Consider the following 461,373-nt stretch of genomic DNA (forward strand, 5'->3'; position numbering starts at 1 on the left):
GTTCCACCTCGACTTGGTCGGCGAGCTGCCCCTGTCGGTGGCACCGGCCGATGGCCTGTTCCCACGCGGCACCGTCCGCTGGCGGGTTCACGAACAGCATCCGCGAGAACATCGTCAGGTTCTTCCCCGTCCCGTGGGCGCGGAGTGAAGCAACGATGGAGCGCTTCCCATTCTCCCGGATGATGGTCGCCGACGCTTCCGGGCCGCCGCCGTAGAATGGCACTCCCGACGCCTTCGCGATGCGCTCGCCAAGCTCCGGGAACTCGACCCACACAATTCCCGGATGCCCCTTGCGCAGCGCCCACTTCGCCGCGTCCTGCACGATGAAGTCGGACAGCCACACGGCCTCTGTGACGTGGACGACGCGCTTGTGAATCTCGCCCCATGCGGGCCAGGACACTGCGCGCCACGTCGGCAGGTCGCCGTCATAGGGCGGGGACTGGTGGGCGCGAATCGCGGCGCGCACGAGCAGCCCCGGGGAGTCCAGGTGCTCGGCGGGGCGCTTGAGGCGCTCGCGCAGCTCCCTGTTGAACTCCTGCCGGCGAGAGAACCAGCGAAGAATCAGCTCAGGGTCCTGCGGCACTCCCTGAATGGCCGGATAACGCCAGCGGTGGAAGAAGCCGCTCGCAAGCTGACGCGCGCAGACGACGCGTTGCAGCTCGTCGACGAACTCTTCGCCGTCGGGGCGTTGCCCGCCGAGCGCCGTTTGAATGTGGGCGAGCAGCTCGTCGGGGACCTTGCCCGGGTCGCGCGTGCGGATGACCAGCGGCATGCCGACGGCGCTCTCGTCAGTGGCCACGACGCCCGGGGTTGCGTTGCGCCAGCGCCGATATGCGTCCCGCACCTGACGGCGCTCGCGCTCGGCTTCGTTCTCGCCTTCGAGCGGGGCCAGGGGCGCGGCTGGGTCGACCAGCTTGAGCAGCTCCCCAGGGGGCGCAACGGCATGGCCGGGGTCCAGTGCCGCGGCCCACTCCTCGACGACGTGGTGCTTGCGCGGGAGCGGGCTGCCGTCACGTAGCGCGTACTCCGCGAGGTGGGCGTAGTCCTTCACCGTTCGCGTCGCCAGCGTGCCCGACTGGGCCACGAGGCGCGTTTCGGGGTGCTGTTCCAGGTATCGAAGGAACCGGCCCGTGCGTGCGCTCTTTCGGTCCTTCAGCTTGTGGGCCTCGTCGCAGACGATGAGGTCGGGGCGGATGCGCGTCAGGAGGTCGGTGCCTTCCTGGGTTGAGAACTTCTCGTAGGTGATGACGTGGAGGACCGGCAGACCAGGTCGGAACCATCTGCCGCCCGCGAGGTTGGGCAAGCGCCAGTGCCCGCCGTAGTAGTGCCAGTCTACGTCGACGAGCTGCGCGCGAAGGTTGGACGGCAAGAGGAGCACGGCGACCTTGCACCCGGGCATGACCAGGGGAAGCAGGAGGTCGACCAAGGTCTTCCCATGGCCCACGCCGATGGGGAAGAGCCCGCCACCCGTGCGCGCGGCTTCCAGGAGGGCAAGGCGCTGGATGGGGAGCAACGAGGATGGGCACCGCTTCCCGAGTGCCCGGCAGGTGCAACGAGCTTCAGGATGCGCGCGCAGCGAGGCTTCCAAGGTGGCGAAGTCGCCGTCCCCATAGATGCGCGCGAGGTCACGGCGAGGGAGGTCGAGAACCCGCACGAGGTCGGGGGACCAACCGACCGGTTGCCCCCTCGCTAGTGTGGCGCGGTCGCCCGTGACCTTCGCGAGGGCGATTGGCGTAGTGGTGGATGGGCGCTCAGCGGAAACCGCCGCACCTGGATGAAGTCGGTGGAGGAGTTTCATTCTGATGTGGGCACGAGTTGACCGTGAGGGCAGGTGGCCCAGGGCCAGTTGTTCTGAGCACGAGCAGAAGGGGGCCCGCCTCGTTAAGAGATCAACCGAGGGCGCCGTAGCTGATTTCAGAGGGCGCTTCTCGATGACAGCCCCCAATCAAGGGGGTGTACCTAGAATGAAAGGAGGCGAAATGTCCGGTAAGAACTGGCACTCCGCAACGCACGTGTGGAAGGACCTGGTCAGGCCGTCAACGAAGGCGAAAGCAGCGCGCGCGAAGATGATGCGTGGTGCGGGCATGCCTGTTTCTAAGATCGCCACGCAGCTTGATCTGAGTAGGAGCAGGATCTACGAGCTGTTGAGGCCGTAGGCGCGGCGTAGTCTCGTGCTGCTGCGTGCGGGTGCTGTTCTTGCACCCGCGCGAGCGGCAAATACCGCTGGGCAGATGGCGCTAGCGAATGCCGCGAACGACGACGTCGAACGACGGTTCGAGCGCCTCGACGATGACCTGCATCAGCTCCGAGTGCGCGAGCCCGAGCGCGAAGTAGTGCCCCGGGCAGGGAGGCTCGGCGCGAACGGCCATCGCCAGCGCGCCGCGCCACTTGCCGAAGCCCAGCGAGGAGTCCGAGCCAGCGAAGCGCACGTCGTCGACGCCGCCCGCCTCGGCGACCTTGCGGTGCATCCTGTCGACGTAGGCGGTGAGTGCCATCGGGGGCGGCCCGTCGAACGTGGTCGGCATGCAGTCCACGAAGAGCACGCTTCGCTGACGCGTCGACGCCGCCACCTCCGCGACCTGCTCAGACTTCGGGGGCCGTCCACGACGCTTCGGCGCGGGCTGCTCGGCGACCTCGGGGGCCACCTGGACGGGATTGGGCTGGGGCGCGTCGGGCGGCAGAACGGCGGGCAGGTCGGACTTGTTGAGCAACTTGTCACGCAGGGACATCGGTTTGTTCTCTCCTGTGAGGCACTTCGCCATGAACGGACACCCGCCGTACTTGGTGCAGGCGGGGCCGTAGTTCGCGGGCACGTCGGAAGCGCGGGCGGCTTGCGCGTGCTCCTTCATCGCTTCGACCTCGGGCTCGACCTTGGTCCGCCACTCGCGCGCGATGTGCTCGACGGGCACCGACGCGACGACAGAGGCGGCAAGGCGCTGGCCTCGGGTCTGGTAGTAGAGGTGTTCGAGTTCCAGGACGCGCAGGCCCGGGAAGCGCTCGACCTGGCCGAGTGCCCACGCGCCATAGCCGACCATCTGGAGCCCGGGTTCCGTGTCGGCGTCGGCGAGCTGCTCGGCTCTCGCGGCGTTGCTGGCGATGTTGCTCGTGAACTTGTGGTCGGTGATGCGCAGCACACCGTCGGATGCGAGTCGCCGCGCGTCCACGAGGTCGATGAACCCGGTGAAGAGGATTCCGCCCGCCGTCAGTGGTGGGGCACCGTCGAGGGGCTGTTCGACGAGTAGGTCGGCGCCGGGCGTCGGCAGGAGGTGGGCGCCCGCCTTCGCGAACGCGCCGAGCACGTCTTCACCCGTCGACAGGAAGTGCTCAAGCTGCGCGTGGCCTTCGGTGCCGACCTGCTGCGCCCCCGAAGTGGGCTCCGGAAGGCGCATGACCTTCTGGAAGAACCACGCACGGGGACACAGCTTGTGACGCTTGAGTTGCGAGACGCTCAACCGCTGGATGACCCCGGCGATGACCGAGGGAGTGTTGCTGGGGGCGTCGCGAGAGGGCGTCACCCTTCCTAAATGAGTGCGGATTCTGCGAGTGGCTTACATGCGAGGCCTATAGGGTAGTTGCAGGCAGCATGGGTCTAATCGACTCCAGTCAGTCGGTGCTGACCCGGACTGAATTGCTAGGCGTAACGAGCTTGATGAACGCCTCTGGCTAGGCCAGTGAAGGATTGTGAGTTGATTTGAGTCTTGTCACTGCTGATAATGGCTGCGTGGGGGTGTTTGGACGAGGCGCGTGTCGTTTTGTGGCGACGAGAAGGGGGATGCGAAGATGAGGCGTTTAGGCGAAACGGTGCTGGTGATTATCTTGGTTGCTGCTGGGCCTGCCTGGGCCAATCAGACAGCCGATCTTGTTGAGGGCGAGCAAGAGCCTGCCCCGGCTGTGCAGAACTCTGATGATGCGACAAGGGGCTCTGATGAAGCCGCGCAGGCTCTTGGTGATGCAGCACGGGAGCTTGGTAAGGCGGCCCAGGTTCTCGACAATGCGGCACAGGCTCTTGGTGGCCGCAAGCCCCCACCGCCGCCCGGGAAGCCTCGGCTCACTCTTGATGACATCAAAGGCGGAATGCTCTTTCGGCACGGATTCTCATTTGGCGTAGGATTCCAGGCGCACCTTCCGCGCACGTCGGGGAGGCAGGGGAGTGCTGGTTTTGGTCTTGTGCCATTTGTGTCTTTATTTCCTGCCACTTGGTTTATTGCTGATGAGACGAGTACGTATTGTGCGTCGAGATGGGGGGGCTTTGGAAAGGATGAAGCGAGGGGTATAGCAAATAGTGTGGCTCGCGCTCGTACCACTTCTCTGACGGGAGATAAGAATCCGAGTGATGCAGAAGTGCAGCGAGTTACCAATTGGGATGTTGAAAAGCCCGGGGCGTGGTGTTGGCGACAGTGGATAGGTTTGTACGTGGGTGTCCCTTCGAAGTTTAAGGCGGATGCTGCTCTTGGTGATGATGTTGCGGAGACAGTGTTCACCGAGTTTAATCCGATCTTTTCCGGAGGGGTGATTTTTTCGCCGAGTACATACTTCTCCGTGCTGGGTGGTCTTACTCGATCGCGGATCGCGGCGAATGGTTCTCCAAGTCACCCTGTTACATCCGTGAGTATTGGCCTCGGTGGCTCCATTGAGATAGTTGGTTTGCTTATTGGGAAGTAGATGGCCGATAGGTCCGGGGGCGCTGATACGGTTATTGGAGAGCGACGGTGAGCCCGTGATGACGTATAGCCGGGCTCATCAATCGCGGGTTAGCAGTTGCTGCGCGAATAGACTGTTGGCGGCACATGCTGTGTGTTGCGCGGCTCAGCGGGGGCGTTCTTCAGTTCGTCAGGCAGGTAGTAGACGAGTGGGCGCCTCCCGTCCCCCATCCGGCGCTGGCCACGGGTGAAGCCCAGTGACTTCAGGGCCGCCCCAATCTCCCGTGAGAACCGCATGTCCACCTGGGCGGGATGGAGTGCGAAGGCTTCGACGCCGACCTGGAGCAGCGTCACGTCGTTGGGCCGCCTGTCGGCCGGCATCTCGAGAATCCACTTCAGGATGACTTCCTTCCGGCTGTCCCCCACGTTCTCCATGCGCAGTGAGGCTTGCTGCTCGGCCCCGGCCGCTTCCTCATTCGTCAACCACCAGTCCTCGCCCTGGTGGAAGCGCACGACGGCCTCGGCCCAAATCTGGCTGCGGTCGCGAGCGAGCCCCTCAGTGTCGATGCGGGAGCACTTCACCGGCCAGAAGCGCCGATGCCCCGTGGGGTCTCGCAAGTAGTCATCGTCGTTGGTGGTCCCGACGAAGATGCACCGACGCGGGCTCTTCACGTTGGCGCGTCCATAGGGCGGCCGGTAGGTGTCCTCAACCCGAGTGATGAACGCCTTCAGGGCTTGGTCTTCGCTCTTCCGGAACGTGCTGAGTTCGGCCAGTTCGATGAACCAGAACTGAGAGGCGAGCATCGCGCTGTCCTTGCTGGTGACGTCGATGGTGGCGTCGCTGAAGTACCTGCCGCCCAGAATCCGGAACGCCGTCGACTTCCGCAGGCCCTGGGGCCCCTCCAGAATCATGACCGTGTCGACCTTGCACCCGGGGCGCAGCGCGCGCGCAACGGCTGAGATGGCGAACTTCGCGCCGACGGCCCGCAGGTAGTTGGGCTCACCCCGCGCGCCGAAGTACGTCACGAGCAGCTCGTCGAGCCGCGGCTTTCCGTCCCAGACGAGTTCCGCGAGGTAGTCGGCCACCGGGTCGTAGCTGTTGGCCTTGGCCACGGCCAGGAGCTGCTGCGCGACGACGTGCGCCTTCGGCATCAGGCCGAGCTGTCCGTACTTGCTGAGCTGAATCCAGTTGGCGACGAGCACGTCGAGCGTTTCCAGGTCCACGCTGGGGCCGAGGGGACTGGCCTCCACTTCGATTCCCTTTGTGACTTCGTTGAAGCGGAAGACGCCGCGCCACTCGGGGGACTTGAGGAGCACCGTGAAGACGTTCGCCTCGCAGTTGCGAATGCGCTTGCCGCCGTCCTTCATGGTGTCGAGCAGCAGCTCTCCCACCCAGGCGTCGGGGTCCGGGGCGTCTTCCTCGAAGCCGGGGGCGTCGATGGAGAGCGAGGTAGGCGCACTCCCGCCAAGGGCCTCCCAGATGGCGCGGTTATCGGCGAGTTGCGACGCATCCCGGGCCCGACGGCGTTCCTTGTGGCGCCGCAGCTTTAAGAGGGCCTGCTCGCACAGGTGCTCCGTCCCTTCCTGCCAGTTCGTGGCCGCGAAAGACGCACGGAACAGCTCGACGATGGCCGATTCGGGCGTGGCGAGCGGCAGGATGAAGGCCGCGCACGACATCAGGGTGTTCAGGGCGTTGTCTTGCCCGCCGACAGGGGCCAGGGGCTCACCAGCAAGGGCCCGGCGCACGAGGGCGACATGCTCGGGCTTCCGGATGCGCCGCAGAAGGGCCCTCAGCTCGTGCAGGTCGGTCGGAGCGCCCTCAGGGAGGGGCGGAGTAGCCGCAAGGCCCGAACGTGCCAGGGCGAGCAGCCCTTCGACGTCCAGGGGCATTCCCTCGCCACTAAGGGCCATGGGCTCGACTCCCTCGGGGGCATCCGGCAGGAAGTAGAGGCGTGCCAGGTCCTTGGTGGCCGGGTCGGCGGGGAGGTCGAGCAGGCGGATTGCGGCCTCGCGAACGGCGGACCACTCCCGGGGCAGGACGGGCCGGGACAACGGCATCACCAGCCGCATGCAGTAGTCCTCGGGCGGGCGGTTGCTGTGCGTCGAGTGGACCGCGAAGGCCAGTCCCCGGCTCCTAACGGCATCCAGGCAGGAGAGCTGCGACGAGCCGAGGTGGTCCAGGTCAAACACGGCCACGGTGACGGCGCGCACGTTCTCGGTGCGTCGTCGCTCGACGATGTCGACGGGGCTCCATGCCGGGCCATTCTTCGCGGGACAGCCACGCGGGCAGGGCGAAGTCGGGCAGTGGCTGCGACGATGGACGAGGAGCTTTGCTGACAGCTCGGTCCACGAGAGTTCCGCGACCTGCGGCACGTTGTCTTGCGCGGACGCGTAGAAGGCGACCTTCATCCGGTGGGCATGAAGGGGCGAGGGGACGGGCTTCGGGGCGGAAACGTCGAGTGGTTGGCTCACCCCTGCTAAATGCGTGCGACTTCTCGCAGTGGCCCGCGTGCTCGCTTTTGTTCGCCGGCAGGAGGGTATGTCAGCTCGTCACTCGTCAAAAACGCTGGCTTGCTAAACCCTTTAGCTCCCCCTACCTCTTCTCCTCCCTTGTACTACTTCACCTTCTTATTCTTTAGAGAGATAGAGAGAGTAAAGAGAAGAGAGGATAGACAGTTGACTAGATAGGGTCGGTTTGGAGCTGAGGTCTCTACCTCGGGCTCGACTCGCCCTCTTCTGCTGGTGCCGCCTGCTTCGCTGGGCCACGGTGAGAAGTCACACGCATTTACTCAGGGACGGCGCTCATGCCGTTGGGCTGCCGCCGCGCGGTCCTGTTCCGAGGGACGATGTGTCACCGTGTCTGAGACTGCGTGTGAATTGGGTGGGGTCGGCATGAGGCGTGCTTTGCGCGCGGCGATGTATCACGAGCCCAAATGTTTCAGGGCCAGCGCTGGGAGGGCCGTTGCACGCTACTGGTACGCCACGGAGGCAGCACAGCAGACTGTCCTCGTGGCGCGAATCGTTCAGGCCCGAGAGGACGGGGACGCCGCGCTTGAGCGACTCCTGTCCGCCGAGCTGCTCGTGTCCGTGCGTCCTGTCATCCGGTGCGCCGTCTTCAAGTGCCTGCCGTTCGCCGGATCGCTGTCGCCTGAAGATCTCGAACAGGTCGCCGCGATGGCCGTGCTGCGCACCGTCGACAAGTTCGACCCTTCGCGGGGACGGCAGTCGTTCGGCGACGTGGCCTACTTCCGTGCGCGGACCGCGTGTGAGCAGTACGCGCGACTCCACGCGAGCGACGTGCATCCGAGCGACGGCGCGCACAAGGGCCGCACGGCGGGTTCAGTGCGTGATGCCGAGCGCAACACGATTCGAATCCATCGCATGGATACACCGTCTCATTTCTCGGACGGTTCCCCGGGCCACGAAGAGTTGTTCGACGAACTGGAAGCCGCACTCTACGAGCGCTCGGGGCGTGATGCCGACGACGAGACGCCCGAGGCGATGCTGCTCGCCGCGGAGTCGCGAGCCCTCGTGTTCGAGGCTGTGCGGCAGTTGGCTCCCCAGCAGCGAGAGCTGGTGTCCCGTGTCTTCGGCATCAACCGCCCGGCGCAGTCGGTGCGCTCCGTGGCCGAAGCATGGGGCGCGCCGAAGAGCCGCGTCGACAGGATGCTCGCGCGGGCGCTGGAGGTGCTGCGCGAACTGATGGTCACCTGTTGGGTGGGGTAATGTTCTTGTTGTGGGCTCAATGTTGTATTGGATGAGAGCTGCGGGGGCGCCCGACTGAAACAGTAAGGCACTCGCCGCGAGTGATGTCTAGTCGAATAGCGCCATTGGAGGGCACGGTCTATTCGCTGGTGTCGTCTTGATGAAGAAGTCTGTGTTTTTTCCAGAATGGGATAAACTGTAGGCTGGCGGGATGGTCAGCATGTTCTTCATAGTAATGATGGAAAGTTGGCGGTGCCGACTTGAGAAAGGCGGCTAGCTCTCCGAGGAGTTGGTAGACGTCGCGATTCCGCTGCGTGGATTTTGTGGGCCAGATAATCCTTGCGGATGTGTAGTCACTCGTATGCATTGGCCAAGCATTCTCTGTTCGGAGTTGGCCGCGATTTACTGCGTCGTCGATTTCGCCCTCGCGTTCCGGAGGTTCCATGAGCTTCTTGCCGCGTATTTCGTACAAAAATGCGACTCGGACTAGCGGGGGTAGCTTTGCGAGCGTGGCTCGCAAGTCGGAGATTAGCTTTAGGAAGATCTGTTTCGCGTCTTCAAGTGAAGTTTCCGGCTGACTTGCTGGAGGAGTTGGCTTGTTTGCGGTTTTTGTGGTTGGGGATGTAGGAGGGACGGCGGAGCCTTTTAGTTTCTTGGGTAGTGCTTTAAGGAATGAATCGCGCTGCTCCTCGAAGGTCCCGTGCCCCGTCGGCGTGAGCCAGTTGGCTTTTGGCTGACTAGTCTTGGTGAATAGATCATAGAGAGCCGATAGGCTCCCTTTGTTGTTTAGCTTGAAGCACTGCGTTCCTTTTAGGACGCCAGTTGCATTTTCGAAATCAAGAGGTGGAACGAGTATTGGGATTAGGTTGCCAAATGCCCACGCTGCGCCTAGTTCCGCCATTGCGAAAGGGCGTTCGTAGTATGCTTGAGTGACTAGTGTAATTATGGTTTCGGCGCCTCGCAGGTTTTGGCGGATGTCTTCTGTGAAGTTTGAGCCTGGAGGAATAGGGCTTGCTGTGGCTGAGGTGTTGAAGATTGCTTCATGGTTTATTCCAATGCCACGTATGAGGATGGTGTCTATGAAGAAGTTGACAATGTCTCGATCTGAGGCTGCGTGGCTGATAAAGACTGGGCGGGTGGTGGGGTGTTCGATTGACTGTTTGCGCATCGGTTCTGAGGTCATGTGGGTGTTCTGCAGGGCGGAAGATTCTACTTAAGTGACCCTGTCGGGTTCTACCTGCAGGGACTGTGACGAAGCGTAGTGGGATCGACAAAGAAGCGAGGTAGGCCCTTGTGGGTGGGGATTCCCGTGGCGGAGGAATTTTGTGGCCCCCGGATAGATTTTCTGTGGTTGGACGAGTTCTGGCTTGCTCGGCGCGCACCACTTTTCAGAAATTTTTGGGAAAACTGCTGGGGCCGCTGCGTTTTGTTGGGCGCACCCATGAAAAAGCCCGCGAAACCGCACGCATTTAGATGGGGTGGCACGACCGACCAAACTCACCCCTGAGCTTCAGCAGCAGATCTGCGACCACTTGAGGTCCGGCCTCTTCCGTCGAGCGGCGGCGGGCCTCGTGGGCGTCGACGAGCAGACCCTCTCCCGCTGGTTCCACCGTGGCGCGAGCGAGCCGCGCGGGCTCTACCGCGAGTTCTTCGTCGCGGTGAACCGGGCCGAGTCCGAGTTCATGCAGGGGGCGACAGAGACCCTGCAAGCCGCCGCGACGACGAACCCCAAGCACGTCCAGTGGTTGCTGTCCCGCCGCTTTCCGGAGCTGTACGGCCGGCGCGACAACGTCGAGGCGAAGAGCCCCGAGGACCAGGCCGCCGACACCGCCGCCCTGCGCGAGCTGCTTATTGACCGGCTGGGGAAGTTCCTCCCCGACGAGCCTCCCGCGCCCGCCGAAGCCGCTTCCACCGTGCCGCCTGACGAGAAGGGGGGCGAGTGATGCGAAGCCTCCTGACTGGGGCCTGGGCGAAGTTCGCTGAAGGGCTCGCGCCCCACGAGTCGCCCGCGTCGAGGATGGTCCAGACGGCTGGCTCCCGCGCGCAGCTCGCGAAGCTCTTCGGCGGGCTCGACGACAAGGAAGTCGAGCTGCTCGTCTACGACCTCGACTACTGGGCGCGGCGCGAGCAGACCCCTCCGGACAAGTTCTCGACGTGCTTCATCATGGCTGGGCGCGGCTTCGGCAAAACTTGGTCGGGCGCACGGTGGGTCATCAAGAAAGCGTGGCAGGCGAAGAGCGTCGGCGCCCTGATTGGCCCGACGGCTGCCGACGTGCGCGACACGATGATTCGCGGCGCGTCGGGCATCCTGGCCCTGTCGCCCCCCTGGTTCACCCCGAAGTACGAGCCTAGTAAGCGGCGCGTGACGTGGCCCAACGGCGTCTATGCCATCTGCTACTCGGCGGATAAGCCCGACCGACTGCGCGGCCCGAATGCCGGATGGGGCTGGGGCGACGAGCCGGCTTCGTGGAAACACGACATGGCCGCGGTTGACCAGCTCCCGCTCGTGCTGCGCATCGGCACGCGCGAAGACCCGCCGCAGCTCCTCCTGACGGGGACGCCGCGTCCGCTGAAGAAGATTGAGGAGCTGCTCTTCGCGAACACGGAGACCCAGGAGCTGAAGCCGGGCGTCGTGCTGCGCACGGGCTCGTCGCTGAGCAACGCCGCGAACCTGGCGCCCACTGCCGTGGCGAACATGCGCGCGCTGGCGGGGACGCGTTGGGGACAGCAAGAGGTGCTTGGGCGCCTGCTGCTCGACACGCCGGGGGCCATCTTCGGCTCGGCGAAGTGGCGGCGCGTCGACGCGGACCCTCACGAGTACGCGCAGCAGTTGGACCGGCGCATCGTCAGCGTGGACCCGAGCCCGACGAGCGAGACGGGCTCCGACGAGACGGGAATCATCGTCGAGGGCTGCAAGTCGAGCGCGCTCTTCGGAGCCGACGGCATCCCCCTCAAGCGCGTGTCGGTGCTCGCGGACCTGTCGTGCCGGGCCAGTCCTCGAGAATGGGCGACGAAGGCCATCCGCGCCTATCTGGAGTGGGGCTGCGACGCGCTCGTGGTGGAGGTGAACACAGGCGGGGAGATGGTGGAGACGCTTATCTCCACCGTCGCGGGAGAGATGGGCGTGTCCGTCAACGTGAAGCCCGTCCGGGCGACGAGCGCGAAGAGCAAGCGCGCCGAGCCGGTGTCCGCCTTGGCCGAAGCGAGTCGCGTCGAGTTCGTCGGGACGTTCCCGAAGCTGGAACAGCAGCTCAGCAAATTCACCGGCATCAACGGGCGGCGTGATGACCGTGCCGATGCCTTCTGCTGGGGCGTCCACGACCTCGTGTTCGCCGAGCAGTTCTTCGCGGTGTGAGGTGATTGGTATGGGGTTGATCGACAGGATGCGCGCCGCGCTGGGTGGTGGTGCGAAGCGCAAGGGGACGGGGCTGGAGCTGAGCCGATGGACGTCGGCCCCGCCGCGCCGCGAAGTGCCCGCGCTGCTCGCGGCCTACGCGGAGATGCCGTGGCTTGGGACCATCGTCGACACGGTGGGCGACGCCTTCGCGGACGTGACGTGGCGCGCCTTCGTGCGGCAGGACCCCACGACGCGGAAGGCGCTCGTCGACGTGTCGCTGCGGCGGGCCTGCGGCGACGTGCGACGGGAACGGTTGAAGTCGCTCCTCGAACTGGGCGGTGCGGTGGAGCTGGCGGACCATCCGCTGCTGCGGCTGCTCGCGGACCCGAACGACCTGATGACGGGCAGGGACTTCGCGAAACTCTTCTGCCTTCACTACGACCTGACGGGCGAGTTCTTCGCCGTCGTCGAGGAGCTTGCCGGCGTGCCCGTGGGTCTGTGGCCCGTGCCTCCCGACTGCGTTCTCGCGCTTCCGGACTTGAGCAAGCCGAAGGCGGAACGCACGTACACGGTGACAGCCGGTGGGCGCATGTTCTCGCTGCCCGCCGCGAGCGTCGTCTACGTGAAGCGGCTGAACCCTGCGGACCCGCTCGGCCGCGGCATCGGCATCGCCTACGCGCTGGGCGACGAGGTCGACACGGACGAGCACGCGGCGCGCTACACGAAGAACGCCTTTTACAACAACATGCTGCCGGGCGCGGTCATCGCGATTGAGGGCTTCAACGAGGGACAGGCCGGGCCCGCGCGAGCCTTCAAGGAAAGCCTCGCGCGCGAGTACGGAGGGCCCGCCAATGCCGGCCGGGTGATGATTACGAGCGGCAAGACGACCTTCGCGCGCCTCGACACGCCCTTTCGCGACATGCAGCTCGTCGACCTGCGCCGCTTCCTGATGGACTACATCCGGATGGTGTACCGCGTGCCCCCGGAGATTGTGGGCGACGTGACGAGCAGCAACAAGGCGACGAGCTACGCCGCACGCGAGCACCTCGCCGAACAGGCCACGAAGCCGCGCGCGGAAGTCTTCCTGGCCGCCGTGCAGAAGTACCTGGCGCCGCGCTTCAACGACGACGTCCTGCTCTCCTACGACTCCCCCGTGCCGGCCGACCGTGAGCACCGCTTGCGGGTGATGGGCACACTCCCGAGCGCCTTCACCTTCGACGAGTGGCGCACCGAAGCGGGCTTCAAACCCCACGCCGAGCGCAAGGGCTTCGCGGAGCTGTTGCCGGGCCAGAAGCCCAATGAGCCGGGGCAGACGCCGACGCCCGCCGAGGGCAGCTCAGCGGAAGCGAATGCCGAAGCCGCAAGCGAGCGCTGAACCACTCCCAGAAGTCACACGCATTTACAGGGGGAATGACAATACCCATTACACGCTCCCTGAGTTTGAGCGCCGTCCGAAAGGACGCGGCGACGTTGAGCGCCGTCGAATCCGTGGGCGGGCGGCGCGTCTACAAGTTCCGCGCGAGTGACGGCGACTTCGACCGCTACTCCGACAGGCTCAACGTGAAGGGCTGGCGCGTCGATGGCTACAACGCCAACGGCGTCGTCCTCTTCAACCACGACGACGGCGCCGAGGCCGCTTCGTCGGGTGCCGAGCCGCAGTTGCCCATCGGCAAAGGGCGCGTCTACGTCGAGGGTGACGCCCTCATGGTCGACGTGGAGTTCGACGACGAGGACGAGTTCGCGAAGCGAGTCGAGCGCAAGGTGTCCAAGGGCATCCTGAATGCCGTCTCCGTCCGCTACCTCATGCTCCCGGGCCAGTACCGGCAGAACGAGCGGGGCGGCTACGACTGCGACGCGCAAGAGCTGCTCGAAGTCTCCGTCGTGACGATTCCGGGGAACGCGCGGGCCGTGCGCGCGAAGTCCTTCGAGGACGAGAGCGAGGACATCGTCGAGCGGATTGCCGCGCGCGTCGTTGAACTGCTCGGCGCACGCGCCGAAGCGAAGTCGACGGACGACGAGGACGAGACCGAAGTGCCGGAAGCGGCCGACGAGCCCGAGCCCGAGACGAAAGAGGCGCCCGCCGACCCGCCGAAGGCGGACGACGAGGACGAAGACGACTTCAACGCCCCCGACGCCGCGAAGCGCTTCGTCGAGGCATTCAAGGGCTACATCCGAGGAGTGAAGCAATGACGCGCGAGCAGGTTGCAGAGATGGTGAAGGCGCTGGGGCCCGAGGTGGCGCGCGAGCTGATGGACGCCGCCGCACGAAGCGCGCCCGGCCGAGTGGAGTCGGGCAAGGGGGCGCTCCCGGGAGGCGTTTATTCGAGCGTCGAGAACCTGGGCGCCTTCGCGAAGAGCGTCATCGCGGCGGGCCGCCGCACGGGTGCCGTCGAGCTGGTCGACGCCGCGAAGCGCTTCGGCAACGCCGACGTGCAGAAGGCCGTTCAGCTCAGCAAGTTCGACTCGGCGGGCGTGCTGGTGCCGATCCAGCAGAGCGGCGAGGTCATCGAGTTCCTGCGGCCCGAGGCCGCGCTGCTCAAGCTGGGCGTGCGGACCCAGGCGTTCAAGGGCGAGCTGCACATGGGGCGGCAGACGGGCACCTCCGAATTCCGCTGGGTGGGTGAAGGCGAGACGGTGCCGAAGAGCGCCCCCAAGTACGGCAAGGTCGTGCTCAAGGCGCACAAGGGCATGGTGCTCGCCGACATCAGCAACGACTTGCTGCGCACCCCGGGCGTGGGTGATGCCGGCGTGGGCGAGGACATCCGCGCGACGGTGGCGGACGGGCTCGACGACGCGGGCTTCAATGGCGACGGGACGGGCGCGGCGCCGAAGGGGCTCTTTGCTCAGCTCGACGCGGCGCACTCTTTCGCGTCGACGGGCACCACCGCTGCCGCGTACCTGGCCGACATCGACAAGGCGGTGGAGCTGCCGCTGACGGCGCACGTGCGCATGGGCAACGCGGCCTGGGTGCTTCACCCGACGCGGGCGACGGCGCTGCTTCAGCTCCAGAACTCCGGCGTCTGGGTCTTCCGTCAGGAGATGCTCGACCGGGGCACCATTCGGGGCTTCCCCTTCGTGATGACGACGCGCGTCCCCGCGACTCGAATCACCTTCTCGGCCGACTGGCGTCAGTTCATCTACGGCATCGACGAGGACCTGATTCTGAGCGAGCACGACACGCGGGCCGAGTTCGACGAGACGACCATCCGCGCCATCGTTCGGGGCGACTTCAAGGTCCGCCAGCCGAAGGCGTTCAGCTCCATCACCTACGGCACCTGAGAGGACCCACCATGAACGCCAATTCCACTGACGCGGGCGTGCTCGTTGGCATTCGCCCCGGAACCTCTCCCGCTGCCGTCGGCGCCGGGACTCGCAACAGCGCCGCCGTCGACCGCATGGGCTTCGACTCCTGCGTGCTGACGGCTTCGACGGGCGCCGTCACGGGCTCCCCGTCGGCCCTGTCGCTCGCCGCGAAGCTCCAGGAGAGCGCCGACGGCCAGAACGGGTGGACGGACCTGCCCGGTGCCGCCGTCGAGCCGCTCACCACCTCCAGCGCGGTAGTCCGGGTCAACGTCCGGCTGCCCACCGCGAAGCGCTACCTGCGCGTCGTCGAGACGGTGGCCCTCACGGGCGGCACGTCCCCGACGCTCGGCGCGTCCAGCCTGATTGTCCTGTGCGGGCCCGACGAGATTCCCGCCGCCTAGTGCCACGAGACGAAGCCGGGGCCCCTCACCCCTCCAGGCCCCGGCTTCGTCGCTCCTAGGCCCTCCTGAGTCCCTTCCATGGCCCGTCCGACAGACCTCTGCCTTGCCGCCACCGTGGCCGCCGACTTGGGCGTAGCCGTCGACCCCCACGTCGAGCGCTGCGTCAGTGCCGCGAGTGGGGCCATTGCCGCCCTGTGTGGCCGGGCCTTCGAGCGGGCCACGGTGACGGAGTACCCCGCCAGCTACGCACGCCCCTACGTCCTGCTCGCCCGCCCGCCGCTCGTCGAGGTCATCAGCGTTCGGGAGGGGGGCGAGCTGCTTGACGCCCCGGCCTACACCTTCGCTGGGGACCTCGCGGCCGGGGGGCTCCTCTACCGGCTCTCCGGAGTGTGGCCCGAGACGGCGCATGCCAGCGGGCTCATCACCCTCACGGTCGACAGCCGACAAGGACATCCGGGGGCGCTGGCGGTGACGTACACGGGCGGCTACATGACGCCTGGGCAGGTGGCCGGCGACGCGTCCCTGGGCCCCGTCACCCTGCCGGCCGAAGTCGAGGAAGCCGCCATCCTCGAAGCCTGCGCGCTCTACCGGGGCCGGGGACGCGACGCCGACGTGTCCGCTGAGAGCCTGGGGGATTGGTCCGTGAGCTACCGGGAGCGAGGGGCAGGCCAGCGCCTTGCGAGTCCCCGCGCCGAGCTGCTCGTCGCGCCGCACATCCTTTGGAGGGCGAGCTGATGGGCGGCCCCGAGACGCACTTCCGGCAGTTCGTCCGCTACGCCGAAGTCACGGGCCGCGACGCCTGGGGGGCGCCTCTCCTGGGACCTGTCCACGAAGCGCCCGCGCGCATCCAGCCGAGCCGGAAGCTGATTCGAGATGCCAACGGCGCCGAGTTCGTCGCGTCGTTCGTCGTCTACACCGCCGCGCCGCTCACGCTGCGTCATCGGCTCTGGTTCAAGGGCGACGACACCAGCGACTTCAACCACGCACGCCGCCCTGCCGCCGTTGACGAGCACGTCGACGGTGGCGGCGTGGTGCGCTACCGGAAGGTCTGGCTCTGATGGCTCGCGACACCGCCGCCGACGTTGCGACGCTCCTCGCCGCGGGCAACCTGGGCCTGCGCGTCGGCACCAACCTCTTTCTTGGCCCGACGCTTGAGGACGACGACGCGACGGTGCCGGACGTCGCGTGCTTCGTGCTCCAGACGGGAGGCGACGCGCCGCAGGGCTACCTCGGAGGGCGCAAGGTGTATCGGACTGTCACCAGTCAGGTTCGCGTGCGCTCGGACCGCGAGAGCTTCCGGGCGGGACAGTCCCTCGCGCTCGCGGCCCTCCACGTGCTGCACCTCGCGGATGCCGCGCCCTACGTGCTGATGGAAGTCGACGAGGGCAGCCCCAACTACATCGGCACGGATGGCAGTGACCGCCACTGGTGGACCTTCACCGTGGACGCATCCTTTGTCGATTCGGGCGCGTGAGCCACTCCCGGAAGTCACACGCATTTACAGGGGGCAATGGCACTCAAAGTCGCGCTGGACTTCAGACTCCTCGACAAGCTGCGCAAGGTCGAACGGCCCGTGCTCGACGACCTGGCTCCGCTGGCCCACGCGCACGCGTCCATGGTGCTCCAGGCAAGTCGCGCACTTGTCCCCGTCGGTAAGCGGGACACGGACGGCAAGCCGCCGCTGAGCACCTCGGGATTCGTCGATGGCCCGGAGCTGAACCGCGAGAAGTCGAGCGTCAGCGCAACAGCGGGCTACGAGCACGACGCGGCCGGCGCCATTCACGAGGGATTTCACTGGGGCGAGCAGCGCTTCGCCGAGCCCGTCCACTTCCTGCGCAAGCCCGCGAGGAAGGGCCGCGCGAAGTTCCGCAAGGCGGTGGCGGCTCAGATTCTTTCAACCCTCTCGCGGCTCTTCCCGAGCCGATAGGCACTCCCATGTCCACCCCTGTTGCTGCCCACCTCGATAGCGTGTCGGTGCGCTCGGACACGACTGCTGCGCTGCCCGCTGACCGCGTGGACGGACTCACCGACGCGTCGCTGAGCGAGACGGGCGACTTCACCGAAACGAACTACCTCGGGGGCTCGGGCTACAAGTCCCGCGTCCAGACGTTGAAGGACACGAGCGCGGACCTGTCCGGCCACTTCATGGAGGGCGACGCGCCGCAGTCCGTCCTTCGCGATGCACGCGATACCGGGGGCACCGTCTACGTGACGTTCGTCTTTGACCCGAGCGCCGCCGCTGGCAGCAAGGGCAAGCGCATCCCCATGGTGGTGAACAGCTACGACGAGAAGATGACGCCCGGTGGGGTCGTCGAGTTCTCGTGCAAGCTCCTCGGCAACGGCGCCCCGGTGGCCGTCTGATGTCGGTCATCCCCGCGCACGTCGGCTCCCTGTCCATCGCGGGCGAGCCGGAAGAGTTCCTCAATGCCGACGCCGCCCTCGTGGCGGGTGGCGTGTTCCGAATCGTCGACCCGGCCCTTCGTCGGCTCGACCCTGGGGCGCCTGTACTCGTCGAGACCTCGTCCGACGGTGACGAATGGGAGGATGCCGAGGCCGTTGTCGACGCGCTCTTCGGCTTCGTCCACCTCGCCAACGCTCCGGGGCCTTCGGCGCGCGTGCGCGTCTCGGGGGCCTCGCTGCCAGTCCTCCCGGTGGCGCTGGTGCGCTCCCTCTCCCTGTCGGTGACGAACGACGTCGTCGAGCTGCAAGTCATGGGGGATGGGTACAAGCGGCGCGCGGTGTCGCTGCGGGACTTCTCAGGGGAGCTGGTGGGGCTGACGGCGCTCGACGTGCGCTTCGAGGACGGCGCCCCGCTGCTCGTCGAAGTCAGCAAGGGCGCGGGCTCCGAAGTCTTCCGTGCCTGGGTGAAGGTGCCCGAGCTGTCGCACAAGCTGACGCCCGGGGCCCTCTACGAGCGCACGGTGAAGTTCATCGGCCACGCCTTCCAGTCGGAGAACGGCAGCGCCATCGCCTGGGGCTACGGCATCCCCTGAACCACTGCCGGAAGGGAAAGCACATGTCGAACAAGCACAAGCTGCTCGCGAAGAACCGTCGTGTCGTGAAGTCCGTCGAGATTGATGGCGTCAAGGTCGACATCATCAAACCCACCATGGGGGACCGGCTGCGTCTGATTGAGCAGGCACGCGCCGCGGGCGAGATGACGGAGAAGAACGAGCCCACGGGGGACCGTGCCGGTGCGCGGATGCTGGCGCGAATCGCCGTCTGCGTGATTCACGACTCGGAGACGGGTCGCCCCATGTTCTCCGTCAATGACGTCGACGAACTGCTCGACGAGTCCTGGCTGGAGGACTTCGCGACGGACCTCACGGACGTGTTCAACGTTACCGAAGAGAAGATGCGGGGAAAATAGACGGCGACCCCGAGGCGAGTCTGCTCTACGGGGTCGCGTCGCTCCTGAAGGTGCCGCCCGACACAGTGCGGACGATGGCATACGAAGACGTCGTCGGGCTGGTGGCCTACGCCCGGAAAGAGGCCGAGGAGTTGGAGCGCCGCTCTTCCTCGCCAACCGCCTCGGGCACGTCTCCACAAGGACAACAGTCAGTTCGACGTTTGCGTCGGAGGTGATTCGTCATGGCGGGCGGTGGTCTCAAAGTCGGTGACGTCTATGTCGTCGTGACGGCCGCCGTCGGCGAGTTCACGAAGTCGATGCGGAAGATTGTCTCCGACGTGGCCGCCGCCGCTGGGAAGGTCGAGCAGCTCGGCAACAAGATTGGGGAGATTGGCGCGATTGTGAGCGCGGGCCTGTACGGGGCGCTCGCGGCTGCGGCAGCCTTCGATTCGTCCGTGACGGAGCGGATGGACCGAATCGCGCTCGTCTTCCAGAACGTCGGCGCGGAGATAGGCAACGCGATTCTCCCGCACCTGGAGCGGCTCTCCGACGCGTTGGAGCAAGCCCTCGGGTGGTTCCAACGGCTCGACCCGGCCGTGAAGTCCTCCATGGGGAGCTTCCTCTTCTGGGGCACTGCGGCGGGGCTCGCGGGCGGGGCCGTGGGCAAGGTGGCGGGCGCGGTGAAGCAGTTCGCCGAGAGCTTCCTGGCCTTCGTGGTGCCCGCGTTGGATGGGGCGGGCAAGTCGGTGGTGCGCTTCTCGTCGTTCCTCCGTGCAGAGACGCCCGTCGTCGAAGGCAACTTGAAGAAGGTCGCGAAGGGGGCTGAGCAGGTCGACGAGAGCTTCGCGAAGGCGTTCCGCAACGCTGCCGCTCGTATCCTGACGGTGGGGGCGCCCCTGGCCGCGGTTGCGCTGGCGGTGACGGGCGTCGTCATGCTCGCGGGCACGCTGTACAAGGCATGGCACGACAGCAGCACGGGCATGCGCGATGCCTTCGTCGCCATGTGGCGGGCGGTGACGGACGTCGCGGGGCGCGTCGCGAGGTTCTTTCAGGAAGTCTTCGCGGGGCTGGCGGCTGTCGTGGGCATGTGGGCCCGTCGTCAGCTCGACACCTTCGCCTTCGTGGTGCGCAACCTGGCTCGACTGGCCGCGCCTCTCGCGCGTGCGCTGAGTCTGGACGGTGTCGCGGGCGCGCTGGAGGGGCTGAAGGACTTGACGGGCGACGCCGTGCTCGGCGGGCTGAAGGGGCTCGTCGACAGCACCGTCGGCACGCTTCGCGATGGGCTGGTGACTGTCTGGGAGGGCGTGTCCTACGGGGCGAGCTACGCCTTCGACGGTGTGAAGCTCATGGGAGGCGATGCCGCCGCGTTCCTCCGCGAGAAGTTCGGCGGTGTCTTCGACGACATGCTCGGGCCCAAGGGCAAGCTGCGCACCCCCACGGAGTCACCCGAGATTGAAGTTGGGAGCGTCGAAGTCGGAAAGTTCGACGCGAAGAAGTTCCTCGCGAGCGTCGGCAACACGGCGTCCATCATCGCCGAGGTGGCGCGCCGCAAAGCGAAGGAGCTCGCCGACGCGCTCGCCAAGGCGGCCGACGAAGCGAAGCGGGCCCTGACGAGCCGCTTCTCCCAGGCATTCGGGCGCGTCTACGAGCTGGTCGACCGCTTCCAGCAGGGCATGTCGGCTGGTGGCGTGTGGGGCGGGTTGATTGCCGTCGTCGCGGAGCTGCTCTCCCAGTCGACGACCTTCGGCACGTTGCTCCAGATGGTGACGAACTTCATCCAGTACGTGGCGGACGTTATCGGCCGCGTGCTGGCTCCTGTGCTGCCGCTGCTGGCGTCCGTGTTCAACATGGTGACGCCGCTCCTGGATGCGCTGGTGCCGGTGCTGGAGATGTTCTCGAAGCCCATCGAGGCGATTACACCCATCTTCGAAGTGCTCGGCATGCTCTTCGAGGGACTGGCGCCGGTGGTGACGGTGTTCGGCCAGATTCTCGTCGCGCTGCTTCAGCCGCTGACGGTGCTCTCGGGTCCCATCATGAAGGGGCTCTTCGCCGTCATCCGCGTGGTGGCGATGGGAATCCTCTACGTCGTGAAGGGTATCGGCACGGTGTGGAACGCCATCATTGGGTTCATCGCGAGCGTGTTCAAAACGCTCGGCAAGATTCCCTTCGTCGGTGGTGCCTTCAAGAAGATGGCGCAGGGCCTGGAGAGCATGAAGGTGCCGATGGACCAGGTCGACGGTGCCTTGGATGCGCTGAAGGACTCCAGCTATGACGCCGCCGCCGCGAATGCCGCCGCTGGTGTTGCCGCCTGGGAGAACGCCGCCGCGACCAACCGCGCGACGGAGGCGCTCACCAACGTTCCGACGGGCTTCAAGGTGGCCCTGGCCCGCTTCAACGCGCAGGACCCGATTGGAGGGGCGCCGCTGGCTCCTGGTGTGTCGCCCGTCACGCCGAGCCCTGTCGTCCCGGTGAGCGGCGGCAACGTCAGCGTGGGGCAGATTGTCGTGCAGGGCGTCGACGACCCCGTGGAGACAGCGCGACACGTCTACATCGAAATGAAGCGCGAGGCCCACCGACGCCGCGGCAACGGTGAATGGCTGAGTGGGAGGTACTGAGATGACCTTCCTTGCGCTGAACGGCATCCCCGTGCCCGTAGTAGAGGGCCGGCGAAGGCAGGTGAGCATCGGCACGGACTCGCGCGCCTTCAGCGGGGCCTATCGCCTGGGGCGGCGCGCCGTCCGGCAGGAGTGGGAGTTCAAAACGCCCCCCTTGCCGCGCGACGAGGTGCTCGCCCTGCGAGGGCTGATTGCTGGGGACGGGCACACGGTGTCCTTCGACGGTGACGCCTTCACCAGTCGCGGACTCAATCAGGCGAGCGCTACGGGGCTCGTGGTTCAGGGCGCGCGCTTCGGCGGTGGGCTCAACCTGGCTGTCGGTGCGTCCGCTTCGTGGTCCATGCAGCTCGGGGCTCGCTGGACGACCCTGCACCACGTCTTCAGCAGTTCGACGGGCGCGTGGCTCCAGGTCATCAACCGGAGCGACGGCAAGCGGTGGGCGCAGGGCGTGCCTTCGGAGAATGCCGGGGGCTTGGTCGTCGTCTCCGGTGCGCTCGCGGTGACGGGCGCCACCAACAGGGTGAGCTTCGACGACGTGGTGGGACTGCCCTTCGAGGTGCCCGACGCGTGGGTGCCTCACCTCGTCGCGTGGCACTCCGCGCGCCCCTGGAGCGCTCTTCCATTCCTCGTGGCGAGCGGGAGCTTCCTGCCCTCCGAAACGAAGGTGCTGGGAGAGGTCCGCGACGGCGAGTTCGTCGAGTTCAGTCACAACGGGACGCGCGTCGTCGGCGAGCGGCTCGAATTCACGTTGAGGGAGGTCTAGTCCGTCATGCGCGCTGTGTTGTCTCAGGGGCTCGCGGTCCTCACGAATCCGGCGGGGCATGCTTCCCATGTCCGGGTGTTGGTCCGAGGCGGGGCAGGTGGTTGGGTGGACTTGAGTCAGCTCGAAGGGCGCGACTTCCTCGACGCCGTGGAGGTCGACGAGGACGTTGACCAGCCCGTGTCCGCCGCGACGGTGACTCTCAAGCGGCAGGTCGACCTCATCAGCCTGTCACCGCTCAGGGCCGACTCAAAGCTGAACGCCAACAACGGGCCGCTCATCCGGCCAGGTCGCGAGTTCATCGTCGAAGCGGCGGTGTCGCCCGTGGGGATGGCGCCGAGTGCGAGCGAGTGGCGCATGCTGTTTCACGGCCACGTTGACGAGGTGGCCTTCGGGGGAGATCCACTCGTCTTCCGTGGGCGAGACCTCGGGGGCCGGCTCCAGGACACGTTCATTGAAGTGGAACGTGCCTACGGGGACGACGTGGCCGGTGTCGCGGTGGAAGCCGTCATGCAATCCATCCTGACCGACAACGGAACGGGGGTGCTGCTGCATACGCCCGTCTCCCCCGGCTGGAAGATTCGGAAGTACGCGCGGAAGAAGGCGAGCGTCCTGGACGCGCTCCGCGACTTGGCCCAACAGATTGGCTGGGAAGTGCGCTACCGCTGGCGAGAGGGGAGCGGGAGCTTCGTCTTGACGTTCAGCGAGCCCCAGCGCGCGAGTCCCTTGCTGGCGTGGACCTTCGGCCCGAGCGACTACCGCGACGTCACGAAGCTCGACATCAACGTGGCGGAGGTTCGGAGCAAGGTCGAGGTCGTCTACTCGGACGCGGGAGACCTGGACGTCACGGGGCAGCCCAAGCGCAAGAGCGTCATCGTCGAGGACGTCGCCAGTCAGGCCACCTATGGCGTGCGGTTCATTCAGCTCGCGGAAGACGCATCGAGCAACATCGACCGAGAGGCCGAAGCACGGCGTATGGCGGAAGCAGCCCTGTCCGACTTGAAAGAGCCCCTCGCGGACCAGGAGGTTGAAGCCGACTTCTTCCCGCTAGTGGAGCTGGGGGACCTCTACCAGTTCCGTGCGAACGGGGTGCATTACTCCGATGACCAGAACCTGGCTGTCACCGGCTTCCGGCATGCCTTCACCTCGGAGGGTGACGCGAGGACGACTCTCACCACGCGAGGCAAGCCTTCCTTCGGCGTCTCCGTGTGGCTGGAGATGGACGCGCGCCCCGGGTTGAGTGAGCCGGCCCACACGCTCCCGCCGTTGGACCCGCTCAACGTGACGGTGTCGCCCGTAGTCAACGGCTTCAGCGTGTCGCTCAAGCCGGCCCTGAGTGGCCCTGCGGTGGCCTCCTACGAACTGCACGTCTCAACGGCGAGCGACTTCGCGCCGAGCAGCTCCACGTTGCGCGGCACGTTCGACACGACGGCCTTCGGAGTAGCGGATCTGATGCCGGGGACGTCCTATTTCGTGCGCGTCGTTCCTCGAGACCGGTTCGGCAACCGCGGCAACGCGTCCCCCCAGTTTGAAGTCACCCCGAAGAGGCTTGAAGGCGCCTCGCTGGACGACTCCGCGGTCGGCTATCGGCACCTTCTGCACCCGCCGACCGACAACCTCATCCCCAACGGCTACAACGACGCGGGCCTTCGCGCGGTGGGCAAGCTCCCGGAGGGCGACAAGCTCGTCGAGGACCCGGTCAACGCGCGCTCGGGGCGCTGGGTGCGGCGGGTGGAGCTGGCGAGCGCGGGGGCCTGGGTAGGACTGAACTGGACGGGCGGCTACGGCTCCTCGGCTCCAGGCGGCCGGCTCAAGTGCTCGCCCGGGGACCAGTTTCTCGCCGAAGTCCACGTCAAGTCGTCGTCGGCCACCGTGGGCGGCATGGGCACGCTCTATCTGCTCTGGGAGGACGCGAGCGGCGCCTACGCCGGGCAGACGTCGGCTGTGGAACTGGGGACTGTGGGGACAACCTATCGGCGCGTGGCGGTGACGGGGACGTGCCCGGCCGGCTGCACGGGGCTTCAGCTCTTCTGGGAGACGGAAGTCATGCCGGCCGACGTGGGCAAACGGCTCTACTTCGACGCCGTCTCGCTCCGGAAGATGGTCACCTTCGACTTGCTCGCCGCGAACACGCTGAAGACGTCGAACTACGCGGAGGACGGCAACGGCATCCCCACGGCGGGCGCGAAGCTCGACAACGTGGGAACGACGCTGAAGGTCGCGTCGAACAACGTCCAGGTGGGGCGCTACTACCTGAGCGACGGGTTCTTCCGTTCCGTGCAGGCCCTCGCGGACACGGGCAGCCGTGTCTACTACCGCGGCAACAACGACGGCGTGCCGAACATCGACCGTCTCAACATCCAGGTGGTTGAGGGCAGCGCGATTGTCGGGGCCAGTGGCGGCGCCGCGAACTTCACCTGGGCGCACTACAGGGCCTCTATTCAGCCCAGTCACAGGGCGACAACCTGGACGCGCTGCGCTTCATGGAGGTGGGCTTCTATTGGGCGTATGGGGACAACAACGTGCCCCAGTGGCTCTACGGCACATCCGTCCCGTTGCCGGATAGGAAGTACCAGAACGGCGCGCAAGACGACGACACCAGTAACGCGGTGAGCGCGGGCTTCTCGTTCATGTATGGCGACCGACTCAATCGCCTGCGCGACTCGCTGTCGAACAAGCTGCTCTACCTGAAGGTCCGTATCCACAACGCGAGCGGGTTCAGTGCGGAGCGGTGGTTCTTCCCGCCCTACGCGTACGGAACCAACATGGCTCGCAGCGCGACGGGCCCGGCCTCGACGCCCTCAAGCGGCGGTGATGACGGGGGAAGTGACCATGGAACGTGCGTGGCGCCCTGGGAGTTGGTGATGCTCAGCAACGGAGCGGAGCTGCCTGCTGGGATGTTGCGGCCCGGCATGCGTGTGCTCACCATTCACGAGCACGAGAAGGATGGGGGCGTATTCGAGGTGACCCACGTCGGCCGCCACAAGGCGCCGCGCTCCAGGCTGTTCATGGAGGACGGCCGAATGCTCGTCGTGACGCCGGACCATCGCTGGCGGACGGTGGAACGTGGCTGGACGCGTACGGATGCGCTGAAATCAGGAGAGACGATTGAAGGCTTCGTGCCGGGCCGTGTGGCGAGAATCGAACCCACGGCGGCCGGCGACGTGATGCAGATTTCGGTGCGCTTTGCGAAAACCTACGTCGTGCAGGGGTTGCTGGCGCACAACCTCAAACCCCGCGAGTAGGGGCAATAGCAAGGAGCCCGTCTGTTTCTGGGGCGCTGCTCTTCCCTTTCGTGGACGAGGCTCGTGCAAGCGCCTCTTCACACACGGCTTTATACCCAACAGTCGGAGGCTGCGGAATGCGTCTGTTCATAGGGTAGATTGGAACAAACTCCACCTCGGGCTGCATGAGCAATTCAACCAGCGCCAGCGAAGGTGGAACGCCAATGGCTTGCCTAATCTTCCAGTTGAGCTCTCCCACCACTCGGATCTTGTTCAGCCAATCCGCAGCCTCCTCCATTGTGATGCACATGCAAGGGGGGTCCATGTGCGCAAAGTGATTTCGAACTGCCTTAATGAAGCCAAATGCAGCGGTTTGGTCGCGTGCGTCCAGATGAACGCCTGTGATGGCATAGACCCATTTCAGCTTCTCCATGATTCTGCTTCCGTGGCGAGGTCCCAATGCGACCTCGTCGAACTTCCACATGGGGAGTGGATCGTACTGTGCTTTGAAGTAGAGCTGATGCAGGGTGTTGTCGATCATCGTCACTGCTTCAGATGTCAGTGTGCGCAGAGTTGTAAGAAAGCCCCATGGATTTGTTGTGCCCAGGCGGCTCACGTCAACAGCCTGCTTTCGCTGCTCGGCAATGTTTAGGAGAAGGCTTTTTTGGAAGGACACCTCCATGACACCTTCCCGATCAAGCATTGGTCTCAACGGAAACTTCGGACCTAGGCTCGGATCTACTTGCATCTTGACCGTGCCTCCGTCTGGGTCGACGTGATGAAACCCCATGAAAATTGGAATTGATGCATCGAGCCAGTTTGGGCGAAGCTCTGGCAGATTCAGTGCGCCTATGAAGCCCGACCCTTCTGTCTTTATTGCGCGCTCAATGACACTTTGATTAAAGGGTTTTGATGTGACCTTCTCCATGAGAGGAGTGCCATCCGCTGCCTTCCCCCCGGCAGCTCTTTCCCAGGTGATGGTGAATTTGGGGTGGCCCTTCCATCTCTTGAGAGACCATTTATTTTGAGTGTAGTGGTTTGCGAAATCAAGCGCTAGCAGTCGGGCGTGCGTTGCATCCCGCCCGTTGGTTTTGAATCTGAGGAACTTGTGCAGATTTTGGTCGGAGGTTGTTTGGTCCATGCCTGAGCCCTTTTTTGTTGGCGAAGTGAAGCATGGCAATTGGTTGGGTTCAAGCAGGTGGCTGCTCGCACCGCGTAGGGTTGTCGTGAGCCACCGCCAGAAGTCACACGCATTTACCTGGGGCACCCCAAGCTCCTGGTGAAGTCGTGACCGCAGAAGAGACCCAGTCCCTACAGCTCGTAGTCGGCTCCCTGCTCGGAACGGCGGGGGTCGGTGTCCTCACTTGGGCCGCGAAGTCCCTCGTCGGGGAGATTCGCTCGCTCGTTGAGAAGGTCGCCCGTCAGGACGAGCGCATCAACGCCCTCGCGGTGGAGCTGGGCGCCTTGCGGCGTTGGCGCGATGAGTTCAGTGTCGGGTTGCCCGCACAGGTCCGGCAGACCGTCGAGTTGGAGCTTCTTCGCAGGACCCAGTCCGCGTCGGGGGATTCCCGATGACCCGGGCCAACTTCAAGCGGGTCGACCTTGACCGCGTCTACCTGCCGCTCGTGTCGGTCGCCCTTCAGCTCGTGGCGCGGTGCGAGGCCAGGGGCGTGAGCTACGTCGCGACCTACGGCTTCCGGAGCCTCGAAGAGCAGGCCGAGCTGCGGCGCCTGTTCCTCGCGGGCAAGGGCGGCAAGGCGTCTGCGGCTGGCCTGTCCGCGCACAACTACGGGCTCGCCTTCGACTTCGTCTGTGACGGTGACGCTCGCCCCGGAGTCCAACCCGACTGGCGCCTGCCGGCGTACCGCGTGCTCGGCGAGGAAGCGACGAAGGCGGGACTCGTCTGGGGCGGCAGGTTCGGCGACGCGCCGCATGTGCAGTGGCCGGGCTACGTGAGTGCGCTTCAGCTCACGCCGCTTCGGACGCTAGTGGAGAGCAGTTCGGTCGCCGCTGTGTGGGCTCGGCTCGACGAAGAGCGCAAGTCGCCGCAGTGGCGTGCCGCAAACCCGAAGCTCGCGGCCGAACTGACTCGGCTGGGCTTCTGACTCGGAGGAAACATGGTTGACGTGGGTATGGTCGGGCCGAGCCCCGAGCAGTTCGAGGTGTTCGCTCAGATGCTTCTCGACGCGGTGACGGGCCAGAACTACGCGCTCGTCGCTTCCCTGGTGGTGGTGCTGCTCGTCTACCTCCTGCGACGGTTCGGCGGGTTGGTCGTCCCGTTCTTCAACACGGACCGGGGCGGGGCGCTGCTGGTGCTGGGCGTCTCCCTGGCGGGTGCTGTCGCGAACGCGCTCGCCGCTGGGGCGCCGTTCTCTCTGTCCCTGATGCTGACCACGGTGAAGGTGGCCCTGACGGCGGCGGGTGGCTTCACTCTCATCAAGCGGCTTCTCTTCGGGGACGCCGCGATTGAGAGCGCGGAGCACGCGGGCGAGGTTGCCGCCGGCCAGGTCGCGGGCAAGGCCGCGGCGATTGCTGTGCTTGAGCAGCTCGACAAGCGGGGCGACAAGTGAAGCTCGGCGCGCTCGTGCTGGTGGTGCTCGTCGCGACTCCTGCGGCGGGCTCCGAGGTCATCGGCGTGGAGCGCGCTCAGCTCTTTCCGGATGGAGGGACGGCAGCCGTCGAGGTCGAGGGCGGCTGCTGGTTGTCCGAGAGTCGCTGTGTCCGGACTGCCGCCGAGCTTGAGCGACTCCGGGCCGAGAACGAGTCCCTTCGCCAGCAGGCAGGGGACGTGTCCTTCACCGTTGCCGCCGTGGCGCTGGTGCTTGGGCTCGGGGTCGGGTTCGCCGTTGCGAAGCTCGCGGACTGAGGGTGGGCGACTGCGGCATCGGCGCGGTTGGTCTGGGACCTCGCAACGCCGTGTGATGCGTACTCACCGCAGTCGCCCGTCGGTGTCTTAGTCATGGGGCACAGGTTGCGGCAACGAAGGGCGAGTGCAAGGGCGTCTTACCGTGGACGTTGCCCCTGCCGCGTTGGCCTCCTGCGTTCGCGAGTTCGGACCATATTGATTCGATTGTCTGGACTTTATAGGTTTGTTGCGTTGAGAATCCTCGGGAGCCACGCATTGCCTTCCGAGGACCTCATGCCCTCCACGACTGACAGCGGTAGCCGCTCCGACCCATCCCGGTTCTTCCCGCCGCTCCCCACTCCCGACGCCCCGCAGCCGCTCTTCAGTGTGGGTGATGTCCGTTACGAGGCCGTGCGCGAGGTAGTGAAGATGCCGACGGGCGAAGTGCTGCTCTTGGCTCACCGCTACGCGCTGGAAGAGGAAATGCCGGGACAGTGCTTCGTGCGCCGCCTGCCCAGCCCCACCACTACCGAGGGGCGCAGGCGACTCTCGGACGAGATTCAACTGGCCTTCCGACTCAATCACCCCGGCATTGCCCAGGTCTTCCACCTGAAGATCCATCGGTCCACGCCGCACGTCGTCATGGAGTACGTGGATGGGCCCTCACTAGACACGTTGGTGACCGCAGGCGTGGTCCGGGGCAAACCCATGTCCGAGGCGTTGGCCCTCTACATCGGCGCCGAGGTTGCCGACGCCCTGCACTACGCCCACAGCCTGCGAGGGGAGGACGGCAGGCCACTGGGCATCATCCACCGGGACGTCAACCCTCGGCATATCTACCTGGGGACGCACGGTGGGGTGAAGCTGGCCAATTTCGGCGCGGCCTACTCGCACATGGTGGGGAGGCTGGAGTCGCCCGCCAGTCTCGTCCGGGGAGATGTTGCCTACGCCTCCCCCGAGTACCTGGAGCGGCTGCCGTTGTCGCCGGCCTCGGACATCTTCAGCCTGGGCGTGGTGCTCGTGGAGCTGCTGACGGGGCGCCATCTCTTCGACGTGGAGGACGTGCCCTCACCGCCCAAGGGTTTGAGTCCGCTGATGGCCGAGCAGTTCACCTCCCTCCCGCTCGCTCAGATGCGCGTGCTGCTCTCCAGCTTCAGTCCGGACGACGTCGAGGCGGCTGTGACCGGGCTGGCGCCGGACGTGAAAGCCATCCTCCATGCGGCTCTGCGCGTTGTCCCCGGTGAGCGCTTCGCCACGGCGGCCGATATGGGGAGCGTGCTGCGCGCGGCCCTGACGAAGCGGCACCCCTCGTATGGGCGGCAGGACGCTCAGCAGGAGGTCGCCCTCATCATCGCGGAGGGGAGCTGCCTTCGTGACGTGGTGGAGTTCGGCGAGGCCGGGCTGTTCCCCGAGGGGCTGGACGCGCACGAGCTTGAGGCGCTCGCCGACGAGGACTAGCGAGTCAGTGCGGTGGCGACGTGGAGGAGCGCGTCCAGCTTCTCCTCGTCCAACCTCCGTCCGAGGGCGAGCAGTCGGCGCAGTTCGGGCGTCTCGACCTCCACCAGCGATGCGCGCGCGGGCTTCTTCGACGTCCCCTGCGTCGCCGTACCCATCAGGACTTCGGGAGAGAGGTCCAACGTCAGGCTGATGCGGTGGAGGACGGTGACGCTTGGCAGCACCTTGCCGCGCTCCAGCCGGCGATAGGCGGGCTCCACGAGGCCCACGCGTTCAGCCACCTCGGTCCGGGTCAACCCCAGCCTTTCCCTTGCTTCACGAGCGGCGGTGCCGATGGTGATTGCCAGTTCTTCATTCATGGGACTTCCCTGCGGAGAGGAGGGCGAGAATCGCTCGGACCCGAGTCTCGTCCAACTGCCGCACTTGGTAGAAGAGCCGACGACGGGCGGGCGAGTCTGTGTCGCGAGGCTTCGCGCGTGTGTAGCCGAGCAGCTCGTTCGGCGACACGTCCAGGACTTCGCAGAGGCGGTGCAAGGTGGAGACGCTGGGCAGCATGTTCCCGCGCTCCAGCCGGCTGTAGACCTCGCTTGCAAGCCCCATCTGCTTGGCAACTTCGGCCTGCGTCAGTCCGAGGCGGCTTCGAGCGGTGCGAGCAACGGGACCGATGAGGGCGGCAAGGTGCTGGCGGCGCTTGGGGTCGGACGTGGCCTCTCTCATCCCGCCTTCGTAGCGGAACAGAACATCAGACGTCTAGTGCATATCGATGAATGTCAGGAGTCTTCCGGCGCACGCCTTCCGCGAAGAGAGCCCCCCTGCCGAGTGGTCCATTTGGTACGTTGCGTGCCTAGTTGGGAGGGAACGCGAATGCGCGAAGGCCGGACTGCTGGGAGACGGGCGCTGTGAGAATGAGGGAGCCAGCCCTCGCGTTGCTTGCGCCCGGTGTCCAGGTGATGGGCTACACGGTTGAGCGTCGGCTCGGCAGCGGCGGCTTCGGTGCCGTGTATCTCGCGCGAGGCGGGGGACGGGCTTACGCGCTCAAGCTGCTGGACCTGGCCCGCGTGGGGCGGCGGGTGGAGCGCGAGGTCTCCATCCTGTTGAAGCTGAGCCACCCCAACGTGGTGGGCATCCACGGTTTCGGGATGTGGCCGATGGCGTCCCCGGAGTTCGGCGTCATCGTCATGGAGTACGTGGAGGGGCGGCAGCTCGACGTCTGGGCGTCCGAGGAGAATCCTTCCGCGCGGCAGGTGGCGAGTGTCGTGCTGGACGTGGCGCGGGCGCTGGAAGCCTCCCACGCGGCCGGGGTGCTCCACCGCGACGTGAAGGAGTTCAACGTCATGGTGCGCGCCGCGGATGGCGTGGCCAAGCTGGTGGACTTCGGTGTCGGAGACTATGAGGGTGCGCCAGGGCTCACGGGGGACATCCTCCCGCCTGGGACGCCCGAGTACCGTTCCCCAGAGGCGTGGGGCTTCTTCCGGCAGAACTTCCACGTGAAAGGGGCCATCTACTCGCCGGGCCCCTCGGACGACTTATGGGCGCTGGGGGTGATCCTCTATCGACTCCTGACGGCGCGCCCGCCCTTCTCTCTAGAGCACATCTCGTTGGCGGATGCCGTCATCTCGGATGATGCCGTTCCTCCCTCTCGGATGAATGAGCGGGTGCCCTCGGCGCTCAGTGACGTGTGCATGTCGCTGCTGGCGAAGACTCCGGCCGCACGGACACCGAGCGCGGGGGCTCTACGGGTAGCGCTGGAAGAGGCCCTTCGAGGGGCGGGCGCGACGTGGGACGTGCCGCTGTGCGATGGCTACGACGAGAGCACGGCGACCACGGAAGGGGGCCGGGACAGTCACGAGCTGTGGTTGAACGAGCTGGCGGAACGGCCTCGACGGGGGATGCGACCGAAGAAAGGTCTGCCGCCCAGGGGGGAGGAACCGGCTTTGTCGCGGGAGGAGCCGACGGTAGAGGCTCCGAGGCCCGCTGCGACCTCACGGAGCTGGGGCCTCGCTGCCATGGCGCTGGTCGCGGTGCTCGTCGTGGCGGGGCTGGTGTGGAGCTGGCGCACGCCACACGTCGAGGCCCCTGTGCCAACCCGTCAGGAAGTAGCGCGGCCTGGGAGTTCGTCCCAAGCTGTTCGCGCCGCAGCTCCCCCCTCTGGCGCGGGGTCCACACCTGCGGCCATCGCTGCTCCTGCGATGCTCCCCGAGGCCACAACTGTGAAGATGGAGAAGACCGAGATCCCGCCGCCGAAGCCCCCTAAGAAGGGCGCGGGCGTCATGAGCAGGGCGATTGTTGCGGTGGCAGCTTGCGCGGGGTTTGCGTGCCCAGGAACACAGGTGCGCCCGCAGCCTCCCCCCGAGTCGTGCCCCGATGGAGCCATTGAGGCGATGGAAAAGTGGGGCGTCGACGTCGGGGACCACCACGCCGTTTCCTTCCCGGTGATGAAGCCGCAGATCATCACGGTGTCCGATGGACCAGCGGAGCTGAGGCTACTGGCCGAGTGGAACCGGATGCCGGACGGCACGGTTTTCTCTGGGCGACTCATCGTGAGCGACCGTGTCTATGGACGCTTCACCCATGCTCGTACTCGCAACGGAAAGAGATTCCCCGTGTGCCTGGAACTGCAATCCGGATCATTGGAGAAGGGCTTGGAGCGAGAGTCGGGGGATGACAACCCCACATCGGCGCGTGTCTTCGCGGTTGGTGATGTGAAGGCTGTAAGTGAGTTTGAGTGACGTGGCGTCAACGCGCGTTGCCATATGAGGGAGTCGCGGACGGATGCATGCATCATCATTGGGCGTTCTCCTCGTGGTCTCCCTCGTGGCGGGAAGTTCAGCGGCCCAGGGGGGGGTGATGTCGGGCAATGGGGCTCGGCGCATTGAGATTGGGCCTGATGAATCCGGAGTGTCAGTTGCGGTGGCCGTCAGCCCCGGACTGTCCACCGTGCTTCTTTTCGACTCCGAGTTGGCGCAAGACTCGATCGACATGGATGCGCCAAAGAGTTTTTCCATCATCGATGTGGGGCGCATGACCCTGCGGGTGGTGCCCTCTGCGAAGGCGGCTCCAGGGGAGAAGTTCCGTGTGTCAGTGCGATTCCGTGATGGCGCGGCGCCCCCTGGTGCGTCGTTCCTGCTTACTGTCCATCCTGCGCGCGCGGATAACCTCGTTGAGGTGTACCGAAGCGCTAGGTCGATTGAGTCCTACCAGCAGGAAGCGCGGGAAGCGCGAGCCGAAGCGCTCCGGTTCAAGGAAGAAAACGCGCGCTTGATGTCGGAGCACAGCTCGCCGGGCGGCCTCGCAGGGTTGCTCGCGATTGGCGGCATCGATGTCAGCGGAGTGGCGGGAAAGTTTGTGACCATGACGATTTCCCCGGACCCGAAGAGCTCGCTCCAACCGATCAACGTGCTGAGTTACCGCTCGAAGGACCGTGTTGCGCTGGAGGTCTTCCTGAGTGACCTCCGAGGAGAAAAACCGTGGACTGCCAGTGGCGCCACACTTCGTGGACCTCCTGGCATCGAGTTGAAGGTGCTTCGGGTATGGCAAAAAGCACCCATCACCTCGGGAGGTGCAGATCGGGTGGTCATCGAAGCGGAGGCGACGGCAGAGGCAGCGCGCGGCGCCTTTTCCCTCAAGCTGTGGGAGGCTGATGGGCCGCGTACCGTGACGATTGGCAACGTGACGTTCCCCTGAGTGGCTGTCGGAAGTGTCGGCGTGACGGTGTAAGATTCCGCCCGCTCGTCGATTACCTAGGTGCTTGTCAGACGCCAATGCCAGCATTCCCGCTGCTTGCCTGCCCATGTGGGAGGCTTGGGGGTGAGGAATGCGTGCTGGCCTTTGGGTGGTGGGTGTCGCCCTGCTGTTCGTGGGCTGCGCTGGGGCTGAGTCGTCGACTCGCAGGGACACGTTCCATCAGCGCGCGGGACTTCCCGGGGAGCGGTGGAGCGCTTCGGGCGAGGATTCCGAACGCGAACAGGAAGCCGAAGAGGCCGACGCCCCATCGAGGCAACCGCTCTACCGCCGCCACATGTTCCGGGAGTCTGTGTCCCTTGGGGCAGGCCAAAGGCAGCAGGATGCATTCGATGTCCTGCTTCAGAGTGCGGGACTCGAAGAGCGCGACACGCGGCCAGTCGCGGGAAGTTCTCTCTCACCGACTCACGCGGCGCGACTCCTCAAAACGCTGTTGAAGAGGGACGTGACGCTGGGCCAGTTCCCGTCGCGGGTCGCGGTGGGCTTCGTGCTGCGGGAGGTGCTGGCGACGGGCGAGGTGTCGCGGGCGGAGCTGGTGCGCCGGGTGGCGCGCTTCCGGCATCTGGCGGTGCTCCGTCCTGACGGCTGCCTCGCGTGGGTGATCAGCGGGCGGACACAGCAACGGGTGGCGCCCGTCGAGTGGAAGGACGGGGCCTTTCGCGCGCACGCCTTCGAGCTGGGTCGCTTCTACGACGGGCGGACCGGCGTCTTCCGACTGCTCAACGACGAGCTGCGGGAGGAGAACGGCTTCGCACTGGCCGACGTCCACGACGATGCCGACGTCATCAGTCGCACCCTGGACGGGGCCGAAGAGGCGTTCGTCGGGCTCGCGCTCGCGGTGGGGAAGTTCTTCTCGACGTCACCAGCGGACAACCTCGCGGCGCTCCGTCAGATGCCGGCCGCCGTGGTGGCGTTGCTGGAGTCATCGCCCGAGTACCTGGAGCGCTTCCGGTACATGACGCGGGGCGAGCAGGTGCAGGCCGTCTCCAGGCTGGTGACGAACCTCGTGGCCACCTGGGGAACCGTGTCCGCCGCGACGCGCACGTTGGGGGGAACAGGCTTCGCCACGGCAGAAGTCCCAGCGCTCGTGTTGTCCGCTGACGGGACGGTCGCCATGCGACTCGTGTCCTCATCTACGGGACGCGCGGCGGGGGTGCTGAGCGGTGGGCCGGGGGCAGCCATCATCCTTCAGCGAGCGAGCACGGCAGCGAAGAGCGGGGCACCGTCGAAAGGGCCCGGCCAGTGGGCACCTGCCAACGAGAAGATGTCCCCTCGTGCGCGGCGCTACCAGGAACAGATCTCCAGGCACTCGGCGGACGAGGCATACTGGGTCGGAGGCACGACGACGAAGAACGGAGGCGTGAAGTTCGATGGCTTCGAGAAGGGCGTGCTGCTGGAGGCAAAGGGGCCGGGCTATGCCAAGTTCTTCGAGGGGCTGGACCCGAAGTCCTGGTTCAAGAACTCGGGAGCGAAGTCTCTTGTCGAGCAGGCCCAACGACAGCTTCGTGCCGTTCGCGCAACAAACACGCCTGTCCGATGGCACGTCGCAGAAGAGTCTGCGGCAGATGCGATTCGCAATCTGCTTGAGCGATATGAGGACGCCGCCGGCATTGAGGTGGTGTTCACGCCCCCAGTGATGTGAGGAGGCTGCAACCATGGATGAAACCTTCTATGCGGGGGCCTACTGGGGAGCCCGGCAGGAATCGTCGGAGATGTGCGCCGAGCGATTGGAGAAGTTCCTTACAGGGCTCCCTGAGGCGGCCCCAGGACTCACGCGGTGGTTCCAGCTTGGGAAGTCACGCAAAGATGCGCTGAAGCGACCGTTGACCCCGAATCGAAGTGACTTGGAGAAGCTCGTTCGTCGGGGCCGAGATCGGGTGTTCGAGGATCTCGGGTTCCGCATTCGAGGCTGGAATGGCGCAGATGAAGATCGGGACGTGGTTGACTTCGACATCCTCTGCGGGGGCTACACAGATGCCGTGGGTAATCTCTGTGTGTTCGGGCTTCCGAAGCGAGGGCCTGAAGCAGAGCGGATTGTGGCTGCGCCTGTGCTGGCGGCAACGCTGAGAGCCACCGCTATTGCGTGGGAACCGGACTGGGGGGTGGCCATCTCGGAGGAGCACCGAGACTCGCTGAAGGCACGGCGTCCCAAGGGAACTCCGTATGTTGGATGGGTCACGTACCTCGCGCGCCATCGGGGCACTGTGCCCCCGCTTCCGGCGCCGGTGCGTATCGAGCCCGTTGAGGACAAGGGCACTCTCATCGTCCTCACTCCTGAGCGCTTCACCGCCAGCAACCCGGACCACGTGGCGTTGGCTGAGCGAGTGCGAGAGCTGCTGGACCGCGCGGGGGTGTTGAAGCCGCTCCAGGTCCAACCGTAGGAACGACGAGGGACCGAGTCACTGTCGCTCGGTTCCTCTCAACCCAGGCCCGCCATGTTGCACGTATGTCGCATGAACCTGCGGAACGAACTGGGACAAGGTGGGACAACATGGGATGCGGCGGGAGATCGAACCCGTGAGATTTCGGGCGGTTGCGAGGTAAGGGTGCGATTCTGCTGGGTATTTCGCACCGTCCGTCACGGGTTCGATTCCCGGGGCGTGCACTGTCCTCGAAGTCTTGCCGGTGTAGCCCAACAGGTAGAGGTGCCAGGTCGAGAACCTGGAGGTTGCGGGTTCGACTCCCGCCGCCGGCACTGTTCGTCGTCGTCGTGTCGTCGCAGGTCAGCAGGAGCTCCCGAAGTCCGTCCGCGTAGCCCAAACGGGAGAGGCCGCCGGCTCAAACCCGGCCCAGTGCGAGTTCGAGTCTCGCCGCGGATACAAACGAAAGGCGTTGCGTCATGGAGACGCTGGTTCTCAGTCAATCCTTCGAGCCCGTCGCGCGGATTCCCTGGCAGCGCGCCGTCATGCTCATCTTCCAGGGCAAGGTCGAGGTGGTCGAGGAGTACGAGGACCGCTTCGTGCGCTCGGTGACGGTGGAGATTCGCATGCCGTCCGTCATCCGGTTCTTCCGCGGCCTGCGCAAGGGGCCCAAGGGCGTGAAGTTCAGCCGGGAGAACGTCTACGTGCGAGACCACTGCCGCTGCCAGTACTGCGGCCTGAAGGTGTCGCGCGCGGAGGCCACGTATGACCACGTGGTGCCTCGCGCCCAGGGCGGCCGCACCACCTGGGACAACGTCGTCATCGCCTGCGTGCCCTGCAACCAGAAGAAGGGCAACCGGACGCCGGAGCACGCGAAGATGGCGCTGCGCTGCGCCCCGGTGAAGCCCAAGAAGCTGCCGGACACCCTGCACCTGTCGTTCGTCTTCGACAAGGGCATGCCCATGTCGTGGGCCAAGTTCCTCAGGGACGTGGCGTACTGGCATGGCGAGCTGGAGTCCTGAGCTCCCTCCGAGTGGAGGAGGTCCGCCAGAGGCGGGCCTCCGTCCCCTTCGTCCCCGCCCACACGGGTGACGGGGGATGAGGAGGTCCGCCAGAGGTGGACCTCCCGCCCGGAGGAAGCTCCCCGCGCGCCGGCAGGCGGGAGCGCCGCTGCCGGCACATTTCCTGGAAGACCGACGCCAGAGGCTGGCGGCCCGTTTCGAAAACGGTGCGGGTGCATGACGCGCTCGGGGTTCGAGTCCCCTGTCTTCCGCTGTGTCTTGGAGCATGCAGGCCGGGTGGCCGGCCGCCCGGCTGGAAATCGGGAGGGCCCTTCGGGGCCCGTGGTTCGACTCCACCCTGCTCCGGTCTGTCTCTTTGGAAGTTGGACTGGCGATGGCGCCAGGCCCCGCTGCTACCGGGTGCGAGCCGGCCTTCCGGCTTGGGGTTCGAGTCCTCCGACTTCCGCTGCCACACCCGCCCACCCTGGGTCCGGGCCCGGCTCGCACAGGCGGGCCTGTTGCCGACCCAGGCCGGGATTGCGCGCTCACCTCGACGGTTCAGCGGTTACAGTGCGTGCTCCGGCGAGGGGGCGGTTGACGAGACATGGCGACGAGGAAGAGCGAGGACCAGGAGCGACTCATCGACCGGGACCTGACCGCGTTGGCCCGGGAGGGCCGGCTGCCGGCCGCCCATGGCGTGGACGCCGCGGTGACGGAGGTCCTCGGGTTGCTGACGCGCGGTGGCAAGCATCCCCTGCTGGCCGGAGACCCCGGCGTGGGCAAGAGCGCGCTCGTGCAGGAGGTGGCCCGGCGCATCGCCGAGGGCCGCGTGGACGCGGAGCTGGCGCAGGCCCGGCTGGTGGAGGTGTCCATCGCCAACATCCTCGCGCGCTCCACCCAACGACAGGCGGCGGAGAGCTTCGAGGAGCTGCTGGCTCGGCTCGCCCGGCAGGCCTGCCCCATCGTCTACATCCGTGATTTGCCCGTGGCGCTCGGCGGCCCCCTGGCCCCCGTCGCCGTGCGCGCGCTGCGCACCAGCGGCATGCGGTTCATCTTCGAGACCGAGCCCAAGCGCGTCCAGGAGCTCCTGCGCTCCGACGAGGCGCTCGCCGAGCGGCTCCACCTGCTGCCCCTGCACGAGCCTCCGCTGGAGAAGGCGCGCTGGGTGCTGGGACGGGTGGCGGAGGAGCTCGAGCGCGAGCTGCGGCTGCCCATCGACCCGGCGGCGTGCGACCTGGCGCTGCGGCTGTCGTCCAAGTTCCTGCTCGCGCAGCGCATGCCGCGCAAGGCCATCGAACTGCTCAAGGAGACGGCGGCGGAAGCGGCGGGCGCGGCCAAGGACCACGTGGGTCCCGAGGACGTGCTCACCCGCTTCTGCGCCGCCACGCGCCTGCCGCGCTTCGTGGTGGACGACGCGATGCCGTTGGACCTGGAGGAGACCGAGCGCTTCTTCGGCGAGCGGCTCCTGGGCCAGACGGACGCGGTGGCGGCGGTGCTGCGCTCGGTGGCGCTGCTCAAGGCGGGGCTGAACGACCCGCGCCGGCCGCTGGGCGTGTTCCTGTTCGCGGGCCCCACGGGCGTGGGCAAGACGCAGCTGGCGAAGCTGCTGGCCGAGTACCTCTTCGGCTCGGCGGACAGACTGGTGCGCCTGAACATGGCGGACTACCCGAACGACGGCGACGAGAGCGTGCCCTTCGGCGCGTCCTGGGCGCCGGCGCTGGAGACCCGGCGCGGCGAGCTGACGGCGCTGCTCGACGGCAAGGTGTTCTCCGTGCTGCTGCTGGACGAGTTCGAGAAGGCCGCGCGCAGCGTGCACGACCGCTACCTCCAGCTCTTCGACGAGGGCACGTTCGTCAACGGCGCGGGCGAGGTGGTGTCGTGCAACAACACGCTCATCGTCGCCACGTCCAACGTGGGCGCGGAGGTGTACCGCGAGCCCGCCATGGGCTTCGCGGGCACGCGGCGCGCAGAGGAGATGGTGACGGAGGTGGACCGGCGCATCGGCGAGTCCTTCCGTCCGGAGTTCCTCAACCGCTTCGACGCCATCTGTCACTTCCAGCCGCTGTCCAAGGTGGACATCCGCAAGATTGCCCAGCGCGAGGTGGGCCGCGTGCTGGAGCGCGAGGGCATCCGCGCGCGCTCGCTGGACGTGGAGGTGACGCCCGAGGTGGTCGACATCCTCGTCGAGCGCGGGTACTCGCCGCAGTTCGGCGCGCGCTACCTGCAGCGTGAAATCGAGAAGACGCTCACCGCGGCGCTCGCGGTGGAGATTGCGCGCAAGCCGCTGCCTCCGGGCACGCCCGTGCGCGTGGAGGCACGCGCGGGGGACCGGGTGGTGGCCGTGGCCGAGCCCGCCGCCCCGCCGCCGTCGCCCACCGCGCAGTTGCTGCTGCCCTCCGCGCGCGCGGCCCCGGTGAAGCGGCGGCTGGACCGCAAGTCGCTGCTGGTGGAGATGGACCGGCTGGTGGGCAAGGCGCGCGCGCTGGCGGCGTCCTCGGGGCGACCGGAGCTGGAGGAGCGCAGGACGGCCCTGCTCACGGAGACGCAGGCCCCCAACCTCTGGGACGACCCCACGCACGCGGCGGACGTCATCCGCGCCTTCCGGCTGGTGGAGGCCCACCTCAACGAGATGGAGCGGCTGGAGGCGGCGTGCTTGTTCGCCCGCCGGCTGGTGCGCGAGGCGAAGAACGAGGTGCAGCTGGGCTCCGCGGCGCGGCAGGTGGAGGAGGTCGCGCGCGAGGTGCAGATGGCCGAGGCGCTCCATGCCTCGGGCGCCTCGCAGCAGGACACCGAGGCGCTGGTGGACATCTGCGCGAGCGACTCGGCGGAGACGCAGGCGGTGTGGGTGCAGGAGCTGGCCACCATGTACCTGGGGTGGGCGCAGCGCCGGGGCTACGAGGCGGTGGCGGTGGCCGAGGCGGACGAGCCCTCGCGTGTCGTGGTGCGCATCGCCGGGCCGGGTGCATACGGGTTCCTGGCGGGAGAGGCGGGCATGCACCGACGCCTGGAGGACGAGAAGCGCCAGCGCGCGTATGTCCGCGTGCACCGGGGCGGCGCGCTCTCCGAGGAGGAGTTGGAGCTCTTGGAGGTGCTGGGCCGTCCGGTGAAGAGCCACGAGGGCGCCTACCTCCAGCGCGTGCGCACCGAGGTGACGGTGAAGGACGAGTCCACCGGGCGCGTGCTCACGCTCACCGGCGCGGGGGAGCTGGAGGAGCTCAAGGACATCGCCGCGCGCGTGGTGGCGGGACAGGGCGGCAGCACGGACGAGGCGCGCCGCTACTACCTGGGACGCAGCGCCCGGGTGGAGGACCCGCGCACCGGCGCCGGCACGCCCCGCGTGAAGGACGTGCTGCGAGGCGAGCTGGACGTGTTCATCGCCGCGTGGATTTCACGCGCCCCCACCGAGCCTCCGCTGGGGAGCTGAAGGCAGCGAGGGGACGGGCTCGACGGCCCCGTCCCCTCCGCCCTCACGCTAGTTCGTCACCGTCAGCGGGGTGGTGCGCGTGTTGTTGTCCTCGCGCAGCTCCTGCTGCGCCAGGAACGAGTCCACGTAGGCACCGAGGAACCGGGCACCGGGCGCGCCCTGCGCATCCGGGGGCAGGCTCACCTGCAGGTTGGTCACCGACTGCGTGATGCAGGCTCCCGGGGCCAGGCTGGGGATGTTCGCGCCTCCCATGGGCACCTGGTCCAGCGGCGGCACGCCCCCCGGGAGCACGGGCGCCTCCGGGGCGAGGCTCGTGTCCAACGAGACCACGAACGTCACCGTGCTCGAGGCGCTCGCCGTCGTCCCCTGGTTGCACACCCGAACCGTCGCGGAGATGCGACTGCCGGAGATGGCCGACACCGGCCCCGTCAGCGAGGACACGACGAGGTCCGGCCTCGCGCCGATACCGATGAGCCCGTGGACGAAGGTGTTGTTGTCCTCGCGCAGCTCCTGCACCTGCGACGCGGCGTCGACGATGGCGCCCAGGTGGAAGACCCAGCCCTGCAGGCCCGGCGGCGCGGTCACCGACACGGTGGTGCCGCGCTGCAGGCACTGACTCACGGCCAGGGCGGGCACGTCCACGGTGCCGAGCGGCTGCTGCTCCTCCGAGGGCAGCGGCGACGCGGAGAGCTGGTCATCGACCGACAGCAGGAGGCGGACACTCGACACGGGGCTGGGCATCGTCCCGTGGTTGCAGACCATCACGGAGACAGACAGGGACTGGCCATTCTGCGCGCTGGCCGGCGCGGTCATCGCGGTCACGACCAGGTCGGAGCGGCTGCCCACGCCGATGAGGCCGTGGAGGAAGACGTTGTTGTCCTCGCGCAGCTCCTGCACGGAGTTCGTCTCGTCGACGATGGCACCCAGGAAGTAGGCACCATCGCCCTGCGCGTCCGGCGGCAGCCAGGCGTTCGGTGTGAGCGAGCGGGAGAGGCACTGGCCGATGGCGAGCGCGGGGACATCCACGCTCCCGAGCATCACCTGGTCCATGGCGGGAGGCGCGGACGGCGCGGTGGCCGTCAGCACGGCGTCCGTCGACAGGTAGACGCGCGCGGTGGACGGCGGGCTCGACAGGGTGCCGCGATTGCAGACATTCACGGACAAGGCGAGCGGCAGGCTCACCCCCACGCTCCGGGGCGCGGTCATCGCGGTGATGACCAGGTCCGGGCGCTGGCCGACGCCCACGCGCTTCACGAAGCTGTTGTTGTCCTCGCGCAGCTCCTGCACGGACGACGGCTCATCCACGATGGCGCCCAGGAAGAACGCGCCACCCCCTTGCGAGTCCGGCGGAATGGAGGCCCACACCGGGTTGGAGCGCGTGGTGCACTGGCCCGCGCCGAGGGACGGCACGGAGACGGAGCCCACCGGGACCTGGTCCATGGGCGCGGGGCCGGGGCTCGACGACATGGGCGAGAGCACCGCGTCCGAGGACACGAAGAGCTGCGCCTGCGTCGAGTTGCTGGGGCGGGTGCCCTGGTTGCACACCGTCACCGTCACCGTGGTGGGCCCCGAGGTTGGCAGGCTCTCCGGCGAGCCCAGCGCCGTGACGACCAGGTCCGGCATGAGGCCCACGCCCACTTGCCCCTGGATGAAGGCGTTGTTGTCCTCGCGCAGCTCCGGCACGGAGGCCGGGTCGTCCACGATGGCGCCCAGGTAGTACGCCCCATCGCCCGTTCCAGCCGGCGGGATGACGGCGCCCGGCATCGCCCCTTCGCGCACCAGGCACGCGCCCGGGCTCAGCGAGGGCACGGAGATTTCACCCTGCGGCGTCTGGTCCAGCGGCATCGACGGGCCGGGCCACGGCGTCATCGGCGTCAGGGCCGTGTCCGTCGACAGGTAGACCTGCGCGCGAGCGGGGTTGCTCGGCTGGGTGCCCTGGTTGCACACCGTCACCGTCGCCTGGAAGGGCTGCCCCGAGGCGAGGCTCGGCGGCGCGGTCATCGCGGTGATGACCAGGTCCGGCCCGTTGCCCACGCCGACCAGCCCCTTCACGAAGGTGTTGTTGTCCTCGCGAAGCTCCAGCACCTGGTTCACGTCATCCACGACGGCGCCCACGTAGAAGGGGCCCGCGCCCGTCGCACCCGGCGGCACCATGGGCCAGCCCGTCAGCGAGCGCGTCGCGCACTGTCCCGGCACCAGCGAGGACACCTGGACGTCGCCCACCGGCGACTGGTTCGGCGGCATGGGCGCGGGGCCCGACGGCATGGGCGACAGCGTCGGAGTCGTGGAGAGGTAGAGCTGCGCGCGCACCGGGTTGCTGGACTGCGTGCCCTGGTTGCACACCGTCACCGTCGCCTGGAAGGACTGGCTGAAGGACATCGAGGGCGGAGCCTGCACGTCCGTGACGACGAGGTCCGGGCGATACCCCAGCCCCACCAGGCCCTTCACGAAGGTGTTGTTGTCCTCGCGCAGCTCCAGCACCTCGCCCGCGTCATCCACGATGGCACCCAGATAGAGCGCGGTGGCCTCCGTGGGCATGGGCGGGAACGAGGGCCAGACACTCTCCTCGCGCGTCAGGCATTGGCCAGGCGCGAGCGACGGGAACGAGCCCATGCCCACCTGCACCTGGTCCGACGGCGGAGGCCCCGGAGGCGTCATCGGCGTCAGCACGTCATCGAGCGACAGGTACAGCCCGAGCCGCGCCCAGCCACTGGACTGCGTGCCCTGGTTGCACACCGTCACGCGGACGGGAGTGGACTGCCCGGGCGTGAAGCTCGCGGGAGACGACAGCTCCCGGACCACCAGGTCCGCGCGACTGCCCACCCCGATGACGGTGGTCGCGTGGGTGTTGTTGTCCTCGCGCAGCTCCGGCACGGAGGCCGGGTCGTCCACGATGGCGCCCAGCACATACCGCCCCTGGCCATTTCCCGACGGCGGCAGCCACGCGCCGACTTGCGAGAAGCGAGCGATGCACTGCCCCGGCTCCAACCAGGGGAGCTGCAGCGAGCCCACCACGACCTGGTCCTGCGGAGGCGCGCCGGGCCCCGACGGCGTCAACACATCATCCACGGAGAGCAGGAAGCTCACCCGCGTGCTGGAGGAGGCCGTCGTGCCCTGGTTGCACACGCGGGCCTGGACCTCGAACATCTGCTGCGTCATCACGCTGGCGGGAGCGCGCAGCTCCGTGATGACCAGGTCCGGGAGATTGCCCACGCCGATGCGCTGGACCGCGCTGTTGTTGTCCTCCCGCAGCTCCTGGACGGAGGACGGGTCATCCACGATGGCCCCCACGTAGTAGGCGCCGTCCTGCTGGGCCAACGCAGGCAGCGAGGCGGTCAGCGAGACCTCACGCGATACACAGGCTCCTGGAGTGAGCGTCTGCGACAGGGAGGAGTCTCCCACGAGCAGCTGGTCCAGCGGCGGAGCCTGGGGGCCGCTGGGTGTCAGCACGTCATCCACGGACATGAAGAACCGGGTCTGCACGCCGCTGACCGGCGCGCTGCCCTGGTTGCACACCGTCACCGTGGCGTTGAAGCCCTGACCCCGACTCACACTCGCGGGGACCCGCAGCTCGCGGATGACGAGGTCCGGCCCCGTCTGGAGCGGACTGGATGCCGCCTCGACTCCGGGCTCCCGCGAGGCCCCTTCGCCTCCCGAACAGCCCGTGCCCACACCGATGAACAAACCCATGACCAGCCAACTCGTGGCAGTCACGCTCCACTCCGGCCTCTTCATGAAGTCTCCCGTTGAAGTCACATGTGGAGCACGGCGACGAGCCTCGACGCCGGCTCCAGGCACGCGCACTAAGGGTGTGGCCGCCCGAATGAAAGCCCTGATGAAACATGACCGTTTCATGAAGTCGGAAAGGACTCCCTCGACGACAAAACCTCACTTCTCGATACGTGTGACGGCGAGCGAGTCCCCAGCCCCCCCCTGAGCGCGACGCGCATCCACGGGTGAACGTGTCGAGGGCCTCGGGTTGCCCTGTGTGGAAGTCCTCTGCTATCGCGCGCCTCGCGCCGCATGCGGCGAACTGCCCGGGGGGCTGTCCATGGCGAAGGGTTCCGAGACGATGCGAGGGTTTGCCGCGCTGCTGGTGCTGTTGACGACGTCCGCGTTCGCGGCCGAGCCCTTCTCGCAGGGCATGGTCACCATCACCCTGGATGACGGCTGGGCCACCCAGTACACCAAGGCGCGGCCCGCGCTGAATGCGCGAGGGATTCCCGCGACGTATGGAATCATCACCCAGGCGCTCGCCCAGGGCTGGGGTGGCTACATGAGCACCTCCCAAGTCCAGACGCTCATCGCCGAGGGCAATGGCATCGCCAGCCATACCCTCACGCACCCGGACCTCACCACGCTGTCGCCCACCGAGCTCGTCGCCGAGCTGCGGGACTCGCGCGACTGGCTGGTGGGGTCGCTGGGCCTGAGCGCGGTGCCGGATTTCATCATCCCGTATGGGGCCTACGACGCCACCGTGCTCGCCTCCATCCGGCAGCACTACGCCAGCAGCCGCACGGTGAACGCGGGCCGGAACTTCCGCGACACCATCGTGTACGAGCTGCGTGGCAACGACGTGGCGCGTGGCGTCTCCGTCGCCACGGTGCGCGGCTGGATTGACCAGGCCCTCGCGGAGAAGAGCTGGCTCATCCTCGTCTTCCACGAGTTCGTGGACGGAACGCCGACCCGCGACACGCAATACAAGACGTCCAACTTCGCCAGCATCCTGGACCACCTCCGCACCCGGGGCGCGCTCACGGTGACGCTGTCGCAGGGGCTCGCGCTGATGAACGGCCGCACGGAGCCGGAGCCGACCGCGGGGATGAGCATCTATGGCGATGCCCTGGAGGGAGGCTTCGCGGATTGGAGCTGGGCGGAGCACTCGCTGGACGAGACGACCACGGTCCACTCGGGCTCGGCGTCCATCCGCTTCGAGCCCGACGCGTGGGCGGGGTTGATGCTCCACCACTCGGGCGTGGACCTGTCGGGGTACCAGTCCCTGGAGTTGTGGGTGCATGGTGGCACCACGGGCGGTCAGGGGGTGCGCGTCGTGCTGCATGACGGCACCAACGTGCTCGGGAGTCAGCGGCTGGACGAGGCGCTGGGCGGGCCGCTGGTCGCGGGCGAGTGGCGCAAGGTCACGCTCTCGCTCGATGCGCTGGGGGCCTCGTCGGGCGTGATGCAGGACCTCTACATCCAGGACGACTCGGGAGCAGACCAGGCGGCGGTGTACCTGGACTCAATCGCTCTCATTCCCCGATGAGGCTCCCGGGCGGCGCGGGGTCGGCTCGCCGCGCCGCGGCATCCGGGGGTGGGGCCGAAAGGACAGACAGGGCTCCCATCGGCTGAGAATGGGCTGTGTCCGACCCTTGTGTGGCCCATTGGGAGTCGCGAATCCGGGCCCCCTTCTCATGTACCCGCCGTGTGGGGTTACATCCGAGGGGTGTCCTGCTTCGACGAGAAGACCGCGCAAGCGCTGGTCAGCGGTGTGCTCTCCGTCGCGGAGGCCCAGCGCCTGCGGCGCCATGCGGAGGGATGCCGTGCGTGCGCGGCGCTCCTGGCGAGGCTGACACCGCCCGGCAGCGCGGCACATCGCGTCACGCCGCAGCAGGAGGACGCCACGGAGCTGGCCCTACCGCGCGCCGCGTTGATGGCGATGGTGGGGGATTTCGACCCGCCCACGGAGCCACTGCGTGCCGCTCGGAAGAGGGGCATGGACCCGGAGGTGGGCAGTTCGAGCGCTCATCCCGAGGAGGCCGCGCCGGACGCGGGGACACTGATTGCGCCAGTGCCCCGGCGCCTGGAGGGTCCGAAGACGTTGCTGGAGCTCCCAGCGGTCGCGGAGGCGGGGACCCAGATTGCGCCGGCGCCGAAGGTGTCCATGAGTTCGGGGCAACCGTCGCGGCCTCCCGTCGGCGCGAGCAGTCCCGTCACCTCGCCTCCAGCGTCATCCGCGAATGAGGGACGTTCGGCCGCGGCTCCACCGGCTCCGCTCGGGACGAGCGTGGCGGCCACATCGGCTCCAGCGTCATCCGTGGCGGCTGGACGCTCGCCTACGCCACCAGCGGGGCCTCTCAGGACGAACGCGGCGGCGACATCGGCTCCAGCGTCTTCCGAGAATGAGGGACGTGCACTTGCGCCACCAGCGGAGCCTCTCAGGACGAACGCGGCGGCGACATCGAACCCAGCATCATCCGCGAATGCTGGACGTGCACCGACGCCACCAGCGGGGCCTCTCAGGACGAACGCGGCGGCGACATCGGACCCAGCATCATCCGCGAATGCTGGACGTGCACCTACGCCACCAGCGAGCCCCCTCGGGACGAACGCGGCGACCCCTTCTTCCCCGGCCTCGTCCGCGAGCACGGGGCAGTCCCCCGTGAATCCATCGCGCCCCCTGGTCGGTGAAGACGCTTCCGCGTCTCCTCCGCCGTCGCGCCCCCTGGCCGGCGCGAGCAGCTCCGTGCCGCCACCGTCATCGCGGGCACCGGTGGGCACGAGCACCTCCAGTCCGCCGCCTCCCTCTCGGCCACTGGTCGGAGCAAGCACCTCCGTACCCTCGCCTGCCTCTCGGCCGATGGCCGGTGCGAGCGCCTCCGGTCCTCCGCCTCCCTCCGCCTCCGAGCCGGTCGCGGCATCCCAAGGCCCGTCCAGCGCCGGCGCTCCATCACCGACCTACGGCGAGGGCACGCAGGTCGCTCCTCCGCCCCGCCCTCCCGTCGTCGAGGGCACGCAGGTCGCTCCGCCACCCCGCCCTCCCGTCGTCGAGGGCACACAGGTCGCTCCTCCGCCCCGCCCTCCCTTCGGCGCTGGCACGCAGGTCGCTCCGCCACCTGGCAACAGCCAGCGTGTGCCTCGCCCATCGTCGGAGCCGCCATCCATCGAGGCTCCCTCGCGGACGCTCGTCGGCCGCTATCACATCCTCGACAAGCTGGGCTCGGGCGGCATGGGCGTCGTCTACAACGCCTACGACCCGGAGCTGCACCGCCGCGTCGCCATCAAGCTGCTCCACCCGAGCGCCAACACCGTGGTCCGCGCCGACGGCGCGACGCGCCTGCTGCGAGAGGCCCAGGCCATGGCCCGCCTCTCCCACCCCAACGTCGTCTCCGTCTACGACGCGGGCACCTTCGCCGGCCGCGTCTTCATCGCCATGGAGCTGGTCGACGGCGTGTCCCTGCGCCACTGGCTGCGCGCCACGGACCACTCCTGGCGCGACGTCCTCGACCTCTTCCGCCAGGCCGGCAAGGGGCTCGCCGCCGCGCACGCCGCCGGGCTCGTCCACCGTGACTTCAAGCCCGCCAACGTGCTCGTCAGCCGCGACGGCCGCGCGCAGGTGACGGACTTCGGACTGGCTCGCAACAGCGCGGACCAGGAGGCCGCCGAGGATGGTCGTCCCACCGCGCCCTCCCAGCTCGCCCTGCGGCGCGAAGACCTCCTGGAGTCCCCGCTCACCGAGGCGGGCCTCGTCATGGGCACGCCCGCGTACATGCCGCCCGAGCAACACGAGGACGGACGCACCGACGCGCGCGGAGACCAGTTCAGCTTCTGCGCCTCGCTCTACGAGGCCCTCTACGGACAGCTCCCCTTCGAGGGCAAGGCCGCCAGCGTCTACCTGCGCGAGTCGCTCGCCGGCAACGTGCGCCCACCTCCGCGAGGCAGCCGCGTCCCCGCGTGGTTGCTGCGCGCCATCAGCCGGGGACTCGCGCCCACCCCCGACGCCCGCTACCCCTCCATGGAGGCCCTGCTCGCGGAGCTGAGCAAGGACCCGTCCGTCATCTGGCGACGCCGGGGAATCATGGCCGCCGGCGTGCTCGTGCTCTACGGCGCCATCGGCGTCGCGTGGTGGATGGGCAATCGCCGTCACGCGCCTTGTCTGGAGGCAGGGGCGCGGCTGACGGGCATCTGGGACGCCTCGCGCCGGGACGCCGTGAGCAAGGCGTTCTCCGCCACCCACAAGCCCCAGGCCCCCGAGCTGCTGTCGCGCGTGACGCAGAGCCTGGACACCTTCGCCCAGGACTGGACGCGCATGCACCTGGAGGCCTGCGAGGCCACCCGTGTGCATGGCCACCAATCCGACGCGGTGCTGTCGCTGCGCATGGCGTGCCTGGAGCGGCGCCGCTCGACGCTCGACGCCGTGGTGGGCGTGCTCGCGCAGACGGACGAAGCCTCCTTCGCCACCGCGCTGGACGCCGCCCAGCGGCTGCCCTCCGTCGACGACTGCGCGAACGTGGACGCCCTGCGCCTGGGCCTCCCCGAGTCGAGCGAGCAACGCCAGCGCGTGGAGCGCCTCCGCGCCGGACTGGACCGCACCACCGCCCTGGTGGACGCGGGCCGCTACGAGCAGGCCCACACGGAGCTCCAGGCGCTGCTCGTCCAGGCCCGCGCGCTCGGCTACCGCCCCGTGCTCGCGGAGGCGCTGGAGCTGGAGGGACGCCTGGGCCTGGTGCTCGGAGACGAAGCGCGCGCGCAGAAGGCGCTGCGAGAGGCCCTGCTGCTTGCCCAGGCCACGCGCCATGACGAGGTCGCCGCGCGCGCCGCCGCCCGCTGGGTCACCACCCTCTCGCGCTCCCCCGAGCTCGAGGAGTGGGGCGTCGCGCAGGCCCGCGCCAGCATCGAGCGCGCGGGGGGCGCCCCGGAGCTGGAGGCCCTGCTCCACACGAGCCTCGCGCGCAACGCGTTCTTCCGCGGCCAGTACGCCGAGGCCGCGGAGGCCTTCGGACGCTCGGCGGCCCTGCGCGAACAGGCGCACGGCCCCGAGCACCTGCTCACGCTCGAGTCCCTGCGCAATCAAGCCTCCGCTCTCTCCCGCACCGACGAGACGGAGCGCACCTCGAAGCTGCTCCACCGCGTGCTCGACCTCACGAAGGTGGTGATGGGGCCCGACCATCCCCAGACGGCCCTGGCCGCCAACGCCGTCGGCTATCACCTGACGCTCCGCCGCCGCTTCGACGAGGCCCTGCCCTACCTGCGCCAGGCCATCACCCTGGAGGAGCGCGCGATGGGCCCCGACAGCGCGACGCTCAGCTATCCCCTCAACAACCTTGCTACCGCATTGGAATCCCTCGGGCGCTTCTCGGAGGCGCGTCCACTGCGGGAGCGCGCCCTCGCGCTGGACCTGAAGACCCACGGCGCCACGCATCCGGAGACCGCGGCCGACTGGGCGCTTCTGGCCCAGCTCGCGTTGAGCGAGGGACGCACGCGCGACGCGGTGGAGCTGGCCCGCAGCAGCGTGAACGCCTACGAGGCCTTCCAGAAGGGCCACCCCGACCAGGCCGCGCCGCTGACCACGCTCGGCCTCGCGCAGCTCGCGCTGGGACGCACCCGCGAGGCCCGGGCCACGCTGGAGCGCGCCCTCACCCTGCGGGCCACCACGCCGGGCCTCGGAGAGGACCTGGCCGCCACCCGCTTCGCCCTCGCCCGCGCCCTCGGCGCCGCCGAGTCCTCCCGCGCGCGCTCTCTCGCGCAGCAGGCCCTGGGCTTCTACGAGGCCACACCGGACCTGTGGACCGCCGAGGCCCGCCGCGTCCGGGACTGGATGAGCACCGGCCCCGTGTCACGTCCCTGAAAAGCCAACCCTCGAAAACCATCCCAAGCACCTTCGCGCCGGCCTCGCCCGATACTCCCCATGCAAGCCTTTTCACTGAAGGCACCGCACGCGATGGGGGATTGCGTCATGAGCATCGACAAGCCATCGAAGTCCGCCGCCAGGATGGGTCCACGCCCGGCCACCTCGAAGCCCACTCCCCCGGCGCCCCGGCCCGCGTCACCGAAGACGGGAGCCCCCTCCACCCCTCGCCGGGACAGGTTCGACGGGCACAGGCTGGAGGGCGCGGGGCTCCCCATCCGACTCTCCGGGCAGCCCCCTCGGCCGTTCCTGAGGCTGCCGCTCAGGCCCTGGACCCCTCACACGAAGCTGGAGCCCTGGAGCGGCGTCGCCCAGAAGCCCTGGCTGCGCTACCCGGACCTCTTCGGCACCAGCGCCACCGCCCGGCCCGCGTCGCCCTGCGGCTGCGGCCTGCCCATCCGTCTCTCCTAGGCCGCCCGCCGTCCAGGTTCATCGCCGGGGTCCGCGGCCCCTTCATGGATGTCACGGCGAAACTTTCCACCGCGCGAGGCGGGGTGAGTCCTTAGACTCCCCCAAATGCTTCAAGTCATTCCCCTGGGCGGCCTGGGAGAAATCGGCCTCAACTCCCTGGTCATCGCCTGCAACGGGGAGATGCTGCTCATCGACGCGGGCCTGATGTTCCCCTCCGAGGGGATGCCCGGCGTCGACATCATCATCCCGGACTTCACCCACCTGAAGCAGAACGCCGCCTGCCTCAAGGGCGTGGTGCTCACGCACGGCCACGAGGACCACCTGGGCGCGCTGCCCTACCTGCTGGGCGAGGTGAATGTGCCCGTGTACGGCACGCGCTTCACGCTGGCCATGGCGCGCCACCGGCTGGACGAGCTGGGCGTGGAGGCGGACCTGCGCGAAATCGAGCCGCGCGAGCCGTTCAACGTCGGCACCATGTTCAAGGTGGAGGCCAGCCGCGTCACGCACACCGTGCCGGACGCGGTGGGCTTCATCATCCGCACGCCCGAAGGCACCTTCATCCACACCGGCGACTTCAAGCTGGACCCGGACCCCATCGACGGGCTGCGCACGGACCTGGAGCGCTGGGGCGAGGCCGGCGAGGAGGGCGTGCTGTGCCTCTTGTCGGACTCCACCAATTCCGAGCTGACGGAGGAGACCGGCAGCGAGCGCGTGGTGGAGCAGACCTTCGAGCGCCTGTTCCAGGGCGCCACCGGCCGCATCGTCGTGGCCCTGTTCTCCTCCAACCTGCACCGCGTGCGACATCTCCTGACGCTCGCGGAGAAGCTGGGGCGCAAGGTGGCCCTGCAGGGCCGCAGCATGCAGCGCAACGTGGAGATGGCGCGGCAGCTGGGCTACCTTGACGTGCCCGACTCGCTCTTCGTGCACCTGGACACGGTGCCGCTGCTCCCCGCCCAGCGCGTGCTCGTGCTCACCACCGGCGCGCAGGGAGAGCCCCGCGCGGGCCTGTCGCAGCTCGCCTCCGGTGACGGGCCGCTGAAGGTGGGCCCCGGAGACCTGGTGGTCCTCAGCTCCCGCCCCATCCCCGGCAACGAGCGCGGCGTGGGGGCGTTGATCGACCAGCTGCACTGGCGGGGCGCGAAGGTCGTGTACGCCCAGGTGGAGCCCGGCGTCCACGTGTCCGGCCACGCCAGCCGGCCCCAGCAGCAGCGCGTGCTGGAGCTGGTGCGCCCCAGCCACTTCATCCCCGTCCATGGCGAAGGCCGCCACCTGCACCGACACCTGGCCACGGCCCGCGAGGCCGGCCTGGAGCCCGCGCAGTGCCTGCTGGCCCAGGACGGCGACGTCGTGGGCTTCGAGGAGGGCCGGGGCCGCTTCACCGGGAGCGTGCCCTCCGGCCGCATCTTCAAGGACCGCTTCGGAGGCGGCATGGTGACGCCGGACACACTCCACGAGCGGGTCCGCCTGTCGGAGACGGGGCTGGTGGCCGCCGTCGTGGTGCTGCAGCGGGGCACGCAGCAGCTGGTGGGCGGCCCCCAGCTGTCGGGCCAGGGCCTGTCGCTGGATGAACAGGTGCTGCTGCCCCGGGTGGCCCAGGACGCCCGGGCGCTCTTCGAGGAGCTGTCCGTCCAGCTGCGGGGCGACGACGCCCTGGTGCGAGAGGAACTCACCCGGGTGGTGCGCCGTGCGTTCCGGCTGTACAGCTCCAAGCGCCCCCTGGTGGTGCCCATGGTCGTCAGGGTGTAGGTGTGTTAAGCGCCGCTGTTGCCCATGCCCTCGTTCGACGTCGTCTCGAAAATCGACATCGCCGAGCTCGACAACGCGGTCAACCAGACCAAGAAGGAGCTCAGCACCCGCTATGACTTCCAGGGTGCGCAGGCGGACGTAGTCATCGCCCCGGACAACACGGCCATCACCGTGAAGGCCAACAGCGAGGACCACGTCAAGGCCGCCAAGGTCGTCCTGCTGGCGAAGCTGGCCAAGCGCAACATCAGCTTGAACGCGCTCGACTACGGCGACATCGAGAAGACGGGCCTGCACAACGTGAAGCAGGTCATCAAGCTCCAGCAGGGCATCCCGGTGGAGAAGTCCAAGGAGCTGGTGAAGCTCCTCAAGGATTCGAAGATGAAGGTGCAGGGCTCCATCCAGGCCGACCAGCTGCGAGTCACCGGGAAGAACCGGGACGACCTCCAGGCCGCCATCGCCCTGTTCCGCAAGGAGCAGGACCGACTGAAGCTGGACATGCAGTTCACCAACTTCCGCGATTGATAGAAGCCATGCGAGTCGCTGCCCTGTCCCTCTGCTGTCTGCTCTGTGTCCCGGCCATTGCCTCCGCGCAGGACGAAGCCCTTCCCCCGCCCCGGCCGTCCAAGCTGGTGCCCAACATGTCCAAGCCGCCGAAGCTGCAGGGCGGCCTGAAGGGCTTCGCCTCGCCGCTGACGCTCAAGTCCACGGACGTGTCCGGCGCCAGCGCGTCGTTCACCGCCAAGGTGGGCTTCCGCAAGGACACGCTCTACGTGGGCGTGGACGCCAAGGACGACCAGCTGCTCGCGGGCGACACCGTCACGCTGTCCATCTACTTCCCGGACACGGGCCCGCTCACGACGGGCTACACGTGGCGCTTCGGGTTCGACGGCAAGCGGGACTCGGGCGCGACCAGCGGGACGCCGGAGTTCGCCCAGCAGAAGGTGAACGGGGCGGTGGAGCGCCGGGGCACCACGCTGTCGCTGGTGGCGGCGGTGCCGGTGCGCGCGCTGCCGCGCTTCCCCTCCATCGACCCGATGGTGATGGACGTGTGCATCACCTACGAGGACCAGGATGGCGAGGGCAAGGGCGTGCCCGTCTCCAACTGCCAGAGCGGCACCATGGTGGGCGAGGCGCTGCGGCTGCCGGACGAGCCGCGCAAGGCGCTCAAGCTCAAGCCGCCCGAGTCCGTGACGGCGCTGGAGCCCGCGGCCACCGGCTGGCTGGGGTGGGACCTGCTCAGCTACCCGGCCTGGGCGCAGGGGGACGAGGAGCTGTCCCCCGAGTCGCTGCGCGAGCTGGTGGTGGGCAAGCCCGTGGACGCCAAGTCGGTGAACGTGAACGTCCCCGAGTCCCTCAGCCTGACAGGCGAGCTGTCCTTCGTGACGGTGCTCTCGGGGAAGAATCCATATGCCGTCGCGGGTCAATGCGACGCCGAGACGGAGCTGCGGTTGGGGCTCTACCTCGTGACGGGGAAGACGGCGCGGCGAGTGCTCGAGTGGCCGGCCGCCACCTGCGCGCTGGGGCGCGCGTCCTCGGTGGAGCTGGACGAAGAGGACGGGCTGACCATCCGTTACTCGAACGGCGCGATGATGAACTTCGTTTGGAGTGGGGACCACTTCACGCGAACCGAACTGGGAAGCAGGTAGACCGCAGTGGAAACCACCAAGAGCCTGTACATGATGACCCTCGGCTGCCCGAAGAACCGGGTGGACTCCGAGGTGATGCTCGGCACGCTGAAGCACCGCGGCTACACGCTGGTGCAGGAGGCCTCCGAGGCGCAGGTCATCGTCGTCAACACGTGCGCCTTCATCGGTCCGGCCAAGCAGGAGTCGGTGGACTCCATCCTGGAGATGGCCGAGCTGAAGAAGTCGGGGAGCTGCAGCACGCTGGTGGTGACGGGCTGTCTGTCCCAGCGCTACGGCGAGGAGCTGGCGAAGGAGATGCCGGAGGTGGACCACTTCCTGGGCACCAGCGCGTACGCCCAGATTGGCGACCTGCTGGCGGCCGAGGCGTCGCCGCGTCAGGTGATTCCGGACCCCGACTACATCCACGACGCCGACACGCCGCGCATCAACTCGATGCCGAAGTACACGGCGTACCTCAAGGTGTCCGAGGGCTGTGACAACGCCTGCGCGTTCTGCATCATCCCCACGCTGCGCGGCGGGCAGCGCTCGCGCACCATCGAAGACATCGTCATCGAGGCGAAGCGGCTGGCGGACAGCGGCGTGCAGGAGCTGAACCTGGTCGCGCAGGACCTCACGGCGTACGGGCATGACCTGCCGGGCCGCCCGAAGCTGCATGATTTGCTCAAGGCGCTGGTGAAGGTGGACGTGCGGTGGATCCGCCTGCACTACGCCTACCCGCGCGTGTTCCCGGACGAGCTCATCGAGGTGATGGCGTCGGAGCCGAAGATTGCCCGCTACCTGGACATGCCGGTGCAGCACGTGAGCGACAAGCTGCTCTTGTCGATGAAGCGTGGCCGCAACTCGGAGTTCCTCAAGGGGCTGCTCACCAAGCTGCGTGAGCGCGTGCCGGGGCTGGTGATGCGCACGTCGCTCATCGTGGGCCTGCCGGGTGAGACGGAGGAGGACTTCGAGATGTTGAAGGAGTTCGTGAAGACGCAGCGCTTCGAGCGCCTGGGCGTCTTCCAGTACTCCGACGAGGAGGGCACGGCGGCGTACGACCTGCCCGACAAGGTGCCGCAGAAGATCATCGAGCGCCGGTGGCGCGAGGTGATGGCCATCCAGAAGCGCATCAACCGCGAGCAGAACAAGAAGCTCGTGGGCAAGCGGCTGGAGGTCCTGGTGGAGGGCCCGGCGCCGGAGACGGAGCACCTGCTGGTGGGTCGCCACCAGGGGCAGGCGCCCGAGATTGACGGTCTGGTCTACATCAACGACGGCCTGGCGTACCCGGGTGAGCTCGTCACCGTGGAGGTGACGGAGGCGCACGACTACGACCTGGTGGCGCGCGTGGTGGAGCGGCCGGACCCGAAGCAGCGTCAGCACGTGGCGCGTGACGCGCACCCGGCCCCCGTGCCGGTGGTGCCCGCGCCCCGGCCGGTGACGCGGCTGGAGTAGACGTGAAGCATCCCGGGCCGCGCGCCTTTCGCGACGTGGCCCGGGCGTCTGGCTGTCTGGGGTGAGGTGCCTGGAGGGAGCGTGGCTCCTCGGCACCGCGCGCCTCGGGGCAGCTCACCGTCTTCGCGACGGAGCCCCGAGGAAGGACCCGGTGACTGGGGGGAGCGAGGCTCCTCGACAGTGCCGCTCGCGCCCGCTCACGCGGGTGCACGGGGCCTCGGCGCGTGTCACGCGAGCCCGCGCGCGACTACCGAGGGTCCTCGGGCTCCAGCTCGCGCTCCTCGGGCGGGGGCTCGCGCGAGGTCTTCTTGCGGGATGGCGCCGCGACGCCTTCTCCGAGCGGCGTGGGCTGGCACTCGCACACCGTGCGGCGCGTGGCCGTCTCGGTGACGAAGGCGCACGCCGTGGGGCACTCGGGCTGACGTGCCTCCTCGTAGAGGGACAGCCGGAAGTCCTTCGCCTGTGTGAGCGCGGCGTGGCACGCGGGCAGCGATTGCGCCAGGGAGGGCCAGGGCAGACGGTGCTGCGTCGTGAGACCCCGGCTGGTGGCGGGGAAGCTCAGGCCCACCGCGCAGCCCGGCTCCAGGCGCTGCCCCTCCGCGCCCACCGGCTCCAGGTGCACCCGACCTCCCTCTGGGAGGTCTCGGAACACCGCGCCGACCACGGAGACCGTCCCGTCCGGCTCGCGGCGCACATGGAGCCCGTAACAGGCCTCCTCGCTGAAGACACCGTGTGCATCCGCGCAGCGCTGGCGCGGTGTCAGCCGTGAAGATGGAGCTCCCGACGGGCTGGAGACCTCCCGAGAGACCTCCGCCGGTGTGGCCGCCGGCCCGGGTCTCGATACGTCATGCGTGTCCTCCAACGCGGCTACGGGCCCTGGCGCTGGCGTGGAGAGGCCGTCGGGACGAGCCCCCTTCGACGAGGCGCCTCCTCCCGACGCGATGCCCGAGTCGGGAGAGCTGCCCTGCATCCGCCCCACGCTCTCCACGTTGTCCGGGCCGAGCGCCTCGGTGCCCCTCGACGCTGAAGCCTCGGACGCGAGGACCCGGGGCCTGCGCAGCACCAGCACCCCGCCCTTCGCGTCCAGCGTCGCGGTGAAGCGCCCCCAGACATCCGGGCCCAGTCGACCGAGGCTGCTCGGTGAGTCCCATCGCCCCGCCGCTTCGACGACGAGAGGCCGCACGCCCACGCCCTCCGCCACGTCCACCGAGTCCACCGCGAAGGTGCGTGGCGGCAGGTTCGCCGCCGTCTCCAGCGGCTGCAGCCCCTGCGCCTCCGCGGGCCCCAGCGCGATGCGCGAGAAGGGCTCCCGCGTCGACAACACGAACGGGCCCGTGAGCTCCGACTCCCCCTGTGCCACCCGAGCGGCCAGCAGCGGCCAGTCCCCCACCGGCTCGCGGCTGAGCTCCACGCGGTGGACCTCCCGCGCCGCGTCCGACGCGGAGGTCTCCGCCACATACGCCTCCCGCGACCGAGAGGCCGTGAAGGTCACCTCGCGACGCAAGGGGTCCACGGTGAGCGCGTAGGGCTCCAGCACGTCCGAGCCCAGCGTGACCGAGCAGGGCTTCTCCCCGGACACGCCCGCCGTGCGCAGCGGCACGGACGCGCCCCCCACCGTGAGCGCGGGCAACGGCACCACCGGCCAGGCACGAAAGCCCCCGGCGATTTCGGGCGCGCGCACGGTGCCCTCGGGCGGAGGGATGCCGCCCTCGAAGCACTCCTGGGAGACCATCGACAGGGGCCGCGCCACGTCCAGGACGACGGGCACCGTCCGCGTCCCCAGCTTCCCCGCCACCGTGAGCCTCAGCGCGGGCGAGGCCAACAGCGGCAACGTGCGGCCCACCAGCCCCTCGGTCCGGGACGACGGGCCGGGTGCCACCTCCCGGTGACATCCCGAGCCCACCACACCCAGACACAGCCAGAGCAGGAACGCGCCGCGCACGCCGCGCAGGTTACTGCGTCTTCTGCTTGGTGAAGTCATCCACGCGCGTGTCGTCCGGGACATCCAGCTTGAAGCTGTCCGCGGCCAGGCCCACGTTCGTCTTCAGGTTCACGAAGGAGATGGTGTTCTCGCTGCCATCCGGGTCCACCACCGTGCTCTTCAGCACCTGGGCCGACGCCGGGTCCACCTCCAGCCGCACCTGCTTGAAGCGCGGCTCCTCCTTCAGGGGGTTCAACACCAGCAGCGTCCCCTTGCAGTCCTTGCAGGCGCCCTTGGTGATGGCGAACTCGTCCGCGAGCCGCCCCTGGCCGAAGAGGAACGTCACCGACGCGGACAGCTGGCTGGTGTCCACGCTGGCCACCGTGAGCGACTGGGCCGCGGGGTCGTACGCGTAGACCTTGTTGCCGGCCAGCACGAAGGTGCGCGCGGAGGGCGTCTGATACTCCCACCGCATCAGCCCCGGCTTCTTGTACGTGACGACGCCCTCCGACGACTGCGTCCGGCGGAAGGTCTTGTACTTGTAGTCCTGCTTGAAGCTCGCCCGGAAGTCGCCCGTCTTCTCGTAGAACGCCTGCATCCGGTCGACGAGCGTCTTCACCTCGGGCGTCATCGGCGTGGCCGGCTTCGCCGCGGGCTTCGTCTCGGCGGCCGGCGCGGGCGTCGTGGCCGGCTTGCCCGGCGCCTGCGCGGGAGCGGCCTGATTCACACCGGAGGGCGCCGGAGTCTTCGCCGCCTCGGACGGAGTGACCAGGGGCTTTCCAGCGCCCGCCGGGGCTCCCTGGGCCACCGTGGCGGCCGGAGCGGGAGCGGAGGACTGCGGCACGGCTTGCGCGGACAGGAGCGTGGCGAGCAGGGTTTCCAGGAACATGGCGTGCGTCTCCAGGAGGGCAGGTAGGCCCCCGGCGTCCATCTACCCCATACCGACGCGCCCCGGGGGGCCGGCATTCATGGCTGCTTCTTGAAGAGCCGCTTCCTCTGTTTGATGGCCAGCACGTAGAAGCGCTCGCGCAGGGCCTGCGCCTCCTCGGGCGGCAGGTCCCCCGAGCCGCCTTCCAGGTTCTCGTCCCGCCAGGCAATCGCCCGGCTGACGCACGCCGAGGCGGCCGCGGAGATGTTGAGGCTCTGACTGAAGCCCTTCATCGGCACCCAGAAGGTGCCGTCCACGGCGTTGAGCACGTCGTCGCTGACGCCGTAGCGCTCGTTGCCGAGGACGATGGCCACCTTCTGGTCGAAGCGCAGCGAGTAGAGGCTGGTGGCGCCCTCGCGGATGGCCGAGGCGTACAGCTGGAAGCCCCGCGACTTCAGGTGCTCGCGGCACTCGGCGAAGGACTTGTACAGCTTCACGTCCAGCCACTTGTCACAGCCCTGGGCCACCCTCGAGTTCGGCAGGAAGGGAGCCTCCGGGTTGATGACGACGTGCACCTCCTGGACGCCCATGGACTCGCAGGTGCGCAGCACCGCGGCCATGTTGAAGCTGTCCTCCAGCCGGTCCAGGACCACCGTGAAGTTGCGCGTGCGCTGGCTGACGACGCGGTCGATCTTCTCCTTGCGCACGTCGAGGAGGAACTGCTCGGGCTCCAGCTTGTCCTTCTCGAAGCGCTCGTAGCGAGGGCCACCACCGGACATCGGATCAGCGCCTCCCGCCCGACTTCTTCGCCGGAGCCTTCTTCGCGGCCGGCTTCTTCGCCGGAGCCTTCTTCGTGGCGGACTTCTTGGCCGAGGTCTTCTTCGCGGCCGGCTTCTTCGCCGGAGCCTTCTTCGCGGCGGCCTTGGTGCTCTTCGCCGCAGCCCTCTTCGCCGCGCCCTTCTTCGCCGGAGCCTTCGCGCTCTTCGTGGCCGGCTTCTTCTTCGCGCTGGCGGCCTTCTTCGCCGGAGCCTTCGTGCTCTTCGCCTTGGCGGCCTTCTTCGCCGGGGCCTTCTTCGTGCTCGGAGCCTCGCTGCCCGAGAACGCCTCGCGCACCGCCGCGATGGTCGCCCTGGCCACGGAGGCCCCGGACTTCCTCGCCGCGCCCTTGGCCCGAGGCGGCGCCTCCACGTGGAGCTTGTCGGTGCGGCCGGTGAACAGCACCTCCGCCACCGCGTCCATCAGCGCCTGCATCCCCTCGCCCGTGGCGCACGACACCGGGAACACGCGGATGCCGCGCTCACGCAGGGCCTCCGTGAAGGGCCCCAGCCGCGCCTGCGCGTCCGGCAGGTCCTGCTTGTTCGCCGCGACGACCTGGGGCCGCCTCGACAGCTCCTCGCTGTACTTCTCCAGCTCCCGGTTGAGCACGTCGAAGTCGTGCAGCGGCTCGCGCCCCTCGCCCTCCGCGCCCATGTCGATGAGGTGGATCAACACCTTGCACCGCTCCACGTGCCGCAGGAACTGGTGCCCCAGGCCCACGCCCTCGCTGGCGCCCTCGATGATGCCGGGGATGTCCGCCATGACGAACGACAGGTGGTCCTTGTACTGGACCATGCCCAGGTTGGGGGCCAGCGTGGTGAACGGGTAGTCGGCGATCTTCGGCCGCGCCCGGCTCACCCGCGAGATGAACGTGCTCTTGCCCGCGTTGGGGAAGCCCAGCAGGCCCACGTCGGCCAGCAGCTTCAGCTCCAGCCGCAGCGTGAACTCCTCGCCCTTCGTCCCGTCCTGGGCGAAGCGCGGCGTCTGCCGCGTCGAGGTCGCGAAGTTCATGTTGCCCAGGCCGCCCCGCCCGCCCTTCGCCGCCTCCCAGACCTGCCCCGGCTGGCTCAGGTCCACCAGCAGCTCCTCCGTGGCGTGGTCCTTCACGAGCGTGCCCACCGGCACCTTGAGGATCATGTCCTCCGCGGCGCGACCGTTACAGTCGTTGCCCATGCCGTGCTCGCCGCTCTTCGCGCGGTGGTGCTGCTGGTAGCGGTAGTCGAGCAGCGTGGTCAGCTGCGGATCCGCCACGAAGATGACGGAACCACCGTTGCCGCCGTCACCGCCGTTGGGACCCCCGCGCTCGATGAACTTCTCACGGCGGAAGGACACACAGCCGTTACCGCCATCGCCCGCCTTCACGAAGATGCGGACCTCGTCGACGAACTTCATGAAAGCTCTCCTGAAAAACGCAGAGCGGGCCGCCTCACGTCCTGTGCGCCAGAAGGCGCGGGGACGGGAGAAGCGACCCGCTCGTGGATGCCGCGCGGCGACCGGCCCTCAGAGGGGCCGGGAAACCGTCAGGCGCTGGGCTGCTCAGCGGCCGGGTAGACCGAGACCTTCTTGCGGTCGCGGCCCAGGCGCTCGTACTTCACCACGCCGTCCACCACCGAGTAGAGGGTGTAGTCGCGGCCGAGCTTCACGTTCGCGCCCGCGTGGATGACCGTGCCGACCTGGCGAACCAGGATGCTGCCGGCCGAGACCTCCTGGCCTCCGTACACCTTCACGCCGCGGTACTGCGGATTGGAATCGCGACCGTTGCGCGAAGAACCCTGACCTTTTTTATGGGCCATGACACCTTGCTCCTGAAGTTGAGGTGAAACCGTCCGGACTAGCCGGAGATGGAGGTGACCTTCACCTCGGTGTACGGCTGACGGTGGCCACGGCGACGGGTCCAACCCTCCTTCTCCTTGCGGAAGTGAAGGACGCGGCGGTGCTTGTCCTGCGCCAGGACCTTGCCCACGACGCGAGCGCCGGAGACCGTCGGCCGGCCCACCTTCGGGCTGTCCGTACCGCCCAGCAGGAGAATGTCGGTGAAGGACACCTCGGCCCCGATGTCGCCGGCGATCTTCTCGATCCGGAGGACATCGCCCTCGGCGACGCGATACTGCTTTCCGCCCGTGCGAATCACTGCGTACATCGTCTAACCCCTGTCAGCTTCGGGTTGGGTCAACCCGTGGAATCGGCCGCGCATTTCGGACGGACGGGCCGCCCTAGCGCAAAGGACGGCCGGATTTACGGGAGATGCCCTGGGGAGTCAAGACGGATGCTGGATCATCTCGTCCGGCGGTGCAGATTGCCCCCGCTCCCAGGCGCCCCTACCTGAGGGTCCGGCCGAAAAAGCCCGGCCTCACACCGTCCTACCATCAACCCCCGGGGGGAATTCCACAATGAAGAAACTCATGTACGGCCTGGTGGCCGCCGGCACCCTTTTGTTCGGCGTCGGCTGTGGCGGCGACGACGTCTGCGACGACCTGGCCGACGCGAGCCGGGCGGTGAACGATCAGACGGAGGCCTGTGGGACCGACACGGGGATGGACGAGGAGGACTTCGACAAGGGGCGCTGCGAGGACGCACTGGAGGCCTGCTCGGACAGCGACAAGGACCGCCTGCAGGACGTGGCGGACTGCATCCGGGGCCTGCCCGATTGCCGGGTGGGAGCCGAGATGGAGTGGGTCGATCAGTTCAGCGCCTGCTTCCAGCGGGCAGAGGGCCTGAGCGCCGCTTGCGCCGCGGCGGCCGGTGGGTAGGTGGGTAGCCCGCCGTCCGAGCTGGTGGCACCGGGCCCGGCTCCCCTCAGGGGGGCCGGGCCCTCTCGTTCGAGGGCTCCGCGGCGGCGCCCCGGGCGTCCAGCGCGCGACGGACGCTGCGGTAGCGGTGGTGGAGGCTGGACTCCAGGGGGTCCAGGGCGAGGCCCCGCTCGTAGGTCTCCAGGGCGCGGGCGAGCTGGCCCTCGCGCTCCAGGGCGGAGCCGGACAGGTAGTGCACGCGCGCCATGCCCGCGGACTGGGGCCGCCGGGTGAGGAACTCGCGGCGGAGGGACTCGAGCTGCTCGGGCGTGAGCCCTGCCTCCAGGCAGCGCGCGACGCCCCGGTGATTGCCCCGCCAGGCGTCGTACAGCGCCCGCTGCGTCACGGTGCCCAGCACCTCCCCCGCTTCGTGCAGCCGGGTGAGCACCGAGTCGAGCAGCAGGGACTGCGCGGAGGACAGGGGACGCTGCCGCAGGGACTCCAGGGTGGTTCGGGCCTCGCGGGTGCAACGGCGCAGGGAGCCCATGTCCAGGTCGGGGGGGACGGCCAGCACGGCGTAGTGGTCCCCCGTCAAGCGGGCCCGATAGGCCTCCAGCACGCGGGCGGCCTCCTTGTCCTCCGAGGGTGAGGCGGCTGCGGGCGGAGCCACCCGTCTGCCAGGACCCGCGCGCAGGAGCGCGTCCACGGAGGACTTGAGGGCCAGGGTGGCCTCGACGAACTGGACGCCGAAGCCGGTGGGCATCCCCCAGACCTGGGCCTGCTCCGCGGGCACGTGGCGCACCACCTCGCAGACGACGGACTGCGGGCCCGACTCCAGTTCCAGAACGAGCGGCAGTCGCGCGAACAGCGGGGGCAACAGGCCGTCGCTGCGCAGGAACAACCCACCGCGAGACAGGTCGGACGCGGTCAGCCAGACCGGCGTCTCGCCCGGGCGCAGCACGACGCGAACGGGGAGTTCCACCGTGCGCGGCCGGGCGGCTTGTGAGACTTCGCTGGGGCTGGGCTGGGCTCCGTCGCCCGAGGGGTGGAGGACCGGAGGTGCAGCGCCCGAGGCGTTCTGCACAGCGGCGCCCCAGTTCCGGGATGCGAGGCTCGCGACCGGGGACCAGGGCGCGACGGAGTCCTCCGACGCCGCGACCCCCTTCGGCGTGGGGACGGGAGGCACGCTCCGTCCGGACGACAGCGGGGCAGCCGGCGCGCTGTGGTTCGGTGTGGCGAGCATTGGAGCATCACGTCTGTCGGATGACGGGCGCCCGGAGGGCGCGACATCGGACGCGCGGGGTGGGCTGCCCGGGGACGACGGACGACGAGCCTCCGTCGGCATCTCGTCGGTGCGTGGACGAGCCATCCCTGATGGGGAAGGACGACGAGCCTCCTCTGCTGGCTTCGCGTCGATGGACGGCCGGGCCTGTGCGTGAGGCGATGGCGAAGGACGACGTGCCTCCGCTGACTTCTCGCCGACGGACGGTCGGGCCTGTGCGTGAGGCGATGGCGAAGGACGTCGAGCAGCCTCCGGTCGTGCCTCGACGGACGGCCGAGCCTGCATCGGGGCAGGCCCAGCCCCCGGCGACATCGCGCCTACCGGCGATTGAACCGGCACCGGCGGCGACGGACGCGCCCCCAGTGGCATCACCCCTATCGGCGATTGCACCAGCACCTGCGGCGACGGACGCGACCCCGGTGGCATCGCTCCTACTGGCGATTGCACCGGCACCTGCGGCGACGGACGCGACCCCGGTGGCATCGCGCCCACTGGTGAGTGAACGGGCACAGACGGAGATGGGCGCGCCCCAGATGGCACCACTGCCATCGGTGATTGCATGGGCACGGACGGCGACGGACGCCCCCCCGGTGGCATCGCCCCCATCGGCGATTGCACGGGTACGGACGGCGACGGACGCGCCCCCGCTGGCATCGCTCCCACCGGCGATTGCACGGGCACAGGCGGAGACGGACGCGCCCCCGCACCCGCCCCCCTCGCATCCACAGGCTGCGACACCTGGGCGCGCGGCGACGGCCGCGGGCCTCCCGACGTCGACACCTCGCCCACCGCGTGCACGAGTCCCGGCGGCGAGAGACGGGCCTCCTCGGACCGTGCCCCGTGCGGCATCGCCCCCTCCACGGGCCGGACCCCAGTCGACTTCACGCCCTCCACGGGCCGGCCCTGTCGCGGCGCCACACTCCCGTTCGACACGGGCTCGGGCAGGTCCGTCTCGAGCATCACCGGAACGGGAAGCGCGTTCCTCCCCTCGCCCGCCACGGGCCCCGGACCCGCCACGGGTGCGGGAACACTCCGGGCTCGAACAGCGGGCTCCACGGGCCGCGCCTGCCGAGACCGGACATGGATTTCCTCGGCCAGTGCCCCCTCCAGCGCCGCGCGCAGGAGCGCCGCCGTCGCGTACCGCTGCTCCGGCGCCTTCTCGAGCGCGCGCAGGATGACCCGCTCCAACGACACGGGCACGGCCGCATGCACGGACCGGGGCGGCGGAGGCGCCCGCATCTGATGCGCCACCAACTGCGCCGTCAGCCCCTCGTCCTCGAACGGCAGCCGACCTGTCACCAGCTGATACGCAATCACCCCCAGCGCATACAGGTCCGCGCGACCATCCACCCGTCGACTCAGGGACTGCTCGGGCGCCATGTACTCGGGCGTACCCACGATGATGCCGGCGTGGGTCTGCGGCATGTTCGCGTCCGCCAGCTTCGCGATACCGAAGTCGAGCACCTTCACGAACGGCGTGCCCCGCCCGCGCCGCACCAGGAAGACATTGTCCGGCTTCAGGTCGCGATGGACGATGCCGCTCAGGTGCGCCGCCTGCAGCGCGTCGCACACCTGCGAGAGCACCGACACCACCGCCGGCGCCGGCAGCGGCGAGCCGACCCACGCGGACAAGGGCGCCCCATCCAGATACTCCATGATGAGGTACGGCCTGGGCGGCCCCGCGTTCAGGTCGAAGATGCTGACGATGTTCTCGTGGCCGATGACATTCACGGCCCGCGCCTCCGCGTGGAAGCGCTGCACCAGCTCCGGGTACGTCGCCAGGTGCTCGTGCAGCACCTTCACCGCCACCCGGCTGCCAATGGACACGTGCTCGCCCAGGTACACCGCGCCCATCCCCCCGCGGCCCAGCCGACGCACCAGCCGGAAGCTCCCCAGCTTCGTGCCCACCAGCGGGTCCACCTCCACGGAGACGGACGAACAGCGGGGCCGCGCGGGCACGCTCTCACCCTCGGCTCGGACCAGCGTCGAGCATGACGACGCCGACCCATGTCGGTGGCCGCACGCCTCGCACGCATCAGCGCTGCTCTCCTGGGCCATGCCACTCCCCCGGGCCTGCCCAGCTAATCTGGACATTCACGTCCAGGCGGGGCCACTGCCGGCCTCCGGTGATGTCGGCTGGCGAAGTGGGCTCTCGCGCCGCGGTGCCAGGAGACGGTCCTCCGGAGGACGCTGAAGGTGCCGACAATCCATCACGCTCGATTAGAGTGCGGCGCCCATGTCCGGAACCTCACGCCGCATCCCCCTCATCGACCTGTCCCACTACCGCACCGGCACTCCCACCGAGCGAGCCCGCTTCGTCCAAGTCTTCGGCGAGGGTCTGCGTGAGTTCGGCTTCGTCTCCGTGGTGGGACATGGCATCGACGATGGCCTCATCCGCCGCACCTACTCGGACGTCGAGAAGCTCTTCCAGCTCCCCGAGGACGTGAAGACGCGCTACGCGGTGCCGGAGCTCGCCGGCCAGCGCGGCTACACGGGCTTCGGCAAGGAGCACGCGAAGGACCGCAAGGTGGGGGACCTGAAGGAGTTCTGGCACGTGGGCCGCGAGCTGCCCGAAGGCCACCCATACCTGAAGCACTACGGCGCCAACGTGTGGCCCGGCGAGGTCCCCTCGTTCCGCGAGCACGCGCTCACCCTCTTCCGTGAGCTGGATGGCGCCGCGAGCGTGATGCTCCACGCGCTGGCCGAGTTCTTCGGCGTGGCGCGCGACACCTTCAGCGGCATGGCCACGGAGGGCAACTCCGTGCTGCGCCTCATCCACTACCCGCCGCTGAAGGAGCGCTTCATCCCCGGAGGCGTGCGCGCCGCCGAGCACGAGGACATCAACCTCATCACCCTGCTGTGCGAGGGCACCGCGTCGGGCCTGGAGTTGCTCACGCGCGATGGCGAGTGGCTGCCGGTGGACACGCTGCGCGGGCAGATCGTCGTGGACTCGGGCGATATGCTCAGCCGCGTGACGAACGAGGTCATCCCCGCCACCACGCACCGGGTGGTGAACCCGAAGAGCGCGGACGAGGACACCGTCCGCTACTCGCTGCCCTTCTTCGTGCACCCCTACTCCGACTGCGTGCTGGAGCCCCTGCCCTGCACCCAGACGCCGGAGAACCCCGCCCGCCACGGGCCCATCACCGCCGGCGCCTTCCTGCAGCAGCGCCTGCGCGAGAACGGGCTCATCAAGTAGTCCCTCACCGTCCGGTGTCCGACGCGCGCGTCCCACCGGGCATTGGATGCACTCGTGGACGAAGCACGCCTGCCCACGCATGTGGAGCTGTTCGCCCTCCAGCCGCGCGTCGCGCTGGAGGACTACGCCTCCCCTTCCACCTTCGCCGCGAGGCACCGCGCGCTCGCCGAGCGGGTGGACCGCCTGCGGACCCGCGACGAGGCAGGTCGTCCGCGCCATCCCGCCCTCGCCGTGTGGCCCGAGTGGGTGGGCGCGCCGCTGGAGCTGCTGGGCCACGTGCAGCGCGTGCAGCGCCACACGACGGTGAGGAGCGCGCTGCGGAGGGTGGCGCGCGCCGAGTGGTGGGACGTGTGGCGCACGTGGAAGGAGCTCCACCCGCCGACGATGGTGGAGTGCTTGCATGCCACGCTCGCGTCGCGCGTGCACCGGGTGATGCACGAGACCTTCTCCGCCATCGCCCGGGACTTCGGCCTGTGGGTCGTCGCGGGCAGCGCGTTCCTTCCCGACAACCGCCTGACCAAGGACGGCCCGGACTTCGAGCCCCGGGGCGCGCGCATCTTCAACACCAGCCACACCTTCTCACCCGAGGGTGTCCGCGTGGCCACGGCGCGCAAGGTGAACCTCCTGCCTGCGAGCGAGGACCGCCTGCGCCTGAGCCCCGGCCGGCCCGAGGACTTGACGCTCATCGACACGCCGTTCGGCAGACTGGGGACACTGCTTGGCTACGACGGTGCCGCGCGACCTCGCACGTCGAAGGAGCCCTGGTTCGTCCCCTGCGCACAGTACCTGGATGCCTGGAGGGCCCAGGTCGTCGCCCATCCCTCCGCACACCCCGGGGACTGGGATGAACGCGCACTCGATGAAGGACTCCTCGGGCAACTCCCGGGCCTGCGTCACGTCCGCTACACCGTGACGGCGCAGCTCGCGGGTGAGCTGTTCGACCAGCGCTTCGAGGCGCCCTCGCTCATCGTCGAGCGCACGAGCGGGGGAACGACGCGAGTCCTCGCACGAGCGGAGCCTTCACGAGCCGATGAAGTGCTTCACACGCTCGTACCGGTCTGCGCCGCCTGACGCGCGCCACCCCGAGGCACGTCCTCGAAAGGTGATGAGCGCTTCACGCGCTCGCGCCCTGAACATCGCCTCCAACGCGCGGCAGTCCTCGTGAGGTGATGGACGGCGTCCTGCGCTCGCGCCCGCCCATCGGCTCTGCCCCAGTGCCAACCCACGACGGGCCCTCGCGCATGCGGAGCCCCTTTGCGGAAGAGGGCCCGCGTCGTCAGTCGCCGAGCTTCTTCTTCAGCAAATCATTGACGAGCGTGGGGTTGCCCTTGCCCTTCATGGCGCGCATCACCTGCCCCACGAAGAAGCCGAACACCTGCTTCTTGCCCGCGCGGTACTTCTCCACCTCGCCCAGGTTCTTCGCGAGGATGTCGTCCACCACCGCCTCGATGGCGCCCGTGTCGCTCACCTGCGCCAGGCCCTTCTCCGCGACGATGTCCGCGGGCGCGCGGCCCGTGCGGAACATCTCCCCGAGCACGTCCTTGCCCGCGTTGCCGGACACCGTGCCCTGGTCCACCAGGGTCAGCAGCTCCGCGAGCTGTGCGGGCGTGAAGCGCACCTCGCCCACGGTGGTGCCCGACTCCTTGAGCAGCCGCAGCAGCTCCCCCTGGAACCAGTTGGAGAGCTTCTTCGCGTCCGGGTAGCGCTGGGCGCACGCCTCGAAGAAGTCCGCGAGCGGGCGCTCCGTGGTGAGCAGGCGCGCGTCATACGCGGGCAGCCCGTACTGGCTCACGAAGCGCTGGAGCTTCGCGCGCGGCAGCTCGGGCAGCGACCTGCCCACCGCCTCGACGACCTCCGTCGTCACGTGCAGCGGCGGCAGGTCCGGCTCCGGGAAGTACCGGTAGTCGTGCGCGTCCTCCTTGCTGCGCATCGAGCGCGAGACGCCCTTGTTCGGGTCCCACAGCCGCGTCTCCTGGTCCACCTTCCCGCCGGACTCGATGACGTCCACCTGCCGGGCAATCTCGTACTCGATGGCCTGCTTCACGAAGCGGAACGAGTTGAGGTTCTTCAGCTCGCAGCGCTGGCCGAACGTGTCGGAGCCCTTGCGCATCACCGACACGTTGGCGTCGCAGCGGAAGCTGCCCTCCTCCAGGTTGCCGTCGTTGACGCCCAGGTACACGAGGATGTCGCGCAGCGCCTTGAGGTACTCCACCGCCTCGTCCGCGTCGCGCAGGTCCGGGTCGCTGACAATCTCGATCAGCGGCACCCCTGCCCGGTTCAAGTCCACCAGGCTCTGCCCACCGCCCCCGTCGTGCACGCTCTTGCCCGCGTCCTCCTCCATGTGGATGCGGCGGACGCGGATGACCTTCTCACCTTGCGGCGTCTCGATGGCCAGGCGCCCGAACTCGCAGATGGGCAGGTCGTACTGCGTGATCTGGTAGCCCTTGGGCAGGTCCGGATAGAAGTAGTTCTTCCGGCTCCACACGCTCCTGGCGTTGATGCGGCACTCCAGCGCGAGCCCCGCGCGGATGGCGAAGTCCACCACGCGCTCGTTGAGCACGGGCAGCACGCCGGGCATGCCCAGGCACACCGGACAGGTGTTGCGGTTGGGCTCGGCGCCGAACGCGGTGGAGCAGCCACAGAAAATCTTGGACTGCGTGAGGAGCTGCGCGTGGACCTCGAGGCCGATGACGGGCTGGAAATCGCTCACGGGCATGGCGGTGTCACCAAGCGGCCCTACGCCTCGACAGGCGCGAGGCGGCGGAAGAAGTCGTGCTCACGCTCGAAGGCCCGAGCGATGCGCAGCAGCAGGGCCTCGTCGAAGGCCCTCCCCAGCACCTGCAAGCCCACCGGCAGCCCCGCCTTCGTGAAGCCACAGGGCACCGACAGGCCAGGGATGCCCGCAAGGTTGCAGGGCAGCGTGTAGACGTCCATCAGGTACATGGACAGCGGGTCATCCACCTTCTCCCCCAGCTTGAACGGCGCCACGGGGGAGATGGGGGCCACCAGCGCGTCCACGTCCTTGAAGGCGCGCGTGAAGTCCTCGCGGATGAGCGTGCGGACCTTCTGCGCGCGCAGGTAGTAGGCGTCGTAGTAGCCGGCGGACAGCGCGTACGTGCCCAGCATGATGCGGCGCTTCACCTCCGGTCCGAAGCCCCGCTCGCGCGTCTGCGCGTACAGCTCCTTGAGCCCCCGCGCGTCTTTCGCGCGCAGCCCGTAGCGGATGCCGTCGTAGCGCGCCAGGTTGCTGGACGCCTCGGCGGGCGCGATGAGGTAGTACGTCGCCAGCGCGTACTGCGTATGCGGCAGCGACACGTCCACCAGCGTCGCACCCAGCCGCTCGTACTCGGCCAGCGCGGCGCGGACGGAAGCCTCCACCTCCGGGTCCATGCCTTCGGCGAAGTACTCGCGCGGCACGCCCAGCTTCAGCCCGCGCACCCCGCTCTCCAGCTCCGCCGAGTAGTCTGGCGTCTTCGCCGGCGCGCTCGTCGCGTCCAGCGGGTCGTGCCGCGCGATGACCTGCAGCAGCGCCGCCGCGTCCGACACCGTGCGCGTCATGGGCCCCGGCTGGTCCAGCGACGACGCATACGCGATGACGCCGTAGCGGGACACCCGCCCGTACGTGGGCTTGAGCCCCACCGTGTTGGTGAAGGCCGCGGGCTGACGGATGGAGCCGCCCGTGTCCGTGCCCAGCGCGCCGAACACCTCGCGCGCGGCCACCGCCGCCGCCGAGCCTCCCGAGGAGCCGCCCGGCGTACGCGTCACGTCCCAGGGGTTGTGCGTGGGGTGGTACGCGCTGGACTCGTTCGAGGAGCCCATCGCGAACTCGTCCAGGTTCAGCTTGCCGACCAGCGGCAGCCCCGCCTCCTTCAGGAGCCGCACCACCGTCGCGTCCAGCGGCGGCACGAAGCCCTCCAGCACGCGCGAGCCGGCGGTCGTCTCCACGCCCTCGGTGAGGAACAGGTCCTTGAGCCCCACCGGCACGCCGTCCAGCGGGCTCGCCGGGGTCCCCGCGCGCCTGCGGGCGTCACTCGCCTCCGCGGCCGCCAGCGCGCCCTGCTCGTCCACGCGCAGGAAGGCGCGAATCCTCGGGTCCACCTGTTGGATGCGCGCCAGGCACGCGCGGGTGGCCTCCACGGAGGACACCTCGCCCGCGTCCAGCTTCCGCGCGAGCTCCAGCATCGTCAGGTCCGTCAGCTGCATGACGTGGAACCCCTCCGGCTAGTCGATGATCTTCGGCACCGCGAAGGAGGTCCCCGACTTCGCCGGGGCGTTGGCCAGCACCTTCTCCGGCGGCAGGGAGGGCCGCGTCACGTCCTCGCGGAGCAGCGAGGCCGTGAGCGTGGCATGCGAGGTGGGCTCCACGTCCCCCACGTCCAGGGTCTGCAACTGCGCCACCGCATCCAACACCGCCGACAGCTGCGTGGCCATGCGCTGCTCCTCTTCAGGAGTCAGCGCCAGCCGCGCCAGCGTGGCCACGTGTCGCACCTGCTCGAGCGTGAGGGCCATGCCCGCAGACCTCCCCGGGACCTCGGGTCTACTTCTTCTTGAAGAGGTTCAGGATGGCGCCCATCACCTTGCCGCCACCCTCGTGCCCGTGCTGCGCCACCATCTGGTCCAGCTCGCCGGCGTCCAGGAAGACTCCGCCGCAGTTGAAGCACGTCTCCAGCTCGACCTTGCCCTGCTTGAGCGTCTGCAGGTCCATGCCGCACTTGGGGCACTTCATCCAGTGGAGCTTCTTGAGCTCGTCGCGCTGGGCCTGGGCCGTGTCGGCGGCCTGCTGGAGCGCAAGCTTCCGCTTCTTCTCAATCTCCTCGCGGGCGAAGTACTCCTCCTCGCTCGAGGACGGCTTGTCGTTGTCTGCCATGGCGATGTACCTCCAGGAAATCGTGGCGGCACCATACCCCCTCTGGTGCAACGCGCAGCCGAAATGTAGGCCCCCTGTCCGGCAGCCGGAAAATTGACCGGACCCCCTCCCTCCCTACACTCGTCGCGGGCATTGCTACAGCCCGCTACGCGGCTGAGACGCGCAGAGGGAAGAAGGTCATGACGGCGAAGAAGGGTCGGGCGGAGAAGGCAGTGCTGTCCCGGCAGGAGATCGCGACGCGTCGCAAGGCGCTCGCGGACAAACGGCGCAAGGCGGGGGTCGACGGCGGCGACGGCACGACGGCCCGAGCCATCACCGGTGTCTTCCTGCTGGCGGCGTCCCTGCTGTCATTGTTGTCGGTGGCCACGTTCGACGCCCATGACCGGGTCGGACCGGGCTTCCGCAACGCGGTGGGCCCCATGGGCCACCTCATCGCGGAGACCCTGCGGGGGATGCTCGGCGTGTGCGCCTACCTGGCACCCGTCGGAGGCGTCTACGCCGCGATGGTGCTCTTCGTGGGCAGCCGCGAGCGCAAGCGCGGGCCGCAGATCGTCAGCCTCGTGCTGCTGACGGCGAGCGTGGCCGTGCTGGCGCAGCTCATCTTCGCCGGCGACAAGGGCTGGGCACACCCGCCCGGCGGCGCGCTGGGCGCGAGCCTGGGCGGCGTCATGGAGGGGCTGTTCTCCACCGTCGGCACCGTCATCCTCGTCACCGCCATCAGCGCCGCGGCGCTCATCGTCGGCACCCAGTACACGTTCTTCAAGCTGTGCTCGCTGGTGTGGGCCGGACTGTGCGTGCTGGGCCGCCGAGTCTCCGAGTCCGCCGAGGCCTTCTGGGAGCAGCAGAAGGTCGCCTACAAGGCCCGCCAGGAGCGCGCCGCCGAGGAGAAGCTCGAGGAGGCCGCCTTCCTCGCGCAGATTGAGGCCGACGAGGAGGAGCTCGCCGAGGCCGAGCGCGCCGCCGAGGAGGCCGAGGCCGCCGAGGCGGAGGCCATGGCCGAGGAGGCCGTGCGCCTGGCCCGTCAGAACGAGAAGGAGCAGGCCGCCGCCGCGAAGCTGGCCCTCAAGGAGGCTCGCGAGAAGGAGAAGCTGGAGAAGCAGACGCGCAAGGCCCTGCCCCTGCCCGAGGACACGGACTCGCTGCCGCCCACGTCCTCCCCGCCGGTGGCCGCCGAGAAGCTGCTGCCGCGCATCGCGGAGAAGCGCCCCGCCCCCGGCGCGGACCCGGCCTGGGCCGCGTCGTTCCTGGCGCCCCAGCCCCACTCCGCGCCCCCCATCGTCCCCGAGGGCGTCGAGCCCCCGCGCGGCCGCCGCAAGACGCCGAACATCGTCACCGGCCCCTCCGCGCCCGTCGCCGCGCTGCCCGAGTCCACCGAGCCCGTGGCCCCGGCGCCCGCGCCCGTCATCTCCCTGCCCCAGCCTCCGCAGGCCGCGGCGCCCCAGCCCGCGCCTGCCGCGTCCGCGCTGGCGCGCATGCCGCTCATCGTGGAGCCCAAGGCGCCGCCCAAGCCCACCGTCAAGAAGACCCAGGACCAGTTCGAGTTCGTGGGTGACCGCAAGAGCTTCTCGCTGCCGCCGCTCGACGTGCTCGAGTACGACAAGAAGGAGCGCTCGGAGCTGGACAAGGACGCGTTCCTGTCCACGGCGGAGAAGCTGCGCGCCAAGCTGGCCGACTTCGGCATCGTCGGCGAGGTCGTGGAGATCCGCCCCGGCCCCGTCGTCACCATGTACGAGTTCCTGCCGGGCCCCGGCATCAAGGTGAGCAAGATCGCCGCGCTCGCCGACGACCTGGCCATGGCGATGGAGGCGATGCGCGTTCGCATCGTCGCCCCCATCCCCGGCAAGGGCGTGGTGGGCATCGAGGTGCCGAACAAGGACCGTGAGACCGTCTATCTCAAGGAGATCGCCGAGCAGGACGCGTTCCTCAAGGGCCCCAGCAAGCTGACCATGTGCGTGGGCAAGGACATCGAGGGCATGCCGTACGTCTTCGACCTGGCCAAGGCGCCGCACCTGCTCATCGCCGGCACCACCGGCTCCGGCAAGTCGGTGGCCGTCAACTCGATGATCATGAGCATCCTCCTGAAGTCCACGCCGGAGGAGGTCCGCTTCATCATGGTGGACCCGAAGATGCTGGAGCTCTCCGTGTACGAGGGCATCCCGCACCTGCTGCTGCCCGTGGTGACGGACCCGAAGAAGGCGGCGCTCGCGCTGCGCTGGGCCGTGGAGGAGATGGAGCGCCGCTACCAGATGCTGTCCGAGGCGGGCGTGCGCAACATCGCCGGCTACAACAAGCTGGTGGAGAGCTCCGCCTCCGAGGTGAAGGAGGTGCTCGCCGCCGCGGAGCCTTCGCCCAAGAAGTCCAAGCCCAAGAAGGTCCTGGTGGTGGACCTGGAGGGTGGCGAGCCCAAGCCCGCGGCCCAGGCGTCGGACGGGCTGGGCGTGGCCGCGCCGCGCGAGGACATGGAGGACCTGCGCGAGGCGCTGGTGTCCTCCGAGGACGAGGCCGCCCCGGAAGTGCCCGAGGTGGAGGCCGAGCCCGAGGACGACGACGCGGGCGCGCCGCTGGACGCCGCGGAGGCCAAGCCGGAGAAGAAGGAGCTCAAGAAGCTGCCCTACATCGTGGTCATCATCGACGAGCTGGCGGACCTCATGATGGTCGCCAGCCGCGAGGTGGAGACGTACGTGGCGCGCCTGGCGCAGATGGCTCGCGCGGCCGGCATCCACCTGATGGTCGCGACGCAGCGTCCCTCCACGGACGTCGTCACCGGCATCATCAAGGCGAACTTCCCCACGCGCATCAGCTTCATGCTCCGCTCCAAGCCGGACTCCATGACGATTCTGGGCACGGTGGGCGCCGAGGCCCTGCTGGGCATGGGCGACATGCTCATCATGCCGCCCACGAGCGCGCACCTGCAGCGTGTGCACGGCGCCTTCGTGTCGGAGAACGAAATCAAGAAGGCGGTGGACCACCTCAAGGCCCAGGGCAAGCCCGTCTTCGACGAGTCCATCCTCAAGCCGCGCGACGAGGACGTGGAGTCCGGCGGTGAGGAGGACGAGCTGTCCGACGAGCTGTACGACCAGGCCCTCGCCACGGTCAGCGAGATGCGCGCCGTCTCCATCTCCATGCTCCAGCGCAAGATGCGCATCGGCTACAACCGCGCCGCGCGCATGATTGAGCGCATGGAGCGTGACGGAGTCGTCGGCGCCGCCGATGGCGCCAAACCCCGCGAGGTGCTCATCCGAGGGGTGGGCGACATGCCGGGCGCGGGCGCGATGTAGTCCACCCGCGGCGCACCGTTGTTCTCCCAGGGGGTGTCCGGCTTCGGTCCGGGCGCCCCCTGTCCGTTTCTCCTCCCCGCGCGGGCATCCCCAGCCCGCCCCGACGTGTTCCAGGTGAGTGCCCATGATTGTCGCCATCTCCCGCTTCCGCGCCGCGCCCGAGGACGCCGAGCGCCTGGTCGCCCGCTTCCAGGAGCGCGCGCGCAGGGTGGACGCGCACGAGGGGTTCCTGGGGCTGGAGGTGCTGCGCTCGTTCGAGCGCTCGCCGGAGCTGCTGCTGGTGACGCGCTGGCGGGACAAGGAGGCGATGCGGCGCTATTTCCAGTCGGAGGACTTCCGGAAGGCGAAGGAGGCCAGCGCCGAGCAGGAGGGGGCCACCTTCGCCATCTACGAGGTGGTGGGCACGTGAGGCGCGTATTGGATTCCCAAGCAGGCGCAGGTCGTCTATGGGCGGTGTCCCATGGCTGAACGCATCGCCCTATTCGCCACCACGACCCGAGGCACCGAGGACCTGCTCGCCGACGAGCTCAAGGAGCTCGGCGCGCGCCGCATCCGCCAGGACCGTGGCGGTGTGCGCTTCATGGCCTCGCTCGACGAGGCGCTGAAGGTCTGTCTCTGGTCCCGCATCGCCATGCGCGTGCTCTACCCGCTGGGCGCCTTCGAGGCCCGCGGCGCGCAGGGCCTGTACGACGCAGCCCGCGGCGTCCCGTGGGAGGAGCACCTGACGCCCACCACGACGTTCGCCGTGGACGCGACGCTGAAGGACAGCGAGCACAGCCACTCGGGCTTCGTCGCGCTGAAGGTGAAGGACGCCATCGTCGACCGCATGCGCGACGTGGTGGGCACGCGGCCGGACGTGGACACGAAGAACCCGGACGTGAGCGTGGTGGCGCACCTGTCGCGCGACACGCTGTCGCTCTCGTTGGATTTGTGCGGCGAGCCGCTGCACCGCCGGGGCTACCGCGTGCGGCCCACCGTGGCGCCCCTCAAGGAGACGCTGGCCGCCGCCATCCTGCGCGCCGCGCGCTACACGGGCGACGAGGCGCTGGTGGACCCGATGTGCGGCTCGGGCACGCTGCTGATTGAGGCGGGCATGATGGCCCGTCGGCGCGCGCCCGGCCTCAACCGCGACTTCGCCGTGGAGCGCTGGCCGGAGCTGGGGGCTCGAGCAAAGGAGCTGCTCGCGGACATGCGCGCGGATGCGCGGCGCGACGAGCGCAAGGTGGAGGTCCCCCTCTGGGGCTTCGACAAGGACCCGGAGGCCCTCGACGCCGCCCAGCGCAACGTGCGCGCGGCCCGGCTGTCCGAGGAGATCACCCTGGCCGAGGGCGACGCGACGAAGCTGCCGCCGCTGCCGGCCTCCAGTGGCCTCATCCTCACCAACCCGCCCTATGGAGACCGCATCGGCACGGGCGGACAGAAGGGCATGAAGAGCTTCTATTACAAGCTGGGCGAGTCCTTGCGCGTGCCCGGCTGGCGCGTCTGGGTCCTCAGCGGCAACCCCGCCTTCGAGAGCGCCTTCCACGCGCGCCCCTCCGCGCGGCGCGACCTGATGAACGGCCCCATCGACTGCACGCTGCTCGGCTACCGGCCCTCGGGCGGCGGCGGCGAGGACTCAGAAGCGCCGCTCGGTGCGTCGCATGAGCCGGTGGATGTTGCTCCGGTGCGTCCACAGCATGAGGGCGAAGAGGACCGCTGAGAGGCCCGCGTACTCGGGCGCGCGGGCGGTGAGCGCGGACGTGCCCACCGCCGTCGCCCCCGCCGCGAGCGAGCCCAGCGAGCTGACGCGCCACACCGCGAAGATGGCGATGAAGACGAGCCCGGCGGCCAGGGCCGCCTGGGGCACGAGCACCAGCAACACACCCAGCGCGGTGGCCACGCCCTTGCCACCGTGCAGCCTCAGCCACACCGGGAAGACATGGCCCAGCACGGCGGCGAGCGCCACCAGCACGTGCACCCCGGGCAGCTCCGGCACCAGCCGCATCGCGAGCGCCACCGGCAGCGCGCCCTTCACCGCGTCGAGCACCAGCACCACCGCCCCCAGCTTCTTGCCCGCGACGCGGGTGACGTTGGTGGCGCCGATGTTGCCGCTGCCGCTCTGGCGCACGTCCACGCCGCGAAGCCACCGCGTCAGCAGGACACCGAAGGGGATGGAGCCGGCGAGGTAGCCCAGCAGGACGAGCGCGAGAGTCACGACCCCACGCTATAGCAGCAGGTGGGGGAAGCGCGTCTTCACCACCACGTAGGCGTAATTCACCAGGACGATGACGGGCATCACCACCTGGAACGCCTTCCACTCCCGAAGCGAGAGCTGGATTTCGGGGATGGGGACGGCGAACACCAGGTGCACCACCATGGCCACGGCCGCGAGCGCGAACAGCACGGCGGCCACGGTGCCCAGGGGGTTGGCCTCCCACGCGCCCACGAAGTTGAAGTGGGCCACGCGGTCCGCCACGCGGGTGAGGCCACAGCCGAGGCAGGGCCAGCCTGTCCGCTCGCGCAGCACGCAGCCCCAGAACGGGATGAGCTTCGCCACCGGGATGAAGCGGGCGACGAGCAGCCCCACGAGGCCGATGAGGCCCAGGTAGTCCACCGTGCCAAGCCGGCGGTTGCGAGGAGGGAGGAAGACCTTCATGGGCTGCGCGCCCCGGGGTGTGCGGGAGTCACACTCTAGTACGGGCGCCGCCTTGCCGGGGCAACGAGTTTTGACTAAGCGGGCAGGTCATGAACTCGCTCCGCACGTCCCTGATGCTGCTGGTCGCTGTTCCCCTGGTGGCCCTCGCTGGCGACAAGACGCCCGCCAAGGGAAAGACGGCTGACAAGGCCGCGGCCGCCGCCGACTGTCACCACCCGGCCGACAAGGCCGCGGCCGCGCCCAAGCCCGAGGCCGCGAAGGACGACAGCTGGAAGCTCACCCGCGGCGAGGCCCTCAAGGGCGCCTCCGAGGTGAAGCTCGCGGACCTGCTCTCCAAGCCCCAGGCCCACGACGGCAAGACGGTGCGGCTCGAGGGCACGGTGCGCAAGGCGTGTGAGAAGAAGGGCTGCTGGATGGAGCTCGCCCCCGAGGGCCAGGCCAAGGGCCCGGGCGTGCGCGTGACGTTCAAGGACTACGGATTCTTCGTGCCGCTGGACTCGGCGGGCTCGCAGGCGCGCGTGGAGGGCGTGGTGAAGGTGGCCGAGCTGAGCGAAGGCCACGCGGCGCACTACGAGGCCGAGGGCGCCATTGTCCCGCGCGGCGCGGACGGCAAGCCGCGCGAGGTGCAGTTGGTGGCGACGGGCGTCGAGCTGCGCCGGTAACACATGGCGCGCAGCTTCAGCATGAAGGGCGTGCAGGGCGCCGCGGACCGCGCCGTCCAGCACGCGAGGGCGTGGTTGCTGGAGACGGAGCCGGGTTCGCGCGTGCACGACGTGCAGTCGGACCCGCGCTTCCAGCATCGGGGCGTGGACCTGCTGTGGGAGCTGCCCTCGGGAGAGGTGCGCGGCATCGAGGTGAAGGGGGACCGCAACGCCACCCGGAAGCGGTACTTCTTCGAGCTGGTGTCCAACCTGGAGAAGGACACCCCGGGCTGCTTCCTCTACAGCGGCGCGGACCTGCTCGTGTACGTGTTCCTCTCGCAGGGGGAGATGCACGTGTTGCCGCTGCGCGCGGCGCGCGACTGGTTCCTCCCGCGAGCGAAGGAGTACCCGCTCAAGCACGCCTTCACCCAGACGGGCGCCATCCGCTACACGACGGTGGGCGCGGTGGTCTCCACGCGAGACGTCGTCGAGGGCGTGCCCAACGTGCTCAAGATTCCCCTGAGGCGCTCGACGCCGCTGAGAGCCCAGGAGGAGTCCACGACGCCCGAGGCTCCGGGCGCGGCGGCCATGCCCACGAAGCAGGGCGAGCTCGAGGACATGGCCCCGGTGAAGACCGCCCAGGAGGACGCGAAGCCCGCGCCGAAGAAGCGGGCGCGGCGCCGCAAGTGCACGGACGCTTCCGAGAGCAGCGGCCCGGGCACGTCGGAGTGACGGGGCGCTCACGAGCCCATCGCTGACCTGTCAGCGCGTCCTTCTTCGAGCCCTCGCGCCGTGGTGTCAGCGAACTCACGGCCAGTGACGGCAACGAGCGTCGCGGGGTAACGCTGCTCGTATGCAGCCTCGAGACAGGGACCTGGCCCTCAAGCCCACGCGCCAGGCAGATAGAGGCCTCACACCCTGGTGGCGACGAGGGTTTCAGGATGACCGCGGTCGTACGCGGCCTTGAGCCCGTGACTCGGGCTCTTCGTCACGGCCCATCAAGCCCCTGCGCCAGGCCGGATGAAGACTCACGACATGGCGAGGCGACAAGGGTTTCAGGATGACCGCGGTCGTACGCGGCCCTGAGCCCGTGACTCGGGCTCTTCGTCACGGCCCATCAAGCCCCTGCGACAGGCCGGATGAAGACTCACGACATGGCGAGGCGACGAGGGCTTCGCGATGACCGCGGTCATGCTCTGCCTCAAGACATCCACTCGGGCACGGCGTCGTGGACCCGAGGTCCGCGCGCCGTGCCGGAGGTCCTGCTCACTACCTGTGACGGTGACGGTTGTGACCGGGGTGGATGCGGTCGTGCTCGGACTCGAGCCGCTCGGCGATGCGCATCAGGTCCAGCAGGGCCACGCGGTCGTTCTGCGCCTTGTAGATGTGCTCCAGGCGCGGCATGAGGTCCAACGCGAGGTGCAGGTCCTTGTTCTCCTCCGCCCACGCCAGCAGCGTCCGGGCGGCCGTGGCGGCCACGCCGTGCGTCTGGAGGTGGATGAGGCCGTCGACGGCCAGGATGCGAGCAATCGGAGAGCGGCTCGTGTCCTCGGACAGCTTGACCAGGTCCGTCGCCGCCTCGTCCTTCTCGCCCTTCGCCGCGCGCACCATCGCGCGCGAGATGCCCTTGCGGTCCGGCAGGAAGAACTCCTCCATCTCCGCGAAGGACTCCGCGTGATTCACGTGGCCCGAGCGCGCGAGCAGCTCCGCGAGGCGGTCGAACAGCTCCGCGTCCTTCTCGGAGAACGGCGCGAGCGCCTCCTGCATGAAGCGCTCCTGGGGCAGGCCCTTGTCATCCACGGGCAGCCGCGCGCGCAGGCTGGTCATCCTCTCGAAGGCCGCGCTCACCGGCGCATCCGTCTTGCCGTTGAGCAGCTCCAGCAGCGACTTCATGAGCGACGCCAGCGTGTCCGTCATCTCATGCGGCGCCACGCGGTCCGGCAGCCAGCGGCGCCACAGCTCCACGGGAGCGGCGACGACGAAATCCTTGAAGGGCCCGGTGCCCTTCCACTTCGACTTCCACTGCTGGGCGATGCCCAACGGGAAGGTCGACTCCGACAGCTTCCGGAAGTCCTCCTCCGTCACCGGGATGCCGTAGTGGCCGAGCGTCCCGAGCAGGGCCTCCGTCGAGAACTCCTTGAGACCCTTCTGCTGCCAAGCCTTGTCCACGCGCTGCGTGCTCACCTGGTTCTCCGCTGCCCCTGGGCGCCGGCCATCGGCGCATGCGGTCTTCTAGCGGAACCCGGGCCCACAATGCATGGCCCTCGTACGCCCGCCGTCACGCGGCCGACGGCGCGGGCGCCACCTTCGGAACAGTGGGCCAGAGGGTGGGATTGCGCCGCCCATCCTCCACCCGACGCGCGAGATAGGGCTCACAGCCCCTCGCCTCGAAGGCCTTCTTCCACGCGGAGAAGCCGCCCCCCGCCCGCCAGGCATCCATCGCCGCCAGCCCACCCTCGGGACCACACTGGGCCAGCATGTACTCCACCCAGGCCCAGCGTGCGGACGTGGGACGCACCTCCGCGCGTCCCCGCAGGCCCTTGCGCAGCCGCTCCAGCCGGTTCTCCACCTCGCGGATGCCCGCGAAGGGCGCGCCGTCCAGCGGCGTGTTCCGCTTGGCCACGAAGGGGGCCACGCCCAGCGCCACGGGGAGGATGCGCGACAGCTCCGCCGTGAAGCGGATCAACTCGTCGATGTCCGTCCCGTCCTCGAACGGAAGGCCCACGACGTTGTACACCTTGAGCTGCTTCATGCCGGCGGTCCGGGCATACCCGGCCGCGCGCACAATCTGTTCCTCGGAGTGCTTGCGGTCCACCATGTCCCGCATCCGCTGCGAGGCCCCGTCCGCCGCCACCGTCAGGTTCGTCGCCCCGCCCCGGCGGAGTTGATCCACCAGCTCCTGCGTCAGCCGATCCGCCCGGAGCGACGACACGCCCACCTCGCGCCCCGAGTCCACGAGGGTGCGCAGCAGCTCGACGATGCGCGGGTGGTCCGTCACCGCCGCGCCCACCAGGCCCACCCTCTTGGCGTTGTCCGGGATGAGCGACAGCACCCGCTCCGGCGGCACCGTCCGCATGCCCCCGTTGGTGGTGCGCCGCATGACGCAGTAATGGCACCCGCGAGAGCAGCCGCGCTCCGGCTCGATGAGGAACATCGAGCGCAGCTCCGTGTGCGGCGTGATGATCTGCGAGCGGGCGGGCAACCGCGAGTCCGTCGCCCGGGCCACGTGGTAGCGCGCCCCTCCCCTGCCCGGCACCCGAAAGCCGGGGATGCGGGCCAGATGATCCAACAGCGCCTCGCGCTCCATGGAGGCCGCGGCCTCCACCAGGACGTGGATCAGCTCCTCGGACTCGCCCTGGACGAGCACGTCGACAAAGGGCTCCAGCGGATCCGGGTTGGAGAACGTCAGGGGCCCACCGGCGACCACCAGCGGATGGCGACCATCCCGGCGCTCCTCCGCCAGCACGGGCAGCCCGGCGAGCTCCAGCAGCGAGAAGAACCCCGTCAGCTCCAGCTCGTACGCCACCGAGAACGCCAGCATCTGGAAGCTGGAGACCGGGGCCTGGGACTCCCAGGTGAACAGCGGCGTGCGCGTCTTCTTGAAGGCCTCCACGTCATCCGGGAGGAACACACGCTCGGCGGTGGCACCGGGGTGCTGGTGGATTTCCCGGTAGATGGCCTGGAAGCCCAGCGAGCTCATGCCCACGTGGTAGGGGCTCGGGTAGCAGAGCGCCACGCGGAAGGGCGCGTCCTTGTAGAGGGTGCCCTCTTCGTCGTCCAGCAGCGAGCGGACGTGGTGGATGAGTGAGTAACGGCCCTCCATGTGCCTCCAGTGGGTACTGCCTCCAAACACCGCGGCCCCGACAATCCACTCCCTGAGGAGGGCTGCCGGGGCCGCGAGGCGCCACCCAGGCGGGTGGCGCTGTTCAGCGATGGACGACTACTTGAACGACGGGACCGGCTTCGACGGCACGCAGATCGCCGTCGTCGCGCTCACCTGGAGGCACTCCGTGGCGAAGTCCGGGTTCAGGTTCGCGTTGGTCGCGCACGAGGTGGCATCGGACGGGTCGCAGGCGACCGCCGGCCACATCGAACGGATGGCGTAGTTCGAGGTGCACCCATTGCGCGTGTACTTCACCTGGCCACGCAGCTGCGTACCCGGCGTCGACGGCGCCGCGTACACCTGGATGTTGCTGAACTCGTAGCTGATGGTCGTCGCCGGAAGCGTCTGCGTGGCCGCGGCGTTGACCGAGGCAACCGAGAGCGTCTCCGCCGTGCAGAACTCATCCGCGTCCGGCTCGGTGTCGAACCGGCCCAGCGCCGTCTGATCCGTCGTGGGGCCCGGGTCGCGGTTCGCGATGGACGCCACGCCCTGCGGACGCAGGGTGAGCAGCGAGTTGCTCAGGTCATCCGGATCGCTGAACTTGTAGACGCCCACCAGCTCACCGACGGGAGCCCGCAGTTCACAACCCACGCCATTGGCATCGACAGGGTCGTCGATGGGGTCATACCGGGTCGCCCAGCTCGCGCTGTCCTGCACGAAGCAGGGAGCCTCGGGCTGGTCGAAGTTGCAACCCGTCAGCAGACCCGCCGTGCCAACAAGGACCATTGCCGCATTGAAGATGTTCTTGGTCATGTGACTTGAAATCCTGGTTCCGTGAATGGCCAGTGACTAGAACGTGTACCGGACACCAAGGCGCATCTGGCGCGGCGGCTGGTAGCTGGTCGGGTTCTTGAAGTTGGGGTTGACGTCGTTCTCGACCGTGCCGAACGGCTCGTCGCGCTCCTCGCCGGCCTGCCACTGGACGTTGCCAGGGAGGTCGGACGGCTTGCCGCCCGCGATGGGCTGCACGGAGAGCAGGGTGTACGTCTGGTCGACCGTGCTCACGCCCTGGAAGTTGAACAGGTTGAACACGTCCAGGGTGACGGAGATGACGCTGTCCTTGCTGACGCGGTAGTTGACGCCGATGTTGGAGTCAATGACGTTCAGCCAGGGCGTACGACCACCCGCGCCACGGGGGAGGACGAAGGACTCGTCCGGACCGTAGAGCGAGTGCGCGCCGAAGTAGTTGATCGGCGAGCCGGAGTTGCCGCGGTAGGACAGACCCAGGCTGGCGGACAGCTCGTTCGTGAAGTTGAACTCCTTCGCGCCGAACACCTTGATCTGGTGCGTACGGTCGAACGGCAGCGGACCCGTGCGGTTGGCCAGGAGGCTGACGAGGTCGAAGTCCGACAGGATGTTCGGGTCGAGCTGCGCGGTCTCCGGGCGGAACAGACCGGGGTAGTTACCGTTCAGGCGGGACCAGGTGTAGTTCGCCGCGGCGAGCCAGCCATCCGAGAACGTACGGTTCAGGTAGACCGTGACGTTGTCGTAGTTACGCTCCGGCTTCGGGAACTCCTTGGCGAAGCCGCTGCCCGGGTTGCCGAGGAAGTACGACGCACCGTCATCGCGGCTCATGTCCTCGATGACCATGTTCATGTTGCGGTGCGTGTAGCTGGCGCCCACGCGGGTGTTGGCGATGAGCTCGTACTCAGCGCCGACCACCAGCTCGTTGGACGACTGCGGCTTGATGTCCGGGTCGATCGGCTCGTTCTCGACCTTGCCACCCGTGTAGAGGCGGTTCGGGTTGCGGTTGCTCTCGGGCTGCGCGAGCACGTAGGCCGGGTCACGGCACTCCGTCTGCTGGCTCTGGCGGTCCGTGGGGTTGCAGCCCGCCTGCGTGTCCGACGCGAGCGCGCGGCGGGCCTCGTAGCGACGCTCACCCGGGAACGCGCGGTCGAGCATGTTCAGGGGAACCTGCTCGTAGTAGCGAGCGAAGTTCACGAAGAACTTGGTGCGGCCGTTGGCGAACGGGTCGACGATGGCGCCGAGGCGGGGCGACCACTGGTTGCCCATGATGAGCGCCAGCTCGCCGTCGCCGCCGTACATCGCCTGCACGTCGTAGCGCACGCCGAGGTTGAGCGTGACGCGGTTGGCGATGGACCAGGAGTCCTGCAGGAAGCCACCGACCGTGGTGCTGGTGGTCTTCGACTGCTGGGTCAGCTGGGTGATGGGGCTGTCGGGCGAGGCCTGGTAGCCGTAGCGACGGTAGTCCTGCACCGCGCCGCCGGAGTAGGGCTGGCCGTTGAGCGTCGCGCCCGCATACGGAGCGGACTCACGGAAGTACACGCCACCGCCGTACGCCTTGAGCTGGTCGTAGGACAGGAACTCCGCGTCCGCACCGGCCTTCAGCACGTGGGTGCCGAGCGCGTTGAGCAGGTAGGTGGCCTTCGCGTTGAACTGGTAGCGATCCAGCTTCGAGTCGTTCATGTAGCCCGGGCCACCGACCGTGTAGCCGATGACGGGGCAGCGCTCGACAACGACGGGATTGCCGTCCTCATCGACCGTCTCGAACGGGGCGCAGGCGCCCTCCTGCCCGGCGGGCAGGGCCTCGAGGTCCGCCAGGGAGCGCTCGCTGGTGTACTGGAAGCGGGAGTAGCCCGCGAGGCCCTCGGAGGAGCCCAGCTTGCTGCCGTCCGCCGGCAGGGTGGACGCCGTCTGGTGGAACCAGCCAGCCGTCGCGTCGACGAGGACCTTCTTGTCCATGAACGCGCCGCCGTACTTCAGGGCGACGGACGTGGCGTTCGCGTTCGTCTCCGTGAAGGCGAAGTCGCCCGGACGGGAGAAGATCGCGCCCGGCAGACCACCGGACTGCGGGTTGATGGACAGCTTGCCCATGCCACCCGTGGTCGTCGGCGTGCCGTTGAGGGCGAGCGAGACCGTGTGGTCCTGGTTGATGAGGTAGGTCAACTTACCCATGTACTGCACGGTCCGGGAGTCAGCGTAGTACTGACGATCCGAGCCCGCGATGGGGTCGACGACCGTGAAGCCCGTGTCGTCCGTGACCGTGTTGCCCTGCGCATCCAGGCGGATGGCGTTGAGCGTACGGGTGTGCTGGTAGCGCGTGAAGGACGGCGCGAAACCGGCGAAGAACCACAGCTTGTCCTTGAGGATCGGACCACCGAGGGTGGCGCCGAAGTCGCCCATGTTCTTCAGCTCGTTGAGGCCGCTGATGACCGAGCCTTCCGACCGGATCGTCTTGCGGGTACCCTCGAACGTGCCAGGCGTCCAGTTGGCGAACACGGAGCCGTGGAACTCGTTGGAGCCCGACCGGGTCACCGCGTTGATGACGCCGCCCGTGGAGCGACCGAACTCCGGCAGGTAGCCGCCGGTGATGATGTTCACGTCCTGCACGAACTCGATGCTCATCGGGCTCGCGTTCACGCCGTAGGCCGGGTCGTTCGTGGACAGACCGTCCACCACGTAGCCGTTCTCAGGCGAGGTCGCGCCGTTGATGGAGACACCGTACTGGTCGTTCTGGGCGCCAGGCGCCAGCTCGGCCAGGGACTCGAAGGAGCGAGCCGCGCCGCTCTTGCCACCCGGACGGGCGACCGCGATGCGCTTGATGAACTCCTGATCCACGTTGACGCCCGTGGTCGTGGAGCCCACGTCGATGGTCGGCGGGGCGCCGACGATCTCGACCACCTCACCGAGGGACTCGGGGAGCAGTTCGACGTTGACGCGGATGGTGCGGTTCAGACGCAGCTGCACGTCCGACCGGGCGTAGGGCTTGAACTGCTCCTTCTCGAACCGCAGGGTGTAAACACCAGGCGGAAGCTGGGGAATACGGTAGTTGCCCTGTGCGTCGGAAACCACGGTCTGCTCACCCTGAAGGTTGGGCGAGGTCGCGGTTACCACCACGTCAGGAACAGGCTGCCGACTCTGAGCGTCGATGATCGTTCCGATCATCGTGCTCGACTGCGCGAAAGCCGCCGATCCATAAAGCAGACCTGCGGCCAGGACAACTCCGGTTTCCCGGAGCACTCGGTTCAAGTGCATACCAGACCCCTCCAAGGTGGGCTGCAACCGAAAATGACTGGGGAAAATATCCGAGGTCGAGCAGTTGTCAATAGACCGTTGCTTTTTGGTAACCAGTGGGGCAATTGCGCGATCACGTCAGTTACCCTTGACCGTGCTCACTTGAACCCGGAACGCGTTTCTGTATGGTGGCGCGCCCTTTCAGCCGGGGGTGGCGTGGTGGGTGTCCACTGGTGAAGAGGAGTCTAGTACATGTTTGATTCAGTCCTTGACCGCGGTCAGGCGCCCAAAGCGCGGTTCGGTGTGGGAACCACCATCTCGGTGATCCTGCATGTGGCGCTGTTCGTGGTGGCCTACGTTCTTTCGACGAGGCCTCCGGTCGAGGAGGAGAAGGAGATCGAGGTGACGCTGAAGGCCACCATGGCCCCGCCGCCTCCTCCGCCGCCGCCCCCTCCCCCGGCGGCGACCTCCAAGCCGAAGACGACCCCGAAGAAGCCCAAGAAGCCCGACGCCATCGTCCAGCCCAAGGAGATCCCGAAAGAGGTCCCCAAGGAGGTCGAGCCGACCGAGCAGCCGGAAGAGGCCGCCGAGGAGCCCAGTGAAGAGGCGGTCGAGGGCGGTGTCGAGGGTGGCGTGGCCGGTGGTGTCGTGGGCGGCGTCGTCGGTGGTGTGATCGGCGGCGTGGTCGGTGGACAGCTGGGTGGGACGGGCACGGAAGTGCTGCCGTTCGGTGCGGGCATGACCCGTCCGGAGAAGGTCTCGGGTCCGCAGCCCGAGTACACCCGCGAGGCGCTCGAGTCTCGCGTGCAGGGCACGATGATCGTCAAGTGCGTCATCACCGTGGAAGGCCGTGTGGAGCGCTGCCGAATCATCAAGCCCCTGCCCCACATGGAACAGGCCGTCATGGACGCCCTGACGTCGTCACGTTACAAGCCCGTCACGTTCCAGGGCCGTCCGGTCCAGGTGGATTACACCTTCACCCTGAATCTGAAGCTGCCGCGCTGATCCGGGCGCGCCGTAGAGAAGCACCGCCGACCACCCCGCGCTCGTGAGGAGGAGCGCTCCAAAGCCATGCAATTCACTCTCGTCGAAATCTGGGCACACACGGGCCTCTTCGCCCGTATGATCATCTTCACCCTGGCCATCATGTCGGTGGCGTCCCTGGTCGTGATGGCGGAGCGGATGATCGTCTTCCGCAAGACCCGGTCCGACAGCCGCAACTTCGCGGCCAAGATGGGTGCCATCCTGGCAAAGGGTGACCTGACCACCGCGGCCAACACGAACCTGGGCAAGGACGTGGGCCACCTGGGCCGGGTGATCAACTCCGGTCTGACGGCCTACCGCATCAGCCCCAACAACAAGGACGTGGCGGTGGAGTCCGTGGCCCGCGCGCTCGAGCGCCAGGCGCAGCGCGAGGTGCAGAGCATGAAGCGCGGCCTGGGCCTCCTGGCCACGGTCGGCTCGACGGCCCCCTTCGTCGGTCTGCTCGGCACGACGATGGGTATCGTCAACGCCTTCCAGCTCATGGCGGCGGCCGGCTCCGGCGGTCTGGGCACCATCTCGGCCGGTATCGCCGAGGCGCTCATCACCACGGCCTTCGGTCTGCTCGTGGCGATCCCCGCCGTGATGGCCTACAACTTCCTGCAGGGCTGGGTGGATGCTCGCGCGGTGGACATCAGCGAGTCCTCCAACGAGTTCCTCGACGTCGTGGCCCGCCACCTGGGCGGCGGCGCGCAGTCCTCGCACGCGGCCTGAGCAGTCACCGGCGAGCCCGGGGACGACCCGAGGCCCGCCTCCTGAAGTGAACGCGGCTCCTGAACCTCGGGGCTCGCGACGCCACCTTGGGAAGGCGGGCTTCCACCATCCGGAAGCAGGTTAAACGCATGGGAATGTCAGCAGGCCCCAAGGGGGGCATCAAGAGCGACATCAACGTCACGCCGCTGGTGGACGTGGTGCTGGTGCTCCTCATCATCTTCATGGTCGTCACCCCCATGCTCCAGCGCGGCAAGTCCGTGGAGCTGCCCAAGGCCACCGAGATCGAAAAAGAGAAGGGCAAGGACTCGGACCCTCTCTACGTCTCCATCACCCCGGACAAGAAGGTGTTCGTGGAGAATGATCAGGTGGACGAGCAGGCCCTCCAGGACCGCATCGCGGAGGAGCTGGTGAAGGACCCGGGCAAGAAGATCCTGCTCAAGGGTGACAACACGGTGAACGTGGGCGACGTGCGCAAGGTGCTCGACGTGGCCCGCAAGGCCAAGGCGAAGCAGATCGCGCTCGGCGTCGAGGAGAAGAAGTAATGGCCGGCCACAAGCAGCGCCAGTGGGTGAAGCCGCAGTCGGCGCCCAACTCGGAGATCAACGTCACGCCGCTGGTGGACGTGGTGCTGGTGCTCCTCATCATCTTCATGGTCGTCACGCCCCTCCTGGAGAAGGACATCCTGGTGCGCGTGCCGGACACGGAGGTGGAGAACGAGCCGCCTCCCGAGGATCCGAACAACCAGCAGCTGGTGGTCCTACTGGACAAGGACGGCAGCTACTCCATCAACACGGAGAAGGTGCCCGCGTCGGACTACATCAACCGTCTCAAGCGCATGCTGGCGGCGAAGAAGGCGGACGAGAAGGTCGTCTTCTTCATGGCGGACGACGCGACCAACTACGGGCGGCTCATCGCGGCCCTGGACGGCGCGAAGGCGGCCGGCGCGAAGGTGCTCGGCATGGCGACGGAGCTGCCGTCGAACGCCATCATCCAGGGCACGCAGGTGGACACGGGCACCCCGGCGCCCGCTCCCACGCCCTGACATCTCCCTCCCAGAGCCTACGCTCCGGGTTGGAGTCGCGGTTCACAATCAGAAGCTCGTCGGCTAGAGTCCACTCCTCATGGCCGACGAGCTTCTCGTCTTTGAACAGACCATCGAAGCCCTCTTCCTGCGCGCGCTGCACGGGCGGCTGACGCCTGCCTGCAAGCAGCGGCTGAAGCAGGCGGGGCTCGACGTGGACCAGAAGCTGCGTCCCGCCTACTCCTTCACGTCCTGGATGGCGTTCCTGCGCATCGCCGCAGAGGAGCTGTTCCCCCAGGAGGCCGTCGCCCAGGGGACCTGGAAGCTCGGTGAGGCTTATATCGAGGGCTTCCGCGAGACGATGCTCGGCCGCGCGGTGCTGTCGCTGCTGCGGGTGCTGGGGCCTCGCCGGACGCTGATGCGGGCCACGCAGAACTTCCGGGCGGGCAACAACTACACCGAGTCGAAGCTGGTGGAGCTCACGCCCACCCAGTTCGAGCTGTGGATGAACGAGGTGGGCGACTACCCGGACTTCACGGCGGGCATCATCCACGCCGGCCTGCGAGTGGCCGGCGCCCAGGAGGTGCGCGTGGAACCGTCAGGCTACGACGGCCACGCCTGCACCTATCGCATCAGCTGGAAGGAAGCCTCGGTCTCCTCGGGCGTGGCCGGCAGCGGCGACTCCAAGGCAGCCATGAGGTCCGGGTCCATCAGCTCCCTGTAGATGAACTCGGCGATGAGGCCGGTCACCATCCAGATGGGCAGGATGTAGAGCGAAGTCATCTGCCCCATGATGGCGCCCGCGTCGCCGTAGTACCAGATGCGGTAGCCGGTGAGCCGCTCCAGGACCAGGCCGCTGAAGCCCTCGAACAGCAGGATGCCGACGCCATAGACGGCGGCCCGGAGGCTGGCGTGCTGGTAGAGCATCCAGCGGAAGACGGGCTCCACGAAGAAGAAGCAGGCGATGGCGTAGATGAAGAACATCCACAGCGAACACTGCCCGTATGCGGTGACGGCGGGGGTGTCCCAGATGGCGTTGAGCCCCAGGCGGTCATCCACCCGCCACTGGAACTGGAAGAGCGAGCCGAGGACGGGCACGTCCCGGGATACGCGCACCAGGTTGTAGAAGAAGATCTCCGAGCTGATGCCCACCATGCCGTAGAGGCAGAAGCGGAACATCGCGAAGGCGACCTTCATCCGCTGACCCCGCTTCATGTCTGCCCGGCGGATACGGACCGGACGACGCCGCTGAATCTCCTGCGACCCCATTTGCGTCATTCCCCCTGCGTTCCCCAACTCCCCGCCAAGCTACCCAAGGCGCACCCGCCCTGGCTAGAGGCCCCTTCACTTATCCAGTGAGTATGGAACCCTGGAGTTCCTGGGGATGGGACAGGCATCCGCCCCAGGGGATTGGCTCTCCACGGGATTCTCCTCGGAGGGCTGGCGGTACGCGGGTTGCTCCACGCGGAGCCGGGCGATGCGGGAGGGGGACGGATGCTGGCGAGGGTGCGGTCGGGGGCGTTGATGGGCATCGACGCGGTGGTGGTGGAGTGCGAGGTCGACATGGCGCTCGGCCTCCCCTACTTCAACGTGGTGGGACTGCCGGAAGGCGCGGTGCGCGAGTCGAAGGTGCGCGTGGTCTCCGCGCTGAAGAACACCGGCTTCGAGCTGCCACAGAAGCGCGTCACGGTGAATCTGGCACCGGCGGACCTGCGCAAGGACGGCGTGGCGTTCGAGCTGCCCATCGCGTTGGGAGTCCTCGCGGCGGCGAAGCTGCTCGAGGAGGCCCCCCTGGGGCGCTATCTCTTCGGCGGGGAGCTGTCGCTCGACGGCACGCTCAAGCCCATCAAGGGCGTGCTGCCGCTCGCGGTGGCCGCGCGGGACAAGGGCTTCGAGGGGGTCATGGTGCCCGCGGCCAACGCGGCCGAGGCCGCGCTCGTCGAGGGCTTGAGTGTGTTGCCCGTGACGAGCCTACGCGAGGCGGTGGACCACCTCACCGGGACGCGCGTCATCCCTCCCTTCTCTCGTCAGGGTGTCTCGCATCCAGTGGGCCGTGGACGCGCGGAGCCGGACATGGCGGACGTGAGGGGACAGCCCGACCTCAAGCTGGCGTTGGAGCTGGCGGCGGCGGGCGGGCACAACGTGTTGATGTGCGGCCCCCCCGGCTCGGGCAAGACGATGCTGGCGCGCAGGCTGCCCGGCATCCTTCCGGCGATGACCTTCGCCGAGTCACTCGAGGTGACGAAGGTCTACTCGGTGTTGGGGCTGCTCAACGAAGGCCACGCCCTGGTGCGCGAGCGTCCGTTCCGCGCGCCCCACCACACGCTGTCCGACGCGGGGCTCGTGGGAGGTGGCCCCCTGGCCCGTCCTGGAGAGCTGTCGCTGGCGCACCACGGCGTCCTGTTCCTCGACGAGCTCCCGGAGTTCCGTCGCAACGTGCTGGAGGTGCTGCGACAACCGCTGGAGGAGGGAATCATCCACCTGGCGCGCGCCAACCAGAACATCAGCTACCCGTGCCAGGTGATGCTGGTGGCGGCGATGAACCCCTGCCCTTGCGGCTACTTCAACGTGCCGGGACACACCTGCACGTGTCCGGAGCACCGCGTGTTCGACTACCACGCCCGCGTCAGTGGCCCGCTGTTGGACCGCGTCGACATCACCTTGCAGACCCGTCCGGTGGAGTACCACCACCTGGCGCGCGCGGAGGCGAAGGAGTCCTCCAGTCGCCACCATCGGGAGCGCGTGGAGGCCGCGCGGCAACGTCAGCGTGAGCGGTACCGGGACGAGCCGAGCGTGCACTGCAACGCGCAGCTGCCGTCCCACCTGCTGCGGCGTCACTGCGTCCTGAGCCCCGGCGCCGAGCGGATGCTGGAGCTGGCGGTACGGCGCCATGGGCTGTCCGCGCGAGCCCATGACCGGCTCCTGAAGCTCGCCCTGACTCGCGCGGACCTGGAGGACCACGGACGCATCGAGGACGTGGACATGCGGCTCGCCATCGACTCCAGGGCGCTGGACCGACGAGGCTGGCTGCACTCGAACACCCAGGGAGGCCCCCCTCCCCTTCGTTCAGGCGCGGGCGGGCGGTGGAGACCGCCCGCCGCCGATGGGTCCCTGCCCAGTGCCCGAGGCGTCAGGCCTCAGTGGGTCGACGGAGGAGACAGCTCATTCGAGGAGGAGACGAGGCGCGACGCCCCCTCCGTGTCATCCGTGGGGGCCCCCTTCCCGTCCGGCGACGAGGCCACGAGCGTGAGCTGATCCAACCTGGGCGCGGGGCCGGTGATGATTCGGGCCGACTTGCCGAACGTCAGATAGGAGTAGGCCCAGTTGAGCATCACCGCCAGCTTGCTCCTGAAGCCGATGAGGAACATCAGGTGGATGAACAGCCAGGCGCCCCACGCGGGCAGCCCTGTCTGTTTGAAGCGCCGGAAGGCGATGCCCACCGCGTGGCCACGGCCAATCACCGCGTAGGAGCCCCTGTCCCAGTACTTGAAGGGCACCATGGGTTCCCCGCGCAGCCGGCGCAGGATGTTGGCCGCCGCGTGCTTGCCCTCCTGCATCGCGGCGGGCGCAAGCCCCGGCACGGGCGTGCCGTCCTCTTGATTGAGCGAGGCCAGGTCCCCCACGACGAAGACGTCCTCGTGACCGGGGACGGTCAACTCAGGCGTCACATGCACGCGCCCCGCGCGGTCCAGCGGCACACCGAGCGAACGCGCCACCGGCGAGGCGGCGACACCGGCGGCCCAAATCACCGTGCGGGCCGCGATGAACTCCGTGCCGATGTAGACACCCGTCTCGTCGATGTTCGTCACCCGGGCGCCCGTGCGGACCTCCACACCGAGCTTCTCCAACGTGCGACGCGCCTTGTCCGTCAGGTCGTCCGGATAGACGGGCAGGACCTTGCCCAGGCCCTCGATGAGGATGATGCGCGCATCACGCGGGTCGATGTTCTTGAAGTCGCCCGACAGGGACTTGCGGCTGATCTCCGCCAGCGAGCCCGCCATCTCCACGCCCGTGGGCCCCGCTCCGATGATGACGAAGTTGAGCAGGGCCTTGCGGATGCGAGGGTCCGTCTCACGCTCGGCCAGCTCGTACGCCAGCAGGACCCGGCGTCGAATCTCCACCGCGTCCTCGATGGACTTCAGACCCGGTGCATGGCGCGCCCACTGGTCATTGCCGAAATACGAGTGCGTCGCCCCCGTCGCGATGACGAGGTAGTCGTACTTCAGCTCTCCATCCGAGAGCAGCACCCGCTTCCCCGCAGTGTCGACACCCGTCACGTCCGCCAGCACCACCGCGACCCCCTGGGGTCCGAGCAGGGCCCGCAGCGGCGCGGCAATCTCGCTGGGGCTCAGCGTCGCCGTGGCCACCTGGTACAGCAGCGGCTGGAAGAGGTGGTGGTTGTGCCGGTCCACCAGGGTGAGACGGACCGGCGCCTTGGCGAGCTGCTGCGCGGCCCGAAGCCCGGCGAACCCGCCGCCGAGGATGACCACATGGGGCATGTCTTCGCGTTGGGTTTTCACGAGCGAAAGGTCATGCCGCCCCCTCCAAACTTCAACGCAAAGCGCCGTGAATTCAGCAGACGGACGAGCAGCCGCTCGCTCATCCTGGAAATCCAGACGTCGGCTCGCCCTCCACCGCGTGAGACGCCCGCAGTCCCTCGCGGACGCCGCTCTTCATGTGTTCACAGGGAGTACCTCGCGGCATGCCTGTTGCTCTCTCCCGCGCCGATGCGTCGGGCGCCCCGCTCCGGGGCGACAGGGCGCAGCACGGACTCAAGGACAGGGCGGCGAGGGAGCGATGAGCAAGCTGACGGAGAAGCTGAAGGCAGTGGCGGCGGCGGTGGCGTCCATCGAGAAGCAGTTCGGACGAGGCTCGGTGATGACGTTGGGCGGGGACACGCAGGAGCACAAGGTCGCGGTGATTCCGTCCGGCTCGGTGGGGTTGGACCGGGCGCTCGGCGTGGGAGGCTATCCGCGGGGCCGCGTGGTGGAGGTGTTCGGCAACGAGTCGTCTGGCAAGACGACGCTCACGTTGCATGCGATTGCGCAGGTCCAGGCCGCAGGCGGCGTGGCGGCGTTCATCGACGCGGAGCATGCGCTCGACATCTCCTACGCGCGCAAGCTGGGGGTGCGGGTGGAGGAGCTGCTGGTGTCCCAGCCGGACACGGGTGAGCAGGCGCTGGAAATCACCGAGCAGCTCGTGCGCTCGGGAGCGGTGGACCTCATCATCGTGGATTCGGTGGCGGCGCTGGTGCCTCGCGCGGAAATCGAGGGTGAGATGGGCGACGCGCACATGGGTGTGCAGGCGCGGCTGATGAGCCAGGCCCTGCGCAAGCTCACGGGCGCGGTGAGCCGCTCGGGGTGCTGCATCGTCTTCATCAACCAGATTCGGATGAAGATTGGCGTGATGTTCGGCAACCCCGAGACCACCACCGGAGGGAACGCGCTGAAGTTCTACTCCTCGGTGCGCATGGAGATTCGGCGCACGGGCAACCTCAAGGAGGGAGACGCCGTGGTGGGCTCGCGGGCCCGGGTGAAGGTGGTGAAGAACAAGCTGGCCCCGCCCTTCCAGGAGGCGGAGTTCGACCTGTTGTACGGCAGCGGCATCCACCGCGCCGGGGAGGTGCTGGACCTGGGCGTGGCCACGGGACTCATCGACAAGTCCGGCAGCCACTTCAGTCTCCGAGGCGAGCGCATCGGCCAGGGAAGGGAGCGCGCCGCGGAGTGGCTGCGTGAGCACTCCGACACGATGGAGGCGCTGGCCCGGGAGCTCGCGGGGACCCCGCCGCTCCCCTGCCCCTCGCCCGCCGTGGAAGCCGCCGCCTAGACGGAGCCGGTCAACGACTCCAGGGAGAGCGCCACCGGGTGCTGGCGCTCTCCGGCGCGCACGACCAGCCCGCCATCCGGGCCCGACTCCAACAGCGCTCCGAACTGGTACTGGCCATCTCGCGAGAAGCGCGCCTTGGCCCGGCCCTGCTTCACCCGACACGACAGGACGCCCGCGCCATCCACCTGGAGCGAGTCCAGCTCCAGGGCCTCGGCGGTGCGGTCACTCAAGCGGATGGACACACGTGCGTCCGGCGTGACGTCCACGGTCCGGACTTCGTACGCGGCGTCCTCGACCTGCACGTAGCACCAGTCCTGCCCGATGCGCAGTTGGTAGCGACCCTCGTCGTCCAGGATGAGAGAGGCGTTGAAGAGTTCGATGATTTTCGGGTGCTCGATGGGCTCGTCGTCATGCCACCAGCGCAGGGCGGCATCGAGGCGGATGCCGCTGTCCTCGCGAGTGTGCCAGCGCTTGCCGGCGGGGGGCTGTCCGGTGGGAGGTTGCATGGCTCTTCTCTATCTGCGCGCCCGGCCCGGGGGTTTCAACCCCTCGGGAGGCAGCGCCCTACCAGTTCCGGACAAGCTCCGTGTAGCCACGGAAGGCCACCGCGCCCCAGAAGTTCACCAGCACGCCCAGCACCAGCGTGCCCATCACCACGCGCTGGCGGAGCGACCAACCCCCGATGGCGAAGAGCAACAGGAGGTAGGGCGTGTAGTCGAGGCTGAAGCGGAAGCCGAACTGCATGTAGCCCGTGTTCTGGTAGAACAGACCGGGCAGCGCGCACACGGCCACGGTGAGCCACAGGGGCCAGTGAAGGCGAGGCCGCAGCTTCGGCACCAGCAGGAAGACGAGCAACGGCAGCGTCAGGAGCAGCGTGAGCCCGCGCGGGTCATACCCGAGCTTGAGCGGCGACAGCGACAGGGAGGGCCACTTGAGGAAGGCGGCCTCCAGGTTGCGCCCCAGGTATTCCCAGTGGAAAAGGCCCCACCGGTCGATGTCCACGTTGACGCGGTTGTTGAAGAGATACGCGTGGCCGAACTCGCTCAGGCGACCGAAGCGATACACGTTGTAGCCGGCGGCGAGCAGGCCCAGGGGCGCGGCCCCCAGGGCGAACAGGCCCACCTTCCTCGCGGCCTGCTTCCAGTGGCGCCCCAATTCCTTGAGCTGCTGCAAGCGGGGCTCGGGGCCCGGACACAGGGCCTCCAGCACGAAGAAGAGCCCCGCGAAGAACAGCGGAGTGCGCGTGAGCGTCGCCATGGAGAAGAACACACCCGCCAGGACAGGATGGCGGGCCCGCAGTGCATTGCGCACATAGAGGCAGGTGAGGGCCACGCCCATGACCTCGGCGCTGAACCACACCTCGCCACGGATGGCGCAGTAGAAGAACAAGGTCCCGAAGGCGAGCGTCAGCGCGAGCACGACGTTCTCGTCGCGGGTGCGCGCCGTCTCGCCTTCCCGGGCAAGGAAGCGCAGCAACGAGTAGAACAGCGCCACCGCCAGCGCGCCGATGATGACGCCGAAGGAGGTGTCGTTGAACTGGTACCCGTGCAGCGCGACGAAGGGCAGCATCGCCACGGCGGGGAACGACGGGAAGCTCACGAACCAGCGGTCATCGGGCAGCGGCCGGCCCTCGCAGCGGACCTTCTGGCCATTCACCTGCCGCACACAGGCCCAGTCCTCCAGGTTCGGAAGCACCTGGGGGTCCACGTCCAGCCGCCCCTCCAGCCACCCCTGTGCCTGGTAGATGAAGTGCGGCGCGGCGCTCTGGCGCAGGAAGCGCTGCGAGCTGAAGCTGGCGAGCACGACGAACGCCACCAGGAACAACAGCACCTCCACCCGGTAGGCCGCGAACCACACGCGAAGGACGGCGCCGACCGAGCCTCCACTGCCCACGGGCCCGGCCACCCCTTCGGTGACGGCGGGAGCGGCGGGCTCCACGGGCGCGGTGGCGGCGGGCTCGACCGCGGGCGCGGGCCGAGGCTCGGGCATGGACGGCGCGGGGCGCTTGGACTTGGAGCGGCTCATGATTGGGCGGCGGTCAGCAGGTGCTGCCGCAGCATCTCCAGGGTGTGGGAGGCAGCGAAGAGGCGCACGCGCTCCCTGTCTCCGGAAAAGGACATGCGCTCGCACCGCGTGGCGAACCCCGGCCCCGCGAGCGCGCAATACACGGTGCCCACCGGGTCATCGGGCGTCCCGCCTCCGGGCCCCGCATACCCCGTCACCGCCAGGCCATATGTGGCGCCGCAGGCGGCACGCACACCCTCGGCCATGGCCACGGCCGTCGGAGCGGAGACCGCGGTATGACGCTCGAGCACTTCGGTGGGGACGCCCACCCAGGCGGTCTTCATCTTCTCCGAGTAGACCACCGCGCCACCGATGAAGACGGTGCTCGACCCCGGCACCGCCGTCAGCCGCTGGGCGATGAGGCCTCCCGTGCAGCTCTCCGCCGTGGCCAGCGTGGCCCCGGCGCGCCCCAGCGCCGACAGCAGCGCGGGCGCGTACTCCTCGCCGTCCGCGGCGAAGACATGCCGCCCCAGCACGCGACGACACTCGGCCTCCACCGCGGCCAGGGCCTGGTCGGCCTCGGCCTGCGTGGGCGCCTCCGCCATCAGCTTGAGGTGGTTCTCCGGCGCGTGCGTTCGGAAGCCGAACACCACCCTGGGGTGGCTGGGCACGAGGGGCGCCACGGCCAGGTCCAGTTCGGACTCGGGGATGCCGACGGTGCGCAGCAGCCGGAAGGCCCGGAACAGACGGCCCGGCCTCGACTCCAGCTCCGCGCGGATGCGCGGCAGCACCTCGTTGTCCAGCAGGGCCCGATATTCGCGCGGCACCCCTGGCAGGAAGAACAGGCGACAGCGCCCCAGCGTGAGCACGACGAGCGGCGCGGAGCCCGCGGGATTGCGCACCGGCTCGGAGCCACGGGGGATTCGCGCCATGCGCAGCGCGCTGGGATTGATGGGGATGCCCCGCGCCGCGTAGCGCTCGCGCAGCCACTCCAGGACCCGGGCGTCCTCCTCCAACGGAACTCCCGCGGCGGCCGCGGCACACTCCAGGGTGAAGTCATCCGCCGTGGGGCCCAGCCCGCCGGAGACCACCACGACATCCGCTCGCGCCGCGGCCTCGAGCAGCGTCTGGGTGATGTCCGGTCGGACGTCCCCGACGAGCACCACCCGCTCCACCTTCACGCCCAGGTCGAAGAGCCGGGCCTCCAGGTAGGTGCTGTTCGTGTCCGTGATGAGGCCGGTGACCAGCTCGTCACCCGTGCACAGCAGTTCGACCCGCATGGGGCGCGCATCCTAGCGACAGGCGAGGACCTCGGCACGGACGGATGCGTCTTCGGGCCCTGCCCTCCAGGCGGGAAGCCGGCCGGGTGTCTGGCAGCCTCCACCCTGAACCCGGCTGGCGAGCGGGCCACACCCCCCGGGACGGGCCGGGCAGGACGTGCTGCCCGGCGGCCCGGGGACCTCAACTCAGAGGAAGGCGGGTCCGTTGCTGCGGGGACCTTCGCCGTCCTCGGACTCCTCGTCGTCGTCCTCGTCATCGATGACGCCAGCGACGGCTGCGGAGCCTGCGGCGAGCTTGCGCGCGGCCAGGTGCGTGCGCACCTGCACCGCGGACTCCACCAACCCGAGCGCGAGGTAGGCGCCACAGCAGGCCACCAGCAACCAGGCGGGATGATACTGCGTCGCGATGGCCACACCGGCGGCCACCATCAACATGAACACGGCCGCGCTCTTCCGGTTGGGGCGGGTGTCCTTGAAGGTGCGGTAGCGCACCGTCGACACCATGAGCAGCGACAGGCCCGCCACCGCCACCGCCACCGGGACGTAGGCAGACTCGCGCAGAGACTCCCCCTGCGAGGCCACGTGATGGGAGATGATGACCGAGACGAGCATGCCCGCGGCGATCGGGATGGGCAGGCCCACGAAGAAGCTCCCGCCCCCCCCGTGGGGATTGCGCGCCGCCAGCACGTTGAAGCGCGCCAGCCGCAGCGCGCCGCACGCGGCGAACGCGAACGAGACGAACAGCCCCGCGAAGCCCAGGGGCGCCAGCGCCCACTTGTAGACCAGCAGCGCGGGAGCCGCCCCGAAGGAGACGACGTCCGCCAGACTGTCCAGCTGGACACCGAAGTCGCTCTGCGTCTTGGTCAACCGGGCGACGCGGCCGTCGAACCCGTCGAAGAACATCGCGAAGAAGATGGCCAACGCGGCCTGGTAGAGGTGGACCGGCTCCGCCTCGCCCGCGCACAGCGTGATGGCATAGAAGCCACAGAAGATGGACGTGACAGTGAAGAGGTTCGGCAGCACGAACATCAGTTTCCGTAACTTCATCGATCCCTCGACTTCCTCTGATGCCCATGAGTTCCTGGCAGCAGGACGGCCGGAGAACGAACCTTAGCAGGGTTTTATTCGAGGAACCGTCAGACCCAGGGGTCGGCAAGGAGAGCAGGCGCGATGGGAGACGGGCGCTGGGTCGTGTGGGTGCTGGTCGCTGGCCTCGTCGTGGTGCTGGGGAATGTCCTCTGGGTGGCGCTGGTCCGGCGGTGGTACCGTCTACGCACGCCCCTTCCCCAGGCCTTCAAGGCACGGTGCGCGGACGGGTGGGAGGTGGCGGTCCATGTCCGGCGCGCGCCGGTGAGGCGCTTCGAGGAGCCGGTGCTCCTGTGCCATGGGCTGGCGGCCAACCGGTTCACGTTCGACTTCGAGCCCCCCTACTCCGTGGCCCACTACCTGGCCGAAGCGGGCTTCGACTGCTTCAGCGTGGAGTGGCGGGGCACCGGGCACTCACGCCTGCCACCGCGAGGGCGGCGGTACACCGACTTCACCATCGACGACCACATCCTGCAGGACGGGCCCGCGCTGCTGGAGCTGGCGCTGAAGCAGACGGGCGCGAAGCGGGCGTTCTGGCTGGGGCACTCGCTGGGCGGGCTCGTCGGTTATGGGCTGGCCCAGGGGCCGGAGGGCGAAAAGCTCGCGGGGCTGCTCACGCTCGGCGCGCCCGTGCACTTCAAGTCCGAGCCGTTCCTGCGCACGCTCATCTCGCTCGGCGTGCGCGCCGCGTGGCCGGCCCGCTTCCGACAGGAGTGGATGAGCGCGAGCCTGGCGCCGTTCCTGGGCTACGTGACACTGCCCCTGTCCGACCTGGTGGTGAATCCGCTGCACATCCCTCCGCGCATCCAGCGGCAGGTGTACGCGAACATGATGTCGTCGATGAGCCGCAAGGTGCTGCTCCAGTTCCAGGACTGGATCGAGCACGATGCGTTCCGCTCGTTCGACCGCACCCGCGACTGGCGCGCGGGCATCGCCGGGCTCCAGCTGCCCATCCTCGTCATGGGCGGAAGCGCGGACCGGCTCGCCACCGCGGAGAACGTGGAGAGCCAGTTCGCCCTCGTCACCGCGCCGGACCGCACCCTCCACGTCTTCGGCAAGGACCGCGGCGACGCGATGGACTACGGCCACGGAGACCTCGTGTTCGGCAAGGGCGCTCCCACGGAGGTCCATCCCGTCATCCGCGAGTGGCTCGAGAAGCATGCCACGCCGCTCGGCGCCTCCGCCGCGTCCCCGCCGCCCGCCTGAGCCGCCGCGTGCCCGCGGCTCAGCGCGGCCCCGGTGCGGGCTCGACCGTTCGCTTCACGCAAGACAGCTCGGTGCCGCGCGAGTCCTCGCTGTCCACGCGCCCCAGATGGATTCGGGTGGCCCCGGTGCACTCGGCCCCGACCAGGCCCTGGCCGCTCTTTCTCGAGCGGAGGACGTCCACGCGGAGGACACCGTCGCCCATGGCCGACAGGGCCGTCCGCGCGCTGTCGCGCACCTCCACGCTCCGGGCATCGAGCGTCGCGAGCGTGTCCGCGAGCAACGCGGCCTGACCACAGCGTTCGAGGTCCGCGTCACGCAGCGTCACCCGTGCGTTCTGCGTCGCCAGCACGCAGGCGCCCGAGGCGCCCCGCACCACCACGCCCTCCACGTCCGCGACGACCTGGCGCAGGTGCAGCGCGTCACCCGTGATGCCGTCCGACGAGTGCACGCGCGACACGATGGCATCTCGCAGCCGCAGGCGACCTCCCACCGCGAGCACCCCATACTCCTCCGCGGCCTCCACACGCAGCCGCCGCACCTCCACCTGCGAGCCCGTGAGCTGGAGCGCGCCGTGGCTGCCGCTGCCCCGCACCACCACGTCCTGCAACACCACGTTTCGCGAGGCGACCACGGCGAGCCCCGCGCGCCCGGCGCCCACGGACTGGAAGCCGCGGACCTCGAGCCGAGGTGACTGCACGACGGAGAGCGCGAGCTCGTGGCCCGCCACACTCACCTCCCGCAGCACCAGGGTGCCCTCCACCACCGAGAACGCCGCGCCTGTTCCCGCCTGGGCCGACGAGCGCCGCACCTCGGCGTGGCCGCCATCCATCCCCAGGGCCGACACTGCGCCCGAGACGACCACCTCCTCCAACAAGGCGGAGGCCTGCGCGCCGCGAACGCGCACGGCCCGGCGGAAGGGGCCCGTGAAATGGATGTCCCGGAGGCGCGTGGTCCTCGGTGACACGGGCGCCACCGCGGCCTCCGGCGGGGCCTCCAGAACCACGCCCACGGTCTCCGGAATGCTCGCCTCGAAGCGCGAGGACTCGGCGTCGAATCGGCCGGCGCGGACCTGGACGCCGCCTCGACGCTGCCCGGTGAAGGACACCTTCTCCGCGCGCACCTGCCGGCCACGCGTCACCTCCACCCCCCAGGCCCCCCCTCGGATGGACAGGTTGCGAAGGAGCGTTACGCCCTGCTCGGCAACGAGGGGTTGATCCGCGCCCGAGGCGCTTCGTGATTCCGGGCTCGGCGCGTCGAGGACCGGGGGCAGGACGTTCTGCTCGGCTCCCTCGGCTCGCAGCACCACGGCCTCCGGGCCCTCCGCCACCAGCACCGTGGCGGGCCCCTCGCCCTCCAGCCGGACACCCTCGGGCAAGGTGAAGCTCCCCCGGTACTCCCCCGCCGCCAGGTGCACCGTCACCACCCCTGGCCGCCCCAGTGCCTCGGCCAGGGACGACCACGGTCTCTCGCGCGTGCCGTCCCCTGGCCCCGGGGTCGTACCGTCCACCCAGAGCTCCGTCCGCCCGGACTCCGGCCTGGAGACGACCGCGGGCGCCTGGGCCGAGGGGCCCGGACTCCGGCAGGCGCCCAGCGCCAGGATCACGACGGTCGGAAACGTTCGGAAACGCACGAGAGGCAGCAGCCTACCCCATTCCGGCCCCGCCCCGCCCGGGCGCGATCAGCCACACACGCCAAACGATCGGAATCTCAAAGACTTTCTTCCAATCACGATCAGCCAGAATGCTTTTGGCGTGTGATTTCCGCGCGGTGTGTCGGTGGCTCCGACGTGGATTCCCCACTCTGTCTACGCCCGGTGTTTCACCGAGCCAACTTTTCGTCCGGAGGCCGATTTTCCGGCCTCGGAACGCGGTCAGCATTGACAGGGAAAAGAACGATTTGTTACCACCGGTTGGCTTTCGCGCATTCAAGGCCAGACAACGCAGGACGGAGGGGCGTAATGACCAAGGCAGAGCTCGTCGAGGTGGTGGCGGCGCAGACACGTCTCACCAAGAAGTCGGCGGCGCAGATCCTCGACATCGTCTTCACGAACATCGGCAAGGCCGTGAAGAAGGATGCGCGCTTCAGCTACCCCGGCTTCGGCACGTGGTCCGTGCGCTCCCGCAAGGCGCGCAAGATCCGCAACCCCCAGACGAACGAGATGATGAAGCTCAAGGCGTCGAAGACCATCGGCTTCCGCCCGGCCAAGGAGCTCAAGAACTCGCTGTGAGCTGACGCCACCCCGGTCCAGCCCGCGGAGTCCCCGGGACTCGCGCTGGGCCGGGCTCCTCCTCAGGGGCGCTACCTTCGTGGGTGGCGCCCCTGATGCGTTGCGGGCCTCAAGAGCCCGTCGCGCCGCGGGCCACGGGCGGCGCGCGAGGGCGCTCGTCACCTGCGTCCTCGAGCGCGTCCAGCGGGTCCACCACCTCGCCGTCCTTCCACAGCTCGAAGTGCAGGTGCACGCCCGTGGCCAGCCCCGTCTCGCCCGCGAGCCCCACCGCGTGGCCCGGGTCCAGTATCTCGCCGGGCTCCACCAGCACGCGGGACAGGTGGCTGTAGCGCGTGAGCCAGCGGCCCTCGTGCTGGACCTCCACCTGGAGGCCATGGTCGCCGTTCCAGCCCGCTCGCAGCACCACGCCCTTCGCGGCGGTGTAGATGACCTGCCCCTGCTTCGCCGCCAGGTCCACGCCGAGGTGACGGCGCTGCTCGCCCCGGATGGGATGCCAGCGCTGACCGAAGACGCTGGTGATGGTGACCGGGTCCACGGGCCACGCCAGCCGGGGCAGGCCGTCCGCGTTCTCCGGGTGCTCGAGCCGGCGCAGCTCCGCCATGCGGACCGCGAGCCGTCCCACCCTCAGCACCACCGCCTCGGCGAGCGCACCCGGCATGTCGCCGTACGTCCTGCCGTCCTGCTCCAGCTCGGTCTCCAGGACGCTTCGGGCCTTCGCCACGTCGCGGGCGTCCGTGCGCTCCAGGGCGCGCTCCAGGAAGGCGTCGAGGACGCCGTTCATCACCTCCCAGCCCTGCACCTGTCCCAGCGGCATCGGACCGCCCCGGGCCACCTTGCGGCGATGGGCGCGGGCCCGCTCCGCGAAGGTGGAGAGGGCGCCCTGCAGCTCCTCGGAGGGCTCCGGCGAGGCCATGCGCGAGAGCGTCCGCGCGGGGGCGGGCTGGGGCTCGCGGGGAGCGACCGGGGCGGGCTCGGTGTCGACGTACTCCGAGGTGTCGTAGACCTCGTCAAAGCTCATCTTCTGCTCCGACCGGGTCGAGGAGCAGGCGCAGAGACCGACGAAGGCGAGGAGGGGGAGTCGACGCACGGCCCGGCGAGCGTACCACGCCCCTGCCGCGCGGCATGCCCACCCCGCCCCCGGCGCGGCAGGCAAGGGAGCTCGGCCAAGGGATCCATCCGTTGGCGCCGAGCCCGCATCCGCGTTGCTCCCAGGGCACATACGAGAGTCGCCGCGGGCCCTGCCCTGCGGCACCGCGTCCCGCGGCCACCGCGCGACGTGCTCACGAATTGAACGCCCAGGCTGCCCGGCGGCGACCGCCGACACAGGAAGCGCGGATGCCGTGTCCACGATGTCGGCAACCCATCGCATCGAAGTGAACCGAGAGGGGCCTGACCTGAGCCCGCGGTGGACGCAGGCAATCGCCTTGTCGATGCCGATGGCGGACGTGCTCCCCGGAGTCACCCCACGGCACGGCTCGCGCCGCCGGGCGCGGCTCGCACGACTTCAGCGTGCGACCTACGCACGCCGTGGCCTTGCCTCAAGGCCCGTGGCGGACACATTCGCAAGGTGCGGCCCTCCACGGTTCAGCTCAAGCCGCCGGGCGCGGCTCGCACGACTTCAGCGTGCGACGTGCGCACGCCGTGGCCTTGTCTCAAGGCCCGTGGCGGACACATTCGCAAGGTGCGGCCCTCCACGGTTCAGCTCGCGCCGCCGGGCGGGGCTCGCGCGCTACATCAGCGCGCGACGCACACGCGCCACGGCCTCGTCGATGTCCGCGGCGGACACATCCAGGTGCGTCACCAGGCGCACCGTGTGGGGGCCGCCCGCGGGGTTCGTCAACACACCTTGGGTGCTCAGCAGCGGCACCACCTCCCGGGCCGGACGCGCGAACTCGGCGAAGACCATGTTCGTCTCCACCCGCTTCACGTCCACCTTCACGCCCGGCACCTCCGCGAGCCCCGCCGCGAGGCGACGCGCGTTCGCGTGGTCCTCCGCGAGCCGCTCCACGTGATGCTCCAACGCGTACAGCGCCGCGGCCGCGAGGATGCCCGCCTGACGCATGCCTCCGCCCAACCGCTTGCGCAGCCGGCGCGCCTCGCGGATGAGGTCCGCGCGTCCCACCAACGCCGAGCCCACCGGCGCTCCCAACCCCTTCGAGAAGCACACCGCCGTCGTGTCCGTCAGCTTCGCCCACGACGACGCGGGGACTCCCGCCGCCACCTCCGCATTGAACAACCGCGCGCCATCCAGGTGCACCGCCAGCCCCGCGTCACGCGCCACCTTCACCACCTGGGCGAAGCGCTCCACGGACCACACCGCGCCACCGCCCCGGTTGTGCGTGTTCTCCAGCGACAACAACCGCGTGCGCGGATTGTGGATGTTCTCCTCGCGCACCGCCGCCGCCACCATCTCCGGCGACAACACACCCCACTCGCCCGGCAAAGGCTGCGGCTGTACACCCCACAGCGCCGGAACCGCGCCGCCCTCGTAGTGCAGGATGTGACTGCCCGCCTCGGTCAGCACCTCGTCCCCCTGCCGGCAGTGCGCGCCGATGGCCAGCTGGTTGGCCTGCGTGCCGGAGGGCACGAACAGCGCCGCCTCCAGACCGAGCCGCTCGGCCACCTTCGCCTCCAGGCGCAGCACCGTGGGGTCCTCGCCATAGACGTCGTCGCCGACCTCCGCCTCGGCGATGGCTCGCCGCATCGCCGCGGTGGGCTTCGTGACGGTGTCGGAGCGAAAGTCGATGGGCTTCATGGTTCTCCCGAGAGTGGACACAGCCGGTGCTTGGGGACCCGGCAAGGGTGACATACAACGGCCGCGTGCCCGGACGTGAGACAGCGGCGGCGAAGCGCGAGCGCGCGGTGAAGGTCATGGAGCGACTGGAAGCCTCCATGCCCGACGCGCGCATCGAACTGGACTACCAATCCCCCCTGCAGTTGCTCGTGGCGGTGATGCTGTCCGCCCAATGCACCGACAAGCGCGTCAACATGGTGACGCCCGCCCTCTTCCAACACTTCCCCGACACCCAGGCGTACGCCCAGGCCAAACCGACCGACGTGGAGCCGTTCATCCGCACCTGCGGCCTGTACCGCGCCAAGGCGAAGAACATCGTCGCGGCGGCGAAAATCCTCGCCGAGAAACACGGCGGCAAGGTGCCACTCGAGCGTGACACGCTGGCGGAGCTCCCCGGCGTGGGCCGCAAGACGGCGGGCGTGGTGTGCATCCACCTGGGCGGCGACAACGCCTTCCCCGTGGACACGCACGTCAAGCGGCTCGCGTACCGGCTCGGCTTCACCCTCCAGGAGGACCCCGACAAGGTGGAGGCCGACATGCAGGCCGTCCTGCCCCCGGAGCGCTGGATGATGGGTCACCAGCTCCTGGTGTGGCACGGACGACGCACGTGCTTCGCCCGCTCGCCCGAGTGCGCCCGCTGCGTCGTGGCGGAGCTGTGCCCGAAGAAGGGCGTCGATGCGCGTGAGGCGGGGCCGGAGAAGTCCCCGGCCCCGGCTCGCGTGAAGAAGACGGCTACCGCGAAGCGCCCAGCTCGTTCTCGCGCGAAGCCTTGAGGCGCTTCATCCGCTTGCGGATGAACTCGCGCTTCAGCGTGGAGACGTGGTCCACGAACACCGTGCCGTTCAGGTGGTCCGTCTCGTGCTGCACGGCGATGGCGAGCAGCTCGTCACAGCGCAGCGTCTGCTCGTTGCCGTCCACGTCCAGGTACTTCACCGTGACGACGGCGGCGCGGTCCACGTCCTCCGACTCACCGGGGATGGAGAGGCAACCCTCGGTGTAGGTCGTCTCGCCCTCCAGGGTGATGATTTCGGGGTTGATCATCGCCAGGGGCTTGGACTCGGGCTGGCGGGGCGTGGTGTCCAGGACGATGACGCGCTGGAGCACGCCCACCTGCGGCGCGGCGAGCCCCACGCCGTCGGCGGCGTACATCGTCTCGAACATGTCCTTCACCAGCGCGCGGACGGAGTCGTCCACCTTCGTCACCGGCTTGGCCTTCTGCTTCAGGATGGGGTCGGGCCAGATGAGGATTTCACGAACCATGCGGGCCGTCTTAACGCCCCCCGCGCGGACGGGCAACCCCGCCCCGGCCGCCGCCCGCCCTCCCTTCGCGCAGGACGTCCACCCCACGTCAGTCGAGCAGGCTCCGTGCATACTCGGCGCGCAGTCGGTCATCCCCCAGGGCCTGGGCCGCCTCGGACAACACGCTGCGAATCTGCTGCGCGCGGTGCTGGAGGGCCGGGTCCGGATGACCCGCGAAGCGCAGGGGGTGGAACTCGGCGGTGAGCAGCTCGTAGGCCCGCTTGACCTCCTCACCGCCCGCCGTGCGCGCCAGCCCCAGCACGGTGAAGTAGTCCGCGTCTTGAATCTCCTCGAACTTCGACTCCAGCCGGCGCACGTCAAGCTCGGGAGGCAGCTCGTCGGAGTCCTCGGTGCTCGCGGGCTGGAGGGTGATGAGGCCCAGCGTCCTCGCCACGGAGAGGGCCTTCAGCGCCGAGTCCTGGGGCAGCCCCGCCCCGAGCAGCAGCGCCTCCAGCGTGTGCTCGCCGTCCACCTGGGAGAGCAGCTGCAGGTCCCTGGCGGGCAGGCCGAAGTCGTCGGGCGCGAGGTGCAGGTCGCCACGGGTGACGCGGGCGCGCAGGCTGCCGGCGGCCTCGAGCAGGGACTCGGCGGTCAGCGTGTTGCGCAGGGACTCGGCCAGGAGGAACAGGGGCGGCCGGGTGGCGGCGGCGAGCGCCACCTCGTGTGGCACCGGCTCCTGGACCAGTCGGTACAGCGTGGAGGGCTCGGAGAGGGCGTCGAGGAAGACCTGCTCCGTGTAGCGCTGGACCAGGGGCACGGACTCGGACTCGCGCAGATAGCCGCGTCCCCGGAGCGCGTCGAGCAGCGCGCCGGTGGTGGCGCTGCGCACCAGCCGCAGCTCGCCTTCCTGCCTCGCGTCGATGAGGCCATCCGCGCGGGCGCGGTCGATGAGCGACTCACCGGGAGCCGATGAGACGGCGCCCACGAGCAGGCCGTCTCGCAGCCACAGCACGCGCAGCGCGTTCATCACCTTCAGCTCCAGGCGCACCTCCATGCGCGCCTCGCAGAGCCGGAGCACCAGTCGGGCGAGACCTTCCTGTGTGACGCTGCCGCTGCGCGAGACCGCGAGCTCCGGACGTCCTGGAGGTGCCTCCAGGGGGAGCAGCGCCGCTCGGGCCTGCGCGGCGGCCTCCTCGGCCTCGCGACGTCCCCGCTCCTCGAGCTCCAGTCGCTCCTGCTCGGCGCGGACACGCTCCTCCGCGGAGTCCTTCTCCAGGCGGGCCTTCTCCTCGCGCAGCGCCTCCAGGGCCGCGCGGGCCTCCTCGTGCTCCGTGCGCAGGCGCGCGAGCTCCGCGTCCGTCTGCTCGAGCTGTCCCTGAAGCTGGGTGGCGCGGGCCTCGGCGGCGCTCAACGCCAGGGCCTGTTCCTCGATGCGCGTCTCCACGGCGGCGCGCTGACGGGCTTCCGCCTCCAGACGCACTTCCAGGGCGGTGCGGTGACGGCCCTCCGTCTTGGCTCGCGCCTCCGCGTCGACCAGGGCCTGCTCCGCCTTTCGGGCGCGGGCCTCGGCGTCCGCGCGGACCTCGGCCTCGGCGGCGGCTCGCGCGTCCGCCTCCGCTCGCTGACGGGCCTCTGCTTCCGCTCGCGTCTCCGCGACGACTCGCTGCTTCGCGTCCGTGTCCGCTCGGGCCTCGGCTTCGGCGCGCTGACGGGCCTCCGACTCGGCGAGCGCCTGGGCCTGCTTCGTCTCGGATTCGGTTTCCTCGCGCCGCTTCGCCTCGGCTTCGATTCGGGCCTCGGCCTCCTCGCGCAGCTCCACCTCGAACGCGGCCTCGGCTTCGGCGTCCTCACGCCGCTTCACCTCGGCTTCGATTCGGGCCTCGAGTTCCGCGCGCTGTCTTGCCTCGGCCTCCGCCCTCGCTTCGGCTTCCTGGCGCTGCTTCGCTTCGGACTCGGCTCGCGCCTCCGCGTCCTTGCGCTGCGACTCCTCAATCTCCGCACGGGCCTCGGCTTCCTTGCGCTGCTTCTCCTCGGCCTTGGCGCGAGCCTCGAGCTCCTTGCGCTGCGACTCCTCAATCTCCGCGCGGGCCTCGGCCTCCTTGCGCTGATTCTCCTCGGCCTTGGCGCGAGCCTCGAGTTCCTTGCGCCGTGATTCCTCGGCCTTGGCGCGGGCTTCGAGGTCCTTGCGCTGCTTCTCCTCGGCATTGGCGCGCGCTTCGAGGTCCTTGCGCTGCTTCTCCTCGGCCTTGGCTCGGGCCTCGAGGTCCTTGCGCTGCTTCTCCTCGGCCTTGGCGCGCGCTTCGAGGTCCTTGCGCTGTTTCTCCTCGGCCTTGGCTCGGGCTTCGAGCTCCTTGCGCTGTTTCTCCTCGGCCTTGGCTCGGGCTTCGAGGTCCTTGCGCTGCTTCGCTTCGGATTCGGCTCTCGCTTCCGCCTCTTCGCGGCGCTTCGCTTCGGATTCGGCTCTCGCTTCCGCCTCTTCGCGGCGCTTGGCTTCAGCCTCGGCGCGTGCGGTGGCTTCCTCTCGCTGCTTCTCCTCGAGTTCCGCTCGCGCCTCGGCCTCCTCGCGCGCCTTGGCTTCCGCTTCCGCTCGGGCTTCGGCCTCTTCACGAAGCTTCGTCTCGGCCTCGACCTTCGCTTCGGCTTCGGCGCGAGCCTGCTCCTGGGCTTCGGCCCGGGCTTCCGCCTCTTCGCGCGACTGGGCCTCCTGCGCGAAGCGCTCTCGTGCCTCGGACGAGGCTTGGGTCTCCAGTTGCGTGAGCGCCTGGACCTCGGCCCTGGCGCGCGCCTCCGCCTCCTGGCGCGCCTTGGCTTCCGCTTCCGCTCGCGCCTCGGCTTCGCTCCTCGCTCGCGACTCCAGCTCCGCCTGGGCTTCCGCTTCCGCGCGAGCCCTCGACTCCGCCCTCGCTCGAGAGTCCGATTCGAGCCGGGCCGCATCCGCGACCTCCGCCCGGGCCTCGGCCTCTGCTCGGGCCAGGGCCTCCGCACCCGCCCTCGCCTCCGCTTCGACGAGCGCCACTTCCGCGGACTTCACTCGTGCCTCGAGCGCCTGTCTCGCACGGACCTCCGCCTCGGCTCGCGCCTCCGCGTCGACACGGCCCGCGGCCTCGTCCTCGAGGCGGAGCTCGACCTCCTTCATCGCCTGCGCCGACGCGGCCTCTCGCGTTTCAGACTCCGCGAGCTTCGCCTCCAGCTCCACGAGCCGGGCCTGCGCCTCCGCCCGGGCGAGCGACTCACGGTCGGCGCGCTCCTGCGCATCATCCCGGGCGATGAGCGCCTCGCGGACCTCCGCCTCCGCGCGCGCCAGGGACTCGGCCGACTGCTTCGCCTGCTCGCGCGCCTCCGACGTCGAGGTCTCCAACAACGCGCGCAGCTCGATGAAGTCCTGCTCTCGCGACTCGATGCGTCCGAGCGTCGCCTTCGCGGCCTCGTCCACGGAGGCCCGCGCGCGCGCCTCGGCTTCCGCGAGCGCCTCCGCCTCCACCAGTCGCGCCTGGAGCTTCGCGAGCTCCGTGCGCAGGGTCTCCGCCTCCGAGCCACTGCGCACACCCTGCTCGGACTCACGCTGGCGAAGCAGCTCCAGCTCGGCCTCGAGCTCCCGCCGCGCACGAGCCTCCCGCGCGAGCGCCGCCGCGTTCTCGTCTTCTCTCGCTCGGGCTTCCTGGAACTGCTGGTCCACCTCCGCCAGCAACGTCGCGTCGCCAGAGCGCTCCTCCTCGAGGACCTCGAGCCGCGTCTGGAGCGATTGGAGCTGCTCCGTCTGTCGGTCTCGCGCGGTCTCCGCGTCCACGCGCAGCGCGGCTTCGCGGTCCAGGATGGTGCGCAGGGACTCGCTCAGCTCGCGGGCCTCCTGGGCCTGTCGCCCGGTCTCCTGGCGAAGCGCGCGCTCCTCATCCAACGCGGCCTTCAGCGCGTGGACCCGCTCGTGCGCTTCCTCCAACTGGCGCTCGAACTCCTCCCAGCGCGCGCGCAGGGTCGGGTCGTCCACGGTGCTCGCCGACACCGCGTCCGCGGTCTGCTCCGGCGCGGTTCCGACGGAGGGCTCATTCGGCCCGGGCTCGTCGGGAGAGGCGGTCCTCGCGGTCGCATCCGGAGACTCCGTGTCGGCGTCGAACCACCCTTCGCTCGCGGAGGGCAGCGTCGAAGCAGGCAGCTCGGGCTCCGCGTCGAACCAACCGGAGGAGGCCTCGGGCTCTTCGGGAGACGCGACGGCTCGCGCGTCCGCATCCACTCCCGACGCGGTGGGGTCGGAGGGCTCGACCGTGTCAGCCCAGCCCGCGGCGACGTCCGCCATCGAGGTGTCGGCGTTGGCTCCCGCCGTCCCCCAGCTCACCGCCACGCCGGATGCCGAGGCGTCCGCCCTGGCGCGGGTCCAATCGTCGACGTCCCCCGGCTCCGACTCTCCGAGGGCAGAGGGTGGAGTCGTGGACTCGGCCGACTCCGGTGCATCACCGGAGGGCTCCGGATGCGCTGCTTCCGTCGTGCCCTCTCGAGTGTCGAGGGCGGGCGCCTCGAGGTCGCTGCCGCTCGAGGCCGTGACGTCCGGAGGCGACTGCTTCTCGTCGGACTCGGAGTCGAACCAGTCCTCGCCCACCTGTCGGTTGTTGACGGACTCGGGGGGCGTGCTCGCGGAGTCTTCGTCCTCGGCCCGGACCTTGGCTTGGAGGTCGGCCTCCAACACGTCCCAGGGCGAGGCAGGCAAGGCCTCTTCTTCTTCGCCTGTCGCTTCGGCGGAGGGCTCGGTTGAAGGTGCATCCGCGCTCGCGTCGATGTGCGCGGGCAGGGTCGGTTCATCCGACGTCGTGAAGCCCTTCGCGGCGTTCTCGACCTCGGGGTCGGGCGGAAGCTCGGTCCAGGCAGACGCGTCGACCGGCTCGGGTACGCGTTGCTCGGCATCACGCATCGCGGCCAGCTCCGCCTCGGCCGCCGAGAGCGCATCGCCTTGTGGCGCGGGAGCGTCGACGTCGAAGAAGCCTTCCTCACCGAGCTGCGGCGACTGGGTCTCGGGCCGAGTGGCGGCGGAGACGGGCTCCTCCGTCCAGGCGAGCTTGCCCACCGGCAACGGGGCTTCGTCCCCCGCCGAGGACGCGGCGGACCACTCCGCGGAGACGGCCCCCGTGTCGGAACCACTCACGCCATACAGCACGGTCGCTGGACCGCCTGAGGCGCCACTCGTGCTCCCGGCGTCTGACGCGGGAGGCCCGAAGCCAGCCGAGAACGTGTCGTCTCCCGCGCCCTCCCCCATCGCGGCGGGGCTCGGAGGCACTCCGTACGCCGTGTCGGTTCCCTCCGCGAGAGGAGCATCCGCGCCGTCGGCAGTTTGCGCGTCAGCGGGTGACGTCGTGGCTGCCGTGAAGTGGGCCTCCGCGGACTGGGACGACGTGGCATCGAACGCCCCCTGTTCCGCGGGCTCGCTCGTCCACTCGTCGCCGATGGACGCGTCGTCAGCGCCCTCGCCCAGGAGGTCGCCGCGCTCGTCGGTGACGGCTCCCGTCCACGGCGCGTCGCCGTACACGCGGGTGTCTCTTCCGACACGAGCCACGCCTGGCGGTGTTCCCCATGCATCGGCGCCGTAGTCATCCGACGCCTCTCCCTGCTCGGGAGCGACACCTGTCCAATCCGTGCCGTCGTTCGTGCTCACGGAGTCCAGGCCCGGTGCGGTGCCGTGCTCCGGAGTCCCCTCCGTCATTCCATCGCCACCGTAGGCGTCCGCGCCCGAAGGCGTGCCCTGTTCCGCCGCGTCGTCGAACCAGGTCTGCGGACCGTGGGCTGCTTCCGGATTCGAAGCAGGGGCCGTTTCCTGCTCGGTCCATTCAGCGTTCTCCGTCGCCGGAGCCTCGCCCTCCCACGACGGTGCATCCGCCTGGGGCCCCGCGGCGCCATCGCCCGGAAACGCGGACTCGCCCTCGCCCCGGAACACCTCGTCCGCGGGCAGCGCGCTCTCGTCGAACGCGCCCTCCCCCGCCACCGCCGCGCCCCAGTCCTCGCCGCCTCCCGCCAACGCGGTCTGCGCCGAGGCCAGCACCGCGGCCTCCTCCTCCTGCTGCACCTTCTCCAGCGTCGACTGCACGTCGAGCGGCGCGCGCCGAGCCTGCTCCTCGTGCTCGCTGCGCTCCTCGCGCGTCATCGCCGCCAGCTCCCAGTCCGTCTGGTGCAGCGGCGCCAGGTCGCCGAACAGCGCGTTCGCCAGCGTCGGGTCCCCACCCACCGCGGACCCGGGCGCCGTGGCGTGCCACGTCTCCGCGTCCTCCGCCCCCTTCGCCTCGGGCATCCCCGGCAGGCTCCGGTTCTCCAGCACATGCCACGCGTCCGCCGCCGACGGCGCGCGGATGAGCGAGTCCACCAGCTCCACGAAGCTCGTCCCATCCAACGGCAGCGGCGCCACCGGCGCGCTGAACCCCGCGATGGGCTCGCCCAACAACAGCACCCGGGCCACCTTGCCGTCCGGATGCTGGAGCAGCTCCTCCAGCACCAGCCGACCCCGGCCGCTCTCCACGCCAGGAGCCAGCACGATGAGCGCCGGCAGGTGATGCCCGTAGGCGATGAGCGCATCCGCGGCGGAGGTCGCGAGGATGACCTCGTGCCCCTCACGGGTGAGCAGACGCCGCACTGCGGCGATGGTGGCGATGTCGTCGTGGACGAGGAGGACCGGTGCGCCCATGGGGGGGCACCGAGTCTACAGCATGGCCCCCGGATCCACGTCGAGGACGACCTTCACCGCGGAAGGAACGTCGGCCAGGGCCGTCTCCACCCTGGCGAGCAGCGGGGCGAGCGCCACATGTGTCGGCCCCTTCAAGAGCAGCTGCCAGCGCGTCTTCCCCCGGATTCTGGCGATGGGCGCCACGGCCGGCCCCAACAGCCGCACCCCCGCCGACGCCGGGGGCATGTTCCGGGAGACGAGGTTGCCCAGGTGCCGGGCCACGCTGGCCACCTGCTCCGGGTGCTCCCCCTCCAGTCGAATCGAGGCCATGCGCGCGAAGGGCGGATACGCCAACGCCTTGCGCCACTCCAGCTCCTGCTGGGCGAACCCGTCGAAGTCGTGCGCCAGCACCCGCTTCACCGGCTCCGCGTCCGGATTGTAGGTCTGCACCAGCACCCGCCCCGGGTCCTTGCCCCGCCCCGCCCGCCCCGCCACCTGGGTCAACAGGTGGAAGGTCCGCTCGGCGGCTCGGAAGTCGGGAATGGCCAGGGACGTGTCCGCCATGACGACACACACCAGCGTCACGCCCGGGAAGTCGTGCCCCTTGGCCACCATCTGCGTGCCCACCAGCACGTCCAGCTCCCGGCGGGCGAACGAGGCCAGCAGCTCCGTCAGCCGCTCCGCGCTGGTGGCCGAGTCCCGGTCCAGCCGCGCCACCCGCGCGTTCGGGATGCGCTCGACGACCTCCGCCTCCACCCGCTCCGTGCCGATGCCCAGCCTCAGGATGGGGCCCGTGCACTCCAGGCACCGCTCGGGCACGGGCATCGTCAGCCCGCAGTAGTGGCACACCACCCGGTTCTGCGAGCGGTGGTGCGTCAGGCACACGTCGCACGAGGTGCACTTGAGCGACAGGCCGCACACCTCGCACAGGAGCACCGTGCTGTGGCCCCGGCGGTTCAGGAACAGGATGACCTGCTGGCCCTTGGCGAGCGTCTCCTCCATGGCCTGCAGCAGCGGCGGGCTCAGGATGGGCGCCTCCTCCGTCACGATGCCCTCGCGGGGGCGCTCCTGACGCAGGTCCACCAGCTCGATGGAGGGCATGGGCCGGTCATCCACCCGCCGCTTCAGCTCGAGCAGCCGGTAGCGCCCCTTCTTGACGTTCTCCAGCGTCTCCAGCGCCGGCGTGGCCGAGCCCAGCACCACCACCGCGCTGGCCTGCTTGCCGCGCACGACGGCCAAATCGCGCGCCTGGTAGCGCAGGCTGTCGTCCTGCTTGAAGGACGGGTCGTGCTCCTCGTCCACGACGATGAGCCCCAGGTTCTCCACCGGGGCGAACACCGCCGAGCGCACGCCCACCGCAATCTTCACCTCGCCCCGACGCAGGGCCTGCCAGTGGAACAGCCGCTCGCGGTCCTTCAGCGCCGAGTGCAGCACCGCCACCTCCGCGCCGAAGCGGCTGCGGAAGCGGCCCACCAGCTGCGGCGTCAGGGCAATCTCCGGCACGAGGATGAGGCTGCTCTTGCCCAGGGACAGCGCGTGCTCGGCCGCGCGCAGGTACACCTCCGTCTTGCCGCTGCCCGTCACGCCGTGCAGGAGGAAGGGCTGGAACGCGCCCGCGTCCAGGGCGCCGCGCAGCTGCTCACCGGCGGCGGCCTGCTCGGGGGTGAGGCGGTCGGGGCGGCCCTGAATCAGCCCCTCCTTCACGCCCGCCTCCAGCTTCTTCTCCTCGATGCGCACGAGGCCCTTGGTGGCCAGGCTCTTGAGGTGCGCTCTCGCGCCGGGAATCGCGTGGCTCACCTCCTCCAGCGGGGCGCTGCCGCCCACGGCCAAGAGGTACGCGAGCGCGGCGGACTGGGCATGCGCGCGCGCGAGCGCCGCGGGCACCTCGTTGACGAGCGCCACCGCGAACTGCTGCACATCCGGCTGGGCCTCCTTGCCGTCCACGGGCTTGGACAACCCCGGGGGCAGCGCGCCGCGGATGACCTCGCCCAGGGGGTAGCGGTAGTGCTCGGCCGCGAAGCGCAGGAGCGCGATGAGGTCCTTGGGCAAGGACGGCGAGTCCTCCAGCACGCGCTGGATGGGCTTGAGCCGGACCTTCTCGCCCAGCGTCACGGTGGAGGGGCCCAGGTAGAAGCCGAGCGCGGTGCCTCGACCGAAGGGCACGAGCACGCGCTGCCCCGGGGCCAGGTTCCCCAGGAGGGCCTCCGGCACGGAGTAGGTGAATTCACCCCGGACGGGGCGGGCCACGGCGACGGAGGCCAGGACGGGAGGGTGCTCGCTCACTGCGAACGCCACTGTAGCGGCCTGTTCCGGTTGGGACAGTTCCCGGCGACGTCTCGCACCCAAGGTACGCAGCGGGATGGAACCCCTGGTGGAGGCCTCCTCCGCGTCGTCCGCCGTCGGCTCGTCCCACAACGGTCGCTGTTCCATGGCGCTCCCTTCGACCCACCGCCCCTGCCCCGTCCGTCCTGCTACCGGGGTCCACAGTGCCAGGGCTGTCTGACATGGGCGTCCCGAGGGACGTGGGCCGTCCGGCGCCAGCGCGTGCTCGCCCACCACCCGTCCGGGCGTGCGAGCCGTCCGACTCCGGCACGCGGACCTCAGCGCCGACCGAGCCGAGGCACCAGTCGCCGCAGTCCCTCCAGTGGCCGGCGCAGATAGGCGCGCTGGGCTTGCACCACGACCTGGATTTCGGTCCCGCGTCCCTCGCCGCTGATGATGTCGAGCCGGCCGCCGACCTTCTCTGCGCGCTCGCGCATGCCGCGCAAGCCCCAGTGCCCGGCGCGTCCGCCCCGCTCCAGCGTGGCCACGTCGATGCCTCGGCCGTCGTCACGCACGCACAGCCGCAGCTCGGGGTGCTCGAACAGCAGGCTCACCTCGACCTCGCGCGCCTGGGAGTGCACGAACGCGTTGCCGATGGCCTCGCGGCCGATGCGATAGAGCTCGTCCGCGACCAGGGGCTCCAGCGTGCGCGCCTCGCCCCGCACCACCATGCGCAGCCGGGGCCCCTCCCGCTCGTCGAGCTCCCGCGCCAGGGACGTGAAGGCCTCGGCCAGGTCGTCCTTGCTCGCGGAGGTGTCCCGCAGGGAGCTCACCCGGTCCCGACCCTCCGTCAGCACGGAGTCCGCGCGGTCCAACGCGGACTCGAGCCCGAGCCGCGCATCCCCCGCTGGAAGACTCGACGTCACCACGTGCACGTTGAGCACGAGCCCCTGGATGCCCTGCAGCAGGGTGTCGTGCAGCTCCCGGGCGATGCGCTCGCGCTCCGCGTGGCGCTCCTCCAGGCGCAACCGCAAGCGCTGCGTCACGCGCCACATCCGCAGCGCGTACAGCAGCCACAGGAGCCCCGCGCCCCCGACGACACACAGCACCGCGAACGCGCGCGTCTGGAAGAAGGTCGGCGCGATGTCGACCTCGAGCGACGCGCCCTGCTCGTTCCAGACGCCGTCCTCGTTGGCCGCCATCACCTGGAAGCGATAGTGGCCCGGCCCCAGGTTGGTGTACGTCGCCTCGCGCCGGGCGCCCGCGTCCTTCCAGCCGTCATCCACGCCTTCGAGCCGGTAGCGGAAGGTGACCCGCTCCGGCATCCCCAGGCTCAGCGCCGTGTAGGCGATGCGCAGCTCGCGTGTGCGCGGCGGGAGCGCCAGTCGCGCGGTGCCCGCGTACGACGTCTCGCCGGAGGACACGGAGCGAATCATGACCGGCGGGGGCAAGGCGTTGCGCTCGATGCGGCGCGGGTCCATCCAGCCCAGGCCGTTGACGGCGGCGAACCAGAGCCGACCGTCTGCTCCCCGCACCAGCGTGGGCAACGGGCGGATCTGCTGCGCGCCGCCGGGCATGCCGTCGTTCATGTCGAAGCGCTCGACGGGCATCACGAAGTCCGGCTCCGCCAGCGCGCGGCGCAGGTCCTCCGCGGCGATGCGCGCGCCACCCGCCTGGCCGTTGAGCCACAGTGCTCCGTCGTCCGTCTTCACCAGGCCGGTGAGGCCCGTCAGCACCTCGGCCTGCGTCGCCTTCAGCATCCGGAAGCGCGCGCCGTCGAACGCGGCCAGCCCCAGCGCGCCGCCCACCAGCGTGGTCTCTCCAGGGAGGATGGCCGTCACCGTGCCGGTGCGCAGGCCCTGTGCCTCGGTGAAGGAGCGCACGTGCGCGCCCTCGAGGATGACGACCTGGTTGGAGCTGTAGCCGAACCACAGGCGGCCCTGGTCATCCAGCACCGCGCGCGCGGGCGGCAGGTCCGGCAGCGCGGCGAGGCCCCCCTTCGGCGTCCAGGTCTCCCCATCCAGCCGGTACACCGTCGAGGCGCGGAAGGACACCCACAGCCGGCCCTCGGCGTCGCGCACGATGGCCTGGATGCGCTGTTCCTCTTCCTGCTCGGGGCGGGAGAGGGTCTCCACGTGGCCGGTCTCCGGGTCGAAGCGCCAGAAGCCCGACGAGCCGCCCAGGAGCAGGCGCCCGTCCGAGTCCAGCAAGGTGGCGGTCATCTCCCCTTCGATGCCGGGCACGCGGACCGGGGACGCCTCCAACCGCCACCAGAAGTCGGTGTTGCGCACCCGCATGGCGGAGCCCGACCACACGCGGCCCTGACGGTCCGCCACGAGCGCGAAGTAGCTCGTATGCGTGGGGAAGCGCAGGGTGGCGACGTCATTGCGCCGGAAGCGGTCCACGCCGAGCTGGGTGCCGACCCAGACGTTGCCCTCGCGGTCCCGGAACAGCGTCATGGCCGCGTCCGACGAGAGCCCCTCGCGAGCGCCGAAGACATCGGTCGCCTCGGTGCGCCGGACGAACCGCCCCCCTTCGAAGGGCTTCGCGACCCGGCAGATACCGCCTTGCGGACACCCGACGAGCCAGTTGGAGCCATCCCGGTCGAAGACGGAAATCACCGCGTGGCTGCTCCACGCCTCGGCTGGGACGTGGGCCGAAGGCGCTGGAAAGCCAGGTCCTCGCAGGGGGCTGGCGCCGCGCTCGTCGTACCGCCAGAAGCTCCCATCGTGGCCCAGGACCAGGGAATGCAAGGTGGGGCCGTCGTGCTCCACGCGCTCGAAGCGACGGGTCCCGGGTCGCAGCACGTACACGCCGCTCGAGCCCACCATCCACAACGCGCCGCTCACGTCCTGGAGGCTGTCGGACCATTCATCCTCCGGCAGCCCCCAGCGAGCGTCCGCACGCGACCAGCCGCCCGCCTCGAAGACATGCAGCCCCTGGGGCGTGTGGGCCCAGGCACGCCCGTCGCCGTCCTCGTCGAAGGACTCCACGGGCTTGCCCTCGGGCAGCCCGCCCGGGGCGAAGTGGCGCACCTCGCCGCCCGCCCCGAGGACACTCGCGCCGCCGAAGGAGTAGCCGACCCAGAGGTCTCCGTTGCGAAGGGCGTGAAGCACACCCACCGAGCGCGACGCGAGGCTCCCCTCGGGCAGCAGGTCGTGGCGCTCGAAGTGGACGCCGTCGAAGCGATACAGCCCCGAGGCCGTCCCCAACCACAGCCAGCCATCGCGCGTCTGCGCCATGGCCCAGACTCCGGCGGGCGCGCCATCCTTCTGGGTCCACGCCGTGTGATGGAAGTCCTGGAGCGTGGCGTTCCGAGGCGCCTGGGCCCACGCCACCGACGAGGTCAGGACGAGCGCGAGCACGAGCCCACGGAGTCGTCCGCTCCTGTCATCGCATCGCGCCGGCCCGGGGGTGGCCTGGCCCCCGTCACATCGTGGTCGAACACCCATCGGGGCGCACCATAGAACGAGTCCCCACCCCGGCCAGGGCCCACGTGACGCGAGGGCTCCGACGTGAAGCCGGTCGGTTCGCCCGCGACCTGGCTGGCACGAAGGCGAGCGTGTCACCAGGTGCTCGGCGGAGGCCCTGGGTGGTGAGGCTCGCTCCAGGGATGGCGCACCGCGGAGGCGCCTGACTTCAGAGCAGGCGGACGGCACGAGCGGGATGACGGACCCGCGCAGGGTGAGCCCGGGCTACAGTCCCTGACGCATGAGCGTGGGCATCGAGAGCCTGGGGCCGGAGCTGTTGGGACAGGTGGGCCCGATGTGCGCGCGTGCCTTCGATGACTACCCGTTCCTCGCGGAGCTCTTCCCCGGCCCCTCCGAGCGCCGGGCGCGGGTGTCGGCCGAGTTCTATCGGGCCACCGTGGAGGACTGCCTCGCGCACGGCGTGGTGCATGCCACCGTCGCGGACGGGCAGCTCACGGGCGTGGCGGCGTGGTTGAGTCCGGGCGGCTTCCCCCAGTCACTCGGGCGGCAGGCCATCTTCCTGCCCACGGTCTGGGCCGGACTGCGGTACTTCCCAGGGCGCGCGCGGCTGGCCCTCCAGGCGCTGGCGAGGCTGGAGCGATACCACCCGCACACGCCGCCCCACTGGTACCTGGCCACCATCGCCGTGGACCCGGCGCACCAGGGCAAGGGCGTGGGCGCGCGGTTGATGCGCGCGGGGCTGGCGCTGGCCGAGGAGACCCGCGCGCCGTGCTTCCTGGAGACGGCCAAGGCCTCCAACCGCGACTGGTATCAGGGCTTCGGCTTCGACCTGCAGCGCACCGAGCCCTGCTTCGACGGCGGCCCGCCGCAGTGGTTCATGTGGCGCCCCGCGCCCGCGCACGAGGCGCCCCGAGCTGACTCCGACGTCGCCCGGCGCACCTCGGGGGCATAGCAGGACGCACCCGCGAGCATCTCGCGCGAGGTGGCGGTCCGCCGACGAGCGACACACCACTGCATGCGCGAAGCACGTCGAGCGAGGGACCTCGCCCGCGCGAGAGGGGGCTCCCGACAAACGCCGCACCGCCACACGCGCGGCACCGGGCTCGCCGCTCATCCGTCCACGGCCGTCGGGCCCGATGCGAAGCCGCGCGACAGCACCTCCCGCTCAAAGCCCACGGGACCGCGCTCACGGGCGAGCACGGCCCCGTCGCCGCTCGGCTACGCTCCGGTCACCTTGCGCCACGCGGGGCGGCCGCTGATGCGCTCCCACCACGCGGCCACGTGCTTGTGCTCGGCCAGCAGGGCCTTCTCCTCGTCGAAGGTGAGGAAGAACGTCAGGTCCGGCAGCCACGCCACCTCCGCGAGCGAGAAGCTGTCACCCGCGAGGAACGGCTGCTTCGCCAGCACCGGGTCGAGGATGGCGAACACCTTCGCCACGCCCTGACGCCCCTCGGCCACGCGGGCCTCGTCCACCGGGCCGCCGCCCATGTGCGGCTTGAAGAGCCGCTCCCACGACACCTTGAAGGCCGAGGGAGAGAAGTAGCACTGCTCCACGCTGAGGTACTGCTCCATCAAGCCGTAGGCCTTCGGCGCCGCGGGCGTGAGCGACGGCCCCGGCAGCACGCGGTCCAGGTAGCGGATGATGGCGCGCGACTCGTACAGCATGAAGCCGTCATCGTCCTCGAGCGTCGGGATGACGCCGAACGGATGCCGCGCGAAATGCGCCGGCGACTTGTGCTCGCCCTTCGTCAGGTCGACGAGCACGAGCTCCGCCTCGCGCCCCTTCTCCGCCAGCGTGGCGAGGACCTTGCGCGTACAGGTGCTCAGCGGATGGCCAAAGACCTTCATGTGCGTTCCTCCGTCAGTGGGCCGGCGGACAGCGACCGGACGGGCGTGACTCTTCAACGCGCCACCGGAACGTCGCAAGCGAGTCGCAAGGAACACCCGGCACCGCCCTCGCGCCTCGCCGTGACGCGTCAACGTCTCCGGCGAGGGGAGCGGTGTCGCACTACGGCGTGAAGAGCTTGTCGGGCACGGTGGCCCGGGTGTCGCCCTTCAGCGCGGTGAAGCGCACGGCGCGCTGGTCTCCACGCCACACCTCGATGGTGCGCGGCATGGCCTCACCCACCGCGGGCGAGTTGTAGTCGAGGAAGCGCACGTCCCAGGCCACCTTCGCCGCGTCCGTGTAGCGCAGCCGCGCGGGGCGGAACGAGTCCTTGTACACCCAGAACTGGGGACGATTCTCCCCCTGCTCGCCGAGCACGTACGTCACCTCTCCGCTGAAGCGCGCCAGGCCCGTGCGCGTCGTGTCGACGCCCAGCCCCTGCAGGTACTGCTGCACGGACTCCTTGAGCTGCTGCACGGGGCCGCCGCCCGCGGCGAACAGCGGGCACACCTGCGCGACGAGCACCGACAGGGACGCAATCTCGTTGCCCTCCAGCCGGCGACGCCCCGCCACCTGCACCACCGCGGAGCGCGAGTTGCCATCCGGCACGGACGCCTCGAAGCGGCAGCGCCCCGGCATGCGCAGGTACAGCACGCCGTCTCCCTGCACGTCGGGGCGGTCCGTCGCCGCGCCCAGCGCGGCGCCAGCCTCCTTCACTGCGGGACCCAGGAAGCTCAGCGAGCCCTCCACGCGCAGCCCGGACAGCTTGAGCTCGTCGCGCTCGGTCACCATGCGCCGGAGGATGGAGCCCCCGGGCAGCACGTAGGCGAAAGCGGTGAAGGACAGCAGGACTGCGACGAGTGCGACGATGCGCTTCACGGCTTCTCCGTCTTCACGACCTCACGCATGTACTCGAGCAGCCCGCCCCGCAGGTCGGGGCGCTTGAGCGCGTAGGCGATGTTCGCCTTGAGGTACCCCACCTTGTCGCCCGCGTCATAGCGCTGACCCTTGAATTTGTAGCCCAAGAGACCGTGCGACTGCTGCAGCGTGGCCAGACCGTCGGTGAGCTGGATTTCCCCGCCGACCCCGGGAGTCTGCTTCTCCAGGATGGGGAAGATCTCCGGCGGCAGCACATAGCGGCCGATGACGGCGAGGTTGGAGGGAGCGGTGCCCTTCTTGGGCTTCTCCACCACGCGGTCGATGCGGATGACGCCGTCGCCCAGGTCCGTGCCCGCGGCGATGCCGTACATGTGCGTCTCGTCGTCGGGCACTTCCATCAGCGCGATGACGGCCTGGTTGTACTTGCGGAACACGCGGGCGAGCTGGCGGATGCCCGGCTCCTCGGCGTCGATCATGTCATCGCCCAGGAGGACGCCGAAGGGCTCGTCACCGATGGCGCTCTTGGCGCAGAGCACCGCGTGGCCCAGGCCCTTGGGCTCCTTCTGGCGGATGCTGACCACGCGCACCAGGTCCGCGATGGCGCGCAGCTTGTCGGCGTCCGCCGTCTTGCCGCGGGCGCGCAGGGTGGTCTCCAGCTCGAAGCCGATGTCGAAGTGGTCCTCGATGGCGCCCTTGCCGCGGCCATTGATGAGGACGACATCCTCGATGCCGGCGGACACGGCCTCCTCCACGATGTACTGGAGGGTGGGCGTGTCGACGATGGGGAGCATCTCCTTGGGCACCGACTTGGTGGCCGGCAGGAAACGCGTGCCCAGCCCGGCTGCCGGGATGACACACTTGCGGATGAGGGACTCTGCCTTCGGTGTGTTGGCGGACATGAGGGCAGCGAATCTATTGGCGCCCTTCCCCCCCATCAAGCTGGTTAGGATGGCCATCCCATGTCGCTCCGTCCCGTCGTCCTGTTGTTGGCTGTGTGTGTCTCCACCGCCGCTTCCGCCCAGCCCTCCGAGGACCTGAGGGACATCATGAGCGCGCGCGCCTATGGCATGGGGGGCGCGTACCGCGCCCTGGGGTTGGGCACGGAGGCGGTGCTGGGCAACCCCGCCGCCATGGCGCTGTGGCCGGCCTACCGCTTCGAGGGCACGGGCGCGTGGGACACGGCGCTCAAGGAGGGCATGCTCGGCATCTCCGTCATCGACGGGGCCACCAGCAAGCTGGCCATGGGGGTGGACTACCACTGGGTCAGCCTGGGCCGGGGCGGTGCTCGCACCAGCGCGCATCTGAGCTCGCTGGGCGTGGGGTTCCCGCTGACCCCGGGCATCCTGATTGGTGGCGTGGCGCGCTACCTGCGCATGAGCGGCACGGGGCGATATGCCAACTCGGTGACAGTGGACACGGGCGTGCTGATGCGGCTGTCGCAGTCGTTCGTGGCCGGCGTGTCGGGGCACAACCTCATCAACACCGACAACGTGGAGCTGTCGCGCTACTACACGGGCCACATCGGCATCATGTCGGGGATGTTGACGCTGGCCGGTGACGTGCGCGCGGACTTCGAGACGGACGACAAGACGACGCTCACGTACGCGGGTGGGCTGGAGTACCTGATGGGGATGCAGGTGCCGATCCGCGCCGGCTATTCGTATGACGGCTTCACGCGCACGTCGCGGCTGAGCACGGGCCTGGGCTTCATGACGGAGCAGGGCGGCGGGCTGGACATCGCGTACCGGCACGAGCTGGGTGGGGAGAAGAGCCGCATGCTGGCGCTCACCATCCGCCTGCAGGTGAATTGAGGCTTCAGCGCGAGGGGTCGCGCAGCGCGAGATAGCGCTCGGACGCGGCGAAGCGCAGCAGCTCTACCAGCTCCGGGTCCTGGGAGCGGCGGGAGCGAATCACCGTGACGGCGGGGCCCACGCCGCCGCAGGCCACCAGGCCCGCGCGGTTGGCGGAGTCGCGCGCGGCGTCCGCGAGGGCGGAGGCGTTGAAGTCGCGGGTGCCGGGCTCGAGCAGCTCCAGGGTGCGCTCCAGGGCGCGCGGGGACAGCGCATCGCGCACGAGCCGCGCGTCGGCGCTGGAGTCCTTGGGGTCCTTGAGGACGGTGGACAACAGGGCGAGGGCGCGCAGGAGCTGGGCGCCCTTGAGCGCGCGCAGGGCGAGCAGGTCCGGGGAGAGGGACAGGAGGGCGCGGCCGGCGTGGAAGCGCAGCTCGGCGGCGGGCAGGGGCTGGCGGATGGCGGCGCGGCCGACGAGCAGGCGCGGCTTGTCGGTGTGGACGGCGGTGAAGGGCGGGCCGTCGTCGTCGGCGAGCACGAGCTCCGGCAGGTTCATCGCGAGGATGCGCGCGGAGGTGTGGAGTGCGTCGAGGACGGCGGGCGCGCCCGGGCCGGCGACGGCGCGCAGGGGCTCGGAGGCGTCCGCGGCGCGGCCCTGGGCGGGGAACAGGCGGCACAGGGCGATGCCGGCGCAGGCGAGCAGCTCGCCCGAGGCGGTGCGCAGGCCCGGGTGACGCAGGCCCGCGCGCTCGTCGCCGGTGAGGGGTGGACGCTGGAGGCGGGGGGCGGGCGTTTCGCGACCGGCGAGGGCCTCGACGATTTCGCGCATGAGGACGGCGCGGGGGGCGTCGCCTCGGGTGTCGAAGAAGTCGGCGAGCTGCTCGTAGGTGGCGGTGTCGAGCGGGCGCTCGCGGAGCTGGCGGAAGACCTCCGGCTCGGTGTCCGAGGCGGGGGCCGGTTCGGGGACGACGATGGGGTTCTCGCGCGTCTCGGCGGCGCCGACGAGCGGGGCGGCGGGCGGCGGGGGCTTCGCGATGAAGGTGCGGCCCGGCGCGGGGCCGGCGGCGGTGCCCTCGGGGCGGTTGGCGCGGTGGACGCGGCGCACGGGGTCCATGCGGCCCGGCGGGGCTTCCCAGGAGATGATGCGCGTCTCGGGCACGGGCGGAGCGTCGAGGTCCATGGCGCCGCCGCTCATCAGGTCGATGGCCCTGCCACCTCGCGGCTGGGGCTCCGGGGGACGCGCGGGGCTCGGGGCTCGGGGCTTCTCGTCTCGGGGCGCGCGGGGCTGCGGGTCCGCGCGAGGCGCGGGGGCGTTCTCGCCGAAGACGACCGTGGAGCCCGACGGGGCGGGACGCTCCAGCTCCGGACCGAGCGCGGCGAGACTGTCCTCGCGGGGCGCGGGCTTCTCCACGCGAGCGAGGACCGGGGGCGCGGGCTTCTCCGTACGCGCACCGGAGGGCGCAGGCTTCGCGGCGCGGGGCGCGGGGTTCTCCCCGCGAGACGCGTTGCCGGGCGCGGCGCCGGTGGAGAGCGCGGGCTTCTCCGGGCGAGATGCGTTGCCGGGCACGGCGCCGGTGGAGAGCGCGGACTTCTCCGAGCGAGGTGGGTTGCCGGGCGCGGCGCCGGTGGAGAGCGCGGGCTTCTCCGGGCGAGGTGCGTTGCCGGCCGCGGCGCCGGTGGAGAGCGCGGGCTTCTCCGAGCGAGGTGGGTTGCCGTCCGCGATTCCCGCGGACGCAGCAGGTCTCTCCATGCGAGATGCGTTGCCACCAGCGTCTCCCGCGGACGCAGCAGGTCTCTCCGTGCGAGATGCGTTGCCAGGTGCTGCGCCCGCGGATGCAGCTGGCATCTCCGAGCGAGGTGATTTGCCGACTGCGGCTCCTGAGGACGCAGCAGGATTCTCCGGACGAGGTGCGTTGCCAGATGCGGCCCCCGCGGACGCTGCAGGCTTCTCCGTACGAGCTGCATTGCCGGATACAGGCCCTGCCGAGGGCGCCGGCTTCTCCGTGCGAGATGCGTTGTCGGGAGCGGCGCCGGTCGATGGAGCGGACCTCTCATTACGAGGCGCGTTGCCGGATACCGCACCTGCGGAGGGGCCAGGCCTCTCCGTGCGAGATGCGCTGCCGGGTGCCGCACCCCTCTCCGTACGAGGCGCGCTGGCGGGCGCACCACCGCTGGGCAGAAGGCCCCTCTCCGCACGAGATGCATTGCCGGGCGCGACATCGGCGGACGCAACGGGCTTCTCCGCGCGAGGCGCGTTGCCAGCCGCAGCACCCTTCTCCGCACGAGGCGCGCTGGCGGGCGAGACACTCGTGGGCGCATGAGTGCGCGGAGAGGAAGCGTTGGCGGACAGCCCGTCGGCGGGCTGCGCGGACTTCCCACCTCGCGGACCCGGGCTGTTCGTACTCGACGGCGTCGCGACGTCGCCGGGTACGCCCCTCTCGCCCCTGTCACTCGGGCTGTTCGCCCCCGCCGGAAGTGCGGACCTCTCGGCTCGTGGTGCGCCGGAGGGAACGGCAGCGGCGCCCGCCTGCGGCTGTGAAGCGGCTGCCCCGGACGCACCACTCGCCGCCGACGGTCCCGTCGTCCTGTCGCCTCGAGGAGGCGCGATGCTCGTCGCCTCGACGCTCCCTTGTCCCGGAGGGACATTCGGGTCGGAGCTCGAGGTGATCTCCTCGGACAGGTCTCCGCCCGCCGCCACGAGCGACGTCGACTTCGCGGGCGAGGGAGCCAACGGAGACCTCGGCCCACTGGACTCGCGGCGAGGCGTCGCGCTGCGGGGCGGCTCGGGCGGCGGCAGCGCCGCTTCCCGCTCCTCACGCGCCAGCCTCAACCCTTCCGCGCGCCGCGCGTAGACCTGCGCCCGCTCCGCGTTGCCGAGCGACTCGCGCCACAAGCGCGCCAGCCGCTCCCACGTCTGCTCGCGTTCGAGCTCGTCCTCGGTCGCGGTGGCCGCATGCTCCAGCGCCCAGGCCGCCTCGCCCTGGTTGCCACGCGCCCACAACCGCTCCACGAGCAGGAGCCACGCCTCCTTGTGCCCCGGCTCGAAACGCACCGCCTGGCGAAGCTCCCCCAGCGCGGCCTCCATCTCCCCGGCGGCCTCCAACGTGGCCACCAGCTCGAGCCGCGCCTGTCGCGCCGCGGGGCCGCGTGACTCCCGAGCCAGCTGCGCGCGCAGGAGCTTCCCCAGCGACTGCGTGTCCCCCAGCTCGCGCGCGAGCCACAAGAGCCGCTCCCGAGCCTGCTCACTCTCGGGGTTCTCGGCGAGCACCTCACTCCAGGCCCACTGCGCCAGCTGCGAATCACGCAGCTGCTCCTCGGCGGTGCGCGCGAGCACCCGAAGCGCCTCGGCCCGGTCGGGCGTCCGACGCTGCAATCCCGCGAGCACGGTGCGCAGGCGAGACGCCAGGGAGCGTCTCTCTTCGCCCTCGACACAGAGCAGCAGCCCCGCCAGCGCGGGCACCATCCCCGGCACCAGCGCATCCGCGGCCTCGAAGTCCGCACGGGCCTTCTGGAGCTCCCCCATGTGCAGCCAGCGCTCGCCTCGCGTCAGCAGCGCCGTCGCACGCGCCCGCCCGGTCCGCGCTCGCTGGATGGCCTCGTCGAGCGCGCGCCGGACCAGCGAGGCATCATCACGAGAGGACAACAGCCGCACCTGCTCACGAAGCGCGACGCGATCTCCCGTCAGCTCGACGATTTCGCCGTACATGCGCGCGGCGCCCGCGGGGTCCTGGAGCTCGGTCTCCATCACCTCCGCCAGTCGCGTCAGCGCCTCCGCGCGCACCGCCGGGTCCTTCGCCCGGTCCGCGCGCTTCAGGTACAGCTGGGCCAGCTCCTTCCACGCACGACGCGCGATGAACTGGGCCTCCAGCTTCTGGGAGTGCGCCCACTCCTCCGTGTCCTCGCCGTGGACATGCTCGCCCGACCCCGGACGTCCCGAGCGCGGCGGCACCGGGGCGCTGCTGCTTCCCACGGGAGCAGGCGCGGCTCGACCCGCGTTATCGCCACCCGTGGATGCGCGCCCGAGCGCGGCGAGGAGGTCCGCGAGCGGAACCTCCGTCGTCTCCGAGCGCGGAGCGTCCTCGACTCGAGTGGGGCCAGCGCCCCGCGCGGACGGCTCCGTCTCCGCGGGCTGGAGGGCGGGAGGCTCCACAACCGACGGGTTCCCCTTCGGGGGGGCGGGCCGCGGCGCAGCCGGCTCCTCGGACGCGTCGTCCCAGGGAACCGAGAGTGCACCCAGGCGGACCGCGGGCATCTCGACCTGGGTCTTCGCGGGCAGGTCGGTCTCGGAGGGCGGAGCCTCCAGCAGCGGACGCGCGGAGCCCTCGATGGCATCCGTCGAGGAATCATCCGGAGCCCAGTTCCGGCCGATGGCGGCCGAACCGCTCGCTTCAAGAGACTGAGGACCCGACGCGCCTCCAGCGCCCTGCTCCGCGCGAATCAGTTCCGCAGGATTCCTGAACGACGAAGGTGTCTCCGGACGGATGCTCGGAGCCGCGCGCTCGGTCGGACTCGTGCCCGATGAAGTCTCGGCCGCCGCAAAGCCCAGGCCGACGTGTGCTTCGCTTCCTTCCGCCGAGGCCCCGCTCGCCCCTTCGCCAGCAGACGCATCCGCGCGGTCAGCGGCCGGCGCACTGCCGACCGCCGGGGTCGCACTCGACGAAGCATCGGCAGCCGTATCCGTCGGGCCAACATGAGTCGGGAGCCCGACCGCAGGGACCGCGCCCGACGAACCATCGGGAGTCCCTTCGACGGGGACACCGTGCGTCGTGCCCGACTCTTCGCGAGCTTCATCGCCCAGTGGCAGGGCCAGCGCATCGGTACGACTCACACTCGGTTCCGTACTGGCGAGTGGCGAGGCCGCCACCTCCGTCGGCTCACGCGTCTGCGTGTCCTCTCCCGCCGAAGCCCGAACATCCTCTCCCGCACCAGACTCGGAAGACCGACTGGCCGCGCTCGACGCCTCGACCCGCGACACACCCTCGACCGCCGACGCCTCACCCGTCGTCGCCGAAACCCGCGCGTGCGCCACCGGCTCCGTCGGCGTCACCTCCCATGGCACGGCTCCACCACGCGTGCTCTCCCGAGGCTCGCCCTCCAGCGACCGAGCAGCCCCGGAGGTCTCCAATCCCAGGGGCGGTCCCTCCACCTGGAACTCCACCCGCGACAACTCCATCGTCAGCGAGCGCGGCGGCGGCGCCACCGGTGTCACCTTCGGCGCCACGCCCGAGGTGTCCACCACCGTCGCCGCGTGGTAGTCGACCTCGTCCTCCTCCCAGATGGACACGCCCTGCGCGCCCGTCTTCTTCGTCGGCAGCTTCTCCAGCACGCTCCCCACGGGCGCGGCGGCGGGCTTCGTGCTCTTCGCACGGAGCGCCTCCAGGACCCGCCGCGCGCGGCGCTCGTCCGGGAACTCCCACGTCAGCGCGTCGAGCACCGCCACCGCGCGGGTCCCCTGCCCCGTCTTGCGCAACAGGCGCGCGAGCTGTCGGCGCACGGCGAGCCGGACGTCGGCGGACTCGGTGGGCGGCACGGCTTCCAGCAACCCGATGGCAACAGTTTCGGCCCCCGCCAGCCGCCCGAAGCGCACCAGCGCGGCGGCCAGGCGCGGCGTCATCGGCAGGGTGCGGCGGGCGGTCGTCAGCTCCTCGAACGCCCGGGCGGCGGAGCCCTCGCGCAGCCAGCGCGCGGCGGCCCGGAAGTGCCGAGCCACCCCTTCCGCCGCCTCATCCGTCGACCCGACGTCGAGCGTGCCGGCTCGCGGCACCTCCTGTCGGACGGCCGCGGGCTCCGGCGTTCCGGCGCCCTTGCCGTTTCTCACGCCACCCATGGGTGCGGCAGTCTACACAACGATGGCCATCCCGGTTGTCACCGTCCTCCTTCCCGCTCGAAATGCCGAGGCCACCGTGGCCCGCGCCGCCCGGAGCCTGCTCGACGGCACCCTCCAGGACCTCCGGCTGCTGGCCATCGACGACGGCTCCACCGACGCCACCCGCGCCGTCCTGGAGGCCCTGGCCGCCCGGGACTCGCGCCTGGAGGTCCTCACCGGCCAGGGCCGGGGCCTCGTCTCCGCGCTCCACCTGGGCCTCCGGCAAGCCTCCTCCCCCTACGTCGCCCGGATGGACGCCGACGACGAGGCCCTGCCCCGACGCCTCGAGGCCAGCCTCCACGCCCTGGAGGCGGACCCCGGGCTCGCCGGCGTGGGCACCGCCGTGGAGCTCTTCCGGGACGACCAGCCCGTGAGCCCCTCCCTCCAGTCCTATGCGCGGTGGATCAACAGCCTGACCTCCCCCGAGCAGCTCTTCCACGCCCGCTTCATCGAGAGCCCCCTGTGCCACCCGTCCGTCTGCCTGCGCCGCGACGCGCTGACGTCCACCGGCGCCTGGCGGGACGGGGACTTCCCCGAGGACTACGCCCTCTGGTTGGAGCTGCTCGAGCAGGGCCACGCCCTCAAGAACCTGCCCGAGGTCCTCCTGCGCTGGCGCGACAGCCCCGCGCGGCTGACGCGGACGGACCCGCGCTATGGCCTCGAGAGGCTCATGTGGACCAAGGCCCGCTACCTGGTGGCCCGCCGCGGCCCCCTCTCGAAGGCCCGCGTCTGCACGCTCTGGGGCTCGGGCCCGAGCGGCAAGCTCATGACGCGACTCCTCCGTGAGCACGGCGTGGAGGTGCGGCGCTACATCGATGTGCATCCGCGCAAGAAGGGCACCCGGCTCAACGGGATTCCCGTCGTGGGCCCCGAGGAGCTGGGGCCGCCGGGACAGGAGCCGCTCCTCGTCTGCGTCGGCGTGCGCTGGGCCCGCGAGGAGCTGCGTCAGGACCTGGCCCACCTGGGCTGGGTCGAGGGCCGGGACTTCACCTGCGTGGCCTGAGGCGCGCTACTTCTCGGGCACCGCGCCGCTCGGCACCGCGACGCCCGCGAGGGTGAAGAAGCGCAGCAGGTCCTCGGGCACCGGCGCCTCCACCGAGAGCGTCCGCCCCGTGTCCGGATGGGCCAGCTCCAGCGCGTGCGCATGCAACAGGCACCGCGCCGCCTCCGTCCCCGCCGCCCTCGCCGCGCCGCCATAGCGAGCGTCCCCCAGAATCGGTGCCCCCAAGGCCGTCAGGTGCGCGCGCAGCTGATGCGTGCGGCCCGTGTGCGGCAGCAGCTCCACCACGCAGAACTCCGGCCCGGCATACAGCGTGCGGAAGTACGTCAACGCGGGCACCCCGTTGGCGGCCCGGCTCGCCCGCCACCGCCCCGGACGCGACGGGTCCTTGGACAGCGGCAGGTCCACCTTGCCCGACGCGGGCAGCCCCGGCCCCGTGGCCGCCACGTAGCGCTTGCGCGCGCGCCCCTCGCGAAACTCCGCCGCCAGCGCGGACGTCGCCCGCGCCGACTTGCCGAACACCGTCACGCCCGACGTCTCGCGGTCCAACCGGTGCACCAGCCCCGCCTCGCGTCCCAGGTACCGGCTCACCTGGTCCACCAGGTTGCCCCCCACGCGCGCCTCCGTGGGCTGCGCGGGGAGCCCCGCTGGCTTGTCCACCGCGAGCACCTCCGCGTCCTCGTGAAGGACCCGGAACGTGGGGGCCTCCGGCGCCTGGGCCAGCGAGCTCGTCCCACCCTCCTCCAGCACCACCGCCACCACCTGCCCGGACGTCAGCCGCAGCTTCGCGTCGCGGCAGCGCTTGCCGCCCACGTACACGGCGCCCACGTCCACCAGCTCGCGCGCCTGCGCCTCGGGCAGTCCGAGCTCCCCGGCCACCGCCTCCGCCACGGCGCGCCCCGCGCCCTCCACCCGGAATGTCCGACGCTTCACTCGCGGCACCTCACTTCCAGTCCGCTCGCTACAGAAAGGCGCGGCCCACCACAAGGCCCACCCGCCAGGTCCGCGAGCCACCAGGGCCCCTCACCTGTTCCCCCGGGCGAGCGCGTCCCCTGGTAGCTTGCGCGGCCCCATGGACCGCCCCCTTCACTCGGTGCGTACGCGGCTGGACGACTTCCTCGCCGAGCTGGCCACGCTCCAATATCGCCACGGCGCCGGGCTCTCCTCCGAGCCCCCCAGCCTCCACGCCTCCTTCCCCGAGCTGTCCTCCCCGGACACCTTCATCGCCGCCAACGAGGCGCTCGCCAAGGCCCGCGCCAAGGAGGACCCCCTCGCGGTGCGCCGCATCCAGTTGCTGCGCGAGCTGGTGGCCACCCACGTCGAGGAGGCGCTCGCCGCCCGCGCCGCCCGGGCCGTGGCCGACCTCGAGAGCAAGGCGGTGCTCACCGTCGACGACCAGACCTACGCCTTCACGGAGGCCCTCGGCCGCCTCCCCCGCGAGCCCCGCCGCGCGCGCCGCGCCGGCCTGGAGCGCGCCGTGGGCAACTTCCTCTGGGAGCAGCGCGGCCTCTACGGAGACCGCCGCGACGCCGCCCTCCACGCCGCCGAGCGCCTGGGCGCCACCGACTACCCCACGCTGCGCCAGGACGTCACCGGCATCCCCTACGCCGACCTCGCCAAGGCCGCGGACGAGACGCTCCGGCGCACCGAGGACGCGTACCGCGACGTGCTCGCGTACGTGCTCAAGAAGGTGGACCCGCTGCTCAGGCCCCTGCCCGGCGGCGACGCGCGCCGACACGACGTGCAGGCCGCGCTGCTGGCGCCCTGGATGGACGAGCACCTGCGCCGCGAGGACGCGTGGCCCGCCGTGGTGCGCTGGCTGATGGAGTGGGGCTTCACGCCGCACGCGGACGGCCGCATCCGGCTGGACGAGGAGGACCGCCCCGGCAAGTCCTCGCGCCCCTTCGTCGTCACCGTGCGCGTGCCGGACGACGTCCGCCTGGTGCTCCAGCCGCGCGGCGGACTGGACGCGCTGGGCAGCCTGCTCCACGAGCTGGGCCACGCGCAGCACCGCGCGCACGTGTCCGCGACGCTGCCCATGGAGCTGCGCCGCCTGGGCGACGCGGGCATCACCGAGGCCCACGCCGCCGTCTTCGAGCGCCTGCTGCTCTCCCCCGAGTGGCTCAAGCGCTACCTGGGGCTGGGCGCGGTGCTCGCGCGCGACACGGCGAGGCTGGCCGCGTTCCAGGCCCTGGCCGTGCTTCGGCGCCACTGCGCGAAGCTGTCCTACGAGCTGTCCCTGAGCCAGAAGGGCGCATCCACCGAGCGCGCGGACGAGTACGCCGACGGCCAGCGCCGCGCCCTCTTCGCCGAGCCACATCCCGGCTTCTTCCTGTCCGACGTGGACCCGCAGCTCTACGTGGCGCACTACCTGCGAGCGTGGGCGCTGGAGGCCCGGCTCACCGGGCGCCTCACCGAGCGCTTCAACGAGGACTTCTGGCGCAACCCGCCCGCCGCCGCCTGGTTGAAGGGGCTGTACGCGCGGGGTGGAACGGATGACGCGGAGGGACTGGCCACGGAAATCTCGGGCACGCCGCTGGCGCTGCCCGAGGCGGGAGAGCGCCTCGTGGCCATCCTCAACCGGTAGTGGTGACCGCGCGGGCGACTACTTCTTCTTGCGCAGCGCCCGGACAATCTTGTCCTTCGTCGGGTTGGCGGCCGTCTCGCGAGCGCGCGGCGCGGCGGGCGCCGCCGCCTTCGTGGCGGGCGTCTTGGCCGCGGCCCGGGCGCGCATGGCCTTCATCAGCTGCATCTCGATGAAGAGCAGCTCGTCACCCAGCTCCTCGTTGTCCCCTGCGGCGCGCGGCAGCGGAGCCCGCGTGCTGGAAGCGTCGGCGCCGTGCCGCATGCGCAGCACCTTCTCCTCCTCGGCCGACAGCGTGCGCGTCTTCTCCAGCGCCGCCTTGACCTCCTTGGCCGTCACCGTGCTACTCCCGACCTTGCGCTCCATCTCCGCTCCCTTGCTGTACAGCCCACTGAACTTCCGAGCATGTCGGACGCGTCTGGGCCGCAACCGACGAGGATTGTAGAGGACGCAAGAGTCAGCGCAAATTTTCTTCCAACAGGTTGGGCCCGCCCTGTAGCGCGAGGCGCCTACAGGTGCATTCCCAGCCCCAGGAATCCGGACGAGAGCGCCTGTCGCTCCCCGGCGAACGGGGAGCCGGTGGCGGAGAAGTTCTGGTAGCGGGCCTCGGCGGAGAGGAAGAGTCCCCGGCCCAGCTCCACGTCCAGGCCCCCGCACAGCTCCGCCCCCAGCTGGAGGGAGCGCGTCGCCCCCTCCTCCCGGAGCGCGTGGGCCACCATGAAGCTCAGCCCGAGGCCCAGGTAGGGACGGACCCGTCGGGGCCCCGGGGGCGTGATTCGCAGGGACATGGGCGTCGCCTCGGTGAGCTGTCGACTGGAGGCCACGTGGCCGCCCACCTCGAGGAGGGACGCCTCCCGGCGATAGCTCCAGGCCAGTCCCGCGCTGTAGCCCGCCTCGCGCCCGCCCTCCGTGTCCGACAGGACGTAGGCGCCCACCGGGAACACGGTGACGCCCAGGCTCCGGGCAGGGGGCTGCGCCTGGACGCGGGACGCGAGCAGCCCGCAGAGACAGGCCAGGAGGGGGCGGAGACGACGCATGGCCCTGCGGGAGAGCAAGCCACACGCCACGGAGGAACCCGAGTGAAAACAGTGGGTTGAGGCGATTCAGCGTGGCCCTGACGCGGGCGTCCGGGCGGAGCCGTCAGGGCAGGCGGGCGGACGTCGAAACGGCGGAGAGGAGGGGCCCCATGACGCGACTGTCCGGGTGCGGCGATCCCCTCGAACCGGGCCCAGGCGGAGGCGTCACCCGCCTCCACGCCCAGGACGTCCAGCGACTTCAAAGGGGCGTCACGGGAAGCCCCGCTCGGGGCGACTCGCCGCCACCATCGTCCTCGGGCGACGAGGACGCCTCACACGGGGCGACTCGCCGCCGCCCCATCCTCGGGCGGCGGGAACGCCCCGCAGCGGGCTACTCGCCGCCGCCCTCGTCCTCGGGCTCCGGAGGGGCCTCACCGGCCGTCGAGCCCTTGGCGCCCTCGGGCTTGGCGCGCTCGATGCCGAAGCGGTCCAACGCGTCGGCGATACCCTGTGGCTTGTCCGCGTCGGGCAGGAAGCTCTCGGGAGGCGCCAGCTTCTGGTCCTTGCCCACCTCGGTCAGGGCCGCCTCCAGCGTCATGCGCAGCTCCGCCGCCTCGGGCGTCTTGTCCGACGGCACGCCGATGCGCCCGTCCAGCCGCGCCTTGAGGACCACCGACGTGGCCGCGTCCACCAGCACCTCGCCGTCCAGCGAGCGCGGCAGCCGGTGGGCGAAGAAGTTCCCCCGGCGACGCGTCGTCTCGTCCGCCCCGTTCTTGGGCTGCAGCAGCGCCGGCAGCGGCCGGGAGGCATCCCCTTCCGAGGCGGGAGCCAGCGTCACCTGGTAGCGCCACGCCGTGCGCCCCTCGTAGGTGACCGTGCCCTGGGGCGACAGCTTGAGCCGCCCCTGGAACAGGCTGTCGAAGTCGCGGATGGCGCCGGTCAGCTCCGCGCGGGTGCGCTCGGCCATGCCGCGGTCGCGCAGCCGCTGACGGAACGGGCCATACCGGTTGCGGGCGAACACCTGCCCCGCGATGCGCATCACCTCCAGGCCCTGGTCCCGGGAGTTCTCCAGCACGCCGTGGAAGTCCCCGCTGACCCCGCCCGCGCCCGCGCGGAAGGTGCGCGTCTCGGTGAGCTTCACCGGGTTGGACTCGGCGGAGGTCCACTCGTAGCCCAGGGTGGCCTGGTAGCGGTGGGGCCCCAGCCGCTCGGTCACCTCGGCGGCGTCCATGCCGAGGATGCGGCGCGCCACCTGCGGGTTGTCCGCGACATCCTCCGGGGGCAGCTTCTGCTGGGCGGAGGCCACCACCTTGGGCGGGTCCTCGGGGGAGAAGATGCGGGCCTTGGCCGCCTTGTCGACCGGGTCCGAGCAGCCCGAGGCCGCCAGTGCCACGGCGAGGATGAAGGCGGACTTCTTCGAACGGCTCACGACTCCTCCGGAGGGGGTACCACGGGGGCGGCAAGTTACGTGGCGCGTACAGGAGCGGCAAGCTGCGGCTTGCGTGCGGCCGTGCAAGGGATAGAACGCCCATCTCATGCAGAACCTGCGCGACAAGTTGTTGAAGGCGGGCCTCGTCACCGAGGAACAGTCCAAGAAGGCTGATACGGCGGCCAGCCAGGCGGAAGCCCGGAGGCCCTCGTCCCAGGACGGCGGACGTCCAGGCGGAAACCGTCCCCCACCCCGACGTGATGACCACCGGACATCCGGGGGTCCTCCGGCGCGGAGTGAGGAGCGGCCTCCCCGCGAGGGTGGCGGTCGTCCCGGTGGCGGCGGTGGCAGGCCGGGTGGCGGTCGTCCCGGTGGCGGCGGCTCGTTCCGTCCCAGCGGCGGTGGCGGCGGTGGCTCCTTCCGTCCCAGCGGCGCCCCCCAGCACGGCCGGCCGTCCTCCTCCGCTCCGCCCGAGCGGCCCATCCCGAAGCTGCCCCCCATGCCGGGCTCCAAGGCCTACCAGCGCGCGGAGTCCAAGCGTCAGGTGGAGCTGGACAAGGCGCTGCGCGAGCTGGTGATGGGCTCGCAGGTGGCCCAGGAGCCGGGCGAGACGGCGTTCTACTTCATGACCCGCAAGGGCAAGCTGCGCCGGATGGAGCTGACGCCGGAGCAGGCCAAGCGGCTGGAGGACGGCGAGCTCGGCGTGGTGGAGCGTCCGGACCCCGCTCAAATCGAGCACGCGCTGGTGCCGGCCGCGGCGGCCGAGCAGATGTTCGCGCTCTCGAAGAAGGCGGTGCGCTTCCTCAACCGGAAGGACAGCCCCATCGGCTTCATGAACGACGAGGAGCTCAAGGCGCAGCAGGCGGCGGAGGCCGCTGGCACCGCGCCCGAGGTCTCCGACGAGCCCGAGGCCGAGGCCGCCCCCGAGGCGCCCCCCGCCGAGGCCGAGGCGTCCGCCGAGACGCCCAAGCCCGAGGGCGGCGAGAACCAGGGCTGACGTCAGGCCCCCGCGAAGCGCACGAGGCCCTCCCCTCTTCCCAACGGAACGAGGGGAGGCGCCCCGCGCGGAGGCCTTTCAGTCGAACGCGTCGAGGCCGGTGATGGCCTTGCCCAACACCAGCGTGTGCACCTCGTGGGTGCCCTCGTAGGTGAAGACCGATTCGAGATTCAGCATGTGGCGCACGGGCGGGTACGCGTCGGTGATGCCATTGGCGCCGTAGATGCTCCGCGCGACGCGGGCAATCTCCAGCGCGCTCTTCACGTTGTTGCGCTTGGCTAGGCTCACCATGACGGGCGTCACCTTGCCCTCGTCCTTGAGGCGCGCCACGCGCAGGCCCACCAGCTGCGCCTTCACGATGTCCTGGAGCATGTCCGCCAGCTTCTCCTGCGTGAGCTGGTAGCCGGCCACGGGCTTGCCGTGAAACGACGCGCGTGACAGCGCGTACTCGCGAGCCCCCTCGAAGCACGCGATGGCGGCGCCGGTGACGGCGAAGGCGATGCCCAGCCGCGCGTTGTTGAGGCACGACAGCGGACCGCGCAGGCCCACCACGCCGGGCAGCACGTTGCGCGCGGGGACTCGCACGTCCTGGAAGGACAGCTCGCTGGTAATCGACGCGCGCAGGGAGAACTTGCCGGGGATGTCCCGCGCGCTGAAGCCGGGCATGCCCTTCTCCACGAGGAAGCCGCGGACGGACTCGGGGCCGCCGTCGTCCGTCTTCGCCCAGACGATGGCCACGTCGGCGATGGCGCCATTCGTAATCCACGTCTTGGTGCCGTTGAGGACGTAGTCGTCGCCGTCCCTGCGCGCGCGGGTGCGCATGCCGCCCGGGTTGGAGCCGAAGTCGGGCTCGGTGAGGCCGAAGCAGCCGATGGCCCTGCCTCGCGCCATGGCCGGCAGGAAGCGCTCCTTCTGCTCGTCGCTGCCGTACGCGTGGATGGGGAACATGCACAGCGAGCCCTGCACGGACGCGAAGGAGCGCAGCCCCGAGTCACCGCGCTCCAGCTCCTGGAGGATGAGGCCGTAGCTGACGGTGTTCATCCCCGCACAGCCGTGGCCGTGCAGGTTCGCGCCCAGCACGCCCATCTCCGCGAGCTGGGGGATGAGGTGCACGGGGAAGGTGCCGTCGCGGAAGTGTCCGCCGATGATGGGGAGCACCTCGCGGTCCACGAAGGCGGCCACGGTGTCGCGCGCGGCCTTCTCCTCGGGGGACAGCAGGTCGTCGAGCCGGAACAAGTCCGTGATGTCCGCACGTGCCATGGCGCCGTCCTAGTGCCCGCCTCGGGGAGCGTCAAACGGGGCGAGGGCTTGTTGGCACTGACGGGCTGCGAAACGCAGGTGAAGACGTGCCCCTTGTCGACGCCGGGGGCGCTAGGCTCGCGCGCCATGACGACGACCCAGAAGACCGTGGTGGTGACGGGTGCGAGCCGGGGCATCGGCCGCGCCGTGGCGCTGTCCTTCGCGCGTGAGGGCTATCGCGTCTGGGCCCTGGCCCGCGCGGCGGATGCACTCGAGGCGCTCGCGAAGGAGGGCGGCGAGGGTGTCCGGCCGCTCGTCGTGGACGTGGCGAGCGAGGACGCGCTGATGGCCGCGACGAAGACCATCCTCGCGGAGGGCACGCCCCGGGTGCTGGTGAACAACGCGGGCATCACCGTGTCCGCGCCGCTCACCAAGACGCGCACCGAAGACCTGGCCAAGGTGATGGCCATCAACGTGACGGCGCCCTTCATCCTCTGTCGTGAGCTGATGCCCGCGATGGCCAAGGAGGGTGGCGGCCGCGTCATCAACATCGGCTCCATGGCCGCGGTGCGGGGCATGAAGTACACGTCCGCGTACTGCGCCTCCAAGCACGCGCTCCTGGGCCTGACGCGCGCGCTCGCGGTGGAGTACGCCAAGAAGAACATCACCGTGAACGCGGTGAACCCGGGCTGGGTAGAGACGGACATGTTCTCCAACGCCACGGCGGCCATCACCCAGACGACGGGCCGCAGCGGGGAGCAGGCGCGCGAGGCGCTGGCGTCGATGAACGCCATGGGCCGCATCGTCCAGCCGGAGGAGGTGGCCGCGCTGTGCCTGTTCCTCGCCTCGGACGCCGCGGGCGCCATCACGGGCGCCGCGCACGCCATCGACGGCGGCGAGCTGGGCTGAGCGCCCGCGCCTCGGCCCCTCGTTCACGCACGGGGGCCGTCGCGCCTCACGCGGCCCGCCCGCGCCTCGCCAAGCGGAGCACCACGCCTCCGGTTGCGAGCGGTGGGGGTGAGCCGCTCCTCGTCCCGCCCATCAGCGGCCTCCCGCCTCGACGCACGGAGCAGCCCACAGGGGGGCGAGCCGCTCGACGGGCCTGCGGGCCCCTCAAATCTGGTAGCGGCCGACGATGGCGGAGAGCTCGCCCGACGCGGCGGAGAGCTGGATGGCGGCCTGCTCACTCTCCGCCATGCGGTCGACAATCTGGTCCGCCACGTCCGCCATGGAGCTGAGCGCGGCGAACAGCTCCGCGATGCCCGCGTCCTGCTGGCGCACGGCGTCCGAGATGCTCTTCACCGTCTGGCCATTGCTCTGGATGATGCCGGCCAGCGAGCGCAGGCTCTCACCCGCCGCGCGCACCTGCTCCAGGCCGCCCTCCACCTCGCGCGCGCCGCCCTCGCTGATGCGCACCGCGTCCGAGATGGCCCGGCCGATATCGCCCAGGATGCCCTGCACCCGCGTCGTCGCGCCCGCGGACTGGTCCGCCAGCGAGCGCATGTTGCGCGCCACCACCGAGAACGCCCGGCCCTGGTCCCCGCTGCGCGCCGCCTCGATGGACGCGTTGAGCGCGAGCACGTTGGACTGGTCCGCCAGGTCCTTCACCGTGCGGGTGATGTCGCCCACCAGCCGCGTGCGCTGATGCAGCTCGGAGATGGTGCGGCCGATCTGCTCGACATGCGAGCGGATGTGCGTGAGCCCGCCCACGCTGCCGGACACCGCCGCCTCGCCCGCCTGACCGAAGCCGCTCGCCTTCTCCGCCTCGCGCTGAATCGTCTCCACCCGCTTCGCCGCCGCGCGCGAGCTCTCCTGGAGCTGCTGCGCCGCCAGCTGCGTCTCGTGCAGCGCCACCGCCTGCTGGGACACCGCCTCGTTCTGCACCGTCGCGGAGTCGGTGAGCTGCGACGCCGCGGCCTCCAGCTGCTCCGCCGAGCCCTTCAGCGCCATCAGCAGCGAGCGCAGCTGCACCATCATCTCCGCGAAGGACGACGCCAGCTGACCAATCTCATCCCGCGAGTGCACCTCCAGCGTGCCCCGGAAGTCGCCCTCCGCCACCACCCGCGCCGCCGCCGCCGTCAGCTCCCGCAAGGGGCCCGTCATCCGCCGCACCAACAGGAAGATGATGCCGCCGGCCGCCAGCGCCGTGAACAACCCCAGCCCGACGATGAGCACCACCGCCGTGGTGAAGCGCGACGCCTCCGTGCTCTCGTCCCGCGCGAGCACCAGCTCCAGCCCCGCGCCCACCGGCTGACGCGCCACGCGGAAGCTCACGTCCTCCACCTCCACCCGTCCCTCCCCCTCCGCCGCGTCCACCGCCGCCAGCAGCGCCTCCGGCGACACCGTGTCCACCGAGCGCGCCACCAGCCGCGAGCCCGCGTGCAGCACCAGCTCCACGCCCCGCTGGTTGCGCAGGTCCTTCAGCGGCGCGTCGTCGAACCGGCTGCCGAGCACCAGGTGCCCCACGCCACGCCCGTCCACCTCCACCGGCCGGGACACCGCCCAGTACGGCGTCTCCCCCACGAACAGCACGCCCGGCGTGCCGGACTTCACCATCCCCGCGAGCGCGGGCAGCGCGCCCGCGTACGAGCCCGCGACGAGCTCACCCTCGGGCCGGGTGATGAGCAAGAGCTCCACCGACACCAGCGCCTGCTGCTCCTTGGCGAAGGCCTGGAGCGCGGCGGAATCCAACGTGGGCCCGGACAACAACGCCCGCAGCCGGGCGTTCGCCGCGGCGCTGCGCAGGAGGACCCGCAGCGTGCGGCCCTCCTGGGCCACCAGCCGGCTCCAGGCGGACTCGTCCTGGGTGAGGGAATGCGCCAGCTCCGTGTCCATCCGGGAGCGCAGCACGACGCCCGTGAACGTCACGCACAGCGCGGTGAGGACCAGGATGACCAGCGTGATGGCGGCGGTCAGACGAGCGGCGAGGCTGTGCGTCATGCGCTGCGATGTCGGACGAGAGGGGGAAGGGCCCCGGATGGGAGCGCCACCGGGAGGGCCCACCCTACCGCAACATCCGGGGATTTCGCAGTAAGGCGAGGATGACCCGGGAGCCCCCGGTTGACCCTCCCACCTTCACTGACGTGTTCTCACGCGTCGGCCACACGCAGGACGACGGCGGTGATGTTGTCCTTGCCCCCCGCCTCGAAGGCATCCGCCACCAGCGCGTCGCAGACCTCACGCGCCGAGGACAGACACAGCCTGCGAGTCAGCCCCTCCAGGCCCAGCGGCTCGTAGAGGCCATCCGAGCACAGGAGGAAGACGTCGCCGGGCTGGGCATGCAGCCGCTGGAGCGTGGGCTCCGCGTTGTCGGTGCCCAGCGCCCGGGTGATGAGGTGCCGCCAGTTGGAGGCGCCGCCGGGGGGCTCCATGCCCACGTCGCGCAGCTCCTCGATGAACGAGTGGTCCCGGGTGAGCGACTCCAGCTGGCCACCCCGCAGGCGGTACAGGCGGCTGTCGCCGACGTGCACCACCGCCGCGCCGTCCCGCCCCACCGCGAGCGCCACCACCGTGGAGGCCATCTCCGCCAGCCGGCCCACCCGCTGAGCCCGCAGGTTGGCCTGGGCGAGCTGTGAGCACGCCGCCAACAGGTTCTCCTCGCGCGTGCGCCGGGGGTCGGCCACCTCCGGCCACGCCGCCTCGTGCTCCCGCTCCCATCGCTGGCCCAGGCCCGCGAACGTATCCACCACACAGCGGCTGGCGACCTCGCCGCCCTCCTGCCCACCCAGCCCGTCCGCCACCACGTACAACCCCAGCTCCGGCAGGACACAGTAGGAGTCCTCGTTGTGGGGCCGGCGACCGATATGGGTCTGTCCCGCGCTCTCGAAACGCAGCATGACACCGCCTCCTCGGGCCCTCCCCCAGCAAGCGGGAGGCCAGCGCCCATCCCCAGGTGGGCACCCACTACGGATACCTCTCTTTGTGTGACGGCTGGGACCTGAGTGCCAGGGGACCTCGGCGCGCGCCCCGCACTCGTTCGCTGGCGGACGTTGCAAGCGCCCGGGGCTCGCGATTGTTGACCATCCCAAGGGGGGGTGTACCCCCCAGGTGATGGGCGCGCTCCCCCCGTCCCCTGGCAACTTCTCCGTGGGAGAACCGACAATACGGATGCAGCCCGTCGTGCGTCCCGGGAGGTGACAGATGACATCCATCCGCCGACTGTCCTCGAGCATCCTGTCGTCCCTGCGGCGCACGTCGCTGGACGCGGACGTGGGCTCCGTGGCGCCCACGAAGCCTGGCGAGTCGCTCGAGGCCGTGGAGAAGGTGCGCCGGGGGTTCTCCGACGAGAGCGACTTCCAGGTGGACGGCGCGGACGGCGCCGACGCGCTCCTCGCCTCGCTGGAGTCTGCGGACATGGAGCCGGGCGACACGCGCGAGCTGGACCACGCCGCCCTGCGCGTCTTCTCCGGGGAGAGTTCCTTCGAGGCCGCCGCGCCCCGCTACGCGCAGCGCCTGGGCTCGCAGCTTCCCTCGTCGCTGGGCGCGCCTCGCGACTCGGGCAACGCGGTGGGGCCGTCGTCGCGTCGCGGGGGCGCGAGCGTGCCGGATGCCTCGGACATCCTGTCGCCGGACGAGGCCGCGTGGGAGCTGCAGAACCTGGACACGTCCTCGCCCAGCGTGGACGCGCCGGAGGATCTGCTCTCCATGCTCGACCCGCCGGGCAACGCGTGGGGGCCGGTGCACCCGGCGCTCGACCTGCACATGGACGGGTTCGAGGACGCGGTGGGCGGCGCGGATGGACTGGACGCGGGGAGGTACGCGGCCGCGGAGTGGATGGACGCGTCGGTGCGTCCGGCGGGGCCGAGCGAGTTCCTCGCGGACCTGGATGACCTGGGCGACATGGTGCCGGAGGACATCGGCCCGGGGGACGCGGCGCTCGCGGGCGTCATGGGCTCGCTCGCGGCGAACCCGGCGGCGGCCGGCGTGCCCGTCAGCGCGGCGATGAGCGCGCAGGGCGTGGACGTGGTGGCGGAGTCGGTGGAGCTCCAGCCGGACGCGCGGCCCGTCGACACGGCGACGTCGCTCGATTCGTTTGCCTCGCCGGGCGTCGTCACCGAGGCCTCGGCCGAGGCGCTCTCGCAGCAGGTGGCGTCGCTCACGGAGCAGTCGGTCTTCGTCGAGCCGGCCGTGGCCCAGGCCGACCTCCCGGGCGAGCCCTCCGCCTCCGAGCGCGGCACGGAGCCGACCTCGACCTGACGCTCGCGAACCGCCGCGTCACGCGCGGCCTCGAGCCCACCGGGCCGCTGGCGACGCCTGCCGTGCGCGGCAGGCCCGTCCCTCCCTCAAGGCCGCTTCTCGCTCGGCTCCTCGAAGGTGGCGTCGTACTCCCGCTGGGCCTCATCCACCTGGCGCTGGTACTCGTCGATGTAGCGCAGGCGCTGCTCCCCCTGCCACTCCGAGGGAGAGAACACGGACGACGGATACACCTGGGTGGTGTGCAGATAGCCACGCTTCGTGGCCATCAGCTCGCGGTCCGGGTCTCCGGACTCCTTGAGCAGGAAGCCCTCCACGTCGCGCAGCTGCAGCGGGAACGTGGGCGCGTCGTCGAGCACGAGCTTGCCGAAGACGGTCAGCTTCACCTCCCGGGCGCCCTCCTTCAGCTCCTCGTTGAAGGACACGTGCGCGAAGGGCTCGCCGCTCTCGTCGTCCAGACGACCGGCGACGACGTACCGCCCCGCCTTGCGCACGTCGATGCCCAGGTACAAGGACAGCGAGCCATCCTCCACCACCTCGCGCACCTTGCCCGTGAGCACCGCGGGCGGCGTCGGCGTGTAGAGGATGTCCAGGAACGCCGGCCCCTCCGCGCGCCCCGAGCGCACCTGCACGTCCACGCGCAGCGTGCCCGAGTACAGCGGGAAGCCCTGCTTCGACGGCTGGAAGCGCCCGGTGAAGACACCATCCCCCGCGAGCGCGTCACCCGCCGCGCCGTCATCCGTGAAGGCCACCGGCACCGCGGGCATGCCCCCCGCGCCCGGCATGTGGTCGGCCTCGCGCGCGGTGGCGGACAGCACCTCGCACGGCCTCGGCGCGCGGTGCGCGTCCTCACAGGACACGGAGAAGAGCACCACCTCGTCACCCACCACGAACACCCGGTCCTGCTTGAGCCGCAGCTGCACGTCGGTGTGCTCGCGGCTCAGCGGACGCGTGCGCTCCGGCTCGGCGAGCACCACCTGGTCCGGATGGTCGCGGATGGAGCGGGACTGCGGCGGATACCGCGTGGAGGCCACATACGACTCCAGCGTCTCCTTCGCCCGCGCCAGTCGCTCGGCCCACAGCTCCCGCCGGGCCAGGCGCTCGCGCTGCTCCAGGTTCACCACCGACACGTGCGTGCCCTGCGCATTCGGCGACGGCCCCTGTGCCAGCCCCACGCCGTCACCGATGCGCTCCATCCTGGACGCGGGGCCGGCCGGCGAGCCCCTCCAGGCGGCTTGCGCAGTGGCGGACGCCACGTCAGCGTCCCCCTGCCCGGACCTCGCGCTCCATCGCCACCACGCCGCGCCTCCGAGCGCCAACACAATCACCACGAAGCCCCACCCGAGACGACGCGGGTGGGAGACACGAGCGGACTCAGGGCGGGCGGGCATCATGCGTGCTTCGCGGCGACGGCCCTACTTCGCTTCCGCCACGACGGCCTCGCGAACCTTGGCGACGATGCCGCCCCAGTTCCCGTTGGCGTAGTGATTGAACGACTCGCCGTCGTCCCGCAGCTTCACGTCGTGGTTGAGCCACTTGGCCAGGCCGTTGCTCGTCTTCCCCGTGCCCGTGGTCAGCGTGCCGCCGCAGAACCAGTCACCGGGGTTGCACAGCGAGCTGCCGGCGCTGCCCGACACGCCGCCCGTCGAGTGGTACGCCACCGCCTCGTCGTCCTGGCCCGGCAGGAGCCCCGAGTACAGCGTGCCCTTGGAGGCCGCGTACATGTAGAACTTCACGTCCGCCGTGACGTTGTGGTTGTACATCGTGCGCGCCGTGGTGGTGACCAGGTCGCTCACCAGCGGCTCGCTCACCGCCCACTCGCCCAGGTCCGCCAGCTCGCTGCCGCCGCCGGCGCCGGACGCCACGCGCACCGAGCGGATGTTCCAGCCCGTCTGGGTGGAGCCGTCCGTGTTGCCACACACGCCGCTCGCGTTGGGCGACGCGTTCTTCTTGGTGCGCTGGCTCGTCCCATACATGGCGAGCGCATAGCCAATCTGCAAATCACCCGCGCTGTGCACGGCGATGTAGCACCAGTTGTTGCCCGTGCAGAAGCAGTCGAGCGCGTCGCGGATGCGCGCGTTCTGCCCGCCGATGCGCTCCTTGCCGTTCCAGTTCACCGCCTTCTTGTTCACGCCCGCCGCGGTGCCGGCCGGTCCCCAGTAGCTGAAGTCGGCGTAGTTGCCCGCCTGCGTGGTTCCACCGTTGCGTCCGTGAATCCACAGCGTGTAGTCGGTCGCGAAGGCCTGCGTACCGAACAACAGCGTTGCTGCGGCAACCGCCGTACCCATCAGCTTCTTCATCGTGGAACGCCTCCGGCTCGGAGTGGGGGAGCTGCCCGTCGGGTGGGGGACCGGACAGGGGAGCGTCCACTCTAGAGTCTCGGGGTGTAAAAGGTCGAGAACACGGAAACCGTGAACCCGGCGCAAAACCTGACGCAACGCGTCGTCCTCTGTCACACGTGTGTTGTCTCACCGGGTGTCGGAGACGAAGCGCTCCAGGCGTGACAGGGCTTCGGGCAGGCTGGTGCGCCCCAGGCCGAGACGGAAGTGATTGCCCGGGAAGTCATAGACGTCTCCGGGGAGCAGCAGCACGCCCTCGCGCTGGACGAGCGCGTCGGTGAAGTGCGCCACGGGCTGCTCTCGGAGCAGCCGCGGGAAGGCCACGCTGCCTGCGCGCGGACGCACCCAGTGGAACGTGTCCGCGTGGCGCGCGAAGAAGTCGTCCAGCAGGGCCAGGTTCGAGGCGAGCAGCGCGCGGCTCCGCGCCAGCACGCGCTCCTTGGCGCGCAGGGCGATGAGGGAGAGCACCTCGCTGGGGGCGCTGTTGCAGATGGTCGTGTAGTCCTTGTACGCCATGCACCGGCGCAGCACGTCCACGTCGCGGCAGGCGAGCCACCCCACGCGCAGCCCCGCGAGGCCGAAGGCCTTGGACATGACGCCCAGGCTGAAGGCGCGCGGCGACAGCGACACGGCCGCGGGCAGCCGCGCCGACGCGTCGTGCTCCAGCAGCCGGTACACCTCGTCGGAGAGCAGGTGGATGCCGCGCTCGTCGCACAGCGCGCACAGCGCCTGGAACGTGGCCAGGTCCGGCAGCGCGCCGGTGGGGTTGTGGGGGAAGTTCACCACCACCAGCTTCGTGCTCGGCGTGAGCGCGCGGCGAAGCGCCTCCACGTCGAACGCCCAGCCGTCCTCCTCGCGCAGGGGCAGCAGCGTCACGTCGGCGCCGGTGGCGCGCGCCACCTCGTACAGGGACTGGTAGCCCGGCCAGGTGACGACGGCGTGGTCGCCTGGCCCCAAGAGCACGTTCATCAGGATGAACACCGCCTCCTCGGCGCCCGCGAAGGTGAGCACCTCGTCCGACGACAGGCCCGGGTAGAGCGTGGCGATTTCGTCGCGCAGCGCGGGCAGCCCCGGGGCCTCCGTGTAGCCGAGCGTGAGCGCCTCCCAGCGCCCCAGCGCGTCCGGGTCGGCGAGCGCCAGCAGCTCCTTCATCTTCCAGCCCTCGATGTCGGAGGAGCACAGCGTATAGGGCGCGGCGAACTCCCAGCGCGCGAAGTACCGCTCCAGCTTGAAATCGGGGATGCGCATGAGAGCGACTGTCTGCCCTCTCGGAGGGCCTGCCGTCCAGCGACAGCCGCTCCGGACGTTCTGCTCCGGGCAGGCGGCCGGCACCCCGGTCCGGGCGGGCGTTGGGGGATGCATAGCTTGAGGAGCGTCCTTCAAGTCCCAGCCCCTTTCGCGGGAGCCCGTATGCCCACGCATGACATTCCCCTCACCCTGTTGGACCCGGATGGCGGGTGGATCAACGCGCCCGTCCACGTCTCGGAGCTGGACGAGCTGCCGGTGCTCCTCCACTTCTTCTCGCTGGCCGAGGACGCGGACGCCAACGACTTCGCGTCCCTGCAGCGCTTCCTCGCGGAGTTCGGTCCGCGCGGGCTGAAGGTCATCGGCGTGGACGTCACCCACTCCGCCAGCGAGCTGCGAGACACCAACGCGGTGGAGGCCTTCGCGCGCGAGCACGGGCTGGTCTACCCCATCGCCGTGGATGACGGCTCCATGGCCCGCGCGTACGGCGTGAAGCAGACGCCCGCGTGGCTCGTCTTCAACGCGGACGGGCGGCTGCGCCACCACCTGTGCGGCAAGGACGCGGCCCGGCGCGTGCGCCCGCTGCTCGAGCGCTTCACCCAGTACGACACCTCGGCCGCGGCTCCCGCGCCCTGAAGGCTTCCCGGAGGTCACCTCATGGCGGACTGGCGCAAGAACAGGACGGCGGCGCGCTTCACCCCCGGCACGCTGGCGGCGGCCGGCATCGGCGCGGCGCTGGGGCTGCGCGGGCTCCTCAGACGCCCGCGCTATTCATTCGAGGGGCGCACGGTGCTCGTCACCGGCGGCTCGCGCGGGCTGGGGCTGGTGCTCTGCCGCCAGCTGGTGCGCGAGGGCGCGCGCGTGGCGCTGTGCGGCCGCGACACGCAGTCCCTGGAGCGGGCGCTCGAGGAGCTGGAGCGCGAGGGCGGCGAGGTGCTCGCGCTGCCGTGCGACGTGCGCGACTCCGTGCAGGTGGAGGCGATGGTGGGCGCGGTGCTGGAGCACTGGGGCGCGGTGGACGTGCTCATCAACAACGCGGGCACCATCCAGGTGGGGCCGATGGAGTCCATGACGGTGGAGGACTTCGAGGACGCGGTGGACACGCACCTGTGGGGCCCCCTGTACACGACGCTCGCGGTGCTGCCCGCGATGAAGCAGCGGCGCGAGGGGCGCATCGTCAACATCGCCTCCGTGGGCGGCAGGCTCAGTGTGCCGCACCTGTTGCCCTACTCCGCCAGCAAGTTCGCGCTGGTGGGCCTGTCGGATGGACTGCGCGCGGAGCTGCGCCAGGACGGCATCCGGGTCACCACCGTGTGCCCGGGCCTCATGCGCACCGGCAGCCCGCTCAACGCGCGCTTCAAGGGCCAGCACGAGGCGGAGTACGCGTGGTTCTCCATCAGCGACTCGCTGCCCGGCGTCTCCGTGAGCGCCGAGCGCTCCGCGCGCCTCATCCTGGACGGCTGCCGTCGGGGCGACGCGGAGGTGCTGGTGGGCGCGGCCGCGAAGCTGGGCGCGGTGGGCCGCGCGCTCGCGCCCGAGCTCACCGCCACGCTGCTCGCCTGGGCCAACCGGCTGCTTCCGCAGAGCAGCAGCCAGGATGCCCACCGGGGCGTCGACAGCCAGACGCCCCTCACCCGCTCCTGGCTCACCGAGCTGTCGCGCAGGGCCGCGGAGCGCAACAACAACCAGGACGTGCCCCTGCACTGACAGGGGCACCGCGCGGGGCGTCAGTCCTGGGCCATCTCCATGGCCCAGTGCCCCCGGTGCTCGTACGCCAGGGCGAGCTGCTCCTCGAGCGCGGTGAGCATCTTCGTGTTGCCCTCCTGCTCGTAGCCCTGGAGCGCCTGCTGGCAGCGTGGCACGCGCGAAAGGAACTCCTTGAGCGCGTCCACCGTCAGCGTCTTCACGTACATCCCGTACCCCAGCTGCTCTAGATATAGGGCGTTGATGATCTGCTCGAACTGGCCCTCCAGCGGGATGCTCAGCACGGGCTTGCGCAGGTAGACGGCCTCGCTCATCAGCGTGAAGCCGCCGCTGGCGACCACGCCGCGGGACGTGCGCAAGTCGTCGATGAAGCCCTTCTCGCTGAACGGCCGGTACGTGAGGTTGCCGTCCACCAGGTCCTCGGTGAGGTCCCTTCGCAGCCCGTACACGCGGCAGGGGATGCCCGCGGCCTTGAGGATGTCCGGCAGCGCGGTGTTGGTGGTGGACGTCTGGTAGACGAGCAGGTGCTCGCCGGGCTCCGACCTCGCCTCGATGATTTCGGGCCGCAGGATCGACGGGGCCAGCGTGGTGCGGCGCTTGCGCACGGGCGGGTAGAAGAACGTCGTCACCAGGTAGTGGAAGGCGCCCGGCAGCTTCGCCTTCACGATGGCGCGCGAGGTCTCGAAGCTGTCCTCGTACCCGGCCAGCAGCGACGGCTCGTGCTGACAGCGGTTGATGACCTGCATGTTGTCCACGCTGATGACGGGCAGCCGGTGGGTGCGCGCGAACAGGTAGCTGAAGGACTCGAAGTCGCTGACGACGACGTCGGGCTTGAAGTCGTCCACCAGCTCGAAGTACTGGCGCACGTTCTGCGGCCAGCCCTTCACCGCGCCGGTGAGGTTCTGCAGCACCGTCTGCCACTTCTTCACCGAGTTGCCCTCGTACGCCAGGGTCAGCCCCCAGATGCCGTGCACGTTCTGGAAGCGTTTGGCCAGGTAGTCCTGGGCCCGCCCGGAGACGACGATGTGGACCTCGTGCTTCTTCGTGAGCTCCTCGAGGAGCACGCGGGAGCGCGTCGCATGGCCCATGCCTTCGCCGACGACACCGTAGAGGATTCGCATGGTGCGCGAGCATACGCGGCCTGCCCCTCGCCCGTTGAGCCCGCCCGCCGCTCGCGGCTATAGCTACCCTCCCACCATGCCCTCCGCTCCGCCGCCCCCTCCCAAGCCCTCGCTGCCGCGCGCCGCCGCGCTGGGGCTGGCCGGAGGGCTGCTCCTCGGGGGCCTGGGCCTCCTCGCCGCGGGTCTCAGGGGACTGTTCGGCACGCTGGAGTGCGCGGGGCTGTCCGGCCCCGAGTGCGAGCTGCTCCAGCAGGCCACGCACGAGCTGGGCCGCTTCCAGAGCCTCGCGGGCGGCGCCCTCGTCGCCCTGGGCAGCGCCCTCTTCGTCCTGGTGCGTCGTCGCCCGCCCGTCCCGCCCCAGGCGCCCTGAGCACCAGCCCTCCGGGGCCCTCGTCCTTCTTTCGCCCGACAGCCGGCCGACTTGAAGGGTTAGCTCATTTGGCGGTGTGACGTAGGCTGACTAATTAATAGTGGCCAGGCCATTAGGTTCGGGAGTAGGGAGCGGCCATGCAGCTCGAGTCCCTGAAAATGTTCTGTGATGTGGTGGAGACCGGCTCCTTCTCGCGAGCGGCGCAGCTCAACCACGTCACGCAGTCGGCGGTGAGCCAGCAGATTCGCGCGCTGGAGAACCGCTACGAGCAGAAGCTCCTGTCGCGCAGCGCCCGGCAGGTGACGCCGACGCCGGCGGGTGAGCGGCTGTTCCGCGGCTGCAAGGAGATTCTGGCCCGCTTCGCGGAGGTGGAGCAGGAGATTCGCGAGCAGGCGACGGAGGTGGCCGGCACGAGCACCGTGTCCACCATCTACTCGGTGGGTCTGCACGAATTGAACGCGGTGCAGAAGCAGCTGCTCAAGGCGCACCCCAAGGTCAACATGCGGCTGAACTACCGCCGCAACGACCAGGTCTACGACGACGTGATTCTGGGCGCGGCGGAGATTGGAATCGTGGCGTACCCGCAGCCGCGCGCGGGCGTGGACATCCTGCCCTTCCGCGACGACAAACTGGCCGTCGTGTGCGCGCCGGGCCACGCGTTCGCCTCCAAGGCGAAGGTGAGCCTCACGGCGCTGTCGGGCGTGCCCTTCATCGCGTTCGACCGCGAGGCGCCCACGCGCAAAGCGCTGGACCGGCTCTTCCGCGAGAAGAACATCGACATCAACCCGGTGATGGAGATGGACAACGTGGAGACCATCAAGCGGGCGGTGGAGATGGGCCTGGGCGTGGCCATCCTCCCGGTGTCCACCGCGCAGGGCGAGGTGAAGGGCGGCTCGCTGGTGGCCAAGCCCTTCGCGGAGGGGCCCGTGTCGCGGCCCATCGGCCTGCTCATCCGCAAGGGCAAGTACCTGGACCGCGCCTCGGCGGCGGTGCTGGAGGCCTTCAAGGCGGCGGCGAACCTGCCCGCCACCGAGGAGGCCTGAGCGTCTCTCAGTAGAGCTTCCGGAGGCGCGCGGCGAAGAACCCGTCGAAGCCCTCCGGACCCGGCAGGGTCCTCAAGTAGGCCTGGGTGAGCGGCAGCTTGAGGCCCGGCAACACGGGCGGCTCCGCCGTCCACTCCGGGTGGCTGCGCAGGAACATCTCCACCTGGTCCTGCCCCTCCTGCGGCTCCATGGTGCACACCGCGTAGACGAGCAGCCCGCCCGCCGGCACCGACTCCTGGCAGTTCTCCAGGATGCGCCGCTGCAGCGTGGCCAGCCGCGAGAGGTCCTCCTCCTTGCGGCGGTAGCGCAGCTCCGGGTGACGGCGCAGCGTGCCCAGCCCCGAGCACGGCGCGTCCACCAGCATCGCGTGGAACTCGCCCCACGCCTCCGGGAACGGCTCCGCCGCGTCGTGCGCGTAGGCCTTCAAGCGCGACGTCAGGCCCAGGCGCTTCGCCTCGCCGTCGATCTTCCTCAGCTTGTGGGCGTGCAGGTCCACGGCGACGACGTCGTGCTCCTGCGCCAGGTGACAGGACTTGCCACCGGGGGCGGCGCATGCGTCCAGCACGCGGGCGGACGCGGGGATGGCGCCGTACACGCCGACGAGCTGGGCGGCCTCGTCCTGCACCTGCCACAGGCCCTCCGAGTAGCCGTAGACGTCCTCCACGCGGCCCACCGGCGGCAGGATGATGCCCACGGGGGACACGGTGGCGGCCTTCGCGTCGACGCCCACCTCCTGCAGTTGGGTGAGCAGCGCGTCGCGCGTCACCTTCGCGGTGTTGGCGCGGATGACGACGGGCGGGGACTGGTTGTCGGCCACCAGCATGGCCTCGGCGCGCTCGCGGCCGAACTGGCGCAGCCAGCGCTCCACCAGCCACTGCGGATGGCTCTCGCGCACGGACAGGTGGTGGGCCACGTCGGACGGCGAGGGCAAGGGCGGCGAGGGCAGCTCCGCGAGCTTGCGCAGGATGGCGTTGGTGAAGCCCGCCGCGCGGGTGAGGCCGACCTCCTTGAGCGCCTGCACCGTCTCCGCCACCGCGGCGCGCGCGGGCACGCGGGTGTGGAAGATTTGATAGGCGCCGATGCGCAGGGCCGCGAGCACGCGGTCCTCCATGGCGTCCAGCTTGCGGTCGGCGAAGCGGGTGATGGCGTAGTCGAGCGCGAGCTGCCGGCGGGTGGCGCCGTAGGTCAGCTCCGTGGCGAGGCCCGCGTCGCGCGGGTCCTTGGGCGGTGACTCGGACAGCATCGTGTCCAGCACCACGTTGAGGTAGGCGTCCGTTGCGCGGACGCGCGCCAGCACGAGGATGGCGAGTGCGCGGGGATTCATCCTTCGTCGAGCCGGGTCATCAGGTCCACGAGCTGCTCATCGGAGAGCCGCGTCGAGGGAAGGTGGGACAGCGTGAGGCGCTGGAGCTGCTCCTCGAGCACGGCCCGCTGGCCTTGCTCCGCGGGCAGTCCGCGCTGGAGGGCCTCATAGCGGGAGCGCGCCCAGGAGGCCAGCTCCGCGGCGGTGAGCCGGCCCGCGAGCCGGTCGGAGATCTTCTGGTGCACCAGCGCCCGCGTGAGCAGGTCCGTCGTCACCGAGGCGGACTTCGTCCCCCGCCCCAGCGTCTTGCCGCCCTTCGACTCGGGGGCGTCGTCCTTCGACGGGGATGCCTTGCGCCCGAGCGTCTTGCCGCCCTTCGAGGCCGGCGCGTCGTCCTCGTCCGAGGACGCCTTGCGCCCGAGCGTCTTGCCCCCCTTGGGCTCCGGCGCGTCGTCCTGCGCGGCGGTCTTCCGCCCCAGCGTCTTGCCGCCCTTCGACTCGGGCGTGCTCTTCGACTTCCTCGGGGACCGGATGAGGTCCTCGTCGTCATCACCCTCGGGCGTCTTGCTCGCGCTCCCGGGCGTGAAGACGCCGCTGGCGAAGGTCTCCAGCGCCTCCAGGTACGGCTCGAAGCCACCGGCCCCGTGCACCTGGAGGACACACGCCTCGGCCACCACGGACTCGCGCGCGGGCGGCCGCAGCATGACCTCGATGGCGGGCAGCCCCACCGACTCCAGTCCCTCCTTGAGCGCGTACGAGCCGAACAGGCCCGCCGGATTGACGAGGACGCCGTCCACCTTCTCGCGGTGGGCGGCGAGCGCGTCCAGCAGCGCGCCCTCGTGGTTGGACTGGAGGACGGTCAGCTCCATCCCCAGCGACTTCGCGCGCGCCTTCAGCGCGGCATCCAGGTCCGACAGCCCGCGCCCGCCCTCACGCACGCCCAGCAGGTTCAGGTTCGGCCCGTGCAACACCAGCAGTCTCATACCCATGCGCCTGTACTCGAAAGAGTCCGTCTCGTCGTGGCCATCGACTAGGTGCCGAACGGCTGGCTGCCCACGGCCAGCTTGTGGCCCGTGAGGAACTCCGCCGCCTTCATCACCCGCTTGCCTTCCAACTGGATGTCCAGCAGCACGAGCGAGCCCTCGCCGCACGCCACCTCGATGCCCTCCGCGCCCGCGGACAACACCGTGCCCGGCGCGCCCTTCCCCTGCGCCACCTTCACGCGGTGCACCTTCACCAGCTTGCCGCCCATCGACGTGAACGCCCCGGGCCACGGCGTGAAGGCGCGCAGCCTGCGCTCCAGCGCGATGGCGGGACGGGTGAAGTCCAGCTTCCCCTCCTCCTTCTCGATGATGGGCGCCAGCACCACGCCCTCCGAGGGCTGGGGCACCGGCTTGAGCGCCCCGCTCAGGTACGCCGGCAGGAACTCGCGCAGCACCTCGCCGCCCAGCGCGGCCAGCTTCGGGTACATGGTGGCGCTCGTGTCCTCGGGGCCGATGGGCAGGCGCTTCATCGCGAGCACGGGGCCGGTGTCCAGGCCCTCATCCATCACCATCAGCGACACGCCCGTCTCCGTGTCCCCGTGCGCGATGGACCACTGGATGGGCGCGGCGCCCCGGAAGCGCGGCAACAGCGAGCCGTGCACGTTGACGCAGCCCTTGGGCGGCAGCTCCAGGATGTCCTTGGGGAGGATGCGGCCATAGGCCGTCACCACGCAGACGTCCGGCGAGAAGCGGCGCAGCTCCTCGACGAACGGGGGCGTGCGCAGCTTGGCCGGCTGGAACACGGGCACGCCGCGCGCGACGGCCAGCTCCTTCACCGGCGGCGCCGTCACCGTGTTGCCGCGCCCCTTGGGCTTGTCCGGCTGGGTGACGACGGCGACCACGTCGCCCAGGTCGAAACAGGCTTCGAGCGATGACACGGCGAAATCCGGCGTGCCCATGAAGACGATGCGGGGTCTGCTCATGTTGTTCGGGCTCTCCTCGGGGCAGGCTTCAAGCCACGGACTTGAAGGTGCTCGCGGTGGGATTGTCCACTGCTTGACGCTTGCGCGTGCACAGCGCGGACAGGGTTTCCAGCGCCTCGCGCGCCTCGGGGGTGGTGGCCACCGGCTTCAACGCGGCCAGGGCCCCCTCCAGGGCGTGCGCCTCGTCCGCCTCGCGCTGGCGGATGCGGTCCACCGCCTCGCTGAAGCGGTCGAAGAAGCGCTTCAATTCGTCCTTCTTGCGCAGGGGCCGCAGCCGGGGATAGCGCCCGGCGGCCAGCGCGGCGACATACAGGCTCATCACATGGACGGGGCCCGCCACCCGATGGGTGAAGAGCAGGCCGAACAGGCCCAACAGCGCCCCCAGCCCCACCGAGCCCAGCACGGTGAGCCACATGATGGAGTCACCCGCTTCCACGCCGGAGTCCACCGAGGAGGCATGGAGCCGGTACGCCAGGGCTCCGAACACCGCCACGCTGCCCGCACCGATGCCAGCCAGCAGAAGGATGTACTTGAGCTGGAATTCCCGGTCGAGCAGGTAGGTCCGTCGGGTGTAGCCCGGGCGCGGCGCCTTGTGAGTGTCGTCGGACATGTCGTTGACCAGCGTACCCCAGGTGACCTGGGTGGTTTGCTTCCTTCGTGACAGGAGGTTTACGACTGCCGACAGGACAACCCCGCAGACGACGCCCAGGAGCCTCGATGAGCCGCCCCCTCGCAGCGTGGTGTGTTGCCGCTGTTCTCTGTTTTGTCGCCTGTAAGTCGGACCCGAACTCGCCCGACTACTGGGCCGGGACGCTCCAGCAGACGCGGCGAGCCGAGGACCGGGTGCGCCTCATCGAGGCGATGCGGACGAAGACGAAGGTCAACGAGAGCTTCCTGCCCATGCTGCACGAGGCGCTCTCGCAGGAGCGCAAGCCCGAGGTGAAGGCGGCGCTGGCCCGCGCGATTGGCGACGTGCACCACGCCTCGTCGGTGGAGGCGCTGTCGGCGGCCATCGACCCGGCGGCGGGTGACATGTCCTCGCAGCTGGCGAACAAGGCGATGGTGACGGCGCTGGGCGCCATCGGCGACGTGCGCGCCGTGCCCGCGCTGGTGCCGCTGTTGAGGGCCAAGGACACGTACGCGCGCATCGAGGCCATTCAAGTCCTGGGGAGCATGAAGGCGAAGGAGGCGGTGGAGCCGCTCATCGTCCTGGCCACGGACGAGGGCGTGGAGCCGTTCCTCAACAAGAAGGCCATCGAGGCGCTGGGCCACATCGGTGACGGCCGCGCGGCGCCGGCGCTCATCCGGATGCTGACCAAGGAGCGCAAGGGCAAGTCCTTCTACGTGGAGAGCAGCTTCGCGCTGTTCCAGCTGGGCCAGCCCGCGGCGGACGCGCTGCTGCCCGCGCTGGAGGGGCGTGACGCGGAGCTGCTCGCGTGGGCGAAGACGAACGGCGTCAACCCGGCCAGCTACCCGATGAAGGCGGCGACGGTGCTGGGGGATTTGCGCGAGAAGCGCGCGGTGGAGCCGCTGCTCAAGCTGCTGTCGTTCTCGCACTCGGACGTGCAGATCCAGGCGCTGGTGCGGATGCAGGCGGCGGACGCGCTGGGCCGCCTGCGCGCGACGGAGGCGGTGAAGCCGCTGACGACGCTGGTGCTGGAGACCGACCCCACGGTGCGCGACGCGTACGTGAAGGCGCTGGTGCGACTGGGCGGTCGCGACGCGCTGCCCGCGCTGGAGAAGGCCGCGGGCACGGGCGACTGGTATGCGCGCGAGGTGGCGGTGAAGGGGCTGGCGATGCTGGGTGACGCACGCGAGCAGCCCGTCCTGCAGAAGCTGGCCACCGGCGAGCCGGCGCGCACCGCGGCCGACTGCAAGGCCACGCAGGAGGAAGGCTGCGAGGACGCGGCGGGGCTGGGCAAGAAGCGCGCGGATGAAATCACCGCGCACGCGGCGCTGCTGGAGGCGGGGCAGGCGTGCACGGGCAACGCGGGCTGCTGGGTGCAGCGCATGGACAAGGCGACCAAGCCGATGATGGAGCGCGCGGCGCTGGAGGTGGGGCGCGCGGGCTCGGCGGAGCACGCGCCGGCGCTCGCCGCGAAGCTGTCCGAGCGCGACACGGAGGTTCGCCTGGCGCTCATCCTCGCCATGGGGTGGTTGGTGGACGGCTCGCAGGACGCGGCGAAGAAGGTCCGTGAGACGTCGCTGCCGGACCTGCGCAAGCAGCTCCAGGCCGAGCAGGGCGTCACCCAGTACGCCAGCGTCAACGAGGACCTGCGCCGGCTGCTGGCGCGCATCGAGCGGACCTGATTCGAGGACTCACCCCGTGAGCTGCGGCGCCGCGCGCACCGTGGCCTTGTGAAGCACGGTGAGCTGACGCACCAGCCGGTCCATCTGGGTGCGGGAGAGCACGTCCAGGCCCTCCTGCGCCGTGGACCTGGGCAGCGGGGACGGTGCGCGGCGGTGCTCCACGGCGAGCGCCAGGTCCTCGAGCACGTTGCCCGCGTAGCCAATGACGGGCGCCAGGTCCTTGCGCCCCTGCCGACTGGCGGCGAGCGCCGTCACCGCCGAGCCGAAGCGCCGGGCATACGCGAGCAGCGCCATGGCGGGCTCGAGCTGGTGTGAGGAGCCGCGCCACTCGGAGAGCAGCCGCTGGAAGGAGGCCTCCGCGGACAGCAACTGGAGGCCCAGCTTGCGCCGCGCCTCGCGCACCTGGGGCTCCGCGTCCGAGCGCGCGGAGGCCACGCTCAACAGGTAGTCGCGGTCGGCGCGCAGCGCGTTGGCCACCTCCTCCGGGAAGCGCGAGTGCTCGGGGCTGGGCCACAGGAGCCACGCGCCCACCAGGGCCAGCACGCCGCCGAGCAGCGTGTTGATGACGCGCACTCCGGCCAGCTCCCAGTCTCCGGTCTGGATCTCCGCGAGCAGCACCAGCGCGGGCGCGAGCAGCACCTGGAAGGCCGCGAGGCTCATGGGCTTCACGGCGATGGCCACGGCGAAGAACGCCATGATGGCGCCGAGCAGCACCACCGGGTCCCTCACGAGCGCCACCAGCCCCGCCGCCAGCGCGCCACCGAGCAGCGTGCCCGCGGCGCGCTGCACCCCGCGCTCGAAGGTCATCCCCGAATAGGGCTGGAGTACGACGATGACGGTGATGATGACCCAATAGCCGTGATTCAGCCCGAGTCCGCGCACGAGCGCGGTGGCGAGCGCGGCGGTGATGCCCAGGCGAATCGCGTGGCGGAAGATGACGGAGTCGGTGCCCCAGTTGTCGCGCAGGGGCTCGAGCAGGGGACGGCTCCGCGCCGACGCGGGATGCGGCCCCATGGGCAGGTCCGACTCGACGGGGCCGCCGTCCTCCAGGTGGTTGGCCACCTCCAGCAGGGCCTCCGAGTATTCGCGCAGACGGACCAGCAGGGCCTCCGCATGTGAGTACGCGGCGCGCGCGGAGTCGGGCAACCGGCCCTCGGTGACAAGGGACGCGAGCGCGCGACGGACCCGGTCCGTGCTCCAGACCGAGGACTCCACCTCGCGCTTCTCCTGTTCCAGCGCGCGGGCGATGTGCAGGAGGTCCCGCGAGTGGTCCGCGAGCGCTCGCTGAATCTCGGCGCGCAGGGCGTGGAAGCGAGGCTCGCGGGGCGCGAGCTCCAAGGTCTCCGGCAGCGCGACCAGCATCGCGAGCAGCGCGTCCGCGCCTTCGAGCAACACGAGCAGGTGCTCACCCCGGTTGCTCTCACCCGCGCGGTTGCGGCGGGTGGAGGCCAGCACGCTTCGCGCATCCTCGAGCGACATGCGCACGCGCGACTCCCAGTCGACGACCTCCACCAGGTTGGCGGGGGGAGGCGGACCCTCGAGTGGCCAGCGACCGACCTCCTCGGCGCGGGAGGCCAGCGCGCGGTAGCAGCGGGAGATGGCGAGGCGCGCGGGGCGATAGGGGCGCAGCGGCCAGAGCACCAGCGCGAGCATCATGGCCCACAGGCCACCGAGGATGAACAACCCGGAGCGGGACAGCGCGTCGGCGAAGCCCTGCGCGGGCAGCGCCAGTGAGACCACCGTGTAGTTGGCGAGCACCACGCCCATGAGTCCGGGGGTGTCGCCATAGGAGCGCGCGAAGCCGCACGCCGTCACCCAGGCGAGGGTGAGCAGGACATCGGCCCAGTCGGGGAGCTGCAGCGCGGAGACGAGCCCCATCACCGCGCCCAGGAGCGTCATCGCGCCCATGTTGACGGCCCTGTCGCGGTAGGGACCGCCGCGGTCCACCAGCGTGACGAAGAGGCCCGCCATGCCCACCCATGTCACGGCGGGCAGGTGCTGGGTGGCGGCGACCACCATGGGCAGGCCCACCGCGAGCGCCGCGCGCAGGCCCGCACCGAGCGCGGGGCGCACGGGCTCCACCCGGACGAACGACTCCAAGTGGCGCCGGAACACATTCATGGAACCCGCGACTCCCTCATCACGCCCCTCCACGCCACAGCACCGGAGTAACGCCAGGGCGCGGCGCTCGCCATGCGAGGCGACGAGCGCCATCGAGCCGTACGTGAGGCATCGATAAGCCACGGAGATGAGGCGCACCGTGCGGACGCGCGCCGCGCGGTCCAGCGCACGTTCCGTTCAAGCCGCCCGCGCCCATCCGGCTCCGCCATGGCCGAATGGCGCCGAGAGGACCAACCTCCCGCGGTCGCGGTGTCCCCGCTCGTCCAACATGTGACGAGAGAGGCCATTCGCAGGGGGTCACGCGGTGCCCTCGCTCCACTCGACGACCCCGGGCCCCGCGACCGCGCGGAAGCAATCCGAGAACCACGCCGCCGCCATGCGCGCCGCGCGAGCCCGTGGCTCTGCCTCCTCGAACCTCCGGCTCGCGCCCTCGACCAACTGGAGCCCCTTGCGCATCCCCGGCGCCAATCCGTCGAACACCCGCCGCGCGAGCATCGCCCGGTCCGCGTCCTCCCCTGCCCCGAGCACCAGCGTGGGCACCCGCACCTCCGCCACCACCGAGCCCGCCTTGTCCGGCCTTCCCCCCAGCGTGACGACCGCCTGCACACCCCGAGGCTGATGCGCCGCCGCCACCAGCACTGCGGCCGCGCCCAACCCCATCCCCAGGAACCCCACGGGCAACAGCGACAACACGTCGTCACGCTGCAACCAGTCGCGCGCCACCTCCAGCCGATGCGCGATGAGCTCCACGTGCGCGCCCTCGCGCACCGTCCAGTCCTCGGCCTGCTCCTCGTCCGCGGTGCGCCAGTCGAGCCCCAGCGTCGCGAGCCCCGCCGCGTGCAGCACCTCGCGCACGGAGGAGTCCTTCGCCAGTTCCTCATCCCCCACGAGCATCACCAGGCCGCTCGCCCGCTCGGGGACACACAGGAACCCCGCGAGCAGGCGTCCGGCGACGCCGACCTCCACATCACGCTGATGGACGCGCATCGGCCTTCCTCCCGCGGGGAATGGGCGCCACGCGGGCCCGGTCCGCCCCCTGAAGCTGGGGACCGTCCGCGCCGATGGCAGCGCCTTCACGCCAGGAGCCAGGGCAGGCCGACATCCAAGCGGCCGACCTCCCGTCTCACCCCGCCTCGCGCTCCGGGCCGAAGTCCTCGACATCGTCGGGGAGCACGTCGGGCACGTCGTCGTCCTGGAACGCGCTGGGCAACAGGCTGAACGGCAGCAACTTGGCCAGCGCCGCCAGCAGCAGCAACCCACCGGGCGCCGCGAAGATGGCGAGCGCCGGAATCGCCTTCGCCACGTCGATGAGCTGCGCGCGCATGCGCTGCCGCTCGTCCTCCGTGAGCTTCTGGCGCCGAGCCACCTTCGCCACCAGCACCGCCAGGTCCCCCGTCTCGCGGACCTCCTGCATCAGCCGGTAGAAGTTCTTCTCCAGCGTCTCCTGCATGCCGGCCACCATGTCGTCACCCATGGCGCTGGCCGCGTCCCGCACCGTGAACACATCCACGATGGAGCGATGGCGCGCGTAGAACTCCGCCATCTCCAGCTCCAGCCGATGCAGCTCCTCCTTCGACACGTGCAGCGCGTCCGCCAGCGTGTCGATGAAGGCCCGCTCCCGCCGCGTGCGCCGCCCGTCCACCAGCGCCGCCAGCAGCGTCTGCTCCAGCAGGAAGTGGCGCATGTCCACGCTGCGCACCTGGCGCACCACGTCCCGCACCGAGCGCCGCCGCTCGAAGGACTGCTTCACCGCTGACTTCAGCTCCGACGCCATCGCCGCCGGCAGCCGCAGGTCCTCCACCTGCTTGAGGATGGCCCGCCGCGCGGGCGTCCCCGGCAACCGGTCCACGCACGCCAGCCCCGTCAGCACCTCCACCAGCAGCGCCTTCTGCTTCGACGCGAAGTCCAGCCGCCGCCGCGTCTGCTCGCGCGACAAGCGCCCGCTCGCGAAGTAGTCGATGGCCTGCCGACAGAACAGCTGCGCGTCCGCGTACTGCGCGCCGTTGTGCAGCACCAGCCCGTACACGGGGTCACCGGCCAGCGTGGGCTCGCGCTTGCGCAGCGCCACCTCCACCTTGGCCACCTGCCGCTTCGTCACCGGCTTGCCCTGGGCCAGCTGCTCCGCCAGCACCTCCGCCAGCACCAGCTCCCCGCCCAGCACGCAGAAGAGCACCAGCAGCTGCTCCACCCGGCGCCCCTCGGGCGCGCCCACCTGCCGCGCCAGCTCCAGCGCGAGCGCCGCCAGCGTGCGCAGCACCGCGTGGAAGAGCTGGTCCTCCAGCGCCTGCGCCTGGAACTCGGTGTCCGGCATCGCGTCCAGCGCCGTGGGCGCGTCCGCGGGAGTGCCGTACAACAACCCGCTGGCGCGCAGGGTGCGCCGCAGATACGCCCGAGCCCGGGCACGCCCGGGCCCCAGCCGCAAGGCGCTCTCCTCCGGAGCGGGCGACCCCAGATGGGCCGCGACCGCCTCGTTGAGGAGCGGGGTCAACCACCCCGCCTTGCTGAAATCCAACACCGGAACACCCCCGGACCCGCCGACGGACGCCTGGAGACGGTCCGCCGGATGTAACCCAGGGGGCCTCCGCGACGCCACCCGGCCTTCGGGAGATTCGACCGCCCGGAGTCAGCCCCTCCAGAACCCAGACTTCTACGGCGCCGGAAGAGTCCCACCCCGGACGCAGACCCGGGCCTACAGCGCCGTGGACTTGCCCGGCTCCAGCTCCAGCACCTTCGAGCCCGGGCGCGTCTTCTTCAGCTCGCCACGCAGCGCATCGGGCGTGCCCTGCAGGAGCGGGAAGGTGCCGAAGTGCATGGGGACGATGCTCTGCACCTTCAGCAGCCGCGCCGCCTGCGCCGCCTCCGCGGGCCCCATGGTGAAGTGCCCGCCGATGGGCAGCATCGCCACCGTGGGCTTGAACTGGGTGGCGATGAGCGACATGGACTCGAACGCGCCCGTGTCACCCGCGTGGTACAGCGTGGGCCCCTTGTCGACCTTCAGCACGTAGCCCAGCGGCGCGCCCGCGTACTGCGCCGGGGCCTTGGGGTCCGCCTGGTAGCTGCTGGAGTGCACCGCCTCCACCAGGTGCACGGTGACGTCCTTCACCTGGAACGTCCCGCCCGCGTTGGCGCCCATCGCCTGCCCCTCCGGCAGGCCCAGCAGGTTCACCAGCTCGAAGGAGCCGTACACCTTCGCGCCCGTCTTCTGCGCCAGCGCCTTGGCCTCGCCCACATGGTCGAAGTGGCCGTGGGTGATGAGGATGGCGTCCAGCGCCTCCGGCTGCGGAGCGTCCTTGGGCGCCTTGGGGTTGGTGAGCCACGGGTCGATGGCAATCACCGCCCCGCCCGGGGTGCGCACCACGAAGGCCGCGTGGCCCCACCACGTCACCTCCACCTTGCCCTTGGTGGCGGCGGGCTTCGCCGCATCCGCCTTCTTCGGGGCCGGGGCCGCCGGGGGCGTGGCGGCGTCCTGCGCCATGGCCGTGCCACCGAAGGTCAACAGCGCCCCCACCGCGACTGCCCTGAGCTCGTTCCGCATGGTTGTCCTCTCTCGGGTCGAAAGTCTCGACGTGTCGCCGGGTTGCCACGAGGGCACGCCCCGGCCGGGCCGCCGCTTGGCACTGTCCGGGCGGCCAATCAAGGGCCTGCGCACAGCGCCTGCCCCGGGGCGGACAGATGCCCCGGCGGCTCGAAGGCCGCAATCTTGAAAGAACGGTCGACATGACGGGCTCCGGGAAGGATGGTGGACCCAGCGTGGACCACCGATTCCAAGTCAGCCTCCGTGGGGTCATCGACCTCCTGTCCCACCATCTGTACAGCTCCCCGGGCGTCTACCTGCGCGAGCTGCTCCAGAACGCCACCGACGCCATCCGGGCCCGCCAGCACCTGGAGCCCTCCCACACCGGCACCGTGCGTCTGGAACTGGTGGAGAAGCAGGACGGAGGCCCCCCCACCCTGGTCTTCAGCGACGACGGGGTGGGCCTGACGGAAGAAGAAATCCACCGCTTCCTGGCCACCATCGGCGAGTCCTCCAAGCGCGAGGCCCTGGAGGCCCGCCGCAAGGACTTCATCGGCCAGTTCGGCATCGGCCTGCTGTCGTGCTTCATGGTGTGCGACGAGCTCTTGCTCGTGACGCGTTCGGCACGGGGGGACGGGCGGACGCTGGAGTGGCGCGGCCGGCACGACGGCACCTACGCGGTCCAGGAGTCCGCGCATCCGTTGGACAAGCCTGGCACGCAGGTGTTCCTGGTCGCGCGCGCGGACATGGCGGAGTGGTTCGCGGCGGAGCGGGTGCGCCAGCTGGCGCGGCACTACGGGGGCCTGCTGCCCTTCCCCATCCAGTTGTCGGTGGGCGGCGAGGTGGAGCGGCTGGACGCGGACGGGCCGCCGTGGCGGCGCGAGTACGCGAGCGCGGCCGAGCGTCGCAAGGCGCTGCTCGACTACGGGCGCGAGGTCTTCGAGACGGACTTCATCGACTGCATCCCGCTGCGCTCCGAGGCGGGCGACGTGGACGGGGTGGCCTTCGTGCTGCCGGCGTCGCCGCACTTCAACGCGAAGCAGAAGCACCGCGTGTACCTGAAGCACATGCTGCTGTCGGAGAGCGCGGAGAACCTGCTGCCGGAGTGGGCCTTCTTCGTGAAGTGCGTGGTGAACGCCAACGCGCTCAGGCCCACCGCCAGCCGGGAGTCGTTCTACGAGGATGACTCGCTCGCCCAGGCCCGCGCGGCGTTGGGTCAGGGGCTGCGCAAGTACCTGATGGACCTGGCGCACGAGGACCCGCGCGCGCTCCAGCGGCTCATCGGCCTGCACGGGCTGAGCGTCAAGGCGCTGGCGCTGGACGACGACGACTTCTACCGGCTGGTCATCGGGTGGCTGCCATTCGAGACATCGCTGGGCGTGACGACGCTCTCGGAGTACCGCCGGGCGTACCCGGTGGTGCGCTACACGTCCACGCTGGATGGCTTCCGGCAGGTGGCGCGGGTGGCGGGCGCGCAGGGGCTGTGCATCATCAACGCGGCCTACACGCACGACGCGGCGCTGCTGGAGAAGCTGCCGCACGTCATCCAGGACGCGCAGGTGGAGCCGTTCTCCTCGTCCGACCTACCGCAGAGCTTCGAGGAGCTGACGCTGGACGAGCGCGACGCGGTGTTCCCGCTGTTGCGCACGGCCGAGCAGGTGCTGGCGCCGTTCCACTGCGGCGTGGCGGTGAAGAAGTTCTTCCCGGCCGAAGTGCCCACGCTCTACAGCTCGGACGAGGAGGGCTCGTTCCGGCGTGACGCCGAGCGGGCCCGCGACGAGTCCGACGACTTGTACGCCAGCGTGCTGGAGGGCGTCATGGCCGCCGCGGGCGGCGAGCCGGTGCAGCTGTGCTTCAACCTGCACAATCCGGTGGTGCGGCGGCTGGCGGCGGTGTCGGACCGGAACATGATGAAGCTGTCGGTGGAGATGCTCTACGTGCAGGCGTTGCTGCTCGGGCAGCACCCGCTGAACGCGCAGGAGATGACGCTGCTGAACCAGGGACTGTTGGGGCTCATCTCCGCGCAGTTGGGCACGGGTGGCGGAGAGGGAGACGGAGGCGGAAGCTCGGGAGGGCTGCACTGATGTCGACGGACTGGCGCGAGGAGGCCCAGGCGCTCTGGGACAGGGCGAGCCGGCAGCGCTCCAGCGAGAGCAAGGTGCGGCTGCTGGAGGAAGCGGTGCGGATGGCCGACTCGCACGGCGACGTGCAGCTGGGCTACGAGCTGCGCGACGACCTCATCGACGCGGCGACCTTCGGTGGCTACCCGGACAAGGCGCTGGTGGCCTTCGCGTGGTGCCGGGGTCAGCAGAAGAAGGACCCGGAGCGCTTCGACCCGGAGGCGATGCTCTGGAAGCAGAAGTGGGTGGTGGGGCGCATCAAGGAGTTCCCGCACATCTCCCGCAAGCAGATCGTCGACGCGCTGGACGACATCGAGCAGTGCTTCACCAAGGTGGACGCGGGCAAGCGCTCGGTACTGAAGCTGCGCTACCAGGCCGCGCGGGACATGGGTGATGACGTGGCGGAGGTGGACCGGCTGTGGGAGGCGTGGCTCGCGGCGCCCCGGGACCACCTGACAGACTGCCGGGCGTGTGAGCTGGACGACGAGCTGGACCACCACGTGGAGAAGGGCGAGTGGGAGCAGGCGCTGCGCAAGGCGAAGCCCATCCTGGACGGGCGGGTGAAGTGCGCGGAGATTCCGCACCTGACGCTGGGCACGCTGCTCTATCCCCTGTTCAAGCTGGGGGAGCTGGAGCGCGCGGCGGAGCTGCACCGGCGTGGCTACGCGCTGACGTCGAAGAACCGCGACTTCCTGGCCACGGTGGGAGACCACCTGGAGTTCCTGACGCTGACGGGCAACCTGGCGCGAGGGCTGACGGTGCTGGAGAAGCACCTGGAGTGGACGCTGGACCACGGCAGCTACAATGACCGGTTCATCTTCCTGGTCGCGGCGACGTTCCTGCTGGAGCGCGTGCTGGCGGCGGGAGACCGGGACGTGGTGAGCCTGCGCCTGACGAAGTCGTTCCCCGAGCACCGAGCGGACGGCGGCTACGAGGTGAAGGCGCTGCACGCGTGGATGCGCCAGCAGGCCCAGGCCATCGCCACGCGGTTCGACACGCGCAACGGCACGGACCGCTACGCGCGCAGGCTCGCGCGCATCCAGCGGCTCACCGAGGAAGTGCGCGAGTTCCCGCTCGATTGATGGTGAGAGGCGCCCACGGGGTCATCACGGCCTCGTGGGAATCCACCAGGGATTGATTGGAATCCTGCGTTTGTCTCGCGGTGTCTGTGAAGCAGCCGGCAATCCAGACACAGCCCATACCCTGGCCGGATGGACTTCCCTTACAAGGGTCCTGCGCCCATCCCAGGCGCCCCCGGCGGATGCTTGTCATTCGTCCGGGCACTCGAAGCCAGACAGGACCCACCATGCATCTCGCGAGGCACTCCCTTCTGACGATGTTCGCAGTGGTCGCAACGGCTTGTGGTGGCGGTATGGAGTTGGACGAGGGTGGCGCGACGGAGCCCGTCACGCCGCCCGCCGAGGAGCAGGTTTCGCCCGACACGTCGTCCGAGGACGGCCGGGTCAGCGCGTTCGCCACGTGTACCGGCTATGACGGCAACAACTATTGTCTGGCCGAGTGCAACGACTCCGTCAGCTATTGGTACGTCGTCGGCCACGTCTCCGTGGTGGGCTATGGCAACTGCGCCTCGGCGGCGTTCGATTTCTGCCGGTCCCTTGGCTACAACGGCCACAACGGCGCCTGCTGGGGCTACTAATCGTCAGTCATTGCTTCGCCGCACATGAACAGACGTCATGCCCCACCACGTTTCAGTGGTGGGGTGTGGCGCACGAGCCTGGGCTCAGCACGTCACCTCCCACAGGTGGCCATTGCTGTCATTGAAGTACACGCGGCCCGCGCCACCGAGGGGGTCCTGGGTCTGCCCGTTCGCCGTGTCGAAGTGGTCATTGCCGAAGGGGACGCGCTCGGCCTGGAGCCGCTCCACGACCTCCGCGAATCGCTTCGCGTCGACGCGGAAGGCCACGTGCGAGAAGCGCGGCTCGGACGAGGCCGAGAACAGGACGAAGCACCCGTGGTCCAGGTCGATGCGCCGCATGTCGTCATCGGCGCCCTCGGGGACGGGGGCCTGCGCGCCCAGGATCCGCGCGAGGAATCGGGAGGACGCGTCGACGTCGCGTGCGTCCACGGCCAGGTGGTCCAGCTGCATCATGTTGGTTCTCCTTCGAGCTCTGTGAGGGCGGCTTCGAGCGCGGACACCAGCCGCTGCTTCGTGGGCTCCGAGAGGCGAGCGGAGCCCAGGGCGAGCTCCTCGGCGCGCACCTTCTTGAATGCGGTGAGGAAGCGGCTCGCCTTCGGAGTCACCTGGAGCGACTTGCGCCGGCGGTCCTCCGGATCCTCCCGCCGCGTCACATAGCCGAGCTTCACCAGGCGCTCGGCCATCTGACTCACCGAGGGCAGGGAGAGCCCCATCCGCTCCGCGAGGCTCGACAGGGGCTCGCCCGGCTGCTCGCGCACGTGGCGCAGCAGGATGCCCTGGTCGGCCGTGACGCCGTGCTCCGAGAGGAGCGAGAGCACCTGGCCACGCGAGTGCGACACGTGGCCCAGGAAGGATTCGAGGAGGCGGCCGAGCCGTTGGTTCATGCGCCCATATAGTTAACGCGCATGAATCAAATTCGCAAATGCGGGCCGTCCCACAGGCACACAAGGTCCAAAAGAAGGGGCCCATGGGCGCGGGGGCATCTCGAGCACCCGCGCCATCGAGCGGGGGCTCCGCCTCAGCGCTTCAGCTTCGCGAACGGATTGTTGAACGGCTCCGGGCCCTTCTTGTCACCACCACCACCCGGCCGCTGACCACCTGACGAGGAGCCCGGGGCCTGTTGTCCCCCAGGCCGCGCGCTCGCTCCACCACCCGGCCGAGGCGCCCCCGCCCCACCCCGCTCCGTCATCCGCGCCGCCCCTGAAGCCCCGCCCACCGCGGGCCGCCCCGAAGGCTGCGCCGCTCCGCCCTCCTGCGCCGCGCGCACCGACAACGCCAGGCGCTTGCGCTGCAAATCCACGCTCAGCACGCGCACCGTCAAACGGTCCCCGACCTTCACCACCTCGGACGGGTCCTTCACGAACTTCGTCGAGATCTGCGACACATGCACCAGGCCATCCTGGTGCACGCCCACGTCCACGAACGCGCCGAACGCCGTGACGTTCGTCACCACGCCCTGGAGCACCATCCCCTCCTTCACGTCCTCCAACGTGCGCAGGTCGTCGCGCATCGTCGGCGCCGAGAAGTCTCCACGCGGGTCCCGGCTCGGCTTCTCCAGCTCCGCCAGGATGTCCTTCAACGTCATCTCGCCCAGGTCCGGGCCCAGGTACTTCTTGGGGTCGATCTTCCGCACCAGCGACGCGTTGCCCACCAGCGCCCCCACCTCCACGCCCAAATCCTTCGCCATGCGCTCGACCACCGCGTACCGCTCCGGGTGCACCGCGCTCGCGTCCAGCGGCTCGGGCCCTCGCACGCGCAGGAAGCCCGCCGCCTGCTCGAACGTCTTGGGCCCCAGCCCGCTCACCTTCAACAGCTCCCGCCGCGTGGTGAAGCGCCCCTTCGACGCCCGGTGCGCCACCAGCTTCTTTGCCAGCGACGGCCCTACGCCGGACACGTGCTCGAGCAGCTGCGGCGACGCGGTGTTCACATCCACGCCCACCGCGTTCACGCACGAGTCCACCACCTCGCCCAGCTTCTTCTTCAACAGCCCCTGGTCCACGTCGTGCTGGTACTGCCCCACGCCGATGCTCTTCGGGTCGATCTTCACCAGCTCCGCCAGCGGGTCCTGCAACCGCCGCCCAATCGACACCGCGCCGCGCAGGCTGACGTCCATCTCCGGGAACTCGTCACGCGCCACCTCCGACGCCGAGTAGATGGACGCGCCCTGCTCGCTCACCGACACCACCGGCACCTGCACCCCCAGCGCCTTCAGCGTGTCGCGAACGAAGGTCTCCGCCTCGCGGCTGCCCGTCCCGTTGCCCACCGCGATGAGCTCCGGCTTGTGCTTCTGCACCACCGCGGACAACAGCTTCGCCGCCCGCGCCCGCTCGTCCGCGCTGCGCTCCGAGTAGAGCGTCAGCGTCTCCGCCACGCTCCCCGTGTTGTCCAGCATCGCCAGCTTGATGCCCGTGCGCAGCCCCGGGTCCAACGCCAGCACCGCCCGAGCCCCCGCCGGCGCCGTCAACAACAGGTGCCGCAGGTTCTCTCCGAACACACCGATGGCCCCCTTGTCCGCGCGCTCCTTCAGCTCCGCGCGCAGCTCCGACTCCAGCGACGGCCCCATCAGCCGCTCCCACCCATCCTCCACCGCCGCGCGCAGCTCCGAGGCGAACAGCGCCTGCGGCTTCGTCACCACCCGGCTCGCGAGCAGCGCCTTCACCTCGTCGTCCGGCATGTTCAGCCGCACCTTCAACACGCCCTCCTCCTCACCCCGCAGGAGCGCCAGCACGCGGTGGGACGGGGCCTGCGACAGCGGCTCCTCGTGGCCGTAGTAGTTCTCGAACTTGGTGGGCTCGCCCTTCTTCGCCGGCACCACGTCCGAGCGCAGCGTGCCCCGCTTCGCGCACACCTCGCGCGACTCGCGGCGCAGCCCCGCGTCCTCGCTCACCCGCTCCGCGCAGATGTCCCGAGCCCCCGCCAGCGCCGCCGCCAGGTCCGGCACCTCCTTCTCCGCGTTCACGAACGGCCGCACCTTCGCGTCCGCGTCCTCGCCCTTGCGGCCATCATGCTTCCACAAGAGGTCCGCCAGCGGCTCCAGCCCGCGCTCCCGGGCAATCGCCGCGCGCGTGCGGCGCTTGGGCCGGTACGGCAGGTAGAGGTCCTCCAGCTCGGTGCGCGTCTTCGCCGCCTTCAGCGCCTTCGCCAGCTCCGGCGTCAGCTTCCCCTGCTCCTCCACGGAGCGCAGAATCGTCTCGCGACGCGAGTCCAGCTCGGCGCGCTCGCCGGCCCGGTCCAGGATGGTCTGGATCTGCACCTCGTCCAGCCCTCCGGTGACCTCCTTGCGATAGCGCGCGATGAAGGGGACGGTGGCTCCGTCGGCGTTCAGCGCCAGGGTGCGGTCCACCTGCTCGGGCTTCAGCCCCAGTTCCTGCGACAGCTCAGCGGCGTAGGCGTGCATGACGCCGCTTCTATAACCCGCCCCCCACACGGCTCCCAGCGCGCGTCACCCGCGCCCGCGTGCCTCCCAGTCACTGCGCGACATTCCCCAGAATTGCTGGTCCTTGCGCTCCCCTCGCAGGACGCTGTGCCCCCGCATCGTCCCCTCCAGCGAGAAGCCCAGCTTGCGCGCCACGCCCTGGGAGCCCAGGTTCTCCGACAGCGTCGTCAGCCACACCCGGTGCAGGAACGGCAGCGTGAACAGGCGCTCCAGCATCATCCCCACCGCGCGCGAGCCCAGCCCGCGCCCGTGGTACGCCTCCGCCATCATGTAGCCAATCTGCAGGCGCCCGTGCTCCCGGGACACGTCCCGCGCGGACACCGTGCCCACCCACGCGTCCCCCAGGCGCACGAACCAGCGGAACCCCTTCGCGCGGGGCTCCCCCAGCGAGCCCGCCTCCAGGATGCGCTTCACCAGCACCTCCCGCGAGTCGTCCTCCGTGTCCACGTAGCGACGGGCCCCGGCCTCGGCGCGCAGCGCCAGCCAGAAGTCCACGTGCTCGGGATGCGCCGGAACGAGCAACAGGTCCGGGGCCGCGACGCCAGTCACCATGCCCGGACTTCTAACCCGTTCCGGCGAGCGGGACACTCCCCACGGAAGGTCAGCGCGTCTTCAGCGTGAGGCGGTTGGAGTCCTGCGTGACGGTCAGCGTGATGGCGTTGTCGAACCCGAGGCCCGCACCACAAACGACGCCCTCCAGCAGCGACGGCTCCACCGTCTCGAGCGTGCTGAGCGTCTCCTTCTTCAGGGTCAGCTTCTTCTTCGGGGACTGAGCGCTCATCGTGCTGCCTTCCTTTCCAGGTGAACCCGCCAGGTGTCTCACCGTGCCGGACGACGACACGGAGGCCTCGAGGCTCATTCACGAAAAACGCCAGTCCCTAGGAAATTTTCCAATTCCACCAAAGCGGTGAGGGCCGCCACCGGGAGAAGCCTTCTGGCTCCCGGCGCGGCCCTCGTTCTCCCACGGGTGAGCGTGGGAGCGCTTCAGTGCCCGCGGGCTCAGAGCTTCGTGATCGCCCCGTTCTGCACGCGGAAGTCCACGCGGGTGAACTGCGCCTGCAGCTCCGCGGCGCCGCGCACCGAGTAGTCCTTGGTCACCTCCGTGCTGGGGATGAGGTGGAAGGCGGCCAGGGCCTCGTCGCCCTTCACCTCCAGCACCACGAAGCCATGCGCGTCACCGTTCACGTAGCGCATGCCGGGGTTGCCCGCGGCCAGCGACTCGTTGAGCTCCGTGACGACGTACTTGTAGACGGCGCTGCCCGGGCCGTAGCCCGCGCCGATGACGGCCAGCCCCGCCAGCTCCTTGATGGAGCCGGAGGTGATCGCGGGCGCCGTCAGCGCGGGCACGCCGCCCTCCACGGACGCGAACGACGCGTGGATGTCGCCGGAGATGAACATCGCGTTCTTCACCTGGTTCTGCGCGATGAACTCCAGCAGCTCCTTCTTCTTCGCGGGGAAGCCGTCCCACTGGTCCGCGTTGAAGTAGAAGACCTGGCGCAGCGTCGGGTCCGGGATGTCCGTCTTCGCCGACAGGTCGAACACCATGGACGTCATCGACACGGAGCTGACGACAATCTTCCAGGTGTTCGCCGCCTTCAGCTGGTTCTGCAGCCACGCCTGCTGCGTCGCGCCCAGCGCGTCCTCGCTCAGCCCGGCCGAGGTGGCGTAGCGCAGGGCGGAGAACAAGTCGTAGATGGGCTTCACCACGATGTAGCGCGAGCCCTGGATGTTGAAGAGCGAGCCCTTGCCCAGGTGCACGTACGCGAGCCCCCGCAGCGTGCCCGCGGTGGAGAGCAGCGGAATCGCGGGCTGCCCCGCAGCCTCGCGCGCCGCGTTCACCGCCGTCAGCACCTGATTGGCGTAGAAGAGCGACACGTTCCCGGACACCCACGTCTGGGCCTTCACCGTGGCCGCGTCCTGGGTGAGGCCCGCCGCCACCGCCTGCTGCACGTACGCGCCCTGGAGCACCGCCTTCTGCGTCGCGTGCTCCGGCAGGTCCAGGCTCGTGTACGCGAACGTCTCCGACTGGAGCAGCGCCTGCACCGGCGCCGGCAGCGTCGGCAGCGCCAACCCCAGCACCGACGCCTCCACCGCCACCTTGCCCGGGTACGCGTCCTCGGGGATGAGGTGGTCCGGGCGGTAGGTGCGGTAGTCGGACACCGCCAGCTTCAGGTGCTTGCCGAAGTCGAAGTCCCGGTAGACGCGCGTGTTCGGGAACACCGGCGCGCTCGCCACGTCGATGGCGCCCTCCGCCGAGGCCGTGTTGTCCAGCGGGATGTACTCGAAGAAGGCGCGCTCCGAGTTGCGCTTGCGCTCAATCTGGTTCTCCGCCGCGCGCCCGTCCAGGTACGTCGCGTTGGAGCCCCAGCTGTCGTCGGAGAACTCGTGGTCGTCCCAGATGATGATGAACGGGTAGCGCTCGTGCACCTGCTGGATGAGCTTGTCGGTGCGCAGCGTCTTGTAGAGGTCGCGGTAGTTCGACAGCGCGTTGGCCGCGTAATACGTCGACTCACCCGAGCCCAGCTGCAGCGCCTTGTCCGGCTCGCTGAACACCACGCGCCGCTCGGTGTTGCCCGACTGGAAGGACTTGTCCCCCGTCGTCTCGTAGACGTAGTCGCCGAGGAACACGATGAAGTCCAGGTCCTCGTCCAGCTCCAGCAGCCGCTGCCACGCGTTGTAGTACCGGCCGATGTAGTCCTGGCAGCTGGCGAAGGCGAACTTCACCGCCACGTCCGCCCCGGCCGCCGGCGCCGTGCGGGTGCGGCCCGTCGCCGTCGTGTACTCCGTCCCGTTCTTCGTCAGCACGAAGCGGTAGTAGTACGTGGTGCGCGCCGCCAGCTTCGTCACCTTGACCTTGAGCGCGTGGTCGTTCGCCGCCAGCGCGGTGAAGTCGCCCCGGAACACGAAGTCGCTGAACTCCGCGCGGGTGGACACCTCCAGCCGCACCGGGGCGTCCGCGCCCGCGTTGTCCGGGTCCAACGCGCGCACCCACAGGATGACGCTGTCCGGCCTCGGGTCTCCCGAGCAGACCGACTGCGGGAAGTACTTCGCATCGGCGGTGGGCTTCTTCGTGTCGTCATCATCCGAGCACCCGAATGAGGTACTCGCCGCGACGGCGACCACGGCCTGAAGGAAGCTGCGACGATTCAGACGGTCGAACAAGGTGACACTCCCAGGGGCAAGCGCTAGCGAAACGAAACGCCCGGGAGTCTACGGCCCTCGTCCATCACTCCGGCAACATCCCCGCCACACGCCGGACACAACGCGTCGTGTCAGCACTCGGCGCCCGGGGCCACCCGTGCGCCCCGCATGCGTGGGGCCGGCAACGACGACGGGGCCGCCCCCACGAAGGAGGACGACCCCGTCTGTCGAAGTTCCGCGAGGGAAGGCGTTACTTCACGGCCTTCACGCGCTGACGCTTCTCGCTGGCACCCTCGGCGGGGGCCTCCTCCGCGGGGGCCGCGGAGAGGGGCGCGCCCTTCGCGATGCCGTACTTCTCCAGCACGCGGGTCTCGATGTCGCGCGCCACCTCCGGGTGCTCCCGCAGGTAGTCCTTCGCGTTCTCCCGGCCCTGACCGATGCGCTCGCCGTTGAACGAGAACCAGCTGCCGCTCTTCTCCACGATGTTGTCGTTGGAGGCCAGGTCGATGAGGTCGCCCTCACGGGAGATGCCCGTGCCGTACATGATGTCGAACTCGACCTCCTTGAACGGAGGCGCCACCTTGTTCTTCACCACCTTCACGCGGGTGCGGCTGCCCACCACGTTCTCGCCATTCTTGATGGCGCCGATGCGGCGGATGTCCAGGCGCTGCGACGCGTAGAACTTCAGCGCGTTGCCGCCCGTGGTCGTCTCGGGGTTGCCGAACATGACGCCGATCTTCATGCGGATCTGGTTGATGAAGATGACGCACGTCTGGCTCTTGGCGATGGTGCCCGTGAGCTTGCGCAAAGCCTGGCTCATCAGACGGGCCTGCACACCCATGTGCGCGTCGCCCATCTCGCCCTCGAGCTCCGCCTTGGGAACGAGCGCGGCCACCGAGTCCACCACCAGCACGTCGATGGCGCCCGAGCGCACCAGCATCTCCGCGATTTCCAGCGCCTGCTCACCGGTGTCCGGCTGGCTCAGGAGCAGGTCGTCGGTGCGCACGCCCAGCTTGCGCGCGTAGCCCACGTCCAGCGCGTGCTCGGCGTCCACGTAGCCGCAGATGCCGCCGCGCTTCTGCGCCTCGGCGACGATGTGCAGACACAGCGTCGTCTTGCCGGAGGACTCCGGTCCGAAGATCTCGATGATGCGGCCCTTGGGCACGCCGCCCACGCCCAGGGCGATATCCAGCGAAATCGAGCCCGTCGAAATGGCCTGCACGTCCCGCATCAGCGGCTCGTCGTTGCCGAGCCGCATGATGGACCCCTTACCGAACTGGCGCTCCACCGCGGACATCGCCAGCTCGATCGCCTTTTCCTTCTCCTGATTCACGGCCATTTCTCTTGGCTCCTTGTATTGGCGAGCCACCCCGGCTCACCTGAACGCGCTTTTAGTACGCGATGGGTAGACCCTAGTCCACCCCTCTGACATCCGTGTTGAATCCTGCCGGTCAGCTCTCGCGGAGGGCAGCCAGGAGGACGGCCACCGCGCCTGCCACACCTGCCCACAGCCCCCCGGCATGCCCCGCCGAGCCGAGGGCCAGCAGCAGCCCGTAGCCCGACACGAGGGCCAGCAATCCCAGGCCCAGGCGGTACACGGGAGTCCGGGGCGGGGCAAGCCACAAGGCCAGCATGGCCAGCACGCACAGGCCCACCTGCAAGGTCACCGTGCCCTCGACCACGCCGGGACGCAGGAACTCCTCCACCATCTGGGCGAAGAGGCCGCCGCCCAGCACCAGGGCGGGGACCTCCGGGCCGAAGTCGAGCGCGCCGGGGCGGCCCTGGGGGCGCGAGGCGTGGTTGGCGCGCAGGTGCTTGAGGTCCTCGGGCTGGACCTCCAAGGCGTAGGGGAAGCCCAGGGACAGGAGCGCCTCCACGGCCACGGCGCGGCACGAGCGCCCCCGGGCGTCCACCAGTCCCTCCAGCCGGCCGCTGTCGAGCAGCCGGTGCAGGGTGTCCGCCACCTGACGCTCCCCGCCGCCCTGGGCGAGCTGGGCGAGGACCTCGTTGAGCCGGGAGGCGGCCTCGGGGCGCTCCGCCTCGGGCGCGGCCACGGCCTGCTCCACCCGGACGAGGACGGGCAGGGGCAGCTCCACCGGAGGCGTGGGCCGGACCAGGTGCGCCGGGGCGGGCGCGGCCCAGGAGGAGAGGTCCGTCAGGCCCTGGGTCCCGGCCTCGGCGCCAGGGGGCGTCCAGGGCGCCAGGTCCCCCAGACGCTCCTCGCCGGGCTCCTGCTCGGTCTGGTGCAGGGGAGGCTGGGTGCGCGTGGCGTCCGACACCCGGTGACTGTATCCACGCAAGCGGGTGGGCATCAAAGCGCGAGGCGCCCGCGACTTCCTCCGGGCGACAGCATGCCGGCCCACCGGGGAGGCCCGAGCCCCGGAACGACAGGAGCCCGGGCCCCCATCAGGGGAACCCGGGCTCCGCGTGCATCAGGAGGCGCGAGCGACGGCTACTCCACCGTCACGCTCTTGGCCAGGTTGCGCGGCTGGTCCACGTCGTTCCCGCGCATCTCCGCCACGTGGTACGCGAGGAGCTGCAGCGGAATCGTGGCCACCACCGGCGCCAGCAGCGCGCACGCCGCCGGAATCCGGATGACGTGGTCCGCCAGGCCGTCCACCTGCTTGTCGTCCTCGTCGATGACGGCGATGACCTTGCCGCCGCGCGCGCGGACCTCCTCCACGTTGCCGATGATCTTCTCGTAGGCCACGTGCGGCTGCTTCGGCGCGATGACCACCACCGGCATCTTCTCGTCGATGAGGGCAATCGGGCCGTGCTTCATCTCGCCACCCGCGTAGCCCTCCGCGTGGATGTACGAAATCTCCTTCAGCTTCAGCGCGCCCTCGAGCGCCACCGGGTGCATGGGGCCACGGCCGAGGAAGAGGAAGTCCTGCGCGTTCATGAACTCACGCGCCACGCGCTTGACGGCCGGCTCGCACTTGAGCACGTCCTCGATCATCTTCGGAATCTCGGTCAGGTGCGTCAGGTGCTCCTGCGCCGCCTGCACCGACAACGTCCCGCGCATGCGGCCCAGCTTCACCGCCAGCAGGTAGAGCGCCACCAGCTGCGTGGTGAACGCCTTGGTGGACGCGACGCCAATCTCCGGGCCCGCGTTCGTCAGGACGGAGAACTCCGCCTCGCGCGTCATCGCGCTGCCGATGACGTTGCAGATGGCCATCGCCGTGGCCCCGCGCGCCTTGGCCTCCTTGAACGCCGCCAGCGTGTCCGCCGTCTCACCCGACTGGCTGATGGCGATGGCCAGGTGCGTGCCCTCGACGATGGGGTCGCGGTAGCGGAACTCGCTCGCCAGCTCCACCTCGACCGGCAGCCGCGCCAGCGTCTCAATCATGTGCTTGCCGGCCACGCCCGAGTGCCACGACGTGCCGCACGCGAGAATCGTGATCTTCGTGAGCGAGCGCACCTTCTCGGGCGTCAGGTTCCAGCCCTCGAAGTGGACGTCGCCCTCGGACAGGAGCATCCGGCCGCGCAGCGTGTCCGCGACGGCGCGGGGCTGCTCCCAGATCTCCTTGTGCATGAAGTGCTTGTGGCCGCCCTTCTCCGCCATCATCGGCGTCCAGTCGATGCGGCGGGTGGCGCGGTTCACCGGCTGACCCTGGCGGTTGAAGATGTCCACCTTGGAAGCGGTGACGATGGCCAGGTCACCCTCCTCCATGTAGACGATGTCGCGCGTGTGCTCGAGCACCGCGGGCACGTCGCTGGCGATGAAGTTCTGCCCCTCGCTCAGGCCCAGCACCATGGGCGACGCGTTCTTCGTCGCGACGATGCGGTTGGGGTCCGTCGCGCTCACCACCGCCAGCGCGTACGTGCCCTTCACCTGCTCAATCGCGCCGCGCACCGCGTCCGGCAGGTCCTTGCCCTTCTCCAGCTCCTCCGAGATGAGGTGGGCGAAGACCTCCGTGTCCGTCTCCGAGGAGAAGACATGGCCCTTGGCGCGCAGCTGCTCCTTGAGCGCCAGGTGGTTCTCGATGATGCCGTTGTGCACCACCGCGACGTTCTTGTACGTGTGGGGGTGCGCGTTCTCGTCCGAGGGACGCCCGTGCGTGGCCCAGCGCGTGTGACCGATGCCGATGTTCCCCTTCGGCTGGTCCGCCACCACACGGTTCTCCAGGTTGCGCAGCTTGCCCGTGGCGCGCACCACGTTCAGCTCGTTGCGGTTCACCACCGCCACGCCCGCCGAGTCATACCCCCGGTACTCGAGCTTCTTCAGCCCGGAAACGAGGATGGGAGCCGATTCCTTGTCACCGACGTAACCAACAATCCCGCACATGTTCTGACCTCTCTCTCACGCCCACGCCCGCCGGAGCAAACCGAGGGATATCCGTACATCTCCGGGAGCGGCAGTCCGGCCGCCCCCCAAGCAAGAGCCACGCCCTGGCTCAACCACCCTTGGCCGCGCGACGCGCCTCTTCGCGGCCACCCAACCTTCCTTCGTCACCTGTGGCGCACGTGACACAGCGAGGCTCCCAGGAGGCACGTTTTTCGTCACCGTGGTGCCCGCCCCGACATAGGCCCCGTCGCCCACCTTCACGGGCGCCACCAGCTGCGTGTCGGAGCCGATGAAGACCCCGTCGCCCAGCTCCGTCAGGCTCTTGTTCACCCCGTCATAATTACAGGTGATGGTGCCCGCGCCGATGTTGCAGCCCGCGCCAATCCGGGCGTCCCCCAGATAAGTCAGGTGGTTGGCCTTGCTGCCCTTGCCGATCTGCGCCTTCTTCGTCTCCACGAAGTTGCCCAGATGCACGTCCTCTGCCAGCTCCGTCCCCGGGCGCAGGCGGGCGAACGGGCCGATGACGTTCCGCACTCCCACCTTCGCCTCCTCCAGCACGGAGTAGGGCTTGAGCACGGAGCCGTCCGCCACCGTGGAGGCGCTCACCACGCAGCCGGGGCCAATCACCACGCCCTCGCCGATGACGCTGCCCGCGGTCAGCGACACCCCCGGGCCCACCTCGGAGTCCGAGCCCACCACCACGTCCTCCTCGATGAAGGTGGTGTCCGGGTCGTGCAGCGTGACGCCCGCGCGCATGTGCGCGTCGTTGATGCGCCGCTGGAGCACCTTGGCCCGCGCCGCCAGCTCCACCTTGTCATTCACCCCCGCCGTCTCGGTGGCGTCCGCCACGACGGTGCCCACCGGGCCCTGCCTCGCGGCCAGCTCCACCAGGTCCGTGAGGTAGTACTCGCCCTGCGCGTTGTTCGGCTTGATATCGGCCAGCGCCTTCCAGAGGAAGGCCGCGTCGACGGAGTAGATGCCCGCGTTGCACTCCTTCACCGCGCGCTGCTCGGGGCTGGCGTCCTTCTGCTCCACCACCCGCGTCACCCGGCCGCCCTCGCGCAGGACGCGCCCGTAGCCGGTGGGGTCCTCGAGCACCGTCGTCACCATCGCCAGCACGCCGCCCGCCGCGTCATGCGCGGCCAACAGCGACGCCAGGGTCTCCTTGCGCAGCAACGGCACGTCCCCGTAGAGGATGAGCACGCGCCCGGAGAACCCCTTCAGGGCCTCCTCCGCGGAGCGCACCGCGTCCGCCGTACCCCGCTGCTCACGCTGGAGCGCGAAGGTGAGGGGCGCCTGGGGGAACAGGGCGCGGACCTCCTTCTCCACGCTCTCCGCTTGATGGCCCACCACCGGCACCACCGACGTGGCACCGAGTTCGAGCGCTCGCTTGAGGGGATACGCGCACAGGGGCTTTCCGAGGATGGCGTGAAGGACCTTGGCCTTCTTCGACTTCATCCGCGTGCCCTTGCCCGCACACAGCACCACCGCCGACAGAGCTGTCATGCGGCGGAGGATTAGGGACCGGGATTCGAGTCGTCAACCGGGCGAAGCTCCGAAGTCTCCGAGGTGTTGTCGGGTCGGGGCTTTGCCTGCACGGCGACACACAGCGCGTTGCTCTTCACCGTGATTCCAAAGCTGGGCTTGAGGAAGAGGGTGACCCGGCCGGAGGGCGGAACAGACCCGGGTCGGGGCTGTTTGTCTGGGATGACCGGTGCGCTCATGTGCTCCCCCACTCGCGGCTCATGATGGGGGAAGGATGCTCCCTCTGGAGGAACAATCCAAGAGGAAAAATGTTGCCGAGTTGAAATCATGGTCCGGTGCGGACAGTTCGTGCATACCGGGAGAGGTGTAGTCGCTCAGGCGCCCCCGAGTCCCGGCCCCAAGGTGTGGGTGAGTGTCCGCCGGGTAACACATCCCCTGCGACGAATGCCAGCCACAAGGTATTGATTGCGCCCCGAGGAGGGGTGGATTCCGTGAACGACACGAGCTTCGAGAAGCAGGCCCCGCGCACGCGCGCGAAGGTGCTGGAGGCGGCGGCGCTGGTGGTGCTGATGCTGGTGGCGGGCGTGGCCCAGGCGGCGCGGCCGTACCGGGGTGGCGCGGTGGCCACGGCGTACCCGCCCGCGAGCGAGGCGGCGCTGAAGATGCTCGAGAGCGGCGGCAACGCGGTGGACGCGGCGGTGGCGGCGGCCTTCGTGGCGGCCGTCGTGGGGCCCTACCACTCGGGCGTGGGCGGCGGCGGCTTCGCGCTGGTGCACGACGCGAAGACGGGCACCACCCGGGTGCTGGACTTCCGCGAGGTGGCGCCCAAGGCGGCCACGCGCGACATGTTCGTCAGGGACGGCAAGGTGGTGCCGGGGCTGTCCACCGACGGCGTCTTGAGCGTCGCGGTGCCGGGCGCGGTGGCGGGCTACCTGGAGCTGCTCGAGAAGCACGGCACCCTGCCGCGCGCCGTGGTGCTGGCGCCGGCCATCGAGGCGGCGAAGAAGGGCCTGTGGGTGACGCCCCGCTACCGCGCGCTGGCGGAAGGCCGGCTGGAGTGCCTGCGCAAGGACCCGGAGGCCCGCCGCATCTTCCTGACCAAGAACGAGCAGGGCGAGGCCATCATCCCCCCGGTGGGCCACCTGGTGCGCCAGCCGGACCTGGCGCGCACGCTGACGGCGGTGTCGAAGAGCGGCGCCAGGGGCTTCTACGCGGGCAGCGTGGCCAAGGGCATCGTCGACACGGTGAAGGCGGGCGGCGGCATCGTCACGCTGGAGGACCTGTCGTCGTACAAGACGCGCGAGCGTCAGGCGCTGGAGGGCAGCTACCGCGGCCACCGCATCCTCACCATGCCGCCGCCGAGCGCGGGCGGAGTGGCGGTGCTCCAGGTGCTGGGCGCCATGGAGCAGCTCAGGCCCCAGGGCTTCACCTGGAGGGAGCCGGACAGCGTGCACCTGTACGTGGAGGCGCTGCGGCGCGCGTACGTGGACCGGGCCAGGTACCTGGGCGACCCGGACTTCGCGGACGTGCCCACCCAGCGGCTCATCTCCAAGGGACACATCGCGGACCTGGCGGGCTCCATCGACCCGAAGAAGGCCACCTCCAGCCTGGCGCTGCTGCCGCAGGCGGCGGGCACGCAGCAGGGCTCCACGCTGACGGACAAGCCCACCACGCTGACGCCGGAGCCGGAGCGCAAGAACACCACGCACATCTCCATCGTCGACAAGCAGGGCAACGCGGTGGCGCTGACCACCACGGTGAACTACAGCTTCGGCTCGTGCGTGGTGGCCAAGGGCACCGGCGTGCTGCTCAACGACGAGATGGACGACTTCGCCGCGCAGCCCGGCGTGCCCAACGCGTACGGCCTCGTCACCGGCGAGCCCAACGCCGTACACCCCGGCAAGGTGCCCCAGTCCTCCATGTCCCCCACGCTGGTGTTCTCCAAGGAGGACCCGAAGAAGGTGATGCTCGCGGTGGGCAGCCCCGGCGGCTCCACCATCCCCACCACCGTCATCCAGGTCATCAGCAACGTGGTGGACGGCGGCATGGACGTGGTGCGCGCGGTGAACGAGGGCCGCGTCCATCACCAGTACCTGCCGGACGAGCTGTGGGTGGACCGCTGGGGGCTGGAGCCCGCCACGCTGTCGGCGCTGGAGGCCAAGGGCCACAAGGTGCGCCGCGTGGAGCAGTGGGGCGACGCGGAGGCCGTCTTCGTCGACCCCAAGACGGGGCTGCGCTTCGCCGCGAGCGACCCTCGCAACGAAGGTGTCTCCCTGGGACAGGATTGACGCCGTGGCCGAGCCCCTCCCCATCTTCGACGCGCACCTGCACCCCGAGGGCCTGAGCGACCAGGACCTGGAGTCGATGCGCTTCTTCGGGGTGGAGCGGGCGCTCGTCGTCGCGCACCACTTCCCAGAGCCCACGTCCAAGGCGCTGCTGCGCCACTTCGACGACATCGTCGAGCGACAGCTCCCCCGGCTGGAGAAGCTGGGCATCCGCGCGTACGCCGCGCTGGGCGTCCACCCGCGCTGCATCCCCCGGCGCGGGCTGTCGGAGGTCCTCTCCACGCTGCCCGACTACTTCCAGGGCGGCCGCGTCGTCGCGCTCGGCGAGACGGGGCTGCACGCCGGCGGCGAGGAGGAGGAGGAGGCCTTCCTCGAGCAGCTCGCCCTGGCGCGCCGCCTCAAGCTGCGCGTCGTGGTGCACACGCCGCTCTCCGACAAGGAGCGACACACGCGCCGCATCCTCACGCTGCTGCGCCAGTCCGGCGTGCTGCCCTCTCGCGTGCTGGTGGACCACGCCAGCGCGCGCACCGTGCGCACCATCCTGGAGGTGGGCCACTGGGCCGGGCTGACGCTGCACCCCGAGGCGCTCGTCGCCGAGCGCGCCGTCATCCTCGTGCGCAGGCTCGGCAGCGAGCGGCTGGTGCTCAACTCCGACGCCGGCGACGGCGCGGGCGACATCCTCGGCCTCGCCCGCGTCACCAACCTCCTGTCCAAGGCCCGCCTGTCCGAGCGCCTCGTGCGCCGCGTCACCCGCGACAACGCCGCCCGCTTCTTCCAGCTCACCCCCTGAGCCACCCTCGCCGGCCCCTTTTCAGGCCCGCATGGATTGGCCCCGCGACTCCGCTTTCACTGAAATTTTGCAACAAACTGGACTCCCATCCGTCCTCTTTGCGAAAGCGGGTACGGGTTAGCCCCCAGGTGGCGCGCTCCGCTTCCACACTTGCCGGTTCGGGAGGGCCTTTGCGTTTCAGGTTCGTCATCGTCGTCACGCTGCTGCTGGCGGGCTGTACGGGCCCGTCCCGGCAGGGCCCTGTCCGCGCGGGCGACGCACGAGGCGCGCTGCTGGTGCCGGACGCGGGGCGGCTGCTGGCCACGAGCCCCTCGCGGTTCATGGAGGCGTGTCGGCGCGACATCCAGACGGCGCGCGCGGCGGTGGCGAAGCTGACGGCGCCGTCCACGCGAGCGGCGCCCGAGGTGGACGTGCTCACCACGTACGACGACGCGATGGCGCTGCTGGACGACGTCGTGGGGCGCTCGGGCATCGGCGCCAACGTGCATCCGGACGCGGCCTTCCGCGCCGCCGCCGAGCGGTGTGAGCAGGCGGTGGAGCGGGTGCGCACGGACATCGCGCTGGACCGGCGCGTCTACGACGTGCTGTCGGGGCTGACGCTCGCGGGCCAGGACGCGGTGACGCGGCACTGGATGGCGCGGGTGCTGCGCGGCTTCAAGCGCGCGGGGGTGGACCGCGACGAGACGACGCGCGAGCGCGTGCGGCAGCTGCAGGAGGAGCTCATCCTGCTGGGCCAGGAGTTCAGCCGGCACATCCACGAGGACGTGCGGCACCTGGACGTGGCGCCCTCGGCGCTCGCGGGCCTGCCGGAGGACTACGTGCGCGCGCACCCGCCGGGCCCGGACGGGCGGGTGCGGCTGCGCACGGACACGTCGGACCTGGGCCCCTTCATGACGTACGCGCGCGACACGGCCACGCGCGAGGCGCTGTGGCGGCTGGGCCGGCGCCGGGGCCACCCGCGCAACCTGGTGACGCTCGCGCGCATGCTCCAGGCGCGCCACGCGCTGGCGACGCTTTTGGGCTACCCGACGTGGGCGGCGTACGCGGCCGAGGACAAGATGGTGAAGCGCCAGGACGTGGCGGCGGACTTCATCGAGTCGCTGTCCACCACCGTCACCGGGCGCGTGCGCGAGGAGTACGACGCGCTGCTCGAGAGGAAGCGCCGCGACGAGCCCGAGGCCACGCGCGTGGAGCCCTGGGAGCAGGCCTTCCTGGAGGACCGGGTGCGCGCCGAGCGCTTCCGCTTCGACTCGCGCGAGCTGCGACCCTACTTCGAGTACACGCGTGTGAAAGAGGGCGTGCTGGACCTCACCGCGCGCCTCTTCGGGCTCACCTACCGGCGCGTGGTCGACGCGCCCGTGTGGCACCCGGACGTGGAGGTCTACGACGTCCTCGAGGGCCCCGTGCGCCTGGGCCGCTTCTACCTGGACATGCACCCGCGCCCGGGCAAGTACACCCACGCGGCGCAGTGGGACCTGGCCGTGGGCCGCGCGGGCAAGGCGCTGCCCGAGGGCGTGCTCACGTGCAACTTCCCCCGCCCCGGCGCGCGCCCGGCGCTCTTGCAGCACTCCGAGGTGCGCACCTTCTTCCACGAGTTCGGCCACCTGCTGCACCACCTCCTGGGCGGCCGCACGCGCTGGGCGGGGCTGTCCGGCACGCGCACGGAGGTGGACTTCGTGGAGGCGCCCGCCCAGGTGCTGGAGGAGTGGGCCTGGAGCGTGGAGACCCTGCAGCGCTTCGCCCGGCACATCGACACGGACGCGCCGCTGCCCGAGGACCTCATCACGCGGATGCGCCGCGCGGACTCGTTCGGCAAGGGGCTGTGGGTGCGCCAGCAGCTCTTCTACGCCGCCGTCAGCCTGCACCTGCACGACGGAGACCCCGCCGGCCGCGACTCCACCGCGCGCGTGCTGGCGCTCCAGGAGCGCTACCTGCCCTTCCGCGCCGTGGACGGCACCTACGCCCACCTGGCCTTCACCCAGCTCGACGGGGACTACTCGGCGCTCTACTACACGTACCTCTGGTCGCTCGTCATCGCCCGCGACCTGCTCACCCCGTTCGAGGCGCACGGGCTGATGGACGTGGAGACGGCCCGGAGGTACCGCGACAAGGTGCTGGCGCCCGGGGGCTCCGAGGACGCCGCGGACCTGGTGCGCGACTTCCTGGGACGGGGCTACGACTTCGGGGCCTACTCGCGTTGGCTGGAGGGCCGCTGACGCGTCACGCCGGAGGCTGTAAATTCAAAGGGCCCCGCGATGTGAATCGCGAGGCCCCTTGTGTTGTGAATCCGTCAAACCGGCTCCGCCGCGCTCACGAGGAGCGCGGGAGTCAGTGCACCGCGGGTGCGGACGGAGCCACTTCGGGCTGGAGGGTGATGGCCTGCGCCTCCGGATCCAACCGGACCTGCACGGGCACGCCCTGGTAGCGGTACTGGGCCAGCGAGTCCGCCGCCCCGTCGAGCAGCAGCTGGTAGCGCTCCTCCAGCTCCACCGCGATGAGCAACATGGTCTCACCCGCGTCCGCCACGCCCGGGCGGTACACCTGGCACCGCTGGAACCGCGCCCAGCGACCGTTCTGCATCTTCACCAGCTCGCCGTCGTAAGCCATGCGCAGCTCCTTTGCGTCCAATGCGACGTGGGCAATGTAGGGATCAATTAACTTCCTGTCATCCCCCCTCTTGAAAATTCGTTAAGCGCCTTTGATATCCGTGGGTTACGCGACAGTCAGGGGGTGCGGGCGAGCGAGGTCCGCGGTGACTGCTCAAAAATGTAAATTTGCTGGGCCGTCAATCCGGTTAAGGGGCCTGGCGGCGCCCGGTCTGGAGGCCCGCGCGGCGCCCGGGCCCCGTGGGGGCGGTGGCGCGGGGCGTCGGGGTCTCCTAGATTTGGAGGAATGAGGTTGCCAGGGCTGTTCCGCAAGGAGCGAACCACCATCAAGAACGCCGATGCCCAGGACCACGCCGAGAAGTTGTTGGCGGAGTCCTTGAGGCTCTTGAGCCAGGTGTGCACCAAGGTCGCGGACGCCATCGAGTCCCAGCGACTGTCTCGCCAGGGCTACGCGCACAACACGTACCTGCGCCGCACGGACACCGCCCAGGCGCCCGGCGACGCGGACGTGACGAAGAAGACGCACGAGTGACGCGGGTCCCGAGGATGGCTGTATCCCGAGGGTGGTTGGCTGTTGAAAAGTCGCGTGCCCCCTTCCGGAATCCCGCAGCCGTTCCCATCTTGCGGCCCATAGAATCCCGCGGTTAGAGACGCCGCAGCTCCCCTCTGAGGCCCTGCCATGTCCCACATCCTGGTCGTCGATGACGACGCGAGTCACCGCACGCTCATCTGCGATGCCCTCGAGGAGATGGGTTACCAAACCGCCCAGGCCGCCAATGGCCGGGAGGCGTTGGATCATCTCGAGGGCGACATGCCCGCCGCCGTGCTGCTGGACCTGCGAATGCCGGTGATGAGCGGCTGGGGGTTGCTCGACGCGCTGAAGAAGATGCCGCGCGCTCGGGGACTGCCCATCATCATCATCTCGGGCTACGGCTTCGAGTGGGAGGCGGAGCTGGTGGGCGCCGCCGGCTACATCTCCAAGCCGGTGGACCTGGACAAGGTCCGCCAGACGGTGCAGCAGATCGTCGGCATGCCGGAGATGACGTTCGTGCACTGACGCCTCCGGGCCCCGGGTGGGGTTGTCGGCGGGGTGCCGGCTCGGGTGAGATGGCGCCACTTCATGACGCCCTCCCCTTCCGATGAACTGGCCGTCGACGCGCGCGGACTCGTCAAGCGCTTCGGTTCCTTCACCGCGCTCAACGGCCTGGACCTCCAGATTCCGAAGGGGGCCTTCTACGCGTACCTGGGCCCCAACGGCGCGGGCAAGTCCACCAGCATCGCGCTCCTGACGGGCGTGTATGGCCCCGACGCGGGCAGCATCCGCATGCTGGGCGTGGACGCGGTGCACAAGCCCATGGAGGTCAAGCGCCGGGTGGGCGTGGTGCCCGAGGAGCTGAGCCTCTTCGAGCGGCTCACCGGCCGGCAGTACCTGACGTTCTGCGCGCGCATGTACGGCCTGGACGGCGACGAGGCGGCCTCGCGCGCGGCGGAGCTGCTGGAGCTGACGGAGCTGACGTACAAGGCGGGCGCGCTCGTCGCCGAGTACTCCAAGGGGATGCGGCGCAGGCTCGCCATCGCCGCGGCGTTGATCCACGCGCCGGAGCTGGTGCTGCTCGACGAGCCCTTCGAGGGCATCGACGTGCTGGCCGCGGGCGTCATCCGGGAGCTGCTGCGCGAGCTGTCGCGTCGCGGGGTGACGCTGCTGCTCACCACGCACGTGCTGGAAATCGCGGAGCGGCTGGCGACTCACGCGGGCATCATCCAGGGCGGGCGGATGCTGGACCAGGGGACGGTGTCGTCGCTGCTCGGACGCTACGACTGTCCGTCGCTGGAGGCGGTGTTCGAGAAGCTCATCGCGGTGCCGGCCTCGCGCAACGCGCGCCTGTCCTTCTACGGTGAGGCGCCCGCGCCCGTCGTCGCGCTGCGGGAGCCGGCATGAGCCGCCCCGCCGTCCCGGGCTTCTTCCGGCACCTCTTGTTGTTGTGGGGGCTGCGCTTCGACATCGGGCTGAACCAGGGGCCGGGCAAGAGCCGGCTCCTGGCGGTGGGCGCGTTCCTCGCGTCCAGCGCGCCGGGTGTGTTCTTCGGCCTGTTCTTCTTCGGGCTGATGCGGCTGGGCCCGGTGGCCCGGAGCGACGTGTGGCCGTACTTCATCCTCAACCTGCTGTGCTTCGTCACCTTCTCCGTCTGGGTGACGTGGCCGCTGTTGTCCGCGGGCGTGGATGACCACTCGGAGCTGAGCCGGTACGCGGCCTTCCCCATCTCGCCATTCCGGCTGCTCATCGCCTCCACGGTGGCCAGCCTCTTCGAGCCGCGCGCGCTGGTGTTCTACGCGCCGCTCACCGGCGCGGCGCTGGGCTTCGCGTCGGTCAACCGGCTGTGGGCGCCGTGGCTCGCGGTGGTGCTGTACGTCTTGTTCGCGCTCCTGTGCGCCGCGTGGAGCCGGGTGGCGCTGTACGCCGTCATCAACGTGCTGCGCGAGAAGCGCAGCGCGGAGATCATGGGCGGCGGCCTGCTGGCCTTCCTGGTGGCCGCGTCGTTCATCCCGCCCATCGACACGTCGTGGCTGACGGCGGTGGGCACCGAGGGCGTGGACGCGCTGGACATGAGCCTCATCATCAACGCGGCGGTGGCGCTGGGCCGCGTGCCGCCAGGCTTCTTCGGGGACGGGCTGGGGCAGCTCGCATGGTTCCGCCCGCGCGTGGCGATGGCGGAGGCGGTGGGCCTGTTGTTCTTCGCCGCGCTGGGCATGGGCGTGGCGTACGCGCTGCTCATGCGCTTCCACCGGCAGGCGGGGCGAGCGGGGCCGCAGTCGAAGGACTCGCAGGATGGGAACCCGTTCGCGCGCACGCGCACGCGCTTCTCCACGCTGGTGACGCGCGAGGCGCTGGACCTGTGGAGAAACCCGCGCGCGAGGCTGCTCGCGTCGGTGCCCTTCATCCTGGCCATCCTGCTGAAGCTGCTGTCCGGGCGGGACCTGTTCGTGTTCCTGCTGGGGGCTTCCGCGGACACGTGGTTGATGGGCGGCTTGTGCATCTATGGCGCGGTGGTGATTGCGTCCACGTTCTCGCAGAACACATTCGCCTATGACGGGCAGGGCTTCGCGGCGTTCCTCGCGGCGCCGCTGAACCTGGCGGAGGTGCTGCACGCGAAGAACCGGGTGCAGGCGGCGGCCGCGCTCGGGATGGCGGTGCTGGTGGCGCTGTTCTACCGGGTGTACTTCGGCTTCGGCACGTGGGTGGACATCGCGTGCGCGCTCGCCGCGGTGGTGGGCGTGCTGCCCATCCTGATGGCCGCGGGCAACTTCCTGTCGCTCTACTTCCCGGTGAAGTTCCACGCGAACCTCAAGCGGCGCGACAAGGTGCCCCTGACGGCGTCGATGCTCGGCATCGTCGCGGCCAGCATCGGGTGCATGCCCTTCGGCTGGACGTTGAAGCTCGCCGGCAAGGACGGGCCCACCTGGCAGTCCGCGATGATGATCGCGCTGTGCGCGGGGCTCTACCTGGCCATCTACCGGGCCTCGCTCCCGCTGGCGCTGCGCCTCTTGGACCGGCGGCGCGAGGCCATCCTCCAGGCGGTGACGCGCGAGTAGCTCGTCGCGCCGACGAGCCCCGCGCCGCGACGCGAGCAGACTCCACGCAAGGAGCGACTCCTTCTCCGGACGCATCGCACCGGGCGGCGTCGCGAGCAGACTCCACGCAAGGAGCGGCTCCTTCTCCGGACGCATCGCACCGGGCGGCGTCGCGAGCAGCGGCCTTGCGAGGGGCAGCCCGTCTCGTGCGGCACCACATCAAGTAGCGTCGCCACGCCGCGCCGACACGCATGCGACTCTGGCGCCGGAGCCCCCCGCTCCGGCCGCCCAGAGACTCAGTACGTCACGCCGTGCCGCGCGGCCTGCGCCTTGACGCCCTTCATCACGTTGGCGTCGAAGGCGTCCTCCTTCTCGGGGCGGCCGCCCAGCGACCTCAGTACGTCACGCCGTGCCGCGCGGCCTGCGCCTTGACGCCCTTCATCACGTTGGCGTCGAAGGCGTCCTCCTTCTCGGAGCGGTTCTTCGCGAGCCACGCCTCGCGCTCCGCGGCCAGCTTGGAGGCCTTCGCCTCCAGCACCTTCTTCTCCTCGCCCAGCTGCTTCACCTTCGCCGCGCGCGCCTTGTCATCCAGGCCCTTGAGTTCATCGGGCAGCTCGTCGGCACTCACCCGAGCGAGTGCCCCCGGCGCGACCACCAGGTCCACCGCGCCATCCACCGCGACGGGCGCGCTGCTCGGAGCGGCGGCGCCGGACGAGCCCTTGTCCGCCGTCTTGCGCATGTAGCTGATGCGCTCCGACGCGGCCTCCGGCGCCAGCTCCGCCATCGCCTTGGCCCGCTCCTTGTTCTTCGCCTGGACCGCCGCCTTGCCGGTGTAGAGCGTCTTGGAGGCCAGCTCCGAGTTCACCTTCGCCAGCTCCGCGTCATAGGGCGTGGTCACCGCCACCATGCCGCCGGACTGGTCGATGGAGTCGTAGGTGCCGTCCGTCAGCTTCGCCACGAACTTCCACGACTTCTGCGTCTCGGCATCCAGACCGCACCGCACCGTGTTCACCACGATGTGCTTGTCGCGCGCCCGCTGCGCCCAGTGCTTGAAGTCCCAGTCGTCGTTGCGCGCCGCGGGAGGCGCGTCCCCCACCAGGAAGATGGCCTTCATCACCGTGCGGTCCTGGCTCCACGACAGCTTCGACACCGCCTCACCCAACCCGCGCCCCACGTGCTCGGGCGTGTCTCCTCCACCGCCCGCCTGGAAGCGGCGCAGGTTCGCGAACACCGTGTCCAGGTCGTCGCTCAGGTCGAAGCGCTTCGTCACGTAGTCATCGCCGACGTCCCGGTACGCCACCAGGCCGACCTTCAGGTGCGGCGTGGGCCGACCCTGCGCGATGCGCGAGGCGATGGAGTAGATCTTCTGCTTGGCCCCTTCCAACAGGCCGCTCATCGAGCCCGTCGTGTCCAGCACGAACACCACCTCGATTTCGGGCCGGGCCGCCTTCACCTCGACCTTGTCCTGGACCTTGGGGGCCACGACGTCCTGGACCTTGGGAGCCACGTCGCCCTGCGGCAGGGCAGGCGTGGTGACCGCGGCCCTCGGCAGCGACTCGGCCAGCGCGGGGGTGGAGGACAGGGTGAGGGCGAGCGCGGCCGACAGCACGGCCCGCGACAGGGACGAAAGGTCCATGGCGAAGAACTCCGGAGGAAGGGTCTGCGTGGAAAAAGGGGTGGCTGCGCGCGCGTTCCCCTCCATGAACGGACCAGCCCGTCCAAAGGTCTACGCCCCCCACATTTCGCCGAGGAATGCCCCTGAATCCCGGACGTTGGGATGTCCTGCTTCCTTCACGCCGCCGATGTCGCTCCGCGCACGCTGTCCATCCGGGCGGCTTGCTCCACGGGGGGCGGCGGTTTCATGCTGAGCCGTTCCCGGGAGAACCACGCCCATGATGCCCGTCCTCCGCCGAAGCCTCTTCCTCCTCGGCTGTCTGCTCGTCGCCTCGTGCAACAGCAACTCGCCCTACTACCGGCTCCAGTTCACCATGCCCTGGGCCGTGAGCCTCGAGCCCGGCCAGTCCACCCAGTTCGAGGTGACGCTCAACCGCGTGGGCGACCAGCCCGGGGAGCTCCGCGTGAACATGGAGTCCGCGCCCGAGGGCATCACCATGGCGCCCGAAATCATCGTCCCCGAGGGCGAGGGCATCACCACCCAGATGGTCACCGTCAGCGTCGCGCAGGACATCGCCGTCACCGGCGCCCAGCGCACGCTGCTCCTGGCGAACGACTCCGGCAAGGACCTGGTCTCCGGCGCCGAGCTCTACGTCGTGGTCCTCCCGGCCACCACCAGCCAGCCCGACTTCTCCATCGCCCTCGCGCAGCGGCAGCTCACCCTGTTCGTCGGACAGTCAGAGCTCACGCCCGTGCAGCTCACGCGCGCCGAGGGCTTCACCGGCCCGCTGACGCTCACCCTGGAGTCCGACTCGCGGCGCATCACCGCCCAGCCTGTCGTCGTCCCCGGTGACCAGGCGTCCGCCAACATCCTCATCGCCACCACGACGAGCGTCGCCCGCATCCCCGTGGCCGTCACCGTGGTCGCCACCGCCGAGGACGGGCGCACGGCCAGGACCAGCCTCACGCTCGACATGCGCTGAAGTCCCAGGACGCACGAGGGCCGGGGAGCAGGGACCTTCATCCAGGTCCTCGCCACCCGGCCCGGGTGCGACTCGCGAACGCCCGGCGCTCACGCGCTCAGGCCATGTCGAACAGCAGCGCCTCCACCGGCGTGTCGGCGGTGAGCACCAGCTTGTCCTCGGACGACACCGCCACGCCGTCCCCCGCCTTCACCTTCACGCCGTTCAGCGTGCCCGAGCCCCGCGCCACCTGCACCCAGGCGTGACGCCCCGGCGAAAGCGCGTACTCGGCGGACTCGCCCTTGCCCAGCAGCGTGCCGTGCAGCAGCAGGTCCTGGTGCACCGTCAGCGAGCCCTCCCGCCCGTCCGGCGACGCCACCACCCGGAAGCGCCCCTGACGCTCCTTCGCGTCGAACGCCTTCTGCTCGTAGCCCGGCTTCAGGCCCTTCTCCTTCGGGAGGATCCAGATCTGCAGCATGTGCAGCGGCTCCGAGAAGTTGTTCATCTCGCTGTGCACCACGCCCGTCCCCGCGCTCATCCGCTGCACCTCACCCGGCTGGATGACCGCCTGGGTGCCCATGCTGTCGCGGTGCTCCACCTTCCCGCCCAGCACGTAGGTGATGATCTCCATGTCCCGGTGCGGGTGCATGCCGAACCCGCGCTGCGGCGCCACGGTGTCCTCGTTGATGACCCTCAACGTGCGGAACCCCATGAAGTCCGCGTCGTAGTAGTCCGCGAACGAGAACGTGTGATGCGTGTCCAGCCAGCCGTGGTTGGCATGGCCCCTCTCCTCTGCATTCCGGACGTAGATCATCGCCTGCCTCCCTTTCCCTTCGAGTTGCAACTCAGATGCATCAACCTCGCCCCGCGTTGCGGGGCGCGACAGGAGCCCGCCACCCACCAGGCCCGAGGCTCCGACCAACAGCCCGCCCGTCACGGACCTGCGGGACAGCGGGCGCCCCGCCGCATGCCACTTCACGCCGCCTGCTCCGCCGCCACCGCCACCGCCTGCACGTCCAGGGTGATATCGACACGCTCACCCACCAGGAGCCCGCCTGCCTCCAGCGCCTGGTTCCACGAGAGCCCGAACTCCTTGCGCTCGATGCTGGTGCTCGCCTGGAAGGCCAGTCGCTCGTTGCCCCACGGGTCCTTCACCTTGCCCAGGAACTCCGTGTCCAGCGTCACCTCGCGCGTGACGTCGCGAATCGTCAGGTCGCCCACCACGCGGTAGTGCCCCTTGCCCGCGTCCTGCACGCGCTTGCTGCGGAAGATGAGCTTGGGGAACGCCACCGCGTCGAAGAAGTCCGGCGAGCGCAGGTGGTTGTCACGCTGCTCCACGCCCGTGTCGATGCTCGCCGCTTCAATCTTCACCTCCGCCGAGCCCTGCGACAGGTCGTCCCCGTTCACCACCACCTTCCCCTCGAACTTCGTGAACCGGCCGTGCACCTTCGCCACCACCATGTGGCGAACCATGAAGCCGACCGTCGTGTGCGCCGCGTCCAACTGCCAGGTCTTGAGGGCCATGTCCGTGTCTCCTTGGGTTACCGCGTCTGACCACCCATAGAGCAACCGTCAGGCCAACACGTAACCCATTGGAATTACTTCAGACCCAAGCTTGAGTCGGCGCAAGTCATCTCAAATTGATACAGCCACCATCTCACCCCGAGAGCCTGCCCGGCCGCCTGGAGGACGGAGGCAGGCCGGGTGGGAGCGGGAGCGCGAGGGCGCCGAGTCAGTCGGTGCAAGACACCGGCGTCGAGGGCTACCTTTCGAGAGACGCCATGACCACCACGACCTCACCCACCCGCCGACAAGCCGCGCGAGAGGCCCTCGCGCTCGACGACGAGGCCCTGCTGAAGACGTGCGAGGTGGATTACTTCATCGCCTCCGGTCCCGGCGGGCAGCACCGCAACACCACCGCCAGCGGCGTGCGCCTCACGCACGCGGCCACCGAGCTGTCCGTCTCCGCCACCGAGCGGCGCAGCCAGACGCAGAACAAGGGCGTGGCCCTGGAGCGACTGCGCGAGGGCCTGAAGGCGCTCACCATCGTCCCCAAGGTGCGCCGCCCCACGCGCCCCTCCGCCGGTGCGAAGCGACGCAGACTCGAAGGAAAGAAGCGCACGTCGGAGAAGAAGTCCCTGCGGGGCAAGGGCGACTGGTAGCTCGGGATTCCCGGGCGCCTGGCTACGCAAGCCGTTGCGGAGTCGCAAAGTTTTCATAGCCGTTCGTCCCCCGAGCATTCAGGGCTGAGGAGAAGTTTCCAGCACTCCACTGGGAGCAAGCGGGCGTCGGAGACGGGCACAGGGTGTGCAGTCGGGTGGCCAGGCTGACCCTGTCCCGGGTCGGCTCACCCCCCCCCGGTGGGAGCACCCCATGAGCCCTCGGCCCCCCTCCTCGCTGCTGCGTCGCGCGCTGCTCGCGATGTGCGTCCTGCTGGCGCTCCCCGCGTCCGCGGCGGACCTCGTCACCTTCAGTCGCGGCTCGCTCATCATCCCCGAGAACGCGACCTTCCAGCAGGGCTGCGGCTCGCTGTCCGCGTACGGCCTGGTGTGGCGAATCCTCCAGGCGAACCAGCCGGGCGGCTTCAACGCCAACAACCCGGTGACGGTGTATCTGGCCATCAACGACCAGAAGACGTCCCCCAACCGGTGCGTGCCCACCAACCGTCACACCGCGCCGGCGCCCGCCAATGACGACCGGTGGAACGACGGCTGCGACTTCACCATCACCAACACCAAGGAGAACGAGCAGCCCGTGGTGCCGGTGAACTACGGGGTCCCCTTCCCCGCGAGCGGCGTCTATCCCAACGCCGCCATCGAGAACTTCACCACCACCGCGACCCAGGCCCGGCCCTACTTCACGGCGGTGACGCTGAACCACACCGTCGCCAACCCGCGCTTCACCACCGCGCGCTACTCGGGCGGCGCCTTCATCATCGCCGCCGAGGACGCGAAGAACGCCATCGACTTCATCCGCTCGGGCTCCGGTGATTTGTCCCCGGAGAAGTTCCGCACCACCTGCGCCCGGGGCTGCGCCACCTTCACCAACAACAGCGGCTGCCACCACGTGCGCATGCACCAGGCCACCATCGAGTTCACCGCGCCGGTGGCCCGCCGCATCAACCGCGTCCCGCCCAAGATCGCCCTGCTGGATTTGTCGGACGGCTTCAACAGCGCCGGCGACCCGCTGGTGAAGGGCGGCATGCTGGACGACTACCTGCGCAACGCCGGCCTGGACTTCCCGGGCGCGGGCGGCTGCCCCGAGGGCACGACGTCCGGCTGCACGCTCAACGGCAAGAAGCCCGGCCTCATCTACGACGCGCTCCACGCCAACGCGGACCTGGTCTCCACCGCGACCTTCAAGAACGGCCTGCTCAACGCGGTGGACCCCGTCACCAAGAAGCCCCGCTACAAGGTGTTCTGGGCGCCCCACTGGGAAATCGGGAACATCACCCGCCGCGAGTACGTGCCCAACGGCGACGGCGCCACCACCCAGCGCGAGAACGCCCTCAACAACGTGGAGTACTTCACCAACCAGCGCGGCAACGGCCTGTTCGCCGAGTGCGCCAGCATCTGGTCCTACGAGGCGACGCTCAAGCCGGACCGCACGCCCGTGCTCTCCTCGCGCTTCCAGGCCGAGTCCGGCTTTCAAATCAACCAGCTCAGCGGCGGCAGGAGCTGGGACGGCCGCAACTGCACGGACCCGGACTACATGGCGCAGGCGGAGCGCAACCGCGGCCAGTGCGTCATCTACCCCAACGCCGGGGACCCGTTCTCCCAGATGGGCGACTTCCGCTTCAACAACGTGGTGGGCCACACGGAGAACTACCGCGCGACGTACAAGGACGGCGTGCGGCGGCTCGCGGTGAGCTGGTACGGCCACAAGGACGAGCACGTCTACGACAACGCCACCCACGTCGGCCAGGACGCCCGGCGCGGTCACGACTTCTTCACCTTCAACCAGAAGGACAACGACCCGAAGAAGGCGACCGTCGTCTACCTCGCCGGCCACGACTTCAAGGCGAGCGTCCCCGGCACGCGCATCGTGCTCAACACGCTGCTCAACCTGGGCTCGGAGCCCTTGAGCAACGAGCGCGCCCTGTCCGCGCCCGTGGCCTTCGAGGACCCCAACGGCAGTGACGGCGACGGCTCGCGCGCGCTGGTGATGGCGGCCACGTACGACGCGGTGAGGGGCTACCCGCCCGGCGCGGACACGTTCCTGCCGACGCAGGGCTCCCACTGGGTGTTCCCCTACTACCCGGGCCACCTGCGCGCCCACTCGCTCATCGGCGGCAACGCGCTCGCCACCGGCGAGAGCGCGCTGGACGAGGCCACCCTGTGGGACGCGGACACCGTCATGCCCCACCCGCGCGAGCGCAACCTGTTCACCTACTTCGGTGGCCAGGTGAAGGAGAACCCGTCCCTGGGCACCGGCCTGCGCGCGCCGCGCGGTGTGCTCCAGGTGGGCTGGAAGCCGCAGAACGTGGCCGGCACCGCCATCAACGCCAACTACGGCTCGGGCCCCAACCCCCACTGCGTGGACGTGCTCAAGCTGGGCGAGGTCAAGAACCCCGACGACACCTCGCGCTTCGACTTCGTCACCACGCCCACCGGCGACGGCGTGTGTGATTTGCAGCAGGCGGTGCAGTTCACCGAGCAGCTCGCGGGCACCGACTTCGGCCAGAGCACCGCCGCCATCAACAAGGCGAAGCTGGCCAACGACTTCAACGCGGTGGCGCAGATGCTCCAGCGCGTGCGCGGCTTCTGCTACGCCACCTCCACCGGCAACGACGGCTCGGGCAGCCCCGTGCTCGAGCCCTCCGACAGCCAGTGCAACAACGAGGACGCGGAGAACCGCGCGCGCCTGGGCGGCTTCGTGCACTCCTCGCCCGCGGTGGTGAAGCCCAGCGGGTACATCCCGGACAAGGTCGCGCCCCGGCCCACCGTGGCCTACGCCGCGGGCCTGGACGGTCAGCTCCACGCCTTCTACGTGTCCGGCGGCGCGCGCTACGCGGGCCCCGCGGAGAACCTGTCCTTCCCCAACGTCAGCCCCGCGGACACGGCCTTCCCCAAGAACTGGAGCGCCAGCTTCCAGAGCGGCTCCACGCCCCCGCCGGGCACGGAGCTGTGGAGCTTCCTGCCCGCCACCCAGCTGCCGTGGCTGCGCAGCAACGCGGCCGCCGTCAACAGCGCGCCGGTGGTGCTGGACGTCTTCGCGGACTTCGTGGGCAGCGGCAAGCGCGAGTGGCACACGGTGCTGGTGGCCAACGCGGGCCAGAAGGGGCGGGACCTGTTCGCGCTCGACATCACAAACCCGCTCAGGCCCGTGCTGCTGTGGCACCTGGTGGGCAGCCACTTCCAGGCGGGCAGCTTCCCTCCGCACGCGCCGGTGGAGCTGGCGGACCGAGACACGGGCGGCACCCAGTGGGCGTGGAAGTGGCGCGAGGAGACGGCCCACTTCGTCATGGCGCCCCTGGACGACCCGGGCCGCCACCCGACGGGCCTCTACAACTACACGGAGATGGGCGGCACCCGGGGCCTGTCGGTGGGCGTGGTGCGCCAGGGCCTGGAGCCCACGTACACCGTCTTCGTCGGCGCCAGCAGCTCCGGCGCGCAGGGCTCCCCCACCTTCGGCATGCAGGTGTTCGCCATCGACATCGCCACCGGCCAGAAGCTGTGGCAATGGGAGCGCGGCTACACCCAGGCCTGGGTGGACAACACGCCGCCCCACGCGCCCACCGTCCTGACGGACACCGGCGGCGCGGCGCGCGTGTACACCGGCGACATGGAGGGCAAGCTGTGGGAGCTGGACGGCGCCACCGGGCAGAACGTCAACGTGGCGCGCGCCAACCCGCCGTGCGCCACGCCGTGCAAGTTCACCGGGCTGGACGCGCAGTCCGTCACCGGTGACCGCCGGCCGCTCTCCACCAACGTGGCGCTGGCGCGCCTGCCCCAGAACATCACCGCGGGCAGCGCCCTGAAGAACTACGAGGGCGAGCTGGTGGCCCTGGTGGGCACGGGCGGCGTGGACTGGGTGCCGGCCGACGACGCGGGCCAGCTGCACCTGGCGCTGCTGGGCACCTCGCGCCGGCTGCCGCTGGGCACCGCGGGCCTCAAGCTGGACGGCACCAACATCAGCGCCTCGGAAGCCAAGGGGCTGGCCACCCAGCAGGGCATCCTCCAGGAGCCCACGCCCTTCCCGCTGACGTTCGGCGCTCCGCAGCACGTGTACGGCACCATCACCGTCGCGGGGCGCACCGCGTACTTCTCCACCGCGAACGGGAAGATCGGCTCCGACCTGATGTCCGTCGAGGGCAACATCAGCGGCAAGACGTGGGCGCTGGACCTGGGCAACACGGCGACGTCGGGGACGGGGGCCGTCAGCAGCCTGTCCTCCATGACGGTGGCCAACTTCGGCGGCGTGGCGGTGTTCCAGCAGGGCAGCGGCGCGTCGTCCCAGAGCCACGTCATCGGCCTGGGCGTGAGCAAGATTGCCCGCCACACGGTGAACGACCCGGCGGGGGCGAACACCCCCGAGGCGAAGGAGCAGATGCGCGTCAACGGCCAGAACGGCTTCGTCTTCCGGCTGCTCAACTGGAGCCAGAGGTTCTTCGAATGAGCTCGCAACGTCTCGCCGCGCGCCGCGGTGCAAGTCTCGTCGAGGTGCTCGTGTCCATGGGCGTGCTGGCCCTGGCCGCCGCGGGCGCGGTGGGAGGCATGGTGTTCGCCTCCCGCGACGTCCATGACGGGCAGCTCTTGCAGGCCAAGCGGATGATGCTCGACGCCAGCATGCAGCGGCTGCGGCTGGCCTCGAAGTCGAAGCTCATCGTCGACGCGGTGGAGCGCCCCGCCACCTTCCCCACGGAGCTGGCCCCGGGCGCGGCGCCGTGGAAGGCGGACGTGAGCACGCACGTGCCGGGGGACCCCTCCTCCGGCGCCTACTTCAAGCTGTCCGCCGACGGCACGGTGGAGCCCCTGGCGGGCATCCCCGCCGGCACGCCGTGCAACGCCCCCGCGCTGCCGGACGGCACGTACTGCCGGGAGATGCTGGTGACGAAGGGGCTGCCCAGGGAGCCCGCCGTCCCCGGAGTCCTCCCCCCGGGCGCCCAGCCGGTGACGGTCTGGGCCCGCATCGTGCGCAAGGGCGACACGGCCGCCCGCGCGCAGGCGCACAGCGAGGTGTTCGTCCAATGAAGACGCGAGGCATGACGCTGCTGGAGACGATGGTGGCGCTGGCGCTCACCAGCATCATCATCGCGGCCGCCGCGGCGCTGATGGTGGCCGGCAGCCGCGTGGTCCACAACACGGAGCACACGACGGACAGCCACGACTCGGCGCGCCTGGCGGGCGAGGCCATCATGAGCCTGGTGCGCCAGGCGGGCGCGGGCGCGCCCAACGGCATCTGGGTGCGCCGCAACGGCGTCCCGGTGCGCACCAGCGCCTTCTTCGGACGCGACGGCACCACCGGCGCGGGCACCTCCGGCAACGTCACCACGGCCGACGGCAGCGACGACCTGTGGCTGGTCGTGCCGGACCGCGACTACCTGGGCGAGCCCTGCGTCACCCCGGGCGCCGCCGTGTCCGTGGTGCGCCCCGGCACCGGCGAGCTCGAGGTCAACTGCACCCAGAGCCTCAAGGCCCCGCAGCTCCACCTGGTCAGCAACATGACCTCCGCGGCGCTCATCTCCGAGCTGAACATCGTCCCGTCCACGCCGGGCGTGCCGGGCCGGGTGAACTACGCCGAGTCCGGCACGCCGGGCTTCTCCAACGCCCCGGAGAAGGGCGGCTTCCAGAAGGGGGATTTGGTGTACCCGGTGCGGCTGGTGCACTTCTTCATCGGCCCGCATCCGGTCTCCAGGCGCCCGTCGCTCCTGCGCACCGAGGGCCGGCTGGTGGCGGACGCGCTGGGCCGCCCCTTCTCCGACATGGCCGGGGCGACGCCCTTCGTCGTGCAGGAGAACGTGGAGGACTTCCAGGTGGCCTTCGGGTTCGACACCACGGGCATGGATGACCCGGCGCAGTACACCTGGAGGCACGGCCAGGGCGCCGACCATCAGTCGGGGCTGCGCACGCTGCGCATCAGCGTGGTGGCCACCGGCCGCAACCCGCGCCGCAACAGCCAGAGCTCCGCGGTGCTGGCGGACGACAAGCCCGTCACCGTGGAGAACAACGTCCGGGCGCCCACGGTGGCCGCGGACGGCTACTACCGCAGCCTCTTCACCCGTCGCATGGAGCTGCCCAACCTGGCGGCCGCCAACCTGTGAGCCCGAGGATTCCCATGCGCACCCCTCCCTCCCCTCGCGGGGCCACGCTGCTGGTGGTGGTCCTGCTCGTCACCGTGCTGCTGGGCCTGGTGGCCAGCCTGATGATGTACGCGGGCGGCGAGCGCATCCGCGCCGTGGCCAGCAGCCGCGCCAGCCAGCGCCAGAGCTGCGCGGACAGCGGCCTGCAGCTCGCGCGCAGCTACTTCGGGCGCAACTACCCCAGCTGGAACACCTACCTGTCCCAGCCGGCCGTCTATGACCCGGTGCGCTCCAGCTTCAACCCGAACCCGGCCAACCCCGCCGACCCGACGCTGCGCTCCAACCACCCGGAGCTCTTCGCGGACGTGGACGGCGACGGCAAGCCCGACGTCTACATCTACATCCGCGACAACGAGGACGAGTTCGCGCCACTGACGGTCGACTGGCGGCGGGACAACGACCAGGTGGCGCTGGTGGGCGCCATCTGCATCTCCGAGACGCTGCGCCCCCGCCGCGCGGACGGTGCCCAGACGCCCACCCAGCTCGCGCTCGAGGGCCTGCTCAGCTACAACGGTGGAGGCGGCACCAACTGCGCCCAGGGGACCGCGGGCTCGGGCTCCGGCAACTGCAACTGACGACGCGCCGCGCGAGGGGGCCCACCCACGCGCGACGCCCCGGCCTCCCGCGGCGACATCCTGGGCCTCCCGTCACGGAGGACACCTGGAATGCGCACGCTCGAAGACGCGATTGCCCTCGCGGTGGAGGCGCACCGCGGGCAGCGGGACAAGGCCGGACAGCCCTACATCCTGCACCCGCTGCGGCTGATGCTGAAGCTGGAGACGGAGGAGGAGCGCACCGTCGCCATCCTCCACGACGTGGTGGAGGACACGCCCTGGACGATTGAGCGCCTGCGCGAGCAGGGCTACGCGGAGCCCGTCCTGCGCGCGCTGGAGGGCCTCACCCGCCGCCAGGAGGAGTCCTACGAGGCCTTCATCGAGCGGCTGCGCCCGGACCCGCTGGCGCGCCGGGTGAAGCTGGCGGACCTGGAGGACAACATGGACGTGCGCCGCCTCACCCAGGTGACGGCGAAGGACCTGGACCGGCTGGCGCGCTACCGCGCCGCCTGGGCGCGCCTGAAGCAGCTCTGAAGACACCACGGCCCGGAGCGCCGCAGCGGGCACTCCGGGCCGTCGTGTGAGCCGGCACCCCGCCGAGGAAAGCGGGGCCCGTCTCGTCTTCGTCTTCGCGGCGCGCTACGCCTTCGCCAGCTGGCGCAGCACGTACTGCAGGATGCCGCCGTGGCGGTAGTAGTCGAGCTCGTTGGGCGTGTCGATGCGGCACACCACCGTGAAGCTCTTCTCGCCGCCCTCGCCCGTGGCCTTCACGGTGAGCTTCTTCTGCGGCGCCAGGTCCTGCGCGACTCCGGTGATTTCGAACGTCTCGTGGCCGGTGAGGCCGAGCGACTGCGCGTCCTGGCCCGCCTCGAACTGCAGGGGCAGCACGCCCATGCCGACGAGGTTGGAGCGGTGGATGCGCTCGAAGCTCTTGGCGATGACGGCCTTCACGCCGAGCAGCTGCGTGCCCTTGGCGGCCCAGTCACGGCTGGAGCCCGTGCCGTACTCGGCGCCGGCCAGCACCACCAGCGGCGTGCCGTCCGCCTGGTACTTCATGGACGCGTCGTAGATGCTCATCCGCTCGCGGGTGGGGATGTGGACGGTGACGCCACCCTCCACGCCGGGCACCAGCAGGTTCTTCAGGCGGATGTTGGCGAAGGTGCCGCGCACCATCACCTCGTGGTTGCCGCGGCGCGCGCCGTAGGAGTTGAAGTCCTTGGGCTCCACGCCCTCGGCCATGAGGTACTTGGCCGCCGGGCTCGTCTTGGCGATGTTGCCCGCGGGCGAGATGTGGTCCGTCGTCACGGAGTCACCCAGGAGCGCCAGCACGCGCGCGCCCTTGATGTCCTGCGTGGCCTTGGGCTCCTTCGGCAGGTTCTCGAAGAAGGGCGGCTTGCGCACGTAGGTGGACTTCTCATCCCACTGGAACGTGGAGCCCTTGCCCACGGGCAGCTGCTGCCAGAGCGCGTCGCCCTCCATGGCGTTGGCGTACTGGCTGCGGAACTGCTCGGGCTTCACCGACGCGCGGATGACCGCCTTGATTTCGTCGTTGGTGGGCCAGATGTCCTTGAGGAACACCTCGCGGCCGTTCGGGTCCGTGCCCAAGGGCTGCGTGTCCAAATCCAACCCCACCTCGCCCGCCAGCGCGTACGCCACCACGAGCGGGGGGCTCGCCAGGTAGTTCATGCGCACGTGCGGGTTGATGCGGCCCTCGAAGTTGCGGTTGCCGGAGAGCACCGCGGCCACCACGAGGTCGCCCTCGACGACGGCGTTGGCGACGGGCTCCGTCAGCGGACCCGAGTTGCCGATGCAGGTGGTGCAGCCGTAGCCCACCACGTGGAAGCCCACGGCCTCCAGGTACGGCAGCAGGCCGGAGTCACGCAGGTACTCGGTGACGACGCGGCTGCCCGGCGCCAGGCTGGTCTTCACCCAGGGCTTGGGGTTGAGGCCCCGCTCCACGGCCTTCTTGGCCAGGATGCCCGCGCCCACCAGCACCGCCGGGTTGGACGTGTTGGTGCAGGACGTAATCGACGCGATGACCACCGCGCCGTGGCCCAGCTGGTAGCTCTGGCGGCCCTGCTTCACGATGACGCTCTGGGCCAGCCGCTCCGCGGGGACCTCGGCCGCGGGGGCCACCTTGGCCTTGCCGCCGCCCTCGTCATCCTCGCCCTTGCTCTTGCCGGCGGAGAGCATCTCCACGAGCGACTTCTCGTAGCCGGACTTCATGTCCTTGAGGGGCACGCGGTCCTGCGGGCGCTTGGGGCCGGCGAGGCTGGGCACCACGGTGGACAGGTCCAGCTCCAGCGTGTCGCTGAAGACGGGGTCCTTCGCGTCGGCGGCGAGCCACAGGCCCTGCTCCTTCGCGTACGCCTCCGTGAGGGCCACGACGGCCTCGGGGCGGCCGGTGAAGCGCAGGTAGTTGAGGCTCTCCTCGTCCACCGGGAAGAAGCCGATGGTGGCGCCGTACTCGGGCGCCATGTTGGCGATGGTCGCGCGGTCCGGCAGGGACAGGCCCTTGAGGCCGCTGCCGTAGAACTCCACGAACTTGCCGACCACGCCCTTCTTGCGGAGCATCTGCGTGACGGTGAGGACCAGGTCCGTCGCCGTGGCGCCCGCGGGCAGCTGGCCGGTGAGCTTGAAGCCCACCACCTGGGGGATGAGCATGGTAATCGGCTGGCCGAGCAGCGCGGCCTCCGCCTCGATGCCGCCCACGCCCCAGCCCACCACGCCCAGGCCGTTGATCATCGTGGTGTGGCTGTCGGTGCCCACCAGCGTGTCCGGGTACACGGTGCTGCCCTGGCGGAACGTCACCTGCGCCAGGAACTCCAGGTTCACCTGGTGGCAGATGCCGATGTCCGGCGGGACGACGCCAAAGCCCTTGAACGCGCTCTGGCCCCAGCGCAGGAAGGCGTAGCGCTCGCGGTTGCGCTCGAACTCCAGCTCCGCGTTCTCCTTGAAGGCCGCCGTCGTCGCGAAGGAGTCGATCTGCACCGAGTGGTCGATGACCAGGTCGGCGGGGTTGCGCGGGTTGATCTTCGACGGGTCGCCGCCCATGGAGGCGAGCGCCTCACGCATGGCGGCCAGGTCCACGACGGCGGGGACGCCGGTGAAGTCCTGCAGCAGCACGCGCGCGGGGTGGAAGGAGATCTCGACGTCCGGGGTGGCCTTGGGGTCCCACGCGAGCATCTTCTCCACGTGCTCGCGCTTGACGACGCGCCCGTCCTCGTTGCGCAGCAGGTTCTCCAGCAGCACCTTCAGCGAGAAGGGCAGGCGGTCCACCGACGGGTGGGCCTTGGCCAGCTTGCTCAGGCTGAAGTAGTCATAGGTGGCCGAGCCCACCTGGAGCTTGGACTTCGTGCCGAAACTGTCGGTCATGTGCGGTGCCCTTCCGTGCGCAGGATGTGGGGACTTCTAGGCTCGCCTTTGACGCGTTGCAAAGGGTTCCTGCACACGCATCCGGCGATGGACGGTTGACCCAGCAAGGGTCCAGCCCCGCTCATCGGAACCATGCGTCCCGCTGGGGGAATGTCGTCCGCGACACCTCTTGCGTCACGGCGGGGCAGCCCCAGGACAACCCCGGGGCGGGCCCTCAGAGCACCTTGCGCAGGGCGTACAGGGCGCGCTCCAGCAGCTTGCGCCACAGGGGCCGGCGGCGGAACTCCGCCAGCGTCACCTCGCGGCAGTCGCCACAGTCCGTCCGGAAGGACTCCTCCAGTTGCCGGCCCAGGCGCGGGTCGGCGAAGACGGCGTTGACCTCGTGGTTGAAGGCCAGGCTCAGCCGCTCCAGGTTGAACGAGCCCAGGGTACCCCAGGCCCCGTCCACGACGGCCGTCTTGGCGTGGAGCACGCCGCGCTGCCACTCGAAGATGCGCACGCCCGCGCCCAGGAGCTTCTCGTAGAAGGCGCGGGTGACGAACTCGAGGAGGGGGTGGTCCGAGCGGGCGTTGAGCAGGAGGCTCACCTCCACGCCCCGCCGGGCCGCGTCGCGCAGCGCGGCGACGAGCCGCCGGTCCGGCACGAAGTAGGCCGCGGCGATGAGCACGCTCTTGCGCGAGCGCTGGATGGCGTGCAGGTACGCCCGGTGGATGCTGCGGCGGCTGGACAGCACCGCCAGCCCCACCTGGCCCCGCGCGCCCCCGCCCCGCCGGCGCCGCAGCCGCCCCAGGCCCGTGGCCCAGCGGTGGAAGCGGTCCTGGAACATCATCCGCCACGTGGCGAGGAAGCGGCGCTCCAGCGCGTGCACCGCAGGCCCTTCGATGCGCAGCACGTCATCGCGCCAGCCGCCGCCCTCCCCCGCCGGCGCCCAGTGCGCGGAGATGTTGACGCCCCCGGTGAAGGCCACCTCCCCGTCGACGATGAGGATCTTCCGGTGGTCCCGGCGCAGCAGGTGGCGCCAGCCGCGCGACAGGTTGAAGGGCTTGAAGGGGCGGATGTCCACGCCGCGCTGGCGCAGGGTGTCGAAGTACGACTTGCGGCTGGTCCACGAGCCCACCGCGTCGTAGAGCACCTTCACGTGCACGCCCCGCTCGGCCGCCTCCGCGAGCGCCTGGCCGAACAGCTCACCGACGGCGTCGGTGATGAACATGTACGTCTCCAGGCGGATGTAGCGCCGCGCCCGGCGGATGGCGTCCAGCATCGCCGGATAGGCCTCCACGCCGTCGCGGAGCAGCTCGCACGCGTTGCCCCGGACCACCGAGTGGCCGCGCGGCAGGTAGTAGCGCGCCAGCAGGAGGCTGGAGACACCAGGGCTCCAGACGGGCGCCTGCTCCGGCAGGGGGCCCTGGGAACAGCCGGCCTCGGGCGGCTCCTCACCCGAGACACCCGTCCTCTCGCTCATGACCTCCAGGTCGCGCATGGCGACCTTACGGTGCGGACGGCCCCTCGCGCCGGCAACCCGACGGGCCTCGCGGACGGCCCCTCGGGGTGATGCACCGTCCTGTGCAGGACGGTGCATCCCGGCGAAAACCCGCGACGACTACAGCCCGTACTCGGCGCGCTTGTTCTCGGCGCGCGTGGCACACGGCTGGTCGTACTCGGGGAAGTACTGCTTCACGTGGTCCAGGGTGGCGGCGGCGCCCTTGTAGTTGCCCTGGTTGTAGTACTTCTCCACCTCGAGCAGGAGCTTGGCGCAGGTGCGGTCCAGCTCCTGCTGCGCGGTCTGCATGCGCTCGCGGGCCTCGTAGTAGAGGTCCGGCTTGGGCTCCGGGTGGGCCTCCAGCATCAGCCACGCCTCGCGGAAGCCCTTCCAGGCCTCGTAGCGGTTGCGCGCGCCGATGTCCGGCGTGTCGCTGTTCTTGCGGCCGCGCTTGTAGGACTCGCTGGCCTGGCGCACCAGCTCCTCGGGGAGCAGGTCCGGCAGGAGCGCGCGCTCCACCCACACGTTCCAGATGCGCCAGGGGTCCTCACCCGGCGGGTTCTTCGTGTTGTCGAAGACGATGCGGTTGGGCTCGCCCTTCTTCAGGTGCTGGGCGGGAATCATCAGCTCCAGGGAGCGGTCCTGGCTGGCCAGCGTGTCCGGGGGCACCTTGCCCACGTCCACGCCGTTGACGCTCACCATCACCTCGTCCTTGGAGATGCCCTGCGCCTGGTAGTGGAGGATGACCACCGCGCGGGTGGCGGCGGTGTACTCCCACTCGAAGATCTTCATGTCCGGGCGGTTCCACGTCACGTCCGGCCCCAGGCCGAACGAGTCGCGGATGGGCTGCCCGGTGAGCATCGCGGGCTCCTCGCCCACGGGGCCCGTGTCCACGCCGCTGAGCACCAGCCAGTACAGGAGGCCGAAGATGCCCAGCACCAGCACCACGGCGCCGCCGATGATGCCGCCGCGCACCATGTTGGTGGCGTCCGCCCAGAACAGCTTCGCGCTGGCGACCAGGCCCGGCGACTCGCGGCGGATGCGGGCGCGCTCGGCGGCGGACAGGCCGCTGGCGGCGCCCGCGTTGGAGGTCGGCCTGGAGCGCACGGGCGCTGAAGCCCCCGTGCCGGGACGGGCGCGCGCGGGGGCGGAGGACGCGGCGCGCTCGATGGCCGCGGGGGCCTCCGCCGACGCCGACGCGGGCAGCGCGGCGCGCGCGCCACTCTGGCCGGCCGGACGCAGGGCCCGGAGGTTGTTGCGCGTGGCGCCCTGGCGCATCTCCGCCAGGGACTGCTCGTCGGCGCCCTCGGGGGCCAGGGCCACGCCCTTGTTGCGCTGACGCTTGAGCGCGTCCACGGACACGATGCGCGTGCTGTTCGCGCCGTCCTCGGCGCCGGCGGGTATCTCCTCCTCGCCGGTGGCGGCGTCGGCCGTCATCAGCGTGAAGACGAACGTCACCGGCCCCAGGGTCAGCTTGTCGCCGTCCTCCAGGGCCTGCGTCTGCACGGAGGTGCCATTGAGCAGGGTGCCATTGGCGCTGCCCTGGTCCTCGACGCTGTAGGCGTCACCGTCGAGGAACAGGCGGCAGTGGCGGCGGGAGACACCTGGGTCGTACAGCACGACGTCGCATTCGGACGTACGACCGATGAGCACGGAGTCCTGGTCGAAGACGAACTCCTTGCCGGCGTCTTTTCCCTCGGAGATCGTCAGCTGGAAAGGCATGGGGCTCTACAATCCTATCGAGGCTCGCGCCGCTCGGGCAACGGCGGCTCGCGCGGAGACGGGTTCCATCACCTCCGCCTCGCCCCCGAAGGACAGCACCCACTGCGTGAGCCAGCGCTCGCTGTCGCCGGCCACCAGGACCTCCACGCCCCCGTCAGCGAGCGGGCGGGCGTCCTGGCCGAAGCGCTCCTTCACGTAGGGCGCCGCCACGGGCGAGAAGCGCACGCGGACGGACGCCTCGGAGCGGCTCCGGGCGGGATTGGGGACATCCGCCCGGGCATCGGGCGGGGGGAGGAAGGGGGTGTCGGTGACGGCCAGGTCCTCCATCCGGTCCAGCCGGAACAGTCGGGCGTCCTGCCGGGTGTGGCAGAAGCCCTGCAGATACCACTGCCCCCGGTGACTGAGCAGCTCGTACGGGCGCACCCTGCGGGGCTCGGCGGGGCGTCCGGGGCTGGCATATCCGAAGGTGACTTCTCGCCGCTCGAGAATCGCACGGGTGAGCGGCCCCAGGGCCTGGGGCGCCTCGGCGGAGGCGTCGATCTTCCGGTACATCTCCCGGTAGCGCTCGCGCACCTGGGGCGGCAGCACGCGCTCCAGCTTCTGCAGGGCGCTCTGCAGCGCGTCCCCGGAGGCCGGCCGGAGCAGCTCCGCCGCGGCGGCCAGGGCCGCGGCCTCCCCGGCCGTCAGCCGGGGCGGCGCGAACAGGCGCTGGTCCAGGTCCACGTAGACGCGGTCGTTGTCCACGTAGATGTCGATGTAGTCGTCCGGGTTGAAGGGCGGCCGGCCCACGCACGTGAGCAGGTCCAGCTCCTCCAGCAGGTCCTCCCGGCTGACGTTGAGGGCGCGCGCGAGCGCCTCCACCGTGACGCCGGGGTTCTTGGACACGTAGGGGACGAGGAACAGCAGGCGGCGGAGCCGCTCGTGGACGTTGCTCATGCGCTCACCTTGTCTTCCTGCGCGTCCGCGTGGCGGTTCGCCACGCGCGCGGCCATCTCCCGCAGGCGGGCACAGGCGCTCTCGGGTCCCTCCACCACGCAGTCCGCCCCCAGCGACAGGCAGAAGCGCACCAGGCCATCCAGGAAGCTCACCTTGAGGTGGGCCCGGGTGATGCCCCCTTCGGCCACCTGCTCCAGCACGGCGCCGGGGAACAGGCCCGAGGCGCGCGAGGCCAGCGCGCCCGACAGCCGCAGCACCACCTCCTGCGGCTCGTGGAAGCGGTGCTGCCACGGGAAGTACGCCACGTGGTTGTCGAGCGAGAAGTCCTCCGGCACCTGGAAGTCCGGGGTGCGCGGGCGCGCGGTGTTCACCTTCAGCTCACGCACGCGGTGGACATGGAAGGTGCGCAGGCCGCCGCGCAACTGGCAGTGGCCCACCAGCGTCCACACGCCGCGCCGGAGCGCCAGGCCATACGGGTCCACGCGGCGCTGGGTGGCGTGGGGGTGCTTGGGGCTGGCGTAGGAAATCTCCACCCACTTGCGCGCGGCGCACGCGTCCCAGAGCTGCTCCAGGCGGGCGGAGATCTCCTTCTCCTGTCCCTCCTGCACCGCGCCCAGCTCCATGCGGACCCTGGGCGTGGGCAGCGACTGGCCGGCGAAGAAGCCAATCTTGCGCAGGGCGTGCGCCAGGTCATCGCGGCCGGGGAAGGCGCCGGACGTGAGCGCGGCGGAGCCGGCGGCGTAGAGCACGGCCAGCTCCTCCTTGGTGAGGTCCGCCTCCGGGAGGTAGTAGGCGTCGCGGTCGACGATGTAGCCGTCGCGGCGCTCGTCGTCTCCCTGGACGTAGGTGAGCGGGAAGCCCAGCTCCACCAGCTCCGCCTTGTCGCGCTCGAACTTGCGCTCGGCGGCGTCGTCCGAGCCTCCGTAATCAGCGGGGAAGTGCTCGCGCAGCTCGGCCCAGGAGATGGGCTCGCGCGCGTCGAGCAAGAGGGCCACGAGGTCGAGGATGCGTTCGGTGCGGTCCATTCGGGAAGGTCGGCGACGATGCCGGGCGGACCCCAGGGGGTCAAGGAAGGGGCACGTGACAGGAGGAAAACAACGGCCCGGCCCGCACGCGTCCAGGCAGATAGCCAGCCAAGACTGAACAGGCAAGCAGGTAATTAATTGTGTGATGGTTGCAACACAGGTGGGAAGGTTGAACCCGCCAAGGAGGGCTCGCACTATGGGCGCGACTTGGGATATTCCTGCGCCAGCTTCAGAAGGGACCTCTCCATGAACCGCACCTTCCGTGACGTGGTCGCCGGGCTGGCACTGCTGGTGGGGTTGTTCTGCGGGATGATGCCTGCCTCCGCTGAAGCCGAGCCCCTCTATTTCGCCGTGGAGGTCTGGCGCGACGGGCGGCTGGTGGCCCAGCCCAAGCTGCTCGGAGAGACGGGCCGCACGCTGCGCGCCGAGCGCCGTCGCCCGGGCGCCGCCACGGCGGACTACCGACTGGTGCTGATGCCGCGCGCCGAGGGCGAGTCCTTCCTCCTCCAGCTGGACCTGCTGCTGCCGGAGGCCAAGGGCCACTCGGAGCTGGCGCTGCTCCACGGCCAGCAGCGCAAGCTGCAGCTCGGCCGCGTGCCGGGCGAGCTGGAAGTGTCGCTGCTCCTGATGAAGGTGGACTCGCCCGAGTTCCGAGCCCTCATGCAGCTGGGCACCGACGGCGGCAAGAGCGGCACCTCCTGCTCCATCTGATCCACGCCGGCTACAGCACCGCCAGGTCGTCGCGGTGCACGGCCTCATCCAGGTAGCGGTACCCCAACACGGACTCGATGTCCGACGTGCGCCGTCCGGCGATGCGCCGCAGCTCGTCCGCGCCGTAGGACGCCAGCCCCCGCGCGAACACCTCGCCGGACGCGTCCGCCAGGTCCACCGGGTCGCCCCGGTCGAAGTCGCCCGTCACCTGCTTCACGCCGCTGGGCAGGAGGCTGCGCTTGCCGTGGACGATGGCCTCGCGCGCGCCGGCATCCACGGTGAGTGTGCCCAGGGGCCGCAGCGCATGGGCAATCCACGCGGCGCGGGAGCCCCGGCGCGCGCCGGTGGGCTCGAAGAGGGTGCCCATGGGCTCACCCTCCAGCACGGCGCGCAGCCGGCCGGGCAAGGCGCCCGAGGTGATGACGCCCCGGATGCCCTGCTCGGCGGCGCTCGCGGCGGCGCGGACCTTGGTCGCCATGCCGCCGGTGCCCACGCCGCTGGAGGTGCCCCCCGCGAGCGCGAGGACGTCGGAGGTGACCTCCTCCACGGTGTCCAGCAGGCGCGCGCCCGCGTCGCGGCGGGGGTCCGCGGTGAACAGGCCCTCCACGTCGGAGAGCAGCACCAGCGCGTCGGCCTCCACCACGCCGGCCACCAGGCCCGCCAGCGTGTCGTTGTCGCCGAACTTCAGCTCGTCCACGGAGACGGTGTCGTTCTCGTTGATGACGGGCACCACGGACGCGGACAACAGGCGCTCCAGGGTGTGCTTCACGTTGAGGTAGCGCCGCCGGTCCCGCATGTCCTCGTGGGTGAGCAGCACCTGGGCCACCGCCTGTCCCTGGGCGCCGAAGACGTCCTCGTACGCCTGCATCAGCCGGCTCTGTCCCACCGCGGCGCACGCCTGCTTGCCCGGGATGTCGCGAGGGCGCGAGCCCAGGCCCAGCCGCTCCATGCCCAGGGCGATGGCGCCGCTGGACACCACCACCAGCTCGCGGCCCTGGGCCGCCCACAGCAGGTCCTCCCCCAGTGCCACGAAGTGCTCGCGGTTGAAGCGGCCGGTGGCGTGCGTGAGGGCGTTGGTGCCGATCTTCACCACCACGCGCTTCGCGGCGCGCAGGGCGTTACGTCCCGAGTGAGTCACGTCCGCGAGCGTAGGACGGAAAAGGAAACAGGGCGCAAGGGCCGTGTGTTCACTACGGTTCCGGCAACCCGGGCCGGAGGGGCGTGTCAGCCACATCGTTGGGGCGCCGTATAAAGTGCCGGGAAGGACGGGGTCAGCCGGCTTCCGTCAGGAGAGCAAGCGTTTGAAGGAAATCTACGGCAACACCCTGGGCCTCAAGGCGAACGAGCAACACCGGCTGCGGAACACCTTCCGCCGGCGCGTGTCGCCTCACGAAATCGTGTCGCCCGAGCTCGCCCGCCACCTCACCGAGCTGTCCCACGAGACGAACCGACAGGTGGGCGTGCTCATCAACCGCAAGGGGGAAATCGAGCACGTGGTGGTGGGCAATGCCCACAAGCTGGAGCTGCCGGACATCGGCCGCGCGCGTGCGGGCCAGGTGCGTCTGCGTGGCCTGCGGCTGGTGCACACGCACCTCAAGAGCGAGCCGCTCACCAAGGACGACCTGACGGACCTGGCGCTCTTGCGCCTGGACTGCGTGGCCGCGGTGGGCGTGGGACAGGAGGGGCTGCCGGGCGTGCTGCACTACGCCCACCTCGTGCCGGAGAACGGCACGGGTGAGTTCTGGCAGGTCACCACCCTGCCCTCCGTGCACCTGGAGCAGCCGGACCTCATCGACACGCTGGACGCGCTGGAGGAGGAGTTCAACCGCAAGGCGGCGGCGCGCGCGGTGAGTGGGCGGGAGAAGGCCATCCTCGTGGCGGTGTGCCTGGACGGCAACCGGGCGCAGGCGGAGGCGAGCCTCGCGGAGCTCAGGGAGCTGGCGCGCACCGCGGGCGTGGAGGTGGTGGACAGCGTGCGCCAGGTGAAGCGCGAGGCGGACCCTCGCTACCTCATCGGGCGGGGCAAGCTGGAGGACCTGAACCTGCGCTCGATGCAGTCCATGGTGGACCTGCTCATCTTCGACAAGGACCTCACCCCCTCGCAGGGGCGCCACATCGGCGAGGCCACCAGCCTCAAGGTCCTGGACCGCACCCAGCTCATCCTCGACATCTTCGCGCAGCGCGCGCAGAGCGCCGAGGGCAAGCTCCAGGTGGAGCTGGCGCAGCTGAAGTACCGGCTGCCGCGGTTGGTGCAGAGCGATGACTCGCTCAGCCGGCTCGCGGGCGGCATCGGCGGGCGCGGCCCCGGTGAGACGAAGCTGGAAATCGACCGACGCCGGGTGCGCGAGCGAATCACGCATCTGGAGAAGCGCATCGACACGATTGGCCGGGAGCGCAGCGTGCGGCGGGCGCAGCGAAACCGCCGCGAGCTGCCGGTCATCTCCATCGTCGGGTACACCAACGCGGGCAAGTCCACGTTGCTCAACGCGATCACGAACGCGCAGGTGCTGGCGGAGAACAAGCTGTTCGCCACGCTGGACCCGACGAGCCGCAGGCTGCGCTTCCCGCAGGAGCGCGAGGTCATCATCACCGACACGGTGGGCTTCATCCGGGACCTGCCCAAGGACCTGGTGGCGGCCTTCCGCGCGACGCTGGAGGAGCTGTACGACGCGAGCCTCCTGCTGCACGTGGTGGACGCGGGCGACCCGGCGCGCGACGACCAGGTGGAGGCGGTGGAGAAGATCCTGTCGTCGCTGGGGTTGATGGAGAAGCCCCGGTTGATGGTGTGGAACAAGGCGGACCTGCTCTCCGCGGAGGAGGTGGAGTCGCTGCTTCGCTCGCGGGGCGGGGTGGCCATCAGCGCCCAGACGCGCGACGGGCTGCAGACCCTCCTGGCGAAGGCGGACACCACGCTGTTCGCAGAAGGGGCGTCCGAGTCGATGGGCATCGTCTGACGCGGCGTGCGGGTTGCGAGGTGGGCATGGCTCCCCCTAGAGTCGGGGGGCCGTGTCCATCTCCCTCGCGTCCACCTTGTCGTCGGTCCTGCTCGCCCAGGCGGTGCCGGACTACACCCGTCCCGTCTCCTCCATGTCTCCGAAGTACTTCGAGATTTTGGAGCAGAACAGCCACATCATCTACCCGCTGGTGGCGGTGCTGACGCTGGTGCTCATCGCCGCGGGCATCCTCCAGGCGTGGAGGACGCAGGACCTGGACGGCCTGCAGAAGAGCGAGTTCAAGAAGGCCATCGTCAACGAGCTGCGCAGCAACATCACCGGCCTGCCCGGTGACGTGCTGGCGAAGGCCGTGGGGCTGGACCGACTGAAGACCCACCGCCTGCTGGAGCAGATGCAGCAGGACGGCATGGTGGTGAGCCACACCAACTCGCAGCGCCTCACGGTCTGGCGCATCCGTGGCGCCGCCCCCGAGGCGAGCGCCCGGCGGTACTGAGGTCGCCTGTGAAAGGGGGGGAGGCATGCAGTTCACGATTGTTGGGTGCGACTGCGACAGCTTCAGCTACCTGTTGCTCACCTACAGCGTCCCTATCATTTTCATCGTCGGTCCGTTGCTCGTGTGGTGGCTGCGTCGCGGCGCCAGGCGCTCCGGCTACGGACTGTCGTCGACCTCGACCAGGTAGCCCCGAAGGACCGAGGCCACTTGTCCCACGTCGGGGGCGCGCAGGATGGAGTAGTGGTCTCCCGCAATCGCGTGCACGGTGAGCGCGCCTGTCGCCACCTGCTCCCAGCCGTGAACTCGGTGCGTGCCCGTCGCTTCGATGGAGACGACGGGCCCTGAGTAGGGCCGAGGCACGTAACTCCACGCGGCCAACAGGTTCACCTCGAAGACGCGGCGCAGGGCACTGAGTGACGGTGTGACGCCACTCCCCTGCTCTCGAGCGTGAGCGTCCAGGATGCGCAGCAGTGCCTCGGGTGTCTCGGCGCTCTGGGCCGCTTCGCCATGTCCCATCGCTCGCAGCAGGTCCAGATGGAACAGTTCACCGAAGCGCTGCGCCTCGTCGTGCCCTGGCGCGGCGCCGTCTCCATCGTACGGACGCACGAAGCCGTCGATGAGCGCGAGCACCTCCACCCGCTCTCCTCGCTGCTCGAGCTGCTGCGCCATCTCCCACGCGATGCTGGCGCCCATCGACCAGCCTCCGAGCCGATAGGGCCCGTGCGGCTGCACGTCTCGCATCGCCGCGAGGTAGAGGCTCGCCATCTCGGGGATGCTCTCGCAGGGCGGCGCTTCACCATCGAGCCCGCGTGACTCGAGCCCGTGGAACGGCTGCTCCGGCCCCAAGTGCTTCGCGAGCTCCGTGTAGCTCAGCACCGTGCCGCCCACCGGATGCACGCAGAAGAAGGGCCGACGTCCACGTCCCTCGGTCAGTCGCACCAGCGGCGTCCAGGACGACGACTCACGTCGCAGCACCGAGGCCACGTGCTCCACCGTCGCGCGCTGGAAGAGCGCGGCCACCGGCAGGCTCCTGCCCACGACGCCACGGATGCGCGCGAGCAACCGGATGGCCATCAGCGAGTGACCTCCCAGCGCGAAGAAGTCCTCCGTCACGCCGACAGGGCGGACGCCCAGCACCTCTTCCCACACGCCCACCAGCGCGCGCTCCAGTGCGTCGCGAGGTTCCTGGTGTCCTTCGCGAGCCACGCGTTGGAACGAGCCCGGAGCGGGCAGCGCCTTGCGGTCCACCTTACCCGTGGGAGCCAGGGGCAGTGTGTCCAGGCGCACGAGCACACTCGGCACCAGATACTCCGGCAACCGTGCTTCGAGGCGCCCGCGCAGCACCTCCACGTCACACGGCGCCTCGTGCACCACGTAGCCCACCAGTCGCTTCTCGCCGCCATCCTCCTGTCTCGCCACCACCACCGCGTCCCTCACACCCGGCAGCGCCTTCAGCGCCACCTCCACCTCGCCCAGCTCCACGCGGAATCCACGCACCTTCACCTGTCCGTCCACGCGCCCCAGGAACTCCAGGTTCCCGTCGCCGAGCCACCGCGCCTTGTCGCCCGTGCGATACAGCCGAGCCCCCGGCACCTCGCTCAGCGCATCCGGGATGAAGCGCTCCGCGGTCAGCTCCGCCCTGCCCCAATACCCGGGCGCGAGGCTCGCGCCGCCGACGTACACCTCTCCCACCACGCCCACGGGGCTCGGCGCGCCCCGCTCGTCCAGCACGTACACCTTCACGTTGGAGATGGGCGTCCCCACGGGAGGCAACGCTGGCCAGGTCGATGGCGGGCCTCGCGCCCTCCAGGCCGTGACGACGTGCGCCTCCGACGGGCCATACTGGTTCTCCAGCACGCAGCCTGGCAGTCGCTCGAAGAAGGACACCAGCGCGGGCGTCACCTGCAACTGCTCACCCGCCGTCACCACCTCGCGCAGGGGCGGCAGCCTCGCCTCATGCTGCGCCACCTCGCACAGCGCCTGGAGCGCCACGAAGGGCAGATACAAGCGCCCCACTCCATGCGCCACCATGCGCCCGAGCAGCGCCACCGGGTCCTTGCGCTCCGCCTCCACCACCAGCAACACCGTGCCGCCCAGACACCACGTGCCGAACAGCTCCTGGAACGACACATCGAAGTTCAGCGACGCGAACTGCAGCGTCGTCGCACCCGGGTCCACGGTGCGCGCGAGCAGCCACCGCAGCATGTTCCCCACCGCGCGATGGGACATGAGGATGCCCTTGGGACGCCCCGTGCTCCCCGACGTGTAGACGAAGTAGCAGGGCGTCTCGGGAGACAGGGACAGCGCTGGAGCCTGTCCGGGCCTCGTCCGGATTCGCGCGGCCTCATCCTCCAGGCGCACCCGCCTCGTCCCCGGATGCTCGGGCAGCGCGCGGCCGAGCTCTCCCTGCACCAGCACCACCGGCGCGCCCGTGTCCTCCAGCATCTGCGCCAGCCGCTGGGCCGGATAGCTCGGGTCCAGGGGAAGAAACGCCGCGCCCGCCTTCAGCGTGGCCAGCACCGCCACCGGCATCTCCAGGTCGCCGCGCTCCAGGCACAGGCCCACCGTGCTCCCAGGCTTCACCCCCAACGCGAGCAGGTGATGCGCGAGCTGATTCGCGCGCTGCTCCAGCTCCGCGTACGTCAGCGAGGCCACGCCATCCGTCACCGCCACGGCGTCAGGCGAGCGCGCCACCTGGGCCTCGACCCACGCGTGCATCAGCCCCGCGACAGCGTCCGGTGTCTCGCGCCCACTCCACTCGCGCAGCAGCTGCCGCCGCTCCGATTCCGCGAGCAGCGGCGCATCACCGACGCGCACGCTCGGGTCAGCCACCAGTCCCTCCAGCAGCGTCACGTAGTGCCCCGCCATCCTCCGCGCCGTCGCCGCGTCGAACAGCGCGGTGTTGTACTCCCAGAAGCCCACCCAGCCCTCGGGCGTCTCGCGCAGGAAGCAGATGAGGTCGAACTTCGACATGCCGGAGTCGAAGGACACCTCCTGCTCCACCAACCCCGGCAACGACGGCAGCGAGCGCGGCCCCTGGATGACGAACATCACCTGGAACAGCGGCGAGCGACTCAAGTCACGCGGCGGGCGCAGCGCCTCCACCAGCGTCTCGAACGGGACGTCCTGTCGCGCATAGGCGCCCAGACACACCTGCCGCACCCGGCCCAGGAGCGAACGGAAGGACTCCTCCGGGTCCACGTCCACACGGGGCGCGAGCGTGTTGACGAAGAACCCGATGAGGTTCTCCAGCTCGCGCCGGTTGCGTCCCGAGATGGGCGTCCCCACCACCACGTCACGCTGTCCGCTGTAGCGCGACATCAACACCTGGAAGCACGCGAGCAGCAGCATGAACGGCGTCACGCTCTCGGCGCGCCCCAGGGCCTTCACCGCCTGGGAGAGCGATGGAGACAGCGGCACCGCCACGGTGGCGCCCAGGAAGGTCTGCACGGGAGGTCGGGGCCGGTCCAGGGGAAGCTCCAGCGAGGGAGCGGCTCCCGTCAGCAGCTCCGTCCACCACGCGAGCTGCTCATCCAGCAGCTCCCCCTTCAGCCAGTCGCGCTGCCACACCGCGTGGTCCGCGTACTGGATGGGCAGCGCGGGCAACACGGGCGCGCGCCCTTCGGTGTGGGCCGCGTAAAGCTCCCGCAGGTCGCGCTCCAGCACGCCCAGCGACCATCCGTCGCAGGAGATGTGATGCAGCATCAGGAGCAACACGTGGTCGTCTTCCGCCACGCGCAGCAGCCGGGCGCGCAGCATCGGCCCCGTGCCCAGGTCGAACGGGCGCCGCGCCTCCGCCTCCGCTTCGCGCCGTGCCTCGGCCTCGTCGGCGACCTGCGCCACCCGCAGCGTCACCGCGACGTCTGGCAGGATGTGCTGCACCGGCCGCCCCGCCTCCTCGCCGAACGTGGTGCGCAAGGACTCGTGCCGTCGCACCAGGTCCGACAACGCGCGCTCCAGCGCCGGGACATCCAGGCGCCCCTGGAGCCGCGCGAAGAAGGGCACGTTGTAGGAGAAGCCTCCCGCGTCCACCTGAGAGAGGAACCACAGGCGCTGCTGGGCGAAGGACAGCGGAGGCGCCGTGTCCCTCGACACGGGCACCAGAGGAGGGAGCCCCCGCCCCCTCCCCACCACTCGCTTCGGCTCGGGCGCGGCCATGGCAGCACCTCCGCCGCCACTTATAGCGCCAAGCGACGTGCGGGTTCGAGCAACGGCCTCAGCCCGCCGCCTTCCACCGCTGCTTGGGACGCCAGGACATCATCCCCGGGCTGCCGCGCACCTTGTCCAGGTAGAAGCCGAGCAGTTCGGGGGTGAAGGTGGGCTCCTGAATCCCCGAGCCGGCCAGGTGCTGGCGCACATGGGTGCAATCCCAGACGTAGTTGTCCTGGTACAGCTCCACCATCGCCTGTCCCCCACTCAACGGGTCCCTGAAGATGCTCAGCAACGGGAAGATGGGCGCCTCGGGGTCCGTGTCCCACAGGGAGACCCATTCCTTGAACGGCACCACCGGCAGGGGACGTCCCAGGGACTTTCCCACCCGCTCGAAGAACTCCAGGAGCGTCAGGTCGTGCTCCGGGGCGGGCGCGACGTGGAACTTCTTGCCCAGCCCCTTCGGGTCGCGGGCAATCACGGCGATCGCCGACGTCATGTAGTCCACCGTGGTCAACCCCTCGTGCAGCCCCCGCAGGTCCGGGACGGCATCCAGGATGAGGCAGGTGCTGACCAGCCGTCCCCACCACTGGTAGCTGGCGAAGGCGCCCGTGCGGCTGTGCAACGTCGCGTAGCCCAGACGGAACGTCATCAAGGGCAGTCCCTGCGACTGCGCGAGGTCGGCGATCTTCTCCATCACCCACTTGCTGCTCGCGTAGCCGATGTCGGAGATGACGGCGGGGAGGTTCTGGTCGATGTCGTCCGTCTCCCGCATCACCTTCTTGCCGGTGAGCCGGTTGCCCCAGCTGTGGATGGAGAGCGTCGAGAACAGCATCAGCGCCTTGACCCGCTGATGGCCGGCGAAGGCAATCACCTGCCGCACGCCCTCGACATTGTCGCGCTTCATCTGGGAATAGGGCTCGATGAAGTTCACCGCGCCGGCCGAGTGGTAGATGACGTCCACCGACGCGGACAGCTGGCGGTAGTCCTCCTCGGACATCCCGAAGCGGGGCGCGGCGATGTCTCCGGCATGGACCCGCACCCGCTCCCAGTCACGCTCGCTCAGCGGCACCTGATAGTGGTCGACCACCTGTCGCAGCCGCGCGCGTCCCAGCGCGTCGCTGACATCGCGCACCAGACAATGGACGTCGGCGTCGTTGCGCGAGAGCAACTCCGACAGCAGGTGGACGCCCACGAAGCCCGTGGCCCCCGTGAGCAGGATGTGCCGCGGCCGCGCGAGCCGTCCGGGGTCGAAGCCCGAGGAGAAGTCCGTGCCGGGCAGGAGCCAGACATCCTCCCGGAGCGCGCGCAGGGGCTCCGGGTCATGCATCGCGCCCCCGTGCGCGGCTCGCGGCTCCAGCGCCGAGGCGAGCTTCCGAACGGTCCTATGCTCGTAGACGTCACGAATGTAGGTCTTCAACCCGAGACGACGGGAGACGCTGGCGGCGAGCGTGGAGGCCAGCAACGAGTGCCCTCCCACCTCGAAGAAGCTGTCGTCCGCCGTGAACCCGGAGTGGCCGAGGACCTCCGTCCAGGCGCTGGCGAGGCTCTTCTCCAGTTCGCCGGAGAACGCCTCCTCGCCCTGCGTCCGCACCGTGGAGGTCCGCAGCATCTCCCGCAGGGCCTGCTTGTCCGTCTTGCCATTGGCGGTGGTGGGGAGCGAGGCCAGACAGAGGTACTGGCCAGGCAGCATGAAGTCGGGCAGCTCCACGCGCAGCGCCGCCCTCAGGCTCGCGATGAGCGTCGAGGTGGGGACCTGGGTGTCACGCGGCGAGACGAACGCCACCAGTCGCTTGTTGGAGGGACCCGCGGAGTCATCGACCAGTACCGCGGCGGCCTTGAGCGCCGGGCCGCGCATGAGGACGGACTCCACCTCGCCCATCTCCACGCGATTGCCGCGAATCTTGATCTGCTCATCCTGTCGCCCGAGGAACTGGATGCTCCCATCCGGCAGCCCACGCGCCAGGTCCCCCGTGCGATAGACGCGGCCACCGAGCGAAGGCGGCGTGACGAAGCGCTCGGCCGTCAGCGCGGCATCTCCGAGATAGCCGCGCCCCAGGCAGTCACCCGCGATGCACAACTCCCCCGCCTCCCCCCAAGGCACCACCTCCAGTCGCTCATCCAGGATGAAGACCTCGGCGCCGGCGACGGGCGTCCCGATGGAGGCGGGCCGGTTCAGGCGCCTGCTCTCCACCACCCGGTGGGTGACGAAGATGGTGGTCTCCGTCGGTCCGTAATAGTCCACCAGGGTGTAGGAGAGTCCCTCGGTCTCCACCGGATGGAGCTTCTCGCCCCCGGTGAAGAGGTAGCGCAGGGCCAGCTTCTGGTGTGCGGACCTTCCGACGAAGTCTGGCACCATCACCGTCGGGAGGAAGGCGTGGGTGATGCCGTGCTCGGCGTAGAACGCCAGCAAGGCCCCCACGTCCAGACGGATGTCGTCCGTGAGCACGTGGATGCAAGCCCCCGCCGCCAGGGCGGAGCCCACCTCCCATTGCGAGACATCGAAGGCCACGCTGGCCATCAACAGCGTGTGACTGCCAGGCCCCATGTCGAACCGGGCGTTGTGCCACCGCACCAGCTTCGCCAGGGAGTGGTGCTCGATGACCACGCCCTTCGGCTGCCCCGTGGTCCCCGACGTGAAGATGGCATAGGCCGCGTCATGCCCCTGGATGTCCACTTCACGGAAGGCCTTCACGGGCGCCTGGCGCAGCAGCTCATCGAGGGACTGCACCTCCCAGCCCGGCAACGTCATGGTCGAGGACGTGGTGGAGAGCACGAGGGGCTCATCACATTGGCTGGCAATGGCTTGCTTGCGGCGGTCCGGGAAGGCCTTGTCGATGGGCACGTACGCCGCGCCCGCCTTCATGACGGCCAGGAAAGCGACGATGAGGCTCTCCGAGTGCTCGGTCACCACGGGCACCAAGGAGCCCCTGGCGACACCTCGCGCCTGGAGATGGGCCGCGACCTTGCTGCTCCTCGCGTCCAGCTCCGCATAGGAGAGGCGCTCACGGAGCCCCACCACCGCGGGGGCACTGGGATTGAGGGCACACTGACGACGAAAGCCGTCGAGCACGGATTTGTTCGACACGAGAGGCCTCCATGGACAGAGAAGGAGCCAGCAATGGAAGACACAACCGCTGGCCCACACAACAATCACACAACAACCGCGCCTCATTCCACCCGAGCCCTCGGACGCAAACCCATCGCGGCATACCCAGTCCCGCAAGCCCTCTCGGGCTGAAAGACAGTTCATCCAACACCCCGCACCTCCCTGCGCCTGCGGGCCAGGCACGACCCGCGACACAACGCGGGTCTGGAACCTGGGCGACCTCGTCGGAACGGGTGCGCCGCTCCCGCGCGGGATGGCAAGCGGGGGCACATCCCCTCGGGACTCCACTGGAAATATCGTGGTGCGGGCTCAACTCGCGGAGCGGGGCATGCTCTATTTCAGGGATGAGTGAGCACGCGTCCGCCATCGCCATCATCGGGTTGTCGCTCCGCTTTCCGGGCGCCTCTGACGCGCGGAGCTTCTGGTCCAACCTCATCTCGGGTGTCGACAGCGTCACGGTGCTGGACGCCGAGCAGCGGGCGAGGGCCGGCCATCCCTCGGAAGAGGGGTGGGTCGCGGCGGCGGGTGTCATCGAGGGCGCGGACCTCTTCGATGCGCGCTTCTTCGGCTACTCACCGCGCGAGGCCGAGCAGTTGGACCCGCAGCAGCGGCTCTTCATGGAGTGTTGCTGGGAGGCGCTCGAGGCCGCGGGCTACACCGCTCGCGCCCGGCCCCTGCACGTGGGCGTCTACGGCGGTGCGTCCCTCAGCAGCTATCTGCTGACGAACGTCCTGCCCAACATGGAGCGCCGCTCCAGCGACTGGACGGAGAGCGTCCTCGGCACGCACAGCGACTTCCTGGCGACGCGCGTGGCCTACAAGCTCAACCTCACCGGCCCCGCGATGACGGTGCAGACGGCGTGCTCCACATCGCTGACCGCCGTGCACCTCGCGTGTCAGTCGCTGCTCGCGGGCGAGTGCACGCTCGCGCTCGCCGGTGGCACGGCCGTGCGCTCGCCGCAGTTGAGCGCCTACCCCACGCAGGAGGGTGGCATCTCCTCGCCCGACGGACACTGCCGCGCCTTCGATGCCCAGGCGGCTGGCACCGTGCCGGGCAACGGCGTGGGCGTGGTGCTGCTCAAGCGCCTGGAGGACGCGCTCGCGGATGGCGACCCCATTCGCGCGGTCATCCTCGGCTCGGCCGCCAACAACGACGGCAGCGGCAAGGCGGGGTTCACCGCGCCCTCCGTCTCCGGACAGGTCACCGCCATCGGTGATGCGCTGGCGCTCGCGGGCGTCGAGCCGGGCTCCATCTCCTATGTCGAAGCGCATGGCACGGGCACGCCACTGGGCGACCCGGTGGAGGTCACCGCCCTCAAGCAGGTGTTCGAGGGCGTGGCGCCGGGCTCCATCGGCCTGGGCTCGGTGAAGAGCAACCTGGGCCACCTCGACTCGGCGGCCGGCGTGGCGGGACTCATCAAGACCGTGCTGGCGCTGGAGCACCGCCAGCTCCCTCCCACGGTCCACTTCCGTCGGCCCAATCCGCTCCTGGGCCTCGACGACAGTCCCTTCTACGTCGTGGCCGAGCCGCGTCCGTGGAGCTCCAGCGGGCCGCGCCGCGCGGGCGTGAGCTCGTTCGGAATGGGCGGCACCAACGTGCACGTGGTGCTCGAGGAGGCCCCTGTCAGTCCCGCGTCACCTGCGTCCCGCGGGACGGAGCTGCTGCTGCTCTCCGCTCGCTCCGACGCCGCGCTGGAGCGGATGACCACCGAGCTGGCCGAGCACCTGGAGCACACCCAGGACGCGCTCGCGGACATCGCACACACGCTCCAGGTCGGACGTCATCGCTTCGAGCACCGGAGCTTCGTCACCGCGAGCACCGCGAAGGACGCGGCCGCGCGCCTGCGCGACCCGGGACAACGTCCACGCACGAGCCACGACCCGGTGGAGAAGCGTGGCGCGGTCTTCCTGTTCCCCGGCGCGGGCTCCCAGCGGGTGAACATGGGCGCGGAGCTGCTCGACGAACCCGTCTTCCGACAGGCCATCGACCGCTGCGCGGCGCTGCTCCGAGGTCCTCTCGGCGCGGACGTGCGCGACGTGATGTTCGCCCCCGCCGAGCGCTACGACACCGCGGCGCGAGAGCTGTCACGCCCCCTCTGGACCCAGGCCGCGCTGTTCACCTGCGACTGGGCGCTCGCGCAGCTGTGGCTCGCCCGAGGCGTCCAGCCCGAGGCGCTGCTCGGCCACTCCCTCGGCGAGTACGTGGCGGCGTGTGTGGCGGGCGTCTTCACGCTGGAGGAGGCACTGGAGCTCGTCACCGCGCGCGGAAGAATCATGGAGCAGCTCCCGCCCGGTGGGATGACGGCGGTCCTCGCGCCCGTGGCCCAGGTGGAGGCGCTGCTCCATCCACGACTGTCCGTGGCCGCGCTGAACACACCCTCCGATTGTGTCATCGCCGGCGCACTGGAGGCGCTCGACGCCCTCGAGTCGGAGCTCGGCGCGCGAGGCATCGAGGCCCGACGGCTCCGGCTGGGACAGGCCGCGCACTCGTTCATGTTGGAGCCGCACCTGCCGGACTTCGCGCGCGTCGTGTCCCGCATCAAGCCGCGCGCGCCCAAGCTCCCCATCGTCTCCAGCCTCACCGGAGACTGGCTCACCGAGCGCGAGGCCGTCACCGTCGACTACTGGTGCCGGCATCTGCGAGAGACGGTGCGCTTCTCGGAGGCCCTGCACCTGCTGCTCTCGGGCAAGGAGCGAGCCTTCATCGAGGTCGGCCCCGGAACGGCCCTGTCCTCGCTCGCCCGACGCCATCCGAGCCGCTCCACCCAGCCCGTGGTCTCCACGTTGCCGTACACCTCCGAGGAGCCGACGCATCCGCTCGCGTCACTCGGCGAGGCGTGGCTCGCGGGCATCACCATCGACTGGGAGCGCTTCCGAGCGGGCGAACAGCGGCGGCGTGTCATCCTCCCCGGCTACAGCTTCGACCGCGAGCGGTACTGGATTGAACCCGTCACGGCCACTCCGCGCTCCGTGGGGCCCCGTGAAGAACCCAGGCCCGCGCCACCACGGCCCGAGGGTTCGCGCGCCGCGCCACCTCGCGACGACACGGAGGCCACGCTGCTGGAGTGCTTCCGCCTCACGTTCCACCTCGACAACATCGGCATCCACGATGACTTCTTCGCGCTGGGTGGCGACTCCCTGCTCGCCTTGCGCCTGAGCGCACGCATCCAGGAACGCCTCGGCGCGAAGCTGCCCTTGAAGGCCGTGCTGGAAGCCTCCACCGTCGCTCGACTCGCCGAGCGCATCAGCGGTGCTCGCCCGACACCGAAGACGAGCCCCGACTGTGTCGTCCAGCTTCAGACCGGCACGTCCTCGAAGGCCCCCCTGTTCTTCGTGCATGCCGCGGGCGGACAGGTGCTCTTCTATCGGGAGCTGGCCCGACAGCTCGCGCCCGACCGGTCCGTGTACGGATTCTCCGCCGTGGGACTCGAGAGCGACGAGCCCTGCCTCACCACCGTGGAGCAGATGGCGGCGCACTATGTCGCCGCGCTCCGAGTCATCCGACCGACAGGCCCCTACCTGCTCATCGGCGCCTCACTGGGCGGCACCATCGTCTACGAGATGGCGCGGCGCCTGTCGGCCGAAGGCGAGGCCGTGCCCCTGTGCGCGCTGTTGGACACGCCGCCTCCTGGCTCCTTCTCCACCGAGCTCGCCGACCGGATATCCCTGCTCGCCTTCCGCGCGGGGGAGATGTTCGACCCCGCCGCGAAGTGGCCCGAGGACCTCCCCGTGGAGGAGCAGTTCCGCAGGCTCCAGGAGGAGGCGGAGCGCCAAGGTCTCGCGCCGCCCTTCGCCACCGTCGAGGACGCGCGTCGGCAGCTCGACGTGCTGCGAGCGAACTCCCGGGCCCTGAGCCTCTACACGCCACCGCGCTGGGAGGGAGGAGAGGTCCAGTACTTCCGCGCCCGACGTCCGCCCCCGGGGTTCCCTCCACACCCCGAGCTGGGCTGGCTGGACCTGGGCGCGGCGACGCGCGTGGACATCACTCCTGGCGACCACTACACGATGCTCCAGGCACCTCACGTCGAGGTGCTCGGAGCGAAGCTGGCGCGGCTGCTGCCCTAATCCGAGCCCGGCCGCTGACGCCGCTGGCGCGCGAGCCGCTGGAGTCCCTCGCGCCGGTTCTCCGCCGTCGACGGAGACTTCGGCGCCTCCTGCGTCGGGGACAGGTGCTCGGCCAGCGTTCGCACGGAGGGGAACTGGAGCAGGGACACCAACGGCACCTTGCGCGACAGCTCCGCCTCCACCTTCACCTGGAGCGTCTGCAACAGCAGCGAGTTGCCACCCAGGTCGAAGAAGTTGTCTCCCGCGCCCACGCGGTCCAGCCCCAGCACCTCCGCGATGAGTCGCGCGAGCACGGCCTCCAGTCCCTCCCGGGGCGCCACGTAGCCGCCACTGAGCTCCGGGCGACTCGACTCCGGCGCGGGGAGCGCCTTCCAGTCCGGCTTCCCGTTCGGCGTGAGGGGCAGCTCGCGCAACAGCACGAAGGCTGACGGAATCAGCGCCTCCGGGAGCGTGCGCTTCATCCACGCTCGCAGCACGTCCACCGTCAGCGTGACGTCCTCCTCGGGCACCACGTAGGCCACCAGTCGCATGTCCCCCGGAGTGTCCGCGCGGCCCATGACGACGGACGACCGCACTCCCGGGCACGTCGCGAGCGCCGCGTTCGCCTCGCCCGGCTCGATGCGCACGCCACGCACCTTCACCTGGGTATCGGCTCGACGCAGGTACTCGAGCCGTCCGTCCTCCAGCATGCGCACCACGTCGCCCGTGCGGTACAGGCGGCCTCCGTCCGCGTACGGGTCCGGGACGAAGCGCTCCGCCGTCAGGTCGGGTCGGCCCAGGTAGCCTCGCGCGAGCCCCATCCCTCCGAGATACAGCTCACCCCAGACACCGGGCGGCACCAGGTGCCCCGCCTCGTCCATCACCCTCACGACCACGTTGTGCAACGGCCGGCCAATCGTGAGCCGGGCGCCCGCGAAGCACTCACCCCAGGTGCCGCACACCGTCCCTTCCGTGGGGCCATAGCCGTTGACGAAGCGACGCCCGGGGCTCCAGCGCGCCACCAACTCCGCGTTGCACGCCTCGCCCGCGGAGAGCAGGACCCGAAGCGCGGGCAACTCCACCACCGGGGACACCGCGAGCACGGAGGGCGGGAGGATCGTCACCGTGATTCGCTCCCGCGCGAGGAGCTCCGTCAACGGGCTGCCGGGTGACATCTGCTCGCGACGCGCCAGGCACAACGTCGCCCCGTTCAACAACGTGGGGATGAGCTCCGCCACCGAGCCATCGAAGCTCACGGGCGCGAACTGCAACACGCGGTCTCCTGGCCCCAGCCCTCCGAGCACCGTGGGGAAGGACCGCGCCAGATTCGCCGCGCCACGGTGCTCCAGGAGCGTGCCCTTCGGGCGGCCCGTGCTGCCGGACGTGTAGATGACATACGCGAGGTTTCGCGCCGTGACCTCGGGCGCCACCTCGCCCGCGCGGCCCTCCGGCACCACCACCCGGTCCAACAACACAGTGTCTCCCGAGTAGTCGAGCCGCGAAGCCTCTTCCGAGCGGGACACCAGCAGCCGCACTCCGGAGTCGTTCAGCAGGTAAGCGAGCCGCTCCGTCGGATGGTCGGGGTCCAGCGGCAGGTAGGCGCCTCCCGCCTTGAGGATGGCGAGCATCGCCACCACCCACTCGAAGCCCGGCCGCAGACACAGGCCCACCACCATGTCGGGCCCCACACCCCGCTCGCGCAGCAACACCGCCAACGCCTGGGAGCGCAGGTCGAGCTCCGCGTAGGACAGCCGCTGTCCGTCCATCTCCACCGCGACGCCGTCGGGCGTGCGCGCGGCCTGGGCAGAGAAGAGGCGATGCAGGCACTCGCCTTCGGAGGGTTCCGCGTGGCCTTGCTGGGTGAGCAGCTCACCGTGCGCGGCCCCGGACAGGAGCGGGAGGTCCCACAGGCGCGTCCGCGGCGCCTCCACCGCGGCCTCCATCAACCGGACCAGGTGCTCGGAGAAGCGGGCCATGGTCGAGACGTCGTACAGGTCCGCGCCGAACTCGAGGAGGCCGTCGATTCCATCGGCCGTCTCCCGCAGGCCCAGCGACAGGTCCACCTTCGCGGCCTTCAGTCCCAGGTCCAGGGGACGCTGCGTGAGTCCCTGCAGGGACAGGTCTCCGGACGGCGTGTTCAGCAGGTGGAACACCCCCTGGACCACGGGCGCGCGGCTCATGTCCCGCTTCGGGCTCAGCGCCTCCACCAGCTTCTCGAACGGCGTCTCCTGGTGGCTGAACGCACCGAGCACGGACTCCTTCACGCGCCCCAACAGCTCCAGGAACGTCAGCGCCCCCGTCGCCTCCGTGCGCAGCACCAGCGTGTTCACGAAGAAGCCGATGAGTCCTTCCACCTCCTTCACCGTGCGGCCCGACACCGGCGAGCCCACGACCACGTCCCACTGTCCGGTGTAGCGCGCAAGCAGCACCTGGAACCCCGCCAGCAGCGTCATGAAGAGCGTCGTGCCCTCCTTCTGGCTCAAGCGCTTCAACTTCTCGCTCAGCTCCCGCGAGAACCGCACCGGGACGCTCGCGCCCCGGTAGCTCTGCACCGGCGGCCTCGGGCGGTCCGTCGGGACCTCCAGGTACTCCGGCGCTCCCGACAGCCGCGTCTTCCACCACGACAGCTGCTCGTCCAGCACCTCACCCTTCAACCACTCACGCTGCCAGACCGCGTAGTCGGCGTACTGCACCGGCAGCTCCGGCAGCGTCGCGGACTCCCCCCTCACGTATGCGCCATAGAGCGTCTCCAGCTCCTTCGCGAGCACACTCATGGACCAGGCGTCGGACACGATGTGGTGCACCACCAGCACCAGCACGTGCTCCCGCTCGCTCAGCTTCAACAGCGTCACGCGCAGCAGCGGGCCCGTGACCAGGTCGAACGGACGACGGCTGTCCTCCGCGCCCAGACGCAGGGCTTCCTGCTCGCGGGCCTCAAGCGTCAGCCCACTCAGGTCCACCACCGGCAGAACCAGCGCCGCGGAGGCGTGGATGTGCTGCACCGCCCCCCGTGCCTCCTGCTGGAAGGTGGTTCGCAGCGACTCGTGACGCTGGATGAGCGTGTTGAAGGCGCGCTCCAGCGCCGCGACGTCGAGGTCTCCCTCCAAGTGCATCCCGAAGGCGATGTTGTAGAGCGAGCCCCCGGGCTCCAGGCGGTCCAGGAACCACAGGCGCTGCTGCGCGAAGGACTGCGGCATCCCCTCGACCCGCGTCACGGGGACGAGCTCCGGCCGCCCCGTCGCGCCTCCGCCGCGCACCAGCGACTCCAGCTTCGCGGCGAGGGCGGACACCGTGGGCGCCTCGAAGAGCAGGCGCACCGGCACGTCGCGCGCCAGCACCTTGCGCAGCCGCGAGGCCACCTGCATCACCAGCAACGAGTGTCCACCACGCTCGAAGAAATTGTCCTCGGCGCTGATTCGCTTCACGTCCAGCAGAGGCACCCACGTCTCGATAACCAGTTCCTCCATCGCGGTCCTCGGCGCGATGAAGCCCTCCGTCATCTGACGCGACTCCCGAATCCTGGGGCGCTCGGCCTGGATGCGAGACGCGGGCTGCTTCACGGGCACCTCGCGATGCCCCGGCATCGAAAGCTCGCTCAGCTTCGTCTCCGGCACTTCGACCGCGGCCTCCAGGATTGCCTGGAAGTGGTCCGCCATGCGCTCGATGGCCGCGCGGTCGAACAGGTCCGTGTTGAAGACCCAGTACCCCGCCAGCCCCTCCGCGTCCTCGCGCATCGCCAGGGCGAGGTCGAACTTGGCCACCTGCGAACCCAGGTCCAACGGTCGCTGCGTGAGCCCCGGCAAGGACAGCTCACCCACGGGCGCCGTCTGGAGCGCGAAGGACACCTGCACCAACGGCGAGCGGCTCAGGTCGCGACTCAACTGCAACGCATCCACCAGCTTCTCGAACGGGACCTCCTGGTGACCGAACGCGCCGAGCACCGACTCCCGCACCCGTCCCAACATCTCCCGGAACGTCAGCTCTCCGGCCGCCTCCGTCCTCACCACCAGCGTGTTCACGAAGAAGCCGATGAGCCCCTCCACCTCCTTCACCGTGCGCCCCGACACCGGCGAGCCCACCACCACGTCCCACTGTCCGCTGTAGCGCGCCAGCAGCACCTGGAAGCCCGCCAGCAGCGTCATGTACAGCGTCGCGCCCTCCTGTCGGCTCAGGTGCTTCAGCTTCTCGCTCAAGGCCGGAGAGAGTCGCGCCGGCACGGCGGCGCCGCGGAAGCTCTGTACCGCGGGCCTCGGACGGTCCGTCGAGACCTCCAGGTACTCGGGGGCTCCCGTCAGCCGCTCCTTCCACCACGACAGCTGCTCCTCCAGCGCCTCGCCCTTCAGTCGCTCACGCTGCCAGACCGCGTAGTCGGCGTACTGCACCGGCAGCTCCGGCAGCGTCGCGGCCTCTCCTCTCACGTCCGCGCCGTAGAGCGCCTCCAGCTCCTTCGTGAGCACCCCCATCGACCAGCCGTCGGCCACGATGTGGTGCACCACCAGCACCAGCACGTGCTCGTGCTCGCTCAGCTTCAGCAGCGTCACTCGCAGCAACGGCCCCGTGACGAGGTCGAACGGACGCTGCTCCTCCTGGGTCCCCAGTCGCAGGGCTTCTCGTGCTCGCTCTTCCGGGGGCAGGCCCGTCAGGTCCACCCGGGACACCTGGATGGAGGCGGCGGGGTCGATGTGCTGCACCGCGCCCTGCTCGGTCTGGCGGATGGTGGTCCGAAGAGACTCGTGGCGCCGGACCAGTTCCTGGAACGAGCGCTCCAACGCTCCGACCTCGAGCGCCCCCTCCAGCGTCAACGCGAGGGCGATGTTGTAGAGCGGACTGTTCGGCTCCAGCCGGTCGAGGAACCACAGGCGTTGCTGGGCGAAGGAGAGCGGCGGGGCTTCGTCTCGTGTCGACTGGACGAGCACCGGGCTTCGAGGCGTCGTGCCCCCTCGGACCCATCCCTCCAGGCTCTCCGCGAGCGAGGACACGGTGGGGGACTCGAACAGCATCCGCACCGGGACCTCGACGCCCAGCGCCTCACGCAGACGGGACGCCGCCTGCATCACCAGCAACGAGTGGCCGCCCTTCTCGAAGAAGTGGTCCTCGGCGCCGATGCGCCCCACGCCCAACAAGGGCTCCCAGACCTCCGCGACCCGCGTCTCCATCGCCGTCCTCGGCGCGATGAAGCCTTCCGCCTGGGAGCCCTGCGCCTTGCCCCGGGCGGAGATGCGCGCGCCCGTGACCTTCCGTGACGGCTCGCGATGGCCCGGCATCGGGAGCGCATTCAGCTTCGCCTCCGGCACCTCCGCCGCCACGTCCAGCAAGCGCAGGAGGTGCGCCGTCATCCGCTCCACGGTCGCCGTCTTGAACAGGTCCGTGTTGAACTCCCAGGCGCCGACCAGTCCCTCCTCGTCCTCCCGCAGGGCCAGGGCGAGGTCGAACTTGGCGGTCCTCGTTCCCAGGTCCAGCGTGCGCGCGGTGAGCCCCGGCAAGGACAGCTCACCCACGGGCGCCGTCTGGAGCGCGAAGGACACCTGCACCAACGGCGAGCGGCTCAGGTCACGGCTCAACTGCAGCGCGTCCACCAGCTTCTCGAACGGGACCTCTTGATGCGTCAGCGCTCCGAGGACGGCGTCCTTCACCCGTCCCAGCATCTCCCGGAACGTCAGCTCCTCCGCCGCCTCCGTGCGCACCACCAGCGTGTTCACGAAGAAGCCGATGAGCCCTTCGACTTCCTTCACCGTGCGGCCCGACATCGGCGAGCCCACCACCACGTCCCACTGTCCGCTGTAGCGAGCCAGCAAGACCTGGAAGCCCGCCAGCAGCGTCATGTACAGCGTCACGCCCTCCTGTCGGCTCAGGCGCTTCAGCTTGTCGCTCAGCTCCCGCGAGAATCGCACCGGAGCGCTCGCGCCTCGGTAGCTCTGAACCTTCGGTCTCGGACGGTCCGTCGGCACCTCCAGCGCCTCCGGTGCTCCAGCCAACCTCGCCCTCCACCAGGACAGCTGCTCCTCCAACACCTCCCCCCGCAACCACTCTCGCTGCCAGACGGCGTAGTCCGCGTACTGCACCGGCAGCCCTGGCAACGTCGCGGCCTCGCCTCTCACATGCGCGCCGTAGAGCGCCTCCAGCTCCTTCGTGAGCACCCCCATCGACCAGCCGTCCGCCACGATGTGGTGCACCACCAGCACCAATACGTGCTCGTGCTCGCCCAGCTTCAACAACGTCGCTCGCAGCAGCGGTCCCCTGCCCAGGTCGAACGGGCGACGTCCTTCCTCGACGGCCAGCCGCAGCGCCTCCTGCTCACGACGAACCCCGGACACGCCGCCCAGGTCCACCACGGGCAGCGCCACGGGGCCCGCGGCCTGGATGGACTGGACCGCGCCCTGCCCTTCCTGATGGAAGGTCGTCCTCAAGGACTCGTGGCGGCGGACCAGCGACTCGAAGGCACGCTCCAAGGCACTGACCTCGAGCGCGCCTTCGAGTCGCAGCGCGAGCGGGATGTTGTAGAGCGGGCTGTCGGGCTCCAGGCGGTCCAGGAACCACAGGCGCTGCTGCGCGAACGACTGCGGCAAGGCGCCGATGCGCGGCACGGGCAGCAGCGCGGAACGCTCCGCTCCAGGCCCTCCACGGACCAGGGTCTCCAGGCTCCTCGCGAGCGAGGACACCGTGGGGTTCTCGAAGAGCGTCCGCACGGGGACGTCTCGCCCGAGCACGTCACGCAGCCGAGAGGCCACCTGCATCACCAGCAGCGAGTGCCCGCCCTGCTCGAAGAAGTGGGCCTCCGCGCTCACATGCTTCACGCCCAGCAGCGGCGCCCAGACGCCCGCCACCAGTTCCTCGAAGCCTGTCCGAGGCGCGATGAAACCCTCGGGCACGGAGTCGCGCGCCACACGCTCGAGCCGACGCGCCTGGATGCGCGCCACGTCCACCTTCTCCGGCACCTCGCGATGTCCCGACAGGGGCAGCGTCCCCACTCGCGCCTCGGGGTCCGCCACGGCCGCCTCCAGCACCTGCTGATAGTGCGCGGCCATCCGCTCCACGGTGGAGACCTCGAACAGGTCCGTGTTCAGCTCCCAGAAGCCCGTGAGCTCCTCCGCGTCCTCCCGGACGGAGAGCGCGAAGTCGAACTTCGCCATCCCGGGCTCGTACTTCACCTCCGACGCCTTCAGGCCTCTCAACGCGGGCAGCCGCGCCGGCCCGTTCAATCCGAAGGCCACCTGGACCAACGGAGCCCGACTCGTGTCACGCGTCGCCTGCAGCGCCTCCACCAGCTTCTCGAACGGCACCTCCTGGTGACCGAACGCACCGAGCACCGACTCCTTCACCCGTCCCAACATCTCCCGGAACGTCAGCTCCTCCGCCGCCTCCGTGCGCACCACCAGCGTGTTCACGAAGAAGCCGATGAGCCCTTCGACTTCCTTCACCGTGCGGCCCGACACCGGCGAGCCCACCACCACGTCCCACTGTCCGCTGTAGCGAGCCAGCAAGACCTGGAAGCCCGCCAGCAGCGTCATGTACAGCGTCGCGCCCTCCTGTCGGCTCAGGCGCTTCAGCTTCTCACTCAGCTCGGAGGGCAGGCCCACCTCCACCGTCGCCCCTCGGTAGCGCTGCACCGCGGGCCTCGGCCGGTCCGTCGGCACCTCCAACACCTCGGGCGCTCCTGTCAGCCTCGCCCTCCACCAGGACAGCTGTTCCTCCAGCACCTCGCCCTGCAACCGCTCGCGCTGCCAGACCGCGTAGTCCGCGTACTGCACCGGCAGCTCCGGCAGCGGCTCAGCGCTCACGCCGTAGAGCGACTCCAGCTCCTTCGCGAGCACCCCCATCGACCAGCCGTCCGCCACGATGTGGTGCACCACCAGCACCAGCACGTGCTCACGCTCGCTCGACTTCAACAGCGTCGCCCGCAGCAGCGGCCCCGCGCCCAGGTCGAACGGCTCGCGCGCGCGCTTCTCCACCGCGTCACGCAGCTCGCCCTGCACGGAGGCCACCGCGAGCCGCACCACCGCCTCGGAGGCGATGCGCTGCACCGGCTGTCCCTCCACCTCCTCGAATGTCGTCCTCAGCGACTCGTGTCGCCGCACGACCTCCGCGAGCGACCGCTCCAACAACTCCACGTCCAGCGGGCCACTCAGGCCCACGACGAACGGCAGGTTGTACGAATACCCGCCCGCGTCGAGTTTCCCCAGGAACCACAGACGCTGCTGCGCGAACGACAGCGGCATCCCCGCGAGCCTCGGCACGCGCGACGGCACGGAGAGGCTCGCACCGGAGCCTCGCGCCGTCAGCCCCTCCAGTCGCTCAGCCAGCGCCTCCACCGTGGACGTCTCGAACAACCACCGCACCGGCACGTCACGCCCCAGTGCCTCCCGCAGTCGCGACACCACGCGCGTCGCCAGCAGCGAGTGGCCCCCCAACGCGAAGAAGTCGTCCTTCACGCCGACCCGCGCCACGCCGAGCAGCGGTGTCCAGATGCGCGCGACCAGTGACTCCATCACCGTCCGAGGACTCTGCACCTCCTCGATGCCCGGCCCCTCCTGGTCCGGCGACGGCAAGGCCCTGCGGTCCACCTTCCCGTTGGCCGTCAGCGGCAACGCCTGCAGTCGCACGAAGGCCGAGGGCACCATGAACTCGGGCAGCTTCTGCTTCAGCCACTCACGCACCTTCAGCGTCTCGGGCCCTTGCTGCTCGACGTAGTACGCGACCAGCCGCTTGCCGCCGGCTCCGTCCCGCACCACCACCAGCCCCTCCTTCACCGAGGGATGCGCGAGCAGCGCCGCCTCCACCTCGGCCAGCTCGATGCGATAGCCCCGCACCTTCACCTGGCTGTCGCGTCGCCCCAGGAACTCCAGCACCCCGTCCGGGCGCCACCGCGCCAGGTCCCCCGTGCGGTAGAGGCGCTCTCCCGGCGCCGCGCTGAAGGGATTCGGGATGAAGCGGTCCGCCGTCACGTCGGGCTGGCGCAGATAGCCTCGGGCCAGTCCATCGCCACCGATGAACAGCTCTCCCGCCACGCCCACGGGCACCGGTTCCATCCCTTCGTCCAGGATGTAGACCTGTGTGTTGCCGATGGGCCGGCCGATGGGCACCGACGTCCCCACGTCCTCCACCCGCGTCATCCGATGCGTCGAGGTGAAGAGCGTGCTCTCCGTGGGCCCGTAGCAGGCCGTCACCGGGATGCACAGCTCCTCCAGCGAGCGCCTCACGTGCGGCGCGGACACCACGTCGCCGCCCGTCAGGAGCTGACGCACCGTCTTCAGCCCCTCCAAGCCCAGCTCCACCATCTGGCTGAACAAGCCCGACGTCAGATGCAGCAGCGTCACCGAGTGACGTCGGAGCACCTCGGACAGGAGGTCCAGGTCACTCGGAGAGCGCGGCGGGAAGACCACCAACCTTCCGCCGAGACACAAGGGACCCCAGACCTCCAACGTCGACGCGTCGAAGGAGATGGGCGCGATGAGCAGGAACGTCTCCTCCGGTCCCAGCTTCGCGTAGGGCGCGCCGTACAAGAGCCGCAGCACGCCCCGGTGCTCCACCGCCACGCCCTTGGGACGGCCCGTGCTCCCGGACGTGAAGTCCACGTACGCCAGATTGCGTCCCGACACCGGCATGCGCGGCGCCGTCGTCGGCTGTCCGTCCAGCCGCTCCTCCTCCAGCAACATCAGCTCGGGACGTCCCTCCCGAGGCAGCTGCTCCAGGAGGACCCGGGTGGTGATGAGCAACCGCGGCGCCGAGTCCTCCAGCATCTGCTCCAGTCGCTTCGCCGGGTAGCTGGGGTCGAGCGGCACGTACGCGCCACCGGCCTTGAGGATGGCCAGCAGCGACACGATGAGCTCCACCGAGCGGTCCAGACACACCGCCACCAGCACGTCCACGCCGACGCCGCGCGCCCTCAAGGCCCAGGCGAGCTGATTGGCTCGTGCCTCCAGCTCCCGATAGGTGAGCCGCTCGTCACCGAACTCCAGCGCCACCGCGTCGGGGCGCAGCGCCACCTGCTCCTCGAAGAGGTGGTGGACACACGCCTCACGCGGGAACTCGACCGCCGTCTGGTTCCACTCGACCAACAGTCGCGCACGGTCCTCCGCGGGCAGCAGGGGCAGCGTCGACAGTCGAGCCTGGGGACGGGCGGACAGGCTCGACAACAGCTCCAGGAAACACGCGGCGATTCGCTGCACCGTGGACGAATCGAAGAGGTCCGCGTTGTAGATGAACTGGCCCTCGACGCTCGCGCCGGGGGCATCGACCAGCAACAACTCCAGGTCGAACTTGGCGATGGTGCTCGCGAAGTCCCAGGGGCTCGCGGTGACACCGGGCAACGACAACAGCGGCGCGGCGTCCTGCAACGTGAAGAGCACCTGGAACAGCGGCGAGCGGCTCAGGTCCCGCTCCGGACGAAGGTGCTCCACCAGTCGCTCGAAGGGCACGTCCTGGTGCGCGAGCGCCCCGAGCACCGACTCCTTCGTCTGACGCAGGAACACCTCGAAGGAGCGCGCCGCATCCGGCTGCCCCCGCAGGGCCAGCGTGTTGACGAAGAAGCCCATGAGGCCCTCCGTCTCCCTCGCCGTGCGACCCGACACCGGTGAACCCACCACCACGTCCCACTGTCCGCTGTAGCGCGCCAGCAGCACCTGGAAGCCCGCCAGCAGCGTCATGTACAGCGTCGAACCTTCGCGCCGCCCCAGCTGTCGCAGGGACTCGCTCAGCTCCGCGGACAGCCGCACTGGCACGCTCGCGCCCCGGTAGCCCTGCACCGGCGGCCTCGGCCTGTCCGTGGGCAGCTCCAACACTGGCGGCGCGCCCTTCAACGCCTCGCCCCACCACGCGAGCTGCGCGGACTCCACCTCGCCCTTCAACCAGTCCTGCTGCCACGCCGAATAGTCCGCGTACTGCACCGGCAGCACAGGCAGCTCCGCCCCGACGTACAGCGACTCCAGCTCCCGCGTAAGCACGCCGAGCGACCAGCCATCCGCCACCAGATGGTGCAGCACCACCACCAGCACCTGCTCGTCCCGGCCCGCCCTCAACAGGCTCGCCCGGAGCAGCGGGCCTCGCGTCACATCGAAGGGCGACTGGACCTCGCGAACCACCTGCTCATGCACCGCCGCCTCCACGTCGACGGCGTCCTCGACGGACGTCACGCACAGGGAGATTGCCGCGTTCGGGGCGATGCGCTGCACGGGCTCTCCGCCCACCTCCACGAAGCTCGTGCGCAGCGCCTCGTGTCTGCGCACCACCTGCGTGAGGGCCTGCTCCAGGACACGCGCGTCCACCGCCCCCTGAAGCCGGACGACGAAGGGCAGGTTGTACGAGTGTCCTCCCGCATCCAGCTGCGCGAGGAACCACAGCCGTCGCTGCGCGAACGACAGCGGTGGGTCCACCGGTCGGTCCCCGCGAGTCAGCGAGGGGCGCCGCGGACTCCCGCCCGCCGTCGTGCCCAGTCGCTCGGCCAGCGCCTCCACCGTGGGCGCCTCGAACAACAGTCGCACGGGGACGTCGTGGCCCAGCTCGTCCCGCAGGCGCGACACCACGCGCGTCGCCAGCAGCGAGTGTCCACCCAGCGCGAAGAAGTCATCTCGCACGCCGACACGCGGTACGCCCAGCACCTCGCGCCACACGTTCGCGAGCATCTCCTCCATCGCGGTGCGCGGCGCTTCGTAGCGCGTACCCGGCTCTTCTCGTGCTGACTCCAGCCGGGGCAATGCCCGGCGGTTCACCTTCCCGCTCGGCGTCAGCGGTAGGGCCTCCAGCGGCACCAGCACCGAGGGCACCATGTACTCGGGCAGCCGCTTCGCGAGACGACGCTTCAGCGCCTCGGCATCCCAGGCGCCCGTCGCGACGACATAGCCCACCAGTTGCTTCCCACCCCGCTCGGAGACACGCGCCACCACCACCGCGTCCTCCACGCCCTCCACTTCCTTCAGGGCGACCTCGACCTCGCCGGGCTCCACGCGGAAGCCACGCACCTTCACCTGCTCGTCCGAGCGCCCCTGGAGCTCCAGGTTCCCGTCCGCGAGCCACCGTCCCCGGTCACCCGTGCGGTACAGGCGCCTCCCGTCCCGGCCGCCCTGCACCGCATTGGGGACGAAGCGCTCCGCCGTCAGCTCCGGACGTCCCCAGTAACCGTGCGCGAGGCTCGGCTCTCCCAGGTACAGCTCCCCCGTGACGCCGATGGGGCACGGCTCTCCGAACGCATCCAACACGAACACCTTCGCGAGCGTGATGGGCTTTCCCACTGGAGGGAGCGCGGGCCACGTCGACGGCGGGCCCTCCGCCCTCCAGGCCGTCACCACGTGCGACTCCGTCGGACCGTACTGGTTCTCCAGCACGCACCCGGGCAGCCGCTCGAAGAACGACACCACCGCGGGCGTCACCTGCAGCGGCTCGCCCGCCGTCACCACCTGCCTCAACGGAGGGAGCGCCGGCTCGTGCCGGGCTCGCTCGGCCAGTGACTGGAGCGCGACGTACGGCAGGAAGAGCCGCTCCACGCCATGCTCCCGCATGTGCGCGAGCAACAGGGCCGGGTCCTGCCGCGTCGTGGCCGAGACGAGCACCAGCGTCCCGCCCTCGCACCACGTGCACAGCATCTCCTGGAACGACACGTCGAAGCTCAACGCGCTGAACTGCAACGTCCGCGCGCGCGGCGCCGCCGTGCTCTCGAGCTGCCAGCGCACCAGCGTGTCCAGCGCGCCGTGGGACATCGTCACGCCCTTGGGCCGGCCCGTGCTCCCGGACGTGAAGAGGACGTAGCAGGGCGTGACGGGAGACAGCACCCACGCGGGCGCCAGCGTGGACGCCTCGGCGATTCGCTCGGCCTGCTCATCCAATCGCACCCGACGCGATGCACCCTCCGGAGGAAGCACGGCCTCCAGCGACGAGTGCGCCAGCACCACCGGCGCGCCCACGTCCTCGAGCATCCGGGCCAGTCGCTCCCGTGGGTAGCTCGCATCCAGGGGCATGCACGCAGCGCCCGCCTTCAACGTCGCCAGCACCGCCACGGGCAGGTCCAGGCTGTCCCGCTCCAAGCACAGACCCACCACGTCACCCGGGAGCACCCCCAGCGTCCGCAGGTGGTGCGCGAGCTGATTGGCCCGCGCCTCGAATCGCGCGTACGTCAACGACTCGCGTCCATCCGTCACCGCCACCGCGTGCGGCGTGCGCGCCACCTGTGCTTCCACACGCCGATGCAGCAACCAGGAGGGAGACCGGTACTCCTGCCTCCAGTGCCACTCCCGCACCACCGCCCCCCGCTCCTCGTCATCCAGGAGCGGCACCATTCCCACCCGAGCTTCCGGGTTGCCCACCACGCCCTGCAGGAAGCGGACGAAGTGCCCCGCGAGCCTGCGCACCGTCGCCTCGTCGAAGAGCGCGGTGCTGTACTCCCACAACCCCATCCAGCCGTCCGGCGTCTCGCGCACGAAGAGCGTGAGGTCGAACTTGGCCACGCCGGGCTCGAAGTCCGCGTCGCGCGACTCCAGCCCCGGCAGTCGCACCAGCGGCGGCGCGCTCTGCAGGACGAGCAGCACCTGGAACAGCGGCGAGCGGCTCAGGTCACGCACCGGCCGCAGCGCGTCCACCAGTCGCTCGAAGGGCACGTCCTGGTGCTGATACGCCCCCAGGCACGAGCGGCGCACCCGCGCGAGCAGCGACTTGAAGGACTCGCCCCCATCCACGTCCGTGCGCAGCGCGAGCGTGTTGGCGAAGAACCCGATGAGCCCCTCCACCTCGCGCCGCGTGCGCCCCGCGATGGGCGTGCCCACCACCACGTCCGGCTGGCCGCTGTGCCGCGACAGCAGCACCTGCAGGCTCGCGAGCAGCCACATGAACGGCGTCACCGACTCCTGCTTGCACCGCTCGTGCAGCGCCCGCATCAGCTCCGCGGGCAGCGGCACGCCCAGCACCGCGCCTTGCGTCGACTGCACCGCGGGCCTCGGCCTGTCCGTGGGCAGCTCGAGCGCTGGCGAGACTCCCGCCAGGTGCTCGCGCCACCACGCGAGCTGCGTCTCCAGCACCTCGCCCGTCAACCACTCCCGCTGCCACGCCGCGTGGTCCGCGTACTGCACCGTCAGCGCCGGCAGCGCGGGCTCGCGCCCCTCGACGAGCGCGCCGTACAGCTCGCGAAGCTCGCGCTCCAGCAGCGACAGCGACCACCCGTCGCACGCGATGTGGTGCAGGGTCAGCAGCAGCACGTGGTCTTCTTCGCCCAGCCGCAGGAGCCGGGCGCGCAGCATCGGTCCGGTGCCCAGGTCGAACGGACGCCTCGCCTCCTCCTCCGCGTGCCGACGCGCCTCCTCCTCCCCTTGCACCCGCTCCGCGTGCAGCGTCACCGTCGCCTCGGGCGAGATGTGCTGCACCGGCTCGCCCGCGACCTCGGCGAAGGTGGTCCGCAGCGCCTCGTGCCGGCGCACCACCTCCGTCAGCGCCCGCTCCAGCGCGGCCACGTCCAGCCGGCCCTTCAGCCGCGAGAAGAACGGCGCGTTGTAGGCGAAGCCCGAGGGGTCCAGCCGCGAGAGGAACCACATGCGGCGCTGGGCGAAGGAGAGCGGCGGCGCGCCCTCGCGGCGGACCGGCACCACGGGGGGCGGCCTGCGAGCACGGGGGCTCGCGGGCTTCGACTCATTCGCGGACATGTCGACACCTCAACTCAAGGAAGCAGATCTCGAAGACACGAAGCCCCACGACACGGACAGGTCGCTTCACTTCGCGAAGGCGTGAGGCGTGAGGCGTGAGGCGTGTGCCCGGGGACTGCCCGGGCGGGACTTCAAGCCGCGGGGAAGGTGCGGCCCTGCTCGCGCAGCTGCTCCTCGCAGACCGCGGTGACGTGCTCCAGCGTGTCGAACAGGTCCACCATGGAGAGCTGGACGCCCAGCTCCTCCTCGATGCGGTTGGCGAGCATCGTCGCCATCAGCGAGTTGCCGCCCACCTCCAGGAAGTGGTCCTGCGGCCTCACCACCTCGGCCCCGAGCAGCTCGCGCCAGTACGCGGCGAGCTGGCGCTGAAGGGGCGTGGTGCTCGTGTCAGTGCTCACGTGTGCTCCTCATGGTGACGCCTCAGCCCACCTTGGCGGTGGGGCCCTTGAGCCGCTCGCGCAGCAGGTACTTGCGAATCTTTCCCGACGGCGTCTTGGGCATCTCCTCCACCACCTCCAGCCGGTCCGGCCAGTACTGGTTGGACATGCCCAGGCCCTTCAAGTGCGTGCGCAGCTCGTCCAGCGTCGGCGCCTCGTCGCGCGCCACCACCACCGCGCACACCCGCTCGCCGCCGATGCGGTCGTCGGAGTGACCGATGACGGCCACCTCCTTCACCTTCGGATGCGAGTACAGCGCCGACTCCACCTCCACCACCGGCACCTTCTGGCCATAGCGGAAGATGACGTCCTTGAGCCGCCCGACGATGCGGATGCCCCCGCGCCCGTCGTCCCGCGCGAGGTCCCCCGTGTCGAACCAACCCTCCGCGTCCACGCTCGCGCGGTAGAGGTCCTCCCGCTTGAAGTAGCCCAGGCACTGGCTCGCGCCCCGGACGAGCAGCCGTCCCGTCCCTTCCGGATAGGGCGAGCCGTCCTCCGCCAGCGCGGGGACGATTCGAACCTCCATCCACTCCACCGGGCGCCCGTCGCTGTGGGACGGCCAGTCCGGCGGGTCGTCGCGCCGCGTAATCGTCACCGCGCCGTTCTCCGTCATCCCCCACAGCGTGTGCAGTGGCACGCCAAAACTCTCGCGGACCGCGGCGATGAGGTGCGGCGGCACGGGGATGGAGCCGGTGGACAGCCGACGCAGCGAGGATGTTTCACCGCCGCGCTTCTTCTTCGCCGCGATGACGTTCATCACATACGTGGGAATCCCATACATGAACGTGACGCCGTGCTCCTGGATGCAGCGCAGCGTGAGCTCCGGGTCCCCCACGTCCATGTAGACAGCCGTCGCCCCCAGGTTCACCGCCATCAAGTACAGGTAAGTAAATCCGCTGGAGGCGGTGAGCAGCGAGGGCAGGCACACCACGTCGTCCTCGCCCAGGGCCATGACGTCCGCGATGGCGCGGGTGATGCCGTAGTTGGTGTTGTGCGAGTGGACCACGCCCTTGGGCTCGCCCGTCGTCCCGGAGGTGTAGAGGACATTGCAGATGTCGTCGGCGCGCGCGGACCTGGCGTCCAACGTCGCCGGGTCGACTTCGTCCTCCCAGCGCCGCTCGACGAAGTACGCCTCGAAGTCCAGCTCGCCCGGCTGGGTGGCGCCCTGCGCGCCGAGGAAGACGCGGTGCTTCAACGCCGGCAGCGACGACACGGCCTCGCGCAGCATGTCCCGGTGCGAGTGGCCGCTCCAGCTCAGCGGTCCGATGTAGACGGAGGATTCCGTCCTGCCGAGGATGAACTCCACCTCGCGGCGCCGGTAGTCGGGAGGGATGGGCGCGATGACGGCGCCGATGCGCGCGCACGCCAGCGCCAGCGCGGTGAACTGCCACCAGTTGGGAAGCTGCACCGCCACCAGCTCGCCCCGGGCCACGCCCAGCGACACGAGCGCGCCCGCGAAGCGCTCCGCGTACCGTCCCAGCTCCGCGTAGCTGATGCGCGTGACATCCTTGACGAAGTAGCGCGCCGCGACGATGGCCGGCTTGTCCGGGTGCTTCTGGATGGCACGACGCAGGTCGTCCAGCACCGTCTCGTCACGCCACCAGCCCCTGCTCCGGTACAGCGCCGCCTGCTCCCGCGTGGGGCCGCTTCCGAACCGTGCGTCCATCGTCCACATCCTCCATGGACCGCGTGACTTTCCGGACCGCGCGAACCATACCGATTCGCATGTAAAACCAGCAAGACTGCGAAAGCTCACATGTCTGCACCCCAAGGACCCTCACTCACATTGACGGGGCCGCTCTCGGTTTCCTACTTTGGAATGAATAGCCAGGATTGTGCGTCCCACGCGATGATGACACCGGGCACGCTTCCACCGGCATGACACCCATGGTCCAGGTACCCCTCGAGGAGCGCGCCCGTCGCATCCGCCGGACCATCCTCCGGCTCGCCGCCACGCCCGTGGGCTGCCACCTGGGAGGCTCGCTCTCCATGGTGGAGCTGCTCGTGGTGCTGCTCGGCCGCGTGATGAACGTGCGGCCCCAGGAGCCCCGCTGGGAGGAGCGCGACTCGCTCATCCTCTCCAAGGGCCACGCCGCCGCGGGGCTCTACGCCGCCCTGGCCGAGTTCGGCTTCATCGACGCTGAAGAACTGGTGCAGCGCTACAACGCGGAGGGCAGTCCCTATACCGGACACGTGAGCGCGGCGGTGCCGGGGGTCGAGTTCCCCACGGGGAGCCTGGGACACGGCGTGGGCCTGGGCGTGGGGATGGCGCTGGGGCATCGGCTGCGGCAGCGCGCCAACCGCGTGTTCGTCATCTGTGGAGACGGTGAGATGGGCGAGGGCTCCAACTGGGAGGCGCTGCAAATCGCGGCGCAGCACAAGCTGAGCGGGCTCACGGTGCTGGTGGACCGCAACGGCGGACAGAACGACGGGCCCACGGAGAGCATCCTCTCCCAGGCCGCGCTGGTGCAGCGGCTCTCCGCGTTCGGCCTGGGCACCGTGGAGGTGGACGGGCACGACCTGGACGCGCTGGCGCGAGCGCTGGAGGCGCCCGCCGAGGGGCCTCGCGCCATCGTGGCGAACACGAAGAAGGGCGCGGGGGTGCCGATGCTGCGCGGCAAGGGGCCGCACTACGCGACGTTCAACCCGGAGCAGCTCAAGCGGGCGCTCGCGTCGCTGGGGGAGGTGACGCCATGACGAGCTCCACCTCCAGCGGCGCGGACCTGCTGACGGCGCCCTCGGACTGGCTCGCGGAGCAGCCGGGCCTGTCCAACCGGCTGGTGTTCCGGCACGCGCTGGCCCGGCTCGCGGACCAGGATGAGCGCGTGGTGCTGCTCGAGGCAGACCTGGCGGGAGGTGGAGACCCGTACGCCGCGCGCCACCCGGAGCGCTTCCTCAACCTGGGCATCTGCGAGGCGGCGATGCTGGACATCGCCAGCGGCATGGCGGCCACCGGCCACGTCGTCTTCGCGCACACGTTCGCCCCCTTCGGCGCGATGCGCGCATGCGAGCAGGTGCGGTTGGGGCTGGCCTATGCGCGCGCCAACGTGAAGCTGGTGTGCGACTACGGCGGCCTGTCCGGCGCGTTCTTCGGCCCCACGCATCACGCCATCGAGGACCTGGCCATCCTGCGCGCCATGCCGAACATGACGGTGGTGTCGCCGGCGGACGGGTTGGAGACGATTCAGGCGACGCGGGCGGTGCTGGAGCTGGAGGGCCCGGTGTATCTGCGGCTGGGCCGCAACCGCGTCACGCGGCTGGACGTGGCCCGGCCCGCGTTCGCGCTGGGGCGCGCCATGTGCCTGCGCGAGGGCGGCGACGTGGGCATCATCGCGCACGGCGAGGTGGGCGTGAGCGTGGCGCTGGACGTGGCCGCGAGGCTGGAGACCCAGGGCGTCTGTGCGCGCGTGGTGAACCTGCACACGCTCAAGCCCTTCGACGAGGAGGCGCTCCTGGAGACGGCCGAGCGGACCCGGCTGCTCGTCACGGTGGAGGAGCACTCCATCCTCGGCGGCCTGGGCGGCGCGGTGTGCGAGAGCGTGGCGAGTCATGGGTTGGGCCGGCGCGTGGTGCGCGCGGGCATCCAGGACCGCTACGACTCCACGGCCGGCACACACGAGTCGCTGCTGCGGCGCCACGGCCTGGAGGCGGGCGCGCTGGTGGAGACGATTCTCGGCGCCCTGCCCCGCCCCCGGCTGGCGGCGCTGGCACCGGCCAGGAGGGGATGATGCAAGGCCACGAGGTCCACCTGGTCTACACCCGCCTGCGCACCGAGGAGCGCATGCTCGCGGACGCGCTGCGCGCGCGGGGCTTCGGGGTGAGGACGCACGCGGACTCGGAGCTGGTGCTCCCGCTGAGTCGCGAGCGCTGGCAGGACGGCGGCCCCGTGCTGATGCGCAGCATGTCCTTCACGCGGGCTCGCTACCTGGCCTCCATCCTGGAGGTGAAGGGCTCGCGCGTGCTCAACACCGCGCAGTGCATCGCCACGTGCGGGGACAAGGCGCTCACCACGCTCGCGCTCGCCAGGGCCGAGGTGCCCATCCCCTGGGCCTTCGTCGGCTTCGAGGAGGAGGCCTGCGTCGCGCAGATGCAGGAGCGCGGCTTCCCCGTGGTGACCAAACCCGTGCTCGGCTCGTGGGGGCGGATGGTGGCGCGCGTGGACGGTGTCCACGCGGCGGAGGGCATGATGTCCATGCGCTTCGAGATGGGCGGCGCGCAGGACCACGTTGCGCTGGTGCAGCAGTACATCGACAAGCCGGGCTACGACTTGCGCGTGTACGTCATCGGCAAGGCGGTGGGCGGGATGCGCCGACGCTCCGAGCACTGGGTGACCAACACCGCCCGGGGCGCGGTGCCGGAGCGCTACGAGGTGCCCGAGTCCCACGCCCGGCTCGCCGAGCAGGCCGCGCTCGCCGTGGGCGGGGAGATGGTGGCGGTGGACCTGCTGGAGACGCGGACAGGCGAGGTGCTGGTGAACGAAATCAACCACTGCGTGGAGTTCGCGCGGAGCATCGAGTTCACCGGCATCCCCCTGCCGGAGCTGATGGCGGACTACGTGCGGGAGACGTTGCGATGACGCGCGTCGCGGTGCTGGGGGCCGGGGGCTACGCGGGCGGCGAGGTGCTGCGGCTGCTCCTCGCGCACCCGGCGGTGGAGGTGGCCCAGGCCACGTCCGAGCAGCACGCCGGCAAGCGGCTCGACTTCCCCCACCCGCACCTGCGCGGCGCGAGCACGCTGCGCTTCGCGCCCCACGACGCGCTGGAGCCGTGCGACGTGCTCGTGTCCTGCATGCCCTCCGGCGAGCTCATCCGCCGCTGGTCGCAGGTGAGTCCGCTCGCCGCGCGCATCATCGACCTGAGCGCGGACTTCCGGCTCGGCCCCGTCGAGCACGCGCGCTGGTATCCCCGCGCGCCCCGGCCCGCGGAGCTGCCCGAGTTCGTCTATGGCCTGCCGGAGTGGGCGGGCGCTCGACTGAGGGACGCGCGGCTGGTGGCGGTGCCCGGGTGCATGGCCCACGCGGCACTGCTCGGGCTGTTGCCCCTGGTGCGTGCGGGGCTGGTGCGTCCCGAGATGGTGGTGGTGGACGCGAAGACGGGCTCGTCGGGCGGCGGCGCGACGCCGGACCGCTCCTCGCATCATCCCGAGCGGGCCTCGGCCCTGCGCTGCTATCGGCCCACGGGACATCGGCACACGGGCGAAATCGAGGCCGCGACGGAGCGCTTCACCGGCACGCGCGCCACCGTGCACTTCAGCGCGACGGCGGTGCCCAGCGTCCGCGGCATCCTCGCCACCGTGCACGCCTTCGCCGCGCGTCCGCTCGAGGACGCCAACGAGCCCCTGCGCGCGCTCGCGTCGACGTACCGTGAGCATCCGTTCGTGAACGTGCTGCGCGCCAACGCGAGCGCGTCACCGTTCCCCGAGCCGGGCCCGCTGTCGGGCACGAACCACTGTGACTTGTCGGTGGACGTGGACGCGGAGCGCGGGCGCATCGTGGTGAACGCGGCGCTGGACAACCTGGTGAAGGGCGCGGCGGGTACGGCCGTGCATGCGTTGAACCTGATGCTGGGCAGGCCCGAAACGGAGGGCCTCGGCTTCCGCGGCCTCCACCCCCTCTGACGTGAAAGACTCCCCCATGCGCCACCTCCCCCTCGGTGTCCGCCCATGAGCACGCTGACCGTCCTCTACATCACCGGCTGGTGCCGCAGCGGCAGCACCATCATCGGCAACGTGCTCAACGAGGTGGCGGGTTGCTTCCACACCGGTGAGCTGAGCTTCCTGTGGAAGAACGCGTACGGGAACGGCTCCAACACGATGTGCGGCTGCGGCACGCCGCTGGTGCAGTGCGCCCTGTGGGCCAAGGTGCTGGAGCAGGGCGTGGCGCCGGGTGAGTCTGCGCAGGGCCACGCCGCGCGAGTGGTGCGCCGACAGCTGGACACGGTGCGCACGCGGCACACGTGGCGCGTGCTGCGGCAGGGCACGCCCTCGCCAGCGCTGTACGAGCACGCGGAGCTGCTCGCCCGGACCTACCGCACCATCGCGGACGCCACGGGCAGCCACATCATCGTGGACAGCGGCAAGTTCCCCTCCGAGGCGGCGCTGCTGCCGCACGTGGACGGAATCACCCCGTACTACCTGCACCTGGTGAGGGACCCTCGCGCGGTGGCGCACTCGTGGACGAAGACGAAGCAGTACGTCGTGCCGATGTCCGCCGCGCGGAGCACCGCATACTGGCTGGGCTTCAACGTGGCCTCGGAGCTGGTCACCCGGCGTCACCCGGAGCGCTCGCTGTTCCTGCGCTACGAGGACTTCATCGCGTCGCCTCAGGCCACCATCGACTCGCTGCTGGAGCTCATCCAGGTCGACCGCTCTGTGAATCCGGTGAAGGGGCGCACGGTGGTGCTGGGCCGCAACCACACCGTCACCGGCAACCCGGACCGGTTCCTCAGTGGCTCCACGCTGCTGCGGCCCGGCGACGATGCGTGGCGCAAGGAGCTTCCGGCGAAGGTGAAGACGCTGGTGTCCACGCTCGCGTGGCCGCTGACGGGGCGCTACCAGTACCGGGGAACGCCAGCCCCCGTGGACGTCGGCTCCGGAGCGGAGCCCGCGAAGAATGTGTCGGACGCTCGGAGTGGGAACCTGGGGACCGGGACTCATTCATAAGGCCGCGCTCATCGACGGTGGAGCCCGGGGACCGGGGCTGGCGAGGAACCCGCGCAGGTGCAGGCCCCACCAGGACATGTCGGACACTTGAGGGAGAACCGTGGAACTGGGACTCATGCAGGAGGTCGCGCTCATCGCCGGTAGCGCCAGTGGACTGGGGCTGGCCGTGGAGCCCGGCGCTGCGGCAGGCCCCGTCAGGAACGTGTCGGAACCTTGGAACCGGGACTCATCCATGAGGTCGCACTCATTGCCGGAAGCTCCGGCGGGCTGGGGCTGGTGGTGAGCTCCGACCCTGGAGCAGGCCCCGTCAGGAACGTGTCGGAACCTTGGAACCGGGACTCATCCATGAGGTCGCGCTCATTGCCGGAAGCATCAGTGGACTGGGGCTGGCGATGAACCCCTGCGCTGGAGCAGGTCCCGTCAGGACCGTGTCGGACATTCGGAGGAAGAACCTTGGAACTGGGACTCACCCATAAGGTCGCGCTCATCGCCGGTGGCTCCAGCGGACTGGGGCTGGCCGTGGCCGAGGAGCTGGTGAAGGAAGGCGCGCATGTCGCCATCGGCGCGCGCGACGCCGAGCGGCTGGCTCGCGCCGAGGCGCACCTGCGCTTGATGTCGCGCGGCGGGAAGGTCCTGGCCACGCGTGTGGACCTGAAGGAGCACGGCGCCGCGAAGGCGTGGGTGGAGGACGTGGCCAGCAAGCTGGGCGGCCCCCACATCGTGGTGACGAACAGCGCCGGGCCTCCGCCGGGGCCTGCGACGAAGTTCGACATCAGCGCGTACCAGGAGGCCATCGACACGGTGATGTTGCCGGCCATCAACCTGGCCCTGGCCTCGCTGCCGTACATGAAGGCCGCGAAGTGGGGACGGCTCTTGCTCATCACCTCGGAGACGGTCGTGCGGCCGGTGGCGCGCTTCGCCCTGTCCGGAACGGCGCGCCTGGGCATCGTGGGGTTTGCTTCCGCGCTGGTGCAGGAGCTGGGCGACTGCGGTGTCACCGTCAACGTGCTCGCGCCGGGCTATACGCGCACGCCGCCCGTGGAGCGCACGGCGGGGAGCAATACGTCGGGCGATGTCGAGGCGGGGCTTCGGGCCATGGCCGCGCACATCCCGCTCCGGCGGGTGGGTGAGCCGGAGGAGTTCGCCGCAGCGGCCGCGTTCCTCGCCAGTGAGCGCGCGTCGTTCATCACCGGCACCGTGCAGCTCATCGACGGCGGCGCGAGCGTCATCGGATGAGCACCGTGTCCCAGCCGGCGCCCCTGGTGGTGAAGATTGGCGGCGCCGCGGGCGTGGACCTGGAGAACGTCTGCGCCGACGTGGCGGAGCTGCGCCAGCGTGGCGAGCGGGTCGTCGTGGTGAACGGTGGCTCGGAGGCGGGCGACTCGCTGCTGGCCTCGCTGGGCATGGAGCGCACCGAGGCGCTGACGGCCTCGGGCAACGTGGTGCGGCTGACGAACGAGGCCACGCTGCGCGTGCTGACGATGGCGTGGGTGGGGGACGTCAACAAGCGCGCGGTGCTCGCGCTGCTGTCGCGCGGTGTCCCCGCGATGGGGATGTGCGGCGCGGACGGGCGGGTGCTCGTGGCCCGGCGCAGGCCTCCCTTGAAGATTCAGGACGGGACTCGCACGCGCATCGACCGCACGCACCTGGCTGGCGAGATTGTCGAGGTGAACACGCGGCTGCTCGGCGTGTTGATGGACGCGGGCCAGACTCCGGTCGTGTGTCCTCCGGCGGTGACGGAGGACGGGACGTTGGTGAACGTGGACGCGGACCAGGTGGCCGCCGCCATCGCCGCCGCGCTGGGGGCTCGCGCGCTGGTGATGTTGTCGAACGTGGCGGGGCTGCTCGAGGACCCCACGGACCCAAGCTCGCTCATCCGCGAGAGCGATGAGGTCGAGCGGGTCATGGGCTTCGCGCGGGGACGCATGCGCTACAAGCTGGAGGCGGCTCGGCGCGCGCTCGCGGGAGGCGTGCGGTCCGCGCACGTCACGGCTTCGGCGGCGCCTCGGCCCGTGCTGTCCGCGCTGGCGGGCGAGGCGGGCACGAAGCTCACTTCTTCGGGTGTGAAGGTGGCTGATGCGGGTGCGTGAGGCGAGCTCGGAATTGCTGCGGTGGATGCTGGAGCACTACAGCCCCAGTCACCAGGAGCGCGATTTCTCCCGCGCGCTCGCGGACCGGCTGGAGCGTCGCGGCTGGCGCGCCCATGTCGACGAGATGGGCAACACCGTGGCCAGCCTCGGCGACGGCGACACCTGCGTCGCGCTGCTGGGCCACATCGACACCGTGCCCGGCGACATCCCCGTGCGCCTCGAAGGCACGCGCCTGTTCGGCCGAGGCGCGGTGGACGCCAAGGGCGCGCTGGCCGCGTTCATCGAAGCCGCGGAGCTGCTCGACGACTCGGAGCGCGCCGGCAAGCGCTTCCTGCTGCTGGGCTGCGTGGAAGAGGAGGTCGCCATCACCCGGGGCGCCCTCCACGCTCGCGAGCACCACCGCCCGGACTTCGTCGTCAACGGCGAGCCCAGCGGCGCACACGCCATCACCCTGGGCTACAAGGGCCTCGTCCGGCTGGAGCTCGAGTACCGCGCCACGCGCAAGCACACCGCGAGCCGCAACTATCGCGCCCCCGCCGAGCACCTCGTCGACGCCTGGAACGCCCTGCGCCGCCGCTGCGACGAGCGCAACGCGGGCTGCACCCTCTTCGAGCAGGACCTGCCCTCGCTCCTGTCCTTCCACACGGGCACCGACCACGACACCGAGTGGGCCACCGCGAGCATCAACATCCGCACCGGCCCCACCAGCGACGTGGACGCCCTGCTCGCGTGTCTCACCCGCGTGCCCGACGTCTCGGTGCGGACGGTGTCCCGCAAGGGCGCCGTGTCCGCCGAGGGCAATGACCCGCTCACCCGCGCCTTCAAGCAGTCCATCCGCGAGCGCGGCGCGCGCCCCACCCTTCGCGTGAAGACGGGCACCTCGGACTGGAACACCGTGGCAGACACCTGGGCCGTGCCCACCGTCGCCTACGGCCCGGGTGACTCCGCGCTGGACCACACGCCCGACGAGCACATCGAACTGGGCGAGTACGAAGAGGGCGTCGCCGTGCTGGCCCGCGTGCTCGCGCTCCTGCCGAACAAGGCCTGAGACGTCAGGTGCTCGCGACGTCGACGGTCCTCGGGCGCTGCCAGCGCAGCCCCACCATCGACAGGAAGAACAGCGCCGCCGCCGTCGCCGTGACGCCACGCACGCTCACCCGGTCCGCGAGCGCACCCTGCGCCCAGACGCCCACCGAGTAGCCCACGTTGACGAGCATCATCGCGAGGCTGCTCACCCGGCCCTGCAGCTCGCGCGGCGCGCGCTCCTGGTTGCGCGTGCTCAGCCCCGTCATCACCACCAGGTACACCGCGCCCAGCACGAACATGCTCCCCATCGCCACCGGCAGCGTGGGCGACAGCCAGTACGCCATCGTCACCGGCCCCATCAACATCATCGACAGGTCCACCACCCGGTCCTTGCCCCAGCGCACCGCGAGGCCACCCACCAGGCCCGACGCGACGAGCGCTCCCACGCCCTGCACCGCGATGAGCACCGACGCGGCGGACGCATCCGCGCCGAACACCTGGAGCGCGAACACCGGCACCAACGCGATGAAGGGCGAGATGAACAGCGCGAGCAGGAACAGCGCCACCATCGACAGGCGGATGCCCGAGTCGCCGCGCGCCAGCCGCGCGCCCTCGAGGATGTCGCCCCACAGCCCCCGGGAGGATGCGGGCAGCGAGGCCCTGGGCTCCGCGCGCACCTGCGCCACCGCGAACAACACCGCGAAGAACGACAGCGTGTTCGCCACCATCACCCACGCCACGTTGCCCGCCGCGAGCAACCCCGCCGCGAGCACCGGCCCGACGATGCGCCCCAGGTTGAACTGCGCCGACATCAGCGTCATCGCGCTGTGCAGGTCCTCCTTCGCCACCAGCCCCGCCACCAGCGCCGTGTACGCCGGCCCCGACAGCACGTGCACGCAGCCATTGAGGAAGCAGATGCCCGCCACCGCCTGCACGGTGAGGTTCCCGGTGAAGGCCAGCGTCGCCAGCACCCCCGCGAGCAGCGCCTGCGACGCCGCGCACACCGCGACGTACTTGCGCCGGTCGAACCGGTCCGCCAGCGCGCCGCCCAACGGCGACAGGATGAGCGAGGGCAGGTACGTCAGCGCCGCCACACCGCCCGTCCACTCCGCGCGCCCCGTGACCTTCGTGACGAAGACGCCCAGCGCGAGCACCTCCATCCACGTGCCCACGTTGGAGACGAGCGCCCCCGACCACACCGCGAGGAACTCCCGGTGACGGAAGGCACGGAAGGACGGCAGGTTCGCCAAGCTCGAGAGGGACACGCTGAGCCCGGTTTCTAACAGCACCCCGACGCGCGCCGGAACAGCGCGCGGGGCCCACATCCCAACCCGTGTCAGACGAGCTCGGACTTGGGCTGACGCGTCATCAGGTCCACCACCGCCATCTTGGCGTTCTTGTCCTCGTAGGCAATCAGGTAGACCTGCTGGCAGATGGGCAGCTCCACGCCCGTCTTGAGCGACAAGTCGCGCGCGCTGCGCGCCGTCTTCACGCCCTCGGCGACCTCCTTCATCTGCCCGAGGATGTCCGCCAGCTTCTTGCCCTTGCCCAGCTCCATGCCCACGTGCCGGTTGCGGCTCAGCTCACCGGTGCACGTGAGCACCAGGTCCCCCATGCCGGACAGGCCCGACAGCGTCAGGGGGTTGGCGCCCTTGCGCACCGCCAGCCGGGTGATTTCGGCCAGGCCGCGCGTGATGATGGCCGCGCGCGCGTTGTGGCCCATGCCCAGGCCGTCCGCCATGCCCGCGGCGATGGCGATGACGTTCTTCAGCGCGCCGCCGTACTGCACGCCCACCACGTCCGTGGACGTGTAGCTGCGGAAGGTCTCCGTCTGCAGCGCCTTCTGGCAGCGCACGGCCACCTTGTCCCAGTGCGACGCGATGGTCACCACCGTGGGCATGCGCCGCGCCAGCTCCTTGGCGAAGCTGGGGCCGGAGAGCACGGCGAGGTACGGGTGGAACTCCTCGGGCAGACAGTCCTCGAGCAGCTCCGTCATCGTCAGGAGCGTCTCGTTCTCGATGCCCTTGGACACGGTGATGATGGGCACGTTGCGCGGCAGGAAGTCCTTGGCGCGCGCGAGCACCTGGCGCGTGGCGTGGCTGGGCGTGGCGAGCACCACCAGCTCCGAGCCGGCGAGCGCCTCCTCCAGGTCCAGCGTGGCGCGCACGCGCTCGGAGATGGGGATGCCGGGCAGGTAGGTGGGGTTCTCGTGCCGCGTGTTGATGGCGTCCACCACCGTCGGCTCACGGCCCCAGAGGCGGACGTCCTCGCAGTTCGCCGCCAGCACGTTCGCCAGGGCGGTACCGAAGGAACCCGAGCCGATGACACTGCCACGCATGAAGACCTCGCTTCGAGGGGGTGGAGGGCACCGGCGCTAGAGGCCGGTGACGATGCCGATGGAGACGACCGGCATGAAGGTCGCGTCCTCGGGGCGGCTGCGGAAGTCACCGCCCAGGGAGACAGAGTAGGACGTTTTCTCGCTCAGCGGCACTTCGGCGCCCAGGCGCACGGGCACGGAGCCGGAGGACACCAGGTCGGGCGGCAGTCCGCCCAGGGGCGTGCGCTGGATGGGCTCGGTGTCCAGGGCCACGTGATAACGCACGTCGGCGAAGAAGCGCGTGGCGCGGGGGCCGCGCAGCTGGAAGGTGCCGACGAGGCCGGGCATGAGGTTCCAGTTGCGGCGTCCGCTCAGGTAGCGCGCGCCCCGGTCCTCCAGGGTGGCCGAGCGCAGGAAGAACGCGTGGCTGCCCTCCATCACCAGGCCCAGGCTCCAGCGCGGGCCGCCGTCCAGGGCCGTCCAGCGCAGGCCCAGGCGCGGCTCGTTCATCATCCCGTAGAGGGTGTCGAAGCCCGCGAGCACGTCGACGCGGGGCAGCACGCCCAGCGCGGCGCGGGCGGAGACGACGGGGAAGCCGAGTGACAGGCCCACGGCCACGCCGCCGGGGCCCACGGAGCGCGCGCCCAGGAGGCTGACGCGGTTGGGGACGGGGGGAGGGCCCGGTGGAGGCTCGGGGATGCGCGGCGTCGAGGGCGCGACGGGGACGGGCTGCTCGTCGTCCGGCACGGGGACGAGGGGTGGGACTTCGGGCAGGCGGGGCAGCGTCGCGGCGTCCGGTCCGGCGGGCGCGGTGGTGGCGCCCGGGAAGCCGGTCCAGGAGGCGTCGTCCGGGGAGTCGTTCCGGGAGGGCGCGGGCACCTGCTCGGCGGGCTGTGGGGCCGAGGGGTCCCACGGTCGCTTCTCGGGCGGAGGGGTGCGGACCACCGGGGCCTGGGCCCAGGCGGTGGCGGGCCCCAGGGCGAGGGCGAGCGGCACCAGGAGGAAGCGGACGGAGGGCATGGAGACGAGCGCGAGCTTAGTCCACGGCGTGGGAGGGACACGAGCCGGGTGCGGGACGGAGCGCGACCCTGGGTATGCCCCGTCGGCTGGTGGGCAGGGGGCGGTGGGAAACGTGTCCTCGCCAGCGCCGCACCGGTCTACCATCCGCGGCGCGCCGGGTGGTGGGCGACCGAGGAGAGCCAAGGGATGAGGGCAGGAGGGCGCGTGGCGTTGTGGGTGACACTGGCCATGGGGTTGGCGTGTCGCTCGCGCGCGACGGAGGCGGACACGGATGCGGGAGTGGCGGCGCGGGTGGCACAGGTCAACGCGATGCTGCCCGCGTGCGAGGTGCTGCTGCCCTCGGACGTGCGTGAGTCGATGCTGCCGGGCTTCACGATGAAGGAGGACCGGGCGTGTCCCACGTGCGGTCCGCTGTGCACGTTCCGCTCGGCGTCGGAGAAGGACGTCACGGTGTCGGTGACGTGGGACTGCAAGCCGCACTATTCACAAGCGGACACGCAGGCCTTGTTGCAGCCGACGTTGAACCTGGGCGGCGAGGAGATTCCGGCGCTCGGCAAGGCGGCGGCGCGCAGGGCTCCGGCGCAGGGGATGTTGCAGGTGATGGCGTGGGATGACGACACGCCGTGCGCGCTCATCGTCACGTGGCTCGGGGGTTCGCCGGAGCAGGCGCTGGATGTCGCGCGCCTCGCGCTCGGCGCCACGCGTCCGGACTCCTTCCGCGTGCCGACGCCGCCGGAGCCCGAGGTGGACTCCGGGACGCCGTGAGCCGATCCCGGCCGGGAGCCTCGCCACGAATGAGCCGCTACTTCTTGTTGGACGAGGACAAAGCAGCCACGGCGAGGCACGGCGGCGAACTCGATGGAATGCACAAGTGGCGACTGCCCGGTGTCCGCTGCCACGCCTGTGGCGCGACCTGGAGCAGCGTGGGTCATGACCATCCCGAGGTCGACCTCTCGGGGATCACCGAGCACGCTGAGTTCGAGCGACCAAGACCCGAGCCCTTCACGGAGTTCGTGCGCCTGCGGGAGTTGGCCCGCCCCTTCGTCCCACCCGGAACGCCCCTTCCACCAGGAACGACCTTTGGGCCCCTGGTGGGACGCGCCTCGGGCAGGTTCGGCCCCATCGACTGGCTCGGAGGAATCCGGCTGCTGATGCAGCCCGATGCGCTGGAGCGACTTCAAGCCGAGGGCATCCGCGGTCCCCGAGGCTGCTGCACCGAGCTGCGCTTCCGGCAGAAGAACCCACCAGAGCTGCTGGAGATTCAGCTCAACCCCCTAGGGCGACTGCACCTCGACTGCATGCCGCCCGACCATCCACCGCCCTGCGCAACGTGTGGTCGCCTCAACCTCCGGTGGCCCGAGGCCCCCATCCTGGATGCGGCCTCACTCCCCACGGAGCTGGACCTGTTCAGGCTGGGCAACTTCGCCACCATGCTCATCGGCACCGAGCGCCTCGTGGACACCGTGAGCCGCCTGCAACTGGACGGCATCACGTTCCGCGAGCTTCCCATCCGCTGAGCGCACGCCTCACAGCGTACGCAGGTACTCCACCAGGTCGTCGACCTCCGACTCCGTGAGGTCCACGGTGGTGCCGTGCTTGTTGGACGCCCTGCCCTGCATCAGCCAGCCCTTGAGCGACAGCGCGCTGCCGTCGGTGACGAAGCGCGTCCGAGGGCGCCCCTACTCGCCCCCTTCTTCACGGGTAGGTGCGGCGCAGTTCCTGGAGGGCCTAGCGCCAGCTCCCATTTACGCGCTGCTCCCACCGTCTCGGGCACACCTACCGCCTTGCGCCGCACTGTGTCCGTTACCCGGTCCTCGGGCAGGTACAGCCGCATGCCGATGCATCCGCTGCCTCGCCGCCCTGCCAGATGCAGGCTGACGGCCACCTGGCAGTTGTCCGTGCGCCCCAACGTGCCCGAGGACTGCCGGCCACCCCACCGAGTGCTGCCCCTTCTTCGGAAACCCCGTGTCGTCCACCAGGGTCTCCAATTCCGGCACCTCGGTTTCCAGTGTCCTCGCCAGCCGCTCTCGCAGCGCTTCGTCACTCCACGTCCCCTGCGAGACGCACTGCTGCAGCCGCTGGCGCATCACCTCCACCTCGCGGGTGTCCTCAACCAGTCGGGACGCCATCGGCTCGACGCTCTTGCGTTCCCCGTCCAGCAGCAGGCCCGTCAAATACGCCTCCATGGCCCGGCGGCGCTCCAGCCGTCCCATGCCGACCACCATCTCATCGAGGTAGGCGCTCAGCGCTTCATCCAGCTTGCACAGATGTGCGGGTGTCTTCCCGACCGAAGATCATGACCGCCACCTGGATTCATGTGACCGGGCAACACTAGCACTGACTGCAAATCCGTAAAAACATGCACTCACAACACGACTGCATCCAGCGATTCAGCGTGGCCGGGGACCTCATGAAGACGCTCAGGTGGTGGGTTTTGCTGCTGCTGTTCTCCGCTGGCTGCGCAGGTGCGCCGGCACATGTTGGAACCGACGCCTTGCGCACGGCCAACGTTGAAGACTCCTCGGAGTCCTGCGCCGCGTCAGCAGGGGCGTCCGAGGAGGGCTGCTATGCCCCGTCGTGCAGCGAGGACGAGTGCGGCCTCTTCCGCTGCGAGGATCTCGCCTCGCCGCCGTATGCCCTTCGAGTTGCACCTGCCCGGAGCGCAGACGCCGCGACAGCACGTATCCAACGGTACTGGGGTGGTGCGGTTCCCCTTCCAGGCCGCGAGGCTGTTTTCATCATCCCGTGGTACCGAAAGGAGGAGCTGCCGAGCGTCAAGGCTGCACGGAAGGCAATCTCGGAGTGGAAGCGCCGTGAGAAGGAGCGACACCATATCTTTCCGCGCGCCTTCGAGGCGTACTTCCGGAGGAACGGCATCGACATCCACAAGTACACTCTGCTCGTCGACGTTGCTGAGCATCGGAGGGTTCACGCCGGAAATGATGGCGGACCATGGAATCGAGATTGGCGCATGTGGATTGAGAGTCAGCGAACACCACCGTCTCAAGCGGCGCACTTCCGGCATGGCGGAGTGATGGTCGAGCGCTATGGGCTCATCGGTGTTCCAATGACGTACTGGCAGAAGCTGGCGATGACCGCTGCCGCGGGAGAGTGAATGCGCTACTACGCGCTGAGGGAACGACGCGATGTGGAGCGGTCTAAATGGAGCGGGAGCTTCCACCTCGACCGGCAGTGGGGATTGCCCGGAGTGAAGTGCCCAACCTGTCGGGAGACTTGGGCTGGTGTCGGCTACGACTATCCGACCGTGGACCTCTCCTCACTGACGGAGAGGCGCGAATTGGAACGAGCGCAGTGCGTGCCCTGGGAGCAGTTCGTAAAGCTGAGGGAGCGGGTGTTGCCGCTGGTGCCCCGCGGAGCCGTCGTTGAGCCGGGCACTGGGTTTGGCGCGTTGACGGGGAAGGCCAAGGGGAAGTTCCCCCCGGTGGTCATCCACATGCCGTGGCTACTCCTCATCCAGCCGGCATTGGCGGCGCGACTCACGGGGCTCACCGGCGCCATCCCTGTCCCGACACGCTTCAAGGCACGTCCGGGAGTGGCAGAGCTGCTGGAACTCGAGGTTCAGCCTGGCGGGAGCATTCGGGGAGTCGATGCCGGCGAGCCCTGCAGGACGTGCGGCCGCGGAGACTCCGAGATGCCGCTGCCCCCGTTCGACGAGATGCGCCTGGACAATGTGCCAACGGTCGATTTTTCGAGAGTCTTCCGGACCGTCGTGGTCGTAAGCGAGCGCGTCCTCGAGCGGCTGGGCCGCGAGTTGGAGGAGTCGGAGATTCTCGCGGTGGACGTCACCAGCGACCGACCGACGAGGACGTCGGCCCGGCGAGCCGGTGTTGACGTTTCGCCGTGAGCTGGTGGTCCGCGGCCTCGTCGGCTGCCGCTATCCCGGGCTCGTCAGCCTCCGGGCGCCGCCGAGGCCTCCACGCGCGATCCAGCGCCGCCGCGCTCACCGCGCCAGGGACTACCATCCGCTTTACCATCTGCGTCTTGAATGCATCCGTGTACGGCACCAAGTCCTGCCTGCTCTCGCCCCCAAGGCGTCGTCAGCTCGGCTTGTTCGCCGAGGCGACAACTTCCCTGACACAGGGGGCTACTCTCCCTACCCGAAGGATCGTCCCGGCACGGAGCTTTCGACCGCTGCTGACCTTATCGATGTCTCGCAGGTGCGAGTCCTGAAACACATCGGACTTGATGGAATTGGAGAACCGCTCGTGGACCGGGGTATCAACCAATGCCTCCATGACATCGCTCACCCATGAAACAGGCGTTGTCACAAGCTCGACCAAGGTGCTGGCCCAGTCCTTCGGCATCGTTGACCTCGCGTTCTTCCGTCACATCGTCGAACGCTGTCACCTCACAGCGTGCGCAGGTACTCCACCAGGTCGTCGACCTCCGCCTCCGTGAGGTCCGCGGTGGTGCCGTGCTTGTTGGACGCCCTGCCCTGCATCAGCCGGCCCTTGAGCGACAGCGCGCTGCCGTCGTGCAGGTACGGCGCCGTGCGCGCCAGGCCCAACAGCGACGGCGTGTTCAACCCGCGCTTGAGCGTGTTGTCGTCGTCCCGCATCGGCCCCGTGGTGATGAAGGTCCCCACGTCCGCCTGCTGGTTGTTCGTGAAGTGCGCGCCCTCGTGACACGTGTCACACGCGGCCTTCTTGAACACCTGCTCCCCCCGCGCCTGTGCCGCAGTCTGCACACCGCTCCGATACGGATTGTCCGGCGTGGGAATCACGTCGATGAACGCGGACAGCTGCGCCACCATCACCCCATCCAACGACGTGCCGCCCATCCGCCCCCGCACCGTCGCGTCCAGGAAATCCCTCATCGAGGGGAACTCCCCGCTCCAGTGGAACGGACCTGTCTCCGTCACCTTCCGCCCCGCCAGGCTCGGCGTCTGCCGCGGCCCGTCCGGGAAGCCCCACACGTGCCCGTCATCCCGCCCGTCCAGGTGACACGACGCACACGACGCCGCCACCCCCGCGCTCGTCATCCGTGAATCCAACGCTGAATAGAACAGCTTGCGCCCCGCCGCCTCCTGCGCCGTCAGCACGTCCTCCCCCACCACCGGAATCGGCGCCCCCTGCGTGCGCACGTTCGCCACGTTCCCCGAGCCGTCGTTCACCAGCGTCGTCACCGTGTGGTCGAACGCGTTGTAGACGTACACCTTGCGCCCATCGCGCGTCATCGCGATGCCGCTGGGCCCCGAGCCCACCCGCACCAACTGCCGCACCGTGCTGCCCCGCTCCCCCGTCAAATCCAACCCCGTGCGCCGCTGCGTCGGCAGGATGGCCACGTTGTCCGTCTCGCGGTTCACCAGGAACAGCCACTGCCCGGACGGGTCCACCACCGCCGCCACCGGCCCCTGGATGGGGTGACTCGACTCCGGGCTGACGATGGTCGACGGCGGGAAGTCCGGCTCCTCGCTCGGCGGCGGACGGCACTGGTCCAAGTCATCCACCCGCGGCGAGCCGTCCTCCGTGTTGAACGTCAACACGCCCGGCGCCACCACGCCCGCCGTGTTGCACGGCCCACCCCCGCCATAGAGCGACCCCCCAGGCCCCCGCCCGTCACTCGTGAGCGAGTCCTCGCGCGCCCACAACGTCGGCGCGAAGGCCCGCGCGCCGTCCGGTGCCACCACCACGTCCGCCATGCCTCGCGGACGGAACAGCACGTCCGACGAAGGGAAGGGAATCGGCTCATCCGCCGCCACACCCTGCCGCGTGTTCGCCCGCGCGTACAGGTCCGTGCCCTCGCGCTGCATGCGCGGCTGGTGCGCGTCCGACAGGTCCACCGTCACCAGGTCCGCGTGCCGGAACAAGCTCACCAGCGCCCTGCGCCCGCCATCCACCAGCGCGACACCGCGCGGCTCCTCGCCCACTGGCAGCTCCCAGCGCACCTCCAACGTGCGCGTGTCCACCGCCATCAGCGTGCCGTACACCGAGGAGTCCAGCGCCGTGCTGTTCACCACGTAGAGCGTGTCCCCGTTGGGAGACACCGTCAGCCCCATCGGCTCCACGCCCACCGCCACCCGCGCGGCCTCGTTCCAGTCACCCCGCCGGATGACGGACACGCTGCGGGCCCCGCGGTTGGAGACGTAGACGGTGTCGTCCGGGCCCACCACCACCCGCTCCGGCCCCGCGCCCACCTTCACCTCGCCCACCTTCTGTCCGCTCGCGGTCTCCACCACGGCGAGCACGCCGGTGTCCGCGTCCACCACGTACAGGAAGGCGTCGTCCCGGCTGAGCGCCACCGAGCCCGAGGCGTTGGTCCACGCCGCTCCCGTGGAGCGGTCCTCGCACGCACACAGCCCGAGCGCCGCCGCCAGGACCCCGGCCAGAAGATGCCGCTTCATGAAGTCTCCTCTCGCGTCCCCCGACGGGACCCCACCCACCGTGCCTCATCGTCGGAAGTTGCCGCGCTGTGTCGGAGGGGAGGACACGCCCGGCCCTGGTCGCTCGCCTCCCCCGCGAGCCTGGCATGCTTGCACCAGACCCCCCGCGAAGTCGATGGCCTCCCGGGGCGGCCTCCGGGTGCCGGACAGACGGCCTCGCCGCCCCCCAGGACGAAACGCCCGAGCGTGTCGCACCGGGTGGGAGTAAAGGAGTGGGACGTGTCCCGTTCGTCCTCCGTCATCCTGAGCTTCCGGCGCACCTTCGCCCTGCTCATCATCCTGGTGGTGCTGCCCTCCGCCGGCCTGTCCGGCTTCGGCGTGGTGGCCATCATCAACGAGCGCGCCGCGGTGGAGAAGCGCCTGGAGTCCGCCTGGCGCGGGACGCTGGAGACGCTCTCCCAGGAGCTGCCCCGGCAGCTCGCCGAGGCCCGGCTGGAGCAGGAGGCCGGCACCCTGCGCCTGGAGGCCGCCGACGGCCGCATCCTCTCCGAGCCCGACGGCACCTTCCAGCTGGAGGGCGGTCGCGCCATCACCGAGGACCCCCAGCTCGCCGAGGCCCTGGGCACCGTGCTGCCAGAGGTCGGCTCGCTCCCCGAGGCGCCCACCTTCTTCTCCCTGTCCACCGGTGGACGCTCCGTCGTCGTGGTGGCCGAGCGTGACGGCGCCGTCGTGCGCGGCGTCCGCCTGTCCGTGCGCGCCCTGGAGACGCTGATGACGGAGCAGGTGGAGCCGCGCGCCGTGTCCAGCGAGCCGGTGCGCTTCGGCCTGATGCCCGTGCCCCGCGAGTCCTCCGGCGAGGGCGGCCTCATGGGCAAGCTCGTGTCGGAGGTGGCCCAGGCCCGCGCCAGCGCGCTGGGGCCGCAGGTGCTCGCCGAGCGCGTGCTGTCCCCGCCCCTGCAGGACTTCCGGCTGGTGGTGCTGCCCACCGGCGAGGACCCGGTGGCCCGCGCCTCCACGCGCAACCGCGCGGTGTACGGCGTGCTCTTGGGGCTCTTCTACCTGACGCTCACCTTCGGCGTCGTCTACACCGGCCGCGTGCTGTACCGCGAGGCGCGGCTGTCGCGCATGAAGACGGACTTCGTGTCCCTGGTGAGCCACGAGCTGCGCACGCCGCTCACCTCCATCCGCATGTTCATCGAGACGCTCGCCCTGGGACGCCTCAAGGACCCCGCGCAGATGCAGGAGGTGCTCACCCTGCTGACGCGCGAGACGGAGCGGCTGTCCGTCTTCATCGAGCGGGTGCTGGACTGGTCGCGCATCGAGGGCGGACGCAAGGTGTACCAGCGCGAGCCCCTGCCGGTGATGGACGTGGTGGACACCGCCGTGTCCGCCTTCCGCGCCCAGCGGCTGGAGGGCGGCGTGGACCTGAAGGTGGACGTGGCCGGCGACCTGCCGCGCGTGGACGTGGACAAGGAAGCCGTCGCGGGCGCGCTGCTCAACCTGCTGCAGAATGCCTACAAGTACAGCGGGCCGGCGGACCGGCGCATCCAGCTGAGCGCGCACCGCTCCGGCCGGTGGATTGACTTGACGGTGGAGGACAACGGCGTGGGAATCGCTCCGAAGGAACGCAAGCGCATCTTCGAGCGCTTCTACCGGGTGGACAACCTGCTGACGCGAAAGACGGAGGGCAGCGGGCTGGGACTGGCCATCGCCCGGCGTATCATCGAGGCCCACGGCGGCAGCATCACCGTGAAGAGCGAGCTGGGCCGTGGCAGCCGGTTCACCATCCACCTTCCGGTGCAGAAGGCATGAGCGACACGACGCGGCGCATCCTGGTGGTGGAGGATGACTTGTCCATCCTCACCGGCCTCTCCATGAACCTGCGCTTCGAGGGCTACGAGGTGCTCCAGGCCCAGGACGGCCGCACCGGCCTGCAGCGCGCGCTGGACGACAACCCGGACCTGATGGTGCTGGATTTGATGCTCCCGGAGCTCAACGGCTTCGAGCTGCTCAAGGAGCTGCGCCAGCGCGGCCGGGACACGCCCGTGGTCGTCCTCTCCGCCAAGGGCATGGAGACCGACAAGATTCTGGGCCTCAACCTGGGCGCGGACGACTACGTGGTGAAGCCCTTCGGCCTCCAGGAGCTGCTCGCGCGCATCAAGGCCGTGCTGCGCCGGCGCTACCCGACGCCGGGGGGCGCGCCGCCGGTGACGTTCGGCGACGTCAGCGTGGACATGAACGCGCGCACCGTGGCCCGGGGCGGCGCGGCCGTGGAGCTGACGGCGCAGGAGTTCAAGCTGCTGGCGCACTTCCTGGCGCACCCGGAGCGCACCTTCACCCGCGAGGAGTTGCTGTCCGGCGCGTGGGGCTACCACTACGAGGGCAGCGCGCGCACCGTGGACAACTTCATGCGCCAGCTGCGGCTGAAGTTCGAGCCGAACCCCGAGGAGCCGCGCCACTTCGTCACCGTCCGGGGCCTGGGCTACCGCTTCGAGAAGTAGCCGTGGAGCTCACGGCCCCGCGACGCCGATGTGGCGCGAGTCTTCCAGGTCGAAGGGCTTGCCGTCGAAGCGCCCGTAGCGCTCGCGCGGGATGAAGCCCGCGGCGGTGAGGGCGCTGTCCAGCTCCTGGGGCGAGAAGTGCCGCAGCTTGAGCCGGCGGATGGGGCTGGGCACGCCCGGCTGCTTGCGCTCGCGCAGGTGCAGGGCGAACAGCGGGCGGCGCGGCTCCAGGCCCGCGTTGGGCTCTTCATCATCGCGCGGGAGCACCGGCTCGCGCGGCGTGTTGAGCACGTCGTAGACGAAGGTGCCGTCGGGCGTGAGGTGGTGGCGCACCGTCGCGAGGAACGCCTCCAAATCGTCATTGCCCGGCATCAACCCCAGCGCGTGCTGGGGGGCGAGCACCAGCGGGAAGCGGTCCGGCATCCGGAGCGCTCGCGGGTCCGCGACGAGGAAGCGGGCGCGGTTGGAGACCTCCGCGGACTCCGAGGCGCGGCGCTCCTCGGCGGAGCGGATCATCACCGCGGAGGGGTCCACGCCCACCGCGGTGTAGCCGTGCTCGGCCAGGGCCCAGACCACCCGGCCGTTGGCGGCGCCCAGGACCAACACTGGCCCGCCGTGCTCGGCCGCCTGCCGTGTGTAGAAGAGGAGGTCCGGCTCCTGGCCCACCAGGGACAGCGGTGTGCGACCTCGCGCGTCGTTCCCACCCATGGAGGCAAGCCACTAGCACGTTTGCTGGGGTCTTCGGGACAGCGACTTGCCCTGGCAGGGCAGCCGATTGCCCACCCGTTGTCCGGGAGCGGACGAAGGGCGGCTTGGAGCGGCGGTAAACCCTGGCATCGGCCTTGCGATGCAGGTGCCCGGACGACGGTCGCCCATCCGGGGCGGTCCGGGTTTCGCGGGGTGGATGCGGATGACGCGGGGATGGCGCTGGGCGGGTGCGCTCTTCATGGCGGGCGCGATGTGGACCGTGGCGGGTTGCGACTCCAAGAGCAGCGACGAGTCGCAGCAGGACAACCCAGGCATGGACGACCCGGGTCCTCCGCCCGAGCGGCCGGGCCCCTCGGACGGGACGGACGCGGGCACGCCGGACGGCGGGGGCGGTGAGCCCACCGAGCCCGACGCGGGCACGCCGGACGGCGGGGGTGGCGAGCCCACCGGGCCGGATGCCGGCACGCCGGACGGCGGTGGCGGCCCGACGACGCCGGACCCGCGCGCGGACGCGGAGATTCCGCCGCTGCCCTCGGCGCCCGGCTGGCGCTTCTACGGCGCGGACCAGGGCGGCCCGCTCACCGTGTACGGCGTGAGCGCCGACGAGGCGGGCAACATCTGGGTGGCCGGCGGCGAGGAGGGCCTGTTCCTGCTCAAGCGCGGCGCGGAGCGCTTCGTGCGCTACGGCATGGAGGACGGCCTGCGTCCGTACGGGTACATGGACGACGGCAGCACGCCGCCGGGCGCCAAGTACCTGAAGGTCATCTCCGTGGCGGGCGGCAAGGCGGGCACCGTCTTCGTCGGCTACGAGGGCATGCCCGGCAAGGGCTCCGAGCACTGCGAGAACAACTGGGATGGCCCCAGCCCCGACCCCGCGCGCTACAAGAGCGGTGACGCGGACAAGGTGACGCTCAACGGTGACGGCACGCTGGACGTCATCCACTACGACATCTTCTCCGGTCCCAACGTGGTGGCCGCGGAGCCCCGCGGGCGCGAGAAGCTCTGCAACATCCTGCGGCTGCGCTACGACAAGCGCACCAACAGCATCTGGTTCGGCGGCAACCACGGCTTCGCGCGCGGCAACGCGGAGTTCAACGGCGCGCCCATGTGCAACGGCCAGCTCAACTGCACCGGCGTGTTCGAGCACGTGCACCCGCACGTCAACGCGCTGGACGCCAACGGCCGGGTGATTCTCCTGACGGACGCGTACTACGGCGTGGCGGTGGACCCGGGCGGCGACGTCTGGTTCGGCGGCTCGGACCGCACCACGCGCTTCCGCTACGGCACGCTGGGCGGCAACTTCTGGCGCGCGCAGACGGGCTCGGAGAACGACTCCAGCAACAAGCTGGACCTGTGGCCGGACGCGAAGCCGGAGTACTCCACGCCCGCCGAGCGCGTGCCGGACAACATCTCCGGCGCGGTGGTGGCCAACGACGGCACGGTGTGGCTGAGCTCCTTCAGCAACGGCCTGGTGCGCATCGACGCGAACGGCGCGGTGCTGGGCCACCTGGGCAAGGGCTCGGGGCTGGTGGACAAGTACCTGTCCGCGCTCGGCAAGGACCCGTCCGACGGCAGCATCTGGACGGGCGCGTCGTGGGGCGGCGGTCTGTCGCGCGTCAAGGGCGGCAACATCACGAACTATGGCCTGGACGTGTTCGGTCGCCGCTACGGGATGTCCCGGGTGAGCGACATCCAGGCGGATGCTTCCGGCAGTGGCCGGCGGATGCTGGTGTCCTTCCTGGGCTACCAGGACTCCACCACCAAGAAGTGGGTGGCGGGGGTCATCGGCATCTATGAAGGGAACTGAGTCGGGCCCGCGCCTCGTGTCCCGATGAAGGCACGCGGCGGCCGTCCTCCTCGGGGGGCGGTCGCCGCGTGGTTAATTTCAGCGAACGTCCCGCGCTACTTCGCGGGCAGCGCGCGGTGCTTCTCGAAGAGCGCCTGCTGACGGCTGACGAGCGGCACCTGCCGTCCCGCCAGCCACATGCCCAAAGGCCGCGTGGCCGACTCCAGCGGGTCTCCGTTCCACAGCACCACGTCCGCCGTCGCTCCCGGGGCGAGCCGCCCCACCGGCAGCTCGAGCGCGTCCGCGACGTTCGACGTCATCGCCTTGAGCGCCTCGGTGTGCGGCAGGCCCCAGGCCACCGCGTTGCCCGCCTCCTGCGCCAGCGTGCGCACCATGCCGGGCTCGCCCAGCACGGAGAACAGCACCTTCACGCCCGCCGCGCCCAGCAGCGCCGACGCGTCCAGCCGGCTGTTGAGCCGGTCGAAGTCCAGGGGCAGGTTCTGCGTGGGCTGCAGGATCACCGGCACCTTCGCGTCCGCCAGCTCCTTCGCCACCAGCCACGCCTCGCTGGCGCCCGCGATGACGAGCTTGAGGTTGTACTCGCGCGCGAGCGTCAGCGCCGCCCGGATGTCCGACGCCTTCTGCGCCACCATCACCACCGGCAGCTTGCCCGCGAGCACCGGCTGCAGCGCCTCCAGGTCCAGCCGGCTCGCGCCCACGTCGCGCATGCGCCGCTGCTCGAAGTCACCCTTGCGCCGGCCATACTCGCGCGCGTCCGACAGCACCTCGCGCAGCCGCTCCAGCACCAGCGCCCGCGAGCCCGACACCGCGTCCCGCCCGCCGATGCCCAGGTGGATGTGCATCGCCAGGGGCGTGCGTCGAACCGCGCCGTCCGTCGACACGAGCGCGCTCTGTCCCGAGATGAGCCCGCCGTGCTGCACCGTCAGCGCGCTGGTGACACCGCCCAACCGCGCCACCGCGAACGCGGCGGACACGGGGTTGACGTCCTCCGCGGACACCAGCGCCGCGCGCACGTCGCGCTTGTTCGCCTCGCCGCGCAGCCCGTCGTCCTGAGTCGACACCTCCGCGCCCACCTCCACCAGTCCGAGCTGTGTGAGCGGATCCACCAGGCCCGGCGTCAGCACGCGGCCCTTGCCGTCCACCGTGCGGCACCCCGAAGGCACCGCGCCGCCCTCGCCCTGCTGGCGCACGCTCGCGACCTTGCCGCCGTTCACCACCACCGTGGCGCCCTTCACCCAGGCGGCGCCCGTGAAGGCCGTCACACCCTGGAACACGGTGCAGGCCTCGGTGCCCAGCGCCAGGGGCTGCGCGCACTCGCGCGTCTTCGTCACGTCGCAGCGCTCGGTGAGGCCCAAGTCGGTCAGCGACGGCACCGGCGCGGACGCGGCCACCAGCTTCGCCGGGCCCTGGGCCATCTCGCCCACCTCGAAGTCGCTCGCCTCCACCGCGCCCGAGCCCGCGTCGAACGTCACCACGCCGTCCGCCCACACCCGCTGGGCCCGCGCGTAGACGCTCAGCGGGTGGCCCTTCCACAGCACCACGTCCGCCATCTTCCCTGGCTCCAGCGAGCCGGTGACACCCTCCACGCCCATCACCCACGCGGCGTTCAGCGTCACCCAGCGCAGCGCCTCCTCCTCCGGAATCGGGATGCCCGACTCGCGCGCGCGCCACATCGCCTTGCCGGCCTCCTGGTTCAGCCGCTGGATGCCATAGGCGGAGTCCGAGTGGATGACGGCCTTGCCGCCCGCCTGCGACAGCAGGCCCGCGTTCTCCGGGATGCCGTCCCACGCCTCCAGCTTGAAGCCCCACCAGTCCGCCCACGTCGCCACCGCCACGCCCTTGGCGGCCAGGCTGTCGCGGACCTTGTAGGCCTCCAGCGCGTGGTGGAAGGCGCGGATGGTGTAGCCCGCCTCCTGGGCCACCTGGAGCATCACCTCCATCTCGTCCGCGCGGTAGCAGTGGTTCTGCACCAGGATGTTGCCGCGCAGCACCTCCGCGAGCGTCTCCAGCTTCAAATCACGCATCGGCTCCGGACCCGCCTCGTCCGGGCTCTTCTCCTTCTTCTTCGTCCACTCGTCCCGCTTGGCCATGTAGTCGCGGGCCTGGGCGAAGGCCTGTCGGTAGCCGGCCACGTTGGCCATGCGGGTGGCGGGCGCCATGTTGCGCCCCGCGCCGTAGACGCGCCGGGGGTTCTCGCCACACGCCATCTTCAGCGAGTCCTTCGCCCCCGGGAAGCGCACCTCCGCCGCCGAGCGGCCGAAGTGCAGCTTCACCGGGAAGCCCCGGCCGCCAATCAGGTTGGCGCTGCCCGGCAGCACCAGCAGGGACGTGACGCCGCCCGCCGCGGCGCGGCGAAGCCCGGGGTCCTGCGGCCAGAACGAGTGCTCCGCGGAGACCTCCGCCGTCACCGGCGCGGTGGCCTCGTTGCCGTCCGAGTTGGAGAAGGAGTCGGGCGACGCATAGACGCCCAGGTGGCTGTGGGCGTCGATGATGCCCGGGGTGACGTAGAGGCCGGTGCCGTCCACCTCCTCGGCGCCCGGGGGGCTCGTGACCTCGGCGTTGCGTCCCACCGCCGTCAGCTTTCCATCCACCCAGGCCACCGCGCCGTCCTCGATGGCCGGGCCGGAGGCGGGCAGCACCGTGGCGTGGCGCACCACCACCGCGCGCGTCTGCTTCCAGACACGCGTGGCCCCGGGGGGCGCCTCGGCGGGGGTGGTGGGGGTGGGAGCCCGCGGCACGGTGGCGCAGGCGGAGGCCAGCAGCAGGAGCAGGGAGGAGGAGCGCATAGGGGTGGCCCGTCGTATCACGGCCCCCTGGGGCTCCAACCATGCCCGGTCGCCTGGAGGGCGGCCTGAACCCCACCCGACAGGAAGTCACCTCGCGACGAGAAGCCGTCTAGAATCCCCGCCCGGTCATGCCCCCTCTGCCCCCAGCCCCCATCCCCTCGCACACCGTCATCAACGCGCGAGGCCAGGGTGAGCGACTCTCCGCGCAGCAATTCCACCTCGTCCTCCTCGACACCGAGCGCGCCGGCACCGTCTTTCCGCTCGCCAACGAAGCGCTGCGCGTCGGCAAAGCGGCCGACAACGACGTCGTCATCGACCACCCCACGGTGAGCCGCAACCACCTGGTGGTGCGCCGCCAGGGTGACCGCTTCCTCGTCCAGGACCTGGGCTCCACCAACGGCACCTTCCTGGACGGCGCCCAGGTGCGCGAGGCGTACCTGCGGCCCGGCGCGCTGCTCGAGGTGGGCGATGTCCGCCTGCGCTTCAGCCCCCAGCTGGCCCCCGTGCAGGTGGAGCCCACGCTGGAGGACCGGCTGGGAGATCTGGTGGGCCGCAGCCTGCCGATGCGGCAGATCTTCGCCCTGCTCCAGCGCATCGCCCCCACGGACTCGACGCTGTTGCTCGTGGGTGAGACGGGCTCCGGCAAGGGCGCCGCCGCCAAGGCCATCCACAAGTTGAGCCCGCGCGCGCCCGGGCCGCTCGTCGTCTTTGACTGCGCCAGCGTCTCCGACTCGCTCATCGAGAGCGAGCTGTTCGGCCACGAGAAGGGCGCCTTCACCGGCGCCGTCAGCCAGCGCATCGGCTGTCTGGAGCGCGCCAACGGCGGCACGCTGTTCCTCGACGAAATCGACGACCTGGCGCTGGACCTCCAGCCCAAGCTGTTGCGCGCGATTGAGGACCGCGAGTTCCGTCGGCTCGGCGCCTCCACGCCCATCTCGTTCGACGCGCGCATCGTCGTCGCGAGCAAGAAGGACCTCTGGGCCGAGACGCAGGCGGGCCGCTTCCGCGAGGACCTCTACTTCCGCCTCTCCGTGTTCACCGTCAGCCTGCCGCCCTTGAGAGACCGCAAGGAGGACATCCCCCTGCTGGTGGACGCCTTCGCGGGCGAGGGCCTGTGGCTGCGGCTGCCGGAGAAGATTCGCGAGCAGTTCAACGGACACACCTGGCCGGGCAACGTGCGCGAGCTGCGCAACGCGCTCGAGCGCGCGCGGCACATGGTGGACATCCCGGAGCTGGCCGGGGACGCGCTGCTGCGCGAGTTCACCCGCGAGGCCCCCGCCCCCGCCGGCGACTTCCTGCCCGCCGAGTTCACCGGCCCGTTCAAGGTGTGCAAGGACGAGCTCATCCGCGCCTTCGAGCGCGAGTACCTCACGCGCCTGCTGGGCCGCGCCAAGGGCAACATCGCCCGCGCCGCTCGCGAGGCGGAGCTGGACCGCAAGCACCTCTACTCGCTGCTGCACAAGTACGGGCTGGTGCAGAGCGAGGGCGACTGACCTCGTCACCGGGCCGGAGCACACGCGGCGTCGAGCAGCTCCGGCCGGTACTCGAAGTGCATCGTGTCGTAGTGGTACCAGCGGCCTCCCCAGATGAAGCCCTCCGCCTCGAACGCGTCCACGAGGGCCTGGGGGATGGAGTTGCGCCAGCGCACGGGATTGCGGGGCTTCTGCCATTCCCAGTAGTGCGAGCGCGCGACGTTGAGGTCGATGGAGACGCCGTACGCGTGGGCGCTGCGTCGGTTCGTGTTGGCGATGTTGCGCCAGACGAACGTGCCGCCCACGCCCTGGAGATAGGGCTTGAGCGAGGCCTGCTTCGCCACGAGTGACGCCAGCCGGGCGCTGACGCGCTCGAAGGCGGGCGCCACCTTGCGGTTCACCTTCAAGCGCTGGCCCAGGAAGTCGATGGGGATGACGTCCACCTGCTCCCGGGCAGCGCCGTAGGTGGCCTCGAACAGCGGCTCGAAGCGGATGCGCCCGGGGTCTTCGTCCTCGCGGGTCACCGGGGTGATGGGCCCCTTTCGATAGGGAATGGACAGCGTGTCCTCCAGGTCCGGGGCCTCCAGCTTGCGGGCGAACGACTTCGTCTGTCCGTCGTCGAACGGGAAGGAGCGTCCGTCGGGCAGCAAGAAGCCCCAGCCCGAGTCGAGTCGCACGGGCGTGAGCGCCGGATACCACCGGGCCAGACACACGAGCGCGGCGGGTGGCGCATCGGCCTCACGGGGCTGTGCGCGCGTCTCGGCGTCGACGGGCTCGGCGGCGTGCACCGGCAGGGACAGGAGCCACGCGACGAAGGCTTTCGATGACAGACGCGGGGAAGGCATCCCCCGCATCCTCGCACCTCGGAGGGCTGGGAAGTGCTGTCCATCGGATGAAGCCACGAACACGGTGTGCCGGGGAAAACCGACGTGGCATGGTGCGTCTGCCTTCGCAGTCCTTCCATCCCCCCAGGAGGGTTCACGATGAAGCGTCCGTCTCCCTGGCTCGCCGTGCTGTGCGCCGGTTTCATCTCGATGCACGCGACCGGGTGCTTCGGCAGTTTCAAGCTCACGCAGAAAATCTGGCAGTTCAACAAGAACATCTCGGGCGAGAAGTTCGTGCAGTGGCTGATGTTCCTCGTGCTCGTCATCGTGCCCGTGTACCAACTGGGCTCGCTCATCGACGCGCTCATCATCAACAGCATCGAGTTCTGGAGCGGCAACAACCCCGTGTCCAGCGTGGACGGCGAGGACGACGGCACCCGCGTGGTGCGCCTGAGCCCCACGGACGTGCTGCGCATGTCGCGCGACGCCCAGAGCGGCGTGATGCGGCTGGAGCTGGAGCGCGAGGGCCAGGAGCCCGTCATCCGCCACTTCGAGCCGCTGGAGAACGGCATGGCGGTGCGCGACGACGCGGGCGCCCTGCTGGTCCGCGCCGAGGGCGCCGCGGACGGCACGGTGGCGGTGACGGACGCCGCGGGCCAGACGCTGACGGTGCACGCCAGCGAGGCCCTGGCGCTCGCGCGGCGCATCTACGAGGAGGGCGGCGCCACGGCGCTCGCCCGCCACACCGTGGACCAGGCCCGCGTGTCCCAGGGGCTCGCGCTCAACACCTGCGCGGCGCACTGACGGGGCTCCGCGAGCAGCGCGCCCGGCGGGCCCTCCCGCACGCTGACGGAGGGCTCGCGCCAGGCGCTGGCGCGGCGGCGGCGCTCCTCAGGGCCGACGCGCCGACCCCGAGACGCGCGGAGGGTTCGCGCCAGGCGCTGGCGCGGCGGCGGCGCTCCTCGGGGCCGACGCGCCGACTTGAGACGCGCGAGCGGACCGCGCCCCTCGCGCGAGGCGACGCCCGAGCCTCCGGGCGTCGCCTCCGCCTCGGTCCTACGGAGGCGTACCCGCGTCGAGCGGCTCGCCCTCTTCCGGCCCGAAGCCCGCGTCGCGCGCCTCGGAGGAGAACGTCCCCTCCAGGCTGCGACCGGCGCCGTAGCCCTCGCCCTTCTTGAAGGACATGGAGAAGTCCCCGCGCGTCTGCTCGCCGGGGTTGCCTCCCGACTCCAGTTGCAGGTCCCCCTTCTCCACCGGCGCGAAGACACGCGCCGGCTCGCCCGCGTTGAGGTGCACCACCGTGGCGCGCGCCACGCCCGACGGCGTCGTGCCCGCCAGGTTCACCTTCGCGCCAGGCCGCAGGTCCAACCCCTCCGTGGACACGGTGAGCCGCACCACCAGGTCCACGTCCAGGTCGTTGTTGCGGAAGTAGCTCACCTGCAGCGCCTCCGCGTTGCGGAGGATCTCCACCCGCGACACCTCGAGCGGGAACAGCTCCGACACGCTGCCGGACAATGAATTGTCCGGACGCGCGCACGCGAGCATCCCCGCGCCCGAGACCACACCCGAGAGCGTCAGCGCCGCGAGGGCGCGGACCGCGCTCCTCATTGCTCCACCGCCAGACGCAGGACACCCTTCTTGGACGGCGCCATCACCGGCAGGCGGTACAGCACCACGCGCTTGCCCGTGGACAGGTACGCGAGCTTTGGAGACCACGCGCCGTCCTCGTCCACCACCGTCTCACGCCAGATGCCGCCGATGCGCGTGCTGATGAGGAGCCGGTCCTCCGTCGGGTTGCAGCCCGTGTCGTTGTTCCCCGACTCCGACGAGCAGAAGTAGTGCGCGATGGAGGGCTCGTGGTTGATGGGGTCGAACGCGAGCGACGGATACCAGCCACCCGTGCCACGGCCGAACACCGGGTCCGGCGTGGACCACTCCCCCTTCGTGTTGCAGCTCGTCGCGGTGGGGCTCGGGCAGTCCAGGTACAGCAGCACGTCGCCGCGGGACGAGGAGCCGCGGTTCTGCACGGCGATGCCGAAGCCCTGCTCCGGGTCGAACGCCATGGAGGGCCCCAGCTGCGTGTTGCCGATGCTCTCCGCCGTGGCGACCTCCACCGGAGCGCTCCACGCCACGCCATCCGCGGCGCGCCGCTGGAACACGATTCCGGCGCCCGTCGCCTGCGCGCCCTCCTTCACGTAGTCGTGCACCACCGCCGGCTGCGCGCCCGCCATGATGAGCCCGATGTGTCCGCCGTAGCCCGCCTTGGTGTCACCCGACGCCGCCACCATGCGGAACGCCCAGCTGGACGGGGGACCGCCGCTCGCCAGCTCCAGGTCCGCCGACTCCCAGTCCTGGCGCCCGAAGTTGCCGTTGTGCCCGTCGCGATACGCGATGAGCGCCTGGCTGCCCGAGAACACGATGGACGAGTTGAGCCCCACCAGGAAGCCCACGTCGCTCAGCGGGTTGTTGATGGCCGCCGCGTTGGAGCGCGTGGCGACGATGCTCTCCGTCCACACGCCCGCCGCCGAGCGGTAGGACACCGCCAGGTCGCTCTGCAGCCAGAACGTGGAGTTGTCGCGTCCGCCGCCCAGGTACGACACCGCCGGCTGGCCGTTCGCGCCGAAGGCCACCGACACGCCGTACACCCGCTGCACGGTGGCAATCTTCTCCACGGGCCCGAGCACGCCCGCGTCGAACTCGCGGTAGCGCAGGTCGTAGTTCGTCTCGCTCCCCGTCGCCGTCCCGTTGTTCACGAAGTACACCATGCCGATGCGGTCGTTCGGCCCCACCGCCATGGCGATGTTGGAGATGGGATTGAACTCGCTCGCGTCCGCGTCCACCTCCAGCTTGGTGAAGGTCTCCGTCGTTCCCCCGCCGCCATCCGGCCGGCCCGCGTCCGGGTTGTCCGGCTTCGAGTCCTTGCCGCAGCCCATCGCCAGCGCCAATCCCAGTGCCCAGGCATGACGTCTCATCTTGGTCTCCTTGCGTTTCCGGCCGTGCACAACGTTGCGTCGCATCCTAGTTCACCCACGCACCCGAGGGAGCAGACGAGCAGCGCGCATCCAGACACGCGCCAGGCACGCCCCCGCTGGGTTACGCTTCCGCGCCTATGTCCCGTGCGCGTCCTGCTCGTCGGCGCCTGACCCGGCGCTCCTTCATCCAGCGGCTGAGCTTCCTCGGCGGAGGCGTGGTGTTGCTGGGGCCCCTGGCCTGCAAGCGCTCCTCCGAGGAGCCCAAGCCCGCGAAGGACCCCGGCCCGCTGGGCACCACCTCCGGAGGGCGGCAGACGCACACCTTCTCCGCCTTCGAGTTCGCCGTCGTGGCCGCCGCCACCGAGCGCATCCTCCCCAAGGACGAGGACCCGGGCGCGCTCGACGCGGACGTGCCCGTCTACATCGACCGCATCCTCCAGACACCCTCGATGCAGCCCATGCGCGAGGACTTCATGTCGGGGCTGGCCGCGCTGGAGCACCGCTCGCAGCGAATGTTCCAGAAGGGCTTCGCGTCGCTCACGCCCGCGCAGCAGGACGAGCTGCTCACGCTCTTCAAGGACAGCCCGCCCAGGAGCGGCGAGGCGCACTTCCTGGAGCTGCTCACCGTGCTGACGCTGGAGGGCTTCCTGGGAGACCCGTCCTACGGCGGCAACAAGGGCAAGGTGGGCTGGAGGCTGATGGGCTTCGACACGGTGGGCACCGTGGCGATGGCGCCCCCCGAGGGCTACGACGGCCCGAAGTGCCTGCGCGAGTGCGGGGTTCACAAGTGAGCCTGCCCCCGGTGGATGTCTGCATCATCGGCAGCGGCGCGGGCGGCGCGCCCATGGCGCTGGAGCTGGGCCGCGCGGGCTTCAAGGTGGTGGTGCTGGAGAAGGGGCCGCACTACCGGCCGCAGGACTTCGTCCACGACGAAATCCTCAACAGCCGCCGCAACTTCTTCATGCCGCTGCCCTGGGAGGAGCCGCACCTGGTGCGCAAGGGCGCCCAAGGGAAGTACGAGCGCAGCACCGCGGCGTGGACCGCCAACTGCGTGGGCGGCGGCACCGTGCACATGAGCGGCTTCTTCTACCGCCTCAAGCCGGTGGACTTCCGGCTGCGCACCACGCTGGGCGCGGTGCCGGGCAGCACGCTCGCCGACTGGCCCATCTCCTACGAGGAGCTGGCGCCCTTCTACGACAAGGCCGAGGCGGAGCTGGGCGTGTCCGGACAGGCCGTGCCCCACCCCTTCGCCGAGCCCCGGAGCGGCCCCTTTCCGCTGCCCCCGCTGGACGTGCACCCGGTGGCGTCGGAAATCGACAAGGTCTGCCAGGCCATGGGCTGGCACTCGATTCCCACCGCGCGCGGCATCATCAGCCGCCCGTACAAGGGCCGCGCGCCGTGCGCGTACTGCGCGCTGTGCGGCAGCTACGGCTGCGAGATGGGCGCCAAGAGCGGCACCAACGCCAGCCTCATCCCCGCCGCCGTCGCCACCGGCAACGTCCAGGTGCGCCCCGGCTGCATGGCGCGCACGGTGGAGGTGGACAAGAAGGGGCGCGCCAAGAGCGTCGTCTACCTGGACGCGGACGGCGTGGCCCAGGAGCAGCCCGCCAAGGTCGTCGTCGTGTCCGCCACCGCGGTGGAGAGCGCGCGGCTCCTGCTCAACTCCACGTCCAGGCGCTTCACGCGGGGCCTGGCCAACGGCAACGGCCTGGTGGGGCGGAACCTCATCTTCAGCTCCTTCGGTGAGTCCCAGGCGACGTTCCGGCAGTCGAAGCAGGCGGAAAGGCGCCCGTGGCTGAAGGACCCTGGGCCCTTCGTCAACCGCAGCCTCCAGGACTTCTACCTGATGCCCGACGCGCGCTTCGGCTTCCGCAAGGGCGGCACCCTGGGCTTCATGTGGACGCACCCCAATCCCATCCACGCGGCGTCGGGGCTGGCGGGCAGCGGCGCGTCCGCCGTCTTCGGCAAGGAGCTCAAGGACCGCATGCGCGCGTACCGCGACTCGCGCGTCCTGCTGTTCGAGGTCTACGCGGAGTACCTCCCCACGCAGGGCAGCTACGTGAGCGTGGAGGGCGACGTGAAGGACAAGCACGGCATCCCCGTGGCCGCCATCACCGTGGAGCGCCACCCCATGGACCTGGCGGCGACGCGCTTCCTGGTCGAGCGCGGCGAGGAGGTGCTCTTGCGGCTGGAGCCGGACTCGCTCGAGCGCAAGAGCGTCGCCGGCGAGACGACCATCCTCCAGCACGGCACCTGCCGCTTCGGCGACGACCCGGCCGAGTCCGTGCTGGACCGGAACTGCCGCGCGCACGAGGTGGACAACCTCTACGTCGTGGACGGCAGCTTCATGCCCACCGGCGGCAGCGTGCCCTCCACGCTGACCATCGCCGCCAACAGCTTCCGGGTGGCCAGCCACCTGGTGCGCACGCTGAAGCAAGGCGTCTCCTCCGGCGGCTAGCGATTGCGCAGGGGCGTCACGTCCACCTTCACGGCGTAGCGCGCCTGCATGTCGGACTCGAACTCGATGAGGTGGTCTCCCACGCCGGTGAGTTCCGCCTCGCGCGTGAAGACGCTGAACTTCTCCATCGAGTCGAGCACCGCGCGGCCGTCCGCCGCGGTCCGGATGCGCGCCCGACAGCCCTCCTCGTGGAAGATGACCACCGTCTCCTCGCCCGCCGCGGTGACCTCATCCAGGTAGAAGCTCACCTTGATGTGAGACGCCTCCGGCACCTGGACGATGAACTGGCTGCGGCCGGGGAAGCGACCCTCCGAATAGCCTTCCTCGCCCAGGATGCAGCCGGCGACGCGGCCACACACGGGCCATGACTCATCACACACATCCTTCACACGCGGACCGATGAAGTCGTCGCGAGTGTCTCCGCATCCCACCGCCAGCAACGTGAGCAGGAATGCACCGACGCTCTGGGCCTTACGACAGAACACTGTTACAACATTCATCATCATCGACCCTCTAGCGAGGAGTGAACGTCCATGCGACTGCACACCCCGTGGCTCCCCATTCTCTTCTTCTCACTCGCCGCCTGCGGCGAAGGCGCCGAGGAAATCCCCAAGGCCCCGCAGCTCATCTCGGACCGCGACGAGATGGCTTTCGACCAGGAGTTCCGCTCCGGAACCTACGTCGGAACCACGGGCTTCAACTCCGTCCAGGTGAAGAACATGGGCGAGGATACGCTGGATGTCTCCAGCATCGCCCTCTCCGGTCCGAATGTCTTCACGATGAAGGTCTCCAAGGACGGCCAGGACCTCAATCCCCAGGAGGCCTTCCAGGTGAAGTCCAAGGAGCGCTTCTTCGTCGAGGTGGCGTTCCGCCCCCGCGAGGCCCAGCAGTATCAGGGCGCGCTGGTCATCAAGTCGAACGCGGCGAACCTCCCCGAGAAGAGCATCACGCTCAACGGGCTGGGCATCGCGCCTCCCTGAGACACGTTGGACGAAGCGATGACGGGCGGCCCTGACCGCCCCATCCACCCTGGCGCCGTGCGGTCGACTGCCCGCCAGGGTTTGCGCCACGAGGCCCTGCCCGCGGCCTCGCGCGAGCGCCCCCGTTGCAATGACTTGCATGCCGACCGCGTCGGCATCCCGACGGCGGACGCACGAGTCGTTCCGGACGACCCCTTCATGGCCAGACACGGCTTGCTCGCGTGGGGGGAGACCTTGTCCCGGTGGGAGCCGCGCCCGCCGGACACGACGGCCCGGGAGCGCCCACCCGAAGGCGGGCCCCCGCCCCCCACGACGCTCAAGGCTGACGCGTGAAGACACAGCCACCACTCAGCGGAGCCACGCCGCCATCCGGGTCCGTGCCCGCATCCGCGGGTCCCGGGCACTGCGTGGTGACACCGCCATCCCGCGTATAGGATTGCGGGTAGTCCGCGTAGCCGGTGCGCAGCGTGTAGCCCACCTGCTCGTAGGAGTTGCGCTCGGACGCGGAGACATCCACGCGCATCTTCCCGCCGCGCACGAAGCGTCCCTCCAGGCAACCGCAGGCATACGGCGCCAGGGTGACGACGGTGGAGTTGGGCCGCTCCTCCAGCGTGTACAGCGGCTGCAGGGTGCTGGCCGAAGCACCCGCCGGCGTGTGCCAGGCCCTCAGCGCATCCGAGCGGTAGCCCAGCGTGAGCCCCTGGTTGCGGCTGCCCGCGCGCACCACCGCGCAGTTCTCGATGCCCGCGTCCGGCGTCGCCGGGGCGTCGCCGTCGCAGAACGTCAAATCCAGCGCGAGCCCGTGCGCGGTGCCACCGTCTGGTGACTTCGCCACCTCCCACTGCACCAGCCACGCGCGGTCCTCCGGCGCGGGCACGGCGGGAAGCGTGAACAGGTACGAGTCCACGTCGGAAGGCACCGCGTCGTAGTCCATGGGGCCGCGCACGCCGCGGCCGTTCACCCGGTCGTCACCGCTGCGCAGCCGGCCGTAGCCGTGGGACAGCCTGCCGGAGACGCTGTACTCCGCGGTGTCCGGCGGCGCGGGGAACGCGGTGGTGGAGGCCATGGCCTTGGTCACCACCTGCTCGACGCCGCCCGAATAGCGCCCCTGCTCGTCCGCGTCCTCCTCGCGCCACGTCACCACCAGGTCGTAGTCCTTGTCGTCCGCCCAGCCCACGCCGTTGTCCTGAACGTTGAAGAGGTAGCGCTTCTCCCCGGTGAATGCCGGCACCGGGATGACGCCCCGGAAGTTGCTCAGGTTCACGAAGCGCGGGTTCTCCGACACCTCCTCGCGCAGCGAGTGCAGGCACATGGGCGCCGGCAAGTCCGTGCGCCGGCAGTAGTCCTGCACCAGCGGGGCGATGTCCGGGTTCTCCCCGTAGCCCTTGGGGCACTCGGTGCTGTCGTTGACGCACGCGGTGCGCCAGTCCTCGATGGTGGCGCCCTTGGACACCAGCGTGAAGACGAGCACCTGACGGTCCGGGATGTCCGGCAGCGGCGGGAAGCGGCCCCCCTCGCTCTTGGGGACCAGGTGGTAGTGCAGCCGCGTGGGCGCGGCGGTGGCGGGCAGCCTCACCTCGTACCAGTCCTCGTCGCCGATGTAGCCCAGGCGCCCCGTGAAGGTCGTCGTCGCGCCCGAGGGAATCGTCGTGGCCAGGTCCTGCGCCGGAGCGGTCAGCCCGCGCGCCAGCGCGTCCGCCACCTTGTCGTTGCCCACGACCACGCCGTCCACCACCCGCGAGTCCTGTGCGTCGGCCTCGTCCAGCACCCGGACGTCCACCTGATAGGCCTGCTGGATGTCACCCGACGCGGTGTCCCGGTCGCTGATGCCACGGTAGCCGCGCACCACCAGCATCCACTTGCCGCCGTACTTCGCCTCCTTCACCTTGCGCGCCGTGGCCAGCACGCCGGGGCGCACGCTCGGGCGCACCTGGTCCTCGTCCTCCTTCTCCTCCTTCACGAGGAAGCCGGGACGCAAGAGCTGGTACGACAGCCGCCAGTTGGGCACGAAGCCCTGGTCCGGCGCGGTGAGGCCCACGTAGAGGACCTTCCCCTGCGGCACGTCGAAGGTGAAGCGGTCCACGTCGTTGTCCGTGGCCAGGTAGCCGGTGGCCGTGCCCGTGAGCCCCCCGCCCGCCGACGTCAGCGCCACCGGCGTGGCGGCCGCCATGGCGTCGTTGGGCTCGTTGGTGTCCGGGTTCTCGGTGATTCGCGCCGTCAGCCGGTAGGGGCTGCGCGCATCGAACTTGGGCTGGGAGACGACGTCCGGCGAGTCCTGCACCAGCACCAGCAGCGTCTTGCCCGCCAGGTCCGCGCGCAGGGGCAGCACCATGTCCACCGGCTTGGGCGCGCCCTGGCCGTGCTTGTCGTCCTTCTTCGCGAGCGCCGCCTCCTTGCCGTCCGGCAGCGTCTCCAGCACGGTGAGCGACAGCTGCACCGCGGTGCTGGAGGCCACGTAGACGCCGTTGAGGTTGAGCAGCGTGCGCGCGGTGGTGTTGGCGGGCAGCACGATGCGGTACCAGTCCTGGTCACCCTCGCGCTGCGGGCCCTCCTTCGCCAGGAAGCGCTCCAGCGTCTCACCGGGCTTGAGCTCGCACTCGTCCAGCGTCAGCGCCTCCTCGCGGCTGTTGCAGACATCCACCACCGCCACGGTGCCGGCGTCCTCCTTGTCATCACCCTTGGAGGAGCAGGCGGCGGCGAGGGCGAGCAGCGCGAGCGACAGCAGTCGGGCTTGGGTCTTCATGGCAGCGTCGTTTCTCACGGCGTCGGGAGGGTGACGTCGGGACGGCCGGGGCAGCCGTCGACGAAGTCCTCGGGATTCACGCGGATGATGCCGTCGGCGGGGGACTTGATGCCCCCCACCGGGTAGCGCACGTGGTTCACCCGGAAGGTGCGCACCTGCGTGCGCGCGGTCGGGTCGTCGGCGGGCACCATGGCCACCGACAAGGCGATGTCGTTGTAGCCGGCGCCCCGCACCACCACGCCCGCGTCGTCCGCGGAGGCGATGGTGGGCGCCAACAGCACGTTGTCCACGCGCAGCGTGTAGCACTGCCGGCCCAGCTCGTCCGGTGGGCCGTCAGCCTCGAAGGAGTAGCGGTAGCCCTCCGCCGCCAGGTTCGCGGTGTCCACCACCAGCGGGCGGGTGTGCAGGCGCAGCTCGGCGCGGCTCGACAGCCCGTCGTTGTCCGGGTCCTCGTCCAGGTCGTCGCTGGCGCCCTGGGTGCCGCCGCGCCACTCGATTCCGTCGGGCACGCCGTCGCGGTCGCTGTCGGCCAGCGTCGCGTTGGTGCCGATGAACTGCTCGTCGCAGTCGAGCAGGCCGTCACAGTCCGAGTCCGACGCGCGCAGGAGCGGCGGGCAGCCCTTGTCCAGGCCACCGCCGTCCGGGTCCGCCACCTGCGTGGGGTCGAAGTCCACGCCGCGGTCTCGGAAGTACACCTCCACGCCGTCGCTGAAGCCGTCGCCGTCGGTGTCCACGCGGTTGGGGTCCGTGCCCTCCTCCCGCTCGCGCGCGTCCGACAGCCCGTCGCCGTCCGTGTCCGCCTCGTCGAAGGGGCTGCCCGGCGGCGAGGAGAAGTTCGTCGCGATGACCTCCTTCACGATGAACGTCCGGCGCACCTGCCCGAAGCTGAAGTCCAGGAAGTTGATGGGCTCGTTGTTGCGGAAGTCGCGGAAGTTGCCGCCGCCCAGCGCCGCCATCTTCTCCAGCCGGTCCGAGTTCTGGTTGATGATGAGCAGCGGGCAGCCGCCGTCGCCCGACAAATCACACACCGACGACACCGGCTGCGTGGGGTTGAAGACGTGCACGGTGTTGACGCGCACGTCCTCCACCAGGTCCCGCAGCTGGCGGATGCGCACCACCGCGTCACCCTGCAGCAGCTCGTCGTCCTGGTCCGTGGTGGGCCGACCATCGGACAGGAAGAGGACCGAGTAGCGCGCCTGGGCCAGCGCCTGCGCGCCGCCCGGCTCCAGCCGGCTGCGCGCGATGTCCGTGTTGATGAGCGAGTAGATGTCCGACAGCGGCTTGACGAAGTCCGTCGAGTCGCGGTTCGGGGAGTTGTCCGGGTTGCGGAAGGTGAGCAGCTGCTCGGTGAGCTGGCGCATCCGCGCGTCGTCGAAGCTGGCCACCTGCACGAAGCCGTCCTGCGGCGGGCTGCCCGGCGTCTGGGTGAGGAACGCCGTGGTGCTGCCGGCGAAGAGCACCACCGCCAGGTGGACCTCCGGGTCCCTGGGCAGGTTTTCGATCAGCTCCACCAGCGCGGTGGCGCGGGTGCCGTCCGGGTCGCTGACGCGCATGGACTGCGAGGCGTCCATGGCGACCACCAGCTTGATGGGCCGCACCACCTCGTTGGAGCCCGTGCTGCAGAAGCGGCCCTGGATGGACACCGAGCGGTCCACGGGGACCTCCACGTCGCGGCGCGGGTCATACAGATACGAGTCGGTGCAGGCCACCGTCACCGCCACCGCGACCACCAGCCCCGCCAGGATACGTGCGGCCACACTCACGGAAGCAGACCTCCCTGCTGGCCCGAGGGCGGCGCGCCCACGCACCGGCCCTGGCTGTCCCAGGGATTGCTCAATTCCGTGGGCACCATGAAGTTGTCGTTCGTCAACGTCAGCTCCGGCCCCACCGGCACGCGCACGCTGGGCGGCGAGTACTGGGACCACGCGCAGGCCGCGCGCCACACGCCGTAGTCGGTGGCCACGCCGCTCTCCGGCGCCTCCGCGAACCACAGCTTGAACAGGTTGAAGCCCTGCTTGGTGCCCGGCCGGTCCGGCGTGGCGACCATCTGGAGGTTCGAGACGGTGTAGTCGTAGCAGATGCTCCCGTTGGGGAGGACCTCGGCGATGCGCGTCTCGTACTGGAAGCCGTTCTTCTCGAAGAAGGCCCTGTCGCGCCGCGTGGGGTCCGTGCCCGCGCGCAGCTCCACCTCGTCCGGCAGGCCGTCACCGTCCGTGTCCAGCCCCGCCACGCTGGGCTCCAGCGGGTTCAGGCCCCAGCGCGCCTCGATGCTGTCAGGGATGCCGTCGCCGTCGCTGTCGACGATGGTCTCGCGCGTGCGCAGGTAGGCCTCGGCGAACTGGGAGAGCCCGTCACCGTCCGTGTCGCGGCACGTGCAGCGCGGCGTCAGCGGCGAGTTCGGGTTGCAGCCGCGCGCGTCCAAATCGTTGGCGGCCCTGAAGCCCTGGTCCTCGCGGCGGTGCTCGAAGCCGTCGTCCAGGCAGTCGCTGTCACTGTCGGAGGTGAAGGGGTGGGTCTTCAGCGTGAAGGAGTTGTCCACGTCGTCCGGCACGCCGTCGCCGTCGCTGTCGATGACGCGTCCATCCAGTCCGGGCGAGGAGCTCAGCGGCTCCACCAGCAGCGTCTTCATCACGTTGCGCGACGCGAAGGACGAGTAGTCCAGCGCGCCCAGGCCCAGGTTGGAGATTTCGGCCGTGTCGTTGAACTCCTGGTAGACGCCGTTGCCCATGTCCGCGAAGCGCTTGAGCAGCCAGGAGGCGATCTTCTTGGCGGCCTCCGGGTACTGGGCCTGCGGTACGCCGGGGTAGATGCCGTAGATCTCCTGGCAGATGGGGCCGCACGCGCGCACCGCCTCCTGGTTGAAGAGCAGCACCGTGTGCATGCGCACGTCGCCGACGTTGTACTGGTCCTTGAGCTCCATCAGCCGGCGCACGTAGCTGAAGAGCTGGTAGTTCTGGTTGCGGTCCGTGCCGATTTCGAACCCGTCGATCTGGTCCGTGGTGTTCGTGGCGTTGCAGAAGCTCACGATGGAGTCCGCCCACGTCAGGTCCGGGTTGTCCGGATTGGCGTACACGCTGAGGTTGTCGGTGGCCGAGCAGCGCGGGTACGGCGTGCCGTCCGTGAGGAAGACGACGACGTAGCGGGTGCGCGGCAGCACCTCCGGGTTGGACAGGGCCACGGCGTTGATGTCGCTGGCGATGAGGCTGTACGCGTACGACAGCGCGCCCTGGTAGTCGGTGCCCTTGCCCAGCTGGCTCTGCAGGCCGTCGATGTAGCTGTCGATGTTGGTGTCGGGCCGGGCGAAGCGGTTGCCCGTCGTGGCCGGCGGCCAGACGTTGCGCACGTTCGTCTCGAAGGGGGCCACGGACACCTGCACGTTGCCGCCCGCCGCGTTGACCTGACGGAACTGGTTCACCAGGCGCTTGAGGGCCCGCACGCGCGCGGGCTCGGTGACGCCCGGCGGGATGATGGCCTGCACCTCGGCGCGCTGACAGAAGCCGCTGTCGGTCTGCGCGCCCGGCGGGTCGCTGATGCACATGCTGCCCGACTCGTCGATGACCACCACCACCTTCACCGGGAAGCCGGAGGGGTTGGGCGGGCGCGTGCACACGCGCCCCTGGAGCATCACGCGGTCATCGACGTGGGTCTGCTGCTCCGTCCGGGGCTCCAACATGGAGTCGGTACAGGACAACAGCCCCGTGGCCAGGAGGCCCGCCATCAGCAGCGGGAGTCGGACAAGGCGACGCATGCGGTACGACCTCCTGGCGAGGGGGACGACGAGATTACTGCTCGCTGCGACGACGGCGCATCAGCATGCGCAGCAGCGCGGCGCCCAGCGCGGTGGCGCTGAAGCCGGCGGGGACGGAGCTGCAGTTGCCGCCCTCGCCGTCACCCTCACCCACCGTCAGCACGAGGGTGCTGGTGGAGACGCGCTGCTCGGGGAAGACGCGGTCGGCGAAGGCCAGTCGGGCCTCCACGGTCAGCTCGTACGTGCCCTCGGTGTCGGGCACGAAGTTGGGCACGCTGCCGTCCACGTACGAGTACTGCCAGTTGCGGCTGAGCGTCACCGCGCCCTGGGGGTTCTCCACCACGGCGTTGGAGCCCGAGGGGCGCTTGGTCACCGTCCAGCGGTACTCCATGGCCGCGCCGTTGCGGTTGGCGAACAGCGGCGGGCGCAGCGACTCACCGGAGCGGGAGAGCTTCATGGTGCCGCCGGCGCTGACCGCGAAGGCCTTCTTCGGGTCCAGGCAGTTCTGCTTCTGCGTGGGGTCCACCACGACGCAGAAGAGGATGTCGCACGCGTCGCCGTCGCCGTCGCCGTCGCTGTCGGCCTGGTCGCGGTTCGCCACGTCCTTGCAGTTGTCGGCGTCATCGAGGACGCCGTCGTCGTCGTCGTCCGGGTCGCACGCGTCACCCACGCCGTCGTTGTCCCTGTCGGTCTGCTCGGGGTTGGCGAGCCCGGGGCAGTTGTCGCTGCTGTCGGCGATGTTGTCGCCGTCCGCGTCCACGCGGCACTGGCTGCCGTCCGCCGGCATCACCTGGTCGGGGTTGGCGACGCGCGGGCAGTTGTCCGTGCCGTCCGCCACGCCGTCGTTGTCGTCGTCCGCGTCGCAGACGTCGCCCTGCGCGTCACCGTCCAGGTTGGCCTGGTCCTGGTTGGGAATCAGCGGGCAGTTGTCCTGCTCGTTGGCGATGCCGTCGTTGTCGCGGTCCGGGTCGCAGTCGTCGCCGATGCCATCACCGTCGGCGTCGCGCTGCTGGAAGTTGGAGAGCGTCGCGCAGTTGTCGCAGACGTTGCCCACGCCGTCGCCGTCGCTGTCCGCCTGGTCGCGGTTGGACGCGAACGGGCAGTTGTCGCGGTCATCCGCGCGGCCGTCGCCGTCCGCGTCGTCCGTGTAGGCGAGCGTGTCGCCGTCGTCCGTGTAGTTCACCCACACCGAGCCGCCGCACCCGCACCCGCACCCGCCGCCCTCCTCCTGGGGCTTGCCGCAGCTGTCGCCGAGACACTCCGGGTTGTCGGGATTGTCGTTGGACTGTGCCTGGGCAAGACCGGGGTTCACGACCAGCATTGCCCCGAGCATCAGCACCGGAGCGAATCGAACGCGTGACATGGTGACTCCTTTCAGCCCCGAGCCCTTAGCAAGAGTCGATCCGCTCCCCGTCGTGAATCAAACATCCGTGATTCCAGAGGGTTGCGCATTGAGTGAAGAGGACTGGGCGGAGGAGTGTGGGGGGCACTCCCCAGCCCGGGCGAGGGGAAGACCCCACACCCACGGGTGGATCAGGTTCCGAGGATGAAGGCCTCGGGGTCCAACAGGAGGGTACCGGAGGGGGTGCGTCCCTCCTTCTCGTCGTACTGGATGCTCTGGATGAGCAGCGAGCCGATGCCGGCGCCGCGCGGGTCGTTGTCCCGGCCGGCCTGGAGGTACAGGTAGATTTCGTTGGTGCCCGCGGGGATGGTTTCGCCGGGCACGAGCGGGTGGGGCCGCGCCAGCGTGCGCACCAGGGTGATGTTCTCCACGCGCGAGTCGTAGCAGGTGCGCCCGTCCACGGTGGGCTCGGACTCCACCAGGTCGTAGCCGTAGGCGCGCTCGCGGTGGAAGTCGAGGTCGGCGCTCAGCGGGTCTCCATGCGCCTCGATTTCGGCGACGTTGGTGATGCCGTCGCGGTCCGAGTCGAGCAGGTCCTCGGGCACCAGCGGGTTGGTCTGCGACAGCACCTCCACCAGGTCCGGAATCGTGTCGCCGTCGCTGTCGCCGATACAGGGGTTGGTGCCCAGCACGCGCTCCTCGCAGGTGTTGAGCCGATCTCCATCCTCGTCGAGCGACAGGTTGCAGCCGTTGATGATGTCGGGGACGAGCGGATCCAACCCGACGCGGACCTCGATGCCGTCCATCAGCCCGTCCTGGTCCGAGTCGACCACCGTGGGGTCCGTGCCCAGGGCGACCTCGTCCACGTCCGGCAGGCCGTCTCCGTCGCTGTCGACGAGCACCTGGCCGGCGCGCACCACCACGTTGCGGTTGAAGGCGAGGAAGCGCTTGAGCTTGAGGGTGTTGGTGCGCGCGGCGTACTGGATGCCGGAGAGCGTGGGGGACAGGCCCGCCGCGTCCGTCTCCACCGCCTGGGTGCCGCCCGCGTGGGCGATGGCCGCCACGTGCGCGCGGGTGTTGGGGTCCGCGACGTCGCGCACGTAGATGGGCTGCACCACCACCTCGCCCGCGCCGTACTGCTGGGCCAGCGCCTTGATTTCGCCGGTGACGGCGGTGAGCTCACACTGGCTGCAGGCGACCTTGTCCGTCAGCGCGTTGCACGTGGCGTCCAGGCCGATGTTGAAGGCCGGGTTGGCGCAGCTGGTGTCCTGGCTGCGCACGACGACGACGACGACGTAGCGCGTGCGGGCCACCTCGCCGCGACACGACGTCTGCATGTCACCGGCGAGCAGCGTCTTGGCCAGCCGCAGCGAGGAGCGGATGCTGACGGGCCCCGTCTCCTGATAGGTGGCGAAGCGCGGCAGCGCGGCCTGGAAGTCCGCCGCGTCGGAGAAGCCGCCCAGGATGCCGGTGGCCACCGAGTGGTACGCCACCAGGCCGAACTTCACGAACGGCCCGGAGAAGCGGCTGGAGAGCGTGGCGAGGCCGTCGGTGGCGTAGCCCACGATTTCCGTCTCGACGCCCTCGCCGCCCTGCAGCGCGAAGAGGACCTTGGTGGGGAACGCATCGCCGCCGGCGAGCGGCACGCAGACCTTGCCGGAGAAGTTGGCGCGGTCTCCTCCGTTGGCCCCACGCCCGTCGATGGCGTACAGGCCCGCGTCGGAGCAGGACAGGAGCAGAATCGGGAGCAGCGGCCACGCGGAGCGCGGAAGGAGGCGCATCAGATGGATTGTAGACCGCAGCCCCCCACGACAACGCAAGCGACAGCCGCGTCCGCGACGAAATCTCCTCGCGCTCGCACACAGCGATGGCGGTGATTTCGCCCCGCCACGGAACCTGGACGCGCCAGGTTCGGCCTCGCGCTCACAATGTGAGCAGGAAGGCGAGCACGTCATCCCGCTCCTGGGGACTGAACGCGCGCGCGTCTCCGTGGGCGGGGCCCGACATCTCCAGCACCTTCCTCAAGGGGAAGCGCGTGTCGACCACCAGGCGGCCCTCCTTCGCGGCGTAGCCCGCCGAGGCGCTGGTGAGCAGCGGCCACACATCCCACGTGCCCACCAGGGAAGGAGGCGCCGCGCCCACCACCAGCTCCTGCTGCTCCAGCCGCAAGGGCAGCGCCACCGGCGTGCCCACGTCCAGGTACTGGCCGCGCGTCGCCGCGTCCTGGTCCAGCGTGTAGAGGGGCGCGGGGTGGCAGGCGACGCAGCCGCCCTTGCCCTCGAACAGCGCGCGGCCCCGCGCCGGGTGCCCCACGGCGCCGTCGGGGAGCGTCACCGTCGGCGGCGGCGCGCCGTCCTCGCCGCGGTACGGATTGGGCGGCGTGGCAATCAATGACGTGAAGAGCGTGAGCGCCTCCACCTCCGAGGGTGACGGGTCCGGGTTGTGGAAGCGGTTGCGCGCGCCGACGAAGCTCGCCGTCTCCGCGAGGCTGTGCTGGCTCGCCGGCGTGAAGAAGGGCGGCGTGTCGCGGCTGCCCTGCACGGTGGGCGAGCGGTAGATGCGCACGGGATGCTTCTTCGCGTAGAAGAGCCCGCCGGTGTGGCCCTCGATGTGGCACCCGTCGCAGGTGATGCCCGAGCGCCCCAGGTCCGCCGAGTAGAGGACCTGTCCCTGCCGACGCTTGGCCTGATGCCGCAGCGCCACCACGGGCAGCCGCCGCGCCACCACCGCCCCGCCCTCGCGCGCCTCGCCCGCGTCCACCACCGCCACCTCGCGGGTGAAGCGGTTGAGCACGTAGAGCCGCTGGCCGTCCGGGGACAGCACCAGCGAGCGCGGCCCCGAGTGCAGCTCCGGGCCCGCGCGGCCCTTGACGGAGAAGTCCTCCGCGGGGCGCACCAGCGGCGTGCCCTCGGGCGGCGCCACCACCAGCTCCTGCAACACCGCGTCGCGCGCCAGCCGGTCGTCGTTGGACACCAGCGCCCGCGCGTCGAGCACGCGCACCTGGCCCAGCGCCACGTCCGCCGCGTAGAGCAGCCCCGCCGCGTCATCCAGCGCCAGCCCCTCCGTCATGCCCACGCCGAAGCCCCGGTGGCGCACGAAGTCGCCCGTCGCCGGGTCGATGACGGACACGCCGCTGCTGCCGTGCACCTCCTTGCGCTGGGGCATGGGGCCCACGTTCGGCCCCAGACTCCCCATGAACAGCCTCCCCAGCCGGGCGCTGGCCACCAGCGAGCGCGGCGCGTGGCCGCCCATCACCTGCGCGCGGAAGGGCTCCGTGCGTCCGCCGACGATGGCCACGCCCGGCCCCGGCGCCACGGTGAACACGGGCGTGCCGTCCCGCAGCCGCAGCAGCTCCACCTGCCCCGTCTGGAGGCTGCCCACCGCGAGCACGTCGCGCCACCGCGCCAGCGCGCGCGGGTTGGGGTCCACCGGCGTCGCCCACTGCTCGCGCCCGTCCTCGAGCGACACCGCCCGCACCGTGTCGCGCACCTGCTCGGCGATGTAGGCCACGCCCCGCGCGCCATCCACCTCCAGCCCCGAGGCCCCCAGCGGTGCGGGCCACACCCGCGGCGCGCCGCGCGCCTCCAGCGCATACACCCACAGCTCCGGCTGGAAGCGGTGCACCACGCCCAGGAAGGCCCTGCCGCTCGCGTCCTTCCACGTGGCCAGCGCGGAGGGCCCGTCACCCACGGGGAGCGCCTCCACGTGGCCCGAGCCCACGTCCAGCGCGTACACCGTGTCCGTGGGCGGCGAGACGACGAACAGCGTGCGCCCATCGGGCGAGGCCACCATGCCCGTCAGGTCCGGGAAGGCGGTGTCGTTCACCACCGTGAGCGCGTCCTGTCCCTCGCAGCAGTCCGCCCGCTCCGACACCAGGCGCGCCTCCACCACGACCTGGGGCGAGTCCTCGGGCAGCTTCAGCCCGGAGGGCAGCCGCGCGAAGGCGTGGCGCGAGTCCACCACCCTCAGCGGCAGCTCCAGTGACAGGGGTGGACCCAGTGACAGTCGCAACCCGGTCACCAATTGCTCGCCATGCACGGAGAGCGGCTGGGAGGTCTCGTTGCTGGTGAGCCTGGGGCCCACGCCGGTGAGCCGGGGCCCGGCGGTGGTGGGTGGAGTGGGACCTTGTGCCCGCGGGGGCGGCTGACCCCGGGGCTCCCTCGCGCTGAGCCGGTATCCGACGACACCCGCGGCGGACCAGAGCAGGACGCCCACCGTCAGGAGACTCCATCTGCGCAGCGCGCTCGTCACGCGCGCAGCATCTCCCATCCCCCGCGTCGCCGCGATGATTCTCCGGGCGCTCGCCCGGTTGGACGGCGCCTCCTTGGATTTGGATGCGGAGCGGCACGCCACATTTCCAGTCGGCCGGCAACGCGAGACACGAGTCGTGGAGCACGCGCCCCACATGGGGTGGAGTGCCCCCCACACCTGTCGCACCACGCCTCGTGAATGGCCCTGGAGTGTGCGTTGACAGGTCCATACGCGCATCGCTTAACCTGTTGATGATGCGACGCTTCCTCCTCTGCATGGTCGTCGCCCAGCTCCTCGGCATCGGTACGTTGTTGCACCCGAGCGACGCATGGGCCCAGGGCCGCGGCCGTTCCGCGAAAACAGCGAAGGCCAAGAAGGCGGCGGGCAAAAAGTCCGGCCCCAAGGCTCCGCCCAAGATCGAGACCAAGGGCGCGCCGGTGACGGACCCGGTGACGGGCGAGCCGGACGCCACTGCGTCCGCGGCGCCGCCGCAGCGCGGGCCCTCGCGCATCGACTTCGATGACCGGCTCATCCAGGGTCAGACGAACAAGTCGGGCGCGGTGTATCTGTATGACCGCAAGGAATTGAAGACCCGGTCGATGATCCGCGAGCGCGACAGCTTCCGCGCCGAAACGCTCGCCACCGTGTACGACCAGTAGGGCAGTACCGCCCACCCGCCCTTGAAGGGAGCGTCACCGTTGAGCGGCCAGCCCAGCGTCCTGCAAGTCGTCATCCTCCGCGACGGACTCCTCGTTGGGACGGAAGTGTTCGTCCCCGGCACGTATGCGCTCGGGTCGGACCCGACGTCGGACCTGCGCCTGGATGACCCGGCCGTGGAGCCGCGTCACGCGCTGCTCTACTTCCAGAACGGTCGCGCGGCCATCCAGGACGCTGGCACCGCCACGGGCCTGTTCGTCAACGGCCACCGCGTCACCGCGTGTGAGATCCGCTCGGTGGACGAGGTGCTCTGCGGTCCCTTCGTCCTCAAGACGCGCGTGCTCGCGCAGCGCCCCCAGGAGGTGAAGCCCCAGCCGCCGCCGGAGGTCGCCGCGCTGTTCGGCGCGCCGCAGCCCGCCCCGCCCCAGCCGCCCGCGCCGCAGGCCGCGCCCGTGCGCCAGCTGCGCCCCGTGCAGGCGGCGCCGACGCAGCCGCTCGCCACCACCGTCCCCGCGGTGCGCGCGGTGCCGCAGCAGACCGCGCCCTCCGCCGCGACGCAGGCCATCTATCCGCAGCACGCGGCCCAGCCCGCGGTGGTGCCCATGCCGGCGCCCGTCGCGCCGCAGGCGGCCGTCCACGGCGCGGTCGCGCACGCCGCCCCGCCCGCGCAGCCCATCCCCCTGCACGCGCCGGTGCCCGCGGGCACCGTCCCGTCCGTGCGCCGCCGCGCGACCCAGGAGCCCGCCCCCGCCGCCGCCGCGCCCGTCAACACCGGCATGCTGCTGGCGGACGACCTGCTCGCGGACGTGGCGCTGGACCCGCTCCCCGTCGCGCAGGGCCCGCTGCTCCAGGAGCCGCGCGTCACCGCCTCCCGGCCCACGCACGCGCCGCGCATCGACCCGGGCAAGGGCGCCTCCCAGCTCTACCTGGAGCTGTACTGGGGCACCGTGCGCCGCGACGCGCGCCGCTTCGCGCCGGACAGGAAGAAGCCCGTGGTGGCCTCGCTCGAGCTGCCGGAGGCGATGCCGCTGTGGGGCTTCACGCTGCCGGAGACCGGCGCGCCCTTCACGCTGGCCGAGTCCATCAGCGGCTCCTTCCGCCTCTTCGTGCCCCCGGGCACCGAGGTCGAGAAGAGCGGCTCCGACGGCCGCTTCACGCCCGTCACCGGGGCCTCGCTCGAGTCCGACGGCAGCCGCCGCTTCATCACGCTGCGCGAGGGCGTGGGCGCCCGGCTGACGCAGGGGCAGATGTCGCTCGTCGCCTACGCGGCGCCCGTGCCCGCGCGCGTGTTCGTCAACCCGCTGCGCGGCCTGCCGTGGCTGGCGATGACGTGCTTCGCGCTGTTCGCGTCGGGCCTGGGCGCGTTCATCGCGCTCAAGCCGCCCACGCCGGAGACGGCGGACTTCACGCAGAAGAACCTGCCGCCCGTGGCGCTGCGCCTCATCGCCCCCGAGCCCAAGAAGAAGGAGGAGGCGAAGAAGAAGCTGGAGGCGCTCAAGGAGAAGGCCAAGCCGGTGAAGAAGGAGGAGGCGAAGGTGGCGGAGAAGGCGCCGCCCAAGCCGGTGGAGAAGACGCCGCCGCCTCCCCAGCCCGCCAAGGCCGTGGCCGCCGCGCCGCCGGAGAACAAGGCGCTCAAGGCGCTCGCGAAGCTGTCGGCCGCGGGCCCCGCCACCAACGACCTGCTGGCCGCGGTGGACAAGCTGGGCAGCGGGCCGGGTAGCAAGAACGTGAAGAACTCCAACTACAAGCTGTCGGGCCTCATCGGGAAGGCGCCCATCGCCAACGCGGGCCTGGGCACCTTCGGCCTGGGCGGCGGCGGCAAGGGCGGCGGCGCCACGCTGGGCGCGGAGCTGTTGCGCGGCAAGGGCGGCGGCGGCATCGGCGCCCTGGGCGCGGGCTCGGTGGGCAAGGGCAAGGTGGGAGGCACCGTCACGCGCGCCACCGCGCGCAGCATCGCCTCCACGCAGGGCACGGTGGACCGCGAGGCCGTGGCGCGCGTCATCAACAGCCACCTGAACGAGGTGCACGGCTGCTACGAGCGCGCGCTGCTCAAGGACCCGGGCCTGGCCGGCAAGGTGGTGCTCGAGTGGACCATCGGCGCCAACGGCCGCGTGGCCGCGGCGAAGACCAAGTCCTCCACGCTGCGCAACGCCTCCGTCGAGGCGTGCATCCTCTCCAACCTGAAGACCTGGACCTTCCCCGCCCCCAAGGGCGGCGTGGTCATCATCACCTACCCGTTCCTCTTCAACTCCGTCGGCTACTGACGCGAGGGGGACCACCCCCTCCTCCCCGCGTTCCGTTCCGCTCATCCGCCAGGAAGCCCCCACCGTGCGATACGCCCTGCTCATCCTCTTGTTCCTGGCGCCCGGCCTTGCCCGCGCGCAGGCCGAGGCGCTCGAGAACCCCGGCTCCGTCTCCGCCATCCAGGAGCGGCAGTACCGGATGCACCACGAGCTGTACCTCGGCGTCGGCGTGCTGCCGGCGGACGCCTTCTACAAGGGCCTCACCGGGAGCGTCTCGTACACGTACCACTTCAGCGACACGTTCGCGTGGCAGGTGGGCCGGGGCACGTACAGCTACAACATCCAGACGTCGCTGCGCCGCCAGCTGGAGCGCGACTTCGACGTGGCCCCCACCGCGTCCGCGTTCGAGGACCAGGTGCAGTGGATGGTGGGCTCCGACCTGGTGTGGAGCCCGCTGTACGGCAAGACGGCGGTGCTCAACAGCTCCGTGCTGCACTTCGAGGCGTTCCTGCTCGGCGGCGGCACGGTGGTCAAGATTGACCGGCAGGACGGCTTCCGCCCCGCCGTCAACCTGGGCCTGGGCGTGCGCATGTTCTCCGGCAAGACGGTGTCGTTCCGGTTGGACGTGTCCAACAACGTCGTCTTCGCCGGCGCCTCGCGCATCATCAACGTCCCGGTCGTCCAGCTCGGAACCGCGTTCAACTTCGGCGCCACGGAATGACTTCACGCTCACTCATCGCCGCGCTCGCCAGCGCCGCGCTCGTCGTGTCTCCAGCGGCCGCCCGCGCCCAGTCCGGCGCCGGCGCGCTGCCCATGCCACCACCGCCGGGGAGCGCGAAGCCCGCGTCCGCCGGCACGCCGCCCGCGTCCGGCGCGCCCGCCGCCAAGCCCGCGGAGGGCAGCGCCGCGCCGGGAACGCCCGCCGCCGCGCCCGGGGCCGACAAGAAGGCCGAGGGCGACAAGAAGGCCGAGGCTCCCCCGGCGTCGCTGCCGCAGAAGGTGGACCCGGCCACGTTCGACCGCGCGCTGCAGGACTACTTCGACGGCAAGCCGCGCGACGCCGCCGGCCCCCTGTACGCCTGGCTCGAGGCCGCGCCCAAGACGGACGACAACTACGCCTGGGGCCAGTACTTCCTGGCCAGGAGCCTCATCGACCTGGGGCTCACGCACGCGGGCGCGTCGTACCTGGCGCGCATCGCGCGCGAGCGCTCCAACCCCAACGTCATCCCGCGCGCGCTCGACGCCCTCAAGGCGCTGACGGACCAGCCGCACGATGACGTGATGATCGACGAGCAGGTGTTCGGCGCGCTGGACCTGGGCTTCTTGCCCGAGGACACGGGCGCATACGCGCACTACCAGCAGGGCCTGGTGGACCTGCGCGTGGGCAACGAGCGCTGGGCCAACACGCACTTCGCCAAGCTGTCGGAGACGAGCGCGGAGGCGAGCCACGCGAAGTTCGCGCTGCTCGTCACCCGGCTCAAGCAGGTGAAGGAGCCGTCCGAGGAGCTCATCTCGGACTTCCTCACGCTGTCCAAGGACGAGAAGCTCACCCGCTCGGCGCGCAACGAGGCGGCGCTCGCGGTGGCCCGCCTGCGCTACGAGCGCCAGGACTACAAGGGCGCGCTGGAGGCCTACAACCTGGTGAAGCTGCCCCAGCTGGACCCGGGCCGCGCCAGCCTCTACCTGGAGGAGGCGTGGACCCGCTACAAGCTGGGTGAGCCGCGCGCGTCGCTGGGCATCCTCACCACGCTGGACGCGCCGTCCTTCCGCGACGAGTTCCTGCCGGACAAGTACCTCTTGCGCGCGCTCATCTACCGCGACCTGTGCCACTACCTGCCCGCCAAGCGCGCCGCCAAGGAGCTCACGCGCCGCTTCGCGGACTCGCTGGAGGCGGTGCGCAACCGCGATGACCTGACGCAGGACATCCGCCTGCGCCGCGCGGCCAACTCGCACGGCGGCACGAAGCGCGCCTCTCGCTTCGTGGAGACGCTGGATTTGGAGGGCGAGCGCCTGGGCCGCTACGCCGGCAGCTTCGGCGACCGGCTCTTCACCCACCTGACGAAGCTCTATGACCTGTCCCGCGCGGAGGCCGTGCGGGTGTACGACGCGCGGCTGGCCAAGGCGGTGCGGCAGGAGGCGGACACGCTCTTGCGCGCGGCCGAGCAGGTGCGGCTGATGGAATACGAAGTGGGACTGAAGCTGTACGAGCGCGTGAAGAAGGGCTCCAAGCTGGTGGTGCCGGTGGATGAGCCCCTGTTGACGCCCGACAGCGTCGCCTTCCGCTTCGACGGCGAGTACTGGAACGACGAGCTCAAGTCGTACCGGGTCAGCATCGAGAGCCGCTGCATCGAGGAGACCCCATGACCGGCCAGCTTACCGGCCTGATTGCCGCCGCCCTGCTGGCGGCCGCCCCTGGAAGCCCGGGCCGCAACGCCGCGGGCTTCAACCCCATCGTGTCCAAGGCGAAGGAGCGCGACGAGCTCATCGCCAAGCTCAAGCGCGACATCTTCAAGGTGGACCGCGCCATCGGCGAGACGGAGAAGCTCATCTCCAAGAGCCGCAACGCGCCGTACCTGCCGGACCTCCAGTTCCGGCTGGCCGAGCTCTACGTGGAGAAGAGCCGCTACGTGTACTACCTGCAGGCCGAGTCCCGGCCCGAGGGAGCCACGGGCGCCATCGTCTCTCCCGAGACGCGGCTGATGAAGCAGAAGGCGGTGCAGATGTACTACCGCCTCCTGCGCGAGTACCCGGACTTCAAGGACGGCGACCAGGTGACGTTCTACCTGGCGCACGAGCAGCGCGAGCTCGGCCAGTTCGACGAGATGCTCAAGACGCTGGGCGATTTGACGCGCAAGTTCCCCAACAGCCCGCTCAGGCTGGAGGCGGAGCAGATTCTCGGCGACCACTTCTTCGACAAGGCCGACCTGGTCGAAGCGGAGAAGCACTACCAGGCCATCCTCGAGGCGCCGCCCTCCCCTGTTCACGACCTGGCCCGCTACAAGATGGGCTGGATTCGCGTGAACCAGGCCAAGCACGCGGAGGCGGTGACGTTCTTCGAGGCCGCGGCCGCGAGCGCGCCCCTGCCGGGCGTGGACGTGAAGAAGGCGCTCAACGTCAAGCGCGAGGCGCTGCTGGACCTGGTCTACAGCTACACCGAGGCGAAGCCGCCCAAGGGCGCGCTCAACTACTTCGAGAAGCTCAGCGACAGCCGGGCCACGTACGCGCTCGCGCTGGACAAGCTGGGCAACCGCTACTTCATCAAGCAGCAGTACGAGTGGGCCATCCCCGCGCTGCGCAAGCTGATGGAGATCCAGCACGACCCGGAGATGGACCTGGAGCGGAGCCAGAAGCTCTACGACGCGCTCAAGGCGGCCAAGGGCAAGGTGCTGCCGGAGCCGGAGGACCTGCGCGTGCTGGTGCGCGCGGCGGTGCAGAGCAAGACGGACCCGGAGCTGGTGGAGGTCGAGCGCAAGAAGCAGCTCGCGGAGCTGGAGGAGATGGGCCGCGACCTGGCCACCCAGTTGCACCTGGCGGCGCAGAAGAAGGAGGAGAAGGAGCTCTACCTGAGCACCGCCGAGGCGTACGAGGCGTACCTGAGCCTCTTCCGTCCCGAGCAGTACGTGCGGCCGATGATGAAGAACCGCGCGGAGGCGCTCTTCTCCGCCAAGGCCTTCCCGGAGGCGGCGCGCCAGTTCGAGGAGCTGGCCCGCTACGAGGCCAAGGCCAAGGACGTGAAGGGCGAGGAGGACGCCATCTACGCGGCGCTGCTCGCGCACTTCTCCACGCTCAAGCCGGAGGAGGCGCTCAAGCGCAACGCGTATGAGGTGGCGGACGCGCGCCAGGCCATGAAGCTGCTCGGCGCGGAGTACGTGTCGCGCTACCCCAAGAGCCCCAACGCCCTGGACGTGAAGTTCAACATCGCGCGCGCCTTCTACGAGGACGGCGACTATCCCAAGGCCGCGGAGCTGTTCACCGCCTTCGCCCTCTCCCACCCGCAGCACAAGGAGTCCACCGTCGCGGGCAACCTGGCGCTGGACAGCCTGCGGCAGGTCAACGACTTCAAGGGCCTGGACGAGACGGGCAAGAAGTTCCTCGGCGCGCCCTTGCCGGGCAACTTCCGCGCGGAGGTGCAGAAGATCCTCACGCAGAGCCGCGCCGAGGCGCTTGACGAGCTGGCCTTGCAGAGCGCCCAGGAGACGGGCGACGTCATCCAGGGCCTCGTGAAGGTGGCCGACGAGAACAAGAACAGCGACATCGGCGAGAAGGCCCTGTACGGCGCCTTCACGGCGGCGCGCGAGAAGAGGGACCTGCAGGCCGAGCGCGAGCTGGGCTCCAAGCTGTCGCAGGACTACCCCAAGAGCCAGTACCTGTCGGACGTGCTCCTGACGCTCGGCCGTCACGCGGCGGAGGCGGCGGCGTTCGGCGAGGCGGCCAGCTGGTTCGAGCAGGTGGGCCAGAAGCTGGGCTCGGACGTGGCCGGCGTGGACGGGTGGCTTGCGGGCGCGCGGCTGCGCATGGCGCTGGGTGAGTACAAGGAGGCCGCGCGCAACCTGGAGACGGCGGCGGAGTCCTCCGGCGCTCGCAAGGGCGACGTGCTGGTGCTGCTGGCCGAGGCGCGGCTGAAGGCGAAGGACTACTCGCGCGCGAAGCTGGCGGCGGAGGCCGCGCTGAAGCAGGACCCCAGGAGCGCGGGCGCGGCGGCGGTGCTCGCCGAGGTGCAGGCGACCACGGCGCCCACGGCGAGCGCGGACGCGCTGGTGGCCACGCTCACCACGGCGGTGCAGGGCCCCAACGGGCAGACGGAGGAGGCGGCCAAGGGCCTGTGGTACCTGGGCGAAATCCTCTACCGCGGCTACAAGGACCTGCCCTCCGACAAGGTGGAGGAGAAGGTCGCCGCGCTGCAGGGCCTGGAGGGCATCTACACGCAGGCCGCGTCGCTGGGTTATCCCGAGTGGGCGGTGGCGTCGCTGTGGCGGCTGGCGCTGGCGTACGGACACATCGCGGACGTGGTCGAGTCCACGCCGGTGCCGGGCGGGCTGTCGGCCTCCGAGTCGCAGCAGTTCCAGGCGGCGGTGAAGGAGCAGGTCGGGCCGCTCAAGGCGCGCTCCGAAGAGGCCTTCAAGGCGTGTCTGTCCCGCGCCGAGTCGCTGGAGGTCTTCAACGCCGCGGTGGTGGGCTGCCGTGCCCGCTCCGAGCAGGCCTCGTTGCCGGTGCCGCAGCCAGGCGCGCCGATGCAGTCGGCCGCGCTGGACGAGCTGCGCAAGAAGGCCGAGCGCACGCTCAGCGTGGAGGCGCTGGAGGCGCTGGGCATGGCGTACCTGGACGCGCGGCAGTTCGGCGTGGCGCAGCTGACGTTCGGCCGCGTGACGGAGCTGCAGGACACCAAGGCCTCGGCGCACTCGGCGCTGGGCTGGGCGCTGCTCAACATGGGCGACGCGATGGGCGCGCGCGAGGCCTACGCCAAGGCGATGGACTCCGACCCCACCTACGACAAGGCCCGCCTCAACCTGGCCGCGCTGCGCTGCCGCTTCGGCGACGTGGACGGGGCCCGGCGGGAGCTGGCGGTCCTCAAGGACGTGGGCTCGCTCACGGGCTCGGACGTGGACAGCGCGGGCTGGAAGGCGTGCAAGTGAGCCCGGGCATCCACGCCACGTCCATCTCCAGCGTCCGGTCCCTTCGGGGGCTGGCGCTGGCGGCCGTGCTGGTGGCCGGCCTGTGCGCGTGCGGCGACGAGGGCGGCCGGCTGGAGGGCAGCGTCTCTCCGCTCCTGGATTTGCGCTACACGCGCGCGGAGGCGGTGCTGGCCGAGGGTGAGCTGTCCATCAACTTCGTCAAGCCGCAGGGGCCGGGCGTCAACACGCTCCTGAAGGTCAGCGCGCGCGTGGGGGACATGATTCCGGAGGGCTACACGGGCGGGTTGGACATCAACCTGGCCGAGGTCCTGGAGGGTGGCGCGCAGCGGGGCGCCATCGGCCGCAGCGTGCTGGACGAGCCGGCGCGCGTCTTCCCTCCGCTCGAGCGGGGCTCGCTGGTGGTCCAGCGGATTCCCACGGCGCAGGGCCAGCGCATCAGCGGCGAGTTCCACGTCACGTTCGTCAACGGCACCGACATCTATTCCGGCCGCACCATCTTCGGCAGCTTCGAGGCCACCGTTCCATGAAGCACTTGCTCCTGCTCACCCTTCCCCTGCTCGCCGCCGGCTGCGGCTCCAGCTACGGCATGAAGGTGCCCAACTCGTTGGTGAAGAAGCTCCCGTTCGAGGTCCGCATCGAGCTGCTCGAGGCGGAGAACGAGCTGGCGCTCGCCGTCGACAAGGTGGACGAGGCGAACAACGAAATCGACCGGGCCCGCGACAACATCCGCCGCGCCAAGGACCGCCAGGAGGCGGCCGAGGACGAGGTGGACCGCGCCACGGACGAGGTGTCGCGCGAGGTGGCGAAGCTGGCCATCGAGGAGTCCGAGGCGCGCGTGGAGTACCTGCGCGCGAAGCAGCGGCTGTCGGTGGGCCTGCGGGACGTGTCGGAGCTGGCGCGCGACTGCGCCTTCGCGAAGTTCGAGCTGGCCAAGCTGACGTCGGCCCGCAAGGCGAAGGTGCAGGGCAGCGAGGAGCTGGACCCGAAGGAGTACGAGGAGCAGGTGGCCGAGTGCGAGGCGGAGGTGAAGTCGGAGAGGGCCGAGCTCGCCGAGGAAGAGAAGGAAGAGAAGGCGGCGCGTGAGGCGTGGGAGGCGAAGAAGTCCGCCCTCGCCAAGAAGACGTTCGACGCGCGCGCCAGTCCCTACGTGGAGAACCTGTGATGACGAAAGCCGGCGTCCTAGTCCTCCAGTTGCTCACCGCCCAGGCGCCTCCCCCCGACGCGGCGGCGCTCGAACGCACCGCGGCGGTGGAGAGTGCCCGGTTGCGCGCGTCCCCGGACGACGCCGACGCCCTCTACCGTCTGGGCACGGCCTTCCTCGCGCTGAACAAGCCGAAGAAGGCGGTGGAGCCGCTGACGAAGCTGGTGGAGCTGGAGCCGGAGCTCGTCCCGCCGAGGCTGGCGCTGGGACGCGCGCTCAGGCTGGCGGGCGACGCGCAGAAGGCGCGCACGCTGCTGGACCAGGCCATCGCGGCCTTCCCCGAGGACGCGACGCTGCGCTCGGAGCGAGGGCTGCTGGCGCGCGTGCTGGACGAGACGGACGTGGCCATCAGCCAGTACTCGGTGGCGGTGGAGCTGGCGCCGCAGGACGCGGAGCTGCGCTTCAACCTGGGTGAGGCGCTGCAGCGCGCCAACCGCACGGACGACGCCATCGAGGCGTACCGCGAGGCGCTGAAGCTCAACGCCCAGCTCAACGTCGCGCGCATCAACCTGGGCAAGGCGCTGGCGGAGAAGGGCCTCAACGGCGAGGCGAAGGCGACCTTGCGCGAGGCCACGCGCGAGAAGCTGGGCGACGCGGAGGCGCACTACAACCTGGGCGTCATCCTGCTGCGCGAGAACGACTTCGACGGCGCCATCGGCGAGTACCAGCGCGCCATCGCGGCGGACCCGAAGCACGCGCGCGCGCAGAACAACCTGGGCGTGGCGCTCAACGAGAAGGGCGACCCGCGCAAGGCCACCGACGCGTTCATCAAGGCCATCGCGGCGGACCCGAAGTACGCGGAGGCGCACTTCAACCTGGGGCTCGCGTACTACCAGCTGGGCGACAACGTGCGCGCCACCAAGGCTTTCGAGAAGGCGCTGGTGCTCGAGCCGCGTCGGGCCAGTGGCCCGTACACGCAGCTGGGCCACCTGTACCTGGAGCAGGGCAAGAAGAAGCAGGCGGTGGAGGCGTTCAAGAAGGCCATCGAGAAGAGCTCCGACGACGGCAAGAAGACGACGGAGGCGTACCAGGGCCTGGCCCGGGCGTACCTCTCGCTGGGCAAGGCGGACGAGGCGGTGGCCACGCTGAAGACGGCGGTGGAGGCGTTCCCCAAGGACGCGGCGGCGCGCGCGGGTTACGGCGAGGCGCTCAAGGCCAAGGGTGACCTGGATGGCGCCATCGCGGAGTACGAGGAGTGCGTCGCCCTGTCGCCGACGGTGGAGAACCGGCTGGCGCTGGCGGACACGTACGCGAAGAAGCGCGTGGCGGCGAAGGCGCAGCCCCTGTTCCTGGGCGTGCTGAAGGAGGACCCGAACCACCGCGCGGCGAAGCTGGGCCTGGCGGACCTGCTGATGGCGATGGGGGACTACCCCGGCGCGGAGACGTACCTGCGCCCGAAGGAGGGCGAGGAGGCCGACACGGCGGCGCTGGCGCGGCTGGGCATCGTCCACTCGCGGCGCGGGCGGCCGGAGCAGGCGGTGACGGAGCTGGAGGCGGTGGTGGCCAAGGACCCGGCGCAGATTGAAGCGCGCGCGGAGCTGGGCTTCCTGTACCTGCGTGGTGGTGATGGGGCAAAGGCGCGCAAGGTGCTGAGTGATGCGCTGGCGGTGGAGCCTCGCAACGCGCTGACGTTGTTGTACCTGGGCCATGCGCTGTACCAGCAGGGCAACACGAAGGACGCGGAGAAGTCCTTCAGGGGCTCCGCGCAGGTGGACCCGACGTTCGCCGAGCCGCACAACGCCCTGGGGCAGTTGCTTGAGGCGACCCAGCGCGTGGATGAGGCGAAGCAGGAGTATCAGACGGCGCTGAAGCTCCAGCCGAATCACGAGGATGCGCAAATCGCCCTGAAGCGACTGGGTGGTGCCGCATCCGCGAAGGCGGAGTAGTCAGCCGGCGGGTGGATGCCCGCCCTCTTCAACCCGGGGCCACGGCCCTGGCCCGGGTCCGAGTGGCGGTGATTCGCGCCGGGATGCCGAGCACCGACTGACGCGAGCACCGTGTCCGTGCTGGCGCGTCCCCCGGCAAGCGGCTTCACGCCAGCGGGCACAGCAGCGCCTCCTCCTGAGCTCACTCCGCCTGGGCGGTTGTTACGCCGGGATACCGAGCAGCACCGCGCCCACAGACACGAGCACTGCGCCCGAGAGCTGACGGTGTCCGAGCCGCTCCCCTTGGAGCGCGGCGAGCAGCAGCGCGAAGGCGATGGAGGTGTTGCGCAGCGTGAGCACCACCCCTGCCCCGCTGTCACTCAACGCCGTCAGCAAGAGCGAGAATGACAGCATGCTGATGGTGCCACCCACGAGCACCAGCCAGGGCTGACACCAGGCCTGTCGCAGGAGCACCACGAAGCCAAGCTGTCGCCCGCGCTCCACCATCAACACTGGGAGCGCGATGAGCAGGCCCGTGGTGAACAGGGCGGGCGGCAGCGCACGCTCCGCCAGCGCCAGCTTGTAGCTCAGGTGATAGCCCGCAATCGCCACCGCCGACAGCGCCGCCCACGCGACGCCCGAGGCCGCGCGGCCCTGCGGACGCGACACGTGCATCACCACCAGCCCCGCGCCCAGCACCCACGCGCCCGTCAGTGACCACACCGACACGCGCTCCGCCAGCAGCAGCACCGACACCGGCCACACCAGCAACATCGCGCCACCGCGCGACACCGTGTACGCGAGCCCCAGCGGTGCCCGGTGCAGGGCTCGCGCGAGCGCCACCAGGTAGACGCTCTCACATGCGCCCGCGCACAGCGCCCACATCAATCCTCGCGTCGTCGGGAACGCCTCGCCCCGCATCCCGAGCGCCCACAGTCCTCCGCCCACCGTGGCCACGGTGATGACGCCCACCACCCCGGCCTCCGGATTCGGATGCCGCTTGAGCATCGCGTTCCACGACGCGTGGAGGAACGCGGACAGCAACACCAACACCAGGGCAGCGGTCTGCAACGAGGCACCTCGGAACGACGAGGCCCCGTATCTACTCCAGCCACGCCTCCCGGGTCCTCATCTGCTCACGAGGCGCCATCCGGTCTGCCTGGCATCACGCTCCCGAGAGGAATCCGGGCCTGGTGGGCGAAGGTTGACGCGCCATCCGCCTCGCGCAGGTCCTCACCTGCTCACGGGTCCGATTCACCGGGCCCGCTCCCAGAGAAGAACCGTGCAGGCAACACCGGCCCCGTGGGCACGGGCTGACGTTCGAGCTGGCGCTCGCGTCCGAAGGTGTACCGCGCCTCCGCGTGCGCCCCGAAGGACCCGCCTCGCGCCTGCGCGGACAACACCAGGTCCGTCTCCGGAACCACGCCGGGAGCAACCGCCACCACACAGGGCGTCACCCGAGCATGGGCCCCCGCGCTCCTCGGCAACACGAACTCCGTGGAGCCCTCGACGACACGCGCACCCTCGGGGAGCACGATGCTCACCTCGATGTCCGCGTCGAAACCCGCGCGTCGCTCCACCTCGGCCACGAGTGACAGAGCACCGCCCTCGGACACCACCTCGCGCCAATCGACCCGCATCGGCGCGGGCATTCGCGACGTCAGCCCCCTCGCCGCGCCCGTGGCACTTCCCGAGTGGACATGTTCGTCCGACGAGGTCCGGGGTTCTTCCTCGCGACCGCGCGAAGAAGGTGTCCGAAAGAGCGCCTCTCGCACCTGATGACGCGCACCCGACTCGCGCACCACGGCGGTCGCCGTCGACACGCTCCCGCGAGACGAGGCCCGAGCAGGTGCCTCCACTTCGCGCGCCATCCGAGGCGTGGCACGTGAAGACACTCCACGGCCCACGGCTGCGCCCTCCTGCTGTGAGAGCGGCGGCGAAGGCTCCGGACTCCTACGCGGACGCCCTCGGGCTCGCTCCACTCCCGAGGCCACTCCCGCCGAGAGCGCTCCCACCAACGCCAGCGCCAGCACCGCACCCGCGATGCGCCGTCGAGGACTCGCGAGCCACCTCATGGGCGACCCGCGTCCACTTCCCATCATCGACACGACGAACTCCCTACGGCCCCTGGCGCGAACATGGACATGCTCCGCTCACCTGCACAGGGGCGCGTGGCTCGGATACGGATACGCCACGGCGGGCTCGGTGGCGGCGTCCATCAGCTCGCGGGGAAAGCCTCCGCACATGAGCGCATCCAGGAAGTCCGCCAGACACGGCGCGGCCTCCAGCGTCTCCGCCACATCCACGGGCGTCCCCTCCTCCATGCGCCACGTGTGCTTGCGATAGCCCCGCGCCCACGGAGCCAGGTTCATCGCCGGAGCCGCGAGCGACTCGTACAACAGCTGCCGCGACGGCGTGCTCGTGCCCAGCCGATAGAGGATGGCGGCCACCTCGTTCTCCTCGATGGGCTGGAGCAGCCCGTCCTCGGGACGAGGCCGGCTCCACGCAATCATCTCCGGTGAGCGTGTCTCCAGGTCCAGCCAGAACATCGTCCCGCCCTGGCGGTCGTAGTAGCGGGGACTGCCACGTGTGTCCGAGCTGAACCATGTGGCCCACCCCTCGCTCCACGCCTGCCCCGGAAACGTCGGCACGCCCAGGAAATGAGGCCCGCCCTCGGCCGGGCTCGTCCCATGGCTCGCCATGGCCCAGTGTCCCAGCTCGTGGAGCACCATCGCCTCGGACCACCACGCCGCATCCGAGTCCCCGGGCAGCCAGAGCTGCGCGGACCAGCGGCGCCCCACCGCCGTCACCTGCCACGGCGCGAAGCACGCCCCACAGGACCACGTCGTGCCGAAGCCCAGCCAGGCCACCAGCGGCAGCCCCGTGTCGCCATATCGCTCCCGCGTCCCGTGCCACGCCGCGCTCACCGCCTCGAACACCGCCGCGGCCCCGGAGCCCTCGGACTCCTCGATGGCGACCACGGGTGAATCGAGCAGCGCACGCGTCGGCCTCGACCAGCTCCAGATGCGCGCCGAGGAACCAGGCGTCGCGGGCACGCCCTGCGCACCCGACAGTCCCGGGTCCGCCACCGCGTACTCCACCAACCCCGTCTGCCCCTGCCCCGCCGCGTACACCACCACGGCGTCCTCCGCGCCCACCTCCCGCGCCACGCGCACCGTGAATCGCCCCGAGCCATCCGTCACGGCCAGGTCCACGAGCGCCCCGCCCTGGAACGATGCGACAAGGAAGCCCCGCGCGGACACCCACTCCGCCTCCGGCGCCCAGTCGCGGAACGACGCGTCCGGCAGTCGCCGCGCATAGCGGGCCACGCCGCTCAGCGTCCGCCCGGGAGCGCCGCAGAAGCCGCGGTTCCCTTCCGCCACACAGCCCGCGTCACACGCGGCGGATGCCCAGCGCCCATCCGCGCAGCGCTCCAGCGCGCCCGCGTCGGAGCAACGGGACATGCCCTCCACACAGGCCGCCGCGGCCTCGCAGTGTGCGCCGCCTGCTTCCACACAGGCCTCGCCCATCGCGCAGTCCCGCTGCTGGAGCTGTCCATCGACACAGCGCTCCACCACGCGAGGGCCCAGACATCGCCCCTCGGGGGGAAGCGCGTCACAGGCGATGCGCATCCGAGGGCTCTCCTCGGGCAGGGCGCCGCACGCGCTCTGTCGGCACGCCTCATCGGAGGGCTCGCACGCGGAATCACAGGGCGCGCCCGCGCCGCACGCCAGCAACCCCACGCTCCACACCACCAGCGCCCACGCTCGCACCGCGGACTCGAAACCCACCAGGGGGACATCCTCCACGCCCGCCACACTGGTGACGGGTGCGCGGCAGGACAACACGCGCTCCTCCGAGGACTGCAGGAGCAGGAAGCGCGGGGGTCCCCTGCTCGCTCGCATCCGAGCGCGCACTCTGTCCATCAGAAGACAACAGCAGCTGGAACACCGCCTGCCCGGCTGCTCCACGCCCGAGGACGGGCGGTCAGCCTGGGGTCAGACAAGAACACTCCTCGCGGGGGCGGGCGCCCGGCGGTACAGCCTGGAGGGAGGCCGGGTTCGCCGCACACCCCCGCGAGAAGCAGCTTCAGACAACGACTGCCAGACTCCCGCTCACGCGGGAGGTGAGACGCGGCCCGAGGGGATGACGAAGGGACCGGGCACCTCCGGCCATTCGACGACCTGGACCTGCAGACCAAAGGTGCTCGCGATGAGGTCCGCGCGGAGCACCTGCGCGGGAGGGCCCAGCTCCACCAGCCGACCTCCCGCGATGACGGCGATGCGATGCGCGTACCGCGACGCCAGGTTCAAGTCATGGAGCACCGCGAGCACCGCGCCACCGTTGCGCGCGAAGTGCGTCGCCTCTTCCAGCACCAGGTGCTGATGCGACAAATCCAGACTCGACGTGGGCTCGTCGAGCAACAGGTAACGGCCCCCATGCGCGGGCGCATCCCAGAGTTGCGCCAACACGCGCGCCAGCTGCACGCGCTGCCGCTCGCCGCCCGACAGCGACGTATACGGACGCGAGGACAGGTGACGGATGTCCATCACGTCCAGCGCCGCCTGCGCCACGTCCAGGTCCGCGCCACTGTCACCGCGCATCGGATGCGGACTGCGTCCCAGCAGCGCCACCTCCAGCACGGTGAAGCCGAACCCCAGGGATGACTCCTGCGGGAGCACGCCCAGCCGCAGCGCGCGCTCGCGAGACGGCCACTTCAAGAGCGGGCGCCCATCCAGCAGCACCTCGCCCACGGTGCAGGGCAACTCGCCCGAGAACGCGGACAACAGCGTGGACTTGCCCGCGCCGTTGGGCCCCACCACGGCGAGCACCTCCCCGGGCACCAGCTCCAGGGACAGCGGCCCCAGCGTGCGCCCGCGGCCCCGCCACACCTCGACGCCTCGTGCCTCCAGGCTCATAGGGTCCCCTTGCTGCGCGCCAGCAACACGATGAAGACGGGCACCCCCAGCGCCGACGTCAGCGCGCCCACGGGCAGCTCCACCGGAGCCGCCAGGGTGCGCGTCAGCGTGTCCGCCACGACGAGCAGCGCCGCGCCCAGCAGCGCCGAGGCCCCCATCAACCGACGGTGGTCCGGCCCCATCCCGAGCCGCAGCAGCGCGGGGACCATCAGGCCCACGAAGCCGATGACGCCCGACGCCGACACCGCCGCCCCGACGCCGAGCGCTCCCGCCAGGATGAGCCTGCGCTTGAGCCGCTCCACGTCCACGCCCAGGTGCCACGCCTCGCGCTCCCCCAGCAGCAGCAGGTTGAGCGAGCGCGCCTCTCGCAACAGCAGCGCCAGCGCCACCAAGAGCGGCGCCGCGGCCGCGCCCACCACGCTCCACGAGGACCCGCTCAGGCTGCCCCACGTCCAGAAGGTGATGGTGCGCAGCTGCGCGTCGGTCGCGATGTGCGTGAGCAGGCCGATGCCCGCCCCCGCGCCCGCCGTCACCGCCACGCCCGCGAGCAGCACCCGCGTCGTCTCCGAGCGTCCTCCCCCCGTGCCCAGCCGCTGCGCGAGCAACGTCGCGCCCAGCGCGCCCATGAAGGCCATGCCCGGCACCGCCAGCAGCCGGAACGCGCCCAGCCTCGAATCGATGGACAGGTCCAGGATGATGGCCAGCACCGCGCCCAGCGCCGCGCCGCCCGAGGTGCCCAACAACCCCGGCTCCACGAGCGGGTTGCGGAACAGGGCCTGGAGCGCGGCGCCGCACGTGGCCAGCACCGCGCCCACCATCACCCCGAGCACCACGCGCGGCAGGCGGATGGACAGCAACACCGCCTCCTGCACGGCCTCCAGCCGATGCCCCGTCTCCACCCCGAGCGCTCCCAGCACGCTGCCCGCCAGCCCCAACAGCGGCACCCGCACCGAGCCCACCGAGAGCGACGTCAGCGCGGCCACCCCGAGCGCCGCGCCCAACACCCACCACGGACGTGGACGGAGACGGGCCGGATTCACCGACTCGCGCGCGGGATAGCTCGCGGGAGCCGGTGCCACGTCCGAGGCGCTCATTTCGCGTCCCGCGCCGGCAACCCCATGCCGTCCTGGATGCGCTGCACGGCCTTGCCCAGATGCGGCCCCAGACTCATGAAGTGCACGTCCTCGACGGTGGTCGCCTTCCAGCCCTTCGCCTGGGACAGCCCCGGCACGTTGCGCAGCCCTGCCTCCCCGCCAATGGCCGTCAATGTGCCATCCGGAACCAGGATGATGTCGGGCGCGGCGAGGATGACACCCTCCGCCGTGAGCGGCCGGTGCCCCGAGTACTCCGTCACCGCGTTGACGCCCCCCGCCAGACGGATGAGCTCGTCGGTGGGCGTCTCCTTGCCCGCGACCATCAGCGCGTTGGCGCCCCGCGCGTACAGCGCGAGGATGCGCACGGGCTTGTTCTGCTTGCCCTTCGCGGCCCGCGCCGCCGCGTCCTGGAGCTGCTTCTCCAGGTCCGCCACCAGCGCCTCGCCCTGGGACTCGCGCCCCAGCTTCCTGGCGAGCACGCGGACGCGGTTGCGCGCCTCGTCCAGCGTCGGCTTGTTGGACAGGATGACGACGTCCAGGCCCGCCGAGCGCAGCTGCTCGAGCACGCCCGGAGGCCCCGCCTCCTCGGACGCGAGCAGCGCCGTGGTGCCCAGGGCAATCAGGGGCTCCGACGCGAGCGCGCGCTGGTAGCCCACCTTGGGGCGGCCCCGCGCCACCGGCAGCGCGAGGCTGGTGTCGTCCACGCCCAACACGGCCTCGCCCATCCCCAGCGCGAACACCGTCTCGGTGACGGCGGGCCCCACCGTCACCAGCTTCACCGGCGCGCTCTTCGCGGGAGCCCCCTTGGGCGCGCTCTTCGCGGCGGCAGCGGCGGGCGCGGCGGCCAGCGCCCCCTGCGACAGGAGCAGCGCGGCGAGCCCCAGGCTCCAGCGCTTCATGACACCACCCCGGGCGCGGGCAGCACGGCGACGAGCTCTTCCACCAGGGCCCGCCAGTCGGTGGACTCGGGCACGCCCGGCTTCCGCTTGCCGAAGATGAGCGCGATGTTCTCGCCGTCCTTGTCGAACAGCTCCAGCGACGTGACGACGCCGTCCCGCGTGGGCTTGCGGACGATCCAGGCCGAGTGGATGTGGTCGGTGCGCAGGTGCAGGTTGAAGCTGGGGTCCAGCACGTTCATCCACGGGCCCATGGCCTTCACCGTGTGCACCGGGCCGGTGTGGATCTGGATGGCGCCGGGGTTGCCCACGAACACCATGATGGCCAGCCCCGAGGCCGCCACCTTCTCCAGCACCCACGTCAGCGACGCGGGCGCCACGGGCGTGACGAACTCCTTGCCCACCAGCCGCAGCGCCTGGGTGCGCGCGACCTTGAAGCGGCGCAGCAGCGGGAAGAAGTCATGCGTGTCCTGCAGCCCGCGCCAGCCCTCCACCAGGCCCGCCACGTCGATGTCCGCGTCCGGACGCGGCGCCTCGGGAGCGGTGGCCGCCTCCACGGGGACGACCTTCGTCTGCTCCGCGTGGGTGAAGTCCTCGACGATGCGCTCGAACGCGGAGACGCCCTGCTCGTCCTCCAGATAGATTTTGTGCAGGGCCATGCCGGTGGCGTCGAAGAAGTGCAGGCTGCGGCGGATGCCCTCGGGCCGCGTCTCGCGCACCGCGTAGCCGAAGCGCCAGCGCGTCAGGAACAGGCGCAGGTCGATGTTCTCGTCGAGCACCAGCGCGACCGCGCCGTTCACCTCGATGTTGCGATACAGGCCGCGCTTCTCGTGCACCGCGCTCTCGTTGCGCGTGAGCGTCATCACCTTGCCCAGCGTGTCCAGCCGGGGCAGCAGGGCATCGAGGCGCAGGTCCAACCGGACGACGTCGCCGCCCACGCCGGTGGCGAGCAGCTGGGCCTCGCTCACGCCCAGCTGCTGGGCCGCGTCGCGGATGCGCATGCGCGGCTCGGCCTCGCGCAGCGCGTTCCAACGCTGGAGGAGGGCGGTGGGCTCGGAGGAGGAGGCCGTGGAGGCAGGGTTGGAAATCATGGCGGACACCTGGAAAGGGGGGAACAGGACGGCGACATCAACGCGAGGCTTCGGCGGAGAGTTCTTCGGACGGCACGTCATCGACGGCCGCGCCACCCGTGGGCGCCGTCAGCTTCGACCAGCGCAGCTTCAGCATCGCGGGCGTGCCGGCGTCGTCGTAGTAGGACTCCATCTTCACCTTGACGTACGCGCCGGAGTCGGTGCGCACCACGTACACCTGCGCGCGCGGCGTCAGCTTGTGCGTGGACACGTCATACGAGTACCAGGCGCCGTTCGCCTCGAAGACGGTGTCGGGGTCCGAGCCCTCGTCGTCCCCGTCGTCCTGGTCCACCGCGTAGCCGCTCGCGGGCGCATGGGTCAGCCCCGCGAAGTCCTGACCGGACACCACCGCCACCTCCACGCCACCCGTGCCGTTGACGCCGCCGCGCGAGCGGATGTGGTAGCGATTGAAGGACAAGTCCCAGAGCGCGTCCGTCTCCGGCGGCACCTGCGCGCCCTCGTCCAGGTCCAGGCCAATCCAGACCGACGAGTCCGTGGCGTTCACCGTGGTGGTGATGGAGCCGTCCGCGTTGCTCACGTGGCTGATGTGCGTGCCGTCCGTCGGGTCCAGGTCCTCGCCCGGCGTGGGCTCCAGGTCGTCACCGCAGGCGGCGAGCAGACCGGACAGGCACAGCGCGGCGACGCGGGACGCGGAGAGGAAGGTGGGACGGGACATACGGGCTCCTGGGAAGTGGGGGTGGAAGCTCACAGCCGGACAGCGACGCCGGCCTGGAAGGAACGCGGAGGAATGGGCAGGTCCGTCGGGTTGCCCGCATCGGCCAGGTTGGAGCCGATGACGAAGAACTGGAGCGCCTCGCGCGGACGCCACGCGATGCGCGCGTCCAGGGAGAGGTACGCGTCCGAGTCGTACGGGTTGGCGACGCCGTCCCCATCCATGTCCGGATAGAAGGGGCGCTTACCGACGAGCGCGCCGCGCACCCACGTCTCCAGGCCCCACTCGCGGTGGCGCCAGGTGATCTGCGCCGTCAGCCGGTGACGCGCCTGGCCCTCCAGCGCGCGCTCCTGCGACTGGTCGCGGCCGTCGGTGAGCGAGTACGCCAGCTCCCCCGACAGTCGCCACGGGAACTGCTGACGGAGGCCCAGCTCGCCGCCGCGCACCCGCGCGCGCGCCACGTTGACGTAGGAGAACTGCTGCTGCTCGCCGCCCTGCTCCACCGACGTCCCAATCATGTCGCGCAGCGAGTGCTGGAACGCGCTCACCCACAAGAGCGAGCGCTCCGTGGGGCGCACCTCGGTGGCGACGCTGAAGCTGCGCGAGCGCTCCGGCTTCAGGTCCGGGTTGCCGCGCACGACGTAGCCCACCGAGGGGTTCTCGAAGTCGATGAGCAGCTCCTGGAAGCCCGGCGCCCGGTAGCCCCAGCCGTAGCTGGCGCGCACGGTGAGCCACGACAGCGGGTCCACCTTCGCCGCGAGCCGGGGCGTCACCGCCGAGCCGAACTGCGTGTCCACGTCCACGCGCGCGCCGGGGACCACCACCAGCCTGGGCTCCGTCAGGAGCGTCCAGCTGTCCTGTGCGTACAGAGAGCCTCGGCCCCGCTCGCCCGTGCCCGTCTCCAGCCGGTCCGCCGTCAGCCACTCGCCCAGCGCCTCCGCGCCGACGACGAGCGCGTGCCGCTCACCCAGGCGCGCGTCCAGCTGCGTGCCCAGGCGGGCCTGCTGGTCGCGCGTCTGTTCCACCGTGTCCAGCGCGGAGGAGCGGCGCTGGTCGCGCAGGTACGTCCGCTGGAAGCGCGAGTACGAGCCCTCCACGCGCAGCGACGCGTCGTCGCTCAGCTTCCACGACGGCGCCACGCGCGAGTTGATGGACGTGTCTCGACTGGCCCGGTCGAACACCGCGCCGGTGGCGCCCAGGTCGATGCCGCGCTGGGTGCGCCGCGAGACGCCCGCGGACGCCTCCAGCGACATCGCCCCCTGGTTCTTCAGGTCGCCGCTCGCCGAGACGTCGAAGCCGTCCAGGCTGCTGCCGCTGGTGCCGACGTCGGTCGTGTCCAAATCGTAGGACGCGCGGCGCTGCAGGCCGCCGCTCAGCCGCAGCCCCCAGCTCTCGCCTCGCGCCTCACCCGTGGCGTCCAGGTCCAGCCGGTCCAGCTGGCCGTATGCCAGCCGCAGCTCTCCGCCGAGCGGCTTGCGCGCGCGCCGCGTGATGAAGTTCACCACGCCGCCCACCGCGTCGCTGCCGTAGAGGACGGACGAGGGGCCTTTCACGATTTCGACCTGCTCCACGTCCTCGAGGGACAGGCGCGACAGGTCCACGCTGCCGGCCACGCGACCCGCGACGCGCTCGCCGTCCACCAGCACCAGCACGTACTCGGGTCCCAGGCCCTGCACCTGGAGCGACGCGCCCGCGAACGTCTGGTTCACCACCAGGCCCGGGTGCGCTGCGAGCAACTCCGACGCGTCGCGCGCGCCGCTGGCGACGATCTCCGCGCGGGTGATGACCTCGGTGGCCACCGGTGTCTCGCTCAGCCGCTCCTGCCTGCGCGACGCCGTCACCACCGTGCGCGCCGTGGGCACCTCGTCGAACGACGCGTCCGTCGGCGCGGGCACGGGCGTCGAAGATGCCGAGGTCGTCGAGGCCCCTGGACCCGCGACGACCTCGGCCTGCTTCGACTGCTCCGCCGCATCCTCGGTGACGCCCGACGCGGAAGACTCCGACTGCGCCGGGACCTGCTCCCCGGCGGACTGAACTTCAGAAGGGACAGAGAACTGGGGCGCGGCGTCCCCGGGTGCCTGGGCCGTGACAGCCCCGGGCTCCGACGCCATCGAGCCCCACGCCATCGACGGCGCGGCACAGGCCAACACGAAGAGACACCAACTGCCGCGCATACAACGTCCTCCGGCCCGCGACCGGTCGAGACTCCAAGGCGTCCTGGAGTTCCGACGGGGCACTGGGCTCAACGGCCTCGGGCCTCAAAGTCCAAACCTGTGACACCCCGGGACGGGTGCCCCGGAACGCCCACCGCTCAACCGTGCGCGCCCTTCGCGCTCCCATCACCCGGCGGCCGCTCCAGCGGCACCACCCGCGTCCGATGACACCGCCGGCACTTGAGCTCCACGCCCTCGGGCACCAGCCTCGCCAGCAGACTTCCGCACAGACACCGCAGCTCGCCCGCCTCGCCTTCCCGCTGGCATCCGTCGCGCATCTCCACCCCGGTGTCTGAAACGCGACCGACGATATTGATACTCATTATCAAAGTCAACCTCCTCTCCCAGGTTCTGTCCCGGGGCGGACAGGTGCGGGTTCCAGGAGGACGGTGAGTGGGGATTGGCGCACCCATGGACTGTCCGGGGCGGACACTCCGTGGGGCCGGGGCGAGCGGAGGGCTCGCGAATGGGGAGGCGGGGAGTCACTTCGCGAGCGGGGCACTGCGGAGATGGGCGCAGACGGCCTCTCGATGAGGACGCGGCCCGGGCGTCACCGCACTGGCGAGGCACCACGGAGACGGGAGATGGGCGCAGCAGCCCCTCGGCGCAGCGGAACTTCGCGCGGAGAGCGAGCGCGCCGCTGAGTCAGAAGCCAGGCGCTATCTCTCGGCTCAGTGGGGCTTCGCTCAGGCGACGGCCTCGCCGTGAGGCGGGAGCTGGGCGCGCCACTCGGGTGCAGTGGAGCTTGGGGCGAACAGCGGCCTCGCCCTGAAGCGGGAGCTGGACGTGCCCCTCGGGGTCAGTGGAGCTTGGGCCGAGCGGCGGCCTCGCGCTGGATGCGAGGCTTGGGCGTCACCATGCGGGCGATGCCGTAATAGAGCTGGTCCTCGGTGTAGACCTTGCGCACGCGCCGGTGGGTGCCGGGGACGTAGGCGGGGCCGGGACGCTCCAGCCACTGGAGCACGCGCACCTCGCCGGTGAGGGCCAGGGCGGAGAGCAGCTCCGGAGGGCACTGCTTGAGGTAGCGGCGCACCAGGGGGCGCAGCTTCCGGGAGAAGTCCTTGCCGAGCACCGCGTGCCTGCGCCCCGAATGCAGCGTGCCGTCGAAGCGGCGCGACATGTGGAAGAGCTCGTGCATCACCGTCTCCAGTCGGGCCCGGGCGGTGGACCCCCGGAAGAACAGCGGCCGGAGGGTGATGCAGTAGAGCATCCGCCGGCCGCGGATGCGGATGACGGGCTTGCGCCGGCCCCGGCGGTCCTTGCACTTGCCGCCCCGGAAGCACAGGGGCTTGACGGTGCCGCGGGAGGCTCGGCGCGCCTCCCCCGCCACCACCAGGATGCGGCCCGCCTTCACGTGGGCGAACTCCGGCAGCTTCGTCGCGATGTCCCGGATGAGGGCGCGGACCGTCTTGTTGAAGTTGGGGCGGCGTCGGACCACGAGTGGTGGACAGTCTAGCGGAAAAGCCCTTGGGGAGGCCCTCCAGGGTGCACACAATGTCTAGCGTCATGCGCAAGACTTCGCTCGTCGTCCAGCTCGCGGCACTCGTCTGCTTGGGTCTGGGGTGCGCCTCGGCCCCCTCCCGTCCGTCGGCCTCGGCCTCGCTGACAGGCCAGCAGACCTCCGTGGAATCCCAGGGCCTCACCGAGGCCACCCTGCGCTTCGGCGCCCAGCTCGAGAGCGCCGGCCCCGGCATGGTGGAGCGGGCCGACTACGAGCTCGTCTCCGACGGGAAGGTCCTCAAGAAGGGCTCCGCCAGGCTGGAGACAGCCCTCCAGCCCGGGACCGCGACGGAGGTCTCCTTCGAGGAGAAGGCCGCCTACGTCCAGAGCCCCGAGGACCTCGCGCGCCTGAGCGCCCAGGGCGGCACGGTGCTGCTCGCCCTCCGAGGCGTATTGGTGGTGCGCTCCGGCGACTCCGAGCAGCAGGTCCCCTTCGCCGCGAGCCGCGCGGTGCGCGTGCCCCGCCTCCCCACCGTGGTGGTGGAGGAGCTGGATGGGGCGCGCTACTCGGCCGAGGAGGTGCAGCTCAACCTCCGGCTGGGTATCCGCAACCCCAACCCCTTCCCGCTGAAGCTGGATGGGCTGACGTGGCAGGTGGCGGTGGCGGGCAAGGCGCTGGACAGCGGGACGCTGGCCCAGGCGGACAGCGTGGATGCGTCCGCCACGGGTGTGTACCCGGTGGAGGTGGCGGTGACGAAGGACTCGTGGGGGCCGGAGGTGAAGTCCCTCATCTCACGGGGAATCCTGCCCTATGGGGTGACAGGAGAGCTGACGGGTCCACTGATGCGGGTGCCGTACTCGCTGACGGGCGAGGTGAAGCTGAACGTGTCCCGCTAGGATGGGCGATGCGTGCCCATCTATCTGTTGAGTGAAGAGCACCCGGAGCTGTTCCCTCCTCCGGACCGCGCGGACAAGAGCGGCGTGCTCGCCGTGGGCGGGGACCTGAGCCCCGAGCGGCTGCTGGCGGCGTACTCACGTGGCATCTTCCCCTGGTTCAGCGAGGGGGACCCCATCCTGTGGCACTCGCCGGACCCGCGCTTCGTACTGGAGCCGGACAAGCTCCACGTGGGCCGCAGCCTGAGGAAGACGCTGGCGCGGGGCGAGTACGAGGTGCGCTACGACACGGCCTTCGCGCGCGTCATCACCGAGTGCGGCCGCGTGACGCGCCCCGGGCAGAACGGCACGTGGATCACCAACGAGATGCTGGAGGCGTACGTCGCGCTGCACGAGCGCGGCTATGCGCACTCGGTGGAGGCGTGGGCGGGAGGCGAGCTGAAGGGCGGGCTGTACGGCGTGTCGCTGGGCGCGGCGTTCTTCGGCGAGAGCATGTTCGCGCTGGCGCCGGACGCATCGAAGGTCGCCTTCGTCACCGCGGTGGAGCGCTTCAAGGCGTGGGGCTTCCAGTTCGTGGACTGCCAGGTGGAGACCGAGCACCTGTCGCGCTTCGGCGCGGAGTCCTGGCCCCGGAAGCGCTTCCTCACCGCGCTGCGCGAGGCCCTGCGCCAACCGACGCGGCAGGGGAAGTGGACCCAGCCCGCGTCCGATTGACGAGCGCGAGCGTCAGTCCTCCACGCCCCACAGCTCCACGGTGCCGTCCGCCCTGCCCCACGCCACCAGGCGCCCGTCGGGCGAGAACACCGCGTCGCTCGTGTGCAGGTCCTCGCCGTCGCCATGGCTGAACAGGGCCTCGCCCGTGTCGAAGCGATGCACGCCGAAGCCTCGGCCATCGCGAGAGGCGGCGAGCAGCGCGCCGTCGGGGCTGAAGCTCAGGTTGCACGCGTAGCCCTGGAAGCCCGCGAGCGACTTCACCTGGCGACGCTCGCCCACGTGCACCACGGCGACCTCCTCCGTGATTCCGCCCACGGCGAGCAGCGGCTGCGTCGGATGGAAGGCGAGACTCCACACCGTGGACGCGTCGATGGAGAGCGCCACGGGGCGGGCCTCGGAGGCGATGTCCCAGAGCCACAGGTTCTCGCGGCGTCGGTCATCGGCGTGGAAGGTCACCGCGGCGTAGCGGCCCTCCGCAGAGAGCGCGCACGCCATCACCGACACGCCCAGGTCCATCGGCGTGAGCTCACGAAGCGGCCGCCAGGACTTCAGGTCCCACACCTCGGGCGAGTCACCTTCCAACGGAATCAGCAGCAACCGCGCGCCATCCGAGGACACGGCGAGCCGGGTCACCGCGTGCGTCAGGTGCCGCTCACGCACCTGTGCACCGTCCGTCGCGCAGAAGGCCACCAACCTCGGCCGCCACGGTCCTTGGGGCGACCGGTTCGCGGACACCACCGTCAAGATGTGCTCGGCGTCAGGGAACGCCAGGGAGTGCATTCCGGACGCGGCCTCGTGGGTGCCCATCGGCTCCGGCGAGAGCGTCTCCACATCCCACCACCGCAGGGGCTGTCCCCTCCGCGCCAGCGCGCCGAGCCGGGCACCCGTCGGGTCGAAGACGAGCCGCTGGCCACAGGCAAACAAGTCCGGCACAGCGGGACCGAGCCTTGCCACCGGTTTGAGGCTCTCCGCGTTGGACTCGGTGATGACGGGACGGGAAGCTCGCATGGGGATGCTCGGCCGACGGGGCGGGAGCGGGGGCCTGACCGCGCCCCACCCTCCGCATACGAAGCCAGGGCGCGTCCCCGGTCACCGGAGACGACGAACTCCCTCAGCGCCTCACCTTGCACGGGGACAGGGTGCGCTGCTGCATCATCAGGTCCTCCTCCGAGGGGCTGCTGTAGCGCACGGCCTTCGGCGCGGCCTTGGGCTTCGCCACCTCGTGCACGTAGAGCGACATCAAGTCCCGCGTGAGGATGAACTTCAGCCCGCCGCTGTCGTGCAGGCCGCCGAAGAACACCGAGCCGCCATTGCGAAGCTGCACGGGCGTCAGCGCGCCGATGGGCTTGTGCAGCACCAGGGACAGGTCCTCCGTGGCCCAGTCACACGGGTTCTTCTTCCCGGCGCGCTCCATCCACGTCACCAGGAAGTCGCTCACCGTGGTGCCGTCCTCCCAGCTCGCGCCGATGCGCTCCCACAGCCGTCCGCACTCCGGCATGTCGCAGTCGCGCGCGGGCACGTACTCCATCACGTCCGAGGGCAGCCCCTCCGCCTCCTTGCCCGTCTCGCGCTCCGTCGGTCGGCGCAGCTTGCAGCCCGTGGGCTCGTCCTTCTGCCGCAGCGCCACCGGCGTGCCGGACAACCTGCCCGGCGGCAGCAGGTCGCACTCCGCCTGCACCTCCGCCATGAGGAACGTCTTGCGTTCCGCGTCCGTGGCGCCCATGCGCACGGCCCACCAGGCGCTCGGCACCGCGCGACAGGGCACCGCGTCCGTCTTGCCGTAGATCCACAGTGGAATCGTCGGGTCCGGCGCGCCCAGCTTCCGGATGTCCAGCTCGTCCACCCGCTTGACGCCGGCGCGCTCCCGCTCCAGCCCCTTGAAGTAGGGGTCCTTCGACTCGGGGATGATGGCCTGGTGCACCAACCAGCCCGAGCCCTCCAGCCCCGCCTGCGAGCGCTGGGTGAAGGGCACCACGTCCGGGCGCTTCGGACAGCCCCGCTCCACGTCGGAGGGGACGATGAACTTCACCGAGCCATCATCGTCCTGCGCCCCCGCGCTCCACGGCGCGAGCAGCGCCCATCCCAACACCCACGCAGTCGACCGCATCGACAATCGCATCCGCTCTCCTCCAGGCGACTCGAATCCTGGATGCGTTCATACCCCAAGCCCGGCGCCTGGCGGCACCTCGACGCACCGCGCCCGAAGCACGGCCAGCACCTTCGCGATATGACCCCCCCGACACCCACTCACCAGGATGAGCCCATGCGCGCCCTGTCGATGCTGGCCGCGATGACACTGGCCTTGATGGCCTGCGGCAAGGACAAGCCCGACCCCGAGCCCCAACCTCCCGTCAGCGATGCCGACGAGGGCGACTGGGAGGACACGGGCCCCTTCGCCACCTGCGGCGTGGACGCCGCCTCCAACGCCTGCGGCAGCCTGGGCAGCTTCGACATCACCGGCTGCACCCCCGGGCAGCTCGCCTCGCTGGACCCCGACGGCGTCTACACGATTCACGTGCGCGCGCGCACGCCCCGCTACGGCAACACCTACGCCTTCTCGTCGCAGTCGATGCGGCTGGCGGACGCGGGCGACCAGTACGCGGGCGGCCTGCCCCTCGACACGCGGCAGGTGCATGCCGGTGGCGTCGTCTTCGCCTCCGGCTCGTTCACCTCGGGCACCACCTCCCGACGCCGCTCGTTCATCGGCTGCCAGTCCCCCGCCCCGAACCGGCTGCAGGGCTGCTACGTGGACTGCATCAACGGCCGGCTCGAGAGCGAGGGCACCTTCGACGCATGGAAGGTCACGCCTCGCGACGGCGAGCCGGTGTCCTCCGGCCTGGAGCTGATGTCCGAGACCGCCGTGTCGGCGGGACTCGCCGCCGACGTCTACGTCACCAAGGGCCACGCCTACGTCGTGTCCCTGTACGGCGGCCTCTTCGTCTACGACGTGAGCGACCCGGCCAATCCCCGGCTCACCCGCAACATCCGCCGCGCGAACGACAACTACTGGAACGGCGTGTGGGCCAAGGACGACGCGCTCTACATCGCCAGCGACTCGCGCGGCGTCATCGTCTTCGACATCAGCACCCCGGGCGAGCCGCTGGAGGTGCGCGCGATGGGCACCGCGCGCACCAACGTGCACACGGTGTTCGTCGAGGGGAACCGCCTGTTCGCCGCGTCCCCCGCGCCCACCGGAGAAGTCCTCGTCTATGACATCTCCCAGCCGCTCGACCCCCAGCTGACGGGCACGTTCCAGGCCACGGGCTTCACCGCGGCGACGTCCTACGGCCCCCACGACATGTTCGCCTTCGAGGGGCGGCTCTACGTCAACTTCTGGCGCGCCGGCTACGTCATCGCGGCGCTGCAGGACGACGCCGCGCCCCGTCAGCTCGGCGCCTACCGCTACGAGCACTCCAACAGCCACGCCAGCGCCGTCGCGCGCTACGGCGAGCGCCTCATCGCCTTCGAGGGCGGCGAGGACTGGGGCGCGCACCTGCGCGTGCTGGACGTGACGGACGCCGCGAACCCCAAGCGCATCGGCGAGTACCGCCTGCGCCAGCACGTCTCCATCCACAACATGGTGCTGTCCGGCACGAAGCTCTACGTCGCCTGGTACCACGAGGGCGTGCGCGTGCTGGACGTGTCCACCCCGGAGAGCCCCCGCGAGGTGGCCCACTACAACACCTTCCGTCCGGACGACCCGATGCGCGGCGAGAGCTTCTACGACGGCGCCATCGGCATGCGCGTGCCCGGGGACGGCTTCATCTACGCGGTGGACACCTCGCGCGGCCTGCTCATCCTGCGCGAGACGCCCTGAGCCTCACTGCGCCTTCTTGCGCGCGGGCTTCTTCGGCGCCGGCTTGAGGATTTCAATCTCCACCGGGGGCTCCGACTTCACGTCGGGGCCCGCGTCCGGCGTGGCGGCCGAGGGCTCCGGGGCCTTCACCTCCACCCGGTCCTCCAGCGGCACCCGCCCCGCCGAGCGGCGGAACAGCTCCCACAGCGCCTTGTGCCAGTCCTCGCGGCTCGCCGAGCCCGACACCACCAGCCCCGCGCCGCTGTAGCGCGCCTCCAGCCCCAGCGGCTGCAGCGCGGTGGTGAACGACGTGAGCTGCTCCTGGAGCGCCGGCACGTCGAACGTCAGCTCCAAATCCCGCGCGACGAAGGCGTCCGTGCGCAGCACCTCCAGCAGCGCCGCGCGGCACGCCGCGTCCTTCACCGTGGCCGTCAGCGCCCGCTCCGCGCCCTGCGAGGCCTTCAGGTCCGGACACGCCTTGCGCGCCGCCGCCAGCCGGGGCGTGGCGTCCTCGTCCGGAGGGTTGCCCACGGTGAGCCGCCACACGGCGAAGCGCCCCTCCGCGTACAGGAGCATCAGCGTGCGCCCGGGCTTTCGCCCACTGAGCAACAGTTCGTTGCTGCCCTGGAGCACCTCCACGTGGGCCACGGAGGGGTCCTCCACCTCCACCCACTCGACGGCCGCCAGCTTCTGGAACTGCTCCTTGTCGACGTCCAGGGGACGGACCAGGTCCACCGGCCACGCCAGGGCCAGCGTGGGGACGAGGAGGGCCAGGAGTGCTCCAAGGGAATACATGCGAGCGGGCATCGGGGCTCCGGCGGGGTGGAACGGACCCTTAGCACGGGATAAGAACGGTGCTCTATGCCTACCTGGGCCCTCTGGGTCGCCTGCCTGGCGCTGTGCTTCGTCAGGTCGCTGGTCGCCGCGGCCGAATCCGCGCTCTACGGAACGTCGGACCTGCGTGCACAGGAGCTGGCCGAGTCCCACAAGGGCGCGTCGAGCCGACGCGTGCTGCGTCACAAGACCGAGCGCGAGGCCACCGCCACCGCGCTGCGCCTGGGCACCCTGCTCAGCGGGTTCCTCGCCGCCGCCATCGGCGCGTTCGTCCCGCCGCGCATGCTGGATTTGACGCGCTACGGTGAGGCCGCGTGGCTGCCCGTCGCCACCGTGGCCGCGGGCGCGCTGTTCGTCGGCGTGCTGGCCAGCCTCATGGAGGTCACCATGCGGGGCCTCGCCAACGCGAACCCGGAGCGCTGGGCGCTGCGGCTGTCGGGCGTGGTGTCGCTGCTGGTGGCGGTGCTCTATCCGCCCATGCGCGTGGTGCTCGGCGTGCTCAACCTGATGGCGCGCACCTTCGGCCGCACGCTGCGCTTCGAGCCGCCGCCGCCGCCGCTCGAGGAGCTGGAGAAGCTGCTCGCCGCGCAGGCCGCGAAGAACGAGGTCGACAAGAGCGCGCCCCAGCTCATCCGCTCCATCTTCGAGCTGTCCGACAAGCGCTGCCGCGACGTCATGGTGCCGCGCACCGAGGTCGTCACCGTCGACAGCACCATCTCCTCCGAGGACCTGCTGCGGCTGCTCGCCGAGGAGAACCACTCGCGCATCCCCGTGTACCGGGACGACGTGGACCACATCATCGGCGTGCTGCACGCGCGCGACATCATCCCGCTCCTGCAGCACCCGGAGCTCATCGTCCTGCAGGACATCATCCGCCCCGCGCACTTCGTGCCGTGGATGAAGCCCATCGGCGACCTCCTGCGCGACATGCAGAAGCGGAAGATCCACATGGCCATCGTCGTGGACGAGTACGGCGGCTTCATGGGCGTCGTCACGCTGGAGGACATCCTGCGTGAAATCGTCGGCGACATCGGCGACGAGTTCGAGGTGGAGGAGAAGCAGGTCGAGAAGATGGCGGACGGCAGCTTCATGGTGGACGCCGCCATGGAGGTGGACAGCTTCACCCAGGCGTTCGGCTTCCCGCTGCCCGAGGGCGACTTCGACACGCTGGGCGGCTACCTGTCGTCGCTCGCCGGCCACCTGCCGGACGTGGGCGAGCGCTTCACCTACAACGGCTGGCAGTTCGTCGTGGCCAACAAGGAAGGCGCTCGCATCGACCGCGTGCGCATGTCCCGGCTCAAGAGCGCCACGCCGGGCAAGGACACGCGCCCCAAGGAGCCTCGCTCCGAGGCCTCCGCGGCCAAGTCCTGAGCGTCACTCCGCCATGCCCTCCAGCGGGGGCACGTGCGTGAGCTTGCGCGAGCCCTGGGCCCGGAAGGACGCCCGCCGCTCCGTGCCGCCGAAGCGCAGCACCACCCCGCCGCGCAGCCGCACCGGCACCGCCCCCGTCACCGGCACCACGCGCTCGGCGGCCAGCGGGAAGAGCACGCGCAGGGGCACCTCGCCCTGGGGCGCCAGCGCCGCGTCCACGTGCTGCTGCCCGGTGGCCACGCGCCGTCCGTCCACCCACAGCTCGAAGTCCACCGCGGTGAGCGTCGCCGGGTCCGACGCGGGGTTCCTCACCTGGAGCCCGACATCGAGCAGGCCCGAGCCGTCCGCCTGGAAGTCCACGTCCAGCGACTCGACGCGCACCGCCTCGTCATAGGCGCGCGGCTTGAGGGGCACCGCGCCCAGGCAGCCCGGGCCGACGAGCGCCGCCCATGCCCCGAGGACGAGGAGCCGCGCGCGCATCAGCCGCCCAACAGGGGCTGGAGCGCCTCCACCGTGAGGGGCCAGCCCGCCCGGCGGGCCAGCGCCTCCAGCGCCTTGATGAACTCCGCCGCCGACTGGAAGCGCCGCGCCCGGTCCGCGAAGAGCGCCTTGCGCACCACCAGCCCCGCGTAGTCCGGCAGGTCCGACGTCACCGAGGAGAGCAGCGGCACCCGCGCGTCGCGCACCTTGTGCATCAGGTCCGCCTCGTTGTCGCCCGAGTACAGCCGCCGGCTGGCGAACAGCTCCCACAGGATGATGCCCACCGCGAACAAGTCGGTGCGCGCGTCCACCGCCTGCCCCAGCACCTGCTCGGGGCTCATGTACGGCAGCGTGCCGCGCAGCGCGCCCGCGTCGCCGCGCATCATCCCCTCCACCTCCGCCACGCCGAAGTCCGTCAGCTTCACGTCGCCGTTGATGCCCAGCAGCACGTTGGCCGGGTTGAGGTCGCGGTGGACGATGGTGGCGCCGTTCTCCCCCACCTTCGCCCGGTGGATGTAGTCGAGCGCCTTGAGCAGGCACCACGCGATGTAGCACGCGGCCTCGGGCGGCATCGCCGCGCCGGCCTTGAGCAAGAGCTCCTGCATGTAGCCGAGCGTCCGGCCACTGACGAGCTCCTGCACCATGAGGTAGTCCGGCCCCGCCTTGAACAGGCGGAACGTCCGGACGATGTGCGCGTGTCGCAGGCGCACCGTCAGCTTCGCCTCGTCGACGAAGGCCTTCACGTAGGCCGTGTCGTTGCGGAACGACGGGTGCAACCGCTTGATGACAACTTCGTCAGGCTCGCCGGGCGAGCGCTGCGTCGTGGACCGGGCTCGCGCCTGGTACACCTCCGCCATGCCGCCAACGGCCAGTCGGCCGACTACCTCGTAGCCACCCAGGTCCGGAGCATCCGCCACGACACAAGCCTACTGCGATTTTCCGCAGGCACCCACTATTCAGCCATCAAGGCTGAATACAGGGCCTCGTATCGCCGGGCGGAGACATCCCAGGAAAAGTCCTTCTCCATGCCCCGCCGCCGGAAATCCGCGAGCCGGGGCGGGTCCGCGTAGAGGGCCTGGGCCCGGCGGAAGGCGGCCAGGAGCGCCGACTTGTGGAAGGCCTCGAAGAGGATGCCGTTGCCGTCCAGCCCCCCCTCCACGGTGTCCACCAGCCCCCCGGTGGCCCGGACGATGGGGACGGTCCCGTAACGCAGCGAATACATCTGGTTCAGCCCACACGGCTCGTAGCGGCTGGGCATCAGGAAGAAGTCGGCGCCGGCCTCCACCAGATGTGACAGGGCGGGGTCGAAGCCCAGGTGCACGGACACCTGGCGCGGGAAGCGGGCCTGCAGGGCGCGCAGGCCCTCCTCCAGGGGGCCCTCGCCGCTGCCCACGCCCACGAAGCGGAGGTCCGCCTGCAGCGCGGTGGGCAGCACCTCCAGGAGCAGGTCCATGCCCTTCTGCCACGCCAGCCGGCTGACGATGGCGAACACGGGCGCGTCCCCCTCCGGCAGGCCGAAGCGCGCCAGCAGCGCCCGCTTGCACACCGCCTTGCCCTCCATCTCCCGAGGGCCGAAGCGCGCCGGCAGGTAGGGGTCCGTGACGGGGTTCCACTCCTGCACGTCCACGCCGTTGAGGATGCCGTGCAGCCGGTGGGCGCGGCGGCGCAAGAGCCCGTCCAGGCCGTAGCCCTGCTCGGGCGTCTGGATTTCGCGCGCGTACGTGGGCGACACGGTGGTGAGCGCGTCGGAGAACACCAGGCCCCCCTTGAGCAGGTTGACGGTGTCGTAGAACTCCAGGCCGCCCTCCGAGGTGAACAAATCCCACGGCAGCCCCAGGTCCGCCATCGCGTCCTTCTGGAACTGCCCCTGGTAGGCCAGGTTGTGGATGGTGAACACGCTCCTGGCGCGCGACAGCGACGTGGACTGGAAGCCGCGCCGCAGCGCCACCGGGACCAGCCCCGTCTGCCAGTCGTTCGCGTGGATGATGTCCGGCTGGAAGCCCACGCGCTGGGCCGCCTGGAGCGCGCCCACGGACAGGTAGGCGAAGCGCCGCGCGTTGTCGCCGAACTCACCCGCCGCGTCGCCGTACAGCCCGTGGCGGCCGCCGAAGAAGTGCTCGTTCTCCAGGAAGAGGACCTCCAGCCCCTCCGCCACGCGGGCGGAGAGGATGGGCCCGCCCACCTCGCCGAAGGGGAAGCGCAGCTGGAGCGACTGTCCGGTGGGCGCGAGTCGTCCGGCGTCGCGCAAGTCACGGTAGCGCGGGGTGACGACCTTGACGTCGTGACCCAGCGAGGCGAGCGCGGCGGGCAGCGCGCCGGCCACGTCCCCCAGTCCCCCCGTCTTCGAGAAGGGCGCCACCTCCGAGGAGATGAAGAGAATCTTCATGTGACAACCATGACGGTTGCGCCGGATGAGTCAACCGTGAACGTGCGCCCACTGTCCGCGTCCCTTATGGTGCGCCCGTGCTGATACCTCCCGACCCCATCCAGCGCTTCGCGGACGTCTTCGAGCGCGCCAAGAAGGCCATCCCCGTGGACCCCAACGCGGTGGTGGTGGCCAGCGTCGGCGCCGACGGCCGCCCCAGCGCGCGCGTCGTCCTGCTCAAGGACTTCGATGCGCGCGGCTTCGTGTTCTTCACCAACCACGAGAGCCGCAAGGGCCAGGAGCTGCTCACCCACCCCTTCGCCGCGCTGTGCTTCTACTGGCAGCCCCTGGACGAGCAGGTCCGCGTGGAGGGCCGCGTGGAGGTGGTGTCCCCCGAGGAGGCGGACCAGTACTTCAGGAGCCGCGCGCGCGGCAGCCAGGTGGGCGCGTGGGCCAGCCTCCAGAGCCAGCGGCTGGGCTCGCGCGATGAATTGGAGTCGCGCGTGGAGGACGTGGAGAAGCGCTACGCGGGAGGGGACGTGCCGCGCCCGCCGCACTGGTCCGGCTTCCGCGTGGTGCCCGACCGCATCGAGTTCTGGCACGCCCAGCCCAGCCGGCTGCATGACCGGCACGTGTACCTGCGCGACGGCGACGCGTGGCGCACGCAGATGCTCTACCCGTAGCGACGCGGCCCCTCGTGCTACCAGGGCACCTCCGCGCCCTGGTAGTCGAAGAAGCGACCACTGTGCTCCGCGCGCAGCTCATCGATGACGTTGAGCATCCCTCGCACCGAGTCGCGTGGCGGCAAGGGCGCGTCCGGCCCGCCCATGTCCGTCTTCACCCAACCGGGGTGCAAGAGCACGGGGACGATGCCCTGGGCACGCAAGTCATTGGACAGGTTGCGCACGCCCATGTTCAACGCGACCTTGGACATCCGATAGGCATAGGCGCCGCCGTCGCTGTTGGACGACAGCGAGCCCATGCGCGAGGTGACGTAGGCCACCTTGCGCGAGCGGCCCCGCAGGAGCCCCGGGAGCAGCGCGCTGGTGACACGCAGCGGCCCCAGCGCGTTGACGGCGAAGGTGCGCACCACGTCCGCGTAGTCCACGTCCGTCAGCGCGCACCACAACCCTGGCACGCCCGCGTTGTTGATGAGGACATCCACCGGCTCCAGCAGCACCTCGTCGGCGAAATCCCTGACACTCGCCTCGTCGGCCACGTCCAGCGCATGGACTCTCAAGCGCCCCGCACAGTCGTGTTTCAGCGGCTCCAGCCGCCGCCTCCCCTCCTCGGTGCGCACCCCGGCGTCGACGATGTCGCCGCGCTCGAGGAGCTGTTGGACGAACTCATACCCAATGCCCCTGCTCGCTCCGGTGATGACGTAGCGCATGCTCTTCATTAACGCGCCGAATGGATGTCCTTGGCAAAACACGGACGAATGACGCGAGTGAGTGCACGCTGGTCACCGGAAAATTTGATTCAGGAGAGACAACCCATGACTGTCGCCGTCGTAGGAGGTGGGATTTCAGGTCTGGTCGTCGCCTGGCGATTGCGCTCCCGCGGTAGGGATGCCGTTCTCCTGGAGACAACCCCCCGGCTCGGTGGCGCGGTGGGCACGCGCGCGCAGCAGGGCTTCCTCCTGGAGACGGGCCCCAACAGCTTCCTGGACCGCGAGCCCGCCATGCGAGAGCTGGCATCCGCGCTCAATCTGGAACACAGGATTCGCGCGGCGGATGGGGCGGCGAAGCGGCGGTATGTCTACACGCGGGGGAGGCTGCGCTCGGTGCCCGCATCGCCGCCGGCGTTCCTGAAGTCGGACATCCTCCCCTTCGGCGCGAAGCTGCGGGTGATGGGGGAGCTGTTCAGCGGCCGCGCGGCGGCTGGTGTGGACGAATCCCTGGCGGACTTCGGGCGCCGGCATCTGGGGCCCACGGCGACGCGGGTGCTGCTGGACGCGGTGCAGACGGGCATCTTCGCGGGCGACGTGGAGAAGCTGAGCGTGGGCGCCACGTTCCCGCAGCTCGTGAAGCTGGAGCGCGAGCACAGAAGCCTCCTGCTCGGCGCCATCCACGCCCAGAAGGCCCAGGCGAAGGCGCAGAAGGCCCTGCCCGCGGGCAGCACCGCGCCGAAGCTGAGCGGCGCGCTGAGCACCTTCGAGGGCGGGCTCGGCACGCTCATCGACGCCCTGGGCACGGCGCTCGGGGACGCGGCGCACACCGGTGCCACGGTGGAGGGCCTGACGCGGGGAGACGACGGCTGGCGGCTCGCGGTGAGCGAGCGGGGACAGCGCTCGGAGCTGAAGGCGTCCCACGTGGTGCTGGCCGCGCCCGCATACGTGACGCGGGGCCTCCTGGAGCCGCTGGACGCGGAGCTGGCTTCTCGCGTGGGCGGCATCGACTACGCGCCCATCGCCGTGGTGCACCTGGGCTTCGACGCGGGGACGACGCCCGCGCCGGACGGCTTCGGCTTCCTGGTGCCGCCGATGGAGAAGCGCCGCCTGCTCGGCGCCATCCACGCGTCCACCGTGTTCCCCTTCCGCGTGGAGGCGGGCCGGGTGCTGTACACGTGCATGGTGGGCGGCGCGACGCGGCCGGACCTGGTGGCGCTGGACGAGGCCGCGCTGGTGGCGCTGGCGCGCGAGGAGCTGCGGGCGCTCGCGGGCGTCACCGCCACGCCGACGCTCACCGAGGTCTTCCGCTGGAAGCGGGGCATCCCCCAGTACAACGTGGGTCACCTGGAGCGGATGGACGGCGTGGACCGGGCGCTCACGCGCCTGCCCGGGCTGCACCTGGCGGGGAACGCCTACAAGGGCGTGGGCCTCAACGACTGCATCCGCAACGGGCTCCTCCTCGCGGACGCGCTGGTGGACGCGGGGGCCTGAAAGCGACGGCTCGGCCCCGGGCGGCGACCGTCCGGCGCCACCGGGTCAGTGGGGCACGAGGGGCACGTCAGACTGGGCATGCATGCTGCGCAGCCTCCGGAGACCCCCATGCCCCCCACCCTCCTCGTCGCCGCCGCCATCGTCCTGTTCCCCGTCGTCCTCGCCGGAAGCATCCTCGTCGACGCGCTCGAGCTCGACGTGGACAAGGCCCCCGAGCAGTGACGCCTCCGACGGTGTAGGCTCTGTCGGGCGCATGTCGGAGAAGCCCGAAGGGTCCATCGTCCGCGCCACCCTGCGGGCCCTCGCGGAGCCCCGCAGGCTGGTGCCCATCCTCCTCGTCTGCGCCCCACTCGTCGCCGCGCAGGTGAGCTTCAGCCGCGAGCCGCTCGCCCCGCACCTGGGCGTGCTCATGTGCCTGGTCTTCGTGGGCGTGGCCCCCGTCACCTACCGGGTCCTGTTCCCCGGCGGGCTGGATTTGAGCCACGGCGGCGTGCGCGTGCTGATGTACGGCACGCTGGGCAGCGGCGTGGTGCTGATGATGGGCATCGTGCTGCCCAAGCTCCTGGACATGGGGCCCACGTTCCTCACCCAGCGCACCAACCTCATGGTGTGCAACGCGCTGTTCCTCGTCGGCGGCTGGGGGCTGGGGCGGGACATCGGCTTCGAGGAGTCCCTGGCCAAGGAGCGCGCCCGCGCGGCCCGCTTCGCGCTGGAGGCGGAGCAGGCGCAGTTGCTCGCGCTGCGCAGCCACCTGGACCCGCACTTCCTCTTCAACACGCTCAACGCCATCGCCGAGTGGTGCCGCGAGGACGGCGCGGTGGCGGAGGCGGCGGTGCTCAGGCTGTCCACCATGCTGCGCTCGGTGCTCGCCGGCGTGCGCAAGGCGACCTGGCCCCTCTCCGAGGAGCTGGCGCTGATGCGCACCCTCTTCGACCTCCACCTGCTCAGGGACCCGGAGCTGTTCCAGCTCGCGGTGGACATCCGCCCCGGCGCCGAGGACGTGCCGGTGCCGCCGCTGGTGCTGCTGCCGCTCGCGGAGAACGCGGTGAAGCACGGCCCCGCCGCGGGCCACCGGGGCCGGCTGTCGCTGGAGGTGCAGGTGCGCGACGGCCAGGTGGCGGTGGCCATCGAGAACCCCGGCGCCTCCCGGGGGCCGCGCGAGGGCAGCGCGGGCCTGCCCACCGTGGAGCGCAGGCTCGCGCTGGCCTATGGCGAACAGGCGCGCCTGTCGCTCACCAGTGACGCGGAGCGCACCCGTGTCACCGTCACCCTGCCCCGCTCGGGCCCCCTGCCAGGAGTCATCACGTGAGCCCTCCCCTGCGTGTCCTCATCGCCGACGACGAGCTGCTCGCCCGCAAGCGCCTGTCGCGACTGTTGGGCGCGCTGCCCGACGTGCGGGTGTGCGGCGAGGCGGCCGACGGGGAGGCGGTGCTCGCCGCGGTGCGCGCGGGCGGCGTGGACGTGGTGCTGCTGGACATCCACATGCCCGGCCTCAGCGGCCTGGACGCGCTCGCGCTGCTGCCGGAAGACGGCCCTCGCGTGGTGCTCTGCACCGCGCACGCCGAGCACGCCGTGGACGCCTTCGAGCACGGCGCCGTGGACTACGTCTTGAAGCCCGTGGAGCCCGCGCGGCTGCAGAAGGCCCTGGAGCGCGTGCGCGCGAGAATCGGCGCGGAGCCCCGCGCCCGCGGGGACGGCGCCCCCACGGAGAAGCCGCCGCAGCAGGCCCGGGCGCTGGCGCGGCTGCCCATCCCCACGCGGCAGGGCATCGTCCTGGTGGACCCGGAGACCATCTCCCACGCGGCGCTGGATGACGAGCTGGTGACGGTGTTCACCGCGCAGGGCGAGTTCCTCACCGACTTCACGCTCAACGAGCTGGCGGAGAAGCTGCCCCAGGACCTGTTCCAACGGGTCCACCGCCGGGCGCTGCTCAACCTGCGCCACGTCGCCAGGCTGGAGCCCCTGGAGACCGGGGGCTACCTGGCGCGCACGTCGCGGGGCCACGCGGTGGAGGTCAGCCGCCAGTCCGCGCGCGAGCTGCGAAGGATGCTGGGTCTGCGCAAGGGCGCCGAGGACGAGGGCTGACCGCAGGTCCCCCTCGCGTGTCGCGGCGCGCCCAGCTCGCGCCGCACCTCACCTGCGACTACTGCACGCTCACCTCGACGTCGACGAGCTGGCCGTTCTCCTCGCGCTGGAAGCGCACGTTGCCCTCCTCGGTCCACGCGGGCGAGGTGCCCTGTCCCAGGCTGTAGGCCGACGCGACGTTGTCCTGGGCGTCGAGCTTCATCACCCGCACCTCGGTGGTGGTCGTCGTCTGCGGCGCGAGGTAGACGATGATGCGGCGCTGGTTGGGCCCCCACTGCACGGGGGTGTTGCTCACCGGGGCCGGCACGTAGGCGGGGTCCGTGGCGAGCGACGTGCTCCGGTTCGTCACCTGCATCAGGTTCTTCCCGTTGGCCTTCACGCGCCAGAAGGACGCGAGCCCCGAGCGCAGCTTCGACTGGAACAGGATGCTCTTGCCGTCCGGCGTCCACGACGGGCTCTGGTCGTCATGGCCCGTCGTCAGCCGCTCCGTCTTGCCGTTGCTCGCCTTGTAGAGGTGGAGCTCCGCGCTCTTCACCGGCTCGCCCACGTTCCACGAGGAGGGCAGCTTGGCGAACACCACCTGGCTGCCGTCCGGCGACACCGACGGGGCGCTCGCGCGCTCGGCGATGAGCGTCGACTTGCCGTCCTTCACGCCGTACAGCTGCTGGCTCGGCGTGAGGTAGACGATGATGCGTCGGTCCGCGACGGCGCCCTGCGACTGCTCCGCCACGGTGGCGTCACCGCCGGAGGATGCGGCCTCCATGTCCGCGCCACCGCAAGCGGTCAGCGCCAGAGAAGAAGCCATCCACATCACGAGTGTCCCGCGACGAGCGATGCTTCGGACTTCATTCGGATGCATACGGTCCTCTGTGTGAAAATTTCCGCTGCCGAGTACGAATACTGACAAAGGAGTCTGACCCGCACTCACGGGTATTTCACGTCAGACTGCTGGAACAATCCACCCAGTCTCAATTGACCCGCCGATTACCCAACGCGCCTCTCGCACCGCGTCAGCGGTTGACGAACAGCGCCGGGATGCGCGCCGCGTCGTCGCCCAGCACTTCCGAGAGGAGCTGGTGGGCAGGAGTGGGAAGCGTGGTGCCGGCGCGTGCACAGCGGGAAGCCTCGTCCAATGTGCGCATGGGCACGTCGCAGTAGGACTCGCGCCAGTGGACGGAGAGGGACTCGGCGAAGCGGCGGGCCATCAGCTCCACGCGCTGCTCCAGCCAGCCCTCGGGCGAGGTGAAGCTGGCGCGGCGCGGGCGAATCTCACCGGGCTCGAAGTGGACGTCGTGCTCCAGCGAGGACTCGGACAGGTGGTCCTGGAGCACCGTCGCCAGCGGGGCCCGACGCGCGTCCAGCACCCCCGAGGAGGACAGCGTGAGCTGGTGCTCCACCGACAGGCGCAGGGCGTGGTACTCGAAGGTGCGCGCCACATCCCTGTAGCGCGTGACGGGCACGGTGAAGTTGCGCGTGTACGTGCGCACCTTGGTCACCTTGCGCGTCTGCGTCTTGCCGTCCTTGTCGGTGTACGTCTCGTCCGCCTCGAACGGCTCCTCGATGGTCTCCTTGCGCTCCTCGTGGTCGGTGTAGGGGACGCGCTCCGTGTACGGTGCCGTCATGGCCACGTTCTCGCTGCCGCGGCGCGTGTCGAAGCGGCCGGCGAGCAAGAGCTCCGGCTGGGGCTTCGCGGCGGGCGAGTACCAGGGCGACAGCTCGTAGGCGCGCGCGAGCCGCGAGCGCAGGAGCGCCATGCGCGCGGAGTCGAGGCCCGACACCTGGCCCTCCCACGTGGGCACGCCGGTGAGCTCGGGGGCCGGAGCGGGCTCGGGGGCGGGCTCGCGCCAGTGGCGGCAGTAGCGCGACACCACCTCGCGCCAGTGCGCGCCGGTGTCGGACGTCACGGCCTTGAGGCGCCCGCAGGTGTCCTTGCCGCTCTGGAGCACGGAGGACTCCATCTCGCGCTGGATGCCGACCATCTCCTTGTGCGCGAGCAGCGGGCGCTTGCGGATGAGCGCCTCCTCCGCCGTCAGCGCGTGGCCCTGGCTCGCGGGCGCGACGATGACGGCGCGCAGGTGCCGGTGCGTGCCCTCCATCTCCTCCAGGAGCGAGCTCTCCAGGCCGCCGCTGAGCTTCGCGTTCCACTGCACGCGCCGGTCGAGGAAGCGCAACAGGTCGTCCTCGGCCTTCTCGTCGATGCCGTCCAACCGGAAGCGCCGCGCGTTGCCGAGCAGCTGGCTGAGCGCCTTGCCGCGCAGGCCATCGCGCTCGATGACCAGGGACTTGTCATGCGGGTCCTTGGCGACGAGGTCGTCATAGAGGCTGGCGGCCTCGACGAACTGGCCGTTGCGCGCCAGCTCGTCGGCGCGACCTCGCAGGGTGGAGCAGGCACTTCCCAAAAGAGCGAGCAGCAACAGCGGAGGAAGGAGTCGGGACATGGGCGCGAAGAGCAGGACCTCTGCCGCTGACGTGGCGGGCGCCCGGATATTCGCCCCAGCCGCGCCCGGCTCGCAACGACGGGGGTCCTCCCGAGGCCGCCCGCCCGCCTGGGCCTACTCCACCGGCCAGTCGTGCACGGGGGCGCCGGAGGCCGTGAGGTCCAGGTAGCGCTCCAGCATCGCCGCCAGGGCGTCCCTGCGGGGCATGCCCGCCTCCAGCCGCGTGAGCACCTGCCGCTGCCAGCGCGCCCCCGTCCTGCGCGTGTCCACCCGGCGGGAGATGACCTCCATCATCCGGTCCGCCTCCTGTGCCTCCACGCCCGCGGACACCAGCCCGCGGTGCGCCACGGGGACGAGCCTGCGCACCAGGTCCACCACGGGCACCACGCGGGGACTCGGCGCGGACTCACCCGGCCACAGCAGCTCCGCGTCCAGCCCCTTGCGCGAGGCGCGGATGAAGTTGCCCGCGGCGTGCGCGAAGGGCAGCGCGGGCAGCAGCGCGTCGATGCGCTCGGCGAGCCCCAGCGTCAGGCCCAGGAGGAACGCGCCGTTGGCCACCATGTCCACCACGGAGGGCCCCGCGGGCAGCGCGCGCAGCTCGATGCGCAGGTGCCCCGCGTCCTTCGGGTCATAGACGGCCCGGTTCCAGGACCACACGGTGCCCTGGTGCAGCCGCAGCTCCTCCAGCCCCGGCGGACGGCCCGAGGCCGCGTGCTCCAGCGGGGACTCGTGCCCCACCACGGGCAACAGCGGCGCGTGCAGCGCGACCGACTCGGCGAACAGCTCGTAGGCGCCCTCGCGCACCCAGCCGTGGCCGAACGTCACGCGCCCGTGGGGCTGGAAGCCGCCCTCGCCCGGCTCGCCCCGGTCATCCACGGACTGACGGAACAGCGCCACGCGTGTCTCGTCCCAGAGCTTGCGCCCCAGGAACAGCGGCGAGTTGGCGCTGATGGCCAGCGCGGGCGCGGTGGCCAGCTGCGCGGCGTTGTACAGGCGCGCGAAGTCGGCGGGCGTCACGCGCAGGTGGAACTGGAGGGACGTGTTCGCGCCCTCGAGCGTCGTGTCGTCCCAGGCGAGCGTCAGCGCCTCCTCGTCGCCCCGGATGGCGACCTCGATGGGCTTGCCTCGGCGCTGGCGGATGGCGTTGTTCAGCGCGCGGTAGCGAGGCTGGGCCGTCAGCGCGCCCTTGCCCAGGTCCGCCTCGCGCAGCGTGGGCAGGATTCCAATCACCGCCACCCGCGCGCCCTCGGCCGCCGCCGCGCGCCGCACCTCCGCGAGCGCGTCCTCCAGCTCCGCCTCAAGCGCGGTGAAGGGCCGCCCCGCCAGCGGCCCCGGGCGCAGGTTGACCTCCAGGTTGAAGCGGTTCATCTCCAGCGTCACGCGCGGGTCCTTCGTGCGCGCGAGCACCTGCTGGTTCATCGGCAGCGGGAAGCCCCGGTCGTCCACGAGGAACAACTCCAGCTCCGCGCCAATCGTCGTCGGTCCTTCGCCGAAGCCGGGCCTGGCGAGGACGACGCGCAGCGCCTCCAGGCTCTCGTCGAGCCTGCGCGAGAAGCGCTCGAAGTCCTCCGGACCGAACTGCTCCTGCTGGATGGAGAGCCCCATGCGCGGACAACCTGTGCACGGTCGCCCGCACCGGCAGCACTCGCCAGGGGCTCGCCGGCCCGGCCGCCGGGACTGCCTCGGGCCGTCCGCTCCGGAGGCACGCCCGTCTTCCACCCCGGGGCACCCGGGTGACGAGGGGCCCGGGTGTGTTATCTGGCGTCCTGGCCATGCCGTCCGACACGCCCACCAACCTCTACGACCTGACGCGGCCCGCGCTCGGCGCGCTGCTGTCCGACTGGGGCTACCGGCCCCACCACCGCGACGTGCTCTGGTCCGGCCTGTACCGACAACAGGCCCGGGCGCTGGACGAGGTAGAGGGGCTGCGCGCGGACCTGCGCGAGGCCCTGCGCGAGCGCGCGCGGCTGGGACAGCTCACCACGCACCACGAGGCGTTCAGCTCCGACGGCCACACCCACAAGCTGCTCATGAAGCTGGAGGACGGACAGACCATCGAGACCGTCCTCATGCGCTTCAAGGGCCGCGCGACGGTGTGCATCAGCACCCAGGCAGGGTGCGCCATGGGCTGTGTCTTCTGCGCCACGGGGCAGATGGGCCTGTCGCGTCACCTGACGCCCGGCGAAATCGTGGGACAGATTCTGCATGTGCAGCGCATCCTCCGCGAGTCGGGCGAGACGCTGCGCAACGTCGTGCTCATGGGCATGGGCGAGCCGTTGCACAACTACGACAACACCCTGGCCGCGGTGGATGTCCTGGTGGACCCGCTGGGCCTGGCCATGGCGCCGCGCTTCATCACGCTGAGCACGGTGGGCGTGGTGCCGGGCATCCGTCGACTCGCGGACGAGGACCGACCGGTGCAGCTGGCGGTGAGCCTGCACGGCGCGACGGACGCGGAGCGCGCGGCGCTGGTGCCCGCGGGACGACGCTGGCCGCTGGCGGAGCTGATGGACGCGTGCCGCTACTACATCGCCCGACGCAAGCGCCGCATCTTCTTCGAGTGGACGCTCATCGAGGGCCGCAACGACACGGTGGAGCACGCCCACACGCTGGGCGCGCTGTTGGGTGACATGGACGCGCACGTCAACGTCATCCCCCTCAACCCCACGGTGGGCTACGACGGCGGGCCGAGCCGACCCGAGTCGGTGCGCACCTTCCAGGACGTGCTGATGTCGCACGGTGTCCCCAGCACCGTGCGTCAACGCCGGGGCATCGACATCGACGCGGGCTGCGGTCAGCTCAAGTCCGCCGTGGAGCGACGCTCGCGCCGTTCACTTCCCACCAGCCCGTGACGCGCTCGCGCGCGCATGTCAGCCGCGCCCGTTAACGTCGCGCCGCCGGAGGCCTTGTGCCGAGCTCCGGACCCACACCCTCATCTTGTGTCGCTGGAGGACACCCGCGAGGTTTCCGCGGGGGGGCTCTTGCACGCTCCATGGCCGTGGGCACATTCTTTCCATCGGCTTCCCCGGGGAGGTGGGCGATGCTTTCCATCCAGGAGCATTCGACGACGGAAGAAGCGAGCAGCGACCTGCTCGACTTCATCCTCCAGCCGTCCAACTGGCTCTCGGCCGCGCGCCGGGAGACGGACCCTGCCGTATGGCCGGGTCAGAACACGCTCTACCAGCGCCGGGTGGGCCCGCTGCGCATCAGCGCGTGCGTGGAGGTCTCCGCGGGGCTGGAGGTGCTGCTGCACATCGCCTTCCGCGCGCCGGGGCTCACGCCCGTGAAGGCGGCGGACCAGCTGGAGAGCTTCCTCAAGGAGCGGCTGCCGCTCACGCCCAACTCCGAGTGGCAGGTGGAGGTGGACGAGCGCCGGTGGATCCACTTCTCCCGGCGCTACGCGGCCTCGCACCTCACGGCGTGAGGCTGTCCAGTCGGTGATGGCGCAGGGGCTGCGCCACGTTCTTCACCGGCGTCTCGGTGAGCGCGCCGAAGCGCAGGCCCTGGATGAAGGGCTCGGTGGAGTCCACCAGCACGTCCCGGGCGCTCGCCATGACGAGCGTCTCGCGGAAGCCCGCCAGTGACTGCAGGCGCGCCGCCTGGTTCATGCCGCTGGAGAAGGCGGTGTACTGACGGTTGGGGCCGAAGAGGCCGCAGTTGACGTGGGCCAGGTTGACGCCCACGGCCACGCCCAGACCGGGGAGCTTCACGCGCTCGCACAGCGCGGCCACCTCTTCACGCGCGCCGAGCCTGGCGGTGAGCGCCTGGATGTCGCACGCGGCCCGAACGGCGGCCTCGGCGCGCTCCTTGCGGCTGGACTTGAAGAAGGGCGGGCCGAACAGGCCGATGACGCAGTCGCCGACCATCTTGTCGAACACGCCGCCGTGCTCCCAGATGCAGTCCACGGCGCGCGCGCTCCACTCGTCCACGAAGCGGCCGATGTTGCGCGGGCTGTCGAAGCCGTGCTCGCAGATGCGCGTGAAGCCGTTGATGTCCGCGAAGAGGATTCCCACCTCCTGGTCCTGCGCGCGCAGGTGCTGCGCGTAGTTGGGGTCCTGCAGGAGCGCGTCGATGATGCTGGTGGGGAAGAACTGCGACAGGTGGATGCGCTCGCGGTTGTAGTCGAGCAGGCGCTGGCTGAGCGTGGAGGCCAGCACGCGCAAGAGGTCCATCGTGTACGCGGAGAAGCCCTCGTCGCAGGCGACCGCGATCTTGCCCAACGGCTCGCTGGAGGCCGAGCCGGAGATGAGCACCGCCTCGGTGGTGCGGCCGGGGAGCAGCTGGCGCAGGGCGGAGACCTCCTCGGACAGCAGGCGGTGGCCGTGCTGGCGCAGGGCGCGCTCCACGTCCTGGCTGGGCTGCTCGCCGCTCTCGAACTCCAGGTGGCCGTTGCGGTACAGGCGGTAGTGGAGCACCTGGGGGCGCACGGCGTCGCGGTAGAGCAGGAGGAAGGAGGGCACGCGCACGCGCTGGGCCAGCGTGAGCACCGCCTGGTCCATGCCCACCTCGAACACGGGGTTGGCCAGGTGCGCGTTGCACTGGATGATGAGCTGGTGCTTCTCCGACGCGGTGTGGACCAGGCACAGCACGGTGTCGAGCTGCTCGGCGATGGTGTCGAGCAGGCGCAGGGCGCGGGCCGAGGCCTCCGGTGACGTGTGGTCTCCGGAGAAGAGCAGGCCGAAGGAGCCCACGGGCTCTCCGGCGACGTCGAGCGGCTGGGTGACGAGCGTCGCGTCTCCGATTCGCTGGGGTCCGGGGGCGCCGTCGAGCAGCGGGCCGGGGAAGTCTCCGCCCCAGTCGCCCTCCTGCCAGGTGCGGGTGCGCAGGTCCTCGTCGCGCGTGGTCAGCGCCACGGCGCGGGCGCCGGTGAGCGCGAGGATGGGCGGGAAGCAGCGGCGGAAGGTCTGCGTGAGGTTCTCACGCGCGCGGAGGCTCTCCTCGAGGAGGTCATCCACCGCGCGGTGGAGCGCGCGCAGCGTCTTGTATTCCTCGAGGCTCAGGTCCGTGGCCAGCGGATGCGTCATGGGGCGGGTTCTACCGCCGAGGACGCGGCGTTGTCACAGGGAGGGCGTCTGGACCTGGCCGCCCACGACCTGGCCGTGGGCCACCTCGATGAGCCAGTAGCCCTCGTGGCCGGCCTCGGTGGAGGAGCCGGCGCCGAAGATGTGGGGGCGCTCGGCGGTGGCGGGGTGGTGGTAGCGCTGGTGGATGTGGCCGTGGAGGACGGCATGGCGGGGGCCTGGGAGCAGCCCCAGCAGGGCCTGGGCGTCGCGCAGGCCGTGGTGCCAGCGGTCGGCGCGTCCCTTGCGCGTGAGGGGCGCGTGGTGGACGACGACGAGGATGGCGCGGCCGTCCAGCCGGGGGTCCTTCAGCAGGGCCGCGAGGCCGTCGAGCTGGGCGTCACCGATGACGCCGTAGGAGAGGCCGGGCGAGCGAGGGACGCGCGCGGACAGCAGGCCCACGACGGCGGCCTCGGAGCCCACGAGGCGGACGAAGGGGAAGGCGCCCTCGCGGCGGTGCTCGGGGAGGTCGCTGTGGAGCAGGTGGCCGAAGTGGCTGGCGAAGCGGCCCTTCTGGTGGCTGCCGGGGGTGTAGACGTCGTGGTTGCCAGGGATGACGGTGCAGCGGCCCGGGTCGTCGGAGAGGGGGCCCAGGGCCTGGCGCGCGCCCTTGAACTCGCTGTCGAGCGCATAGGCGGTGAGGTCGCCGGAGAGGATGAAGTGGTCCGCGGCGTGGCGGTCGACTTCGCGGGCGATGGCGGAGAGGGCGTGGGGCGCGCGGGCGTAGCGCTTCGCGCGGCCGCCGACGGTGAGCTCGGCCAGGGCGACCCAGCGGCGCCAGCCGAGCTTGCGCAGGGGCAGCGCGAAGTAGTCGTCGGTGACGTGGACGTCGGAGCAGTGGATGAAGCGCATCAGGACTCCCGCCCGGGAACGGCGGGCCGGGTGTCGACATTCTCTCCGGATGAGGGGTGGGGGGAAGCGCCATCGACAGGCGCATGCCCGCTCATGGGCCTGGCGCGCCCGCTACTTGCGAGGTCTGCGGAACAAATCCCCCAGGCCCTTGCGCGCCTGGTTCACCGGGTCCTCGAGCGCCTTGGGCACCGCGGGCAGCAGCCCCTTCGCGATGTCCGTGGGACTGCCCGCGCTCACCTTGGGCTCCTTCAACGTGCCGGTGATGGTGAGGGGGATGGACACCGGCGCCTTCACCGGAACCACGCCCCCCGTGAGGCTTGAGACGAAGTCCTTGGAGGCCTCCACCGTGCCCTCCAGCTCCAGGCGTTGATCCAACCCCACCCGCCCCTTCAGCGTCCCATCGCCCAGGTCCGACTGGAACGCCATGGGCTCCGAGAACGAGACCCAGCCATCCCGGACATCGAACCGCGCGCTCAGGTCCCGCAGCCGCGTCCCCTTCCCCGCCTTCTGGACGCGCTCCGCGGAGCCCGGCTGTCCCAGCTGCGTGAGCCCTCGCGCCAGGACCGGGGCCAGCGTCGCCCCCAGGTCCGCCGTCGAGAGGGCCCCATCCCGAAGCCGCACGCTCCCGCCTCCAGTGACGTGTTCGCGCTGCGTCGCCCAGTCCAACCCCTGGCCCACCAGGTGGAGCTCTCCACTCGCGCGGCCCTGCAATGACGACTGGTCGGACAGCGCCTGGAAGGCGCGCGCGGTGTCCATCCCCTCGAGGTCCGCCTTCAGCGTCCATGCGGGCCGCGACTTCGTGAGGTCCACCTTCGTGCCGGAGAGGTCCGCGCGGCCTCCGTACACCGTCGCCTCGCCGCGTTGAACGACGAGCACCCCGTCATCCAGCTTCGCCTGTGCCCTCACGTCCGTCGCCTGGAGCGCGCCATGGCGGAGGCTTCCAAGCCCGAGCACACCGTCCACCTCCACCTTCTCCAGTCGCGCGCGCAGCGAGGCCGGGAGCGCCGCGGAGGACGACTGCGCCTGCGACTCGGGCGGGAGCGCGCCGAGCAGGTGGCTCAGGTCGAGCTCCTTGCCCTCCAGCGCGAACCGGACGCGCACCGGCGCCACCTGGACCGACGCGGTTCCCCCCAGCTCGACGCCTGGGCCCGAAAGCGCGAGGCGGGTGAAGTCCAGCTTCGTGGCCCTCGGGTTGGCCGGGTCCACCCGCGCGCCGAAGTCGAACGAGCCGCTGGCCGGGTCTCCGCGAAGCCGCAGCCCCTTCGCCGCTCCGTGGCCCGAGAGGACGTAGTGCCCCGCATCCGTCTTCACCTGCGCGTCGACGTCCACCAGGCCCCCGGTGAAGGAGGCGCTCGCCGAGGGGGGCAGGAAGTCGCGGAACGCGCGCACGGAGAGGTCCCTGCCGCGCAGGTGCATCGTCACCGTGGGCCAGGGCTGCCCCGGCTCCGGCTTGCGAGTGGGGAGCGGGTCGACCTTGAAGTCCACGTCCACGTTCTGCTTCGCGGCGGCCACCGCCCCCTTCAGTGAGCCCTCGAGCGGCAGGCCGGGGCCCACGTGCTCCAGGTCCACATCCAGGTCCTGGAGCACGGCCACGGCCGTGCCCCCCGCCGCCTGTCGGTCCGTCACCTGCACGACGCCATCGCGAATCCTCAGCGCCTCGACGGAGGTCTCCCTTCCTTCCTCCGCGCTGGAACCTCCCGGGGCCTTGCCCACGGCCTCGTAGTTCCACGTCCCGTCCTCCCGCCGGACCAGGTTCACCCGTGGCGCCTCGAGCTTCACCGCGCCCACGCGCACGTCCTTGCCGAGGCTCCGGACGAGGGGCCAGAGCTGGACGGTGGCGCTCGCGCGAGGTGCCTCGATGAAGACGGGCTCGTCGCCTTCACCCTCGGCCCGCAGGTTCGTGAGGGTGGCGCCCGGTCGCGGGAACCAATGGGCGTCCAGCTTCTCCAGGGTGACCTTGTGACCGAGGGCACGGGTGGCGACCGTCTCGACCTGACCGCGCAGCCGCTCGCCGAGCCAGGAAGGCTTCACCGCCAACGCGACGACCAGCAGCACCAGCGCCACGGCCACGACGCCGAGCGCGACCTTCAAGGCGTGGTGATGAGAAGGGGCTCTCCTGTTCATCGCATCCTCTTCTTCTCCATTGCGTCAACGATGCGCAGACCCGGGCTTCGCGGTGCCCCCCGACGGGACGACCCTCCGGTGGGACGCCCCTGGCTCCAGTGAGGCGGGGCGATGCGGCTTGGATGCAGCGCCGCAGCCCGCGAGAGCGGTCGAGCCATCGCGTCACGCCGCTCACGCAGACCCTACGTTGACAGTCGGAGGTTGCGACGCGCGCCTCCCGGTTCAACGCATAACGACTCGAGGAGACAGGTCATGGAACGATTGGAAGCCGACCGTTTGAAGTCGGGACTCGCGAAGGGGATGGCCGTACTCGCCATCATCGGCGCCATCAACTGGGGGCTGATTGGCTTCTTCAACTGGAACCTCGTGGCGGCCATCTTCGGTGGCGAGACACGGGAGCAGGCGAGCGCTCTCTCGAGACTCATCTACTGCATCGTGGGCCTGGCGGGAGTCGCGCTCGCGCTCACGTTCCCATGGCGTCGCATGGAGGCCACCACGACCACCACGACGACCACGCTGACAGGCCGAAGAACCATGAGCGGGAGGACCTGAGCCAAGAGGACGCCTCTCTCCACACATCCGGAGGAGCACCGTCCGCGACGCCGCGGTGAGCCTCACGCGCGTGCTCGCGCTCCTCTCGGCTGAAGCGCCAACGCCTCCCAGGTGTCCCGCATCGGCCGCTTCGCGCCCGACGGCCGTGCGCGTGCCCTGGAGAGGCTCCCTCGGCCGATCGACACGGGCAGGAGCTCCGTCCGCGCGGCATCGCTCGCCGCTCCGTGCTAGGAACACGTTCGGAGTCACCGCCGACCATGAAGCGATTCGCGCTCCTGCTCTGCCTCGCCCTGGGCGCCTCTTCCCTCGCCGCGCAGCCACGCGTGCCACGGAAGAAGGTGGCCGTGCTGCCCTTCCAGGCCATCTCCGGCGATGTCCCCGCCCGGGCCGGCCCTCGCCTCGCCGCGCGGCTCGCCTCCGAGGTCCATGGAACCGCCGGGCTCGCGCTCGTCGACACGCCCGCGACCACGCCTTCCGAGACCACGGTCGACGCGCTCGCCGCCGCGCATGCCGCCGTGCAGGAGGCCACCACCGCGCGAGCCGCCCGTGACTTCTCCCGCGCGGATGCCGCACTCGGCCGCGCGCTGGAGTCCTACGCCGACAACGCCGCCCACCTCACGGACGGCGCCGAGCTCTCCGACACCTACGCCCTGCGCGCCGCCGTGCGCTACGCCGTCGGCCGCGATGACGAGGCCACCCTGGCCCTCACGCACGCCCTGTCCATCGCGCCCGGGCGGCCCCTTCCTCTCGCCGCGACGTCTCCCCTCTTCGCGCACACCGTCGAGCGCGTCCGCACCACCCACGCCGCGCAGCCTCGCGCCACCCTCCGCTTCGAGTCCGTTCCCTCCGGCGTCGAAGTCACGCTCGATGGAATCAGCGTCGGCACCACGCCCGTGCGCGTGCTGCACGTGCCTCCCGGCGCGCACCTGTGGCGCGCCACGTTGCCCTCGGGCGAGGTCGTCTCGGGCGTGACGGAGGCCGTGGCCGAGCGCGAGGTGCCCGTGCTCCTCATGCCTCCGGGGGAGGGCCCCGCCGCGTCGCTGGCGCTGGCGCTCTCCAACAATCAACTCGATGCATCCACGCTCAAAGCCGCGTCGACCCTCGGTCGCGACCTCGGCGCCGACCTCATCGTGCTCGGCACCCTGTCTCGCTCGGGCGCGGGCCTCGCCCTCGACGCGTTCGTCCTCGCGCCCGGCGACACCTCGCCACGCAGGCTGCCTCGCATCGCCATGGACCTGGAGCTGCTCGACGCGGGTGAGCCGCTGCGCGCGCTCGCGGCACAGCTCGCCTCGCGTGGCGTGGAGGCGGGGCTCGGCGAGTCCGTGCCACTCTCACCGAGTCCCGGAGCCTCGCGCGGCGCACGCACCTCGCAGACGGTCTACGCCGTGCCTGTCGAGGCCACGGCGAAGCCCGTGGCGCCCGCCCGCAAACCTGCCGATGCCATCCGCAAGCCGCTCGTCCGTCCATGAGCACCTTCCGCGGACGCTTCGCGCCCAGCCCCACGGGCCGGATGCACCTGGGCAACCTCCGCAGCGCGCTGCTCGGCTGGCTCCAGGCCCGCGCCGCCAACGGGCGCTTCCTCTTGCGCATCGAGGACCTCGACCGCGCTCGCTGCAAGCCCCAGTACGTCGACGACCTGATGCAGGACCTGCGCTGGCTCGGCCTCGACTGGGACGAAACTCCCCTCATCCAGAGTCAGCGCGACGACCTCTACCGCGAGGCCCTCGCCACGCTGGAGCAGCAGGGCCTCGTCTATCCGTGCTTCTGCACCCGCGCGGAGATTGCCCGCGCCGCCAGCGCGCCCCACGGCCTCTCCGAAGAAGGCCCCCGCTACCCCGGCACCTGCGCCCACCTCACCTCCGCGCAGCTCTCCGAGCGCGCCAAGACCCGCGCTCCCGCCATCCGCTTCCGCGCGCGCCCCGGCGAGGTCCACTTCATCGACGCGCTCATGGGCCCCTACGCCCAGGACGTCGACGCCGTGGTCGGTGACTTCGTCGTGCGCCGCAACGACGGCGTCGCCAGCTACCAGCTCGCCGTCGTCGCCGATGACGCGGCCACCGGAATCACCCACGTGCTGCGCGGCGACGACCTGCTCTCCTCCACGCCCCGCCAGCTCCAGCTCTACGACGCCCTGGCGAAACGAGCGCCCGACTTCCTCCACGTCCCACTCGTCCACGGCGAGGACGGCAAGCGCCTCGCCAAGCGCGAGGGTGCCTTCGCCCTCGCTGAACTGCGCGAGCGCGGCGTCGCCCCCGTGCGCGTGCTGGGCCTGCTCGCCGCCTGGAGCGGGCTGGGCGACGGGACGCCCAGGACACTCGACGAGCTGCTGCGCGCCTTCTCCATCGAAGCCCTCCCCCGCTCGCCCGTGGTGGCGAGGGAAGCCGTGCTCATCGAGGCAGTCGGCCTGCGGTGAGCCTCCGCCGCCTCCCTCTCACCGAGGGGGCGTCCTGGAGCCGTGGAATCGTCCGTTGCTCGACGATGCCCATCTTTGCCGCGGAACCCGAGCAGCCCCCTTCAGGGGTGCTCACCGCGGCAGGAGGCCCGGCCCATGGCAACAACCATCGTGGAAAGAGAGAAACCCGGCGTCATCTCCGCCAGTGCGGGAACGCCCTTCAAGCTCAGCTGGGGCGCCATCCTCGGCGGCACCTTCGTCGCGCTCGGCGTGCTCATCCTCCTGTACTCGCTGGGCCTCGCGCTCGGACTGTCGTCCGTCGACCCGAGCAACCCGGGCAGTGCACGCTCGGCGGGCATCGGCACCGGCATCTGGGGCCTCATCGCTCCGCTCATCGCGCTCTTCGCCGGAGGCTTCGTCGCCTCCCGCACCGCGGGCGTGGTGGACAAAGGAGGCGGCGCGATGCACGGCGCGGTGATGTGGGGACTGACGACCATCGCGGGCGTCGCCCTCATGGGCATGGTCATCTCCACCATCGTCGGCACCGCGGTGCGCACCGCCACCGGAGTGGTAGGTGCCACGGGCGCCGCCGTCGCGGGCGCCGCCTCCCAGGGTGACCAGGTCGCCAACGCCTTCGGCCTCGACGCCAACGACGCGCTCGGCCCGGTGAACGAGCGGCTGCGCGCCGAGGGCAAGCCCGCCATCACCGCCAACCAGCTCGAGGCCGCGACGAAGGACATCGTCACCACCGCCGTGCGCACCGGCGACGTGAACCGCGAGCTGCTCGTCGGCTCCATCGCGGAGAACACGCGCCTGTCCCGACAGGACTCGGAGGACGTCGCCAACCGCGTGCAGGGCCAGATTGACGCCGCCAGGGCGAAGGTCGGCCAGGTGGGCCAGCAGGTGCAGCAGGGCGCGCTCGTGGCCGCGGACAAGTCGGGCCGCGTCTTCTGGGGCATCTTCGGCGCGCTGCTGCTGGGCCTCATCGCCTCCGTGCTCGGCGCGGGTCTGGGCGTGAGCAAGCGCCAGCGCGTCTACGCCGAGGGCGCCATCTCCACGCCGGGCACGGGCACGACGACCCGCCGTGAGGTGTATCCGTAAGGAAACGAAGCCCCCGTGAAGCACACGCGAGGCCCGCTCCTTCACGGGGGTGGGCCTCGCGTCGTCTCCTCCGGCCCATCGCTCGCTCTCGATATCGGGCCGCGCCTCACGAAGCGCGGCACGTTCGCACAACCCACAAAAGGCCCCTGGCTCCGAGATGACGCGCGGTTGCGATGTTCATCGCGTCGCCACGGAACACCCCGCACCTCACGACGACGCGCTGGGACGTGGGCCTCCTGCGGTAACCTGCTCGCGAGTCGTCATCAGGGGGGCGCCCTCACACCTCCAGGCCCCCAGTCACGCTCCATGACGGGGGAAGCTCGTGAACCGAAGTCGGACGTCCCTGCTGTGTCTCGTGCTGCTCGCCACCTTCAATGGCGGCTGCTTCCTGCGCACCGGCTACATCCTCGAGGCGCTCAACGAGCCCTCGGAGCCGAAGACGCCTCCTTTGCCCCCCTCCTTCCGCGAGCGCGTGGGCCGCCTGACGCGCGCCCACCTGGTCGACGCCTACGCCGACCCCGCCGAGGTCGCGAAGTGGATGTCCGCCCTCGGCGGCGCCCCCCGCCCCATCGTCGAACAGGTGGAGTGTCTGCGAGCCCACGCCGGCGGCAGCAACGCCACCTGCTACGATGCCTTCCTTCGCGCCACCGTCCCAGGTGGCCTCTGGGGCCTGCCCGCCCAACCCAAGAGCGTCAACCCGACGGCGCCCACCGCCGCGGAGGTCGACGCGCAGCGCTTCCTCGGCAACGCGATGGGCATCGCCGCGTCGCTCGCCGCGCTGGGCGACTCGCTCTCGGACCCGATGAACCCCAGCCTGCTCAACCAGGGCCTGCGCGAGGGCGCCGAGTCCGCCGCGCAGTATGTGAGCGCCCGCCGCTGGAGCCGCAAACTGGGCCGCCCCTCCAACGCCATCGTCCTCAGTGGCGGCGGCGCCAACGGAGCCTTCAGCGCCGGCATCATGTGGCGCCTGCTCGGCGTGCTCGAACAGTGCCGGGGCAAGCCCGAGCCCGAGGGCTGCGGCGACGCGCGCATCGACCTGGCCGCGGGCTCCAGCACCGGCGCGCTCATCAGCACGCTCGTGGACCTGTTCCACACGCCCGGCCACGAAGAGAAGGCCCGCGACATGCTCCTGGGCAACTACACCTGCTCGGTGGAGTCGGACCTCTACTGCGTCAACTCCACGTGGGTGTGGAAGATCGCCTCCGACCTCAAGGGCCTGGTCCGCTTCGACGGCGTGGAGAAGAAGCTGCGCTCCGCCGTCGTCCCCGCGCAGCTCACCAACGGCACGGAGCTGATCTCCGTCTCCGTCGACTTCGAGACCGGTGACGTCCACGGCGTCAGCGACCAGGACCCCGCGGACTTCTCGCCCACCGCCACCGATGCGCAGCGCGTGGACGGCCTCATCAACGCCGTGCTCGCCTCCATCGTCGAGCCCGTGCTCGCCGAGCCCGTCCCCTGGATTCCCTCCAGCAAGGGCCGCCACGCGGGCACCTTCCTGGATGGCGGCGTGCGCTCGGGCCTGCCCGTGCTCCAGGCCGTGCAGCGCGGCGCCGAGCGCGTGCTGGTCATCTCCACCGGCAACCTCGAATCCACGCCCGTGCCGCCCCCGGACAACGCCGTCACCACGCTGATGCGCACCATCGACCTGTTCGTCGCCCAGCCGCGCGTGGGCGAGGTGCAGCAGGCGGAGCTCGCCGCCGTGGGCCGCCGCTTCGCCGAGTACAACGTCTGCGCGCTGCGGCTCGCCCAGGTGGAGGACCCCACCACCACGGAGCCCTACTGCCGCCGCACCGGCACGGGCTTCGTGCCCACCGAGCCGCGCTCGCTCCAGGCCGCCACCAGCATGTGGCTGGGCCCCGCCCGCTTCGAGCAGGTCGCGTCGAGCTGGCGCACCTCCTGGATGTTCCGGCCCGAGTCGCAGCTGGCCACCGCCAGCGGCTACTCGTTCTCGCCCCAGGTCATGCGCCCGCTCTTCAAGGAGGGCGTGAAGTCCTTCCAGCAGCGCTGCGCCGAGGTGCTGCGCCTGTTCGAGGTGCGCGGCACGCTCGCCCAGAACGAGTGCGCCCGCCCCGTCGACGACGTCGTCACCGAGGCCGAGTCGCGCTTCGCCCCGATGGGCCAGTGCACCGACGGCAAGCCCGACCAGCGCTCCTGCGATTGAAGGCCCCAGAAGGCCGGGGCCCGCATCCCGTGCCATGCGGGCCCCACGGACGCCGGCGTCGGCATATCCTCGCGCGCCCGCTTCACCCGAGTGCGCCATGTCCCAGAGCTCCACCACCCGCTGGCTCGCCCTGCCCCTGGTCTGCCTGAGCCTCCTCCTGCTCCTGGCCGCCCTGGCCTACTGGCTCACCCAACCCACCTCCCCGCCGCCACCACCGCCCGAGGAGCCCATCGCCCAGGCGCCCCCGCCGGCCCCCACGCCGCCGCCCCGCCTCACCCCGCCGCCCGTGGTGCCGCCCCCCGCCTTCCCCTCGCCCCAGTCCGAGGTCCCCATCCCCGAGCAGCCCGACAAACGCCGCGTCATCCAGACCGAGTTCACCCTCGAGGAAATCCACGGTGACTTCCGCCCCGAGGACATCGAGGCCGCCCTCAAGGCGGTGACTCCGCTCGTGCAGCAATGTTTCCAGGATGCCGCACAGCGAAACCGGGGCCCACAAGCCGTGAAGCTGCGCTTCAACCTGGAGTCACGCGGCGAGGGCGAGGGGCGGATGGACAAGGGGGAGGTGCTGGCGAGCACCATCCCGGACCCGATGGTGCAGGCGTGCGTGGTGGACTCGCTGCTGGACATCGGGTTCAAGACGCCGTCCCGAGGGGGCCGGGCAACGGTGGTGTACCCCTTCGAGTTCCGCGTACCGTTGGAGTAAGGTCCCCGAGCCCCCAACCCCACCTCAATGCCCGTCTCCGTCGAACAGCTCGGCCCCCAGGACGCGGACGCCCTGCGGGCGTTGCTCTCGAAGGACCCGGTCCACAACCTCTACCTCTTGGGGTTGCTGGAGGAGTTCGGCATCGCCGCCCGGGGCCGCATCCCCTTCGCCTTCTACGGCCGCTTCGACAACAAGCTGCTGACGGCCGCCGTCTTCGTGGGCGGAGAAGGCGGCCTGGTGGTGCCCAGCGCCAGCGACGCGAGCGCCACGAGCGTCATCGCGGACGCGCTGGCCTCCTCGCTGCGCCTGAAGGCCGCGGTGGGCGACAAGTCCTCGGTGGACGCGCTCCTGCGCAGCCTGTCCCCCGGCAAGCCCCGGCTGTCGCGCACGCAGCGGCTGTTCAGCGTGTCCGCGGATGACCTGGGCCCCTTCACCAACCCGCTCCTGCGGCTCGCGCGCGAGGAGGACCTGCCCCGCCTGCTGCCGCTGGCGCAGGGCTACGTGCGCGAGGCCATGGAGCGAGACCCGCTCTCCGAGGACCCCCGGGGCTACGAGGCCCGCGTCGTCCAGCGCGTGCGCCAGAAGCGCACCTACGTGCTGGAGGAGAACGACGCGCTGGTGCTCAAGGTCGACATCGGCAGCCGCTCCCAGTACGGCGCGGAGCTGGAGGGCCTCTACACCCTGCCCTCCGAGCGCCAGAAGGGCCACGCCACGCTGTGCCTGGGACAGATTTCCCGGCACCTGTTGTCCTCGCTGCCCCGGCTGACGATGCGCATCGACGAGCGCGACGAGAGCACCGCCCGCATCGCCCGGAAGGTCGGCTACCTGGCCGGCCGCACGTGGCGGCTGGTGCTGGTGGAGTAGCTCGCCCAGGCCGGGCGCGATGCCGTACAGTCCGCGCCCTCCATGAGCAGCCGTCCCACGCCTTCCCGCCGCCCCCTCTCCGGAGAGGGCCCCGTCATCCTCCACTCGGCCACGGACCCGCGCTGGCTCCCGCTGGCGCTCGAGCACTTCGACGCCGTGCTGGTGGACCACGCCCACTGCGAGAAGAAGGCCGCCGCCAACGCGCTGTCGCTCCTGCAGGCCTACCCGGACCTGCCGGGGCTGCCCGCGCAGATGGCCCGGCTGGCGCGCGAGGAGAGCGCGCACCTGGCCCGCGTGCTCGACCTCATGGAGGCCCGGGGGCTCACGCTCACCAAGGACTCCGGGGACCCGTACGCCCAAGGCCTGCAGAAGCTGGTGCGCACCCCGGCCGCCGAGCGGCGCACGGACAGGCTGCTCGTCGCCGCCATCATCGAGGCGCGCTCCTGTGAGCGGCTGTCCCTGCTCGCCGAGGGGCTGACGGACCCGGCGCTCGCGCGCTTCTACGCCGAGCTGGCCCAGTCCGAGGACGGCCACCAGTCGCTGTTCTTCCGGCTGGCCGTCACCGCGTCCGGAGGCGCCGACGCGCCCGTGCGCGAGCGGATGGAGTGGATGCTCGACCACGAGGCGCGGGTGCTCGAGGACATCGGCGTGCGCGCGGCCATCCACTGACGCCCTCGCCTCAGAAGGGCCACACCCACGGCACCGCCACCGCCAGCACCACCACGAGCAGCCCGGTGAGCGGCGTGCCCAGCCGGAAGAAGTCCGTGAAGCGGTAGTGCCCGGGGCCGTAGACCATCACGCAGCTGGGCTCCAGCGGCGTGATGAACGAGCAGCTGGCCGCCAGCGTCACGCCGATGGCGAAGGGGCGCACGTCCACGCCCAGCTGCGCCGCCGCGTTCACGGCCACCGGCAGCACCACCAGCGCCGCGGCCTGGTTGGACATGGGCGCGGACAGGACGATGGTGAGAAGCATCAGCGCCACCAGCACCGTGCGCGGCCCGCCGAAGTCCCCCAGCTCCGCCACCCGCTGGCCCAGGAACTTCCCCGCCCCGCTCACCTCCATGGCCAGCCCCAGCGCCATCATGGAACCGATGAGCAGCACCACCCGCCAGTCCACCCGGAACGCCTTGCGCGCGTCCATGCAGCCGGTGGCGATCATCGCCAGCATGCCGGTGAGCCCCGCCACCGACAGCGGCAGGATGTCCAGCGAGCCCGCCGCGAGCGCGCACAGGAACAGCACCACCGCGAGCAGCGCCTTGCCGTAGCGCGGCGGCTGGTACTCGTGGCCGCTCAGCACCGTCAGGCTCAGCCCGTCCGCCAGCTCCGCCGCCTTCTCGCGGGGTCCGCGCAAGAGCAGCACGTCCCCCACCGCCAGGGGCAGCAGCGACAGACGCCGCTCGCCGAAGGTGCGGCCCAACAGCTGGAGCTTGGTGACGCGCTGGAGGCTCGGGTGGCGGTGCAGGGCCAGCGCCACCAGGCCGTAGCGCTCCACGAAGAGCGCCTCCTTCAGGCTGCGCCCCACCAGCGGGCTGCCCGGCGGTACCGCGGCCTCCACCAGCGCCGTGTCCTCGTCGAGCTGCGCCTCGTCCGCGTGCCGCAGGTCCGGACGGATTTCGATGCCCTGCAGGTCCTTCACCCGGAGGATGTCCTCGCGCGAGCCCTCGACCAGCAGCCGCTCGTCGCCAAAGAGCACCTGCGAGGGCGAGGCCGACGTCGCCTTCCCGTCGCGCAGGAGGCCGATGACGCGCAGGCCCAGCCCCTCGGTGATCTCCGCCAGCGGCTTGCCCAGGTAGCGCGAGCCCTTCGGCAGCACCGCCTCCGTCAGGTAGTCGCGCAGCGTCCACTCCTCCGAGCTCCCCTTGCCCTCCCTCGCGGGCAACAGGAGCGGCCCCAGCACCACCACGACGAGGATGCCGATGACGGCCACCGGAAAGCCCACCGGCGCCAGCTCCGCCACGCCGATGGGCCGCATCCCCATGCGCTCGAGCGCCGCGGACATCACCAGGTTGGTGGACGTGCCGTAGAGGAACACCATGCCGCCCAGCATCGACGCGTACGCCAGGGGCAAGAGCACCTTGCTCTTGGGCACCTTGGCCCGGTTCGCCGCGCCGATGGCCACCGGCAGGAAGGCCGCCGTCGTCACCGTGTTGGAGATGATGGACGAGAACACCGCCACCACCACCATCATCGCCAGGACGAACGTCTGGTGGCCGAAGCGCGCGAAGAACGCCAGCCGCTGCCCCACCAGCTGCACCACCCCCGTGGAGGCCAGCCCCTGCGTCATCGCCAGCAGCGTGAAGATGAAGATGACGGTGTCGTTGCTGAAGCCCTCGAAGGCCTGCCGGGGCGTCAACACCCCCGTCAGCGCCAACAGGCACACCACCACCAGCGAGCTGACCTCGATGGGGATGCTATCGATGGTGAACAGAACCAGCGCGATGAGAACGACGGCCAGGACGATGGCGATGGTCATGGAAAACCGGTGGGGGCCGCCAACTTGTGCCCTGTCCGACGGGACGGCGAGCCCCTGCCGCACCGTGTCGTCAACTACTAGATGACCGAGCGCTGATAAGAGGAATTAGGAGATGGAACCGGGCGGACCGGGTCATCGTCCGACGCCAGTTGCTTTTAGGCGCCCCTTCCAGAAGTTTTGTCGTCTCTCCCGCTGGTAGGGGCCGTGCCCTACTTCACCAGGACGGGGAGCCCCTATCTTGAGAGAACACAAGGAAACTTCCATGGCTTCGACGCAAGTGGCGGCGGAGGGCTCCAAGGCCCCCACGAACAACCCCACGCTGCTGGCCTGGGTGGCCGAGATGGCCAAGATGACCCAGCCGGACAGCATTGTCTGGTGCGATGGCTCCGAGTCCGAGAAGAAGCGGATGACGGAGCAGGCGGTGAGTGAGGGCATCCTCATCCCGCTGAACCAGCAGAAGCGGCCCGGCTGCTACCTGCACCGCTCCAACCCGAACGACGTGGCGCGCGTGGAGCACCTCACGTTCATCTGCACGCCGAACAAGGCGGAGGCGGGCCCCACCAACAACTGGATGGAGCCGGACGAGGCGTACCACAAGCTGGGCCAGCTCTTCACCGGCAGCATGAAGGGCCGCACCATGTACGTGGTGCCCTACGCCATGGGCCCCATCGGCAGCCCCTTCACCAAGATTGGCGTGGAGCTGACCGACAGCATCTACGTGGTGCTGAACATGCGCATCATGGCGCGCATGGGTCAGCAGGCGCTGGACATGCTGGGCGACAGCGACGACTTCAACCGGGGCCTGCACAGCACGGGCGACGTCAACCCGGACCGCCGCTACATCTGCCACTTCCCGCACGACAACACCATCTGGAGCTTCGGCTCGGGATATGGCGGCAACGTGCTGCTGGGGAAGAAATGCCTCGCGCTGCGCATCGGCAGCTTCCTGGGCCGCGAGGAGGGGTGGCTGGCCGAGCACATGCTCATCCTCGGCGTGACGAGCCCCAAGGGCGAGACGACCTACGTCGCCGCCGCCTTCCCGTCCGCGTGCGGCAAGACGAACTTCGCGATGATGATTCCGCCCGCCGAGTACAAGGGCTGGAAGATCGAAACGGTGGGCGACGACATCGCCTGGATGCGCCCGGGCCCGGACGGCCGGCTGTACGCCATCAACCCGGAGGCCGGCTACTTCGGCGTCGTCCCGGGCACCAACAACAAGACCAACCCCAACGCCATGGAGACCATCTCCAAGGACACGCTCTTCACCAACGTGGCGCTGACGCCGGATGGTGACGTGTGGTGGGAGGGCAAGGACGGCGAGGTCCCCGAGGAGCTCATCGACTGGCAGGGCCGGCCCTGGAAGAAGGGCAGCACGGAGAAGGCGGCGCACCCGAACAGCCGCTTCACCGCGCCCATGTCCAACAACCCGGTGCTCAGCCCCAAGGCGAATGATCCGATGGGCGTGCCCATCTCCGCGCTCATCTTCGGCGGCCGTCGCTCCAGCACCGTCCCCCTGGTGCTCCAGGCCTTCAACTGGACCCACGGCGTGTTCCTGGGCGCCACCATGGGCAGCGAGACGACGGCGGCGGCCACCGGCAAGGTCGGCGTCGTGCGCCGCGACCCCATGGCCATGCTGCCCTTCTGCGGCTACCACATGGGCGACTACCTCCAGCACTGGCTGGACATGCAGAAGACCATTCCGCAGCTGCCCAAGATCTTCCAGGTGAACTGGTTCCGCCAGGACAAGGACGGCAAGTTCCTGTGGCCGGGCTTCGGCGAGAACATGCGCGTGCTGGAGTGGGTGGTGAACCGCGTGCACGGCCGCGTCCCCACCAAGGAGACGCTGCTGGGCTGGGTGCCCCGTCAGGACGAGGGCCTCAACCTCAAGGGCCTGGACATGTCGGCGGACGCCGTCGCCGAGGCCACCTCCATCAAGGAGGACGAGTGGAAGACCGAGCTCAAGAGCCAGGAGGTGTTCTTCGAGCAGCTGGGCACCAAGGCGCCGGAGGCGCTCATGCTCCAGCGCAAGCTCTTGATTTCGCGTCTGGAGCACTGAGGCGCCCGTCGGCTGTAGCGCCTTGAAGCACCCGTCGGGGTCGCTCCCTCTCCCAGTCTGGGGGTGGAAGCGGCCCCGACCTCGTTTCACGAGGTGTGAGGTCACCCTCTTCGCCCCGGGGCCGAAGGCGCGCTAGTCTCGTGTTCATCATGAGACTGGTCTTCGTATTGTCGGCGGCCCTCGCGCTGTCGCCCCCGGTGGCGTTCGCCCAGCGCGCCAAGAATCCAGCGGCCCTCATCAAGGAAGGCGAGCGGCTGTATCAAGCCGGCAAGTACCAGGAGGCAGCGGACGCGCTGAAGAAGGCCCACGAGGCCCAGCCCAACCCGCGGCTCATCTTCAACATCGCCGTGGCGCTGGAGAACGCCGGGGATCTGCGCGAGGCGCTCTCCTGGTACCAGCAATACGTGGGCAACACCGAGGGCACGGACCCGGCGCTGCTCAAGCGCAGCGCGCGCAGCATCGACAAGCTGCGGCTCTTGCTCGACAAGGAGAACCAGGCCCAGGCCACCGCGGAGGCCGAGCGGCTGAAGCTGCAGGGCGAGGCGGAGGCGGCGAAGAAGCGCGCGGAGGAGGAGCAGCTCGCCGCGCAGCGCGCCGAGGAGGAGAACCTGCGCCAGCGCCAGGCGGAGCTGGACCGGGCCATCAAGTCCTACCAGCGCCAGAAGATCGCCGCCTACGCGGTGGGCGGCGTGGCGGTGCTGGGCGTGGGCGCGGGCGTGCTGTTCGGCCTGCAGGCGCGCGACGAGCGCGAGAAGTTCGACGCGGCGCGCACCGAGGACACCAAGCAGACCTTCGCGGACAACACGAAGACCAAGGCGCTGCTCGCGGACATCGGCTTCGGCGTGGGCCTGGCCGGCGCCATCACCGCCATCATCCTGTATCCGAAAGACGGCCCCCCGGCGGAAGGCGAGGTCCGGATGACCCTGGCGCCTCGTGGCACCGGCGCGGGTCTGGAGGTCAGCTTCTGATGAAGACCCTGCGACTCATGTCGTGCTGCGCGGCGCTCCTGGCCGGCTGCAGCTTCACCACCGCGGGCGGGCTCGACGAGTGCGAGACCAGCGCGGACTGCGACACCAACCAGGTCTGCTCCTCGGGCGGCTTCTGCCTGCCCCAGCCGGAGGGCTGCGGCGAAATCGTGGGCCCCACCACGGGCAACCCGATTGTCCTGGGCGCGGCGCTGCCCCTGACGACGTCCACCGGCGAGGACGTGTCGGAGCGGCAGGCGCTCAACGCGCTCAAGCTGGCGATGGAGGAGATCAACCAGCGCGAGGGCGTGGGCGGCCGGCGGTTCAACCTGCTCATCTGCGACACGCGCTCGGAGCCCGCCCGGGCCCGCGAGCAGGCCGAGTGGCTGGTGACGGAGCGCGGCGTGCCCGCCATCTTCTCCTCGGGCAGCGCGCAGACCATCGCCATCAGCACCATCACCATTCCGCGCAACGTGCTCTTGATGACGCACACGGCGACCAGCCCCGACATCGCCACGCTGAGCGACAAGACGGCGGCGTCCGGTGAGGCGGGCCTGGTGTGGCGCACGGCGCCGTCGGACCGGCTGCAGGGCCGCATCATCGCGGACCTCGTCAGCAACGTGCGCGCGGTGAGCGGGGACCAGCGCCCCTTCGCCGACACCACCACGGTGAGCCTGGTCTACGTGAACGACGCCTACGGTCAGGGCCTGTTCGACACCGTGCTCGGCCGGGTGAGCAACGGCCGGACGCCCTCCTCCGCGTTCTACGCGCGCAACGGCGACGTCAGCGCGGCCGTGACGCACTTGGCGGCCAACCCGGCGCCGAGCATCGCGGTGATGATGGGCTTCTCCGAGGACAACGCGAAGATCATCACCCAGGCCGCCGCCCAGGGCCGTACCAGCCAGCGCTACTTCTTCACGGACGCGAGCAAGGACTCGAACCTCATCACGTCGCTGGGCACCTCGAAGGACATCGTCGAGGGCGCCTATGGCACGGCGCCCGCGCAGGCGCGCCCGGGTGACGCGGTCTACACGACGTTCAAGGAGCGCTTCCGCACGGCGTACAGCGGCACGGACCCGGGCCAGTTCTCCTTCACGGCGCACGCGTACGACTCCATGTACCTGGTGGCGCTGGGCGCGGCGTACGCGGCGGGCGCGGAGGTCAACAACCCGCAGCCCATCACCGGCGACCGCATCGCGCAGGGCCTGGCCAAGGTGACGCCGCCTCCGGCCACCCCGGCCACCACCTACGCGCTGGGCTTCAGCCGCTTCACCGAGGCGCGCGGCGAAATCAGCGCGGGCAAGTTCATCAACGTGCAGGGCGCCAGCGGCCCGCTGGACTTCGATGCCACGGGCGAGGCGCCGTCCGAGTACGAGCTGTTCCAGATTGTCGACGGCGCCTTCCAGACGGTGGAGCTCATCGCTCCGGCCGCGGACTGAAGAAGCCCGGGTTGAAGGAGCGCTCCCTCGGTCGGGGGAGCGCTCTACCCCGCCGCCCCGAGCACCCGCGTCAGGGCGGCGACGGACGGTGGAACTCATCGCTCCGGCCGCGGACTGAAAGCGCCGGTGCGTGGAAGGAGCGCTCCCGCAGCCGAGGGAGCGTGCGACCCCGTCGCCCCGAGCACCCGGGTCAGGGCGACGATGGACGGTGGAGTTCATCGCTCCGGCCGTGGACTGAAGAAGCCTGGGCTGAAGGAACGCCCCCTCATCCGAGGGAGCGCGCTACCCCGTCGCCCCGAGCACCCGCGTCAGCGGCGCCAGGGCGGCGAGGAAGTCCTCGGGCAGGGTGAGTAGCGAGAGCACCAGGAACGCGCCCCCGCCGAAGTCGTAGAAGTAGCCTGGCTGGACGAGCACCCCCGCCTCCAGCAGCGCGAGGCACGTGGCCTCCTCGCCCGGCTCCCTCGGAATGCGCAGCACCGCGCTCCAGCCGCCGTGCGCGGGCAGCACGTCCCACGTCGCGCCCGGGGGGCGGGCCCGCAGGAGGTGCTCGCGGTTGGCGCGCACGCGCTCGAGCAGCGCCGCCTGGAACACGGGCACATGGGCGAGCAGTCGGGGCAGCGCGAGTTGCACGGGCGTGGCCACGGACAGGTACGTGTCGGCCACCCACTCCAGGCGGGCCAGGGCCTCGTCGCGCGCGGCGTCGGGTCCACCCACGTGCATCCACCCGAGCTTCAGGCCGGGCAGGCCCGCCACCTTGGACAGGCCGGACAAGCTGAAGGTGGGCATGGGCAGCGCGCGGCCGGCCACCGTCGTCACGCGGCCGGGCGCCGGGGCCCAGGCGTAATCGGCGAACACCTCGTCGCTGATGAGGGCCAGTTGGTGGCGCGCGCAGACGTCGGCGAGCGCGGAGAGCTCGCCCTCATGCAGGAAGTGGCCGGTGGGGTTGCCGGGGTTGATGATGAGCACGGCGCGGGTGCGCGGGCCGAGGGCCGCCTCCACCTCGCCCGCGTCCAGGCCGAAGCCGTGCGCGAGCGGAAGGCGGTAGGAGCGCGTCTGGACGGCCTCCAGACGCGCCAGGTGCTCGAAGAGGGGGTAGCAGGGCGCGGGGACGAGGACGTCGTCACCCGGCTCGCACAGGAGCTTGAAGAGCCAGCCGTAGGACTCGCTGGTGCTCGCGCTGAGCACCAGGTGCTCCGGGGAGACGGCGGTGCCCCGGGAGCGGAGGTACCCGGCCACCGCCTCGCGAGCCGAGGGGAGGCCGAGTGCTTCCGGCGCGTAGTCGAAGGCGCCGGGAGGGTGGAGCACTCCGGCGTCGGGCGCCGGGAGCCCCACGCGGGTGGGGTTTGAAACCGTGAGGTCCAGTGGGGGGAGGCCCTGGGCGCGGAGCCCGGCGAGCGCTTCCGCCAGTGGATTCGGGGTGCGGGAGAAGTCCGAGCGGAGGGAGAAGCGGCTCACAGCCCCGTCTGCAGCATGGCGTTGGCGACGCGGCGGATGAGCTCGCGACGCACTTCCTTGCGGCAGTGCTCGATGGCCTTCTCATGAGGCCTGGGAAGCTCCGGGTCCCTGGCTCGCAGGGCGGTACGGAGGACGAGCTCCACCTTGGTGGGCTCGATGTGGAACAGCCGAGCCCCGTCCTTCTGGAGGAAGTAGGACAGCCCCCTCTGGTCGATGAGCTTGTGGAAGAAGCGTCGGACGTCCGCGAGGAACGTGAGGTCGATGATGTCCGCCATTCGTGACGGCTTTCTCGCGCGGAAAAATCGGCCCGTCCATTTCACGGCCGCGTCACCCGAAAACTTGCGCGACCTGTAGCACCCGTCCGTCCGGCCGAACGCGCGGGAGGCCGAATTCTCGGCCCCGGCGCTCACGGCATCAGAGGGCGCAGGGCGCGCCGGAACGCGGCGTGCCGACGTCGCGCGTCGGGCTCGAACGGCACCGGCCCGAGCACCGGAACACCGTGGCGCGCCTCCAGCCGCGCGCGGTTGTCGCGCTCGGAGACGTCACGGGCGGAGGTGCTCCGCGAGAGCAGCACGGCGCGCACGGGGATGCGCCGGGCGGCGAGCGCCTGGAGCGACAGCGCGGTGTGGTTGAGCGTGCCCAGGCCCGCGCGCGCCACCAGCAGCACGGGCAGCCGCAGCGTCTGGATGAGGTCGATGACGTCGTGGCGCGAGTCGAGCGGGACGAAGAGCCCCCCGGCGCCCTCCACCACGGCGGGGCCGCCCTTCAGCTGCCTCCAGGCCGACAGGGTGGTCTTCCAGTCCGGCTCGCGGCCCAGGCGCGCGGCGGCCACGCCCGGGGCCACGGGCAGGCGGAAGCGGTGCGGACACAGGACATCCAGCGGGAGCGTGCTGCCGGCGGCCTCTCGCAGCGAGAGCGCGTCGGCGGGGGCGCGCAGGGAGGCGCAGCCGGACTCATAGGGCTTGAAGCCCTGGGGCGACAGGCCCGCGTCGGCGAGGAGGGACAGGAGCGCGCGCGAGGCCTGCGTCTTGCCCACCCCCGTGTCCGTGCCGGTGACGAAAATCTGGAATGGTCGGCTCATGCGGTGTTGTCTCCGTGGATCATCCCCGGGCCTTCGCGCGAAGGCCGCCTCATGACGAGGCACGCTCGCGCGACGTACCGAATGACGAGGGCGTCTGGTTCGCGGGCGCGCCGCGCGCGTGAGGCGTGGCCCGAGGCCCTCACCACGACGTGCCACGGTCATGCACGCCCACGTGCCGCAGCGCCTCGAGCGCGAGGTCCACGTGCCCCAGCGTATGGCCCGCCGACAGGCAGAACCGCAGCCGGCTCGTCCCCTCGGGCACCGTCGGCGGCCGGATGGCCTTCACCAGCACCCCCGCCTCGCGCAGCCGCCGCGCCGCGTCCAGCGCGCGCCCGGGCTCGCCCAGGATGACCGGGAACACCGCGCTGCGAGCCTCCGCGCGCAGGCCCATGCCCCGCAGCCCCTCCGCGAAGCGGCGGATGTTGCGCCACAGCCGCTCGCGCAGCTCCACGTCCTTCTCCACCGCGTCCACCGCCACCTCCGCCGCCGCGCACAGCGCCGCCGGCAAGGCCGTGGAGAAGATGAACGGCCGAGCCCGGCTCGTGAGCAGGTCCGCCACCACGCGCGACGTGGCCACGTAGGCCCCCTGCCCTCCCAGCGCCTTGCTCAACGTCCCCATGCGCAGCGCCACCCGCGACTCCAGCCCCAGTTCCTCGCACAGGCCCGCGCCCCGAGCGCCGAGCACCCCCGTCGCGTGCGCCTCGTCCACCATCAGCGCGGCGCCATGCGCCTCACACGCCTCCACGATTGCACGCAGCGGCGCCACGTCCCCATCCATGGAGAACACCGTGTCCGTGACGACCAGCTTGCGCCGCGCCGTCGTCGACGCGAGCGCGCTCGTGAGCGCCTCCACGTCCGCGTGCGGATACACGACGACCTTCGCGCGCGACAGCCTGCACCCATCCACCAGCGACGCATGGTTCAGCGCGTCCGAGAACACCGCGTCCCCCGGCCCCACCAGCGCGGGGAGGATGCCCGTGTTCGCCGCGTAGCCGCTGTTGAACAGCAGCACCGCCTCCGCCCGCTCGAACGCCGCGAGCCGCGCCTCCAGCCGGTGATGCGCCAGGGTGTCGCCCACCACCAGCCGGCTCGCGCCCGTGCCGACGCCGTACCGCTCCACCGCGGCAATCGCCGCCGCCCTCACCGCCGAGGACGCCGCGAGCCCCAGGTAGTCATTGGACGAGAAGTTGACGAGCGTCTCGCCCCCCACCGTCACCACCGGCCCCTGCGCCGAGTCCAGGGGCTCCAGCCCGCGCCGAAGCCCCCGCGCCTGCAGCGCCGACACATCCTCGCGCGCCCACTCCGAGGCCACGTCGCGCGTCGAATCACTCACGGCCCACCGTCCTACCGGTCCTGCCGCGGCTCCAGCGGACGGATGCCAGCCTTCTCCAGGAGCGCCATGTCCTGGGTGTACTCGGGGTTGCCCGTGGTCAAGAGCTTCTCGCCGAAGAACAGCGAGTTCGCGCCCGCCATCATGCAGAGCAGCTGCGCCTCCTCGTTCATCTGCTGACGGCCCGCCGACAGCCGCACCATCGACTGGGGCATCAGGATGCGCGCGGTGGCGATGGTGCGCACCATGTCCACCGTCTCCACCCGGGGCTGCTCCGCCAGCGGCGTGCCCTCCACCGCCACCAGCGCGTTGATGGGCACCGACTCCGGGTGGTGATCCTGATTGGCCAGCGTGCGCAGCAGGTTGCAGCGATCATCCACCGACTCGCCCAGGCCGATGATGCCGCCGCAGCACACGGAGATGCCCGCGTCCCGCACCCGCCCCAGCGTGCGCAGCCGATCTTCATACAGGCGCGTGGAGATGATGTCCCCGTAGTGCTCGGCGGACGTGTCCAGGTTGTGGTTGTACGCGGACAGCCCCGCGTCCTTCAGGCGCTTGGCCTGGCTGTCCGTCAGCATGCCGAGCGTGGCGCACGCCTCCATCCCCAGCTCGCGCACGCCCCGCACCATCTCCAGCACGCTGTCGAACTGCGGGCCGTCCTTCACCTCGCGCCACGCGGCGCCCATGCAGAAGCGCGTGGCCCCCGCGGAGCGCGCCTTCTGGGCAGCGGCCAGCACGTCCGGCACCGCCATCAGCTTCTCCGCCTTGACGCCCGTCTTGTAGCGCGCCGCCTGCGGGCAGTACGCGCAGTCCTCCGAGCACCCGCCCGTCTTGATGGACAACAGCGAGCACAGCTGCACCTTGTTGTCCTGGAACACCGCGCGGTGCACGGTCTGCGCCCGGTGGACCAGGTCCAACAGCGGCAGCGCGTAGACGGCCTTCACCTCGGCCAGCGTCCAGTCGTGCCGCACCGCCACTCCCTCGGGAGCGGGCTCGGCGTGGTGGGCATGGCCGTGGAAGGACTCGGTGGCGACGTCGGACATGGGCTCCTCGACAGACGGCAAGAGGAGCGCGAACGTGCGCGGGCGGCGGAGACTTGTCAACCACTCAGCGAGAACAGGTTGACGACTGCCCTCCCACCCCCGAACGGACGACCGGCGCCCGAGGAGAACCCTGGAGCGCCGGCCTTCCACCCTTCATGTCATGCGGGCTGGCGTCAGACGTGGACGCGGCGCCGGCCGGCGAGTCCCACCAGGAACAGGACCAGGAGCGCGCCCAGGACGGAGAACAGCAGACCGGACGGGTGCAGGTCGAAGACGCGGCCGTCGCTGCGGAACAGCGAGCCGATGAAGCCACCCACGAAGGAGCCGACGATACCCAGCAGCGTCGTGGCCACCAGACCCATGGACTGGTTGCCGGGCATCAGGGCCCGAGCGAGAAGACCGGCGAGAAGACCGATGACCAGGAAAGCGATGATCCCCATGACACGACCTCACAGTGAGTGGTGAAGGGGGCGCACGGTGTGGCGCCCACCCGGCTTGTGCGAGGGTCAGCGCCCATCGCGCCGCCCGTGGGAATGAAGCTGGGTCGCCCCTCCCCAACGTACAACTCGACGGCATGGGTCTTGACACCAAGCCTGCCTGCTCTCCAGACGTGCCTGCTCGTCCGCCCGTGGCGACGTCAGGGTAGTGCGATACACACCCGACCCATGGCGAAGGCGAAGACGCACTACACCTGCCAGGCGTGCGGGTACCAGACGGCGAAGTGGCTGGGGAAGTGCCCGGACTGTGGCGCATGGAGCTCGCTCCTGGAGGAAGCCGGGGCGAAGCAGGACGAGAAGCGCCCGGCCTGGGGCGCCTCGGGCGGCGCGGCGAAGCCCATGCTGCTCAAGGACGTCAGCGGGGACGCGGAGGTGCGCCAGCGCACCGGCATCGCCGAGTTCGACCGGGTGCTGGGCGGCGGCGTGGTGGCGGGCTCCGTCGTCCTGTTGGGCGGCGACCCGGGCATCGGCAAGTCCACGCTGCTGCTCGCGGCCCTGGACCGGCTCGCGCGCCAGGGCGCGGTGCTCTACGTCTCCGGCGAGGAGAGCCTGCGCCAGACGAAGATGCGCGCCGAGCGGCTGCGCGTGGAGGGCGACTCCATCCACCTGTTCGCGGAGACGGACGCGGAGCGGGTGCTGGCCGCCGCCGAGTCGCTCCAGCCGCGCGCGCTGGTGGTGGACTCCATCCAGACCATGTACCTGCCGGAGTTGGGCAACGCGCCGGGCAGCATCACCCAGGTGCGCGAGGTGGCCGGGCGGCTGATGGCCTACGCCAAGCGCACGGGGGTGCCCACCTTCATCGTGGGCCACGTGACGAAGGAGGGCTCCATCGCGGGCCCCCGCGTGCTCGAGCACATGGTGGACACCGTGCTCTACTTCGAGGGCGAGCGCGGCCACCCGTTCCGAATCCTGCGCGCGCACAAGAACCGCTTCGGCTCCACCAACGAGATTGGCGTCTTCGAGATGAAGGGCGCGGGCTTGGTGGAGGTCTCGGACCCGTCCGCCCTCTTCCTGTCGGAGCGCCCCGCGGGCAAGTCCGGCAGCGTCGTCACCAGCACGCTCAACGGCACCCGCCCCCTCCTGGTGGAGGTGCAGGCCTTGGTGGCCCCCACCGGCTACGGCACCGCGCGGCGCACCGCCATCGGCGTGGACAGCAACCGCGTGGCCCTGCTCGCCGCCGTGCTGGAGAAGAAGGAGGAGATTCCCCTCGTCGGGTGTGACTTGTTCGTCAACGTCGCGGGCGGCATGCAGCTCAACGAGCCCGCGTGCGACCTGGCTGTCTGCGCGGCGCTGGTGAGCAGCCTGCAGAACCGGCCGCTGGACCCGCACACGCTGGTGCTGGGCGAGGTGGGCCTGGCGGGTGAGGTGCGCGCGGTGGGCCAGGTGGAGCCCCGGCTCATCGAGGCGGCGAAGATGGGCTTCAAGCGGGTGGTGATGCCCGCGGGCAGCGCCCGGCGCATGGAGGCCACGAAGCTGCGCGTGGTGGGCGTGGAGACCCTGGGCGACGCGCTCCGGGCCATGTTCGACTGACGCAGCCCTACCCGCGCGTGGGCCCCGAGGCGGGAGGCGGCTTGGGCTTCTTGTCGTAGCGGCCCCGGGCCGTCTGGATGGCGGCGCGGCTCTGCAGCGCCCACTTCGCCAGCTCCTGGACGGGGTCCAAGAGCGTGTGCCCCAGGGGCGTGAGCGCGTACTCCACGCGGGGCGGCACCGTGGGGTACTGGGTGCGCGTCACCAGCCCGTCCCGCTCCAGCCCCCTGAGGGTGAGCGTCAGCATGCGCTGGGAGATGCCCTCGATGCCGCGCTTCAAGTCACTGAAGCGCAGCGGCCCGTCTCCCAGGCTGCCCACGACGAGCACGCTCCACTTGTCGCCCACGCGCGTGAGGACGTCGCGCACGGCCAGACAGGACTCGGTGGCGCCGTGGGGATTCTTCGAGCGGGGCGGCTTGGCGGGAGGTGGTGACATGGATGTGCCTTCTTGCGGACGAAACGGGCCCCCGTTACACGAGCGCCGGTTACGGGTTGTAACCGACGAACCTTTCGGAACCCACTCCCATCAGGAGCCGTCCCCCATGACGACCGCCGCCGCCACCGCCGTCCCCGCCTCCAAACCCTGGGCCCTCTGGACGGGCCGGGTCTTCTCCGGCCTCGTCGTGCTGGCGCTGGTCGCCAGCGCGGCCATGAAGCTGCGGCAGCCCCCGGAGGTGGTGGAGGGCTTCGCCAAGTCGGGCTTCCCGGCGTCGGTGCTCGTGCCCATCGGCATCGCGGAGCTGCTCTCGGCGCTGCTCTACGCGGTGCCGCGCACGGCGGTGCTGGGGGCCATCCTCGTCACGGGCTACCTGGGCGGCGCCACGGTGACGCACGTGCGGCAGGGGGACTCGTTCCTCATCCCCGTGCTGCTGGGCGTCATCGCCTGGGGCGGTCTGTTCCTCAGGGACGCGCGCGTGCGGGCGCTGCTGCCCCTGCGCGGCCCGAACTAGGAACCACCTCCTGCCTGCAAGCCGCCGCGCCCTCGTTCCCGACGGGGGCGCGGCGGAGGTGTCCTTCCGCTACCAGGTCACGATGAAGGTGCAGGAGGCGCCGCCCTTCTGACGGCAGCCCTGGTCCGGGTCATGCGCGACGACGGCGTGGGGCATGAAGCGCTGGGCCATGCCCTTGATGAGGCCCTGGTCGAACCGGCACGGATAGGGATTGCCACACACCACGTGGCCCTCGTTCTTCCCGGGCACCGCGCTGTACGAGTAGTGGCCGATGCCGTCCGCCATCTCCCCCGTGAGGGGATTGAACATGGACCGGCCGTTCTTCCGGTGGTTCATGTGGAAGGCGATGTCGATGGAGGCGAGCCCCTTGTGGATGTCGGTGATGTCCGAGGGGAACACGGCGTTCTTGGGAATCATCGAGCCGACCTTCTCCAGGCCGCGCCCGCCCAGCAGGGAGTCGATCTTCCGGTACGCCTGGAGGTAGTCCTCCAGCGGGTACCAGGCCGTCACGTCGATGGCGCGCTCGGCGCCCGCCCCGCGCGCGGGGACCTTCATCACGTCCAGCAGGGCGTTGACGAGGACGGTGAACGACTGGATGGCCTCCACGATGGAGGCCACGCTCGCGCCCGTGACGGTGATGCCGGGCTCGTGGGTGACTTGGGACATGTGAGTCTGGGTTCCGGAAAGAGGGTTCGGAGGGCTACCGGCCGCCCGCGTCGAGGGCGCGGTGGGCGGTGTGGTTGCGCAGGTACAGGAAGCACTCCTTCAGCCCGTCACGCAGGCTGCCGAGCGTCTTCACGTCCCGCAGGTCGACGCCAATCTGCGTCAGCGTCTGGGCGATGACCGGGCTGATGCCCGTCACCACGCAGTAGGTGCCGAGCAGGCGGGCGGCGTTCACCATCTTCACGAAGTGGTTCGCGGTGGACGTGTCCACCACCTCCACGCCCGTGATGTCGATGATGGCGCAGCGGGCCTTGCCCTGGGAGATGCGGTGCAGCAGCCGCTCGGTCATCTCCAGCGAGCGCTGCGTGTCCACCACGCCGACGATGGGCAGCGTGAGCACGTCCTCCCACAGCTCGATGATGGGCGTGGACAAGTCGCGGATGGCCAGCCGCTGCTTCTCGATGGTGGAGAGCTTCTCCTCCAGCTCGCGCCGGGCCGCGTCGAGCTTGAGCATCGACTGCTCGCTCTCCTGCACGGACGCGTGGAGCTGACGGGCGAAGAGGTTGATGGTGTCCTCGAACGAGGAGAACACGTCATGGTTCTCCACCGCGATGAGATGCTCGTCCGGGTTGAACTCCCCGAGCGAAATCATCGCCAGCACGTCCCGGATGCGCTCGAGACGCTCGAGGTTGATTTCGATGACCTGCGGTTGCGACTGATTCATGGGCGATGAGGCCCGGGCCGTGGACGAGGGAGTTGGCGTTGGACGGCCCGAAACGGATTCGACACATCAGGGTATGCCCAAAACCTCTCAAGGCTTCAAATGGGTGGACATCGACCCGGATGAAACATTGAAAAGCCCGCCTCTCCCGAGGGAGAACAGACTCCCTGGGAAGCGCTGTCAGCCCAGCGGGGCGCGGCCAATTCCTCTCAAACCGGAGGCCCAAACCCAGACGGACGGGCGAGCGCTCGCGGACCGCCCGCGCGCACGGGCAACGCTTCGCGTCGGAGCCATGGACACTTGCGTGGGCTCCTGGACGTCGCGGGGCCCTTCGAGTGCGGAGCAGTCGACGCTCGGGGCGGGGCCGCCGTCCACGGGTGGACGGGATGTCCGGGGCGCTGACGCGCCGGTGACCGGGCGTGACTAGGACAGGGGGCATGGCGTCCATCGTCCCTCCCGAGCTCCGCGCCGTGGTCGCGGAGGTGAAGCCCCGGCTGCGAGGCGTGTCGCACGCGCTCGCGTTCCTCGCGGCGTTGGGCGGCTTCATCGCGCTCGCGCTCGCGCCGGCCAAGGGCCTGCAGCACTTCGCCGACTGCGTCTTCGGCCTGTCGCTGGTGCTGATGTTCGGGACCAGCGCCACCTACCACGTGCCCACCTGGGGCCCGGCCGCGTACCAGCGCCTGCGGCGGATGGACCACGCCGCCATCTACCTGCTCATCGCGGGGACCTTCACGCCGCTGGCCACGCTGGACGCACCCGACGCGTGGACGCGGCACCTGCTCTGGGTGATGTGGGGCTGCGCGCTCACGGGCGCGGGCCTGTCGCTCTTCGGCATCTCCGGCACGCGGGGCGTGCGCTCGGTGCTCTACGTCATCCTGGGCGCGCTCTCCGCCCCGGTGATGCTGCGGCTGCCCTCGGTGGTGGGCACGACGCGCGCGACCTGGCTCCTCCTGGGCGGGCTGCTCTACGCGGTGGGCGCCGTCGTCTACGCGCGCCGGTGGCCGGACCCCAGCCCCGCCGTCTTCGGCTACCACGAGGTCTTCCACCTCATGGTCATCGCCGCCGCCTCCACGCACTACTTCGTGCTCGTCGACTTCCTCTGGAGCCGATGACGACGGGGTGACGGCGCGCGCCCGCACCAGGACGATGCGTGCATGCGCCCTCACGCATCTCCTCTAGTGACCCGCGCGCGCCTGGCCCCGAAGCCAGACACGGGGTGAAAACCATGCATGCATCGGAATGAAACCCCATTGAAGGGTTACCAACTTCACGCGTGCGTTGGCGCGCATTCCAGGTAGTTTGCCATTGCGGTTCCCCCCTCCTCGAGGTCTCTCCATGGTCGCCAGGCAACGCGCTGCTCCCCCCTCCCCGCCGATTTCCAAGGGAGAGCGAAGGGACGGCTTCGCGTTCCGGGCGGGGCGCGTGTCGCTGGACCTGCCGGCGACGCTGGCGGGGCGGCTGAAGGACACGCCCCAGGAACTGCTCCAGACGCCGAAGGACCTGGGCCGGTGGCTCATCGCCGCGGGACTGGCGGCGCAGGTGCAGGAGCCCACGGCGGAGGAGCTGGCCCAGGCGCGCGAGCTGCGCGAGGCGCTCCACCGGCTGGCCCTGGCCCTCGCGCGCGGGGAGAACTTCTCCGCGAGGGACCGCTCCATCCTCAACCGCTGGGCCGCGGAGCCGCCGCCCGCGCCCCAGTTGGGGCCTCGCGGGCTGTTCTGGGCGGGCGCGGACATCCGGGGGCTGTTGGTGACGGTGGCGCGCGACGGCGCGGAGCTGCTCGGCGGCGAGCTGGCGGAGCGCGTGCGCACGTGTGAGCAGCGCGACTGTGGCCTGCTCTTCGTGGATACCTCGCGCTCGGGCTTGCGGCGCTGGTGCTCCATGTCCGGCTGCGGCAACAAGGCCAAGGTGGCCGAGTTCCGGCGTCGTCAGCGTCAGGAAGCCCGCTAGCCACCACCTCGCGCCAGGGCCAGCAGCTTCTGGGCGCGCGCCTCCAGCGCTGTGCGCAGCCCGTCGGGGCGCTGGATGTGGAACGCGAAGGGCAGCCGCGCCAGCTCCCGCGCGAACCAGTCCAGGTCATCCGTCTGCCCCGACAGCCGCACGCCGCCGGGCACCGCCTCCAGCACCCCCAGTGTGGCGAAGAGGTGCTGGCGCGCCCTTCCCAGGTCCGTGTCGAGCAGCACCTCCACCGCGAACGCGCGCGGCAGCGACGCCACCGCGGCCTCCACGTGCGCCAGCGCGTCGAAGCCGTCCGGCCGCGTGAAGTGGACGTCGAGCGGGAGCACCGCGCGCACCCGGTCCAACCGGAAGGTGCGTAAATCCTCGCGCAGGTGACAGACGCCCACCGCGTACCAGCGCCCGCCGCGCCAGACGAGGCCATACGGGTCGAAGTCGCGCTCGGTGTCCTCCTCGCGCGCTCCCCGGTAGCCCAGGCGCACGCGCTTGCGCAGCTGGGCCGCGGAGCTCAGGGAGACGAGCGCGGTGTTGTCCGCCATCTCGCGGGCGCGGGAGATGTCGAGCGTCACCGACTCGTCCACGGAGCGCACGCGCCGCTTCAGCGTCGCGGGCATCACCCGCTCCAGCTTCGCCTGGGCACTCTCCACCGCGGGGGCCGCCTGCGCCAGGCCCAGCCCGCGCGAGGCGAGCAGCCCCACCGACAGCGCCAGCACCTCGTCCTCGGTGAACATCATCGGCGGCAGCTTGAAGCCCGCCACCAGCATGTAGGCGCCGTCCCTGCCGCGCTCGGCGGTGATGGGGATGCCCAGCTCCTCCAGCTTCAGGATGTAGCGGCGCACGGTGCGCCGGTCCACCTCCAGCCGCCGCGCCAGCTCCGAGCCGCTCATCCGCCCATGGGTCTGCAGCAACTCGAGCACGGTGAGCACGCGCGTGGTGGGCCGGGACATAGGTCGGGAACCTAACGCCAGGGGCGCTCGAATCAGGGCCGATTCCGCCCTACATGCTCCGTACGGTGCCGCCCTCCCCGCTCCCCTGGAGGGCGCCCCCATGACGCAGACGTCCCACCTCTGGCTGTTCTTCGTGCTCGTGTCCGGAATCGTCATCCTCCCCGGGCTGGACATGGCCTTCGTCCTGGCCAGCTCCCTGGTGGGAGGACGCCGCTCGGGGCTGGCCGCGGTGGGCGGCATCATCTGCGGCGGCGTGTGTCATGTGGCGGTGGGGGCGACGGGGGTGGCGGTGCTGCTCGCGGTGGTGCCCGCCGCGTTCAACGTGCTGCTCTGGGTGGGGGCGCTCTACGTGGCGTGGATGGGGGTGGCGCTGGTGCGAAGCCCGTCCACCTTCTCCCCGTCCTCGCAGGCCGGCCAGCGCTCCGCCCTGGCCACGTTCCGCCGGGGAGCGCTCACCAACCTGCTCAACCCGAAGGCCTACGTCTTCATGCTCGCCGTCTTCCCCCAGTTCCTGCGGAAGGAGTATGGGCCGCTGTGGCTGCAGGCCCTGGTCCTGGGGGCCATCATCGCGCTGACCCAGGGCGCGGTGTACGGCGCCATCACCCTGGTCGCGGACCGCGCGCGCGGCTGGCTGGAGTCACGTCCCTCCGCCAGCGCGCGCGTGGCTCAGGCCGTGGGAGGCCTCATGGTGCTCGCCGCCGTCGTCACCGCCCTCGAGGGCTGGCGCGGCACCTGAAGCCGCCCACTCATGTGCGTCGGACGCGTGTCGAGTGGATGGCTCTCAGGATGAGCAGCAGCACCACCGCTCCGATGAAGGCCACGAAGATGGTCCCGGCCAGGCCGCCGAAGGGCGTGCCCGCTCCCAGTGCACGGAAGATGAAGCCGCCCAGGAACGCTCCCACCACACCCACGACGATGTCGCCGATGAGCCCGTAGCCCCCGCCGACCACGGCCGACGCCAACCACCCGGCGATGAGGCCGATGACCGCCCACACTAGAATCGTTTCCAAAGACATCTCTTCCTCCTCGGGTCGCACTGATGTGTCTGGCGCAAACCTAAGCACGCCGGTTCGCGTTCGAACGGAGGCCGGTCCGTTCGCAGGGCAGGCAAGCGGGCGTCGAGCCGGTTTTGACTGACTTTCCGCTCTTTCGGAGGTAGCTGAAGGAAGACACCGCGCAAAGGAGAGCGCCCATGGGTCGTCATCGGAATGATTCACTGTGGATGAAGTGCGGAGCCCTGCTGTGGGCGGGGGCCCTGGTGGGGTGTGGTGGGGCGGAGGTGGGAGGTGGGCCGGTGGAGGAGGCCCGTGGGGAGCAGGGGCTCGCGGCCTGCGCGTATGTGATTACGACGAACACGTACGTGGGCGCGGACTGGTGGGGCACCATCGTCTTCAAGAACACGGGCGCGGCGGCGATGACGAGCCCGACGATTGCGTTCGGGGTTCCCAGCGGCGTGACGTGCGACCACGACGAGCCGGGCTGGACGCACACGCAGAGCGGGAGCACGTGCACGTACTCGCGCACCTCGGGGCTGACGGTGGGGGTGAACGCGTCCTACACGTTCTACTACTCGACGAACTCGAACACGTCGTGGACGGCGAGCAACATCGTCATCAGCGACCCGAGCTGCGGGAGCACGCCGCCTCCTCCGGGAGGTGGGCTGACGGAGAACCAGAAGAAGGTGTCGGAGGGGCTCACGAGCATCTGGGAGAACGACACGCCGGTGCTCGCGTATGCGTATTCGGAGAACATCCAGGACGGGCGCGGGTACACCAGCGGGCGCGCGGGGTTCTGCACGGGCACGGGCGACGCCATCCAGGTCATCCAGTGCTACAACGCGCGGCGCAGCGCGGCCAATGGCAACGTGATGGCCAAGTACATGCCGGGGCTGACGACCATCAACAACCGCTTCCTGTCCACGGGGCAATCGCAGCCATCCACGTCGGAGCTGGATGTCATCGGCAACTGGCGGGCGGACTGGGCCGCCAGCTACAACAACACCACCACGCGCGCGGACTTCAAGGCGTGCCAGGACCAGGTCAGCGACCAGTTCTATTACACGCCGGCCATGGCGGAGGCGAACAAGTGGGGCGCCACGAGCGCGCTGTCGAAGATGGCGCTGTATGACGCGTACATCAACCACGGCGAGTCGGGGGTGAAGAGCCTGGTGCGCGCGGCGAACAACGCGCTGGGCAACACGGCCCAGGTGGCGCCGGCGGTGGGCTACAACGGAATCACGGAGTCGTCGTGGCTGCAGCGCTTCCTGGAGAAGCGCCGCGACGTGCTGGCGGCGGACGCCACGTGGCTGCAGGCCATCGACCGCGTGGCCGCGTACGAGAAGCTGCGCCGCCGGGGCAACTGGGATTTGTCCGCCGCCGTGCGCAACGACGTGCGCGCCAGCGACTGCTGGAACTCGCCCTATCCGTTCAGCGGCTACACCGTGCGCAACATCAACGCGGACGGCACCTGGAGCACGCCCGGCTCGTACACGTTCTCGTGTCAGTGAGGGGTGGGTGAGCGCCCGGGGAGCGTCAGTCCCTCGTGCGTGGGCCGAAGGAGTAGAGTCCGGCCCACGCATGAGCCCGGAGCGCCGAGACACCTTCCGCTGGCGGGACGTCCCGCACCTGTTGTCGACGCGGCTGCTCGCGGCGTTCCTCGTCCCCACCCTGCTCATCCTCGCGGTGACGGGCACGGCGGTGTACCAGCTGGCGCGCGCCATCCTCGAGGAGGAGCTAGGCACCAGCCTCTCCAACATCGCCGCCGCCACCGCCAGCCAGCTCAACGGCGAGCGCATGCTCACCATCGAACCCGGCGACGACGTGGGCGGCACCCGCACCTGGCGCAACGTGGTGCGCCTGCTCGAGGGCGTGCGCGAGGCCAGCAACGTGCGCCGCGTCTTCGCCGTCGACGTCCAGGGCCGCGTCCGCGCGGACGTGGGCGGCGGCCTGCCCGTGGGCGCGGAGGTGCCGGAGCTCGCGCGCGACAGGCTGGAGCTGGCGCGCGTCTTCGCCGGCCAGCACGCCGCCAGCCAGGTGCTCTTCACCGGCTCCGACGGACGCCTCTACAAGACGGGCTATGCCCCCATCACCCTGGCGGGCCAGGTGGTGGGCGCGGTGGGCGTGGAGGGCAGCGCGGCCTTCTTCGGCCCCCTGCAGCGGCTGTCGCGCACCTTCGCCATCATGGGCGCGCTCGCCCTGGCCGCGCTCGCCGTCGTCGCGCTGCTCACCGCGCGGGGCCTCGCGCGCCCCCTGCGCCGGCTGATGGACTCCGCCCTGCGCATCGGCCGGGGCGACCTCACCACGCCCGTGCCGCCCGAGCCCACGCGCGAAATCGGCGTGCTCGCGCGCGAGCTGGAGGAGATGCGCGGCGCGCTGGAGGGCCGGGACAGACAGCTCAAGATGATGCTCGCGGGCGTCGCCCACGAGGTGCGAAACCCCCTGGGCGGCATCGCCCTGTTCTCCGGCCTGCTCCAGGAGGACCTCCGCGCCGGCGCCCACGAGGACGCCCGCGCGCACGTCGAGCGCATCGAACGCGAGGTGGCCTTCCTGCAGCGCATCGTCGAGGACTTCCTCGCCTTCGCCCGCGAGCAGCCCCTGGCCCGCGCGCCCGTGGAGGCCCCCGCGCTCCTGTCCATCGTCAGCGAGCTGTCCTCCGCCGAGGCCCAGTCCCGGAACGTGGTCCTGGACGTGGACGCCTCTCCCGCCCTGCTGGAGGCCGACGGCAGCCTGCTCACCGCCGCCCTCTTGAACCTGGTGAAGAACGCCGTGCAGGCCTCGCCGTCCGGAGGCCACGTGCGCATCCACGGCGCCGTGCGCGACGGGCGCTACGCCATCCAGGTCCACGACGCCGGCGCGGGCGTGCCCGACCTCCAGAAGGAGCGCATCTTCGAGCCCTTCTTCACCACCCGGGAGAAGGGCACCGGCCTGGGCCTGCCCCTGGCGCGCAAGATTGCCCGCGCCCACGGGGGCGAGCTGCACCTGACGTCCACGCCGGGCGACACCACCTTCACCCTGACGCTGCCGTTGGGCGCCGTCAGCCCGCCTCGTTGAACTGACGCGCCATCTGCCCCACCTCGCCGGACACCTGCGCGAGCGTGCTCGTGGCCTCCTGCGTGGACTCCAGGCGCTTCATCGTCTCGTCCATGATTTGCGACAGGTCCGAGACGGCGATGGAGATCTGCGAGATGCCCGCGTTCTGCTGCGTCACGGCGGCGGCAATCTGCCGGGCCGCGGCCGAGTTCTCCTGCGACATCAGCGACAAGGCCCGCAGCGAGTCGCCCGACGCCCGCATCTGGTCCAGCCCCGTGCCGATGGTGCGCACGCCCTGCTCGCCCATGCGGGCCGCGTCCTGGATGCCCACGCTGACGTCCTGGAGCACGTCGCGGATGCGCCGCGTGGACTGCAGCGACTGGTCCGCCAGCGCCCGCACCTCGCGGGCCACCACCGCGAAGCCCTTGCCCTGCTCCCCCGAGCGCGCCGCCTCGATGGCCGCGTTCACCGCGAGCAGGTGCGACTGGGCAGCCAGGTCCTTCACCGTCTCCGTGATGTCGCCAATCAGCGAGGCGCTCCGGGCCAGCTTGTCCAGCCGCTGCTGGATGCCGTCCACCGCGCCGCGGATGTCCGCCAGCCCCGCCACGCTCTTCTCCACCGCCGCCTCGCCCTGCAGCCCCAGCGCCTCCGCGCGCCGGGCCACCTGCAGCACCGCCTCCGCCCGGTCCGCCGCCATGCTCGAGGTGCGCCGTATCTCCTCCGACGTCACCTGCGCCTGGTGCAGCGCCGCCGACTGCTTCGACAGGCTCTGCTGCTGCGCGTCGTTCGCCGCGCGCAGGTGCCCGCCCGCCTCTCCCAGCCGCGCCGCCGAGGCCTGCAGCGTCAGGGGAAGCTGACGCAGCCGCGCCAGCACCGCGTTCATGCCCTCGGCCAGGTCCCCCATCTCGTCCGTGGACACCCACGCGGGCGCCACCACGCGCCCCGCCGCCACGGATTCAATCGCCTGCCCCACCGCGTCCGCCGCCCGCGCCTGCCTGCGCGCCAGCATCCACATGGTGATGCCCGGCAGCAGCAGGAGCCCGCCCACCCACGCCAGGCTGAACGTCAGCTCCCCCGCCAGCACCCCGCCCAGCTCCATCAGCATCCGCGCCGAGCGCCGCGCGCCCTCGGACTCCAGCTCCAGCGCCAGCGTGTCCCGGATGGCCTCCAGCTTCACCACCACCACGCAGCCGCTGAGCACCAGCGCGGAGATGATGGAGCCGCCGAAGGTGAAGGGCAGGAACCACGCCTGCCGGGGCCACGAGAAGCCGCCGCCCGCCAGCGCCACCGTCGCGTGCTTGCGCTGCTCCTCCAGCGCCAGCGGCAACAACATCCGCTCCAGCGAGACGCTGATGGGAAAGCCCAGCAGCACGCCACAGCACACGCCGATGATGGTCCCCAGCACCACCTGCGACAAATCCTTGTGCCACGTCAGGCACACGTGGAGGCTGAACCAGAAGCCCCCCAGCGTCCACCCCACCCACGACGTCCCCACCGCCACGCGCCACGGCAGCCGCAGGATGCGCTCCAGTCGCTCACCCGGCTTGTCGCCCGCGCGCGAGCGCAGCGCGTTGCCCACCATCCACCGCATCAGCAGCGCGGGGTAGAGCATCCCCAGGCCCACCAGGATGGGCGGCAGCACCCACGCCACCGCCCTCACGCCCTCCCACCCGGCGACGCCCATGGACATGCCGTTGAGGTACGCCGCGATGGGCGCCGCGGGGACCACCCAGGACATGAACACCCTGAGCGCGCGCCAGCGATACTCGCGAATCAACGAATCTTCGATGCTCATGCGGGATTGCCTTCCCGCGCCTCCGGCCAGGGGACGCGGTGAGTCCAGGAATGGAGGGATGGCGGACGACCCCATTCTCCGCACGTCGTCGAGACGAAAGCGAGCGGCGCACGCCCGGTTCCAGACATTGCACTCCCGTCAGCCGGGCGCTCGTCGAAAGGCATACACAGTCGGGAAATCAACCTCCTCCAGAAAGATTGAGCAAGAAGACAGACGCGGCGATTTCGGCCTCAATCCACACAGCAGGCGCGGATGGCGGAGGTATACAGGCGCAGGGACTTGCGCGTGGCGTCGAGCACCCGGGCAGGCTCGTCCCCGGTGGGGTCCGTGCAGAGCTTGAGGATTTCGAGCGCCTCCACCGGGTGCAGGTCGTCATAGCGAGCGTGCGCCTTGAGCCACATCATCGCGCTGGCGTCGATGCGTGCGCCGTCCGCGGCATAGGCGCGGAAGGGCTCCACCACGTCGCGCGTCCACACGCCGGTGATGCCCTCGATGGCCCAGTTGGACGCGGCGATGCCCTCCGCCAGCGTGCCCCGGGCACAGGTGTCTCGCAGGTGCGCGTGCAGCGCCTGGAGCTCCGGCAGCGGCCGCACCTGGAAGAGCGCCTCGGGCTCCAGGCCGAGCGCGCGCACCCAGTCGATGAACCACTCCGCGTGGCGCGCCTCCACGGCCAGGTTCTGCAAGAGCCAGCGGCGGATGCTCGCGTCCCCCTCGGAGCGGCCGTACGTCGTCTTGGCCAGCGACAGGGCCATGTACTTGGGGAAGGACTCGACGATGAGGAAGAACTGCGACAGCACGCGGCGCCAGTACACCAGCGGCGGGCGCCGGCCCTCGGCGGTGGCGCGGAACAGCGGAGGCCAGCACGCCGCGTCCCAGTCCCGGCGGGTCGCATCCAGCATGGACTCGAGCCAGCGGGGATGCGCCGACGGGTTCAGCGGCGGAGGCCCATAGCGGCGCACTGGCACACGAGACGTGAGGCTGCGCACTTCCTGCTCGGAAGACGACATGGCGGCACGAGGCTCCTGCACCCGGCGGGTTCCAGACCGACATGGCCCCCCTCACCCGCCAGGGCGGCCCCATAGTGGTGACAGCACCTCCACGAGGCCACGCGACTGTCGTCGCCCGACGCTTTTCTCACCGCCTTGTTTCAGATTTCAGCCGGGGGCACCTGGAGGCGTCACGCGCCCCACAGCGGGCCTGTCTCTCCGACCGACGCCGACTCGCGCCCGCTGTCACGGGGTGCGGGCCACCTGGCGGCGCGCCTTCTCCAGCATGCGCTGGAGCGGCGCCTCGTCCGCGCGGGCGAGCGCCTCGTCCCAGGTGAGCCACTGCGCGCCGGAGGACTCGTGGGGGTCGTGCGCGAGCGACTCCGGGTCCTCGGCCACGACGAGGTAGCGCACGTCCAGGTGCTGGTGCTCGGGCTCGTCGCGGCGCGCGGGGATGGTGTGGACGTCCACGTCCAGCGGGCGGGGCGCGGTGGGGTGGAGCACCACGCGGCAGCCGGTCTCCTCGCGCGCCTCGCGCAGGGCGGTGGCCTCCATGTCGCCGCCGTCCGCCGGGTCCGCGTGTCCGCCCGGCTGCAGCCACCGGTGGAGCTTGCCGTGCAGCACCATCACCACGCGCTCGCCCCGGGGGTCCACCACCACCGCGCTGCCGGTGAAGTGCGCCGTGGCCTGCGCGCGGGAGAAGGGCGAGGCGAGCGTGGCCGCGTGGTGGCGCATCCGCTCCAGGTCCTGGCGCTCCTTGTCGTCCCCGGGGACGTGGCGCGCCAGGAGCTCCCGCAGGGCGTGGGCGTTCTGGGATTCCATGCGCGACCACGTATCCCCGGCGGGCCCTCACACGCCAGCGCCTTCTGGAAGCGGCCGGCCCGCCCGGGGCGGTGTAGGGTTCTGGCCGGGTGTGTTCTCATGCGGACGCACCCGGGGCGGCCGGCCCCGCTGGCATGAGGACCTGAGGGCAAGCACCTGCATGGCGCGCATTCTCGTCATCGACGACCACGACACCCTCCGCGAGGGGATGACCGTCACGCTCACGCGCTCCGGGCACGCCGTGTCCGCGGTGCGCGGCGGCGCGGACGGGCTGGCCGCATACCGCAAGGCCCCGTTCGACCTGGTCGTCACGGATTTGAAGATGGACGGCATGGACGGCATCGCCGTCACCCAGGCCCTCAAGGCGCTGGACGCCTCCGCCGTCGTCATGGTGGTGACGGCCTTCGGCACGATTGAGACGGCCGTGCGGGCCATGCAGGAGGGCGCCTACGACTTCATCACCAAGCCCTTCACGCCCGACGTGCTGCGCGCCAAGGTGGACAAGGGGCTGGAGCTGGCGAGCACCCGCCGGCGCGTGGAGAAGCTGGAGGGGCGCACCGCCGCGCACGACGCGGACGCGGCCCTGACGCACGGCAGCCTGGTGGGCGACAGCGAGCCCATGCAGAAGCTGCTCTCCCAGGCGCGCAAGGCGGCGATGAGCGACGCCACGGTGCTCGTTCGCGGCGAGAGCGGCACCGGCAAGGAGCTCATCGCGCGCATGCTGCACCAGCAGTCCCCGCGCAAGGACGGGCCCTTCGTCGTGGTGCACTGCGCGGCGCTGGCGGAGACGCTGCTGGAGAGCGAGCTGTTCGGCCACGAGCGCGGCGCCTTCACCGGCGCGGTGAAGCGCAAGCTGGGCCGCTTCGAGCTGGCCGACGGCGGCACCCTCTTCCTCGACGAAATCGGGGAGATTCCCCACGCGGTGCAGACCAAGCTGTTGCGCGTGCTCCAGGAGAAGGAGATCCAGCGCGTGGGCGGCGAGGAGACGCTCAAGGTGGACGTGCGCGTGGTGAGCGCCACGCACAGGGATTTGCAGGCCGAGGTGAAGGCGGGCCGCTTCCGCGAGGACCTGTACTACCGGCTGCACATCGTCCCGCTGGTGCTGCCGCCTTTGCGCGAGCGCCCCGAGGACATCGCCGCGCTGGCGCGCCACTTCGTCGCCAAGCACGCGGTGCGCGTCAACCGCCGGGTGACGGGGCTGGACGAGGGCGCCCTGCGCGCCCTGGCCCGCCACGCGTGGCCCGGCAACGTGCGCGAGCTGGAGAACGTGGTGGAGCAGGCGCTCGTCTTCGCGGAAGGGGAGGTGCTCACCGCCCAGGACCTGCCCGGCCACCTCACCGGCGGCACGCCGCGCATGGACGCGGGGCTGCCGGTGCCGCACGGCGACAGGCCGCTGCCGGACATCCTGGAGGACCTGGAGCGGCAGCTCATCGCCCGCGCCTACGAGAAGGCCGGCGGGGTGAAGACGGAGACCGCCCGCCTGCTGGGCATCAAGACGTCGGCGCTGTACTACAAGCTGGAGAAGTATGGCTTCCTCCCCAAGGGCACCGCGCCCGAGGAGGGGTGATCCTCGGAAATCCGTGACCCACGGCCCCCGCCCCATGACTTTCCACCGGTCCCCCCACCCCACCCCGTCCCACCCGGCGCGCCCAGACGCCTGGAATCCCAGCGCTTTTCGTGCGGGGCCGGGGCGCGGGGGCGCCGCGGGGCTGGCATCCGCCTTGCTCATGGGGGCCTGTTGATGAACCCCCGCTCCCTCGTCCTCGCGTTGTGCCTCTTGGTGGGCGTGCCCGCCTGGGCCGCGTCCGGCCTGGAGGCGGCGCGCGCGCGGGCGCAGGTGGCGAGGACGGAGGCGCGGGCGCTGAGGACCCAGCAGCAGACGCTGCGGGACGAGCTGCAGGGCGTGGCCGAGCGCATCGAGGCGCTGAAGGCCCGTGCCCAGGGGCGGCTGACCACGGGCACGGAGCTGGAGACGGCGCTGAGGCGCTCGCAGGAGCTGAGCGGCTCGCTCACCCAGCTGGCGCAGGCGGTGTCCACGGCCGAGGGCGAGTCGGAGCGCGCGCACGTGGCGCTGCACCAGGCGCTTTCGGACGAGCTCGGTCGGCTGATGACGGCCTGGGACAAGACGGCGGACCGCGCCCAGCGCGCCACGCTGCTGGAGGTGATGCGCACCACGCGCACCGAGCGCGACTCGGTCCGCCTGGCGCTGCCAGCCTCCAAGGTGCCCACGCTGGACAGGACGACGACGGGCGGCGACGACCCGGAGGACCTGCTGGAGCAGGCGGACACCCTGCGCGACGCCGAGGACAAGGTGCGCGAGCGGCTCAAGCTGATGCGCGCGCGAATCACCGAGGCGCGCGAGGAGCGCGACCTGGACCGCCGGATGAGCGACTTCCTGGGCGAGGAGTCGATGTTCGACGAGCAGGACCGGCGGCTGCGGCTCAGGATGAGCGCGGACAGGAGCCTGCGGGTGGAGCCCAGCGACCGCGGCGGTGGCCTGTTCCAGGAGGCCAGCGGCGACAGCGACGCGCCGCCCATGTCGGGCAACCCGGGCACGGGCGGGCCGCCGGAGCCCTCCATGCCGGACACCCCCGGGACGCCCACCACGGGCCGCCCCGAGCCCATGTCCGTCCGCGCCACGGACCGCCGCCCCCTGGTGGACGGGGTGCGCGCCCAGGACCTGGCCGCCGGAGGTCCGGTGGACCTCACGGCGATGGAGGCCGAGGCCAGGCGCCTGGAGGCCCTGGCCGGGGAGCTGGATGGCCGGGCCGGCGCGCTGGAGCGCCGCGCGCAGGAGCTGACGAAGTAGGGCCCTCGGGCTAGAGCAGCCCGGACTCGACCTCGAGCCGCACCACCGCGCGCAGCCGCACCTCGCGCTCGGGCGTCCGGCCCTTGCCGCGGATGATGATGCTCATGGTGGGCGCGGCGACGAAGGGCTGCAGCTCCACGTCCGCCAGGTCCAGCCGCAGCGTGGGGTTGGGCGCGCGCGGGCTGCCACGGGACAGGTCATTCTTCCACGCGATGCGCGACTCGCGGTCTCCGGCGCGGACGAAGAACTCCACGTTGTCCAGGAAGGTGAAGTCCACGTCGTTGGGGCTGAGAATCTGGAGCGAGAGCGAGTCGACGTGGACGGAGGTGGCCTCGCTCTTGGAGAGCCCCTGGTTCTTGAAGTCCTGGTTCTGGTCGAAGTCCATCCCCGCGAAGCTGCTGATGGGGGGGAAGGCGTTGAGCTCGGTGCTGCCGCCCGGCAGGCTCGCGGGCACGGTCGTCTCGCCCCTCACCTCGGTGATGAACGTCGACTGGGCGCAGGCGGCCAGCCCGAGGCCGACCGCCGCGGCGAGAAGTGAGGCAGGGCGCATTCCAGCAATGTACCGGGCGCGAGCCGTGTCGTCACCGTCGCCAGCCAACCGGCCGGGCCCGTCCTCCCGCGAGTGGGGCGTGCAGGCACGAGGCCGGGTATGGTGCCCCGCGTCGTGTCCCGCGTCCGCCCTACCCTCCTGGTGTTCCTGGTGCTCGCCACCGCCCGCCCCGCGTCCGCGGCCGAGTGGGAGGGCGCGCTCAAGGGCACCCTGCGGCTGCTGGCGGACACCAACGCCCCGCGCGACTTCACCGACGGCAGCACGCCTTCGCCCGGAGTGGACCCGGCGCTGAGCGTGCTGGGGTCGGCCGAGGGGAAGGGGACGTTCGAGCGCACGCAGCTCGTCGGCCGCTACGAGCTGGGCGCGCGCAAGTACGCGGGCTTCTCCGACGAGGACACGCTCATCCAGGCCGGCGCGCTCGAGGCCTCGCTGGCGCTGGGCACGGAGTTCGGCCTGGGCGCGGAGGGGCACGCGAAGGACCGGCGGGGCGGCACCCGCGCGTACTCGGATTTGGGCGCGAGCGCCTTCGCGGAGTACGCCCCGGACGTGCGGCTGGCGCTGCGGGTGCGCGCGGGCGCGCGCAGGTTCGTCTACCGGCCGGACCCCACGGCGAACTTCGGCGGGCTGGAGCTGGGGGTGCTGGGGCGCTACCGCTTCGACCGGCGCCACAGCCTGTCCGTCTTCGGCGACTGGGGCGCGCGCCGCTACGGGCCGCTGGCGCGCCCGCGTCCGGGCGTGGAGAGCTCCCCGGGGCGGCGCGAGGACGGCGCCCTCACCGCGGGCTTCGGCTACAACTACCGGGGGCCGCTGACCCTGGGGCTGCGCTACACGTACCAGGAGGTCTCCTCCAACAGCTACGGGGAGACGGTGCTGCGCCACCGGGTGTCGGCGAACGCCGGGGTGCGGCTGCCCTGGCGGATGACGCTGCTGGCGCAGGGCTCGCTGGGCGTGACGCGCTACCCGGACGGCATCTATTTGTCGCCGGAGATCATCCTCGTGGAGGAGGACGAGGGGCAGAACTCCCTGTCCCTGAAGCTCGCGCGCCCCGTCTCGGAGCGCGTGGACCTGGAGCTGTCCTGGGGCCTGTGGAGCACGCGGCTGCCGCGCAACGACTTGAGCTACTCCCGCCAGGTGTTCGGCGTGGGCGTCACCTGGCGCGACTGAGGGCGCTCAGCCCAGGTCGGAGATGCGCTCGTCGATCTCCTCGGCCAGCCCCGGGTGTCCCTGGGCCAGCGCGTGCTCCTTCGCCCGGGTGAACACCTCGCGGGCGCGCTCGGACTGCCCGGCGCCCGACAGCGCGTCCCCCAGGGAGACCATGGCGGCCGCGTAGGTCCCATCCAGCCGCACCGCCTGCTCCAGGGCGGCGGCGGCCTCGGCGTACTGCTTGCGGTCCAAGTACAGCTTGCCGAGGGAGAAGTGGCTCATGGGGGAGTCGGGGAAGTCCGCCACCATCTTCTTGAACTGTTCCAGCCGGGCGTCGCTCATGGACAGGACCCTTAGAGGACCCATGGCGTGTTGCCAAGGGTGCGGTAGGGTGCGCCGCACATGGCAACGAAGAAGAAGACGACCCCCAAGAAGAAGAGCGCGGCCAAGAAGGCGCCGGCGCGCGGCAAGAAGTCGGCGACGGGCAGGACGGTCGCCGCGAGCAAGGCGCCCGCCAAGGCCAAGACCCCGGCGCGCAAGAAGACGACGGGCAAGACGCCGCTGCGGCCCAAGAAGAAGGCGAAGCTGCCAGCGGCCCCGCAGCAGAAGACGGGCCCCGCGGAGAACCCCCAGGCGCAGGCCCTGGCGCGCCGCATGGCGCAGCTGCTCATCGACAAGAAGGCGCTGGACGTCGTCATCCTGGATGTCCGGGGCATGACGTCGTACGCGGACTACATCGTCATCGCCTCCGGCGAGAGCGACCGCCAGGTGAGCGCCATGGCGGAGAACGTCCAGGTGCAGCTCAAGCAGGGTGACGCGCCCGAGCGCGCGCTGGGCACCGAGGGCGTGGACACGGGCCAGTGGGTGCTGCTCGACTACGGCGAGGTGGTGGCGCACCTGTTCCTCGCGGACCTGCGCGCGCACTACGACCTCGAGGGTCTCTGGGCGGACGCCGCCCGGGAGAAGGTGTCCTGAAGGTCCGCCTGCTCTCCATCGGCAAGGACCGCTCGGGCCTCTTCGAGCCGGCGGTCCAGGAGTATGCCCGGAGGCTGGGGCACTACACCCGCTTCGAGCTGGTGGAGCTCGCCGAGGCGAGCGGCAAGAAGCTCAAGCCCGGCGACGCCAAGACCGCGGAGGCCCAGGCCATCCTCGCGAAGCGAAAGCCGCAGGACTGGCTGGTGGCGCTGGACGAGCGCGGCTCGCTCATCGACTCGGTGGAGCTGGGCCGCTACGTGGGCAAGGCCCAGACGGGCTCCAGGGACCTGCTCTTCGTCATCGGCGGCGACGAGGGCCTGGACGAGAGCGTGCGGGCCGCGGCCCACCTGACGCTGTCCTTGTCCAAGATGACGCTGCCCCACCGGCTCGCGCGCGTGGTGCTCGTGGAGCAGCTGTACCGGGCGTTCACCATCCTCAAGGGTGAGCCGTACCACAAGTAGGCAGGCGGGCCTCCCAGGCCCCCTTGCGCGCTGGCGTCAGGGCCGTCGGACAGGAGGCGTCAACGGGCCGCATGAGCACCGCCAGCACTGAGACCTCCCTTCCCTCCCCCGCCGCCACCGTGCGCGTCATCGCCTCGCCCCAGTCGTGGGTGGAGGGTGAGGCGGTGCGACAACTCGAGGCCGTCGCGCGGCTGCCCGGCATGAAGGCCGCGGTGGGACTTCCGGACCTGCACCCGGGCAAGGGCGCGCCGGTGGGCGCGGCCTTCACCTCGGAGGGCCTCTTCTATCCCTACCTGGTGGGCAACGACATCGGCTGTGGGATGGGGTTGTGGGACGTGGGGATGCTGGCGCGAAAGTCGAAGGCCGAGCGCTGGGCCTCGAAGCTGGATGTGGAGGGACCCTGGAACGGTGACGTGGAGGGGTTCCTGGCGGAGGAAGGGGTGAGGCCCTCGGGCTTCGAGGGGGCGCTGGGCACGGTGGGCGGCGGCAACCACTTCGCGGAGCTGCAGCGGGTGGACGCGGTGCACGACGCGCGGGCGTTCGCCGAGCTGGGGCTGGAGGCGGACCGGTTGCTGCTGCTGGTGCACTCGGGCTCGCGGGGGCTGGGCGAGGCGATTCTGCGGGCCCACGTGGACCGGCACGCGGCGGGCGGGCTGACGGCGGGCTCGGACGAGGCGCGGGCGTACCTGACGCGGCATGACCACGCGGTGGCGTGGGCCCGGGCCAACCGGGCGCTGGTGGCGCGCAGGGTGCTGGATGGCATCGGCGCTCCGGCGCGGCGAGTGTTGGATGTCTGCCACAACAGCGTCACCCCACGACGCGAGGACGGGGCCCTGAGGTGGTTGCATCGCAAGGGCGCGGCGCCGGCGGACGAGGGGCCCGTGGTGATTCCGGGCAGTCGTGGCGCGCTGAGCTATCTGGTGGCGCCGGTGGGGGATGGGACGGGCAGCGCGTACAGCCTGGCGCACGGCGCGGGGCGCAAGTGGACGCGCACGGCGGCCCGGGAGCGCATCAAGGAGCGCTTCACGGCGGAGTCGCTCACCCGGACGAGCTTCAAGAGTCACGTCGTCTGCGAGAACAAGGACCTGCTCTTCGAGGAGGCGCCGCAGGCGTACAAGGCCATCGACCGGGTGGTGACGGACCTGGTGGAGGCGGGGCTGGTGAAGGTGGTGGCCACGCTGGCGCCGGTGCTGACGTACAAGACGCGCTCCCACGAGGAGTAGCGCGGGCCCGCGGGAAGAAGCCGGCCCTGGAGTCGCAGCGCGTTTTTCCCCTCCGCGTCCGGCGGGTGCGTGGTTAGGGTTCGGGCATGACTCCCGCGCACAAGGTATTGCTCTGCATCCTGGATGGTTGGGGCATCCGCCACGAGCGAGAGGCGAACGCCATCCTCCTGGCCGGCACGCCGAACCTGGACAAGCTGACGAGCCCCTACCCGTTCACCGAGCTACAGACCTCGGGGCTGGCCGTGGGTCTGCCCGAGGGGCAGATGGGCAACTCGGAGGTCGGCCACACCAACATCGGCGCCGGTCGCATCGTCTACCAGGACCTGGTGCGCATCAACCGCGCGGCCGAGTCGGGGGAGCTGGCGCAGAACCCGGTGCTCCGCGCGGCGATGGACGGCGTGAAGGCGGACGGCAAGGCGCTGCACCTGTTGGGCCTGGTGTCGCCGGGTGGGGTGCACTCGTCGATGGAGCACCTGTACGCGCTCCTGAAGGCGGCGCGGGAGCGGGGTGTGCCGCACGTGTACGTGCACGCGTTCCTGGACGGACGTGACACGCCGCCGCAGAGCGCGCTGGGCTACGTGGAGGCGCTGGAGCGCTTCCTCCACGAGACGCACACGGGCCGCATCGCCACGGTGAGCGGGCGGTACTACGCGATGGACCGCGACAAGCGGTGGGACCGGGTGCAGCTGGCGTACGAGGCGCTGGTGCACGCGCGCGGTCCCAAGGCGCCGGACGCGCTGAGCGCCATCCGCGCGTCGTACGCGGAGAAGGTGACGGACGAGTTCGTGAAGCCCACGGTGATGGCGAGCGGGGATGGGACGCCCGTGGGCCGCATCCAGGATGGGGACACGGTGGTGTTCTTCAACTTCCGCGCGGACCGGGCGCGGGAGCTGACGCAGGCCCTGGCGTATCCGACGTTCAAGGAGTTCGACCGGGGCGGGCTCCGGCTGGGGCGGTACGTGTGCATGACCCAGTACGACGAGACCTTCGACCTGCCGGTGGCGTTCGCGCCGGACCAGCCGCAGGACATCTTCCCGGAGATTCTGGCGCGGCAGGGGCTGCGGCAGTTCCGCACGGCGGAGACGGAGAAGTACGCGCACGTGACGTTCTTCTTCAACGGCGGGCGCGAGGTTGTGTATCCGGGTGAGGACCGGCACCTGGTGCCGAGTCCGCGCGACGTGAAGACGTACGACTTGAAGCCGGAGATGGCGGCGCGCGAGGTGACGGCGGAGCTGGTGCGGCGGCTGGATTCGGGGACGTATGACTTCGCGCTGGCGAACTTCGCCAACCCGGACATGGTGGGGCACAGCGGCCGGCTGGACGCGGCGATGCAGGCGGTGCGCGTGGTGGACGAATGCCTGGGGGTGCTCGGAAAGGCGTGCGAGCGCAACGGCTGGGTGATGGCCATCTCGGCGGACCACGGCAACTGCGAGCAGATGGTGGACCCGGTGACGGGCGAGCCACACACGGCGCACACGCTGAACCCGGTGCCCTTCCACCTCATCCACCCGGCGTTCCGGGGACAGAAGCTGCGCCCCGGCATCCTCGCGGACATCGCACCCACGCTGTGCAAGGTGATGAACCTGCCGCAGTCGAAGGAGATGAACCGGCAGGGCGTACTGCCCTGAGCACGGGGCCCCTCCGGTCCGCTACGGCTGGAGGGGCTTGAGCAAGCCGGCGTTGTCCAGCAGCTCCCGCACGTGCTCGGCCAACGCCACGTGCTGGGGGTTGCTCGCCGTGAAGCGCTCGGGGGTGAGGATGATGAGGGTGCCCTTGTCCTCCACGGGTTCGACGCGCACGGGAGCAGGCAATGGAGGCACCGTGCCTCGCTGATGCGAGAGGTACGTCACCCACCCGATGCGAGGAGCCCCCTTGAGGCTCCGTGCGTCCATCAAGCTGCCAAGAGCATGCGAAGTGGCGACTCCCCAGTCAGGCGCCCACGCGACAGCGGAAGCGCGCAGGAGCCCAGCCAGCACAGACGCGGTCAACACCGGGTCTGCATGCGGACCCTGACTCGGGAGAGTGAACGCACATGCGTTCTTCACCCTCGCTGCGTAGCTACCGCATGTGACTCGGAAGCTGCTCGCTCCGTGGTCATCGCCCACGCCGTTCCAGGCCTCGATGCGAAAACCAATCTCCTTGACGACCCGGTCCTTGCCTCGACGAACGAGCGCCTCGAGCTCATTGGCATCGGGCTCGATGGGCCGCAGCAATGCGTCATGGCGAGACTTGCCGGTCTGGAACCACTGCGCGAACGAGGGAGCTACCGTCCTCAGCTCCGTGAGGAGAACCGCCATCCGTCGAGCGCAAGCCTCGGGCAGTTCCTCCCTGGGCCCCCAGTAGGCCCCTGCATAATAGGTCTCGTTCATGCGCGGCTGACTCGCTCAGAGCAAAGGGGTGAAGACGACTTCGATTTCGTCGATTCCGTTGACTCGGAACAGCTCCTTGATCGCTTCAGCTGTCTTCTCTTCCGCGATGTGCCACCGAATCGACGTGCCCTCGGGCGCCTTGGCCAACTGCCTCTGCGCCTGGTCTACGAGGGCCTTGGCTCCCGACTTCTCGAACCAAACCCTCGGCGTGAGGTTGTCGAGGAACTTGTTCGCATAGCCCGGCCCCTTCGCCTCCAGCAGCACGCCCCTCTCGAACCCATCGAACTTCACGCCTCCGCTGTCCCTGCCGACACCTCCGACCCAGTATGCCTCGTCCGCCGAGTGGCCCGTGATTTGTTCCTGGTAGCGACGGGCGCGAGGGGACATGGACTCCTTCGCGGGTCCCCACTGCCCAGGCCCCTTCGATGGGCCCCCCTCCTTCACGGCCGTGCCCGCCCGCTGGAGGATGATGGCCGCGCCAGGGCCGCCACTCAGCACCGCGGCCGCATGCCCCACGGGCGCCGCCACGATTCGCATGGCGACCGCGCCGTCAGCGGACAACGCGAGCACCGGCACCTCCGCCGTGGCGAACGCCGTCCCCTGCAACGTGCGCGTCGCCGAGGACACCGTGCCCCACGTGGCGATGAGGTTCGTCATCAGCCTGGAGACGGCCTGCACCTGCTCGCCTCGCGTCATGTACCGGAAGCGCTCCAGGTACTCGGGCGATGACTCCAGCAGCGCTACCACAGCGGCCGGCATCTGACGGAGCGCCGCGAGGTTGTCCGCTGGCGACGTCGAGAAGAACTTCCCCACCGCGAGGGCGAGCCCGACGAATGCCTCTTCAGCCCCATCGAGCGTCCGACTGATGACGTCCGCATCGTCGTGGACGTCGGCCAGTGGGAAGCCGTTCTCCTCCTCCAGCTCCGCGTTCAGCAGCCGGAAGGCACCCGTGCGACCGTCGTAGAACCGACCCAGCTCGAAGCCGTGCGCGCGGAAGGCCCCAGCCCTCCACTCGACGGGCGCCACCCGTTGCTGCGTCCGTCCACTGCGCACCCACGCCAGGCATCCATCAGGCCGGAGCACCGCCAGATGCTTGAAGCGCTCCACCCGGCGCACCAGCTCGGCCCGCGACACCTCGCCCGTGGTCAGCACCTCTCGCAGCATGAAGCCCAGCGCGACACGCGCGGGGAACTGCCCCAATGTCACGTGCTTCCCCTGCAGCGTCCGCAGGAGCCGGGCCGCATGCCTGGGTGTCAGCGCGCTCCCCGCGACAGGCAACGCGTCCTGCTCCTCCAGCCCAGCACTCTTCAGCAAGGCGTCGAACGCATCACGCCGCTCCCCTCCGTGCGCCCAGTCACCCGCTTCGCGCGCGTCTCCAGCCCACCCGGCGCGTTGCTGGAAGGTGCCCCTGTGAGAAGACGCGTCGACCCCGGCGCAGCCCGTGGCGAAGAGGACGACGCCAAGAATCCAAAGGTCCGCACGCATTCCGCACCCCCAAGCCTCCCTTCACGGAAGACAAGTGACTCGAATGCTGGCATCGGCGTCTGACCCACGAATCCACTCGACGCTCCCCTCCACCGCCGCCTAGCCTTCCCCTCCGGCGGTGGGGGAACGGGCGATGGGGATGGGGACGACACGAGTCGGGTGCAGGGGTTCCACGCAGCGGGCGTCCACGAGCGCGCGCCCATGCTGAGGGCCCTGCTGGACGTGCTCTACCCGCCCGCGTGCATCGCCTGCGCGAAGGTCCTCCCAGGCCCCGGCGCCTTCTTCTGCGAGCCCTGTGACACCGCCGTGGAGCGCCTGCCGCCCGTGTGCTGCCACACCTGCGCGGAGCCCGGTCCGTTCCCCGCCGGCATGTGCCCACGCTGCCGCGCTTCTCCCCCACCCTTCTTGCGCGCCTGGGCCCCGTTCGCGCACGAAGGCCCCGTGGCCCGCGCCGTCCATCGCTTCAAGTACGAAGACCACCCGGAGCTGGCCGCGCCCCTCGGAGAGATGCTCGCGGCCGAAGCCCACCGATTCCTCACCCGCGCGCCCCGACTCGTCGTCGCGCTGCCGCTCCACACCCGCCGCTACCACGCGCGCAAGTACGACCAGGCCCAGTTGCTCGCGGGCGCGCTGGCGAAACACCTGGGCCTGCGAGCCCCCGTCGGGCTGCTCACGCGCACGCGGGAGACCCAACGACAGGTGGGCCTCACCGAGGCCGAGCGCGCCGACAACGTCGCGGACGCCTTCGTCGCCTCGGACGACCTCGCGGGTCGGGACGTGCTCCTCCTCGATGACGTCTTCACCACCGGCGCCACCGCGCGCGCCGCGGCCACCGCGCTCCTGTCCGCCGGCGCCACCCGCGTCGAGGTGCTCACCTTCGCGCGCGCCTTCACCGTGACGTGAACGCGACCTGACACAGCAACTGTCACAGCGCGTCAACTGCAACCGGGTCCACGACAACTCACGCCCGGATTCAGCATGGACCCCGCGTGTCTTTCATTACCCATCTTCCGCGACTTTCCGTCCCGTGCTCTTGCATCAGTGCCGTGTCACGAGACATTTCGCGTCGCGTTTCACGGCTCGCTTCCCCCTCTTCGAAACGGAGTCCGTGATGAAGCTCCCCGTGTTGAGCTCGTTCGCCCTCGCCGGTGTCGTGTGCGCGCTGGGCCTCCCCGCCCCCGTCCAGGCCCAGGTCCCCGCGCCCTCGTGGACGCGGCAGTTCGGCGCCAACCTCGACGAGCAGGCCCGCGCCGTCGCCGTCGCGGGCACCGCCGTCTATGTCGTGGGCAACACCACCAGCCAGCTCGGCCCCGAGCCCAAGGCCGGCGGCAACGACGTCTTCGTCGCGAAGTACGACACCGCGGGCACGCTCCAGTGGGTGCACCAGTTCGGCACGCCCGAGGATGACCGCCCCGCCGCCGCGGCCACCGACTCCGAGGGGAACGTGTACGTGACGGGCCGGACGTACGGCTCGCTGGGCTTCCACACGAACGCCGGCGGCTATGACTTCTTCATCACCAAGTACAGCCCGCAGGGCCAGCAGCTCTGGGTGCGCCAGCAGGGCACGCAGATGGATGACTTCGGCACGGGCCTGGCCATCGGCGCGGACGACACGCTGTACTTCTCCGGCTACACCGGCGGCAGCTTCGCCCACGGCGGCAACCCCGGCCACTACGACGTCCTCGCGGGCCTCTACGACTCCGCCGGCAACCCGTACTGGCTCAGGCAGCTGGGCACGACGAGCAGCGACATCGCGCGCGGCATCGCCGTGACGCCGGACCACAAGGTGTACGTCGTGGGACAGACGAGCGGCAGCCTCGACGGCGCCACCACGCCCACGGGCACGGACCTGTTCCTGCTGCGCCTGGACATCCTCGGCGCCACCCAGTGGGTGCGCCAGCTGGACCTCTCCGACCTCGACGACGCCAAGGGCGTGGCGGTGAGCCCCGACGGCGGCGCCTACCTGGTCGGCGACACCTTCGGCACCCTCGACGGCCACACCAACGCCGGCACCATCGACGTGGTGCTCGCCCGCTATGACGCCGTGGGCAACCGCCAGTGGAGCCGCCTGCTCGGCGGCGCGCAGCCCGACTACGCGAGCGGCGTCGCCGTGGCCGCCAGCGGCACCGTGAACGTCACGGGCTACACGGCCAACGCCCTGGACGGCCAGCCGTACGCCGGCAGCCAGGACGCCTTCTTCACCCGCTACGACGGCTCGGGCACCAAGCTGGGCACGCGCGTCGTCGGCACCCATCTGCCCGACGTCGGCAGCGGCGTGGCGCTGGACACCAGCGGCAACGCCTACGTGACGGGCTCCACCTACGGCAGCCTGGGCGGCACCAACGCGGGCAGCTACGACGCGTTCCTCGTCCGCTTCTGAGACAGGTCCGCATTCCGTGTCCGGACGTGGGACAGGTGTTCGTTGCCTGTCTCACGCGGAATCCAGGACAGGAGCTTCGCGGTAGCCAATCGTGGAGGGCGCGATAGCCTCGCGGCATGCGCTGGCACTCCCTCCTCCTCGTCCCCGCGTTGCTCTCACTCCACTGTACCCACGCCACCGGGTCCGCCGGGCCGTCCAAGCCCGAGGCCACGGTGGCGGCGGCGCCCGAGTGGCCCGAGGCCCAGCCCCCCGCGCTGCGCCTGCCGGACACCGTCCAGCCCCTGCACTACCTGCTGGACCTGAAGCTCATCTCCACCGAGTCCACCCACTCCGGCACCGTCACCATCGACGTGGACGTGCGCGAGCCGGTGCGCCAGGTCTGGCTGCACGGACAGGATTTGGAGGTCACCTCCGCGCGCATCGAGACGCAGGGCCGCGCGCTCGAGGCCAGGCCCGTCACCGCGAGCGAGGGCCGGCTGGGCCTGCTGCTGCCCGAGACGCTGCCCGCGGGCAAGGCGCGCATCGTCATCGCCTTCACGGGTCAAATCGACAAGGAGCGCAGCCGGGGCCTGTACTCGCAGGAGGAGGGCGGCCACAACTACCTCTACACCTTCTTCGAGCCGGTGGACGCGCGCCGCGCCTTCCCGTGCTTCGACGAGCCGGGCTTCAAGGTGCCCTGGCAGCTGCGCTTCACGGTGAAGGCCGAGGACGTGGCGCTGGCCAACCACGCCATCGAGGCGAAGGAGACGCTGCCGGACGGCCTGCAGCGCATCACCTTCCGCGACAGCAAGCCCATGCCCAGCTACCTCGTCGCCTTCGTGGTGGGCCCGTTCGACGTGGTGGACGCGGGCACCACCGGGCGCAACAGGGTGCCGCTGCGCTTCGTCGTCCCCAAGGGCCGCGGCGCGGAGACGGCGTACGCCGCGAGCGTCACCCCGCGCATCGTCACCGTGCTCGAGGACTTCTTCGACCAGGCGTACCCGTACGAGAAGCTCGACGTCGCGGTGGTGCCCCGCTACTGGGGCACCATGGAGCACCCGGGCCTGGTCGCCCTGGGGCAGCCGCTGACGCTCATCCGCCCCGGCGAGGAGACGCTCCAGCGGCGCAAGTGGTACGTCAACATCGCGGGCCACGAGCTGGGGCACTACTGGTTCGGCAACATCGTCACCTGCCGCTGGTGGGACGACATCTGGCTGAACGAGTCGCTCACCTCGTGGCTGGACCGCAAGCAGATGGACGGGTTCGACCCGAGCTGGGGCTTCGGCCGGGACGCGAGCACCAACGCGCTGGCGGGCGCCATGAGCGCGGACGCGCTCGCCGCGGCGCTGCCGGTGCGAAAGCCCGCCAACACGCATGACGAGGTCATCGGCTCGTTCGACAACTCCACCACCTACGCCAAGGGCTCCGCCATCATCGGCATGTTCGAGTCGTGGCTGGGCGAGGACACGATGCGCGACATCCTGCGCGCGCACATCCGCAAGCACGAGTGGGGCACGGCGACGTCGGATGACTTCGCCGCCACGCTCGCCCAGGCCGCGAGCCCCGACGTCGCGCGCTCCTTCCGCAGCTTCATCGACCAGCCCGGCGCGCCCCACATCTCCGCGCAGCTGGTGTGCGACGCGGGCAAGGCGCCGCGCCTGAAGCTGTCCCAGGAGCGCTTCCTGCCCGCGGGCTCCACCGCGTCCAAGGACGCCACCTGGTCCGTCCCCGTGTGCGTGCGCGCCGGGGACCGCGCGGGCGATGTGCGCGCCTGCCAGCTGCTCTCCGAGCGCACCGGCGAGATGGAGCTGCCCATGAAGCGCTGCCCCCAGTGGGTGCTGCTCAACGCGGGCGGCATGGGCTACTACCGCGCCAGCTACACGCTGCGGCAGTTCCAACAGGTGAACGGCGTGGCCAGCAAGTCGCTGACGGTGCCCGAGCGGCTGGCCTTCTTCGCGGACATCGAGGGCGCGGTGCAGCGGGGCGACGTGCGGCTCGGGGAGGTGCTGTCCCTGGTGAACGACACGGCGAAGGACCCGGACCGCGGCATCGCGCTGAGCGGCGCGCGCCTCTTGCATCTGGTGGGCGAGGACTCGCTCACGCCCGCCGAGCGGCAGCGCTTCCGCGCCTGGGTGGGCAAGCTCTACGGCGCGCGCGCCCGGGCGCTGGGCTGGCAGCCGGCGAAGGGCGACAGCGACGAGGTGAAGCAGACGCGCTCGTTGTTCCTGTCGCTCGCGACGATGATGGGTGACGAGCCCACGCTCACGCGCGAGGCCAAGGCCCTGGTGACGAAGTGGCTGGCGCAGCGCGACAGCGTGAGCCCGGAGGCGGTGCCGGTGGCGCTGGCGGTGGCGGCGCGCAACTCCGACCGCGCGCTCCACGAGCAGCTCCTCACCCGCGCGCGCAAGGCGGAGGACCGCAACGAGCGCAACCAGATGATCTCCGCGCTGTCGGCCTTCCGCGACCCGGAGCTGGTGAAGCAGAACCTGACGCTGGCGATGACGGAGTTCGACGTGCGCGACGCGCGGCCCTTGTTCGCGGGCGCGTTCAGCGGGCCGGAGACGCGGGCGGTGGCGTGGCAGTTCTACCGCGAGCACTTCGACGCGCTGGCCTCGCGCGTCCGCTCGGATGAGCTGGGCTGGCTCATCGCGATGACGGGCTCGCTGTGCGACGACACCAGCCGCGCGCAGATGGAGGCCTTCCTCGGGCCTCGCGTCGACAAGCTGGAGGGCGCGCCGCGCGCCTACGCCCGGGCGCTGGAGTCCGTGCGGCTGTGCGTGGAGTCCAACCGCCTCCACCAGGACAGCGTGCGCGCGTTCATCGGCAAGCTGCCCCAGGTCACCGCGGCGCCCACCCGCTGAGGGCCCATGCGGGCTCCCTCGTGTTCAAGAGGGAGCCCTCTCCACGCGGCGGACGGTGCGCGCGCCCCGCGAGCGCGCTAGACATGGGGCCATGTTCGACTCCGCCCGCTACCTCGAACGCATCGGCGCCCCCGCGCACGCATCGCTCGCCGAGCTGCAGCGCGCCCACCTGGAGTCGGTGCCCTTCGAGAACCTGGACATCCACCTGGGCCGGCCCATCCAGCTGGACCCGGACGCGCTCTTCGACAAGGTCGTCGTCCGGCGGCGCGGCGGCTTCTGCTACGAGCTCAACGGGCTGTTCTCCCGCCTGCTCACCGCGCGCGGCCTGCGCGTGACGCCGCTGTCCGCGCGCGTCGCCACCGAGCCCCGGGACGGCACCTTCGGCCCGGAGTTCGACCACCTGACGCTCCAGGTGGAGGACCGCGAGGGGACGTGGCTCGTCGACGTGGGCTTCGGCGACAGCTTCCTCGAGCCCCTGCGCCTGGACGAGAGAGGCGTGCAGACACGCGCCGGCCGCGACTTCCGGCTGGCGCCCGAGGGCGACCGGCTCATGCTCCTGCGGCGCGACGACTCCGGCTGGCAGCCGCAGTACTCCCTGTCCCTCGTCCCGCGCGCGCTCGGGGACTTCGTGGACATGTGTCACCACCACCAGACGTCGCCCCAGTCCATCTTCACGCGGGGGCGCCTGTGCACCCGGGCGACGCGGGAGGGCCGCGTCACCCTCAAGGAAGGCGCCCTCGTCCTCACCCGGGGCACCACCCGCGAGGAGCACCCCGTGCAGGGCGAGGACGCCCGCGCCCGGGCGCTGGCGGAGCACTTCGGCATCCGCCTCTAGCCAGGCCCCACGCCTCAGGGCTTCTGCTCGGCGGCCTGCCTGCGCATCGCCTCGAACGAGGCCTTGTACTCCTCCATCGTCCCCAGGCCCACGGCCGCGCGGCGAGCGTCCACGTTGGCCGGGTCCTCCAGGTTCTTGGGCTCCATCTGCCCGTTCACCTCTTCCATCTGCGTGCCGTAGCGCTGCGGCTTGCCCGTGTTCACCAGCACCCGGTCCGTCAGGTACGCCAGGTTCTGCTTGGAGCCCTCCCCGCGCGCCACGGCCTGCTCCAGCATGGGCAGCACCTGCTCCTGGAACGCCACGTCCTTGTCCGCGTGCTGCACCAGCAGCCACGCCGCGAACGAGGCCTTCTTGCCCACCAGCGCCTGGCCCGGCCAGCCCTTCTTCGCGATGACGTCCTTGAGCCAGGCCGTGTTGCTCGCGTCGACCTCCTCCAGCTTCTTCTTCGCCGCCTCGTCCTGGAAGTTCGACTTCATCAGCGTCATGCGGACCTGCTGGTCCACCTCCATGCGCGACAGCAGCTCGTCGCGAAGCGCGGGGTCCGCCGCCTTCAGCTGCTTGGCCTCCTCCTCGGCGACGCGCTTCTCGACGGCCGCGAAGCCCGGCAGGCCCCGGACGTTGTCCAGGTCCGTGTCCTTCTTCATGTGGGCCACGTCCTCGAAGCCCTCGTCCGCCGCGCGCCCCAGCCACATCAGGGCCTCCTCGCCCTGGTTCAAGAGCGACGCCGCGCAGGCCGCGTTGTAGGCCATGTTGTTGCTGCGCACCCCGCCCTCCCAGGCGGCGCGGAACAGGGGCAGCGCGGCCTCGTTGTTGCCAGCGGCGGCCAGCCCGGTCGCCTCCATGGCGGCCTTGCGCGCCTCCGGCGTCGCCACGGGCTTGGGCGCGGCGGCCTGGGCCTCGGCGGGGGTGGCCGCGCCTCCAGACGAGTGGGCACAGGCGGCCAGGTTCAGCGCGGCGAGCAGGATGACGAGACGACGCATTCGGGGGCTCCAGGGGGTGTGAGGTGAAAACGGGGTAGCAATGTAGGCGGGTTTTTCGGGACACCAAGCGCTCGTCCACCCTGAAATCCGCCGGATACCCACCCACACCCACCCCGTTCCCGAGCGCACCCCGGGTAACGTTTTCGGTTGCCTGTGCGCCGTCCGGGGTCGCATGCAGGGGAAGGCCCCGGAGGGCCCGCCTGTTCATCGCCGTCGGCGCCCCCAGGAATGGGACGCTGTGCCCCACGCATGTCGCACCGAGGAGAACGGATGTCGCGCTTCACATGGCTGGCCGCAGTCTTCGTGCTCACCTGCCCCCTCTGGGCGCAGGCCCGGCCCGCGGCGGACGAAACAGCGCGCGTCTACGCGGCCGAGGCGATGAAGCAGGCCTCCTCGCCCCGAGGCGCCGCCGGCCTGTTGCGGCTGCACTCCCTGGTGGACGAGGTGGAGGACCTCACGCCGCTGGTGAGCACGTACGCCTTCATCGCCTCGCGGCGCCAGTTCGACGCGAACACGCGCGCCACCGCGCAGCTGCTCCTCTTGGACACCGAGCGGGCCCGCGGCCGGCTGACGCGCGCCAACGAGGTGCGCCAGTGGATGGGCTTCGTGGGCGACTACTACGTCGTCGGCGGCTTCGACAACGAGGGCAAGTCCGGGTGTGACACGGACTTCGGCCCGGAGGCCGCGGCGCTGGATTTGACGGCCACCTACCCGGGCGCCAAGGGCCGCCAGGTGTCGTGGCGCAAGCTGACGGCGAACACGGCGGACGGCTACGTGGACCTGGCCACCGCGGTGCGCCCCAACCGCGAGGCCGTGGCGTACGCGGCCACCTGGCTGGAGTCCAACCAGGAGTCGCGCGTGACGCTGGGCCTGGGCACCTCCGGCGCCTACCGCCTGTGGGTCAACGGCCAGCTCGCCTCCAAGGAGGACCGCTACAACCTGCCGCGCCCGGACCAGGCGCGCGTGTCCGTGAAGCTGCGCAAGGGCCTCAACCGCGTGCTCCTCAAGGTGTGCCAGGAGACGGGCCCGCTGGGCTTCTACCTGCGCCAGGAGTCGCCGGGCGTGCGCGCGTCGCTGCCCGCCAAGGCCCCCGCCGTGGAGCGCGGCGCGGCCCCCGCGCCCCAGGTGCTGCCCACGCTCACCTCCGCGCTCAAGGCGCTGGTGGAGAAGAACCCCGACGACGCGGCCCTGCGCGGCGACTACGCGCGAGTGCTCGGCTTCTACCGCGGCTTCGATGACCGCGAGCACACCGCCACCGTGGAGGCCACGCGCGCCGCGGAGCTCGCCCCCCAGGACGCGCGCCTGCAGATGCTCGCGGCGAGCCTCCAGCGCGATGACCTGAACGAGCGCCGCCGCTTCCTGGAGGCCGCGGTGAAGGCGGACCCCGCGCTGCCCGAGGCCCGCGTGGCGCTGGCCGACTTCGAGCTGGAGCGCGGCCACCCCGAGCGCGTCATCCCGCTGGTGGCGCCCGTGCTGGAGAAGACGCCGGACGACGCGTCCGCGCGCCTGGTCCTCGCGCGCGCCCACGAGGCGCTGGGTGAGCGTCCCCGCGCGCACGCGCTGGTGGAGGAGGCCTTCCGGTACCAGCCCCGGCAGCCGCGCGCGGTGCGCTCGGCGGCGCAGATTTCGAGGCAGTTGGGCCGCAACCGCGAGGCCATGGACCGCATGCGCGTGGTGCTGGCGCTGCGCTTCGACGACACCGGCACGCGCCGCTCGCTGGCCGCGCTGCTGGCGGACTCCGGTCAGGTGGAGGCCGCCGAGCGCGAGTACGCGCAGCTGGTGGCCCTCAACCCGTTCGACAACGGCGCGCGCGTGCGGCTCGCCGAGCTCAAGGCCAGCAACGGCAACGTGGAGCAGGCCGTGGCGCTGTTCGCCGAGGCCCGCGCGCTGTCGCCCGATGAGCCGGAGGTCTACGAGCGCGAGGGCCGCGCGCTGCTCGCCGCCGGTCGGCGTGAGCCCGCGCTGGCCGCCTTCGAGCGCTCGCTGGTGCTGCGTCCGCAGAACCCCGGCCTCAAGGAGGCCCTGCGCGCCCTCAAGGGCGAGGGCACCGGCGCCGGCATGCAGCACGTGGTGGACGCCAGGCCCCTGGCGAAGGAGGCCGAGGCCTACGTCCACGAGGACGCCATCTACCTGGTCGACAACACCTACGTGAATGTCCAGAAGAGCGGCCTGTCCAGCCGGCTGTCGCAGATGGTGGTGAAGGTGCAGAACGCGCGCGGCGTGGACGCGTTCCGCTCGATGCCCATCACCTACTCGCCGGACCGGCAGGAGGTGCGCATCCTGCGCGCGCGCGTGACGAAGGCGGACGGCTCCGTGGTGGAGAGCTACGGGGAGAACGACCGCAACATCAACGAGCCGTGGACGGGCATGTACTACGACGCCCGCGCCAAGGTGCTGTCCTTCCCGTCGCTCGCCGCCGGCGACACGCTGGAGGTGACGTACCGCCTGGACGACACCGCGCAGGAGAACCTGCTGTCGGACTACTGGGGTGACGTGGAGAGCGTGCAGGGCGTCTATCCGAAGCTGCGCTTCCAGTACCTGGTGGAGACGCCGAAGGAGCGGCCGCTGTACTGGAACAAGAGCAAGCTCACCGGCGTGGAGAGCGCGCAGGAGTCGCTGGAGGGCGGCCGCGTGCTGTACCGCTGGGGCGCGAAGCACGTGGCCAAGGTGGTGCCGGAGCCGGGCATGCCGGGCTGGGCGGAGGTCGCCCAGAACCTGCACGTCTCCACGTACCAGACGTGGGACCAGGTGGGCCGCTACTGGTGGGGGCTCGTGAGGGACCAGCTGCAGCCCAACGCGGAGCTGAAGCAGACGGTGGACCAGGTCCTCCAGGGCGTGGACCGCAAGAACGAGCTGGCGGTGGTGCGCGCCATCTACAACTTCGTGGTGACGAACACGCGCTACGTGGCGCTGGAGTTCGGCATCCACGGCTTCAAGCCCTACCGGGTCGACCGCGTGCTGGCGCGGCGCTTCGGTGACTGCAAGGACAAGGCGAGCCTCATCCACTCCATGCTGCGGGTGGCGGGCGTGGACAGCCGGCTGGTGCTCCTGCGCATGCGCAACCTGGGCGCGCTGGACGCGGAGCCGGCGAGCCTGGCGGCCTTCAACCACGCGATTGCGTATGTGCCCAAGTTCGACCTGTACCTGGATGGCACCGCGGAGTTCCACGGGGCCAAGGAGCTGCCCAGCTCGGACCGGGTGGCCAACGTGCTGGTGGTGGAGCCGGACGGCAAGAGCACCTTCATGGTGACGCCGGAGGCGAAGGCGGAGGACAACGCCACGGGCCTGAAGATGGACGTGACGCTGCGCGCGGACGGCAGCGCCGAGGTGACGGGCTCCAGCACGGTGAGCGGGCAGAGCGCGCCCGAGTACCGCCGCGCCTACCGTCCCGAGGCCACGCGCAAGTCCACCTTCGAGCGCGCGTGGGCGCAGAGCTTCCCGGGCCTGACGGTGAACGAGGTGTCGCTCAACGACACCACGCGGCTGGACGAGGACGTGGCGATGGGCTTCCGCATGAGCATCCCGCGCTACGCGGAGGTGCTGTCCAACGCGGTGCGCTTCCTGCCCTTCGGCACGGGCCGCACCTACCAGCAGGCCTTCGCGCCGCTGGCGGAGCGCCGCTTCGACCTGGTGATGCAGAGCCCGTGGGTGAACCTGTTCAACCTGCGCTACACGCTGCCGGCGGGCTGGTCCGTGACGGAGCTGCCGCAGGCGGTGGACGAGACGAACCAGTTCGGGCGGCTGCGCCTGACGTACCGCGTGGAGGAGGGCAAGCTCATCGCCGAGGGCGAGGTGAAGCTCTCCGTCGCGCGCATCAAGTCGGACGAGTACCCGGCGTTCAGGGAGTTCCTGGGCCGGGTGGACCGCGCCTTCGGGCGTCGGGTCATCATCCAGGGCCCCGGCGGCCGCACCGCGTCGCTCACCCCGTGAGGTGAGTGGAGCGACGTCCCCCCCGCGCCCCGCCTTGGGGCCGGGGCGCGCGGGCAGCAGCTCCGCGAGGGTTGCCGTGGGGACCTGGCCGTGTACTGTCGCCTCCATCATGGGAGGCGGCTCGATGAGGCACCTACGTCGCGGAAGACTCGCGGGACTGGCTGTGGCGTCGATGGTCTTCTCGGGCTCCGGCGCGGCCTCGGCCGAGCCCGAGGTGAAGCCCCTGCCCGAGATCCTGGAGGTGGGCACACTCACCTCGGCCTTCGCTGAGTTCCAGCGGACGTGTGCCGCGGACGGACAGCGGCTGTGGGGCCACTCGCTGTGTGCTCCGCTCCTCGTCGTCCATCCCGGCACGCGCGTCTTCGTCGCGAGCACCTGGCCGAAGGGCGCGGGGACGGGGCCCTGGGTGGGGGTGCTGCCCTCGGAGCTCACCATCGCGAACACGGCCCTGACCTGGGCGGGAACCACGTGGGTCCAGCTCCAGGGGCCGCTGCCCGACGTCCCCGTGCGTCGCCGTGCGCTGATTGCCCACGAGGCCTTTCATCGGCTTCGGACCACGCTGGGACAGCCCGGGCGGGAGAAGGACAATGCGCACCTCGATGGCATGGAGGGCCGCACGCTGCTGCAACTCGAGTGGCGGGCCCTCGCGGCAGCGCTGCGCGCGACGAACCCTTCGGTGCGCGCTCGGGCTGTCGAGGACGCGCTGGTGTTCCGTCGCGAGCGTCGAGCGCGCTTCGAGGGAGCCGCCGTCGCGGAGGGGCTCCTCGAGGAGAACGAAGGTCTCGCGGAGTACACGGGCGTGGCGCTGGCGGGGGCCGATGCACGTGGCAGGCGAGCCCTGGCGCTGGAGAACCTCGAGGATGGCGCCAAACGGAAGTCCTTCGTGCGCGCCTTCGCCTATGCATCGGGTCCTGCCTACGGCCTCCTGCTGGACGAGGCGGGCCCACGCGCCCAGGGTTGGCGTGCCCGGGCGCTCGCCGGGGCGGACCTGGGAGCGCTGCTGCAGGAGGCACTGAAGCTGGGGACGCCCGAGCCTTCACCCGAGCGAGAGGCACGCTACGACGGCGCCGCGCTGCGGGAGACCGAACGCGAGCGGGCTCGCCTCGCCGAAGCCCGGGCCGAGGCGCTGCGCAAGAAGCTGGTGGAGGGCCCGGTGCTGCGCCTGCCCCTGGTCCGCATGCGCATCCAGTTCAACCCAGGTGAGCTCATCCCGCTGGCCGAGCACGGCACGGTGTATCCCGGTGCGCGCATCGTCGATGCGTGGGGCTCGCTCACTGTGAGTTCCGATGTGCTCCTGTCCTCGGACTGGAAGACGGCCACGGTGACCGCTCCTCGCACGGAGCCTCGAGATGCCCGCTGGGAAGGCGAGGGCTGGGTGTTGGAGCTCGCCCCTGGCTGGCAGGCCAAGGCGGGGCCCCGACCTGGAGACCTGGTGCTCCAGGCCCCCGACGCTCGCGCACCGGCGCCGAACCCTTGACGCGACTTGAGCGAGTCCTCGAAGTGCGAGCATCGGGTCCGCGGAGGCCGCCGACGCACTTGTGGTCCCCAGCATCAACCCACGCCCCTCGCGTACACGAGGAGCGACTTTGCCCCCCACCTGGCATGTCCCCGCCCGTGAGGTGAGCTGAGCGACGCTCCGCCTCAGGTTCGGGGCACGCGGGCGGCGAAGGTGGTGGCGATGATGCGGTCGGCGAGCACCGGCCGCGCGTGCCCCATGCGGTACGTGTTGAAGGCATAGACGAGGCGCCGGCTCGAATCCCGCGTGGCGCCCATCCCGCTGACATAGCCCTGGCGCGCCCCGCGCCGTCCCCACACCGTCACGCCGCCCAACTCGTAGCGCGCCAGGCCCGCGCCGTGCGCCGCGCGACCACCGTGGGCCGAGGGCACGTCCGGCACGGTGAACATCTCCTCCAACTGCTCGGAGGGCAGCAGCCGGCCCCGGAAGAGCGCGGAGAGGAACGTGTCCAGGTCCGCGGTGGAGGAGATCATCTCCCCCGCGGCCCACATCAGGGACTGGTTCGCCTCCGTGACGTCCACCCAGCGCTGCGTCCCATCCGCGCTGGCGAGGGCCTCGTAGCCCCGCGCGTGGGGACCGGGAATCGTCGGGTCGTTGCCCGGCACGGACGTGTCGCGCAGGCCCAGCGGCGTGAGGATGCGCTCGCGCACGGCATGGCCGTACGGCCGACCCGTCACCTTCTCGATGAGCAGCCCCGCCACCAGGTAGCCGATGTGGCCGTACTCCTGCACGGTCCCCGGCGTGAAGCGCGGCCCCTGTGGGAGCGCCAGCGCCACCAGCTCGCGCGGAGACCAGCGACGGAAGCGGTGCTCGAAGAACCACTCGGGATGGCGCATGGACAGCGGGACACCGGGCAGGCCGTGGGTGTGGTTGAGCAACTGCCGGACGGTGATGAGCGGATAGTTGGGTGGCAGCAGGCCGGGCAGCGAGTGTTGCACCGGACGGTCCAGGTCCACGCGGCGCTCGCCGGCGAGCTGCAACAGCACCGTGGCGGTGAAGGTCTGCGTGAGGCCGCCGATGCGGAAGCGCGCGTCACCAGGCATCGGCGCGCCGGTGTGCAGGTCCGCCACACCCGCGGAGCCGAGCCAGCGGCCCGCGGAGCCTTGCACGCGGACCTGGGCGGCCGTCGCGTCGGGCAGCTCGATGATGACCTGTCGCAGCGTCTCGCGGTCCAACGGGGCCAGCAGTGACTGGCCCCAGTCCAGGCCCTGTTCACGGGTGTCCACTTCGTTGGAGAGCGCTTCGTCCCCGGGAGCACACCCCGTCCCGGAGAAGCTCACCACCAATACCGCGGCACCGACCCGCAGACCCCGGCGCGGGACATCCATGTTCCCTCTCCCCTCTCGAAACTCCGGCCCGGGGACAGAACACCAGTGAGGGGGAGCGGTGTCACCCGCTCCGTGGGGATTTCGTGGACTGGACCACGTCAGGTCAGCGGAAGCGTCGGGCCCACGCCTCCACGTAACCCTCCGGGGCGGCGATGGGCGCCTCCCTCAGGGCCTCGGGCAGCGCGAAGGACTCCAGCACCCGAGGCACGTGGGGCAGCAGCTCCACGCAGGCCTCGCGCAGCTCCACGTCCAACCGCCGCGCCTCCTCCGCGCCGAGCAGCCCCTCGGACTGGAACCAACCCGCGTGACGCCGCAGGCCGTCGGCCACGAAGACCCGGAGCACCGCGCTCGCGGTCCGGAATCCCTCCGACGACGGGACCTCCGCCCGGAGCGCCACCTGCAAGCACTCCAGCGCGAGCGCCTCGCCCTGCGCCTCCGCCAGGGCGATGGCCTCCGTGGACCACGCGTTCCAACGCTCGAAGCGATCTTCCCCGGGCCCCAGAGGCGCCTCCAGGCCCTGAGCGATTCGCGTCCGCAGCCGTCGGGCCCGCTCGGCGAACAGGCTGGAGCCCTCCGTCCGCGCCGCGTCCGTCCCCTCCGAGGGGGTCCAGAGGTGCTCGCCCATCACCAGGCGCCTGGCGGCGGTGAGCTGGAGCACCTGGTTCTCCCCTTCAGCCGTCATCACCGCCTGACATGTCCCCAGGTACTCCGGGATGCGATTGACGCCGAACATGCCCTGCGCGCCGCAACGCTCCCGACACGTCTGGATGATTTCGAAGGCCGTCCGGGAAATGTACGGTTTGAGCAGCATGGCGAGCAGCGAGAGCCTCTCGCGCTCCTCGTCCCCCTCCTCACTGAAGCGTTCCTGCACGAACCGGCCGAACAGCGTGCAGGCGTGGATGCGAGCCAACCCGACGAGCAGGTCGTGCTGGACGTTCCAGCAGTCCAGCATCGCCGCGGTGCCCCGGTCCGGCACCGCGACCCGCCGCTGGCGAGCGTAGCTCAGCGCGATGGAGAGCGACGCGCGGGCGCTCGCCACTGTCCCGCACGCCAAGGCCACCCTCCCCGTCTGGAGCATCTCCACTGTGCGCCGGAAGCGCTCGCGCTTGCCGTAATCGCTGTGGAAGACCCCCTGCTCGCTGATGGAGCCCGCGTCCCCCGGCAGCCAGTCCCGGAAGGAAAGCCAGACACGGTCGAACCCGATCATCGCGTTGTCCATGGCATACAGCGGCCGCTCCGGCTGGGGCACCACACGCACGCCCTGATGGAGGCCGCCGTCCTTCCCCCTCAGGCGGAGGATGAAGGGGAAGACGCCCTGGTCCTCCCCGGCCACCTTGAGCCGCGCGGCGATGACGACGAGCTTGGGGACGTCCTCCGCCCCCACGTTCGGCATGAACTTCAACGCGGCGTCGCGCGGCGTGGTCAGCCAGAAGCCGCGCCGGTCATGGTCATACTCGGCCTCCGTCTCCAAACTGAAGACGGTGCTGCCATACCCCAGCTCCGTCAGCAGGAAGACGCCCACCGAGTCCCCGCTGTCGAGCTCGCGCAGGTAGTCCTCCAGGTCCGTGCGCCCGCGCCCCAGGCTCAGCAGCGCGTTGAGCGTGAGGTTGAAGTGCCCGCTGAGCACCAGGAACAGCTCCGGCGCCAGCATCGCCGACCACTCGAACAGCGCGAACAGGCTGGGCAGGTCCTGGGCGATGGCCTTCCCCGACCCGAGCCCCCGGTGCACCTCCTGGAGCTGTCGGTACGCATGCCGCGCCCGCTCGCCCAGCGTCTGATGCTCCCGCTGACGGAACACCTCGGCGGCGAAGAGCCGCGCGAAACGGGACTCGCGCTCACGCGCGTTCGACTCGGCCACCGGAACACGGGACTCGGACATGCGGACCTCGCTCTGGAGTGGACAGCGGCGTGTCTGATAACGCAGACCCCACCACACTGCCCAATCAAAGACAAACATCCAGACCCGCAATCCCAGCCATCCATTCCCCGCACCCGCCTCCACCTGCGGGCGAGCGCGAAGCCCCCAGCCCATCCGCGCTCAGGAGGCCACGAGCGCGGCGAGCAGCTTGCGCACCTCCTCCGGACCGCTGACGCGATAGGTGGCGCGCGTGGGCTTGTTGCCCGCATGAATCGTGAGTCCGTCCTCGGGCATGGCCTCGAACAGGTCCTCGTCCGTGCGGTCATCGCCGATGGCCACCGCAAGCGTGCCGGGGGGCAGCCCGCGCAGGACGCCCTCCACCACCCGGCCCTTGTGCACGCCGTGCGGCCGCACCTCCACCACCTTGTCGCCTGGGAGGACATCCACCGGCCTGCGCGCGAAGGTCTCCGCCAGCTTCAGCCGCAGCTCGCGCGACTGCAGCGCGCCGAACTCCGGGTCCACCTGCCGGTAGTGCCACGCGAGCGACGCGGACTTCTCCTCCACGAACGAGCCCGGCACGCGCGCGGCGAACTCGTCGAGCACCGGCCGGGCCGCGGCCTTCCACTCGGCGGACACCCCCTCCAGCATCTTCCACGTGTCCCCGGGCCTGGGCCGCGACCACAGGCCGTGCTCCGCGTAGAGCCCCAGGTTCAGCGTCCCGAACCACGCCTCCAGCGTCTCCTTGGGCCTGCCGCTCACCACGCTCACCGAGAGGTCCGGCCGCGCCAGCAGCTTCGCCAGCAGCTCGCGCAGCGCATCGTCCGGCGCGGCCAGCTCCGGCCTGCGCGCGAAGCCCACCAGCGTGCCGTCATAGTCGAGCATCAGCGCCAGCCGCCCGGCGGACTTCATCACCTCCAGCGCCTCGGTGGCGCCCTGGAACTTGCGGACGGAGACCGAGGGCAGCCCCTGCAACCGCCCCAGGAAGCTGGACACCCACCAGTGGACGTCATGGGCCTTCACCTGCGCGCGCAGGGCGCGCATGCGCTCGCGGCGCTCGGGCTCGCCCATCTCCAGCGCCTCCTCGATGGCGTCCGCCGCCTTCTCCACGTCATAGGGATTGACGGAGACGGCCCGGTGCAGCTCGTCCGCCGCGCCGGCGAACTCGCTGAGCACCAGCACGCCGTCGTCGTCCGGCCGGGCGGCGCAGAACTCCTTCGCCACCAGGTTCATCCCGTCCCGCACCGGCGTGACGAGCATGACGTCCGCGGCGCGGTACAGCCCCGTGAGCTGCTTCTCGTTGAAGGAGCGGTAGAGGTAGTGCACGGGCACGTTCTGCGTCGTGCCGTACTGGCCGTTGATGCGCCCCACCAGCTCGTTCACCTGCTCGCGGTACGTGGCGTACTCGCTCACCTGGGTCCGGCTGGGCACCGCCACCTGGATGAAGCGCAGCCGCCCGCGCCACGTGGGCTCGCGCTCCAGCAGGCGCTGCACGGCGAGCAACCGGCGGGGGATGCCCTTCGTGTAGTCGAGCCGGTCGATGCCCAGCAGGATGCGCTGGCCCTCGGCGCTGCGCCGCAGGGACGCGACCTCCTCCAGCACGCTCGGCTCCTTCGCCAGTGACTCGAAGGCCTCCGTGTCGATGCCCATGGGGAACGCGCCCACGCGCACCTGGCGCCCTTCCCACATGATGCGGTCCACGTCCGTGTCCAGGCCGAGCTGCCGCAAGAGCGAGCCGGAGAAGTGCCGCACGTAGCTCACGGTGTGGAAGCCGATGAGGTCCGCGCCGAGCAGCCCCTTCAGCAGCGCCTCGCGACGGGGCAGCGTGCGGAAGATTTCGGACGAGGGGAACGGGATGTGGTGGAAGTAGCCGATGCGCGCCTCGGGCAGGCGCTGGCGCAACAGCCCCGGCACCAGCATGAGCTGGTAGTCGTGGACCCAGATGATGTCACCGGGTTGATAGTGCCGGGCCACCAGGTCCGCGAAGCGCTCGTTGACCTTGCGGTACACCTCCCAGTCGCGGTCCTGCCGGGGGACGCGCTCCAGCATGTAGTGGCACAGCGGCCAGAGCACCCGGTTGGAGTAGCCCTCGTAGTAGCGGCTCACCTCGCTGGGCGACAGGTGGATGGGCACGCAGCGCTCCTCGGCGAGGCGGGCCTCCACCTGGGTGCGTTGGGTTTCCGACAGACGGGACACGTCACCGGGCCAACCAATCCACAGGCCGCCGGAGCGTTCATGGGGTCGTCGAAGGCCCGTGGCCAGCCCGCCGGAGCTGAGCACCACGGCGACACTGTCCTTCTCCACCTTGACGGTGACAGGGAGACGATTGGAGACGAGCAGGAGTCGAGGCATAGAACCTCAAACCCTTATTCACTCCCTCCACGAATGGCCATCGCCGATTCGCGCGAGGTGGCGATTGTTGGACCCTCGCGTGTCGCCCGAGGTGCCCAGCCCAGTCGCGCGAGCAACGCGGGCTCGCGGCCGGGTTTCCAGATGAACGCATCCAGCACGTAGTGCGTGGCCTGCGGCAGCGCGAGCAGCGGCACCACCAGCGCCAGCAGGTCCGGCGACAGCGTCCACTCCGAGCCCCCGAAGAGGCCCGTGCGCTCGTGCCAGATGAAGCGGTCCCACAGGAGCTCCTCCGCGAACGCCAGCGCCACGAGGAACAGGAGGAAGCCCGGCAGGCCCGCGCGGAGGATGGAGCTGGCGACGCCGAAGTCCCCTTCCCCGTCGCGGCCTCGCGCGTAGCGGAACAGGAGCGCGAAGTACGGCACGCCGTGCAGCACGACGTTCATCACCGTGAAGGTGAAGTCGTCGCGCGCGAGGACGATGCCGCCGAACCACGTCACCCACGTGGCGCCGATGAGCAGCACCTTGCCCAGCTGGAGTCCCTCGCCGCGCGCCACGCGGGCGAGCTGGAGGCCAGCCCAGGTGAGGAGCACGCCCGCGTGCAGCACCAGGGCCACGGTGCCGAGCCACGGGGGCAGCCCCGGGAGGAAGTCGCCCTCGACGAACCACCAGAACGCGCGCGGCAGGTTCGCGTGCCACCACACCACGGGGCCCACGGTGGCGGCGTAGATGGCGGCGGCGTCGAGGCGACGCTCCAGGTCCGAGGCGCGGGCCTTGCGCGTGTAGAGCGCCACCCAGCCGTACTGCTGGCGGACGAAGTGGAACAGCGCCACGTAGGCGAACAGGGTCCAGAACGCGCCCGCGGAGATTTGATGCGCCAGCACGCCCACGACCCAGGCGACCAGGGGAGCCCCCAGGTAGAGCCCGGGGCGCTCACGCAGCTGCCCCGGGTCCAGGTAGGTGCGGAACAGCGTGGACCAGACGTGGGCCACGTCCACGCAGACGACGAGCAGCAGCCACGCCCAAGGAGGCGTGTCCCCCGCGGCGCCGAGCCACGGCGCGGCGAGCACGAGGGCCACGGACGCGAGGGCACTGCCAGCGAACACGGCGAGGTCCACGCGCGGACCGAACAGCCAGCTCTGGGAAGGCGCGAGGAAGCGGGGCATCCGGACCGAGAGGCTATCAGCACCGTGGAGCGGTTGGGTGGCGAGGCTCGGCCCCCTCGTGGGGGCACGAGGAGGCGAGGTGTCCAGGCCACATCGCCATCAACTCGGATGAGCCGAGTGGTGCGCCGCTCCCACGTGGGCGACGCAGACGGAGAGCACGAGAGAGAGGCGGGCATCTGACCAGGCCGGCAACGCCATGGAGTGGAGGGCCCCAGGCAGGGTGTGTCCGGCCCTCGCGGCGATTCAGTCCGCGCCGGGAAGTGGAGGGGCTTGCAAGCGCGGCGCGGCTCCCGCGTAGTGCGCCTGTCGACCTCCTTCCCGAAGCTTCCGCCATGTCCTCCACGCCCCCGCCCCCTCGCTTCCGTCGTCGGCTCCTGGCGGTGATGCTCCTGGCGGGACTCGTGCCCCTGGTGTTGCTGGGCGTGGTGGCGCAGGGCGTCCTGGAGCGTGTGCTGTCCGTCTCCGTCGCGCCCGTGGAGGCCGTGCTGGACGAGGTGTCCGTGAACCTGGAGCGACAAGGGCTCTCTCGTGACGCACTGGACGAGGCGCGGCTGAACCTCGCGCAGGCGGAGCTGACCCGACGGGCACTGGCGCGCCGGGTCCCCGCGTTCATCACCGTGCTCGTGTTCGTCTCGGGCTGTGTGCTCGCGCTGGCCGCCGTGCTGCTCGGCCGCGCGCTGACCCGGCCGGTGACGACGTTGACCGAGGGCATGTGGGCCTATGCCCGTGGCGACCTGTCGGTGCGTCTGCCTGCCGTCGACCCGCCGCGCGACGAGCTCCAGTTCCTCCTGGGCCAGTTCAACCGGATGGGACAGGAGCTGGTCGCACAACGCGAGCGCGCGAAGTCCGCCGAGCAGATCGCCGCATGGCAGGACGTGGCGCGCGCCTTGGCCCATGAGCTGAAGAACCCGCTCACGGCGATGAAGCTCTCGCTCGCGCGGCTGTCGCGCTCGGACCCGGCGTCTGCCGCGGACACCACGCGCATCTCCGAGTCCGTGGCGCTGCTCCAGGAAGAGGTGGAGCTGCTCATGCGCATGACGCAGAGCTTCTCTACCTTCGCGCGGCTGCCCGCGCCGCACTTCCAGGACGTGCCGCTCCGGCCGCTGCTCTCCGAGGTCTGCTCACTGTACGCGCGGACGTCTGCGGTCCCCGTGGAGCTCGTCCCCGGTCCCGAGGTCTCGTTGCGCGCGGACCCGGACGGACTTCGCCGCCTCTTCGGCAACCTCGTGAAGAACGCCACCGAGGCATCCTCCGAGAGCGCCGCTCCGGTGCGCGTCTGCGTGGAGGAGTCCTCCACGGGCGGCGTGCGCGTCACCGTGACGGATGGAGGCAGCGGCGTCCCGGGTGTCCTCGAGGGCGCGGCGCTCACCCGTGGACTCTTCAGCACGAAGCCCGAGGGCAGCGGACTCGGGCTGCCCATCTCGCAGAAGATCACGCACGAGCACGGCGGACAGCTTCGCCTGGAGCCCGCGCCGGGCGGCGGTACGCTCGCCAGCGTGGAGCTTCCCCTCGTGCCTCCGCCCGCCCAGGTGTCTCCGTCATGAAGCCCGGCTCGCGCATCCTCGTCGTCGATGACGACCCTGGCATCCTCGACGCCGGTGCGCGACCTCCTGCGCGGCGTGGAGTCCCCCTGGTGCCACGGCCCCTCCAGGTGTCTCCGTCATGAAGTCCGGCCCCCGCATCCTCGTCGTCGATGACGACCCTGGCGTCCTCGATGCCATGCGCTGCCTCCCGCACGACGTGGAGCATCCCCTCGTGCCTCAACCTCTCCAGGTGTCTCCGTCATGAAGCCCGGCCCTCGCATCCTCGTCATCGATGACGACCCCGGCGTCCTCAAAGCCCTGCGGGGCCTGTTGAGCGACGAGGGCTTCACTGTCGTCGAGGCCCGCTCCACCGCGGAGGCGACCCGCGTCCTCGATGCCCCCGAGGCTCCGCCCGCGATGATGTTGCTCGACCTCCGCATGCCCGGAGAGACAGGCCTGGAGTTCCTCGCGCGACTGCCCCGCCCCCTGCCCGTGCCCGTCGTCGTGCTGTCGGGCGAAGCCTCTCCCTCCGAAGCCGCGCAGGCCCTGAAGCTCGGCGCCACCGACTTCGTGGAGAAGCCCCCTTCCCCCGAGCGACTCCTCACGGCGCTGCGCAACGCACTGGCGCTCGGCGCGCTCCAGGAGGAGCGAGAGCGACTGCTGGACGCGCTCGCCCGCCCTGGACACCTCGTGGGCGACAGCCCCGCCATGGAGGCCCTGCGCCGGCTCATCACCCGCGTGGCCCCGAGCGACACGGCGGTGCTCATCACCGGCGAGACCGGCACCGGCAAGGAGCGCGTCGCACGCGCGCTGCACCTGGCCTCGGGCCGCAAGGGACGCCTCGTCGCCGTCAACTGCGCGGCCATCCCGTCCACGCTGCTGGAGAGCGAGCTGTTCGGCCACGAGAAGGGCGCGTTCTCCGGCGCGCACAGTCGGCGCGCGGGGCGCATCGAGCAGGCCCACGGCGGCACGCTGTTCCTCGACGAGATTGGCGACATGCCGCTGGAGCTGCAGGCCAAGCTGCTGCGCGTGCTGGAGACACGCGAGGTCGAGCGACTTGGCGGCTCGGCGCCCGTGCCGGTGGATGCGCGTGTGCTCGCCGCCACCCATCAGGAGCTCGCCCGCGCGGTGAAGGACGGCCGCTTCCGACAGGACCTCTTCTTCCGCCTCAACGTGATGCCGCTCCACATCCCGCCGCTGCGCGAGCGCCCCGAGGACCTGCTCCCCCTCGCCCGCGCCTTCGCCGCGGAGTTCGCCGGACGCGAGGTGCCCCTGACGCTCGCGCCCGGCGCGGAGGTGGCCCTGCGCGCCTACCCGTGGCCCGGCAACGTGCGCGAGCTGCGCAACGTCATCGAGCGGCTCAACCTGCTGCGCGGCGACGGGCCGATGTTGCTCGGACCGGAGGCCGTCTCCGGCCCCCTCGCCTCCCCCACCCCCAAGCGCGCCAGCGTGGGCGAGAAGAGCTACCGCGAGCACGTCGAGGACTTCGAGCGTGAGCTCATCCGCGCCGCGCTCCAGGAAGGCGAGAGCATCGCCGGCGCCGCACGCCTGCTCCAGGTGGACCGGGGCAACCTCTACCGTCGCATCAAGGCGCTCGGGCTCCCCGTGAGCTGACAGCGCCTCACGGAGCCGCGGGCCGCGGCTTCACGTCCGTGTTCTGCCCCGCGACGATGCGCCACGCGCCGTCCGCCGAGCGCTGCATCACGTAGCGCATCTGCGTCCTCAGGACTCCCGGCTCGGTGTTCTGCACGCCCGGAGGAAGGCCCGGATGGCCCGTCACCTCGTGCGTCGTGTCCACCACCGCCACGTCGTCGCCGACGAAGGAGATGCGGCGCACCGTCACCTTGCTCTGGCTGCCCTTGAACAGCGACTCGAAGATGGCCGCGTGGCGCTCCTGGATCTGCGCCTTCCCCTCGAACATCGTCCCCGCGATGTTGATGAAGTCCGCGTCGGGCGCGAAGTCCTGGGACCACACCACCGCGTCCTGGCGGTTCCAAGCCGCCGTCTGCGCGTCCACCTGCTCACGAATCCGCTGCTCGTCCCGCGTGTGGTCCACGTGTGAACACGCCAGGGGGAACATCAGCCATGCGCACGCGGTCATCACCCGAAACCTCCGGGCGGTGTCGAGGGGCAGTTCGGGGAGCAGGTCAGCGAGCATCAGAGGGTTCTCGGGGTGGGTGGTGGCCTTGGCGTGCCATTCTATCCTTCGCTGGGGCCCGTCACGCGTTCAAATGACACTCCAAGGTTCCCGACTCCTTCGAGTGCGTTCTTGATGTCTTCGGAAACAACGAGCGCGACCTTGAACTTCTTCAGCCGGAAGACCTGCGCGCCCTCGGTCTTCGAGGGGTCGATGCGAAGCCCGTAGATCCAACGGTACTGACCTGCGAACTCAGGGAAGGTTCCTTCGCGGTAGTGCTGCACTTCCGCGCACCGTGCCTCATCAATGGCATCAACCGCCTTGATGGCATTGACGACGAAGCTCCTATCAGACTCTCCCTCGATTGACACAGGGAAGAGTTGAACGTCATCGGGTGCCAGGGTTCGGAAGACGTCAGCGATTTCTTCATGACCGAGGGGCGTTTCCTCGACCCCCGCGAACAGGAATGTGCGCTTCTGGCCGGGATGTGAAATCCGCGCTTTGAGGGGCCCAGGATCTACAAGGACGTGCCCTTCTGTGAACATCCAAGGCTCATCGAACGCCTCGCCAGAGGCTCGTGTTGGCGTTTCAAGGAGCCAATGCGGCACATTGGCAAGCCTCACCCAATAGAAGTGGCGCTCCACCCTACTCCTCCACCTTCACGATGAAACGCCGAAGCTTGGAGTCCGGCGTCATCAGCTCGTTCGCGATCTGCGCCAGCTCCTCCGTCAAGCTTGCACGACAGGTCTCTATCGTCCGGCAACGCGAAACAGAGCGGTCGAGGCGCTGCATGACCTCTCGATGGTACAGCTCGGGGTGAGGGCCCTCGTGCCCCTTGAGCCGCACCTTGTTTGCCGCATCCTCCAGACTCATACCGGCCTTCTTGAAGATGCGCTCACACTCGGGCGTCCACGGCCCCCCTGTTGCATCCGAAATCGAGTTCTTGTTCGTGCAGATGTGGTGAACAGGCCCGACCTCGTCACCGGGAATCCGCCCATCCGAGTACATCGCCAGGGCAGCGGCTGCGCCAGGCGCCAGCGCGACATGGAGCACGCCGGCGGCGGGAAGCGCCATCGAAGTCACACCGCCATTCATCGCCGCTCCGAGCTGGAACCCCGATTCAGCCCGCGCTCGGACCACGGCTTGCGAGAAGCCAGGGAGCTTCGGACCTTGAGCCGCCATGGCGTTCTTGCCGCCCAGCGCCGCGGTGACGAGCAGCACCAGGACGCGCGTGCCGTTCGTCCCCAACACCCTCCCGAACCGATGCCCGATGTCCTGCAACTCGATGACGCTCGTTGCTCGCTCCGCGTCGTCCCACAACCTCACGAAGCCCCGGCCGATCTCCCAGACCGGCAGGACGCCCAGGTAGGCCACCATCGCCGCCGTCAACGCCACCGCGATGACCTTCGTGATGGGCTCAGGAAGAGCCATCGTGAGGAGCACTGTCAAAGCAGCCGAGGTCAGCAGGGCCTTGAGTGCCGCCGGGTTCAGCACCTTGCCGACCTCCACCTCGACGCTCTCCCAAACAGTATCGAGCGCGAAACGACAGCGCCATCAACGTCCGGTCCCTGCGAGAGAAGGTCAGACCCGTTGCCCCAACGAGGGTCAGGCACTCATCGCCATCAGGGCAGATGCGCGCGGACAGCGACTCGGGCGAGCCTCCATGGCCTGAGTCCACAATGCCCTTCGAGGACGCGAGCAGCGTCCTGGACCGCACCCAACCTCGTTGGTCGGCCTCGTCCGCTTCGCGAAAGGCGACGTCCATCCGAAGGTCGAGGATGAGTGCCGTGAGGGCGGACTTGAACTCATCCTCGGTGACCTCGACCGGGTCAACGTCCACGGACTCGTGGACGACCCGCTGACCGCTCCCCGTGTCGAGCTGGACGACGCGGCCGGTGGCACAACCGGCCGTGAGCAACAGCAGCGGGAGTATCCCAACCCACCTCATAGAGTCCCCCGAAGGTGAATCTCCCGAAATCCAGGGCGGATGGCATCCTGGGTCCAGTGTCCAGCAACTTCAACGGGATTCCCCGTGCGACTCCCAGTGAGCAGGAAACCCAGGAAGCCCCGGGGCGATAATCCCATGCGGCCACCCCCAGGTCGCCCCACAGGAAGAGTCGCCCCATGTCGAACCGCATCGGCCGCCCCACCTTCGTCCCCACCGCGCAGACGGGCCTCACCCCGGAGCGCGAGCGGTCGGCCCGGGCCACCGGCGACAAGTCCTCCCAGACCCGCGCCAAGGTCGACCAGTTCGAGTCGCGCGCCGCCCGCCCCAACGCGTCCCTCCTGGGCACCGCGCTCCCGACGGCGGCGGTCGCCCTGCCTTCCAAGGCCGCGGACATCCAGCCCCAGCTCCACGCGGCCACGGGGTACTCGGCCCACTTCGGCTCGGGCAAGCGCACCGCCACGGCGCACGTCGAGGGCCAGGGACAGGTCCACCTGCCCACCGGCTCGGGCCGTGGCCCCTCCTTCCACGCGGAGGCGGGCAAGCCGCTGACGGTGACGGCGGACCCGGCGCGCTTCTCGTCGCAGCACCAGAAGGTGGAGCTGGTGTGGCGGCTGGTCCCCGGCGGCGCGGAGAACGTCGTCCCCATGTCGGACGGCACGCGCGACGCACAGGGCCGGCTGAACCTCCAGCCGGGCACCTTCGACGTCCCTCCAGACGCGACGGGCCTGGTGCGCATCTCCTTCCGCACCACGGACGCGTCCGGGCGCACCAGCAACCAGTGGGACCCGAGCAGCGACGCCTCCATCGCCTCCGCCGAGGGCGCGACGGTGTCCTTCACCGACGACTTCCAGACGCAGGTGGACGGCACGCTGCGCGCGGGCGACAAGCTGCAGCTCGCGTATGACCAGGACCGGCTCAAGTCGCTCGCGGGCGGCAAGACGCCCACCGAGGTCGTCGCCTGCGTCTCCTTCAACGGCGAGCCGCCGCTGGAGTTCCCGCTGGACCTGCAGGCCCAGGACGGCGGCAAGGGCGGCGCGTTCATGCCCTCGGTCCGCGTGCCCTTCGAGGCCACGGACGTGCAGGTCTGGTTCCGCGGCAAGGCGGACGACAACACGACGTGGGACTCCGCCAACGGGCAGAACTTCAAGTTCTCCGTGGGCGTCACGCGCGACGACGCGGAGCCGGGCTGGAAGAACGAGCTCTTGCGCAGCAAGAGCTTCCCCAACCTCAGCGCGGACAAGTTCGTGGGAATCGGCCCTTCGTCACAGCGCTACAACTGCATCGCGTGGACGCTGGGCAACCGCAACGAGTGGGTCTGGCCGGGCACGCGCGTGGAGGACTTCGACAAGCTCTACGCGCAGCAGGGCTACCAGCCGCTCGACACGTTGGACCTGAGCCACGACCCCACGCTGGAGAAGGTGGTCATCTACGGCCGCAAGCCGGTGACGGGCAACGGCCCGCTCGAGGTGACGCACGGCGCGCTGATGGACGAGCAGGGCCGCTTCACGAGCAAGATCGGCACCCAGCCGCTCATCCGTCACAACAGCGCTGACGACCTCACCGGGCCTTCGTATGGTGCGCCCGTGCGAGTCTACGTGCGGCCCCGGCCGGTGAGCGTGTCATGAGCCCGTCCAGCGAGCGCTTCGACGCCCTGGCCGCGGAGTGGGAGCGGCACTGCGAGGAGCACCGGGAGGCATCCAATCCCTTCGTGTTCGTCCAGCATCCGTCCTTCGAGTCGCTCGTGGGGCTCGGGCGCGCGGCGGTGCCGCTCATCATCGAGCGCTATCGCCACGGCAGCGTGTTCTGGGGCGCGGCGCTGCGCCGCATCACCGGCGTCACCACCTTCGGCGAGGGCGTCGTGGGGGACCTGGAGGCGAACCGGCGCGGCTGGCTGAAGTGGTGGGACGCGCACCAGGCCGAGTTCCCGGGCTGAGACGAAGCGGGACGCCGGGCCGGAAGGCCGCGCCCCGTCTGACACACCCACGTCCTCCGACAGCGCGAGCCTCCGGGACCCGGAGTGCTCCCTCGGGACAGGCGTGAAGACGTGCCGCAATCGCGGGGCGCGATGTCAGTATCACATCCGGATTCGACATCAGGATGTGCCCATGACATCGACACGGCTGGCCGGCCCTCGTCCTTTCAAGCACTTGTCACGACGCGGCGGCTGGAACGCAGCGTGCTCTGTCCCATGCGCATGAACCGCCTCGCGCTTCTCTCCTGCCTCGTCTCCCTCGCCTCCGGCGCCCAGTCCGTGCCGGACGCTGGCGTCGCCGCCGGGCCCCAGGCCGTCGACACGCCCTCCTCCACCACGCCTGGCCCCGCCACCACGGCGAGTCCAGGGAGCGCCGCCCAGCCCGAGGGGCGCGACCCGCGAGCCGACGACGAGCGTGACGACAAGCACGCGTCCGAGCCCGAGGGCGACTACGGTCAGCTCCGCGTGAAGACGTCCGAGGAGGACGCACGCGCCGAGCACCAGCGCTCGAAGCGCGGCAAGAAGTCGCGCGACGGCCGCAAGGACGCGTCACGCGAGCAGCGCGACCTGTGCGAGGACGAGGACCTGGAGGACGACGACAGCGACGAGCTGTCCGTGCTCGCGCCGCTCCAGCTCGACGTCGACGGCCGCGCGCTCACGCCGACCACGCTCGAGCTGCACGGCCTGCATCGGCTGACAGACGCCCAGGTCCGCGCCTTCATCCGTCCCACCCCGGAGGAGGGCAGCACGCCCACACCGGCGAATCTCCGGCAGACGCTGCGCCGGCTCGCGCGCACGGGCCTGTTCTCCCGCGTGGAGCCCCGCGTGCGCGTCACCGAGCAGGGCGCCGCGGTGCTCGAAATCCACCTGGAGGAGCACCCCATCGTCACCCAGGTGGAGGTCGAGGGCCTGCGGGACCTCCAGCTCGATGAAATCCTGGAGGAGCTGCTCCACCTGCCGCCGCGCTACCCGGACGAGGACGGCGACGAGGAGGACGAGGAGTTCGTCGCCACCCTTCGGGTGAACGGCGCGCGCGGCACGCTCACCGTCACCAGGCCCTGCCCGCCCCAGCACCCGCCCCGCGAGTGGCTGGCCCGAATGGACAAGGACACGTACCGCCCGGGCATCGTCCTCGGCGGCGTGACGGCCGCGCTGCAGCGCGCGTTGAGGGAGCTGCGCTCGGACGGCTACATGCTCGCGAGCCTCTCGGGGACGCTGACGCCGGACGGCAAGCTCACCGTCATCGTGGACGAGGGACGACTGGAGGCCGTCGACGTCGTGGGCGTGGAGGGCGCCATCGCCGACCGCGTGCGCGACGCGCTGGACCTCAAGCCCGGAGACGTCTTCCTGCGCAGCGACGCGCGCCGCGCCATGGAGCGGCTGGAGGCCCGCCTGCCGTTCCTGGAGGCGAAGAGCGTGGACACCGACTCCCGGGACACGGCCCGGCGCCGCGACGCGCGCATCGTCGAGGAGCGCACCGCCGATGGCGTGCGCCACTACCGGACGCAGGAGCAGAAGCGGAAGGAGAAGCGCCGCCGCGACAACGTCGAGGTCGAGCTGAGCTGGGGCGAGCTCTTCGAGTCCTGGCGCCACGGCCGCGACGGGGACGGCATCACCCTGGAGGGTCGCAAGCTGGTGGTGCACGTGCGCCCGCGCCGCCCGGACGTCGACGTGTCCCTGCTGCCCATCCACACGCAGGTGACGGGACTGGCGCCGGGCCTGGCGGGCTCGCTGCGCCTCTGGGATGGGAAGGACCGCATCCACACCACGCTCGACGCCGCCGCGTTCCTGGCGCTGCGATTGGGCGGCCAGAAAATCCCCGACGACCCCGAGGGCACGAAGCGGCAGCGCCGGGTGAACCTGCTCGGCGGCGCGAAGGTGGAGATTCCGGCGGTGGGCCTGGCGGAGCTGGGCGCCCAGGCGCACGACTTCACCGACACGCTGGACCGCTGGCGGATGAGCGACATCGACTCGTCGCTGTACTCGGCGCTCATCAACCGGCCGGACCGCGACTACTTTCGCCGCAAGGGCGTGGCGGGCTTCGCCACGTTCCGCTGGTCCGACTGGCTCGCGGGCGTCGAGTACCACTCGGACCGCTACGAGACGCTGCGCAGCTTCTCCCCGCCGCTCTCGCTGTTCCGCCGCGACTCGCCGCCCTTCCCCAACGCGCCGGTGACGGAGGGCCGCTTCCAGTCCGTGGTGGCCCGGGTGGAGTACGCCAGCAACGCGCCACGCGGAACGAAGGTGGGCTCGCTGTTCCGCACGCCGGAGACGGCGCTGCTCGACATTGACGGGGACTGGGACCACCGCCCGTTCCTGCACGCCTTCATGACGCTGGAGGTGGGCGAGGGGCCGGCGACCACCGGCGCGGACGAGCGGTTCTGGAAGCTGGTGGGCGACGCCTCCCTGGTGGTGCCCACCAGCGCGAAGACGGGGCTGCGGCTGCGCCTGCGGGGCGCGGGCGGTGACAACCTGCCTGAGCAGAAGCGCGAGGCGCTCGGTGGGTGGACGGCGCTGCGAGGCTTCGGCTTCAAGGAGTTCAAGGGCGACGTGTCCATGCTCGCGAGCGCCGAGTACCGGTGGCATGCCTTCGGTCTCTTCACGGACCTGGGCACGGTGCGCGGGGAGGGCGAGTGGACGGACCCGCGACTCGGCGTGGGCGCGAGCTTCCACTTCACCGACGACGTGCGCATGGACGTCGCGTGGCGCACGGACGAGAAGGCCACGGCCACGCCCGAGGCGCGCCTGTTCTTCGTGCGGACGTTCTAGAGGCCCATGGCACGCACGGGAATACACCGCAGACGCAGGCTCGGCGCGGCGATGGTGGCCGCGCTGGGGCTGTTCGCGCCCCAGGCCCTGGCGGAGGAGCCTCGCGTCGCCTGCACCGCCACGCTCTCCGGTCGGCGCGTGCTGGTGCGCCCGGAGGCCTTCGCCTTCCTCTCGGAGGAGCTGGACCGGCTGGTGCGGCTGGGCATGGCGGGCAAGGTGGAGGTGGAGCTGTCGCTGTGGAAGCGCCGGACGCTGTGGTTCAACACCCGGCTGGACGGCGCGCGGCTCACGCAGGTGATTGGTTACGGCCGCGAGGGCTATCTGCTGGATGGACGGCTGCTTCCACAAGGGCCCTCGGCGCTGGAACTGGAGCGCGTCGCCTGGACGCTGGAGTCCCGCCCCGACGTGGCCGACCGCTTCGTCGTCCAGGTGGAGGTGAGGCTGAACGTGGTGACGGCGGCCAGCCTGGGACGCATGGCCTCGTGGCTGCGGTGGAAGGATGAAGAGGCAGAGGCAGGCCGCAGCAGCCTGACGGGGACGCTGCTGCGCTCCGTCGCGGAAGACCTCACCCGACGCGCCTCCGGGCGCTGCGACGTCGCTCCGCCCACCTGAGGCGGAGGGACGCCCCGGCAACGACAGACACACACGCCCATCCCCATGGGTCCCACACGAATCGCGGTGCCCGGCCTCGCGTCGGGGCACGGAGAATGGTCATGCGCCGCTGGCTTCTCACCCTGTCCGTCCTGCTCACGTCCTGTGGGCTGCGCCTGGAGTCGCTTGGGAGCACGGTGCATGTCTTCGCGCCCGAGGACGCCGAGGCCCAGGGCGCGAGCATCCCGGTGCTCTATCTGGAAAAGGACCGCGCCCTCTTCTTCCCCGAGGGGGTGAGCGGCGCCGCCGGCGCCGTGGAGCCGCGCCCCAGCGAGCTCGTCGCGCTGGGGCAGCGAAAGGACATCGTCATCATCGCGGTGGACACGGAGCGCACGTCGGGTCCCTGGACGCCCTCCGGCATCCCGACGCGCTACGTCACCCACCTCGGCGCCACGGCCAAGCCCTGACGGCCCCAGGAAACCCTCTCACAAATCATTGACTAAACTACAGAAGCAACCAGACTGCGCCTGTCAATCAAACCCCTGGGGGGATTCATGCGCGATGTCGTCCGTGGACTCGTGGTCTGGGCGCTGTGCTCCACGCAACTGGGCTGTGGTCAAGAAGACCTGCAACCCTCGCACCTCGAACCGGATATCGAGGTCGTCGCCTCCTCGTCCGCCCCGTTGAGCACGAATGACGTGGGAGTCATTGCGCCCGCGGGTGGCTGCCCGGCCTTCGCTCCCACCGTCTGGATTCACATGGACAACGAGGACAGCCGCCAGACCAGCTCTGTCAGCGGCTGGGTGGGGGCCACCCAGGTGAACGGGGCCGGCAACACCACCTTCACCTTCTGTCGGGTCGACGGGAACAAGTTCAGGGCGCTCTCGACCAGCGCGGGCCCGTCGAGCAACTTCGCGCTGCTGAAGCTGGGGGCGAGCTGTCCCGCGGGCAGCGCCGAGTTCAGTCGCTACTTCGACAACGAAGACCGCGACAACATGAACTCGAACTCGAACTCGGCCAACATCTGGCCCAACCTGCAGGGTCGGGACACGACCCTGTACTTCTGCCTCTTCACGGGGGCGACGACTCCCGCCAGCTCGCTGCCCATCCTCGAGTTCGAGTATGGCGTCTTCGCGACCCCCTACTTCCGCTTCGGCAAGGGAGCGGGTGTCATCTTCACCGACGACGAGGACACCCGGAACGCCAACGCCTACACCGTGGCCTACGACTTCCAGTGGGCGGCCAAGGCCATCGTCACGGAGGGAGGGAACACGACGCTCTACACGGCCCACGCCGCGTATGTCTATTGCGGCGACAACAGCTGCAATGCCCACGAAGGCGAGCTGAGCTGCGCGTCGGACTGCACCGTCTGCGGCAATGGCATCTGCGGCCCCCGGGAGACCGCCACCTCCTGCGCCGATGACTGCGGTTGGTGCGGCGATGGGGTCTGCAGCAACAGCGAGAGCTCGAGGACGTGCGGGAGCGACTGCGCCCAGTGCGGTGACTTCGTCTGCAACGGTGGCGAGACAACCCAGTCCTGTCCGCTCGACTGCCGCAACTGCAACGACCTGACCTCCACCCCGGACGGGCTCATCCCCACCTGCCCCGGCCCCAACGGCTAGCCTCCCCCGAGGCGCGCCGCGATGCCGTGGCGCGCCTCACCCCACCTTCACTACCGCGCGCCCGAAGTTCTCGCCGCGAAACAGCCCGGCGAAGAGCGCGGGCGCGGACTCGAGTCCCTCCGCCACGTGCTCGCGGTGCTTCAGCGTGCCGTCCTGGAGCCACTCGCGCAGCGCCGTCCGCGCCTCGCCGAAGCGCGCGAAGTAGTCGAGCACCACGAAGCCCTCCATACGCAGCCTGTGGGTGATGAGGAACGGCGTGTTCTTCAGGCCCGCGCGCTGCTCGGGCGGCACGCCGTAGTCCGCCACCAGTCCCGACACCACGACGCGGCCCCTGAGCGCCATGCACGCAAGCGTCGTGTCCAGCATCGTCCCGCCCACGTTGTCCAGGTACACATCCACGCCCCGTGGACACTCGCGTCGAATCGCCGCGCCCAGGTCCACCTCCGCCCGGTAGTTGATGACCGCGTCGAAGCCGAGCGCGTCCTTCACCCAGCGGCACTTCTCCGCCCCACCGGCGATGCCCACCACCCGCGCCCCCTGACGCTTCGCGATTTGTCCCGCGACGGAGCCCACCGCGCCCGCCGCCGAGGACACCAGCACCGTCTCGCCCTCCTGGGGGCGCCCCAGCTCCAGGATGCCGAAGTACGCCGTCAGCCCCGGGATGCCCAACACGCCCAGCTCCGCGGACAGGGACTCGCTTCCGCGCTCCACCTTGCGCAGCCCCTTCGCGCTCACCACCGCGTGCTCGCGCCAGCCCCACCCGCCCGCCACCACGTCCCCCACCGCGTAGCGCGCGTCCCGCGAGTCCAACACCTCGCCCACCGTCGCGCTCCCGATGACCTCTCCGGGCCTCAACGCCGGCGCATACGAGTCCACGCCGCCCAGCCGCGCCAACGTCCCCGGGTCCACCGACGCGAACAACGTCCGCACCCGCAGCTCCCCCTCCCCGGGCGCGCCCACCTCCACCGGCTCCAACCGGAAGTGCTCCGGCTCCGGACGCCCGGGAATGTGGCGCGCGAGGACGATGTGACGGCTCGGCAGAGGGCTCATCGACAGGCTCCGGGTTCGAGGCGCCCCACCTTCTTCCGTCCACCTCCGACTGGCAACAGGAAGTCATGTCTTCCTAGGCTGTCCACCATGACGAGTCTCCCCACGCCCCCCGTCCATCCCCTGCTCGCCACCGCCCGGGAGCTCGCGCCGCGCCTGTCCGAGCGCTCGGCCGAAATCGAGAGCGCGCGCCGCCTGCCCGCGGACCTGGTCTCCGAGCTCAACCGCGCCGGCGTCTTCCGGATGATGATTCCCGAGACCTACGGCGGCCTGGAGCTGCCCCCCGCGCTGTCGTTCCAGGTCATCGAGGCGCTCGCGCGCGCGGACGGCGCCACGGGCTGGAACGCGATGATTGGCGCGGCCACCGCGCTGACGGCCGCGTGGCTCCCGGAGGCCGTGGGCCGCGCCATCTTCTCACGGCCGGACGTCATCACCGGCGGCGTGGCCGCGCCCCTGGGCCGCGCCGAGCGCGTCGAGGGTGGCCACCGCGTCACCGGCCGCTGGACCTGGGCGAGCGGCAGTCAGCACTGCCACTGGCTGATTGGCGGCGCGCTGGTGACGGAGGGCGGCAAGCCCCGCATGGTGCGCGAGGGCGTGCCGGAGACGCGCCTGTTCTTCTTCCCCGCCGAGCACGTCACGCTGCACGACACGTGGTTCGCCGCGGGCCTGTGCGGCACGGGCAGCGGCGACATGGAGGTGAAGGACCTCTTCGTCCCGGACGACCACGGCTTCTCGCTCTTCGCGCCCCCGCGCGTCGCCCGGCCGCTGTATGGCTTCCCCTTCGGCCTGCTCGGCCTGGGCATCCCCGCGGTGGCGCTCGGCATCGCCCGGCGCGCCATCGACGAGCTGACCCTGCTGGCCCGCCAGAAGACGGTGGTGGTGGAGCGCAGGCTGCTGGCCGCGCGCCCCGCGGTGCAGGAGGCCGTCTCCGAGGCCGAGGCCCTCGTGCGCTCCTCGCGTGCCTTCGCGCTGGAGACGATTCACGCCGTCTTCGACGAGGCCTCCCGCGGCCCCGCCTCGGTGCGCGCGAGGGCCGAGCTGCGCCTGGCCATGACCCACGCCACACGAAGCTCCGCGCGCGCCGTGGACCTCATGTACGAGGCCGCGGGAGGCCCCGCCGTCTTCCACACGAGCGCGCTCCAGCGCTGCCTGCGCGACGTACACACCCTCACCCAGCACGCCATGGTGGCCCGGCCCACGCTGGAGCTCACCGGCGGAATCCTCCTGGGCTTCGACCCGCCGACGCCCGTGCTGTGACACGAAAAAGGGGCCCGGCCTCCCTGAAGCGCTGGGAAGAGACCGGGCCCCGAGGGGCGACGACGTGTCACCCCATGCCTACTGCCGAGCCATCACCGTCTTGCGCTCGGCCTGTTCGTCGCGCAGGTGCTCGCCGGAGACGTCCACCACCACCTCTCGCAGCGTGCCGCCCCGGAACGCATAGGGCGGGTGGTACATCGTGCTCACCGCGGAGTTGTCATCCCGTCCGCACGTCAGCCCCTCGCCCAGGCTGATGACCAGCGGCATGGTGGCGGTGATGTCGCTCTGCGCCACCAGCTCCCCGTCGATGAACAGCCGCCCGCGTCCCGGCGCGCCCTGGCCTCGGGCCAGGTCCGGCGCGCCCGTGGGCTCGAACTCGAACCTCAGCTCCGAGGACCCCACGGGTATCTCCACCGCGGACTCGATGTGGAACTCGCGCTCGCCCACGAAGTTGTAGACGTAGTGCAGCCGCCGATCCTGGATGAAGAAGGTGTAGCCGCCCGTGAGTCCGCCGTGGCAGAGCAGCACGCCCTCCGCGTCGCCCTCCACGTCCACCCTGGCGGTGATGGAGTGTGGCCGGTTGAGCACGTGCACCGCCACGTTCTCCGGCGCCGGTGACGTGTGCGGCCGGTACACGTAGCGCTTGCGGTCCGGGCTGATTTGCGGCCGCGTCAGCGAGAACAGGCTCCGGTCCGGCGACGACAGCGGGAGGACGTTGTAGCGGCCGGCCTCCACGTACCAGAGGGCAATCATCTCCAGCAGCTTGCCCCGCTCCTCCTCGGCCACGTCGTGCGTCTCCGAGCAGTCCTCCGCGACGTGGTACAGCTCCCAGCCCTCCGAGTCCAACTGGCGCAGCCGCTCCTCCGTCAGCGGCGACTCGCCGAACCCCTCACCCGCCTCGGTGAAGGAAGGCCCCGGGAAGGGGCACACCGCGCGCCAGCCGTCGTGGTAGATGGCGCGGTTGCCCATCATCTCGAAGTACTGCGTGTGGTGCTGGCTCTCGGCGCGCGCGTCATCGAACGTGTGCTTGAAGCTGATGCCCTCGAGGGGCGACTGCGTGACCCCCCGGAGCGAGTCCGGCGGCGTCAGCCCCAGACAGTCGAGCACCGTGGGCACCATGTCGATGGCGTGGCAGTACTGCGAGCGCACCTCGCCGCGCGTCCGAATGCCCTTGGGCCAATGGACGATGAACGGGTCCGTGGTGCCGCCCCGGTACACCTCGCGCTTCCACCGTCGGAAGGGCGTGTCCCCCGCCCAGGCCCAGCCCCAGGAGTAGTGGTTGAAGTACCTGGGCCCGCCCAGCTCGTCGAGGGCCGCCAGGTTCTGCTCCAGCGACTCCGGCGTGTTGTTGAAGAACTTCAGCTCGTTGACCGAGCCGTGCGGCCCACCCTCCGCGGAGGCGCCGTTGTCGGAGATGACCATGATGAGCGTGTTGTCCAGCTCCCCCGTCTCCTCCAGGAACGTCAGCAGCCGACCGATGTGGTGGTCCGTGTGCTCCAGGAACCCGGCGAACACCTCCATCATCCGCGCGTAGAGCCGCTTCTCGTCGGCGGACAGCGAATCCCACGCGGCCACGTCCGGGTCATGTCGGGACAGCTTCGTGCCCGGTGGAATCACGCCCAGCTTCAGCTGGCGCTGGAAGACCTTCTGCCGGTACGCATCCCAGCCCTCGTCGAACTGGCCCTTGTACTTGTCTGCCCACTCACGGGGCACGTGATGGGGGGCGTGCATCGCGCCGGTGCAGAAGTACATGAAGAAGGGCTTGTCCGGCGCGACCTGCTTGGCGTCCGCGATGAAGTCCACGGCGCGGTCCACCAGGTCCTCGGTGAGGTGGTAGCCCTCCTCGGGCGTCCTGGGCGGGAGCACCGGGTGGTTGTCGTGCATCAGGTCCGGGAAGTACTGGTGCGTGTCGCCGCCGAGGAAACCGTAGAAGCGCTCGAAGCCGCGTCCCAGCGGCCAGCGGCTGTAGGGCCCCGCCGCGCTCGTCTGCTCCGCGGGCGTCAGGTGCCACTTGCCCAGGGCATACGTGTTGTAGCCGTGCTCCAACAGCATCTCGGAGAGGAAGCCGTTCTCGAAGGGGATGGTCCCGTTGTAGCCGGGGTACCCCATGGAGCCCTCGGTGATGGTGGCCATGCCGTTGGAGTGGTGGTTGCGCCCCGTGAGGATGCACGAGCGCGTGGGCGAGCACAGCGCGGTGGTGTGCATGCCGCTGTAGCGCAGCCCGCCCTTCGCCAACCGGTCCAGGTTGGGCGTCTGGATGGGCGAGCCGTAGCAACCCAGGTGCCCGAAGCCCGTATCGTCCAGGACGATGAAGAGGACGTTGGGCGCGCCCTCCTTCGAGCGCACCGGCTGGGGCCAGGCCGGAGACGACTCATCTCGCGTCCGCGCGATGGTGCCGGGAAAGGCGCTGCCGGGTTTGTATTCCTTGAGCGACATGTCGCGTGCCTCCAAGAAGTCGTGACACCTGGAGCCCGTCACGCGCGTCGCCCGTTCCTCGGGAGGACACCGCACCGGCCCCGAGACTCAGGAATGGGCACAGCATCGGACAGCCACCGCTGTCCCCAGGGTGGAGCCGGGCGAGCAGGGCCCGGCTCGACAGCCCCTGGACGTCACTCGCGCTACAGCCAGCTCTCGGAGGCCACGCCCAGTCCCGCCAGCACGCGCTCCGCGGCCTTCACCCCGAACCAGTTCGCCTCCTCGAAGAGGGCCAGTCCCCCCAGGTCCGTGTGCGCGAAGTGCAGGCTGGGCCCCAGGCTCTCCTGCGCGGCCTGGCGCTCCGGCCCCCAGATGAAGCCGGGCGTCGGCCGCACCATGGCGTGGCCCCAGCGCTGGACCTCCAGCCGCTGCGCCTGCGCGGAGATTCCCGGGTGCGCGGGGCGCAGGTCCGCCATGACGAGTGCCTCCCAGTCCGCGTAGCTGGCGGAGAGCGCCTTCTCCCGCTCCGCCTTCACGTCCCCGCCCGCCATCGGCAGGTACCAAGTGAGCACCGTGGGGCCGTTCTCGTCCTGGCGCAGCCGCTGGTGCGTGGCCACCACGTAGCCCAGGCTCTTGCTCTCCTGGAACACGTTGTCCCACGCGAGCGGGAAGCCCCGGGACACCGGCGGCGAGGACAACGTCAGGTTCGCCACCACCCACGGCGCGTAGGTGAACGCGGACAGCCACGCGGGCCGCTCCGCGCGCCACGGCGCCACCACGTGCGCGGCGATGAAGCGGGGACACGTCAGCACCACCTGACGCGCCTGGAAGGAGCGCGGCTGGCCCGTGCGCGCATCCAGCGCGTCCACGCGGCACCCCTTCGCCGAAGGCGTCACGGTGTGCACCAGCACGTCGCGCTCCACCGCGCGCGGAGGCAGCGAGCTCGACAGCTGTTGGACCAGCCGTCCGTTGCCCTCGGGCCAGCTCAGGAAGCCCTCGCTGCGCTCGCCCTGCCCGTCCTGCCGCGCGGCGAAGTACCAGATGCCCGCCCACGCGGAGACGTGCTCGGACGTGGCGCCGTAGTCGTCGCGGCACGCGTAGTCCACCAGCCACTTCAGCCGCGTGGAGTGGAAGCCCTCGCGCTCCAGCCATTGGGCCATGCTCAAGGCGTCCAGCGCCGTCCACTCCGCGTCGTCGCTGGAGCGCGAGGTGGGCACCGCGAAGGCCTTGCGCCCCTTCGCGTCGCGCGCGGCGGCGAAGGCGTTCATCCGCGCATCGAAGCGCTCCAGCTCGGCCAAGTCTGCGGCCGTGGCGCCCACGCGCAGGTAGAGCCCCTCGTACCAGTGGCCCCGGTAGAAGTGGCGCTCGTCCGGCTCCTGGATGAGCAGCGTCTCCTCGAACGTCGGCAGGCCCTGCGCGTCCACGCCCGACACCGCGCCCATCTCGCGCAGGAGCCGCACCACCGGGCCCCGGTCCTCCGTGGGCGCCGGCAGGTAGTGCGCGCCCCAGGGGAAGGACGTCACCGCATTGCGCCCGGAGCGGGACGTACCGCCGACGTCCGCCTCCAGCTCCACCACGCGCACGTCCTTCACGCCCGCGCCCATCAGCCGCCACGCGGCGGACAGGCCGGCGATTCCGCCGCCCACCACCAGCACGTCCACCGGCTCCACCGTCTGGGCGACAGGAAGCGGGCCGCCGCGCAGCTTGTGGCCCACCTCCACCGCCCGGTCCACCACGGCGCCGGGGATGGGCGCGCGGGGAGCGTCGCGCTTGCACGCGCTGGCCACCGCCGAGCCGAGGAACGCGGCGATGAGCTCCCGCCGCGTCAGTTCCACCGCCGCCACTCCTCCTCGTAGTAGTGCACCAGCACCTGGTTGTTGAGCCGGTTCACCTCCGTGGGCAGCGGGCCCATGTCCGGAGGAAAGCGCGTCAGCGACTCCAGCGTGGGAATGTCCAGGAAGCGCAGGCCCTCGGGCAGCGCGCGGTGGTGGCCGGGCGCCTCGTGCGCCACCAGCACGTAGCCCCACTCACCGAAGGACGGCACCAGCGCGTGGTAGGGCTCCGTCCAATAACCCGCGGCCCTGAGCGTGTTCTCCACGCACCAGAAGGAGCGCCGCGCGAACAGGGGGCTGGTGCTCTGCACCACCGCCACGCCGTCGGGCGCCACCCGCTTCTTGAGCAGCTTGTAGAAGCCCGTGGTGTACAGCTTGCCCAGCGCGAAGTTGTTCGGGTCCGGGAAGTCGACGATGACCACGTCGTACTGCTGCGTCCCCTCCATCAGGAACTGCATCGCGTCCGTGTTGATGACGCGCATGCGCGCATCCGTCAGCGAGTGGTGGTTGAGCTTCACCAGCTCGTCGAAGCGCATGGCCAGGCCCGTGATGGCCGGGTCCAGGTCCACCAGCGTGACGGAGCGCACCTCCGGGTAGCGCAGCACCTCGCGCGCGGCCAGCCCGTCGCCGCCGCCCAGGATGAGCACGTGCTCCACCTTGCCCGCGCGCACCATGGCCGGGTGCACCAGGGACTCGTGGTAGCGGTACTCGTCCAGGCTCGCGAACTGGAGGTTGCCGTTGAGGAACAGCGAGAAGCCCCGCTTGCCGCGCGTCAGGATGATGCGCTGGTACGGTGAGCTGGACGCGTGCACCACGTCGTCCGCGTAGAGCTGGTCCTCGTAGAACGTCGTCAGCCTGTCCCCCAGCGCGAAGCCCACCACCAGGAACACCGTCAGCACCACCGCCTTGATGCGCAGGCGCAGCGGGTTGCCCAGCAGCGGCGCCAGGAGCCACGTGCTCCACAGGCCCACCGCCGCGTTCAGGATGCCGAACAACAGTGACGTGCGCACCAGCCCCAGCTTGGGGACGAGCAGCAACGGGAACGCGACGCTCGCCGCCAGCGCGCCCAGGTAGTCGAGCGACAGCACCTGGCTGACCAGGTCCTTGAACTTCAGCTGGTCCTTGAGGATGCGCAAGAGGAGCGGAATCTCCAGCCCCACCAGCGCGCCGATGACGATGACGCTGCCGTACAGCGCCACCTGGAACATGTCCGTCAGCGTGAAGGTGAGGAACAGCACCGGCGCGCAGATGCCGCCCAGGAGCGCCACCGCCAGCTCCACCTCCACGAAGCGCTGGGCCACCCCCTTGTCGATGTAGCGCGACAGGTAGCTGCCGATGCCCATCGCGAAGAGGTAGCCACCGATGACGGTGGAGAACTGGGTGATGGAGTCGCCCAGCAGGTAGCTGGCCAGCGCCCCGACGACGAGCTCGTAGACGAGCCCGCACGTCGCGATGACGATGACGGTGATGTACAGCAGCGTCTTGTTCACGTCGTCACTTCACGGCCGCGTCGGTCCACCCGACGGCAAGCGCCCCGTCAACCACCGATGGCCGCGGCCACGATGATGGACAGGCCGAGGATGAACGAGCCGATGACGATGCCGACCGCCGTGTTCTGGTCGACCTCCAGCTCCTTGTGCACGTCGAACGGCATGATGAGGCGGATGACGTAGAAGCCCGCCACGAACACCGCCAGGCCGATGAGCGAATAGATGACGCTCGCCAGCACACCCTGCCAGCTCACGACGACGCCGAGTAACAGCATCACTTCCCTCCCTGAAAACCACCAGTCCACAACAGGATGCCGCCCGGGCCGCGCTTCACGGTGCCCGGCACCCGGTCCTTCTCCTCACGGGTGAACGGAGACCACCCGGTCAACATCATGGCCGCGTACGCCGCGAGCACCACGCCTCCGAACCACTTCATGCCCCGCCTCCGTGTCGTGCCATCGCGAGCCTACTGACTGCCCAGGTTGCTGTCCGCCCACCTGCGCGTCTCGAAGTTGTGCGAGCGGAAGAACGCGAACACCGGCCCCAGCAGCATCAGCACCAGCGCCACGCAGAACCAGCTCCCGTTGGGCGAGTCGTGAATCAGCTTCACGCTGTAGTTGCGCGCGGTGGGCTGCGGTGACGCGTCGAAGGACGCCGTGGTGCGCAGCACGTACTTCCCCGCCGGCAGCGTGGACAGGTACAGGGTCTCGCTCGGGCTGCCCTCGGACCAGGAGCCGTCGCTGTCCTGGCCGAAGTAGTAGCTGAGCTCCTGGTAGAAGGTCGTCACGTCGCCCGTGTCCTGGTTCACCAGGTCGCCCTGCACGCCCAGCCAGCTGTTGCCCAGCCCCGCGGCGACCTCCACCTTCATGTTGCCGCGCTTGGTCAGCTCGAACGGCTCGCTGAAGCGCGTGGCGGACGGTGTGTTGGACATCGCCTCCGGCGGCACCGTGATGCTCTGCTCCAGCACCACCCGGTTCAGCGAGCTGATGGAGAACAGGCCCGAGAGCACCACGAGCCCCAGGAACCAGATGAAGGACCACAGGAAGGTGGACTTCATCCGCTCGGAGAAGGGGTTGGGCTGGCTGGGCTGGATGCCCTCGGGCGAAGGCAGTTTCTCCAGGTTGAAGGCCTTCTGGATGACCTCCGGCGCCAGGTACTCGCCATGCGTGTACGTCACCTCGTCCTCGGTGGCGTCCACGTTGAGGGAGTACGGCGGATTCACGTACTCGGTGGCCTCGGCGGACTCGCCGGCCTGCACCTTCCAGTAGAACTCGCCCTGCACCGTCTCCGTCACCGCGTGCACGTTCTGGAAGGCCTTGTAGCGCCGCTTGTCGAAGAAGGCGGACGTCAGCGGGGCCAGCGACACGTCACCGGCGGCCACCGGCTCCAGGAACACCCAGTGGCCGTTGGAGTTCATCAGCCAGACGAAGCCCTTCGCCCGGTGGTACAGCAGGTACTCCTCCCACGGGTAGCGCACGCCCTCCACCGTGCACGAGCGCACGAGGAAGCCGATGCACATCCACTCCGTGTTCTTCAGCGTCCCCTTCGCGCCCAGCGGGATGAGGGGCGGATGGTCGGGCTTCTCGAGCAGCCGCAGGAAGGACAGCTTGCCCTTGCGCACATCCAGCAGCGCGCCGCAGAACGGGCACGCCACGCGCAGCGACTGGTCCGGCGCGCGCAGCTCCAGCGGGCCGTTGCACTCGGTGCAGCGCGCCTGCTGCAGGTCCACCTTGCGCTTCGCGCGCGGGCGCAGCTGGTCGGCGGGGATGCCGAGTTGGTCGAGCTTGAGCCGCTCCCCGATGAAGACCTCCGGGTCGCGGTGGCGGGTGCCGAAGTCCAGGGTGAGGAAGGCGCCGTTGGAGCCCGTGGCGTCGACGTAATAGGAGTCCTGCGTGGGGTCCACGTCGCTGGGGAGCTGTCCCTCGGCGGCCACCACGGTGCCGTGGCCGCGCTCCTCCACCACCCAGACGCGGTTGCGCAGCTTCAGCCGCTCTCCGGGGTGCATGTCCTCCAGCTGGAGGCCCTCCTCCACGCCGCCGTCGAGCAGCAGGTGGAAGGCGCCCTCGGACTCGCTCATCCACGCGGCGCGGCCGTCGTCGAACTCCACGTACCACTCGTCCCACGGGCCCGCGCCATGGTCCTTCTGCAGGTGGCCCACCACCCGGAAGCCCGTGCGCGCGTAGCGCCCCTCCGCGCCCAGCTGGAGCGGGGAGTCGGTGGGGACGATGCGGCCAATCTTCCCGTGCGACTCGAAGTCATCGCCCTTGCGAGCCACCACCGTCTGGCAGTGTCCGCACACCACGACCTGCGCCGAGCCGGCGGTGAACTCCACGTCCGCGCCGCACGACGGACACCTCCCCTGACTCACGCCATCACCCCCCGCTTCAGCTCACGCACCTCGCATGAGGCCGCGCCCAGGCGCCTGGCCAGCAGCGACTCGAAGTCGGGCCGGGAGCGCGGGCGGCAGCAGTAGACATTGAGCGCGGCGAAGCCATGCTCGGGGAAGGTGTGGATGGCCAGGTGGCTTTCGGCCAGCAACGTCAGGCCGGTGATGCCCCCGGGCTCCGGGAACACGTGCCACTGCGGCTGACCCACGACCTTCAGGTCCAGCAGGACGATGAGCTCCTCGAAGAGCGCCGCCAACGCGGCCGCGTCCTTGAGCAACCCAGGCGAGCAGCCGCTCGCGTCAACGAGCCATTCCTGTCCGGTCGTCAGCTTCGAAGTCCTCCCGCCTCTGCCCACCTCTTTAGCACGAGCCCCGACCCACGAAAGCCGCTCGTGCCCCCGGGGCGCCCCCTCGTTGGCGTCCGGCCCGCGCTTGCCGCTACGCTCCGCAAGTGAAATGACGCAGCCGTCGCCCCCCGAAGTGCCCGTGTCCCCCATCCCCACGCCCTCTCCGGAGCGGGAGCCCGGGGCCATCGCCCGGCTGACGCGAGGTCTGAGAGGACTTCCCGCCGCGCCGCGCTGGTGGGGACCGGGCTGTGGCGGCATGGCTGGCTGGCTCCTGAACCTGCCGGCGGGCGCGCCTCCGTCGGTGGACCTGACGCCGCGCTTCCACGCGCTGCTCGCGCGGGTGCGGGACGGCGAGCCGGTGTTGCCGGTGGAGGCGTGGCGTCACCAGTACGTGCTGGTGCGGGGGATGCTGGGCGACGAGCTGCCCGGGTACCTGTTGGACAACGTGCAGCGGCTGGAGCGCCGGGGCCTGGACGTGCGCGAGGCGCCGGTGGACACCGAGGGGCTGCTGCTCGACAACGTCGCGGTGCTGCGCGAGGCGCTGCTGGACGCGGCGCACTTCGGGCGCTCGGTGGTGCTGGTGGGCCACAGCAAGGGCGGCGTGGAGTGCACGGCGGTGCTCGCGCTGTACCCGGAGCTGCGCCGCGTGGTGCGCGCGGTGGTGACGCTGCAGGCGCCGTACGGCGGCTCGCCCATCGCGCACGACCTGTCCACCACGCCGGAGATGCGCAGGCTCATCGACTTCGCCTTCCCGCTGCTGTTCCACGGGGTGTCGCGCTCGGTGGAGGAGCTGTCCTACACGAAGCGCATGGAGTTCATCCGCCGGCACCCCTACCCCCTGGACATCCCCACGGTGGCGCTCGCCACCTCGCGCCTGTCGAGGCTGTCGTCGCTCTACGCGCTGCAGCGCTACCTGGACGAGCGCTACCAGTACGCTTCCGACGGCATGGTGACGGCGCTGGACGCGGAGGTGCCGGGGGCGGGCCTGGTGCGGCTGTCGGACATGGACCACGCGGAGGCCGCGCTGCGCGCCTTCCCGGGCTTCAGCCGCTACCACCCGGGGGACCTCACCGAGGTGATGGTGGCACTGGCGCTCGAGCCCCGCTGAGGGGGATTGTGCCCTGCGGTGGACGTCCGGGGCGGGGGGCGACGAGACGTCCTGGAATCCGGCGCGGGTGGGGGTAATCTGCGCCGCCCATGACCTTCCGAATCCTGACTGCGCTCGTGCTGAGCCTCTCCCTCGCCGCTTGCAAGGACTCCTCCGACAAGAAGGAGCCCACCGCGGCCACGCCCACCCCGCCCGCCGCGACGAAGCCCGCGGACAAGCCCGTCGCGGCCACGCCGCCCCCCGCCGCCCCCGAGGCCACCGGAGAGTGGACCAAGAAGGTCCAGGCCGGTCAGGACCTGCTGGCCACGATGGAGACGAACCAGGGCACCATCGAGCTGCGCCTGTTCTCCAAGGACGCGCCGCTGACGGTGGCCAACTTCGTGGGCCTGGCCACGGGCGAGAAGCCGTGGAAGGACCCGAACACGGGCGAGCAGGTGACGGGCCGGCCGCTGTACAACGGCGTCATCTTCCACCGCGTGATTCCGAACTTCATGATTCAGGGTGGCGACCCCACGGGCACCGGCCGCGGTGACCCGGGCTACCGCTTCGCCGACGAGTTCCAGAGCGGCCGCACGTTCAACAAGACGGGCCTGCTCGCCATGGCCAACGCGGGCCCGGGCACCAACGGCAGTCAGTTCTTCATCACCACGGCGGTGACGGACTTCCTCAACAACCGCCACACCATCTTCGGCGAGGTGACGAAGGGCTACGACGTGGTGGAGAAGATTTCCAAGGTGAAGACGGGCCCCGGTGACCGGCCGGTGGAGCCGGTGGTCATCCAGAAGATCACCCTGGCGGACGCGCCGGCCACGGCCGGGGCGAAGTGATGAGCCCGCCCAAGCTGCGCCGCGTGGCGACACGCCTGGGCGAGCTGGACTGCCAGGTGGTGGACGGGCTGTCCGAGGGCGCCACGCCGGAGCTGGTGGTGGTGCTCTGCCACGGCTTCGGCGCGCCGGCCACGGACCTGGTGATGCTGGCGCCGGAGCTTGTCGGGCTGGAGGCCTCGCTGGCCGGGCGCGTGCGCTTCGTGTTCCCTGGGGCGCCGCTGTCGCTGGCGCAGTGGGGCATGGCGTCCGGACGTGCCTGGTTCCATCTGCCCGAGTCCATCATGCGCGGGCAGCAGCGGGACTGGGACACGTATGGGAAGAGCGTCCCGGAGGGCCTGCCCGCCGCGCGCCGCGCCGTCACGTCCGTGGTGGACGCGGTGTCGACGGCGACGAAGCTGCCCTACAACCGCATCGTCCTGGGCGGCTTCAGCCAGGGCGGCATGGTGACGACGGACGTGGCGCTGCGGCTGGAGGAGTGCCCCGCGGGGTTGTGCATCCTATCGGGCACGCTGCTGGCGGAGGCGGAGTGGACGCAGAAGGCCAAGGCCCGTCAGGGGCTGCCGGTGTTCCAGGCCCACGGTCGCCATGACGACGTGCTGCCCTTCGCGGCGGCCGAGCGCCTGCGCGACACGTTGGTGAAGGCGGGCCTGTCCGTGGACTTCTTCCCCTTCGACGGGCCGCACACGATTGACGGGGGCGAGCTGACGCGCCTGGCCGCGTTCCTGAAGGCCCGGCTGGGAGGCTGACGAGAGCATGTACCACGCGAAGCAGCTCACGGTGTCCACGCGGGGACGCGGCTTCACGGACATCACCGGGGACGTGCGCGAGGTGGTGGCGCACAGCGGCCTGGAGCAGGGGCTGTGCACGGTGTTCCTCCACCACACCAGCGCGTCCCTGGTGTTGAGCGAGAACGCGGACCCGGATGTGCGCCGGGATTTGGAGGCCTTCTTCGCGCGGCTGGTGAAGGACGGGGACCCGCTGTTCGTGCACGACGCGGAGGGGCCCGATGACATGCCGGCGCACGTGCGCACGGTGCTCACGCAGAGTTCGCTGAGCATCCCCGTGAAGAACGGCGCGCCGGACCTGGGGACGTGGCAGGGCGTCTACGTCTGGGAGCACCGCACGTCGCCCCACCGCCGACGCGTCACCGTGTCGGTGGTGGGCTGAAGCGGCGGTGATTCAGCGCAGGCCGCGCGTGCTGGCGACGACGCGCGCCTTGCGCTCCTTCTGGGTCTTCGGGGGCAGGCTCGCCTGTCCCCGGATGCGCACCCACGAGCCGGGGGACTCCGGCGTCGCGTGCACCATGGACCAGCCAGTGGGGACCTCCGGCGCGGCCCAGGTGTAGAGGAGCCGGGCGTCGCGCGGCGAGAGGTTGACGCAGCCGTGACTCGTGGGCTCGCCGAAGCGGTCGTGCCAGTAGGCGGTGTGCAGCGCGTAGTCGCGCTCGAAGAACATGGTCCACGGCACGGTGGCCACGCGGTAGGTGTCATTGCCCGCGGTGCCGGAGCCGGTCATGTCGGCCTCGGCGAACTTGATCCAGACGCGGTAGAGGCCCTCGGGCGTGTCCGTGCCGGGCTTCCCGGAGGAGACGAGCGTGGCGTACACGGGGCGCTCGCCCTCGTAGGCCACGAGCACCTGCGCCTCCAGGTCCACGTCCAGCCAGCGCTCACCGGGCTCGACGCCAGGGGGCGCGTGGGTGAACCAGGCCACGTGCAGGTCGTCTCGCGCCACCCAGTGGTCCTCGGAGATGAGCACCCAGCGGCCATCAGGGGACAGCTCGCGCACGGCGACGAGCGTCCTCGGAGGGAGCACCGTCTCGCGCGCGGCCTTCTCGTCGGGGGCGACGCGGACGATGACGGGCGCGGTGGGCTTGAGGCGTGACTGGGCCCAGGCGAAGGGCGAGGAGAGCTCGGACATCTGCTCCGCGTCCACGCCGACGAAGGCCGAGGGCCGGTACTCGCGCAGCACCCGGGCCTCCAGGTACTGGCCATCCGTGGTGCGCCAGAAGGTGCGGCGTCCCACGCGCACCTGTCCGCGCAGTTGCACCGTCACCGAGCCCTTGAGGAGCACGCCCTTCCTGCGGACGCGGGCCAGGGCGAGGCTGGGGTAGGCGCGCACGCGCTTGCCGACGACGCGTGCGTAGATGCCGGGGGTGAGCTCGCCCTCGCGGAGGCGGGGGAGGTCGCGCACGCGGGGCTCGCGGAAGTTGCGCTCCAGGTAGCGCTCGCAGACCCAGCCGCGCGGCTGGATTTCGACCCAGGCCTCGCACTCGGAGTTGCGCATGGCCGTCTCGCTCTTCCACAGGACGCGCATGTCCTGGGCCACGGTGCCCAGGGGTGGTGAGCTCTGACGCGGCTCGGAGCGCACGGCAATGGAGCGGAGGACACGCAGCGAGCCGGCGTCGGGCTGGTAGGGAATGGCGACGGGCTCGGAGCCCGCGTCGGGGCTGGTGGAGGCCGTGGGTTCGGGGTCCTCGCCTTCGAGCCCGAGAGCGGGGTCATCGAGCACGAGGCTGGTGTCCTCGAGGGGCTCGCCGTCGGGGCCGAGCACGAGCTCTTCGCTCGGGTTCTTCCGGTCGGGGATGACGACGAGCTGCTCGACGGGGGGCGGAGCGTCCGTGTCTTCTCCGGAGGGGAGGTCCTGTCGCTCGGGCTTCGGGGTGGCGCTGAGCTCGGGGTCGATGGAGAGCGAGGGCTCGTGGCCGGCGGAGGGGGCATCGGAGTGCGGAGGCGGCGCGGCGACGACGGGACGCGAGGGACCGCCATCCGTGTCGAGCACCGGCGCCGTGCGGTTCCAGGCCGCGAGCAGCTCGCCTGGTGTCGCGGCGGTGACGGGTGTGCCTCCGTCGACCGGGGGAACCACCGAGGAGGGTTGCGCGGAAGGGACTGTCGTATCGGCCCGAGCCGTGTCGCCGAGTGCGGAGGGATTCGCGGTGGGCGCCGCCCCGGGCCCTGATGGGGCACCGTTCACCCTGACTGGCGAAGACGCTGTTTCGCTCGGCGTGGCCGCGCTGTTCGCGAGGCCCTGGGCAGAGGAAGGACTCGCGAGAGGCGCGGCTCCGGGTTCCATCGGTGCGCTGTTCACGTGACCGCCGTTCGTGCCGATCACACCGTTGGCGCGCTCCTCTCCCGAGGGGCTCGCGGGAGGTGCTGCTCCGAGGTCCGTCGGTGCACCGCTCACATGACCTGGCGGCGTGGCCGCGCTGTTCGCGAGTCCCCGCGCCGAGGGAGGATTCGCGAGCGGTGCTGCCCCAGGCTGCGTCGGTCCGCCGCCTTCGAGTCCGCTCGAGGGTCCCATCTCGGTGGCCGTCGGCGCTGCTCCGCCGCTGTTCGCGCCACCTGGAGCAGCTCCGAGCCCCTTCGCGGCGGAAGGCGTCCCCGCTTCATCACGCGCGGCGGCTGCTATCGAGCCAGGAGGTGTGACGGTGCCCGCCGGACCGGGCTCCTCCGTCTTGGACGAAGGCGTGCAGGCGATTCCAGGCAGGAGAAGGGCGAGCTGAAGCCAACGTCGCATGTGGACGACACGGTACGAGGGCTCGCCCGCTTGCTCAACGTCGTCCGAGGTGGGGCCCCCTGCGCACGACTCCGCCCGGGTGCGTAATCCGTGCCGCCACGACGGTGGATGTCACATGTAACGGAATGGAGCCTCCCGCGCCCCCACCCGCACGAGTGGAAACCCGTATGCACCGTGAGACCCGAGACATTGTCTCACGGTGAAACAGCCCCCACGCCCCGGTCAGCGCAGCACCCCAATCAGCTCGACAGGAAGCGCGGTGCCCGAGGGCCACAGCACATACGTCGCGCCCCGAGAGTGCTGCCACGCGCGCCACAGCTCCTCGCGCTTGTACGTCACCGACACCGTCTCATCCGTCTTGAAGGCGGGGTCGTTGCACACGACATCCCCCTCGGGGGTGAAGCCCTTGAGCACGATGAGGTGGCCATCGGAGCTGCGCACGGGTGAGCCGGTGAGCTCTCCCTCCTCGTAGGCGATGCTGATGCTGACCGGGATGCCCGCGGCGATGAGCCGCTCCACCTGCGCGAAGCCATCCAGCCGCAGCACCGCGCCATGCAGCGCGCCGTCGCCCATCGCCGAGGCATAGGCCGTGTTGAAGACCCAGTTCCCCGTGCCCTTGTAGACCCAGTCATACGTCCGGTCCGCCGACGAAGGCACCGTGGTCACCAGCTCCGGCCGCCCCAGCCTCCGCCCCCAATACGCGAGCAGCATCGTGGTGGACGTCGGCGAGCACCACACAGGCCCACCGTCCGGGTACAGCATCTGCGAGTGGCCGGGCACCTCCAGCACCGTCCCCCAGACGCTCCGGTCTCCACCGCCATCCCATGCGACACCCTGCTTGTCGCTCACCGCCGCCGACAACGCACGCACACGCGGCGTGGCCTCCGGGTTGGACGAGAACAGCCACACCGTCATCCGCAGCGCGTCCGCGCGACGCTTGAGGTTGAGCGTGTCCGTGAACACCTGACCGTCCGCGTCGCCCTGTCCCTCCACGCTGTGCCGCGCCACGGGCTCCTTGTCGAAGGCCCACACCCCCAGGTGGTAGTCCTTCGTCCAGACGCCCTCGATGCGCGCGGCCAGCGTCACCTTCACCCACGTGCCCGGCGGCGTCAGCGCATCGAAGGACGGGATGACGCTGTTGAAGCCCCCTGGCACGAGCTGCACCTCGGAGACGGCGCTCCCCAGTCGGTAGGTCGCCTCGTGGTAGCGCGTGCTCCCATCCTCCAACCGGCCCGCGGGCACGGGCACGTTGTCGGTCCGCGCCGAGACCTCCAGCACGAGCACACCGTCCGCCGTCACCGCCGTGCCCTCGCGGGTGAAGCGCTCGAAGTCGCGCTCGCTCGCGCTGCGCCGCCACAGTCGCGCCGGAGCCCCCGGCTCCTCCACGGGCAGCTCCTCGCGCCCCTTCTGCGGCGAGACACAGGCGGTCTGCGTGGAGGTGATGAGAAGGGCCAGCGTCGACAGGGAGCGCGCGTTCACGGCCCGGAGTCTGCGAGGGCTCCGCCATTCCAGACAAGGCGCATCGCAGCGACACACTCCATCACCGGACAGCTCGCATGCACCCGGAGCGGCCCTTCGCAGGCGCAGCGGAACACCCGATGACGAACGAGCGCTCGGAGCGCCTCACAGCCCGGCACGCGCTCGGGCGCCGCGCCTTCGCGACGGCATGAGAGCGCCCCGCGCCCCCCACCCCGGCACTACCGCATGACGGCGCCGACCTACGCGCCACCGCATACGGCCCCGCGCACCGCACCTCGACGCTCTCGCGAGCGCCTCGACAGGCGCGATGCACACGGTCCTTCACGCACAACGGTCTCGACGAGAAAGCGGCCGAGCCGCGCCAACCCGAAGCGCCTATGCCTCCGGCGTCTCCGTGCCCGCGCCATCCAGCAGCTTGTAGAGCGTCTTGCGGTCCACATCGAGCAGGCGCGCCGCCTCGCTCTTGTTGCCACCCACCGACTGGAGCACGTGCGCCGCATACCGCCGCGACAGCTCCGCGAGGCTCGGCATGTCCCCCGCGAGCCCCGTCAGCCGCTTGGGCGCATCTCCAATCGGCTCCGGGAAGTCCTGTGGACCCAGCACGCCCGTCACGTTGAGCGCCAGCGCCCGCGCCACCACGTTCTCCAGCTGCCGCACGTTGCCCGGCCAGTCGTATGCCGTCAGCCGCCCCATCGCCTCCGACGTCACCACCGGGCTCACCCCACCCCGCGCATGCCGCGACGCGAAGTGCTGCACCAGCGCCGGGATGTCCTCTCGCCGCTCACGCAGGGGCGGCAGGTGCAGGTGCACCACGTCCAGCCGGTACAGCAGGTCCTCGCGGAACACGCCCTCCGCCACCCGCTCCTTCAAGTCCTTGTTCGTCGCCGCCACCACGCGCGCGTCCACCTTCACCGGCACGCTCTCGCCCACCCGGCGGATCTCGCCCTCCTGCAGCACGCGCAGGAGCTGCGACTGCACCTTCATCCCCACGTCGCCAATCTCATCCAGGAAGAGCGTCCCGCCGTTCGCCTCCTCGAAGACACCCCGACGCGCGCCCGAGGCGCCCGTGAAGCTGCCCTTCGCATGGCCGAACAGCTCGCTCTCCATCAGCGACTCGGTGATGGCGCCGCAGTCCACCGGGATGAACGGCCCCGTCGAGCGCGGCGAGCGCTTGTGCAGCGCCCGCGCCACCATCTCCTTGCCCGTCCCCGTCTCGCCCGTAATCAGCACCGGCACGTTGCTCGCGGCCGCGCGGGCCACCTGCTTGTAGACCTCCAGGAGCGCGGGGCTGCGTCCCACCAGCGCCGTGCGGTCCACCTGCTGGCGCAAGGAGCGGTTCTCCTCCACCAAGCGCTTCTGCTCGAGCGCCCGGCGCGCGATGCGCAGAATCGCATCCACGTCGAAGGGCTTGGCCAGGTAGTCGAACGCGCCCAGCTGGATGCTGTCCAGCGCGCCCTCGATGTTGCCGAACGCCGTCACCACGATGACCGGCGTGTCCGGCAGGTGCGCCTTCACCTCCTGCAGCACCTTCAGCCCATCCCCTGGCTCCGGCATGGCCATGTCCGTGAGCACCAGGTCGAACGCGCCCTCCGCCAGCTTCTCCTGCGCGGCCTTGGGGTGCGCCGCCTGCGCCACCGAGCCGAGCGGCCCCAGCAACCGCTGGAGCAAATCCCTCGCCTGAGGGTCATCGTCCACGACGAGGATGCGCGCTGAGCTCACGAAGCCACCTTGCGGATTGCGGAAGCCGTGGACGACTCCGCGGACTGGACGGCGCTTCCCACCGTCTGCCGCGCGACCTTCGGGAAGCGCACCACCACGCGCGTCCCCTTCCCCTCCTCCGAGCGCACCGCCAGCGTCCCCCCGTGCGCCTCCACCACCCGCTTCGTGGTGACCAACCCCAACCCATGCCCCGGCAGCGAGCGCGCCTCGGGCGCGCGGAAGAACGGCTGGAACAACGACGTCAACACCGCGGGCCCCATGCCGATGCCGTTGTCCGACACCTCGAGCACCGCGTCCGCCCCGTCCGTCGCCACGCTCACCGTCACCTTCGCGTCGGGCCGCCCCGCCGAGTACTTCACCGCGTTCGTCAGCAGGTTGCGCGCGGTGACCTGCAACAGCTGCCCCGGGCAGTCCACCGCCACGCCCGCCTCCAGCGCCCGGTCCAACGCCACGTTCTGCAGCGCCGCCACCTGCGACACCTCCAGCAGCACCGTCGTCACCGCCGTGTCCAGCTCGCCCACCGTGCGCTCACCCCGCGTGCCCGCGCGGCAGAAGCGCAAGAGCGCCTCGATGAGCTCCCCCATGCGCACCGCGCTGGACTCGCACTGCGCCAGCATCTCCAGCGCGCCCGCGTCCTTCACCGCGCCCGTGCGACGGATGAGCGTCAGGTAGCCCTTGAGCGGCGCCAGCGGGCTGATGAGGTCGTGCGCCACGCGGCGCGTGAAGGCATCCAGCTCCTGGTTGTGCCGCCCCAGCTCCTCCAGTTGCCCCTGAATCGTCGCGTCCTGACGCTTGAGCAGCCGCGTGATGTGCCACCCCACCAACACCGACAGCAGCATGGCCAGGAGCGTGGTGCCCGCGCCCAGCGCCGTGTTGCGCACGCGCAGGTCGGCCAGCCGCCCCACCAGCCGGCGCGCCTCGTTCGCGTTCTCCTCCGACAGCGACTCGCCCAAGGCGTCCAACTGCGCGGCCACCGGCCGGATGCGCTCGGCCAGGTGACGACGCGCCCGGTCCGCCTCGCGCCGCTGCGAGAACACCGCCGCCGCGCGCACCTGGTCCGCCAGCCCCTGGCACGCGGCGTTGAAGCGCTCCCACATCGCCTTGTCGCCCGAGGGCAGGTTGCGCGTGTACGCCTCCGACGCGAAGCGGATGTCGGTGAGAATCTCTTCCATCACCGCGTCGGCCGCGCCGCGCTCCCGGTCGTCCGTGGCGCGGATGTGCGCCTCAATCGCGGACTCCAGCGACAGCGCGTCCACGCGGATGCGCCCGATGAGGCCGGCGCGCTCCAGCGCCTGCTTCACCAGCGCGTCCACCTGCGCGCCCGTACGCACCTCCGTCCACAACATGAAGGCGGTGACGGCCGACAGCAGGGCCACCACGAAGAAGAAGCCGGCGCGATAGCCGCGGATGGACTTGCGGGTGCTCACCAGGGTCGTCCTGTACCACGGAGCACGGGCCGAGGACCCGCGTCCTGACCTTCAGGGCGCCGCCGTCCCGTCGCCTGCCGCCGGAGCATCCGGCTGCCGCGCCGACGGCAACCGCCGCCGCGCCCGCTCCAGCGCCGACTCATAGAAGACGTCCGACAGCTGCTCGTGCATCTCCCGCAGCTCGTTGAGCTCCCGCTCCCGCGCGAGCAGCTGCGTGTTGTGCTCCTCCAGCGCGTGCCGGTCCGCCTCCGTGCGCGCCAGCTCCTCCATCAGCGCCGCGCGGCCCTGCTCCGCCTCCGCGCGCTCCTGCTTGAGCCGCTCGATGGCCGACTCCAGCGCCGCCAGCTTCACCGCCACCGACTCCATGCGTTCGCGCTCCGCCTCGTACTGGCGCTGCCAGTGCAGCGTCTCCAGCACCTGCGCCTCCAGGCGCTCAGGCGGGATTCGCGCGCACCCTGTCGCCAGCCATGCCACCGCCGTCGCCATCGCGAACCACAGGGACCGCATACACCGTCTCTCCCGCGCCGCGGTCGCGAGAGATTCGCGACGAGGTGCGACGGGCTCGTGTCCTGTTGCAGCAAAGGACGCGTGCGCAGCTTGCTCAAGTGGCCCGGTGTCGTCAAAGCGACAAGCGCCCGTCTGGGGAGCAAGCCCCCAATGTTGGAGCCTCAACTGAGGATTTCCTCCCCAGCACGCGCACGAAAGCCCACGCGCTTCCCTCGGAAGGCCGCGCTGGCACGCCCGCTGCTCAAGCGCCTGTCCGCTGATACGGCGCAATCCTGCGTCGTCCTGCCTCAACGGAGCATTCCATGAAGACCGTGTTCGCCGCCGCCCTGCTCGCCGCCGCCACCGCGTTTGCCAACACCCCCGCTCCGGCCGCCGCGGAGGCCAAGCCCGCCGCCGCCGAGGCGCAGCCCGCTCCCGCCGCCGAGATGAAGGCCGAGGAGGCCAAGCCCGAGACGGCCGAGGCCAAGCCCGCCGCCGAGACCAAGCCCGCCAAGGGCAAGAAGGCCAAGAAGGCCGCCCCCAAGGCCGAGACGGCCGCCGAGACCAAGTAGTCTCGATTTCCTCACTTCGAGGAATCCCCGCGAGGGCGCCCTTTCCAAGGGGGGCGCCCTCGTGGCATTTCGGGGTCTGTCATCACCCGGACACTTCACGACCAGGTCGCCTCCCTCGGAAAGTCACCTGTGTCATCTACACCCCGCCTGGGTCATTGTCTCCGTGGCGAACTCTTGATTTTCAGCAAAGCTGGGATTTGACAGAAACACAGTAATCGCGCTTAATACGACTTCAGAGGATGACAGTCGGTTCCGGATTCCTGCGGAACCCCATTGCAAATCCGTCTTTTCCTGGAGTCACCCCCATGGTGGAAGCCTTCTCGAAGGTGTCGGAAGCCTCGAAGCTGTTGCTGGAGAAGGGCCTCTGCCCCGCCACCGCGGTGGAGTCGCTGGGGCTGGTGGGGCACGCGATGGGCGTGGACCGGGCCTACATCTTCGAGAACCGGGTGTCGCAGACGTACGGCCGGTTCGTGACGGACCTGCGCTACGCCTGGGCGGAGCCGCCCACCGCGTCGCCCCTGGCCAACCCCGTGCTGCGCGCGTTCTCGTTCCGGGACTTCGCGCCGGGCTGGGTGGACATGCTGGAGGCGGGGATGGTGGTCGCGTGCCCCACCCGTGACGCGCCGCCGATGATGCGCGATCTGCTCGAGCGGCAGGGGACGCACTCCATCCTGCTGTGCCCCATCAACCCCTCGCGTCAGCAGTGGTGGGGCGTGGCGGTGTTCGAGGACTGCCGGCAGCCCCGGGCCTGGAAGCCCGAGGACGTGTCGCTGCTCAAGTCGCTGTCGCGGGCGGTGGCGGCGTCGGTGCGCCACGGGCAGATGCGCTCCTCGCTGGACCAGGTGCGCAACAGCCTGAGGGCGGCGGTGGGCCGCACGCCGGCGTCCGGGCACTAGCCCCTCGCCTCCCCGGTCGCCAGGCGACGGAGGGCGCGGGCGACCCTCCCCCCTTGAGCCCTGGCCCCGTGCGTCGAGGGTTTCTGCTACCCTGGCGGCCCCCTGTCTACCGCCATGTCCTCCATCGACCCGACGGCGATCAGCCGGCCTCGCTCCCCCGACCTCATCAGCGGCTACCGCCTCGAAAAGCTCGTGGGCACCGGAGGCATGGGCGAGGTCCACAAGGCCACCCAGCTGTCGCTCGGGCGCACGGTGGCGGTGAAGCTGCTCAACCAGGAGCTGGCGAAGGACCCGTCCTTCATCGCGCGCTTCCAGAAGGAGGCCGCGGCGCTCGCCGCGCTGAGCCACCCCCACGTCGTCTCCATCGTCGACAAGGGGAAGACGGACGCCACCTACTACCTGGTGATGGAGTTCGTGGACGGCCCGTCGTTGCGCGAGCTGATCCGCCAGTCCCAGTTCGACATGATGGGCGCGCTCAGGCGCATGCTCGAAATCTGCCGGGCCATCGAGTACGCGCACGGCCGCGGCGTCATCCACCGCGACCTGAAGCCGGAGAACATCCTGCTGGACCAGCAGGCCGGCGGCATCGCCAAGGTGTCGGACTTCGGGCTCGCCTCGTTCCTGGATGACGCCAGCCCCTCGTCGCGCTACGCGCTGACGTCCACGCACGTGTCCATGGGCACGCTGTCGTACATGGCGCCCGAGCAGCGCGTGGACGCGAAGAACGCGGACGCGCGCGCGGACATCTTCTCGCTGGGCGTCATCCTCTACGAGTGGCTGACCGGCGAGGTGCCGCTGGGCACGTTCGACCCGCCCTCGCAGCGCAAGCCCGGGCTGGACGCGCGCCTGGACGGCATCGTCACCAAGTGCCTCAAGCCGGACCCGGAGGACCGCTACCCGTCGGTGGCGGCGCTCATCGCGGACCTGGAGCTGCTCGTCCCCGGCAGCCTGCCGTCGATGCTGCCGGTGAAGCAGACGCGGGTGCAGCGCTTCAAGGCGGGCGTGCGCAAGGTGGTGCGCACCACCATGCAGGCCGCCGCGGTGGTGATGGTGCTGGCGGCCAGCCTGGTCCTGGGCACGGCCTTCTATCTGAGCGGCGAGCGCCGCGCGGCGTCCGCGCCGGGCGCCACCCTCATGGCCTACCTGGGCGAGCCGCGCATCCAGCCGGTGCCCGGGCGCGAGGAGTCCAACCCCGAGCGGCGCAGGCTCACCCTGGGCGAGGGCCTGGCGGAGCAGAGCCTGGTGGTGGCCGGACGCCCCGTCACGCTCGAGGACAAGACGCTCGTCTTCCCCTGGCAGGACGACGAGCAGAGCGTGGGCCGGGTGCGCGTGGACGTCACGCGCCGGGACGGCGACAGCCTCAGCCTCACGGCGCAGCTGCTCACGGAGGCGCCGCCGCTCACCTTCGAGCGCCGCCTGCGCGACATGTTCAGCCTCTACCAGCCGTCCCCGCCGCCCACCGCGTCCATGCTGCTGCTGGGCAGCACGGGCCGCTACGTGGCGCTGGTGCACAACGGCGTGGGCGAGCCCTTGCGGCTGGAGTGGGCGCTCGGCGAGCGCCGTGGCGCGATGCTCGGCATCGAGTCCCCCAAGGCGGGCCCGGTGAACGTGGAGCTGGCGGTGGACGCGGAGGGGCGGCTGGAGGCGTTCCTGGGCACGGGCAAGGACCGCCGGGCGCTCTTCGAGCCGCTGGTGCTGGGAGCGGGCTGGGTGGAGCAGTTCGGCGACGCGCCCTTCCCCGGCTTCGGCTGCATCGAGGGCACCTGCCGCGTGTCCGGCATCACCTACGTGCTCAAGCAGTCGCCGCCCGGAGGGACGACGGCGCCGGTGCCGCCGACGCCCACCCCGTCCCCGCCGAAGGTGGCCGCGGCGGTGCCGGCCAAGGCGGTGGTGCCCAAGAAGGCGCCTCCTCCGCCCCCCAAGAAGCAGCCCGTCAAGCCCGCGCCCAAGAACGGCAAGCGCCGCTAGACGGGCACGAAGGCGACAGAGTTCCGCAGGGGAATATGGCCAGTGACGGGGGATTGCATTATCCCTCGGCACTCCTATGCGCACCTTCCGCCGCGGCCTGACCGCGTTCGCACTCGTCGCCGGCCTCACGGGCTGCTCCCACTCCCCCACCCCCAGCGTCGCGCCGCGCGTGCTGGAGAGCGCCGCGGAGAAGGCGCGCTCCGGCACGGACGAGGCGCGCACGCTCGCCTTCGCCGGCTTCCACGCGTACCTGATGGAAGGCGACGCGGCGGCGGCGCAGCAGCGCTTCGACGCCGCCGTGGCGAAGGACCCGGCGGACCCCTACGCCCTCATCGGCCAGCACCTGCTCGCGCGCCGCGCGGGGCGGCCGGACCGGGCGCTCGTGGCCGCGCTGGAGGTGGTGACGCGCGCGCCCACGCACCCGCTGGCGCTCATCGGCGCGCGCTACGCGCTGGACACCGTGGGCACCGCGCCGCCCCTGGATGAGGCCATCCTCGCGGCGGCGCAGAAGGCGCTCGCGGCGGGCGCGTCGGGCGAGACGGCGTACCTGCTGCGCGGCACGCGGCTGTCGGTCGCGGTGACGCGCGGGGACCTCAAGGCGCGCGACGCGGTGCTCAAGGAGCTGGGCGGCGTGTCCGAGGCGACGCTCGTGGGGCCCTTCTCCGCCTTCCATGTCCTGTCGTGGGACGAGGCGTGGCCCACCGGCCAGGGCGGCTCGCTCACAGGCCCGTTCACCGGCGCCTTCGGGGCGCTCCCCACGCGCAAGCTGCTGGCGCCGGACGGCCGGCTGGATTTGGGCGGCGAGCCGGGCGAGGGCGACGTGTACCTCATGGCCTTCGACGCGGAGGTGCCGCAAGGGGCGACCTACGTGGCGCGCTCGGTGAGCGCCGCGTCGCACCAGGTGGTGGTGGACGGCACGCTGGTGCTGGAGCGCGCCGCGTGGACGCAGGCCACCTCCACCGTCACCAGCCGCGCCGTGAAGCTGTCGGCGGGCAAGCACCGCATCATCGTCCGTCAGCTCAAGGGCGGCACCTCCGGCGTGCTGTCGTTCTCGCTGCTGCGCGAGGACGGCCAGCCCGCCAACGTGCGCTTCACCGCGGCCACCGGACCGGCGCCCGCGACGTGGGGCAGCGCCCCCTCGCTGGCCGACGCGAAGGGCGTTTACCCCACCGCGAAGTCCATCAAGGACGCGCTCTCGGGCGAGGCGGGGGAGCTGCTCTCCACGTTCCTCGCGGCGCGTGACGGCCTGGCGCGCGACGCGGACGGCGCCCGGCGGCTGATGGCGGACGTGGACGCGACGACGCCCGCGCTGCTGGCCCTGCGCGCGGAGGTGGCCGCGGCGGACCGGACGGTGCCCTCCAAGGTGGCGCGCGGCCGGGCCACGCGGGATTTGGAAGCGCTCTTGTCCAAGGACCCGACCCACGTGGCCGCGCTGCTCTTGCGCGCGGACCTGTTCATGGACGACGGGCAGGCGGCGAGCGCGCTGGAGACCCTGAAGACGGCGAGCGAGGCGGTGCAGCCTCCGGGCTTCCCGCTGTTCCTGATGCGCGCGCGCGCGGCGCTCACGCTGGACGTGGACGCGCTGGCGGAGGAGTCGCTGGCCGCGGCGCTGCAGCTCCAGCCGCAGCTGTGTGAGGCGCTGGGGCTCCAGTACAACCTGGCGCGGCGGCGCGACGCGGTGGAGCGCTCCAACACGCTGGTGGAGGCGCAGAAGGACTGCCCCGGCGTCGCGGCGCGGCGGGCGGACCACGCGCGCACGCGCGGGGACCTGGAGGCCGCCGCGCGCGAGTACGCGCAGCTGCTCGCCCGGGACCCGACGAGCGTGAGCGCGGGCACGTCGCTGGCGACCCTCTACGTGGGCCTGCGTCGCCATGACGACGCCATCGCCGTGCTGGAGAAGCTGGCGGTGACGTGGCCGCGCAACACGGAGCTGCTCAAGCGCATGGCGGACGTGCGCGAGTACTCGGGCAAGGGCGCGGAGGCGCTCGCGCTGCGCGAGAAGGCGCTGGCGCTGGAGGGGGACGATTTGTCGCTGCGCCGCGCGGTGGAGCGCGCGAAGACGGGCAAGGAGCTGCTGCAGGAGTTCGCCATCGACGGGCAGGAGGCGCTGCGCGCCTACGACGCGGAGCCCGTGACCGGCGGCGCGGCGGTGTTCGTCCTGGATGCCGCGGCGGTGCGCGTGTACCCGGACGGCAGCATCGTCAACCGCATCCACACCATCCAGAAGGCGCTGGAGCAGTCGGGCGTGCAGGAGATCGCGGAGGTCAACGTGCCCCGCGGCGCGCAGGTGCTGGCGCTGCGCACGCTCAAGGCGGACGGGCGCGTGCTCGAGCCGGAGAACATCGAGGGCAAGGACACGGTGAGCCTGCCCGGCGTGCAGGTGGGGGACAGCGTGCAGGTGGAGTACCTGCTGGCGGAGAGCCCGCGCGGCCCCGCGCAGCCGGGCTTCACCGCGTCCGCGTTCTACTTCCAGATCGCCAACCAGCCCAACGCGTGGACCACGTACACGGTGGCCGCGCCCAAGGGCACGGGCATGAAGGTGGACGCGCACGCGATGAAGGCGCCCCAGCCCACGGTGAGGGGCGACGAGGAGGTCTTCCACTACGAGGCGCGCCGCGTGCCGCCGTTCATCCCCGAGCCGGACGCGCCGCCCTCCGGCAACGAGTACCTGCCCTTCGTCATGGTGGGCGCGGGCGCCACGGGCAACGACAGCCTGGCGCGCATCTACGGCGACGCGTTCCAGGAGCGCTGGGCGCGCACCGCGGAGGTCGTCCGCTTCACCCGCGAGGCCACCCAGGGCAAGGAGGGCCTGGAGGCGGTGAAGGCGCTGCACGCGGCGGTGATGCAGCGCTTCTCCGGACGGGACAACGGGCTGGGCCAGTCCGCGGCGTCCACGGTGGCGCAGGACCGGGGCAGTCGGCTGACGGTGCTCAAGGCGGGCCTGGAGGAGCTGGGCATCCCCTCGCGCGTGGCGGCGGTGCGCACCTTCAACGTGGACCCGGCCGAGTACCTGTTCCCCAACGACAGCCTGCTGCCCTACGCCGCCCTGCGCGTGGAGGTGCCGGGGAGCGAGCCGGTGTGGGTGGACACGTCGGTGCGCTACGGGCCCTTCGGTGAGCTGCCGGAGTTCGCCATGGGCGAGCTGACGGCGTACCTCTTGCCGGAGCCGGGCAGGAAGCTGGAGGTGGTGAAGACGCCCGCGACCAAGCAGTCCACGGGCAAGCAGGTGCGCCTGACGCTCTCGCTCGACGCCGACGGGAAGCTGACCGGCAAGGGCGAGGAGACGTACACGGGCTTCGAGGCGGCGCAGCTGGCGGAGGCCTTCAACCAGCTGTCGGCGGAGAGCCGCAACCAGGCGCTCCAGGGCGCGGTGGCGCGCTACTTCGGCGGCGCGGCGCTCTCCAGCGTCACGCTGGACCACCAGGACCAGGTGGGCGCGCCCTTCGTGCTGCGCTACGAGTTCACCGTGCCGCGCTTCGGACGGCTGGAGGGTGGCAACCGCATGGCGCTGGGCCCCCTCACCTTCCCCGCGCAGCTGGGCCGCCGCTACGTGCAGCTGAGCAGCCGCCGCACGCCGCTCTACATCGACAACACCGAGGCCAGCAGCACGCAGGTGACGCTGTCCTTGCCCCCGGGCTGGAAGCTGCCCGACCCGCAGCCCCCCATCGACGTGAAGAACCCCTTCGGACACTTCACCCGCACCGAGAAGCAGGAGGGCGCCACGCTCACCATCACCGAGTCGCTGCGGCTGCCTCGCGCGCGCGTCGCGCCCCGCCAGTACGAGCAGTTCGCCGGCTTCACCGGAGACGTGGACCTCATCCAGACGCGGGAGATGTTCCTGGTGAAGCAGTAGCCCGCCCGCCTGTCCGCCCGCTCTGCCGGCGAGACGGGTCGACCCGTGAGGGGCTCCCGGGTTGAATACGGAGCCCCTCCCCGCGTCCGAAGGGCGTGAGGTGCCCCTTGCACGGGGCGCTGGATTCTCAACCTGGAGAAGACGTCATGAGTCCTCGAAGCTGGCTCTGGATGGTGGCCCTGCTGTCGGCCCCGGTGGTTCAGGCGCAGACGACGCCAGTGCCCGCCGCGGACCCCTCGTACGACGGCCGCGAGTACGGCGAAGGCGAGTTCGACGAAGACTCCGACGAGGAGATTGCCCCCATGGCGCCCCAGCCTCCTCCGGCGCTGCCCACGGAGCAGCCCTCGCGCAGGCCCTATGCCGGCGCCGTGTGGGCCTCCGGGCACTGGTACTGGGACGGCGACGAGTGGCGCTTCAACCCGGGCACGTGGCTGGCCCCCATGGAGGGCTACCAGTTCGTGAACGGCTACTGGGAGGAGGACCGGGGGGCCTGGTACTGGGTCTCCGGCGGCTGGGCGCGGCGGGGCACCACCGAGGTGGAGATTCCCATCGCCGTGTCCTCCGAGGCCCTCACCGTGCAGCAGGCGCCTCCCGCGCCGCGCCAGGAAATCCGTCCGGCCGCGCCCTCCGCCGACCTCACCTGGGAGCCCGGCTACTGGTACTGGTCCGGCAACAACTGGGACTGGGTGGATGGCACGTGGGCCGCTCCGCCGCGCGCGGGCCTGGTCTTCGTGTCGCCCCGCTGGGTGCAGCGCGGCCTGACCTGGCACTTCGTCAGCGGAGGCTGGGCGCCGCGCGGCTCGCTGCACGTCACCGTGCCCGTCTTCCGCCACGCCCGCGTGTCCGTGCGCTGGGGCCACCCCAACTACTTCGCGCACACGTGGTACCGCGCGCCGGCCGTCCGCTACTACTACCACCGCCCGTGGCGCGCCTCCGGCCACTACTACCGGCATGACCGCGTCTGGCGCTCGCCGACCTACTACCACCGCGCCTCGCCGGGCCCCGGCTACCACCGCCGCGACGACTCGTGGCGCGGCCGCGATGACCGCTGGAAGAGCCACCACCGCGGGCCGGAGCGCCACGAGCGCTGGCGCGCCCCCAGCCACCGCTCCTCGCCCCGCGGCCATGAGGCCACGCCCGTCCGCGGCGGCGACCGCCACCGCGGCGGACGCGGCGGCGGCTGGGGAGACGGCGACCGCCGACGCTAGAGCCCTGGCTCGGGGCCCGCCTCCCCCCGGGGGCCCCCCCAGCGTTCACCCCTCGACAGGGGCGTCGTTCAGACTCGCGAAAATCAAGACTAAACAGCAAAACCCAGGTGCCTCATCCCCCTCCTTCAGGAGTGCACCATGACACCTGGGTCCTGTCGTTTCGCGGTGTTGCTGTCCTTGTTCCTCGTGGCCCCGGCCTGCGCGCCGGAGCCCGCGGCGGAAGAGACTCCGGCCCCGGAGGGCCTGGAGACCTCCCGCGCGGCCATCACCCTGCCCCCGTCGTACACGGACGCGCAGGTGACGGCCATCGCCCGGCCCACGGCGCTGGCCTTCACGCCGGATGGGCGGCTGCTCATCACCACGCAGACGGGGCAGCTGCGGGTGTTCAGCGGGGGCGTGCTGCTGCCGACGCCGGCGTTGGACCTCTCCGCGGTGCTGTGCACCAACTCGGAGCGCGGCCTCTTGGGCGTGGCGGTGGACCCGGACTTCGCGACCACCGGGCACATCTTCCTCTATTACACGTTCAACAAGTTCAACACGTGCACGACGAACATCGCCAACGTGGCGGTGAACCGCGTGTCGCGCTTCACGCTGCCGAGCACGAACGTGGTGAGCCCGTCGAGCCAGGTGGTGCTGCTCGACAACATCCCGTCCCCGGGCGGCAATCACAACGGCGGTGATTTGCACTTCGGCCCGGATGGGCTGCTCTACGTCAGCGTGGGAGACGGCGGCTGTCAGCTCGGGGACCCGAGCCGCTGCGGGGGAGCGAACACCACGGCGCGCAGGCTGGACGTGCTGCTCGGGAAGATGCTGCGCATCAACAAGGACGGCACCGCGCCCACGGACAACCCCTGGTACGCGGTGTCGGGCAGCCGGCGCTGCGGCAATCCCGCGGGGGTGCCGACGGGCACGGGGCCGTGCCAGGAGAACTACGCCACGGGCCTGCGCAACCCGTTCCGCTTCGCCTTCCAGCCGGGCACCAGCACGTTCTTCATCAACGACGTGGGCCAGAGCCTGTGGGAGGAGATTGACGAGGGCATCAAGGGCGCGGACTACGGCTGGAACACGCGCGAGGGGCACTGCGCGAACAACTCCACCACCAACTGCGGCGCGCCTCCGGCGGGGATGACGAACCCCCTCTTCGACTACAAGCGCGGCACCAACCCCACGGGCTCGCCGTTCCAGAACTGCAACTCCATCACGGGAGGGGCCTTCGCGCCGCCTGGAGCGTGGGCGAACGCGGACGACAACGCGTACTTCTTCAGTGATTACATCTGCGGGAAGGTGTTCAAGCTGGTGCGCGGCGCGGGCGGCGCGGTGACGGTGGACGCGTTCGCCACGGGCCTGGGCTCCGGCTCCGCGGTGACGCTGCGCTTCGGCCCGTCGGGCACGCGCCAGGCGCTCTACTACACGACGTACGCCGGAGGCGGAGAGGTGCGCCGCATCGAGTTCACCGGCACGCGCACCGTGACGCCGTAGCGGGAGCTCGACAGGCGGGGCCCCGGACGTGACGCGCTGACGCCCGTCCGGGGTGTCCGCTGTCCTCGCCCGCTCCAGCGGATCAGCGGATGTCAGTAGTAACAGAGGAAGTCGGGCCCGCAGGAGCCCGGACGCCCATTGCAGACACAGTGCCTGTCCTCCGAACACTCCTGCATCTCGCACACCGGGTCACCACCACCGCCACCACCTCCGCCTCCCACATCGAACTCACAGACATTGCTCGCATTGCAGAAGACGCTCCGGGCAATGGGGCACAGGGACCAGCAGTCGCTCTCCGAGAGGCAGTCCCCCTCGGAACAGAACAAGGCCCGCGGGGAGGAAGACGCTTCACAGACCACCGCGTCGTCCGACTCCGCGCGAGCCGCGCCGAGCCAGAGCAGCATCACCGCGAACAGCATCCGGACAGGGGAACGCCACGACGAGGACACGCACCTCATGCAAAAGGCTCCTTTCGGCGCAAGCGGACCCGCCCACCCGTGGGTCCACCCCTGGAGCCTACAGCAGTATCCCCGTTGCAATCCGGCGACGAAGCCCCCGAGGCGTCAGGGAGGCAGCCCCGTGGAGAGCACCTCGCGAATCTCCCCCGCCGCATACTGCGTTCCCCAGAGCGCGTTCACCAGCACGGCGACCCCCTCCGAGCCCGAGTAGACGCTGCCCGAGGTCATCTCGACCAGGGTGACGCGAGGGTCCGCAAGCTCAAGCAGGCGCGGGGCCACCTGGGACACGCCCCGCCCGTTCAGTTGGAGCACGCGCTGCGCCTGGAGCCACCCCACCAACGCGTCCTGCACGAAGGGGACGTAGAGCGACTGCTCCTCGGGCCCCAGGTTCGTCAGCAGATACCCCAGGGACACCGTGGTGAGGGCATGGGCGTACTGGACCACCAGTTGCCCGTGGTCCAACGCGCGCGTGTTCCAGTCCGGGACCTCCAGGTGCTGGATGTACAGCGGAGACATCGTCGGGCCCACGAGCGGCGCGAGCGTCTGCGTCTGCTCCACGGGGACGAGCGTGTCCCAGTCCTCGTGCAGGACGAGGAAGGGCGTCGTCAGCCTCGGCGCGAGGTGCTCGCGCGTCCACGCGCTGTAGTCCGCGCCCGGCGCCCCCGGAGCCCCTCCCGTGGCGGCGACGATGCGGCGCCGATAGGGCTCGAAGAACGTGGCGTACTGGGAGCGCACCCACGGGTCCGACACGCGCGAGGGAATCACCGTCTCCAGGTATTCGAACTGCCGCGCGAAGTCGGACAGCGGGAAGAACGCCACGCCCGCCCTGGGACGCACCGCCCCCGGCGCATCCGCCGCCGCGTAGAGCGCCTCGAAGCCGCCCCAGGAACCTCCCTGGATGCCGATGCGTGAGCGGTCCACCTCGGGCGCCTGCTCGAGGAAGCGCAGCCCCGCGTGCATGTCATCCCGGTCGTTCTGGATGCTGCCACCCGCGTAGAAGCGGCCGAAGACGTTGAGCACGCCGAAGCCGTTGTACAGGTAGAAGAACGACTCGCCCGCGATGAGCTCCGGCGTGCTGATGGTGTAGGCGATGTTGGACGAGCCCGCGTGGTGGCCCGGCTCGCTGTCATCCGGATGGAAGCCGTTGCCTCGCGCAGCCCACTTCGCGTCCACCGCCTCGCCCGTCCACGTGATTCCGTCATAGGGACGGGTCAGCATCATCACGGGCCAGGCGCCCGGACTCCTCGGCGGGAACCACTGCGCGTAGGACGCCGCCTTGCCTTCCTCCTGGAGCCGCAGCAGTTGGTACGCCCACTGCTGCCCACCAGCCGCCGCCTGCCCCGAGCCCAGGACGGTCACCGTCAGGGGCTTGGAGTCGTTCTCCTGCTCCTCGGGAGGAAGCGGCGCCTCGGGCTTCGGGTCGGACGAGGAGCAGCCCAACAGGGCCAGGACGAGAATCACCCATCGTGTCGTGCGCATGAGCCCCAAGACACCGCAGTCCGGATTTTCTGGAAGCGGCGAGCGCGGATTCTTCGTCACCGCCCCGACAGTGCGCCCGCGCTACCTCGACGCCTCAGGCTCCTTGAAGATGGCCACGTGGGGCTGACCGTCCTCGCCCACGTAGCCGCGATACATGCCCGAGGAGTTGAACGGCATCGCCACATTCCCATCGCGGTCCATCGCGATGACGCCGCCCTCGCCTCCCGCCTTCACCAGCACGTCGTTGACAACGAGGTTGGCGGCCTCGGGCAGGGGCAGCTCCTGGTACTCGACGCGCGCGCAGATGTCGCGCGCCACGGTGTAGCGGATGAAGAACTCTCCGTGCCCCGTGGCGGAGACCGCGCAGCGCGGGTCCGCGTAGGTGCCCGCGCCGATGATGGGCGAATCCCCCACGCGGCCGTAGCGCTTGTTCGTCATGCCTCCGGTGGACGTGCCCGCCGCGAGGTTGCCGGCCTGGTCCAGCGCCACCGCGCCCACGGTGCCGAACTTGTGGTCCCCCGTCACCGGGTCATACCCGGGTCGCAGCGTCGAGGGCGTCGTGCCCGGAGCCGGCGTCGCGCGCTCCTTCTCCAGCGCGCGCTGGAGGCCCTGCCAGCGCTCCTCCGTGTAGAAGTACTTCGGGTCCACCAGCTCCACGCCCTGCGCCTTGGCGAAGGCCTCCGCGCCCTCTCCCATCATCATCACGTGCGGCGACTGCTCCATCACCCGGCGCGCCAGGTCGATGGGGTTCTTCACGTGACGCAGCCCCGCGACAGCCCCGGCCGAGCGCGTCCTGCCGTCCATGATGGCCGCGTCCAGTTCGTTGACGCCGTCGTGGTTGAAGACCGCGCCCTTGCCCGCGTTGAAGTGCGGAGAGTCCTCCAGGACACGGATGGCCGCGCTCACCGCGTCCAGGCTCGTGCCCCCCTGGGCCAGCACGCCATGTCCCGCCGCGAGGGCCTGCTGGAGCGCCGCGCGGACCTCGGCCTCGCGCTCGGGCGAGAGGTTCTCGCGCGAGATGACGCCCGCGCCGCCGTGGATGACCAGCCCCCATCGGGGCTTGCGAGCAGCCGAGCCCTCCTGGGTGAGTCGGGCGTCATCGACCCGCGCGCCCTGGGTGCTCGTGCAGCCCACGGGCAGGAGGAACAGCGCGGTCCCCGCGACGAGGCTTCGGGGAAGAGACGGCAGGGAAGCGAACATTCCGTGACCTCCAGCGGGACCCGCGAGACGACGCGTATGAGGTGACGACACGCGTGTTCGCAGGCGATGTGCCCGCGTCGGTAGCACGGCGCTCCGAAGGGCACAACGACGGCCCCCTGCCTGCCCTCCAGGCGATGAGCAGGCCACAGACGAAGGGCCTTCCCGTCCGCTCCGTCCCCCGTGCCGGATGGCGCTGGCGTGCACAGTCTCGGGGTCGTCCACGGAACCGGGGAGCGCGTGATGAAGAAGCTGAAGGGCTTGCGGGTGGCGGTGCTGGCGACGAGCGGCTTCGAGCAGGTGGAGCTGACGCGTCCGGTCAAGAAGCTGCAGCGCCAGGGCGCGGAGGTGACCATCGTGTCGCTCTTGCCCGGCCATATCCGGGGCATGAACCACATGCTGCCGGGCAAGAAGGTCCGCGTGGACGCCACGCTGCGCGACGTGAAGGCCGCGGACTTCGACGCGGTGCTGCTGCCCGGCGGGCTCATCAACCCGGACACGCTGCGCCAGAGCGCGCTGGCCAAGGACTTCGTCCACGACGCGGACTCGCTCAACCTGCCCATGGCCATCATCTGTCATGCGCCGTGGCTGCTCATCTCGGCGGGCCTCACCGAGGGCCGCACGCTCACGTCGTGGCCCGGCATCCAGGACGATGTGAAGAACTCCGGCGCCCTGTGGCGCGACGACGAGCTGGTGCGCGACGACAACTGGGTCTCCAGCCGGGGGCCGCAGGACCTGCCCGCCTTCGAGCGCGCCATGGTGGAGCTCTTCGCGGAGAAGATGCCCGAGGTGCGCGAGCGCCTGCGCCAGGCCCAGGACGAGCACCCCGTGGCCGCGCGCTACCACCCGACGACGGAGGAGTCCGGACGGCGCTGGCCCCGGCTGCTCGCGGGCAGCCTGGCCACCGCGGCCATCAGCTTCGGCGTGCGCCGGCTGGCGGCTTCACGCTGAAGCGCGCGAGGGCCGTGGTGCGTTCCACGGCCCTCCTCGGGCCCGACGAGGTCGAGCGCCGCTCAGAGGCAGCGGGGATTTCCACCCACCTGCCGGCAGGTGCACTCCCCCACTTCCCCGTCATCGCAGCAGGAGAAGGTGGACAGGTCGAGGCAGATCTTGGTCCGCGCGAAGGAGCAGGTCGGCATCCCAGGCCGGCAGCCCGTGGGCGGGCACGCGTACGTCGTGCCATCACAGACCACGCTCACGTAGTTCGTCGAAGTGCAGGTGACGGGCGTCGTCGGACACGTGACGGTGGTGCCATCCGAGCAGGAGGCGTAACAGCCCACCAGCGCCTCCGAAGCGGAGGTCAGGGCATCGCCCTCGTCGACCGTCGTCTCGGCGGGCACTCCGCCACACCCCACCGCAAGACTGACGGCGCAAGCCCACAGCCACAGCTTCAGAGACTTCATGGCAGACCTCCTGGTGTCGAGAAGGTGTGCGAGCGAAGGACGACCGAGCCGGCGGCATCCTCCGCAATCCGGACATCAAGAGCAACTCGGGGGCAGAAGTATCGCTCCGCGGTCTCGACACGCGCGGGCACGAGGCCCGCGGTGGGCTCGAATCAGGGAGTCACATCCACCCGAGCTGCAACCGGGCCACGTCCGTCATCCGGCTCTGGTCCCAGGGCGGGTCCCACACCAGCTCCACGTGGGCCTCCTTCACGCCGGGCACGCCGCTGACCTTGGTGCGCACGTCATCCACCAGCACCGGCCCCATGCCGCAGCCGGGCGCCGTCAGCGTCATCTGGATGTCCACGCGCTGCCCACCCTCCGGCAGCGGCTCCGCCTTGCACGCGTACACCAGCCCCAGCTCCACGATGTTCACCGGAATCTCCGGGTCATACACCGTGCGCAGCTGCTCCCAGACCTGCTCCTCGTGGAACTCGCTGGGGTCGCCCGCGGCTTTCTCCTTGGGCGCGTACTCCTCGCCCAGCGCCGCGCCGTCCTTCTCGTCGATGCGGAAGAGCTGCCCGTAGGGGTCCTGCACCGTGATGTTGCCGCCGAGCGTCTGCATCACCCGCAGCTCCGCGCCCTCCGGCAGCACCACCCTGTCACCGCTGGGGATGATGGTCGCGGGGACCTCCCGCTCCAGCATCGCCGTCACGCCTCGCATGGTCCGCTCCCTCCTTCCCTACTCCGTGGAGACCGCTTCACTGTGTCCCGCCAGCGCCGCGCGCATCGTGTGCCACGCCAGGCTCGCGCACTTCACCCGCGCGGGGAACTCGCTCACGCCCGACAGCACCGCGAGCTTGCCCAGCGCGTCCAGGTCCACCGACTCCGGCCCTTCCGTCACCAGCTTGTGCACCTGCGTGAAGAGCGCCTCCGCCTCCTCGCGCGACTTGTCCTTCACCGCCCCCGTCATCAGCGACGCGGACGCGCGTGAAATCGCGCAGCCCTGCCCCTGGAAGCCGATGTCGCGGATGACGTCTCCCTCCATCTTCATCGTCACGGAGAGCTGATCTCCGCACAGCGGGTTGTGCCCCGCCGCCTCGTGGTTGGCGCCCTCCACCACGCGGTAGTTGCGCGGCCGCTTGGAGTGCTCCAGCACCACCTCTTGATAGAGGTCCTTCAAGTCATCCGAGCCCGAGTTCATCCGAACACCTCCCTCACCTTGTGCAGCCCGCGCACGAGCGCGTCCACGTCCTCGCGCGTGTTGTAGAGCGCCAGCGACGCCCGCGCCGTCGCCGGCAGCTTGAAGTGCTGCATCACCGGCTGCGCGCAGTGGTGGCCCGTGCGGATACAGATGCCCTCGCGGTCCAGGATGGTGCCCACGTCGTGCGGGTGGATGTCCTCCAGCGTGAAGGACAGCACGCCCGCCTTCTCGCGCGCCGTGCCGATGAGCCGCAGCCCCGGCACCGACTCCAGCGCGGCCGTCGCGTAGGCCATCATCTCCCGGTCGTGCTCGGCGATGGCGGACAGCCCCACGCCCTGCAGATACCGGATGGCCGCGGCCAGCCCCACCGCGCCCTCCAGGTTCGGCGTCCCCGCCTCGAAGCGGTGCGGCACGCGGTTGTACGTCACCTTCTCCATCGTCACGGAGAGGATCATGTCCCCGCCGCCCTGGTACGGAGGCATCGGCTCCAGTCGCTCCAGCCGCCCGTACAGCACGCCGATGCCCGTGGGGCCGAACGTCTTGTGCCCGCTGAAGGCGTAGAAGTCACAGCCCAGGTCCTGCACGTCGACGGGGAAGTGCGTCACCGACTGCGCCCCGTCCACCAGCACGGGGATGCCCTTCGCGTGCGCCCGGCGCGTCAGCTCCTTCACCGGGTTCACCGTGCCCAGCGCGTTGGAGACGTGGGTCACCGCGAGGATGCGCGTCTTCTCCGTCAGCAGCGCGTCGACCGCGTCCAGCACCAGCTCGCCCCGGTCATCCACCGGAATCACCTTGAGCGTGGCGCCGGTCTGCTCGCACAGCATCCGCCAGGGGACGATGTTGGCGTGGTGCTCCATCTGCGTGATGAGCACCTCGTCCCCGGCGCCGATGTGCTTGCGGCCGTAGGTCTGCGCCACCAGGTTGATGGCCTCGGTGGTGCCGCGCACGAAGATGATTTCGCGCGCGTCGCGGGCGTTGAGGAAGCCGCGCACCGTCTCGCGCGCGCCCTCGTAGGCCTCCGTGGCGCGCTCGGAGAGGATGTGGACGCCCCGGTGCACGTTGGCGTTGTCGTGCTGGTAGAAGCGGACGATGGCGTCGATGACCGCCTGCGGCTTCTGCGCCGTGGCCGCGCTGTCCAGATAGACGAGGGGACGGCCCCGCACCTCCTGCCTCAGCAGGGGGAAGTCCGCGCGCACCTGCTGCACGTCGAACGTGCTCATGCCGTCACCTCCGTCCGGGCCGCGCCCGGCAACCGCTGGGCCAGCAGTGACTCCACGCTCGCGCGCACCGGCCCCTCCGGCACCGCATCCACCAGCTCACGGGCGAAGGCATACGTGAGCAGCCGCTCCGCCTCCGCCTGGGGGATGCCTCGCGAGCGCAGGTAGAACAGCGCCTGCGCGTCCAGCCGCCCCACCGCCGCGCCGTGCGCGCACTTCACGTCGTCCGCGAGAATCTCCAACTGCGGCCGCGTGTCCGCCTGCGCATGCTCGGACAACAGCAGGTTGCGGTTCTGCTGCCGCGCGTCCGTGCGCTGCGCGTCCTGCCGCACCTTCACCAGACCGTGGAACGTGCCGCGCGCCCGGTCATCCAGCACGCCCTTGTACAGCTCGCGGCTGGTGCAGTCCGCCACCGCGTGGTCCAGCGCGGTGCGCACGTCCTGGTGCTGCGTCCCGCGCCCCACGTACAGGCCATTGAGGGTCGCGTCGCCACCCTTGCCCGCGAAGGAGACGTGCACCTCGTTGCGCGCCAGCACGCCGCCGAAGGCGAACGTGTGCGAGACGAAGCGGCTGTCGCGCCCCTGCTTCACGTGCAACCCGCCCACGTGCAGCGCCGCGTCCCCCTCCGACTGGAGGCGGTAGTGCTTCAGGCTGGCGTTGTCCCCCAGCGTCACCTCGGTCACCGCGTTGGTGAACGTGGCCACGGGGTCTCCGCTCGCGCTGGCGTACGTCTCCACCAGCGTGCCCTCGCTGCCCTCCTCCGCGAGCACCAGCACGCGCGGGCTCGCCAGCACGGCGGCGTCGCCGCGCGTCAGGAAGACCAGCTGCACGGGCACCTCGCTCAGCGCGCCCTTCGACAGGTGCACCAGCGCCCCATCCTCCAGCAGCGCCGCGTTGAGCGCCGTGAAGGCCTGCTCCGACGCTCGCGCCCTTTGCCCCAGGTGGGCCTCGAGCAGCGCCGCGTCCTCCGTCAGCGCCACGCCGAGCGGCTTCACCGTCAGCCCGCGCGGCAGCCCCGTCACGCTCGACAGCTCCGGAGCGAAGCGTCCGTCGACGAAGACCAGCCGGGGTCCACCGACGAGCGCGAGCCTGTCCACCACTGGCGCCAGCACCGCGCTGTCACGCAGCGCCGACACGGGCGTGAAGCCTCCCTCCGCGATGGGCGAGACGTTGGTGTACTTCCACGCCTCGTCCTTCGTCGTCGGCAGGCCCAGCCGCTCGAAGTGCGCGAGCCCCTCCTGACGCAGGGCACGCAGGAAGGCGGGCGCGCTCGCGGACTCCTTCTGGAAGCGCGAGGCGACGTCCAGGTAGCGCGTCATCGCCGGACCTCCCCGCCCTTCGGCGCCCCCTTGCCACCCTCCAGGCCCAGCCAGCCGTAGCCCTTCTCCTCCAGCTCCAGCGCCAGCTCGCGCCCGCCCGAGCGGACGATGCGGCCCGCCGCCATGACGTGCACCTTGTCCGGGACGATGTAGTCGAGCAGCCGCTGGTAGTGGGTGATGAGCACCATGCCGCGGTCCTTGGAGCGCAGGCCGTTCACGCCCCCCGCCACCGTGCGCAGCGCGTCGATGTCCAGGCCCGAGTCCGTCTCGTCGAGCACGGCGAGGCGCGGCTCCAGCACCGCCATCTGGAAGATTTCGTTGCGCTTCTTCTCGCCGCCGGAGAAGCCCTCGTTCACCGAACGGTTCATGAAGGCCGCATCCAGCTGCACCAGCTTCGACTTCTCCTTGGCGAGCTGGAGGAAGTCCATCGCATCCAGCTCCTCCAGCCCCTTCACCCGGCGCTGCGCGTTGAGCGCCGTGCGCAGGAAGTGCAGGTTGCCCACGCCCGGAATCTCCACCGGGTACTGGAAGGCCAGGAACACGCCCTCCGCCGCGCGAGCCTCGGGCGACAGCTCCAGCAATGACTTGCCGTCGAGCAGCACCTCGCCTTGCGTCACCTCGTAGGCGTCACGCCCCGCGAGCACGCTCGCCAGCGTGCTCTTCCCCGAGCCGTTGGGCCCCATGATGGCGTGCACCTCACCGGCGCCCACCTCCAGGTCGATGCCCTTGAGGATGTCCTTGTCGCCCACGCGGGCGTGCAGATTCCGAACCGACAGCAGCGCCATGACCTACCCCACGCTCCCTTCCAGACTCACTCCGAGCAGCTTCTGCGCTTCCACCGCGAACTCCATGGGGAGCTCCTTGAAGACCTGCCGGCAGAAGCCATTCACAATCATCGACACCGCGTCCTCCTGGGAGATGCCGCGCTGCCTGCAATAGAAGAGCTGGTCCTCGCCAATCTTCGACGTGGAGGCCTCGTGCTCCACCTGCGCGGACGCGTTCTTCACCTCGATGTACGGCACCGTGTGGGCGCCGCACTTGTCACCCAGGAGCAGCGAGTCGCACTGCGTATAGTTGCGCGCGTCCTGGGCGCTCTTGAGCACCTTCACCAGCCCCCGGTACGTGTTCTGTCCCCGCCCCGCGCTGATGCCCTTGGACACGATGGTGGAGCGGGTGTTCTTCCCGATGTGCACCATCTTCGTGCCCGTGTCCGCCTGCTGCAGGTTGTTGGTGAGCGCCACCGAGTAGAACTCGCCCACCGAGTCATCCCCCTTGAGGATGACGCTCGGGTACTTCCACGTAATCGCCGAGCCCGTCTCCACCTGCGTCCACGAAATCTTCGCCTTCTCGTGCGCGATGCCACGCTTGGTGACGAAGTTGTAGATGCCGCCCTTGCCCTCGGCGTCGCCGGGGTACCAGTTCTGCACCGTGGAGTACTTGATGGTGGCCCCCTTGAGCGCCACCAGCTCCACCACCGCCGCGTGCAGCTGGTTGGTGTCGCGCTGGGGCGCCGTGCAGCCCTCCAGGTAGCTCACGTAGGAGCCCTCGTCCGCGACGATGAGCGTGCGCTCGAACTGGCCCGTCTCCGCCGCGTTGATGCGGAAGTACGTGGACAGCTCCATCGGGCACCTCACGCCCTTGGGCACGTAGACGAACGAGCCGTCGCTGAACACCGCCGAGTTGAGCGCCGCGAAGAAGTTGTCCGAGTGCGGCACCACCGTGCCCAGGTACTTCTTGAGCAGCTCCGGGTGCTCGCGCACCGCCTCCGAGAACGAGCAGAAGATGACGCCCGCCTTGGCGAGCTTGTCCTTGAACGTCGTCGCCACGGACACCGAGTCGAACACCGCGTCCACCGCGACGTTCTGCAGTCGCTTCTGCTCCTCGAGCGGGATGCCGAGCTTCTCGTAGGTGCGCAGAATCTCCGGGTCCACCTCGTCCAGGCTGTCCTTCTTCGGCTTGAAGCGCGGCGCCGAGTAGTAGCTGATGGCCTGGTAGTCGATGGGGCGGTACGTCACCGCCTGCCACGTGGGCTCGCGCAGCGTGAGCCAGTGGCGGAAGGACTTCAGGCGCCACTCGAGCAGGAAGGCCGGCTCGCCCTTCTTCTCGGACAGCGCGCGGATGACGTCCTCGTTCAGGCCGGGCGGGAAGGTGTCCGCCTCCACGGCGGAGACGAAGCCCGCCGCGTACGGGCGGCGCGTCAGCTCCTGAAGGGTGTCGGTGGTCATGAGCGAACTCCTGTCACGGATGAAGTCGTCGGGGGGGCGTTGGGGCTCGTGGGCCGCGAGGGCACGCCCAGGCCCACCAGCCGCTCCGGCATGCGCGGCGCCGGGGCGATGAGGTCCGCCAGCGTCAGGCGCGCCAGCGACTCCTGGATGGCCTGGTTGATGAGGCGCCAGTGGCCGCGCACCTGGCACACCGCCTCCAGCTCACAGGGCGCGCCGCCAGTGGGATGCACGCCACACTCGGTGAGCGACACCGGGCCCTCCAGCGAGGCCACCAGCTCCGCCAGCGACAAGGACGCCGGCGGCCGCGCCAGGCCATAGCCTCCGTTGGCGCCGCGGTGGGACACCACGAGGCCCGCTTGAAGCAGGCCCTTGAGCACCTTGCTGGCCGAGGGCAATGGCACACGGGTGCGTGCCGCCAGCTCGCGAGTGGTGCGGGTGCCACCCTCCGCGCGAGCCAGCTCGGTCATCAGCACGATGCCGTAGTCGGTCATCTTGCTCATCCGAAGCATGCGGGACGCTCTCTCCTCTCTGGGTCCATTCCCACGCGGGCCCTCCAGCCCGCCGGGGCGTCATATGTAATCTGGACCGTTTCAGTCCACATTGCATTTTGACGGAAGGCGGGCGGCCCTGCGGTTGGAGGGCTTCTGGGACAGGGCTAGGGTGAAGCCCCTGTCACCTGGAGGGAATCCGCCGATGCGTCATCTGCTGCTCCTGGCCACCCTGGCACTGAGTCTGGCGGGCTGTGAGAAGAAGTCCGCGCCCACCCCCACCGACGCCCCGCCGAGCGGCCAGGCCACGGCTCCCCAAGGCTCCCAGGAGGGCACTCCAGCGCAGGCGCCCACCCAGCCGGGCGCTCAGGCGCAGGCGGATGGGGACTCGGGCCCCATCGTGGTGGGTGAGGTGGGCAGCCTCACGGGCAGTGAGGCCACGTTCGGCGTGTCGGCGCGCAACGGCATCGAGCTGGCGCTGGACGAGGCCAACGCCGCTGGCGGCGTGAAGGGCCGCAAGGTGGTGGTGCGCGTGTACGACAGCCAGGGACGCCCGGAGGAAGGGGCGCAGGCGGCGACGCGGCTGATTACCCAGGACAAGGTGGTGGCGATTCTTGGCGAGGCGGCCTCGTCGGTGTCCATGGCGATGGCGGAGAAGGCGCAGGCGGGCAAGGTGCCCATGATTACGCCCACGTCGACGAGCGCCGAGGTGACGAAGAAGGGCGACTACATCTTCCGCGTCTGCTTCATCGACGAGTTCCAGGGCCTGGTGATGGCGAAGTTCGCGCGCGAGAACCTGAAGCTGTCGCGGGTGGCGGTGCTCACGGACAACAAGAGCGCGTTCTCCATGGGGCTCGCCAACGTCTTCACCGCGAAGTTCCAGGAGTTCGGCGGACAGGTGGTGGGGACGGAGAGCTACTCGAAGGGGGACACGGACTTCCGCGCGCAGCTGACGGCCATCAAGCAGTTGAAGCCGGAGGCGGTGTTCGTGCCGGGCTACTACACGGACGTGGGCATCATCGCGCGGCAGGCGCGCGAGGTGGGCCTGAAGGTGCCGCTCCTGGGTGGCGACGGGTGGGACTCCGACAAGCTGTTCGAGCTGGGCGGGTCCGCGCTGGAGGGCAGCTACTTCTCCAACCACTACTCGCCGGGCAACCCGGACCCGGTGCTCCAGTCGTTCCTGGCGCGCTACAAGGCCCGCTACGGCAGCGTGCCGGACAGCGTGGCGGCGCTGGCGTACGACGCGGGCCGGGTGCTGGTGGAGGCGATGAAGCGCGCCCCGGACCTGAGCGGCCCGTCGCTGCGCGACGCCATCGCGGTGACGAAGGACTTCCCGGGCGTCGCGGGGCGAATCACGCTGGACGCCAACCGCGACGCGGTGAAGGAGGCCGTCGTGCTGAAGGTCGCCGGCGGCAAGGCGGAGTTCGTCACCACCGTGACGCCGTAGCGGTGACGCGTGCCCGGTCCCCCGTCCTCACGGGATGGGGGACTGGATGACGTAGTAGATGGAGTTGAAGTAGCGGTGCAGCGCGTTGAGGAGCTGGACCAGGAAGGGCCAGCCCACCGTGGTGATGCCGAGCAAGGCGGCGGAGACGACGGCGTACTCCACCATGGATTGGCCTCGGCGATTGCGTCGCGTGAGCGAGGCCATCAGCACTTCCCCGGCTGCTGGCAGCCCATGTAGTACTCGCCGCGCGCTTGCGCCGTGGCCTGGTTGTTGTTGGCTTCCCAGTCGCGCCACTCGTTGTTGAAGTAGGTGCCGGCACCATCGCCCTGGTCGATGCGCTGGGTGGGCGCGTTGCTTCCAGTCTGGGCCTTGATGGAAATGCTCACGTTGCGCGGGTCATCTCCGGCATCGTTGTCCAGTTGCAGGGAGGTATCGAGCAACTTCCGTTGGATGGCCTGCCGGACCAGCTGCTCCGCGGCGGGAGACATCTGAGTGAAGCCCGAGTTCTCCTGGCTCGAATAGATGTGAGCCACACGCACGTAGACGTTGGTCGGCTCGGTGTCCTTCACGCCAGGCTCCGTGTTCTGCGGCGTCGTCAGCGCCCACGTGTCGGTGACCAGGGCGATGCGCTCCCACGGGAGGTAGTAGGTATCCTTGGTTCGATCTCCCTTGGCCTCCGCGTTGTCGTGGACGTCGCCGTCCTTGTGCTCCTTCGCGAGGTCGACCTGGGAGAACTCCTGGAGGAAGGTGGTCGGGAGCAGGTAGTTCTGGACGCCGCTGCGCGACGAGCATCGGATGAGCCCACCTCGATTGAACTGGCGCATGTACGAGGCATGCAGCGTCACCCCGTAGCTTCCGACAGCGTTCTGGTCGACCGTGCACTCCACCTGCTGCGCCTCGGGATGCATCCAGCAGGCATGTGCTACCAATTCCTGATGGTGATGCATGGTCCGCAGCCGGCACTCGGGAGGGTCGGTCTGATAGCTGTCGATTCCCGACTCATGGTCGCAATACATCTGTCGCGCGAGTCCCTGCGTCTGGCCGAAACCCGCGAAGGCCTCTCCCCCCGTCGGCTCCGCCGCGTAATCCGACACGGCGTAGTCCCAGATGGTGGACAGCGCGGTCTCCTGGGCGTCCAACGTGTGGCGCAGGAGGTCATCCAGGAAGATGGCGTACATGAAGACGGGGATGATGACGAGCATGCACAGCGCCGTCTCCACCGCGGCTGAGCCCCGAGCGCTCCTCGTCCCTCGTCGCGTCCGAGTCCTCACAGCGACACCCCCGGTGCATCCGCGATGGTCGACGCATCGGAGTTGCCCGAATCCTCGAGAACCCGCTTCGCCTCGGGCGCCGTGAAGGGGTGCAACTTGGCGCGCCAGTAGGGGGAGAAGAGGTTGGGCGCCTCCGTCCAGCCTCCCTGCTTGAAGCGGTGGTAGTACACGAGCGACTTGGACATGGCGGTGCCATCGGCCGCCGACAACGTCAGGCTCCCCCTGCCCTGCCCGCCGTGCTGGAACCTGACGGAGCGCGAGCTGTTGAGCTCCCAGGGCGCCGTCTGAGGGTCCCCTACGTTCAGCCTCATCGAGTAGTAGCTGTAGACCCGGGGCTGCCCCCAGTCGCGCGCCGAGCTCGGGTTCGCGCGGTACTTCATGAAGCAGTTGCCCGAGCCGGCGCACGACGTGAGCGCCTTCGCGTTCGTCCCCTCGAAGCGGTGTTGCCCCACATGCTGCCGACCGCCGTTCTCGTGACCTCCACCATTGGCGTCACTCCAGACGACGGTGTCGTAGTCCGAGGACACCAGGTTGTGCTTCCACTGGTGTTGGACGGAGCCCTTCTCGGCGCCGGCGATGGTGGTGCCCTGGTTTCCACTCCTCGAGCCCTCGCTGAAGACCCTGGACTTGTTCTGCACCGCCTTGGCGGAGCCGTCGTGCTGGAGCACCGTGTAATTGCCCTCGCCCGGGATGTCCTTGAGCTTCTTGAGGAAGTCCGGGTGAAGATGCTTGGGTGGCTTGCCATTGCGGTTGGCAGGCCAGTCCGAGCGGCTCGCATTCCCGATCTCCGTGACCACGCGGGCACGCGCCTCGGGCGACGTGTTGGCGACACTTCCCTGGCACTCCATGCCATCCACGGCGCAGTTGAACTCGTTGGCGTTCAGGCTCCCGACCGCCGATGCCAGCTCACTGACATTGGGGGCGGTATCCCCCTTGAGTCTGGACAAGCCATGGCTCGAGCCATCCTTGACGGCCTGGAGGGTCTTCTCATGCACTTCCCGCTGGGACGTATGGATGTTGTCGACCATGAGGTCCATGCCCTGCATCGCCGTACGGAAGCTCGGTTCGAGGCCGCGGACGTTGCTGTCGACCATCAGCGCATCCTTTTCGAACCGATTGGCGATCTTCTTGGCCTCGGCAGCATGCTTGCAGTGGTCACACGAGAAGCGGCAGGCGACGCACAAGGCCATCTCGATACGGAAGATCTTGTCGAAGTTGTCCTTGCCCGCCCGCAGCATCTCACCCGTGACACTCGCGGCGGCCATATAGCCGTGCAGGCTGTTCATCGCCACGTAGGAGCCCGCGACAGCCCGGTTGCTGACCGCGTAGTAGTTGAGCGCCCGGGCCTCCAGCACCGCCATGGAGAACGACATGGAGTCACTATGTTGCTGCAGGCTCATCTTCTGCCGCAGCGCATGACTCAAGTTGAAGCTGAGCGTCACCATCAACGCCAGCACCAGGAAGGACAAGGAGCCCAGCACGATGGCCTGCCCGCGCTGGCGGCGCAGCCCTGGCCGGCTCAGTAGGAGAACGGGAAGAGACATGCGTTCCTCGAGGGGATGTCCGACGTATTGAGATACAGATTCGACTGCATCCGCATGGTGTAGGTGGCACGGATGGGAGCGATGTAGACCCCCTTCGATGCCGCACCTTCGTAGGGCCCCTCTCCCGTGGAGACGCTCCCGAACCTGCGCTGAGCCACCTTGGACCGTTCATCGTCCTTCACCTGCCCCAACCGCAGCGACATGTGCAGGTCCCGCCCCCGTGCCGCGTAGTAGATGACCCGGTCCGCGAACGGAATGATGAGCCTGTAGTTGAACGTCACCTGCACGCGCAGCTTGGTGCGTTGGCTCTGTCGCCAATTGTCGGAGGTGGCATTGTCGGGGTCGTCGAAGTCCAGCTCGCCACTCCCACCGCCCAGGTCCTCGCGGGTGGGCCCGCAGATGGTGACCTCGGCGTACTTCAGGCCAACCTTGTCCATCCGGTTGCCCGCCATCTCGTTCCACTTGTCCGTGAACTCCTGGCCACTGCCCACCGGACGCACATACTCGATGCCGTCGGGTCCCTCAGCGCGCTTGGCCAGCATCGGCAGGAGCACGGCGACCGCGGCCTTCTCCATCTCCGCGACGCTGGCATTGTGGATGGAGCCAGCCCGCACCGCCTTGTAGGCCGCGTACTTCGTGAGCAGCCGCGCCTGGTGCATCAGCCCGAGCTGCAGGATGCCCAGGATGAGGAACACGAAGAGCGGCAGGACAACCGCGGTCTCCACCGCGGACTGCCCGGACTGCGCCCTCGCGGGATGTGAGCGGAAGGGGCATCGCATCCATCAATCACTACCACGCACACGGAAACAGCCACAAAGCCAGGGGCTCAAATCTCCCATTCCTGGCCTGCAATGTCCTGCGCCGCACACCCATGACAACCACACATTGGGACGAACCCACTCCAGCAGCCCGCCTGCCCGCCCGCAGCTCGAAGACTGTCTTTCGGGAAACCCGTAAGGATTCACCGTCCACCCTCCAGACAGGCAGCGCCCCTACGGAATGGGCGACTGGATGACGTAGTAGATGGAGTTGAAGTAGCGGTGCAGCGCGTTGAGCAGTTGCACGAGGAACGGCCAGCCCATCACGGTGAAGCCCATCAGCGCCGCGGTGACGACGGCGTACTCCACCATGGCCTGGCCGCGAGGCTTGCGTCGGTTCAGCACGGCCATCAGCACTTCCCCGGCTGCTTGCAGCCCATGTAGTAGTTGCCCCGCTGCCGCGCGGTGGCCTGGTTGTTGTTCACCTCCCAGTCGCGCCACTCGTTGTTGAAGTAGGTGGCGGGGGTCAGTCCCTGGATGACGATTTGCGACGGGGCGCCGCCGTTCTGCGGCTGGATGGAGAGGCTGACGTCACGCGGGTCGTCGCCGGGGGTGTGGTTGAGCGCCAGGCTGGAGGCGAGCAGGTTGCGGTCGATGGCCTGTTTGACGAGCTCCTCGGAGGCGGACGCCATCTGCGGGTAGCCCGAGTTCTCCTGGTTCGAGTAGAGCTGCTGCACGCGCGCGTAGAGGTCACCCTCCTCCTTCTGTCCCTCCCCGGGCGAGAAGCTCTGGCCCTTGGTGAGGGCCCACGTGTCCGTCACCAGCGCGATGTACTCCCACGGGAGCAGGTAGGTGTCCTTCTCGCTCCCTCCCTGGGAGTTGCTGTGGACCTGCCCCTTGTTCTGCTTCTGCTCCTTCGCGAGGTCCACCTGCGAGAACTCCTGGAGGAACGTCGTGGGGAGCAGGTAGTTCTGGACGCTGCTGCGCGCCGAGCAGCGGATGAGCCCTCCCTTGTTGAACTGCCGCATGTAGGCGGCGTGCAACGTGACGCCGTAGCTCCCGACAGCGTTCTGGTCCACCGAGCAGTACACCTGCTTGGCCTCCGGATACAGCCAGCACGCATGGGCCACCACATCCTGGTGGTGGCGCACGTCGTTGTCGCACTCGGGCCCCTTGCCGGGGCCGTAGCTGTCCAGCCCCGATTCGTGGTCACAGAACATCTGCCGGGCCAGGCCCTGCGTCTGACCGAAGTTCGCGAAGGCCTCACCGCCCTCCGGCCTGGCCGCGTAGTCCGACACCGCGTAATCCCAGACGGTGGACACCACGGTCTCCTGGGCGTCCAGGACGTGCTTCAACAGGTCGTCCAGGAAGATGGCGTACATGAACACGGGGATGATGACGAGCATGCACAGCGCCGTCTCCACCGCGGCCGAGCCCCTCGTGAGACGGCTTCCGGTCCTGGCGCTCACAGCGACACCTCCGGCGCCTCGACGATGGCGACCGCGTCCGAGTTGCCCGCCTCCTCCAGCACCTTCTTCGCCTCATCGGGCTTGAACGGATGCAGCTTCACACGCCAGTAGGGCGCGAAGAGGTTGGGGGGCTCCGACCAGCCGCCCTGCTTGAAGCGGTGGTAGTAGACCAGGGACTTCGACAGGCTCATGCCATCGGCCGCGGACAGCGTCAGGCTGCCGGTGCCCTGCTCGCCATGCGTGAACTTCACGCTGCGGGAGTTGTTGAGCTCCCAGGGGGCCTCGCGCGGGTTCCCCACGTTCAGCTTCATCGTGTAATAGCTGTAGACGCGCGGCTGGCCCCAGTCGCGTTCCGAGTCGGGGTTGGCGCGGTACTTCATGAAGCAGTTGCCCGAGCCGGCGCACGACGTGAGCGCCTTCGCGTTCGTCCCCTCGAAGCGATGCTGCCCCGAGTGCGCCATCAGCACCGTGTGGCCTCCGCCCCTGTCGTCGCTCCAGATGTTGGCCAGGTAGGGCGCGGTCGCCGGGGTGGCGTCCTCCCACGACAACTGGGCGAGGGCCCCCGTCTCGTTGGCCGCCACGGTGGTGCCCTGGTTGCCCCCCATCTGTCCCGGCAGGTAGACGCCCAGCATGTTCTGCACCGTCTTCGACGAGCCGAAGTGACCGACGAACTGGTGCGTCCCCTTGTTGTTGGGGATGGTCTTGAACTCCTCGAGGAACTTCTCGTGCAGGTGGTTGGGCGGCAGGCCCTTGCGGTTGGCGGGCCAGGCCGAGCGACTCGCAT

362 protein-coding genes, 4 tRNA genes and 3 pseudogenes (2 of these 369 running past the window's edge) are annotated in these 461,373 nt (G+C 70.3%); 183 read left to right on the plus strand and 186 right to left on the minus strand.

What is annotated here, in order from left to right; genetic code table 11:
• On the minus strand, positions 1-1,798 hold the 5' portion of the coding sequence (locus tag OWM54_RS12345; protein WP_324289083.1) for a helicase. 116 nt of this gene lie to the left of the window's left edge; the window shows 1,798 of its 1,914 coding nt (coding positions 1-1,798); it begins with the start codon at positions 1,796-1,798; its stop codon lies off the left edge, out of view.
• A gap of 181 nt (positions 1,799-1,979) precedes the next feature.
• On the opposite strand from OWM54_RS12345, the gene OWM54_RS43375 reads away from it, so the two are divergent.
• Positions 1,980-2,156 carry a helix-turn-helix domain-containing protein gene (locus OWM54_RS43375; RefSeq protein WP_420715325.1) on the plus strand — a complete coding sequence of 59 codons (177 nt, stop codon included), beginning with the start codon at positions 1,980-1,982 and terminating at the stop codon, positions 2,154-2,156.
• An 81-nt stretch (positions 2,157-2,237) separates the two neighbouring features.
• On the opposite strand, the gene OWM54_RS12350 is transcribed toward OWM54_RS43375, so the two are convergent.
• On the minus strand, positions 2,238-3,515 hold the full coding sequence (locus tag OWM54_RS12350) for a PD-(D/E)XK nuclease family protein (RefSeq protein WP_267697635.1): 1,278 nt from the start codon (positions 3,513-3,515) through the stop codon (positions 2,238-2,240).
• 265 nt (positions 3,516-3,780) lie between these two features.
• On the opposite strand from OWM54_RS12350, the gene OWM54_RS12355 reads away from it, so the two are divergent.
• Positions 3,781-4,662 (plus strand): hypothetical protein, encoded by an 882-nt coding sequence (locus OWM54_RS12355; protein WP_267697636.1) that lies wholly within the window; start codon positions 3,781-3,783, stop codon positions 4,660-4,662.
• Between the two features lie 89 nt (positions 4,663-4,751).
• Here OWM54_RS12355 and OWM54_RS12360 read toward each other — a convergent pair whose 3' ends face one another.
• A complete protein-coding gene (locus OWM54_RS12360) occupies positions 4,752-7,049 on the minus strand; it encodes a virulence-associated E family protein (RefSeq protein WP_267697637.1) in 2,298 nt (765 codons plus the stop codon).
• A gap of 600 nt (positions 7,050-7,649) precedes the next feature.
• On the opposite strand from OWM54_RS12360, the gene OWM54_RS12365 reads away from it, so the two are divergent.
• On the plus strand, positions 7,650-8,366 hold the full coding sequence (locus OWM54_RS12365) for a sigma-70 family RNA polymerase sigma factor (protein WP_267697638.1): 717 nt from the start codon (positions 7,650-7,652) through the stop codon (positions 8,364-8,366).
• Between the two features lie 118 nt (positions 8,367-8,484).
• On the opposite strand, the gene OWM54_RS12370 is transcribed toward OWM54_RS12365, so the two are convergent.
• Positions 8,485-9,528 carry a toll/interleukin-1 receptor domain-containing protein gene (locus tag OWM54_RS12370; protein WP_267697639.1) on the minus strand — a complete coding sequence of 348 codons (1,044 nt, stop codon included), beginning with the start codon at positions 9,526-9,528 and terminating at the stop codon, positions 8,485-8,487.
• Between the two features lie 349 nt (positions 9,529-9,877).
• Here OWM54_RS12370 and OWM54_RS12375 point away from each other — a divergent pair, with 349 nt between their 5' ends.
• From OWM54_RS12375 to OWM54_RS12455, 17 genes are all read left to right on the plus strand, one after another.
• Positions 9,878-10,288: a hypothetical protein gene (locus OWM54_RS12375; protein ID WP_267697640.1), complete on the plus strand. Its 411-nt coding sequence runs from the start codon at positions 9,878-9,880 to the stop codon at positions 10,286-10,288.
• On the plus strand, positions 10,288-11,700 hold the full coding sequence (locus OWM54_RS12380; RefSeq protein ID WP_267697641.1) for a terminase large subunit domain-containing protein: 1,413 nt from the start codon (positions 10,288-10,290) through the stop codon (positions 11,698-11,700). The genes OWM54_RS12375 and OWM54_RS12380 overlap by 1 nt, the downstream gene beginning before the upstream one ends.
• 10 nt (positions 11,701-11,710) lie before the next feature.
• Positions 11,711-13,057, plus strand: a complete 1,347-nt coding sequence (locus tag OWM54_RS12385) for a phage portal protein (RefSeq protein WP_267697642.1) — start codon at positions 11,711-11,713, stop codon at positions 13,055-13,057.
• Positions 13,058-13,092: 35 nt separating this feature from the next.
• Positions 13,093-13,872 carry an HK97 family phage prohead protease gene (locus OWM54_RS12390; RefSeq protein WP_324289086.1) on the plus strand — a complete coding sequence of 260 codons (780 nt, stop codon included), beginning with the start codon at positions 13,093-13,095 and terminating at the stop codon, positions 13,870-13,872.
• Positions 13,869-14,960 (plus strand): phage major capsid protein, encoded by a 1,092-nt coding sequence (locus OWM54_RS12395; RefSeq protein ID WP_267697644.1) that lies wholly within the window; start codon positions 13,869-13,871, stop codon positions 14,958-14,960. The genes OWM54_RS12390 and OWM54_RS12395 overlap by 4 nt, the downstream gene beginning before the upstream one ends.
• An 11-nt stretch (positions 14,961-14,971) precedes the next feature.
• Entirely contained in the window at positions 14,972-15,385 is a 414-nt protein-coding gene (locus OWM54_RS12400; RefSeq protein ID WP_267697645.1) for a hypothetical protein, read from the plus strand.
• A gap of 78 nt (positions 15,386-15,463) precedes the next feature.
• Positions 15,464-16,120, plus strand: a complete 657-nt coding sequence (locus tag OWM54_RS12405) for a hypothetical protein (RefSeq protein ID WP_267697646.1) — start codon at positions 15,464-15,466, stop codon at positions 16,118-16,120.
• Positions 16,120-16,443 carry a hypothetical protein gene (locus OWM54_RS12410; RefSeq protein ID WP_267697647.1) on the plus strand — a complete coding sequence of 108 codons (324 nt, stop codon included), beginning with the start codon at positions 16,120-16,122 and terminating at the stop codon, positions 16,441-16,443. The genes OWM54_RS12405 and OWM54_RS12410 overlap by 1 nt, the downstream gene beginning before the upstream one ends.
• Positions 16,443-16,859: a minor capsid protein gene (locus tag OWM54_RS12415; protein WP_267697648.1), complete on the plus strand. Its 417-nt coding sequence runs from the start codon at positions 16,443-16,445 to the stop codon at positions 16,857-16,859. Before OWM54_RS12410 ends, OWM54_RS12415 begins: the two co-directional genes overlap by 1 nt.
• 36 nt (positions 16,860-16,895) lie before the next feature.
• A complete protein-coding gene (locus tag OWM54_RS12420) occupies positions 16,896-17,312 on the plus strand; it encodes a hypothetical protein (RefSeq protein WP_267697649.1) in 417 nt (138 codons plus the stop codon).
• Between the two features lie 8 nt (positions 17,313-17,320).
• Positions 17,321-17,746, plus strand: a complete 426-nt coding sequence (locus OWM54_RS12425) for a phage tail tube protein (RefSeq protein ID WP_267697650.1) — start codon at positions 17,321-17,323, stop codon at positions 17,744-17,746.
• The gene (locus OWM54_RS12430) at positions 17,746-18,378 is read left to right on the plus strand and encodes a hypothetical protein (protein ID WP_267697651.1); all 633 of its coding nucleotides are present in this window, start codon (positions 17,746-17,748) and stop codon (positions 18,376-18,378) included. The genes OWM54_RS12425 and OWM54_RS12430 overlap by 1 nt, the downstream gene beginning before the upstream one ends.
• A gap of 23 nt (positions 18,379-18,401) precedes the next feature.
• A complete protein-coding gene (locus OWM54_RS12435) occupies positions 18,402-18,755 on the plus strand; it encodes a phage tail protein (protein ID WP_267697652.1) in 354 nt (117 codons plus the stop codon).
• Positions 18,756-18,976: 221 nt separating this feature from the next.
• Complete coding sequence (locus OWM54_RS12440; protein ID WP_267697653.1) at positions 18,977-21,349, plus strand: phage tail protein; 2,373 nt, start codon at positions 18,977-18,979, stop codon at positions 21,347-21,349.
• Between the two features lies 1 nt (position 21,350).
• A complete protein-coding gene (locus tag OWM54_RS12445; protein ID WP_267697655.1) occupies positions 21,351-22,112 on the plus strand; it encodes a hypothetical protein in 762 nt (253 codons plus the stop codon).
• A 111-nt stretch (positions 22,113-22,223) separates the two neighbouring features.
• Entirely contained in the window at positions 22,224-24,722 is a 2,499-nt protein-coding gene (locus tag OWM54_RS12450) for a fibronectin type III domain-containing protein (RefSeq protein WP_267697656.1), read from the plus strand.
• Positions 24,719-25,354 carry a Hint domain-containing protein gene (locus OWM54_RS12455; RefSeq protein WP_267697657.1) on the plus strand — a complete coding sequence of 212 codons (636 nt, stop codon included), beginning with the start codon at positions 24,719-24,721 and terminating at the stop codon, positions 25,352-25,354. The genes OWM54_RS12450 and OWM54_RS12455 overlap by 4 nt, the downstream gene beginning before the upstream one ends.
• On the opposite strand, the gene OWM54_RS12460 is transcribed toward OWM54_RS12455, so the two are convergent.
• Positions 25,338-26,474 (minus strand): hypothetical protein, encoded by a 1,137-nt coding sequence (locus OWM54_RS12460; protein ID WP_267697658.1) that lies wholly within the window; start codon positions 26,472-26,474, stop codon positions 25,338-25,340. The genes OWM54_RS12455 and OWM54_RS12460 overlap by 17 nt on opposite strands.
• Positions 26,475-26,620: 146 nt before the next feature.
• Between OWM54_RS12460 and OWM54_RS12465 the strand changes: the two genes are divergently transcribed.
• The 5 genes from OWM54_RS12465 to OWM54_RS12485 all read left to right on the plus strand — a co-directional run bounded on the left by OWM54_RS12465 (position 26,621) and on the right by OWM54_RS12485 (position 29,636).
• On the plus strand, positions 26,621-26,908 hold the full coding sequence (locus tag OWM54_RS12465; protein ID WP_267697659.1) for a hypothetical protein: 288 nt from the start codon (positions 26,621-26,623) through the stop codon (positions 26,906-26,908).
• Positions 26,905-27,438: a M15 family metallopeptidase gene (locus tag OWM54_RS12470; RefSeq protein WP_267697660.1), complete on the plus strand. Its 534-nt coding sequence runs from the start codon at positions 26,905-26,907 to the stop codon at positions 27,436-27,438. The genes OWM54_RS12465 and OWM54_RS12470 overlap by 4 nt, the downstream gene beginning before the upstream one ends.
• A 12-nt stretch (positions 27,439-27,450) precedes the next feature.
• Complete coding sequence (locus OWM54_RS12475) at positions 27,451-27,903, plus strand: hypothetical protein (RefSeq protein WP_267697661.1); 453 nt, start codon at positions 27,451-27,453, stop codon at positions 27,901-27,903.
• The gene (locus tag OWM54_RS12480) at positions 27,900-28,199 is read left to right on the plus strand and encodes a hypothetical protein (protein ID WP_267697662.1); all 300 of its coding nucleotides are present in this window, start codon (positions 27,900-27,902) and stop codon (positions 28,197-28,199) included. Before OWM54_RS12475 ends, OWM54_RS12480 begins: the two co-directional genes overlap by 4 nt.
• 273 nt (positions 28,200-28,472) lie before the next feature.
• Positions 28,473-29,636 (plus strand): serine/threonine-protein kinase, encoded by a 1,164-nt coding sequence (locus OWM54_RS12485; protein ID WP_420715326.1) that lies wholly within the window; start codon positions 28,473-28,475, stop codon positions 29,634-29,636.
• Here OWM54_RS12485 and OWM54_RS12490 read toward each other — a convergent pair.
• Positions 29,633-29,992, minus strand: a complete 360-nt coding sequence (locus OWM54_RS12490) for a helix-turn-helix domain-containing protein (protein ID WP_267697664.1) — start codon at positions 29,990-29,992, stop codon at positions 29,633-29,635. The genes OWM54_RS12485 and OWM54_RS12490 overlap by 4 nt on opposite strands.
• The gene (locus OWM54_RS12495) at positions 29,985-30,350 is read right to left on the minus strand and encodes a helix-turn-helix domain-containing protein (protein ID WP_267697665.1); all 366 of its coding nucleotides are present in this window, start codon (positions 30,348-30,350) and stop codon (positions 29,985-29,987) included. Before OWM54_RS12495 ends, OWM54_RS12490 begins: the two co-directional genes overlap by 8 nt.
• A gap of 188 nt (positions 30,351-30,538) precedes the next feature.
• Between OWM54_RS12495 and OWM54_RS12500 the strand changes: the two genes are divergently transcribed.
• The 10 genes from OWM54_RS12500 to OWM54_RS12545 all read left to right on the plus strand — a co-directional run bounded on the left by OWM54_RS12500 (position 30,539) and on the right by OWM54_RS12545 (position 40,159).
• Complete coding sequence (locus tag OWM54_RS12500) at positions 30,539-32,362, plus strand: serine/threonine-protein kinase (RefSeq protein WP_267697666.1); 1,824 nt, start codon at positions 30,539-30,541, stop codon at positions 32,360-32,362.
• Positions 32,363-32,405: 43 nt separating this feature from the next.
• Positions 32,406-33,317: a DUF2381 family protein gene (locus OWM54_RS12505; RefSeq protein ID WP_267697667.1), complete on the plus strand. Its 912-nt coding sequence runs from the start codon at positions 32,406-32,408 to the stop codon at positions 33,315-33,317.
• A 151-nt stretch (positions 33,318-33,468) separates the two neighbouring features.
• Positions 33,469-35,016, plus strand: a complete 1,548-nt coding sequence (locus OWM54_RS12510; protein ID WP_267697668.1) for a restriction endonuclease fold toxin 5 domain-containing protein — start codon at positions 33,469-33,471, stop codon at positions 35,014-35,016.
• A 13-nt stretch (positions 35,017-35,029) separates the two neighbouring features.
• A complete protein-coding gene (locus OWM54_RS12515) occupies positions 35,030-35,755 on the plus strand; it encodes an immunity 52 family protein (protein ID WP_267697669.1) in 726 nt (241 codons plus the stop codon).
• A gap of 240 nt (positions 35,756-35,995) precedes the next feature.
• Positions 35,996-36,069, plus strand: a tRNA-Leu gene (locus OWM54_RS12520).
• 50 nt (positions 36,070-36,119) lie between these two features.
• Positions 36,120-36,193: transfer RNA gene (locus tag OWM54_RS12525), tRNA-Leu, on the plus strand.
• Between the two features lie 20 nt (positions 36,194-36,213).
• Complete coding sequence (locus tag OWM54_RS12530; protein ID WP_074949914.1) at positions 36,214-36,756, plus strand: HNH endonuclease; 543 nt, start codon at positions 36,214-36,216, stop codon at positions 36,754-36,756.
• Positions 36,757-36,921: 165 nt separating this feature from the next.
• A tRNA-Ser gene (locus tag OWM54_RS12535) sits at positions 36,922-37,007 on the plus strand.
• Positions 37,008-37,016: 9 nt separating this feature from the next.
• Positions 37,017-37,101 (plus strand) — tRNA-Ser (locus OWM54_RS12540).
• 238 nt (positions 37,102-37,339) lie between these two features.
• A complete protein-coding gene (locus OWM54_RS12545; protein WP_141332461.1) occupies positions 37,340-40,159 on the plus strand; it encodes an AAA family ATPase in 2,820 nt (939 codons plus the stop codon).
• A gap of 48 nt (positions 40,160-40,207) precedes the next feature.
• On the opposite strand, the gene OWM54_RS12550 is transcribed toward OWM54_RS12545, so the two are convergent.
• A complete protein-coding gene (locus OWM54_RS12550; protein WP_267697671.1) occupies positions 40,208-43,849 on the minus strand; it encodes a CARDB domain-containing protein in 3,642 nt (1,213 codons plus the stop codon).
• Between the two features lie 361 nt (positions 43,850-44,210).
• Here OWM54_RS12550 and OWM54_RS12555 point away from each other — a divergent pair, with 361 nt between their 5' ends.
• From OWM54_RS12555 to rimO, 7 genes are all read left to right on the plus strand, one after another.
• Positions 44,211-45,422 (plus strand): polysaccharide deacetylase family protein, encoded by a 1,212-nt coding sequence (locus OWM54_RS12555; protein WP_267697672.1) that lies wholly within the window; start codon positions 44,211-44,213, stop codon positions 45,420-45,422.
• 1,587 nt (positions 45,423-47,009) lie between these two features.
• Positions 47,010-49,724, plus strand: a complete 2,715-nt coding sequence (locus OWM54_RS12560) for a protein kinase domain-containing protein (protein ID WP_267697674.1) — start codon at positions 47,010-47,012, stop codon at positions 49,722-49,724.
• Positions 49,725-49,832: 108 nt separating this feature from the next.
• A complete protein-coding gene (locus tag OWM54_RS12565) occupies positions 49,833-50,195 on the plus strand; it encodes a hypothetical protein (protein WP_267697676.1) in 363 nt (120 codons plus the stop codon).
• A gap of 105 nt (positions 50,196-50,300) precedes the next feature.
• Positions 50,301-51,941: a ribonuclease J gene (locus OWM54_RS12570; protein WP_223747763.1), complete on the plus strand. Its 1,641-nt coding sequence runs from the start codon at positions 50,301-50,303 to the stop codon at positions 51,939-51,941.
• Between the two features lie 24 nt (positions 51,942-51,965).
• Positions 51,966-52,463, plus strand: coding sequence for a YajQ family cyclic di-GMP-binding protein (locus OWM54_RS12575; protein WP_046711562.1), 498 nt, complete (start codon positions 51,966-51,968; stop codon positions 52,461-52,463).
• Positions 52,464-52,471: 8 nt separating this feature from the next.
• Positions 52,472-53,587, plus strand: coding sequence for a hypothetical protein (locus tag OWM54_RS12580; protein WP_223747762.1), 1,116 nt, complete (start codon positions 52,472-52,474; stop codon positions 53,585-53,587).
• A 33-nt stretch (positions 53,588-53,620) separates the two neighbouring features.
• The gene (rimO, locus tag OWM54_RS12585) at positions 53,621-55,018 is read left to right on the plus strand and encodes a 30S ribosomal protein S12 methylthiotransferase RimO (RefSeq protein WP_420715373.1); all 1,398 of its coding nucleotides are present in this window, start codon (positions 53,621-53,623) and stop codon (positions 55,016-55,018) included.
• A 247-nt stretch (positions 55,019-55,265) separates the two neighbouring features.
• On the opposite strand, the gene OWM54_RS12590 is transcribed toward rimO, so the two are convergent.
• From OWM54_RS12590 to rplU, 6 genes are all read right to left on the minus strand, one after another.
• Complete coding sequence (locus tag OWM54_RS12590) at positions 55,266-56,960, minus strand: hypothetical protein (protein ID WP_420715327.1); 1,695 nt, start codon at positions 56,958-56,960, stop codon at positions 55,266-55,268.
• Between the two features lie 10 nt (positions 56,961-56,970).
• Positions 56,971-57,828 (minus strand): LolA family protein, encoded by an 858-nt coding sequence (locus OWM54_RS12595; protein ID WP_267697681.1) that lies wholly within the window; start codon positions 57,826-57,828, stop codon positions 56,971-56,973.
• A 77-nt stretch (positions 57,829-57,905) separates the two neighbouring features.
• Positions 57,906-58,586, minus strand: coding sequence for a TrmH family RNA methyltransferase (locus OWM54_RS12600; protein WP_267697682.1), 681 nt, complete (start codon positions 58,584-58,586; stop codon positions 57,906-57,908).
• A 4-nt stretch (positions 58,587-58,590) separates the two neighbouring features.
• Positions 58,591-60,015 (minus strand): GTPase ObgE, encoded by a 1,425-nt coding sequence (obgE, locus tag OWM54_RS12605; RefSeq protein ID WP_267697683.1) that lies wholly within the window; start codon positions 60,013-60,015, stop codon positions 58,591-58,593.
• A 128-nt stretch (positions 60,016-60,143) separates the two neighbouring features.
• Positions 60,144-60,416: a 50S ribosomal protein L27 gene (rpmA, locus tag OWM54_RS12610; RefSeq protein ID WP_046711556.1), complete on the minus strand. Its 273-nt coding sequence runs from the start codon at positions 60,414-60,416 to the stop codon at positions 60,144-60,146.
• Positions 60,417-60,454: 38 nt separating this feature from the next.
• Complete coding sequence (rplU, locus tag OWM54_RS12615) at positions 60,455-60,763, minus strand: 50S ribosomal protein L21 (protein WP_223747757.1); 309 nt, start codon at positions 60,761-60,763, stop codon at positions 60,455-60,457.
• A 250-nt stretch (positions 60,764-61,013) separates the two neighbouring features.
• On the opposite strand from rplU, the gene OWM54_RS12620 reads away from it, so the two are divergent.
• Complete coding sequence (locus OWM54_RS12620) at positions 61,014-61,373, plus strand: hypothetical protein (RefSeq protein ID WP_223785725.1); 360 nt, start codon at positions 61,014-61,016, stop codon at positions 61,371-61,373.
• A 46-nt stretch (positions 61,374-61,419) separates the two neighbouring features.
• On the opposite strand, the gene OWM54_RS43230 is transcribed toward OWM54_RS12620, so the two are convergent.
• Both OWM54_RS43230 and OWM54_RS43380 read right to left on the minus strand, forming a co-directional pair.
• Positions 61,420-63,594 carry a PilZ domain-containing protein gene (locus OWM54_RS43230; RefSeq protein ID WP_420715374.1) on the minus strand — a complete coding sequence of 725 codons (2,175 nt, stop codon included), beginning with the start codon at positions 63,592-63,594 and terminating at the stop codon, positions 61,420-61,422.
• A 6-nt stretch (positions 63,595-63,600) separates the two neighbouring features.
• Positions 63,601-64,692: pseudogene (locus OWM54_RS43380) on the minus strand (serine/threonine-protein kinase); the annotation flags it as partial.
• A gap of 178 nt (positions 64,693-64,870) precedes the next feature.
• Here OWM54_RS43380 and OWM54_RS12635 point away from each other — a divergent pair.
• Both OWM54_RS12635 and OWM54_RS12640 read left to right on the plus strand, forming a co-directional pair.
• Complete coding sequence (locus OWM54_RS12635) at positions 64,871-65,833, plus strand: isopenicillin N synthase family dioxygenase (protein WP_267697685.1); 963 nt, start codon at positions 64,871-64,873, stop codon at positions 65,831-65,833.
• A 54-nt stretch (positions 65,834-65,887) separates the two neighbouring features.
• The gene (locus OWM54_RS12640; protein ID WP_267697686.1) at positions 65,888-66,904 is read left to right on the plus strand and encodes a carbon-nitrogen hydrolase family protein; all 1,017 of its coding nucleotides are present in this window, start codon (positions 65,888-65,890) and stop codon (positions 66,902-66,904) included.
• A gap of 205 nt (positions 66,905-67,109) precedes the next feature.
• Here OWM54_RS12640 and gatB read toward each other — a convergent pair whose 3' ends face one another.
• Genes gatB through OWM54_RS12660 form a run of 4 tightly spaced genes read right to left on the minus strand, consistent with a single transcriptional unit; the run spans position 67,110 to position 70,700 of the window.
• Complete coding sequence (gatB, locus tag OWM54_RS12645; RefSeq protein ID WP_267697687.1) at positions 67,110-68,549, minus strand: Asp-tRNA(Asn)/Glu-tRNA(Gln) amidotransferase subunit GatB; 1,440 nt, start codon at positions 68,547-68,549, stop codon at positions 67,110-67,112.
• A 20-nt stretch (positions 68,550-68,569) separates the two neighbouring features.
• Positions 68,570-70,036 carry an Asp-tRNA(Asn)/Glu-tRNA(Gln) amidotransferase subunit GatA gene (gatA, locus tag OWM54_RS12650; RefSeq protein WP_074949894.1) on the minus strand — a complete coding sequence of 489 codons (1,467 nt, stop codon included), beginning with the start codon at positions 70,034-70,036 and terminating at the stop codon, positions 68,570-68,572.
• A gap of 18 nt (positions 70,037-70,054) precedes the next feature.
• Complete coding sequence (gatC, locus tag OWM54_RS12655; RefSeq protein WP_223747751.1) at positions 70,055-70,342, minus strand: Asp-tRNA(Asn)/Glu-tRNA(Gln) amidotransferase subunit GatC; 288 nt, start codon at positions 70,340-70,342, stop codon at positions 70,055-70,057.
• Between the two features lie 28 nt (positions 70,343-70,370).
• The gene (locus tag OWM54_RS12660) at positions 70,371-70,700 is read right to left on the minus strand and encodes a zf-TFIIB domain-containing protein (protein WP_141328100.1); all 330 of its coding nucleotides are present in this window, start codon (positions 70,698-70,700) and stop codon (positions 70,371-70,373) included.
• 179 nt (positions 70,701-70,879) lie between these two features.
• Between OWM54_RS12660 and OWM54_RS12665 the strand changes: the two genes are divergently transcribed.
• From OWM54_RS12665 to OWM54_RS12675, 3 genes are all read left to right on the plus strand, one after another.
• Positions 70,880-73,978 (plus strand): FtsK/SpoIIIE family DNA translocase, encoded by a 3,099-nt coding sequence (locus OWM54_RS12665; protein ID WP_267697688.1) that lies wholly within the window; start codon positions 70,880-70,882, stop codon positions 73,976-73,978.
• 124 nt (positions 73,979-74,102) lie between these two features.
• Complete coding sequence (locus OWM54_RS12670) at positions 74,103-74,387, plus strand: antibiotic biosynthesis monooxygenase family protein (RefSeq protein WP_223747749.1); 285 nt, start codon at positions 74,103-74,105, stop codon at positions 74,385-74,387.
• Positions 74,388-74,438: 51 nt separating this feature from the next.
• Entirely contained in the window at positions 74,439-75,677 is a 1,239-nt protein-coding gene (locus OWM54_RS12675; RefSeq protein ID WP_267697689.1) for a THUMP domain-containing class I SAM-dependent RNA methyltransferase, read from the plus strand.
• Here OWM54_RS12675 and plsY read toward each other — a convergent pair.
• Positions 75,594-76,172, minus strand: a complete 579-nt coding sequence (gene plsY, locus OWM54_RS12680) for a glycerol-3-phosphate 1-O-acyltransferase PlsY (protein WP_223785731.1) — start codon at positions 76,170-76,172, stop codon at positions 75,594-75,596. The genes OWM54_RS12675 and plsY overlap by 84 nt on opposite strands.
• Positions 76,173-76,181: 9 nt before the next feature.
• Positions 76,182-76,613, minus strand: a complete 432-nt coding sequence (locus OWM54_RS12685) for a DUF2752 domain-containing protein (RefSeq protein WP_223747747.1) — start codon at positions 76,611-76,613, stop codon at positions 76,182-76,184.
• An 89-nt stretch (positions 76,614-76,702) separates the two neighbouring features.
• Here OWM54_RS12685 and OWM54_RS12690 point away from each other — a divergent pair, with 89 nt between their 5' ends.
• A complete protein-coding gene (locus OWM54_RS12690) occupies positions 76,703-77,275 on the plus strand; it encodes a DUF4920 domain-containing protein (RefSeq protein ID WP_267697690.1) in 573 nt (190 codons plus the stop codon).
• 3 nt (positions 77,276-77,278) lie between these two features.
• Entirely contained in the window at positions 77,279-77,986 is a 708-nt protein-coding gene (locus OWM54_RS12695; protein WP_267697691.1) for a hypothetical protein, read from the plus strand.
• A 537-nt stretch (positions 77,987-78,523) separates the two neighbouring features.
• On the opposite strand, the gene OWM54_RS12700 is transcribed toward OWM54_RS12695, so the two are convergent.
• From OWM54_RS12700 to OWM54_RS12715, 4 genes are all read right to left on the minus strand, one after another.
• Entirely contained in the window at positions 78,524-79,438 is a 915-nt protein-coding gene (locus OWM54_RS12700; protein WP_194869177.1) for a hypothetical protein, read from the minus strand.
• A gap of 94 nt (positions 79,439-79,532) precedes the next feature.
• Positions 79,533-81,077 (minus strand): radical SAM protein, encoded by a 1,545-nt coding sequence (locus OWM54_RS12705; protein WP_267697692.1) that lies wholly within the window; start codon positions 81,075-81,077, stop codon positions 79,533-79,535.
• Between the two features lie 117 nt (positions 81,078-81,194).
• Positions 81,195-81,890 (minus strand): hypothetical protein, encoded by a 696-nt coding sequence (locus tag OWM54_RS12710; RefSeq protein ID WP_223746463.1) that lies wholly within the window; start codon positions 81,888-81,890, stop codon positions 81,195-81,197.
• A 36-nt stretch (positions 81,891-81,926) separates the two neighbouring features.
• Positions 81,927-85,133, minus strand: a complete 3,207-nt coding sequence (locus OWM54_RS12715) for a TonB-dependent receptor (RefSeq protein WP_267697693.1) — start codon at positions 85,131-85,133, stop codon at positions 81,927-81,929.
• A gap of 231 nt (positions 85,134-85,364) precedes the next feature.
• On the opposite strand from OWM54_RS12715, the gene OWM54_RS12720 reads away from it, so the two are divergent.
• From OWM54_RS12720 to OWM54_RS12740, 5 genes are all read left to right on the plus strand, one after another.
• Positions 85,365-86,117 carry an energy transducer TonB gene (locus OWM54_RS12720; protein WP_223746461.1) on the plus strand — a complete coding sequence of 251 codons (753 nt, stop codon included), beginning with the start codon at positions 85,365-85,367 and terminating at the stop codon, positions 86,115-86,117.
• Between the two features lie 66 nt (positions 86,118-86,183).
• Entirely contained in the window at positions 86,184-86,867 is a 684-nt protein-coding gene (locus OWM54_RS12725) for a MotA/TolQ/ExbB proton channel family protein (protein ID WP_141325234.1), read from the plus strand.
• 128 nt (positions 86,868-86,995) lie between these two features.
• Entirely contained in the window at positions 86,996-87,409 is a 414-nt protein-coding gene (locus OWM54_RS12730) for an ExbD/TolR family protein (RefSeq protein WP_223746460.1), read from the plus strand.
• Positions 87,409-87,909: an ExbD/TolR family protein gene (locus OWM54_RS12735; RefSeq protein WP_046711534.1), complete on the plus strand. Its 501-nt coding sequence runs from the start codon at positions 87,409-87,411 to the stop codon at positions 87,907-87,909. Before OWM54_RS12730 ends, OWM54_RS12735 begins: the two co-directional genes overlap by 1 nt.
• A 79-nt stretch (positions 87,910-87,988) precedes the next feature.
• The gene (locus OWM54_RS12740; protein ID WP_074949874.1) at positions 87,989-88,612 is read left to right on the plus strand and encodes a DUF2378 family protein; all 624 of its coding nucleotides are present in this window, start codon (positions 87,989-87,991) and stop codon (positions 88,610-88,612) included.
• Here OWM54_RS12740 and OWM54_RS12745 read toward each other — a convergent pair.
• Positions 88,513-89,085, minus strand: a complete 573-nt coding sequence (locus tag OWM54_RS12745; protein WP_223746459.1) for a hypothetical protein — start codon at positions 89,083-89,085, stop codon at positions 88,513-88,515. The two genes, OWM54_RS12740 and OWM54_RS12745, sit on opposite strands and share 100 nt — an antisense overlap.
• A 297-nt stretch (positions 89,086-89,382) precedes the next feature.
• Here OWM54_RS12745 and OWM54_RS12750 point away from each other — a divergent pair, with 297 nt between their 5' ends.
• Complete coding sequence (locus OWM54_RS12750) at positions 89,383-91,143, plus strand: YifB family Mg chelatase-like AAA ATPase (protein WP_223746458.1); 1,761 nt, start codon at positions 89,383-89,385, stop codon at positions 91,141-91,143.
• Here OWM54_RS12750 and OWM54_RS12755 read toward each other — a convergent pair.
• A complete protein-coding gene (locus OWM54_RS12755; RefSeq protein ID WP_223746457.1) occupies positions 91,026-92,387 on the minus strand; it encodes an NAD(P)/FAD-dependent oxidoreductase in 1,362 nt (453 codons plus the stop codon). The two genes, OWM54_RS12750 and OWM54_RS12755, sit on opposite strands and share 118 nt — an antisense overlap.
• A 298-nt stretch (positions 92,388-92,685) precedes the next feature.
• On the opposite strand from OWM54_RS12755, the gene recA (OWM54_RS12760) reads away from it, so the two are divergent.
• Positions 92,686-93,714 (plus strand): recombinase RecA, encoded by a 1,029-nt coding sequence (gene recA / locus OWM54_RS12760; protein ID WP_223746456.1) that lies wholly within the window; start codon positions 92,686-92,688, stop codon positions 93,712-93,714.
• Here recA (OWM54_RS12760) and OWM54_RS12765 read toward each other — a convergent pair.
• The 4 genes from OWM54_RS12765 to pssA form a co-directional block, all read right to left on the minus strand.
• Positions 93,711-94,220 carry a DUF1285 domain-containing protein gene (locus OWM54_RS12765; RefSeq protein WP_223746455.1) on the minus strand — a complete coding sequence of 170 codons (510 nt, stop codon included), beginning with the start codon at positions 94,218-94,220 and terminating at the stop codon, positions 93,711-93,713. The genes recA (OWM54_RS12760) and OWM54_RS12765 overlap by 4 nt on opposite strands.
• 58 nt (positions 94,221-94,278) lie before the next feature.
• On the minus strand, positions 94,279-95,739 hold the full coding sequence (locus tag OWM54_RS12770) for a hypothetical protein (protein WP_267697694.1): 1,461 nt from the start codon (positions 95,737-95,739) through the stop codon (positions 94,279-94,281).
• Positions 95,736-96,998 carry a CinA family nicotinamide mononucleotide deamidase-related protein gene (locus OWM54_RS12775; RefSeq protein WP_267697695.1) on the minus strand — a complete coding sequence of 421 codons (1,263 nt, stop codon included), beginning with the start codon at positions 96,996-96,998 and terminating at the stop codon, positions 95,736-95,738. Before OWM54_RS12775 ends, OWM54_RS12770 begins: the two co-directional genes overlap by 4 nt.
• Before the next feature lie 186 nt (positions 96,999-97,184).
• Complete coding sequence (pssA, locus tag OWM54_RS12780; protein WP_223746452.1) at positions 97,185-98,045, minus strand: CDP-diacylglycerol--serine O-phosphatidyltransferase; 861 nt, start codon at positions 98,043-98,045, stop codon at positions 97,185-97,187.
• 123 nt (positions 98,046-98,168) lie between these two features.
• Here pssA and OWM54_RS12785 point away from each other — a divergent pair, with 123 nt between their 5' ends.
• Positions 98,169-99,290: an alpha/beta fold hydrolase gene (locus OWM54_RS12785; RefSeq protein WP_267697696.1), complete on the plus strand. Its 1,122-nt coding sequence runs from the start codon at positions 98,169-98,171 to the stop codon at positions 99,288-99,290.
• A gap of 19 nt (positions 99,291-99,309) precedes the next feature.
• On the opposite strand, the gene OWM54_RS12790 is transcribed toward OWM54_RS12785, so the two are convergent.
• The gene (locus OWM54_RS12790) at positions 99,310-100,797 is read right to left on the minus strand and encodes a hypothetical protein (RefSeq protein WP_267697697.1); all 1,488 of its coding nucleotides are present in this window, start codon (positions 100,795-100,797) and stop codon (positions 99,310-99,312) included.
• A 450-nt stretch (positions 100,798-101,247) separates the two neighbouring features.
• Here OWM54_RS12790 and OWM54_RS12795 point away from each other — a divergent pair, with 450 nt between their 5' ends.
• On the plus strand, positions 101,248-101,517 hold the full coding sequence (locus OWM54_RS12795) for an HU family DNA-binding protein (RefSeq protein ID WP_002635502.1): 270 nt from the start codon (positions 101,248-101,250) through the stop codon (positions 101,515-101,517).
• Positions 101,518-101,626: 109 nt separating this feature from the next.
• On the opposite strand, the gene OWM54_RS12800 is transcribed toward OWM54_RS12795, so the two are convergent.
• Both OWM54_RS12800 and ltaE read right to left on the minus strand, forming a co-directional pair.
• Entirely contained in the window at positions 101,627-102,535 is a 909-nt protein-coding gene (locus tag OWM54_RS12800; protein ID WP_408891652.1) for a M23 family metallopeptidase, read from the minus strand.
• 711 nt (positions 102,536-103,246) lie between these two features.
• A complete protein-coding gene (gene ltaE / locus OWM54_RS12805) occupies positions 103,247-104,272 on the minus strand; it encodes a low-specificity L-threonine aldolase (RefSeq protein WP_267697699.1) in 1,026 nt (341 codons plus the stop codon).
• A gap of 47 nt (positions 104,273-104,319) precedes the next feature.
• Here ltaE and nth point away from each other — a divergent pair, with 47 nt between their 5' ends.
• Positions 104,320-105,084, plus strand: coding sequence for an endonuclease III (gene nth, locus OWM54_RS12810; RefSeq protein WP_223746447.1), 765 nt, complete (start codon positions 104,320-104,322; stop codon positions 105,082-105,084).
• Here the strand turns inward: nth and def are convergent.
• From def to OWM54_RS12830, 4 genes are all read right to left on the minus strand, one after another.
• On the minus strand, positions 105,044-105,571 hold the full coding sequence (gene def / locus OWM54_RS12815; protein WP_223746446.1) for a peptide deformylase: 528 nt from the start codon (positions 105,569-105,571) through the stop codon (positions 105,044-105,046). The genes nth and def overlap by 41 nt on opposite strands.
• Positions 105,572-105,659: 88 nt before the next feature.
• A complete protein-coding gene (locus tag OWM54_RS12820; RefSeq protein WP_267697700.1) occupies positions 105,660-112,208 on the minus strand; it encodes a hypothetical protein in 6,549 nt (2,182 codons plus the stop codon).
• 15 nt (positions 112,209-112,223) lie between these two features.
• A complete protein-coding gene (priA, locus tag OWM54_RS12825) occupies positions 112,224-114,617 on the minus strand; it encodes a replication restart helicase PriA (protein ID WP_223784871.1) in 2,394 nt (797 codons plus the stop codon).
• A 170-nt stretch (positions 114,618-114,787) separates the two neighbouring features.
• Entirely contained in the window at positions 114,788-117,814 is a 3,027-nt protein-coding gene (locus OWM54_RS12830; protein ID WP_223746443.1) for a sensor histidine kinase, read from the minus strand.
• 346 nt (positions 117,815-118,160) lie between these two features.
• Here OWM54_RS12830 and OWM54_RS12835 point away from each other — a divergent pair, with 346 nt between their 5' ends.
• Positions 118,161-118,832, plus strand: coding sequence for a GNAT family N-acetyltransferase (locus OWM54_RS12835; RefSeq protein ID WP_223746442.1), 672 nt, complete (start codon positions 118,161-118,163; stop codon positions 118,830-118,832).
• 266 nt (positions 118,833-119,098) lie between these two features.
• Here OWM54_RS12835 and OWM54_RS12840 read toward each other — a convergent pair whose 3' ends face one another.
• The 3 genes from OWM54_RS12840 to galU all read right to left on the minus strand — a co-directional run bounded on the left by OWM54_RS12840 (position 119,099) and on the right by galU (position 121,543).
• A complete protein-coding gene (locus tag OWM54_RS12840) occupies positions 119,099-119,728 on the minus strand; it encodes a glutathione S-transferase family protein (RefSeq protein WP_141332251.1) in 630 nt (209 codons plus the stop codon).
• A gap of 160 nt (positions 119,729-119,888) precedes the next feature.
• Positions 119,889-120,644 (minus strand): hypothetical protein, encoded by a 756-nt coding sequence (locus OWM54_RS12845; protein WP_223784868.1) that lies wholly within the window; start codon positions 120,642-120,644, stop codon positions 119,889-119,891.
• Positions 120,641-121,543 carry a UTP--glucose-1-phosphate uridylyltransferase GalU gene (gene galU, locus OWM54_RS12850; RefSeq protein ID WP_223746440.1) on the minus strand — a complete coding sequence of 301 codons (903 nt, stop codon included), beginning with the start codon at positions 121,541-121,543 and terminating at the stop codon, positions 120,641-120,643. The genes OWM54_RS12845 and galU overlap by 4 nt, the downstream gene beginning before the upstream one ends.
• Before the next feature lie 60 nt (positions 121,544-121,603).
• On the opposite strand from galU, the gene OWM54_RS12855 reads away from it, so the two are divergent.
• Positions 121,604-122,455: a hypothetical protein gene (locus OWM54_RS12855; RefSeq protein WP_223746439.1), complete on the plus strand. Its 852-nt coding sequence runs from the start codon at positions 121,604-121,606 to the stop codon at positions 122,453-122,455.
• A gap of 4 nt (positions 122,456-122,459) precedes the next feature.
• Here OWM54_RS12855 and OWM54_RS12860 read toward each other — a convergent pair whose 3' ends face one another.
• Positions 122,460-128,261 (minus strand): hypothetical protein, encoded by a 5,802-nt coding sequence (locus OWM54_RS12860; RefSeq protein WP_267697701.1) that lies wholly within the window; start codon positions 128,259-128,261, stop codon positions 122,460-122,462.
• A gap of 22 nt (positions 128,262-128,283) precedes the next feature.
• Between OWM54_RS12860 and OWM54_RS12865 the strand changes: the two genes are divergently transcribed.
• Positions 128,284-129,303 (plus strand): glycosyltransferase, encoded by a 1,020-nt coding sequence (locus tag OWM54_RS12865; RefSeq protein ID WP_267697702.1) that lies wholly within the window; start codon positions 128,284-128,286, stop codon positions 129,301-129,303.
• Positions 129,304-129,309: 6 nt separating this feature from the next.
• Here OWM54_RS12865 and OWM54_RS12870 read toward each other — a convergent pair whose 3' ends face one another.
• Positions 129,310-130,233 (minus strand): RluA family pseudouridine synthase, encoded by a 924-nt coding sequence (locus OWM54_RS12870; RefSeq protein ID WP_223784864.1) that lies wholly within the window; start codon positions 130,231-130,233, stop codon positions 129,310-129,312.
• A gap of 139 nt (positions 130,234-130,372) precedes the next feature.
• Between OWM54_RS12870 and OWM54_RS12875 the strand changes: the two genes are divergently transcribed.
• Positions 130,373-131,887, plus strand: a complete 1,515-nt coding sequence (locus tag OWM54_RS12875; protein ID WP_267697703.1) for a peptidase M3 — start codon at positions 130,373-130,375, stop codon at positions 131,885-131,887.
• An 18-nt stretch (positions 131,888-131,905) separates the two neighbouring features.
• On the opposite strand, the gene OWM54_RS12880 is transcribed toward OWM54_RS12875, so the two are convergent.
• The 3 genes from OWM54_RS12880 to OWM54_RS12890 form a co-directional block, all read right to left on the minus strand.
• Positions 131,906-132,250 carry a hypothetical protein gene (locus OWM54_RS12880; protein WP_046711509.1) on the minus strand — a complete coding sequence of 115 codons (345 nt, stop codon included), beginning with the start codon at positions 132,248-132,250 and terminating at the stop codon, positions 131,906-131,908.
• Positions 132,251-132,393: 143 nt separating this feature from the next.
• Positions 132,394-132,921 carry a hypothetical protein gene (locus OWM54_RS12885; RefSeq protein WP_141332550.1) on the minus strand — a complete coding sequence of 176 codons (528 nt, stop codon included), beginning with the start codon at positions 132,919-132,921 and terminating at the stop codon, positions 132,394-132,396.
• Between the two features lie 370 nt (positions 132,922-133,291).
• Positions 133,292-134,329, minus strand: a complete 1,038-nt coding sequence (locus tag OWM54_RS12890; RefSeq protein WP_141332551.1) for a hypothetical protein — start codon at positions 134,327-134,329, stop codon at positions 133,292-133,294.
• A 106-nt stretch (positions 134,330-134,435) separates the two neighbouring features.
• On the opposite strand from OWM54_RS12890, the gene OWM54_RS12895 reads away from it, so the two are divergent.
• Positions 134,436-135,326: a DUF2058 family protein gene (locus OWM54_RS12895; RefSeq protein WP_267697705.1), complete on the plus strand. Its 891-nt coding sequence runs from the start codon at positions 134,436-134,438 to the stop codon at positions 135,324-135,326.
• Positions 135,327-135,404: 78 nt separating this feature from the next.
• Here OWM54_RS12895 and OWM54_RS12900 read toward each other — a convergent pair whose 3' ends face one another.
• Positions 135,405-136,586: an acyl-CoA dehydrogenase family protein gene (locus OWM54_RS12900; protein WP_267697706.1), complete on the minus strand. Its 1,182-nt coding sequence runs from the start codon at positions 136,584-136,586 to the stop codon at positions 135,405-135,407.
• 126 nt (positions 136,587-136,712) lie between these two features.
• Here OWM54_RS12900 and OWM54_RS12905 point away from each other — a divergent pair, with 126 nt between their 5' ends.
• The gene (locus OWM54_RS12905) at positions 136,713-137,474 is read left to right on the plus strand and encodes an SDR family NAD(P)-dependent oxidoreductase (protein WP_267697707.1); all 762 of its coding nucleotides are present in this window, start codon (positions 136,713-136,715) and stop codon (positions 137,472-137,474) included.
• Between the two features lie 204 nt (positions 137,475-137,678).
• Here the strand turns inward: OWM54_RS12905 and OWM54_RS12910 are convergent, their stop codons facing one another.
• Both OWM54_RS12910 and OWM54_RS12915 read right to left on the minus strand, forming a co-directional pair.
• Positions 137,679-139,505 carry a methyl-accepting chemotaxis protein gene (locus OWM54_RS12910; protein ID WP_267697708.1) on the minus strand — a complete coding sequence of 609 codons (1,827 nt, stop codon included), beginning with the start codon at positions 139,503-139,505 and terminating at the stop codon, positions 137,679-137,681.
• Positions 139,506-139,654: 149 nt separating this feature from the next.
• Positions 139,655-140,401 carry a PP2C family protein-serine/threonine phosphatase gene (locus tag OWM54_RS12915; RefSeq protein WP_194869534.1) on the minus strand — a complete coding sequence of 249 codons (747 nt, stop codon included), beginning with the start codon at positions 140,399-140,401 and terminating at the stop codon, positions 139,655-139,657.
• A gap of 304 nt (positions 140,402-140,705) precedes the next feature.
• Here OWM54_RS12915 and OWM54_RS12920 point away from each other — a divergent pair, with 304 nt between their 5' ends.
• A complete protein-coding gene (locus OWM54_RS12920; RefSeq protein ID WP_267697709.1) occupies positions 140,706-141,761 on the plus strand; it encodes a hypothetical protein in 1,056 nt (351 codons plus the stop codon).
• Between the two features lie 86 nt (positions 141,762-141,847).
• Here OWM54_RS12920 and OWM54_RS12925 read toward each other — a convergent pair whose 3' ends face one another.
• From OWM54_RS12925 to OWM54_RS12935, 3 genes are all read right to left on the minus strand, one after another.
• Positions 141,848-143,152 carry a choice-of-anchor X domain-containing protein gene (locus OWM54_RS12925; RefSeq protein WP_267697710.1) on the minus strand — a complete coding sequence of 435 codons (1,305 nt, stop codon included), beginning with the start codon at positions 143,150-143,152 and terminating at the stop codon, positions 141,848-141,850.
• 21 nt (positions 143,153-143,173) lie between these two features.
• Entirely contained in the window at positions 143,174-144,058 is an 885-nt protein-coding gene (locus OWM54_RS12930) for a hypothetical protein (RefSeq protein WP_223746429.1), read from the minus strand.
• Between the two features lie 168 nt (positions 144,059-144,226).
• Complete coding sequence (locus tag OWM54_RS12935) at positions 144,227-145,345, minus strand: aminotransferase class I/II-fold pyridoxal phosphate-dependent enzyme (protein ID WP_223746428.1); 1,119 nt, start codon at positions 145,343-145,345, stop codon at positions 144,227-144,229.
• 162 nt (positions 145,346-145,507) lie between these two features.
• On the opposite strand from OWM54_RS12935, the gene OWM54_RS12940 reads away from it, so the two are divergent.
• Entirely contained in the window at positions 145,508-145,978 is a 471-nt protein-coding gene (locus tag OWM54_RS12940) for a TlpA disulfide reductase family protein (protein ID WP_267697711.1), read from the plus strand.
• Positions 145,979-145,999: 21 nt separating this feature from the next.
• Entirely contained in the window at positions 146,000-147,049 is a 1,050-nt protein-coding gene (locus OWM54_RS12945) for an SDR family NAD(P)-dependent oxidoreductase (RefSeq protein ID WP_223784859.1), read from the plus strand.
• A 20-nt stretch (positions 147,050-147,069) separates the two neighbouring features.
• On the opposite strand, the gene OWM54_RS12950 is transcribed toward OWM54_RS12945, so the two are convergent.
• Positions 147,070-148,167, minus strand: coding sequence for an MJ1255/VC2487 family glycosyltransferase (locus OWM54_RS12950; protein ID WP_267697712.1), 1,098 nt, complete (start codon positions 148,165-148,167; stop codon positions 147,070-147,072).
• Between OWM54_RS12950 and OWM54_RS12955 the strand changes: the two genes are divergently transcribed.
• Entirely contained in the window at positions 148,166-148,537 is a 372-nt protein-coding gene (locus OWM54_RS12955) for a hypothetical protein (protein WP_223746425.1), read from the plus strand. The genes OWM54_RS12950 and OWM54_RS12955 overlap by 2 nt on opposite strands.
• A gap of 137 nt (positions 148,538-148,674) precedes the next feature.
• On the plus strand, positions 148,675-149,580 hold the full coding sequence (locus OWM54_RS12960) for a LysR family transcriptional regulator (protein WP_046711496.1): 906 nt from the start codon (positions 148,675-148,677) through the stop codon (positions 149,578-149,580).
• Positions 149,581-149,587: 7 nt separating this feature from the next.
• Here OWM54_RS12960 and rsmB read toward each other — a convergent pair whose 3' ends face one another.
• From rsmB to OWM54_RS12980, 4 genes are read right to left on the minus strand one after another with little or no spacing between them, the layout of a single operon-like run.
• Positions 149,588-150,904, minus strand: a complete 1,317-nt coding sequence (gene rsmB / locus OWM54_RS12965; protein WP_267697713.1) for a 16S rRNA (cytosine(967)-C(5))-methyltransferase RsmB — start codon at positions 150,902-150,904, stop codon at positions 149,588-149,590.
• On the minus strand, positions 150,901-151,866 hold the full coding sequence (locus OWM54_RS12970; protein ID WP_420715375.1) for a type II 3-dehydroquinate dehydratase: 966 nt from the start codon (positions 151,864-151,866) through the stop codon (positions 150,901-150,903). Before OWM54_RS12970 ends, rsmB begins: the two co-directional genes overlap by 4 nt.
• Positions 151,867-151,913: 47 nt before the next feature.
• Positions 151,914-152,849, minus strand: coding sequence for a methionyl-tRNA formyltransferase (fmt, locus tag OWM54_RS12975; RefSeq protein ID WP_074949816.1), 936 nt, complete (start codon positions 152,847-152,849; stop codon positions 151,914-151,916).
• Between the two features lie 28 nt (positions 152,850-152,877).
• Positions 152,878-153,459: a hypothetical protein gene (locus OWM54_RS12980; protein WP_046711492.1), complete on the minus strand. Its 582-nt coding sequence runs from the start codon at positions 153,457-153,459 to the stop codon at positions 152,878-152,880.
• 107 nt (positions 153,460-153,566) lie between these two features.
• Between OWM54_RS12980 and OWM54_RS12985 the strand changes: the two genes are divergently transcribed.
• Positions 153,567-155,159 carry a HEAT repeat domain-containing protein gene (locus OWM54_RS12985; RefSeq protein WP_267697715.1) on the plus strand — a complete coding sequence of 531 codons (1,593 nt, stop codon included), beginning with the start codon at positions 153,567-153,569 and terminating at the stop codon, positions 155,157-155,159.
• A gap of 9 nt (positions 155,160-155,168) precedes the next feature.
• Here the strand turns inward: OWM54_RS12985 and OWM54_RS12990 are convergent, their stop codons facing one another.
• The 4 genes from OWM54_RS12990 to OWM54_RS13005 all read right to left on the minus strand — a co-directional run bounded on the left by OWM54_RS12990 (position 155,169) and on the right by OWM54_RS13005 (position 160,815).
• A complete protein-coding gene (locus OWM54_RS12990; protein WP_267697716.1) occupies positions 155,169-157,280 on the minus strand; it encodes an FUSC family protein in 2,112 nt (703 codons plus the stop codon).
• Between the two features lie 297 nt (positions 157,281-157,577).
• The gene (locus OWM54_RS12995) at positions 157,578-158,267 is read right to left on the minus strand and encodes a dienelactone hydrolase family protein (protein WP_194869399.1); all 690 of its coding nucleotides are present in this window, start codon (positions 158,265-158,267) and stop codon (positions 157,578-157,580) included.
• A gap of 136 nt (positions 158,268-158,403) precedes the next feature.
• Positions 158,404-159,768, minus strand: a complete 1,365-nt coding sequence (locus OWM54_RS13000) for an LETM1 domain-containing protein (protein WP_228557135.1) — start codon at positions 159,766-159,768, stop codon at positions 158,404-158,406.
• Positions 159,769-159,969: 201 nt separating this feature from the next.
• A complete protein-coding gene (locus OWM54_RS13005) occupies positions 159,970-160,815 on the minus strand; it encodes a metal-dependent hydrolase (RefSeq protein ID WP_267697717.1) in 846 nt (281 codons plus the stop codon).
• A 215-nt stretch (positions 160,816-161,030) separates the two neighbouring features.
• Here OWM54_RS13005 and OWM54_RS13010 point away from each other — a divergent pair, with 215 nt between their 5' ends.
• From OWM54_RS13010 to OWM54_RS13020, 3 genes are all read left to right on the plus strand, one after another.
• A complete protein-coding gene (locus OWM54_RS13010) occupies positions 161,031-162,878 on the plus strand; it encodes an HSP90 family protein (protein WP_267697718.1) in 1,848 nt (615 codons plus the stop codon).
• Entirely contained in the window at positions 162,878-163,996 is a 1,119-nt protein-coding gene (locus OWM54_RS13015) for a hypothetical protein (protein ID WP_267697719.1), read from the plus strand. Before OWM54_RS13010 ends, OWM54_RS13015 begins: the two co-directional genes overlap by 1 nt.
• 290 nt (positions 163,997-164,286) lie before the next feature.
• The gene (locus OWM54_RS13020) at positions 164,287-164,571 is read left to right on the plus strand and encodes a hypothetical protein (protein ID WP_223746415.1); all 285 of its coding nucleotides are present in this window, start codon (positions 164,287-164,289) and stop codon (positions 164,569-164,571) included.
• 84 nt (positions 164,572-164,655) lie between these two features.
• Here the strand turns inward: OWM54_RS13020 and OWM54_RS13025 are convergent, their stop codons facing one another.
• From OWM54_RS13025 to glmU, 10 genes are all read right to left on the minus strand, one after another.
• Positions 164,656-165,024, minus strand: coding sequence for a VOC family protein (locus tag OWM54_RS13025; RefSeq protein ID WP_223746414.1), 369 nt, complete (start codon positions 165,022-165,024; stop codon positions 164,656-164,658).
• Positions 165,021-165,455: a MarR family winged helix-turn-helix transcriptional regulator gene (locus OWM54_RS13030; RefSeq protein ID WP_267697720.1), complete on the minus strand. Its 435-nt coding sequence runs from the start codon at positions 165,453-165,455 to the stop codon at positions 165,021-165,023. Before OWM54_RS13030 ends, OWM54_RS13025 begins: the two co-directional genes overlap by 4 nt.
• 134 nt (positions 165,456-165,589) lie before the next feature.
• Positions 165,590-167,968 (minus strand): Tex family protein, encoded by a 2,379-nt coding sequence (locus tag OWM54_RS13035; protein WP_267697721.1) that lies wholly within the window; start codon positions 167,966-167,968, stop codon positions 165,590-165,592.
• A gap of 45 nt (positions 167,969-168,013) precedes the next feature.
• Positions 168,014-168,559 carry a GNAT family N-acetyltransferase gene (locus tag OWM54_RS13040; protein WP_267697722.1) on the minus strand — a complete coding sequence of 182 codons (546 nt, stop codon included), beginning with the start codon at positions 168,557-168,559 and terminating at the stop codon, positions 168,014-168,016.
• 49 nt (positions 168,560-168,608) lie between these two features.
• The gene (locus tag OWM54_RS13045) at positions 168,609-168,788 is read right to left on the minus strand and encodes a hypothetical protein (protein WP_267697723.1); all 180 of its coding nucleotides are present in this window, start codon (positions 168,786-168,788) and stop codon (positions 168,609-168,611) included.
• A 218-nt stretch (positions 168,789-169,006) separates the two neighbouring features.
• Entirely contained in the window at positions 169,007-171,169 is a 2,163-nt protein-coding gene (locus tag OWM54_RS13050) for an alkaline phosphatase D family protein (RefSeq protein WP_267697724.1), read from the minus strand.
• 229 nt (positions 171,170-171,398) lie between these two features.
• Positions 171,399-172,487, minus strand: a complete 1,089-nt coding sequence (gene recA / locus OWM54_RS13055) for a recombinase RecA (RefSeq protein WP_141325914.1) — start codon at positions 172,485-172,487, stop codon at positions 171,399-171,401.
• Between the two features lie 112 nt (positions 172,488-172,599).
• Positions 172,600-173,427, minus strand: coding sequence for a hypothetical protein (locus tag OWM54_RS13060; protein ID WP_267697725.1), 828 nt, complete (start codon positions 173,425-173,427; stop codon positions 172,600-172,602).
• A gap of 173 nt (positions 173,428-173,600) precedes the next feature.
• Positions 173,601-175,436 (minus strand): glutamine--fructose-6-phosphate transaminase (isomerizing), encoded by a 1,836-nt coding sequence (glmS, locus tag OWM54_RS13065; protein WP_267697726.1) that lies wholly within the window; start codon positions 175,434-175,436, stop codon positions 173,601-173,603.
• Between the two features lie 15 nt (positions 175,437-175,451).
• A complete protein-coding gene (gene glmU, locus OWM54_RS13070) occupies positions 175,452-176,942 on the minus strand; it encodes a bifunctional UDP-N-acetylglucosamine diphosphorylase/glucosamine-1-phosphate N-acetyltransferase GlmU (protein ID WP_267697727.1) in 1,491 nt (496 codons plus the stop codon).
• A 470-nt stretch (positions 176,943-177,412) separates the two neighbouring features.
• Between glmU and ggt the strand changes: the two genes are divergently transcribed.
• The 3 genes from ggt to OWM54_RS13085 all read left to right on the plus strand — a co-directional run bounded on the left by ggt (position 177,413) and on the right by OWM54_RS13085 (position 182,212).
• On the plus strand, positions 177,413-179,209 hold the full coding sequence (ggt, locus tag OWM54_RS13075) for a gamma-glutamyltransferase (protein ID WP_267697728.1): 1,797 nt from the start codon (positions 177,413-177,415) through the stop codon (positions 179,207-179,209).
• Positions 179,210-179,213: 4 nt separating this feature from the next.
• Complete coding sequence (locus tag OWM54_RS13080) at positions 179,214-179,996, plus strand: TatD family hydrolase (RefSeq protein ID WP_267697729.1); 783 nt, start codon at positions 179,214-179,216, stop codon at positions 179,994-179,996.
• A 320-nt stretch (positions 179,997-180,316) separates the two neighbouring features.
• Entirely contained in the window at positions 180,317-182,212 is a 1,896-nt protein-coding gene (locus tag OWM54_RS13085) for a M3 family metallopeptidase (protein WP_420715376.1), read from the plus strand.
• A 112-nt stretch (positions 182,213-182,324) separates the two neighbouring features.
• On the opposite strand, the gene OWM54_RS13090 is transcribed toward OWM54_RS13085, so the two are convergent.
• Positions 182,325-182,603 (minus strand): hypothetical protein, encoded by a 279-nt coding sequence (locus OWM54_RS13090; RefSeq protein WP_046711478.1) that lies wholly within the window; start codon positions 182,601-182,603, stop codon positions 182,325-182,327.
• 285 nt (positions 182,604-182,888) lie between these two features.
• On the opposite strand from OWM54_RS13090, the gene OWM54_RS13095 reads away from it, so the two are divergent.
• The 4 genes from OWM54_RS13095 to OWM54_RS13110 all read left to right on the plus strand — a co-directional run bounded on the left by OWM54_RS13095 (position 182,889) and on the right by OWM54_RS13110 (position 186,193).
• Positions 182,889-183,134, plus strand: coding sequence for a hypothetical protein (locus tag OWM54_RS13095; RefSeq protein ID WP_141325909.1), 246 nt, complete (start codon positions 182,889-182,891; stop codon positions 183,132-183,134).
• A gap of 147 nt (positions 183,135-183,281) precedes the next feature.
• A complete protein-coding gene (locus OWM54_RS13100; protein WP_046711476.1) occupies positions 183,282-183,659 on the plus strand; it encodes a response regulator in 378 nt (125 codons plus the stop codon).
• A 63-nt stretch (positions 183,660-183,722) separates the two neighbouring features.
• Positions 183,723-184,541, plus strand: a complete 819-nt coding sequence (locus OWM54_RS13105; RefSeq protein WP_046711475.1) for an ABC transporter ATP-binding protein — start codon at positions 183,723-183,725, stop codon at positions 184,539-184,541.
• Positions 184,538-186,193, plus strand: coding sequence for a hypothetical protein (locus tag OWM54_RS13110; protein ID WP_223784845.1), 1,656 nt, complete (start codon positions 184,538-184,540; stop codon positions 186,191-186,193). Before OWM54_RS13105 ends, OWM54_RS13110 begins: the two co-directional genes overlap by 4 nt.
• A gap of 373 nt (positions 186,194-186,566) precedes the next feature.
• On the opposite strand, the gene OWM54_RS13115 is transcribed toward OWM54_RS13110, so the two are convergent.
• The gene (locus OWM54_RS13115) at positions 186,567-187,808 is read right to left on the minus strand and encodes a vWA domain-containing protein (RefSeq protein ID WP_267697731.1); all 1,242 of its coding nucleotides are present in this window, start codon (positions 187,806-187,808) and stop codon (positions 186,567-186,569) included.
• Positions 187,809-188,064: 256 nt separating this feature from the next.
• Between OWM54_RS13115 and OWM54_RS13120 the strand changes: the two genes are divergently transcribed.
• Complete coding sequence (locus tag OWM54_RS13120; protein WP_267697732.1) at positions 188,065-188,769, plus strand: hypothetical protein; 705 nt, start codon at positions 188,065-188,067, stop codon at positions 188,767-188,769.
• A gap of 97 nt (positions 188,770-188,866) precedes the next feature.
• Here the strand turns inward: OWM54_RS13120 and OWM54_RS13125 are convergent, their stop codons facing one another.
• A complete protein-coding gene (locus OWM54_RS13125) occupies positions 188,867-189,562 on the minus strand; it encodes a pirin family protein (RefSeq protein WP_223784842.1) in 696 nt (231 codons plus the stop codon).
• Positions 189,563-189,723: 161 nt separating this feature from the next.
• Positions 189,724-190,272 (minus strand): YceI family protein, encoded by a 549-nt coding sequence (locus OWM54_RS13130; protein WP_267697733.1) that lies wholly within the window; start codon positions 190,270-190,272, stop codon positions 189,724-189,726.
• Positions 190,273-190,529: 257 nt separating this feature from the next.
• Between OWM54_RS13130 and OWM54_RS13135 the strand changes: the two genes are divergently transcribed.
• From OWM54_RS13135 to OWM54_RS13160, 6 genes are all read left to right on the plus strand, one after another.
• Positions 190,530-190,910, plus strand: coding sequence for a peptide chain release factor family protein (locus tag OWM54_RS13135; RefSeq protein WP_223746398.1), 381 nt, complete (start codon positions 190,530-190,532; stop codon positions 190,908-190,910).
• A gap of 211 nt (positions 190,911-191,121) precedes the next feature.
• Positions 191,122-195,366, plus strand: coding sequence for a hypothetical protein (locus OWM54_RS13140; RefSeq protein WP_267697734.1), 4,245 nt, complete (start codon positions 191,122-191,124; stop codon positions 195,364-195,366).
• Positions 195,363-195,941, plus strand: coding sequence for a type II secretion system protein (locus OWM54_RS13145; protein WP_267697735.1), 579 nt, complete (start codon positions 195,363-195,365; stop codon positions 195,939-195,941). Before OWM54_RS13140 ends, OWM54_RS13145 begins: the two co-directional genes overlap by 4 nt.
• A complete protein-coding gene (locus OWM54_RS13150) occupies positions 195,938-197,011 on the plus strand; it encodes a PilW family protein (RefSeq protein WP_223746395.1) in 1,074 nt (357 codons plus the stop codon). Before OWM54_RS13145 ends, OWM54_RS13150 begins: the two co-directional genes overlap by 4 nt.
• Before the next feature lie 14 nt (positions 197,012-197,025).
• Positions 197,026-197,625 carry a hypothetical protein gene (locus tag OWM54_RS13155; protein ID WP_223746394.1) on the plus strand — a complete coding sequence of 200 codons (600 nt, stop codon included), beginning with the start codon at positions 197,026-197,028 and terminating at the stop codon, positions 197,623-197,625.
• A gap of 90 nt (positions 197,626-197,715) precedes the next feature.
• The gene (locus OWM54_RS13160; RefSeq protein WP_141325897.1) at positions 197,716-198,138 is read left to right on the plus strand and encodes an HD domain-containing protein; all 423 of its coding nucleotides are present in this window, start codon (positions 197,716-197,718) and stop codon (positions 198,136-198,138) included.
• A 105-nt stretch (positions 198,139-198,243) separates the two neighbouring features.
• Here the strand turns inward: OWM54_RS13160 and acnA are convergent, their stop codons facing one another.
• From acnA to OWM54_RS13185, 5 genes are all read right to left on the minus strand, one after another.
• Complete coding sequence (acnA, locus tag OWM54_RS13165; RefSeq protein WP_267697736.1) at positions 198,244-200,979, minus strand: aconitate hydratase AcnA; 2,736 nt, start codon at positions 200,977-200,979, stop codon at positions 198,244-198,246.
• Between the two features lie 214 nt (positions 200,980-201,193).
• Positions 201,194-202,441, minus strand: coding sequence for a phospholipase D-like domain-containing protein (locus tag OWM54_RS13170; RefSeq protein ID WP_370640318.1), 1,248 nt, complete (start codon positions 202,439-202,441; stop codon positions 201,194-201,196).
• A gap of 138 nt (positions 202,442-202,579) precedes the next feature.
• Positions 202,580-204,181, minus strand: a complete 1,602-nt coding sequence (locus OWM54_RS13175) for an FHA domain-containing protein (RefSeq protein ID WP_223746391.1) — start codon at positions 204,179-204,181, stop codon at positions 202,580-202,582.
• A 6-nt stretch (positions 204,182-204,187) separates the two neighbouring features.
• A complete protein-coding gene (locus OWM54_RS13180; protein ID WP_141332140.1) occupies positions 204,188-205,117 on the minus strand; it encodes a helix-turn-helix transcriptional regulator in 930 nt (309 codons plus the stop codon).
• Positions 205,114-206,142 (minus strand): helix-turn-helix transcriptional regulator, encoded by a 1,029-nt coding sequence (locus OWM54_RS13185; RefSeq protein WP_223746390.1) that lies wholly within the window; start codon positions 206,140-206,142, stop codon positions 205,114-205,116. Before OWM54_RS13185 ends, OWM54_RS13180 begins: the two co-directional genes overlap by 4 nt.
• 246 nt (positions 206,143-206,388) lie before the next feature.
• Here OWM54_RS13185 and OWM54_RS13190 point away from each other — a divergent pair, with 246 nt between their 5' ends.
• A complete protein-coding gene (locus OWM54_RS13190) occupies positions 206,389-206,853 on the plus strand; it encodes a hypothetical protein (RefSeq protein WP_141332142.1) in 465 nt (154 codons plus the stop codon).
• Positions 206,854-206,863: 10 nt separating this feature from the next.
• Here the strand turns inward: OWM54_RS13190 and proB are convergent, their stop codons facing one another.
• Positions 206,864-207,991 (minus strand): glutamate 5-kinase, encoded by a 1,128-nt coding sequence (proB, locus tag OWM54_RS13195; protein ID WP_223746389.1) that lies wholly within the window; start codon positions 207,989-207,991, stop codon positions 206,864-206,866.
• 163 nt (positions 207,992-208,154) lie between these two features.
• Here proB and hflX point away from each other — a divergent pair, with 163 nt between their 5' ends.
• Both hflX and OWM54_RS13205 read left to right on the plus strand, forming a co-directional pair.
• Positions 208,155-209,807: a GTPase HflX gene (hflX, locus tag OWM54_RS13200; RefSeq protein ID WP_267697737.1), complete on the plus strand. Its 1,653-nt coding sequence runs from the start codon at positions 208,155-208,157 to the stop codon at positions 209,805-209,807.
• 52 nt (positions 209,808-209,859) lie between these two features.
• Positions 209,860-210,300 carry a hypothetical protein gene (locus tag OWM54_RS13205; RefSeq protein WP_046711455.1) on the plus strand — a complete coding sequence of 147 codons (441 nt, stop codon included), beginning with the start codon at positions 209,860-209,862 and terminating at the stop codon, positions 210,298-210,300.
• Between the two features lie 156 nt (positions 210,301-210,456).
• On the opposite strand, the gene OWM54_RS13210 is transcribed toward OWM54_RS13205, so the two are convergent.
• Both OWM54_RS13210 and OWM54_RS13215 read right to left on the minus strand, forming a co-directional pair.
• On the minus strand, positions 210,457-214,458 hold the full coding sequence (locus tag OWM54_RS13210) for a non-ribosomal peptide synthetase (protein ID WP_267697738.1): 4,002 nt from the start codon (positions 214,456-214,458) through the stop codon (positions 210,457-210,459).
• Positions 214,459-214,516: 58 nt separating this feature from the next.
• Complete coding sequence (locus OWM54_RS13215) at positions 214,517-217,537, minus strand: amino acid adenylation domain-containing protein (protein WP_267697739.1); 3,021 nt, start codon at positions 217,535-217,537, stop codon at positions 214,517-214,519.
• Positions 217,538-217,902: 365 nt separating this feature from the next.
• Between OWM54_RS13215 and OWM54_RS13220 the strand changes: the two genes are divergently transcribed.
• On the plus strand, positions 217,903-221,622 hold the full coding sequence (locus OWM54_RS13220) for a type I polyketide synthase (RefSeq protein WP_267697740.1): 3,720 nt from the start codon (positions 217,903-217,905) through the stop codon (positions 221,620-221,622).
• Here the strand turns inward: OWM54_RS13220 and OWM54_RS13225 are convergent.
• The 3 genes from OWM54_RS13225 to OWM54_RS13235 all read right to left on the minus strand — a co-directional run bounded on the left by OWM54_RS13225 (position 221,619) and on the right by OWM54_RS13235 (position 238,322).
• Positions 221,619-236,219 (minus strand): non-ribosomal peptide synthetase, encoded by a 14,601-nt coding sequence (locus OWM54_RS13225; RefSeq protein ID WP_267697741.1) that lies wholly within the window; start codon positions 236,217-236,219, stop codon positions 221,619-221,621. The two genes, OWM54_RS13220 and OWM54_RS13225, sit on opposite strands and share 4 nt — an antisense overlap.
• Positions 236,220-236,350: 131 nt before the next feature.
• On the minus strand, positions 236,351-236,617 hold the full coding sequence (locus tag OWM54_RS13230) for a phosphopantetheine-binding protein (protein ID WP_254037070.1): 267 nt from the start codon (positions 236,615-236,617) through the stop codon (positions 236,351-236,353).
• A gap of 22 nt (positions 236,618-236,639) precedes the next feature.
• Complete coding sequence (locus tag OWM54_RS13235) at positions 236,640-238,322, minus strand: AMP-binding protein (protein WP_267697744.1); 1,683 nt, start codon at positions 238,320-238,322, stop codon at positions 236,640-236,642.
• Positions 238,323-238,543: 221 nt separating this feature from the next.
• On the opposite strand from OWM54_RS13235, the gene OWM54_RS13240 reads away from it, so the two are divergent.
• From OWM54_RS13240 to OWM54_RS13275, 8 genes are all read left to right on the plus strand, one after another.
• Positions 238,544-239,353 (plus strand): 1-deoxy-D-xylulose-5-phosphate synthase N-terminal domain-containing protein, encoded by an 810-nt coding sequence (locus OWM54_RS13240; RefSeq protein ID WP_267697745.1) that lies wholly within the window; start codon positions 238,544-238,546, stop codon positions 239,351-239,353.
• A complete protein-coding gene (locus tag OWM54_RS13245) occupies positions 239,350-240,384 on the plus strand; it encodes a transketolase family protein (RefSeq protein ID WP_223746380.1) in 1,035 nt (344 codons plus the stop codon). The genes OWM54_RS13240 and OWM54_RS13245 overlap by 4 nt, the downstream gene beginning before the upstream one ends.
• A complete protein-coding gene (locus tag OWM54_RS13250; RefSeq protein WP_267697746.1) occupies positions 240,381-241,232 on the plus strand; it encodes a RimK family alpha-L-glutamate ligase in 852 nt (283 codons plus the stop codon). The genes OWM54_RS13245 and OWM54_RS13250 overlap by 4 nt, the downstream gene beginning before the upstream one ends.
• Positions 241,229-242,272, plus strand: a complete 1,044-nt coding sequence (argC, locus tag OWM54_RS13255) for an N-acetyl-gamma-glutamyl-phosphate reductase (RefSeq protein WP_223746378.1) — start codon at positions 241,229-241,231, stop codon at positions 242,270-242,272. The genes OWM54_RS13250 and argC overlap by 4 nt, the downstream gene beginning before the upstream one ends.
• Positions 242,273-242,317: 45 nt before the next feature.
• On the plus strand, positions 242,318-243,316 hold the full coding sequence (locus tag OWM54_RS13260) for a sulfotransferase (RefSeq protein WP_223784828.1): 999 nt from the start codon (positions 242,318-242,320) through the stop codon (positions 243,314-243,316).
• Positions 243,317-243,769: 453 nt separating this feature from the next.
• Positions 243,770-244,552, plus strand: coding sequence for an SDR family oxidoreductase (locus OWM54_RS13265; protein WP_223746376.1), 783 nt, complete (start codon positions 243,770-243,772; stop codon positions 244,550-244,552).
• Entirely contained in the window at positions 244,549-245,406 is an 858-nt protein-coding gene (locus tag OWM54_RS13270) for a [LysW]-aminoadipate kinase (protein WP_267697747.1), read from the plus strand. Before OWM54_RS13265 ends, OWM54_RS13270 begins: the two co-directional genes overlap by 4 nt.
• Positions 245,393-246,454, plus strand: a complete 1,062-nt coding sequence (locus tag OWM54_RS13275) for a M20/M25/M40 family metallo-hydrolase (RefSeq protein ID WP_267697748.1) — start codon at positions 245,393-245,395, stop codon at positions 246,452-246,454. The genes OWM54_RS13270 and OWM54_RS13275 overlap by 14 nt, the downstream gene beginning before the upstream one ends.
• 4 nt (positions 246,455-246,458) lie before the next feature.
• Here OWM54_RS13275 and OWM54_RS13280 read toward each other — a convergent pair whose 3' ends face one another.
• From OWM54_RS13280 to OWM54_RS13290, 3 genes are all read right to left on the minus strand, one after another.
• Positions 246,459-247,697, minus strand: a complete 1,239-nt coding sequence (locus OWM54_RS13280; RefSeq protein WP_267697749.1) for an MFS transporter — start codon at positions 247,695-247,697, stop codon at positions 246,459-246,461.
• A gap of 71 nt (positions 247,698-247,768) precedes the next feature.
• Positions 247,769-248,770, minus strand: a complete 1,002-nt coding sequence (locus OWM54_RS13285) for an NAD(P)H-dependent glycerol-3-phosphate dehydrogenase (protein WP_267697750.1) — start codon at positions 248,768-248,770, stop codon at positions 247,769-247,771.
• 36 nt (positions 248,771-248,806) lie between these two features.
• On the minus strand, positions 248,807-249,769 hold the full coding sequence (locus OWM54_RS13290) for a hypothetical protein (RefSeq protein ID WP_267697751.1): 963 nt from the start codon (positions 249,767-249,769) through the stop codon (positions 248,807-248,809).
• A gap of 186 nt (positions 249,770-249,955) precedes the next feature.
• Here OWM54_RS13290 and OWM54_RS13295 point away from each other — a divergent pair, with 186 nt between their 5' ends.
• Positions 249,956-250,534, plus strand: a complete 579-nt coding sequence (locus tag OWM54_RS13295) for a hypothetical protein (protein ID WP_267697752.1) — start codon at positions 249,956-249,958, stop codon at positions 250,532-250,534.
• A 29-nt stretch (positions 250,535-250,563) separates the two neighbouring features.
• Entirely contained in the window at positions 250,564-251,286 is a 723-nt protein-coding gene (locus tag OWM54_RS13300) for a double-CXXCG motif protein (protein WP_267697753.1), read from the plus strand.
• Between the two features lie 212 nt (positions 251,287-251,498).
• Here the strand turns inward: OWM54_RS13300 and OWM54_RS43385 are convergent.
• A pseudogene (locus OWM54_RS43385) lies at positions 251,499-251,994 on the minus strand (IS701 family transposase); the annotation flags it as partial.
• A 185-nt stretch (positions 251,995-252,179) separates the two neighbouring features.
• Between OWM54_RS43385 and OWM54_RS13315 the strand changes: the two are divergent.
• A complete protein-coding gene (locus tag OWM54_RS13315; RefSeq protein ID WP_267697754.1) occupies positions 252,180-252,884 on the plus strand; it encodes a TIGR02269 family lipoprotein in 705 nt (234 codons plus the stop codon).
• Positions 252,885-253,634, plus strand: a complete 750-nt coding sequence (locus tag OWM54_RS13320; RefSeq protein ID WP_223746368.1) for a double-CXXCG motif protein — start codon at positions 252,885-252,887, stop codon at positions 253,632-253,634.
• 504 nt (positions 253,635-254,138) lie between these two features.
• Here the strand turns inward: OWM54_RS13320 and OWM54_RS13325 are convergent.
• Positions 254,139-256,133, minus strand: a complete 1,995-nt coding sequence (locus tag OWM54_RS13325; protein ID WP_267697755.1) for a c-type cytochrome — start codon at positions 256,131-256,133, stop codon at positions 254,139-254,141.
• A gap of 258 nt (positions 256,134-256,391) precedes the next feature.
• On the opposite strand from OWM54_RS13325, the gene OWM54_RS13330 reads away from it, so the two are divergent.
• Entirely contained in the window at positions 256,392-257,924 is a 1,533-nt protein-coding gene (locus tag OWM54_RS13330) for a sensor histidine kinase (protein ID WP_223746366.1), read from the plus strand.
• Positions 257,921-258,613, plus strand: a complete 693-nt coding sequence (locus tag OWM54_RS13335; protein WP_141332557.1) for a response regulator transcription factor — start codon at positions 257,921-257,923, stop codon at positions 258,611-258,613. Before OWM54_RS13330 ends, OWM54_RS13335 begins: the two co-directional genes overlap by 4 nt.
• A gap of 9 nt (positions 258,614-258,622) precedes the next feature.
• Here OWM54_RS13335 and OWM54_RS13340 read toward each other — a convergent pair whose 3' ends face one another.
• Positions 258,623-259,321, minus strand: a complete 699-nt coding sequence (locus OWM54_RS13340; RefSeq protein WP_267697756.1) for a class I SAM-dependent methyltransferase — start codon at positions 259,319-259,321, stop codon at positions 258,623-258,625.
• Positions 259,322-259,523: 202 nt separating this feature from the next.
• Between OWM54_RS13340 and OWM54_RS13345 the strand changes: the two genes are divergently transcribed.
• Positions 259,524-261,128, plus strand: coding sequence for a hypothetical protein (locus tag OWM54_RS13345; protein ID WP_223746364.1), 1,605 nt, complete (start codon positions 259,524-259,526; stop codon positions 261,126-261,128).
• Between the two features lie 95 nt (positions 261,129-261,223).
• Here OWM54_RS13345 and OWM54_RS13350 read toward each other — a convergent pair whose 3' ends face one another.
• Positions 261,224-263,914 (minus strand): amidohydrolase family protein, encoded by a 2,691-nt coding sequence (locus OWM54_RS13350; protein ID WP_267697757.1) that lies wholly within the window; start codon positions 263,912-263,914, stop codon positions 261,224-261,226.
• Positions 263,915-264,042: 128 nt separating this feature from the next.
• On the opposite strand from OWM54_RS13350, the gene OWM54_RS13355 reads away from it, so the two are divergent.
• The gene (locus tag OWM54_RS13355; RefSeq protein ID WP_248542174.1) at positions 264,043-265,407 is read left to right on the plus strand and encodes a sigma 54-interacting transcriptional regulator; all 1,365 of its coding nucleotides are present in this window, start codon (positions 264,043-264,045) and stop codon (positions 265,405-265,407) included.
• A 5-nt stretch (positions 265,408-265,412) separates the two neighbouring features.
• Here the strand turns inward: OWM54_RS13355 and OWM54_RS13360 are convergent, their stop codons facing one another.
• On the minus strand, positions 265,413-266,231 hold the full coding sequence (locus OWM54_RS13360) for a M15 family metallopeptidase (protein WP_267697758.1): 819 nt from the start codon (positions 266,229-266,231) through the stop codon (positions 265,413-265,415).
• 138 nt (positions 266,232-266,369) lie between these two features.
• Here OWM54_RS13360 and OWM54_RS13365 point away from each other — a divergent pair, with 138 nt between their 5' ends.
• Entirely contained in the window at positions 266,370-267,014 is a 645-nt protein-coding gene (locus OWM54_RS13365; RefSeq protein ID WP_141328777.1) for a DUF3332 domain-containing protein, read from the plus strand.
• A gap of 252 nt (positions 267,015-267,266) precedes the next feature.
• Here the strand turns inward: OWM54_RS13365 and OWM54_RS13370 are convergent, their stop codons facing one another.
• Both OWM54_RS13370 and OWM54_RS13375 read right to left on the minus strand, forming a co-directional pair.
• Positions 267,267-267,818, minus strand: a complete 552-nt coding sequence (locus OWM54_RS13370) for a hypothetical protein (RefSeq protein WP_141328779.1) — start codon at positions 267,816-267,818, stop codon at positions 267,267-267,269.
• Positions 267,815-269,182: a hypothetical protein gene (locus tag OWM54_RS13375; RefSeq protein WP_223746360.1), complete on the minus strand. Its 1,368-nt coding sequence runs from the start codon at positions 269,180-269,182 to the stop codon at positions 267,815-267,817. Before OWM54_RS13375 ends, OWM54_RS13370 begins: the two co-directional genes overlap by 4 nt.
• A gap of 137 nt (positions 269,183-269,319) precedes the next feature.
• Between OWM54_RS13375 and OWM54_RS13380 the strand changes: the two genes are divergently transcribed.
• Together OWM54_RS13380 and OWM54_RS13385 are read left to right on the plus strand one after the other, a co-directional pair.
• Positions 269,320-269,973 carry a gluconate 2-dehydrogenase subunit 3 family protein gene (locus tag OWM54_RS13380; RefSeq protein ID WP_223746359.1) on the plus strand — a complete coding sequence of 218 codons (654 nt, stop codon included), beginning with the start codon at positions 269,320-269,322 and terminating at the stop codon, positions 269,971-269,973.
• Positions 269,970-271,640, plus strand: coding sequence for a GMC family oxidoreductase (locus OWM54_RS13385; protein WP_267697759.1), 1,671 nt, complete (start codon positions 269,970-269,972; stop codon positions 271,638-271,640). Before OWM54_RS13380 ends, OWM54_RS13385 begins: the two co-directional genes overlap by 4 nt.
• Here the strand turns inward: OWM54_RS13385 and OWM54_RS13390 are convergent.
• Positions 271,637-272,125 (minus strand): hypothetical protein, encoded by a 489-nt coding sequence (locus tag OWM54_RS13390; RefSeq protein ID WP_223746357.1) that lies wholly within the window; start codon positions 272,123-272,125, stop codon positions 271,637-271,639. The genes OWM54_RS13385 and OWM54_RS13390 overlap by 4 nt on opposite strands.
• Before the next feature lie 48 nt (positions 272,126-272,173).
• Here OWM54_RS13390 and OWM54_RS13395 point away from each other — a divergent pair, with 48 nt between their 5' ends.
• Positions 272,174-272,620: a hypothetical protein gene (locus tag OWM54_RS13395; RefSeq protein ID WP_223746356.1), complete on the plus strand. Its 447-nt coding sequence runs from the start codon at positions 272,174-272,176 to the stop codon at positions 272,618-272,620.
• A gap of 316 nt (positions 272,621-272,936) precedes the next feature.
• Here the strand turns inward: OWM54_RS13395 and OWM54_RS13400 are convergent, their stop codons facing one another.
• The 6 genes from OWM54_RS13400 to OWM54_RS13425 all read right to left on the minus strand — a co-directional run bounded on the left by OWM54_RS13400 (position 272,937) and on the right by OWM54_RS13425 (position 284,722).
• Positions 272,937-275,363: a hypothetical protein gene (locus tag OWM54_RS13400; RefSeq protein ID WP_267697760.1), complete on the minus strand. Its 2,427-nt coding sequence runs from the start codon at positions 275,361-275,363 to the stop codon at positions 272,937-272,939.
• A gap of 14 nt (positions 275,364-275,377) precedes the next feature.
• Positions 275,378-277,126, minus strand: coding sequence for a VWA domain-containing protein (locus OWM54_RS13405; RefSeq protein WP_223746354.1), 1,749 nt, complete (start codon positions 277,124-277,126; stop codon positions 275,378-275,380).
• The gene (mtsD, locus tag OWM54_RS13410) at positions 277,123-279,111 is read right to left on the minus strand and encodes a cell-cell cohesion protein MtsD (protein ID WP_223746353.1); all 1,989 of its coding nucleotides are present in this window, start codon (positions 279,109-279,111) and stop codon (positions 277,123-277,125) included. Before mtsD ends, OWM54_RS13405 begins: the two co-directional genes overlap by 4 nt.
• Before the next feature lie 34 nt (positions 279,112-279,145).
• On the minus strand, positions 279,146-280,474 hold the full coding sequence (gene mtsC, locus OWM54_RS13415; protein WP_223746352.1) for a cell-cell cohesion MYXO-CTERM protein MtsC: 1,329 nt from the start codon (positions 280,472-280,474) through the stop codon (positions 279,146-279,148).
• Between the two features lie 170 nt (positions 280,475-280,644).
• Entirely contained in the window at positions 280,645-282,234 is a 1,590-nt protein-coding gene (locus tag OWM54_RS13420; protein ID WP_267697761.1) for a calcium-binding protein, read from the minus strand.
• 142 nt (positions 282,235-282,376) lie between these two features.
• Positions 282,377-284,722 (minus strand): MtsA protein, encoded by a 2,346-nt coding sequence (locus OWM54_RS13425; protein ID WP_420715329.1) that lies wholly within the window; start codon positions 284,720-284,722, stop codon positions 282,377-282,379.
• A gap of 233 nt (positions 284,723-284,955) precedes the next feature.
• Between OWM54_RS13425 and OWM54_RS13430 the strand changes: the two genes are divergently transcribed.
• From OWM54_RS13430 to OWM54_RS13465, 8 genes are all read left to right on the plus strand, one after another.
• Positions 284,956-285,363, plus strand: a complete 408-nt coding sequence (locus tag OWM54_RS13430) for a hypothetical protein (protein WP_223746349.1) — start codon at positions 284,956-284,958, stop codon at positions 285,361-285,363.
• 39 nt (positions 285,364-285,402) lie between these two features.
• Positions 285,403-287,625: an AgmX/PglI C-terminal domain-containing protein gene (locus OWM54_RS13435; RefSeq protein ID WP_267697762.1), complete on the plus strand. Its 2,223-nt coding sequence runs from the start codon at positions 285,403-285,405 to the stop codon at positions 287,623-287,625.
• A 64-nt stretch (positions 287,626-287,689) separates the two neighbouring features.
• On the plus strand, positions 287,690-288,325 hold the full coding sequence (locus OWM54_RS13440; RefSeq protein ID WP_046711417.1) for an outer membrane beta-barrel domain-containing protein: 636 nt from the start codon (positions 287,690-287,692) through the stop codon (positions 288,323-288,325).
• Positions 288,322-289,968 carry a hypothetical protein gene (locus tag OWM54_RS13445; protein WP_267697763.1) on the plus strand — a complete coding sequence of 549 codons (1,647 nt, stop codon included), beginning with the start codon at positions 288,322-288,324 and terminating at the stop codon, positions 289,966-289,968. Before OWM54_RS13440 ends, OWM54_RS13445 begins: the two co-directional genes overlap by 4 nt.
• Positions 289,965-293,237, plus strand: coding sequence for a tetratricopeptide repeat protein (locus OWM54_RS13450; protein WP_267697764.1), 3,273 nt, complete (start codon positions 289,965-289,967; stop codon positions 293,235-293,237). The genes OWM54_RS13445 and OWM54_RS13450 overlap by 4 nt, the downstream gene beginning before the upstream one ends.
• A complete protein-coding gene (locus tag OWM54_RS13455) occupies positions 293,234-293,764 on the plus strand; it encodes a hypothetical protein (protein ID WP_223784810.1) in 531 nt (176 codons plus the stop codon). The genes OWM54_RS13450 and OWM54_RS13455 overlap by 4 nt, the downstream gene beginning before the upstream one ends.
• Positions 293,761-294,399 carry a hypothetical protein gene (locus OWM54_RS13460; protein WP_223746344.1) on the plus strand — a complete coding sequence of 213 codons (639 nt, stop codon included), beginning with the start codon at positions 293,761-293,763 and terminating at the stop codon, positions 294,397-294,399. The genes OWM54_RS13455 and OWM54_RS13460 overlap by 4 nt, the downstream gene beginning before the upstream one ends.
• The gene (locus OWM54_RS13465) at positions 294,399-296,324 is read left to right on the plus strand and encodes a tetratricopeptide repeat protein (RefSeq protein WP_267697765.1); all 1,926 of its coding nucleotides are present in this window, start codon (positions 294,399-294,401) and stop codon (positions 296,322-296,324) included. The genes OWM54_RS13460 and OWM54_RS13465 overlap by 1 nt, the downstream gene beginning before the upstream one ends.
• Positions 296,325-296,525: 201 nt before the next feature.
• Here the strand turns inward: OWM54_RS13465 and OWM54_RS13470 are convergent, their stop codons facing one another.
• The 11 genes from OWM54_RS13470 to OWM54_RS13520 form a co-directional block, all read right to left on the minus strand.
• Positions 296,526-297,374 (minus strand): EamA family transporter, encoded by an 849-nt coding sequence (locus OWM54_RS13470; RefSeq protein WP_267697766.1) that lies wholly within the window; start codon positions 297,372-297,374, stop codon positions 296,526-296,528.
• Between the two features lie 170 nt (positions 297,375-297,544).
• A complete protein-coding gene (locus OWM54_RS13475; RefSeq protein WP_141324225.1) occupies positions 297,545-297,943 on the minus strand; it encodes a hypothetical protein in 399 nt (132 codons plus the stop codon).
• A 513-nt stretch (positions 297,944-298,456) separates the two neighbouring features.
• Positions 298,457-300,208, minus strand: a complete 1,752-nt coding sequence (locus OWM54_RS13480) for a hypothetical protein (RefSeq protein ID WP_267697767.1) — start codon at positions 300,206-300,208, stop codon at positions 298,457-298,459.
• 210 nt (positions 300,209-300,418) lie between these two features.
• On the minus strand, positions 300,419-301,222 hold the full coding sequence (locus OWM54_RS13485; protein ID WP_141324226.1) for a heme ABC transporter ATP-binding protein: 804 nt from the start codon (positions 301,220-301,222) through the stop codon (positions 300,419-300,421).
• Positions 301,219-302,316, minus strand: coding sequence for a FecCD family ABC transporter permease (locus OWM54_RS13490; protein ID WP_267697768.1), 1,098 nt, complete (start codon positions 302,314-302,316; stop codon positions 301,219-301,221). The genes OWM54_RS13485 and OWM54_RS13490 overlap by 4 nt, the downstream gene beginning before the upstream one ends.
• Complete coding sequence (locus tag OWM54_RS13495) at positions 302,313-303,215, minus strand: heme/hemin ABC transporter substrate-binding protein (protein ID WP_267697769.1); 903 nt, start codon at positions 303,213-303,215, stop codon at positions 302,313-302,315. The genes OWM54_RS13490 and OWM54_RS13495 overlap by 4 nt, the downstream gene beginning before the upstream one ends.
• Entirely contained in the window at positions 303,212-304,303 is a 1,092-nt protein-coding gene (locus OWM54_RS13500; RefSeq protein WP_267697770.1) for a hemin-degrading factor, read from the minus strand. The genes OWM54_RS13495 and OWM54_RS13500 overlap by 4 nt, the downstream gene beginning before the upstream one ends.
• Positions 304,304-304,340: 37 nt before the next feature.
• Positions 304,341-305,018: an HmuY family protein gene (locus OWM54_RS13505; RefSeq protein WP_267697771.1), complete on the minus strand. Its 678-nt coding sequence runs from the start codon at positions 305,016-305,018 to the stop codon at positions 304,341-304,343.
• Positions 305,019-305,047: 29 nt separating this feature from the next.
• On the minus strand, positions 305,048-307,189 hold the full coding sequence (locus OWM54_RS13510; RefSeq protein WP_267697772.1) for a TonB-dependent receptor plug domain-containing protein: 2,142 nt from the start codon (positions 307,187-307,189) through the stop codon (positions 305,048-305,050).
• Between the two features lie 137 nt (positions 307,190-307,326).
• Positions 307,327-307,551 (minus strand): hypothetical protein, encoded by a 225-nt coding sequence (locus tag OWM54_RS13515; protein ID WP_248542200.1) that lies wholly within the window; start codon positions 307,549-307,551, stop codon positions 307,327-307,329.
• 476 nt (positions 307,552-308,027) lie between these two features.
• Complete coding sequence (locus OWM54_RS13520; RefSeq protein WP_267697773.1) at positions 308,028-308,666, minus strand: hypothetical protein; 639 nt, start codon at positions 308,664-308,666, stop codon at positions 308,028-308,030.
• A 56-nt stretch (positions 308,667-308,722) separates the two neighbouring features.
• Between OWM54_RS13520 and OWM54_RS13525 the strand changes: the two genes are divergently transcribed.
• Positions 308,723-309,565, plus strand: a complete 843-nt coding sequence (locus OWM54_RS13525) for an LEA type 2 family protein (RefSeq protein WP_223784806.1) — start codon at positions 308,723-308,725, stop codon at positions 309,563-309,565.
• A 12-nt stretch (positions 309,566-309,577) separates the two neighbouring features.
• Complete coding sequence (gene aat / locus OWM54_RS13530; RefSeq protein WP_267697774.1) at positions 309,578-310,276, plus strand: leucyl/phenylalanyl-tRNA--protein transferase; 699 nt, start codon at positions 309,578-309,580, stop codon at positions 310,274-310,276.
• A gap of 12 nt (positions 310,277-310,288) precedes the next feature.
• Here the strand turns inward: aat and OWM54_RS13535 are convergent, their stop codons facing one another.
• Both OWM54_RS13535 and OWM54_RS13540 read right to left on the minus strand, forming a co-directional pair.
• The gene (locus OWM54_RS13535) at positions 310,289-311,284 is read right to left on the minus strand and encodes a WD40 repeat domain-containing protein (RefSeq protein WP_267697775.1); all 996 of its coding nucleotides are present in this window, start codon (positions 311,282-311,284) and stop codon (positions 310,289-310,291) included.
• A 103-nt stretch (positions 311,285-311,387) separates the two neighbouring features.
• Positions 311,388-312,395 (minus strand): hypothetical protein, encoded by a 1,008-nt coding sequence (locus tag OWM54_RS13540; protein ID WP_267697776.1) that lies wholly within the window; start codon positions 312,393-312,395, stop codon positions 311,388-311,390.
• Positions 312,396-312,539: 144 nt separating this feature from the next.
• Here OWM54_RS13540 and OWM54_RS13545 point away from each other — a divergent pair, with 144 nt between their 5' ends.
• On the plus strand, positions 312,540-314,093 hold the full coding sequence (locus OWM54_RS13545) for an LVIVD repeat-containing protein (RefSeq protein WP_267697777.1): 1,554 nt from the start codon (positions 312,540-312,542) through the stop codon (positions 314,091-314,093).
• A gap of 3 nt (positions 314,094-314,096) precedes the next feature.
• Here the strand turns inward: OWM54_RS13545 and OWM54_RS13550 are convergent, their stop codons facing one another.
• Positions 314,097-314,879 (minus strand): pilus assembly protein N-terminal domain-containing protein, encoded by a 783-nt coding sequence (locus tag OWM54_RS13550; protein ID WP_267697778.1) that lies wholly within the window; start codon positions 314,877-314,879, stop codon positions 314,097-314,099.
• Positions 314,880-314,933: 54 nt separating this feature from the next.
• Here OWM54_RS13550 and OWM54_RS13555 point away from each other — a divergent pair, with 54 nt between their 5' ends.
• A complete protein-coding gene (locus OWM54_RS13555) occupies positions 314,934-316,277 on the plus strand; it encodes a hemolysin family protein (RefSeq protein WP_223746327.1) in 1,344 nt (447 codons plus the stop codon).
• Positions 316,278-316,280: 3 nt separating this feature from the next.
• Here the strand turns inward: OWM54_RS13555 and OWM54_RS13560 are convergent, their stop codons facing one another.
• Genes OWM54_RS13560 through glgA form a run of 3 tightly spaced genes read right to left on the minus strand, consistent with a single transcriptional unit; the run spans position 316,281 to position 319,143 of the window.
• Entirely contained in the window at positions 316,281-316,757 is a 477-nt protein-coding gene (locus tag OWM54_RS13560; RefSeq protein ID WP_223746326.1) for an LEA type 2 family protein, read from the minus strand.
• The gene (locus tag OWM54_RS13565; RefSeq protein WP_046711397.1) at positions 316,757-317,674 is read right to left on the minus strand and encodes a serine/threonine protein kinase; all 918 of its coding nucleotides are present in this window, start codon (positions 317,672-317,674) and stop codon (positions 316,757-316,759) included. Before OWM54_RS13565 ends, OWM54_RS13560 begins: the two co-directional genes overlap by 1 nt.
• Before the next feature lie 35 nt (positions 317,675-317,709).
• Positions 317,710-319,143 carry a glycogen synthase GlgA gene (gene glgA, locus OWM54_RS13570; protein WP_267697779.1) on the minus strand — a complete coding sequence of 478 codons (1,434 nt, stop codon included), beginning with the start codon at positions 319,141-319,143 and terminating at the stop codon, positions 317,710-317,712.
• 77 nt (positions 319,144-319,220) lie between these two features.
• Here glgA and pdxH point away from each other — a divergent pair, with 77 nt between their 5' ends.
• Positions 319,221-319,805: a pyridoxamine 5'-phosphate oxidase gene (gene pdxH, locus OWM54_RS13575; protein ID WP_267697780.1), complete on the plus strand. Its 585-nt coding sequence runs from the start codon at positions 319,221-319,223 to the stop codon at positions 319,803-319,805.
• A gap of 17 nt (positions 319,806-319,822) precedes the next feature.
• Here the strand turns inward: pdxH and OWM54_RS13580 are convergent, their stop codons facing one another.
• The gene (locus OWM54_RS13580) at positions 319,823-320,521 is read right to left on the minus strand and encodes an SDR family oxidoreductase (protein WP_228556728.1); all 699 of its coding nucleotides are present in this window, start codon (positions 320,519-320,521) and stop codon (positions 319,823-319,825) included.
• Between the two features lie 96 nt (positions 320,522-320,617).
• On the opposite strand from OWM54_RS13580, the gene hemG reads away from it, so the two are divergent.
• From hemG to OWM54_RS13595, 3 genes are all read left to right on the plus strand, one after another.
• A complete protein-coding gene (gene hemG, locus OWM54_RS13585; protein ID WP_267697781.1) occupies positions 320,618-322,003 on the plus strand; it encodes a protoporphyrinogen oxidase in 1,386 nt (461 codons plus the stop codon).
• A gap of 253 nt (positions 322,004-322,256) precedes the next feature.
• Positions 322,257-323,312 carry a sensor histidine kinase gene (locus tag OWM54_RS13590; protein WP_267697782.1) on the plus strand — a complete coding sequence of 352 codons (1,056 nt, stop codon included), beginning with the start codon at positions 322,257-322,259 and terminating at the stop codon, positions 323,310-323,312.
• Positions 323,309-324,088: a LytR/AlgR family response regulator transcription factor gene (locus OWM54_RS13595; protein ID WP_223784800.1), complete on the plus strand. Its 780-nt coding sequence runs from the start codon at positions 323,309-323,311 to the stop codon at positions 324,086-324,088. Before OWM54_RS13590 ends, OWM54_RS13595 begins: the two co-directional genes overlap by 4 nt.
• Before the next feature lie 58 nt (positions 324,089-324,146).
• On the opposite strand, the gene OWM54_RS13600 is transcribed toward OWM54_RS13595, so the two are convergent.
• The 3 genes from OWM54_RS13600 to OWM54_RS13610 all read right to left on the minus strand — a co-directional run bounded on the left by OWM54_RS13600 (position 324,147) and on the right by OWM54_RS13610 (position 328,131).
• On the minus strand, positions 324,147-324,893 hold the full coding sequence (locus tag OWM54_RS13600; protein WP_267697783.1) for a TolB family protein: 747 nt from the start codon (positions 324,891-324,893) through the stop codon (positions 324,147-324,149).
• Between the two features lie 205 nt (positions 324,894-325,098).
• Positions 325,099-326,526, minus strand: a complete 1,428-nt coding sequence (locus OWM54_RS13605) for a hypothetical protein (protein ID WP_223746319.1) — start codon at positions 326,524-326,526, stop codon at positions 325,099-325,101.
• A gap of 114 nt (positions 326,527-326,640) precedes the next feature.
• Positions 326,641-328,131: a glutamate--cysteine ligase gene (locus tag OWM54_RS13610; RefSeq protein ID WP_267697784.1), complete on the minus strand. Its 1,491-nt coding sequence runs from the start codon at positions 328,129-328,131 to the stop codon at positions 326,641-326,643.
• 167 nt (positions 328,132-328,298) lie between these two features.
• On the opposite strand from OWM54_RS13610, the gene rlmN reads away from it, so the two are divergent.
• Both rlmN and OWM54_RS13620 read left to right on the plus strand, forming a co-directional pair.
• Entirely contained in the window at positions 328,299-329,378 is a 1,080-nt protein-coding gene (gene rlmN, locus OWM54_RS13615) for a 23S rRNA (adenine(2503)-C(2))-methyltransferase RlmN (RefSeq protein ID WP_046711389.1), read from the plus strand.
• Between the two features lie 188 nt (positions 329,379-329,566).
• On the plus strand, positions 329,567-329,950 hold the full coding sequence (locus tag OWM54_RS13620; RefSeq protein ID WP_046711388.1) for a hypothetical protein: 384 nt from the start codon (positions 329,567-329,569) through the stop codon (positions 329,948-329,950).
• Here OWM54_RS13620 and OWM54_RS13625 read toward each other — a convergent pair.
• The 3 genes from OWM54_RS13625 to OWM54_RS13635 form a co-directional block, all read right to left on the minus strand.
• Entirely contained in the window at positions 329,940-331,550 is a 1,611-nt protein-coding gene (locus tag OWM54_RS13625; protein ID WP_267697785.1) for an adenylate/guanylate cyclase domain-containing protein, read from the minus strand. The genes OWM54_RS13620 and OWM54_RS13625 overlap by 11 nt on opposite strands.
• 33 nt (positions 331,551-331,583) lie before the next feature.
• Positions 331,584-332,438: a metallophosphoesterase family protein gene (locus OWM54_RS13630; RefSeq protein WP_046711386.1), complete on the minus strand. Its 855-nt coding sequence runs from the start codon at positions 332,436-332,438 to the stop codon at positions 331,584-331,586.
• Positions 332,439-332,549: 111 nt separating this feature from the next.
• On the minus strand, positions 332,550-334,562 hold the full coding sequence (locus OWM54_RS13635) for an AsmA family protein (RefSeq protein WP_267697786.1): 2,013 nt from the start codon (positions 334,560-334,562) through the stop codon (positions 332,550-332,552).
• Positions 334,563-334,814: 252 nt separating this feature from the next.
• Between OWM54_RS13635 and OWM54_RS13640 the strand changes: the two genes are divergently transcribed.
• The 8 genes from OWM54_RS13640 to OWM54_RS13675 all read left to right on the plus strand — a co-directional run bounded on the left by OWM54_RS13640 (position 334,815) and on the right by OWM54_RS13675 (position 343,004).
• Positions 334,815-335,114 carry a DUF378 domain-containing protein gene (locus tag OWM54_RS13640; RefSeq protein ID WP_046711384.1) on the plus strand — a complete coding sequence of 100 codons (300 nt, stop codon included), beginning with the start codon at positions 334,815-334,817 and terminating at the stop codon, positions 335,112-335,114.
• 257 nt (positions 335,115-335,371) lie between these two features.
• Positions 335,372-336,583 carry a PEGA domain-containing protein gene (locus OWM54_RS13645; RefSeq protein WP_144426598.1) on the plus strand — a complete coding sequence of 404 codons (1,212 nt, stop codon included), beginning with the start codon at positions 335,372-335,374 and terminating at the stop codon, positions 336,581-336,583.
• The gene (gene gluQRS / locus OWM54_RS13650; protein WP_267697787.1) at positions 336,580-337,527 is read left to right on the plus strand and encodes a tRNA glutamyl-Q(34) synthetase GluQRS; all 948 of its coding nucleotides are present in this window, start codon (positions 336,580-336,582) and stop codon (positions 337,525-337,527) included. The genes OWM54_RS13645 and gluQRS overlap by 4 nt, the downstream gene beginning before the upstream one ends.
• A gap of 135 nt (positions 337,528-337,662) precedes the next feature.
• Positions 337,663-338,607 (plus strand): hypothetical protein, encoded by a 945-nt coding sequence (locus OWM54_RS13655; RefSeq protein ID WP_046711382.1) that lies wholly within the window; start codon positions 337,663-337,665, stop codon positions 338,605-338,607.
• A 322-nt stretch (positions 338,608-338,929) separates the two neighbouring features.
• Positions 338,930-340,768: a patatin-like phospholipase family protein gene (locus OWM54_RS13660; RefSeq protein WP_267697788.1), complete on the plus strand. Its 1,839-nt coding sequence runs from the start codon at positions 338,930-338,932 to the stop codon at positions 340,766-340,768.
• A gap of 97 nt (positions 340,769-340,865) precedes the next feature.
• Complete coding sequence (locus OWM54_RS13665; RefSeq protein ID WP_074949665.1) at positions 340,866-341,471, plus strand: AgmX/PglI C-terminal domain-containing protein; 606 nt, start codon at positions 340,866-340,868, stop codon at positions 341,469-341,471.
• Between the two features lie 27 nt (positions 341,472-341,498).
• Positions 341,499-342,335: a GNAT family N-acetyltransferase gene (locus OWM54_RS13670; protein ID WP_223746309.1), complete on the plus strand. Its 837-nt coding sequence runs from the start codon at positions 341,499-341,501 to the stop codon at positions 342,333-342,335.
• Between the two features lie 42 nt (positions 342,336-342,377).
• Positions 342,378-343,004, plus strand: a complete 627-nt coding sequence (locus OWM54_RS13675) for a tRNA-(ms[2]io[6]A)-hydroxylase (protein ID WP_267697789.1) — start codon at positions 342,378-342,380, stop codon at positions 343,002-343,004.
• Positions 343,005-343,014: 10 nt separating this feature from the next.
• On the opposite strand, the gene OWM54_RS13680 is transcribed toward OWM54_RS13675, so the two are convergent.
• Positions 343,015-344,808, minus strand: coding sequence for an SLC13 family permease (locus OWM54_RS13680; protein WP_267697790.1), 1,794 nt, complete (start codon positions 344,806-344,808; stop codon positions 343,015-343,017).
• A 262-nt stretch (positions 344,809-345,070) separates the two neighbouring features.
• On the opposite strand from OWM54_RS13680, the gene OWM54_RS13685 reads away from it, so the two are divergent.
• From OWM54_RS13685 to OWM54_RS13695, 3 genes are all read left to right on the plus strand, one after another.
• Positions 345,071-346,864, plus strand: a complete 1,794-nt coding sequence (locus OWM54_RS13685; protein WP_267697791.1) for a phosphoenolpyruvate carboxykinase (GTP) — start codon at positions 345,071-345,073, stop codon at positions 346,862-346,864.
• Positions 346,865-347,013: 149 nt separating this feature from the next.
• The gene (locus OWM54_RS13690; protein WP_141328838.1) at positions 347,014-347,832 is read left to right on the plus strand and encodes a tetratricopeptide repeat protein; all 819 of its coding nucleotides are present in this window, start codon (positions 347,014-347,016) and stop codon (positions 347,830-347,832) included.
• Positions 347,832-349,268 (plus strand): ABC transporter substrate-binding protein, encoded by a 1,437-nt coding sequence (locus tag OWM54_RS13695; RefSeq protein ID WP_267697792.1) that lies wholly within the window; start codon positions 347,832-347,834, stop codon positions 349,266-349,268. Before OWM54_RS13690 ends, OWM54_RS13695 begins: the two co-directional genes overlap by 1 nt.
• A gap of 282 nt (positions 349,269-349,550) precedes the next feature.
• Here OWM54_RS13695 and OWM54_RS13700 read toward each other — a convergent pair whose 3' ends face one another.
• The 6 genes from OWM54_RS13700 to OWM54_RS13725 all read right to left on the minus strand — a co-directional run bounded on the left by OWM54_RS13700 (position 349,551) and on the right by OWM54_RS13725 (position 354,617).
• Complete coding sequence (locus OWM54_RS13700) at positions 349,551-350,723, minus strand: pyridoxal phosphate-dependent aminotransferase (RefSeq protein WP_267697793.1); 1,173 nt, start codon at positions 350,721-350,723, stop codon at positions 349,551-349,553.
• On the minus strand, positions 350,720-350,998 hold the full coding sequence (locus OWM54_RS13705) for a hypothetical protein (protein ID WP_046711372.1): 279 nt from the start codon (positions 350,996-350,998) through the stop codon (positions 350,720-350,722). Before OWM54_RS13705 ends, OWM54_RS13700 begins: the two co-directional genes overlap by 4 nt.
• Before the next feature lie 131 nt (positions 350,999-351,129).
• Positions 351,130-351,804 (minus strand): dethiobiotin synthase, encoded by a 675-nt coding sequence (gene bioD, locus OWM54_RS13710; RefSeq protein ID WP_267697794.1) that lies wholly within the window; start codon positions 351,802-351,804, stop codon positions 351,130-351,132.
• A gap of 139 nt (positions 351,805-351,943) precedes the next feature.
• Positions 351,944-353,116: an 8-amino-7-oxononanoate synthase gene (gene bioF / locus OWM54_RS13715; RefSeq protein WP_420715377.1), complete on the minus strand. Its 1,173-nt coding sequence runs from the start codon at positions 353,114-353,116 to the stop codon at positions 351,944-351,946.
• 32 nt (positions 353,117-353,148) lie between these two features.
• On the minus strand, positions 353,149-354,177 hold the full coding sequence (bioB, locus tag OWM54_RS13720; protein ID WP_267697796.1) for a biotin synthase BioB: 1,029 nt from the start codon (positions 354,175-354,177) through the stop codon (positions 353,149-353,151).
• Between the two features lie 173 nt (positions 354,178-354,350).
• Positions 354,351-354,617, minus strand: coding sequence for a GlsB/YeaQ/YmgE family stress response membrane protein (locus tag OWM54_RS13725; RefSeq protein ID WP_141328824.1), 267 nt, complete (start codon positions 354,615-354,617; stop codon positions 354,351-354,353).
• Between the two features lie 225 nt (positions 354,618-354,842).
• Between OWM54_RS13725 and radA the strand changes: the two genes are divergently transcribed.
• Positions 354,843-356,204 (plus strand): DNA repair protein RadA, encoded by a 1,362-nt coding sequence (radA, locus tag OWM54_RS13730; protein WP_223746299.1) that lies wholly within the window; start codon positions 354,843-354,845, stop codon positions 356,202-356,204.
• A 7-nt stretch (positions 356,205-356,211) separates the two neighbouring features.
• On the opposite strand, the gene OWM54_RS13735 is transcribed toward radA, so the two are convergent.
• The gene (locus OWM54_RS13735) at positions 356,212-356,637 is read right to left on the minus strand and encodes a winged helix-turn-helix transcriptional regulator (protein ID WP_267697797.1); all 426 of its coding nucleotides are present in this window, start codon (positions 356,635-356,637) and stop codon (positions 356,212-356,214) included.
• A gap of 106 nt (positions 356,638-356,743) precedes the next feature.
• On the opposite strand from OWM54_RS13735, the gene OWM54_RS13740 reads away from it, so the two are divergent.
• On the plus strand, positions 356,744-357,151 hold the full coding sequence (locus tag OWM54_RS13740; RefSeq protein WP_267697798.1) for a DoxX family protein: 408 nt from the start codon (positions 356,744-356,746) through the stop codon (positions 357,149-357,151).
• Between the two features lie 69 nt (positions 357,152-357,220).
• On the opposite strand, the gene OWM54_RS13745 is transcribed toward OWM54_RS13740, so the two are convergent.
• Together OWM54_RS13745 and OWM54_RS13750 are read right to left on the minus strand one after the other, a co-directional pair.
• Entirely contained in the window at positions 357,221-357,817 is a 597-nt protein-coding gene (locus tag OWM54_RS13745; protein WP_267697799.1) for a hypothetical protein, read from the minus strand.
• Between the two features lie 34 nt (positions 357,818-357,851).
• The gene (locus OWM54_RS13750; RefSeq protein ID WP_141328814.1) at positions 357,852-358,538 is read right to left on the minus strand and encodes an STAS domain-containing protein; all 687 of its coding nucleotides are present in this window, start codon (positions 358,536-358,538) and stop codon (positions 357,852-357,854) included.
• A gap of 434 nt (positions 358,539-358,972) precedes the next feature.
• Here OWM54_RS13750 and trhA point away from each other — a divergent pair, with 434 nt between their 5' ends.
• A complete protein-coding gene (trhA, locus tag OWM54_RS13755; RefSeq protein ID WP_267697800.1) occupies positions 358,973-359,647 on the plus strand; it encodes a PAQR family membrane homeostasis protein TrhA in 675 nt (224 codons plus the stop codon).
• Positions 359,648-359,957: 310 nt separating this feature from the next.
• A complete protein-coding gene (locus OWM54_RS13760) occupies positions 359,958-360,482 on the plus strand; it encodes a CGNR zinc finger domain-containing protein (protein ID WP_255510360.1) in 525 nt (174 codons plus the stop codon).
• On the opposite strand, the gene OWM54_RS13765 is transcribed toward OWM54_RS13760, so the two are convergent.
• The gene (locus tag OWM54_RS13765; protein ID WP_267697801.1) at positions 360,479-361,435 is read right to left on the minus strand and encodes a helix-turn-helix transcriptional regulator; all 957 of its coding nucleotides are present in this window, start codon (positions 361,433-361,435) and stop codon (positions 360,479-360,481) included. The genes OWM54_RS13760 and OWM54_RS13765 overlap by 4 nt on opposite strands.
• Before the next feature lie 100 nt (positions 361,436-361,535).
• On the opposite strand from OWM54_RS13765, the gene OWM54_RS13770 reads away from it, so the two are divergent.
• Positions 361,536-362,171, plus strand: a complete 636-nt coding sequence (locus tag OWM54_RS13770) for a LysE family translocator (protein ID WP_267697802.1) — start codon at positions 361,536-361,538, stop codon at positions 362,169-362,171.
• A gap of 10 nt (positions 362,172-362,181) precedes the next feature.
• Here OWM54_RS13770 and OWM54_RS13775 read toward each other — a convergent pair whose 3' ends face one another.
• On the minus strand, positions 362,182-362,451 hold the full coding sequence (locus OWM54_RS13775; protein ID WP_046711358.1) for a GlsB/YeaQ/YmgE family stress response membrane protein: 270 nt from the start codon (positions 362,449-362,451) through the stop codon (positions 362,182-362,184).
• A gap of 176 nt (positions 362,452-362,627) precedes the next feature.
• Here OWM54_RS13775 and OWM54_RS13780 point away from each other — a divergent pair, with 176 nt between their 5' ends.
• Both OWM54_RS13780 and OWM54_RS13785 read left to right on the plus strand, forming a co-directional pair.
• Positions 362,628-363,941 carry a chitosanase gene (locus OWM54_RS13780; RefSeq protein WP_223746292.1) on the plus strand — a complete coding sequence of 438 codons (1,314 nt, stop codon included), beginning with the start codon at positions 362,628-362,630 and terminating at the stop codon, positions 363,939-363,941.
• 70 nt (positions 363,942-364,011) lie between these two features.
• Positions 364,012-365,484 carry an ATP-binding protein gene (locus OWM54_RS13785; RefSeq protein ID WP_223746291.1) on the plus strand — a complete coding sequence of 491 codons (1,473 nt, stop codon included), beginning with the start codon at positions 364,012-364,014 and terminating at the stop codon, positions 365,482-365,484.
• On the opposite strand, the gene OWM54_RS13790 is transcribed toward OWM54_RS13785, so the two are convergent.
• From OWM54_RS13790 to OWM54_RS13800, 3 genes are all read right to left on the minus strand, one after another.
• Positions 365,468-367,258 (minus strand): methyl-accepting chemotaxis protein, encoded by a 1,791-nt coding sequence (locus tag OWM54_RS13790; protein WP_223746290.1) that lies wholly within the window; start codon positions 367,256-367,258, stop codon positions 365,468-365,470. The genes OWM54_RS13785 and OWM54_RS13790 overlap by 17 nt on opposite strands.
• A gap of 230 nt (positions 367,259-367,488) precedes the next feature.
• A complete protein-coding gene (locus tag OWM54_RS13795) occupies positions 367,489-368,265 on the minus strand; it encodes a TenA family transcriptional regulator (RefSeq protein WP_223746289.1) in 777 nt (258 codons plus the stop codon).
• Positions 368,266-368,490: 225 nt separating this feature from the next.
• Positions 368,491-369,066, minus strand: a complete 576-nt coding sequence (locus OWM54_RS13800; RefSeq protein WP_223746288.1) for an NUDIX hydrolase — start codon at positions 369,064-369,066, stop codon at positions 368,491-368,493.
• A gap of 160 nt (positions 369,067-369,226) precedes the next feature.
• Between OWM54_RS13800 and OWM54_RS13805 the strand changes: the two genes are divergently transcribed.
• Entirely contained in the window at positions 369,227-370,633 is a 1,407-nt protein-coding gene (locus OWM54_RS13805) for a sigma-54-dependent transcriptional regulator (RefSeq protein ID WP_223784778.1), read from the plus strand.
• A 174-nt stretch (positions 370,634-370,807) separates the two neighbouring features.
• Entirely contained in the window at positions 370,808-371,875 is a 1,068-nt protein-coding gene (locus tag OWM54_RS13810; RefSeq protein ID WP_267697803.1) for a TetR family transcriptional regulator, read from the plus strand.
• 10 nt (positions 371,876-371,885) lie between these two features.
• Here OWM54_RS13810 and OWM54_RS13815 read toward each other — a convergent pair whose 3' ends face one another.
• Complete coding sequence (locus OWM54_RS13815; RefSeq protein ID WP_223746285.1) at positions 371,886-372,425, minus strand: hypothetical protein; 540 nt, start codon at positions 372,423-372,425, stop codon at positions 371,886-371,888.
• Positions 372,426-372,524: 99 nt separating this feature from the next.
• Here OWM54_RS13815 and OWM54_RS13820 point away from each other — a divergent pair, with 99 nt between their 5' ends.
• Positions 372,525-373,589 carry a hypothetical protein gene (locus OWM54_RS13820; protein ID WP_223784776.1) on the plus strand — a complete coding sequence of 355 codons (1,065 nt, stop codon included), beginning with the start codon at positions 372,525-372,527 and terminating at the stop codon, positions 373,587-373,589.
• Positions 373,590-373,595: 6 nt separating this feature from the next.
• Here OWM54_RS13820 and OWM54_RS13825 read toward each other — a convergent pair whose 3' ends face one another.
• Positions 373,596-373,910: a tetratricopeptide repeat protein gene (locus tag OWM54_RS13825; protein WP_267697804.1), complete on the minus strand. Its 315-nt coding sequence runs from the start codon at positions 373,908-373,910 to the stop codon at positions 373,596-373,598.
• Between the two features lie 60 nt (positions 373,911-373,970).
• On the opposite strand from OWM54_RS13825, the gene rsfS reads away from it, so the two are divergent.
• The 4 genes from rsfS to gpmI all read left to right on the plus strand — a co-directional run bounded on the left by rsfS (position 373,971) and on the right by gpmI (position 377,855).
• The gene (gene rsfS, locus OWM54_RS13830) at positions 373,971-374,543 is read left to right on the plus strand and encodes a ribosome silencing factor (RefSeq protein WP_267697805.1); all 573 of its coding nucleotides are present in this window, start codon (positions 373,971-373,973) and stop codon (positions 374,541-374,543) included.
• Positions 374,540-375,004 carry a 23S rRNA (pseudouridine(1915)-N(3))-methyltransferase RlmH gene (locus OWM54_RS13835; protein ID WP_267701124.1) on the plus strand — a complete coding sequence of 155 codons (465 nt, stop codon included), beginning with the start codon at positions 374,540-374,542 and terminating at the stop codon, positions 375,002-375,004. The genes rsfS and OWM54_RS13835 overlap by 4 nt, the downstream gene beginning before the upstream one ends.
• Positions 375,005-375,075: 71 nt before the next feature.
• The gene (locus tag OWM54_RS13840) at positions 375,076-376,227 is read left to right on the plus strand and encodes an RNA ligase RtcB family protein (protein WP_223746280.1); all 1,152 of its coding nucleotides are present in this window, start codon (positions 375,076-375,078) and stop codon (positions 376,225-376,227) included.
• 86 nt (positions 376,228-376,313) lie between these two features.
• Positions 376,314-377,855, plus strand: a complete 1,542-nt coding sequence (gpmI, locus tag OWM54_RS13845) for a 2,3-bisphosphoglycerate-independent phosphoglycerate mutase (RefSeq protein ID WP_267697806.1) — start codon at positions 376,314-376,316, stop codon at positions 377,853-377,855.
• 21 nt (positions 377,856-377,876) lie between these two features.
• Here gpmI and OWM54_RS13850 read toward each other — a convergent pair whose 3' ends face one another.
• Both OWM54_RS13850 and OWM54_RS13855 read right to left on the minus strand, forming a co-directional pair.
• Positions 377,877-378,596 (minus strand): immunity 52 family protein, encoded by a 720-nt coding sequence (locus OWM54_RS13850; RefSeq protein ID WP_324289116.1) that lies wholly within the window; start codon positions 378,594-378,596, stop codon positions 377,877-377,879.
• 15 nt (positions 378,597-378,611) lie between these two features.
• Positions 378,612-379,910 (minus strand): Tox-REase-5 domain-containing protein, encoded by a 1,299-nt coding sequence (locus OWM54_RS13855; protein ID WP_267697808.1) that lies wholly within the window; start codon positions 379,908-379,910, stop codon positions 378,612-378,614.
• A 372-nt stretch (positions 379,911-380,282) separates the two neighbouring features.
• Here OWM54_RS13855 and OWM54_RS13860 point away from each other — a divergent pair, with 372 nt between their 5' ends.
• From OWM54_RS13860 to OWM54_RS13875, 4 genes are all read left to right on the plus strand, one after another.
• Positions 380,283-380,984: a ComF family protein gene (locus OWM54_RS13860; protein WP_267697809.1), complete on the plus strand. Its 702-nt coding sequence runs from the start codon at positions 380,283-380,285 to the stop codon at positions 380,982-380,984.
• A 208-nt stretch (positions 380,985-381,192) separates the two neighbouring features.
• Entirely contained in the window at positions 381,193-382,461 is a 1,269-nt protein-coding gene (locus tag OWM54_RS13865) for an SBBP repeat-containing protein (RefSeq protein ID WP_267697810.1), read from the plus strand.
• 116 nt (positions 382,462-382,577) lie between these two features.
• Complete coding sequence (locus OWM54_RS13870) at positions 382,578-385,301, plus strand: M1 family metallopeptidase (RefSeq protein WP_267697811.1); 2,724 nt, start codon at positions 382,578-382,580, stop codon at positions 385,299-385,301.
• 91 nt (positions 385,302-385,392) lie between these two features.
• Complete coding sequence (locus OWM54_RS13875) at positions 385,393-386,136, plus strand: arylamine N-acetyltransferase family protein (RefSeq protein ID WP_267697812.1); 744 nt, start codon at positions 385,393-385,395, stop codon at positions 386,134-386,136.
• Between the two features lie 14 nt (positions 386,137-386,150).
• Here OWM54_RS13875 and OWM54_RS13880 read toward each other — a convergent pair whose 3' ends face one another.
• Positions 386,151-387,116: a DUF6624 domain-containing protein gene (locus OWM54_RS13880; RefSeq protein ID WP_267697813.1), complete on the minus strand. Its 966-nt coding sequence runs from the start codon at positions 387,114-387,116 to the stop codon at positions 386,151-386,153.
• Positions 387,117-387,386: 270 nt separating this feature from the next.
• Here OWM54_RS13880 and OWM54_RS13885 point away from each other — a divergent pair, with 270 nt between their 5' ends.
• Both OWM54_RS13885 and OWM54_RS13890 read left to right on the plus strand, forming a co-directional pair.
• The gene (locus OWM54_RS13885; RefSeq protein ID WP_267697814.1) at positions 387,387-391,046 is read left to right on the plus strand and encodes a DUF3857 domain-containing protein; all 3,660 of its coding nucleotides are present in this window, start codon (positions 387,387-387,389) and stop codon (positions 391,044-391,046) included.
• A gap of 124 nt (positions 391,047-391,170) precedes the next feature.
• Positions 391,171-392,523 (plus strand): hypothetical protein, encoded by a 1,353-nt coding sequence (locus tag OWM54_RS13890; RefSeq protein WP_267697815.1) that lies wholly within the window; start codon positions 391,171-391,173, stop codon positions 392,521-392,523.
• Positions 392,524-392,687: 164 nt separating this feature from the next.
• Here the strand turns inward: OWM54_RS13890 and OWM54_RS13895 are convergent, their stop codons facing one another.
• The 4 genes from OWM54_RS13895 to OWM54_RS13910 all read right to left on the minus strand — a co-directional run bounded on the left by OWM54_RS13895 (position 392,688) and on the right by OWM54_RS13910 (position 399,260).
• The gene (locus OWM54_RS13895; RefSeq protein WP_267697816.1) at positions 392,688-393,890 is read right to left on the minus strand and encodes a serine hydrolase domain-containing protein; all 1,203 of its coding nucleotides are present in this window, start codon (positions 393,888-393,890) and stop codon (positions 392,688-392,690) included.
• 103 nt (positions 393,891-393,993) lie between these two features.
• The gene (locus tag OWM54_RS13900) at positions 393,994-395,769 is read right to left on the minus strand and encodes an acyl-CoA dehydrogenase family protein (protein WP_267697817.1); all 1,776 of its coding nucleotides are present in this window, start codon (positions 395,767-395,769) and stop codon (positions 393,994-393,996) included.
• A 159-nt stretch (positions 395,770-395,928) separates the two neighbouring features.
• Entirely contained in the window at positions 395,929-398,097 is a 2,169-nt protein-coding gene (locus OWM54_RS13905; protein ID WP_223746268.1) for a bifunctional alpha,alpha-trehalose-phosphate synthase (UDP-forming)/trehalose-phosphatase, read from the minus strand.
• Positions 398,098-398,111: 14 nt separating this feature from the next.
• A complete protein-coding gene (locus OWM54_RS13910) occupies positions 398,112-399,260 on the minus strand; it encodes a hypothetical protein (RefSeq protein WP_223746267.1) in 1,149 nt (382 codons plus the stop codon).
• A 332-nt stretch (positions 399,261-399,592) separates the two neighbouring features.
• Between OWM54_RS13910 and OWM54_RS13915 the strand changes: the two genes are divergently transcribed.
• Positions 399,593-400,804, plus strand: coding sequence for a sensor histidine kinase (locus OWM54_RS13915; protein ID WP_223746266.1), 1,212 nt, complete (start codon positions 399,593-399,595; stop codon positions 400,802-400,804).
• Positions 400,805-401,044: 240 nt separating this feature from the next.
• A complete protein-coding gene (locus OWM54_RS13920; protein WP_223746265.1) occupies positions 401,045-402,397 on the plus strand; it encodes a sigma-54-dependent transcriptional regulator in 1,353 nt (450 codons plus the stop codon).
• A 7-nt stretch (positions 402,398-402,404) separates the two neighbouring features.
• Here the strand turns inward: OWM54_RS13920 and OWM54_RS13925 are convergent, their stop codons facing one another.
• From OWM54_RS13925 to OWM54_RS13935, 3 genes and pseudogenes are all read right to left on the minus strand, one after another.
• A complete protein-coding gene (locus OWM54_RS13925) occupies positions 402,405-402,884 on the minus strand; it encodes an SgcJ/EcaC family oxidoreductase (protein ID WP_141328359.1) in 480 nt (159 codons plus the stop codon).
• A 98-nt stretch (positions 402,885-402,982) separates the two neighbouring features.
• Positions 402,983-403,564, minus strand: coding sequence for an imm11 family protein (locus OWM54_RS13930; protein ID WP_223746264.1), 582 nt, complete (start codon positions 403,562-403,564; stop codon positions 402,983-402,985).
• A gap of 1 nt (position 403,565) precedes the next feature.
• A pseudogene (locus tag OWM54_RS13935) lies at positions 403,566-404,868 on the minus strand (AHH domain-containing protein).
• A gap of 176 nt (positions 404,869-405,044) precedes the next feature.
• Here OWM54_RS13935 and OWM54_RS13940 point away from each other — a divergent pair.
• The 6 genes from OWM54_RS13940 to OWM54_RS13965 all read left to right on the plus strand — a co-directional run bounded on the left by OWM54_RS13940 (position 405,045) and on the right by OWM54_RS13965 (position 411,822).
• Positions 405,045-406,493, plus strand: coding sequence for a DUF6209 family protein (locus OWM54_RS13940; RefSeq protein WP_223746263.1), 1,449 nt, complete (start codon positions 405,045-405,047; stop codon positions 406,491-406,493).
• Positions 406,490-406,801, plus strand: coding sequence for a hypothetical protein (locus OWM54_RS13945; RefSeq protein WP_046711330.1), 312 nt, complete (start codon positions 406,490-406,492; stop codon positions 406,799-406,801). The genes OWM54_RS13940 and OWM54_RS13945 overlap by 4 nt, the downstream gene beginning before the upstream one ends.
• 255 nt (positions 406,802-407,056) lie before the next feature.
• Positions 407,057-409,609, plus strand: coding sequence for a hypothetical protein (locus tag OWM54_RS13950; protein ID WP_223746262.1), 2,553 nt, complete (start codon positions 407,057-407,059; stop codon positions 409,607-409,609).
• 6 nt (positions 409,610-409,615) lie between these two features.
• Positions 409,616-410,221, plus strand: coding sequence for a hypothetical protein (locus tag OWM54_RS13955; RefSeq protein WP_223746261.1), 606 nt, complete (start codon positions 409,616-409,618; stop codon positions 410,219-410,221).
• A gap of 101 nt (positions 410,222-410,322) precedes the next feature.
• Positions 410,323-410,667: a hypothetical protein gene (locus tag OWM54_RS13960; protein WP_223746260.1), complete on the plus strand. Its 345-nt coding sequence runs from the start codon at positions 410,323-410,325 to the stop codon at positions 410,665-410,667.
• A gap of 87 nt (positions 410,668-410,754) precedes the next feature.
• Positions 410,755-411,822 (plus strand): hypothetical protein, encoded by a 1,068-nt coding sequence (locus OWM54_RS13965; protein ID WP_223746259.1) that lies wholly within the window; start codon positions 410,755-410,757, stop codon positions 411,820-411,822.
• A 36-nt stretch (positions 411,823-411,858) separates the two neighbouring features.
• Here OWM54_RS13965 and OWM54_RS13970 read toward each other — a convergent pair whose 3' ends face one another.
• Entirely contained in the window at positions 411,859-412,872 is a 1,014-nt protein-coding gene (locus OWM54_RS13970) for an NADP-dependent oxidoreductase (protein WP_267697818.1), read from the minus strand.
• A gap of 87 nt (positions 412,873-412,959) precedes the next feature.
• Here OWM54_RS13970 and OWM54_RS13975 point away from each other — a divergent pair, with 87 nt between their 5' ends.
• Complete coding sequence (locus OWM54_RS13975; RefSeq protein WP_267697819.1) at positions 412,960-414,126, plus strand: acyl-CoA dehydrogenase family protein; 1,167 nt, start codon at positions 412,960-412,962, stop codon at positions 414,124-414,126.
• A gap of 78 nt (positions 414,127-414,204) precedes the next feature.
• Here the strand turns inward: OWM54_RS13975 and OWM54_RS13980 are convergent, their stop codons facing one another.
• From OWM54_RS13980 to speD, 7 genes are all read right to left on the minus strand, one after another.
• Positions 414,205-416,562: an arylsulfatase gene (locus OWM54_RS13980; protein ID WP_267697820.1), complete on the minus strand. Its 2,358-nt coding sequence runs from the start codon at positions 416,560-416,562 to the stop codon at positions 414,205-414,207.
• A 182-nt stretch (positions 416,563-416,744) separates the two neighbouring features.
• The gene (locus OWM54_RS13985) at positions 416,745-418,376 is read right to left on the minus strand and encodes a flavin monoamine oxidase family protein (RefSeq protein ID WP_267697821.1); all 1,632 of its coding nucleotides are present in this window, start codon (positions 418,374-418,376) and stop codon (positions 416,745-416,747) included.
• Positions 418,367-419,863: a polyamine aminopropyltransferase gene (locus OWM54_RS13990; RefSeq protein ID WP_267697822.1), complete on the minus strand. Its 1,497-nt coding sequence runs from the start codon at positions 419,861-419,863 to the stop codon at positions 418,367-418,369. The genes OWM54_RS13985 and OWM54_RS13990 overlap by 10 nt, the downstream gene beginning before the upstream one ends.
• Before the next feature lie 47 nt (positions 419,864-419,910).
• Positions 419,911-420,138: a DUF350 domain-containing protein gene (locus OWM54_RS13995; protein WP_046711323.1), complete on the minus strand. Its 228-nt coding sequence runs from the start codon at positions 420,136-420,138 to the stop codon at positions 419,911-419,913.
• Positions 420,138-420,299 (minus strand): hypothetical protein, encoded by a 162-nt coding sequence (locus OWM54_RS14000; RefSeq protein WP_170300389.1) that lies wholly within the window; start codon positions 420,297-420,299, stop codon positions 420,138-420,140. Before OWM54_RS14000 ends, OWM54_RS13995 begins: the two co-directional genes overlap by 1 nt.
• A 30-nt stretch (positions 420,300-420,329) precedes the next feature.
• On the minus strand, positions 420,330-422,231 hold the full coding sequence (locus OWM54_RS14005) for a DUF4178 domain-containing protein (protein WP_267697823.1): 1,902 nt from the start codon (positions 422,229-422,231) through the stop codon (positions 420,330-420,332).
• Positions 422,228-422,854, minus strand: coding sequence for an adenosylmethionine decarboxylase (gene speD, locus OWM54_RS43390; RefSeq protein ID WP_420715330.1), 627 nt, complete (start codon positions 422,852-422,854; stop codon positions 422,228-422,230). Before speD ends, OWM54_RS14005 begins: the two co-directional genes overlap by 4 nt.
• Here speD and OWM54_RS14015 point away from each other — a divergent pair.
• From OWM54_RS14015 to OWM54_RS14030, 4 genes are all read left to right on the plus strand, one after another.
• Positions 422,736-423,704: a lipase gene (locus OWM54_RS14015; protein ID WP_223746250.1), complete on the plus strand. Its 969-nt coding sequence runs from the start codon at positions 422,736-422,738 to the stop codon at positions 423,702-423,704. The genes speD and OWM54_RS14015 overlap by 119 nt on opposite strands.
• Positions 423,705-423,793: 89 nt before the next feature.
• Entirely contained in the window at positions 423,794-424,531 is a 738-nt protein-coding gene (locus OWM54_RS14020; RefSeq protein WP_223746249.1) for a peptidylprolyl isomerase, read from the plus strand.
• A complete protein-coding gene (locus OWM54_RS14025; RefSeq protein ID WP_267697825.1) occupies positions 424,531-425,277 on the plus strand; it encodes an alpha/beta hydrolase in 747 nt (248 codons plus the stop codon). Before OWM54_RS14020 ends, OWM54_RS14025 begins: the two co-directional genes overlap by 1 nt.
• A 7-nt stretch (positions 425,278-425,284) precedes the next feature.
• The gene (locus OWM54_RS14030) at positions 425,285-425,698 is read left to right on the plus strand and encodes a secondary thiamine-phosphate synthase enzyme YjbQ (RefSeq protein ID WP_267697826.1); all 414 of its coding nucleotides are present in this window, start codon (positions 425,285-425,287) and stop codon (positions 425,696-425,698) included.
• Positions 425,699-425,710: 12 nt separating this feature from the next.
• On the opposite strand, the gene OWM54_RS14035 is transcribed toward OWM54_RS14030, so the two are convergent.
• The 5 genes from OWM54_RS14035 to OWM54_RS14055 all read right to left on the minus strand — a co-directional run bounded on the left by OWM54_RS14035 (position 425,711) and on the right by OWM54_RS14055 (position 433,176).
• The gene (locus tag OWM54_RS14035) at positions 425,711-427,393 is read right to left on the minus strand and encodes a L,D-transpeptidase family protein (protein ID WP_267697827.1); all 1,683 of its coding nucleotides are present in this window, start codon (positions 427,391-427,393) and stop codon (positions 425,711-425,713) included.
• An 873-nt stretch (positions 427,394-428,266) separates the two neighbouring features.
• Positions 428,267-429,523, minus strand: coding sequence for a C39 family peptidase (locus OWM54_RS14040; RefSeq protein ID WP_267697828.1), 1,257 nt, complete (start codon positions 429,521-429,523; stop codon positions 428,267-428,269).
• 375 nt (positions 429,524-429,898) lie between these two features.
• Entirely contained in the window at positions 429,899-431,242 is a 1,344-nt protein-coding gene (locus tag OWM54_RS14045) for a sigma-54-dependent transcriptional regulator (RefSeq protein ID WP_046711316.1), read from the minus strand.
• Entirely contained in the window at positions 431,239-432,672 is a 1,434-nt protein-coding gene (locus OWM54_RS14050) for an ATP-binding protein (RefSeq protein ID WP_223783611.1), read from the minus strand. Before OWM54_RS14050 ends, OWM54_RS14045 begins: the two co-directional genes overlap by 4 nt.
• Positions 432,673-432,720: 48 nt before the next feature.
• A complete protein-coding gene (locus OWM54_RS14055) occupies positions 432,721-433,176 on the minus strand; it encodes a hypothetical protein (protein ID WP_141331959.1) in 456 nt (151 codons plus the stop codon).
• 302 nt (positions 433,177-433,478) lie between these two features.
• On the opposite strand from OWM54_RS14055, the gene OWM54_RS14060 reads away from it, so the two are divergent.
• The 6 genes from OWM54_RS14060 to OWM54_RS14085 all read left to right on the plus strand — a co-directional run bounded on the left by OWM54_RS14060 (position 433,479) and on the right by OWM54_RS14085 (position 443,131).
• Positions 433,479-433,727, plus strand: coding sequence for a hypothetical protein (locus tag OWM54_RS14060; protein ID WP_141331960.1), 249 nt, complete (start codon positions 433,479-433,481; stop codon positions 433,725-433,727).
• A 305-nt stretch (positions 433,728-434,032) separates the two neighbouring features.
• The gene (locus OWM54_RS14065; protein WP_223746244.1) at positions 434,033-434,623 is read left to right on the plus strand and encodes a GAF domain-containing protein; all 591 of its coding nucleotides are present in this window, start codon (positions 434,033-434,035) and stop codon (positions 434,621-434,623) included.
• 114 nt (positions 434,624-434,737) lie between these two features.
• Positions 434,738-436,591, plus strand: coding sequence for a serine/threonine protein kinase (locus tag OWM54_RS14070; RefSeq protein WP_223746243.1), 1,854 nt, complete (start codon positions 434,738-434,740; stop codon positions 436,589-436,591).
• 76 nt (positions 436,592-436,667) lie between these two features.
• Positions 436,668-440,444: a tetratricopeptide repeat protein gene (locus OWM54_RS14075; protein WP_267697829.1), complete on the plus strand. Its 3,777-nt coding sequence runs from the start codon at positions 436,668-436,670 to the stop codon at positions 440,442-440,444.
• 146 nt (positions 440,445-440,590) lie between these two features.
• Positions 440,591-441,652: a hypothetical protein gene (locus OWM54_RS14080; protein WP_223746241.1), complete on the plus strand. Its 1,062-nt coding sequence runs from the start codon at positions 440,591-440,593 to the stop codon at positions 441,650-441,652.
• Between the two features lie 138 nt (positions 441,653-441,790).
• Positions 441,791-443,131 carry a PQQ-dependent sugar dehydrogenase gene (locus OWM54_RS14085; RefSeq protein WP_223746240.1) on the plus strand — a complete coding sequence of 447 codons (1,341 nt, stop codon included), beginning with the start codon at positions 441,791-441,793 and terminating at the stop codon, positions 443,129-443,131.
• Between the two features lie 92 nt (positions 443,132-443,223).
• Here the strand turns inward: OWM54_RS14085 and OWM54_RS14090 are convergent, their stop codons facing one another.
• From OWM54_RS14090 to OWM54_RS14100, 3 genes are all read right to left on the minus strand, one after another.
• On the minus strand, positions 443,224-443,589 hold the full coding sequence (locus tag OWM54_RS14090) for a hypothetical protein (RefSeq protein ID WP_267697830.1): 366 nt from the start codon (positions 443,587-443,589) through the stop codon (positions 443,224-443,226).
• 105 nt (positions 443,590-443,694) lie between these two features.
• The gene (locus tag OWM54_RS14095) at positions 443,695-445,068 is read right to left on the minus strand and encodes an alpha/beta hydrolase family protein (protein WP_223746239.1); all 1,374 of its coding nucleotides are present in this window, start codon (positions 445,066-445,068) and stop codon (positions 443,695-443,697) included.
• A gap of 81 nt (positions 445,069-445,149) precedes the next feature.
• Positions 445,150-446,268 (minus strand): isoaspartyl peptidase/L-asparaginase family protein, encoded by a 1,119-nt coding sequence (locus tag OWM54_RS14100; protein WP_223746238.1) that lies wholly within the window; start codon positions 446,266-446,268, stop codon positions 445,150-445,152.
• Between the two features lie 240 nt (positions 446,269-446,508).
• Between OWM54_RS14100 and OWM54_RS14105 the strand changes: the two genes are divergently transcribed.
• Positions 446,509-447,216 carry a type 1 glutamine amidotransferase domain-containing protein gene (locus OWM54_RS14105; protein ID WP_141327712.1) on the plus strand — a complete coding sequence of 236 codons (708 nt, stop codon included), beginning with the start codon at positions 446,509-446,511 and terminating at the stop codon, positions 447,214-447,216.
• A gap of 62 nt (positions 447,217-447,278) precedes the next feature.
• On the opposite strand, the gene OWM54_RS14110 is transcribed toward OWM54_RS14105, so the two are convergent.
• The 8 genes from OWM54_RS14110 to OWM54_RS14145 form a co-directional block, all read right to left on the minus strand.
• Positions 447,279-447,668 (minus strand): hypothetical protein, encoded by a 390-nt coding sequence (locus OWM54_RS14110; protein WP_267697831.1) that lies wholly within the window; start codon positions 447,666-447,668, stop codon positions 447,279-447,281.
• Between the two features lie 160 nt (positions 447,669-447,828).
• Positions 447,829-448,371 (minus strand): putative Fe-S cluster assembly protein SufT, encoded by a 543-nt coding sequence (sufT, locus tag OWM54_RS14115; RefSeq protein ID WP_141327710.1) that lies wholly within the window; start codon positions 448,369-448,371, stop codon positions 447,829-447,831.
• An 18-nt stretch (positions 448,372-448,389) separates the two neighbouring features.
• Positions 448,390-448,851: a Fe-S cluster assembly sulfur transfer protein SufU gene (gene sufU, locus OWM54_RS14120; protein WP_267697832.1), complete on the minus strand. Its 462-nt coding sequence runs from the start codon at positions 448,849-448,851 to the stop codon at positions 448,390-448,392.
• Positions 448,848-450,071 carry a cysteine desulfurase gene (locus OWM54_RS14125; RefSeq protein WP_267697833.1) on the minus strand — a complete coding sequence of 408 codons (1,224 nt, stop codon included), beginning with the start codon at positions 450,069-450,071 and terminating at the stop codon, positions 448,848-448,850. Before OWM54_RS14125 ends, sufU begins: the two co-directional genes overlap by 4 nt.
• On the minus strand, positions 450,068-451,387 hold the full coding sequence (sufD, locus tag OWM54_RS14130; RefSeq protein WP_267697834.1) for a Fe-S cluster assembly protein SufD: 1,320 nt from the start codon (positions 451,385-451,387) through the stop codon (positions 450,068-450,070). Before sufD ends, OWM54_RS14125 begins: the two co-directional genes overlap by 4 nt.
• Positions 451,384-452,172 (minus strand): Fe-S cluster assembly ATPase SufC, encoded by a 789-nt coding sequence (gene sufC / locus OWM54_RS14135; protein WP_223783403.1) that lies wholly within the window; start codon positions 452,170-452,172, stop codon positions 451,384-451,386. The genes sufD and sufC overlap by 4 nt, the downstream gene beginning before the upstream one ends.
• Before the next feature lie 3 nt (positions 452,173-452,175).
• Positions 452,176-453,612 carry a Fe-S cluster assembly protein SufB gene (gene sufB, locus OWM54_RS14140; RefSeq protein ID WP_248542276.1) on the minus strand — a complete coding sequence of 479 codons (1,437 nt, stop codon included), beginning with the start codon at positions 453,610-453,612 and terminating at the stop codon, positions 452,176-452,178.
• A complete protein-coding gene (locus OWM54_RS14145; RefSeq protein WP_141327699.1) occupies positions 453,609-454,121 on the minus strand; it encodes an SUF system Fe-S cluster assembly regulator in 513 nt (170 codons plus the stop codon). Before OWM54_RS14145 ends, sufB begins: the two co-directional genes overlap by 4 nt.
• 184 nt (positions 454,122-454,305) lie before the next feature.
• On the opposite strand from OWM54_RS14145, the gene OWM54_RS14150 reads away from it, so the two are divergent.
• A complete protein-coding gene (locus OWM54_RS14150) occupies positions 454,306-455,547 on the plus strand; it encodes an ABC transporter substrate-binding protein (RefSeq protein ID WP_267697835.1) in 1,242 nt (413 codons plus the stop codon).
• Positions 455,548-455,574: 27 nt separating this feature from the next.
• On the opposite strand, the gene OWM54_RS14155 is transcribed toward OWM54_RS14150, so the two are convergent.
• The 7 genes from OWM54_RS14155 to OWM54_RS14185 all read right to left on the minus strand — a co-directional run.
• Positions 455,575-455,751 (minus strand): hypothetical protein, encoded by a 177-nt coding sequence (locus tag OWM54_RS14155; protein WP_194869318.1) that lies wholly within the window; start codon positions 455,749-455,751, stop codon positions 455,575-455,577.
• On the minus strand, positions 455,751-456,749 hold the full coding sequence (locus OWM54_RS14160) for a hypothetical protein (RefSeq protein WP_248542277.1): 999 nt from the start codon (positions 456,747-456,749) through the stop codon (positions 455,751-455,753). Before OWM54_RS14160 ends, OWM54_RS14155 begins: the two co-directional genes overlap by 1 nt.
• A 65-nt stretch (positions 456,750-456,814) precedes the next feature.
• Positions 456,815-458,362: a TadE/TadG family type IV pilus assembly protein gene (locus tag OWM54_RS14165; RefSeq protein ID WP_267697836.1), complete on the minus strand. Its 1,548-nt coding sequence runs from the start codon at positions 458,360-458,362 to the stop codon at positions 456,815-456,817.
• Positions 458,338-459,141 carry a TadE/TadG family type IV pilus assembly protein gene (locus OWM54_RS14170; RefSeq protein WP_223746228.1) on the minus strand — a complete coding sequence of 268 codons (804 nt, stop codon included), beginning with the start codon at positions 459,139-459,141 and terminating at the stop codon, positions 458,338-458,340. The genes OWM54_RS14165 and OWM54_RS14170 overlap by 25 nt, the downstream gene beginning before the upstream one ends.
• A gap of 213 nt (positions 459,142-459,354) precedes the next feature.
• Complete coding sequence (locus OWM54_RS14175) at positions 459,355-459,531, minus strand: hypothetical protein (RefSeq protein ID WP_223746227.1); 177 nt, start codon at positions 459,529-459,531, stop codon at positions 459,355-459,357.
• Entirely contained in the window at positions 459,531-460,526 is a 996-nt protein-coding gene (locus OWM54_RS14180; RefSeq protein ID WP_255665762.1) for a hypothetical protein, read from the minus strand. Before OWM54_RS14180 ends, OWM54_RS14175 begins: the two co-directional genes overlap by 1 nt.
• 59 nt (positions 460,527-460,585) lie before the next feature.
• On the minus strand, positions 460,586-461,373 hold the 3' portion of the coding sequence (locus OWM54_RS14185) for a hypothetical protein (RefSeq protein ID WP_267697837.1). It continues 769 nt past the right edge of the window; 788 of the gene's 1,557 nt are visible here — the last part of the coding sequence; its start codon lies off the right edge, out of view; its stop codon occupies positions 460,586-460,588.

It is taken from the genome of Myxococcus sp. MISCRS1 (genome assembly GCF_026626605.1).
Lineage (GTDB): Bacteria > Myxococcota > Myxococcia > Myxococcales > Myxococcaceae > Myxococcus > Myxococcus fulvus.

Bases quoted from the DNA above. Each gene is read 5' to 3' on its own strand.
- OWM54_RS13380 (WP_223746359.1), top strand. From the start codon at position 269,320: ATGTCCCGTGCGCGTCCTGCTCGTCGGCGCCTGACCCGGCGCTCCTTC.
- OWM54_RS13505 (WP_267697771.1), bottom strand. From the start codon at position 305,018: ATGTCCCGTCCCACCTTCCTCTCCGCGTCCCGCGTCGCCGCGCTGTGC.
- OWM54_RS12665 (WP_267697688.1), top strand. From the start codon at position 70,880: ATGACGGCGAAGAAGGGTCGGGCGGAGAAGGCAGTGCTGTCCCGGCAG.
- OWM54_RS14020 (WP_223746249.1), top strand. From the start codon at position 423,794: ATGACCTTCCGAATCCTGACTGCGCTCGTGCTGAGCCTCTCCCTCGCC.
- OWM54_RS13460 (WP_223746344.1), top strand. From the start codon at position 293,761: ATGAAGCACTTGCTCCTGCTCACCCTTCCCCTGCTCGCCGCCGGCTGC.
- OWM54_RS13420 (WP_267697761.1), bottom strand. From the start codon at position 282,234: ATGCGCCTCCTTCCGCGCTCCGCGTGGCCGCTGCTCCCGATTCTGCTC.
- OWM54_RS13665 (WP_074949665.1), top strand. From the start codon at position 340,866: ATGTCCCAGAGCTCCACCACCCGCTGGCTCGCCCTGCCCCTGGTCTGC.
- OWM54_RS13395 (WP_223746356.1), top strand. From the start codon at position 272,174: ATGCGACTGCACACCCCGTGGCTCCCCATTCTCTTCTTCTCACTCGCC.
- OWM54_RS12935 (WP_223746428.1), bottom strand. From the start codon at position 145,345: ATGCGCATCCCCGATTTCAAGCTGGAGCGGTACTTCGCGCGCTGGGAG.
- OWM54_RS13885 (WP_267697814.1), top strand. From the start codon at position 387,387: ATGTCGCGCTTCACATGGCTGGCCGCAGTCTTCGTGCTCACCTGCCCC.
- rpmA (WP_046711556.1), bottom strand. From the start codon at position 60,416: ATGGCCCATAAAAAAGGTCAGGGTTCTTCGCGCAACGGTCGCGATTCC.
- OWM54_RS12695 (WP_267697691.1), top strand. From the start codon at position 77,279: ATGGCGCGCAGCTTCAGCATGAAGGGCGTGCAGGGCGCCGCGGACCGC.
- OWM54_RS12685 (WP_223747747.1), bottom strand. From the start codon at position 76,613: ATGAAGGTCTTCCTCCCTCCTCGCAACCGCCGGCTTGGCACGGTGGAC.
- OWM54_RS13020 (WP_223746415.1), top strand. From the start codon at position 164,287: ATGGAGTTGGACGAGGGTGGCGCGACGGAGCCCGTCACGCCGCCCGCC.
- OWM54_RS13510 (WP_267697772.1), bottom strand. From the start codon at position 307,189: ATGCGCGGCAGTTGGTGTCTCTTCGTGTTGGCCTGTGCCGCGCCGTCG.
- OWM54_RS12415 (WP_267697648.1), top strand. From the start codon at position 16,443: ATGGCTCGCGACACCGCCGCCGACGTTGCGACGCTCCTCGCCGCGGGC.
- OWM54_RS12460 (WP_267697658.1), bottom strand. From the start codon at position 26,474: ATGGACCAAACAACCTCCGACCAAAATCTGCACAAGTTCCTCAGATTC.
- OWM54_RS13425 (WP_420715329.1), bottom strand. From the start codon at position 284,722: ATGGGAGATGCTGCGCGCGTGACGAGCGCGCTGCGCAGATGGAGTCTC.
- speD (WP_420715330.1), bottom strand. From the start codon at position 422,854: ATGCCGCCACAGCCCGGTCCCCACCAGCGCGGCGCGGCGGGAAGTCCT.
- OWM54_RS14070 (WP_223746243.1), top strand. From the start codon at position 434,738: ATGTCCTCCATCGACCCGACGGCGATCAGCCGGCCTCGCTCCCCCGAC.
- OWM54_RS12600 (WP_267697682.1), bottom strand. From the start codon at position 58,586: ATGTCCGGTGGTGGCCCTCGCTACGAGCGCTTCGAGAAGGACAAGCTG.
- recA (WP_141325914.1), bottom strand. From the start codon at position 172,487: ATGGCCGTGAATCAGGAGAAGGAAAAGGCGATCGAGCTGGCGATGTCC.
- OWM54_RS12915 (WP_194869534.1), bottom strand. From the start codon at position 140,401: ATGCTGCGTTTCGAGAGCGCGGGACAGACCCATATCGGTCGCCGGCCC.
- OWM54_RS12840 (WP_141332251.1), bottom strand. From the start codon at position 119,728: ATGAAGGTCTTTGGCCATCCGCTGAGCACCTGTACGCGCAAGGTCCTC.
- trhA (WP_267697800.1), top strand. From the start codon at position 358,973: ATGGCGTCCATCGTCCCTCCCGAGCTCCGCGCCGTGGTCGCGGAGGTG.
- OWM54_RS12895 (WP_267697705.1), top strand. From the start codon at position 134,436: ATGCAGAACCTGCGCGACAAGTTGTTGAAGGCGGGCCTCGTCACCGAG.
- OWM54_RS13190 (WP_141332142.1), top strand. From the start codon at position 206,389: ATGAACCGCACCTTCCGTGACGTGGTCGCCGGGCTGGCACTGCTGGTG.
- OWM54_RS13090 (WP_046711478.1), bottom strand. From the start codon at position 182,603: ATGGCTTACGACGGCGAGCTGGTGAAGATGCAGAACGGTCGCTGGGCG.
- OWM54_RS12360 (WP_267697637.1), bottom strand. From the start codon at position 7,049: ATGAAGGTCGCCTTCTACGCGTCCGCGCAAGACAACGTGCCGCAGGTC.
- OWM54_RS13040 (WP_267697722.1), bottom strand. From the start codon at position 168,559: ATGGTGACTGGCGTCGCGGCCCCGGACCTGTTGCTCGTTCCGGCGCAT.
- OWM54_RS13800 (WP_223746288.1), bottom strand. From the start codon at position 369,066: ATGGAATCCCAGAACGCCCACGCCCTGCGGGAGCTCCTGGCGCGCCAC.
- OWM54_RS13605 (WP_223746319.1), bottom strand. From the start codon at position 326,526: ATGTCCCGACTCCTTCCTCCGCTGTTGCTGCTCGCTCTTTTGGGAAGT.
- pssA (WP_223746452.1), bottom strand. From the start codon at position 98,045: ATGAAGTTACGGAAACTGATGTTCGTGCTGCCGAACCTCTTCACTGTC.
- OWM54_RS13175 (WP_223746391.1), bottom strand. From the start codon at position 204,181: ATGCCTTTCCAGCTGACGATCTCCGAGGGAAAAGACGCCGGCAAGGAG.
- OWM54_RS12775 (WP_267697695.1), bottom strand. From the start codon at position 96,998: ATGCGGGTCGAACTGCTGTGCACGGGTGACGAGCTGGTCACCGGCCTC.
- OWM54_RS13690 (WP_141328838.1), top strand. From the start codon at position 347,014: ATGAGACTGGTCTTCGTATTGTCGGCGGCCCTCGCGCTGTCGCCCCCG.
- OWM54_RS13995 (WP_046711323.1), bottom strand. From the start codon at position 420,138: ATGCTGTTACTCGGCGTCGTCGTGAGCTGGCAGGGTGTGCTGGCGAGC.
- OWM54_RS13880 (WP_267697813.1), bottom strand. From the start codon at position 387,116: ATGCGTCGTCTCGTCATCCTGCTCGCCGCGCTGAACCTGGCCGCCTGT.
- OWM54_RS14090 (WP_267697830.1), bottom strand. From the start codon at position 443,589: ATGAGGTGCGTGTCCTCGTCGTGGCGTTCCCCTGTCCGGATGCTGTTC.
- OWM54_RS13915 (WP_223746266.1), top strand. From the start codon at position 399,593: ATGTCCTCCACGCCCCCGCCCCCTCGCTTCCGTCGTCGGCTCCTGGCG.
- OWM54_RS13965 (WP_223746259.1), top strand. From the start codon at position 410,755: ATGCGCGATGTCGTCCGTGGACTCGTGGTCTGGGCGCTGTGCTCCACG.
- acnA (WP_267697736.1), bottom strand. From the start codon at position 200,979: ATGACCGACAGTTTCGGCACGAAGTCCAAGCTCCAGGTGGGCTCGGCC.
- OWM54_RS13485 (WP_141324226.1), bottom strand. From the start codon at position 301,222: ATGAGCCTGGAGGCACGAGGCGTCGAGGTGTGGCGGGGCCGCGGGCGC.
- OWM54_RS12485 (WP_420715326.1), top strand. From the start codon at position 28,473: ATGCCCTCCACGACTGACAGCGGTAGCCGCTCCGACCCATCCCGGTTC.
- OWM54_RS12750 (WP_223746458.1), top strand. From the start codon at position 89,383: ATGCTGGCGAGGGTGCGGTCGGGGGCGTTGATGGGCATCGACGCGGTG.
- gpmI (WP_267697806.1), top strand. From the start codon at position 376,314: ATGACTCCCGCGCACAAGGTATTGCTCTGCATCCTGGATGGTTGGGGC.
- OWM54_RS12720 (WP_223746461.1), top strand. From the start codon at position 85,365: ATGTTTGATTCAGTCCTTGACCGCGGTCAGGCGCCCAAAGCGCGGTTC.
- OWM54_RS13920 (WP_223746265.1), top strand. From the start codon at position 401,045: ATGAAGCCCGGCCCTCGCATCCTCGTCATCGATGACGACCCCGGCGTC.
- OWM54_RS13670 (WP_223746309.1), top strand. From the start codon at position 341,499: ATGCCCGTCTCCGTCGAACAGCTCGGCCCCCAGGACGCGGACGCCCTG.
- OWM54_RS13825 (WP_267697804.1), bottom strand. From the start codon at position 373,910: ATGAGCGACGCCCGGCTGGAACAGTTCAAGAAGATGGTGGCGGACTTC.
- OWM54_RS13515 (WP_248542200.1), bottom strand. From the start codon at position 307,551: ATGAGTATCAATATCGTCGGTCGCGTTTCAGACACCGGGGTGGAGATG.
- OWM54_RS13900 (WP_267697817.1), bottom strand. From the start codon at position 395,769: ATGTCCGAGTCCCGTGTTCCGGTGGCCGAGTCGAACGCGCGTGAGCGC.
- OWM54_RS13955 (WP_223746261.1), top strand. From the start codon at position 409,616: ATGGCACGCACGGGAATACACCGCAGACGCAGGCTCGGCGCGGCGATG.
- OWM54_RS12490 (WP_267697664.1), bottom strand. From the start codon at position 29,992: ATGAATGAAGAACTGGCAATCACCATCGGCACCGCCGCTCGTGAAGCA.
- OWM54_RS13950 (WP_223746262.1), top strand. From the start codon at position 407,057: ATGCGCATGAACCGCCTCGCGCTTCTCTCCTGCCTCGTCTCCCTCGCC.
- OWM54_RS13940 (WP_223746263.1), top strand. From the start codon at position 405,045: ATGTCGAACCGCATCGGCCGCCCCACCTTCGTCCCCACCGCGCAGACG.
- OWM54_RS13140 (WP_267697734.1), top strand. From the start codon at position 191,122: ATGAGCCCTCGGCCCCCCTCCTCGCTGCTGCGTCGCGCGCTGCTCGCG.
- OWM54_RS14170 (WP_223746228.1), bottom strand. From the start codon at position 459,141: ATGCGATGCCCCTTCCGCTCACATCCCGCGAGGGCGCAGTCCGGGCAG.
- mtsD (WP_223746353.1), bottom strand. From the start codon at position 279,111: ATGCGTCGCCTTGTCCGACTCCCGCTGCTGATGGCGGGCCTCCTGGCC.
- def (WP_223746446.1), bottom strand. From the start codon at position 105,571: ATGGTTCGTGAAATCCTCATCTGGCCCGACCCCATCCTGAAGCAGAAG.
- radA (WP_223746299.1), top strand. From the start codon at position 354,843: ATGGCGAAGGCGAAGACGCACTACACCTGCCAGGCGTGCGGGTACCAG.
- OWM54_RS13960 (WP_223746260.1), top strand. From the start codon at position 410,323: ATGCGCCGCTGGCTTCTCACCCTGTCCGTCCTGCTCACGTCCTGTGGG.
- OWM54_RS13535 (WP_267697775.1), bottom strand. From the start codon at position 311,284: ATGCGAGCTTCCCGTCCCGTCATCACCGAGTCCAACGCGGAGAGCCTC.
- OWM54_RS12620 (WP_223785725.1), top strand. From the start codon at position 61,014: ATGAAGAAACTCATGTACGGCCTGGTGGCCGCCGGCACCCTTTTGTTC.
- OWM54_RS13030 (WP_267697720.1), bottom strand. From the start codon at position 165,455: ATGAACCAACGGCTCGGCCGCCTCCTCGAATCCTTCCTGGGCCACGTG.
- OWM54_RS13785 (WP_223746291.1), top strand. From the start codon at position 364,012: ATGAGCCCGGAGCGCCGAGACACCTTCCGCTGGCGGGACGTCCCGCAC.
- OWM54_RS12990 (WP_267697716.1), bottom strand. From the start codon at position 157,280: ATGAATGTGTTCCGGCGCCACTTGGAGTCGTTCGTCCGGGTGGAGCCC.
- sufD (WP_267697834.1), bottom strand. From the start codon at position 451,387: ATGACGCGCTACCTGGACGTCGCCTCGCGCTTCCAGAAGGAGTCCGCG.
- OWM54_RS13450 (WP_267697764.1), top strand. From the start codon at position 289,965: ATGACCGGCCAGCTTACCGGCCTGATTGCCGCCGCCCTGCTGGCGGCC.
- OWM54_RS13335 (WP_141332557.1), top strand. From the start codon at position 257,921: ATGAGCGACACGACGCGGCGCATCCTGGTGGTGGAGGATGACTTGTCC.
- OWM54_RS13270 (WP_267697747.1), top strand. From the start codon at position 244,549: ATGAGCACCGTGTCCCAGCCGGCGCCCCTGGTGGTGAAGATTGGCGGC.
- OWM54_RS12440 (WP_267697653.1), top strand. From the start codon at position 18,977: ATGGCGGGCGGTGGTCTCAAAGTCGGTGACGTCTATGTCGTCGTGACG.
- OWM54_RS12725 (WP_141325234.1), top strand. From the start codon at position 86,184: ATGCAATTCACTCTCGTCGAAATCTGGGCACACACGGGCCTCTTCGCC.
- OWM54_RS13300 (WP_267697753.1), top strand. From the start codon at position 250,564: ATGAGCCGCTACTTCTTGTTGGACGAGGACAAAGCAGCCACGGCGAGG.
- OWM54_RS14175 (WP_223746227.1), bottom strand. From the start codon at position 459,531: ATGGCCGTGCTGAACCGACGCAAGCCTCGCGGCCAGGCCATGGTGGAG.
- OWM54_RS13115 (WP_267697731.1), bottom strand. From the start codon at position 187,808: ATGGACCTTTCGTCCCTGTCGCGGGCCGTGCTGTCGGCCGCGCTCGCC.
- OWM54_RS13095 (WP_141325909.1), top strand. From the start codon at position 182,889: ATGAGGTTGCCAGGGCTGTTCCGCAAGGAGCGAACCACCATCAAGAAC.
- OWM54_RS12435 (WP_267697652.1), top strand. From the start codon at position 18,402: ATGTCGAACAAGCACAAGCTGCTCGCGAAGAACCGTCGTGTCGTGAAG.
- OWM54_RS12945 (WP_223784859.1), top strand. From the start codon at position 146,000: ATGGCGGACTGGCGCAAGAACAGGACGGCGGCGCGCTTCACCCCCGGC.
- OWM54_RS13970 (WP_267697818.1), bottom strand. From the start codon at position 412,872: ATGAGCCCTCTGCCGAGCCGTCACATCGTCCTCGCGCGCCACATTCCC.
- OWM54_RS12885 (WP_141332550.1), bottom strand. From the start codon at position 132,921: ATGCGTCGTCTCCGCCCCCTCCTGGCCTGTCTCTGCGGGCTGCTCGCG.
- OWM54_RS13260 (WP_223784828.1), top strand. From the start codon at position 242,318: ATGAGCACGCTGACCGTCCTCTACATCACCGGCTGGTGCCGCAGCGGC.
- OWM54_RS13150 (WP_223746395.1), top strand. From the start codon at position 195,938: ATGAAGACGCGAGGCATGACGCTGCTGGAGACGATGGTGGCGCTGGCG.
- OWM54_RS13125 (WP_223784842.1), bottom strand. From the start codon at position 189,562: ATGATCTACGTCCGGAATGCAGAGGAGAGGGGCCATGCCAACCACGGC.
- OWM54_RS13625 (WP_267697785.1), bottom strand. From the start codon at position 331,550: ATGACGCATCCGCTGGCCACGGACCTGAGCCTCGAGGAATACAAGACG.
- priA (WP_223784871.1), bottom strand. From the start codon at position 114,617: ATGGAACAGCGACCGTTGTGGGACGAGCCGACGGCGGACGACGCGGAG.
- OWM54_RS13810 (WP_267697803.1), top strand. From the start codon at position 370,808: ATGAACCCCCGCTCCCTCGTCCTCGCGTTGTGCCTCTTGGTGGGCGTG.
- gatB (WP_267697687.1), bottom strand. From the start codon at position 68,549: ATGCCCGTGAGCGATTTCCAGCCCGTCATCGGCCTCGAGGTCCACGCG.
- OWM54_RS43230 (WP_420715374.1), bottom strand. From the start codon at position 63,594: ATGCTCGAGACGGACCTGCCCGAGCCCGTGTCGAACGGGAGTGTGGCG.
- glgA (WP_267697779.1), bottom strand. From the start codon at position 319,143: ATGAAGATTCTCTTCATCTCCTCGGAGGTGGCGCCCTTCTCGAAGACG.
- OWM54_RS12670 (WP_223747749.1), top strand. From the start codon at position 74,103: ATGATTGTCGCCATCTCCCGCTTCCGCGCCGCGCCCGAGGACGCCGAG.
- OWM54_RS14155 (WP_194869318.1), bottom strand. From the start codon at position 455,751: ATGGCCTCGCTCACGCGACGCAATCGCCGAGGCCAATCCATGGTGGAG.
- argC (WP_223746378.1), top strand. From the start codon at position 241,229: ATGACGCGCGTCGCGGTGCTGGGGGCCGGGGGCTACGCGGGCGGCGAG.
- glmU (WP_267697727.1), bottom strand. From the start codon at position 176,942: ATGACAGCTCTGTCGGCGGTGGTGCTGTGTGCGGGCAAGGGCACGCGG.
- OWM54_RS12565 (WP_267697676.1), top strand. From the start codon at position 49,833: ATGAGCATCGACAAGCCATCGAAGTCCGCCGCCAGGATGGGTCCACGC.
- OWM54_RS13790 (WP_223746290.1), bottom strand. From the start codon at position 367,258: ATGAGCATCGAAGATTCGTTGATTCGCGAGTATCGCTGGCGCGCGCTC.
- OWM54_RS13490 (WP_267697768.1), bottom strand. From the start codon at position 302,316: ATGAGCGCCTCGGACGTGGCACCGGCTCCCGCGAGCTATCCCGCGCGC.
- OWM54_RS13560 (WP_223746326.1), bottom strand. From the start codon at position 316,757: ATGCGCGCGCGGCTCCTCGTCCTCGGGGCATGGGCGGCGCTCGTCGGC.
- OWM54_RS13155 (WP_223746394.1), top strand. From the start codon at position 197,026: ATGCGCACCCCTCCCTCCCCTCGCGGGGCCACGCTGCTGGTGGTGGTC.
- OWM54_RS13725 (WP_141328824.1), bottom strand. From the start codon at position 354,617: ATGGGGATCATCGCTTTCCTGGTCATCGGTCTTCTCGCCGGTCTTCTC.
- OWM54_RS13945 (WP_046711330.1), top strand. From the start codon at position 406,490: ATGAGCCCGTCCAGCGAGCGCTTCGACGCCCTGGCCGCGGAGTGGGAG.
- OWM54_RS13285 (WP_267697750.1), bottom strand. From the start codon at position 248,770: ATGCGTGGCAGTGTCATCGGCTCGGGTTCCTTCGGTACCGCCCTGGCG.
- OWM54_RS13550 (WP_267697778.1), bottom strand. From the start codon at position 314,879: ATGCCCGCTCGCATGTATTCCCTTGGAGCACTCCTGGCCCTCCTCGTC.
- OWM54_RS12380 (WP_267697641.1), top strand. From the start codon at position 10,288: ATGCGAAGCCTCCTGACTGGGGCCTGGGCGAAGTTCGCTGAAGGGCTC.
- OWM54_RS13235 (WP_267697744.1), bottom strand. From the start codon at position 238,322: ATGGACGCACGGTTCGGAAGCGGCCCCACGCGGGAGCAGGCGGCGCTG.
- rsfS (WP_267697805.1), top strand. From the start codon at position 373,971: ATGGCAACGAAGAAGAAGACGACCCCCAAGAAGAAGAGCGCGGCCAAG.
- OWM54_RS12820 (WP_267697700.1), bottom strand. From the start codon at position 112,208: ATGGGCGCACCGGTCCTCCTCGTCCACGACGACATCGCCACCATCGCC.
- OWM54_RS12960 (WP_046711496.1), top strand. From the start codon at position 148,675: ATGCAGCTCGAGTCCCTGAAAATGTTCTGTGATGTGGTGGAGACCGGC.
- OWM54_RS13120 (WP_267697732.1), top strand. From the start codon at position 188,065: ATGATGCCCGTCCTCCGCCGAAGCCTCTTCCTCCTCGGCTGTCTGCTC.
- OWM54_RS12545 (WP_141332461.1), top strand. From the start codon at position 37,340: ATGGCGACGAGGAAGAGCGAGGACCAGGAGCGACTCATCGACCGGGAC.
- OWM54_RS13680 (WP_267697790.1), bottom strand. From the start codon at position 344,808: ATGACCATCGCCATCGTCCTGGCCGTCGTTCTCATCGCGCTGGTTCTG.
- bioD (WP_267697794.1), bottom strand. From the start codon at position 351,804: ATGAGCCGACCATTCCAGATTTTCGTCACCGGCACGGACACGGGGGTG.
- OWM54_RS13740 (WP_267697798.1), top strand. From the start codon at position 356,744: ATGACGACCGCCGCCGCCACCGCCGTCCCCGCCTCCAAACCCTGGGCC.
- OWM54_RS13360 (WP_267697758.1), bottom strand. From the start codon at position 266,231: ATGCCTTCCCCGCGTCTGTCATCGAAAGCCTTCGTCGCGTGGCTCCTG.
- OWM54_RS12475 (WP_267697661.1), top strand. From the start codon at position 27,451: ATGGTTGACGTGGGTATGGTCGGGCCGAGCCCCGAGCAGTTCGAGGTG.
- OWM54_RS13275 (WP_267697748.1), top strand. From the start codon at position 245,393: ATGCGGGTGCGTGAGGCGAGCTCGGAATTGCTGCGGTGGATGCTGGAG.
- OWM54_RS12410 (WP_267697647.1), top strand. From the start codon at position 16,120: ATGGGCGGCCCCGAGACGCACTTCCGGCAGTTCGTCCGCTACGCCGAA.
- OWM54_RS12705 (WP_267697692.1), bottom strand. From the start codon at position 81,077: ATGGAGGGCCGTTACTCACTCATCCACCACGTCCGCTCGCTGCTGGAC.
- OWM54_RS13610 (WP_267697784.1), bottom strand. From the start codon at position 328,131: ATGGGGCTCTCCATCCAGCAGGAGCAGTTCGGTCCGGAGGACTTCGAG.
- OWM54_RS13220 (WP_267697740.1), top strand. From the start codon at position 217,903: ATGAGTGAGCACGCGTCCGCCATCGCCATCATCGGGTTGTCGCTCCGC.
- OWM54_RS14145 (WP_141327699.1), bottom strand. From the start codon at position 454,121: ATGCTTCGGATGAGCAAGATGACCGACTACGGCATCGTGCTGATGACC.
- OWM54_RS12690 (WP_267697690.1), top strand. From the start codon at position 76,703: ATGAACTCGCTCCGCACGTCCCTGATGCTGCTGGTCGCTGTTCCCCTG.
- rplU (WP_223747757.1), bottom strand. From the start codon at position 60,763: ATGTACGCAGTGATTCGCACGGGCGGAAAGCAGTATCGCGTCGCCGAG.
- OWM54_RS12765 (WP_223746455.1), bottom strand. From the start codon at position 94,220: ATGCAACCTCCCACCGGACAGCCCCCCGCCGGCAAGCGCTGGCACACT.
- OWM54_RS12425 (WP_267697650.1), top strand. From the start codon at position 17,321: ATGTCCACCCCTGTTGCTGCCCACCTCGATAGCGTGTCGGTGCGCTCG.
- OWM54_RS12875 (WP_267697703.1), top strand. From the start codon at position 130,373: ATGGACCGCCCCCTTCACTCGGTGCGTACGCGGCTGGACGACTTCCTC.
- OWM54_RS12795 (WP_002635502.1), top strand. From the start codon at position 101,248: ATGACCAAGGCAGAGCTCGTCGAGGTGGTGGCGGCGCAGACACGTCTC.
- OWM54_RS13035 (WP_267697721.1), bottom strand. From the start codon at position 167,968: ATGCACGCCTACGCCGCTGAGCTGTCGCAGGAACTGGGGCTGAAGCCC.
- glmS (WP_267697726.1), bottom strand. From the start codon at position 175,436: ATGTGCGGGATTGTTGGTTACGTCGGTGACAAGGAATCGGCTCCCATC.
- OWM54_RS12995 (WP_194869399.1), bottom strand. From the start codon at position 158,267: ATGCGCGTCCATCAGCGTGATGTGGAGGTCGGCGTCGCCGGACGCCTG.
- fmt (WP_074949816.1), bottom strand. From the start codon at position 152,849: ATGAGCAGACCCCGCATCGTCTTCATGGGCACGCCGGATTTCGCCGTG.
- OWM54_RS13315 (WP_267697754.1), top strand. From the start codon at position 252,180: ATGAAGACGCTCAGGTGGTGGGTTTTGCTGCTGCTGTTCTCCGCTGGC.
- OWM54_RS13085 (WP_420715376.1), top strand. From the start codon at position 180,317: ATGGAGGCGTGTCGGCGCGACATCCAGACGGCGCGCGCGGCGGTGGCG.
- OWM54_RS12390 (WP_324289086.1), top strand. From the start codon at position 13,093: ATGACAATACCCATTACACGCTCCCTGAGTTTGAGCGCCGTCCGAAAG.
- OWM54_RS12405 (WP_267697646.1), top strand. From the start codon at position 15,464: ATGGCCCGTCCGACAGACCTCTGCCTTGCCGCCACCGTGGCCGCCGAC.
- hemG (WP_267697781.1), top strand. From the start codon at position 320,618: ATGACTGTCGCCGTCGTAGGAGGTGGGATTTCAGGTCTGGTCGTCGCC.
- mtsC (WP_223746352.1), bottom strand. From the start codon at position 280,474: ATGTCACGCGTTCGATTCGCTCCGGTGCTGATGCTCGGGGCAATGCTG.
- OWM54_RS12900 (WP_267697706.1), bottom strand. From the start codon at position 136,586: ATGGCACGTGCGGACATCACGGACTTGTTCCGGCTCGACGACCTGCTG.
- OWM54_RS13910 (WP_223746267.1), bottom strand. From the start codon at position 399,260: ATGCCCCGCTTCCTCGCGCCTTCCCAGAGCTGGCTGTTCGGTCCGCGC.
- OWM54_RS14165 (WP_267697836.1), bottom strand. From the start codon at position 458,362: ATGTCTCTTCCCGTTCTCCTACTGAGCCGGCCAGGGCTGCGCCGCCAG.
- OWM54_RS13500 (WP_267697770.1), bottom strand. From the start codon at position 304,303: ATGATTTCCAACCCTGCCTCCACGGCCTCCTCCTCCGAGCCCACCGCC.
- OWM54_RS13865 (WP_267697810.1), top strand. From the start codon at position 381,193: ATGAAGCTCCCCGTGTTGAGCTCGTTCGCCCTCGCCGGTGTCGTGTGC.
- galU (WP_223746440.1), bottom strand. From the start codon at position 121,543: ATGTCCGCCAACACACCGAAGGCAGAGTCCCTCATCCGCAAGTGTGTC.
- OWM54_RS12550 (WP_267697671.1), bottom strand. From the start codon at position 43,849: ATGGGTTTGTTCATCGGTGTGGGCACGGGCTGTTCGGGAGGCGAAGGG.
- OWM54_RS14055 (WP_141331959.1), bottom strand. From the start codon at position 433,176: ATGCGGTCCCTGTGGTTCGCGATGGCGACGGCGGTGGCATGGCTGGCG.
- OWM54_RS13210 (WP_267697738.1), bottom strand. From the start codon at position 214,458: ATGGCCGCGCCCGAGCCGAAGCGAGTGGTGGGGAGGGGGCGGGGGCTC.
- OWM54_RS13655 (WP_046711382.1), top strand. From the start codon at position 337,663: ATGGCAACAACCATCGTGGAAAGAGAGAAACCCGGCGTCATCTCCGCC.
- OWM54_RS12860 (WP_267697701.1), bottom strand. From the start codon at position 128,261: ATGGGTGGCGTGAGAAACGGCAAGGGCGCCGGAACGCCGGAGCCCGCG.
- OWM54_RS13045 (WP_267697723.1), bottom strand. From the start codon at position 168,788: ATGAGCGCTCAGTCCCCGAAGAAGAAGCTGACCCTGAAGAAGGAGACG.
- OWM54_RS12395 (WP_267697644.1), top strand. From the start codon at position 13,869: ATGACGCGCGAGCAGGTTGCAGAGATGGTGAAGGCGCTGGGGCCCGAG.
- OWM54_RS12940 (WP_267697711.1), top strand. From the start codon at position 145,508: ATGCCCACGCATGACATTCCCCTCACCCTGTTGGACCCGGATGGCGGG.
- OWM54_RS13135 (WP_223746398.1), top strand. From the start codon at position 190,530: ATGACCACCACGACCTCACCCACCCGCCGACAAGCCGCGCGAGAGGCC.
- OWM54_RS12955 (WP_223746425.1), top strand. From the start codon at position 148,166: ATGGTGCGCGAGCATACGCGGCCTGCCCCTCGCCCGTTGAGCCCGCCC.
- bioB (WP_267697796.1), bottom strand. From the start codon at position 354,177: ATGTCCGACGTCGCCACCGAGTCCTTCCACGGCCATGCCCACCACGCC.
- OWM54_RS12730 (WP_223746460.1), top strand. From the start codon at position 86,996: ATGGGAATGTCAGCAGGCCCCAAGGGGGGCATCAAGAGCGACATCAAC.
- OWM54_RS14075 (WP_267697829.1), top strand. From the start codon at position 436,668: ATGCGCACCTTCCGCCGCGGCCTGACCGCGTTCGCACTCGTCGCCGGC.
- OWM54_RS12420 (WP_267697649.1), top strand. From the start codon at position 16,896: ATGGCACTCAAAGTCGCGCTGGACTTCAGACTCCTCGACAAGCTGCGC.
- gluQRS (WP_267697787.1), top strand. From the start codon at position 336,580: ATGAGCACCTTCCGCGGACGCTTCGCGCCCAGCCCCACGGGCCGGATG.
- OWM54_RS12735 (WP_046711534.1), top strand. From the start codon at position 87,409: ATGGCCGGCCACAAGCAGCGCCAGTGGGTGAAGCCGCAGTCGGCGCCC.
- OWM54_RS13495 (WP_267697769.1), bottom strand. From the start codon at position 303,215: ATGAAGCGCTGGAGCCTGGGGCTCGCCGCGCTGCTCCTGTCGCAGGGG.
- OWM54_RS13860 (WP_267697809.1), top strand. From the start codon at position 380,283: ATGCTGAGGGCCCTGCTGGACGTGCTCTACCCGCCCGCGTGCATCGCC.
- ltaE (WP_267697699.1), bottom strand. From the start codon at position 104,272: ATGAAGCCCATCGACTTTCGCTCCGACACCGTCACGAAGCCCACCGCG.
- OWM54_RS13905 (WP_223746268.1), bottom strand. From the start codon at position 398,097: ATGCCTCGACTCCTGCTCGTCTCCAATCGTCTCCCTGTCACCGTCAAG.
- OWM54_RS13290 (WP_267697751.1), bottom strand. From the start codon at position 249,769: ATGCCCTCCGTCCGCTTCCTCCTGGTGCCGCTCGCCCTCGCCCTGGGG.
- OWM54_RS13445 (WP_267697763.1), top strand. From the start codon at position 288,322: ATGACTTCACGCTCACTCATCGCCGCGCTCGCCAGCGCCGCGCTCGTC.
- OWM54_RS13170 (WP_370640318.1), bottom strand. From the start codon at position 202,441: ATGAGCGAGAGGACGGGTGTCTCGGGTGAGGAGCCGCCCGAGGCCGGC.
- OWM54_RS14105 (WP_141327712.1), top strand. From the start codon at position 446,509: ATGAAGAAGCTGAAGGGCTTGCGGGTGGCGGTGCTGGCGACGAGCGGC.
- OWM54_RS13355 (WP_248542174.1), top strand. From the start codon at position 264,043: ATGCCCCCTCTGCCCCCAGCCCCCATCCCCTCGCACACCGTCATCAAC.
- OWM54_RS13180 (WP_141332140.1), bottom strand. From the start codon at position 205,117: ATGAGCAACGTCCACGAGCGGCTCCGCCGCCTGCTGTTCCTCGTCCCC.
- OWM54_RS13795 (WP_223746289.1), bottom strand. From the start codon at position 368,265: ATGTCGTCTTCCGAGCAGGAAGTGCGCAGCCTCACGTCTCGTGTGCCA.
- OWM54_RS13480 (WP_267697767.1), bottom strand. From the start codon at position 300,208: ATGCGAGCGAGCAGGGGACCCCCGCGCTTCCTGCTCCTGCAGTCCTCG.
- obgE (WP_267697683.1), bottom strand. From the start codon at position 60,015: ATGAAGTTCGTCGACGAGGTCCGCATCTTCGTGAAGGCGGGCGATGGC.
- OWM54_RS13430 (WP_223746349.1), top strand. From the start codon at position 284,956: ATGATGCGACGCTTCCTCCTCTGCATGGTCGTCGCCCAGCTCCTCGGC.
- OWM54_RS12660 (WP_141328100.1), bottom strand. From the start codon at position 70,700: ATGGCAGACAACGACAAGCCGTCCTCGAGCGAGGAGGAGTACTTCGCC.
- sufU (WP_267697832.1), bottom strand. From the start codon at position 448,851: ATGAACTCGGGCTCGGATGACTTGAAGGACCTCTATCAAGAGGTGGTG.
- OWM54_RS14095 (WP_223746239.1), bottom strand. From the start codon at position 445,068: ATGCGCACGACACGATGGGTGATTCTCGTCCTGGCCCTGTTGGGCTGC.
- OWM54_RS13745 (WP_267697799.1), bottom strand. From the start codon at position 357,817: ATGTCCCAAGTCACCCACGAGCCCGGCATCACCGTCACGGGCGCGAGC.
- rsmB (WP_267697713.1), bottom strand. From the start codon at position 150,904: ATGAATCCCCGCGCACTCGCCATCCTCGTGCTGGCGCGCGTCCGCGCA.
- OWM54_RS12355 (WP_267697636.1), top strand. From the start codon at position 3,781: ATGAGGCGTTTAGGCGAAACGGTGCTGGTGATTATCTTGGTTGCTGCT.
- OWM54_RS14085 (WP_223746240.1), top strand. From the start codon at position 441,791: ATGACACCTGGGTCCTGTCGTTTCGCGGTGTTGCTGTCCTTGTTCCTC.
- OWM54_RS13895 (WP_267697816.1), bottom strand. From the start codon at position 393,890: ATGGATGTCCCGCGCCGGGGTCTGCGGGTCGGTGCCGCGGTATTGGTG.
- OWM54_RS13555 (WP_223746327.1), top strand. From the start codon at position 314,934: ATGCCTACCTGGGCCCTCTGGGTCGCCTGCCTGGCGCTGTGCTTCGTC.
- OWM54_RS13145 (WP_267697735.1), top strand. From the start codon at position 195,363: ATGAGCTCGCAACGTCTCGCCGCGCGCCGCGGTGCAAGTCTCGTCGAG.
- OWM54_RS12835 (WP_223746442.1), top strand. From the start codon at position 118,161: ATGAGCGTGGGCATCGAGAGCCTGGGGCCGGAGCTGTTGGGACAGGTG.
- OWM54_RS13345 (WP_223746364.1), top strand. From the start codon at position 259,524: ATGACGCGGGGATGGCGCTGGGCGGGTGCGCTCTTCATGGCGGGCGCG.
- OWM54_RS13600 (WP_267697783.1), bottom strand. From the start codon at position 324,893: ATGGCTTCTTCTCTGGCGCTGACCGCTTGCGGTGGCGCGGACATGGAG.
- OWM54_RS13225 (WP_267697741.1), bottom strand. From the start codon at position 236,219: ATGTCCGCGAATGAGTCGAAGCCCGCGAGCCCCCGTGCTCGCAGGCCG.
- OWM54_RS13770 (WP_267697802.1), top strand. From the start codon at position 361,536: ATGACGCAGACGTCCCACCTCTGGCTGTTCTTCGTGCTCGTGTCCGGA.
- OWM54_RS13840 (WP_223746280.1), top strand. From the start codon at position 375,076: ATGAGCACCGCCAGCACTGAGACCTCCCTTCCCTCCCCCGCCGCCACC.
- rimO (WP_420715373.1), top strand. From the start codon at position 53,621: ATGACCCTCGGCTGCCCGAAGAACCGGGTGGACTCCGAGGTGATGCTC.
- OWM54_RS13635 (WP_267697786.1), bottom strand. From the start codon at position 334,562: ATGAACAGGAGAGCCCCTTCTCATCACCACGCCTTGAAGGTCGCGCTC.
- OWM54_RS12430 (WP_267697651.1), top strand. From the start codon at position 17,746: ATGTCGGTCATCCCCGCGCACGTCGGCTCCCTGTCCATCGCGGGCGAG.
- OWM54_RS14080 (WP_223746241.1), top strand. From the start codon at position 440,591: ATGAGTCCTCGAAGCTGGCTCTGGATGGTGGCCCTGCTGTCGGCCCCG.
- OWM54_RS12635 (WP_267697685.1), top strand. From the start codon at position 64,871: ATGTCCGGAACCTCACGCCGCATCCCCCTCATCGACCTGTCCCACTAC.
- sufT (WP_141327710.1), bottom strand. From the start codon at position 448,371: ATGCGAGGCGTGACGGCGATGCTGGAGCGGGAGGTCCCCGCGACCATC.
- OWM54_RS12980 (WP_046711492.1), bottom strand. From the start codon at position 153,459: ATGTCCGACGACACTCACAAGGCGCCGCGCCCGGGCTACACCCGACGG.
- OWM54_RS14060 (WP_141331960.1), top strand. From the start codon at position 433,479: ATGAAGACCGTGTTCGCCGCCGCCCTGCTCGCCGCCGCCACCGCGTTT.
- OWM54_RS13765 (WP_267697801.1), bottom strand. From the start codon at position 361,435: ATGTCCCGGCCCACCACGCGCGTGCTCACCGTGCTCGAGTTGCTGCAG.
- OWM54_RS14065 (WP_223746244.1), top strand. From the start codon at position 434,033: ATGGTGGAAGCCTTCTCGAAGGTGTCGGAAGCCTCGAAGCTGTTGCTG.
- OWM54_RS14160 (WP_248542277.1), bottom strand. From the start codon at position 456,749: ATGCTCGTCATCATCCCCGTCTTCATGTACGCCATCTTCCTGGATGAC.
- OWM54_RS12370 (WP_267697639.1), bottom strand. From the start codon at position 9,528: ATGACCTCAGAACCGATGCGCAAACAGTCAATCGAACACCCCACCACC.
- OWM54_RS13005 (WP_267697717.1), bottom strand. From the start codon at position 160,815: ATGCGGAACGAGCTCAGGGCAGTCGCGGTGGGGGCGCTGTTGACCTTC.
- OWM54_RS13875 (WP_267697812.1), top strand. From the start codon at position 385,393: ATGTTCGACTCCGCCCGCTACCTCGAACGCATCGGCGCCCCCGCGCAC.
- sufB (WP_248542276.1), bottom strand. From the start codon at position 453,612: ATGACCACCGACACCCTTCAGGAGCTGACGCGCCGCCCGTACGCGGCG.
- OWM54_RS13160 (WP_141325897.1), top strand. From the start codon at position 197,716: ATGCGCACGCTCGAAGACGCGATTGCCCTCGCGGTGGAGGCGCACCGC.
- OWM54_RS13375 (WP_223746360.1), bottom strand. From the start codon at position 269,182: ATGAGACGTCATGCCTGGGCACTGGGATTGGCGCTGGCGATGGGCTGC.
- OWM54_RS13975 (WP_267697819.1), top strand. From the start codon at position 412,960: ATGACGAGTCTCCCCACGCCCCCCGTCCATCCCCTGCTCGCCACCGCC.
- OWM54_RS13540 (WP_267697776.1), bottom strand. From the start codon at position 312,395: ATGCGATTGTCGATGCGGTCGACTGCGTGGGTGTTGGGATGGGCGCTG.
- OWM54_RS12715 (WP_267697693.1), bottom strand. From the start codon at position 85,133: ATGCACTTGAACCGAGTGCTCCGGGAAACCGGAGTTGTCCTGGCCGCA.
- OWM54_RS13185 (WP_223746390.1), bottom strand. From the start codon at position 206,142: ATGGACCGCACCGAACGCATCCTCGACCTCGTGGCCCTCTTGCTCGAC.
- OWM54_RS13100 (WP_046711476.1), top strand. From the start codon at position 183,282: ATGTCCCACATCCTGGTCGTCGATGACGACGCGAGTCACCGCACGCTC.
- OWM54_RS12530 (WP_074949914.1), top strand. From the start codon at position 36,214: ATGGAGACGCTGGTTCTCAGTCAATCCTTCGAGCCCGTCGCGCGGATT.
- OWM54_RS13890 (WP_267697815.1), top strand. From the start codon at position 391,171: ATGAGGCACCTACGTCGCGGAAGACTCGCGGGACTGGCTGTGGCGTCG.
- OWM54_RS14025 (WP_267697825.1), top strand. From the start codon at position 424,531: ATGAGCCCGCCCAAGCTGCGCCGCGTGGCGACACGCCTGGGCGAGCTG.
- OWM54_RS13775 (WP_046711358.1), bottom strand. From the start codon at position 362,451: ATGTCTTTGGAAACGATTCTAGTGTGGGCGGTCATCGGCCTCATCGCC.
- OWM54_RS13780 (WP_223746292.1), top strand. From the start codon at position 362,628: ATGGGTCGTCATCGGAATGATTCACTGTGGATGAAGTGCGGAGCCCTG.
- OWM54_RS12515 (WP_267697669.1), top strand. From the start codon at position 35,030: ATGGATGAAACCTTCTATGCGGGGGCCTACTGGGGAGCCCGGCAGGAA.
- OWM54_RS12505 (WP_267697667.1), top strand. From the start codon at position 32,406: ATGCATGCATCATCATTGGGCGTTCTCCTCGTGGTCTCCCTCGTGGCG.
- OWM54_RS12920 (WP_267697709.1), top strand. From the start codon at position 140,706: ATGACATCCATCCGCCGACTGTCCTCGAGCATCCTGTCGTCCCTGCGG.
- OWM54_RS12445 (WP_267697655.1), top strand. From the start codon at position 21,351: ATGACCTTCCTTGCGCTGAACGGCATCCCCGTGCCCGTAGTAGAGGGC.
- OWM54_RS13465 (WP_267697765.1), top strand. From the start codon at position 294,399: ATGACGAAAGCCGGCGTCCTAGTCCTCCAGTTGCTCACCGCCCAGGCG.
- OWM54_RS13640 (WP_046711384.1), top strand. From the start codon at position 334,815: ATGGAACGATTGGAAGCCGACCGTTTGAAGTCGGGACTCGCGAAGGGG.
- OWM54_RS13705 (WP_046711372.1), bottom strand. From the start codon at position 350,998: ATGGCGGACATCATCGACCTCACGTTCCTCGCGGACGTCCGACGCTTC.
- OWM54_RS13295 (WP_267697752.1), top strand. From the start codon at position 249,956: ATGAGGGCAGGAGGGCGCGTGGCGTTGTGGGTGACACTGGCCATGGGG.
- OWM54_RS12755 (WP_223746457.1), bottom strand. From the start codon at position 92,387: ATGCCCCATGTGGTCATCCTCGGCGGCGGGTTCGCCGGGCTTCGGGCC.
- OWM54_RS12880 (WP_046711509.1), bottom strand. From the start codon at position 132,250: ATGGAGCGCAAGGTCGGGAGTAGCACGGTGACGGCCAAGGAGGTCAAG.
- OWM54_RS12385 (WP_267697642.1), top strand. From the start codon at position 11,711: ATGGGGTTGATCGACAGGATGCGCGCCGCGCTGGGTGGTGGTGCGAAG.
- gatC (WP_223747751.1), bottom strand. From the start codon at position 70,342: ATGGCCCTCACGCTCGAGCAGGTGCGACACGTGGCCACGCTGGCGCGG.
- OWM54_RS12500 (WP_267697666.1), top strand. From the start codon at position 30,539: ATGAGGGAGCCAGCCCTCGCGTTGCTTGCGCCCGGTGTCCAGGTGATG.
- OWM54_RS12905 (WP_267697707.1), top strand. From the start codon at position 136,713: ATGACGACGACCCAGAAGACCGTGGTGGTGACGGGTGCGAGCCGGGGC.
- OWM54_RS14150 (WP_267697835.1), top strand. From the start codon at position 454,306: ATGCGTCATCTGCTGCTCCTGGCCACCCTGGCACTGAGTCTGGCGGGC.
- OWM54_RS12555 (WP_267697672.1), top strand. From the start codon at position 44,211: ATGGCGAAGGGTTCCGAGACGATGCGAGGGTTTGCCGCGCTGCTGGTG.
- OWM54_RS12740 (WP_074949874.1), top strand. From the start codon at position 87,989: ATGGCCGACGAGCTTCTCGTCTTTGAACAGACCATCGAAGCCCTCTTC.
- OWM54_RS12470 (WP_267697660.1), top strand. From the start codon at position 26,905: ATGACCCGGGCCAACTTCAAGCGGGTCGACCTTGACCGCGTCTACCTG.
- OWM54_RS12580 (WP_223747762.1), top strand. From the start codon at position 52,472: ATGCGAGTCGCTGCCCTGTCCCTCTGCTGTCTGCTCTGTGTCCCGGCC.
- OWM54_RS13805 (WP_223784778.1), top strand. From the start codon at position 369,227: ATGGCGCGCATTCTCGTCATCGACGACCACGACACCCTCCGCGAGGGG.
- sufC (WP_223783403.1), bottom strand. From the start codon at position 452,172: ATGGCGCTGCTGTCGGTTCGGAATCTGCACGCCCGCGTGGGCGACAAG.
- OWM54_RS12950 (WP_267697712.1), bottom strand. From the start codon at position 148,167: ATGCGAATCCTCTACGGTGTCGTCGGCGAAGGCATGGGCCATGCGACG.
- rlmN (WP_046711389.1), top strand. From the start codon at position 328,299: ATGCCGTCCGACACGCCCACCAACCTCTACGACCTGACGCGGCCCGCG.
- OWM54_RS13580 (WP_228556728.1), bottom strand. From the start codon at position 320,521: ATGAAGAGCATGCGCTACGTCATCACCGGAGCGAGCAGGGGCATTGGG.
- OWM54_RS14125 (WP_267697833.1), bottom strand. From the start codon at position 450,071: ATGAGCACGTTCGACGTGCAGCAGGTGCGCGCGGACTTCCCCCTGCTG.
- OWM54_RS12970 (WP_420715375.1), bottom strand. From the start codon at position 151,866: ATGAGACTGCTGGTGTTGCACGGGCCGAACCTGAACCTGCTGGGCGTG.
- OWM54_RS13340 (WP_267697756.1), bottom strand. From the start codon at position 259,321: ATGGGTGGGAACGACGCGCGAGGTCGCACACCGCTGTCCCTGGTGGGC.
- OWM54_RS13250 (WP_267697746.1), top strand. From the start codon at position 240,381: ATGATGCAAGGCCACGAGGTCCACCTGGTCTACACCCGCCTGCGCACC.
- OWM54_RS13320 (WP_223746368.1), top strand. From the start codon at position 252,885: ATGCGCTACTACGCGCTGAGGGAACGACGCGATGTGGAGCGGTCTAAA.
- OWM54_RS13645 (WP_144426598.1), top strand. From the start codon at position 335,372: ATGAAGCGATTCGCGCTCCTGCTCTGCCTCGCCCTGGGCGCCTCTTCC.
- OWM54_RS13400 (WP_267697760.1), bottom strand. From the start codon at position 275,363: ATGAAGACCCAAGCCCGACTGCTGTCGCTCGCGCTGCTCGCCCTCGCC.
- OWM54_RS13815 (WP_223746285.1), bottom strand. From the start codon at position 372,425: ATGCGCCCTGCCTCACTTCTCGCCGCGGCGGTCGGCCTCGGGCTGGCC.
- OWM54_RS13820 (WP_223784776.1), top strand. From the start codon at position 372,525: ATGGTGCCCCGCGTCGTGTCCCGCGTCCGCCCTACCCTCCTGGTGTTC.
- OWM54_RS12595 (WP_267697681.1), bottom strand. From the start codon at position 57,828: ATGTTCCTGGAAACCCTGCTCGCCACGCTCCTGTCCGCGCAAGCCGTG.
- OWM54_RS12910 (WP_267697708.1), bottom strand. From the start codon at position 139,505: ATGACGCACAGCCTCGCCGCTCGTCTGACCGCCGCCATCACGCTGGTC.
- OWM54_RS14110 (WP_267697831.1), bottom strand. From the start codon at position 447,668: ATGAAGTCTCTGAAGCTGTGGCTGTGGGCTTGCGCCGTCAGTCTTGCG.
- OWM54_RS13350 (WP_267697757.1), bottom strand. From the start codon at position 263,914: ATGCGCTCCTCCTCCCTGCTCCTGCTGCTGGCCTCCGCCTGCGCCACC.
- OWM54_RS13015 (WP_267697719.1), top strand. From the start codon at position 162,878: ATGTCGACGGACTGGCGCGAGGAGGCCCAGGCGCTCTGGGACAGGGCG.
- OWM54_RS14100 (WP_223746238.1), bottom strand. From the start codon at position 446,268: ATGTTCGCTTCCCTGCCGTCTCTTCCCCGAAGCCTCGTCGCGGGGACC.
- OWM54_RS13685 (WP_267697791.1), top strand. From the start codon at position 345,071: ATGGCTTCGACGCAAGTGGCGGCGGAGGGCTCCAAGGCCCCCACGAAC.
- OWM54_RS12710 (WP_223746463.1), bottom strand. From the start codon at position 81,890: ATGACCAAGAACATCTTCAATGCGGCAATGGTCCTTGTTGGCACGGCG.
- OWM54_RS14030 (WP_267697826.1), top strand. From the start codon at position 425,285: ATGTACCACGCGAAGCAGCTCACGGTGTCCACGCGGGGACGCGGCTTC.
- OWM54_RS13365 (WP_141328777.1), top strand. From the start codon at position 266,370: ATGAAGCGTCCGTCTCCCTGGCTCGCCGTGCTGTGCGCCGGTTTCATC.
- OWM54_RS13105 (WP_046711475.1), top strand. From the start codon at position 183,723: ATGACGCCCTCCCCTTCCGATGAACTGGCCGTCGACGCGCGCGGACTC.
- OWM54_RS12770 (WP_267697694.1), bottom strand. From the start codon at position 95,739: ATGAGCCGCTCCAAGTCCAAGCGCCCCGCGCCGTCCATGCCCGAGCCT.
- OWM54_RS13025 (WP_223746414.1), bottom strand. From the start codon at position 165,024: ATGATGCAGCTGGACCACCTGGCCGTGGACGCACGCGACGTCGACGCG.
- OWM54_RS12985 (WP_267697715.1), top strand. From the start codon at position 153,567: ATGAGCCGCCCCCTCGCAGCGTGGTGTGTTGCCGCTGTTCTCTGTTTT.
- OWM54_RS13675 (WP_267697789.1), top strand. From the start codon at position 342,378: ATGAGCAGCCGTCCCACGCCTTCCCGCCGCCCCCTCTCCGGAGAGGGC.
- OWM54_RS13925 (WP_141328359.1), bottom strand. From the start codon at position 402,884: ATGACCGCGTGCGCATGGCTGATGTTCCCCCTGGCGTGTTCACACGTG.
- OWM54_RS13870 (WP_267697811.1), top strand. From the start codon at position 382,578: ATGCGCTGGCACTCCCTCCTCCTCGTCCCCGCGTTGCTCTCACTCCAC.
- OWM54_RS13735 (WP_267697797.1), bottom strand. From the start codon at position 356,637: ATGTCACCACCTCCCGCCAAGCCGCCCCGCTCGAAGAATCCCCACGGC.
- OWM54_RS14000 (WP_170300389.1), bottom strand. From the start codon at position 420,299: ATGAAGTGGTTCGGAGGCGTGGTGCTCGCGGCGTACGCGGCCATGATG.
- OWM54_RS13110 (WP_223784845.1), top strand. From the start codon at position 184,538: ATGAGCCGCCCCGCCGTCCCGGGCTTCTTCCGGCACCTCTTGTTGTTG.
- OWM54_RS12865 (WP_267697702.1), top strand. From the start codon at position 128,284: ATGGCCATCCCGGTTGTCACCGTCCTCCTTCCCGCTCGAAATGCCGAG.
- OWM54_RS13370 (WP_141328779.1), bottom strand. From the start codon at position 267,818: ATGAGGAGCGCGGTCCGCGCCCTCGCGGCGCTGACGCTCTCGGGTGTG.
- OWM54_RS13525 (WP_223784806.1), top strand. From the start codon at position 308,723: ATGTCTAGCGTCATGCGCAAGACTTCGCTCGTCGTCCAGCTCGCGGCA.
- OWM54_RS12745 (WP_223746459.1), bottom strand. From the start codon at position 89,085: ATGAAGGTCGCCTTCGCGATGTTCCGCTTCTGCCTCTACGGCATGGTG.
- OWM54_RS12800 (WP_408891652.1), bottom strand. From the start codon at position 102,535: ATGAGCTTTGACGAGGTCTACGACACCTCGGAGTACGTCGACACCGAG.
- OWM54_RS12925 (WP_267697710.1), bottom strand. From the start codon at position 143,152: ATGATGCCCGCCCGCCCTGAGTCCGCTCGTGTCTCCCACCCGCGTCGT.
- recA (WP_223746456.1), top strand. From the start codon at position 92,686: ATGAGCAAGCTGACGGAGAAGCTGAAGGCAGTGGCGGCGGCGGTGGCG.
- OWM54_RS43375 (WP_420715325.1), top strand. From the start codon at position 1,980: ATGTCCGGTAAGAACTGGCACTCCGCAACGCACGTGTGGAAGGACCTG.
- OWM54_RS12675 (WP_267697689.1), top strand. From the start codon at position 74,439: ATGGCTGAACGCATCGCCCTATTCGCCACCACGACCCGAGGCACCGAG.
- OWM54_RS13630 (WP_046711386.1), bottom strand. From the start codon at position 332,438: ATGCGCTTCATCCACTGCTCCGACGTCCACGTCACCGACGACTACTTC.
- OWM54_RS12855 (WP_223746439.1), top strand. From the start codon at position 121,604: ATGTCGCTCCGTCCCGTCGTCCTGTTGTTGGCTGTGTGTGTCTCCACC.
- OWM54_RS12495 (WP_267697665.1), bottom strand. From the start codon at position 30,350: ATGAGAGAGGCCACGTCCGACCCCAAGCGCCGCCAGCACCTTGCCGCC.
- OWM54_RS14180 (WP_255665762.1), bottom strand. From the start codon at position 460,526: ATGCTCGTCATCATCCCCGTGTTCATGTACGCCATCTTCCTGGACGAC.
- OWM54_RS12400 (WP_267697645.1), top strand. From the start codon at position 14,972: ATGAACGCCAATTCCACTGACGCGGGCGTGCTCGTTGGCATTCGCCCC.
- OWM54_RS13130 (WP_267697733.1), bottom strand. From the start codon at position 190,272: ATGGCCCTCAAGACCTGGCAGTTGGACGCGGCGCACACGACGGTCGGC.
- OWM54_RS13240 (WP_267697745.1), top strand. From the start codon at position 238,544: ATGGTCCAGGTACCCCTCGAGGAGCGCGCCCGTCGCATCCGCCGGACC.
- OWM54_RS13980 (WP_267697820.1), bottom strand. From the start codon at position 416,562: ATGTCGCTCAAGGAATACAAACCCGGCAGCGCCTTTCCCGGCACCATC.
- OWM54_RS13245 (WP_223746380.1), top strand. From the start codon at position 239,350: ATGACGAGCTCCACCTCCAGCGGCGCGGACCTGCTGACGGCGCCCTCG.
- OWM54_RS13590 (WP_267697782.1), top strand. From the start codon at position 322,257: ATGTCGGAGAAGCCCGAAGGGTCCATCGTCCGCGCCACCCTGCGGGCC.
- OWM54_RS13620 (WP_046711388.1), top strand. From the start codon at position 329,567: ATGCTTTCCATCCAGGAGCATTCGACGACGGAAGAAGCGAGCAGCGAC.
- OWM54_RS13695 (WP_267697792.1), top strand. From the start codon at position 347,832: ATGAAGACCCTGCGACTCATGTCGTGCTGCGCGGCGCTCCTGGCCGGC.
- OWM54_RS13850 (WP_324289116.1), bottom strand. From the start codon at position 378,596: ATGAACGAGACCTATTATGCAGGGGCCTACTGGGGGCCCAGGGAGGAA.
- OWM54_RS12785 (WP_267697696.1), top strand. From the start codon at position 98,169: ATGGGAGACGGGCGCTGGGTCGTGTGGGTGCTGGTCGCTGGCCTCGTC.
- OWM54_RS12575 (WP_046711562.1), top strand. From the start codon at position 51,966: ATGCCCTCGTTCGACGTCGTCTCGAAAATCGACATCGCCGAGCTCGAC.
- OWM54_RS12930 (WP_223746429.1), bottom strand. From the start codon at position 144,058: ATGAAGAAGCTGATGGGTACGGCGGTTGCCGCAGCAACGCTGTTGTTC.
- OWM54_RS13545 (WP_267697777.1), top strand. From the start codon at position 312,540: ATGCGCGCCCTGTCGATGCTGGCCGCGATGACACTGGCCTTGATGGCC.
- OWM54_RS13325 (WP_267697755.1), bottom strand. From the start codon at position 256,133: ATGAAGCGGCATCTTCTGGCCGGGGTCCTGGCGGCGGCGCTCGGGCTG.
- OWM54_RS13475 (WP_141324225.1), bottom strand. From the start codon at position 297,943: ATGCGGGTCGATTGGCGCGAGGTGGTGTCCGAGGGCGGTGCTCTGTCA.
- gatA (WP_074949894.1), bottom strand. From the start codon at position 70,036: ATGCAGCTGACGGACCTGACGATGCTGGAGCTCGCGCGGAAGCTGGAC.
- OWM54_RS12570 (WP_223747763.1), top strand. From the start codon at position 50,301: ATGCTTCAAGTCATTCCCCTGGGCGGCCTGGGAGAAATCGGCCTCAAC.
- OWM54_RS13750 (WP_141328814.1), bottom strand. From the start codon at position 358,538: ATGAATCAGTCGCAACCGCAGGTCATCGAAATCAACCTCGAGCGTCTC.